The organism is Pseudomonas sp. SW-3 (assembly GCF_016615645.1).
GTDB lineage: Bacteria > Pseudomonadota > Gammaproteobacteria > Pseudomonadales > Pseudomonadaceae > Aquipseudomonas > Aquipseudomonas mandelii.
In genome coordinates, this window is record NZ_CP067098.1 from 1,713,025 (window position 1) to 2,174,397 (window position 461,373).

381 protein-coding genes, 2 tRNA genes, 3 rRNA genes and 8 pseudogenes (1 of these 394 only partly in view) are annotated in these 461,373 nt (G+C 59.7%); 233 read left to right on the top strand and 161 right to left on the bottom strand.

Annotated features, from left to right (window positions below; translation table 11 throughout):
* Positions 1–37 precede the first annotated feature (37 nt).
* From JIO00_RS07725 to speB, 4 genes are all read right to left on the bottom strand, one after another.
* Positions 38–1,417 (bottom strand): sodium:solute symporter, encoded by a 1,380-nt coding sequence (locus JIO00_RS07725; protein WP_200667908.1) that lies wholly within the window; start codon positions 1,415–1,417, stop codon positions 38–40.
* Between the two features lie 230 nt (positions 1,418–1,647).
* Complete coding sequence (locus JIO00_RS07730) at positions 1,648–3,159, bottom strand: purine-cytosine permease family protein (RefSeq protein ID WP_200667910.1); 1,512 nt, start codon at positions 3,157–3,159, stop codon at positions 1,648–1,650.
* Positions 3,160–3,213: 54 nt separating this feature from the next.
* A complete protein-coding gene (locus JIO00_RS07735) occupies positions 3,214–3,621 on the bottom strand; it encodes a YybH family protein (protein WP_200667912.1) in 408 nt (135 codons plus the stop codon).
* A 9-nt stretch (positions 3,622–3,630) separates the two neighbouring features.
* On the bottom strand, positions 3,631–4,581 hold the full coding sequence (speB, locus tag JIO00_RS07740; RefSeq protein ID WP_077749132.1) for an agmatinase: 951 nt from the start codon (positions 4,579–4,581) through the stop codon (positions 3,631–3,633).
* A 359-nt stretch (positions 4,582–4,940) separates the two neighbouring features.
* Between speB and JIO00_RS07745 the strand changes: the two genes are divergently transcribed.
* Both JIO00_RS07745 and JIO00_RS07750 read left to right on the top strand, forming a co-directional pair.
* The gene (locus tag JIO00_RS07745) at positions 4,941–5,834 is read left to right on the top strand and encodes a LysR family transcriptional regulator (RefSeq protein ID WP_007945995.1); all 894 of its coding nucleotides are present in this window, start codon (positions 4,941–4,943) and stop codon (positions 5,832–5,834) included.
* A gap of 4 nt (positions 5,835–5,838) precedes the next feature.
* Entirely contained in the window at positions 5,839–6,432 is a 594-nt protein-coding gene (locus JIO00_RS07750) for a tRNA-uridine aminocarboxypropyltransferase (protein WP_200667914.1), read from the top strand.
* A gap of 149 nt (positions 6,433–6,581) precedes the next feature.
* Here the strand turns inward: JIO00_RS07750 and JIO00_RS07755 are convergent, their stop codons facing one another.
* Genes JIO00_RS07755 through JIO00_RS07765 form a run of 3 tightly spaced genes read right to left on the bottom strand, consistent with a single transcriptional unit; the run spans position 6,582 to position 11,496 of the window.
* A complete protein-coding gene (locus JIO00_RS07755; protein WP_145308074.1) occupies positions 6,582–7,949 on the bottom strand; it encodes an HlyD family type I secretion periplasmic adaptor subunit in 1,368 nt (455 codons plus the stop codon).
* Between the two features lie 9 nt (positions 7,950–7,958).
* Positions 7,959–10,118: a type I secretion system permease/ATPase gene (locus JIO00_RS07760; RefSeq protein WP_083374772.1), complete on the bottom strand. Its 2,160-nt coding sequence runs from the start codon at positions 10,116–10,118 to the stop codon at positions 7,959–7,961.
* A 19-nt stretch (positions 10,119–10,137) separates the two neighbouring features.
* Entirely contained in the window at positions 10,138–11,496 is a 1,359-nt protein-coding gene (locus JIO00_RS07765) for a TolC family outer membrane protein (protein ID WP_010461997.1), read from the bottom strand.
* A gap of 590 nt (positions 11,497–12,086) precedes the next feature.
* Between JIO00_RS07765 and JIO00_RS07770 the strand changes: the two genes are divergently transcribed.
* The gene (locus tag JIO00_RS07770) at positions 12,087–20,009 is read left to right on the top strand and encodes a retention module-containing protein (protein WP_200667916.1); all 7,923 of its coding nucleotides are present in this window, start codon (positions 12,087–12,089) and stop codon (positions 20,007–20,009) included.
* Positions 20,010–20,403: 394 nt separating this feature from the next.
* On the opposite strand, the gene JIO00_RS07775 is transcribed toward JIO00_RS07770, so the two are convergent.
* Positions 20,404–20,763 carry a DUF6124 family protein gene (locus JIO00_RS07775; RefSeq protein ID WP_010461993.1) on the bottom strand — a complete coding sequence of 120 codons (360 nt, stop codon included), beginning with the start codon at positions 20,761–20,763 and terminating at the stop codon, positions 20,404–20,406.
* Positions 20,764–21,320: 557 nt separating this feature from the next.
* Between JIO00_RS07775 and JIO00_RS07780 the strand changes: the two genes are divergently transcribed.
* From JIO00_RS07780 to JIO00_RS07790, 3 genes are all read left to right on the top strand, one after another.
* Positions 21,321–23,270: a hypothetical protein gene (locus tag JIO00_RS07780; protein WP_200667918.1), complete on the top strand. Its 1,950-nt coding sequence runs from the start codon at positions 21,321–21,323 to the stop codon at positions 23,268–23,270.
* Positions 23,271–23,416: 146 nt separating this feature from the next.
* Positions 23,417–25,342: a hypothetical protein gene (locus tag JIO00_RS07785; RefSeq protein ID WP_200667920.1), complete on the top strand. Its 1,926-nt coding sequence runs from the start codon at positions 23,417–23,419 to the stop codon at positions 25,340–25,342.
* Between the two features lie 188 nt (positions 25,343–25,530).
* Positions 25,531–27,828, top strand: a complete 2,298-nt coding sequence (locus JIO00_RS07790) for an autotransporter outer membrane beta-barrel domain-containing protein (protein WP_200667922.1) — start codon at positions 25,531–25,533, stop codon at positions 27,826–27,828.
* 495 nt (positions 27,829–28,323) lie between these two features.
* On the opposite strand, the gene JIO00_RS07795 is transcribed toward JIO00_RS07790, so the two are convergent.
* The 7 genes and pseudogenes from JIO00_RS07795 to JIO00_RS07820 all read right to left on the bottom strand — a co-directional run bounded on the left by JIO00_RS07795 (position 28,324) and on the right by JIO00_RS07820 (position 41,212).
* A complete protein-coding gene (locus JIO00_RS07795) occupies positions 28,324–33,573 on the bottom strand; it encodes an Ig-like domain-containing protein (protein ID WP_200667924.1) in 5,250 nt (1,749 codons plus the stop codon).
* A gap of 252 nt (positions 33,574–33,825) precedes the next feature.
* Positions 33,826–33,912, bottom strand: a pseudogene (locus JIO00_RS30110) (DUF6124 family protein); the annotation flags it as partial.
* 208 nt (positions 33,913–34,120) lie between these two features.
* Positions 34,121–37,192, bottom strand: coding sequence for an RCC1 domain-containing protein (locus tag JIO00_RS07800; RefSeq protein WP_234452940.1), 3,072 nt, complete (start codon positions 37,190–37,192; stop codon positions 34,121–34,123).
* A gap of 140 nt (positions 37,193–37,332) precedes the next feature.
* Positions 37,333–39,273, bottom strand: coding sequence for a cyclic di-GMP receptor LapD (gene lapD, locus JIO00_RS07805; RefSeq protein WP_154503607.1), 1,941 nt, complete (start codon positions 39,271–39,273; stop codon positions 37,333–37,335).
* Positions 39,274–39,295: 22 nt separating this feature from the next.
* Positions 39,296–40,003: a cysteine protease LapG gene (gene lapG, locus JIO00_RS07810; RefSeq protein ID WP_010461977.1), complete on the bottom strand. Its 708-nt coding sequence runs from the start codon at positions 40,001–40,003 to the stop codon at positions 39,296–39,298.
* A gap of 215 nt (positions 40,004–40,218) precedes the next feature.
* Positions 40,219–40,614, bottom strand: a complete 396-nt coding sequence (locus JIO00_RS07815; protein WP_200667926.1) for a YbaN family protein — start codon at positions 40,612–40,614, stop codon at positions 40,219–40,221.
* Between the two features lie 10 nt (positions 40,615–40,624).
* Positions 40,625–41,212: a UPF0149 family protein gene (locus tag JIO00_RS07820; RefSeq protein ID WP_010461974.1), complete on the bottom strand. Its 588-nt coding sequence runs from the start codon at positions 41,210–41,212 to the stop codon at positions 40,625–40,627.
* 410 nt (positions 41,213–41,622) lie between these two features.
* Here JIO00_RS07820 and recQ point away from each other — a divergent pair, with 410 nt between their 5' ends.
* The 4 genes from recQ to JIO00_RS07840 all read left to right on the top strand — a co-directional run bounded on the left by recQ (position 41,623) and on the right by JIO00_RS07840 (position 46,556).
* On the top strand, positions 41,623–43,749 hold the full coding sequence (gene recQ, locus JIO00_RS07825) for a DNA helicase RecQ (RefSeq protein ID WP_010461973.1): 2,127 nt from the start codon (positions 41,623–41,625) through the stop codon (positions 43,747–43,749).
* 120 nt (positions 43,750–43,869) lie between these two features.
* A complete protein-coding gene (locus JIO00_RS07830; RefSeq protein WP_010461972.1) occupies positions 43,870–44,304 on the top strand; it encodes a MarR family transcriptional regulator in 435 nt (144 codons plus the stop codon).
* A 128-nt stretch (positions 44,305–44,432) separates the two neighbouring features.
* The gene (locus JIO00_RS07835) at positions 44,433–46,223 is read left to right on the top strand and encodes a FimV/HubP family polar landmark protein (RefSeq protein WP_200667928.1); all 1,791 of its coding nucleotides are present in this window, start codon (positions 44,433–44,435) and stop codon (positions 46,221–46,223) included.
* A 45-nt stretch (positions 46,224–46,268) separates the two neighbouring features.
* Positions 46,269–46,556: a SelT/SelW/SelH family protein gene (locus JIO00_RS07840; protein WP_010461968.1), complete on the top strand. Its 288-nt coding sequence runs from the start codon at positions 46,269–46,271 to the stop codon at positions 46,554–46,556.
* Here JIO00_RS07840 and JIO00_RS07845 read toward each other — a convergent pair.
* Entirely contained in the window at positions 46,550–47,440 is an 891-nt protein-coding gene (locus JIO00_RS07845) for a DMT family transporter (protein WP_077748024.1), read from the bottom strand. The genes JIO00_RS07840 and JIO00_RS07845 overlap by 7 nt on opposite strands.
* A gap of 72 nt (positions 47,441–47,512) precedes the next feature.
* Positions 47,513–48,277, bottom strand: a complete 765-nt coding sequence (locus tag JIO00_RS07850; protein WP_077748023.1) for a helix-turn-helix transcriptional regulator — start codon at positions 48,275–48,277, stop codon at positions 47,513–47,515.
* 129 nt (positions 48,278–48,406) lie between these two features.
* Here JIO00_RS07850 and JIO00_RS07855 point away from each other — a divergent pair, with 129 nt between their 5' ends.
* Positions 48,407–49,222, top strand: a complete 816-nt coding sequence (locus JIO00_RS07855) for a UDP-2,3-diacylglucosamine diphosphatase (protein ID WP_010461962.1) — start codon at positions 48,407–48,409, stop codon at positions 49,220–49,222.
* 137 nt (positions 49,223–49,359) lie between these two features.
* Here JIO00_RS07855 and JIO00_RS07860 read toward each other — a convergent pair whose 3' ends face one another.
* Together JIO00_RS07860 and JIO00_RS07865 are read right to left on the bottom strand one after the other, a co-directional pair.
* On the bottom strand, positions 49,360–49,950 hold the full coding sequence (locus JIO00_RS07860; RefSeq protein WP_010461960.1) for an HD domain-containing protein: 591 nt from the start codon (positions 49,948–49,950) through the stop codon (positions 49,360–49,362).
* 99 nt (positions 49,951–50,049) lie between these two features.
* Positions 50,050–50,361 carry a DUF962 domain-containing protein gene (locus tag JIO00_RS07865; RefSeq protein WP_010461958.1) on the bottom strand — a complete coding sequence of 104 codons (312 nt, stop codon included), beginning with the start codon at positions 50,359–50,361 and terminating at the stop codon, positions 50,050–50,052.
* Positions 50,362–50,524: 163 nt separating this feature from the next.
* On the opposite strand from JIO00_RS07865, the gene JIO00_RS07870 reads away from it, so the two are divergent.
* A complete protein-coding gene (locus JIO00_RS07870) occupies positions 50,525–51,586 on the top strand; it encodes an AraC family transcriptional regulator (RefSeq protein ID WP_200667930.1) in 1,062 nt (353 codons plus the stop codon).
* Here the strand turns inward: JIO00_RS07870 and JIO00_RS07875 are convergent.
* Positions 51,543–52,997 (bottom strand): TrkH family potassium uptake protein, encoded by a 1,455-nt coding sequence (locus tag JIO00_RS07875; protein ID WP_010461954.1) that lies wholly within the window; start codon positions 52,995–52,997, stop codon positions 51,543–51,545. The genes JIO00_RS07870 and JIO00_RS07875 overlap by 44 nt on opposite strands.
* A gap of 122 nt (positions 52,998–53,119) precedes the next feature.
* On the opposite strand from JIO00_RS07875, the gene JIO00_RS07880 reads away from it, so the two are divergent.
* Positions 53,120–53,683, top strand: a complete 564-nt coding sequence (locus JIO00_RS07880) for an NAD(P)H nitroreductase (RefSeq protein ID WP_010461952.1) — start codon at positions 53,120–53,122, stop codon at positions 53,681–53,683.
* An 88-nt stretch (positions 53,684–53,771) separates the two neighbouring features.
* Here the strand turns inward: JIO00_RS07880 and JIO00_RS07885 are convergent, their stop codons facing one another.
* From JIO00_RS07885 to JIO00_RS07910, 6 genes are all read right to left on the bottom strand, one after another.
* Positions 53,772–55,112 (bottom strand): sensor histidine kinase, encoded by a 1,341-nt coding sequence (locus tag JIO00_RS07885; protein ID WP_077748020.1) that lies wholly within the window; start codon positions 55,110–55,112, stop codon positions 53,772–53,774.
* A 148-nt stretch (positions 55,113–55,260) separates the two neighbouring features.
* A complete protein-coding gene (locus JIO00_RS07890; protein WP_200667932.1) occupies positions 55,261–55,710 on the bottom strand; it encodes a Spy/CpxP family protein refolding chaperone in 450 nt (149 codons plus the stop codon).
* Positions 55,711–55,971: 261 nt separating this feature from the next.
* Positions 55,972–56,649 carry a response regulator transcription factor gene (locus JIO00_RS07895; protein WP_010461945.1) on the bottom strand — a complete coding sequence of 226 codons (678 nt, stop codon included), beginning with the start codon at positions 56,647–56,649 and terminating at the stop codon, positions 55,972–55,974.
* A 7-nt stretch (positions 56,650–56,656) separates the two neighbouring features.
* Entirely contained in the window at positions 56,657–57,070 is a 414-nt protein-coding gene (locus JIO00_RS07900) for a translation initiation factor 2 (RefSeq protein ID WP_010461943.1), read from the bottom strand.
* 109 nt (positions 57,071–57,179) lie between these two features.
* Positions 57,180–57,479: a YciI family protein gene (locus JIO00_RS07905; RefSeq protein ID WP_008156126.1), complete on the bottom strand. Its 300-nt coding sequence runs from the start codon at positions 57,477–57,479 to the stop codon at positions 57,180–57,182.
* A gap of 1 nt (position 57,480) precedes the next feature.
* Positions 57,481–58,077: a septation protein A gene (locus JIO00_RS07910; RefSeq protein WP_077748018.1), complete on the bottom strand. Its 597-nt coding sequence runs from the start codon at positions 58,075–58,077 to the stop codon at positions 57,481–57,483.
* Positions 58,078–58,164: 87 nt separating this feature from the next.
* Between JIO00_RS07910 and JIO00_RS07915 the strand changes: the two genes are divergently transcribed.
* From JIO00_RS07915 to rluB, 6 genes are all read left to right on the top strand, one after another.
* Complete coding sequence (locus JIO00_RS07915; protein WP_010461935.1) at positions 58,165–59,028, top strand: PHP domain-containing protein; 864 nt, start codon at positions 58,165–58,167, stop codon at positions 59,026–59,028.
* Between the two features lie 13 nt (positions 59,029–59,041).
* Positions 59,042–59,671, top strand: coding sequence for an L-threonylcarbamoyladenylate synthase (locus JIO00_RS07920; RefSeq protein ID WP_010461933.1), 630 nt, complete (start codon positions 59,042–59,044; stop codon positions 59,669–59,671).
* Positions 59,672–60,493, top strand: a complete 822-nt coding sequence (locus tag JIO00_RS07925) for a segregation and condensation protein A (RefSeq protein ID WP_010461931.1) — start codon at positions 59,672–59,674, stop codon at positions 60,491–60,493.
* Positions 60,494–60,504: 11 nt separating this feature from the next.
* Positions 60,505–61,491 (top strand): SMC-Scp complex subunit ScpB, encoded by a 987-nt coding sequence (gene scpB, locus JIO00_RS07930; RefSeq protein ID WP_077748017.1) that lies wholly within the window; start codon positions 60,505–60,507, stop codon positions 61,489–61,491.
* Between the two features lie 135 nt (positions 61,492–61,626).
* Complete coding sequence (locus JIO00_RS07935; RefSeq protein WP_010461927.1) at positions 61,627–61,818, top strand: DUF1289 domain-containing protein; 192 nt, start codon at positions 61,627–61,629, stop codon at positions 61,816–61,818.
* Between the two features lie 157 nt (positions 61,819–61,975).
* Entirely contained in the window at positions 61,976–63,274 is a 1,299-nt protein-coding gene (rluB, locus tag JIO00_RS07940; RefSeq protein WP_010461925.1) for a 23S rRNA pseudouridine(2605) synthase RluB, read from the top strand.
* A 234-nt stretch (positions 63,275–63,508) separates the two neighbouring features.
* On the opposite strand, the gene JIO00_RS07945 is transcribed toward rluB, so the two are convergent.
* Positions 63,509–64,474, bottom strand: a complete 966-nt coding sequence (locus tag JIO00_RS07945) for a hypothetical protein (RefSeq protein ID WP_010461923.1) — start codon at positions 64,472–64,474, stop codon at positions 63,509–63,511.
* Between the two features lie 70 nt (positions 64,475–64,544).
* Positions 64,545–64,682: a hypothetical protein gene (locus JIO00_RS07950; RefSeq protein WP_010461921.1), complete on the bottom strand. Its 138-nt coding sequence runs from the start codon at positions 64,680–64,682 to the stop codon at positions 64,545–64,547.
* A 931-nt stretch (positions 64,683–65,613) separates the two neighbouring features.
* Between JIO00_RS07950 and JIO00_RS07955 the strand changes: the two genes are divergently transcribed.
* On the top strand, positions 65,614–67,029 hold the full coding sequence (locus JIO00_RS07955) for an amino acid permease (protein WP_010461919.1): 1,416 nt from the start codon (positions 65,614–65,616) through the stop codon (positions 67,027–67,029).
* Positions 67,030–67,254: 225 nt separating this feature from the next.
* Positions 67,255–67,668, top strand: coding sequence for an alternative ribosome rescue aminoacyl-tRNA hydrolase ArfB (gene arfB, locus JIO00_RS07960; RefSeq protein WP_010461917.1), 414 nt, complete (start codon positions 67,255–67,257; stop codon positions 67,666–67,668).
* On the opposite strand, the gene JIO00_RS07965 is transcribed toward arfB, so the two are convergent.
* From JIO00_RS07965 to JIO00_RS07980, 5 genes are all read right to left on the bottom strand, one after another.
* Positions 67,665–68,879, bottom strand: a complete 1,215-nt coding sequence (locus tag JIO00_RS07965) for an MFS transporter (protein WP_010461916.1) — start codon at positions 68,877–68,879, stop codon at positions 67,665–67,667. The two genes, arfB and JIO00_RS07965, sit on opposite strands and share 4 nt — an antisense overlap.
* Positions 68,880–68,984: 105 nt before the next feature.
* Positions 68,985–69,167 (bottom strand): hypothetical protein, encoded by a 183-nt coding sequence (locus JIO00_RS07970; protein ID WP_010461914.1) that lies wholly within the window; start codon positions 69,165–69,167, stop codon positions 68,985–68,987.
* Positions 69,168–69,244: 77 nt separating this feature from the next.
* The gene (locus JIO00_RS29935; protein WP_010461912.1) at positions 69,245–69,376 is read right to left on the bottom strand and encodes a hypothetical protein; all 132 of its coding nucleotides are present in this window, start codon (positions 69,374–69,376) and stop codon (positions 69,245–69,247) included.
* A 271-nt stretch (positions 69,377–69,647) separates the two neighbouring features.
* Positions 69,648–70,055: a PA2817 family protein gene (locus tag JIO00_RS07975; protein WP_010461909.1), complete on the bottom strand. Its 408-nt coding sequence runs from the start codon at positions 70,053–70,055 to the stop codon at positions 69,648–69,650.
* Positions 70,056–70,120: 65 nt separating this feature from the next.
* A complete protein-coding gene (locus JIO00_RS07980; RefSeq protein WP_077748011.1) occupies positions 70,121–72,568 on the bottom strand; it encodes an acyl-CoA dehydrogenase in 2,448 nt (815 codons plus the stop codon).
* A gap of 248 nt (positions 72,569–72,816) precedes the next feature.
* On the opposite strand from JIO00_RS07980, the gene JIO00_RS07985 reads away from it, so the two are divergent.
* The 4 genes from JIO00_RS07985 (at position 72,817) to JIO00_RS08000 (ending at position 75,985) form a co-directional block, all read left to right on the top strand.
* Positions 72,817–73,476 carry a transglutaminase-like domain-containing protein gene (locus JIO00_RS07985; protein WP_200667934.1) on the top strand — a complete coding sequence of 220 codons (660 nt, stop codon included), beginning with the start codon at positions 72,817–72,819 and terminating at the stop codon, positions 73,474–73,476.
* A 43-nt stretch (positions 73,477–73,519) separates the two neighbouring features.
* A complete protein-coding gene (locus JIO00_RS07990; protein ID WP_200667936.1) occupies positions 73,520–74,143 on the top strand; it encodes a glutathione S-transferase family protein in 624 nt (207 codons plus the stop codon).
* 133 nt (positions 74,144–74,276) lie between these two features.
* Complete coding sequence (locus JIO00_RS07995) at positions 74,277–75,209, top strand: ABC transporter ATP-binding protein (RefSeq protein WP_010461902.1); 933 nt, start codon at positions 74,277–74,279, stop codon at positions 75,207–75,209.
* On the top strand, positions 75,206–75,985 hold the full coding sequence (locus JIO00_RS08000) for an ABC transporter permease (RefSeq protein ID WP_010461900.1): 780 nt from the start codon (positions 75,206–75,208) through the stop codon (positions 75,983–75,985). The genes JIO00_RS07995 and JIO00_RS08000 overlap by 4 nt, the downstream gene beginning before the upstream one ends.
* Before the next feature lie 141 nt (positions 75,986–76,126).
* Here JIO00_RS08000 and JIO00_RS08005 read toward each other — a convergent pair whose 3' ends face one another.
* Positions 76,127–76,645, bottom strand: coding sequence for a DUF2062 domain-containing protein (locus JIO00_RS08005; protein ID WP_010461897.1), 519 nt, complete (start codon positions 76,643–76,645; stop codon positions 76,127–76,129).
* Positions 76,646–76,780: 135 nt separating this feature from the next.
* On the opposite strand from JIO00_RS08005, the gene JIO00_RS08010 reads away from it, so the two are divergent.
* From JIO00_RS08010 to JIO00_RS08065, 12 genes are all read left to right on the top strand, one after another.
* Positions 76,781–79,015 carry a DNA internalization-related competence protein ComEC/Rec2 gene (locus JIO00_RS08010; protein WP_200667938.1) on the top strand — a complete coding sequence of 745 codons (2,235 nt, stop codon included), beginning with the start codon at positions 76,781–76,783 and terminating at the stop codon, positions 79,013–79,015.
* Positions 79,016–79,113: 98 nt separating this feature from the next.
* Positions 79,114–79,749, top strand: coding sequence for a MotA/TolQ/ExbB proton channel family protein (locus JIO00_RS08015; protein ID WP_010461893.1), 636 nt, complete (start codon positions 79,114–79,116; stop codon positions 79,747–79,749).
* Positions 79,746–80,177, top strand: a complete 432-nt coding sequence (locus tag JIO00_RS08020) for an ExbD/TolR family protein (protein WP_010461891.1) — start codon at positions 79,746–79,748, stop codon at positions 80,175–80,177. Before JIO00_RS08015 ends, JIO00_RS08020 begins: the two co-directional genes overlap by 4 nt.
* The gene (lpxK, locus tag JIO00_RS08025) at positions 80,177–81,187 is read left to right on the top strand and encodes a tetraacyldisaccharide 4'-kinase (RefSeq protein ID WP_200667940.1); all 1,011 of its coding nucleotides are present in this window, start codon (positions 80,177–80,179) and stop codon (positions 81,185–81,187) included. Before JIO00_RS08020 ends, lpxK begins: the two co-directional genes overlap by 1 nt.
* 25 nt (positions 81,188–81,212) lie before the next feature.
* Positions 81,213–81,398 (top strand): Trm112 family protein, encoded by a 186-nt coding sequence (locus JIO00_RS08030; RefSeq protein WP_010461887.1) that lies wholly within the window; start codon positions 81,213–81,215, stop codon positions 81,396–81,398.
* Positions 81,395–82,159 (top strand): 3-deoxy-manno-octulosonate cytidylyltransferase, encoded by a 765-nt coding sequence (gene kdsB, locus JIO00_RS08035; protein WP_200667942.1) that lies wholly within the window; start codon positions 81,395–81,397, stop codon positions 82,157–82,159. The genes JIO00_RS08030 and kdsB overlap by 4 nt, the downstream gene beginning before the upstream one ends.
* Positions 82,159–82,623 carry a low molecular weight protein-tyrosine-phosphatase gene (locus tag JIO00_RS08040; RefSeq protein WP_077748003.1) on the top strand — a complete coding sequence of 155 codons (465 nt, stop codon included), beginning with the start codon at positions 82,159–82,161 and terminating at the stop codon, positions 82,621–82,623. The genes kdsB and JIO00_RS08040 overlap by 1 nt, the downstream gene beginning before the upstream one ends.
* Positions 82,620–83,639: a UDP-N-acetylmuramate dehydrogenase gene (gene murB / locus JIO00_RS08045; protein WP_200667944.1), complete on the top strand. Its 1,020-nt coding sequence runs from the start codon at positions 82,620–82,622 to the stop codon at positions 83,637–83,639. The genes JIO00_RS08040 and murB overlap by 4 nt, the downstream gene beginning before the upstream one ends.
* A gap of 245 nt (positions 83,640–83,884) precedes the next feature.
* A complete protein-coding gene (locus JIO00_RS08050; RefSeq protein ID WP_010461879.1) occupies positions 83,885–84,355 on the top strand; it encodes a (2Fe-2S)-binding protein in 471 nt (156 codons plus the stop codon).
* On the top strand, positions 84,352–86,673 hold the full coding sequence (locus tag JIO00_RS08055; protein WP_077748001.1) for a xanthine dehydrogenase family protein molybdopterin-binding subunit: 2,322 nt from the start codon (positions 84,352–84,354) through the stop codon (positions 86,671–86,673). The genes JIO00_RS08050 and JIO00_RS08055 overlap by 4 nt, the downstream gene beginning before the upstream one ends.
* Positions 86,673–87,656 (top strand): XdhC family protein, encoded by a 984-nt coding sequence (locus JIO00_RS08060; RefSeq protein ID WP_010461876.1) that lies wholly within the window; start codon positions 86,673–86,675, stop codon positions 87,654–87,656. The genes JIO00_RS08055 and JIO00_RS08060 overlap by 1 nt, the downstream gene beginning before the upstream one ends.
* Entirely contained in the window at positions 87,653–88,243 is a 591-nt protein-coding gene (locus JIO00_RS08065; protein WP_200667945.1) for a nucleotidyltransferase family protein, read from the top strand. The genes JIO00_RS08060 and JIO00_RS08065 overlap by 4 nt, the downstream gene beginning before the upstream one ends.
* A 108-nt stretch (positions 88,244–88,351) precedes the next feature.
* Here the strand turns inward: JIO00_RS08065 and rne are convergent, their stop codons facing one another.
* The gene (rne, locus tag JIO00_RS08070; protein ID WP_200667946.1) at positions 88,352–91,564 is read right to left on the bottom strand and encodes a ribonuclease E; all 3,213 of its coding nucleotides are present in this window, start codon (positions 91,562–91,564) and stop codon (positions 88,352–88,354) included.
* A 700-nt stretch (positions 91,565–92,264) separates the two neighbouring features.
* On the opposite strand from rne, the gene rluC reads away from it, so the two are divergent.
* From rluC to sppA, 3 genes are read left to right on the top strand one after another with little or no spacing between them, the layout of a single operon-like run.
* The gene (gene rluC, locus JIO00_RS08075) at positions 92,265–93,227 is read left to right on the top strand and encodes a 23S rRNA pseudouridine(955/2504/2580) synthase RluC (protein ID WP_010461871.1); all 963 of its coding nucleotides are present in this window, start codon (positions 92,265–92,267) and stop codon (positions 93,225–93,227) included.
* The gene (locus JIO00_RS08080) at positions 93,214–93,876 is read left to right on the top strand and encodes an HAD-IA family hydrolase (protein WP_010461869.1); all 663 of its coding nucleotides are present in this window, start codon (positions 93,214–93,216) and stop codon (positions 93,874–93,876) included. The genes rluC and JIO00_RS08080 overlap by 14 nt, the downstream gene beginning before the upstream one ends.
* Before the next feature lie 24 nt (positions 93,877–93,900).
* Complete coding sequence (gene sppA, locus JIO00_RS08085) at positions 93,901–94,890, top strand: signal peptide peptidase SppA (protein WP_200667947.1); 990 nt, start codon at positions 93,901–93,903, stop codon at positions 94,888–94,890.
* Positions 94,891–94,938: 48 nt separating this feature from the next.
* On the opposite strand, the gene JIO00_RS08090 is transcribed toward sppA, so the two are convergent.
* On the bottom strand, positions 94,939–95,517 hold the full coding sequence (locus JIO00_RS08090) for a Maf family protein (protein ID WP_010461865.1): 579 nt from the start codon (positions 95,515–95,517) through the stop codon (positions 94,939–94,941).
* A gap of 105 nt (positions 95,518–95,622) precedes the next feature.
* On the opposite strand from JIO00_RS08090, the gene JIO00_RS08095 reads away from it, so the two are divergent.
* From JIO00_RS08095 to JIO00_RS08225, 27 genes are all read left to right on the top strand, one after another.
* A complete protein-coding gene (locus tag JIO00_RS08095) occupies positions 95,623–96,150 on the top strand; it encodes a YceD family protein (protein WP_004371317.1) in 528 nt (175 codons plus the stop codon).
* Positions 96,151–96,163: 13 nt separating this feature from the next.
* Positions 96,164–96,346 carry a 50S ribosomal protein L32 gene (gene rpmF, locus JIO00_RS08100; protein WP_008152339.1) on the top strand — a complete coding sequence of 61 codons (183 nt, stop codon included), beginning with the start codon at positions 96,164–96,166 and terminating at the stop codon, positions 96,344–96,346.
* Between the two features lie 4 nt (positions 96,347–96,350).
* The gene (gene plsX / locus JIO00_RS08105; protein ID WP_102594306.1) at positions 96,351–97,361 is read left to right on the top strand and encodes a phosphate acyltransferase PlsX; all 1,011 of its coding nucleotides are present in this window, start codon (positions 96,351–96,353) and stop codon (positions 97,359–97,361) included.
* A gap of 126 nt (positions 97,362–97,487) precedes the next feature.
* A complete protein-coding gene (fabD, locus tag JIO00_RS08110) occupies positions 97,488–98,426 on the top strand; it encodes an ACP S-malonyltransferase (RefSeq protein ID WP_042932292.1) in 939 nt (312 codons plus the stop codon).
* A 16-nt stretch (positions 98,427–98,442) separates the two neighbouring features.
* Entirely contained in the window at positions 98,443–99,186 is a 744-nt protein-coding gene (gene fabG / locus JIO00_RS08115) for a 3-oxoacyl-ACP reductase FabG (protein WP_010461854.1), read from the top strand.
* 191 nt (positions 99,187–99,377) lie between these two features.
* The gene (gene acpP, locus JIO00_RS08120; protein WP_003442511.1) at positions 99,378–99,614 is read left to right on the top strand and encodes an acyl carrier protein; all 237 of its coding nucleotides are present in this window, start codon (positions 99,378–99,380) and stop codon (positions 99,612–99,614) included.
* A gap of 108 nt (positions 99,615–99,722) precedes the next feature.
* Positions 99,723–100,967, top strand: coding sequence for a beta-ketoacyl-ACP synthase II (gene fabF / locus JIO00_RS08125; protein WP_010461853.1), 1,245 nt, complete (start codon positions 99,723–99,725; stop codon positions 100,965–100,967).
* Positions 100,967–101,782, top strand: a complete 816-nt coding sequence (gene pabC / locus JIO00_RS08130; protein ID WP_010461852.1) for an aminodeoxychorismate lyase — start codon at positions 100,967–100,969, stop codon at positions 101,780–101,782. Before fabF (JIO00_RS08125) ends, pabC begins: the two co-directional genes overlap by 1 nt.
* A 3-nt stretch (positions 101,783–101,785) precedes the next feature.
* Positions 101,786–103,003: an endolytic transglycosylase MltG gene (gene mltG, locus JIO00_RS08135; RefSeq protein WP_042932290.1), complete on the top strand. Its 1,218-nt coding sequence runs from the start codon at positions 101,786–101,788 to the stop codon at positions 103,001–103,003.
* A 19-nt stretch (positions 103,004–103,022) separates the two neighbouring features.
* A complete protein-coding gene (tmk, locus tag JIO00_RS08140; RefSeq protein ID WP_010461848.1) occupies positions 103,023–103,655 on the top strand; it encodes a dTMP kinase in 633 nt (210 codons plus the stop codon).
* Complete coding sequence (locus JIO00_RS08145) at positions 103,648–104,634, top strand: DNA polymerase III subunit delta' (RefSeq protein ID WP_010461847.1); 987 nt, start codon at positions 103,648–103,650, stop codon at positions 104,632–104,634. The genes tmk and JIO00_RS08145 overlap by 8 nt, the downstream gene beginning before the upstream one ends.
* Before the next feature lie 42 nt (positions 104,635–104,676).
* The gene (locus JIO00_RS08150; protein ID WP_010461846.1) at positions 104,677–105,033 is read left to right on the top strand and encodes a PilZ domain-containing protein; all 357 of its coding nucleotides are present in this window, start codon (positions 104,677–104,679) and stop codon (positions 105,031–105,033) included.
* 14 nt (positions 105,034–105,047) lie between these two features.
* A complete protein-coding gene (locus tag JIO00_RS08155; RefSeq protein WP_077747993.1) occupies positions 105,048–105,833 on the top strand; it encodes a TatD family hydrolase in 786 nt (261 codons plus the stop codon).
* 342 nt (positions 105,834–106,175) lie between these two features.
* Positions 106,176–106,814: a TetR/AcrR family transcriptional regulator gene (locus JIO00_RS08160; RefSeq protein ID WP_008152317.1), complete on the top strand. Its 639-nt coding sequence runs from the start codon at positions 106,176–106,178 to the stop codon at positions 106,812–106,814.
* 138 nt (positions 106,815–106,952) lie between these two features.
* Complete coding sequence (locus tag JIO00_RS08165; RefSeq protein WP_010461842.1) at positions 106,953–107,921, top strand: GTP 3',8-cyclase MoaA; 969 nt, start codon at positions 106,953–106,955, stop codon at positions 107,919–107,921.
* 138 nt (positions 107,922–108,059) lie between these two features.
* A complete protein-coding gene (locus JIO00_RS08170) occupies positions 108,060–108,665 on the top strand; it encodes a DUF4823 domain-containing protein (protein WP_010461840.1) in 606 nt (201 codons plus the stop codon).
* A gap of 15 nt (positions 108,666–108,680) precedes the next feature.
* The gene (locus tag JIO00_RS08175) at positions 108,681–109,241 is read left to right on the top strand and encodes a DUF1285 domain-containing protein (protein ID WP_010461838.1); all 561 of its coding nucleotides are present in this window, start codon (positions 108,681–108,683) and stop codon (positions 109,239–109,241) included.
* Between the two features lie 206 nt (positions 109,242–109,447).
* On the top strand, positions 109,448–110,164 hold the full coding sequence (locus JIO00_RS08180; protein WP_010461836.1) for a FadR/GntR family transcriptional regulator: 717 nt from the start codon (positions 109,448–109,450) through the stop codon (positions 110,162–110,164).
* Between the two features lie 37 nt (positions 110,165–110,201).
* Complete coding sequence (locus JIO00_RS08185) at positions 110,202–111,077, top strand: SMP-30/gluconolactonase/LRE family protein (protein ID WP_200667948.1); 876 nt, start codon at positions 110,202–110,204, stop codon at positions 111,075–111,077.
* A gap of 197 nt (positions 111,078–111,274) precedes the next feature.
* The gene (locus tag JIO00_RS08190; protein ID WP_102594682.1) at positions 111,275–112,093 is read left to right on the top strand and encodes an SDR family oxidoreductase; all 819 of its coding nucleotides are present in this window, start codon (positions 111,275–111,277) and stop codon (positions 112,091–112,093) included.
* 114 nt (positions 112,094–112,207) lie between these two features.
* Positions 112,208–113,212 carry a substrate-binding domain-containing protein gene (locus JIO00_RS08195; RefSeq protein ID WP_010461828.1) on the top strand — a complete coding sequence of 335 codons (1,005 nt, stop codon included), beginning with the start codon at positions 112,208–112,210 and terminating at the stop codon, positions 113,210–113,212.
* Positions 113,213–113,278: 66 nt separating this feature from the next.
* Positions 113,279–114,823 (top strand): L-arabinose ABC transporter ATP-binding protein AraG, encoded by a 1,545-nt coding sequence (gene araG / locus JIO00_RS08200; protein WP_077747990.1) that lies wholly within the window; start codon positions 113,279–113,281, stop codon positions 114,821–114,823.
* A gap of 9 nt (positions 114,824–114,832) precedes the next feature.
* On the top strand, positions 114,833–115,801 hold the full coding sequence (araH, locus tag JIO00_RS08205) for an L-arabinose ABC transporter permease AraH (protein ID WP_010461824.1): 969 nt from the start codon (positions 114,833–114,835) through the stop codon (positions 115,799–115,801).
* Between the two features lie 193 nt (positions 115,802–115,994).
* On the top strand, positions 115,995–116,708 hold the full coding sequence (locus tag JIO00_RS08210; RefSeq protein WP_042932288.1) for a GntR family transcriptional regulator: 714 nt from the start codon (positions 115,995–115,997) through the stop codon (positions 116,706–116,708).
* Entirely contained in the window at positions 116,705–117,703 is a 999-nt protein-coding gene (locus JIO00_RS08215) for an ADP-ribosylglycohydrolase family protein (protein ID WP_077747989.1), read from the top strand. The genes JIO00_RS08210 and JIO00_RS08215 overlap by 4 nt, the downstream gene beginning before the upstream one ends.
* A gap of 212 nt (positions 117,704–117,915) precedes the next feature.
* Entirely contained in the window at positions 117,916–119,382 is a 1,467-nt protein-coding gene (locus tag JIO00_RS08220) for a purine-cytosine permease family protein (RefSeq protein WP_077747988.1), read from the top strand.
* Complete coding sequence (locus JIO00_RS08225; protein ID WP_200667949.1) at positions 119,375–120,304, top strand: PfkB family carbohydrate kinase; 930 nt, start codon at positions 119,375–119,377, stop codon at positions 120,302–120,304. The genes JIO00_RS08220 and JIO00_RS08225 overlap by 8 nt, the downstream gene beginning before the upstream one ends.
* Before the next feature lie 133 nt (positions 120,305–120,437).
* Here JIO00_RS08225 and JIO00_RS08230 read toward each other — a convergent pair.
* The 5 genes and pseudogenes from JIO00_RS08230 to JIO00_RS08250 all read right to left on the bottom strand — a co-directional run.
* Positions 120,438–120,530 (bottom strand): annotated as a pseudogene (locus JIO00_RS08230) (Rho termination factor N-terminal domain-containing protein); the annotation flags it as partial.
* 100 nt (positions 120,531–120,630) lie between these two features.
* Positions 120,631–120,885: a hypothetical protein gene (locus tag JIO00_RS08235; RefSeq protein WP_010461811.1), complete on the bottom strand. Its 255-nt coding sequence runs from the start codon at positions 120,883–120,885 to the stop codon at positions 120,631–120,633.
* A gap of 46 nt (positions 120,886–120,931) precedes the next feature.
* Positions 120,932–121,270, bottom strand: a complete 339-nt coding sequence (locus JIO00_RS08240; protein WP_010461809.1) for a hypothetical protein — start codon at positions 121,268–121,270, stop codon at positions 120,932–120,934.
* Positions 121,271–121,354: 84 nt separating this feature from the next.
* Positions 121,355–122,560: an MFS transporter gene (locus JIO00_RS08245; protein ID WP_200667950.1), complete on the bottom strand. Its 1,206-nt coding sequence runs from the start codon at positions 122,558–122,560 to the stop codon at positions 121,355–121,357.
* 112 nt (positions 122,561–122,672) lie between these two features.
* Positions 122,673–123,326, bottom strand: a complete 654-nt coding sequence (locus tag JIO00_RS08250; protein ID WP_200667951.1) for an HD domain-containing protein — start codon at positions 123,324–123,326, stop codon at positions 122,673–122,675.
* Positions 123,327–123,538: 212 nt separating this feature from the next.
* Between JIO00_RS08250 and JIO00_RS08255 the strand changes: the two genes are divergently transcribed.
* The 4 genes from JIO00_RS08255 (at position 123,539) to JIO00_RS08270 (ending at position 125,956) form a co-directional block, all read left to right on the top strand.
* A complete protein-coding gene (locus JIO00_RS08255) occupies positions 123,539–124,021 on the top strand; it encodes a GNAT family N-acetyltransferase (RefSeq protein ID WP_010461803.1) in 483 nt (160 codons plus the stop codon).
* A gap of 199 nt (positions 124,022–124,220) precedes the next feature.
* Positions 124,221–124,715, top strand: coding sequence for a PAAR domain-containing protein (locus JIO00_RS08260; protein ID WP_200667952.1), 495 nt, complete (start codon positions 124,221–124,223; stop codon positions 124,713–124,715).
* 5 nt (positions 124,716–124,720) lie between these two features.
* A complete protein-coding gene (locus tag JIO00_RS08265; RefSeq protein ID WP_154503801.1) occupies positions 124,721–125,452 on the top strand; it encodes an alpha/beta hydrolase in 732 nt (243 codons plus the stop codon).
* A gap of 6 nt (positions 125,453–125,458) precedes the next feature.
* The gene (locus JIO00_RS08270; RefSeq protein WP_154912853.1) at positions 125,459–125,956 is read left to right on the top strand and encodes a hypothetical protein; all 498 of its coding nucleotides are present in this window, start codon (positions 125,459–125,461) and stop codon (positions 125,954–125,956) included.
* A 55-nt stretch (positions 125,957–126,011) separates the two neighbouring features.
* Here the strand turns inward: JIO00_RS08270 and JIO00_RS08275 are convergent, their stop codons facing one another.
* Positions 126,012–126,455, bottom strand: coding sequence for a hypothetical protein (locus JIO00_RS08275; protein ID WP_077747981.1), 444 nt, complete (start codon positions 126,453–126,455; stop codon positions 126,012–126,014).
* 181 nt (positions 126,456–126,636) lie between these two features.
* Here JIO00_RS08275 and JIO00_RS08280 point away from each other — a divergent pair, with 181 nt between their 5' ends.
* The 5 genes from JIO00_RS08280 to JIO00_RS08300 all read left to right on the top strand — a co-directional run bounded on the left by JIO00_RS08280 (position 126,637) and on the right by JIO00_RS08300 (position 131,802).
* On the top strand, positions 126,637–127,635 hold the full coding sequence (locus JIO00_RS08280; protein ID WP_200667954.1) for a 2-dehydro-3-deoxygalactonokinase: 999 nt from the start codon (positions 126,637–126,639) through the stop codon (positions 127,633–127,635).
* 13 nt (positions 127,636–127,648) lie between these two features.
* The gene (locus JIO00_RS08285; protein ID WP_077747979.1) at positions 127,649–128,269 is read left to right on the top strand and encodes a 2-dehydro-3-deoxy-6-phosphogalactonate aldolase; all 621 of its coding nucleotides are present in this window, start codon (positions 127,649–127,651) and stop codon (positions 128,267–128,269) included.
* Between the two features lie 45 nt (positions 128,270–128,314).
* On the top strand, positions 128,315–129,463 hold the full coding sequence (gene dgoD / locus JIO00_RS08290; protein ID WP_008152275.1) for a galactonate dehydratase: 1,149 nt from the start codon (positions 128,315–128,317) through the stop codon (positions 129,461–129,463).
* Positions 129,464–129,627: 164 nt separating this feature from the next.
* Positions 129,628–130,938: an MFS transporter gene (locus JIO00_RS08295; RefSeq protein ID WP_010461785.1), complete on the top strand. Its 1,311-nt coding sequence runs from the start codon at positions 129,628–129,630 to the stop codon at positions 130,936–130,938.
* A gap of 60 nt (positions 130,939–130,998) precedes the next feature.
* A complete protein-coding gene (locus tag JIO00_RS08300; RefSeq protein ID WP_010461783.1) occupies positions 130,999–131,802 on the top strand; it encodes an IclR family transcriptional regulator in 804 nt (267 codons plus the stop codon).
* On the opposite strand, the gene JIO00_RS08305 is transcribed toward JIO00_RS08300, so the two are convergent.
* On the bottom strand, positions 131,799–132,851 hold the full coding sequence (locus JIO00_RS08305) for an NAD(P)-dependent alcohol dehydrogenase (RefSeq protein WP_145308719.1): 1,053 nt from the start codon (positions 132,849–132,851) through the stop codon (positions 131,799–131,801). The two genes, JIO00_RS08300 and JIO00_RS08305, sit on opposite strands and share 4 nt — an antisense overlap.
* 190 nt (positions 132,852–133,041) lie before the next feature.
* On the opposite strand from JIO00_RS08305, the gene JIO00_RS08310 reads away from it, so the two are divergent.
* Positions 133,042–133,932, top strand: coding sequence for an AraC family transcriptional regulator (locus tag JIO00_RS08310; RefSeq protein ID WP_010461779.1), 891 nt, complete (start codon positions 133,042–133,044; stop codon positions 133,930–133,932).
* A gap of 100 nt (positions 133,933–134,032) precedes the next feature.
* On the opposite strand, the gene JIO00_RS08315 is transcribed toward JIO00_RS08310, so the two are convergent.
* The gene (locus JIO00_RS08315) at positions 134,033–135,697 is read right to left on the bottom strand and encodes an electron transfer flavoprotein-ubiquinone oxidoreductase (RefSeq protein ID WP_010461777.1); all 1,665 of its coding nucleotides are present in this window, start codon (positions 135,695–135,697) and stop codon (positions 134,033–134,035) included.
* A 549-nt stretch (positions 135,698–136,246) separates the two neighbouring features.
* Here JIO00_RS08315 and JIO00_RS08320 point away from each other — a divergent pair.
* The 10 genes from JIO00_RS08320 (at position 136,247) to JIO00_RS08365 (ending at position 145,774) form a co-directional block, all read left to right on the top strand.
* The gene (locus tag JIO00_RS08320; RefSeq protein ID WP_010461775.1) at positions 136,247–136,996 is read left to right on the top strand and encodes an electron transfer flavoprotein subunit beta/FixA family protein; all 750 of its coding nucleotides are present in this window, start codon (positions 136,247–136,249) and stop codon (positions 136,994–136,996) included.
* A complete protein-coding gene (locus JIO00_RS08325; protein ID WP_154503809.1) occupies positions 136,997–137,926 on the top strand; it encodes an electron transfer flavoprotein subunit alpha/FixB family protein in 930 nt (309 codons plus the stop codon). It abuts the gene before it with no gap.
* A 79-nt stretch (positions 137,927–138,005) separates the two neighbouring features.
* Complete coding sequence (locus tag JIO00_RS08330; protein WP_010461772.1) at positions 138,006–138,830, top strand: substrate-binding periplasmic protein; 825 nt, start codon at positions 138,006–138,008, stop codon at positions 138,828–138,830.
* 9 nt (positions 138,831–138,839) lie between these two features.
* Positions 138,840–139,196: a DUF4398 domain-containing protein gene (locus JIO00_RS08335; RefSeq protein ID WP_010461770.1), complete on the top strand. Its 357-nt coding sequence runs from the start codon at positions 138,840–138,842 to the stop codon at positions 139,194–139,196.
* On the top strand, positions 139,193–140,005 hold the full coding sequence (locus JIO00_RS08340) for an OmpA family protein (RefSeq protein ID WP_077747974.1): 813 nt from the start codon (positions 139,193–139,195) through the stop codon (positions 140,003–140,005). The genes JIO00_RS08335 and JIO00_RS08340 overlap by 4 nt, the downstream gene beginning before the upstream one ends.
* Positions 140,006–140,206: 201 nt before the next feature.
* On the top strand, positions 140,207–141,646 hold the full coding sequence (locus tag JIO00_RS08345) for an aminotransferase-like domain-containing protein (RefSeq protein ID WP_010461766.1): 1,440 nt from the start codon (positions 140,207–140,209) through the stop codon (positions 141,644–141,646).
* Positions 141,647–141,735: 89 nt separating this feature from the next.
* Positions 141,736–142,227 (top strand): hypothetical protein, encoded by a 492-nt coding sequence (locus JIO00_RS08350; protein WP_042932282.1) that lies wholly within the window; start codon positions 141,736–141,738, stop codon positions 142,225–142,227.
* Between the two features lie 166 nt (positions 142,228–142,393).
* Complete coding sequence (locus JIO00_RS08355) at positions 142,394–142,648, top strand: YkgJ family cysteine cluster protein (RefSeq protein ID WP_010461764.1); 255 nt, start codon at positions 142,394–142,396, stop codon at positions 142,646–142,648.
* A 41-nt stretch (positions 142,649–142,689) separates the two neighbouring features.
* Positions 142,690–143,295: an START domain-containing protein gene (locus JIO00_RS08360; RefSeq protein WP_010461763.1), complete on the top strand. Its 606-nt coding sequence runs from the start codon at positions 142,690–142,692 to the stop codon at positions 143,293–143,295.
* Between the two features lie 385 nt (positions 143,296–143,680).
* Positions 143,681–145,774, top strand: coding sequence for an LTA synthase family protein (locus JIO00_RS08365; RefSeq protein WP_010461762.1), 2,094 nt, complete (start codon positions 143,681–143,683; stop codon positions 145,772–145,774).
* A 60-nt stretch (positions 145,775–145,834) separates the two neighbouring features.
* Here JIO00_RS08365 and JIO00_RS08370 read toward each other — a convergent pair whose 3' ends face one another.
* Complete coding sequence (locus tag JIO00_RS08370; RefSeq protein ID WP_169858239.1) at positions 145,835–145,993, bottom strand: DUF3309 family protein; 159 nt, start codon at positions 145,991–145,993, stop codon at positions 145,835–145,837.
* Between the two features lie 280 nt (positions 145,994–146,273).
* Here JIO00_RS08370 and JIO00_RS08375 point away from each other — a divergent pair, with 280 nt between their 5' ends.
* From JIO00_RS08375 to csrA, 3 genes are all read left to right on the top strand, one after another.
* A complete protein-coding gene (locus JIO00_RS08375; protein ID WP_200667956.1) occupies positions 146,274–147,089 on the top strand; it encodes an SDR family oxidoreductase in 816 nt (271 codons plus the stop codon).
* A 64-nt stretch (positions 147,090–147,153) separates the two neighbouring features.
* On the top strand, positions 147,154–147,486 hold the full coding sequence (locus tag JIO00_RS08380; RefSeq protein ID WP_077747972.1) for a YnfA family protein: 333 nt from the start codon (positions 147,154–147,156) through the stop codon (positions 147,484–147,486).
* A gap of 144 nt (positions 147,487–147,630) precedes the next feature.
* Positions 147,631–147,816 (top strand): carbon storage regulator CsrA, encoded by a 186-nt coding sequence (gene csrA, locus JIO00_RS08385; RefSeq protein ID WP_010461752.1) that lies wholly within the window; start codon positions 147,631–147,633, stop codon positions 147,814–147,816.
* Positions 147,817–147,821: 5 nt separating this feature from the next.
* Here the strand turns inward: csrA and JIO00_RS08390 are convergent, their stop codons facing one another.
* The 5 genes from JIO00_RS08390 to mnmC all read right to left on the bottom strand — a co-directional run bounded on the left by JIO00_RS08390 (position 147,822) and on the right by mnmC (position 155,299).
* Positions 147,822–148,049 carry a YheU family protein gene (locus tag JIO00_RS08390; protein ID WP_010461751.1) on the bottom strand — a complete coding sequence of 76 codons (228 nt, stop codon included), beginning with the start codon at positions 148,047–148,049 and terminating at the stop codon, positions 147,822–147,824.
* 194 nt (positions 148,050–148,243) lie between these two features.
* Positions 148,244–149,434, bottom strand: a complete 1,191-nt coding sequence (locus tag JIO00_RS08395; protein ID WP_010461749.1) for an osmoprotectant NAGGN system M42 family peptidase — start codon at positions 149,432–149,434, stop codon at positions 148,244–148,246.
* A 161-nt stretch (positions 149,435–149,595) separates the two neighbouring features.
* A complete protein-coding gene (gene ngg, locus JIO00_RS08400; protein ID WP_010461747.1) occupies positions 149,596–151,344 on the bottom strand; it encodes an N-acetylglutaminylglutamine synthetase in 1,749 nt (582 codons plus the stop codon).
* Between the two features lie 3 nt (positions 151,345–151,347).
* Positions 151,348–153,120: an N-acetylglutaminylglutamine amidotransferase gene (locus JIO00_RS08405; protein WP_172792436.1), complete on the bottom strand. Its 1,773-nt coding sequence runs from the start codon at positions 153,118–153,120 to the stop codon at positions 151,348–151,350.
* 199 nt (positions 153,121–153,319) lie between these two features.
* Positions 153,320–155,299, bottom strand: a complete 1,980-nt coding sequence (gene mnmC / locus JIO00_RS08410) for a bifunctional tRNA (5-methylaminomethyl-2-thiouridine)(34)-methyltransferase MnmD/FAD-dependent 5-carboxymethylaminomethyl-2-thiouridine(34) oxidoreductase MnmC (protein ID WP_200667958.1) — start codon at positions 155,297–155,299, stop codon at positions 153,320–153,322.
* 183 nt (positions 155,300–155,482) lie between these two features.
* On the opposite strand from mnmC, the gene pap reads away from it, so the two are divergent.
* Both pap and JIO00_RS08420 read left to right on the top strand, forming a co-directional pair.
* Positions 155,483–157,006 (top strand): polyphosphate:AMP phosphotransferase, encoded by a 1,524-nt coding sequence (gene pap, locus JIO00_RS08415; RefSeq protein ID WP_077747970.1) that lies wholly within the window; start codon positions 155,483–155,485, stop codon positions 157,004–157,006.
* A 102-nt stretch (positions 157,007–157,108) separates the two neighbouring features.
* Positions 157,109–158,293: a thiolase family protein gene (locus tag JIO00_RS08420; protein WP_077747969.1), complete on the top strand. Its 1,185-nt coding sequence runs from the start codon at positions 157,109–157,111 to the stop codon at positions 158,291–158,293.
* A 122-nt stretch (positions 158,294–158,415) separates the two neighbouring features.
* On the opposite strand, the gene JIO00_RS08425 is transcribed toward JIO00_RS08420, so the two are convergent.
* Complete coding sequence (locus JIO00_RS08425) at positions 158,416–158,610, bottom strand: DUF6316 family protein (RefSeq protein ID WP_077747968.1); 195 nt, start codon at positions 158,608–158,610, stop codon at positions 158,416–158,418.
* A 210-nt stretch (positions 158,611–158,820) separates the two neighbouring features.
* On the opposite strand from JIO00_RS08425, the gene JIO00_RS08430 reads away from it, so the two are divergent.
* Positions 158,821–159,780 carry a DMT family transporter gene (locus JIO00_RS08430; RefSeq protein WP_200667959.1) on the top strand — a complete coding sequence of 320 codons (960 nt, stop codon included), beginning with the start codon at positions 158,821–158,823 and terminating at the stop codon, positions 159,778–159,780.
* 121 nt (positions 159,781–159,901) lie between these two features.
* On the opposite strand, the gene JIO00_RS08435 is transcribed toward JIO00_RS08430, so the two are convergent.
* Positions 159,902–161,296: a class II fumarate hydratase gene (locus JIO00_RS08435; protein ID WP_102595638.1), complete on the bottom strand. Its 1,395-nt coding sequence runs from the start codon at positions 161,294–161,296 to the stop codon at positions 159,902–159,904.
* A gap of 191 nt (positions 161,297–161,487) precedes the next feature.
* On the opposite strand from JIO00_RS08435, the gene JIO00_RS08440 reads away from it, so the two are divergent.
* The 7 genes from JIO00_RS08440 to JIO00_RS08470 all read left to right on the top strand — a co-directional run bounded on the left by JIO00_RS08440 (position 161,488) and on the right by JIO00_RS08470 (position 169,312).
* Positions 161,488–162,012, top strand: coding sequence for a DUF2059 domain-containing protein (locus tag JIO00_RS08440; RefSeq protein ID WP_010461709.1), 525 nt, complete (start codon positions 161,488–161,490; stop codon positions 162,010–162,012).
* Positions 162,013–162,024: 12 nt separating this feature from the next.
* Positions 162,025–162,318, top strand: coding sequence for a BolA family protein (locus JIO00_RS08445; protein WP_010461708.1), 294 nt, complete (start codon positions 162,025–162,027; stop codon positions 162,316–162,318).
* Positions 162,319–162,483: 165 nt separating this feature from the next.
* On the top strand, positions 162,484–163,425 hold the full coding sequence (gene trhO, locus JIO00_RS08450) for an oxygen-dependent tRNA uridine(34) hydroxylase TrhO (RefSeq protein ID WP_010461707.1): 942 nt from the start codon (positions 162,484–162,486) through the stop codon (positions 163,423–163,425).
* Between the two features lie 39 nt (positions 163,426–163,464).
* The gene (locus tag JIO00_RS08455; RefSeq protein ID WP_169858238.1) at positions 163,465–164,067 is read left to right on the top strand and encodes a DsbA family protein; all 603 of its coding nucleotides are present in this window, start codon (positions 163,465–163,467) and stop codon (positions 164,065–164,067) included.
* Positions 164,060–165,877, top strand: coding sequence for an ABC transporter ATP-binding protein (locus JIO00_RS08460; RefSeq protein ID WP_200667960.1), 1,818 nt, complete (start codon positions 164,060–164,062; stop codon positions 165,875–165,877). Before JIO00_RS08455 ends, JIO00_RS08460 begins: the two co-directional genes overlap by 8 nt.
* 135 nt (positions 165,878–166,012) lie before the next feature.
* Positions 166,013–168,472: an EAL domain-containing protein gene (locus JIO00_RS08465; protein WP_077747964.1), complete on the top strand. Its 2,460-nt coding sequence runs from the start codon at positions 166,013–166,015 to the stop codon at positions 168,470–168,472.
* Between the two features lie 78 nt (positions 168,473–168,550).
* On the top strand, positions 168,551–169,312 hold the full coding sequence (locus JIO00_RS08470; protein ID WP_154503818.1) for a TenA family transcriptional regulator: 762 nt from the start codon (positions 168,551–168,553) through the stop codon (positions 169,310–169,312).
* 105 nt (positions 169,313–169,417) lie between these two features.
* Here JIO00_RS08470 and JIO00_RS08475 read toward each other — a convergent pair whose 3' ends face one another.
* The 5 genes from JIO00_RS08475 to JIO00_RS08495 form a co-directional block, all read right to left on the bottom strand.
* A complete protein-coding gene (locus tag JIO00_RS08475; RefSeq protein WP_010461702.1) occupies positions 169,418–170,344 on the bottom strand; it encodes a GGDEF domain-containing protein in 927 nt (308 codons plus the stop codon).
* A gap of 374 nt (positions 170,345–170,718) precedes the next feature.
* Positions 170,719–171,459 carry a YciK family oxidoreductase gene (locus JIO00_RS08480; protein WP_007899713.1) on the bottom strand — a complete coding sequence of 247 codons (741 nt, stop codon included), beginning with the start codon at positions 171,457–171,459 and terminating at the stop codon, positions 170,719–170,721.
* A gap of 187 nt (positions 171,460–171,646) precedes the next feature.
* Positions 171,647–172,318: an N-acetylmuramic acid 6-phosphate phosphatase MupP gene (gene mupP, locus JIO00_RS08485; RefSeq protein WP_102595641.1), complete on the bottom strand. Its 672-nt coding sequence runs from the start codon at positions 172,316–172,318 to the stop codon at positions 171,647–171,649.
* Positions 172,319–172,322: 4 nt separating this feature from the next.
* A complete protein-coding gene (ubiG, locus tag JIO00_RS08490; RefSeq protein WP_010461694.1) occupies positions 172,323–173,021 on the bottom strand; it encodes a bifunctional 2-polyprenyl-6-hydroxyphenol methylase/3-demethylubiquinol 3-O-methyltransferase UbiG in 699 nt (232 codons plus the stop codon).
* A gap of 59 nt (positions 173,022–173,080) precedes the next feature.
* Positions 173,081–174,415, bottom strand: a complete 1,335-nt coding sequence (locus JIO00_RS08495; RefSeq protein ID WP_077747958.1) for a TRZ/ATZ family hydrolase — start codon at positions 174,413–174,415, stop codon at positions 173,081–173,083.
* 108 nt (positions 174,416–174,523) lie between these two features.
* Between JIO00_RS08495 and mtnA the strand changes: the two genes are divergently transcribed.
* The 25 genes from mtnA to JIO00_RS08620 all read left to right on the top strand — a co-directional run bounded on the left by mtnA (position 174,524) and on the right by JIO00_RS08620 (position 204,685).
* Positions 174,524–175,600, top strand: a complete 1,077-nt coding sequence (gene mtnA, locus JIO00_RS08500; RefSeq protein WP_010461692.1) for an S-methyl-5-thioribose-1-phosphate isomerase — start codon at positions 174,524–174,526, stop codon at positions 175,598–175,600.
* 425 nt (positions 175,601–176,025) lie between these two features.
* Positions 176,026–178,680, top strand: a complete 2,655-nt coding sequence (gyrA, locus tag JIO00_RS08505) for a DNA gyrase subunit A (RefSeq protein ID WP_154912860.1) — start codon at positions 176,026–176,028, stop codon at positions 178,678–178,680.
* Between the two features lie 249 nt (positions 178,681–178,929).
* The gene (gene serC / locus JIO00_RS08510) at positions 178,930–180,015 is read left to right on the top strand and encodes a 3-phosphoserine/phosphohydroxythreonine transaminase (RefSeq protein ID WP_010461687.1); all 1,086 of its coding nucleotides are present in this window, start codon (positions 178,930–178,932) and stop codon (positions 180,013–180,015) included.
* Positions 180,015–181,109: a prephenate dehydratase gene (gene pheA, locus JIO00_RS08515; protein ID WP_010461684.1), complete on the top strand. Its 1,095-nt coding sequence runs from the start codon at positions 180,015–180,017 to the stop codon at positions 181,107–181,109. The genes serC and pheA overlap by 1 nt, the downstream gene beginning before the upstream one ends.
* Before the next feature lie 10 nt (positions 181,110–181,119).
* Positions 181,120–182,232, top strand: coding sequence for a histidinol-phosphate transaminase (gene hisC, locus JIO00_RS08520; protein ID WP_010461683.1), 1,113 nt, complete (start codon positions 181,120–181,122; stop codon positions 182,230–182,232).
* A 28-nt stretch (positions 182,233–182,260) separates the two neighbouring features.
* Positions 182,261–184,468: a bifunctional prephenate dehydrogenase/3-phosphoshikimate 1-carboxyvinyltransferase gene (locus tag JIO00_RS08525; RefSeq protein ID WP_234452964.1), complete on the top strand. Its 2,208-nt coding sequence runs from the start codon at positions 182,261–182,263 to the stop codon at positions 184,466–184,468.
* Entirely contained in the window at positions 184,465–185,154 is a 690-nt protein-coding gene (cmk, locus tag JIO00_RS08530) for a (d)CMP kinase (RefSeq protein ID WP_010461679.1), read from the top strand. The genes JIO00_RS08525 and cmk overlap by 4 nt, the downstream gene beginning before the upstream one ends.
* A 120-nt stretch (positions 185,155–185,274) precedes the next feature.
* The gene (gene rpsA / locus JIO00_RS08535; RefSeq protein ID WP_008148721.1) at positions 185,275–186,966 is read left to right on the top strand and encodes a 30S ribosomal protein S1; all 1,692 of its coding nucleotides are present in this window, start codon (positions 185,275–185,277) and stop codon (positions 186,964–186,966) included.
* Between the two features lie 217 nt (positions 186,967–187,183).
* Positions 187,184–187,462 carry a hypothetical protein gene (locus JIO00_RS08540; protein ID WP_010461678.1) on the top strand — a complete coding sequence of 93 codons (279 nt, stop codon included), beginning with the start codon at positions 187,184–187,186 and terminating at the stop codon, positions 187,460–187,462.
* Between the two features lie 140 nt (positions 187,463–187,602).
* Positions 187,603–187,899 (top strand): integration host factor subunit beta, encoded by a 297-nt coding sequence (gene ihfB / locus JIO00_RS08545; RefSeq protein ID WP_010461677.1) that lies wholly within the window; start codon positions 187,603–187,605, stop codon positions 187,897–187,899.
* Positions 187,896–188,138 (top strand): lipopolysaccharide assembly protein LapA domain-containing protein, encoded by a 243-nt coding sequence (locus tag JIO00_RS29750; RefSeq protein ID WP_010461676.1) that lies wholly within the window; start codon positions 187,896–187,898, stop codon positions 188,136–188,138. Before ihfB ends, JIO00_RS29750 begins: the two co-directional genes overlap by 4 nt.
* A 134-nt stretch (positions 188,139–188,272) precedes the next feature.
* Positions 188,273–189,322 carry an LPS O-antigen chain length determinant protein WzzB gene (locus JIO00_RS08555; protein ID WP_010461675.1) on the top strand — a complete coding sequence of 350 codons (1,050 nt, stop codon included), beginning with the start codon at positions 188,273–188,275 and terminating at the stop codon, positions 189,320–189,322.
* 389 nt (positions 189,323–189,711) lie between these two features.
* On the top strand, positions 189,712–191,016 hold the full coding sequence (locus tag JIO00_RS08560) for an oligosaccharide flippase family protein (RefSeq protein WP_010461674.1): 1,305 nt from the start codon (positions 189,712–189,714) through the stop codon (positions 191,014–191,016).
* Positions 191,003–192,175, top strand: coding sequence for an EpsG family protein (locus tag JIO00_RS08565; protein ID WP_200667963.1), 1,173 nt, complete (start codon positions 191,003–191,005; stop codon positions 192,173–192,175). Before JIO00_RS08560 ends, JIO00_RS08565 begins: the two co-directional genes overlap by 14 nt.
* Entirely contained in the window at positions 192,172–193,377 is a 1,206-nt protein-coding gene (locus tag JIO00_RS08570) for a glycosyltransferase family 4 protein (protein ID WP_010461672.1), read from the top strand. Before JIO00_RS08565 ends, JIO00_RS08570 begins: the two co-directional genes overlap by 4 nt.
* Before the next feature lie 13 nt (positions 193,378–193,390).
* Positions 193,391–194,428 carry a polysaccharide biosynthesis protein gene (locus tag JIO00_RS08575; protein WP_010461671.1) on the top strand — a complete coding sequence of 346 codons (1,038 nt, stop codon included), beginning with the start codon at positions 193,391–193,393 and terminating at the stop codon, positions 194,426–194,428.
* Positions 194,429–194,431: 3 nt separating this feature from the next.
* Complete coding sequence (gene wbjC, locus JIO00_RS08580; protein ID WP_010461670.1) at positions 194,432–195,550, top strand: UDP-2-acetamido-2,6-beta-L-arabino-hexul-4-ose reductase; 1,119 nt, start codon at positions 194,432–194,434, stop codon at positions 195,548–195,550.
* A gap of 487 nt (positions 195,551–196,037) precedes the next feature.
* A complete protein-coding gene (gene wecB / locus JIO00_RS08585; protein WP_010461667.1) occupies positions 196,038–197,168 on the top strand; it encodes a non-hydrolyzing UDP-N-acetylglucosamine 2-epimerase in 1,131 nt (376 codons plus the stop codon).
* Positions 197,169–197,173: 5 nt separating this feature from the next.
* The gene (locus tag JIO00_RS08590; protein ID WP_200667964.1) at positions 197,174–198,394 is read left to right on the top strand and encodes a glycosyltransferase family 4 protein; all 1,221 of its coding nucleotides are present in this window, start codon (positions 197,174–197,176) and stop codon (positions 198,392–198,394) included.
* Positions 198,395–198,441: 47 nt separating this feature from the next.
* A complete protein-coding gene (locus JIO00_RS08595; protein WP_010461661.1) occupies positions 198,442–199,038 on the top strand; it encodes a sugar transferase in 597 nt (198 codons plus the stop codon).
* A complete protein-coding gene (locus JIO00_RS08600; protein WP_010461659.1) occupies positions 199,035–199,661 on the top strand; it encodes an acetyltransferase in 627 nt (208 codons plus the stop codon). Before JIO00_RS08595 ends, JIO00_RS08600 begins: the two co-directional genes overlap by 4 nt.
* Before the next feature lie 86 nt (positions 199,662–199,747).
* Positions 199,748–200,926 (top strand): DegT/DnrJ/EryC1/StrS family aminotransferase, encoded by a 1,179-nt coding sequence (locus JIO00_RS08605; RefSeq protein WP_010461658.1) that lies wholly within the window; start codon positions 199,748–199,750, stop codon positions 200,924–200,926.
* Between the two features lie 190 nt (positions 200,927–201,116).
* Positions 201,117–202,148, top strand: a complete 1,032-nt coding sequence (locus JIO00_RS08610) for an MraY family glycosyltransferase (RefSeq protein ID WP_010461657.1) — start codon at positions 201,117–201,119, stop codon at positions 202,146–202,148.
* Between the two features lie 93 nt (positions 202,149–202,241).
* Positions 202,242–204,236: a polysaccharide biosynthesis protein gene (locus tag JIO00_RS08615; RefSeq protein ID WP_010461656.1), complete on the top strand. Its 1,995-nt coding sequence runs from the start codon at positions 202,242–202,244 to the stop codon at positions 204,234–204,236.
* A gap of 113 nt (positions 204,237–204,349) precedes the next feature.
* On the top strand, positions 204,350–204,685 hold the full coding sequence (locus JIO00_RS08620; RefSeq protein ID WP_010461655.1) for a ComEA family DNA-binding protein: 336 nt from the start codon (positions 204,350–204,352) through the stop codon (positions 204,683–204,685).
* Positions 204,686–204,837: 152 nt separating this feature from the next.
* On the opposite strand, the gene JIO00_RS08625 is transcribed toward JIO00_RS08620, so the two are convergent.
* Positions 204,838–206,118 (bottom strand): Wzz/FepE/Etk N-terminal domain-containing protein, encoded by a 1,281-nt coding sequence (locus JIO00_RS08625; RefSeq protein WP_042932912.1) that lies wholly within the window; start codon positions 206,116–206,118, stop codon positions 204,838–204,840.
* A 531-nt stretch (positions 206,119–206,649) separates the two neighbouring features.
* On the opposite strand from JIO00_RS08625, the gene JIO00_RS08630 reads away from it, so the two are divergent.
* Both JIO00_RS08630 and fabF (JIO00_RS08635) read left to right on the top strand, forming a co-directional pair.
* Positions 206,650–207,444: an SDR family NAD(P)-dependent oxidoreductase gene (locus JIO00_RS08630; protein WP_010461653.1), complete on the top strand. Its 795-nt coding sequence runs from the start codon at positions 206,650–206,652 to the stop codon at positions 207,442–207,444.
* 32 nt (positions 207,445–207,476) lie between these two features.
* Entirely contained in the window at positions 207,477–208,751 is a 1,275-nt protein-coding gene (gene fabF, locus JIO00_RS08635; protein ID WP_010461652.1) for a beta-ketoacyl-ACP synthase II, read from the top strand.
* Here the strand turns inward: fabF (JIO00_RS08635) and JIO00_RS08640 are convergent.
* Positions 208,748–209,305, bottom strand: a complete 558-nt coding sequence (locus tag JIO00_RS08640) for a TetR/AcrR family transcriptional regulator (protein WP_077747934.1) — start codon at positions 209,303–209,305, stop codon at positions 208,748–208,750. The genes fabF (JIO00_RS08635) and JIO00_RS08640 overlap by 4 nt on opposite strands.
* 176 nt (positions 209,306–209,481) lie before the next feature.
* On the opposite strand from JIO00_RS08640, the gene JIO00_RS08645 reads away from it, so the two are divergent.
* Both JIO00_RS08645 and JIO00_RS08650 read left to right on the top strand, forming a co-directional pair.
* Positions 209,482–210,135 (top strand): GntR family transcriptional regulator, encoded by a 654-nt coding sequence (locus JIO00_RS08645; RefSeq protein WP_172792445.1) that lies wholly within the window; start codon positions 209,482–209,484, stop codon positions 210,133–210,135.
* A gap of 15 nt (positions 210,136–210,150) precedes the next feature.
* Entirely contained in the window at positions 210,151–211,002 is an 852-nt protein-coding gene (locus JIO00_RS08650) for an urea carboxylase-associated family protein (protein WP_077747932.1), read from the top strand.
* Between the two features lie 92 nt (positions 211,003–211,094).
* Here the strand turns inward: JIO00_RS08650 and JIO00_RS08655 are convergent, their stop codons facing one another.
* Together JIO00_RS08655 and eat are read right to left on the bottom strand one after the other, a co-directional pair.
* Positions 211,095–211,262, bottom strand: a complete 168-nt coding sequence (locus JIO00_RS08655; protein WP_010461642.1) for a DUF2897 family protein — start codon at positions 211,260–211,262, stop codon at positions 211,095–211,097.
* Between the two features lie 125 nt (positions 211,263–211,387).
* Positions 211,388–212,752: an ethanolamine permease gene (gene eat, locus JIO00_RS08660; protein ID WP_010461641.1), complete on the bottom strand. Its 1,365-nt coding sequence runs from the start codon at positions 212,750–212,752 to the stop codon at positions 211,388–211,390.
* A gap of 396 nt (positions 212,753–213,148) precedes the next feature.
* Between eat and kdpF the strand changes: the two genes are divergently transcribed.
* The 6 genes from kdpF (at position 213,149) to JIO00_RS08690 (ending at position 221,285) form a co-directional block, all read left to right on the top strand.
* On the top strand, positions 213,149–213,238 hold the full coding sequence (gene kdpF / locus JIO00_RS08665; protein WP_007899818.1) for a K(+)-transporting ATPase subunit F: 90 nt from the start codon (positions 213,149–213,151) through the stop codon (positions 213,236–213,238).
* Positions 213,239–213,246: 8 nt separating this feature from the next.
* A complete protein-coding gene (gene kdpA / locus JIO00_RS08670; RefSeq protein WP_200667965.1) occupies positions 213,247–214,941 on the top strand; it encodes a potassium-transporting ATPase subunit KdpA in 1,695 nt (564 codons plus the stop codon).
* 10 nt (positions 214,942–214,951) lie between these two features.
* Complete coding sequence (gene kdpB / locus JIO00_RS08675) at positions 214,952–217,009, top strand: potassium-transporting ATPase subunit KdpB (RefSeq protein ID WP_154503870.1); 2,058 nt, start codon at positions 214,952–214,954, stop codon at positions 217,007–217,009.
* A 205-nt stretch (positions 217,010–217,214) separates the two neighbouring features.
* On the top strand, positions 217,215–217,760 hold the full coding sequence (kdpC, locus tag JIO00_RS08680) for a potassium-transporting ATPase subunit KdpC (protein WP_010461634.1): 546 nt from the start codon (positions 217,215–217,217) through the stop codon (positions 217,758–217,760).
* 138 nt (positions 217,761–217,898) lie between these two features.
* Positions 217,899–220,550, top strand: a complete 2,652-nt coding sequence (locus tag JIO00_RS08685) for a sensor histidine kinase (RefSeq protein ID WP_083374712.1) — start codon at positions 217,899–217,901, stop codon at positions 220,548–220,550.
* A 36-nt stretch (positions 220,551–220,586) separates the two neighbouring features.
* Positions 220,587–221,285: a response regulator gene (locus JIO00_RS08690; RefSeq protein ID WP_010461630.1), complete on the top strand. Its 699-nt coding sequence runs from the start codon at positions 220,587–220,589 to the stop codon at positions 221,283–221,285.
* 141 nt (positions 221,286–221,426) lie between these two features.
* Here JIO00_RS08690 and JIO00_RS08695 read toward each other — a convergent pair whose 3' ends face one another.
* A complete protein-coding gene (locus tag JIO00_RS08695; protein ID WP_010461624.1) occupies positions 221,427–222,467 on the bottom strand; it encodes a patatin-like phospholipase family protein in 1,041 nt (346 codons plus the stop codon).
* Between the two features lie 223 nt (positions 222,468–222,690).
* Here JIO00_RS08695 and JIO00_RS08700 point away from each other — a divergent pair, with 223 nt between their 5' ends.
* The 3 genes from JIO00_RS08700 (at position 222,691) to JIO00_RS08710 (ending at position 224,811) form a co-directional block, all read left to right on the top strand.
* Entirely contained in the window at positions 222,691–222,969 is a 279-nt protein-coding gene (locus tag JIO00_RS08700; RefSeq protein WP_010461623.1) for a hypothetical protein, read from the top strand.
* A 45-nt stretch (positions 222,970–223,014) separates the two neighbouring features.
* Entirely contained in the window at positions 223,015–223,782 is a 768-nt protein-coding gene (locus tag JIO00_RS08705; RefSeq protein ID WP_200667966.1) for a CHAD domain-containing protein, read from the top strand.
* A 231-nt stretch (positions 223,783–224,013) separates the two neighbouring features.
* Entirely contained in the window at positions 224,014–224,811 is a 798-nt protein-coding gene (locus JIO00_RS08710) for an acyl-CoA thioesterase (RefSeq protein ID WP_200667967.1), read from the top strand.
* Here the strand turns inward: JIO00_RS08710 and JIO00_RS08715 are convergent, their stop codons facing one another.
* The 3 genes from JIO00_RS08715 to JIO00_RS08725 all read right to left on the bottom strand — a co-directional run bounded on the left by JIO00_RS08715 (position 224,812) and on the right by JIO00_RS08725 (position 227,883).
* Positions 224,812–225,177, bottom strand: a complete 366-nt coding sequence (locus tag JIO00_RS08715) for a terminase (protein ID WP_010461619.1) — start codon at positions 225,175–225,177, stop codon at positions 224,812–224,814. It lies immediately after the preceding gene.
* Positions 225,178–225,386: 209 nt separating this feature from the next.
* Positions 225,387–226,868 carry a methyl-accepting chemotaxis protein gene (locus tag JIO00_RS08720; RefSeq protein ID WP_172792449.1) on the bottom strand — a complete coding sequence of 494 codons (1,482 nt, stop codon included), beginning with the start codon at positions 226,866–226,868 and terminating at the stop codon, positions 225,387–225,389.
* 205 nt (positions 226,869–227,073) lie between these two features.
* Positions 227,074–227,883 carry a TatD family hydrolase gene (locus JIO00_RS08725; protein ID WP_083374710.1) on the bottom strand — a complete coding sequence of 270 codons (810 nt, stop codon included), beginning with the start codon at positions 227,881–227,883 and terminating at the stop codon, positions 227,074–227,076.
* A gap of 235 nt (positions 227,884–228,118) precedes the next feature.
* On the opposite strand from JIO00_RS08725, the gene JIO00_RS08730 reads away from it, so the two are divergent.
* The 3 genes from JIO00_RS08730 (at position 228,119) to JIO00_RS08740 (ending at position 230,634) form a co-directional block, all read left to right on the top strand.
* Positions 228,119–229,540 carry a transglycosylase SLT domain-containing protein gene (locus JIO00_RS08730; RefSeq protein WP_077747922.1) on the top strand — a complete coding sequence of 474 codons (1,422 nt, stop codon included), beginning with the start codon at positions 228,119–228,121 and terminating at the stop codon, positions 229,538–229,540.
* Between the two features lie 103 nt (positions 229,541–229,643).
* Positions 229,644–230,078, top strand: coding sequence for a DoxX family protein (locus tag JIO00_RS08735; protein WP_010461615.1), 435 nt, complete (start codon positions 229,644–229,646; stop codon positions 230,076–230,078).
* Positions 230,079–230,325: 247 nt separating this feature from the next.
* Positions 230,326–230,634, top strand: a complete 309-nt coding sequence (locus JIO00_RS08740) for a hypothetical protein (protein ID WP_010461613.1) — start codon at positions 230,326–230,328, stop codon at positions 230,632–230,634.
* Between the two features lie 4 nt (positions 230,635–230,638).
* Here the strand turns inward: JIO00_RS08740 and greB are convergent, their stop codons facing one another.
* The 3 genes from greB to JIO00_RS08755 are packed head-to-tail and all read right to left on the bottom strand — an operon-like array spanning position 230,639 to position 234,358.
* A complete protein-coding gene (greB, locus tag JIO00_RS08745) occupies positions 230,639–231,136 on the bottom strand; it encodes a transcription elongation factor GreB (RefSeq protein ID WP_007943614.1) in 498 nt (165 codons plus the stop codon).
* A 34-nt stretch (positions 231,137–231,170) separates the two neighbouring features.
* A complete protein-coding gene (locus tag JIO00_RS08750) occupies positions 231,171–233,675 on the bottom strand; it encodes an ABC transporter permease (protein WP_077747920.1) in 2,505 nt (834 codons plus the stop codon).
* Positions 233,675–234,358: an ABC transporter ATP-binding protein gene (locus JIO00_RS08755; protein WP_010461353.1), complete on the bottom strand. Its 684-nt coding sequence runs from the start codon at positions 234,356–234,358 to the stop codon at positions 233,675–233,677. Before JIO00_RS08755 ends, JIO00_RS08750 begins: the two co-directional genes overlap by 1 nt.
* A gap of 10 nt (positions 234,359–234,368) precedes the next feature.
* Here JIO00_RS08755 and JIO00_RS08760 point away from each other — a divergent pair, with 10 nt between their 5' ends.
* The 3 genes from JIO00_RS08760 to JIO00_RS08770 all read left to right on the top strand — a co-directional run bounded on the left by JIO00_RS08760 (position 234,369) and on the right by JIO00_RS08770 (position 236,398).
* Positions 234,369–234,974, top strand: a complete 606-nt coding sequence (locus tag JIO00_RS08760) for an arylesterase (RefSeq protein ID WP_010461351.1) — start codon at positions 234,369–234,371, stop codon at positions 234,972–234,974.
* 56 nt (positions 234,975–235,030) lie between these two features.
* Positions 235,031–235,324, top strand: a complete 294-nt coding sequence (locus JIO00_RS08765) for a hypothetical protein (protein WP_003226812.1) — start codon at positions 235,031–235,033, stop codon at positions 235,322–235,324.
* A gap of 102 nt (positions 235,325–235,426) precedes the next feature.
* A complete protein-coding gene (locus JIO00_RS08770) occupies positions 235,427–236,398 on the top strand; it encodes a L,D-transpeptidase family protein (protein ID WP_010461344.1) in 972 nt (323 codons plus the stop codon).
* A 122-nt stretch (positions 236,399–236,520) separates the two neighbouring features.
* Here JIO00_RS08770 and oprI read toward each other — a convergent pair whose 3' ends face one another.
* Positions 236,521–236,772: an outer membrane lipoprotei OprI gene (oprI, locus tag JIO00_RS08775; protein ID WP_002553018.1), complete on the bottom strand. Its 252-nt coding sequence runs from the start codon at positions 236,770–236,772 to the stop codon at positions 236,521–236,523.
* 640 nt (positions 236,773–237,412) lie between these two features.
* Here oprI and JIO00_RS08780 point away from each other — a divergent pair.
* The gene (locus tag JIO00_RS08780; RefSeq protein ID WP_010461341.1) at positions 237,413–237,700 is read left to right on the top strand and encodes a GNAT family N-acetyltransferase; all 288 of its coding nucleotides are present in this window, start codon (positions 237,413–237,415) and stop codon (positions 237,698–237,700) included.
* 66 nt (positions 237,701–237,766) lie between these two features.
* On the opposite strand, the gene JIO00_RS08785 is transcribed toward JIO00_RS08780, so the two are convergent.
* On the bottom strand, positions 237,767–238,843 hold the full coding sequence (locus JIO00_RS08785; protein ID WP_010461339.1) for a 3-deoxy-7-phosphoheptulonate synthase: 1,077 nt from the start codon (positions 238,841–238,843) through the stop codon (positions 237,767–237,769).
* Positions 238,844–239,004: 161 nt separating this feature from the next.
* Positions 239,005–239,448 (bottom strand): PilZ domain-containing protein, encoded by a 444-nt coding sequence (locus tag JIO00_RS08790; protein WP_010461337.1) that lies wholly within the window; start codon positions 239,446–239,448, stop codon positions 239,005–239,007.
* Here JIO00_RS08790 and JIO00_RS08795 point away from each other — a divergent pair.
* The 5 genes from JIO00_RS08795 to cysB all read left to right on the top strand — a co-directional run bounded on the left by JIO00_RS08795 (position 239,447) and on the right by cysB (position 243,406).
* Positions 239,447–239,833, top strand: coding sequence for a thioredoxin family protein (locus JIO00_RS08795; RefSeq protein ID WP_200667969.1), 387 nt, complete (start codon positions 239,447–239,449; stop codon positions 239,831–239,833). The two genes, JIO00_RS08790 and JIO00_RS08795, sit on opposite strands and share 2 nt — an antisense overlap.
* Positions 239,830–240,786, top strand: coding sequence for a putative 2-dehydropantoate 2-reductase (locus tag JIO00_RS08800; protein WP_200667971.1), 957 nt, complete (start codon positions 239,830–239,832; stop codon positions 240,784–240,786). The genes JIO00_RS08795 and JIO00_RS08800 overlap by 4 nt, the downstream gene beginning before the upstream one ends.
* A gap of 25 nt (positions 240,787–240,811) precedes the next feature.
* Positions 240,812–241,717 carry a 5'-nucleotidase gene (locus JIO00_RS08805; protein WP_200667973.1) on the top strand — a complete coding sequence of 302 codons (906 nt, stop codon included), beginning with the start codon at positions 240,812–240,814 and terminating at the stop codon, positions 241,715–241,717.
* A gap of 95 nt (positions 241,718–241,812) precedes the next feature.
* The gene (locus tag JIO00_RS08810) at positions 241,813–242,316 is read left to right on the top strand and encodes a universal stress protein (RefSeq protein WP_010461329.1); all 504 of its coding nucleotides are present in this window, start codon (positions 241,813–241,815) and stop codon (positions 242,314–242,316) included.
* Positions 242,317–242,431: 115 nt separating this feature from the next.
* Complete coding sequence (gene cysB, locus JIO00_RS08815) at positions 242,432–243,406, top strand: HTH-type transcriptional regulator CysB (protein WP_010461327.1); 975 nt, start codon at positions 242,432–242,434, stop codon at positions 243,404–243,406.
* A gap of 6 nt (positions 243,407–243,412) precedes the next feature.
* On the opposite strand, the gene JIO00_RS08820 is transcribed toward cysB, so the two are convergent.
* Positions 243,413–243,895 carry a GreA/GreB family elongation factor gene (locus tag JIO00_RS08820; RefSeq protein ID WP_010461326.1) on the bottom strand — a complete coding sequence of 161 codons (483 nt, stop codon included), beginning with the start codon at positions 243,893–243,895 and terminating at the stop codon, positions 243,413–243,415.
* A 2-nt stretch (positions 243,896–243,897) separates the two neighbouring features.
* Positions 243,898–244,308: a hypothetical protein gene (locus JIO00_RS08825; RefSeq protein WP_010461324.1), complete on the bottom strand. Its 411-nt coding sequence runs from the start codon at positions 244,306–244,308 to the stop codon at positions 243,898–243,900.
* A gap of 124 nt (positions 244,309–244,432) precedes the next feature.
* On the opposite strand from JIO00_RS08825, the gene earP reads away from it, so the two are divergent.
* Positions 244,433–245,590, top strand: coding sequence for an elongation factor P maturation arginine rhamnosyltransferase EarP (earP, locus tag JIO00_RS08830; protein ID WP_010461321.1), 1,158 nt, complete (start codon positions 244,433–244,435; stop codon positions 245,588–245,590).
* Positions 245,591–245,638: 48 nt separating this feature from the next.
* Entirely contained in the window at positions 245,639–246,208 is a 570-nt protein-coding gene (locus JIO00_RS08835; protein WP_007943632.1) for an elongation factor P, read from the top strand.
* 174 nt (positions 246,209–246,382) lie between these two features.
* On the opposite strand, the gene JIO00_RS08840 is transcribed toward JIO00_RS08835, so the two are convergent.
* From JIO00_RS08840 to JIO00_RS08855, 4 genes are all read right to left on the bottom strand, one after another.
* Positions 246,383–247,396: an alpha/beta hydrolase gene (locus JIO00_RS08840; RefSeq protein ID WP_077747918.1), complete on the bottom strand. Its 1,014-nt coding sequence runs from the start codon at positions 247,394–247,396 to the stop codon at positions 246,383–246,385.
* 33 nt (positions 247,397–247,429) lie between these two features.
* Positions 247,430–247,849, bottom strand: coding sequence for an organic hydroperoxide resistance protein (locus tag JIO00_RS08845; RefSeq protein ID WP_010461312.1), 420 nt, complete (start codon positions 247,847–247,849; stop codon positions 247,430–247,432).
* Positions 247,850–248,186: 337 nt separating this feature from the next.
* The gene (locus tag JIO00_RS08850) at positions 248,187–248,648 is read right to left on the bottom strand and encodes a MarR family winged helix-turn-helix transcriptional regulator (RefSeq protein ID WP_200668615.1); all 462 of its coding nucleotides are present in this window, start codon (positions 248,646–248,648) and stop codon (positions 248,187–248,189) included.
* A 69-nt stretch (positions 248,649–248,717) separates the two neighbouring features.
* Complete coding sequence (locus JIO00_RS08855) at positions 248,718–249,674, bottom strand: LysR family transcriptional regulator (RefSeq protein ID WP_010461308.1); 957 nt, start codon at positions 249,672–249,674, stop codon at positions 248,718–248,720.
* A 124-nt stretch (positions 249,675–249,798) separates the two neighbouring features.
* Here JIO00_RS08855 and JIO00_RS08860 point away from each other — a divergent pair, with 124 nt between their 5' ends.
* Positions 249,799–250,533 (top strand): sulfite exporter TauE/SafE family protein, encoded by a 735-nt coding sequence (locus JIO00_RS08860; RefSeq protein ID WP_042932884.1) that lies wholly within the window; start codon positions 249,799–249,801, stop codon positions 250,531–250,533.
* On the opposite strand, the gene JIO00_RS08865 is transcribed toward JIO00_RS08860, so the two are convergent.
* Complete coding sequence (locus JIO00_RS08865; protein ID WP_010461304.1) at positions 250,523–251,377, bottom strand: LysR substrate-binding domain-containing protein; 855 nt, start codon at positions 251,375–251,377, stop codon at positions 250,523–250,525. The two genes, JIO00_RS08860 and JIO00_RS08865, sit on opposite strands and share 11 nt — an antisense overlap.
* A gap of 96 nt (positions 251,378–251,473) precedes the next feature.
* On the opposite strand from JIO00_RS08865, the gene JIO00_RS08870 reads away from it, so the two are divergent.
* Positions 251,474–251,689: a DUF1127 domain-containing protein gene (locus JIO00_RS08870; protein ID WP_010461302.1), complete on the top strand. Its 216-nt coding sequence runs from the start codon at positions 251,474–251,476 to the stop codon at positions 251,687–251,689.
* Between the two features lie 64 nt (positions 251,690–251,753).
* Positions 251,754–252,983 (top strand): winged helix-turn-helix domain-containing protein, encoded by a 1,230-nt coding sequence (locus tag JIO00_RS08875; RefSeq protein WP_083374702.1) that lies wholly within the window; start codon positions 251,754–251,756, stop codon positions 252,981–252,983.
* A 90-nt stretch (positions 252,984–253,073) separates the two neighbouring features.
* On the opposite strand, the gene JIO00_RS08880 is transcribed toward JIO00_RS08875, so the two are convergent.
* Positions 253,074–254,420 carry a class II 3-deoxy-7-phosphoheptulonate synthase gene (locus tag JIO00_RS08880; protein ID WP_010461297.1) on the bottom strand — a complete coding sequence of 449 codons (1,347 nt, stop codon included), beginning with the start codon at positions 254,418–254,420 and terminating at the stop codon, positions 253,074–253,076.
* A 149-nt stretch (positions 254,421–254,569) separates the two neighbouring features.
* Here JIO00_RS08880 and JIO00_RS08885 point away from each other — a divergent pair, with 149 nt between their 5' ends.
* On the top strand, positions 254,570–255,325 hold the full coding sequence (locus tag JIO00_RS08885; RefSeq protein WP_010461296.1) for a spermidine synthase: 756 nt from the start codon (positions 254,570–254,572) through the stop codon (positions 255,323–255,325).
* Positions 255,326–255,463: 138 nt separating this feature from the next.
* On the opposite strand, the gene JIO00_RS08890 is transcribed toward JIO00_RS08885, so the two are convergent.
* Complete coding sequence (locus JIO00_RS08890; RefSeq protein WP_010461293.1) at positions 255,464–256,255, bottom strand: crotonase/enoyl-CoA hydratase family protein; 792 nt, start codon at positions 256,253–256,255, stop codon at positions 255,464–255,466.
* A 434-nt stretch (positions 256,256–256,689) separates the two neighbouring features.
* Here JIO00_RS08890 and JIO00_RS08895 point away from each other — a divergent pair, with 434 nt between their 5' ends.
* Positions 256,690–258,363, top strand: a complete 1,674-nt coding sequence (locus tag JIO00_RS08895) for a DEAD/DEAH box helicase (protein ID WP_008146183.1) — start codon at positions 256,690–256,692, stop codon at positions 258,361–258,363.
* A gap of 186 nt (positions 258,364–258,549) precedes the next feature.
* On the opposite strand, the gene JIO00_RS08900 is transcribed toward JIO00_RS08895, so the two are convergent.
* The gene (locus JIO00_RS08900; protein WP_200667975.1) at positions 258,550–259,317 is read right to left on the bottom strand and encodes a DODA-type extradiol aromatic ring-opening family dioxygenase; all 768 of its coding nucleotides are present in this window, start codon (positions 259,315–259,317) and stop codon (positions 258,550–258,552) included.
* Positions 259,318–259,420: 103 nt separating this feature from the next.
* Here JIO00_RS08900 and JIO00_RS08905 point away from each other — a divergent pair, with 103 nt between their 5' ends.
* On the top strand, positions 259,421–260,077 hold the full coding sequence (locus JIO00_RS08905) for a thiopurine S-methyltransferase (protein WP_200667977.1): 657 nt from the start codon (positions 259,421–259,423) through the stop codon (positions 260,075–260,077).
* 134 nt (positions 260,078–260,211) lie between these two features.
* Here JIO00_RS08905 and htpX read toward each other — a convergent pair whose 3' ends face one another.
* Complete coding sequence (gene htpX, locus JIO00_RS08910; RefSeq protein ID WP_010461286.1) at positions 260,212–261,099, bottom strand: protease HtpX; 888 nt, start codon at positions 261,097–261,099, stop codon at positions 260,212–260,214.
* A gap of 316 nt (positions 261,100–261,415) precedes the next feature.
* Entirely contained in the window at positions 261,416–262,627 is a 1,212-nt protein-coding gene (locus JIO00_RS08915; RefSeq protein WP_010461284.1) for a pyridoxal phosphate-dependent aminotransferase, read from the bottom strand.
* 226 nt (positions 262,628–262,853) lie between these two features.
* Here JIO00_RS08915 and msrB point away from each other — a divergent pair, with 226 nt between their 5' ends.
* The 3 genes from msrB (at position 262,854) to JIO00_RS08930 (ending at position 264,392) form a co-directional block, all read left to right on the top strand.
* On the top strand, positions 262,854–263,249 hold the full coding sequence (gene msrB, locus JIO00_RS08920) for a peptide-methionine (R)-S-oxide reductase MsrB (RefSeq protein WP_200667979.1): 396 nt from the start codon (positions 262,854–262,856) through the stop codon (positions 263,247–263,249).
* Between the two features lie 199 nt (positions 263,250–263,448).
* Positions 263,449–263,934, top strand: coding sequence for a glutathione peroxidase (locus tag JIO00_RS08925; RefSeq protein ID WP_200667981.1), 486 nt, complete (start codon positions 263,449–263,451; stop codon positions 263,932–263,934).
* Positions 263,931–264,392 carry a MarR family winged helix-turn-helix transcriptional regulator gene (locus tag JIO00_RS08930; protein ID WP_010461278.1) on the top strand — a complete coding sequence of 154 codons (462 nt, stop codon included), beginning with the start codon at positions 263,931–263,933 and terminating at the stop codon, positions 264,390–264,392. The genes JIO00_RS08925 and JIO00_RS08930 overlap by 4 nt, the downstream gene beginning before the upstream one ends.
* Here the strand turns inward: JIO00_RS08930 and JIO00_RS08935 are convergent.
* The gene (locus tag JIO00_RS08935; RefSeq protein WP_010461276.1) at positions 264,376–266,697 is read right to left on the bottom strand and encodes a hybrid sensor histidine kinase/response regulator; all 2,322 of its coding nucleotides are present in this window, start codon (positions 266,695–266,697) and stop codon (positions 264,376–264,378) included. The two genes, JIO00_RS08930 and JIO00_RS08935, sit on opposite strands and share 17 nt — an antisense overlap.
* 168 nt (positions 266,698–266,865) lie before the next feature.
* Between JIO00_RS08935 and JIO00_RS08940 the strand changes: the two genes are divergently transcribed.
* Positions 266,866–267,756 (top strand): ATP-binding protein, encoded by an 891-nt coding sequence (locus JIO00_RS08940; protein WP_010461274.1) that lies wholly within the window; start codon positions 266,866–266,868, stop codon positions 267,754–267,756.
* Positions 267,753–268,235 (top strand): GAF domain-containing protein, encoded by a 483-nt coding sequence (locus JIO00_RS08945; protein ID WP_010461273.1) that lies wholly within the window; start codon positions 267,753–267,755, stop codon positions 268,233–268,235. The genes JIO00_RS08940 and JIO00_RS08945 overlap by 4 nt, the downstream gene beginning before the upstream one ends.
* Here JIO00_RS08945 and JIO00_RS08950 read toward each other — a convergent pair whose 3' ends face one another.
* The 9 genes and pseudogenes from JIO00_RS08950 to JIO00_RS08985 form a co-directional block, all read right to left on the bottom strand.
* On the bottom strand, positions 268,236–271,181 hold the full coding sequence (locus JIO00_RS08950) for an HD domain-containing phosphohydrolase (RefSeq protein ID WP_200667983.1): 2,946 nt from the start codon (positions 271,179–271,181) through the stop codon (positions 268,236–268,238).
* 49 nt (positions 271,182–271,230) lie between these two features.
* Positions 271,231–274,887 carry a transporter substrate-binding domain-containing protein gene (locus tag JIO00_RS08955; protein ID WP_200667985.1) on the bottom strand — a complete coding sequence of 1,219 codons (3,657 nt, stop codon included), beginning with the start codon at positions 274,885–274,887 and terminating at the stop codon, positions 271,231–271,233.
* An 8-nt stretch (positions 274,888–274,895) separates the two neighbouring features.
* Positions 274,896–275,522: a response regulator transcription factor gene (locus JIO00_RS08960; RefSeq protein WP_010461270.1), complete on the bottom strand. Its 627-nt coding sequence runs from the start codon at positions 275,520–275,522 to the stop codon at positions 274,896–274,898.
* Between the two features lie 257 nt (positions 275,523–275,779).
* Positions 275,780–276,014, bottom strand: a pseudogene (locus JIO00_RS29755) (hypothetical protein).
* Positions 276,015–276,188: 174 nt separating this feature from the next.
* Complete coding sequence (locus tag JIO00_RS08965) at positions 276,189–277,520, bottom strand: deoxyguanosinetriphosphate triphosphohydrolase (protein ID WP_010461269.1); 1,332 nt, start codon at positions 277,518–277,520, stop codon at positions 276,189–276,191.
* 67 nt (positions 277,521–277,587) lie between these two features.
* Entirely contained in the window at positions 277,588–278,751 is a 1,164-nt protein-coding gene (locus JIO00_RS08970) for an EAL domain-containing protein (RefSeq protein WP_169858169.1), read from the bottom strand.
* Between the two features lie 126 nt (positions 278,752–278,877).
* Entirely contained in the window at positions 278,878–279,219 is a 342-nt protein-coding gene (locus JIO00_RS08975; RefSeq protein WP_010461265.1) for a hypothetical protein, read from the bottom strand.
* Positions 279,216–279,605, bottom strand: a complete 390-nt coding sequence (locus JIO00_RS08980) for a phage holin family protein (RefSeq protein ID WP_042932237.1) — start codon at positions 279,603–279,605, stop codon at positions 279,216–279,218. Before JIO00_RS08980 ends, JIO00_RS08975 begins: the two co-directional genes overlap by 4 nt.
* Position 279,606: 1 nt before the next feature.
* Entirely contained in the window at positions 279,607–279,921 is a 315-nt protein-coding gene (locus tag JIO00_RS08985; protein WP_010461262.1) for a DUF883 family protein, read from the bottom strand.
* Between the two features lie 302 nt (positions 279,922–280,223).
* On the opposite strand from JIO00_RS08985, the gene JIO00_RS08990 reads away from it, so the two are divergent.
* Positions 280,224–281,432 (top strand): ammonium transporter, encoded by a 1,209-nt coding sequence (locus JIO00_RS08990; RefSeq protein ID WP_010461260.1) that lies wholly within the window; start codon positions 280,224–280,226, stop codon positions 281,430–281,432.
* A 1-nt stretch (position 281,433) separates the two neighbouring features.
* Here JIO00_RS08990 and JIO00_RS08995 read toward each other — a convergent pair whose 3' ends face one another.
* Positions 281,434–283,146, bottom strand: coding sequence for a cation:proton antiporter (locus JIO00_RS08995; RefSeq protein ID WP_010461257.1), 1,713 nt, complete (start codon positions 283,144–283,146; stop codon positions 281,434–281,436).
* Between the two features lie 206 nt (positions 283,147–283,352).
* On the opposite strand from JIO00_RS08995, the gene JIO00_RS09000 reads away from it, so the two are divergent.
* The 3 genes from JIO00_RS09000 (at position 283,353) to JIO00_RS09010 (ending at position 285,037) form a co-directional block, all read left to right on the top strand.
* Positions 283,353–283,589: a glutaredoxin family protein gene (locus JIO00_RS09000; RefSeq protein ID WP_010461255.1), complete on the top strand. Its 237-nt coding sequence runs from the start codon at positions 283,353–283,355 to the stop codon at positions 283,587–283,589.
* A gap of 168 nt (positions 283,590–283,757) precedes the next feature.
* A complete protein-coding gene (locus tag JIO00_RS09005) occupies positions 283,758–284,075 on the top strand; it encodes a transcriptional regulator (protein WP_145308626.1) in 318 nt (105 codons plus the stop codon).
* Positions 284,076–284,146: 71 nt separating this feature from the next.
* Entirely contained in the window at positions 284,147–285,037 is an 891-nt protein-coding gene (locus JIO00_RS09010) for a pseudouridine synthase (RefSeq protein ID WP_200667987.1), read from the top strand.
* A gap of 69 nt (positions 285,038–285,106) precedes the next feature.
* Here JIO00_RS09010 and JIO00_RS09015 read toward each other — a convergent pair whose 3' ends face one another.
* Positions 285,107–285,328, bottom strand: a complete 222-nt coding sequence (locus JIO00_RS09015; protein WP_010461249.1) for a YgdI/YgdR family lipoprotein — start codon at positions 285,326–285,328, stop codon at positions 285,107–285,109.
* 76 nt (positions 285,329–285,404) lie between these two features.
* Positions 285,405–286,007, bottom strand: coding sequence for a molybdenum cofactor guanylyltransferase MobA (gene mobA, locus JIO00_RS09020; protein WP_010461248.1), 603 nt, complete (start codon positions 286,005–286,007; stop codon positions 285,405–285,407).
* An 81-nt stretch (positions 286,008–286,088) separates the two neighbouring features.
* Between mobA and moaB the strand changes: the two genes are divergently transcribed.
* Positions 286,089–286,628, top strand: a complete 540-nt coding sequence (gene moaB, locus JIO00_RS09025) for a molybdenum cofactor biosynthesis protein B (protein ID WP_010461247.1) — start codon at positions 286,089–286,091, stop codon at positions 286,626–286,628.
* Positions 286,612–287,838 (top strand): molybdopterin molybdotransferase MoeA, encoded by a 1,227-nt coding sequence (locus JIO00_RS09030; protein ID WP_200667989.1) that lies wholly within the window; start codon positions 286,612–286,614, stop codon positions 287,836–287,838. Before moaB ends, JIO00_RS09030 begins: the two co-directional genes overlap by 17 nt.
* Before the next feature lie 66 nt (positions 287,839–287,904).
* Here JIO00_RS09030 and JIO00_RS09035 read toward each other — a convergent pair whose 3' ends face one another.
* On the bottom strand, positions 287,905–288,213 hold the full coding sequence (locus JIO00_RS09035) for a hypothetical protein (RefSeq protein WP_010461243.1): 309 nt from the start codon (positions 288,211–288,213) through the stop codon (positions 287,905–287,907).
* Positions 288,214–288,536: 323 nt separating this feature from the next.
* Between JIO00_RS09035 and yegS the strand changes: the two genes are divergently transcribed.
* The gene (yegS, locus tag JIO00_RS09040; RefSeq protein ID WP_077747905.1) at positions 288,537–289,454 is read left to right on the top strand and encodes a lipid kinase YegS; all 918 of its coding nucleotides are present in this window, start codon (positions 288,537–288,539) and stop codon (positions 289,452–289,454) included.
* Here the strand turns inward: yegS and JIO00_RS09045 are convergent.
* The 3 genes from JIO00_RS09045 to JIO00_RS09055 form a co-directional block, all read right to left on the bottom strand.
* Positions 289,438–290,097 (bottom strand): response regulator, encoded by a 660-nt coding sequence (locus JIO00_RS09045; RefSeq protein ID WP_010461240.1) that lies wholly within the window; start codon positions 290,095–290,097, stop codon positions 289,438–289,440. The two genes, yegS and JIO00_RS09045, sit on opposite strands and share 17 nt — an antisense overlap.
* Positions 290,094–290,987, bottom strand: coding sequence for a sensor histidine kinase (locus JIO00_RS09050; RefSeq protein WP_077747904.1), 894 nt, complete (start codon positions 290,985–290,987; stop codon positions 290,094–290,096). Before JIO00_RS09050 ends, JIO00_RS09045 begins: the two co-directional genes overlap by 4 nt.
* A 399-nt stretch (positions 290,988–291,386) precedes the next feature.
* A complete protein-coding gene (locus JIO00_RS09055; protein WP_010461234.1) occupies positions 291,387–291,857 on the bottom strand; it encodes a hypothetical protein in 471 nt (156 codons plus the stop codon).
* 462 nt (positions 291,858–292,319) lie between these two features.
* On the opposite strand from JIO00_RS09055, the gene JIO00_RS09060 reads away from it, so the two are divergent.
* Both JIO00_RS09060 and JIO00_RS09065 read left to right on the top strand, forming a co-directional pair.
* Positions 292,320–293,255, top strand: coding sequence for a chemotaxis protein CheV (locus JIO00_RS09060; protein WP_010461233.1), 936 nt, complete (start codon positions 292,320–292,322; stop codon positions 293,253–293,255).
* A 199-nt stretch (positions 293,256–293,454) separates the two neighbouring features.
* Positions 293,455–294,261: an MOSC domain-containing protein gene (locus JIO00_RS09065; protein ID WP_102593936.1), complete on the top strand. Its 807-nt coding sequence runs from the start codon at positions 293,455–293,457 to the stop codon at positions 294,259–294,261.
* A 72-nt stretch (positions 294,262–294,333) separates the two neighbouring features.
* Here JIO00_RS09065 and ppnP read toward each other — a convergent pair whose 3' ends face one another.
* The 8 genes from ppnP to JIO00_RS09105 all read right to left on the bottom strand — a co-directional run bounded on the left by ppnP (position 294,334) and on the right by JIO00_RS09105 (position 303,677).
* A complete protein-coding gene (gene ppnP, locus JIO00_RS09070; RefSeq protein ID WP_010461229.1) occupies positions 294,334–294,618 on the bottom strand; it encodes a pyrimidine/purine nucleoside phosphorylase in 285 nt (94 codons plus the stop codon).
* A 61-nt stretch (positions 294,619–294,679) separates the two neighbouring features.
* Entirely contained in the window at positions 294,680–295,228 is a 549-nt protein-coding gene (locus JIO00_RS09075) for an exonuclease domain-containing protein (RefSeq protein WP_010461227.1), read from the bottom strand.
* Between the two features lie 71 nt (positions 295,229–295,299).
* Positions 295,300–297,261, bottom strand: coding sequence for an acetyl/propionyl/methylcrotonyl-CoA carboxylase subunit alpha (locus tag JIO00_RS09080; protein ID WP_154503890.1), 1,962 nt, complete (start codon positions 297,259–297,261; stop codon positions 295,300–295,302).
* A gap of 133 nt (positions 297,262–297,394) precedes the next feature.
* Positions 297,395–298,192 (bottom strand): enoyl-CoA hydratase/isomerase family protein, encoded by a 798-nt coding sequence (locus tag JIO00_RS09085; protein WP_200667991.1) that lies wholly within the window; start codon positions 298,190–298,192, stop codon positions 297,395–297,397.
* A complete protein-coding gene (atuD, locus tag JIO00_RS09090; protein WP_077747899.1) occupies positions 298,189–299,346 on the bottom strand; it encodes a citronellyl-CoA dehydrogenase in 1,158 nt (385 codons plus the stop codon). The genes JIO00_RS09085 and atuD overlap by 4 nt, the downstream gene beginning before the upstream one ends.
* A 26-nt stretch (positions 299,347–299,372) precedes the next feature.
* Positions 299,373–300,989, bottom strand: coding sequence for a geranyl-CoA carboxylase subunit beta (gene atuC, locus JIO00_RS09095; RefSeq protein ID WP_154503892.1), 1,617 nt, complete (start codon positions 300,987–300,989; stop codon positions 299,373–299,375).
* 3 nt (positions 300,990–300,992) lie between these two features.
* Positions 300,993–301,862 (bottom strand): SDR family oxidoreductase, encoded by an 870-nt coding sequence (locus tag JIO00_RS09100; protein ID WP_200667993.1) that lies wholly within the window; start codon positions 301,860–301,862, stop codon positions 300,993–300,995.
* A gap of 12 nt (positions 301,863–301,874) precedes the next feature.
* Positions 301,875–303,677 (bottom strand): acyclic terpene utilization AtuA family protein, encoded by a 1,803-nt coding sequence (locus JIO00_RS09105; protein WP_010461213.1) that lies wholly within the window; start codon positions 303,675–303,677, stop codon positions 301,875–301,877.
* Positions 303,678–303,855: 178 nt separating this feature from the next.
* On the opposite strand from JIO00_RS09105, the gene JIO00_RS09110 reads away from it, so the two are divergent.
* The 3 genes from JIO00_RS09110 (at position 303,856) to JIO00_RS09120 (ending at position 306,483) form a co-directional block, all read left to right on the top strand.
* A complete protein-coding gene (locus tag JIO00_RS09110; protein ID WP_077747895.1) occupies positions 303,856–304,479 on the top strand; it encodes a TetR/AcrR family transcriptional regulator in 624 nt (207 codons plus the stop codon).
* Positions 304,480–304,574: 95 nt separating this feature from the next.
* The gene (locus tag JIO00_RS09115; RefSeq protein WP_172792463.1) at positions 304,575–305,369 is read left to right on the top strand and encodes a substrate-binding periplasmic protein; all 795 of its coding nucleotides are present in this window, start codon (positions 304,575–304,577) and stop codon (positions 305,367–305,369) included.
* Between the two features lie 100 nt (positions 305,370–305,469).
* Complete coding sequence (locus JIO00_RS09120) at positions 305,470–306,483, top strand: GNAT family N-acetyltransferase (protein ID WP_200667995.1); 1,014 nt, start codon at positions 305,470–305,472, stop codon at positions 306,481–306,483.
* Positions 306,484–306,639: 156 nt separating this feature from the next.
* Here the strand turns inward: JIO00_RS09120 and JIO00_RS09125 are convergent, their stop codons facing one another.
* Positions 306,640–307,188, bottom strand: a complete 549-nt coding sequence (locus JIO00_RS09125) for an RNA polymerase factor sigma-70 (protein ID WP_010461205.1) — start codon at positions 307,186–307,188, stop codon at positions 306,640–306,642.
* Between the two features lie 377 nt (positions 307,189–307,565).
* On the opposite strand from JIO00_RS09125, the gene JIO00_RS09130 reads away from it, so the two are divergent.
* Both JIO00_RS09130 and JIO00_RS09135 read left to right on the top strand, forming a co-directional pair.
* On the top strand, positions 307,566–320,549 hold the full coding sequence (locus JIO00_RS09130) for a non-ribosomal peptide synthetase (protein ID WP_200667997.1): 12,984 nt from the start codon (positions 307,566–307,568) through the stop codon (positions 320,547–320,549).
* Between the two features lie 219 nt (positions 320,550–320,768).
* Entirely contained in the window at positions 320,769–321,581 is an 813-nt protein-coding gene (locus tag JIO00_RS09135; protein WP_077747891.1) for an alpha/beta fold hydrolase, read from the top strand.
* A gap of 115 nt (positions 321,582–321,696) precedes the next feature.
* Here JIO00_RS09135 and dsbG read toward each other — a convergent pair whose 3' ends face one another.
* The 4 genes from dsbG to JIO00_RS09155 all read right to left on the bottom strand — a co-directional run bounded on the left by dsbG (position 321,697) and on the right by JIO00_RS09155 (position 325,826).
* A complete protein-coding gene (dsbG, locus tag JIO00_RS09140; protein ID WP_077747890.1) occupies positions 321,697–322,467 on the bottom strand; it encodes a thiol:disulfide interchange protein DsbG in 771 nt (256 codons plus the stop codon).
* Positions 322,443–323,309: a TlpA disulfide reductase family protein gene (locus tag JIO00_RS09145; protein ID WP_077747889.1), complete on the bottom strand. Its 867-nt coding sequence runs from the start codon at positions 323,307–323,309 to the stop codon at positions 322,443–322,445. Before JIO00_RS09145 ends, dsbG begins: the two co-directional genes overlap by 25 nt.
* Positions 323,309–325,045 (bottom strand): protein-disulfide reductase DsbD, encoded by a 1,737-nt coding sequence (dsbD, locus tag JIO00_RS09150; RefSeq protein WP_010461194.1) that lies wholly within the window; start codon positions 325,043–325,045, stop codon positions 323,309–323,311. Before dsbD ends, JIO00_RS09145 begins: the two co-directional genes overlap by 1 nt.
* An 82-nt stretch (positions 325,046–325,127) precedes the next feature.
* Positions 325,128–325,826 (bottom strand): hypothetical protein, encoded by a 699-nt coding sequence (locus JIO00_RS09155; protein WP_010461192.1) that lies wholly within the window; start codon positions 325,824–325,826, stop codon positions 325,128–325,130.
* Between the two features lie 290 nt (positions 325,827–326,116).
* On the opposite strand from JIO00_RS09155, the gene JIO00_RS09160 reads away from it, so the two are divergent.
* From JIO00_RS09160 to JIO00_RS09180, 5 genes are all read left to right on the top strand, one after another.
* A complete protein-coding gene (locus JIO00_RS09160; protein ID WP_010461191.1) occupies positions 326,117–326,800 on the top strand; it encodes a response regulator in 684 nt (227 codons plus the stop codon).
* Positions 326,797–328,122 carry an ATP-binding protein gene (locus tag JIO00_RS09165; RefSeq protein WP_077747886.1) on the top strand — a complete coding sequence of 442 codons (1,326 nt, stop codon included), beginning with the start codon at positions 326,797–326,799 and terminating at the stop codon, positions 328,120–328,122. Before JIO00_RS09160 ends, JIO00_RS09165 begins: the two co-directional genes overlap by 4 nt.
* 218 nt (positions 328,123–328,340) lie before the next feature.
* The gene (locus tag JIO00_RS09170; RefSeq protein ID WP_010461187.1) at positions 328,341–328,826 is read left to right on the top strand and encodes a GNAT family N-acetyltransferase; all 486 of its coding nucleotides are present in this window, start codon (positions 328,341–328,343) and stop codon (positions 328,824–328,826) included.
* A 77-nt stretch (positions 328,827–328,903) separates the two neighbouring features.
* Positions 328,904–330,316, top strand: a complete 1,413-nt coding sequence (locus JIO00_RS09175) for an aspartate aminotransferase family protein (RefSeq protein ID WP_010461185.1) — start codon at positions 328,904–328,906, stop codon at positions 330,314–330,316.
* An 81-nt stretch (positions 330,317–330,397) separates the two neighbouring features.
* Entirely contained in the window at positions 330,398–330,625 is a 228-nt protein-coding gene (locus JIO00_RS09180) for an MbtH family protein (protein ID WP_010461182.1), read from the top strand.
* Between the two features lie 187 nt (positions 330,626–330,812).
* Here JIO00_RS09180 and JIO00_RS09185 read toward each other — a convergent pair whose 3' ends face one another.
* Genes JIO00_RS09185 through JIO00_RS09220 form a run of 8 tightly spaced genes read right to left on the bottom strand, consistent with a single transcriptional unit; the run spans position 330,813 to position 337,049 of the window.
* Entirely contained in the window at positions 330,813–331,712 is a 900-nt protein-coding gene (locus tag JIO00_RS09185; RefSeq protein WP_200667999.1) for a metal ABC transporter substrate-binding protein, read from the bottom strand.
* The gene (locus JIO00_RS09190) at positions 331,713–332,612 is read right to left on the bottom strand and encodes a metal ABC transporter permease (protein WP_010461179.1); all 900 of its coding nucleotides are present in this window, start codon (positions 332,610–332,612) and stop codon (positions 331,713–331,715) included.
* Complete coding sequence (locus tag JIO00_RS09195) at positions 332,612–333,469, bottom strand: metal ABC transporter ATP-binding protein (RefSeq protein WP_145308593.1); 858 nt, start codon at positions 333,467–333,469, stop codon at positions 332,612–332,614. Before JIO00_RS09195 ends, JIO00_RS09190 begins: the two co-directional genes overlap by 1 nt.
* A complete protein-coding gene (locus JIO00_RS09200; protein WP_200668001.1) occupies positions 333,466–334,392 on the bottom strand; it encodes a metal ABC transporter substrate-binding protein in 927 nt (308 codons plus the stop codon). Before JIO00_RS09200 ends, JIO00_RS09195 begins: the two co-directional genes overlap by 4 nt.
* Before the next feature lie 35 nt (positions 334,393–334,427).
* On the bottom strand, positions 334,428–335,000 hold the full coding sequence (locus JIO00_RS09205; RefSeq protein WP_200668003.1) for a DUF6162 family protein: 573 nt from the start codon (positions 334,998–335,000) through the stop codon (positions 334,428–334,430).
* Complete coding sequence (locus JIO00_RS09210) at positions 334,997–335,320, bottom strand: hypothetical protein (RefSeq protein ID WP_010461170.1); 324 nt, start codon at positions 335,318–335,320, stop codon at positions 334,997–334,999. Before JIO00_RS09210 ends, JIO00_RS09205 begins: the two co-directional genes overlap by 4 nt.
* Positions 335,317–335,859: a hypothetical protein gene (locus JIO00_RS09215; RefSeq protein WP_010461169.1), complete on the bottom strand. Its 543-nt coding sequence runs from the start codon at positions 335,857–335,859 to the stop codon at positions 335,317–335,319. Before JIO00_RS09215 ends, JIO00_RS09210 begins: the two co-directional genes overlap by 4 nt.
* The gene (locus tag JIO00_RS09220; protein WP_010461167.1) at positions 335,856–337,049 is read right to left on the bottom strand and encodes a PepSY-associated TM helix domain-containing protein; all 1,194 of its coding nucleotides are present in this window, start codon (positions 337,047–337,049) and stop codon (positions 335,856–335,858) included. The genes JIO00_RS09215 and JIO00_RS09220 overlap by 4 nt, the downstream gene beginning before the upstream one ends.
* Before the next feature lie 404 nt (positions 337,050–337,453).
* Here JIO00_RS09220 and leuC point away from each other — a divergent pair, with 404 nt between their 5' ends.
* On the top strand, positions 337,454–338,875 hold the full coding sequence (leuC, locus tag JIO00_RS09225) for a 3-isopropylmalate dehydratase large subunit (RefSeq protein WP_200668005.1): 1,422 nt from the start codon (positions 337,454–337,456) through the stop codon (positions 338,873–338,875).
* The gene (gene leuD / locus JIO00_RS09230) at positions 338,872–339,486 is read left to right on the top strand and encodes a 3-isopropylmalate dehydratase small subunit (protein ID WP_200668007.1); all 615 of its coding nucleotides are present in this window, start codon (positions 338,872–338,874) and stop codon (positions 339,484–339,486) included. The genes leuC and leuD overlap by 4 nt, the downstream gene beginning before the upstream one ends.
* Before the next feature lie 96 nt (positions 339,487–339,582).
* Here leuD and JIO00_RS09235 read toward each other — a convergent pair whose 3' ends face one another.
* The 3 genes from JIO00_RS09235 to JIO00_RS09245 all read right to left on the bottom strand — a co-directional run bounded on the left by JIO00_RS09235 (position 339,583) and on the right by JIO00_RS09245 (position 342,127).
* Positions 339,583–340,533, bottom strand: coding sequence for a LysR substrate-binding domain-containing protein (locus JIO00_RS09235; RefSeq protein ID WP_077747879.1), 951 nt, complete (start codon positions 340,531–340,533; stop codon positions 339,583–339,585).
* An 18-nt stretch (positions 340,534–340,551) separates the two neighbouring features.
* Positions 340,552–341,427 carry an alpha/beta fold hydrolase gene (locus JIO00_RS09240; protein ID WP_102594890.1) on the bottom strand — a complete coding sequence of 292 codons (876 nt, stop codon included), beginning with the start codon at positions 341,425–341,427 and terminating at the stop codon, positions 340,552–340,554.
* Positions 341,428–341,668: 241 nt separating this feature from the next.
* Positions 341,669–342,127 (bottom strand): VOC family protein, encoded by a 459-nt coding sequence (locus JIO00_RS09245; RefSeq protein WP_010461157.1) that lies wholly within the window; start codon positions 342,125–342,127, stop codon positions 341,669–341,671.
* Between the two features lie 120 nt (positions 342,128–342,247).
* On the opposite strand from JIO00_RS09245, the pseudogene JIO00_RS29990 reads away from it, so the two are divergent.
* Positions 342,248–342,334 (top strand): annotated as a pseudogene (locus tag JIO00_RS29990) (MetQ/NlpA family ABC transporter substrate-binding protein); the annotation flags it as partial.
* 118 nt (positions 342,335–342,452) lie between these two features.
* Here the strand turns inward: JIO00_RS29990 and soxR are convergent.
* The gene (soxR, locus tag JIO00_RS09250; RefSeq protein WP_010461153.1) at positions 342,453–342,920 is read right to left on the bottom strand and encodes a redox-sensitive transcriptional activator SoxR; all 468 of its coding nucleotides are present in this window, start codon (positions 342,918–342,920) and stop codon (positions 342,453–342,455) included.
* Positions 342,921–343,015: 95 nt separating this feature from the next.
* Between soxR and JIO00_RS09255 the strand changes: the two genes are divergently transcribed.
* Positions 343,016–343,381 carry an antibiotic biosynthesis monooxygenase gene (locus JIO00_RS09255; protein WP_077747876.1) on the top strand — a complete coding sequence of 122 codons (366 nt, stop codon included), beginning with the start codon at positions 343,016–343,018 and terminating at the stop codon, positions 343,379–343,381.
* Here JIO00_RS09255 and JIO00_RS09260 read toward each other — a convergent pair.
* Positions 343,378–343,566 (bottom strand): annotated as a pseudogene (locus JIO00_RS09260) (sigma-54-dependent Fis family transcriptional regulator); the annotation flags it as partial. The gene JIO00_RS09255 and the pseudogene JIO00_RS09260 overlap by 4 nt on opposite strands.
* Before the next feature lie 117 nt (positions 343,567–343,683).
* Here JIO00_RS09260 and JIO00_RS09265 point away from each other — a divergent pair.
* From JIO00_RS09265 to JIO00_RS09280, 4 genes are all read left to right on the top strand, one after another.
* Entirely contained in the window at positions 343,684–343,953 is a 270-nt protein-coding gene (locus JIO00_RS09265; protein ID WP_010461147.1) for a hypothetical protein, read from the top strand.
* A 102-nt stretch (positions 343,954–344,055) separates the two neighbouring features.
* The gene (locus tag JIO00_RS09270) at positions 344,056–344,670 is read left to right on the top strand and encodes a LysE family translocator (protein WP_010461145.1); all 615 of its coding nucleotides are present in this window, start codon (positions 344,056–344,058) and stop codon (positions 344,668–344,670) included.
* A 204-nt stretch (positions 344,671–344,874) separates the two neighbouring features.
* Positions 344,875–346,032, top strand: a complete 1,158-nt coding sequence (locus JIO00_RS09275) for a cysteine desulfurase family protein (RefSeq protein ID WP_010461142.1) — start codon at positions 344,875–344,877, stop codon at positions 346,030–346,032.
* 65 nt (positions 346,033–346,097) lie between these two features.
* A complete protein-coding gene (locus tag JIO00_RS09280) occupies positions 346,098–347,906 on the top strand; it encodes an aminopeptidase P family protein (RefSeq protein WP_200668009.1) in 1,809 nt (602 codons plus the stop codon).
* On the opposite strand, the gene JIO00_RS09285 is transcribed toward JIO00_RS09280, so the two are convergent.
* Positions 347,899–348,807, bottom strand: a complete 909-nt coding sequence (locus tag JIO00_RS09285) for a LysR family transcriptional regulator (RefSeq protein ID WP_169858158.1) — start codon at positions 348,805–348,807, stop codon at positions 347,899–347,901. The two genes, JIO00_RS09280 and JIO00_RS09285, sit on opposite strands and share 8 nt — an antisense overlap.
* 115 nt (positions 348,808–348,922) lie before the next feature.
* Here JIO00_RS09285 and JIO00_RS09290 point away from each other — a divergent pair, with 115 nt between their 5' ends.
* Positions 348,923–349,921: a zinc-dependent alcohol dehydrogenase family protein gene (locus JIO00_RS09290; RefSeq protein WP_200668011.1), complete on the top strand. Its 999-nt coding sequence runs from the start codon at positions 348,923–348,925 to the stop codon at positions 349,919–349,921.
* Here JIO00_RS09290 and JIO00_RS09295 read toward each other — a convergent pair.
* Complete coding sequence (locus JIO00_RS09295) at positions 349,918–350,508, bottom strand: 2-hydroxychromene-2-carboxylate isomerase (RefSeq protein ID WP_010461134.1); 591 nt, start codon at positions 350,506–350,508, stop codon at positions 349,918–349,920. The genes JIO00_RS09290 and JIO00_RS09295 overlap by 4 nt on opposite strands.
* A 39-nt stretch (positions 350,509–350,547) precedes the next feature.
* Entirely contained in the window at positions 350,548–351,276 is a 729-nt protein-coding gene (locus tag JIO00_RS09300) for an SDR family oxidoreductase (RefSeq protein ID WP_010461132.1), read from the bottom strand.
* Positions 351,277–351,368: 92 nt separating this feature from the next.
* Between JIO00_RS09300 and JIO00_RS09305 the strand changes: the two genes are divergently transcribed.
* A complete protein-coding gene (locus tag JIO00_RS09305; protein WP_102595806.1) occupies positions 351,369–351,941 on the top strand; it encodes a TetR/AcrR family transcriptional regulator in 573 nt (190 codons plus the stop codon).
* On the opposite strand, the gene JIO00_RS09310 is transcribed toward JIO00_RS09305, so the two are convergent.
* Positions 351,928–352,209: a hypothetical protein gene (locus JIO00_RS09310; protein ID WP_010461128.1), complete on the bottom strand. Its 282-nt coding sequence runs from the start codon at positions 352,207–352,209 to the stop codon at positions 351,928–351,930. The two genes, JIO00_RS09305 and JIO00_RS09310, sit on opposite strands and share 14 nt — an antisense overlap.
* 168 nt (positions 352,210–352,377) lie before the next feature.
* Positions 352,378–353,265: a threonine/homoserine exporter RhtA gene (rhtA, locus tag JIO00_RS09315; protein WP_010461127.1), complete on the bottom strand. Its 888-nt coding sequence runs from the start codon at positions 353,263–353,265 to the stop codon at positions 352,378–352,380.
* Between the two features lie 676 nt (positions 353,266–353,941).
* Between rhtA and JIO00_RS09320 the strand changes: the two genes are divergently transcribed.
* The 5 genes from JIO00_RS09320 (at position 353,942) to rrf (ending at position 359,169) form a co-directional block, all read left to right on the top strand.
* Positions 353,942–355,479 (top strand): 16S ribosomal RNA (locus tag JIO00_RS09320).
* A 123-nt stretch (positions 355,480–355,602) separates the two neighbouring features.
* Positions 355,603–355,679, top strand: a tRNA-Ile gene (locus JIO00_RS09325).
* A 10-nt stretch (positions 355,680–355,689) separates the two neighbouring features.
* Positions 355,690–355,765 (top strand) — tRNA-Ala (locus JIO00_RS09330).
* Between the two features lie 239 nt (positions 355,766–356,004).
* Positions 356,005–358,895 (top strand): 23S ribosomal RNA (locus JIO00_RS09335).
* Between the two features lie 158 nt (positions 358,896–359,053).
* A 5S ribosomal RNA gene (gene rrf, locus JIO00_RS09340) occupies positions 359,054–359,169 on the top strand.
* Together the 16S, 23S and 5S rRNA genes with 2 tRNA genes alongside form the textbook arrangement of a ribosomal RNA operon.
* A gap of 111 nt (positions 359,170–359,280) precedes the next feature.
* On the opposite strand, the gene JIO00_RS09345 is transcribed toward rrf, so the two are convergent.
* Positions 359,281–360,204 (bottom strand): TIGR03571 family LLM class oxidoreductase, encoded by a 924-nt coding sequence (locus JIO00_RS09345; RefSeq protein ID WP_010458390.1) that lies wholly within the window; start codon positions 360,202–360,204, stop codon positions 359,281–359,283.
* 274 nt (positions 360,205–360,478) lie between these two features.
* Between JIO00_RS09345 and mrdA the strand changes: the two genes are divergently transcribed.
* Entirely contained in the window at positions 360,479–362,371 is a 1,893-nt protein-coding gene (gene mrdA / locus JIO00_RS09350) for a penicillin-binding protein 2 (protein WP_077748923.1), read from the top strand.
* Positions 362,372–362,383: 12 nt separating this feature from the next.
* Here the strand turns inward: mrdA and JIO00_RS09355 are convergent.
* Positions 362,384–362,520, bottom strand: a pseudogene (locus JIO00_RS09355) (LysR family transcriptional regulator); the annotation flags it as partial.
* Between JIO00_RS09355 and JIO00_RS09360 the strand changes: the two are divergent.
* The 5 genes and pseudogenes from JIO00_RS09360 to qhpG form a co-directional block, all read left to right on the top strand.
* Positions 362,519–362,725, top strand: a pseudogene (locus JIO00_RS09360) (histone deacetylase family protein); the annotation flags it as partial. The pseudogenes JIO00_RS09355 and JIO00_RS09360 overlap by 2 nt on opposite strands.
* 246 nt (positions 362,726–362,971) lie before the next feature.
* Positions 362,972–364,876 carry a sigma-54-dependent Fis family transcriptional regulator gene (locus tag JIO00_RS09365; protein WP_077748922.1) on the top strand — a complete coding sequence of 635 codons (1,905 nt, stop codon included), beginning with the start codon at positions 362,972–362,974 and terminating at the stop codon, positions 364,874–364,876.
* Entirely contained in the window at positions 364,876–366,594 is a 1,719-nt protein-coding gene (locus tag JIO00_RS09370; protein ID WP_010458394.1) for an ABC transporter ATP-binding protein, read from the top strand. Before JIO00_RS09365 ends, JIO00_RS09370 begins: the two co-directional genes overlap by 1 nt.
* Entirely contained in the window at positions 366,584–367,261 is a 678-nt protein-coding gene (gene qhpE / locus JIO00_RS09375) for a subtilisin-like serine protease QhpE (protein WP_077748921.1), read from the top strand. The genes JIO00_RS09370 and qhpE overlap by 11 nt, the downstream gene beginning before the upstream one ends.
* The gene (gene qhpG / locus JIO00_RS09380; RefSeq protein WP_200668013.1) at positions 367,258–368,547 is read left to right on the top strand and encodes a flavin-dependent monooxygenase QhpG; all 1,290 of its coding nucleotides are present in this window, start codon (positions 367,258–367,260) and stop codon (positions 368,545–368,547) included. The genes qhpE and qhpG overlap by 4 nt, the downstream gene beginning before the upstream one ends.
* 50 nt (positions 368,548–368,597) lie before the next feature.
* On the opposite strand, the gene JIO00_RS09385 is transcribed toward qhpG, so the two are convergent.
* A complete protein-coding gene (locus JIO00_RS09385; protein WP_077748919.1) occupies positions 368,598–370,088 on the bottom strand; it encodes an aldehyde dehydrogenase family protein in 1,491 nt (496 codons plus the stop codon).
* Positions 370,089–370,362: 274 nt separating this feature from the next.
* On the opposite strand from JIO00_RS09385, the gene JIO00_RS09390 reads away from it, so the two are divergent.
* On the top strand, positions 370,363–370,617 hold the full coding sequence (locus tag JIO00_RS09390; RefSeq protein ID WP_077748918.1) for a DUF1652 domain-containing protein: 255 nt from the start codon (positions 370,363–370,365) through the stop codon (positions 370,615–370,617).
* Positions 370,618–370,662: 45 nt separating this feature from the next.
* On the opposite strand, the gene JIO00_RS09395 is transcribed toward JIO00_RS09390, so the two are convergent.
* Positions 370,663–371,019 (bottom strand): hypothetical protein, encoded by a 357-nt coding sequence (locus JIO00_RS09395; RefSeq protein ID WP_200668015.1) that lies wholly within the window; start codon positions 371,017–371,019, stop codon positions 370,663–370,665.
* Between the two features lie 345 nt (positions 371,020–371,364).
* Between JIO00_RS09395 and peaA the strand changes: the two genes are divergently transcribed.
* The 4 genes from peaA (at position 371,365) to peaD (ending at position 375,925) form a co-directional block, all read left to right on the top strand.
* Complete coding sequence (gene peaA / locus JIO00_RS09400; RefSeq protein ID WP_200668017.1) at positions 371,365–372,945, top strand: quinohemoprotein amine dehydrogenase subunit alpha; 1,581 nt, start codon at positions 371,365–371,367, stop codon at positions 372,943–372,945.
* Between the two features lie 81 nt (positions 372,946–373,026).
* The gene (gene peaB, locus JIO00_RS09405; protein WP_010458403.1) at positions 373,027–374,457 is read left to right on the top strand and encodes a quinohemoprotein amine dehydrogenase maturation protein; all 1,431 of its coding nucleotides are present in this window, start codon (positions 373,027–373,029) and stop codon (positions 374,455–374,457) included.
* A gap of 1 nt (position 374,458) precedes the next feature.
* Positions 374,459–374,782, top strand: coding sequence for a quinohemoprotein amine dehydrogenase subunit gamma (qhpC, locus tag JIO00_RS09410; RefSeq protein ID WP_008027961.1), 324 nt, complete (start codon positions 374,459–374,461; stop codon positions 374,780–374,782).
* 24 nt (positions 374,783–374,806) lie between these two features.
* Positions 374,807–375,925: a quinohemoprotein amine dehydrogenase subunit beta gene (gene peaD / locus JIO00_RS09415; protein ID WP_200668019.1), complete on the top strand. Its 1,119-nt coding sequence runs from the start codon at positions 374,807–374,809 to the stop codon at positions 375,923–375,925.
* 135 nt (positions 375,926–376,060) lie between these two features.
* Here the strand turns inward: peaD and JIO00_RS09420 are convergent, their stop codons facing one another.
* Positions 376,061–376,462, bottom strand: a complete 402-nt coding sequence (locus tag JIO00_RS09420; protein ID WP_200668021.1) for a lysozyme inhibitor LprI family protein — start codon at positions 376,460–376,462, stop codon at positions 376,061–376,063.
* A gap of 273 nt (positions 376,463–376,735) precedes the next feature.
* Here JIO00_RS09420 and JIO00_RS09425 point away from each other — a divergent pair, with 273 nt between their 5' ends.
* A complete protein-coding gene (locus JIO00_RS09425) occupies positions 376,736–377,224 on the top strand; it encodes an SRPBCC family protein (protein WP_010458415.1) in 489 nt (162 codons plus the stop codon).
* A 7-nt stretch (positions 377,225–377,231) separates the two neighbouring features.
* The gene (locus JIO00_RS09430; RefSeq protein WP_200668023.1) at positions 377,232–378,032 is read left to right on the top strand and encodes an aminoglycoside phosphotransferase family protein; all 801 of its coding nucleotides are present in this window, start codon (positions 377,232–377,234) and stop codon (positions 378,030–378,032) included.
* A gap of 468 nt (positions 378,033–378,500) precedes the next feature.
* Here JIO00_RS09430 and inhA read toward each other — a convergent pair whose 3' ends face one another.
* Positions 378,501–379,178 (bottom strand): isonitrile hydratase, encoded by a 678-nt coding sequence (gene inhA / locus JIO00_RS09435; protein WP_077748912.1) that lies wholly within the window; start codon positions 379,176–379,178, stop codon positions 378,501–378,503.
* 88 nt (positions 379,179–379,266) lie between these two features.
* On the opposite strand from inhA, the gene JIO00_RS09440 reads away from it, so the two are divergent.
* The gene (locus JIO00_RS09440) at positions 379,267–380,250 is read left to right on the top strand and encodes a GlxA family transcriptional regulator (protein ID WP_077748911.1); all 984 of its coding nucleotides are present in this window, start codon (positions 379,267–379,269) and stop codon (positions 380,248–380,250) included.
* On the opposite strand, the gene JIO00_RS09445 is transcribed toward JIO00_RS09440, so the two are convergent.
* From JIO00_RS09445 to JIO00_RS09460, 4 genes are all read right to left on the bottom strand, one after another.
* Positions 380,219–381,121, bottom strand: a complete 903-nt coding sequence (locus tag JIO00_RS09445; RefSeq protein WP_077748910.1) for an alpha/beta fold hydrolase — start codon at positions 381,119–381,121, stop codon at positions 380,219–380,221. The genes JIO00_RS09440 and JIO00_RS09445 overlap by 32 nt on opposite strands.
* Before the next feature lie 58 nt (positions 381,122–381,179).
* Positions 381,180–381,569, bottom strand: coding sequence for a hypothetical protein (locus JIO00_RS09450; protein WP_077748909.1), 390 nt, complete (start codon positions 381,567–381,569; stop codon positions 381,180–381,182).
* 326 nt (positions 381,570–381,895) lie between these two features.
* Positions 381,896–383,722: a glycoside hydrolase family 15 protein gene (locus JIO00_RS09455; RefSeq protein WP_200668025.1), complete on the bottom strand. Its 1,827-nt coding sequence runs from the start codon at positions 383,720–383,722 to the stop codon at positions 381,896–381,898.
* Positions 383,715–384,503, bottom strand: coding sequence for a glucose 1-dehydrogenase (locus tag JIO00_RS09460; protein WP_077748907.1), 789 nt, complete (start codon positions 384,501–384,503; stop codon positions 383,715–383,717). The genes JIO00_RS09455 and JIO00_RS09460 overlap by 8 nt, the downstream gene beginning before the upstream one ends.
* 232 nt (positions 384,504–384,735) lie before the next feature.
* Between JIO00_RS09460 and JIO00_RS09465 the strand changes: the two genes are divergently transcribed.
* The 5 genes from JIO00_RS09465 to JIO00_RS09485 all read left to right on the top strand — a co-directional run bounded on the left by JIO00_RS09465 (position 384,736) and on the right by JIO00_RS09485 (position 410,885).
* Positions 384,736–385,908, top strand: coding sequence for an MFS transporter (locus JIO00_RS09465; RefSeq protein ID WP_154911484.1), 1,173 nt, complete (start codon positions 384,736–384,738; stop codon positions 385,906–385,908).
* 238 nt (positions 385,909–386,146) lie between these two features.
* On the top strand, positions 386,147–386,881 hold the full coding sequence (locus JIO00_RS09470) for a thioesterase II family protein (protein ID WP_200668027.1): 735 nt from the start codon (positions 386,147–386,149) through the stop codon (positions 386,879–386,881).
* 189 nt (positions 386,882–387,070) lie between these two features.
* Positions 387,071–398,038 carry a non-ribosomal peptide synthetase gene (locus tag JIO00_RS09475; RefSeq protein WP_200668029.1) on the top strand — a complete coding sequence of 3,656 codons (10,968 nt, stop codon included), beginning with the start codon at positions 387,071–387,073 and terminating at the stop codon, positions 398,036–398,038.
* The gene (locus JIO00_RS09480) at positions 398,038–409,800 is read left to right on the top strand and encodes a non-ribosomal peptide synthetase (protein ID WP_200668031.1); all 11,763 of its coding nucleotides are present in this window, start codon (positions 398,038–398,040) and stop codon (positions 409,798–409,800) included. Before JIO00_RS09475 ends, JIO00_RS09480 begins: the two co-directional genes overlap by 1 nt.
* A 128-nt stretch (positions 409,801–409,928) precedes the next feature.
* The gene (locus JIO00_RS09485) at positions 409,929–410,885 is read left to right on the top strand and encodes an alpha/beta hydrolase (RefSeq protein WP_200668033.1); all 957 of its coding nucleotides are present in this window, start codon (positions 409,929–409,931) and stop codon (positions 410,883–410,885) included.
* 257 nt (positions 410,886–411,142) lie between these two features.
* Here the strand turns inward: JIO00_RS09485 and JIO00_RS09490 are convergent, their stop codons facing one another.
* From JIO00_RS09490 to pvdM, 5 genes are all read right to left on the bottom strand, one after another.
* On the bottom strand, positions 411,143–413,608 hold the full coding sequence (locus JIO00_RS09490) for a TonB-dependent siderophore receptor (protein ID WP_200668034.1): 2,466 nt from the start codon (positions 413,606–413,608) through the stop codon (positions 411,143–411,145).
* A 260-nt stretch (positions 413,609–413,868) separates the two neighbouring features.
* A complete protein-coding gene (locus JIO00_RS09495) occupies positions 413,869–415,518 on the bottom strand; it encodes a cyclic peptide export ABC transporter (protein ID WP_083374651.1) in 1,650 nt (549 codons plus the stop codon).
* 234 nt (positions 415,519–415,752) lie between these two features.
* A complete protein-coding gene (gene pvdO, locus JIO00_RS09500) occupies positions 415,753–416,631 on the bottom strand; it encodes a dihydropyoverdine dehydrogenase (RefSeq protein WP_077748900.1) in 879 nt (292 codons plus the stop codon).
* A 73-nt stretch (positions 416,632–416,704) separates the two neighbouring features.
* Positions 416,705–417,985 carry a pyoverdine-tailoring periplasmic protein PvdN gene (gene pvdN / locus JIO00_RS09505; protein WP_169857415.1) on the bottom strand — a complete coding sequence of 427 codons (1,281 nt, stop codon included), beginning with the start codon at positions 417,983–417,985 and terminating at the stop codon, positions 416,705–416,707.
* A gap of 30 nt (positions 417,986–418,015) precedes the next feature.
* On the bottom strand, positions 418,016–419,365 hold the full coding sequence (pvdM, locus tag JIO00_RS09510) for a pyoverdine-tailoring dipeptidase-like protein PvdM (RefSeq protein ID WP_200668036.1): 1,350 nt from the start codon (positions 419,363–419,365) through the stop codon (positions 418,016–418,018).
* Positions 419,366–419,607: 242 nt separating this feature from the next.
* Between pvdM and pvdP the strand changes: the two genes are divergently transcribed.
* A complete protein-coding gene (gene pvdP / locus JIO00_RS09515; RefSeq protein ID WP_172792495.1) occupies positions 419,608–421,236 on the top strand; it encodes a pyoverdine maturation tyrosinase PvdP in 1,629 nt (542 codons plus the stop codon).
* Between the two features lie 105 nt (positions 421,237–421,341).
* Here the strand turns inward: pvdP and JIO00_RS09520 are convergent, their stop codons facing one another.
* From JIO00_RS09520 to JIO00_RS09530, 3 genes are read right to left on the bottom strand one after another with little or no spacing between them, the layout of a single operon-like run.
* Complete coding sequence (locus tag JIO00_RS09520) at positions 421,342–422,736, bottom strand: efflux transporter outer membrane subunit (protein ID WP_200668038.1); 1,395 nt, start codon at positions 422,734–422,736, stop codon at positions 421,342–421,344.
* 7 nt (positions 422,737–422,743) lie between these two features.
* Positions 422,744–424,717 carry a MacB family efflux pump subunit gene (locus JIO00_RS09525; RefSeq protein ID WP_169857413.1) on the bottom strand — a complete coding sequence of 658 codons (1,974 nt, stop codon included), beginning with the start codon at positions 424,715–424,717 and terminating at the stop codon, positions 422,744–422,746.
* Complete coding sequence (locus tag JIO00_RS09530) at positions 424,718–425,890, bottom strand: efflux RND transporter periplasmic adaptor subunit (RefSeq protein WP_200668040.1); 1,173 nt, start codon at positions 425,888–425,890, stop codon at positions 424,718–424,720. It lies immediately after the preceding gene.
* 321 nt (positions 425,891–426,211) lie between these two features.
* Here JIO00_RS09530 and JIO00_RS09535 point away from each other — a divergent pair, with 321 nt between their 5' ends.
* The 6 genes and pseudogenes from JIO00_RS09535 (at position 426,212) to JIO00_RS09560 (ending at position 433,364) form a co-directional block, all read left to right on the top strand.
* Positions 426,212–426,694, top strand: coding sequence for a sigma-70 family RNA polymerase sigma factor (locus JIO00_RS09535; protein ID WP_042932216.1), 483 nt, complete (start codon positions 426,212–426,214; stop codon positions 426,692–426,694).
* A 122-nt stretch (positions 426,695–426,816) separates the two neighbouring features.
* Positions 426,817–428,154 (top strand): lysine N(6)-hydroxylase/L-ornithine N(5)-oxygenase family protein, encoded by a 1,338-nt coding sequence (locus tag JIO00_RS09540; protein ID WP_077748894.1) that lies wholly within the window; start codon positions 426,817–426,819, stop codon positions 428,152–428,154.
* Between the two features lie 378 nt (positions 428,155–428,532).
* A pseudogene (locus JIO00_RS09545) lies at positions 428,533–428,868 on the top strand (cation transporting ATPase C-terminal domain-containing protein); the annotation flags it as partial.
* A 103-nt stretch (positions 428,869–428,971) separates the two neighbouring features.
* Complete coding sequence (locus tag JIO00_RS09550; RefSeq protein ID WP_200668042.1) at positions 428,972–429,382, top strand: response regulator; 411 nt, start codon at positions 428,972–428,974, stop codon at positions 429,380–429,382.
* 142 nt (positions 429,383–429,524) lie between these two features.
* Entirely contained in the window at positions 429,525–430,145 is a 621-nt protein-coding gene (locus JIO00_RS09555) for a response regulator transcription factor (protein WP_042932214.1), read from the top strand.
* Positions 430,146–430,181: 36 nt separating this feature from the next.
* Positions 430,182–433,364: a response regulator gene (locus JIO00_RS09560; protein WP_234452941.1), complete on the top strand. Its 3,183-nt coding sequence runs from the start codon at positions 430,182–430,184 to the stop codon at positions 433,362–433,364.
* 3 nt (positions 433,365–433,367) lie between these two features.
* Here the strand turns inward: JIO00_RS09560 and dkgB are convergent, their stop codons facing one another.
* Together dkgB and JIO00_RS09570 are read right to left on the bottom strand one after the other, a co-directional pair.
* On the bottom strand, positions 433,368–434,171 hold the full coding sequence (gene dkgB / locus JIO00_RS09565; protein WP_154911495.1) for a 2,5-didehydrogluconate reductase DkgB: 804 nt from the start codon (positions 434,169–434,171) through the stop codon (positions 433,368–433,370).
* 234 nt (positions 434,172–434,405) lie between these two features.
* Positions 434,406–434,945 (bottom strand): PaaI family thioesterase, encoded by a 540-nt coding sequence (locus tag JIO00_RS09570; RefSeq protein WP_102594629.1) that lies wholly within the window; start codon positions 434,943–434,945, stop codon positions 434,406–434,408.
* Positions 434,946–435,207: 262 nt separating this feature from the next.
* On the opposite strand from JIO00_RS09570, the gene JIO00_RS09575 reads away from it, so the two are divergent.
* The 3 genes from JIO00_RS09575 to JIO00_RS09585 all read left to right on the top strand — a co-directional run bounded on the left by JIO00_RS09575 (position 435,208) and on the right by JIO00_RS09585 (position 438,332).
* Positions 435,208–436,074 carry a pirin family protein gene (locus tag JIO00_RS09575; RefSeq protein ID WP_102594628.1) on the top strand — a complete coding sequence of 289 codons (867 nt, stop codon included), beginning with the start codon at positions 435,208–435,210 and terminating at the stop codon, positions 436,072–436,074.
* 201 nt (positions 436,075–436,275) lie between these two features.
* Positions 436,276–437,718, top strand: coding sequence for a mechanosensitive ion channel domain-containing protein (locus JIO00_RS09580; protein ID WP_200668046.1), 1,443 nt, complete (start codon positions 436,276–436,278; stop codon positions 437,716–437,718).
* Positions 437,719–437,891: 173 nt separating this feature from the next.
* On the top strand, positions 437,892–438,332 hold the full coding sequence (locus JIO00_RS09585; RefSeq protein ID WP_077748887.1) for a carboxymuconolactone decarboxylase family protein: 441 nt from the start codon (positions 437,892–437,894) through the stop codon (positions 438,330–438,332).
* Here JIO00_RS09585 and JIO00_RS09590 read toward each other — a convergent pair whose 3' ends face one another.
* Together JIO00_RS09590 and JIO00_RS09595 are read right to left on the bottom strand one after the other, a co-directional pair.
* On the bottom strand, positions 438,333–439,925 hold the full coding sequence (locus tag JIO00_RS09590) for a DHA2 family efflux MFS transporter permease subunit (RefSeq protein WP_083374640.1): 1,593 nt from the start codon (positions 439,923–439,925) through the stop codon (positions 438,333–438,335).
* On the bottom strand, positions 439,922–441,043 hold the full coding sequence (locus JIO00_RS09595; RefSeq protein WP_200668048.1) for an HlyD family secretion protein: 1,122 nt from the start codon (positions 441,041–441,043) through the stop codon (positions 439,922–439,924). The genes JIO00_RS09590 and JIO00_RS09595 overlap by 4 nt, the downstream gene beginning before the upstream one ends.
* Before the next feature lie 252 nt (positions 441,044–441,295).
* Between JIO00_RS09595 and JIO00_RS09600 the strand changes: the two genes are divergently transcribed.
* On the top strand, positions 441,296–443,023 hold the full coding sequence (locus JIO00_RS09600; protein WP_200668050.1) for a ShlB/FhaC/HecB family hemolysin secretion/activation protein: 1,728 nt from the start codon (positions 441,296–441,298) through the stop codon (positions 443,021–443,023).
* Positions 443,024–443,128: 105 nt separating this feature from the next.
* Positions 443,129–447,640, top strand: coding sequence for a hemagglutinin repeat-containing protein (locus JIO00_RS09605; RefSeq protein ID WP_200668052.1), 4,512 nt, complete (start codon positions 443,129–443,131; stop codon positions 447,638–447,640).
* Between the two features lie 48 nt (positions 447,641–447,688).
* Here JIO00_RS09605 and JIO00_RS09610 read toward each other — a convergent pair whose 3' ends face one another.
* The 6 genes from JIO00_RS09610 to JIO00_RS09635 form a co-directional block, all read right to left on the bottom strand.
* Positions 447,689–448,450, bottom strand: a complete 762-nt coding sequence (locus JIO00_RS09610) for an SDR family NAD(P)-dependent oxidoreductase (RefSeq protein WP_010458484.1) — start codon at positions 448,448–448,450, stop codon at positions 447,689–447,691.
* A gap of 3 nt (positions 448,451–448,453) precedes the next feature.
* Positions 448,454–449,275, bottom strand: a complete 822-nt coding sequence (locus JIO00_RS09615) for an ABC transporter permease (protein ID WP_010458485.1) — start codon at positions 449,273–449,275, stop codon at positions 448,454–448,456.
* A gap of 10 nt (positions 449,276–449,285) precedes the next feature.
* Entirely contained in the window at positions 449,286–450,551 is a 1,266-nt protein-coding gene (locus JIO00_RS09620; RefSeq protein WP_200668054.1) for an ABC transporter permease, read from the bottom strand.
* 72 nt (positions 450,552–450,623) lie between these two features.
* Positions 450,624–451,664: an ABC transporter substrate-binding protein gene (locus tag JIO00_RS09625; protein ID WP_010458487.1), complete on the bottom strand. Its 1,041-nt coding sequence runs from the start codon at positions 451,662–451,664 to the stop codon at positions 450,624–450,626.
* A gap of 170 nt (positions 451,665–451,834) precedes the next feature.
* Positions 451,835–452,941, bottom strand: coding sequence for an ABC transporter ATP-binding protein (locus JIO00_RS09630; protein ID WP_077748881.1), 1,107 nt, complete (start codon positions 452,939–452,941; stop codon positions 451,835–451,837).
* Complete coding sequence (locus JIO00_RS09635; RefSeq protein WP_077748926.1) at positions 452,938–454,326, bottom strand: aminotransferase; 1,389 nt, start codon at positions 454,324–454,326, stop codon at positions 452,938–452,940. The genes JIO00_RS09630 and JIO00_RS09635 overlap by 4 nt, the downstream gene beginning before the upstream one ends.
* 193 nt (positions 454,327–454,519) lie before the next feature.
* On the opposite strand from JIO00_RS09635, the gene JIO00_RS09640 reads away from it, so the two are divergent.
* The 4 genes from JIO00_RS09640 to JIO00_RS09655 all read left to right on the top strand — a co-directional run bounded on the left by JIO00_RS09640 (position 454,520) and on the right by JIO00_RS09655 (position 458,523).
* On the top strand, positions 454,520–455,407 hold the full coding sequence (locus JIO00_RS09640) for a transketolase (protein ID WP_010458491.1): 888 nt from the start codon (positions 454,520–454,522) through the stop codon (positions 455,405–455,407).
* Positions 455,404–456,402 (top strand): transketolase family protein, encoded by a 999-nt coding sequence (locus JIO00_RS09645; RefSeq protein ID WP_010458493.1) that lies wholly within the window; start codon positions 455,404–455,406, stop codon positions 456,400–456,402. Before JIO00_RS09640 ends, JIO00_RS09645 begins: the two co-directional genes overlap by 4 nt.
* Entirely contained in the window at positions 456,392–457,684 is a 1,293-nt protein-coding gene (locus JIO00_RS09650) for an aspartate aminotransferase family protein (protein ID WP_145308948.1), read from the top strand. The genes JIO00_RS09645 and JIO00_RS09650 overlap by 11 nt, the downstream gene beginning before the upstream one ends.
* A 170-nt stretch (positions 457,685–457,854) precedes the next feature.
* The gene (locus tag JIO00_RS09655) at positions 457,855–458,523 is read left to right on the top strand and encodes a GntR family transcriptional regulator (protein WP_010458497.1); all 669 of its coding nucleotides are present in this window, start codon (positions 457,855–457,857) and stop codon (positions 458,521–458,523) included.
* A gap of 196 nt (positions 458,524–458,719) precedes the next feature.
* On the opposite strand, the gene JIO00_RS09660 is transcribed toward JIO00_RS09655, so the two are convergent.
* Both JIO00_RS09660 and JIO00_RS09665 read right to left on the bottom strand, forming a co-directional pair.
* Entirely contained in the window at positions 458,720–459,901 is a 1,182-nt protein-coding gene (locus tag JIO00_RS09660; protein WP_077748879.1) for an acetyl-CoA C-acyltransferase family protein, read from the bottom strand.
* On the bottom strand, positions 459,898–460,680 hold the full coding sequence (locus JIO00_RS09665; RefSeq protein ID WP_010458500.1) for an enoyl-CoA hydratase: 783 nt from the start codon (positions 460,678–460,680) through the stop codon (positions 459,898–459,900). The genes JIO00_RS09660 and JIO00_RS09665 overlap by 4 nt, the downstream gene beginning before the upstream one ends.
* A 228-nt stretch (positions 460,681–460,908) precedes the next feature.
* Here JIO00_RS09665 and JIO00_RS09670 point away from each other — a divergent pair, with 228 nt between their 5' ends.
* Positions 460,909–461,373, top strand: partial view of a polyamine ABC transporter substrate-binding protein gene (locus JIO00_RS09670; protein ID WP_102594621.1) — the beginning only. The gene runs 639 nt beyond the window's last position; only the first 465 of its 1,104 coding nucleotides appear in the window; the start codon lies at positions 460,909–460,911; its stop codon lies off the right edge, out of view.

Here is a 461,373-nt window from a genome sequence, read left to right on the forward strand (position 1 = left end):
CACCCGTCGAAGAAAGCATCAAGTCGTTAGGTTCAGCTTAGGCGGCGCTGGCCATCGTTGCCGGACGAGGGGACAGCAAGCTGACCACCACGAAGCTCACCAGGCCCACGCCGAGGCTGTAGTAGATCGGAGTGTTGGCGTCCATACCGTCCTTGAACATGAACAGCAGCGCAGTGGCAAAGCCCATGCCCATGCTGGCGATAGCGCCGGCGGTGGTTGCGCGTTTCCAGAAGATCGCGCCCATCAGCGGAATCAGCATGCCGCCGACCAAGAGGTTGTAAGCCAGGGTCAAGGCACTGATCACATCGTTTACCACCAGCGCGATACCCAGCACCACGATGCCGGTCAGCAGGGTGAACAGGCGGTTGATGCCCAGGCTCGACTGTTTGCCGCCGCGCAGTTTCGGCAGCAGGTCTTCGGTCAGGGTGGTGGATGCCGCGAGCAGGCCGGCGCTGGCGGTGGACATCATTGCTGCCAGGGCAGCCGCGATCACCAAGCCACGGATGCCGTCCGGCAGCGAGACTTTGACGATAGCGGCAAAAGCGTTATTGACGTTGTCCAGATCCGGGATCAGTACGTGAGCGGCCATGCCGATCAATGCACAGACCAGGCCGTAGATGATGCAGTAGATGCCCGCGGTGGTACCGGCATACTTCGCAACTTTCTCGCTTCGTGCGGTGAACACCCGTTGCCAGATATCCTGGCCTATCAGGATGCCGAAGAAGTAAATCATGAAGTAGGTGATGATGGTGTCCCAGCCAATGCTGGTGAAGCTGAAGCTGGCAGCCGGCAATTGTGCAACCAGTTGATCCCAGCCACCCACTCGGTACAAGCAGATTGGCAGCAGCAGGAACATCAGGCCTACGGTCTGGATACCGAACTGGACGATGTCGGTCAGGGTCAGCGACCACATTCCGCCGATGGCCGAGTAGATCACCACCACGCCACCGCCGAGAATTACCGACATCCAGAACGGAAGGCCGAACAGCACTTGCAACACGGTGCCGATCGCCAGGATCGAGGTCACGCCGATCATCAGCGCATAGGCCAGCATGATGCTCGCGCTTGCGGTACGAGCCATTGGGTTATAGCGCTTTTCCAGCACTTGAGTGACGGTGAAAACCTTTAGCTTCAGCAGCGGTTTGGCGAGGAACAGGTTCAGCGCCACGATCCCGCAACCCAGTGCAGCACAGAGCCAGAAACCCGAGATGCCATGAACGTAGCCCAGGCGCACGGTGCCCACGGTGGACGCGCCGCCCAGAACGGTGGCGGCCATGGTGCCCATGTACAGGCTCGGGCCGAGGTTGCGACCGGCGACCAAGTAGTCTTCGTTGGTCTTGGCCTTGCGCATGCCGAAGTAGCCGAGTATCAGCATCGCGGCGGCGTAGATGAGTACGACGAATAAATCCAAAGCCATGATGGCGTGTCTCCGATTGTCTTTTTTATGGTGAGGCGAAAATCAATGTGGCAATCAGTCCGCTTTTTGTGGCGAGGGAGCTTGCTCCCGCTGGGCTGCGAAGCAGCCCCAAATCCTGCAACCGCGTTTCTTCAGGGGAAACACCATTCGCCTGTTTTGCGACTGCTGCGCAGTCGAGCGGGAGCAAGCTCCCTCGCCACAGAGGTCCGTTGACCATCGTTTGTGTTGAATCAGGCGGCTTGTCGCATCGCCGGCTTACTGAGCGCATCCGTGCCCTTGCTGCGTGCATCATTCGGCCCGAACACCGCAGCCGGTTCCGGAAACAGGCTCAGCAGCGTCAGGTACACCAGCGAGGCCAGGCCGAGGGTGACCGGCAGGCTGATGTCGATGCCGCCGGCCAGATCGCCCAGCACACCCACAAACTGCCCCGGCAGGTTCACAAAGCACAAACCCACCAGCGCACTCGGGATCCAGGCTCCCAGGCCACGCCAGTTCCAGCCGTGGGTGAACCAGTAGCGGCCACCTTTCTCGCCGCGGGTGAACACTTGCAGGTCATCCGGGCAGTAGAAGCCGCGACGCACCACCAGGCCGATGATCATGATCACCATCCACGGGGTGGTGCAGGTGATGATCAGCACGGCGAAGGTCGACACGCTCTGCACCAGGTTCGCGGCGAAGCGCCCGATGAAGATGAAGGCAATCGACATCACACCGATCAGCAACGTCGCCTTGACCCGCGACAGCACCCGAGGGAACACGCTGGACATGTCCAGCCCGGTGCCATACAGCGAAGTAGTGCCGGTGGACATGCCGCCGATCACCGCGATCAGGCACACCGGCAGGAAGAACCAGCTCGGCGAGACCGCCAGCAAACCGCCGACGTAGTTGTTGGCCGCGATGTAGTCCGGTGCCTTGATCGCTACGATGGTGGCGGTGGCCAGGCCGAACAGGAACGGAATGAACGTCGCGATCTGCGAGATCACCACGGCGGCCATGATCCGGCGCTTGGAGGTCTCACGCGGGATGTAGCGCGACCAGTCGCCGAGGAACGCGCCGAAGGAAATCGGGTTGCTCATCGCCACCAGTGCAGCACCGATGAAGGCCGCCCAGAAACCTGGCTGACCCATATTGACGGTGCCGGCGTAATTCACATCGAAAGGCCCGGCGAAGGCGAAGATGCCCAGCAGGAACAACAGGCTGGCGCTCCATACCGCGATTTTGTTGACCCACAGCAGGAAGCGAAAGCCATAGATGCAAACCGTCAGCACCAGGATCGCGAACAGCCCGTAGGCCAGGCCCAGGGTCAGGTCGGTTTCCGGCAGACCGATCAGGCGTTTGGCGCCACCGATCAGCGCATCACCCGAACTCCACACCGAGAGCGAGAAGAAGGCGATGGCGGTCAGCAGCGACAGGAACGAACCGACGATCCGCCCGTGCACGCCGAAATGCGCACCGGAAGACACGGCGTTGTTGGTGCCATTGAGTGGCCCGAACAGGCCCATCGGCGCGAGGATCAGCGAGCCCAGCAGCACGCCCAGCACAATCGCCCAGACACCGGCCTGAAAAGACAGGCCGAACAGCACCGGGAAACTGCCGAGCACGGCGGTGGCAAAAGTGTTGGAACCGCCGAAGATCATCCGGAACAAGTCCGTCGGGCCTGCGGTGCGTTCGTTGTCCGGGATCTGTTCGACCCCGTGGGTTTCAATCTGCGTAAGGCTTTGGTCTTTGTTGTTGTTATTCATGATCAGCTCCGATCATAAAGGCGCGCTCATCGTGTGTGAGCGTCACCTGTTTGGCTAAGGGGGTGGCAGCCCTTCCGGCATCGCGGACAAATGTTCGTGGCAGGCCAGCCATAGGCCTTGTTGTTGTCGGCGAAACACAATCGTCTCGCGCTCCTGGCTGAAGTGTTGCTCCCCTTGCATGCGCAGCTCGGTGGCCACGTCATGGATGAAAATCGCCACGTCACCCTGCAGGCTGACGAAGGCGTTGCTCGACGTGCACGCAAGCACCTCGAAGCCATCCTCGGCGCGCCAGGTGTCCCACAACGCCTGATAGGCATCGCGCGACAGCAGGGGCTGTTCGAGGGTGTAGAACACGAAGCTGGCGTCGGCGCTGAACGCGCCGAAGTAGGCTTCGCGATCGTTGCGGGCGAAGGCTGACACCAGATCGGCGGCGGCTTTCAACACCTGATCACGTTCGTTCATGACCGATCCTCAGCGGTGGGCCACGCCAGGCAGTACGCAGAGCATTTCGTACAGCAGGTTGGCGGCCAGCAGCGAGGTGTTGCCGGTGGTGTCATAAGCGGGCGAGACTTCTACCAGATCGCAGCCGATCAGGTCGAGGCCTTGGCAGCCGCGAATGATTTCAATTGCCTGAATGGTCGTCAGACCACCGATTTCCGGGGTGCCGGTGCCTGGCGCCCAAGCCGGGTCGATGCCGTCGATGTCGAAAGTCAGGTACACCGGACCGCCGCCGACTTTCTCGCGCACTTCGGCCATCAGCGGTGCCAGGGATTTGTGCCAGCACTCTTCAGCCTGAACCACACGGAAGCCCTGTTTACGGCTCCAGTTGAAGTCTTCGGAGGTGTAGCCCTGAGCGCGCAAGCCGATTTGCACCACGCGATCGCAGTCGATCAGGCCTTCTTCGGCCGCGCGACGGAAGGTGGTGCCGTGGGCGACTTTCTCGCCAAACATGTGATCGTTCACATCGGCGTGAGCGTCGATGTGCACCAGGCCGACCTTGCCGTGCTTCTTGTGAATGGCACGCAGGATTGGCAGGGTGATGGTGTGGTCGCCGCCCAGGGTCAGCGGGATCACATTGTGTTCGAGGATGGCGTCGTAGGATTCTTCGATGATCCGCACCGCGTCCAGCAGGTTGAACGTGTTGATCGCCACGTCGCCGATGTCGGCCACCGACAGCGAATCGAACGGTGCAGCGCCGGTCGCCATGTTGTACGGGCGGATCATCACCGATTCAGCGCGGATTTCGCGAGGTCCGAAGCGGGTGCCGGGGCGCAGCGAGGTGCCGATGTCCAGCGGGACGCCAACAAAGGCAGCATCCAGACCGGCAGCGGTAGGCAAATGGGGGAGTCGCATCATGGTGGCGATGCCGCCGAAGCGCGGCATTTCATTGCCGCCCAGTGGTTGGTGAAGAATCTTTTCCACGGGTAAGGCCTCATCGTCGTTGTTTTATTTATGTCGGTTGCGCCGCTCCGGGGAGGTTCGGGCACCGTTAGGGGCCGATTCTGCGAAATGTAGTGGCCGGGAAGAATCGCTACGGGCAAATACTTAGTTCAGATTTTTCTAAACTAATGGTTGGCACGACGATAGACTTGCGGACATGTGCCGCACTCCTGTGGCGAGGGAGCTTGCTCCCGCTCGGCTGCGCAGCAGTCGTAAAATCGGCTGATGCGGTCCGTCTGACACTACGAGGTGAATGGTTGTAGGGCCGCTTCGCAACCCAGCGGGAGCAAGCTCCCTCGCCACAAAAGCGCAACACGCATGACCTTGCAAACGGAGCCCCCATGGCCAACGCTTTACCCGACCTGAAACTGTTACGCATCTTCGTCAGCGTGGTGCGTCATCAGGGGTTTGCCAACGCGCAGCAAGAGCTCAACCTCTCGACTTCGGCGATCAGCACCTACATGAGCCAGCTCGAAGCCGCCCTTGGCCTGGTGCTCTGCCATCGCGGTCGCGGCGGTTTCAGCCTGACCAGCAAGGGCGAGCTGTTCCATCAGGAAACCCTGCGTCTGTTGGGCGAGCTTGAAGGCTTCGAGCAGTACGCGGCGGCGTTGAAGGGCGAACTGCGCGGCACTCTCAACCTCGGCGTCATCGACTCCACCGTCAGCGACAAGGCCTTGCCGTTCGCCGAAGCCATCGGCGCCTACAGCCAGGAACACCCGGCCGTGCATTTGCACCTGTCGGTCATGAGCCCCTACGAATTGCAGCTCGGCGTGCAGGACAACCGTCTCGACCTGGCCATCGGTGCGTTTTCCACGCGCATGAGCGGCCTGGTTTACATGCCGCTGTACCGCGAGCAACACTGGTTGTATTGCAGCAGCCGTCATCCGCTGTTCACCGAGCGGCGCATTCCTGAGCAAGTCATCACTCAGCAACGCATGGTCGGCCGTGGTTACTGGAGCCAGGCCGAACTGGCGCGCCACGGTTTCAAGCACAGCGCCGCCACCGTGGAAAGTATGGAGGCGCAGCTGATTCTGGTGCTGTCGGGCGCCTACATCGGTTACCTGCCGGAGCACTACGCCCAGGCTTGGGCGGACAAGGGCGATTTGCGCGTCCTGCTGCCGGCGACGTTTGGTTATCAGGCGCCGTTTTCGATGATCGTGCGTCGTGGCCGCAGCCGCGAGCCGCTGATCCAGACCTTCCGCGATTTGCTCAAAGCACAACTGAACCAGGCCTGAGAACATGTCCAGAATCCAGTGTCCACGCTGCCTGCGCCCACAAACCCATTGCCTGTGCCCGCTGATCCCTAGCCTCGACAGCCGTACCCGAGTGCTGTTGTTGCAGCATCCCAGCGAAGTGAACCATGCGCTGAACACGGCGCGACTGGCCGCGTTGGGCTTGAAGAATGCCGAGTTGATTGTCGGTGAGGTGTTTGAGGATTTGCCGGTGCTGCTGAGTCCTCCGGAGTATCAGGCGCGGTTGTTGTTTCCGGCCGACGATGCGCAGCCATTGCAGGCGTACACCACGAATGAAGACCCGCTGTTGCTGGTCGTCCCGGACGGCACCTGGCGCAAGGCGCGCAAGATGTTGCACCTCAATCCGTTACTGGCGGCGTTGCCGAGGGTGACGTTGGTGGATGGCGGGGTGTCTCGATATCGACTGCGCAAGGCACCGGGGCCGGGGGCGTTGTCGACGGTGGAAGCGATTGTCCAGGCGTTGCAGACGCTGGAAGCGCCGAGCTCTTTTGAACCCTTGTTGAAACCGTTCGAGGCGTTGATCGAAGGCCAGATTGCCGCGATGGGGGAGGAGACTTACCAGCGTAACCACGGCAGGTGATTACTTGTGGCGAGGGAGCTTGCCCGCTGGAGTGCGAAGCGCTCCCGATTTGTCGACTCAGTACACCTGTTGCGCCTGGTTGAATGATTTTGGATCTGCTGCGCAGCCCAGCGGGAGCAAGCTCCCTCGCCACAGAGAATGAGTCAAACCTATCGCTCCCGCATCGCCTCGGTCCGCGCTTTCAACACCGGTTTCAACAGGTAATCCAGCACGCTTTTCTCGCCCGTGATGATATCCACCGTCGCCACCATCCCCGGAATAATCAGCAGCGGTTTCACATCGCCGCCCAAGTGATTCTTGTCGGTCCTCACCTGGATCAGATAAAAGCTGTTGCCCTTGTCATCGGTAATGGTGTCCGCACCAATCAGTTCCAGCTTGGCAGTCAACCCGCCATAAATCGTGTAGTCGTAAGCACTGAACTTGACCATCGCTTTCTGCCCCGGATGCAGGAACGCCACGTCCTGTGGCCGCACCTTGGCTTCGATCAGCAAGTTGTCTTCAATGGGGACGATCTCCACCATGTCGCTGCCCGGCTGGACCACGCCGCCGATGGTATTGACCTTCAGCACCTTGATGATTCCGTGCACCGGCGACACCACGGTGGTGCGGGTCACGCGGTCATCAATGGCGATGCTCGACGCTGTGATTTTCGACAGGTCGGTGCGTTTTTCATTCAGCTCTTTCGCCGCGTCCGAGCGGAAGGATTGCTCCGATTCATCGATCTTGCTTTTGATCTCGTTGATCGCCGATTCCGCCCGGGGAATTGCCAGCGTCGTCGCATTCAAAGAGCCGCGAATTTCCACCGCGCTGCGTTTGAGCCGCAGGATTTCCACCGGTGAAACCGCCCCGGTGCCCACCAGCGGCGCGGACATGTTCATCTCTTGTTGCAGCAAGGCCAGGCTCGAACTGAACTGCCCCTGCTTGGAGCGGAATTCCGCCAGTTCCTGAGTCTTTTGCCGCAGTTGTTCGGTTAGCGTCCGTTGCTCACTGGCCAGTCGACGCTGGCGTTGTTCGTATAACGAGCGCTCGTCCTCGGCCACTTGCGGAGCCTTGGCGATCACCTCAGGCGACAGCTTGAACGGCCGGCCTTCCGCTTCGGCCGACAGACGTTCGACCTGCGCGGTCAACGCATAACGATCCGCCTCGCTCTCGCCCTTGTTCGACAGAAACCGCGTGTCATCCAGGCGCAGCAAGGTGTCGCCCTTGTTCACCATTTGCCCTTCGCGCACGAAGATCTCGGTGACGATGCCGCCCTCCAGGTTCTGGATCACCTGGACCTTGCTCGACGGGATCGCCTTGCCTTCGCCCATGGTGACTTCTTGCAGCACTGCATACTTGGCCCAGACCAGCGCGGTAATCAGCAGCGCCGCGGCCAGCCACACGGTAATCCGCGACCAGCGCGGCGAATCCTGTAGCGAAGCGCCGGCGGTTTCCGGCATGAATTCGCTCTCGGCGGTTTTGCCGAAGCTGCCGAAGTAGCCGCGGTCTTGTGGCGTGTCGGATGATGAACGGGCCATGGGTAGCTCCTAGACAGCCGCAGAGCCGACACGGCCCTTGCGCAGTGCATCGATGACCGCTTCTTTCGGACCGTCGGCAACGATCCGCCCGTTATCCAGCACCAGCAGCCGATCCACCAGGCTGAGCATCGAGGTGCGGTGGGTCACCAGCAGCAAGGTCTTGCCCTGCACCCAGCCGTGGAGTTTCTGCCGCAAGACATCTTCGCTGCTGTTGTCCATGGCGCTGGTGGGTTCGTCGAGCAGCATGATCGGCGGATCCAGCAACAAGGCCCGGGCCAGCAGCACTGCCTGGCGTTGACCGCCGGACAGCAACTGCCCGCGTTCGCCCACGGGCCGGTCAAAACCTTGCGGATGCTGACGCGCCAGCTCGGTGACACCGGTCAGTTCGGCGACTTCGAGCATCCGTGAATCGCTGATGTAACGTGCGCCCAGGGTCAGGTTGTCGCGCAGGCTGCCGGCCAGCAGCGGCAGGTCATGGGCGACGTAACCGATTTGCTGGCGCAGGTCGGCGACATCGAGTTGCCGCAGGTCCAGGCCATCGAGCAGCAACTGGCCTTCTTCCGGCGCATAGAACCCCATCACCAATCGCGCCAGGGTGCTTTTACCCGAGCCGCTGCGACCGATGATGCCGATCCGTTCGCCGGGTTTGACGCTGAAACTGATGTTGGCCAGGGCAGGGGCGTTCTGGCCGTTGTAGTGGAAGGTCACGCCACTGACATCCATCGCGCCTTGCAACTGAGTGCGCTCCAGCGGCCGCTGGTGGGCGTCGCGCTCTTGCGGCAAGGACATCAGCGCATCGGTGCTTTTCATGGTCAGTTGCGCTTGCTGGTAGCGGGTGATCAAACCGGCGATCTGCCCCAAGGGTGCGAGTACGCGGCTGCCGAGCATGTAGGTCGCCACCAGCGCACCAACGCTGAGGTTGCCGGCGATGATGCTGTAGACGCCGGCGACGATGGTCGCCATGCCGGAGAATTGCTGGATGAACAGCGTGCCATTGGTGGCCAGCGCCGACAGATTGCGCGCATGGCTGTCGAGGCGGGTGAGGGCGCCGTGGGTGCTTTCCCATTTGTGCTGGCGCTCGCTTTCGGCGCTGCACGCTTTCAGGGTTTCCAGGCCGCCAAGGGTTTCGATCAGCAGGGCCTGGCGCTCGGCGCCGAGGCTCAGGCTTTTCTGCACGGTGTCGCGCAGGCGCACCTGAATGACCATCGCGAAAATGATCGTAATCGGAAACGCCAACAATGGAATCACCACCAGCCAGCCGCCGAGCAGGCCGATCACCACCAGCATCAACACGGCAAAGGGCAGGTCGATCAGGCTGGTCAGCGTGACGGCAGTGAGGAATTCACGCAGGCCCTGGAAGTCGTGGATGCTCTGGGCGAAACCGCCGATGGTCGCTGGCCGCGCTTTCATCGCCATGCCAGTGATGCGTTCGAACAAGGTCGCGGAAAGAATCACGTCGGTTTTCTTCCCGGCGGTGTCCAGCAAGTGCGCGCGCACCACCCGCAGCACCAGTTCGAAACCGGTGCCGATCAGCAAGCCGATCGACAGCACCCACAAGGTCGACGTGGCCTGGTTCGGCACCACGCGGTCGTAGGTTTGCATCACGAACAGCGGCACCATCAGCCCCAGGAGGTTGATCAGGAAACTCGCCAGAATCGCATCGCTGTACAGCCATTTCGACAGCTTCAAGGTGTCGCGAAACCACGCTTCCACACGCGGCACCAGCGGCGAGCGCAGGTCTTCGAGTTCATGGCGGGGCCGGGCGAACAAGGCCTGGCCGCTGTAATTTTCAGCCAGTTCTTCACGGCTGACCCATTGTTCGCCACCGTCCGCTTCGCTGGGCAGGATCAGCAACCGGCCGTCATCGCCATAGCGTCGCAGGATGGCGGTGCGGCCGTTGTTCAGGATCAGCATCACAGGCAGGTTGAGCGCGGAAATGTCCGCCAGTTCACGGCGCAGCACCCGCGCCTGCAAGCTGGCCCGGGCTGCTGCACGGGGCAGCAGGTCCAGGCTCAAGCGTTGTTTGTTCAGTGGCAGCCCGGCACTCAGGCTGGCGCGACTGACCGTCGCGCCGTGGAGTTTGCAGAGGATCAACAGACCGTCCAGTAGCGGGTCATCGAAGCTCAGGCGCGGATCGACACCGATGTTGCCGGGTTCCATGCTGGTCAAATTGATCGCCCCCAGTGAGCTACTTCAGTTCAGGCAAACGCGCTTCGTTTTTCACTTCGGCCTGGGCGATCGCATCGGCGGGTAGCACCACCCGTTGTTTGCTCAGCAATTGGCCCATGTTCGCCAGCACGCGGTACATCGAATACTCCTCGGTGTAGCGCACTTCGGTGTAGCGGCGATTGGCGTTGTAGAGCTCGTTTTCACTGTCGAGCAAGTCGAGCAGGGTGCGTTGGCCGAGGCCGAACTGGTCCTGATACGCCAGGCGCACACGACGGCTGGTGTCCGCGTATTCGCGGGCAGTCGGGGTTTGTTTCTTGGCATTGACCATGGCGTTCCAGGCCAGGTGGATGTTCTCGTTGAGTTGGCGCAAGGCGTTGTTGCGGATGTCCATCGCCTGGTTGATCTGATGCGCATTGGAGGCCAGGCGCGCCTTGTCGCTGCCGCCGCGGAACAGGTTGTAGTTCATCACCACGCCCACGCGCCACTCGTTGTCGTGGCCTTCATCGCCCTGCACGTTGTTGTTTGCGCCCACTGCCGCTTCGGCATCGAAACGCGGGTAGAACGGCGACTTTGAGACTTCGTACTGGCTCTCGGCCGATTGCACGTCAGCCTGGGCCGATTTCAGGTACGGGTTGTTTTCCACCATGCTCTGCTGGGCTTCCGGCAGAGAGGCAGGCAGTTCGCCGCGGATAGACGGCGGCGTTTCCAGTTCATCGGGCAGGCGCCCTACAACGGCGGCGAAATTCGACTCGGCATCCGCCAGATCGACCTCGGCGGTGTCGAGGTTGTTTTGCGCCAGTGCCCGGCGGGCGCTGGACTGGTCGGAGTCGGCGTTGCTGCCGACGCCACGCTGGGTGCGCAGGCCGATCTGGTCGTTAACCCGCAAGTGAGCCTGCAGGTTATTCGTGGCCAGGGTCACCAGTTCACGGCGCTTGAGCACTTCGAGGTAGACCTCGATGGTGCGCAATGCCAGGTCCTGGGCGGTGCCTTGAGCGTAATAGGCCCGGGAGTTGACGACCCCTTTGGTGCGTTCGACTTCGTTCGCGGTGTTGAAACCGTCGAACAGCATCTGCCGCAGGCGCAGCTCCGATTGGGTGTAGGTGAGGATTTCGGTGTTGTGATTGCCGAACGCCCGGGTGTTGGTGTTATCGCTGTACCCGCGCCCGTAGGCGGCGTTCAGATCAACTGATGGATAAAAGCCCCCCTTGGCGACTTTGACTTGCTCATCCGCGGACAGCCGCGAGTCGACGCGCGAGGCCAGTTCCGGGTGGGTTGCGATGGTGCTCTGGATCGCCTCGGTCACTGACATGGCTTGAGCCTGGGATGTGCAGGCCATGGCCAGCAGAATTGCGCTGCAAAGGGGGGTTAAAACGCGCATGGGTACATCTCCCTGATTCCTGATGGTTCTTTATCAGTCGCCAAATATTTGACGACATTTATAGGCAAAACCGTTTCATGCTTGTAACAACGTAGCTAAGAACATTCTAGAGCGTAGCTAAGAAATTTTTTTCATAGGGGTTATTCCAAAAAAAACTTATGCGCTCTGCAAAATCCAGCACATTGTTCACTCTGAAAGCCCTTGTTTTAGAAGCTCTAGGGAGCATTCGAGGGTTTAAGGAAAGTTCCATCCACTTATCGACATAGGGCGGAGAAGTGCTGGAGGGGAGGGAAGCGAAACGGTTTTGAGGCGACAGTTTTTTGTCGCTCTACAGGTTCAAAATCGTTACGCATCGCACAAAAGGCAATGTGGCTGCGATTGGAATCCCAAGGTTGTTGATTGCATTGGGGTTTTGCCAAAAACGGACTCATTGCCCATGAGCGACATGCTTGGCGAGACTATCGCCGGGGCAGCGGTTTACTCGGATAAACGCACCCCGCAGGCGATCCGCCAGGCAACCTGCTTCAACCATGAGCACGTTCTTCGCACAAACAGGGTGCCGACAGCGGTTGGCAGCGGAGGAAATGCACATGGCAACGCTCATCGGTACCGTCAGTAAAATCATTGGTCAGGTGTTCGCGGAAAGCGGTGGTACCCGGCGTGTGCTGGCCGAGGGCGATCGATTGTTCGCCGGCGACCAATTGATCACCGGCGCCGATGGCGCGGTGGCCGTGCATCTGAAAAATGGCCAGGAACTGACCCTCGGGCGTGGCAGCAGCCTGCAAATGAACTCCCAGTTGCTGGCGAATCAAGCGGCCCATGTGGAAACCGCTGAAGCGGTGACGCCGACTCAAGCGCAACTGACCGATGTCGAGCAACTGCAAAAAGCCATCGCGGCCGGCGATGACCCGACTCAAACCGCTGAAGCCACGGCGGCCGGACCTGCTTCGACCGGCGCACCCGGCGGGGCGGCGGGCGGCGGCCACAGTTTCGTCATGCTCGAAGAAGTGGGCGGGCGGGTCGACCCCACCATTGGCTTCCCCACCGCGGGCTTTAACGGCATTCCCGAATTTCCGCTCGAACGTCTGGCCGGTGATCCGGACAACGGCGACAACGGTGCCGGTTCAGGGGGCACGGGTGTCATTCCCGTTCCTGACGCGCCGAACAACCCGGTCACCCTCGCGGGCCTGTCGGTGGCGGGCGGCGAACTGACCCTCAACGAAGCTAACCTCGCGGACGGTTCTGCCAGCAATCCTGGCGCCTTGATCCAGAACGGCACCTTCACCGTGTCTGCGCCCGACGGGCTGACCAGCCTGAGCATCGGCGGGATCAATGTGATCACGGGTGGGGTGCCTGTCGGCTTCCCGCAGTCGATCACCACGCAACTGGGCAACACCCTGACAATCACCGGCTACAACCCGGCCACCGGCGTGGTCAGCTACAGCTACACCCTGGTCGGCAACGACACCCATTCGGCCGGCGAGGGTGCCAACAACCTCAGCGAACAGTTCATCGTCGTCGCTAATGATTCCAACGGCGATACCGCCACCGGCACGTTGGACGTCAACATCACCGACGATGTGCCCAAAGCGGTCGATGACAGCAACGCCGGCACCGCTTCGGAAACCCTGCTGACCCTGACCGGCAGCGTGCTGCCCAACGACTCGCAGGGGGCTGACCGCATTCCCACAGGCCCCAACAGCGGGCCGATCATCGGCGGCACTTTCACCGGGACTTACGGCACGCTGGTGCTCAATCCCAACGGCAGTTACACCTACACGCTGAACACCAGCGACGCCGATTTCAAAGCGCTGCACGGCGGCGGCAGCGGCACCGAAACCTTCACCTACACCCTGACGGATGCCGATGGCGACACCAGCACCGCCAACCTGGTGCTGCAAATCCAAAACAACGATGACCCGGTCACGATCGGCGGCCTCAACGTCGAAGGCGGCGAACTCGTCGTCTACGAGAAAAACCTCAGCGACGGCAGCAGCCCCGACGCGCCAGCGCTGACAAAGAACGGCACCTTCACCATCACCGCGCTCGACGGTGTGCAAACCCTCAGCGTCGGTGGCATCAACGTGGTGGTCGGCGGCGTGTCCGCAGGCTTCCCGCAATCGATCGTCACACCACTCGGCAGCACGTTGACCATCACCGGATTCGACAGCGCGACCGGCGTAGTCAGTTACAGCTACACCCTGGCCGACAACGAAGCGCATCCGACGGCCAACGGTGCCAACGGGATCTCCGAGCAATTCGCCGTCACCGTGGTCGATGACAACGGCACCACCGCCAATGGCAATCTCGACGTCAACATCGTCGACGACCTGCCCCAAGCCGTGGATGACAGCAACGCCGGCACCGCTTCGGAAACCCTGCTGACCCTCAACGGCAATGTGCTGACCAACGACACCCAAGGCGCCGACCGCGTGACCATCGGCGAAAACGCCGGCCCGATCACCCCCGGCACTTTCATCGGGACTTACGGCACGTTGGTGCTGAACGCCAACGGCACGTACACCTACACCCTGAACACCAGCGATGCCGACTTCAAAGCGTTGCACGGCAATGGCAGCGGCACCGAAACCTTCACCTACACCCTCACCGATGCCGACGGCGACACCAGCACCGCCAACCTGGTGCTGCAAATCCAAAACAACGATGACCCGGTCACGATCGGCGGCCTCAACGTCGAAGGCGGCGAACTCGTCGTCTACGAGAAAAACCTCAGCGACGGCAGCAGCCCCGACGCGCCAGCGCTGACACAGAACGGCACCTTCACCATCACCGCGCTCGACGGTGTGCAAACCCTCAGCGTCGGTGGCATCAACGTGGTGGTCGGCGGCGTGTCCGCAGGCTTCCCGCAATCGATCGTCACACCACTCGGCAGCACGTTGACCATCACCGGGTTCGACAGCGCGACCGGCGTGGTCAGTTACAGCTACACCCTGGCCGATAACGAAGCGCATCCGACGGCCAACGGTGCCAACGGGATCTCCGAGCAATTCGCCGTCACCGTGGTCGATGACAACGGCACCACCGCCAATGGCAACCTTGACGTCAACATCGTCGATGACCTACCTCAGGCCGTAGACGACAGCAACGCCGGCACCGCTTCGGAAACCCTGCTGACCCTCAACGGCAATGTGCTGACCAACGACACCCAAGGCGCCGACCGCGTGACCGTCGGCGAAAACGCCGGCCCGATCACCCCCGGCACTTTCATCGGGACTTACGGCACGTTGGTGCTGAACGCCAACGGCACGTACACCTACACCCTGAACACCAGCGATGCCGACTTCAAAGCGTTGCACGGCAATGGCAGCGGCACGGAAACCTTCACCTACACCCTCACCGATGCCGACGGCGACACCAGCACCGCCAATCTGGTGCTGAACATCCAAAACAACGATGACCCGGTGACCCTCAACGGCCTCGACGTGGCCGGTGGTGAGCTGACTGTCTACGAGAAAAACCTCAGCGACGGCACCAGCCCGAACGCGCCCGCGCTGACCCAGAGCGGCACCTTCACCGTGACCGCCCTCGATGGCCTGCAAACCCTGACGGTCGGCGGCATTTCGGTGGTCAGCGGTGGCGTGGCCGCAGGTTTCCCGCAATCGATCGTCACACCGCTCGGCAGCACGCTGACCATCACCGGCTACAACCCGACCACCGGCGTCATCAGCTACAGCTACACCCTGGCGGACAACGAAACTCATCCGAATGCCAACGGTGCCAACAGCCTCACCGAGAACTTCAACGTGGTGGCGACGGACACCGACGGCAGCACAGCGTCGGGCCAGATCAACGTCAACATCGTCGACGACCTGCCCACCGCCAACCCTGATTACGCTTCGGTAGACGAGGGCGCGACCGTCTCGGGCAACGTGCTGGATAACGACATCGGCGGTGCCGATGGCCCGGCGCTCAGCGGCGCCGTGATTGGCGTGCGCGCAGGCTCGGACACCTCGACCTCGGCCATCGGTGGACTGGGCACCAACATCAACGGCACCTACGGTTACCTGACGCTGGATGCCAACGGCAATGCGACCTACCACAGCAATCCCAACGCGGTGAACGGCCCCGGCGCGACCGATGTGTTCACCTATACCGTGCGTGATGCCGATGGTGACGAAAGCACCACCACCATCACCATCGACGTGTCCAACAGCAGCATTGTCGCCTCCACCGATGCCGATGTGACCGTCTACGAAAATGCCCTCGACCTGACCAAGGACGGGCAAGACCTGGCGGCCGGCACGGTCATCGGCAGCGACCCGACCAGCACCGGCGAAACAGCCAAGGGCACGCTGGTCGGCTCGGTCACCGGTGCGATCGGCGCGATCACTTACACGCTGGTGGGCAGCGCCACGGGCAACTATGGCCAGATCCAGCTCAACCCCAACGGCACGTACACCTACACCCTGACCTCGCCTGCGACCACCACGCCGCCTGCCAACGATGGCGCGAATTCGCTGACCGAAAGTTTCACCTACCAGGCCACCGATTCCTTGGGTAACAGCACCACCAGCACCATTGTGGTGAAGATCGTCGATGACGTGCCTAAAGCCTTCAACGACAGCAACAGCGGCACAGCGTCGGAGGCCGCGCTGACGCTCAATGGCAATGTCCTGAGCAACGACGTCCAGGGCGCGGACCGTGTCGCCACCGGCCCGAACGCCGGGCCTGTGACCCCAGGCACCTTCACCGGGACTTACGGCACCCTGGTGCTCAACGCCAACGGCACGTACACCTACACGCTGAACACCAATGATGCGGACTTCAAAAACCTGCACGGCGGCGGCACCGGCACCGAAACTTTCGCCTACACCATTACCGATGCCGACGGCGATACCAGCACCGCCAACCTGGTGCTGAACATCCAGAACAACAACGACCCGGTCACGCTCAACGGCCTCGATGTGTACGGCGGTGAACTGACCGTCTACGAGAAAAACCTCAGCGACGGCACCACCCCGAACGCGCCCGCCCTGACCCAGAGCGGCACCTTCACCGTGACCGCGCTGGACGGGCTGCAAACCCTGACCGTCGGCGGCATTGCACTGGTCACTGGCGGCGTGGCGGCAGGCTTCCCGCAATCGATCGTCACACCGCTCGGCAGCACGCTGACCATCACCGGCTACAACCCGGCCACCGGCGTGGTCAGTTACAGCTACACCCTGGCGGACAACGAAACTCATCCGAACGCCAACGGCGCCAACAGCATCACCGAGAACTTCAACGTGGTGGCGACGGACACCGACGGCAGCACCGCGACGGGTCAGATCAACGTCAACATCGTCGATGATTTGCCGACGGCCAAAGCGGACACGGCGAGCGTGGTCGAAGGCGGCACGGTCAGCGGCAACGTGCTGGACAACGACATCGGTGGTGCAGATGGCCCGGCACTCAGCGGCGCAGTGATTGGCGTGCGCGCAGGCTCGGACACTTCGTCCTCGGCCATCGGCGGCCTGGGCACGAACATCAATGGCACCTACGGTTACCTGACGCTGGATGCCAACGGCAACGCGGTCTATCACAGCAATCCCAACGCCGTGAGCGGTGCCGGCGCCACCGACACGTTTACCTACACCGTGCGCGATGCCGACGGCGATGAAAGCACCACCACCATCACTATCGACGTCTACAACAGCTGCATCAAAGCGGTCAGCGACACCGATGTCACCGTCTATGAGAAAGCGCTGGACCTGACCAAGGACGGGCTGGACCTGGCGGCCGGTACTGTCACGGGCAGCGAGCCCGGCAACACCGGCGAAACGGCCAGCGGCACCCTGGTCGGCTCCGTCACCGGCGCGAGTGGCGCCATCACCTACACCCTGGTCGGCAGCGCCACCGGGGCCTACGGGCAAATGCTGCTCAACCCCAATGGCACCTACACCTACACCCTGACGTCGGCGCCGAAAACCTCGCCGAACACCAACGACGGCCCGAATACCCTGACCGAAAGCTTCACCTACAAAGCCACCGATGCGCTGGGCAACAGCACCACCAGCACCATCGTGGTGAACATCGTCGATGACGTGCCCAAGGTCGTCGGCGCGGAGCGTTCGGTGGCGGCTGTGGAGATCGATTCCAACCTGCTGCTGGTGATTGACGTCTCCGGCAGCATGGTCGACCCCTCCGGTGTACCGGGGCTATCGCGCCTCGAACTGGCCAAGCAGGCGATCAGTGCCTTGCTCGACAAATACGACGACCTGGGCGATGTGAAAGTGCAGATCGTCACCTTCAGCAGCAACGCCACCGACAAGACATCGATCTGGGTGGATGTGGCGACCGCCAAGTCGATCATCTCCGGCCTGACTGCCGGCGGTGGCACCAATTACGACGCCGCTGTCGCGACGATGCAAACGGCGTTCAACACCTCTGGCAAACTGACCGGGGCGCAGAATGTCGGCTACTTCTTCTCCGACGGCAAACCCAACGAAGGCGACATCGGCAGCGCAGATGAGGCCGCGCTCAAAGCCTTCCTCGACGCCAACGGCATCAAGAACTACGCGATCGGCCTGGGCAGCGGCGTGAGCAACGCCTACCTCGATCCGCTGGCTTATGACGGCAGCACCCACACCAACACCAACGCTGTTGTGGTGACCGATCTCAACCAGCTCAACTCGGTGCTTTCGGGCACGGTGGTCGGCGCGCCGGTGACGGGCACCTTGCTGGAGGGCGGTACGTTCGGCGCCGATGGCGGCTTCATCAAAACCCTCGTGGTCGACGGCACGACGTACACCTATGACCCTAAAGGCAACAGCAATCAGGGTTCGTTGAACTTCAGTGGCGGCGCCAACCACGGCACCTTCAACACGGTGAACAACAGCATCAGCATCGCCACCAACAATGGCGGCACCCTGGTGGTGAACCTCGACACTGGCGAGTACACCTACACCTCGCAAAAAACCACGGCAGTGGTGATTACCGAAAACATCGGCTTCACCGCCAGCGACAACGACGGCGACCTGGCCAGCTCCACGCTGACGGTCAAAGTCATCCCGAACGCGGCGCCGGTGGCGGTCGATGACCACATCATCACCAACGTGCTCTCGGGCAACATCGTGGTGCCGGGCGAGTTGCTGCTGGCCAACGACACCGATGCCGATGGCGATCCGCTGACGGCTTCACCCACCAACTTCAACACCGGCTGGATTTCCAAAGGCGCCGACTTCACCGGCACCGGGGCGATCAGCTTCTCCTCGACCGGCAACAACAACGCCAACCAGGTCCTGGCGAACGTGCGCAACGCCTTTGCGGCGAACGCGACGACCATGACGGCGGTGCTGGTGGTCAGTGGATATCTGGGCGGGGTAACCGCCGGCAACGCCAATGATGAGGACCGGATCACCGTCAACCTCAAACAAGGCGAAACCCTCAACCTGGACCACAACCTGGCGGGCGGTCACATCGCCATGGAGTATTCGCTCAACGGCGGCGCATGGATCGCCCTCGCGGACGGGCAAACTCTCACCGCGGCGGCGGACGGGACCTATCAGATCCACGTCACCAACATCACCAACACCAGCGGCAGCGGCGTGAACAACGCGGAATACTACAAGCTGACCATGACCCTCGATTACGCCGGGGGCCATGACATCGCCCCGGATGCCCACGGCACCTACACCGCCAACGACAACCACGGCGGCAGCGACAGCGCGGGCGTGACCATCAGCTATCAGGACGGACATACCCTCACCGGCACGGCCGGCGACGATGTGCTGGTGGCGGGCACCGGCAATAACGTCCTCAATGCCGGCGACGGCAACGATGTGCTCACTGCTGGCTCCGGCAACAACGAACTGCATGGCGGCGCCGGCAATGATTTGCTGTTCAGCGGCACCGGCAACGACCTGCTCGACGGCGGCACCGGCACCGACACCGTGAGTTACGCCCACGCCACCGCCGGGGTCACGGTCGACCTGAGTGTGGCGACCGCGCAAAACACCGGCGGCGCCGGCACCGACACCCTGACCGCGATCGAAAACCTCACCGGTTCCAACTTCAACGACTCGCTCACGGGCGACAACCTGAGCAACGTCATCACCGGCGGTTTGGGCGATGACATCCTCAAGGGCGGCGGCGGTGACGACTTCCTGATCGGCGGCCTGGGCAACAACACCCTGACCGGCGGGGCAGGGGCCGACACCTTCCAGTGGCTCAAAGGCAACAGCGGCCACGACCTCGTCACCGACTTCACCCCAGGCACCGACAAACTCGACTTGTCGCAACTGCTGCAAGGCGAAAACGGCACCGCGGCATCGCTGGATGACTACCTGCACTTCAAAGTCATCGGCAGCGGCGCCTCGGTCCTGACCAGCATCGACGTCAGCGCCATGGCCGGCGCGGCACCGAACCAGACCATCGACCTGGCCGGCGTCAACCTGGCCAGCCACTACGGCGTCACGCCGGGAGCGGGCGGGGTGGTGGCGGGCGGGCACGATACCGCGACCATCATCAATGGCATGTTGAATGACCATTCGTTGAAGGTGGACACCGTATGACCTGAAGGCTGACCTCTGAAACGACAAAACCCGCCATTCCTGGGTAAGGAATGGCGGGTTTTTGTTGTCTGTGAGATCGCTTTCGTCGGATCGCCGCCCGGAACAAGCCCGCTCCGACACTTTGATCTTCAGTGAACACAAAACAGGCGAACAACCCGGATCAACTGTAGGAGCGAGGCTGCTCGCGAAGAGGCCCAAAAGACCGCCACAAAACTCACAGCCTGACACGCTGTTGTGGCGAGGGAACTTGCTCCCGCTGGCTTGCGAAGCAGCCCCAAAACCATTCACCGCGATTGTGTCTGATAAACAGCGTTTCGCTGGTTTTACGACTGCTGCGCAGCCGAGCGGGAGCAAGCTCCCTCGCCACAGGAAAGTGTTCGCACCAGGATTTTCGCTAACCCTGCGGAACGAAGTTATCCAGCATCCGATTCACCGCCAATTCCCCCAGCATCACCACCTGCTGAATCCCCAGTACCGTATTGCGATGCGAACCCTCCATCAACCCCGCGAAATTACTCAACATCACACTCGCCGACGCCAGGGTTTCGCAGGCGTTGACCAGCAGCGTTTCGTCATTGGTGTCGGGAGCGATGGAATAGATGGTGCTCGGTTTACGCGGAGTGTCTGCGGGGATGACCGGTTTGAGGTAGTAGTCGAGGGCGCGGTCGGCGGCTTCGTTGAGTTTTTTGGAATCGGTGGATTCGTAGGGGGAAACGTCGTCGGTTTCGGGTGGGTTGGGTGTGATCTTGAACATGGTGAAACTCCTACAAGAAATGGAGCCACCAAGACCTGTCGCTAAACAAGTAAGGGTGGCGGCTGCACGCAGGTTAGCGAACCGGGTGTAGGCGCCCGGCAGACCCGAAAGTCTCCCGCGCACAGCCGCCATTACATCAATCGCAGGCATGAACAATCTGCAAGAGAGTTGGGAGCGCTGTTGCGCCTACATAGGTTCGGGTCGCTAAACCCGATCGCTGATTTGTCAGCGACCGGGAAACGATAGAGCCCCGGCCCAAGGCACACAAGCCGGCGGATTCTGGCGCAGTCGTAGGCAGCTACGCAAGGATGTGTAGGCAGAGTGAGTGTCTTGAAATGTCTTTTAAACACCGCCGTTTATTTCCTCCTCCAAATAAATAGCGGCGCCCCCCCTACGATGTGTCAATCGCCGACGAACGGTAGCGAAACCTGTTATTTCTGACAGTAGCCAGTCTGTGCGCAGTGCCGTTAAATCACTTCAGAGCAACAAATACCTGACACGCTGAATACGTACTGAGCGTGAGAGAACGTCGACAAAGTCTTGAGAGGAAGTCAGCAATGCCGATTTCTCAAAACCGGGCTGATCCAACGGATCCAACCCTGGAACAACCGAGGGTGCCTGCCATCCTCAAGGACGAGAACGGCGAAGAGAGTCCGGACGGGCTGTTGCCGAGAAGTGCAGTGAGTGATGACCTGGTCGTCATCGTTCCGAACTGGAGAACGGCACTCGTCGATCCGTTTCCCTACATCATCTCTATCAGTTGGGTAAAGGAAGGCAGTTCGTTCACCGAAGTGTACAGGGAGGAGTTCACCGACCCAGGGGAGAAGACCTTGAAAGTCCCTCGGGACAAGCTGGATCACGGTATTTATTCCCTGTCGTACCAACTCAGTTACGGCGGGAACGCAGAACTGTCCTTCTCCAAGCGCGTCACGGTCGATAGAGTGCCACCGGATGATGGTCAGGAGCCAAAGCCGCTGGTGATGCTGGATGTTCCCGGCGATATCACCGATGACTACCTCACACGATTTGGAGAGGTCAGATTACAAGTCCCGCTCTATGTCGATTTAAAGGCCCGGGATCGCGCAATCTATTATTTGACGGACAACCCCAATCCTCTGGATACCGAACCTGACATTCGTGAGCAGGAGTTCAGTCAACAGGACATTGACCAGCGTCGTCTCATCATTACCGTGTACGCGGCGGATATTCGTGGTCGTGGGCACGGTCAACGCTACTTTTATTACCGGCTACGTGATTGGGCCGGCAACCGTGGGCCACGCTCGACCCTGTTACCGGTTTTTGTCGACTTGACGCCGGCCCCTGGCAATCTCGATCCAGCTCGGGTGCCATTGTCGGTGCGAGGGTTGATCGACCGCGAACACGCTCGCGAAGGGGCGGTCGATCAGAAAGCGGTCACCGTCGAAATCGATGCCTATGACAATCCGGACGCCTCCGACAAGGTTCTGATCCGGTGGAATAGTCATGCTCTCGCCCCCCTGGACGTTGACCCAACCCAATTTCCGCTCAGCCAAACTGTACCGTGGTCGACACTGACGGCTGACGGGCTCGGGCCGATGGATGCGCGTGTTGACTACCGCATCAGTCGTGGCGGGACACCGACGCCGCCTGCTCCAGAAACGCAGGTGCCGGTCAATTTGACGGTCGCCGGTCCGGATCACGCTGACGCTCCCGCTATGTTGAACCTCACGCTGGCGAATCTGGAGATCTATGGCGCCGTTTCGAAACAACTGAACACGCTGCAGACGATAGATCATGGTCAGCCCGCCGACGGGTACTTGCGCTTGTACGACAATCCACAGCCTGGAGAAAAGATCTTCCTGTACTGGGGCGCCATCAGCACGCCAGTCGCTGAATACGAGGTCAAGGATGGCGACAGCGCCGGGCAAAATATTGAGTTCAGTATTCCTTGGACGGCTATCGAGCAAGACATGGAAAATCCGGCGTTACCGGTGTGGTACACCACCGACAACCAGGTAAACGTGCAGTTGGCCCGAGCGACTCCGGTAAACGTGGCAATCATCATCATCAGGAATTTGCCGGAGCCGACGTTCCCTGATGGCGGGCTAAAAGGCCTGCTTGATTGCTGTGCCAGACCTCGATTGTGGGAGCAGGTGCGGGTGCATATCGAGGGTAACGACGCGTTCGACAAAGACGATATTGTCGAGCTTCATTGGCAAGGGTGTTACGGCCCCAATGGCACATCCCCCATCCCGGGGGTCACTGAGTCATTTGAAACAACACTCAGTCTTGAGCAGGCACGCAATGGTTTTGATATATCGGTGACAGACTATGAAAGGTTAGTTGCGCCGATGGTTGATCGCGGATCAGCACTTTGCCGATATTTTTTGAGAAAGAGCAACGGCGGACAAGGTGAGTCGAAGTCTGAGTTTGTGATTATCAATAGAACGATGCCCAGTGGTCAATTGTGCGGGCCGAATAATGATATTTGCGAAGAATCATTCGTGAGTGACGTGCCTAAACATTGATCGATTAAAAGAGCGCAATACTGTCCGCTGTTTAAGTCGGATTATCAGAATTAAAGTCCGCGCGTGGGTGGTCAGTTTCCAAGTGTCCTGACGGGGGCTGGTAGTGTCCTTTGTCAGATAATCAAGCAATTGAAAGGAAGATACAGATGACCAGTTTCAAACCATTGGATCCCGCACAGAATCGCGCGCGTTATCTTGTCGTTCGGCAGAGTATGCCTACAGAGGACGCAGCGCCCCCCTCCCTGCACGCTGATAATCCCCTGTTGCCCGATACCGCGGACGATTTGCCAAATCAGTTGCATTCCAGTCTTCAAGGCGCACAGCTAAAAGTGCTGATCCCCCGATTTGCTCAGGCGGGCGATGAAAACGCTATACCAGGGTTTTTGAACTTGACCTGGAATGGCAGTCGTGTTGGTACCCGATATGATTATGAGACTCCAATTGATCCTGCCATCACTGAGTTTGAATTGCTGTTGCCAGCAGGCCTAACTAATGCATCGGGATCGCATGAGTTAAGTTATATACTGAGTCATGGTGGCAATCCTGATGAAGTTACGCCCGAGGTAATTAATATCGATACGCAGGCTCCCTTGCCGAACGGTGAGGTGACCCTTCCTGCAGAAGTTGAGCGAGACGGCATTACCAAACCTTACCTGGATGCCAACGGTTTTGTTCTTGTTACCGTCCCTCAATACGCCACAAAAAAAATCGGGGATGAAATCGACGCCTTCTTTGGCAAAACTTTGCCAGGTGCTATTTCGATAGGGAAGGTGACTGTTACAGATACCGCCGTGCCTGTGACTTTCAACTTGACTGCTGCCCAGGTTGGCACCGAAGAGGGTGAAAAAGAACTCTGGTATACGTTGATGGATCGGAAAGGTAATAAGAGTCTCCCCTCAGAGTACAAGAAAACGAACGTATCGCTGACGGATCCGCCAGAGGGATTATTGCCACCCAGCATTCCGCTGTTTGATGATGATACGCTACCTAAGCTGGTGGATCTGGCCGATGCGCGGATGCCTTTGGGCATCGGGATATTGGCTGAGTACGATAATTACATCGCGGATCGTGATGAGATCGAAGTGACGGTAGATGGCATTCTATTGCCCGCACAGCGGATCAACGGCTTTCCCTTCTACGTGAATGTTCCTTATAGCGCGCTGGCTAAAGATAGCCTTGGCGAAAAAACAATAACAACCAGTTATCAGATAAAGCGCGGCACGGTTCGTCACCCATTAACTCCACTTACAAAAAATATTGTTGTCGACCTCCGCAGACCGGGGCCCGGTGAAGGGGAGGAGAATCCCAATCCGGACCTTGATCTGGTGACTGTTCAAGGACAAGGAGGTAATGGCCCGAATGTACTGACAGAAGACGACAAAGATCAGACGGTTTCAGTCACTGCGCAGGTTTTTGATGGCGTCAAGGACGGAGACGTTGCGACACTGATCTGGAAGGGTGTTGAGGTGACAGCAGCACAGGGCGGCGTCATTGAACTGGATGGAACGGAAACGGATGATTTGGAATGGACTGTTGAGTGGGAAGTTGTGGATGAAGGAGGAAATGGCAATCCGCTTCCGGTAAGTTACAAACTAACCAATCCGGACCTTAACGAAAATGAGGAGTTTTCGTTGCCTCAGGACGTTGATGTTTATATTCGTCCGGGTGTTGCGCCCGAAGTAAGGTTTCAACATATGGATCCAGATTTGACTCTACTCAATTGCCAATCTTTGCGAGCCGATGCAGTGCTTGGCAAATGTGCTGAAGCACTGGTCGCAGGTGGAGAGCCGGAATTGAAGGGGAAAACATTGGCCTGTACTTATCAAGGGTATAGCGATTCTGCGGGGACTACAGTGAAGCCGGGTACCAAGTACGAATTCAACTATTCTCCGAGCGATCAGGAGGTTGACGACGGTTTTATTATAAAAGTCCGCTACCAGGAGCTTCTTGCAACACAGAGCGCATGGGGGGAAATCAGTTACGTCGTCGAGATCGATGGGCGGGACGTAACTTCCAGTCACTTCGTTAGAGTGCATATGGTAGGGGGGACTGGAACGCCTTGTCCGATTTAAGTGAAAAAGCCCGGAAGGTGTAAAAACCTTCCGGTTTTTTTTAGTGAGGGAAGTTATGGAAATATTCGCTATGTGATTTCGGATATTTCCTACATTTTTTTAGGGGGAGTTCCTTTACCTTCCGCGCTCTATTTTTTCACGCAAATGTATTTGCGCACTTTTTATTATGAGTTGGAGGTGGATAAATTATGAAAGTATTTGGCGAGCTCCCCGTCAGGGTTATTCGAAAACGCGCGCTGGGCGTACTGGTGTTCATGCCGGTCTTTTCTTTGTCCGGCACGGGTGCACAGGCGGCAACCATCGTCGACGGAACGACACTGGATATCGACTCATCGACAACGTCGATCGACTATCTGGTGCGTAACAATGGCGTGTTGAACGTCAATGGCGCCAGTACCCGATCGATCACTGTGCAATCTGGCTCAACGTTGAATATCAACGGCGCGAGCATTGTCGGCAGTAGCGGCGCTGAAGGCGTTGTAGTCACCAGCAGTCGAGGCACTATCGATCGGGCCAATGTGACCAGCGAAGACATCGGGCTGGCCGTAAACCGTTCCAGTGTCGCGGCCGGCGGATCGGACGTGACCGTTTCCAATAGCCAGATCAAGGGTGAAGTAGCTGGTGCCCAGGTCACGGGGCTGAGCAAATTGTCGTTGATCAATACGCAAGTCACCGGCGCGGCAGGCGACGGCATTGGTGTGAACATTCTGGGCGGTGAAGTGGATGCCTCTGCCGGGACGCATATCACCGGGCAGGCGACAGGTGTGCGGATGGTCAACGATTCCGCCAATGTAGGTGCTCGTGCCCTTACACTGGATAATGCCGTCGTACAGGGTGTCAACGGCTCCGCGGTTCTGGTCGAGAGAGGCACAAATGCCACTATCCGTCTCTCGAACGGTGCCAGTCTGCTTGCCGGCAACAACATCCTGCTTGATGTGCAAGGCGCCTCTACCGCCGCCATGACCGTCGCCAACAGTGCGCTTCAAGGCAACGTGAATATAGATGGCAGCAGCGTAGCGAACCTCACCTTCGATCAGGGCCATTTCACCGGTGATGTCGTGCTCGTCGATGACGCCTCCTCGGCCACGGTCAACCTGCAAAACAATTCACGGTTCACCGGCAGCCTGGATAAGGTCGACGGTGTGACCATCAACAGCGGCTCCAACTGGACCCTGACCCGCAACGACACCGTCGGCGCATTGGCCATGAATGGCGGTACAGTCAGCTTCGGTTCGCCCGATGCCCCGGACACGTTCTACCAGTTGAACGTCGGAACACTTGCGGCCTCAGGCACCGGCGCCAATGTATTTGCGATGAAAGGCAACTTTGCCACCGGCCATCACGATTTCCTGAACGTGACCGGTGTGGCCACTGGGCAGTTCGGTCTGTTGGTTGCGGCCTCTGGGCTGGATGCCGTGTCTCCCGGGCAATTGAACCTCGTGCATACGGCGGCGGGTGATGCGCAATTCTCGCTGATCAGTGGCAGGGCGGACCTGGGAACCTGGTCCTATTCGCTGAAAAGCACGATGGACGAAAGCGGGGCCACCGACTGGTATCTGGACCCTGCTACCGAAACCGTCAGCCCGGGCGCGCGTTCGGTATTGGCCCTGTTCAATACAGCGATCACTGTGGCCACCGGCGAAGACGCATCCCTACGCAGTCGCATGGGTGAGCTTCGATTCAACGGCGGCAAGTCGGGTGCCTGGGTGCGTACTTACGGCAGCCAATACAATGTGGCTGACGGCTCGGGTGTGGCTTATCAGCAAACCCAGCAAGGTTTTTCCCTGGGCGCTGATGCGAGACTGGGTGAGAGCCAATGGTTTATGGGGGTGATGGCGGGGTACAGCAATTCCAGGCTGAATCTTGATTACGGCACTTCCGGCACCGTCGACAGCTACTACGTCGGGCCTTACGCAACTTGGCTCGATGCCGATTCCGGTTACTACTTCGATGCCGCGCTCAAGTTCAACCACTTCCGCAACGAGTCAAAAGTCGGCCTGAGCGACGGTTCCCGTGCCAAAGGCGACTACGACAACTCCGGCCTCGGCGGCTGGGCCGAATTCGGCCGACACATCAAGTTCGGCGATGGCTACTTCATCGAACCGTTTACCCGATTCTCGTCTGTCGTGATCCAGGGCAAGCATTACAACCTGGACAACGGCATGGACGCCAACGGTGATCGGGCCCGCTCGATGCTGGGCAAGGTCGGCAGCACCTTCGGGCGCAATTTCGACTTCGGCAACGGCAAGGTGGTACAGCCTTATATCAGTGCCGCGGCGGGTTACGAGTTCGCCAAAAATAACAAAGTGCAAGTGAACAGCAATGTGTTTAACAACGACCTGTCGGGCTACCGTACCGATTTCGGGGCGGGGTTGGCAGTGGCTTTCTCCGAGGGGATGCAGGCGCACGTTGATTTTGATTATGAAAAGGGCGAGCACATTGAGAAGCCGTGGGGGGTTAACTTTGGGGTGAGGGTTAACTGGTAAGGGAATAGTAGTCTTGCAAGACTGAAACGCCGCTTCTCCTATTGGGTAAGCGGCGTTTTTTATTGACCCGTCTGACCGGCAATCACCTGTCTCGGCAACCACGAATCTCCATCCTCAATCCGCTTCACCTTCAGCAACAACGGTAGCGCCAGGGTAATCGACTGCCCGCCCCGCACCAGCTTCCATCGTAACTGCGCACCTTGTCATGCCACACCCCGAGAAGCGCCGCCCGATGGTTCGAGTCGAGTGGTGACTCCGGAAACGGCGGTGACCCGACACAGCGTTCATCAGGACCAGTCGCGCCTGATCCTGGTTAAGTTCACATCAGTCATGCAGGTGAAGGCGCGTAAATAGATTCGGCGCTTTAACTAGTCTTTAATCACGATTGTGGAAATAAATATTTCCCCTTCGCTTATCACATTCAAAACCTTATTCGCTCTCCCATGATGGAAGAAGTTAATGAGGTGCGCTTTTGTACTCGTCAGGTTTATAAGACTATAAAGGTTGAATACACCATGCCCCGAATCGCCAGCGTTGGTCGACGTCGGATGCGCAACGTTGATCCATATGATCTATATTGTAGAAAGCGTATGTTTGATAACCCTGAACCGGAAGGCATCCACCCACTTCACAAAGCCAATAATTTCGGGCGGTAGGTAATTTTTGGCCATACACTCGTTGCATGTCATTGAGGGCTTGGCCAGCCGGCAATGCATTGCCGAAGGAGCTCATCCAGGAAACGGCCTGAGCGTGCGTTAAATATGAATCATTAGATCGCAGTTGATATATGTTTCTCACTGATATTGGATAACTTACCAATTGAAGCGATGCGTCTCGAACGAAAATTGTGGCATTGCCGATACTGTTGCCAGTGACTTTGCCCGTTTGTGTCACGGAGGCAACGGCCTCATTACTTGAATAATAATAATAGGGAGTCTTTCCACCTTGAGCCAGGCGAACATCAGTATTGCCAATAGAATCTTGTCCAGTTTTCGGCCAATTTGGGATTTTTACTGAGAGCCCATTTAGGTTCATCTGACTAGTATTAATTGTTAATGGTGTTGCTACTGTGAGGCTACGCGCTGGCGTGGAGGACTGTCCACTGCCATACAACGCTTTAGCGGTGAAGCTGTGAGACGCCACACTCAACCCTGTCACCAGCAAGTACCAGATTCCCGTCGTTGTACTGGCGGTGGGCTCCCCCTTCGATATGGTGCCGTCGAGTACCTGGACCTTCTGACCTTTGCTGGCCGTGCCGGTCAGCGACACACTGGTCTCCAATGTTGTACCGCCATTGGGAATTTCGACCCCGCTTGGCGAGCCTTTGACTGAATCAATGGTCGGTTTGACCTCCACCGCCACGGTAAACGTGAACGGTGGAGCGGACTCTTCGCCTTCGCCATACAGCGCCAGCGCCTTGAGGCTGTAAGCCTTGACGGTCAATGCACTTACCACCTGAGTCCAGACACCCGAACCATTGGCGGTAGGTTCCCCCAGTGACGTGGTGCCATCAAGCAAGCGGACTTTCTGGTTGGGACTGGCCTTGCCAGTGACGGTCACCGACCGGTCGAAGGTGATGCCACCCTGGGCGACCGGGCCTTTGGAATCGGTGACCGAGTCAATGGCCGGTTTGAGCGCCGCCGTCACGGTAAACGTGAACGGTGGAGCGGACTCTTCGCCTTCGCCATACAGCGCCAGCGCCTTGAGGCTGTAAGCCTTGACGGTCAATGCATTCACGACCTGAGTCCAGATGCCCGAACCATTGGTGGTAGGCTCCCCCAGAGAAGTGGTGCCATCGAGCAAGCGGACTTTCTGATTGGGGCTGGCCTTGCCAGTGACGGTTACTGATCGGTCGAAGGTGATGCCGCCCTGGGGGACCGGGCCTTTGGAATCGGTGACCGAGTCAATGGCCGGTTTGAGCGCCGCCGCCACGGTAAACGTGAACGGTGGAGCGGACTCTTCGCCTTCGCCATACAGCGCCAAAGCCTTGAGGCTGTAAGCCTTGACGGTCATTGCATTCACGACCTGAGTCCAGATGCCCGAACCATTGGTGGTAGGCTCCCCCAGTGAAGTGGTGCCATCAAGCAAGCGGACTTTCTGATTGGGACTGGCCTTGCCAGTGACGGTTACTGATCGGTCAAAGGTGATGCCGCCCTGGGCGACCGGGCCTTTGGAATCGGTGACCGAGTCAATGGCCGGTTTGAGCGCCGCCGCCACGGTAAACGTGAACGGTGGAGCGGACTCTTCGCCTTCGCCATACAGCGCCAGCGCCTTGAGGCTGTAAGCCTTGACGGTCAATGCATTTACCACCTGAGTCCAGACACCCGAACCATTGGCGGTAGGTTCCCCCAGTGACGTGGTGCCATCAAGCAAGCGGACTTTCTGGTTGGGACTGGCCTTGCCAGTGACGGTCACCGACCGGTCGAAGGTGATGCCACCCTGGGCGACCGGGCCTTTGGAATCGGTGACCGAGTCAATGGTTGGCTTGACCGCCGCCGTCACGGTAAACGTGAACGGTGGAGCGGACTCTTCGCCTTCGCCATACAGCGCCAAAGCCTTGAGGCTGTAAGCCTTGACGGTCAATGCACTTACCACCTGAGTCCAGATGCCGCTGCCATTGGCGGTGGGTTCACCCAACGCGGTGGTGCCATCGAGCAAGCGGACTTTCTGATTTGGGCTGGCCTTGCCAGTGACGGTTACTGATCGGTCAAAGGTGATGCCACCCTGGGCGACCGGGCCTTTGGAATCGGTGACCGAGTCAATGGTTGGCTTGACCGCCACCGCCACGGTAAACGTGCGCAACGGGGTGGATGCTTCGCCCTCGCCATACAGCGCCAGTGCCTTGAGGCTGTAAGCCTTGACGGTCAATGCACTTACCACCTGAGTCCAGGTGCCGCTGCCATTGGCGGTAGGTTCCCCCAGTGAAGTAGTGCCATCGAGCAAGCGGACTTTCTGATTGGGACTGGCCTTGCCAGTGACGGTTACTGATCGGTCAAAGGTGATGCCGCCCTGGGGGACCGGGCCTTTGGAATCGGTGACCGAGTCAATGGTTGGTTTGACCGCCACCGCCACGGTAAACGTGCGCAACGGGGTGGATGCTTCGCCCTCGCCATACAGCGCCAGTGCCTTGAGGCTGTAAGCCTTGACGGTCAATGCACTTACCACCTGAGTCCAGACGCCCGAACCATTGGCGGTAGGTTCCCCCAGAGAAGCGGTGCCATCGAGCAAGCGGACTTTCTGGTTGGGGCTGGCCTTGCCAGTGACGGTTACTGATCGGTCAAAGGTGATGCCGCCCTGGGCGACCGGGCCTTTGGAATCGGTGACCGAGTCAATGGTTGGCTTGACCGCCACCGCCACGGTAAACGTGCGCAACGGCGTAGACTCTTCGCCCTCGCCATACAGCGCCAAAGCCTTGAGGCTGTAAGCCTTGACGGTCAATGCACTTACCACCTGAGTCCAGGTGCCGCTGCCATTGGCGGTAGGTTCCCCCAGTGAAGTAGTGCCATCGAGCAAGCGGACTTTCTGATTGGGACTGGCCTTGCCAGTGACGGTTACTGATCGGTCAAAGGTGATGCCGCCCTGGGCGACCGGGCCTTTGGAATCGGTGACCGAGTCAATGGTTGGCTTGACCGCCACCGCCACGGTAAACGTGCGCAACGGGGTGGATGCTTCGCCCTCGCCATACAGCGCCAGTGCCTTGAGGCTGTAAGCCTTGACGGTCAATGCACTTACCACCTGAGTCCAGGTTCCCGAACCATTGGCGGTGGGTTCACCCAGCGCGGTGGTGCCATCGAGCAAGCGCACTTTCTGATTGGGGCTGGCCGTGCCAGTGACGGTTACTGATCGGTCAAAGGTGATGCCGCCCTGGGGGACCGGGCCTTTGGAGTCGGTGACTGTGTCCAGTGTCGGTGCAATCCATGCTGCGACCAGCAAATTCAACGTAACCGAATAACTCCACAACCCCGTAGCCGCATGCTTCACCGTGTAACGTACCTTGACGTACTTGCCGATATTGGCCGCGACGAACTCCTCCGCCACTCTGAACGTCACGGGTTTTCCGGCGGTCACGGTGGTGATCGGCACCCAGTTGGTTGTGCTGCCAAAAGGACCGTTGCCGCTCCAGTGACAGGTCAGAATGTCGCCCGGGAGCGTGCCGAGGTAGTTGACCCTGACATTCACGTTATGGAAAACCTTCGAGGGGTCGAGCACATCCGGTGGGTCGGCTTCCAGCACCACGGGCACCGGCAGTGTGGTGCGTAATTGTTCGACCTTGAGCAGCAAGCGTTCCGATTCACTGATGCCATACAGCGCTACGGCGTCGTTGGTGATGCGGTAGGACAGGTCCAGCGAACCCTTGTCCAGCACGACAATGTGCTGACTGTCGATGTGGAAGGTCACTAGCTTGTCGGCGGCCTCTCCGGCGCTGACAGTGTGTGGCTCTTCGTGCAAATACGACTGACCGTTGGCTTGGGTACCCAGCCAGATCAGGTTGAGGGAATCGCCGCTGGCCATGCCGGGATAGCTGACACGCACCGTTGCATATTCGTTGTCGGGTTCAAGCGTGCCGCCCACCGCTTGCTCAACGATGGGCGCCGGGATGATTGCCACATCCCCAACGACATCGGCGAATGCGCGCTTGGACGACAGGGGCGGCGAGTTATCCAGTTTGGTCAACACATACGAGGCGTCGGCCGACCCCATGGCGATTGCGCGGACCTCGGCGTAGGGCACCTTGAATTCGAGGTGGTGCGGGATGTTGTCCACGGTTCGCGATTGCGTATGGATCAACGGTTTGCCGACAGCAGGCGTGCCGATCCAGGTCAGCTTCACCGTATCGCCGATCGCAAAATCGTCGCCAGCAATCTTGACCAGAACTGTGACGTCTTCGTTGTTCAGATCCTTGAGGGTGATGATCCCGTTCACGGCTTCATTGATGATCGGTGATTCCAGGCGCCAGGCACCGGCATCGACCAGAACCGTCGTGCTTATGGAGTGCTTCTCGGCCCAGTTCCACACCGGGTCGTGCGGAAAGTAGCGAACCGGCAACGCCGCGCTGTCACCGCCGGCGAGAATGGCGTCCTGATCCACCGTGATGATGATGGGGGTTTCGCGATTGGCCTGATCGGGGGTGACGGTATGAGGGATTCGAACGCTGCCCCAGTGCAGATTCACCACGTCGTAAGGGAAAATTCCAAGGTAGAAGGGGATCGTGACAGGGACACCGCTGGCGGCCCACTCCGCATCGATACCATTGTCAATGACGTCTTGGGGGAGTTGCGGTTTATGCAGTTCGGAATGGCCTGGCAGATGAGGTTCCTTGTCGCGCCCCCCCGGCCTGTCGAGCTTCACCAGCACCCGCAACCCAGCTGACGGGTCGTCCGGCACTGTTTCGTCCTTGCGCGTGAGCACGTAGTAAACCGTTTCCACCCAACCGGGAACCATGGGGGCGACGGGCAGGAAAAAGAACAGGAAATCACCGTCGACTTCTTCTGGCTGGAGTTCCTTGTGGAAGATCTTGTCACCGTCCCAATACACATCAATCTGATCGCCCGCCAGCACTGGAGGGCTGTATTTATTGATAGCGCACAACACCCCCTCCGGATGGCTCTCCACCACACTGATGTTGATACCCGCGTCACCGTCGACAATCGGCTCGACCGCGCCGGCAATCATCAATGGCCGGTGCTGCAGCGGGGCGACGACCAACCTTGAAGGGCGAAACAGGAATAAACCAGAAGCGGCCATCAAAAACTCCTTGGCGAAGGTACGCCACTGTGGGGGAGGGGATATTGACGGGTAGATTGGGCACGATGAAAGGCGCGCTGACTACTGTCAGAACTAACAGGTGGGCGGGGGTTTTAGACAAACGGTAGGCGAAAAAAAACGGCCTGGGTAGGCCGTTTCTTGTTCCATGCACCTCCGTGATCGACCCAGACCCAATGTGGGAGCGGGCCTGCTCGCGAAGAACGATGACACGGTATGACTGACCAGTGATGACTTCGGATCAAGGTTATCCAGCATCCGATTCACTGCCAGCTCGCCCAGCATCACCACTGGCTCAATCCCCAGTTCAGTGTTGCGATGCGTAGTCAATCGATCCGTCCCTTAAACACTCACCCCACGCGAAACTGCACTTACCTGATAGGAAACCTGACCGACCAACTGGTCTTGCACCGTACTGCTGTTGCCTCCTTTTACCGGGTTACCCCAGGTTACAACGCGACCATCGGAGGTCAGGGCGGCGAACGCCTCGTAGCTGGCGTATAGGGCTTGTACATTGATCAGTTGGTCCTCAACCGCTGACGTATCCCCCCCCCATACCCGGCTTGCCCCAAGCTACGACGGTACCATTCTTACGCAAGGCTGCGAACGCTTCCCCCGTGCCGGCCACCTGCACAATGTCGTTCAGCAGCGCGATGTCGGCAGGCACCTTGCCGCCGCTTTGCGGGTGTCCCCACGCCACTACATGGCCGTTGGCACGACGAGCAGCGAATGCAAATGCTGTGGAGCACACGTCGACAATATCCTTCAATTCCGCGAACTCTGGGCTGATAGTGCCACCACTTGATTGTAAGCCCCAAGCCACCCATTGGCCTGTAGCGCGCTTCGCTATAAACGCCCAAGTATTACAACGCAGCTCGATGATGTCGTTCAATGCAGCAATCGGTTCTGGCAGGTCTCCACCAACCTCAACATTGCCCCAAGCGACGAGACGGCCGTTGGCGCGAAGGGCCGCAAAGGCCTGCTGGGCACCGAGGATCATGTTGATATCGGTGAGCAGGGCAATGTCCGTCGGCAGGTTTCCACCCTGATTGGGATTTCCCCAAGTCACCACCTGCCCGGTGGCCCGTTGCGCGGCAAATGCGTTGCCACTGACAACGATCCGCACAATGTCCCTGAGTGCCGCGATTGCAGTAGGCACAGTGCTGCCCGCGTTGTCATGACCCCAGGCAACCACCTGATTCGCATTCTTTAAACCGGCAAACGCCGCCATGTTACCAACAACCCGAACAAAGTCCGAAGGCACAACACTGCCCATGTTCCCACCATTATTCGCGGCCCCCCACACCACCACCGCTCCATGGGTTCGGCGGGCAGCGTAAGCGCTGTTAGTGCTACTGACTTCAACGATGTCTTTCAGGGGCATAATGGCCGGGGGAATCTTCCCACCCGAATCAGCATTGCCCCAAGCGATCACGTCACCCCCGTCACGATGCGCGACGAAGGAGTGTCCGTTGCCGATAATATTTACCGGATTGAGGGTGATCTGTTTGTCGGAGGAACGAACCTGTAAAGGTTCCTGTGGCGTTGTATCAGTCCAGGTGGTGGCAGTTGTCCACTCAGTGTCTGTGGCATATTTCCACTGCGCCTCTATGGGTTGCTCGGTAGTGGCATCGAACGCGCTCAATACACGAGAAGCGCCGGTATGCCCAAACGTATGGCAATTGAAGCGCGCCCCCATGACTTTCAGGTTGCCTGAGCCAATCGCTTGGCCAACCCCAAATTCCAGCACATTCGAATAACTCGTCTCGTTCGTCGCCGCCCGCCAGATCCGGTAACTCACCGTCACCTTCTTGCCGCGGTTCGGCTCGATGTGTTCGGCGACAAACGTGGCGTTGAGGGTGAAATTCACATCCTTGTCTTTGGACAGCCCGTTGAGGGTGACGGAGTCTTCCGTGGTACCCGTGACTTCACCCGTCCAGGTGTAGGTCACGATGTCACCGGATTGGGTCGGTTTGACGGTCGGCCTTGGCGCGGTCAGTTTGCCGATGCCGCCGGGCAGGTCCCCGGGCTCCAGCGCTCCGTCCTGTTCACCGAGGACGATGGGTTTGACCAGTTCGAGTTGCGGCTCGCCCACCTGCAGCAGCGCCGCATGCAGCGATTCGCGGCGGATGACTTCACCGTTCGGGCCTTCGCGGAGCAGGTAGTACGACAGCTCCAGCGTGCCGCCTTCCAGGGTTTTCAGGTGCCTGCCGTCCACCGCGATGAAGAAATCTTGCTGGGCTTCGATCTCTTCCCAGGTTGGAAAATACCAATCCAGCTCAGGGGTGTAGCTGCCGGTATCCGGGCGGGTGCCGGCCCAGATGAGGTCGATGGCCATGCCCTGCTGCATGATCGGATCGAACGGAATCCGCACGCGAGGGTGAGGCAGGTCCGGATCAATCGCGCCGTTTTGTTCATCTTCGGCCTTGGGCGCGGCCAGGTGTTTCGGTTCGCCGATGAAGGTGACGAATTGCCCCTTGGACGGCAAGGGCTCGGCCACGCCGGGGCGCTCCACCTGGTAGGAAAAAGTCACCTGGGTTTTGGCCAGTTGACGCACGTCGGCATTGGACAGTTTGAATTCATAGGTATGCGGCAGGTTGTTGACCGTCTGGGCCGGCGTGTTGACTTCCACGGCCTCGTTGTCCACGGTGGTGCCGCGCATCTTCAGGATGATGCGGTCCTCCAGCTTGAACGCCGGCCCTTTGGCCCAGACCTGAGCCGTGATGTTTTTGTCCTCCAGCGCATCAAGGTCAAGGATGTTGTTCGTCGCCTCCTTGACGATCGGCGCATCAAGCAGATCGACGCCGGTCATGACCACCAGCCGCGTGGCCTTGCACCAGTCTTCCGAAAAATTGTGCACCACATCGCGCACGCGGAAGGTGACCGCCAGCCCGGAGATGTCGGTGTCGCCCGCGGCCAGGATGGTGGCTTCGTCGACGTGGATCACGATCGGGTGAGTGGCCGGGTCGCTGATCTGCTCGGCAGTCAGCGGCGCGGATTCCACGAGCACACCGCCCCAGCTCAGCACCATGACATCGCCCACCGCCGCATCCGGATAAGGCTCGCCGGTCCCGGACTCGGCCCGAATGATGATGTCCACCCCGGCCGCGGCAATCTCCTTGTCGACGATGTCCTCGACGATGGCCGGATCGATGAACAGGTACAGGTTCGAGTGGCTGCCTTCTTCCGGGTTAAGGTCCTGGCCCGCAGGGATCTCCAGCTTGGCGTAGAGCTTGAGTGCCGGCGTAAACGTCTCGGCGCCCTGATTGAAACGGGTCACCCGGTACGCCAGCGTGTGCGTCCCGGTCAGCCAATGCCTGGGCTCGACCCACAAGGTCACTCGCTGACCGACTTCGGCGTCGTCGGTGATGATGTGCTGATTGACCACCTGGTCGTCGAACTGCAGCTCGACCTTGTCGCCTTTGCCCATGCTTGACCAAGCCGGGACGTAGACTTTGAGCCCGTTGATGGGGAAGTTGTCCAGGGCCGCGGCGCGGTTGATTGCCCAGACGTCAGTGGAAGAGTCCAGTAGACGGGCACCGGGGATTTCTGGTTCACGCAGCAGCATGGAAACGGGGTGGCGGACGGGTTGCACGAGCATGGGGAGACTCCTGTCGAGGGGGGCTGGGCGACGGAGTTATTTAAGGTGTTAGACCGTGCGGTTGGCTACTGTCAGAAATAACAGGTAAGTCCCTGTTTCCGATAAGCGGTAATGCATTAGCAGGATTGGTGTTCACCGGCCTACATCGGCTCCGGCGGCCCGATCAACCGTCCCATGACCCCGAACAACCCCAACGCCCGAATCACCTCCAGCTCGCCTTTGGTCTCGACCATCTCCGCAATCAACGGCAAATCAATGCTGTTGGTCGCCCGGTAGATCGCATCAATAAACAGCCGCTTGTCACTCTGCTCATCGATGTGGCGGATGTACGCCCCATCGATTTTCAAGTACGCCAATCCAAGCTGCGTCAGGTTGCCGATCTGGCTGAAGCTGCCGCCAAAGTGCTGCAAGCCGATGCGATAACCGGTGTCGAGCAGGCTGTGGCTCAGGCGTTGCAGTTCATCGGGGGGCGGCAGTTGGCGTTCGTCGATTTCCAGGGTCAGCAGAGGTGCCAGATCGGGCAGTGACTCGAGCATGTCGATGATTTGTCGCAGTTGCGCCGGGTCGCGCAAGGTGCTGCCGGAGAGGCTCAACGCCAAGGGCCAGCGGTTGACGATGAGGTAGTCGAGGGTGGCTTCGAGCATCGCCAGGTCGAACCGCGCGGTCCAGCCGAGACGCTCGATCCAAGGCAGGAAATGCCCGGCGGCGATGGCCTCGCCTTGCGGGTCGAGCAGGCGCGCGAGGACTTTGTGGTGCAGCACCTGGCTGGTGTCGGCGCATTGCACCACGGGTTGGAAATACAGCTGCATTTTGCCCTCGGTGAGGGCGTCGTCGATCCAGGTGCGCCAGTCGTGTTGGGTGTGGTTCGTCGCGGTATCGGAGCGGGCCAGATGCACCCACGGCCGTTCGGGATGTTGCTGGGCCTGGGCCAGCGCTTGATCGAGGCGCAGCAGGACGTCGCTGGCCGGTTCGCCGGGCTGATAAGCGACCACGCCCAAATGCGCCACGGGCATGCAATCGCTGGCACCGGTCAGGCGCAGATTTTCCAGGGTGGCGCTGATTTCCGAGGCGAGTCGGGCGGCTTCGGTACTGTCCAGGCCCGGGGTCAGCAGGCTGAACTCACCACCACGATTGCGCGCCGCCAGCCAGGTACGGCGTTCAGGCAGCTGCGTCAGACGTTTGAGCAATTCGCCGACGGCGCTGATCAGCCCGTCGGTGCGCAGTCCGCCCAGGCGCTGGTTGAGACCGATCAGGTCGTTGATCCGCAGCATCAGTAAATGGCCGTCACTGCTTTGCTCGGAAACCAATAAATGGTCGGCCAGTTGTTCATCCAGCAAGCGTCGATTGGCCAGGCCGGTGAGGCTGTCCTGATAAGACTCGGCGCGCAGTTTTTCGCTGCGCGTGGCTTCTTCGGAAAACAGCGCCTTGAGCTTTTCGACCATCTGATTCATGGCCAGCACCACACGCCTCAGTTCAGGTGTGCGTGGCAATTTGGGCAGGCTGAGGAACTCGCGTTTGCTGATGGCTTCGGCCTGCCTGACCATTTTGTCGAGCGGGCGCAATTGCCGGCGTAACAACCATCCACCGAATACGGCGCTGAGCAATCCGCAGACCAACAGCCAGATCAGGCTGCCGAGGGTGCTGTCCCAGAGTTTGGCCAGGGCGAACTGCGGATTGCTCAGCACTTCGACCCGCGCCACCTGTTCCCAGCCACGCATGACCAGGGCATCGCCACCTTCCGGGCGCAGGTTGACCAGGCTCACAAACCAGCCGGGCACGCCTTCGATCTGCGCCGGTGCGCTGCGCTCCACCAGCACTTGTCCATCGACGATATTGACGACGCGGATGCTGCGGAAATAGCCGCTGTCGAAAATCGAGCTGACCATCAATTCGGTCATCGCCGGGTCGTCGATCTGCGCGGTCAACGATAAACCCAAGGCGGTGGCAGCGTCCTGGGCGTGGGAGCGCAACTGGCCGAGCATCTGTTCACGGGAGCTTTCCAGGCTGACAAAAAAACTGCCGCTGAAGGCCACCAGCAAGAACAGGCAAATGGCGAGAAACAACTGTTTGCGCAGTGACATAAAACGCTCCTTGCGATGGCGGCTAGCCTTCGCCCACGGCGAACCCTTCGGCTTGCATCTTTTTCAACACGTCTTGCCAACGCGACAACTTCTTCGAGTCGCTGCTGCGTTTGCCGCCATTGGCCCCCGGCAAGTACAGGCCTTCGGCATTGAAGGCGTACACCGGCAACAGGTCTTTGCGTTGGGAGGCGGGGCGGATCTCGCCGATCAGGTTGTCGAGCACCAGCGGCTCGGCCGTGGGGCTGCTGTAGAAGGTCAGCACCATGTGCGCCTGGTTTTGGGACAGTGCCTTGACGTAAGTAATGCGCAGTTTCTCGCTGGGAATCCCGAGTTGGCGCAGGCTGAAATATTTCGCCAGGGCGTAGTCTTCGCAGTCGGCGGCGCCCTTGATCAAGGATTCTTCCGGCGTGGCCCAGTAATCGGTCTGGCGCCAGATGCGCGTGTCGTCCTGAAAATTCAGCTGTTGATTGAAGAAGCGATTGACCGCGTCCAGTTGTTCGCGCTCGGGTTGGTTGAGTTCGCTTTTGAGCATTTGACTCCAGGCCTCGATTCTTCCTTGGGCGGGGCCGAGCGGACCGTAGCGCTTTTCGGCGATTTGCAGGATCTGCGTAAAGTTCCAGTTGGCCCACACGCTGCCGAGCCCGGTCAGCAGAAAACTCGCCAGCAGCAGCCATCCGCCGAGCCGAAGTCGGAGCGTTGACCTTCCTGGACTACGCCATCGACGGGACATGTCTGGCTGCTCGGGTGCAGATGACTGAAGTCTAGGCGGTGTTCTTTAAAAGACAGGACTAATCGTCGGGTCTGCAGATGGACCCTGTGGCGAGGGAGCTTGCTCCCGTTCGGCTGCGAAGCAGTCGCCAAACCAATCAATGAGGTCTGTCAGGAGAATTTGGGGGGGGGGATGCTTCGCAACCCAGCGGGAGCAAGCGCCCTCGCCACAGAAGCTCAGGGCTTTTGCAGGGTTTTCTGTTTGAGGATGTAGATCGTCACCAGCACCGCGCTGGTCAGCATGACCCCTCGCGCCCACGGCAGGGGCACCAGGTAGCAGGAGAACAGGATGCTCACCCACATCAGGCCGATGGCGTAGACCTTGCCCTTGAGCGGGATGCCGTTGCCGTCAAGGTAGTCGCGAATCCACGGGCCAAGCCGTGGATGCCCCACCAGCCATTGATAGAAACGTGGCGAACTGCGGGCGAAACAGGCGGCCGCCAGCAGCAGGAAGGGCGTGGTGGGCAACACCGGCAGGAAAATCCCGATCACCCCCAGCGCTACGCTCAGCCAGCCGATGGCTAGCAGCACGTAACGCAACATCAGGGAGCGGTTGCCTATGGGGTTGTCCATAGGCAAAACCTTAGTGGTGACGTGGCTTGAGGATCGCCGGTTTTTCGTCTGGCGCCTGGCACAGCAGGTACAGCGCGGTCAGGGCTTCCGGGATCTGCACGATCATGTCGTCCATCAGATTGGCGTCTTTGGCGATGTCTTCGAACTCAGGCTGTTCGTCGAACAGACCCGAACCGACCATGATCGGAAGCAGCATTTCGCTGACTTCGTCTTCGGCGGTTTCGAACCAGGCCGCTTCGCGCAGGAACACGCCTTCCATGAAACCGATGCACCAGCCGCGCAGGTCGGAATCGTCCGGCTCTTCGCCCAGGTCCAGGTCGCAAGGCAGCTCGAACTCTTCATCGGAGGCCAGTTGGCGCGCGATGTGAGCCTTGAGGGCCAGCAGGGTGGATTCGATCGCTTCACGCTCGGTGTCGTCAGCGTAATGCGGCTCTTCGGCGAAGAGGGCGTCGATCCATTCACGATCCGGAACCTCTTCGGAACAGATCGACAGCGCAGTGAGGTAGCCGTGGGCGGCCACGTAGTCCAGCGCCTCGTCGTGCAGTTCGTCGGCGTCGAGGAAGACTTGCAAACGGGTTAGTTGCTCAGCGAAGGACATTAAAGGGCTACCTTGGGGAATTAACAGATGCGGGAATTCTAGGCCTTCTTGAGCGCTCAGGCCAGCCGCGCGGGATATTTGCAACGCTGGGACCTCACAAACACCGCAATCCCTGTGGGAGCGAGCCTGCTCGCGATGAGGTCGGTACATCCAATACATTTATCGCCTGACATGCCGCCATCGCGAGCAGGCTCGCTCCCACAGGTTGTGCGGTGTTTGTCCTTATGTGTCTTCTCAGCGGTGCCCTTTGCAAGGGAGGCCTCGGGTATACTCGCGCGTTTTGTGATGCCCTGCTGGCGTCGCGGCTGAAATGTGAAGCGTCATGCAATGCGCACTTACGATTTGTCAGTGCAGCCTGCGTGGTTCTGAACCAGCCTTGCAGGGATGTTTCGGTGATTTTTGGAGTTTTTATGCTCGAACAGGCTCAACGCGTCCTCAAGGACATCTTCGGCTACGACAGTTTCCGTGGCCGCCAGGGTGCAATCATTGAGCGCGTGGCCAGTGGCGGTGACGCCTTGGTGCTGATGCCTACCGGTGGCGGCAAATCCTTGTGCTTCCAGGTGCCGGCGCTGCTGCGCGAAGGCCTGGCCGTGGTGGTATCGCCGTTGATCGCACTGATGGACGATCAGGTCGCGACCCTCGAAGAGCTCGGCGTCGCCGCCGCTGCATTGAACTCCACCCTGAGCGCCGAGCAGCAGCGTGATCTCGCCGCGCGGATCAAGCGCGGCGAAGTGAAGATGCTGTACCTGGCGCCCGAGCGTCTGGTCCAGCCACGCATGCTGGCTTTCCTGCAAAGCCTTGAAATCGCCCTGTTCGCCATCGACGAAGCACACTGCGTGTCCCAATGGGGTCATGACTTCCGTCGCGAATACCTGCAACTGGGCCAGTTGGCGGAGCTGTTCCCCAACGTCCCGCGTATTGCCCTGACGGCCACGGCCGACAAGCGCACCCGCGAAGAAATCGTCGACCGTTTGCATCTGCAGAACGCCGAGCGCTTTCTCTCGAGCTTCGACCGTCCGAACATTTTCTACCGCATCGTACCCAAGGAGCAGCCGCGCAAGCAGTTGCTGGCGTTCCTTGCCGAGCGCCGCAGCGATGCCGGTATTGTCTATTGCCTGTCGCGCAAGAAAGTCGACGAAGTCGCAGTGTTCCTCAGCGAGCAAGGTTTTCCGGCGCTGCCGTACCACGCCGGTTTGCCCAACGACACCCGGGCCCATCACCAGAAGCGTTTCCTCAACGAAGAAGGGCTGATCATGGTCGCCACCGTGGCGTTCGGCATGGGCATCGACAAGCCCAACGTGCGCTTTGTCGCCCACCTCGATTTGCCGAAATCCCTTGAGGCGTACTACCAGGAAACCGGTCGCGGCGGCCGTGATGGTCTGCCGGCGGATGCCTGGATGGCTTACGGCCTGCAAGATGTGGTGATGCTCAAGCAGATGCTGCAAAACTCCGAAGGCGATGAGCGCCACAAGCGTCTGGAGCAACACAAGCTCGACGCCATGCTCTCGCTCTGCGAAGAAACCCGCTGCCGTCGGCAAACCTTGCTGGCCTACTTCGACGAAGACATGCCCGAGCCGTGCGGCCATTGCGACAACTGCGTCGATGGCGTGCAGACTTGGGACGCCACCGAGCCGGCCCGTCAGGCGCTCTCGGCAATTTACCGCACCGGCCAGCGTTATGGCGTCGGGCATCTGGTGGACGTGCTGCTGGGCAAGGACAACGAAAAGATCCGCAGCTTCGGCCATCAACACCTGTCGGTGTATGGCGTTGGCAAGGCCATGGGCGAGAGCGAATGGCGCTCCCTGTTCCGCCAGCTGGTGGCCCGTGGCCTGGCAGACATTGACCTCGAAGGCTACGGCGGCCTGCGCCTGAGCGACACGTGCCGGCCGCTGCTCAAGGGCGAAGTGACCCTGGAACTGCGCCGCGACCTCAAGCCGCAGACCACCGCCAAAAGCAGCAAGAGCCAGGCGAGCCAGCTGGTTCGTGGCGAAGAACGCGAACAGTGGGAAGCCTTGCGTGCCTTGCGTCGCAAGCTCGCCGAGGAACATGGCGTGCCGCCTTATGTCATCTTCCCCGACTCGACACTGTTGGAAATGCTCCGAAGCCAGCCAACCTCTCTGGCGGAAATGGCCACGGTCAGTGGCGTCGGCGCACGCAAGCTCGAACGTTACGGCGAAGCCTTCCTCGAAGTGCTGGGCGGTCAGGTCGAGGCACCGAAAGTCGTTGCCGACGTGCGCCATGAGTTGATCACCCTCGCTCGCGCAGGCATGACGCCGCTGCAGATCGCCGGCCAACTGCAATGCTCGGAAAAGAATGTCTACACCATGCTTGCCGAGGCCATCGGCAAGCAGCAGTTGTCGCTGGAACAAGCGCTGGACCTGCCCGAAGAATTGATGGGCGAAGTTCAGGATGCCTTCCTCGATGGCGAGGGCGAGTTGCCGCCAGTGTCGGAGATTGCCGCGCTGTTCGCCGGGCGAGTGCCGGAAGGTGTCTTGTACTGCGTTCGGGCGGCGCTGCAATCCGAATTCGAGGTTTAAATGACCTGTTACAGTGATGTAACGATTCACTACAGACCAGACCTTGCCTCAAGCCAACGGTCATGCTTAGCTGACTAATAATTAGTTTTTCTCTATTTTCAGTCTAATCATGAGTTTTTTATGCCGTTAACCGATCAACACCGTTTTGGCATGCAACTGGCCCAGATGTCGCGCGGCTGGCGTGCCGAACTGGATCGCCGTCTGGCTGGCCTGGGTCTGTCCCAGGCGCGCTGGCTGGTGCTGCTGCACCTGGCGCGCTTCGAAGAAGCACCGACCCAGCGTGAACTGGCGCAAAGCGTCGGCGTCGAAGGGCCGACCCTGGCCCGGTTGCTCGACAGCCTGGAAACCCAGGGTCTGGTCCAGCGCCAATCCGTGCTGGAAGACCGCCGGGCGAAAAAAATAGTCCTCTGTGCTCCGGCCCGTCCTCTGATCGAACAAATTGAAACCATTGCCACTCAACTGCGCCGCGAACTGTTCGACGGCGTCGATGAGGCGGATTTGAAGGTGTGCATGCGGGTCCACGGGCACATTCTGGCCAACCTGGAAAAATCTTGAGGCATAACCACGCGCCAGCTTTTTGAGATACCCCGTTGGGCAGACTATAAAGAACTACTAGGCAATATCGTGTTCGTACCGGATGTGCGAACGCGTACAGGTTGGTTCTGGTTATCTAAGGGATGCTCATGCTCGAGAGTTGGCACGTTGTATTGAAGTGTTGCGCCAGGCTGCTTCTGGTCGGTGGTGCTGTCACTTACTCGGCATTGGCCCCTGCGCTGGGATTGGGCGACATTACCCTTCATTCCGCGTTGAATCAGCCGTTGCGCGCTGACATTGCCCTGGTCGATGTCGGCGGGCTGGAGGAGGGCGAACTCTCGATCAGCCTGGCGACAGCGGAGGAATTCACCCGCGCCGGCGTCGATCGGGTGTTCTTCCTCAACGACCTGAAGTTCACGCCGGTCCTGCGGGGCAATCGCAGCCTGATCCGGGTGACCTCCAACAAACCGGTCAATGAACCTTTCCTGAATTTCCTGGTGCAGCTCAATCAGCCCAATGGGCGCTTGCTGCGCGAGTACACGGTGCTGATCGATCCGCCGGGTTCACCGGGGATCGTGCCGGCAGAAGACGAACCTGCCGCCAGCCCACAGAACTCTCCATTCCCGAGCGTCAAACCGGCCACTGCGCCGGCACCGGCGGCGAAGAAGTCCGCACCGGCGCCGGCCGTCGTGCAACCTGCCACCGATCCTGCCGCCGAACAACTGGCCGCCAGCGTGTTGCAAAACCAGCAGCTGCAAAAAACCATCGATGAGTTGAATGCAAAGCTTCAGGCTCAGGATGAACAGATCGCCGGTCAGAAGAAACAGGTGAGCGAACTGCAAACCCGACTGTCGGAGGTCAATCAGGCGCCGCCGGTGACTCCGGTAGCGGTGGCACCTGCCCCCGTCGTTGTTGAAGAGCCCGAGGCCAGCCATTGGCCGCTGATTATCGGCTTGCTGGCGCTGATCGCGCTGGTATTGCTGGGGCTGTTTGTTCGACGTCAACGCCAGCAGGTTCAGGCGTTACCCGAGCCTTCGCCCGTTTTGCCCGTTTCACCCTTGAAACAGGAGCCGGGGCTTGAGCGTGCGGCGCACCCGTCGGTGCAACAGCCCATGCTGAAACCCGCTCCGGATCATCGTGAAGAGACGCCGACAGGCGATGTGCTCGAAGGGGTCGGCATCTACCTGGCGTATGGCCGTTTTTCCGAAGCCGCAGGGTTGTTGCGAGAAGCATTGGTCAAGGAACCGCAGCGCACGGATCTGGGCGTGCAACTGCTGGAAATCCTCGGCAAACAGGGGGATGTTCCCGCCTATGACGCACAGGAAAAAAACCTGCGTGACGGCGGGTTCGACGAAAAAAAGCTTGAGGACATCCGCGCCCGCCACCCGAAACTGAGCAATGCGGCATCAGCGGCACCAGCGGCACCAGCGGCACCAGCGGCACCAGCGGCAGCCGTCGCAGTCATCACTTCCACGCAAGCGGCACCTGCCGACGAGTTCCAGTTGAATCTGGATGACCTGTCCATGGATTCCAGCTGGGACCTGATCAGCCCTTTCGACAACGCTAAACCTTCAGACGAATCACCCACGGCCGTAGAGCCGGCGTTCACCTCGAATCTGCACGTGTTGCCCGAGGTATTCGAGATGCCTGAAGAGGCGACGCTGGATGAGCCAGAGCTTGAGTGGGTCGCCGAACCGGACTCACAGGCGCTGAGCGACGATTTTCTCGACGAGTTCAGCGATCCCGGTCAGTCCTTGGAGCTTGACTCCCTGACCTTGGAGCCTGTCGAGCCGACCAATGCCGGTAAACTGGAACAAGCCCAGACCTGCATCGATGATGGCGACCTGGACAGCGCCATCGAACTGCTCAACGAGCTGCTCAAGGAGGGCGATGAGCCGCTCAAGCAAACCGCCCGGAGCCTGTTGGCCGGGATCCGCTGAGCCACTACTATAGCGGCGCCCTCTGGCTCAGGAGTCTTGTCCGTCATGACCACGCATAAACCGGAAATCATCATCACCTACTGCACGCAATGCCAATGGCTGTTGCGTGCGGCCTGGCTGGCCCAGGAGCTGCTGAGCACCTTCGGCGACGACTTGGGCAAAGTGTCGCTGGTGCCCGGCACTGGTGGGGTTTTCCATATTTTTTGTGACGAGGTGCAGCTCTGGGAGCGCAAGGCCGACGGCGGTTTCCCGGAAGCCAAGGTGCTAAAGCAGCGGGTCCGCGATCAGATCGACCCGGACCGCGACCTCGGCCACAACGACCGCACTCAGTGAGATGCGGCTTCGGCTGCCACGGTCTTTTTGCTTGAACCGGACAGTCTGCTGGAGACCACAATCGCGACGATGATCAAGGCGCCACCAAGCAGCATGCGCAACGTCGGGTTTTCATCGAACAACAACCAGGCCACGGTGATGCCATACACCGGTTCCAGTGCGAACACCACGGCGGCGGTGCGCGCCTTGATCACCGCCAGGCTGGCGACGAACAGACTGTGAGCGACGCCGGTGCAGAACACCCCGAGCAAACCGATCCACAGCCAGTCGATGGCGCGGACGTCGCTCAACTGCGGCGCCGCCACCGGCAGAAGGCACAGCGCGACCACGACGTTCTGACACAGCGCGGCCTGCACCGGCGGGATTCTGCCGGAGCTGGCGCGGTTGGTCAGCGACAGCAGGGCGAACAGCAAGCCTGAACCGATCGCCCAGAGCAGGCCCGTGGTGGCGCCACTTGCCAGATCGAAGTCCGGCGTGACCAGCACCAGCCCGACACTTACCAGCACCACCAACAGAATTTCATTGGCGCGGATCCGCTCCCGGAATATGACCCCTTCGAGGATCACGGTAAACGCCGGGAAGCTGGCGAAACCCAGGGTCGCTATCGCCACTCCGGCGACTTTAACCGCAATGAAAAAACTCACCCAATGCCCGGCCAGCAGCAAGCCACTGAGAAGCAGACGGCGCCAGTCCTGCGCTTCGAGTGTGTACCAGCGCGTCCTGCTGGCAAACCGCGCGAACACCGCCAGGGCGAGTACCGCAAATGCCGCGCGACCAAACACGATGACCGCGGGCGAGGCAGCAGCGAGTTTGCCGAACACACCGGTCAGGCCGAACATCAATGCGCCGATATGCAGGGCGCCAAGGGCGGTACGGGGAGTCATTGCGATCCTTAACAACAAGACAAACAGAGGGGGACATTGAACCGCGCCATACTCGCTGAGTCTGTCGGCAGACTATCGACTTTTGTCGCCAGCCTCGCGCCGCAGTTCGCCCGGAGTCTTACTAAACTCGCGCAACACCGCTGCGGCAAAGGCACTCTGCGAACTGTAACCGACCCGACTGGCAATCTCGCCGATGGGCAATGGCGAATCGCGCAGCAGTCTTACCGCACTATGCAGCCGCCGGCTGCGGATGTAATCCATCGGCGTCTGCCCGCACTCAGCGACAAACCGCGCATGCAATCGGGCACTGGACAGCCCGGCAACGCGCGCCAGGTCGGCGACCTGCAATGGATACGCCGCGTACTGATCGATATGCGCATTCAACGCCGCATATGGCAGACGGCGACCGCCCACGATTTCAGGCTTGGCGTTATTGAGGCTGGCCAATAACAGCACCGCGCCTTGCTGGGCAATCAACGGGTCACTGACCTGGCTGCCCGCCAGCCAACTCACCAATTGGCTTTGCCCGGCATCCAGCGGCAGGCGCCCAGCGTTGTCGAGCAAACGGCGGCTGGCGTCGGCGTGATCGCCAAGGGACTGCGAAACCCATTGGTCACTCGGTATATCCAGCACCAGGCAGCGGCTGCCATTGCTGCTGCCGCAGGCGTGATGAAACCCCGACGGCACCACCACGAAACTCTGCTGAACCACCTGGCTACCATGCCCGTCGACCTCGAAGTCCAGCGCACCCGACAACCCGAACACCAGTTGTGCGTGGTCGTGGCTGTGGACGATCAGGTCCTTGGTGTATTGGCGCAGCGTGAGGATCGGTCTCATCGCAGGTCTCCCGGTCAAGATGCGACCAGTCTACACCGGCCGGGCGTTGTCACAGGATTGACTCGCGGCTGTCATGGGCCATTAACCCGAACCGCGCAAGCTTGCCAAAACTTGTCCTGAGGGTTGCCAATGACCAGCGCCGAGCTCGCCAAACCCAGCCGTAAGCAACGTGTGCGGACCTTGTGGATTTCCGACGTGCATCTGGGCACCCGGGACTGCCAGGCCGAACACCTGTCGCAGTTTCTCAAGGGCTACCACGCGGACAAGATCTACCTGGTCGGCGACATCATCGATGGCTGGAAACTGCGCGGCGGCATGTACTGGCCGCAGGCGCACACCAACGTGATTCGCCGCCTGCTGACCATGAGTAAGCGCGGCACCGAGGTGATCTATGTCACCGGCAATCACGACGAATTCCTGCGCCGCTATTCGAAGCTGATCCTGGGCAACATCCAACTGGTGGACGAAGCGGTGCATGTGACCGCCGATGGCCGCCATCTGCTGGTGATCCACGGCGACCAGTTTGACGTGATTACCCGGTATCACCGCTGGCTGGCCTTTCTCGGCGACTCGGCCTACGAATTCACCCTGACCCTCAACCGTTGGCTGAATCACTGGCGCGCGCGTTATGGCTACGGCTACTGGTCGCTGTCGGCCTACCTCAAGCACAAGGTGAAAACGGCAGTCAGTTTTATCAGCGACTTTGAAGAAGCCATCGCCCACGAGTGCGTCAAACGCGAGTTGCATGGGGTGGTGTGCGGGCACATTCACCATGCCGAGATTCGCAAGGTCGGCGGGGTGGATTACCTCAATTGCGGGGATTGGGTGGAGTCGTGCACGGCATTGATCGAGCATTGGGACGGGTCGATCGAGTTGTACCGGTTGGCGGATGCCCAGGCGCGGGAGGCCGAATTGAAAGCCTTGAAGATCGCAGAGCCGGCATAAAAGTCAGCGTGCCTGGTCTGGCCCCATCGCGAACAGGCACGCGCCCACAATTTTGACCGTATTGACCTGCACGGACTCTGACACCTGTGGGAGCGAGCCTGCTCGCGATGGACCGCGCAGCAGTCCCCCCGGATCTGTCAGGCTGGCGAATATGCTTCCATCGCCGCCTTGTAGATCGAATGCTTCGGTTGCGCAAACAAGCGCTCCATCATTGGCTCAAAGAAGCTCAGCGGTAACGTCTCGTAAGCCGGATCAAACGCCGCCGCGTCATATTTGGCGCAGAACTCGATGGTCGCCTGATACTGCGGATGCCCGCTGAATTGTTCGCGCAGATGCCGATCCATTCCCAGGTGATGGAAGAAGTAATACCCCTGGAATATCCCGTGCTTCTCCACCATCCACAGGTTTTCGGCACTGACGAACGGCTTGAGGATCGCCGCGGCGATGTCCGGATGGTTGTAGGAACCGAGCGTGTCGCCGATGTCGTGAAGCAGCGCGCAGACCACGTATTCTTCATCCCGGCCATCGCGCCAGGCACGGCTGGCGGTCTGCAGGGAATGGGTCAGCCGATCCACCGGGAAGCCGCCAGAATCACCCTCCAGCAATTTCAGGTGCGCCACAATCCGTGACGGCAACTGCCTGGCGTAGGCACTGAAGTCGGCGGCGATGATCGCCCAGTCTTCCTGCGTGCCATCCTGCATGTGGGTGAACCGTGCATTGGCGTTCATCAGCTATCCTCTTGTTCTAATCGAAAGGGATGTCTTGAGTGTAGGACTTGGATCCAACATCGCACTGGCTGCGCAGGACGCTTTGATGGCCAGTGGAGCCTAGAAGGGCACGCGACCCAGAATCATGTCGCGGTACATGACAAAGTCGCCGAGCAGGCTATAAAGAGGATGCTGAAACGTGGCAGGACGGTTCTTCTCGAAAAAGAAATGCCCGACCCAGGCGAAGCTGTAACCCGCCAGCGGCAAGGCGAGCAACATCAACCAGGCACCTTTGCCGATGGTCAGCGCCAGAATGAAGATGACCAGGCTGGTGCCGATAAAATGCAATCGTCGACAGGTGCTGTTGCTGTGTTCACTGAGGTAGTACGGGTAAAACTCAGCGAAACTGTTGAAACGTTTGACGTTTTCCACGACTGCGATCTCTGTGGTTGTTGTTCTGATTGCAAGTTGTTCTGCGGGTAGCTTATTTGAGTCTAGAGTGATCATTGGCATCAGCCAGTGACAATGGGCGCCACTTTAGTATCCTTCGAAAACTTGCCGCGGTAGACGGCTCACAAAACAGTAAGAAAACGCCATGAGCGAACGAACGACTTCTGCAAGCTGGGCGATGGGGATTGTCAAAGCACTGGAGATGGACGGCCTGGATTGCCGGGTTCTGTTCAAGCAGCTGGGGCTCGACTACGCGTCTCTGGATGATCCGGATGCGCGCTTCCCGCAAGACTCCATGACACGCCTGTGGCAGCGCGCGGTCGAGCTGTCCGGCAACCCGGCGATTGGCCTGAACATGGGCAAGGTGGTGCGACCGGCGTCCTTCCATGTGGCTGGCTACGCACTGATGTCCAGTCAGACCCTGGCCGAAGGCTTTCAGCGGCTGGTGCGTTATCAGCGGATCATCGCCGAAAGTGCCGACCTGAGTTTCCGACTGCTGGATGAAGGTTATGCGCTGATTCTGACGGTGCATGGCGATCACTTGCCGCCGACCCGACAGAGCGCCGAAGCGTCGCTGGCCTGCGCGCTGGCGCTGTGTGGCTGGTTGACCGGGCGCACGTTGCAACCGCGCAAGGTGTTGATCCAGGGCGATCAGCCTGTCGATCTCGAACCCTATAAACAAGCGTTCCATGCGCCGTTGGTGTTCAACGCGCCCTATGACGCCTTGATCTTCGAACGCGCCGACATGGAGGCGCCGCTGCCGACGGCCAACGAGGCGATGGCGCTGTTGCACGACCGGTTTGCCGGCGAGTACCTGGCGCGGTTTTCCGAGAGCCGCGTGACCCACAAGGCGCGCCAGGTGCTGTGCCGTTTGCTGCCCCAGGGCGAACCCAAGCGCGATACGGTGGCGCAGACGCTGCACCTGTCGCAACGCACCTTGCAACGCCGTTTGCAGGAAGAAGGCACGAGTTTTCAAACCTTGCTCGACGACACGCGACGTGAACTGGCCGAGCAGTACCTGGCGCAACCCACCATGACCCTGCTGGAAATTGCCTACCTGTTGGGGTTTGCCGATCCGAGCAACTTCTTCCGCGCCTTTCGACGCTGGTTCGACGCCACGCCCGGTGAGTACCGGGCGCGGCTGATGGAAACGCCGGCGCTGGTCAGTGCCGCCAGAACGCAGGAATACACAGAACAAACACCGTAATGATCTCCAGTCGGCCCAGCAGCATGCCGAACGAGAGAATCCACTTGGCAGCGTCCGGCAAGGTGGCGAAGTTGCCCGCCGGGCCAATGGTCTCGCCCAGGCCAGGACCGACACCGGACACGGTGCTGGCGGCGCCGGTCAGGGCGGTCATCCAGTCGACGCCGAGCAGCGACAGCAGCAAGGCAATCACGCAGATGGTGATGGCGAAGAAGAACGAGAAGGTCAGGATCGAACGCACGATCTCTTCGTCGAGACGATGGCCGTTGTACTTCTGCTTGATCACCGCGCGCGGATGAATCAATTGGTTAAGGTTGGCCTTGAGCAGGATGTAGGCGACCTGGAAACGGAATATCTTGATCCCGCCAGCCGTCGAGCCTGAGCAACCGCCGACAAACCCCAGATAGAAGAACAGCATCAGCGAGAAGTTGCCCCAGAGGCTGTAGTCCCCCAGTGCAAATCCTGTCGTGGTGACGATCGAAGTCACGTTCAGCGCTACATGTCGCAACGCTTCAAGCCAATGCAGCTGGGTGGTCCACCAGTACCAGGTGCCGAGTACCAGCCAGGTCACCAGCAACATGCCGAGCAAGCCTTGCACCTGCTGATCCTTGATCAACGCTCGACGGTTACCGCGCAAGGTCGCCACGTACAGGGTGAATGGCAGGCTGCCGAGAATCATGATGACAATCGCCACCCAGTGCACCGCCGGTTGTGTCCACTTGGCCAGGGACTGGTCGGACGTTGAGAAACCTCCGGTGGAAATCGCTGACATCGCGTGGTTGATCGCATCGAACGGGCTCATTCCGGCCCACCAGAACGCCAGGCTGCCGAGAATAGTGATGCCCACATAAGCCGCGACGATCAAACGCGCCACCATGTGCGAACGGGGCATGACCTTTTCGGAACGGTCCGACGACTCGGTCTGGAACAGCCGCATGCCACCGATGCGCAGCAGCGGCAGAATGGCCACCGCCATGCCGATAAAGCCGATCCCGCCGATCCAGTGCAACAACGAGCGCCACATCAGGATGCCGGGGGACATGTCGTCGAGGTGGTTGAGTACGGTTGAGCCGGTGGCCGTGATGCCGGACATGCTTTCGAAGAACGAGTCGGTGTAGCTGATGTGCTGGGTCAGCAAGAACGGCAGCGCGGCAAAGACGCAGACCACCAGCCAGCTGCTGACGGTCAGCAAGTACATGTCCCGCGGGCGCAAGTGTATGTGTTCGGGCCGGCCGGGGATGACCAGGGCCAAACCCGCGACGAAGGTAATCATGCTCGCCCAGAGGAACGACGGCAGATCGCTCGTGCGCTCGAAAATCACCAGGGTGGCCATGGGCACGACCATGGCGATGGCCAGCGTGATCAGGAAGATGCCGATGATGAAACCAATAATCCGTAAGGTCGGCAACGCCATGAAGTCCGCTCGGGCTGAAGAAGGGAAGGCCGCTATTCTACCTGCGAGGCAGGGCATGTAAACCGGCATCCCCGCGCCAGATACCGCTAGAATAGCCGCACATATTTTTCAGGAGGTGGCCGATGCAGGCTCTCGACGCTTTGCTCAACCGTGTTTCCGTTCCACGACTGCTCGAACCGGCACCCACCGCAGAACAGCGCGAAGTGCTGTTTTCTGCCGCGATGCGTGCGCCGGACCACGGCCACCTGCAGCCTTGGCGCTTCCTGACAGTCGAAGGTGCGGCGCGCGAGCAAATGGGCGAGTTGCTGGCCGAAGCGGCGAAGCTGCAAGACAGCGAAGTGTCCGAGGCGGCGCTGGACAAGGCACGTAACGGTCCGTTGCGCGCACCGCTGGTGGTTGTGGTAATCGCGCGGTTGCAGGACCACGTCAAATACCCGAAATCCGAGCAATTGCTGGCGGCAGGATGTGCCGCTCACGGGATTCTACTGGCCGCTTACGCGCAAGGCATTGGCGCGGTGTGGCGCACAGGGGATCTGGCCTATTCGGCGCATGTGGCCAAGGGGCTGGGGTTGGCGGAAGGAGAACAGGTGATCGCCTTCCTGTACCTGGGCACACCGCAGAAAGAACCGCGCGTGGCCGAGAAGGTTGACCTGGCCGAGTTCGTCAGCGCCTGGCCCGGTCAGTAAGGATCGTTCACTCTGCGTGGGAACGATCAGTGCCTCGATAGTGTGTTCAGCATAGGACCTGTAGGAGCGAGGCTTGCCCGCGAAGCTTTCAAGGCTGGACGACTGCACCGGGCACCAACGGTAATTCCAGGCTGGCGATGAACCCGCCTTGCGGGTGATTGGCCAGCACCAGGCTCCCGCCATGCCGTTCTGCCGCGCGTCGCGCAATCGCCAATCCCAAGCCATGTCCGGCCGCCGTCTGCCCCGGCGCCCGATAGAACGGCTCACCCAGCAGGTTCAAATGCTCGGCATCGACACCGGGCCCATGGTCCCTGACGCTGACCACAATCCGCTCGCCCTGGCGCACCGCCTGCATTTCAATCGGCTGCCCTGCGGGATTGAAGCGCTGGGCATTGCGCAGCAGGTTATCGACGGCACGCTCGATCATCGTCGGCCAGCCTTTGAGGTTCAGCTGCGGTTCGGCGTCGAGGTGAACGGTCTGCTCCGGTGAAGCCAATTGCGCATCTTTTTGCAGCGTATTGAGCAGCACGTTCAGATCCACTTCTTCAGCGCTGGCGTTGTCGGCATCAACCCGTGCCAGTACCAGGATTTCACTGATCAAGGCCTCTAGTCGATCGCACTCACGGGTCAAGCGTGGCGCGAGCTTCTCCCGTTCTTCGGGGGTGGCCCGTTCGGCCAGTGCCAAGGCAATGCGCAGTCGCGCCAGCGGTGAACGCAGTTCATGGGATACGTCGCGCAGTAACTGTCGCTGGCTGCCGATCAGACTTTGCAGGCGCGCACCCATGCGGTTGAAGTCGTTGGCCAATACACCAAATTCGTCGCGCCGGTTGGCCAGTTTCACCAGGCTGTTCTGCTGATAGGTGGTTTGCCCAAGGTCATGCACCGCGCCGCGCAAGCGGTTCAGCGGGCGAGTGATGGACAAGGTCACGAACAGGCTGAAGAGGGTCAGCACCACCAGCGCAATGCCCAGCGCACTTAGCGGCCAGAGCAGGCTTTCGCGGTGCCAGGCGTCCAGTTCCGGGTGCGGGATGCGGTAGATAAGCAGGTAGGTGTCGCCGGTCTTGGCGCTGGTGTATTCGTCGGTCAGGCGTCGCCACGGCAGGCGGCGATCGTCGTTGTTCTGCCGTGCTTCGAAAGCCGCCGCACGCCGGGGAAAGGTACCGCGCACCACCGGGTCGCCGCTCTCGTTGAGCACCTGAACGTCAATGTGATACTGGCGCTTGCGCTGTTCCAGAATGTCCTGGGCCGCTTCCTCACCTTGGGCTTCGTAGGTTTGCGTCCACTGTTCGGCCAGGGTGTTGAGGCCCGGGTGGCGGCTGAGAATCCACGCGTCCTGGTTGAGCATGTGCCCCAACAGAATGGAAAGCCCTGCAACCAGAGTGATGGCCAGCCAGAAGCTGGCCAGGATACGCCAGAACAATGAGCGCACAGAAAATCCTCAAACGATCACAAATCCCATGTGGGAGCGGGCCGACCTGTAGGGGCGAGCGGTGCGGCGATCCGACTTGCCCGCACCGCCAGGTCCTACAACGGCAAAAGACCCGACGGGGTTAGCCGTCGGGTCCGGGGTCAGTGCATTATTGCGCTTTTTGCGGTTGTTGCGCTTTCCACGCCTTGAATTCGGCCCATTCGGCGCGGCGCTCAGCCTTCTTCTTCTGGATCTCGTCGAATTTCTTCTGTTGATCCGGTTTCAGCAGGCCACGGACATCGGCTTCGGCTTTTTTGTGGTTGGCGGCCATTTCATCTTTCATGGCTTTCTGGTCGGCCGGCGAGAGTTTCTCCAGGTACTTCTCGACCACTTGCTTACGCTCGTGCATCTGCTCGCCCATGATTTTGCGGATCTGCTCACGCTGTTCGCGGCTCAGGTCCAGCTGGCTGTACGGGCCTTTACCGTGCATGCCGTGCATCTGACCGCCGTGGCGCGGGCCGTCCATCGGGCCATCCATCGGGCCGGAACCTTCAGGCATGGCCATGGCAACGGTCGGCAGGGTGGCAGCGAACATCAGAGCGATAAGAGTCTTGCGCATGGTGAATCTCCTTGTCTCGTTCCCGGTACGTTCCGGATGAGTTCAGAATACGCAGATCAAGGTCAGCGGCGGTCAGCGGAGCGTAAAGCTTGGGTAAAGACGATTTCGTGGCGTCCTTACAAACTTTGCTGGCAGTGACCTGTGGCGAGTGAGCTTGCTCCCGTCGGGCTGCGAAGCGGCCCCAAAAGAAGGCCTGCTGCGCAGTCCAGCGGGAGCAAGCTCCCTCGCCACAGGTTGCTCCTATCCAGTTCTTTCAGGTGCTCAGAGGCTGTAGTAGTAACCGCGGCTACGCAGGGCAACGATGCGCGGGCGGCCGTCGGGGTGTGGGCCGATTTTTTTGCGCAGGTTGCTGACGTGCATGTCCAGGCTGCGGTCGTACAGGGTCAGCTTGCGGCCGAGGGCGATTTGCGCCAGGTCCTGTTTGTCCAGCGGCTCGCCGGGTTGCTTGAGCAGGGCTTCGAGCAGACGGCTTTCGGAGACGGTGAGGGTGAATTCCTGTTCGTCGATGCTGACCACGCCACGCACCGGGCTGAAGCACAGGTCGCCCAGTTCGAGCTGGCTGGAAACCGCCGTCGGATGACTGCGGCGCAGTACGGCGCGCAGACGGGCTGTCAGTTCCCTCGGGTCGCACGGCTTGGCCAGGTAATCGTCGGCGCCGAGTTCCAGGCCGAGGATGCGATCCAGTGGTTCGCCACGCGCAGACAGCATCAGCACCGGCAGGTCCGGATGGTCGCTGCGCAATTGCTTGAGCAATTCCAGACCGCTGCCGTCCGGCAGCATCACGTCCAGCACCACGGCGGCGGGGGAGGTTTCGGCCAGCGCACGGCGAGCACTCTGGCCGTCGTGGCAGGCACGGACCTGAAAGCCTTCCTGGCTCAGCCAACTGCTCAGGAGCTCGCACAGCTCCTGGTCATCATCAATTAATAACAGCTCGCTCATTACTCACTCAATTTAGCCATTGCCGACGTTTTCTGGTGGCACCACTGGCGAAGATACCGCAGAGCAGGGCCAATAGCGCAACTCCACCACCGATTACGAACCATTGCTGCTGATCAGTCAGCAGACGTGGCAGCGGATTGCTGGCCTGGGCTTCCTTGAGTTGCAGCTTGAGGCGCTGGTTCTCTTGGCGCAACCGGCCCAGCTGAGCGCTTTCGCGTTCACTGTCGGTATTTTGCAGTTGTTTGCTCAGTTCTTCCCGTTGCTGCTCGCTTACCTTCAAGCGCTGCTGCAACTCGGTGATCTGGCTGCCGGCGCTCAGCGACAGCGGCGTCGTACTGCCGCCCTCGGCGCTTTCTTCACCATGGGCCGGCGCTACCATCGACAACGTCACCAACATCAGACACAACGGACCTTTGCGCATCGCCACTCCTGATTCCAATACGAGTATTGGGCAGGTTGTCGGCCGGCGAACGAGAATAATGAGCGTTGAGCGCGCGATGAACCGGCAAGGTTCATCGCGCGGGCGCGATTTACGGCAGGACTTGCTTGAACGGCTTGACCGAAACGTTGGCGTAGACGCCCGCGGCGATGTACGGATCCGCATCTGCCCAGGCCTGGGCGGCGCTCAGGGAATCGAACTCGGCGACGATCAGGCTGCCGGTGAAACCCGCCGCGCCCGGATCATTGCTGTCGACCGCCGGGTGCGGGCCGGCCAATACGATACGACCTTCGCCCTTGAGCACTTGCAGGCGCTCAAGGTGGGCAGGCCGAGCGGCCAGGCGGGCTTCCAGGGAGTTGGCGACGTCTGTGGCAATGATTGCGTAAAGCATGTCAGTCCTCGGTTTTTGGCGTGGTGGTATCGGCGTCGTGCAGGTGGCGGGACAGGTAAATGCCCTGTGCGACCAGGAACAGCAACGTCATGCCCAGGCTGCCGAAGACTTTGAAGTCGACCCAGTAGCTCTGGAACGTGAACGCGACGAACAGGTTGGCAGCACCGCAAAACAGGAAAAAGCCGATCCAGGCGATGTTCAGTCGCGTCCAGACCTGGTCCGGCAGGGTCAGTGCGTGGCCCATGATGCGCTTGATCAGCAGTTGCTCGCCGATGAAGTGGCTGCCAATGAACGCCAGGGCGAACAGCCAGTTGACCACCGGCGCTTTCCACTTCAGGAAGGTTTCGCTGTGGAACGCCAGGGTCAGGCTACCGAAGACCAGGCAGGCGATGAGGGTCAGCCATTGGCTCTTTTCCAACTTGCGCTGCTTGATGAACAGCGCACCGTAAACCACCAGGGAGCTGATGATCAGCATCGCGGTGGCGCTGTAAATACCGCCTACAGTCAGTTGATGACCGCCGATGTCGACGACCCGTGGATCAATTTTGAAAACGATGAAAAACAGCAGGAGCGGGATGAAATCGATGAATTGTTTCACAGTGGCAGCCAGAAGCAGGATGTGGCGGCATAATAACAAACATATGGGCGCGCGATAGCGCCAGCTGATTTGAGGTAACACATCCCCGTGAATGTTGATTTGCACTGCCATAGCACTGCCTCCGATGGCGCTCTCGCGCCTGCTGTCCTGGTGGCGCGTGCGTTCGAGAAAGGCGTGCGAGTCCTGGCCTTGACCGATCACGACACCCTCGAGGGCCTCGATGAGGCCCGCAGTGCGGCGACCTCGCTGGGGATGCAACTGGTCAACGGCGTCGAATTGTCCTGCACCTGGGGCGGCGCGACCATTCATGTGCTCGGCTACGGATTTGATGTCAATGCCGAACCGTTGGTCGAGGCGATCGCCAAATTGCACGATGGCCGCTGGCTACGGTCCGAAGAAATAAGCCGCAAGCTGGCATTGAAAGGCATGCCCGGCGCGCTGGAAGGTGCCCGGGCGATCCAGCAGGAACTGGGCGACAGCGGCAATGCGCCGGCCCGTCCGCATTTCGCCGACTGGATGGTGCGTGAAGGTTTCGTCAAGGATCGCGCTGAAGCGTTCCGTAAGTGGCTGGGCGCTGGCAAGCTGGGCGACGTCAAGCAGCATTGGCCGACCCTGGAAGACACGGTCGAAACGCTACGAGCCGCGAAAGCCTGGGTCAGCCTGGCGCATCCGTGGCACTACGATTTCACTCGCAGCAAGCGTCGCCGCCTGATTTCTGACTATATTCAAGCCGGGGGCCACGCAATTGAAGTGGTCAATGGCCATCAGCCCGCCGAGCAAGTGGGCAGCCTGGCGATTCTTGCCCGCGAGTTCGGTCTGCTGGTCAGCGCCGGCAGTGATTTTCATGGCCCTGGAGGCTGGTCCGAGATCGGCGAGTACCGCCCGCTCCCGGAGGATCTGCCACCACTGTGGTGTCGATTCAAACATGACCCAATTATTGCCGCCGTCTGAACAGGTAGAGAATGTGAGTCAATTTTTCCAGATTCATCCGGAAAACCCGCAAGCGCGCCTGATCAAACAGGCTGTCGAAATCATCCGTGGCGGCGGGGTGGTGATTTATCCCACAGACTCGTCCTACGCCATTGGTTGCCAGATCGGCGACAAGAATGCCGTGGATCGCGTGCGCCGTTTGCGTGGGCTGGATGAAAAGCACAACTTCGCGCTGATTTGCAGCGACCTGTCGCAACTGGGGGTGTTCGCCAAGATCGACACGGGCACCTTCCGCTTGCTCAAGGCGCACCTGCCGGGGCCTTACACCTTCATTCTCAACGCCACCCGCGAAGTCCCGCGGCTGTTGTTGCACCCGAAAAAACGCACCATCGGCCTGCGGGTGCCGAGCCATCCGATTGCCCTGGCGCTGCTGGAAGAGCTCGGCGAGCCCTTGATGAGCGTGACCCTGATCATGCCCGGCGACACCGATCCGATGAGCGATCCTTACGAAATGCGCCAATTGCTTGAGCATCAGGTCGACCTGATCATCGATGGCGGTTTCGGCGGGATCAAGGCGTCCACCGTGATCAACCTCGCCGACGGCGAGCCGGAAGTGATCCGCGTCGGTTGCGGCGACCCTACGCCGTTCATGGCCGAGGCGTAGATGTCTGCAGTAGAACCCGTTGTCGACAGTCAGGCCGGCGCCCAGCAAGAGCTGCCCTTCGCCATGGTCTATGGCCAGGCGGTCATGGAAATGCCGCTGGACCTTTACATCCCGCCGGATGCGCTCGAAGTGTTTCTCGAAGCCTTCGAGGGGCCCCTCGACCTGCTGCTGTACCTGATCCGCAAGCAGAACATCAACATCCTCGACATTCCCGTGGCGGAAATCACTCGCCAGTACATGGGCTATGTCGAGCTGATGCAGTCGGTGCGCCTGGAACTGGCCGCCGAGTACCTGGTGATGGCCGCGATGCTGGCCGAGATCAAGTCGCGGATGCTGTTGCCGCGGGCCGAAACCATCGAAGACGAAGAAGATGACCCGCGCGCCGAACTGATCCGTCGCTTGCAGGAATACGAACGCTTCAAGGCGGCGGCCGAAGGCATCGATGGCCTGACTCGCGTCGGGCGTGACGTGGTGGTGCCCAAACTGGATGCCCCGGAAGCGCGGGCGCGCAAGCTGTTGCCGGACGTGCGTTTGTCAGAGCTGCTGTTGTCCATGGCCGAAGTCCTGCGCCGTGGCGACATGTTCGAAAGTCACCAGGTCAGTCGCGAGGCATTGTCCACCCGCGAACGCATGAGCGATGTGCTGGACCGGCTCAAGGGCGGCGGTTTCGTGCCCTTTGTCGAGCTGTTCACCGCTGAAGAAGGACGCCTGGGGGTGGTGGTGACCTTTATGGCGATCCTCGAACTGGTCAAGGAATCTTTGGTCGAGCTGGTGCAGAATGAGCCGTTCGCGGCGATCCACGTGCGAGCCCGAGCCGAATAACGAGTTGAATCATGAACCTGACTGAACCCCGCGAGCTGGCGCCATTGCTTGAAGCCTTTCTGTTGGCCTCGGGAAAACCGCAATCGCTTGAACGCCTGTTCGAACTCTTCGAAGAGGGCGAGCGCCCTGAGCCGCCAGTCTTCAAGAAAGCCCTGACGATTCTGGCCAAGTCCTGCGACGGACGCGCCTTCGAGCTGAAGGAAGTGGCCTCCGGGTATCGCCTGCAGATCCGCGAAAAGTTCTCGCCGTGGGTAGGCCGTTTGTGGGAAGAACGCCCGCAGCGTTATTCCCGCGCCATGCTCGAAACCATCGCCTTGATCGCCTATCGCCAGCCGATCACCCGGGGCGAGATCGAAGACGTGCGGGGCGTGGCGGTCAACAGTCACATCGTCAAGACCCTGCTGGAACGCGAGTGGATTCGCATCGTCGGGTACCGCGACGTGCCTGGCAAACCGGCGATGTTCGCCACCACCAAGGCGTTTCTCGACCACTTCAACCTGAAGAACCTCGACGATTTGCCGCCACTGGCTGAGTTGCGAGAGCTGGAGCCTGATCCGGTGCTCGATTTTGACGACGCACCGGTACCGGCAGGCTTGCAGGAACTGGCGGATGCCAGTGCCGAACCGGAAGAACCCAAGGAGGAGACCAGTTTCCATACGCTGTTGCTGGAACTGGACACCATGGAAGAGGGGCTCAAGACCGACTTCGATGACATCCTGCGTGATAGTGCGGTGACGGATTCCGAAGAGGTGCTGGATCAGCCTGAGCCTGAAATCGAAGTTGAACTTCAGGTCGAGCCTGAAGCCACAGTCGAAGAAGAACCGGAAGAAGAGTTGGAAGATGACGTGCTGGGTGTCGCCGAAGCGCGGGAGAAACTTCTGGCTGCTGTGGCTGCCCTCGAACAGCACAAACCCGAACCCGAATTGAGCGACGAAGAGGCCGAAGCCCGGGCTCTGGCCGAAGCCATCGAAGCCGAACGCCGCGAATTCGACGACTGACCCGGACGCCGATTCCCCCTGAGGGAGTGACCTGTTTCGCGATAGCGGTGGGTCAGGCAAAACGATGTCGATTGACACTCCCTCATCGCGAGCAGGCTCGCTCCTACAGGGGTTCTGTGTTGCCTGGAGAATTTGATGAGCTCAACCAAAGACCCCTGCGTCAGCGTCTGCAAATTCACCGATGACATCTGCCTCGGCTGCGGCCGCAGCAAGCGCGAGATCAGGGCCTGGAAGAAACTCGACAAGTCCGACAAGCGCACGGTGCTGGCCGAAGCGTCGCTGCGGTTGATCAAGCTTGGCGCCGCCGGTCGGCGGAAAGGCAAGTAAGTCTCCATTCATCAGCTAGTCTCTGATGCGCGAACGCTTCCATGAGCGTATGATTCGCGACCCTTTGGCGATCCCTTTGCCAAAGTGCCTAGTTTTACATCGCTTCAGGACGCTCAATTCAGGGCCGCCTGAACAGACCACACCGGGAGGTGCCCAGATGAGTATCAACGACCAGAAAGACGACCAGGAAATCGGCCCAGCAGGCGAAAAACTGCAGAAAGTCCTCGCCCGTATCGGCGTCGGCTCGCGCCGTGACGTGGAAGCCTGGATCAGCCACGGCCGCATCAAGGTCAATGGCAAAGACGCCACCCTTGGGCAGCGCGTCGACATGCACGACGCCATCACCATTGATGGCAAGGTGATCAAGCGCGAAGAAGCCGCCGAGTCGGTACGCCGCGTGATCATGTACAACAAGCCCGACGGTGAAATCTGCACCCGCCTTGATCCGGAAGGCCGTCCGACCGTTTTCGACAAGATGCCGCGCCCGAAAGAAGGTCGCTGGATCAACATCGGTCGCCTGGACATCAACACCACCGGCCTGCTGATGTTCACCACCGACGGTGAGCTGGCCAACCGCCTGATGCACCCGTCCTACGAAATGGACCGTGAATACGCGGTACGTGTCCGTGGTGAAGTCGATGACGAAATGATCGAGCGTCTGAAAGCAGGCGTCGTCCTCGAAGACGGCCCGGCCAAGTTCACCGACATCAAGCAAGCACCTGGTGGCGAAGGTTTCAACCACTGGTACCACTGCGTGGTGATGGAAGGTCGCAACCGTGAAGTTCGTCGTCTGTGGGAATCCCAGGGCCTGGTGGTCAGCCGTCTGAAGCGCGTGCGTTTCGGTCCGGTGTTCCTCAACTCCGACCTGCCGATGGGCCGCTGGCGCGAAATGAGCCAGTACGAAGTCGACATTCTGAGTGCTGAAGTCGGCCTGACCCCAGTGGCCATGCCGCAAATGAACGCCAAGAGCAAAGACAAGCTCGACCGCATGCAGCGTAAATCGTCGCGTCCAATGGGCAAGACCGAGCGCGTGCGTTCGTTGCGTCCAGCCATCGGCAACCAGACCGCTGCTACGCCGCGTGACTCCCGTGAACCGCAAATCGAAGGCGAGCGTCCAGCCCGCAAACCAGCAGCGCCACGCGCTGATGGCGAGCGCGGTCCACGCACGCCGCGTCCGGCCAACGGTCGCACTGAACGTGGCGAAGGCCGTGGTGCTCCAAGTGGTGGTCGCAGTGATCGCGGTGCTCCAGCCGGTCGTGGCGAGTCTCGTGGTGAGTCGGGTCGCGGTACGCCAGTGGCAGACCGTCCTTCCGACACCAAGCGCCCGGCCAAGGCACCGGCGAAGAAGCGCCCAGGCATCGTTCTGGTCGACAAGGATGCGCCATCAGGCAAACGCCGTGGTGCGCCAGCCGGTTCGGGCCAGCGTCCGGGCTTTGGTCGTCGCAAGCCTGAGTAATCGGTAAGCACCGAATAAAAAACGCCAACCCTCGGGTTGGCGTTTTTTTTTGGTCTGGCAAAAGCCGGTCTTCAGAATGCAGATAAACCTGTGGCGAGGAAGCTTGCTCCCGTTGGGTCGCGAAGCGGCCCCAAACCCTCTACCCCGGTGTGTCAGGCAAATCGTGGCGGCAGGTTTTGCGACTGCTGCGCAGTCGAACGGGAGCAAGCTCCCTCGCCACAGGGTTCATGTTGCTTAGAAAACAAACCGCCCATCAAACACCGGCTCATCATCCAGCGCCAACACGCCGCTGGAGAAGATCAGGTCCAGATGATGGCTGCCCTTGGCCCCACCACCCAACCCCAGATGCAGCCCGCAATGGCGCTCTTCGAACCCGGCATTTCGGGCATACAGCGCTTTCACGCCTTCATTGGTGCCGATTCCCAATTCCTCAATGCGCCGGTTCGACGGATTGGCCTCCAGGTACTTGTTGAAATCATGTTCCAGTCCCGGCACTTCCGTGGCGATCTTGTGGATGGTCGAGTTCTCGATCCACAACTCCAGCGGCGAATCCAGCACCCCGTACTTGCGGGCAAACGGAATGGTGCTGAGGAAGGTCCCCATGAACTTCACCCGGCCGTTGATCGCTTCGCTGTGCGTGGCAATTTCACCGGGGGCCAAATCAAAGTTGCCGATGCCGTTGATGTCGGTCCACTTCTTGATGCTGTTCAGCGGTGTTTCAAACCACGAGCCGTGATCATCTTTGAAACTCAACGTTGTCGCGTGAGACATGCGCTGGATCAAGTGGCTGTTCAAGCCCGCTATGCGCTGCGGAGTGACGCTGAAAGTGTCGTAGAAGTAATCGCCGTAATCCTTGAACAGCAGCGACTTCTTCCAGTTCTCGGCCATTACACCTTGCAGCGCACGGACAAACTCCGGGCCGTCGGGGCGAGGATTGGGCAGGGTGGAAGAGTCGTAGAAGAAAATGTACAGATCGCTTTCGGCAATCGCCTGGGCCAGCTTTTCTGTCGGCTCGATGTCCAGGCGCAGGGTGCTGAAACGGAAGGGCTGGCTGTCACTGGCCTGTTCGGCGATGGCGCCGGTCAGTGCCTCGTAATCAGCGGTGTGGCCGAGCAAGACCTTTGCCGGGTTGATGCCGGCAACGGCAGGGTGGTGTTCGAGGTAGTAAAGGAAATGCGAAATGGCGCGTTGCTTATCCATGTAGTCCTCCCTGACAAACCGAGAAAAAGTGGCAGGCACAACCGGCCGGATCGTGCCTGCCGGGTGGGCCTTACAGAGGCCACATCGCCGTGCCGAACGGAACAACCGCATCGGCTTGCATCATTTCAACGGCGGCTTCATGGGTCGGTGCTTCAAACCAATCGTCCAGTTGCAGTTCAGTTTCCAAGTCTTTTTCAAGTGCTTGCATTGTGAATCTCCTAGATGACTTTTTCGGTAAGTGCAGCGGCGCGTTTTTCAGTCATTGAATAACGTGCCAACTTGCCGGTCGATGCGTCTCGGCAAGTCGCTGAAAACCTAGTCCAGAGCTTTTTAAATTGCAAAAAAATAATCAAATTAGATTTGTTTGAACTTTTTATTCTGTTTTCTGAGGGCCTGTTTATCGATTAAAAACAAAAAACTAACTCGACCTTTTCCTTAGGAAGCTTCCTAACGTCAATTTGCAGTCGTCCTACGGATTGATCTGATTTGGAAAGTGTGCGTTACGGCTTGTAAAGAAAAGCTGACGGATTATCGCCTCTGAGCCCTTGGATTGACGTCCACGGAAGGTGTGTAAGGAAATCCTTCCGAATACACGTCGCTCAACCACCCTGCAAGGCTCTGGCTCGCTTGTTTCAACGGCGCTGGCAGGGTGAGATGCGCTCCATGCCTGTCGTGCAGGTGCATAACAAGAAGGAGGCGCAATGAACGCCGTGACTCATCTCCACTTCTCCCCCGAGGGCGATTTGTTCGTCGTCCCCGTCGAAGACCCGCAAAGGTCTGACCCAATTTTTGCAGCCGCCCGAGACCCTCGGGGCGGACACAGGCAATCCCGGCAAACGACGCGCTGATCCAGCGGTGTCTGGCAGCAGGGGGTTACAGGTGTACAATGCGCCGCGTTTTAACTGTGACCTCCTGCGCATCTGCGCAAACCTCAAGGCTATCCGCCTTGTTCACTCCGCCGCGCCACAAGCGTGTCGGGTTCGATTTCGTCACAGATAAAAACAAACAGGTGACGCATGACCGTTGTAAAAACGCTGAACTCCTTTTGCCTTCGCTGGGGTTTGATCGGCGCTGCTTGAAATCGCAACCGAGCAGCAACGTCTAACGAACATCATCAAACCTTGCGTGAGACCCTTTTCATGAGTGGACAAAACTCGCATTCAGGCGAGCTGAAACGCGGCCTGAAAAATCGCCATATTCAACTGATCGCCCTCGGTGGCGCGATCGGTACCGGGCTGTTCCTGGGCTCGGCCGGTGTACTGAAATCTGCCGGCCCGTCGATGATCCTCGGCTACGCCATCTGCGGCTTCATTGCCTTCATGATCATGCGCCAGCTCGGCGAAATGATTGTCGAAGAGCCTGTGGCGGGTTCCTTCAGCCACTTCGCCCATAAATACTGGGGCGGGTTCGCCGGCTTCCTGTCGGGCTGGAACTGCTGGATCCTGTACATCCTGGTGGGCATGTCGGAGCTGACTGCGGTCGGCAAATACATCCACTACTGGGCGCCACACATTCCGACCTGGGTCTCGGCCGCCGGCTTCTTCGTCCTGATCAACCTGATCAACCTGGCCAACGTCAAAGTCTTTGGCGAGGCCGAGTTCTGGTTCGCGATCATCAAGGTCGTGGCGATTGTCGGCATGATCGCGCTCGGCAGCTACCTGCTGGTCAGCGGCCACGGCGGCCCGCAAGCCTCGGTGACCAACCTGTGGGCCCACGGCGGTTTCTTCCCGAACGGGGTTAGCGGCCTGGTGATGGCCATGGCGATCATCATGTTCTCCTTCGGCGGCCTGGAAATGCTCGGTTTCACCGCAGCAGAAGCCGACAAGCCGAAAACTGTGATCCCGAAAGCCATCAACCAGGTGATCTACCGGATCCTGATTTTCTACATCGGTGCGCTGGTCATCCTGCTGTCGCTGACGCCATGGGACAGCCTGTTGGCGACCCTGAATGCGTCGGGTGATTCCTACAGCGGTAGCCCGTTCGTGCAAGTGTTCTCGATGCTTGGCAGCGACACCGCCGCACACATCCTCAACTTCGTGGTCCTGACGGCGGCGCTGTCGGTGTACAACAGCGGCACTTACTGCAACAGCCGGATGCTGCTGGGCATGGCCGAGCAGGGCGATGCGCCGAAAGCCTTGGCGAAAATCGACAAGCGCGGCGTGCCGGTGCGTTCGATCCTCGCTTCGGCGGCGGTGACGTTGATTGCGGTGTTGCTGAACTACCTGATCCCGCAAAACGCGCTGGAACTGCTGATGTCGCTGGTGGTTGCCACCCTGGTGATCAACTGGGCGATGATCAGCTTCTCGCATTTCAAGTTCCGCCAGCACATGGACAAGTCCAAGCAGACGCCGCTATTCAAAGCCCTGTGGTACCCATACGGGAACTACGTCTGCCTGGCGTTCGTGGTGTTCATTCTCGGCGTAATGCTGTTGATCCCGGGCATCCAGATCTCGGTGTATGCGATTCCGGTTTGGGTCGCGTTCATGTGGGTGTGCTACGGGATCAAGAACAAGCGCAGCGCTCAGCATGCGTTGCAGGCTGCAAACGCGAAGTAAGCGCAGCTCGCAGAAACAACAAACCCGGCCATGTGCCGGGTTTGTCATTTTCAGGCTTCACACAACCCCCGTGTAGGAGTGAGCCTGCTCGCGATGGGGTCGTGTCAGGCAACAAAGATGTCGACTGACAACACTGCTATCGCGGGCAAGCCTCGCTCCTACAGGGACCGCATGCTTTCAGTTCATTCGCGGTATCCTGCGCGTTCTGAATACGGACGCTTTTCCATGCTGGTGATTTCCAACAATGTGCATCTGCCGGATGCCGAGATCGAGTTGACCGCCATCCGCGCGCAAGGCGCCGGTGGGCAGAACGTCAATAAGGTCTCCAGCGCCATGCACCTGCGCTTCGACATTCCGGCCTCGTCCTTGCCCGAGTTCTACAAGGAACGGCTGCTGGCGCTGCGTGACAGTCGCATCACCAGCGATGGCGTGTTGATTATCAAGGCCCAGCAATACCGCACGCAGGAAGCCAATCGCGCCGATGCGCTGGAGCGGCTGGTCGAGTTGATCCTCAGCGCCACCAAAGTCGAGAAGAAACGCCGCCCGACCAAGCCGACCCTCGGTTCGAAGAAACGTCGGCTGGAATCCAAGACCAAGCGCGGCAGCATCAAGGCCGGGCGCGGCAAGATCGATTTCTAGCGAGCGTCGCGCCCTTCGCGGTACTTTTCACTCAAGTGCTTCGGTGCCTGCCGGTACAAATAAACGCTCAGCGCCAAACCGCTCAATGCAGCAATCGCGGCGAACAGGAAGATCGAGGCAAAGCCAAACCCTGCAGCAATCGCACCGGCCAGCGGCCCGGTAATCCCCAGCGACAAATCGATGAACAGCGAGTAAGCCCCGACCGCAGCACCGCGACTGGAGGCCGGCACCAGGTTGACCGCTTCCACGCCCAGCGCCGGGAACACCAGCGAGAAGCCGAAACCGCTCAATGCCGCACCGGCCAGTGCCCAATGTGCATCCGGCGCCAGCCACAGCAGCAGCAGCCCCAGGGTTTCCACCGACAGGCAGGCAATCGCCACGCGAAAGCCGCCGAGGCGGTTGATCAGATTGCCGAACAGCAATCGCGCGCCGATGAAACTGGCGCCGAACAGGCTCAGGCACAGCACCGCGTTGTCCCAGTGCTGTGTGGCGTAATACAGCGTGATGAAGGTGGCGATGGTGCCGAATCCGATCGAGCCCAGGGCCAGGCCGCAACCATGGGGCAGCACCCGTCCCAGCACATGCATGAACGGCAGCCGTTCACCGACCACAATCGGCGCGGCGGTTTTTGGCCAGGCCAGTGCCAGGCCGAGGACGGCCAGCAGCACGATGCTCACGCCCATGCTCCACAAGCCCAGTTGACTGACCAGCAACACACCCAACGGCGCGCCGACTGCCAGTGCGCCGTAACTCGCTATGCCGTTCCAGGAGATGACTTTGGCGGTGTTCGCCGCGCCGACCCGGCCGATGCCCCAACCAATCGAGCCGGAGCCCACCAGGCTTTCTGCGCTGCCGAGCACCAGGCGGCCGATCAGCAGGCTGATCAGGCTCAGCATCGGCAGGCTTTGGGTCCAGGCTGAAATCAGCATGAACACGCCGCTCAAACCGCAACCGGCGAGACCGTACATCACCGCGAGTTTGCTGCCCTTATTGTCGATGATTTTCCCGGCATAAGGGCGGCTGAGCAGGGTGGCCAGGTATTGCACGCTGATCACCAGCCCCGCGATTACTGCGCCGAAGCCGAGATCGCTGTGGACGTAGCCGGGCAATACGGCGAGGGGAATGCCGATGTTCAGGTAGCCGATGAAGGTAAAGAGAACGATGGAAACGACTTGCAGCGTGACCGCCAGGGGGCGCTGGTTTTCAGACATGGGTAAAGGTCCACGGGAAAGCAGGATAGATAGGCAGCTTATGATAGCGGCGCGAGCGTCCGTGGGGCGTGGAAAAGTAAAACTATTTGCCGTGCGGGGGGTTAATCAGGGTTTTGCGGGGGCGACCAGTTGCGTCGTGACCAGGGCGGCCAGGGCGTTTTCTTCGGTGCCAAAACGGGCGAGCAACGCGGCTTGTTTCTCGGGGGAGAGGCGATTCCAGATCTCGATCATCTTCTCGGCGGTGCCGATCAGGACGCTGGCCTGGGTCTCTGTGAAGTCGTCGGTCATGGTGGGCAGCTCAAGGGTTCAGGCGGTGTGGAAAGCGCATGTTAGCGCTTTCCACACGGTCTGGCATTGCGGGTGTTTCAGTCTTCGCTGTCGGCCTGGCGGCGTTCAGTGGCTTCTTTCGGCTCGGGCTGTTGGGCACCGGCTTGTTGCGTGGTTGTCTGCTCAGTTTCGTGCAGGCTTGGGAAGGGGAGATTAGGGATCTCGTGCATGGTTCGCGCTCCTCGCAAAGTCTGTTGATAGATCTGGTAGATCCGCGCTTTTAAAAAGCTTGGGCAGGATACAGCAGGAGAAATGACAAACAGACTTTTATATCCATTTGTTTCGACGGATGGAGTTGTCTAGACAGGTCAATAGCAGTGACACAAAACAGAGGGGCGAGCCTGTTCGCGAAGGGCCCGGCCAGACATCACAGTATTCGGCAATGCCATAAAAAAGGCCCGCATGAATAACCATGCGGGCCCTTTGCATTCCAGTCGGTGATCAGTGCTTCGGCTCGTCGTTCGACATTGCCAGCAGCTGTTTTTCCTGATTCCAGTCGAAAGGTTCGTCGTTCTGTTCGGCTTCGAAACGACGCTCTTCCAGTGCCTGGTACAAATCGATTTCATCATCGGGCATGTAATGCAGGCAGTCACCGGCGAAATACCACAACAGGTCGCGCGGGACCAGGTGGGCGATTTGCGGGTAACGGGTGATCACCTGGCACAGAATGTCCTGGCCCAGGTATTGGCTTTCGATCGGGTCGACCGGCAGCAACGCACGCAATTCGTCGAAGCGCTCCAGGAACAAGGCATGGCTTTCTTCGGGAACCTGTTCGGCCTCACCTACCGCGACCAGGATGCTGCGCAAGTGGTCGAGCAAGACAAGATGATCGGCAACGACGTTGGACACGAGATAAGTCCTCAAGAGCAAAACGGGCGCAGGAGTATAAAGCTCCTGCGCCCGTTTTTACAGGATCAGCGGACCTTTCCGTCGGCCAGTGCCAGTTCGTCTTTGTCGAAATCATCGACGTCGATGACCTTGCGCCGCGCTACTTCGGCATCACGCAGGGACTGCGCCTCACCCGCTTGCAACACTCCAGCCTCCAGCGCTGCATCGATGACATGTTCCCCAGCCGCCGGTTTGACCTGACCGCTCTTGAGCGCCACGTGCAGTTTTTTCTGTAACGGCTGCGCCGCGTTCAACAGGTTGCAGGCGTGTTGCAGGGCGCCGACCGCGTCGTCTGCCGATTGCGGGCGGTAGCAACCGCCGAGCAATTCTTCGAGGGTTGGATCGCCCTTGGCGCGCCCGATCACTGCGGCGACTTCGGCGCCGAGTTTGTCCGATGGACCTTTGTGGCGACGGCCGAACGGGAACACGATCACCCGCAACAGGCAACCCAGCACCTTGTTCGGGAAGTTGCTGAGCAATTCATCCAGCGCACGCTCCGACTGGCCAAGGCTTTCTTCCATGGCCCACTTGAACAGCGGCGCCATGTGCTCCGGCGAATCGAGGTCGTGGTAACGCTTGAGCGCGGCGGAGGCGAGGTACATGTTGCTGAGCACATCCCCAAGACGCGCCGACAGGCGTTCGCGACGTTTCAGTTCACCGCCCAGCAACATCATGCTGAGGTCGGCAAGCATGGCAAACGCAGCCGCCTGTCGATTAAGCGCACGGAAGTAACCCTGACTGAGCTTGTCACCCGGCGAATGTTCCAGGTGCCCGAAGCCGAGGTTCAACACCAGCGTGCTGGCGGCGTTGCTCACGGCGAAACCGATGTGCTTGAGCAGCAGGCCATCGAATTCGGTGAGTGCCTGATCCTTGTCTTCACGGCCGGCGAGAGCCATTTCTTTCAGCACGAACGGATGGCAGCGAATGGCGCCCTGACCAAAGATCATCAGGTTGCGCGAGAGGATGTTCGCGCCTTCCACGGTGATGAAAATGGGCGCGCCATTCCAGCTGCGACCGAGGTAGTTGTTCGGCCCCATGATGATCGCCTTGCCGCCGTGAACATCCATGGCGTGGCTGATGCACTCGCGGCCGCGTTCGGTGAGGTGGTACTTGAGAATCGCCGACAGCACCGACGGTTTCTCGCCCAGGTCCACCGCGTTGGCGGTCAGCATTCGGGCGGCGTCCATCATCCAGGCGTTGCCGCCGATGCGTGCCATGGCTTCCTGAATACCTTCGAACGCCGACAGTGGAACGTTGAACTGCTCACGAACCTGTGCGTACTGACCGGTGACCAGGCTGGTGAACTTGGCCGCACCGGTGCCGACCGCCGGCAGGGAAATCGAACGCCCGACTGACAGGCAGTTCATCAGCATCATCCAGCCCTTGCCGAGCATTTCCTGGCCGCCGATGAGAAAGTCCAGCGGCACGAAGACGTCCTTGCCGGAGTTCGGGCCATTCATGAAGGCGGCACCCAGCGGCAGATGGCGGCGGCCGATCTCGACACCGGCGGTGTCGGTCGGGATCAGCGCCAGGCTGATGCCCAGGTCTTCCTTGTCACCCAGCAAATGGTCCGGGTCATAGGCCTTGAAGGCCAGGCCGAGGAGGGTGGCGACCGGGCCCAGCGTGATGTAGCGCTTTTCCCAGTTGAGGCGCAGGCCGAGGGTTTCCTTGCCTTCCCATTCGCCTTTGCAGATGACCCCGGTGTCGGGCATGGCGCCAGCGTCGGAGCCGGCCAGTGGGCCGGTCAATGCGAAGCACGGGATATCGTCACCCCGTGCCAGCCTTGGCAGGTAATGGTTGCGTTGTTCGTCGGTGCCGTAATGCAGCAGCAGTTCGGCCGGGCCCAGCGAGTTAGGGACCATCACGGTCGACGCGAGGTCGCCACTGCGGGTTGCCAGTTTCATCGCCACCTGGGAGTGGGCATAGGCCGAGAAGCCCTTGCCGCCAAACTCTTTGGGGATGATCAGCGCGAAGAAGCCGTTCTCCTTGATGTGGGTCCAGGCTTCGGGCGGCAGGTCCATGTCTTGCCCGATCTGCCAGTCGCTGACCATGGCGCAGAGCTCTTCGGTCGGGCCGTCGATAAAGGCCTGTTCCTCTTCACTGAGCTGCACTTTTGGATAGGACAGCAACTTGTTCCAGTCCGGGCGACCGCTGAACAGTTCGCCATCCCACCACACGGTCCCGGCGTCGATCGCATCGCGCTCGGTTTGCGACATTGGCGGCAGGGTTTTCTGGAACCAGCTGAACAGCGGCGCGCTGAAGAATTTGCGACGCAGGTCGGGCAGCAACAACGGCGCCGCGACGGCTGCAATCAACACCCAGAAAACCAGCAGCAGCCAGCCTGGCGCGCGACTGAAGGCCCCCATCGCGACGATATAGGCAGCGACAATGCACAGGGCGGGCAGGGGGGCGATGCGACGGTGGGCTAAATAAGCTATCCCGACAACCAGAACCAGTATCCACAACAGCAGCATATTTAATCCTCCGTGAACCAGGGCAAAACCAACCTTCAGAGCTTAGACGGCATCCGCAAAACAGGGTGGTCGGAGCGAGGTGATTGAATTCGTGGGAAACCATCGATGAGTTTTGTAGGTTGGGTTGGCAACACGCCCGGGAAATCGTTCGTTTCCTACGCGGCAATACGCCCATGTTTGGCCGAAACGTCGTTATCTCTGTGCTGAAGGTGTCGCTAGACTCGTGGCTTCCCCAGGAGATTGTTCTCATGCACGAGTATCTGAGTCCCGGCCGCTTCATCGATAGTGACCACCCCTCGGTGGTGGAGTTCGCCGAAAAACATCGGGGCGCCAGTCGCGATCCGCTTGAGCAGGCGATCAACCTCTATTACGCAGTGCGCGAGGCCGTGCGCTACAACCCCTACACGTTCAGTCGCGACCCGGATACGTTGCGCGGCAGTTATGCCTTGGCGGCCGGGGAAAGTTACTGCGTGCCCAAGGCCACGCTTCTGGCCGGTGCCGCGCGACATTGCGGGATCCCTGCGCGGATCGGTCTGGCGGACGTGCGCAATCACCTGTCGACCCCGCGTTTGCTCGAGTTGCTCAGAAGCGATGTGTTCGCCATGCACGGTTATACCGAGCTGTATCTGAACGGTCGCTGGGTCAAGGCGACGCCGGCCTTCAACCAGCAACTCTGCGAACTGTTCAATATCGCGCCGCTGGAGTTCGACGGCATCAGCGACAGTGTTTTCCATCCCTTCAACCGCGACGGCGAGCAGCTGATGGAGTACCTGGTCGACCACGGCCAGTTCACCGACGTGCCTGAGACGTTCTTTTTCGAGCACCTGGAAAAGTGCTACCCACATCTGTTCAGCGACACATTGCCGGCGTTGCTGGGTGACATGCAGAGTGATTTGAGCCGCGCCTGATCCGGCGTATGCTGCCTGCGCATTCATCCATAAAGAGACGGTCATGCTGAAGATCTGGGGTCGGAAAAATTCGTCGAATGTCAGAAAGCCATTGTGGGCCGCCGAGGAGTTGGGCCTGGCCTATGAAGCCATCGATGCGGGTGGCGCCTTCGGTGTAGTCGATACGCCGCAGTATCGTGCGATGAATCCCAACGGTCGTGTGCCGGTGATCGAAGATGACGGCTTTGTGCTCTGGGAATCGAACGCCATCGTGCGTTATCTGATGGCCAGTCGCGCCAATGGCACCGCTTGGTACCCGACGGATCTGAAGGCTCGCGCCGCTGCCGACAAGTGGATGGACTGGACCACCTCCAGTTTTGCCGGCCCGTTCCGCACGGTGTTCTGGGGCGTGTTACGCACACCTGAAGACAAGCAGGACTGGACCGCCATCAACGCCGCAATCAAGGAGTGCGATGATCTGTTGGCGATGGCGAACCAGGCGTTGGCGGCCGCGCCGTATCTGTCCGGCGACGAAATCGGCATGGGCGACATTCCCCTCGGCAGTTTCATTTATGCCTGGTTCGAGATGCCGATCGAGCGTGCACCGCAGCCGCATCTTGAAGCCTGGTATGCACGACTGAAACAGCGTCCGGCGTATAAAAAAGCCGTTATGACCGCGTTGACTTAATACTCACTATCGACACACTTGACTGTACTTGTTTGGCGGCGACAAGCACCATTGCGCTCGTGCGCCGCGGTTGCATTGCTCGCCGCCCGCCCATAGTTATCCCTTTCTTCCCTTCTTGGTGCGTAAATCCGATATGAGTTCCGCTCTGTCCATCCGGCAGCTAACCAAAACCTACGGCAACGGTTTCCAGGCCCTGAGTGGTATCGATCTGGACGTCGCCGAAGGTGACTTTTTCGCCTTGCTCGGCCCTAACGGTGCCGGCAAATCCACGACCATCGGCATTCTCTCAACCCTGGTGAACAAGACCAGCGGCACGGTGAATATCTTCGGGCACGACCTGGACAAGGAGCCGGCGGCGCTCAAGCGTTGCATCGGCGTGGTGCCCCAGGAATTCAACTTCAACCAGTTCGAAAAAACCTTCGACATCGTCGTGACCCAGGCCGGTTACTACGGCATCCCGCCGAAGATAGCCAAGGAACGCGCCGAGCAGTATCTGACCCAGCTCGGGCTGTGGGACAAACGCGATGTGCCGTCGCGTTCGCTGTCCGGTGGCATGAAGCGTCGCCTGATGATCGCCCGCGCACTGGTTCACGAACCGCGCCTGCTGATCCTCGATGAACCGACCGCGGGTGTGGACATCGAACTGCGTCGCTCGATGTGGACCTTTCTCACCGAGCTGAACCAGAAAGGCATCACCATCATCCTCACCACTCATTACCTGGAAGAGGCTGAGCAGTTGTGCCGCAACATCGGCATCATCGACCACGGCACGATTGTCGAGAACACCAGCATGAAACAGCTGCTCGGCCAGCTGCATGTGGAGACCTTTCTGCTTGATCTCAAGAACACGCTGAACGTCGCGCCGCAGTTGCTCGGTTATCCGACCAAGCTGCTCGACAGCCACACGCTCGAAGTCCAGGTCGACAAGGCCATGGGCATCACCGCGCTGTTCACCCAGTTGGCGCAGCAGAACATCGAAGTGCTGAGCCTGCGTAACAAAACCAATCGCCTCGAGGAGTTGTTCGTGTCCCTGGTGGAGAAAAATCTGTCGAAGGTGGCGGTATGAGTTCCGAGCTGCAACCCAACCTCGTTGCCCTCAACACCATCGTTTACCGCGAGGTGAAGCGCTTTACCCGGATCTGGCCGCAGACCCTGCTGCCGCCGGCCATCACCATGGTCCTGTACTTCGTGATCTTCGGTAACCTGATCGGTCGACAGATTGGTGATATGGGTGGCTTCACCTATATGGAATACATCGTGCCGGGCCTGATCATGATGTCGGTGATCACCAACTCCTACGGCAACGTGGTGTCGAGTTTCTTCGGCAGCAAGTTCCAGCGCTCCATCGAAGAATTGATGGTGTCGCCGGTATCGCCGCATACGATTCTGATTGGCTACACCCTGGGCGGCGTGCTGCGGGGCTTGATGGTCGGGCTGATCGTGACGCTGTTGTCGCTGTTCTTCACCGAATTGCAGGTGCATCACCTGGGCGTGACCATTCTGGTGGTGGTGCTGACGGCGACGATCTTCTCGCTGCTGGGCTTCATCAACGCCGTGTTTGCACGTAACTTCGATGATATTTCGATCATTCCGACCTTCGTGCTGACACCCCTGACATACCTGGGCGGGGTGTTCTACTCGATCAGCTTGCTGCCGCCGTTCTGGCAGACCGTGTCCCTGGCCAACCCGGTGCTGCACATGGTCAACGCCTTCCGTTACGGCATTCTTGGCGTTTCGGACATCAGGATCAGCGTGGCGATTACTTTCATGTTGGTGGCGACCGTAGTTCTATACATCGGTTGTGCGCGGCTGCTGGTCAGTGGGCGCGGGATGCGTACCTGAGAAAGACCGCGTCGCCTGCTTCGCGGGCAAGCCTCGCTCCTACAGTTCACCATCAGACCTGTAGGAGCGAGGCTTGCCCGCGAAGGCGTCAGCCCAGACGCCATAAAAAAACGGCCTCCAACAATGGAGGCCGTTTTGCATTTACTGCATCCGGTTTCTCTTGCGCCGCTTCCACTGCCGCCCAACCCACCAGCGCCAATACATCATCACCAGGCAATAGGCGAGGGCGCCCAGCACCAGTCCCGTCACCACTGAACCCAGCAAAAACGGCTGCCACAAGGTGGAAAGCTCGCCACTGATCCATTCCCAGGTCAGCTCGTCCGGCAAATGCCTGGCCGGCACGTCCATCAACCACGCTCCCGTCTGATAGGTGCAGAAGAACACCGCTGGCATGGTAATCGGGTTGGTCAGCCAGACCAGGCTGACGGCAATGGGCATGTTGCCCCGCACGACGATCGCCAGAATGGCAGCGACCAGCATCTGCAACGGAATGGGCAGGAAGGCCGCGAACAGGCCCACCGCCATGGCCCGTGCGACGGAATGACGATTGAGGTGCCAGAGGTTCGGGTCATGCAGCAGGGTGCCGAGAAAGCGTAAGGATTTGTGTTCCCTGATGCTGGTCGGGTCTGGCATGTAACGTTTGAATAAGCGCCGGGGCATAAGGCTTCTCGGTCGGTTAAGGCGGCAAGTATGTCTGGATTCTATGAACCGCCCATTCAGACTTTGTGACAATTAATAACCGTGCGCGTGCAGTCGGGCAGCTATGCCTAGGGTGGGACTCTCAAGGACGGGCGTATGCGCACAGGGATGATGGCGCTGGCGTTGGGTTTGCTGGCCCTGCGTTTTTTACCGGTTTTACCGCCGGTCTGGTTATGGATGTTGCTGCCGGTCGTGGGTTTGATGCTGTTGCCGTTTCGGACTCACCCGTTGGCGTTTTTTCTGTTCGGCTTCAGTTGGGCGTGCGCGAGTGCGCAGTGGGCGCTGGATGATCGCCTGTCGCTGAAGCTCGATGGCGAGACTCGTTGGGTCGAAGGTCGGGTGACGGGCCTGCCGCAGAATGCCGAAGGGGTGGTGCGCTTCGAGTTGACCGACAGTCAGTCCCGAAGCACCCGGCTGCCCCGGCATCTGCGCCTCGCCTGGTATGACGGACCGCCCGTCAACAGCGGCGAACGGTGGCGGCTGGCGGTCAAGTTGAAGCGTCCTGCCGGGCTGCTCAATCCGCATGCCTTTGACTACGACGCCTGGTTGCTGGCACAACGCATCGGCGCTACCGGTACGGTCAAGGATGGCCATAGGCTGGCCGCCGCCCAATGGGCCTGGCGTGACAGCATTCGGCAGCAATTGCAGGCCGTCGATGCCCAAGGCCGGACGGGGGCGCTGATCGCATTGGTGTTGGGCGACGGCGGCGGGCTGAGTCGCGAGGACTGGCAAGTGCTGCAAGACACCGGCGCCGTGCATCTGCTGGTGATTTCCGGGCAGCACATCGGCTTGCTGGCGGGGCTGGTGTATCTGCTGATCGCCGGGCTGGCGCGCTATGGTCTGTGGCCGAGCCGTTTGCCCTGGCTGCCATGGGCCTGCGGACTGGCGTTTGCCGCTGCGCTGGGTTACGGGTTGCTGGCCGGTTTTGAGGTGCCGGTGCGCCGGGCCTGCGTGATGATCGGTCTGGTGTTGTTGTGGCGGCTAAGGTTTCGGCACCTTGGCGCCTGGTGGCCGCTGTTGCTGGCGCTCAATGGCGTTTTACTGCTCGACCCGCTGGCGAGCCTGCAACCGGGGTTCTGGTTGTCCTTCGCAGCGGTGGCAGTGTTGATCTTCACCTTCGGTGGGCGTCTGGGGCCGTGGCGTTGGTGGCAAACGTGGACCCGTGCGCAATGGCTGATCGCGATCGGACTGTGCCCATTGCTATTGATACTTGGCTTGCCGATCAGCGTCAGCGGACCAGTGGCCAATTTGCTGGCGGTACCTTGGGTCAGTCTGGTGGTATTGCCGCCAGCTTTGCTCGGGACGTTGTTACTGCCCGTCCCTTATGTGGGCGAGGGGTTGCTGTGGCTGGCGGGCGGTCTGGTCGACCTGTTGTTCAAGGGGCTGGCCTTGATGGCCGGACGATTCCCCGCCTGGGTGCCGGTCGCGGTGCCGGTGTGGATTTGGGCGCTCGGTACGCTGGGGGCCTTTCTTCTATTACTGCCTAAAGGGGTGCCGTTGCGCCCGTTGGGTTGGCCGCTGCTGCTGTTGCTGGTTTTTCCACCTCGCCCGATGCTTGCCGAAGGCGTCGCCGAAGTCTGGCAGCTGGACGTCGGCCAAGGCCTGGCCATCCTGGTGCGCACCCGCCATCACACCTTGTTGTATGACGCCGGGCCGCGTTTTGGCGATTTCGACCTCGGCGAGCGGGTGGTGCTGCCGTCATTGCGCAAACTGGGCGTGTCCGGGATCGACCTGATGCTGCTCAGTCACGCCGACGCCGATCACGCCGGCGGTGCACGTGCGATTGCCAACGGATTGCCGGTGGCGCGGGTCCTGAGCGGTGATCCCGAGGCGCTGCCAGCCGAATTGCGCGCCGAAGGCTGTGAAAGCGGCCGGCAATGGACCTGGGACGGTGTGGACTTCCGTCTCTGGCAATGGACATCCGCCGCCGACAGCAATCAAAAATCCTGTGTCTTGCAGATCGAAGCCAATGGCGAGCGATTGCTGCTGACCGGTGATATTGATGCGGCAGCCGAGCGGGCATTGCTCGACAGTCCGCTTGCCGTGCCGACCGATTGGCTGCAATCGCCTCACCACGGCAGTCGCAGTTCCTCTTCGATGGCGCTGCTCGCCGCGTTGCAACCCAAGGCTGTGCTGATATCCCGGGGCCAGGGCAATTCCTTTGGCCACCCGCATCCCACCGTCATGGCGCGCTATCAAAAACGAGGCATGGCGATCTACGACAGCGCCACCCACGGCGCCATTCGTCTGCAACTGGGACGGTTCAAGCCGCCATGGACGATGCGTCTGGATCGGCGTTTCTGGCGCGATCCGCCACCGTTGGGCCCATAACCGCCAGTTATGAAAGCCCGACCGGATGCGACATCACGGTCTTCGGTGCATCCGGCCCCTATGTTAGAGTGGCGCACTTTTTCGAGGGGGCTGTCACTGTGTGGGAATTGGTCAAATCCGGCGGCTGGATGATGCTGCCGATCATTCTGAGTTCCATCGCGGCAATGGCGATCGTCGCCGAGCGTCTCTGGACCCTGCGAGCCAGCCGTGTGACCCCTGAGCATTTGCTCGGGCAGGTCTGGGTGTGGATCAAGGACAAACAGCTCAATAAAGAAAAACTCAAGGAACTGCGCGCCAACTCACCGTTGGGCGAGATCCTGGCGGCGGGCCTTGCCAACTCCAAACATGGTCGCGAGATCATGAAAGAGTGCATCGAAGAGGCCGCCGCACGGGTGGTTCATGAACTCGAACGCTATATCAATGCGCTGGGCACCATCGCCGCCATGGCCCCATTGCTGGGCCTGTTGGGTACGGTGCTGGGCATGATCGACATTTTCAGCGCGTTCATGGGCACGGGCATGGGCACCAATGCCGCGGTGCTGGCGGGCGGTATCTCCAAGGCGCTGATCACTACGGCCGCTGGCCTGATGGTCGGTATCCCGGCAGTATTCTTTCACCGATTCCTGCAACGCCGGATCGATGAGCTGGTGGTGGGCATGGAGCAGGAAGCGATCAAACTGGTCGAAGTGGTTCAGGGCGACCGTGATGTGGACCTGGCCGAGGGCAAAGCGTGAAATTCCGCCGCAAACCGCGGGAAACGGTCGACATCAACCTCGCGTCGCTGATCGACGTGGTGTTTATCTTGCTGCTGTTTTTCGTGGTCACCACTACGTTTACCCGTGAAACCCAGTTGCGCGTCGATCTGCCGGAAGCGGTCAGCGGTTCGCCTGCCGAAGACCAGCAGGTCAAGCACCTGGACGTTGCCATCAGTGCCGAAGGCGCGTTCTCGGTGAACAATCAGCTATTGCCGAAGAACGACCTCGCGACGCTGATGGAGGCGCTGCAAAAAGAATCCAATGGCGACACCAACCTGCCGCTGTCCATCAGCGCGGATGGCAAGACTCAGCATCAGTCGGTCATCACCGCCATGGACGCCGCCGGCAAGCTGGGTTTCAGCCACTTGCGCATGACCACGGTCGAAGCGGCACCGCCCGCGCCCTGATGGCCATGTCCGATCGCTTGCTCGCCGCGTGGTACCAAGGTCATCCGGCCCTGAAACTGTTGCAGCCACTGGAGTGGCTGTACCGGCGCATCGTCATGAACAAGCGCAAGCGCTTTCTGGCGGGCGAGGGCGAGATCTATCAGCCGCCCGTGCCGCTGATCGTGGTCGGCAATATCACCGTCGGTGGCACTGGCAAGACACCGCTGATTCTGTGGATGATCCAGCATTGCCAGCGTAGTGGTTTGCGGGTCGGCGTGGTCAGCCGGGGTTACGGTGCCAAACCGCCGCAATTGCCGTGGCGCGTCGAGGCCGATCAGAGCGCAGACATCGCCGGCGACGAACCGCTGTTGATCGTCCAGCGCACGGGCGTGCCATTGATGATCGACCCGGATCGCAGCAGCGCCGTCAAAGCGCTGCTGGCGAGTGAGCCGCTGGATCTGATCCTCTCCGATGACGGCATGCAGCATTACCGGCTGGCCCGGGACCTGGAACTGGTGTTGATCGACGCCGCCCGCGGCCTGGGCAACAAACGCTGCCTGCCGGCCGGTCCCTTGCGTGAACCGGTCGAACGCCTTCAGAGCGTCGATGCCGTGCTGTACAACGGCGCCGCCACTGATCGCGAAAACGGTTTTGCCTTCCAGCTGCAACCTACCGAACTGGTTAACCTGCAAAGCGGTGAGCGTCGCCCCCTCGACTACTTCCCCGCAGGTCAGGCACTGCACGCCGTGGCCGGGATCGGCAATCCGCAGCGTTTCTTCACGACCCTCGAAACGCTACACTGGCAGCCAGTGCCGCATGCGTTTGCCGACCACGCCGAATACAGCGTTCAGGCCTTGAATTTCACGCCGTCATTGCCGTTGGTGATGACCGAAAAGGACGCGGTGAAGTGCCGTGCCTTCGCCGCCGCCGATTGGTGGTACCTGGCGGTCGATGCTGCACCATCGCCGGCTTTCGTGGCCTGGTTCGATACGCAGTTGATGCGCCTGTTGCCGGCTCGTCTTTTGCCTTAACTCCGTTTTTATCCAGGGAATGCTCATGGACACCAAATTGCTCGACATCCTCGCTTGCCCGGTCACCAAAGGCCCCCTCAAACTCAGCGCCGACAAGACCGAGCTGATCAGTAAGGGCGCCGGCCTGGCTTACCCGATTCGCGATGGCATCCCGGTGATGCTCGAAACCGAAGCCCGCACCCTGACCACCGACGAGCGCCTGGATAAATGACCACAGCCTTTACCGTTGTCATTCCATCGCGTTATGCCTCCACCCGTCTGCCGGGCAAACCGCTGCTGCTGATCGCCGGCAAGCCGATGATCCAGCACGTCTGGGAGCAGGCGAGCAAAAGCAGTGCCGAGCGTGTCGTGGTCGCCACTGACGACGTGCGCATTGTCGAGGCGTGCAAGGCGTTTGGCGCCGAAGTGGTGCTGACCCGCGAAGATCACAATTCCGGTACCGATCGCCTGGCCGAAGTCGCCGCGAAACTCGGCCTGGCCGCCGACGCCATCGTGGTCAACGTCCAGGGTGACGAACCGTTGATTCCTCCGAGTGTGATCGATCAGGTGGCTGACAACCTGGCCGCCCACGCCGAAGCGCGCATGGCCACCCTGGCCGAGCCGATCGAAGACGTGGAAACCCTGTTCAATCCCAACGTGGTCAAGGTTGTCAGCGACCTTAATGGCTTGGCGCTGACCTTCAGTCGTGCCACGTTGCCGTGGGCCCGCGACGCGTTCGCCAAAAGCCGCGAGCAATTGCCGGAAGGCGTGCCGTACCGCCGCCACATCGGCATCTATGCCTACCGCGCCGGTTTCCTGCATGACTTCGTCAGCTGGGGCCCGTGCTGGCTGGAAAATACCGAATCCCTGGAACAGCTGCGTGCCCTGTGGCACGGCGTGCGGATTCACGTCGCTGACGCACTGATCGCACCGCCCACTGGCGTCGATACCGTCGAAGACCTCGAGCGCGTCCGTCGCCTGCTGGAGGCCTGATGCGCGTTCTGTTCGTGTGCCTGGGCAACATCTGTCGCTCCCCGACGGCCGAAGGCGTGCTGCGGCATAAATTGCGCGAGGCGGGGCTGGCCGATCACATCGAAGTCGCCTCCGCCGGCACCGGTGACTGGCACGTCGGCAAGGCGCCGGACAAACGCAGCCAGGCCGCCGCCAGACTGCGCGGTTACGACCTGTCCGCCCAACGCGCACAGCAAGTGACCCGCGCCGATTTTTCCGCCTACGACCTGATACTGGCGATGGACAACAGCAACCTGCGCCACCTCAAGGCCCTGCAACCGGCCAAGGGCAAAGCCGAGCTGGACCTGTTCCTGCGTCGCTACGAGTCAGAACTCGATGAAGTGCCGGATCCGTACTACGACGGCGATCAGGGTTTCGAACAGGTGCTGGACCTGATCGAGTGCGCCAGTGATCGACTGGTGATCGAATTGAAGGGACGGTTATGAGTTTGCAGGTTCAACCCCGGATTTCGCTCAAGCCGTTCAATACGTTTGGTGTCGACGTTCAGGCCCGGTTGTTCGCCGAGGCCCACAGCGACGCCGATGTGCGTGAAGCCCTGGCGTATGCGTCGGCCCATGACGTGCCGTTGCTGGTGATCGGTGGCGGCAGCAACTTGCTGCTGACGGCTGATGTCCAGGCGCTGGTGCTGCGCATGGCTACGCGCGGGATTCGGATCCTGAGCGATAACGGCAGCAAGGTCGTGATCGAAGCCGAGGCGGGCGAGCCTTGGCATCCGTTCGTGCAGCACACCCTGGCGCAGGGGTTGTCGGGGCTGGAGAACCTCAGCCTGATCCCCGGTACCGTGGGCGCTGCGCCGATGCAGAACATCGGCGCCTATGGCGTCGAGATCAAGGACGTGTTCGCCGGCCTGACGGCGCTGGATCGCCAGACCGGCGAGCTGCGGGATTTCACCCTGGAAGAATGCAACTTCGCCTACCGTGACAGCCTGTTCAAACAGGAACCGGGGCGTTGGTTGATCCTGCGCGTGCGTTTCACCCTAAACCGCGCCGCGCACCTGCACCTGGAATACGGCCCGGTTCGCCAGCGCCTGACCGAGCAAGGCATCGATCAGCCGACTGCCACCGACGTCAGCCAGGCGATCTGCAGTATTCGTAATGAAAAGCTCCCGGACCCGGCAGTACTCGGCAATGCCGGCAGCTTCTTCAAGAACCCTCTGGTGCCGACCGCGCTGGTCGCGCAGCTGAAAAGCCAATACCCGGACCTGGTGGCCTACGCGCAACCTGATGGGCAGATGAAACTGGCGGCGGGCTGGTTGATCGAGCGGGCCGGCTGGAAAGGCTTTCGCGATGGCGATGCCGGCGTGCATAAGTTGCAGGCGCTGGTGCTGGTCAACTATGGCAGCGCCACCGGCCTGCAATTGCTGCACCTGGCGCAGCAGATTCAGAAAGACATTTCCCAACGTTTCAATGTCGACCTGGAAATGGAGCCGAATCAGTATTGAGGCTACGCTTTAATGGCTGATCTCAAAGCCCTGCACACCTTCAACTGTGCAGGGCTTTTTTGTTAATGCTGGGTTAACTTAGCCACCTAACGATGCAAGCATTTGCTTCACCAAAGGCCCGATGCAGACGTTGCCGTCCGCGTAAGAGAGCCTCTTAGCCTGAGCCGATCTGCATGATGCCAACCGCCAAGTCTCGGCGGCAGATTGCTCGACCCCATAACCTCCAGAAATATGCGGGCGTGCCCATGATTACCCTGAAGCTCAATGGTCAAGACCATCAACTCGACGTCACCGAGGATATGCCGCTGCTCTGGGCAATCCGCGACGTGGCCGGTTACAACGGCACCAAATTCGGCTGCGGCATGGGCCTGTGTGGTGCCTGCACCATTCATATCGAAGGCGCTCCGGCGCGCAGTTGCATCACGCCGATCGGTTCAGTGGTCGGCCAGAACGTCACCACCATCGATAACCTGCACGTCGACCCGGTCGGGCAAGTCGTGCAGCAAGCCTGGCTCGACAGCGCCGTGGCTCAGTGCGGTTTCTGCCAGGGCGGGCAGATCATGTCAGCGACGGCGCTGCTCAAGACCAACCCGAACCCTAGCGACGCACAGATCGAAGAGGCGATGGTCGGCAATATTTGCCGTTGCGGCACCTATAACCGCATCAAGACCGCCATCCGCCAGGCATCCACTCACCTGAAGGAGGCCAAGGCATGAGCCAGTTACCGAATGATTTTGCGCTGAGCAACCTCAGCCGCCGTGGCTTCCTTAAAGGCGTCGGTGCGACCAGTGCGTTAGTTCTGGTAGCGAGCTGGGGCTGGCAAGACGCTTTTGCCGAAGAAAAAGAGAAAAAATTCGGCGCCGACGGCATGCCCAATGGCTGGATCGATGATCCCAAGGTTTACATCAGCATTGCCGCTGACGGCATGGTGACCGTGGTCTGCAACCGTTCGGAAATGGGCCAGGGTGTGCGCACCAGCTTGACCATGGTAGTGGCCGATGAACTGGACGCCGACTGGGCCATGATGAAAGTGCAGCAGGCGCCGGGTGACGAGGTTCGCTTCGGTAACCAGGACACAGACGGTTCGCGCAGCATGCGTCACTGGTACGAGCCGATGCGTCGTTGCGGTGCCGCCGCGCGAACCATGCTGGAACAAGCGGCGGCTGAGCAGTGGAAAGTGCCGGTCAGCGAGTGCCATGCGCAGCTGCATAAAGTGGTGCACCAACCGAGCGGTCGTGAACTGGGCTACGGCGCTCTGGCCGCCGCTGCGGGTGCGCTGGCAGTGCCGGCCCGTGACAGCCTGCGGCTCAAGCAACCGTCGGAGTTTCGCTACATCGGCAAGGAAGGCACCAAGGCGATCGACGGTGCCGACATCGTCAACGGCCGCGCCATTTACGGGGCCGATGTGCATTTCGACGGCATGCTCTACGCCGTGATTGCGCGTCCGGCGGTTTATGGTGGCACGGTCAAATCCGTCGACTCCAGCGCGGCGATGAAAGTCCCGGGCGTGATCAAGGTCATTCAGATCGAAGGCCGTCCGCTGCCATCCGAGTTCCAGCCATTGGGTGGCGTGGCCGTGGTGGCCAGCAACACCTGGGCCGCGATCAAGGGCCGCGAAGCGCTGAAGATCGAGTGGGATGACGGCCCCAATGCCAGTTACGACTCGATCGCCTACCGCAAAGAACTGGAAGCCGCGTCCCTCAAACCCGGCAAAGTGGTGCGCAATACCGGCAACATCGACGACGCCATGAAAGGCGCCAACAGCACCCTCGAAGCCTCGTATTACCTGCCGCACCTGGCGCAGGCGCCGATGGAACCGATGGTCGCCATCGCCCGCTTCAAGGACGGTGTGTGCGAGGCCTGGGCCCCGAGTCAGGCGCCACAGGTCACCCGGGAACGGATTGGCGAACGCCTTGGTATTCCGTTCGATAAGGTCACGTTCAATGTCACCTTGCTTGGCGGCGGTTTCGGTCGCAAGTCCAAGCCGGACTTCGTCATCGAAGCGGCGATCCTCGCCAAGGAATTCCCCGGTAAAGCGGTGCGGGTGCAATGGACCCGTGAAGACGACATCCACTGCTCCTACTTCCACACCGTGTCCGCCGAGTACCTGAAGGCCAGCCTGGACAAGGATGGACTGCCCTCTGGCTGGTTGCACCGCACCGTGGCCCCGAGCATCACCGCGCTGTTCGCCCCGGGCATGAACCACGAGGCGGCTTTCGAGCTGGGCATGGGCTTTACCAACATGGCCTACGCGATCCCCAACGTGCGCCTGGAAAACCCCGAAGCGGCGATTCATACCCGGGTCGGCTGGTATCGCTCGGTGTCGAACATTCCCCACGGGTTTGCGATCCAGAGCTTTGTCGATGAGCTGGCGCACAAAGCCAAGCAGGATCCACTCAAGTACCAGATCAAACTGCTGGGGCCGGATCGTCAGATCGATCCGCGTACCTTGAGTGAAGAGTGGAACTACGGCGAATCGCCCGAGCGTTATCCGATCGACACCGGGCGGATGCGCACGGTACTGGAAACAGCCGCCAAGGCCGCCGGTTGGGGGCGCGAGCTGCCCAAGGGCCGAGGCCTGGGCCTGGCGGTGCATTACAGCTTCGTCAGCTATGTGGCGGCGGTGATCGAAGTCGAAGTCAAAGACGACGGCACGTTGATCGTGCACAAGGCCGACATCGCGGTGGATTGTGGTCCGCAGATCAACCCCGAACGGATTCGCGCTCAGTTCGAAGGCGCGTGCGTCATGGGCCTGGGCAATGCCGTGGTCGGGGAAATCAGCTTCAAGGACGGCAAGGTGCAGCAGGACAACTTCCACATGTACGAAGTGGCGCGCATGTCGCTGGCGCCGAAGGAAGTGGCGGTGCATCTGGTGACGCCTCCGGGCAATGTGCCGTTGGGCGGAGTCGGTGAGCCAGGCGTACCGCCGATTGCGCCTGCGCTGTGCAACGCGATCTTCGCTGCCACTGGCCAGCGTATCCGCAACTTGCCGGTTCGCTTCCAGCTGCAAGGTTGGCAGAAGGCGCAGGCCTGATGGACAGCGCGGATCTGAACGTCCTGCGTAGCGTGCTGGAATGGCGTCGCGCCGGTCGGCGGGTGGTGTTGTACAGCGTGGTCCAGACCTGGGGCACTGCGCCCCGGGCGCCTGGCGCGATGCTGGCGTTGCGTGAAGATGGCGTGGTGATCGGCTCGGTGTCCGGCGGCTGTGTCGAGGATGATCTGATTGCCCGGCTGCACGATGGGCGGATTCCACCTGACGGGCCGCCGGTGCAATTGATCACCTACGGCGTCACCCGCGAGGAGGCCGCACGGTTTGGTTTGCCCTGCGGTGGCACCTTGCGCCTGACCGAGGAGCGGGTCGGCGATCCAGGTTGGGTCGCCGAGTTGCTGGAACGCTGCGAGGCCCATGAAATAGTGGCTCGTTCGCTGGATATTGCGACCGGTGAAGTGATTTTGCAGGCGGCGAACAAAAGCGATGTGCTGAGCTTTGACGGCCACACCCTGCGCGCCATCTACGGTCCGCGTTGGCGGCTATTGCTGATCGGTGCGGGGCAATTGTCCCGGTATGTCGCCGAAATGGCGCGACTGCTGGATTTCGAAGTGCTGATCTGCGATCCGCGCAGCGAGTTTGTCTACGGTTGGGAAGAGCAGCACGGCCGTTTCGTCTCGGGCATGCCGGATGAAGCGGTGCTGACCATCGAGACCGACGAACGCACGGCCATTGTCGCCCTGACCCATGATCCGCGCCTGGATGATATGGCGTTGCTGACCGCTCTGGATTCCAGGGCTTTTTATGTCGGTGCCCTAGGCTCGCGGGTCAACAGCCTGAAACGTCGGGAAAACCTGGCTCAGCTAGGCTTGTCATCACAGGCCATCGAGCGGCTGCACGGCCCGATCGGTTTGCACATCGGCAGCCACAGTCCCGCGGAAATCGCCTTGTCGCTGCTGGCCGAGATTGTGGCGATCAAGAACGGCGTCGAACTCAAACAGAAGAAGCCGTTGCAGGAGGTTGTATGAGTGAACCCATCGGCGTCATCGTGCTGGCGGCGGGGCAGGGCAGACGCTTCAGGGAGGTGGCGGGAGCGGACAAGGACAAGCTGCTGGCCGACTGCACGGGGCGAGATGGCGCGGTTCGGTCGGTGATCGAGCACGTGCTGCTGAGTGTGCCGGCCAACCTTGGGAAGCGTGTGCTGGTGACGACCGAAGATCGCCCACAAGTGATGCGCATGGCTCAGGCGTACGGTTTCGAGAGTGTGGAGATCGGGCCTGCCGGGATGGGCGATAGCATTGCCGCCGGGGTGGCGGCGTGTCCAGAGCTCAGTGGCTGGTTGATTGTGCTGGGGGATATGCCGTTTATCTTGCCGTCGAGTATCGAGCGGGTGGTGGCCGGGATTGCGGACGATTGCGTCAGCGTTCCGGTCCGTGCGGGGAAGTACGGACACCCGGTTGGGTTCGGTCGCAGTTTTGGCACGGGGTTGATGGCGTTATCGGGTGATCATGGGGCCAAGCCGTTGTTTGCGCAGGGCAGGGTGGTTGAGGTGGCGGTGGATGATGCCGGGGTGTTGTGGGATGTGGATGTGCCTGCAGCATTAGTATTTTCCTGACACACCGTCTTGCCCGCGAAGAACGATAACGCGGTCTACTTGCTTTATCTCAGATGTAAAAAAGCCCCGCCTGGATCACCAGGCGGGGCTTTTTAGTGGCCGATGGAATCAGACGAGGGGTTTAGGTTCGTGTTCTTTTTCCAGGGCTTGTTCGTGTTGCTCGACCGCTTCCTGTACGGAGCGCGGCGCTTCTTCGATGACCGATTCGGCAACAGGTGCCGCTTCGATCACTTCAGCCACAACCGGTGCAGGCTCGTCAGCGACAATCGCTTCAACCGGAGCAGCAGCGGCAGCCAGTTCGGCTTCCTTCTGCAGACGCTCTTCTTCACGCTTGCGACGACGCACTTCACGTGGATCGTTCGGTGCACGGCCGCTTGGCGTCAGGGCGCTGACAGGGGCGGCTTCGACTTGCGGTGCAGCCACTTCGGCAACGACCGGCGCTTCAACCACTGGAGCAGGCTCGGCGGCGACAACCACTGGCTCGGACACCATGGCTTCAGCAACCTGAGCTTCAGCAACCGGAGCAGGCGCTTCAACCGCAGCCGGCTCGGCAACCCAGTTGAACGCGGTTTGTTCTTCACGAACTTCGCGGACAGCTTCGGTTACGGTTTCGCTGGAGGTTTCGGCAGCTGGCTCGGCAGCAAACACTGGCTCGGGAGCCGCTTCAACTTCAGGCTGTGCTTCACGAACCGGCGCCACTTCGATTTCCGGAGCCGCAGTGGCTTCTACCGGAGTCGTTGCTTCCACCACTGGCGCTTCGACCGAAGCTGTTTCCAGGGTGGCGGCCGTTGCGCGTTCGGCTTGCTCGTTGGCTTGGGCTTCAGCAGGCGCGCTGATCACGGTGCTGGCAACGGCTGCGGTAACAGCCAGGCCGGCGGCCAGATCGGAAGTGCTTGGCGCTTCGTTGCTTTCGCCCGCTTCGCTGCCTTCGGCGGATTCGGATTCTTCCGAACCTTCGATCACGTTGCCGTTGGCATCGCGTTGACGCTCACGACGGTTGCTGCGACGACGCTGGCCACGGGAGCGGCGGCGTGGACGATCGCCTTCGGCGCCTTCCTGACCGTCTTCCTGCAGTTGCTCTTCGTTGGTTACCAGTTCTTCTTCGGCAACCGCGGTAGCGGCTTGCTCGGCACGTGGCTGACGTTCTTCACGCGGTGGGCGCGGAGCGCGTTCTTCACGTGGCTGGCGAGCTGGACGCTCTTCAGCGGTCGCAGCGGCGGCTGGAGCGGTGGCATCCAGAGGTTCGCGCAGTTCACGCACGCGTTCTTCACGCTCGCCACGTGGCTTGCGGTCTTCGCGAGGCGCGCGCGGTGCACGTTCTTCACGAGGGGCGCGAGGTGCGCGCTCTTCACGTGGAGCACGTTCTTCGCGGGCGACTACCGGGGTTTCTTCCCGGGCTTCGCGTGGTTGACGCTCTTCGCGTGGCTCACGTGGTGCGCGTTCTTCACGCGGTGCACGTTCCTCACGAGGCTTGCGCTCTTCATCGCGGCGACCGTTACGGTTGCGGCTCTGCTGACGACCGTTGCGACGCTCTTCGTTACGGGCCGGGCGCTCGGTGGTCGCTGGTTTTTCAACCACAACCGGAGCAGCAGGCTCTTCCTTGGTAGCAAACAGGCTGACCAGCGACTTCACCAGGCCTTTGAACAGGCTTGGCTCTGGCACGGCGATCGGTGCAGCAACAGGTGCGGCTGCGACGACTTCGGTCGGAACCGGAGCGTTGGCGCGGGCCGGCGCGGTCTTGACTGCGGCTTCCTGACGAACCAGGGTGCGGGTCGCGGCGGCTGGCTGGACTTCTTCGACTTCGGCAGCGGCTGCTGCGATTTCGTAGCTGGACTGGCCGACTGCGGCTTCCGGGCTGTCATCACGCAGACGCTGAACTTCGAAGTGCGGCGTTTCGAGGTGATCGTTCGGCAGAATGACGATGCGGGCACGGGTGCGCAGTTCGATCTTGGTGATCGAGTTGCGTTTTTCGTTGAGCAGGAAGGCTGCGACCGGAATCGGCACTTGGGCGCGAACTTCGGCGGTGCGGTCTTTCAGGGCTTCTTCTTCGATCAGGCGCAGGATCGCCAGGGACAGCGATTCAACGTCACGGATGATGCCGGTGCCGTTGCAACGCGGGCAAACGATGCCGCTGCTTTCGCCCAGGGATGGACGCAGGCGCTGACGGGACATTTCCAGCAGGCCGAAGCGCGAGATGCGACCGACTTGCACGCGAGCGCGGTCGGCTTCCAGGCATTCGCGGACTTTTTCTTCCACGGCGCGCTGGTTCTTGGCAGGGGTCATGTCGATGAAGTCGATGACGATCAGGCCGCCGATGTCGCGCAAGCGCAACTGACGGGCGATTTCTTCGGCGGCTTCAAGGTTGGTCTGCAGGGCGGTTTCTTCGATGTCGCTGCCTTTGGTGGCGCGTGCCGAGTTGATGTCGATGGACACCAGGGCTTCGGTCGGATCGATAACGATGGAGCCGCCGGAAGGCAGTTCAACGACGCGCTGGAAAGCGGTCTCGATCTGGCTTTCGATCTGGAAACGGTTGAACAGCGGAACGCTGTCTTCGTACAGCTTGATCTTGCTGGCGTACTGCGGCATCACCTGGCGAATGAAGGTCAGGGCTTCGTCCTGGGCTTCAACGCTGTCGATCAGCACTTCGCCGATGTCCTGGCGCAGGTAATCGCGGATGGCGCGGATGATCACGTTGCTTTCCTGGTAGATCAGGAACGGCGCGGAGCGATCCAACGAAGCTTCTTTGATGGCGGTCCAGAGTTGCAGCAGGTAGTCGAGGTCCCACTGCATTTCTTCGCTGCTGCGGCCCAGGCCGGCAGTACGAACGATCAGACCCATGTCGGCTGGTGCAACCAGGCCGTTCAGGGCTTCACGCAGTTCGTTGCGCTCTTCACCTTCGATGCGACGGGAGATACCGCCGGCACGCGGGTTGTTCGGCATCAGCACCAGGTAACGACCGGCCAGGCTGATGAAGGTGGTCAGGGCAGCGCCCTTGTTGCCACGTTCTTCTTTTTCGACCTGAACGATGACTTCCTGGCCTTCGCTCAGGACGTCCTTGATGTTGACGCGGCCTTCAGGGGCTTTCTTGAAGTATTCGCGGGAGATTTCTTTGAGGGGCAGGAAGCCGTGGCGCTCAGAGCCGAAATCGACAAAGGCAGCCTCAAGGCTTGGTTCGATGCGAGTAATCCGGCCTTTATAGATGTTGGCCTTCTTCTGCTCGCGTGCACCGGATTCGATGTCCAGGTCGTAGAGGCGTTGGCCATCTACCAGTGCAACACGCAACTCTTCGGGTTGAGTTGCGTTAATCAGCATTCTTTTCATGTAGTACCGTCGGTTTCCGGGCTGCCGGAAACGGCGTTCGGCACACACGACTTCTCATGGTCGGTGTCAGGTGCGTCGGGAGTGGTTGGCCATTCCCGTGTCCAGCGATGTCTGGCCAATTGGGCCGTTATCGCGACTTACGCGTCCTGCTTGCTGTGGCTACTTAAGCACTCAGTCAGGAGGAGGAATCAACCAGCGGCTGTGGACGAGATGAAGCGTCTTGATAAAGCCTATTGCTACACAGTCCAGCGGTTGTGCATCTCCACCCTACACGTATCCCTGATAATTCGGGTGCTGCCGCGCGCAGAATCCGCAGCGGGTTGGCATTTACCGTGAGCTCCGAAGGGGGAGGTCACGCATCATGGCTAATTTAGGCGTTGTTTCCGAAGCGTTCGCTCGGGGTCGTCCTTAGCTGACTGCACTTTGTGAACTGGCCATGAATATTGGCTCGCAAGGGGAGTGAAAACTCTGCTTTGCGGCTTGATTCAGGCCTCATGTCACCTGCGCTTGTTACAGCTGCAAACTCCACCGTTACGTAGCGAAAGCCCCGTAGGACGGCCTCGCGTCCTGGTGAATTGCGTTGGTCAGGGCCGGTTTTTGACCGTTAGTCCGCTGTCCAGGCCGCTTTTGGCGGCGTTCGCGACTATAGCAGCAATGATTAAGTGCTTCAATTCCATAAAAAATTGTTATCATCCGCGGCATGACGACTACTGCCCCTTCGACCCCAGCCGTACAACTGCTGGAGGTCTCGCCGGAATATGCCGGCCAACGTATTGATAACTTCCTTCTCGCTCGGCTCAAAGGCGTGCCCAAGACCTTGATTTACCGCATTTTGCGCAAGGGCGAAGTGCGAGTGAACAAAGGTCGGATCAAGCCCGAATACAAGCTGCAGGCGGGCGATATCGTGCGCGTGCCGCCGGTTCGCGTGCCTGAGCGCGACGAGCCGGTGCCGCTGGCCCAAGGCCTGCTGCAACGCCTGGAAGCCTCGATTGTGTTCGAGGACAAAGCGCTGATCGTGATCAACAAGCCTTGCGGCATTGCGGTTCATGGCGGCAGCGGCCTGACTTATGGGGTGATCGAAGCCTTTCGTCAGTTGCGTCCCGATTGCAAGGAACTCGAACTGGTTCACCGTCTCGACCGTGATACTTCCGGCCTGTTGATGATCGCCAAGAAACGCAGCATGTTGCGCCACTTGCACACGGCCTTGCGCGGCGACGGCGTCGACAAGCGCTATATGGCGCTGGTCCGTGGTAACTGGGCGGCTTCGATCAAGCAGGTCCGGGCGTCGCTGGGCAAGAGCAATCTGCGTTCCGGCGAGCGTATGGTCGAGGTCGACGAGGAGGAGGGCAAGGAGTCTGTGACCGTGTTCAAGGTCCTGCGCCGCTTCGGCGACTTTGCCACCCTGATCGAGGCCAGGCCGATTACCGGCCGGACCCACCAGATTCGCGTCCATACCTTGCATGCCGGGCATTGCATCGCTGGCGACACCAAGTATGGCGACGAAGGTTTCAGCAAGGAAATTCGCGATTTGGGCGGCAAACGCCTGTTCCTGCACGCCTATCTGCTGACTGTGCCGCTGCCCGATGGTGGCGAGCTGAAATTGCAGGCGCCGGTGGATGAAATGTGGGCCAAGACCGTGGAGCGCCTGAGTGCACCCCTCTGATTACAAACTGCTGATTTTCGATTGGGACGGCACGCTTGCTGACTCCATTGGTCGGATTGTCGAGGCGATGCATGTCGCGTCCGAACGGTCCGGGTTTCAGCTGCGCGATGATTTTGCCGTCAAAGGCATTATCGGTCTGGGTCTGCCTGAGGCCATTCGCACGTTGTACCCCGATATTGGTGATGCCGAGCTGATTGCGTTCCGCCAACACTATGCGGATCACTACATCGCCGCAGAGGCTGTGCCTTCACCGCTGTTCGAGGGTGTGCTCGAGTCGATGGAGGCGTTTCGCGCCGAGGGTTATCATCTGGCTGTGGCCACGGGCAAGGCGCGTCGCGGGCTGGATCGGGTGCTGAAAGCCCATGGCTGGGAAGATTATTTCGATATCACCCGCGCCGCCGACGAAACCGCCAGCAAGCCCCATCCGCTGATGCTTGAGCAGATTCTCGCGCATTGCGAGGTTCGCCCGGAGCAGGCGCTAATGGTGGGCGATTCGTCCTTCGACCTGCAGATGGCGCGTAACGCCGGTATGGATTCGGTGGCAGTCAGTTACGGCGCGCAATCGATCGACGCGCTGAAGCTGTTCGAGCCGCGACTGGCCATTGATCGTTTTTCAGAATTGCATGCCTGGCTGGGTCAGCGGGCTTAACGGGTTTTTGCTGGGGTAGATGTCATGACCGACGAATGGAAAGCGCCCGCCAAGGCGAGCGCAGAGAGCGGTGACGAAAAAAGCTGGAAGCTGCTGGAAACGACTTTGCTGGCCAGTGTCCAGGAGCAGCGCCGGTCTCGTCGCTGGGGTATTTTCTTCAAATTGCTGACCTTTGTGTACCTGTTTGGCGCGTTGATTCTGTTCGCGCCGCTCATGGACATGGAAAAAAGCGCGACCCGCGGTTCCCACTACACGGCGTTGATCGACGTGACCGGCGTGATCGCCGACAAGGAGCCGGCCAGCGCCGACAACATTGTTGGCAGTCTGCGTGCTGCCTTCGAGGACGAGAAGGTCAAGGGTGTGGTCCTGCGCATCAACAGCCCGGGCGGCAGTCCGGTGCAGTCGGGTTATGTGTATGACGAGATCGTCCGTCTGCGCGGCTTGCACCCGGATACCAAGGTGTACGCGGTGATTTCCGATCTTGGCGCTTCCGGTGCTTACTACATCGCCAGCGCGGCGGATCAGATTTACGCCGACAAGGCGAGTCTGGTCGGTTCCATTGGTGTGACGGCGGCCGGTTATGGTTTCGTCGGCACCATGGAGAAGCTTGGCGTCGAGCGTCGGACCTACACGTCCGGCGAGCACAAGTCGTTCCTCGACCCGTTCCAGCCGCAGAAGCCTGAGGAAACTCAGTTCTGGCAGGGTGTTCTGGATACCACGCACCAGCAGTTCATCAACAGCGTGAAGAAGGGCCGTGGCGACCGTCTCAAGGATAAAGAGCATCCAGAGTTATTCTCCGGGCTGGTCTGGAACGGTGAGCAGGCGTTGCCGCTGGGGCTGATCGATGGCCTGGGGAGTGCCAGTTCGGTGGCGCGCGATGTAATTGGCGAGAAGGAACTGGTGGATTTCACCGTTCAGGAATCGCCATTTGATCGTTTCTCGAAAAAGCTCGGTGCCAGCGTGGCTGAGCAACTGGCGATGTGGATGGGCTTCCAGGGGCCTTCGTTGCGTTGATTCTTTGGTTGCACCAGAAAACCGGCCTCAGTGGCCGGTTTTTTGTGTTCAGGGAATTTGCACGCCCTCGGCCAGTAGCATGTCGATCAGGCGAATCAGCGGCAGGCCGATCAGGCTGGTGGCGTCAGGGCCTTCGGTGCTTTGAAACAGGCTCACCCCCAAGCCTTCGGCCTTGAAGCTGCCAGCGCAGTCGTAGGGCTGTTCGGCGTGCAGGTAGCGCTCGATGCGTGCCGGGTCGAGGGTGCGCATGTGCACGGTGAAAGGCACGCAGTCGACCTGGCAGTCGCCGGTCTGGCTGTTGAACAGCGCCAGGCCCGTCAGGAAGGTCACGCTGGCACCGCTGGATGCCAGTAGTTGTTCGCGGGCCTTCTCGAAGGTGTGGGGTTTGCCGATGATTCGATCGCCGAGGACGGCAACCTGGTCGGAGCCGATAATCAGATGAGCAGGATGGCTGCCGGCCAGTGCCCGGGCTTTTTCTTCGGCAAGGCGTTTTACCAGTTCGATGGCCGTCTCGCCGGAGCGATGGCTTTCATCGATATCCGGTGAGCTGCAGGTGAATGGCAGCTGCAAGCGGGCCAGCAATTGCCGGCGATAAACCGAGCTTGAAGCGAGTAATAAAGGCAGCATGCGTATCTCCGGAAGACAGGCGCGAATTCTACCGAGGCTTCCAAGTGACGGACAGGGCTGAATTTCCTTTGACATGGCTGGGTGCATCCCTATAATGCTGCGCCTATGTTGAATGACCCGATTCCACCTCACGTTGACCCGCGCAAATTGGCTGACCGTGGCACCACCCTTCAAGGTGAACTGCTGCTGGCCGATTTGGAGAGACTCTGCGACCCGCTTTCCGATACTGTCGGTACGGTGCAGGCTAAATTCGTTTTTGAACGAGATGAACGTAAGTCTGTGGTAATCCACAGTTTTATCGACACCGAAGTCAAAATGGTTTGCCAGCGTTGTCTTGAGCTGGTCACCCTGCCGATCCATAGCGAATGCAGTTATGCTGTGGTGAAGGAGGGTGCGAATACCCAGTCGTTGCCGAAAGGTTATGACGTGCTGGAACTGGGCGAAGATCCATTGGATCTGCAGTCACTGATCGAGGAGGAGCTTCTGCTCGCCTTGCCCATTGTGCCTGCTCATCATCCGGAAGAATGCCAGCAGCCGGCGGGTCTCGATGAGCCCGAACCGAGCGAGGACGAGGTAACGCGGTCCAACCCGTTCAGTGTATTGGCGCAGTTAAAGCGTGACCCAAACGTTTAGGAGTTAATCAATTATGGCTGTTCAGCAGAACAAAAAATCCCGCTCTGCCCGTGACATGCGTCGTTCGCACGACGCCCTGACGGCAAGCACTCTGTCTGTAGAAAAAACCACCGGTGAAATTCACCTGCGTCACCACGTATCGCCAGAAGGCGTATACCGTGGCCGTAAAGTGATCGACAAGGGCGCTGACGAGTAATCACTTGTCTGCTCAAGTCATCGCGATTGACGCAATGGGCGGGGACTTCGGTCCCCGCAGCATTGTTCAGGCCAGCCTTGCTTGTCTGTCTGCTACGCCCTCGCTGCACCTGACCCTCGTCGGTCAACCCTCTCTTCTTGAAGAATTGCTCTCTGGCCAATCGGCTGTGGATCGCTCGCGCCTGTCGATTGCTCCGGCGTCCGAAGTCATCACCATGGACGAAAAGCCTGCCCAGGCCTTGCGTGGCAAGCCTGACTCGTCGATGCGCGTGGCGCTTGAGTTGTTGCGTGATGGCAAGGTCCAGGCCTGTGTCAGTGCCGGCAATACCGGTGCGCTGATGGCGTTGTCGCGGTTTGTGCTCAAGACGTTGCCCGGCATCGATCGGCCGGCGATGGTGGCGGCGATTCCAACGCAGAAGGGTTATTGCCAGTTGCTCGACCTCGGCGCCAACGTTGATTGCAGTGCCGAGCATTTATTGCAATTTGCGGTGATGGGCTCGGTGGCGGCAGAAACCCTCGGCATTGTTCGCCCACGGGTGGCCTTGCTGAACATCGGCACCGAAGACATCAAGGGTAATCAGCAGGTCAAGCTGGCGGCGACCTTGTTGCAAAGTGCTCGCGGCATCAACTACATCGGCTTTGTCGAAGGTGACGGTTTGTACCGGGGCGAGGCGGACGTGGTGGTGTGTGACGGCTTTGTCGGCAATATCCTGCTCAAGTCCAGCGAAGGCCTGGCGACCATGATTGCCGGGCGCATCGAAGCCTTGTTCAAGAAAAACCTCGCCTCGAAAATGATCGGCGCGCTGGCGCTGCCCCTGATGAAGCGTTTGCAGGCCGATCTGGCGCCTGCGCGACATAACGGCGCAAGCTTCCTGGGTTTGCAGGGGATTGTGGTGAAAAGCCACGGTTCGGCCGGGGTTCAGGGTTTTCAGAGTGCCATTTCCCGTGCGCTGATCGAGATCCAGGAAAACCTTCCGGAACGCATTCACGGCCGTCTGGAGGATTTGTTGCTTTAGGCGTTTTCGTCGGACAATGCTTAAATGTGACCGCTCAGTTCAATTGGCCATCCAACTGTCAGTTTCTTGCGTCCCCCAAGCGGGACGTCAAATTCTCCGACGACAAGATCATTAGGGGCTTGTTACATGTCTGCTTCCCTCGCATTCGTCTTTCCAGGACAGGGTTCGCAGTCCCTCGGCATGCTGGCCGAGTTGGGCGCACAACATCCGGTTGTCCTCGAAACATTCAAAGAAGCTTCCGATGCTCTGGGTTACGACCTGTGGGCACTGACCCAGCAAGGGCCGGAAGAGCAACTCAATCAAACCGATAAAACCCAGCCGGCCATTCTGACTGCCTCGATCGCCTTGTGGCGTCTGTGGCTGGCGGAAGGCGGCGCGCGTCCGGCTTACGTTGCCGGTCACAGTCTGGGCGAGTACAGCGCACTGGTCGCGGCGGGCAGCCTGAGCCTGGGCGCCGCCGTCAAGCTGGTGGAGCGCCGTGGTCAGTTGATGCAGGAAGCGGTTCCGGCCGGGCAGGGCGGCATGGCCGCAATCCTGGGTCTGGAAGATGCTGACGTGTTGGCCGCCTGTGCCGAAGCGGCGCAAGGCGAAGTGGTCAGCGCGGTCAACTTCAACTCCCCGGGCCAGGTCGTGATCGCCGGTGCCAAGGCTGCGGTCGAACGCGCCATCGAAGGCTGCAAGGCTCGTGGTGCCAAGCGTGCCATGCCGTTGCCGGTCAGCGTGCCGTCCCATTGCGAATTGATGCGTCCGGCAGCCGAGCGTTTCGCTGAGTCGATCGCTGCCATTGACTGGCAGGCTCCGCAGATCCCTGTGGTGCAGAACGTCAGCGCCAATGTGCCGGCCGATCTGGAAACCCTCAAGCGCGATCTGCTTGAGCAGCTCTACAAGCCTGTACGCTGGGTAGAGTCGGTCCAGGCGCTGGCCGCCAAGGGCGCGACCCAGCTGGTCGAATGCGGCCCTGGCAAAGTACTCGCCGGCCTGAACAAGCGTTGCGCCGAAGGCGTGTCGACATCCAACCTCAATACCCCAGACGCTTTCGCTGCCGCCCGTGCAGCGCTGGCCTGAATCAGGAGAAACTTGCATGAGTCTGCAAGGTAAAGTTGCACTGGTCACCGGTGCGAGCCGCGGTATCGGCCAGGCCATCGCCCTGGAACTGGGTCGTCAGGGCGCTATTGTTGTCGGTACCGCGACGTCCGCTTCCGGCGCCGAGCGTATTGCCGCTACCCTGAAAGAAAATGGTATTCAAGGCACTGGCCTGGAACTCAATGTCACCAGCGACGAATCCGTTGCTGCGGTGTTGGCAAGCATCACAGCACAGTTCGGTGCGCCGGCGATCCTGGTCAACAATGCCGGTATCACCCGCGATAATCTGATGATGCGCATGAAAGATGACGAATGGCATGACGTCGTCGATACCAACCTGAACAGTCTGTTCCGCCTGTCCAAGGGCGTTTTGCGCGGTATGACCAAAGCCCGTTGGGGACGAATTATCAGTATTGGCTCGGTTGTGGGTGCCATGGGCAACGCAGGCCAAGTAAACTACGCAGCCGCCAAGGCCGGTCTGGAAGGTTTCAGCCGTGCACTGGCGCGTGAAGTCGGTTCGCGTTCGATTACGGTAAACTCGGTGGCCCCAGGGTTCATCGACACCGATATGACCCGCGAACTGCCTGAGGCACAGCGTGAAGCCTTGCAGACGCAGATTCCGCTGGGCCGTCTGGGGCAAGCTCAAGAGATCGCGTCTGTGGTCGCTTTTCTTGCATCCGACGGTGCGGCTTACGTTACTGGGGCTACAATCCCGGTGAACGGCGGGATGTACATGAGTTAAATGTGACGGATTGCTTCAAAAAAATGTCATACGAGCTGTCTAAAATCCGTTATAAAGCTGCAATCTATTTATAGGCAGAGGGTCGTCGGGTTTGAGGAGTGAAGCTTTCAGTTGAAAAACTGAAAAGTCTTTCTATACACTTACCCACTGGCCAGCTGCCTGAATTTGTCCATTAGGAGTGAAAACAAGGTATGAGCACCATCGAAGAGCGCGTCAAGAAAATCGTTGCTGAGCAACTGGGCGTTAAAGAAGAAGAAGTGGTCAACACTGCTTCCTTCGTTGAAGACCTGGGTGCCGACTCCCTTGACACCGTTGAGCTGGTGATGGCTCTGGAAGAGGAATTCGAGACCGAAATCCCTGACGAAGAAGCTGAGAAGATCACTACTGTACAAGCCGCAATCGATTACGTTACTAACCATCAGGCTTAATAGCTTGTAATCGTTGCTTGCTGTCATGGAAAAACCGCACTGCCATCACGGCGTGCGGTTTTTTCTTTAGGCCTGATGCAAAGTCGTCATTTGAAAAAGGAGAGTGCTGTGTCGCGTAGACGCGTCGTAGTCACCGGTATGGGTATGTTGTCGCCACTGGGCACGGATGTGCCAAGCAGTTGGCAGGGCATTCTGGCTGGCCGCAGTGGCATTGGTCTGATCGAACACACCGACCTTTCTGCCTATTCCACCCGTTTTGGCGGCTCGGTAAAGGGCTTCAATGTCGAGGAATACCTGTCGGTCAAGGAAGCTCGAAAGCTCGACCTGTTCATTCAGTACGGTCTGGCCGCAGGTTTTCAGGCTGTACGTAACGCAGGCCTTGAAGTCACCGACGCCAACCGTGAACGCATCGGCGTGGCCATGGGGTCGGGTATTGGCGGTCTGACCAATATCGAAGAAACCAGCCGCACCCTGCATGATTCCGGGCCACGACGGATTTCTCCGTTTTTCGTGCCTGGCTCGATCATCAATATGATTTCCGGTTTTCTGTCCATCCACTTGGGTGCACAGGGACCTAACTACGCCATCGCCACCGCGTGTACCACCGGTACGCACTGCATTGGCATGGCTGCGCGCAACATCATGTACGACGAAGCCGACGTGATGATTGCCGGCGGCGCCGAGATGGCGGCTTGCGGTCTGGGCATGGGTGGCTTCGGTGCTTCCCGTGCGCTGTCGACCCGCAACGACGAGCCAACCCGTGCCAGCCGTCCATGGGACAAGGGCCGTGATGGCTTCGTTTTGTCCGACGGTGCCGGCGCCCTGGTTCTCGAAGAGCTGGAGCACGCCAAGGCGCGCGGCGCGACCATCTATGCCGAGCTGATCGGTTTCGGCACCAGCGGCGATGCCTACCACATGACTTCGCCTCCCGCCGATGGCGCCGGTGCTGCCCGTTGCATCACTAATGCCTTGCGCGACGCCAAGATCAATGGCGATCAGGTCCAGTACATCAACGCCCACGGCACCTCGACCTCGGCCGGCGATCTCGCCGAAGCCTGTGCAATCAAGTCGGTGTTCGGCGATCACGCCTACAAACTGGCCGTCAGTTCGACCAAGTCCATGACCGGTCACTTGCTGGGTGCAGCAGGCGCAGTCGAGGCGATCTTCAGCGTGCTGGCGATCAATAGCCAGGTAGCGCCACCGACCATCAACCTCGATGAACCGGACGAAGGCTGCGATCTCGATTTCGTGCCGCACACCGCGCGCAATATGGATATCGATGTGGTGCTCTCCAACTCCTTCGGATTTGGCGGTACCAACGGCTCGCTGGTGTTCCGCCGGTTCGCTGACTGATGGACAGCTGGGTCGACGGTCAGCCGGCTGACGCTTTGTCGCTGAAGGATCGCGGCCTGGCTTACGGTGATGGTCTGTTCGAGACCATTGCCGTGCGTGGTGGGCAACCCTTGTTGCTGGACCGACATCTGTCGCGTCTGGCCGATGGCTGTTCACGGCTGGCGATCACTGCCGATCACGAGTTGATCCGCAGTGAGCTGCTGGCCTATGCCGCCGCACTGGGTCAAGGTGTGCTCAAGCTCATCCTCACCCGCGGCGACAGTCTGCGTGGTTACGCTCCCGATCCTTCGGCTCAGGCCCGACGTATTCTGCAAGGAAATCCCCCCGCTGCTTATCCTGCCGTTCATGGCGAGCAGGGTGTTCGTCTGTTCCCGTGTGCGACGCGACTGTCCAGGCAACCACTGCTTGCCGGCCTCAAACACCTGAACCGCCTGGAGCAGGTCATAGCCCGTTCCGAATGGCAGGACACCGAGCATGCCGAAGGCTTGATGCTCGACAGGACAGGGCGGGTGATCGAAGGCGTATTCAGTAATCTTTTCCTGGTGCGCGATGGCGTGTTGATCACAGCCGATTTGAAGCGCTGCGGCGTGGCGGGTGTGATGCGTGCCGAATTATTGTTTCAAGCCGAGTCATTGGGGATCCCCACGCAAATCACCGACATTAGCCTCGATCAGCTGCAATGGGCCGATGAAGTCTTTGTCTGCAACAGCGTGTATGGCGTTTGGCCGGTGCGCGCCTATGCTGCGCTGAGCTGGCCGGTTGGGCCGCTCACCCGTAAACTCCAAACCATTGCCCATGCGCTACTGGATGCTTGATACGTGAGACGTAAATTGTTGCTGCTGCTGGAAACCGGATTGGTTCTGGCAGGGCTGTGTCTGGGCGCCTCCGCCTGGAAGATTCATACGGCGCTGAATCAGCCGCTGAACATCACCCAGGAAGAACTGCTGGAAGTGCCTAAAGGCACGACACCCACCCGCACCTTCTATCGACTCGAAGCCGATGGCGTCATCAAGGACGCTTTCTGGTTGCGCGTGTATTGGCGTTTCAATCTGGCCGGACAACCCTTGCACAAGGGCGAATACCGCATGCAGCCCGGCATGACCGTCGAAGGGCTGATCGACCTGTGGAAGCGTGGGGACATCGTTCAATACAGCCTGACTCTGGTCGAAGGCTGGAATTTTCATCAGGTCCGGGCGGCATTGGCCAAGGATGAAAAACTCGAGCAGACCCTCAACGGCTTGAGCGATAGCGAAGTGATGACCAAGCTGGGCCATACCGGGATCTTTCCCGAGGGCCGGTTCTTCCCCGACACTTACCGCTTCGTGCGGGGCATGACCGACGTCGATCTGCTGAAAAAAGCCTACGATCGCCTCGACGAAGTCCTGGCCAGGGAATGGGAGCAGCGCGCTGCTGACTTGCCGTACACCGAACCCTATCAGGCGCTGATCATGGCCTCGCTGGTTGAAAAGGAAACCGGTGTGCCCCAGGAGCGCGGGCAGATTGCAGGCGTGTTCGTGCGACGCATGGCGATGGGCATGCTGCTGCAGACCGATCCGACGGTGATCTACGGCCTGGGTGATCGCTACAGCGGCAAGTTGACCCGCGCCCACCTCAAGGAGGCCACGCCGTACAACACCTATATGATTTCGGGCCTGCCACCCACCCCGATTGCCATGGTCGGCCGCGAAGCGATCCATGCCGCGTTGAACCCGGTGGCAGGCAACAGCCTCTACTTTGTGGCTCGCGGTGACGGCAGCCACGTGTTCTCCGATGATCTGGACGCCCACAATAATGCGGTGCGCGAGTTCCAGCTCAAGCGTCGTGCCGATTATCGGTCCAGTCCGGCACCGGTCTCCGCACCAGAAACTCCGAGTGCCGACACACCGGGTGCCGAAGCGCCGATTCCGGCCGCTTCGCCCAATCCCGATCCCGAAGCTTTGCCAGAAGTAGCGCCACAAGACGCGCCGCAAGAACCCGCTCCGGCGCCCGAACCCGTGCCCGAGCCGGACACACCGGCTCCGCAAAGCCCGCAATGACTCTGATTAAGGACTGCCCGTGACTGGCTTGTTTATTACCCTGGAAGGCCCGGAAGGCGCCGGCAAGAGCACCAACCGCGAATACCTGGCCGAGCGCCTGCGCGCCGCCGGTATCGAGGTGGTGTTGACCCGCGAGCCGGGTGGTACGCCCTTGGCCGAGCGGATCCGCGAGGTGCTGTTGGCGCCGGTTGATGAAGTCATGAACCCTGACACCGAGCTGCTGCTGGTGTTCGCCGCGCGCGCCCAGCATCTGGCCGAGGTGATTCGCCCGGCGCTGGCCCGCGGCGCGGTAGTCTTGTGTGATCGCTTTACCGATTCGACCTACGCCTATCAGGGCGGTGGTCGTGGTTTGTCGCTGGAGCGTATCGCGGCCCTCGAAACCTTTGTGCAGGGCGATTTGCGCCCGGATCTGACGCTGATCTTCGATTTGCCGGTGGAAGTGGGCCTGGCCCGCGCCAGCGCTCGCGGTCGCCTGGATCGTTTTGAACTCGAAGGCCGAACCTTTTTTGATGCCGTGCGCAGTGCGTTCCTCAAGCGCGCTGAAGCTGACCCGGCGCGTTATGTGCGGGTCGATGCCGCTCAGCCGCTGGCACAGGTTCAGCAGTCGCTGGACGCCTTGCTGCCACGCCTGCTGGAGTTGGCCCGTGGCTGAAGCCTATCCGTGGCAGGACAGCCTCTGGCAGCAGTTGGCCGGTCGCAAGCAACATGCGCACGCCTATCTGCTGCATGGCCCGGCCGGGATTGGCAAGCGCGCGCTGGCGGAACGGTTGATGGCCAGTTTGCTGTGCCAGCGTCCGACCGCGCAGGATGCCTGCGGTGAATGCAAGTCCTGCCTGCTGCTCAAGGCCGGCAGCCACCCCGACAATTACATCCTGGAACCCGAAGAGGCCGACAAGGCGATCAAGGTCGATCAGGTGCGCAATCTGGTCAGTTTCGTGGTCCAGACCGCCCAAATGGGCGGGCGCAAGGTGGTGTTGATCGAGCCGGTCGAGTCGATGAACATCAACGCCGCGAACGCCTTGCTCAAAAGTCTTGAGGAACCGTCCGGCGACACCGTTTTGCTGTTGGTCAGCCACCAGACCAGTCGTCTGCTGCCGACCATCAAGAGCCGCTGCGTACAGCAGGCTTGTCCGCTGCCGAGCGAAGCGATGAGTCTTGCCTGGCTGGCCAAGGCCCTGCCGGACAGCTCGGAAGAAGAGCGTATCGAACTGCTGACCCTGGCGGCCGGCTCCCCGCTGGCGGCGGTCAAGTTGCAGGCCCAAGGCGTGCGCGAACAGCGAGCTCTGGTGGTCGAAGGCGTGAAGAAGCTGCTCAAGCAGCAGCAATCGCCGACGCAATTGGCCGAAGAATGGAAAACCGTCCCGCAGTTGCTGTTGTTCGACTGGTTCTGCGACTGGTCGAGTCTGATCCTGCGCTATCAATTGACCCAGGATGAGCAGGGGCTGGGGTTGGCGGACATGCGCAAGGTCATTCAATACCTGGCGCAGAAAACCGCTCAGGATAAAGTCTTGAATATCCAGGACTGGATTCTCGCCCAGCGTCAGAAGGTCATGAGCAAAGCTAACCTCAATCCGGCCTTGTTGCTGGAGGCACTGCTGGTGCAATGGGCATCCTTGCCTACCCAGAAGTGATCGTCTGTGCCTAGACTCTGATCATCAGCAATGGAGGTCAGCATGAATGAAGCCGTCAATCCGGGGCCGCGCAACGGCATTTTGTCCCTGACCATCAAGGACAAGTCCGTGCTTTACGCGGCCTACATGCCGTTCATCAAGAATGGTGGCCTGTTTATCCCGACCAACAAGAGCTACAAGTTGGGCGACGAGGTGTTCATGCTGCTGAACCTGATGGATGAGATCGATAAGATCCCGGTAGCCGGCAAGGTTGCCTGGATTACGCCCAACGGTGCGCAGGGCAATCGGGCTGCCGGGGTCGGCGTACAATTCAACGACGGCGACAACACCGCGCGCAGCCGAATCGAAACCCATCTGGCCGGAGCCCTGAAGTCCGACCGTCCCACTCATACGATGTAAGTTGCAGCCCTTTTATGCTCGTAGATTCCCATTGTCACCTCGATCGTCTTGACCTCGCCGCCCACGACGGCTCCCTGGATGCCGCGCTTGATGCGGCCCGGCAGCGCGGGGTAGGGCACTTTTTATGTATCGGCGTCAGCGTTGAAAATGCCGCGGATGTCAAAGCCCTGGCCGAACGTTATGGCGACGTCGACTGTTCAGTGGGCGTGCATCCTCTGGATGTACAGCCGGGTGCCGCTCCGGCGCTGGATTGGTTGTTGCGTGAGCTCAATCACCCCCGTGTCGTGGCCATCGGTGAAACCGGCCTGGATTATCACTACGAGCCGGAAGCGGCAGAGTTGCAGCAGGCATCGTTTCGCTTGCACCTGCAGGCCGCCCAGCAAACAGGCAAACCGGTGATCATCCACACCCGTGGCGCCCGTGCCGATACGTTGAGTTTGCTGCGCGAGGCTGCGTTGCCTCAGGCGGGCGTGTTGCATTGCTTCACGGAAGACTGGGACATGGCCAAGGCTGCGCTGGACATGGGCTATTACATTTCCCTGTCTGGCATTGTCACTTTTCGCAATGCCGATGCGCTGCGTGACGTCGCCAGCAAAGTGCCAGCTGATCGATTGCTGGTAGAAACCGACTCGCCGTACCTGGCTCCGATCCCTTATCGCGGCAAACCCAACCTGCCGCAGTACGTGCGCGAGGTGGCGGAGTTTCTGGCAATGTTGCGGGGTGAGGCTTACGAGCGATTTGCCGAGCAGACCACTGAAAACTTCAAGCGCCTGTTTCCGCTGGCGCATGTGAAGGGCTGAATCGCAGGCAAAAAAAACCCGGGTTCTGGGGGGTGAATCCGGGTTAAGACCATTAGGAGTAAAACAAAGGCACGCGGTCCGTTGGTACCTATATCGACGCGACACTTGGGGGAGATGCCCCGCCGACAGTTCAAGTATTGATCAGTATTGCGCCGAGTCCAGTTTACCGGTCCCGGTTTTTAAACAATTTTGGAATACGGGCGCTTCGGAAGTGTTCTCATCAACAGGCGACCCTGTGTGAAATCATCAAGAAACACAGATATGGTCGGATGATCCGTGCATTTTGGCGCAAGTTAGGCATAATACGCGGCTTCGAATTTTGACCCCTACAGACCTTTTCTTATGCATAAAGAACCTCGTAAGGTCCGTGAGTTTCGTCGCCGCGAGCAAGAAATTCTCGATACCGCGCTCAAGCTGTTCCTCGACCAAGGTGAAGACAGTGTCACCGTCGAGATGATTGCTGATGCCGTCGGTATCGGCAAAGGCACGATCTACAAGCATTTCAAATCCAAGGCGGAGATCTATCTGCGCCTGATGCTCGACTACGAGCGTGATCTGAACGAGCTGTTGCATTCGGCTGATGTCGACAAGGACAAGGAAGCCCTGTCCCGGGCCTACTTCGAATTCCGCATGCGCGATCCGCAACGCTATCGCTTGTTCGATCGGCTGGAAGAGAAGGTGGTCAAGGGCAACCAGGTGCCGGAGATGGTCGAGGAACTGCACAAGATCCGCGCCTCGAACTTCGAACGCCTGACCTTGCTGATCAAGGGCCGGATCAGCGAAGGCAAGCTTGAAGACGTGCCGCCTTACTTCCATTACTGCGCGTCCTGGGCGCTGGTGCACGGTGCCGTGGCGCTGTATCACTCGCCGTTCTGGAGCAATGTGCTGGAAGATCAGGAAGGTTTCTTCCAGTTCCTGATGGATATCGGCGTGCGTATGGGCAACAAGCGCAAGCGCGATACCGACACTCCGAGTAGCTGAACCATTCAGTTGCCTTATTGCGCCATGATTTCTCTATATGGCGCAGTACCTCAGGAATATACTCAGGCATGGGACTTGCTAAAACTTGATTTGTGAGTCAAGTTTTACGCGTTCAAATTCCTTTCGCCGGAGTGCTCCATGATCGTTGACCGTCAAGGCAGGCGTTTCCGCAATCTGCGGATCAGCCTGACCTCAGCCTGCAATTACGCGTGTACCTACTGCGTGCCCAACGGCAAGCGGCTGGTGGCTGCACAGGACGAATTGTCGGCCGACGCCATGGCGCGCGGTGTGGCGTACCTGATCGAAGCGGCGGGCATCGAGCGCTTGCGCATCACCGGTGGCGAGCCGCTGGTCAGCCCCAAGCTCGAAGCCTTCATGACGGCCGTCGGCAAGATGGGCCTGGAAGACATCAGCCTGACTACCAATGGTCAGCTGCTGGCGAAGAAGCTGCCGTTGCTGGTAGACGCCGGCATCCGTCGCATCAACGTTTCCCTCGATACCCTGGATGCCAGCGCGTTCCGCAGCATTGCCCGTGGCGGCGACCTGGCGACCGTGCTCGACGGGATGGATCAGGCAAAGGCCGCCGGCCTTAAAATCAAGGTCAACATGGTGCCCCTGCGCGGCCAGAACCTTGATCAAGTGATGCCTCTGCTCGATTACTGCCTGGAGCGTGGCTATGAATTGCGCTTCATCGAGCTGATGCGCATGGGTCATCTGGCCAGCGACAACAACGCTTTCCTGCAACAGTTCGTCAGCCTTCAGCAGTTGCTGAGCCTGATTGGCGAGCGTTACGAGTATTTGCAGGCCGATGCACCCGTAGACGCGACTGCCGTGCGTTACCAAATACCGGGGCTGGGGCACTTCGGTGTGATCGCCAATGAAAGCGTTCCCTTCTGCCGGACTTGTTCACGCCTGCGCCTGTCGTCCACCGGCTGGCTGCATGGCTGTTTATCGTCGAGCAATCGCCACTATGTCGGCGATCTGCTCGACAAGCCGCGCCATCAGGCATTGCCGGCGTTGCAGCGACTTCTGGTGAAAGCCTTGGGGGACAAGCAGGAAGTGGCGTTCTCGGGGGGGGCGACCATCATGAAGATTATTGGCGGCTGATCGGGCCTCATTGTCCGAACGCCGCTCCGAGCCTGCTCGCGATTGCTATCTATAAGGCCACAACATCCTTGAGCTGGCGCGGAAGCTGCATCCAATGGCCATTCGCCGGTTTTCCGTCACCGGCCTCTGGAGGGTAGGATGCGTAGCCTGGTTTTGCTGCTGGCCGTTTTGGCGCTTGGTGGCTGCATGAATGTCAGCGATATGGCTGAAGGAACTCGCTACCACATGAGCGATGCAGGGCTGCTGGATCACAGCGACAGTCGTCGGGTGAATAACCTGCGCATTCAGCCGGACTCATTCATCTACATCGCCCAAGGTGCCTTCGCGCCGCCGGGCAGTGCTTATCCGCGACCTAACGTGGTCGCTGAAGAAGCCTTCAACGGCTTTATCGAATATTTCCCGATGGTCCGCCGCGCGCGCGCGCCCGAAGGTCTCGACCAGGCCATGGGTGAAGCCCGCGCCGCCGGTGCCCATTACCTGCTTTACACACGGTTCGCCAAGGCGGATGACCGAATCGGTAACTCGGACGAATGGCTCGATCAGGAATACGTGGATCGCTTGGGCATCGACAGCGGCGTGATTCAGATCATGTTGATCGAGACCAGCACCCAGTATTTGATTGATACTGCACGTATCAAGAGTCGTGGCGGTTTACTGACGTTCCACGATAACAAGCCACAAGACCTGATCGGCCCGCCGCTTGAGCAATACGCGCGCAGCCTGATTGGTCTCAGCGACCAGTAATCCAAGGAGAACGCCATGAGTGGCCCGCAAAAAGCCAACGACTTGTTGGGGCAAATCCCCAAAACCAAAGGCTTGCCGCCGGTCCACCTGTGGAACCCTGATTTCTGTGGCGACATCGACATGCGCATCGCCCGCGACGGCACCTGGTATTACCTGGGGACGCCGATCGGGCGCAAGCCGATGGTCAAATTGTTTTCCACCATCATTCGCCGCGATGGCGATGACTATTTTCTGATCACTCCGGTCGAGAAAGTGGGCATCAAGGTCGATGATGCGCCGTTTGTGGCGATTGCCGTGGACGTGGAAGGCGAGGGCGAAGCCCAGCTTCTGCGCTTCACCACCAACGTCGACGAGACCACGGACGCCGGCACCGAACACCCGATTCGCGTGGTGATCGACCCGGTCACGCAAGAGCCAGCACCCTACGTGCATGTGCGCACCAACCTCGAAGCCCTGATCCATCGTAATGTGTTCTACCAACTGGTGGAGTTGGCCGTGACACGTGAGATCGACGGGCAACGTTGGCTGGGTGTATGGAGCGGCGGTGAATTCTTCCCCATCGGCCTTGAGCCTTAACGCATAGCACTGTGGGGGCGGGCTTGCTCGCGATGAGGCCATAACATCAACCTAGATGTTACCTGTTACGCCGCCATCGCGAGCAGGCTCGCTCCCACATTGGATGTGTGAGTCATCCAAAAAATCAAATTGACACCCAATCATATGATGATTAGCGTGGACACCCATCGCGAACGGCTTTGTGCCGCTCCTGCATCGAGGTGTCCATGTCCAGCAGTTTTCATGCGTCGACCGTCGATTGGCTGGGTTGCTGGATAGCCGCCGGCCAGGTCAAGCCGGGTGAAACCATCAAGGTCGAAGCCGACCTGGGTGAGCAGTTGGGTGTCAGTCGCACGGTCATCCGCGAAGCCATCAAAACCCTGGTCGCCAAAGGCATGCTCGAAGTCGGGCCAAAGGTCGGTACACGGGTATTGCCGGTGCGACGCTGGAACCTCTTCGACCCACAAGTAGTGGGTTGGCTTTCGCGCAGCGGCTTGCCGGAAAACTTCGTCGACGACTTGCTCGATCTGCGCCGCACCATCGAACCGATGGCCGTGCGCTGGGCCTGTGAGCGCGCGACGGTCGAACAGGTCCAGGCGATCCAGCAGGCCTATAACGCGTTGGAACGGGCGGTGGACAGCGGCGTCGATTACAACCGCGCCGACCAGGTCTTCCACGAGTGCATACTCGCCGCCAGCCACAACCAGTTCATCGAACAAATGGTCCCGGCCCTTGGTGCGTTGTTGGCGGTGTCGTTCGAAGTGTCCGCCGCCGACCCGGACGAATTGCGCCGCACGCTGCCGATTCACAAAGACATGGCCGACGCCATCGCCGCACGGGATGCCGCGCGGGGTGTCTGGGCCTGCATGACCCTGATCGATAACGCGGACCTGGCGATCAAACGCTTTTATCCAAAAGTCATGGCCGACAAAAAAGCCGGCTGAGAGGCTTGCGCCACATACAAAAACAACAGGAGGTTTCATGACGTGGAATGCGGTTACCGGACACCGTGCGCAACTCGGTGAAGGTCCGTTCTGGGATGTGCCGACCCAGGCGCTGTATTGGGTGGACATCGCCGGCAAGCAAGCCCTGCGGCTGATCGGCGCCAACGTGCAAATCTGGAAAATGCCGGAACATGTGTCCGCGTTCATCCCCTGTGAAAGCGGCGATGCGCTCGTGACGTTGAGCAGCGGCGTCTATCGGCTGGACCTTGATTCACCGGGGCTTGAGCCGCGCCTGACCTTGCTCTGCGTCGCCGACCCGCAACCCGGCAACCGCGCCAACGAAGCCCGCTGCGATGCACAGGGTTGGCTCTGGCTTGGCACCATGCAGAACAACATCGGTGAAAATGGCGAAGACCTGCCCATTGTGCGTCGCTCCGGCGGCCTGTTTCGCATCGACCGCGACGCCCGGGTCACGCCGCTGCTTCGCGGCTTGGGCATTCCCAACACGTTGCTGTGGAGCGAGGACGAGACCACGCTGTTTTTCGCCGACAGCATGGACAAAACCTTGTACCGCCATTTCGTCCACACCGATGGCAACCTGGACACCGCGTATGTCTGGTTCGGTCCCCACGCTCGGGGCGGCCCCGATGGCTCGGCGATGGATGCCGAGGGTTTCATCTGGAACGCCCGCTGGGACGGTAGCTGCCTGATCAGGCTAACCCCGGATGGCTATGTCGACCGCGTGATCGAATTGCCGGTCAGCCGCCCCACCAGTTGCGTGTTCGGCGGCGAAGACTTGAAAACCCTGTACATCACCAGCGCCGCGAGCCCGCTCAACCACCCGCTGGACGGCGCGCTGCTGTCGATTCGCGTCGATGTACCCGGAAAAACCTGCACCCGCTTTGCTGGATAAAATCCCAAAATATGGGATGTAAAATTATATATTGAGATTATTTGGTGGTCGGGTTTATAGTCGGCCACCAGTTACACGCACTCACACTTAAAAAAACAAAACAGGTGAAGTGATGCAGCGATTTTCCAAAAGGACTTTTGACCGGACATCGACAGATGCCCGGCTTTTGTCGTCCCTGAAAAAAGGGGGCTTGATCCATGGCTGAGCCTCTTTCCTTGCCAGCCGTGCCCGAACCGCCCAAAGGCGAGCGCCTGAAAAACAAGGTCGTGCTGCTGACCGGCGCTGCGCAGGGAATCGGCGAGGCCATCGTCGCCACGTTCGCGTCGCAGCAGGCCAAACTGATCATCAGTGATATTCAGGCCGAAAAAGTCGAGAAAGTCGCGGCGCACTGGCGGGACAAAGGCTTCGATGTCCAGGCCATCAAGGCTGACGTCTCCCGGCAGCAAGATCTGCACGCGATGGCCAGGTTGGCCGTCGAGCGTCACGGCCGGATCGACGTATTGGTCAACTGTGCTGGGGTCAACGTATTCCGCGATCCACTGGAAATGACCGAAGAAGACTGGCATCGCTGCTTCGCCATCGACCTCGACGGCGCGTGGTATGGCTGCAAAGCCGTGCTGCCGCAAATGATCGAGCAGGGCATCGGCAGCATCATCAACATCGCTTCGACCCATTCCACCCACATCATCCCGGGCTGCTTTCCGTACCCGGTGGCCAAGCACGGCTTGCTCGGGCTGACCCGCGCGCTGGGCATCGAATACGCGCCAAAGGGCATTCGCGTGAATGCGATCGCGCCGGGCTACATCGAAACCCAATTGAACGTCGATTACTGGAACGGTTTTGCCGACCCCCAGGCCGAACGTCAGAGGGCATTCGACCTGCATCCGCCGCGTCGTATCGGGCAACCGATGGAAGTGGCCATGACGGCCGTCTTCCTGGCCAGCGATGAAGCACCGTTCATCAATGCTTCATGCATCACCATCGATGGTGGACGCTCGGTCATGTATCACGACTGAGCAAAACGGCTTTCAGACGCGGAGTTCCGTCTGAAATCCAATCATCATACGATATGACTATTTGCAGTACCGGCTTTCAAAATAACGCTCAAAAAAAATAACAAGGAGTCAGCTATGAATCGTCGTCGTGGGATCCGTTCCCTGTGCTGTGCCGCTTTGGCGGTCACTGCGGTCAGCTTGAGCAGCACGCTGCTGGCGGCCGAGGAAGTGAAAATCGGCTTCCTGGTCAAGCAGGCGGAAGAGCCCTGGTTCCAGACCGAATGGGCATTCGCCGAAAAGGCCGGGAAAGACAAGGGCTTCACTGTCATCAAGATCGCCGTGCCTGACGGCGAGAAAACCCTCTCGGCCATCGATAGCCTTGCAGCCAATGGTGCCAAGGGCTTCGTGATCTGCCCGCCGGACGTCTCCCTTGGTCCGGCCATCATGGCCAAGGCCAAGCTCAATGGTATGAAAGTCATCGCTGTCGATGACCGTTTCGTCGATGCCAATGGCAAGTTCATGGAAGACGTTCCTTACCTCGGCATGGCCGCATTCGAAGTCGGCCAGAAGCAGGGCGCGGCAATGGCCACCGAAGCGAAAAAACGCGGCTGGGACTGGAAAGAAACCTATGCGGTGATCAACACCTTCAATGAACTCGACACCGGCAAGAAGCGCACCGACGGTTCGGTCAAAGCCCTGGAAGATGCCGGAATGCCGAAAGACCACATCCTGTTCTCGGCGCTGAAAACCCTCGACGTACCGGGCAGCATGGACGCCACCAACTCGGCTCTGGTGAAACTGCCGGGCGCGGCGAAAAACCTGATCATCGGCGGCATGAACGACAACACCGTATTGGGCGGCGTGCGCGCCACCGAAAGCGCCGGTTTCGCTGCTGCCAACGTGATCGGCATCGGCATCAACGGTACCGACGCCATCGGCGAACTGAAGAAAGCCAACAGCGGTTTCTTCGGCTCGATGCTGCCGAGCCCGCACATCGAAGGCTACAACACCGCGAGCATGATGTTCGAGTGGGTCACCACCGGCAAAGAACCACCGAAGTACACCGCGATGGACGACGTGACGCTGATCACTCGCGAGAACTTCAAGCAGGAACTGGAAAAGATCGGCCTGTGGAACTGAGGGCTGGTTGATTTCATCGGCGGCCCTGGCGACGGGGCCGCCTGATCTGTGTGATGAGGTGGTTTTATGCACGCGCAAGTACAGACACATGAGCACAGCGTCGGCGGCAGCCTGCGCTTCAACGGGATCGGCAAGACGTTTCCCGGGGTGAAGGCGCTGGATGGCATCAGTTTCGTCGCTCATCCGGGGCAGGTTCACGCCTTGATGGGCGAGAACGGTGCCGGCAAATCGACCCTGCTGAAAATCCTCGGCGGTGCTTACACGCCGAGCAGCGGCGACCTGCAGATCGGCGAGCAGACGATGGTCTTCAAGTCCACCGCCGACAGCATCGCCAGTCGGGTGGCGGTGATCCATCAAGAGCTGCATCTGGTCCCGGAAATGACCGTGGCGGAGAACCTGTTCCTCGGTCATCTGCCGGCCAGTTTCGGCCTGATCAATCGAGGCGCGCTGCGCCAGCAAGCGTTGGCCTGCCTCAAAGGCCTGGCCGATGAAATCGACCCGCAAGAGAAAGTCGGGCGCCTGTCCCTCGGTCAGCGACAGCTGGTGGAGATTGCGAAGGCGTTGTCCCGTGGCGCGCATGTGATTGCCTTCGACGAACCCACCAGCAGCCTGTCGGCGCGGGAAATCGATCGCTTGATGGCGATCATCGGGCGTCTGCGTGACGAAGGCAAAGTGGTGCTTTACGTGTCCCATCGCATGGAAGAAGTGTTCCGCATCTGCAACGCGGTGACGGTGTTCAAGGACGGCCGCTACGTGCGCACGTTCGAGGACATGAGCGAACTGACCCACGACCAGTTGGTGACGTGCATGGTCGGGCGCGACATTCAGGATATCTACGATTACCGCAGCCGCCAGCGGGGCGCCGTGGCGCTCAAGGTTGACGGTTTGCTCGGGCCGGGACTGCGTGAACCGGTGAGTTTCGAGGTGCACAAGGGCGAGATTCTCGGGCTGTTCGGCCTGGTGGGCGCGGGGCGTACCGAGCTGTTCCGGATACTCAGCGGGCTGACGCGCAACACCGCCGGACGCCTGGAGCTTCGTGGTCATGAGGTGAAACTGCGTTCCCCCCGTGATGCCATCGCGGCCGGGATTCTGCTGTGTCCCGAAGATCGCAAGAAGGAGGGCATCCTGCCGCTCGCCAGCGTCGCCGAGAACATCAACATCAGCGCGCGCGGCGCCCATTCCACGTTCGGTTGCCTGTTGCGCGGCTTGTGGGAAAAGGGCAACGCCGACAAGCAGATCAAGGCACTGAAAGTGAAGACGCCCAGCGCCGAGCAGAAAATCATGTACCTGTCCGGCGGCAATCAGCAGAAGGCCATTCTCGGCCGCTGGCTGTCGATGCCGATGAAAGTCCTGTTGCTCGATGAACCGACGCGCGGCATCGATATCGGCGCGAAAGCCGAGATCTACCAGATCATCCATAACCTGGCTGCCAGCGGCATCGCGGTGATCGTGGTGTCCAGCGACCTGATGGAAGTGATGGGTATTTCCGACCGCATCCTGGTGCTCTGCGAAGGCGCGATGCGCGGCGAGTTGTCTCGCGCAGAGGCCAATGAATCCAACCTGCTGCAACTGGCTTTGCCGCGCCAACGTGCTGACGGCGTGGCGAACTGAGAGGTGACTATGACCATCCAAAACAACGCTCTGCCCACTGCACGCAAACCTCTGGACCTGCGGCGCTTTCTCGACGACTGGGTGATGCTGCTGGCGGCGGTCGGGATCTTCGTGCTGTGCACGCTGCTGATCGACAACTTCCTGTCGCCGCTGAACATGCGCGGCCTGGGCCTGGCGATTTCGACAACGGGCATCGCGGCCTGCACCATGCTGTATTGCCTGGCGTCCGGGCATTTCGATTTGTCGGTGGGCTCGGTGATTGCCTGTGCCGGCGTGGTCGCGGCGGTGGTGATGCGCGACACCGACAGTGTGTTTCTCGGCGTGAGTGCGGCGCTGGTGATGGGGCTGATTGTCGGGCTGATCAACGGCATCGTCATCGCCAAGCTGCGGGTCAACGCGTTGATCACCACCCTGGCGACCATGCAGATCGTTCGTGGCCTGGCTTACATTTTTGCCAATGGCAAAGCGGTCGGCGTGTCGCAGGAGTCGTTCTTCGTCTTTGGTAACGGCCAGTTGTTTGGCGTGCCGGTGCCGATCCTGATCACCATCGTGTGCTTCCTGTTTTTCGGCTGGCTGTTGAATTACACCACCTACGGGCGCAATACCATGGCCATCGGCGGCAACCAGGAAGCGGCGTTGCTGGCCGGGGTGAACGTTGACCGGACCAAGATCATCATCTTTGCCGTGCACGGTGTGATTGGCGCGTTGGCCGGGGTGATTCTGGCGTCGCGGATGACCTCCGGGCAGCCGATGATTGGCCAAGGGTTTGAGTTGACGGTGATCTCGGCGTGCGTGCTGGGCGGGGTGTCGTTGAGCGGCGGGATCGGCATGATCCGGCATGTGATTGCCGGGGTGTTGATTCTGGCGATCATTGAGAATGCGATGAACCTGAAGAACATCGACACGTTCTATCAATACGTGATTCGCGGTTCGATCTTGCTGTTGGCCGTCGTGATTGATCGTCTCAAACAACGTTAACTTCGCTTTGTGGCGAGGGAGCTTGCTCCCGCTGGGCTGCGCAGCGGCCCCAAAATCACTGTTTTGATTCAGGATTTTGCGAGTGCTGCGCACTCGAGCGGGAGCAAGCTCCCCGCCACAGTGATTACTCCTTCCGTCACCTCCCTTAAAAAGTCCTTGCCCGCACCATCGCGTTTCGGTTATCACTTTGTACATGATTAGACAGGTACGATTTGACAAGAAACAACGGGTGGTCGACGAACTCATCCGGCGGATTGAAAGCGGCCTCATGGAGGACGGCTTTCTGTTGCCGGGCGAGCATCAATTGGCTCAAGAATTCAAAGTCAGCCGCGGCACGCTGCGTGAGGCCCTTGCCGAGTTGAAACGACGCAACTACATCGCGACCCAAAGCGGCGTCGGCTCCATCGTCACCTTCGACGGTGTGGTGCTCGATCAACGCAGCGGCTGGGCGCAAGCGCTCGCCGACAGCGGGGCGCTGATCAATACCGAAGTGCTGCGGCTGGAGGCCGTCACGCGGCCTGATTTGCTGCCGCGCTTCGGCACCGACCAATTCATCACCCTCGACCGGCGCCGTCGCTCCACCGATGGCAAGCTGGTGTCCCTCGAACGCTCATTGATGCCCGCCACCGGAGGCCTGGAAAGCCTGCCGCGGGTCGGCCTCATCGACAATTCCCTGACCATCACCCTGGCCGCCTACGGCTACATCGGTGAACGCGGCGATCAATGGATCGGCGCAGAACCCTTGAACGCCGAAGACGCCGCGTTGCTCGGTCGTCCGGTGGGCACCGTCTTCCTCAAAGCCTTGCGCACCACCTACGACCGGCAAAACCGGTTCATGGAACAGGTCGAAAGCTTGCTCGACCCGGTGCATTTTCGTCTGCACCTGCAGTTTGGAGAGTCGAAATGACCGCGCTCGACCGTGCGCTCGGCGCGTTCTACGGACTGGCCCTGGGCGATGCGCTGGGCATGCCGACGCAATCCCTGAGCCGCGCCGAGATCTCGGCGCGCTTCGGTGCGATCACTGATCTGCAAGACGCCGGCCCCGATCAGCCGATTGCCGCCAACATGCCCAAGGGCTCGATCACCGACGACACCGAACAGGCGATTCTGGTCGGTCAATTGTTGGTGGCCGGTGAGGGCCGGATCGAACCGGCCGTGCTCGCTCAGCGGCTGATCGAATGGGAGGCCGGGATGCAGGCCAAGGGTTCTCAAGACTTACTCGGCCCTTCGACCAAGCGCGCAATCGAAATGATCCTGGCCGGCCACTCGCCGGAAGAAGCGGGGCGCTACGGCACCACCAACGGCGCGGCGATGCGCATCACGCCGGTCGGTATCGCCACGGATGTCGCCCAGCCTGAACGTTTTATAAGCGCCGTCGTGCAGGCCTGCCAGGTCACCCACAACACCACGCTGGGAATTTCCAGTGCGGCGGCGGTGGCGGCAGTGGTTTCGGCCGGCATCAACGGCATGGACCTGGGCGAGGCGTTGAACCTCGGTCAGCAGATCGCCCAACAAGCCGAAAGTCATGGCCACTGGGTGGCGGGCGGACGGATTGCCTCGCGCATCAGCTGGGCGCGGACCATCAGCGTCGACAGTGACAAAGCGTTGCTGGCGGATTTGCTGTACGACGTGATCGGCACGTCGGTGGCTTCGCAGGAATCGGTCGTGGTCTCGTTTGCCCTGGCGCAACAAGTGGCCGTTGGTGAAATGAACGCCTTCGAAGCGCTGTGCATGGCCGCGAGCCTGGGCGGTGACACCGATACCATCGCGGCGATACTGGGCGCGATGCTCGGGGCCTGCCTGGGGCTTGGGAGTTGGCCGGTGGCGATGATCGAACAGGTCAAAGCCGTTAATGATCTGGAGCTGGAACCTTTGGTAAAAGGGCTTCTGGCCTTGCGCTGACTGACCTGGCCTCTTCGCGAGCAGGCTCGCTCCCACAGGTACCGTGCGGCTTGCATTATCCCTGTGGGAGCGAGCCTGCTCGCGATGGGCGCACCGCCTATTCGAATTGATAACCCCGCAATGGAAAGCACGAATACGGCCAGGATCGCCGGGATGTAGTTTCGTCTTCCGTCATTGCCCACAACCACAACAAAGGCAACAGGAGCATTTTCATGAGTTCATCGAACGCCGGGCAAAGCGCCGGGCAACTGGAAACCCGCGGCATCGAACCGGTGCCGGAAGCGGAGTGCAACGGTCACCCGCTGCAACTGTTCTGGGTCTGGTTCGCGGCTAACATTTCCATTCTCGGCCTGCCGCTGGGTGCCACGCTGGTGGCGTTTCGCGGGTTGGCGATCTGGCAGGCGATCATCGTTGCGATCCTCGGCGCCGCCGGTTCTTTCGCGGTGGTCGGGATCATCTCCATCGCCGGTCGTCGTGGTCGTGCACCGAGCCTGACGCTGTCGCGCGCCATCTTCGGGGTGCGCGGCAACATCGGCCCGACCCTGGTTTCGCTGATGTCGCGGCTGGGCTGGGAAACCGTCAACACCACCACCGCCGCCTTCGTGCTGCTGTCGCTGTGCTCAATCCTGTTCGGTTCGCCGGTGGAGGCCAAAAGCGCACCGGTGTTGACCCTGGTCTTCATCGCGATTTTCGTGCTGCTGACTTTGTCGGTTTCCGGCCTTGGTCACGCTACTTTGCTGGTGATCCAGAAGTGGGCGACTTATGTGTTCGGTGCGCTGAACATTCTGGTCGGCGGCTTCCTCTGCGCCACCATCGACTGGAGCGCGGTGTTCAACGCCACGCCTGCACCTTTGAGCGCGATGATCATCGGCATCGGCACCATGGCCGCCGGCACCGGGATCGGCTGGGCCAATGCCGGTGCCGACATGTCGCGCTATCAGCATCGCAGCGTCAAAGCCGTGCGCCTGGTCGCGTCGGCGGCCTTTGGTGCGGGGATTCCGCTGGTGCTGCTGATTACCCTCGGCGGCCTGCTGTCGGTGGGCAACAACGACCTGGCCTCGGCCACCGATCCGATCATCGCGATCCGCGACATGCTGCCAACCTGGATGGCCGTGCCGTACCTGATCACCGCGTTCGGCGGGCTGCTGCTGTCGAACAACCTGTCGGTGTATTCCGCCGGATTGACCACGCTGACCCTCGGCCTCAAGGTCAAGCGCGTCTACGCCGTGGTGGTCGACATCGTCGCGATCTTCGCCGGTTCGATCTACTTCATGCTGATCGCCGACAGTTTCTACGGCCCGTTCATTACCTTCATTTCGCTGCTGGCGGTGCCGATCACGGCGTGGGTCGGGATCTTCGTCGTTGACCTGATACATCGTCATTACTACAGCCCCAAAGATTTGCTGGACGTCAGCCCGAGCAGTGCCTACTGGTACAACGGCGGTATCGAATGGCGCGCGTTTGGCGCGTGGGCGCTGGCGATCGTGCTGGGCTTCAGCTTCACCACCATTGGCACCACCGAACAAAACGTCTGGTTCCGCGGTTTTCTTTCGGATTCGTGGCTGGGCCATAACGGCCTGGGCTGGATCGTGACGTTCCTGGTGGCCGGCGGGATTTATTTTGTACTCGGTGGGGCCAGGGATCGTCGTGCCGCAATGACCGAGAACGCTCATGCCTAGATTGCTGCACACCGGCCAGGTCATCATCGACCTGGTCATGGCCGTGGACAAACTGCCGCAACCGGGCGGCGATGTGCTGGCGCAATCCGCCAGTTTCGAAGCCGGCGGAGGGTTTAACGTGATGGCCGCCGCCGCGCGTAACGGGCTGCCGGTGGTCTACCTCGGTCGTCATGGCACCGGTCGTTTCGGCGACCTGGCCCGTGAGGCGATGAAGGTTGAAGGCATTCGGATCGGCATCGCACACAAGGCCGAACGGGATACGGGGTTGTGCGTTGCGGTGACCGATGCCTCGGCTGAGCGCAGTTTCATTTCCTACATCGGCGCCGAGGGCGAATTGACCACCGAGGACCTGGCGAGCGTGCCGGCCGAGGCGGGTGACTACGTGTATGTCAGTGGCTACAGCCTGTTGCATGTCGGCAAGGCCCAGGCGCTGCTGGATTGGGTGCTGGGTTTGCCGAAAGTGATCAACGTGGTGTTCGATCCCGGCCCGTTGGTGGACTCGCCGGACGCGCCATTGATGCAGGCGTTGTTGCCGCGCATTGATCTGTGGACCAGCAACAGTGTCGAGGCGCTGCGGTTTACCGGGGCGGCGGACATTGCCGAGGCGCTGGACAGGCTCACCGATCACCTGCCGGCCGAGGTGTTGATGGTGGTGCGCGATGGGCCGCAAGGGTGCTGGATCAGTCAGCGCGGCGAGCGAGAGCATCTGCCCGGTTTCAAGGTTGAGGCGGTAGACAGCAATGGTGCTGGCGATGCCCATGCCGGGGTGTTTTTGGCCGGGTTGGCGCGAGGGTTGGCGGCGAGTGAAGCGGCGCGGCGGGCGAATGCGGCGGCGGCGCTGGCAGTCACTCGGTGGGGGCCGGCGACTTCGCCTGGGACTGCTGAAGTGAATGCATTAATCAGGAAGACTTTCGGCGCCTGACATAACGCTTTCGCGGGCAAGCCTCGCTCCTACAGGGATTTGGTCATACGCGGATTTTCGCTACAACCCGAACCCGTAGGAGCGAGGCTTGCCCGCGAAGGGGCCACTACATTCAATAAAAAAAATCAGGCTTCTACCCAGCCTTGCGCAACGCCTCAATCAACTCTTGTTTACGCATGCTCGAGCGCCCCGGAATCTTCTTAGAAGTCGCTTCCTTCCTCAAACTGTATTTGTCTTTGCTTCCACGAGGCATGGGATTTCTCCTGCTACTTGTAGAGTCGCTCAAACGGTCGCAGCCGCGCACGACTGCGACCTGATCCATCTTGTTAAACGTCCAGCTTGCGCGCCGCCTCAACCCCAGCCGCGCTGAGTTTGATCGGCAGTTGCAGCGAGTGTTCGCCGGCCTCGTTGCAGGTCACATGCCCGTGCTGAATCAGCCCGCGATCCTGCAGCGTGGCGAGGGTGCTGGCCACGATTTTCTCCCCCCGGTAATTGTCCAGGACCTCCTTGCCCAAGCCATTTGGATGGGCGTGCAGCAGACGGGTCAGGACTTCTTTCTCAAGGTTGTTATCGACGTTCATGGTTACCTCTTCATGGATGTGGATAGGTGAAACTCGCGTGGGCGAACTATTGGCTGGCGCCGCCTTCGGAACCCGAGCCACCGGTGGTGGTTTTCGAGCCCATGCCGGCGCCGGCGTTATCCGGTGTCTGGGTGTCCGGCATGTTCATGCCACCTTGGCGGCCCGTATCGTTGCCCTGAATCCGTGGGTCGGTGCCCGTTGACGGAGGCTGGCTGCTGTCGACGCCCGTGCCGTTGGTGTTCATGCCGGGCGAGCCTTGGGTGGTCGGATTTTTCTGACCTTCGACCGGGTTGGTCGGGCCGGTACCCGTGGCGGTGGTCGCCGCGAAAGCGGCAGAGGACAACAGCGTGGCGAGAGCGAGGGCGGTCAAGCGGGACATGATCATGGTGTCGTCTCCATTTAATTAGAGTCCTTACCTGATGTTGGTCCGCCCCCGATTTGGATTGGTGCCTGATGAACGACGAACGGTTCAGGCCTGTTGCAACGATTTGCTGCTGTCGACCCGACGCCAGATCAAGCGGCCCAAGGTGATCAGCCAGTTCAACAGCCCTATGGCGAGAACTGTGAGTAGAAGTGTCGTCATTCCGTGTTCGACGATGATCTTCCCGGCGAGCAATGGAAAGCCGAATACACCGATGAAGTACGACAGGCTGAACAGCAACAACGATTGCGAAGTGGTGCCGTGGGGCGTTTCGTTCGCCGCCAGGCCATTGATCACCGAGTACGTCAGCCCGTAGCCGACCCCGAGCATCATCGCTGCCAGCACGTAGCTGAGCTCGCTATCGACCACGAAGCTGAACAGCACAATCGAACCCGCCATCACGCCTGACAGCAGGCACGAAGCGCGCAATGCATCGCGCTTGACCACAATCCCGGCGATCAACATCCGGCTGCTGATTGCCGCGCCCATGAAGCCGAAAAAGAACAGCGAGTAATCCAGCGAGCGAGACGCTGCGTAACTGGTTTGAAAGCTCGACAGGCCGCCGAATACGCACCCGCCGAGGCCGACCATGATGATCGGAAACACTGCCTTCGACGACAGCACCTGAGTCGTCGCACGCCAGGAAATGCGGGCGACAGTGGCGGTAGGCGAGGGCGTTTTTTTCAGTTGCGAATGCAGCCGCCAGAACAGCAACACACCCATCAGGCTGGCCAGCGCGGCAAGGTAAAAGGCGGCGGTGACGGGATAACCGAACGCACTGGCCGCGCGGCCCAACAGCGGCCCGCTGCCGATCCCGGTCATCATGCTGCCCGACAGCAGCGCAAAGTATTTCGCGCGTTGCGCGGGCGTCACCAGGCTCGCCACGATCATCGGCCCCAAGGTGTAAAACACCCCCCAGCCCAGCCCCAGCAGCAGTCCGAAAAACAGCAACAGATTGCCGAACCCCGGCGTCAGCGCGAAGCCCAGGCTGGCCGCCACCAACAACGCGCCGAACAGCGCAATCGAACGCGCCGCGCCGAGCAGGTCAGACAGGTGCCCGGAGACAACTACCGCCGCAAATGTGCTGAGCATCGCCGCCGAAATCACACTGCCGGCATCATGTTCGTTGCCGCCCCGTGAACCGATCAACAGTGACAACAGGAAGGTCGAGCCGTAGGACAGCGACAGCAAATAACTGGCGAGGCAAAACAGGCCGAACACTCTGCTTGAGACGTGGGGCGTAGCGGTAGACATGACGCGGTTCCTTGACCCGATAAAAACGCTGACCCTCTATCTACCATGTACCTCGACATTGTTAGGTCTGGGGTTATCGATGCCAGGGTTAGCGCGGGCCGGAGTAATGCGCTCAGGTGATGCCGATTTCTTCCTTGAACAGCACCATAAAACCCTTCAGGCGCTCATGCCTGACGCGCGCCAGCCGCTGGCCGGTGATCGTCTGGAAACCGTCCGCCAGGTGCAGCAACTTGGTCTGAAAGTGATCGAGGCAAAAGCGTTTGTCATCGTAGTCCCGCGCTGTCGCTTCCGGGTCTTGCGGGTCGTAAAGGGCGCTGCCCATGCGTCCGGCGATATAGAACGTGCGCGCTACGCCGAGCATGCCGAGGGAGTCGAGGCGGTCGGCGTCCTGCAGGACTTTGGCTTCGAGCGAGGACGGGGTGATGTTGGCGGAAAAGCTGTGGGCTTCGATGGCGTGGGCGACTGCGCTGATTTTTGCACTTGGCCAAGCCATGTCGCTTAGCACGGCAGATGCTTTTTCAGCAGCCAGGCGTGAGGCCTGTGAGCGCAACGGCGAATTCTTTTCCACCGCCACGCAATCATGCAAAAGCACCGCCGCCAGCAGCACTCCGAGATCGCCGCCTTCTTCAGCATGAAGCGTTCGCACGTTGTGCCACACCCGTTGCAGATGGGCCCCATCGTGGGCGCCATCTTCCGAGGGTTCCAGTGCGTGGGGTAGCAGTTGCGCTGCGAGAAGTTGCAGCGGCGCGAAAGCATCAGTGGCCATGACTTTCCTTTGAAGTGAACGCGCTTTTGTGGCGAGGGCGCTTGCTCCCGCCGGGTTGCGAAGCAACCCCATCCCGGGAGCAAAGGTATTTCAGTTAAAACCTAGTTGCCAGCCTTTACGACTGCTTCGCACTCGGACGGGAGCAAGCTCCCTCGCCACAAACCACGCGCCGACTTAGTATGGCGTTTTCAACTTTCGACAAAGGCACGTCCATGACGATCGAGATCCGCCCGGCAACCCCCAGCGATGCACCGCAAATCCTCGGGTTCATCACTGAACTGGCCGACTACGAACGTGCCCGTCACGAAGTCATCGCCAGCGTTGCCGACATCGAACGCAGCCTGTTCAGCGAAGGCGCCACCGCCCATGGCCTGATCTGCCTGCGCGACGGCTTGCCGATCGGCTTCGCGGTGTTCTTCTTCAGCTATTCCACCTGGCTCGGCAGCAATTGCCTGTACCTCGAAGACCTCTACATCACCCCCCAGCAACGCGGTGGCGGCGCCGGTAAAACCTTGCTGCGCCACCTCGCCAAAATCGCCTGCGCCAATGACTGCGGGCGCTTCGAATGGAGCGTGCTGGACTGGAACAAACCGGCGATCGAATTTTATAAGTCGTTGGGCGCGCAGCCGCAGGAAGAGTGGGTCCGGTATCGGATGGATGGGAAGGTGTTGCGCGAGTTTGCTGAGGGGAGTTGATCCTACCCGTCTAGTCCGTCATCCTCTGCGCCTTTGCGCGCTCACGGATGACACCTGCAATGTCTATGACGTCTTCATCACTCGACACTCGTCATGTTCGCCATCGACTGTCCGGTTGGTTGAACGATGGTGGTGCATTTCCTTTGCGCCCTGATGGTTGCCACCATCGCTATAAAACTCAAAAGCAAGGAGCTTTAACTTGAGTGGAAAACCTGCTGCGCGCGTTACAGACCCTACTTCGTGCCCGTTACCCGGACATGGCACCAATCCGATTGTTTCTGGATCACCAGATGTTTTCTTCGATGGTCTGGCAGCTGCTCGCATGACGGACAAATCTGCCTGTGGCAGCCCGATTACCGGCGCTGTTTCGGGGACGGTATTCATCAATGGTCTCAACGCCGCAACCCTCGATAGCACGGGCGGGCACGGCAACGTAGTTATCGGCGGTTCCGGGACCGTTATCATCGGGCAAAGCGGAGGCGGAGCAGCTTTTAGTGGGTTGCTTCCGATGCCGGTGCATTTTACCGACAGATTAAAAGTGGTGAATGACGCGACCGGTGGGCCGATTCCTTATCACCCCTATACCATTCAACGTGGTGACGGCAGCGAAGAGCATGGCGTGACGGATGCGTCCGGGTTTACTCACACAGTCAGTTCCCATTTGGCCGAGACCATTAAATTGTTTGTGGAGTGATTGGCATGGCGGGTGAAACTGCGGCGGTGAAACAAGCGTTACCTAAAAGAGAAGTAAAAATACATACATTGACCTGTAAGACTGATCAGGCTGTTAAGCAGGTGCCTGTCACCTTGCGAGACTTGGTTATATTTTTTATTGGTGGTGCGGGCGATCAGGAAAGTTACTACGGCACAGGGCCTAATAATAATATCGATTATGTGCGTCGAATTGCTGTTGACGACGCAAAACAACTAGAGATTTTGAAGCGCTGTCCTTCATGGGCGCTCAGTTATAATGCTTTTATTAGTGATGATGATCTTGAGCGCAATGTGTTGAGTAGAATACCTAATTGCTCCTCCGCGATTTACATCGTTGGTCACAGTCTCGGCGGCTGGAATGGTGCCCACCTTTCCAGTGTACTGACAGACAAAGGCTTCAAAGTAAAAATGCTGATTACACTGGACCCCGTGGGTGAAGGGAAAATTGTTTACGGCATCTCAAGTATCTATAGACGAGAGCCGATCCCCAAGGCTGACTATTGGGTGAATATTCGGGCAGCAGCGGTAGACTGGAATGCGTCGGATCTGGTCGCGGACTTTGGTGAACAGTGGGAAGTAACACAAGGACCCAATGTGATGGGGCGGGTGGATGTTAACCATGCTGATGCAGACAGAATGTTTGTGCAGACATTGCCAGGAGGCAAGTCTGCCCGCCAAATATTCAATGAATCGATTTTGAACTACTTCAGGGAGTGATTCTGGATGCATAAATTTTTTTTGTTTTTAGCAATCTTGATGAGTGCATCGTGTTCTCTCAATCACGGAAGACCTGTCGCAACACTTGAGTATTCCAGTGTAAACGAACTTCGTAATACTGGAATTTACCAGGTTTTTTTCAATTCCGATGTGGAGCTTATTGGGTTATTTAAGTCGCGAATAGGTGAGGGGTTAGTCTGTTCTTTAGAGGGTGATCTTGATTTTAGCGAAGCGCACCATATAAAGCGTTCCGGTTTTGGTTTGGTGGAAAAAGTGAGTGAGTCTGCACCATCGCTCTATCGAGCGAATGTCATTTTTAGTGAGTCGGAAAGCGGAAAAGGAGGAGAGAATTATTTGGAAGGAGAGGCCCTTATTCCGCTATTGAAGAAACGTGATTTTATTTCGTGTGTTTATCGAGTTCATACTACTACATACAATACGTACTTCTCCCAAGTCATGCACGTGCCGACCGCAGAGCTGTTGAAGGCTATTGCTCACCAGTAAAACGAATCCATGCGATTCGAGGATGTTTTGCCGGGATAAACAGCCTCTCAATAACTCAGTCACTGGCTTCCCAATTACTCTTGATCAATCCGTCGAGGACTTGTCGAACAGTAATCTTGAAAGCCCCGGCCTTCCTCTCATCAAAGGCCGTTCGCCATGCCATATAACCCTGACTGAAATCCGTAATCTCTGCAGTTTCCCCCACCCGGTGGGTGATGCTGCGTTCCAAGGCTTTTGCCTGGAAGGGTAGGTGTGGCATTTCATTGAACTCGCTACCTGTCACCGGATTGATCATCTGAAAGCCATCGACCCTGATGTGAATAACCTTGCCCAATTTTGGATAATTTTCGATTTTCAGGATCGTCAGTGTCGATCCATCCTCGCCCGGCCGGTTTTTGTAGGCCCAGATATCGCCCACCTTCAATTCTTTCGATGCGCTGAATGCTGCGGTGGACCAGAGAGCACTGCAGAACAGCAGCGCCTTTAAAGCAATCTTCATTTTTCTTCCTTGAGGGCTGGGTGCCGTTCCGATGGCCGGGCATTTTAAGGCGTTGGCGAAGAAAATCCTGTCACACCTGTAAATCCCACAATATGGGAGTCATATTTATATATTGAGATTTCTCCGCGTCAGGGTTTATAGTCCAGCTCACTCACTGCCAATAAACAAAACAGGTGAAGCGATGCTGGCGCAATTGATCGCGCTCGATTGGGGGACGACCTCATTACGTGCTTACAAACTCGCCGCGGGTGGCCAGGTGCTGGAACAGCGTTCGCTGTCGTCCGGGATCATGCAGCTGCCCCGGACACCCCGAATCATCAACGGTCAGGAATGCGCCGACGGTTTTGAACTGGCCTTCGACGAGGCGTGCGGTGACTGGCTCGACGCGCAGCCGGATTTGCCGGTGATTGCCTGTGGCATGGTCGGCAGCGCCCAGGGCTGGCGCGAAGCGGCCTACTGCGATACACCGGCGAACGTCGCCAATCTCGGAAATTCCCTACAAACCCTTCGCAGTCTTCGCGGTGTTGATGTGCACATCGTGCCGGGCGTGATTCAGCGTTCGCGCTTGCCGAACGTGATGCGCGGCGAAGAAACCCAAGTGCTGGGTGTCCTGCAGAATCTGCCGGTCGAGCAGGGCGCTGACCTGTTGATCGGCCTGCCAGGCAGTCATTCGAAATGGGTGGAAGTGGCCGACGGCTGCATCGTGCATTTCGACACCTTCATGACCGGCGAGATCTTCGCCGTGCTCAGTGAACACAGCATTCTCGGGCGTACCCAGCAAAAGGGCGCGTCGTTTGATGACCAGGCGTTTGATCGCGGTGTGCAAGTGGCGCTGTCGGCGGAGGGCGAGATCGGTCCGTTGTCGACGCTGTTCAGCGCCCGCAGCCTCGGGCTGACCGGTGAGCTCTGCGCCACTGCCCAACCGGATTACTTGTCCGGCCTGCTGATCGGCCACGAACTGTCGGCGCTGGCCAACGTTCAGCGACGCCGACACAACAGCGTTCACCTGCCTTCAATCATCCTCATTGGCAACTCCCAACTGTGTGCCCGCTACAGCCGGGCCCTCGACGCCTGTGGTTTTGCCCGCGTGACCCTGGCCGAACAAGCCACCGAACGCGGGTTGTGGCAATTGGCGGTCGCCGCCGGACTGATCGCCGCACACCCATCCCGTTCAACCTGACTGGAGGTCTGACATGCTCAAGCAAGCACTGGCGCAAAACGGTCTGATCGCGATCCTGCGCGGCCTGCGCCCGCAAGAAGCGGCCGCCATTGGCGAAGTCCTTTATGCCGCCGGATTTCGCGTCATCGAAGTGCCGCTTAATTCCCCTGAGCCCTACGACAGTATCCGCATCCTGCGCAGTACTTTGCCCGCCGATTGCCTGATCGGCGCGGGTACGGTGCTGACACCGGAACAGGTCGAGCAAGTGAAAGCGGCGGGCGGTCAGGTGATCGTCATGCCGCACAGTGATGCCAAAGTGTTGCGGGCAGCAAAAGCGGCAGGGTTGTACCTGTCGCCGGGCGTTGCTACGCCGACCGAAGCCTTCGCCGCATTGGCCGAAGGGGCGGACGTGCTGAAGATGTTCCCGGCCGAGCAGATGGGGCCGGCAGTCGTCAAAGCCTGGCTCGCGGTGCTGCCGGCCGGAACCATTCTGGCGCCGGTTGGCGGGATCACGCCGGACAACATGCAGGTGTTTATCGACGCCGGTGTGAAAGGTTTCGGATTGGGTTCCGGGTTGTTCAAACCAGGCATGACGCCTGAGGACGTGGCGGTAAACGCCAAGGCCTATGTCGCTGCATGGAACGCTCTGCGTTAAGACTTTCTGGCGCCGAGCGCGCTACATCTATAAGAGAGACAACAGATGAAAATCACCAAACTCACCACCTTCATCGTTCCGCCGCGCTGGTGCTTCCTCAAGGTCGAAACCGACGAAGGCGTGACCGGCTGGGGCGAGCCCGTGGTCGAAGGCCGCGCACATACCGTCGCCGCTGCCGTTGAAGAATTGTCCGACTACCTGATCGGCAAAGACCCACGCAACATCGAAGACATCTGGACCGTGCTCTACCGCGGCGGCTTCTACCGCGGCGGCGCGATTCACATGAGCGCCCTGGCCGGTATCGATCAGGCGTTGTGGGATATCAAGGGCAAGGCCTTGGGGGTGTCGGTCAGCGATTTGCTGGGCGGTCAGGTGCGGGACAAGATTCGCGTGTATTCGTGGATCGGTGGCGACCGTCCGGCGGACACCGCTCGCGCGGCGAAAGAAGCGGTCGAGCGTGGTTTCACGGCGGTGAAAATGAACGGCACCGAGGAGCTGCAATTCCTCGACTCCTTCGAGAAAGTCGACCTCGCCCTGGCCAACGTTGCCGCCGTGCGTGACGCGGTGGGCCCGAACGTCGGCATCGGTGTGGACTTCCATGGCCGGGTGCACAAGCCCATGGCCAAGGTGCTGATGAAGGAACTCGATCCGTACAAACTGATGTTTATCGAAGAGCCGGTGCTCAGCGAAAACTACGAAGCGCTGAAGGAACTGGCGCCGCTGACCAGCACCCCGATTGCCCTTGGCGAGCGCTTGTTTTCGCGCTGGGATTTCAAGCGTGTGCTCAGCGAAGGTTACGTCGACATCATCCAGCCGGATGCCTCCCACGCCGGTGGCATCACCGAAACCCGCAAGATCGCCAACATGGCCGAGGCCTACGACGTGGCGCTGGCGCTGCATTGCCCGTTGGGTCCGATTGCCCTGGCGGCGTGCCTGCAACTGGATGCGGTTTGCTACAACGCGTTCATCCAGGAGCAGAGCCTGGGCATCCATTACAACGAGAGCAATGACCTGCTCGATTACGTGAAAGATCCGCGAGTGTTCGATTACGACAAAGGCTTCGTGAAGATCCCGAACGGCCCGGGCCTGGGCATTGAGATCAACGAGGAATACGTGATCGAACGCGCCGCTGTCGGCCACCGCTGGCGCAACCCGATCTGGCGCCATGCCGATGGCAGTTTTGCTGAGTGGTGAGTTCCTCCTGACTCCACCATGGTGATCGTTCGCACGCTCTGCGTGGGAATGCCTCACCGGGCGCTCTGCGTCCGCTCTTGGGGCGCTCTGCGTCCCTGGCTGTATTCCCACGCGGAGCGTGGGAACGATCACGACCTCAATAAACATAAGAAGAGGCATTCCCCATGCAACCGCAAACCCTTACCGGGCAGGCGTCGTTGGTGGCGCCCAGCCGCAAGCGGTTTTTCATCATGGTGCTGCTGTTCATCACCGTGGTCATCAACTACCTCGACCGCAGCAACCTGTCTATCGCCGCCCCCGCGCTGACCAGCGAACTGGGCATCGACCCGATCCACGTCGGGCTGATTTTCTCGGCCTTCGGCTGGACTTACGCCGCTATGCAAATCCCCGGCGGATGGCTGGTGGATCGGGTGCCGCCGCGCATCCTTTACAGCGTTGCGTTGCTGCTATGGTCAATCGCCACCGTCATGCTCGGCTTCGCCGCCAGCTTCATCGCACTGTTCGTGTTGCGCATGGCAGTCGGTGCCCTGGAAGCGCCGGCGTATCCGATCAACAGTCGGGTGGTGACCACCTGGTTCCCCGAACGCGAACGCGCCACGGCCATCGGTTTCTATACCTCCGGACAGTTCGTGGGATTGGCGTTCCTGACGCCGGTACTCGCCTGGCTGCAGCATGAATTTGGCTGGCACATGGTGTTTGTCAGCACCGGTGCGGTCGGTATTCTCTGGGCGGTGATCTGGTACGCGGTGTATCGCGAGCCACGGGACTTCAAAGGTGCCAACGACGCCGAAATCGAGCTGATCCGCGAAGGTGGCGGGCTGGTGGATATCCAGGCCGAGCAAGCCAAGGTCAAGGCGAAATTCAGCTGGACCGACCTCGGCATCGTTCTGACCAAACGCAAGTTGTGGGGCATCTACCTCGGTCAGTTCTGCCTCAACTCGACGCTGTGGTTTTTTCTGACGTGGTTCCCGACCTACCTGGTGAAATACCGTGGCATGGACTTCATCAAGTCCGGCCTGTTGGCGTCGCTGCCGTTTCTCGCCGCCTTTATCGGCGTGCTGTGTTCCGGGTTTTTCTCCGACTTCCTGATCCGTCGCGGCTACACCGTGGGCTTCGCGCGCAAATTGCCGATCATTGGCGGGTTGCTGATTTCCACCTCGATCATCGGCGCCAATTTCGTTGAATCGACACCGCTGGTGATTGCCTTCCTCGCGTTAGCGTTCTTCGGTAACGGGCTGGCTTCGATCACCTGGTCACTGGTATCAACGCTCGCTCCGGCGCGGTTGCTCGGATTGACCGGTGGGGTGTTCAACTTCATCGGCAACCTGTCGGCGATTACCACGCCGATTGTCATCGGTTTCCTGGCAACCGGTGATTCGTTCGCCCCGGCGATCACCTACATCTCGGTTCTTGCATTGATTGGCGCGCTTTCCTACATCCTGCTGGTCGGCAAGGTCGAGCGTATCAAGTTGTAGTGGCAGCCATCGGGCGACCATAATGCCGCCCGTTCACTCGCTCAACGGTAAAGGCTGGATATGCAGGAAGACGCCCCAAAAATCGCCAAGGACGCCGCGCCGACCGGCACTCAGACACTGCTTCGTGGCCTGGGTGTGGTTCAGGCCGTGGCCAGCGGCGCCCGCGATCTCAAGGAAATCGCCCGGTTGATCGGTACGACGCGCAGCACCACCCATCGTCTGGCCAGTTGCCTGGTGGACGAGCGTTACCTGCGCGTGGTGCCGCAAGTCGGTTACCTGCTGGGGCCGAAGCTGATCGAGCTGGGTTTCCAGGCGCGTGAAGAGTTGCCGCTGGTGACTCTGGCCGGGCCGTATCTGGACGAGTTGTCGGCGTTGACCGGCGACACCATTCACCTGGCGATTCGTGAAGGCGACGAGGTGCTGTACCTGCACAAGAATCCGGGGCGCAATGGCCCGGAAATGCGCTCGCGGGTCGGCCATCGCATGCCGTTGGCGCGCACCGGGATCGGCAAGGCCTTGATGCTGGATGACTCGCAGGAAGAATGGCAACGGCTGTACGAAGTCAGCCTGCCGGCGGGTGGGAAAAATCTGTTCTGGCCGCTGCACCCGGAGCAGTCCTGGGAGCAGTTTCAGCAGCGCATGGTCGAATACGTGGCCGGCGGTTATGCCTTCGATCTGGAAGATAACGAACCGTCGATTCGCTGTGTGGCGGCGCCGATCCGTGATGCCAGTAAACGCATCGTCGCCGCCATCAGCATCGCCAGCACCGTGCCGTACATGCCGCTGGAAAAAATGGCCGAGCTGATTCCCCTGATCAAAGGGGTCACGGCCCGGCTCTCGGCAGAACTCGGCGCGAAGGTTTAGACCTTCAACGTCGCCATGTCGATGACGAAGCGGTACTTCACGTCACCGGCGATCATGCGGGCGTAAGCCTCGTTGATCTGGCGGATGTCGAGCATTTCGATGTCGCAGGTGATGTTGTGCTCGGCGCAGAAATCCAGCACTTCCTGGGTTTCGGCAATGCCGCCGATCAGCGAGCCGGCCAACACGCGACGGCTCATCACCAGTTTGCCGGCGTGGACCGGTGGATCGACCGGTTCGATCAACCCCACCATAATGTGCACGCCGTCGAAACGAAGCGTATCGAGGTAGGGATTGAGGTCGTGCTGCACCGGAATGGTGTCCAGCAGGAAGTCGAAATGTCCTGCGGCGGCCTTCATCTGTTCGGCATCGGTGGACACGATCACGTGGTCCGCCCCTTGACGACGACCTTCTTCAGCCTTGCTCGCCGAGCGGGTGAACAGCGTGACTTCCGCGCCCATCGCCTTGGCGAACTTGATGCCCATGTGGCCGAGGCCGCCCATGCCGAGAATCCCGACCTTGTCGCCGGCCTTCACGCCGTAGTGCTTTAGCGGCGAGTAAGTGGTGATGCCGGCACAGAGGATCGGCGCGGCACTGGCCAGGTCGAGTTTCTCGGGGATGCGCACAACGAAATGCTCGCTGACCACGATGCTGTCGGAGTAGCCGCCCATGGTGTTGCTGCCATCGACCCGGTCCGGGGTGGCGTAGGTCATGGTCGGACCTTCGAGGCAGTATTGCTCGAGGTTGGACCGGCAGGCTTCGCAGCTGCGGCAAGAATCGACCATGCAACCGACGCCGACCAGATCGCCGACTTTATGTTGGGTGACGTTCGCACCTATCGCTGTCACTTTGCCTACGATCTCGTGGCCGGGCATCAACGGGTAAACGGCAATGCCCCACTCGTTGCGGGCCTGATGGATGTCGGAATGGCAGACGCCGCAGTAGAGAATATCGATTGCCACATCGTCGGCCCTTGGGCTGCGGCGTTCGAATTTCACGGGGGCGAGGGGAGTGGTAGCCGACTGGGCGGCGTATCCGATGGCGGTGTACATGGTGAACCTCGCAAAAGCAATGACAAGTGAGGCGGCGCATTTTGGGCGCCGTGCCTGCCACGGGCCATGGCGATTCCTCCGGGTGTCATGCCTATTCCTCCGGCATCAGCGTTCGTTTGATCAAATGGGCGATCAGACCTGCGATGATGCTTTCATACCTTTTTCCGCGACTTTTTTGTGAAGATTTCTCATGTTGTTAACCCGTCATCTTGATGCGAATGCCACGCTGGTTTCGCTGATCGAGCCCCTGACCACTCGCGATGGTTTCGCTCCTACGGCGTTGCCGGGCGTCCAGGTTTTACGGGCCAGTCGCGATGTGGCCCGTGGTCCGCAGATCTACGAGCCGAGCCTGGTGATCATCGCCCAAGGCAGCAAACTGGCGTATTTGGGGCCGCGCACGTTGGAGTACGGCGCCGGGCACTACCTGATTCAGGCATTGCCGGTGCCGTTTGAGTGCGAAACGTTTTCGGCGCCGGATGGGCCGATGCTCGGGGTGTCCATCGCCATCGACCGAGTGTTGCTCGGTGAGTTGGTGTTGGCCATGGGCCTGGTGCCGGGGCGCACGGTTCCTGCGCAAACACTGGAGTCCATGACGTCGGCGGTGCTCGACGATGCGATGCGTGGTTGCGTGGAGCGGCTGTTGCGTTGCCTGCACGATCCGCTGGAATGCCAGGTCATGGGGCCGGCGCGGTTGCGGGAATTGTTGTTCGTCGCGTTACGCGGTCCGCAAGCCGATGTGTTGCGTGCGCTGGTGGAGCAGCAAGGGCAGTTCGCCCGGATTGCAGCCTCGCTCAACCATCTGCACGGGCATTTCACCGAGCCGTTGAATGTGGAAACCCTGGCCAGTTGCGCGAACATGAGCGCGTCGACCTTCCATGAGCATTTCAAGCGCAGCACGTTGTTGTCGCCGGTGCAGTATTTGAAGCGCTTGCGCTTGCTCAAGGCGCAGCAGTTGTTGCTCGCCGAGGGGTTGGGCGTGGCGCAGGTGGCGCATCGGGTCGGGTATCAAAGCACGTCGCAGTTCAGTCGTGAGTACAAGCGCTACTTTGAGCGTAATCCGGGGGATGAGCGCGCTGCCTGAGTGGGTAATGGTTCCTCCTACAGGGGGATTATGGTGTGGGGTAAATGGCGGGCAACAAAAAGGCCCCCATTCCGGGAGCCTTGATGTTCAGGCGTTCGGCTTACATGTTCGGGTAAGTCGGGCCGCCAGCACCTTCCGGCGCCACCCACGTGATGTTCTGTGCAGGGTCCTTGATGTCGCAGGTCTTGCAGTGAACGCAGTTCTGGGCGTTGATCTGGAAGCGCTTCTCGCCGTCTTCCTTGGTCACCACTTCGTACACGCCGGCCGGGCAGTAACGCTGGGCAGGCTCATCGTACAGCGGCAGGTTCTTGGCGATCGGAATGCTCGGATCGGTCAGCTTCAGGTGGCACGGCTGCTCTTCTTCGTGGTTGGTACCGGAGATGAACACCGAGCTGAGTTTGTCGAAGCTGATCTTGCCGTCCGGTTTCGGGTAGTCGATCTTCTTGCAGTCGGCCGCCAGCTTCAGGCAAGCGTAATCAGGCTTGGTGTCGTGCAAGGTGAACGGCAGTTTGCCGCCGAAGATGTTCTGGTCGAGCCAGTTGAAGCCGCCGCCAACGATGGCGCCGAACTTGTGGATCGCCGGGCCGAAGTTGCGGCTGGCGAACAGTTCGTCGTAGAGCCAGCTCTTCTTGAAGGCGTCGACGTAAGTGGTCAACTCTTCGGTGCCGTCTTTTTCAGCGAACAGCGCCTCGGCCACGGACTCAGCGGCGAGCATGCCGGATTTCATGGCGGTGTGGCTGCCTTTGATCTTGGCGAAGTTCAGGGTGCCCAGGTCGCAACCGATCAGTGCGCCGCCCTTGAATACCATCTTCGGCAGCGAGTTCAGGCCACCTTTGCAGATGGCACGAGCGCCGTAGCTGATGCGCTTGCCGCCTTCCAGGTACTGCTTGAGCACCGGGTGATGCTTGAGGCGCTGGAACTCGTCGAACGGCGACAGGTAAGTGTTGCTGTAGGAGAGATCGACGATCAGACCGACGACCACCTGGTTGTTTTCCAGGTGGTAGAGGAACGAGCCACCGGTGTTCTCGGTGCCCATGATGTCCATCGGCCAACCGGCGGTGTGGACCACCAGGCCTGGTTGATGCTTGGCCGGATCGACTTCCCAGATTTCTTTCAGGCCGATGCCGTAATGCTGGGCGTCGGCTTCGCTATCGAGGTTGAAGCGCTTGATCAGCTGCTTGCCGATGTGGCCACGGCAACCTTCGGCGAACAGCGTGTACTTGCCGCGCAGTTCCATGCCAGGGGTGTACAGGCCTTCCTTCGGTTGGCCTTCGCGGTCAACGCCCAGATCACCGGTGATGATTCCGCGAACCACGCCGTTCTCGTCGAACAGCGCTTCCTGAGCGGCGAAGCCTGGGTAGATTTCTACGCCCAGGTTCTCGGCCTGCTGGGCCAGCCAGCGGCACAGGTTGCCCAGGGAGATGATGTAGTTGCCATCGTTGTGCATGGTCTTGGGCACAAAGAAGTCAGGAATTTTTTGCGCGCTGTCGGCGTTTTTCAGAACGAAGATGTCATCGCGGGTCACTGGTGTGTTCAGCGGGGCGCCGAGCTCCTTCCAGTCCGGGAACAATTCGTTCAGGGCGCGGGGTTCGAAGATCGCGCCGGACAGGATGTGTGCGCCGACTTCGGAGCCTTTTTCGACCACGCAGACGCTGATTTCCTTACCGGCTTCAGCAGCCTTCTGCTTCAAGCGGCAGGCGGCGGAAAGACCCGCGGGGCCGGCACCGACGATGACCACGTCGAATTCCATGTATTCGCGTTCCACAGGTTATCTCCTACTCAAGGCTCAACAGTTTTTTTTCTAATTGGAGGTTTGGTGTCGCATCCATGAATTCCTGCGCAATGCGCGGAACAGGACAATCGATTGACCATCTTTCTCTCTGGGTGGCGCATTATATCTACACCACTCCTAGCGTCCAATACAAACGTTTGTTTGAATTGGCTCAAAGCCAGAGAAATCAAAGTCACGCGGCTTATGAACGGCTATTTTGCCGTATTGACCGGAATAGGCGTTCCGGTCAAGATACGGTCGGTTTTGCGCTCGCCGTAGGCTGACTGTTGGGTTCAAGAGCACCTCTAAAGACAGGGCGATGGCAGTACAGGGTGATGCGCAGCGCAGTTTTGGTGCGCAGTTTACACGCCGCGATAATGAATGACTCGTCGGTCACCACTGACGAACGGTCATCACGCCTCGTGAGCAAGGTTCACTCGATACACCTGCCAGCGTTTTTAGAGGTGCCCTTGCGCCGATGAGCATCAAACCGCCAGGTTCGCCTAGGCGACTTTCTTTTCACCGGAGAGTAACGAGGAATCCATGAAGGTTCTTGTAGCTGTCAAACGCGTTGTGGATTACAACGTCAAGGTTCGCGTCAAGGCGGACAATTCCGGCGTCGACCTCGCCAACGTCAAGATGTCGATGAACCCGTTCTGCGAAATCGCAGTGGAAGAAGCCGTGCGCCTGAAAGAGAAAGGCGTTGCGACTGAAATCGTCGTCGTCTCCATCGGCCCGACCACCGCTCAAGAGCAACTGCGCACAGCGCTGGCTCTGGGTGCTGACCGCGCCATCCTCGTCGAATCCGCTGAAGATCTGACTTCCCTGGCCGTTGCCAAGCTGCTCAAGGCTGTTGTCGACAAGGAACAGCCTCAGCTGGTGATCCTTGGCAAACAAGCCATCGACAGCGACAACAACCAGACTGGCCAGATGCTCGCTGCATTGAGCGGCTACGGTCAGGGCACCTTCGCTTCGAAAGTCGAAGTGTCCGGCGACACCGTTGCCGTGACCCGCGAAATCGACGGCGGCGCGCAGACGGTTTCCCTGAAACTGCCGGCCATCGTCACCACCGACCTGCGTTTGAACGAGCCGCGCTACGCGTCCCTGCCAAACATCATGAAAGCCAAGAAGAAGCCTCTCGAAGTGCTGACTCCGGACGCTTTGGGCGTTTCCACCGCCTCCACCAACAAGACCGTGAAAGTCGAAGCGCCAGCTGCACGCAGCGCGGGTATCAAGGTCAAGTCGGTGGCTGAACTGGTCGAGAAACTGAAAAACGAAGCGAAGGTAATCTAAATGACTATCTTGGTTATTGCTGAACACGACAACAAAGTAGTGGCCCCGGCCACGCTGAATACCGTGGCTGCCGCTGCCAAAATCGGCGGTGACATCCACGTTCTGGTTGCCGGCCAGGGCGTTGGCGCCGTGGCTGAGGCCGCTGCGAAAATCGCTGGCGTGGCGAAAGTGCTGGTGGCCGACAACGCCGCCTACGCTCATCAGTTGCCGGAAAACGTCGCGCCGCTGGTAGCCGAGCTGGGCGCTGGTTACAGCCACGTCCTGGCTGCCGCCACTTCCAACGGCAAAAACATCCTGCCGCGCGTTGCCGCTCAACTGGACGTTGACCAGATCTCCGAGATCATCTCGGTCGAAAGCGCTGACACGTTCAAGCGCCCGATCTACGCCGGTAACGCTATCGCGACCGTTCAATCGAACGCTGCAGTGAAAGTGATCACCGTGCGTGCCACCGGTTTCGACCCGGTTGCCGCTGAAGGTGGTTCGGCGTCGGTTGAAGCGGTTGCTGCTGCCCATGACGCTGGCACTTCCAGCTTCGTTGGCGAAGAACTGGCCAAGTCCGATCGTCCGGAACTGACCGCTGCCAAGATCGTCGTTTCCGGCGGCCGCGGCATGCAGAATGGCGACAACTTCAAACACCTGTACGCCCTGGCCGACAAGCTGGGCGCTGCCGTGGGTGCTTCCCGCGCCGCGGTCGACGCAGGTTTTGTACCCAACGACATGCAGGTCGGTCAGACCGGCAAGATCGTTGCTCCACAGCTGTACATCGCCGTCGGTATCTCCGGCGCGATCCAGCACCTGGCCGGCATGAAAGACTCCAAAGTGATCGTTGCGATCAACAAGGACGAAGAAGCGCCGATCTTCCAGGTGGCCGATTATGGCCTGGTGGCTGACCTGTTCGAAGCCATCCCCGAGTTCGAGAAGCTGGTCTAATCCAGTCGCTTGACTTATAAAGAGCCCGACCTTTTGGTCGGGCTTTTTTTTGTTCCGGATTTGAGTGGAGAGTGTTGCCATGGATTTGCGTCGCGTGGGTGGCTGGTCATTACTGCTGGGGCTGACGGTGCTGCCGGCGCTAGCCGTGGCGGCAGGCAAGTGCGAACGCCTGGTGGTGACCGGAAGCCCGGACGCGCCGCCGTACTTGTGGCAAGACCCGCAAAACCCCAAGCACCTGATCGGCGCCAGCGCAGACCTGTTGCAACACGTGGCAGGGGAGTTGGGCATCAAAGTCGAACTGCTTTACGCCGGCAAGCGCGCCCAGGCCCTGGACGAAGTGCGCAGCGGACGCATGGACATGCTGGCCGACGCGCCGTTGACCGTCAGCGAGCTGGACACCCTGGATTACATCCATCCGCCGTTGCTGGAAAACGACTATCTGGTCTGGACCCGAAAAAACTCGGCATTGGTCTATAACCAGGCGCAAGACCTTCACGGCCATCCGGGTGCCGTGTCGGAAAAGTCTCGAATGACCCAGGCATTCGGCACTTTCGCCGACCAGCAATTGACCCTCGTGCGTACCCCGAACCTGACCCAGGCCTTTCAGAAACTGCTGCTGGGCGAGGTGGAGTTTGTCCTCGCCGGACGCTACTCGGGCATGGCCGCCGCGCAATCGCTGAGCATGGCCAACGACCTGATCGCTCTTCCCCAACCGGTCGACAAACCTGGCCTGTTCCTCGCGGTTTCCCATAACTCCGCCTGCAACGATCCGTGGTTGCGCGGACAGCTGGCCAAAAAGATGACAGAATTGCCCGCGTCCGGACTGACGGAAAGCGTGCTGCAACGCAATATCGAGCGTTGGACAGCGCAGCAACAGCAACCCGTCAGTACCCCAAAACAGTAGGGATTTTTAGTGAGTATTCGACCTCTTTTCGCTGCCCTGGCCGTTCTGGCTCTGGCGGGTTGTGCAGCCGATCCGGCGCCGAATGAACAAATACGCTTGACCGAACAGGCGCTTGAACAAGCCAAAGCCGTAGGCGCCACCGCCGCCGACGTGCCGGAACTCAAATTGGCCGAAGACAAGTTTTCCCGTGCCCAGGGCGACATGACGGATCAGTCCTACAGGCATGCGCGCATGCGGGCCGAGCAGGCTGAACTGGACGCGCGTCTGGCTGAAGCCAAGGTGCTGACCCTCAAGAGTGAGGAGCAGTTGAATGTGCTCAATACCCGCATCACTCGCCTGCGCAAGCAGCTGGGAGATGCCCAATGAGCCTCAAGTCCAAAGCACTCGGCGGATTGATCCTCGCAGGTTGTGCAAGCCTTTACGGCTGCGCCGGCCAACACAGCGAAACTGCATTGCAGCAGGCCGGGACTGACTTCCAGAAGGTCAAGGAAGACTCCAACGTGCTGCGAATCGCGCCCAAGGACGTGATTCGTGCCGGTGAATCCCTGGCCCGTGCTGATCGTCTTTCCAGTTACTGGGGCAGCGGCTCGGATGTGGTGCATTACGCCTACCTGAGCCAGCGCTACAGCGAAATTGCCCGTGAGCACACCAATCAGGTGCTCAACGAAGAGCGCGCGGCGAAGCTCGAACTGGAACGTCAGCGCCTGCAACTGGCCTTGCGCGAGTCCAAATTGCTCAGCGTGCAGCAGCAAGGCAAGTGGCTCGAAGAACAGATTGTCGCCCTGGCAACCACCCAGACCGACCGTGGCCTGGTGATGACCCTGGGCGACGTGCTGTTCGACACCGGCGAAGCGGAGTTGAAGAATTCGGCGAACCGCGTGGTCCTGAAGATCGTGCAGTTCCTGCAGCTCAACCCCAAGCGCGTGGTCCGTATCGAGGGCTACACCGACAGCACAGGCGGCAAGCAGGACAACCTCAAGTTGTCCCGTGACCGTGCGCAATCGGTGGCGAACGTGCTGATGGACCTGGGTATCGACGACAAACGTATCAAAGTCGAAGGCTACGGCGATGAATACCCGGTGGACGTGAATGCTTCCGAGCGTGGTCGTGCACAGAACCGTCGGGTGGAAATTGTGTTCTCCGACGAAAAAGGCCAGCTCGGCGCCGCCCGCTAAGGGCTGCGTTACTGGAAAACCCGGCCTGCCTGACAGCGCCGGGTTTTTTTGCGCCTGCCAATTGGCTCTCAAAACAGTACAGTTTTTGCTGACACTGCACTGTACGGTCGACTATTGTGGCAACTGTCCCAGTACACTTCTAAACTGTTCCGGTATTGTTTCACACAAGAATAAAATGCCCGTGAAATCGAGTGCTGCGTCATGACCAATCTCTTGCTCTACCAACGTATTGCTCAGCAACTGGCCGAAGATATCCGTCGTGGTGTCTATCAACCGGGGGAACGCGTGCCTTCGGTGCGCAAGATGAGCTCGCAGCTCAACGTCAGCCATGCGACTGTTTTGCAGGCTTACGCCAATCTCGAGGATCAAGGGCTGATCCGCGCCCGGCCGCAGTCGGGTTACTACGTGCACCAGACGCCGGCCCTGACGGCGCCCACGCCGGACATCGCCCGGGTCGAGCGGCCCGGTCTGGTCACCCGTAGCAGCATCATTCAGCAAGTGCTGGTCGAATCCCGCCGCGAGGGTGTTTTTCCCTTGGGCGCAGCGGTGCCGAGCGTCGATTATCTGCCGGTCCGCGCCTTGCACCAGCAATTGGCAAAAGTCACCCGTTTCCATAGCCCGCGTGCCTTCAGCTACATGTTCAGCCCCGGTTTTGAACCGTTGCGCCGGCAGGTGGCGATTCGCATGCGTGATGCCGGCGTGGTGGTCGATCCGTCCGAAGTGGTGATCACCCACGGCTGTGTCGATGCATTGCAGATGTCTCTTCGCGTGCTGACCCGGCCGGGCGACCTGATCGCCGCCGAATCGCCGACTTATTACGGTTTGCTGCAATTGGCCGACTTGCTGGGTCTCAAAGTCATCGAGATCCCCAGCGACCCGGCGACTGGCATGAGCCTCGAAGCCCTGCAATTGGCGGCCAACCAGTGGTCGATCAAGGCGCTGGTACTGACCACGCGTCTGAGTAATCCGCTGGGCGGTACCATGCCCGAAGAGCGGCAGAAACAACTGCTGCGCCTGGCCTCGGATTTCGATATCCAGATCGTTGAAGACGACATCTACGGCGAGTTGATGTTCGAACAAGGCCGGACCAAATCGCTCAAGGCCTACGATCGGCTGGATCGGGTGATTTATTGCTCGAGCTTCTCCAAGACCCTGTCACCGGGCGTGCGGATTGGCTGGATGATTGCCGGCAAATACCAGCAAGAGATTCAGCGTTTGCAAACGTTCAGCACGCATTCGGCGTGCAGCGTCACGCAGATGGGCATCGCCGCGTACCTGGAGAATGGCGGTTACGACCGTCACTTGCGCTACATCCGTCAGGAATACCGCAAGAACCTGAGCGCCTTCCAGTTGGCCGTGCAGCAGTATTTCCCGGAAGGCACGCAGATGACCCGGCCCACCGGCGGTTTCATTCTGTGGGTCAGTCTGCCGGGGCGGGTCAACACTCAGGAACTGCATGTGCGTGCGTTGCAGCAGGGCATCAGTATCGCGCCGGGGCTGATTTTCAGTAACACCGAGCAGTTCAATCACTGCATCCGCCTGAACTGTGGAACGCCCTGGAACCGTGAAGCCGAGCGCGCATTGATGACGTTGGGAATGTTGGCGACTCAGCTGTGCCAGGAGACGACCAGCGGTTTCTGACAAGCGCGTCGGTCGTTTCGTACACGTGCTTGTCATGTTGCGTACAACAGGCGAGCATATGGCCCTCTGCCGTTAGCGTCGTTGGTTCCATGAAACCGATTTTTCCTGCCGCCTGCCTATCGATCTGCCTCCTCTTGACCGTTAATGTCCAAGGCGTCATGGCGGCTTCGACTCAGGAAAAGCCGGCAGCCAGCGCAACAACGTCGAAAAAACCAGTTGCCGCGAAGAAAACTACTGCGGTGAAAAAAAACGTCGCGCCAGTCAAAAAGAAACCGGCTGTGCTGAAAAAGCGGCCGCCGATTGCTTCAAAGTCTAAATCGGCCCGAGAAGTGGCGAAGACTCAACTCCCTTCCGCCGATCTGGACCTGAGCCTGCCTAAAGATTTGGTCGAAGAGCTGAAACCGGTCGGTACGGTCCCTATGCCACGACGCGACTCCGTGTTGCCGGAGATGTTCGGTGACAAGAACAGTCAATTTCAGCTCAACGGCCGGCTGCTCAGCAACGAAATGCAGTTGCAACTGCGCAATGAAGAGCGCCGGGACGTCGAAGGCGCAGCGCTGGATTTCGAGTTCAAACAGTAAATCTGCACTGATTCGTGACCCGCGACCCAGACGCTTTGTCGGAGACTGGTCAGTCACGTTCGTTTGAGCGTAAAAACCCCGGTCCAGGTAATTTAAAACAGCTGTTTTAGCGGTTACTCTGTGCCCCGTCCATTAACACATCACCCGTCGCGAGGAGCTTGTCGTCATGAAATGCCGTGAAGGCTGTGGCGCCTGTTGCATTGCCCCTTCCATCAGTTCACCGATTCCCGGCATGCCCAATGGCAAAGCCGCTGGCGAACGTTGCATCCAACTGTCTGTCGATAACCTGTGCAGCATTTTCGGCGATCCACAACGTCCTGCCGTATGTTCGGCGTTTGAAGCCGACGTTGAAGTCTGCGGAAGCAGCAGTGACGAAGCGATCAAGCTGCTGGGATGGTGGGAGCAGATGACGGCTGCATGATGTGTCCTGAGAACGGAACTTCAACAATAAGGAATAAGACTATGGGTTCGCTGCATCGAATGGCTGTGCTGTGTGGTTTGACGGTGGTGCTGGCCACCACGGCTGCACAGGCCGAGGACTGGAAAGTCGCCAAGAATGAAGACGGCATCAAGGTGTCCCTGAGTGAAGTGGCCGGTTCCGATTACAAAGCGTACCAGGGCGTCACCCTGATGAAGACCACCATGGCCAAATTGCGCGCGCTGCAGGAAGACGTGGCAGGCGCCTGCACTTGGATTCACGACTGCAAGACCCAGAAGCTGCTCAAGCACGAAGGTGATCAGAACTGGACCTACACCCAGTTCAATACCCCGTGGCCGGTGACTCCGCGTGATTCGGTATTGCATATCACCACCACCGAAGGCGCCGACGGCAGCCTGACCCGCAAGCTTGAAGGCGTGCCGAAGTACGTGGCTGAGGAAAAGGGCTTTGTGCGAGTCACCAAGGTCGACGGTTTCTGGAAGTTCGTCCCCAAGGGTGACCAGATCGAAGTGACCTACCAGGTGCACACCGAGCCAGGCGGCAGCATCCCATCGATGGTCGCCAACAAGTTTGTGGTCGATGCGCCATTCAACACGCTCAAGGCCCTGAAAGAGCGCGCCGAGAAGTAATCGCACGCTGTTTCATGAAGCGCCCCGACCTCTCGGGGCGTTTTTTATTGGGCAATAGTCAGTTATGCGCAATCCATGTGGGAGCGAACCGGCTCGCGATAGCGGTTTCTCATCCGAAAGAGGTGTCGACTGATCCACCGCTATCGCGAACAGGCCGGCTCCCACAGGTATATTTTGTTTCCGGATATACGTTGCACAAAATTTTCACAATGCCTCCAAGACAATTCGCCCGCGTCAGCCTGCCGGGCACTAATCAATGGCAATGCTGCGGGTGATCGTGCAACATTTGCGCACCGCGCAAGCCCCGGGGCCGTGAACTGGCCAACAGAGGGCAGGGCGCCGCTTTATTTTTGAAACTTCAACTTCCAATGGGTCCTAAAACGACATGGCAAACCCGGACGCCCTGAGTCAGCAGCGAGCTTCTAGTCGCCTGCTGCAACCGACCGTCAAATCGCACCTGGCCTACACGCTGCTGTGCGCCATGGTCATGATGGTCATGTTCAGCCTGCTGCGCGTTGCGCTGCTGGTCTACAACCGCGAAATGATCCAGGATTCACCCGCCTCGACCTTCATCGAGGCGTTCGCCAATGGTCTGCGTTTCGACCTGCGCCTGGTGGTCTACCTCTGCATTCCGCTGATTCTGGCACTGTTCAGCGCCCGGGCCATGGCCGCTCGCGGATTCTTCCGCTTCTGGCTGACCATCGCAGCGAGCACCGCGCTGTTCCTGGGCTTGATGGAGATGGATTTCTACCGCGAGTTCCACCAGCGCCTCAATGGCTTGGTCTTCCAATATGTGAAGGAAGACCCGAAAACCGTGATGAGCATGCTCTGGTACGGTTTTCCTGTGGTTCGCTACCTGCTGGCCTGGGCTTTCGGCACGTTGATCCTGACCCTCGCGTTCAAGGGCGCCGACCGCGCGACCCGTCCTCGCGGCCCGTTCAGTGGCGGCAGCATCGGCGCGCGCCAGATCGCCCCGTGGTATACGCGAGGCGTCGTGTTCGTGGTCTGTCTGCTGGTTTGCGTGGTTGCCGCTCGTGGCACCCTGCGTCAGGGCCCGCCGCTACGTTGGGGTGACGTCTACACCACCGATTCGAACTTCGCCAACCAGTTGGGCCTCAACGGCACCCTGTCGCTGATCGCGGCGGCCAAGAGCCGGATGTCCGAAGAGCGCGACAACATCTGGAAAGCCACGCTGGACCAACCAGTGGCTCAGCAGACCGTCCGCGATATGTTGCTGACCCCAAGCGACAAACTGGTGGATGGCGAAACTGCTGCCGTGCGTCGTAACTACTCCCCGGCCGCTGACAAGACCCTGCCGATCAAGAACGTCGTTGTGATCCTGATGGAAAGCTTCGCCGGTCACTCGGTGGGCGCGCTGGGTCGTCCGGGTAACGTCACGCCGTACTTTGACAAGCTGTCCAAAGAAGGCCTGTTGTTCGACCGCTTCTTCTCCAACGGCACCCATACCCACCAGGGCATGTTCGCCACCATGGCCTGCTTCCCGAACCTGCCGGGCTTCGAATACCTGATGCAGACCCCGGAAGGCAGCCACAAACTGTCCGGCCTGCCACAGTTGCTCAGCGCCCGTGACTACGACGATGTGTACGTCTACAACGGTGACTTCGCCTGGGACAACCAGTCGGGCTTCTTCAGCAACCAGGGCATGACCAACTTCATCGGGCGTAACGACTTCGTCAACCCGGTGTTCTCCGACCCGACCTGGGGCGTCTCTGACCAGGACATGTTCAACCGGGGTCTGGAAGAGTTGAAGGCCCGCGACGGCAAGGACAAAAAACCGTTCTATGCCTTGCTGCAAACCCTGTCCAACCACACGCCTTACGCCTTGCCGACGCCTTTGCCGGTCGAGCGAGTGACCGACCGTGGCAGCCTCAACGAACATTTGACCGCCATGCGCTACTCCGACTGGGCGCTGGGTCAGTTCTTCGAGCAGGCGCGTAAAGAACCGTACTTCAAGGAAACCCTGTTCGTGGTGGTCGGCGACCATGGTTTCGGCAACGAGCAGCAGATCACCGAAATGGACCTGGGCCGATTCAACGTACCGATGCTGCTGATCGGGCCGGGCGTGCAGGAAAAATTCGGCCAGGTTGACCACACCGTGGGCACCCAGATCGACATCGTGCCGACCATCATGGGGCGTATCGGTGGCGACGTGATTCACCAGTGCTGGGGGCGTGACTTGCTGAACCTGCCGGAAGGCGACAAGGGCTTCGGCGTAATCAAGCCATCGGGCAGCGATCAAACCGTAGCGTTGCTGACCGCGGATCGCGTGTTGGTGCTGCCTAAGGAAATGCCGCCCAAGTTGTATCAGTACGAACTGGGCGCCAATTCGAAAGGCGAACTGATTCCGGCGTCGGCTGACGAAGCGGCCCTCAAGCAGAAACTCGAGTCGTTCATCCAGACGGCCACCAAGAGCCTGATCGACAACACCGCCGGTGTGGTTGACGGCAAGCCGGACTAAGTTTTCGGCGCAATAAAAAAGAGGCCCTTCGAGGGCCTCTTTTTTTTTGCTGTTAAATCTTTATATCTTGCCAAGTAACAGCAGAATCAACAGCACCACCAACACCACGCCGATGATACCCGACGGGCCATAACCCCAACTTCTGGAGTGTGGAAAGACCGGCAAACCACCTACCAGCAGGAGAATCAGAATTACGATAAGAATTGTGCCCATGTCTATTTCCTTGTTGGAAGTGTTCTGGAATGACCTAGCTTTTAACTGTCAGTCGGACTGCAATAAACCCGAGCTGCTTACAAAATCCGACTGTCGCGTGCGTCGGAAAATTCCAAGTTTTTTTAATGTTTTTCGAAGAAAGCCTTATTTCGTTTTTGGCGGTGTTAGTTGATTCCGGCGCTCCCTCGGTTTGCTCGGACCATTCAGCAATCTGATGGAGCGTGGGTCGCGCAATGTCCTTCGCTACACTCAGCGCATCTTCCCCAGAACAACAAGGCTGTTTGCTATGCAAAATCGCATGATGATCACTGGCGCGGGCTCAGGCCTGGGTCGCGAAATCGCGCTGCGCTGGGCGCGTGAAGGCTGGCAGCTGGCCTTGTCGGACGTCAGCGAACCCGGTCTGCAGGAAACCCTGAAGCTGGTTCGCGAAGCGGGTGGCGACGGTTTTATCCAGCGTTGCGATGTGCGCGATTACAGCCAACTGACCGCTTTCGCCCAGGCCTGCGAAGAGAAACTTGGCGGCATCGATATCATCGTCAACAACGCTGGCGTGGCCTCGGGCGGGTTCTTCAGTGAACTGTCCCTGGAAGATTGGGACTGGCAGATCGCGATCAACCTGATGGGCGTGGTCAAGGGCTGCAAGGCCTTCCTGCCGCTGCTGGAAAAAAGCAAAGGCAAAATCATCAACATCGCGTCCATGGCCGCTCTCATGCAAGGCCCGGCCATGAGCAACTACAACGTGGCCAAGGCCGGCGTAGTGGCCCTGTCCGAAAGCCTGCTGGTCGAATTGGCGCAACAGGAAGTGGGCGTGCACGTGGTCTGCCCGTCGTTCTTTCAGACCAACCTGCTGGATTCCTTCCGTGGCCCGACTCCGGCCATGAAAGCCCAGGTCGGCAAACTGCTGGAGAGTTCGCCGATCACCGCGACGGACATTGCCGATTACATCTATGAGCACGTCGCCGCCGGTGAATTCATGATCCTGCCCCACGAGCAGGGCCGCATGGCCTGGGCACTCAAGCAGAAGAACCCGCAACTGCTTTACAACGAAATGACCACCATGGCCGACAAAATGCGCGCCAAGGCCAAACAAAACGCAGGCTGAACTTGCCCGTGCGCAACACCGTCGTTAGGGTGGCCGCAACCGGTCATCCTTACGAGACGTATGCATGCTCAATTACCTGTGGTTTTTCCTCGCGGCGCTGTTCGAAATCGCCGGCTGCTTCGCCTTCTGGATGTGGCTGCGCCAAGGTAAGAGCATGTGGTGGGTGGTGCCGGCGCTGCTCAGCCTGACGTTGTTCGCGCTGTTGCTGACCCGTGTCGAGGCGACTTACGCCGGTCGCGCCTATGCCGCCTATGGGGGCATTTACATCGTCGCCTCGATCGGTTGGCTGGCGGTGATCGAGCGAGTTCGTCCCCTGGGCTCAGACTGGCTGGGCGTGGCGCTGTGCGTGATCGGGGCCAGTGTGATTCTGTTCGGCCCGCGTTTCTCTGCTTCCTGAAGCGGCATTCAAACGATTTGTCAGACGTTTCCGTAAGGGGCATCTTCCTGCGCTGTAGGGCGGGACTGATTTGCCGCTGTTGCATTGAAGAGCGGCTGCGGGCCGGGCATCTTCGAGGGCCGGTAACCCTGAAGGATGAATGCCATGCTTGTACTCAGTCGCGTTGTGGGCGAGATGATTTCCATCGGTGACAACATTTCAGTGCGCATCATCGCCGTCAACGGAGGCAGCGTGCGCTTCGGTGTCGAAGCGCCACAAAACGTCAATGTGCACCGGGCCGAGGTCTACGATCGCATCCAGGTCAAACTGGCGAAAACCAAAAGACGCTGAGCGCCTCAGTCGAACAGGTGCTTGGGCACATCGTGCTTGAGCATCAACTGGCATTGCTCGCTGTCCGGATCAAAAACGATCAGCGCCTGCCCCTTGGTCAATGCCTGGCGAACACGCAATACGCGGGTTTCCAGCGGCGTGTCGTCACCATTGTCCGTACCGTCGCGGGTCACGAAGTCCTCGATCAGGCGGGTCAGGGTGTCGACTTCAAGTTGGTCGTAGGGAATCAGCATAGGCACCTCGGCTAAACAATGGCGCGATGCTACGGCGAATGATCGGTTGCGGCTAGCCCGGGACCTGATGTGGTACCTGATACACCGCCTTCGCGGGCAAGCCTCGCTCCTACTGGTTATGTGTCGATGCACGAAACCTGTAGGAGCGAGGCTTGCCCGCGAAGGCGATCTCTCAGACGCTGAAAAAGCCAGGGTCAGCTGTCTGTTCGTTGCCCCACCAGACTATCCACCGACGGCACCCGCGTATCGCTTTCCATCTGCGTGTCGTGCTCGATTTGATGACTGAACCGGTCCAGCGAGCCCTTTGCCGGCTGCGCATCACTGGCAAATACCGGCGGGCTCAGAATGTAGGCGCCGAGTAGACGACTCAGCGCCGCCAGGCTATCGATGTGCGTGCGCTCGTAACCGTGAGTGGCATCGCAGCCGAAGGCGAGCAGGGCGGTGCGGATGTCGTGCCCGGCGGTGACCGCCGAATGCGCATCGCTGAAGTAATAGCGAAACAGGTCGCGGCGCACCGGCAACTCGTTTTCACTGGCCAACCTGAGCAAGTGCCGCGACAGGTGATAGTCGTAAGGCCCGCCGGAATCCTGCATCGCCACGCTCACCGCGTGTTCGCTGGAATGCTGGCCGGGCGCAACCGGCGCGATGTCGATGCCGACGAATTCGCTGACGTCCCAAGGCAACGCAGCCGCCGCGCCGCTGCCGGTTTCCTCGGTGATGGTGAATAGCGGATGACAATCGATCATCAACTCCTCACCGCTGTCGATGATCGCTTTCATCGCCGCCAGCAGCGCCGCAACACCCGCCTTGTCGTCGAGGTGACGGGCGCTGATGTGACCGCTTTCGGTGAACTCCGGCAGCGGGTCGAAGGCGACGAAATCGCCCACGCTGATCCCCAGGGAATCGCAGTCGGCGCGGGTGGCGCAGTAAGCGTCCAGACGCAACTCAACGTGATCCCAGCTGATCGGCAATTCATCTACGGCGGTGTTGAATGCGTGCCCGGAAGCCATCAGCGGTAACACGCTGCCGCGAATCACACCGTTGTCGGTGAACAGGCTGACGCGGCTGCCCTCGGCAAAACGACTGGACCAGCAACCGACCGGGGCGAGGGTCAGGCGACCGTTGTCTTTCACCGCGCGGACCGCGGCGCCGATGGTGTCGAGGTGAGCGGAGACCGCACGGTCCGGGCTGTTTTTCTTGCCCTTGAGCGTGGCGCGAATGGTGCCGCGCCGGGTCATCTCAAAGGGAATGCCCAATTCTTCAAGGCGTTCGGCGACGTACCGCACGATGGTGTCGGTAAAGCCGGTCGGGCTGGGAATGGCGAGCATTTCCAGCAGGACTTTTTGCAGGTAATTGAGATCCGGTTCGGGAATTTTGCTGGTCATGGAAACTCCTGATGAGTAAAGAACATCGATGGTTTCGATGAGGGAAAAGTTGGGTGCCTGACCTGGCGCCTTCGCGAGCAAGCTTCGCTCCTACAGGTAATACGCGTTTCTTTGTAGGAGCGAGGCTTGCCCGTGAAGGCATCAGTCCAGCCGACACATGACTAGGAAACTGCCGGCTGACTGTGCGGAAACAGCAAATCCACAAACCGCTCGGCCGTCGGCTGCGGTTCATGGTTGGCCAGCCCGGCGCGTTCGTTAGCTTCGATAAACACGTATTCCGGTTGATCGGCGGCAGGCACCATCAGGTCGAGCCCCACCATGGGAATGTCCAGCGCCCGCGCAGCCCTTACGGCGGCATCGATCAGGGTCGGATGCAAGATCGCCGTGACATCCTCCAGAACGCCACCGGTATGCAGATTTGCCGTACGCCTGACGAACAGATGCTCGCCGGCCGGCAGAATACTGTTGTAGTCATAACCCGCCGCCTGCAGCGTGCGCTCGGTCTCATGGTCCAGCGGGATTTTGCTTTCACCGCTGGTGGCCGCCTGCCGACGCCGACTCTGCGCTTCGATCAGCGCGCCGATGGAATGCTGACCATCGCCCACCACCTCCGCAGGCCGGCGAATCGCAGCGGCGACCACCTCGAAACCGATCACCACAATGCGTAAATCGAGACCTTCGTGGAAACTTTCCAGCAGCACGCGGCTGTCGAACTGCCGGGCTGATTCGATGGCTTGCTGGACCTCTTCAATTGTCCGCAAATCCACCGCGACGCCTTGACCTTGCTCACCATCCAAAGGCTTGACCACCACCCGCTCGTGCTCGTCGAGAAACGCCAGGTTGTCGTCGGCGTTGCCGGCCAGTTGCTGCGAGGGCAGGTTCAAACCGGCGGCCTTGAGCACTTTGTGCGTCAGGCTTTTGTCCTGGCACAGGCTCATGCTGATGGCGCTGGTCAGGTCGCTCAGGGATTCGCGGCAACGCACCCGGCGTCCGCCATGGCTGAGGGTGAACATCCCGGCGTCGGCATTATCGACGTGCACATCGATGCCGCGTCGATGGGCTTCCTCGACAATGATCCGCGCATAGGGGTTGAAATCGGCCTCAGGCCCAGGACCCAGAAACAGCGGCTGGTTGATGCCGTTCTTGCGCTTGATGGCGAAGGTCGACAGGTTGCGAAAACCAAGCTTGGCGTAGAGACTTTTCGCCTGCCGGTTGTCGTGCAACACCGACAGGTCCAGGTAACTCAGCCCACGGCTCATGAAGTGCTCGATCAAATGCCGCACCAGCACTTCACCGACGCCCGGCCGCGAGCAGTGCGGATCGACCGCCAGGCACCACAGGCTGCTGCCGTTCTCCGGGTCGTTGAACGCTTTGTGATGGTTGAGGCCCATGACGCTGCCGATGATCGCGCCGCTGTCTTCATCTTCCGCCAGCCAATACACCGGGCCGCCCTGATGTCGCGGCGTCAGCAAATTCGCATCAATGGGCAACATGCCGCGCGCCTGGTACAGCTGATTGATCGCCTGCCAATCAGTCTCGCTTTGCGCCCGGCGAATGCGAAAGCCGCGAAACACCCGGGTTGACTGACGGTAATCGCTGAACCAAAGACGCAAGGTGTCGGAAGGGTCGAGGAACAGTTGCGCCGGTTCCAGCCCCAATACTTGCTGGGGGGCGGCCACGTACAAGGCGATGTCGCGCTCACCGGGCTGCTCGTTGAGCAACTCTTGCGCCAGGCTCGCCGCGTCCGGGAAGGTATGGCCGATCAGCAACCGGCCCCAGCCGCAATGCACCGCAATCGGCGCCGCGCCGAGTTCACTGCCGTCTTCGGCCAGCCGTGCCTGCAAACGTTCATAGGAGGGGGACTGACCGCGCAACAAGCGTTGGCTGTAAGCCGTGGCGTGGGGTTTCATCGATCAGATTCCTTGTTCACTGAGCCACAGGTTCAGCGCCGCCAATTGCCACAGCTTGGAGCCGCGCAACGGAGTCAACTGGCCTTGCGGATCGGTCAGCAGGCGGTCGAGCATGGCCGGGTTGAACAGGCCGCGATCCTGGCTTGGATCGAGCAGCAGTTCGCGCACCCAGTTCAGCGTATCGCCCTGCAAATGCTTGAGGCCCGGCACCGGAAAGTAACCTTTCTTGCGGTCAATCACTTCGCTTGGAATGACCAGTCGAGCAGCCTCTTTCAAGACTTGCTTGCCACCGTCCGGCAGTTTGAATTTGCCCGGCACCCGGGCCGACAATTCCACCAGGCGATAGTCGAGAAACGGTGTGCGCGCTTCCAGGCCCCAGGCCATGGTCATGTTGTCGACACGTTTGACCGGGTCGTCCACCAACATGATCGTGCTGTCCAGACGCAGGGCTTTATCCACCGCCGCCTCGGCGCCGGGCTGTGCGAAATGTTCCTTCACGAAGTCACCGGCAGCGTCATTGGCCGTCAGCCATTTCGGTTGCACGGTGGCGGCGTAATCCTCGTAGCTGCGATCGAAGAACGCATCGCGATAGGCCGCGTACGGATCGGCGGCGCCATCGACTTGTGGGTACCAGTGATAGCCGGCGAACAACTCGTCCGCGCCCTGGCCGCTCTGCACCACTTTGCAATGCTTGGCCACTTCCCGTGACAGCAGGTAGAAGGCGATGCAGTCATGGCTGACCATCGGCTCGCTCATGGCGCGGAACGCCGCGGGCAGTTGTTCGATGATCTCTTTTTCGTCGATGCGCAGTTGATGGTGCTGCGTGTTGTAGTGTTTGGCGATCAAGTCCGAATACTGGAACTCATCACCACGTTCGCCGCCGGCATCCTGGAAACCGATAGAGAAGGTCGACAGGTTTTCCACGCCGACTTCACGCAACAGACCCACCAGCATGCTCGAATCGACACCGCCCGACAGCAGTACGCCGACGTCCACGGCCGCACGTTGACGGATCGCCACCGCGTCGCGGGTGCTGTCGAGTACACGGTCACGCCAGTCTTCGAGCGTCAGGTTCATCTCGTCGGCGTGTGGGCCGTAAGGCAGGGTCCACCAGGTTTTCTGCTCAGTGGTGCCGTCCGCTTCGATGCGCATCCAGGTGGCCGGTGGCAGTTTTTCGATGCCGGCCAGCAAGGTGCGCGGTGCCGGGACCACGGCGTGGAAATTCAGATAGTGATTGAGTGCCACCGGATCGAGGATCGGGTTGATGTCGCCGCCTTTGAGCAACGCCGGCAGCGCCGAGGCAAAGCGCAGGCGCTGGCCGGTGCGCGACAGGTACAGCGGCTTCACGCCGAGACGGTCACGCGCGATGAACAGGCGCTTGGCGTCGCGTTCCCAGATCGCGAAGGCGAACATGCCATTGAGTTTCGGCAGCAGTGCCTCGCCCCAGGCGTGATAACCCTTGAGCAGCACTTCGGTGTCACCACCGGAATAGAAGGAATAACCGAGGCTTTCCAGTTCGGTGCGCAGTTCCGGGTAGTTGTAGATCGCGCCATTGAAGGCCAGGGACAAACCCAATTGGTTGTCGACCATCGGCTGCGCCGAACCGTCCGACAGGTCCATGATTTTCAGGCGACGGTGGCCCAGGGCAATCGGCCCCTGGCTGTGAAAGCCCCACGCGTCAGGGCCGCGAGGGGCCAGGTGATGGGTGATTCGTTCAACGGCTGCAAGGTCCGCAGGTTGATGATCAAAGCGTAACTCGCCAGCTAATCCGCACATAAAGTCCTTACCGGTTTTTCCGTTGGGGAGGGTCAATCGATACCCGCCAAAAACGGCGGGTACTCAGAAACTGACCCGGTGGGATCGCGGGAGTTTTAGATCGATAAGTAATAAGAGGGAATGTGCAGGGAGGCGCCTTCAGCCGAAAACGCCGGTCCGCACGGGATAGATCGATCGATTAAACCGAAAGAATGCGGATTCATTTACCCCGAATCAGGCGCCGCAAGGCGAAACGATTCGGATGGCACGCCTCGGCCACGGCTCTGGGTAATGGCAGCGGTTCGTTGTCGAGCCAGGCCGCGAGCAACTCGCCTGATAACGGCGCGGTAATCAGCCCTCGTGAGCCGTGGCCGCTGTTGACGTACAAACCGTCCAGCCATGGACATGGGGTGTCTGGCGTTTGCCGGGCGTCCTTGCTCAGGGCGATGTAGGCGTCGGCGAAGGCCTGTCGGTCAGACAAAGGGCCGACAATTGGCAGGTAGTCGGGGCTGGTGCAGCGGAACGCCGCGCGACCTTCAAGTGCCTCGGGTCGCAGGGCCTCTGCGCCGAGTCGGGCGACCAGATCCACCGAGATTTCTTCGAGCATCTGCAGGTTGCCGGCATGCTCGGCCGTGGTGGGCGTCAGGTCGTCGTTGTTGAAATCAAAACTGGCACCCAGGGTGTGTTCACCCAGGCGGGCCGGCGCGACATAACCTTCGGCACATACCACGGTGCTCAGGCTCTGGCTTGCAGGTGTTTGGGGCAGGCGGGTGATCTGTCCACGAATCCGTTTGAGCGGCAAGTCGCTGCTGAAGTCGAAACGCTTGATCTCGGCGGCGCCGGCCAGCACCACCACCGCTGCGTTGGCCAGCAGCTTGTGACCCTCCCACGCTTGCCATTGCCCTTCGACACGACGCAGTTCCAGTACATCGTGATGGGGCAGGAACCGGATATTCGGATGCGCCGCTTGCCATGCGCACAGGGCGGGCGGATGCACCCAGCCGCCTTCTGGGTAAAACAGGCCACCCGATTGCAACGCGATGCCCGCGCGGATCTGCGCGTGTTGCTGATCGAGTGTGTGCAGCAAATCCTCGGGAAACGCCGCCGCCAGTTGTGCCTGACGTTCGGCTTCCTTGGCGTTGAAGGCCAGTTGCAGCACACCGCAATCGTCCCAGTCGACGCCTCGGTGCAAGTGCTCAAGCAAACGCCGGGTGTGACCGAAACCACTGACAATCAACTGTGACAAGGCCGTGCCATGGGCCGAGAGCTTGAGGTACAACACGCCCTGTGGATTGCCCGACGCTTCCTGTGCCAGCGCATCGTGGCGCTCCAGCAAACTGACTTGCCAGCCCCGTGCCGCCAGGCTGGCGGCGGTGGCGCAACCGGCCAGTCCTGCGCCAATCACCAAGGCGTGACGTTCGCCGGTCAACGGCGTTGGGCGGGCAAACCAGGGTTTCGCAACGACAGGCGTGGGGGTTTCTGCAGGCCAGCCCAGAAACACACCGCGCAGGATTTCCCATTTGTGACCGATGCCGGGCGTGCGCTTCATCTTGAAGCCCGCCGCGTTCAACAGACGGCGCACCCAACCGGTGCTGGTGAACGTGCTAATGGTCGAGCCGGGCGCTGCCAATCGAGCCAGTTCGGCAAACAACTCGGCGGTCCACATGTCGGGATTTTTCGCCGGGGCAAAACCGTCGAGAAACCACGCATCAACCTGCGCGTCCAGTTGCGGCAATTGCTCCAGCGCATCGCCGATCAGCAACGTCAGGGTCACACGACCGTTGTCCAAGACCATTCGCTGGAAGCCTTGATGGATCGCCACGTATTGCGCCAGCAATTGATCGGCAAACGGCTTGAGCTCCGGCCACAAAGCCAGCGCACGCTGCAGGTCTGGCTGGCTCAGCGGGTACTTTTCGACACTGATAAAGTGCAGGCGCGCATCGGCCACGGCGTGCTGTTCGAACAACTGCCAGGCGCAGAGGAAGTTAAGTCCGGTACCGAAACCGGTTTCGCCAATGACCAGTCGACCGCCGTCGGGCAACGCGGCGAAGCGTTCACGCAAACCGTTCTGTTCGAGAAATACGTAGCGGGTTTCTTCAAGGCCTGACTTGTCCGAAAAATAGACATCGTCGAACACCCGCGAATACGGGCGACCCTGGTCGTCCCAGTCGAGTTGGGCGTGAGGCAATACAGGTTTCATGGCAGGCTCGGCAGCGGCAAGGCGGCCATTCTAGCTGATCGAGGTGGTGATGCCTGATCCATGGCAGTGTCGGGTAGTGGTGCCACAGGCAATCGCCACAAAAAGCCGGCCGGCAAGGAATTTTCTGTGATGACGGACAGCCCAATCCGCTAGTCTTGGCGCAATCAGGAAAGGGAGTCGTCCATGTTCGAATCTGCTGAAATCGGTCACGCCATCGACAAAGAAACCTACGACGCTGAAGAACCGGCACTGCGTGAAGCGTTGCTCGAAGCGCAGTTCGAACTTCAACAGCAAAAGCGCTTTCCGGTGATCGTCCTGATCAACGGCATTGAAGGCGCCGGGAAGGGCGAGACGGTCAAGTTGCTCAACGAGTGGATGGACCCGCGTCTTATCGAAGTCCGCACTTTCGATCAGCAGACCGATGAAGAGCTGGCGCGACCTCCGGCCTGGCGCTACTGGCGGATGCTCCCGGCCAAGGGGCGCATGGGGATTTTCTTCGGCAACTGGTACAGCCAGATGCTCCAGGGCCGGGTCCATGGACTGTTCAAGGACGCGGTGCTGGATCAGGCGATCAACCAGTCGGAGCGCTTTGAAAAGATGCTCTGCGACGAAGGCGCGCTGATTTTCAAGTTCTGGTTTCACCTCTCCAAGAAGCAGATGAAGGCGCGCCTCAAGGCACTCGCCGACGACCCTTTGCACAGCTGGCGCATCAGTCCGCTGGACTGGCAACAATCCCGGACTTACGACAAGTTCGTGAAGTACGGCGAGCGCGTGTTGCGTCGCACCAGCCGCGACTACGCGCCCTGGCACGTGATTGAAGGCGTGGATGTGCATTACCGCAGTCTGGCGGTTGGAAAAATCCTGCTCGAAGGCCTGCAAAGTGCCTTGAAACGATCCAGAATCCATCCCGCCAAGGTCAACGCTGCGCCGCTGCCGATCCATGTCGATCAGCTCAACCTGCTCGACAGCCTCGATTTGAGCCAGCGTCTGGACAAGGAAGATTACGAAGAACAACTGATTACCGAGCAGGCGCGATTCTCGGGCCTGATGCGTGACAAACGCATGCGCCAATTCGCCTTGATCGCAGTGTTCGAAGGCAATGACGCGGCGGGCAAGGGCGGTGCAATCCGGCGCGTGGCCGCAGCGCTCGATCCACGTCAGTACAGCATCGTGCCGATTGCCGCGCCCACCGAGGAAGAACGGGCGCAACCGTATTTGTGGCGCTTTTGGCGGCACATTCCGGCCAAGGGCAAATTCACCGTATTCGATCGCTCGTGGTATGGCCGGGTATTGGTCGAGCGCGTCGAAGAGCTCTGTCCGCCCGCTGACTGGCTGCGGGCCTACAGCGAGATTAACGATTTCGAAGAGCAGATTTCCGAATCGGGCGTCATCGTGGTCAAGTTCTGGCTGGCCATCGACAAGGAAACGCAACTGGAGCGTTTCGAATCCCGTGAAGACATTCCCTTCAAGCGTTTCAAGATCACTGAAGACGACTGGCGCAATCGGGACAAGTGGGACGCTTATCGCGCGGCCGTCGGCGACATGGTTGACCGCACCAGCACGGAAATCTCGCCATGGACGCTGGTGGAGGCCAATGACAAGCGCTGGGCCCGGGTCAAGGTCCTGCGCACGATCAACCTGGCGCTGGAAGCCGCGTTCGAAAAATCAGACAAGCACGACAAGAAGGCCAAAAAACGCAAGTCGTGAGCCGATGGTTACGCATACGCGGGGTGAATGATTGTCGCGGTCGGTTATGGGGTGGACTTATGCTCGGTCCACTCCCAACCGATAACAACAATGAGGTATGCCATGCGTGAAGTGGTGATCGTCGACAGCGTGCGGACCGGCCTGGCCAAATCCTTTCGCGGCAAGTTCAACCAGACCCGTCCGGATGACATGGCGGCGCATTGCGTCGATGCCTTGTTGGCGCGCACCGGCATCGACCCGGCCAGTGTCGAGGATTGCATCGTCGGTGCGGGCTCCAACGAAGGCGCCCAGGGCTACAACATCGGTCGCAACGTCGCGGTGTTGTCACGCCTGGGTATCGGCACCGCAGGCATGACCCTCAACCGTTTCTGCTCGTCGGGCTTGCAGGCCATCGCCATCGCCGCCAACCAGATCGCGTCGGGCTGCAGCGACATCATCGTGGCCGGTGGCGTCGAGTCGATCAGCCTGACCATGAAAAGCGTCAACACCGACCACCTGATCAACCCGCTTCTGAAAGAGCAGGTGCCGGGCCTCTATTTCCCGATGGGCCAGACTGCTGAAATCGTTGCACGTCGTTACGACGTCAGTCGCCAGGAACAGGATCTGTATGCCCTGCAGAGTCAGCTGCGTACGGCCCAGGCTCAGGCCGCTGGTTTGTTCGATGATGAAATCGTGCCGATGGCGGTGAAGTATCGGGTTGAAGACAAGGTCACCGGCCAGGTGCAGATCCTCGACGGGATCGTCGACCGCGACGACTGCAACCGCCCGGACACCACGCTGGAAAGCCTGGCCGGGCTGAAACCGGTATTTGCCGAAGACGGTTCGGTCACGGCGGGTAACTCGTCGCAATTGTCCGATGGCGCTTCGATGACGCTGGTCATGAGCCTGGAAAAAGCCCTGGCGCTGGGTCTCAAGCCCAAGGCGTTCTTCCGTGGTTTCACGGTGGCCGGGTGCGAACCGGACGAGATGGGCATCGGTCCGGTGTTCTCGGTGCCGAAATTGCTCAAGGCCAAGGGTTTGCGGGTGGCTGACATTGATCTGTGGGAGCTCAACGAAGCGTTTGCGTCGCAGTGCCTGTACAGCCGCAATCGCCTGGAAATCGATAACGACAAGTACAACGTCAATGGCGGCTCGATTTCCATCGGCCACCCGTTCGGCATGACCGGCTCGCGTCAGGTCGGGCACATTGTGCGTGAGTTGCAGCGGCGCAACTTGCGGTATGGCGTGGTCACCATGTGCGTGGGTGGCGGGATGGGGGCGACGGGGTTGTTCGAAGCGGTGCGCTAAGTCCGCAAGACTTCTGTTGCCTGATTAACCGCTATCGCGAGCAGACTCGCTCCCACATTGGATCTATGGCGCGCATCAGACCCCTGTGGGAGCGAGCCTGCTCGCGATGGCAGCACCTCGGTCTATCGATCTAGACTCACAAGCTGCATCCGCGCGATGTAAGCCTGAATCTCCCGTGCAGCCGCCTGCGGATTATCAAACGGTCCCTCCAGCGTGTTTTCCCGGGTGCTGAAAAATAGTTCTCCATTCACACGACACACCCGGTCGCAACGAAAGTGCGTGGCGGGGGCGTTGTCCTGGGCGCGCTTGCCGTACATGGCGGTCTCCTGAGGGATGTTCCGGTTAGCGGATCCAATGAGCTTATGCATGAACCACTTGCGGCGCCTGACCAACTGATCGGCGGCATTTCGCCAGATTAATGGTGCGACCTGCACAGTTTCATTCGCGGCCCGTCGCCAACTGTCCCTGTGTCGCGCCGAGGTCTGCGCCTAGAATGGTGTTTCTTGCCATCTGGCTTTGGGGTTCGCATGCACATTTCATCCGGTCGCTGGGTTTACGGTCTGTTCCTGGCCTTGCTGACCGCAGTCCTGTGGGGAATCCTGCCGATCAAACTCAAGCAAGTCCTGCTGGTGATGGACCCGGTGACGGTGACCTGGTTTCGCCTGACGGTGTCCGGTGGCTGCCTGTTCATTTATCTGGCGGCGACCAGGCGTCTGCCCAGTCGCAAAGTCCTCGGCCCGCGCGGTGGCTGGCTGGTGTTGATGGCGGTGCTCGGCCTGGTCGGCAACTACGTGTTGTACCTGATGGGCCTGAACCTGCTCAGCCCCGGCACCGCGCAACTGGTTGTGCAGATGGGCCCGATCATGTTGCTGATCGCCAGCCTGTTTGTGTTCAAGGAACGGTTCAGTGTGGGGCAGGGGATTGGTCTGCTGGTGCTGCTGATCGGTTTCGCGCTGTTCTTTAATCAACGTCTGGCCGAGCTGTTGACCTCGCTGACCGATTACACCGCCGGCGTGTTGCTGGTGCTGCTGGCTTCGACGGTCTGGACGTTTTACGCACTGGGGCAGAAGCAATTGCTGACGGTGTGGAATTCGTTGCAGGTGATGATGGTGATCTACCTGTTCTGCGCGCTGTTGCTGACGCCTTGGGTGCATCCGCTGGAGGCGCTGCAGTTGAACCCGTTGCAAGGCTGGTTATTGCTGGCGTGCTGCATGAACACCTTGATCGCTTATGGCGCCTTTGCCGAAGCGCTGGCCCATTGGGAAGCTTCGCGGGTGAGTGCGACGCTGGCGATAACACCGTTGGTGACGTTTGGCGCAGTGGCCGTGGCCGCGTGGGCATGGCCGGAATATGTGCATGCCGAGACGATCAATGGCCTGGGGTATGGCGGGGCGGTGTTGGTGGTGGTGGGGTCGGCGTTGGTGGCGTTGGGGCCTTCGTTGATTTCCGGGCTCAGGGCTCGGCGAGTACGGATAGCCGCAGGTTGAACCGCGTTATCGTTCTTCGCGAGCAGGCTCGCCCCCACATTTAACCGAGTTCTATCAGAAGAATGCGGCCCCCTGTGGGAGCGAGCCTGCTCGCGATGGCTGATTGTCAGGCGCTACACACTCAGCCCTTGGCGCCCGCTTCCAACATATTCTCCGGCCTTACCCACGCATCAAACTCTTCATCCGTCAGATACCCCAGTTGCAATGCCGCCTCTCGCAAGGTCAGCCCCTCGCTGTAAGCCTTCTTGGCAATCTCCGCCGATTTGTCGTAGCCGATATGCGGGTTCAGCGCGGTCACCAGCATCAGCCCACGCTCCAGGTGCTCGGCCATTTTCGCCGCGTCCGGTTCCAGGCCGGCGATGCAATGCTGCTGGAAGTTACTGCAGCCATCGCCCAGCAGGCGGATCGATTGCAGCAGGTTGTGGATGATCACCGGTTTGAACACGTTCAGTTGCAAGTGCCCCTGACTCGCCGCAAAACCAATGGCGACGTCGTTGCCCAGGACTTGGCACGCCAGCATCGACAGCGCTTCACACTGGGTCGGATTGACCTTGCCCGGCATGATTGAGCTGCCCGGTTCGTTGGCCGGCAGTTTCACTTCGGCAAAACCTGCACGCGGCCCGGAACCTAGCAGACGCAAGTCGTTGGCGATTTTCATCAGGGTCACGGCGAGGGTTTTCAGCGCGCCCGACAGGGTGGTCAGCGGCTCATGGCCGGCCAGCGCGGCGAACTTGTTCGGCGCGGTAACGAACGGCAGGCCGGAAAGGGCCGCCAACTCCGCAGCGATCGCTTCACCAAAACCGTGGGGTGAGTTCAGCCCGGTGCCAACCGCGGTGCCGCCCTGCGCCAGTTCACAGACCGCCGGCAGTGCGCTGCGGATTGCCCGTTCGGCGTAATCCAGTTGCGCGATGAACGCCGAGAGTTCCTGGCCGAAGGTGATCGGCGTGGCGTCCATCATGTGGGTGCGGCCGGTCTTGACCAGTTTCATGTGCCGCGCCGCCAACTCGGCCAGGCCGCCGGAGAGTTCACTGATTGCCGGTAGCAAATGCTGCTGCACTGCCTGGGCGGCGGCAATGTGCATGGCGGTCGGGAAGCAGTCGTTGGAGCTTTGCGAGCGGTTGACGTGATCATTGGGGTGAACCGGGGTCTTGCCACCACGCGGGTTGCCGGCCAGTTCGTTGGCGCGGCCGGCGATCACTTCGTTGACGTTCATGTTGCTCTGGGTGCCGCTGCCGGTCTGCCAGACCACCAGCGGGAACTGGTCGTCGTGGCTGCCGTCGAGCACTTCGTCTGCGGCCTGTTCGATCAGGCGGGCGATGTCGGCGGGCAGGTCGCCGTTGCGGTCATTGACCCGCGCCGCGGCTTTCTTGATCAGGGCCAGTGCGTGCAGCACGGCCAGGGGCATGCGTTCGTTGCCAATGGCGAAGTTGATCAGCGAGCGTTGCGTTTGAGCACCCCAGTAGGCCTCATCCGGGACTTCCACCTGGCCAAGGCTGTCGGTTTCGATACGGCTCATCTTGCACACTCCTGTAGGTCGATAGCGCAGTTTAGGCCGTGATCGCCGGCCGTGGTTCCATCAGTCTGTTTTTTGACCGTTCGCCCCCTCTAATTCAGGCCTGACAAGGCTTGGGGTTGAGTGACACACTTTTTTAGGCGCAGAATGGTCGCCCTTGGGGTTTTACCTCGCCTGCTAGAAAAGGAAACTCGATGACTCGTCTTCGTGCCATCTGTACCGCGGTTGCACTGGTTTGCGCCAGCGGCCCTGTTTTTGCCGATACCGCCAGCCACAACGCCAGTGCCGAAGCTTTCCTGACCCTGGCGCACGCTGACAAATTGGGCACTCCGGTGTACATGCAAGTGCAGCAAATGTTCGCTCAGCGCTTTGAACAGACCAAAGCCCCTGAATCGAAAAAAGCCCTGCTGGAAACCTATCAAGCCAAGGCCAACGCCGCTCTGGACGCAGCCATTGGCTGGAACAAGCTGAAGCCAGACATGGTCAAGCTCTACACCACCAACTTCAGCGAATCCGAGCTGAAAGACCTGGTCGCGTTCTACAAGTCGCCACTGGGCAAGAAAGTCCTGGAAAAAATGCCGCAGCTGACTCAGCAGTCGGCCCAGATGACTCAAGCCAAGCTGGAAAGCGCGGTGCCTGTGGTCAACAAGCTGTTGGCTGACATGACTGCCGAGCTGGAGCCTAAAGGCGCCGCCGCTCCAGCCAAGAAAAAGCCTTAAGCGGAGCCCGGTATGACCATGCAACAACGCATCGAATCGACGCTGGGCTTGTTACAGCCCGAGCATCTGCAAGTGCTGGATGAAAGCCACATGCACAGCCGTGGGTTGCAGACCCACTTCAAGGCGGTGGTGGTCAGCCAGCAGTTTGAAGGGCTCAACCGCGTCAAGCGTCACCAGAAAGTCTACGGTACGCTCGGCGAGCTGATGGGCGAGTTCCATGCGTTGGCGTTGCATACCTACACGCCTGAAGAATGGGCACAGATCGACGCGGCCCCGGCCTCGCCAACCTGCGCTGGCGGCAGCTAGGAGCCAGGTTTGCCCGCGAAGGCGTCCTCAAGATCGCCTTCGCGGGCAAGCCTTGCTCCTACAGAAGCACTTATTTTTGATAGACTGCCCAACGCGCCGCTCACCCGGCGCGTTTTTTTTATTCCGGTTCACCCTTTGCGAGGGTAGCCACCTGGAGAAACACCCATGACACAACAGATTGTCGTGGCGGCACTGTATAAGTTCGTCACTCTGGAAGATTACGTTGCCCTGCGCGAGCCACTGCTGCAAGCCATGGTCGACAATGGCATCAAGGGCACGCTGCTGATCGCCGAAGAAGGCATCAACGGTACCGTGTCCGGCAGCCGCGAAGGTATAGACGGGCTGATGGCCTGGCTCAAGAACGACCCGCGCATGGACGACATCGACCACAAAGAGTCGTACTGCGACGACCAGCCGTTCTACCGCACCAAGGTCAAGCTCAAGAAAGAAATCGTCACCCTCGGCGTCGAAGGCGTGGACCCGAACAAACAGGTCGGCACCTACGTCGATCCACAGAACTGGAATGCGCTGATCAGCGACCCTGAAGTGCTGTTGATCGACACCCGCAACGACTACGAGGTTTCGATCGGCACCTTCGAAGGCGCCATCGACCCGAAAACCACCAGTTTTCGCGAATTCCCCGACTACATCAAAGCCCACTTCGACCCGGCCGTGCACAAGAAAGTCGCGATGTTCTGCACCGGCGGCATTCGTTGTGAGAAGGCCTCTAGCTACATGCTCAGCCAGGGTTTCGACGAGGTCTATCACCTCAAGGGCGGTATCCTGAAGTACCTTGAAGAGGTGCCGCAGGAAGAAACCAAATGGCAGGGCGACTGCTTCGTGTTCGACAACCGCGTGACCGTGCGCCATGACCTCAGCGAAGGCGACTACGATCAATGTCATGCCTGTCGTACGCCGGTAAGCGTCGAAGACCGCACGTCCGAGCATTACGTGGCCGGCATCAGTTGCCCGCATTGCTGGGATACGCTGAGCGAGAAAACCCGTCGCAGCGCCATTGATCGGCAGAAGCAGATCGAACTGGCCAAGGCGCGCAACCTGCCTCACCCGATCGGCTACAACTACAAGCAAACTCCTTCAGAGGCTTGAACCATGTCTGCCCAACGCCTGCTCTATGTGATGGACCCGATGTGTTCCTGGTGCTGGGGCTTTGCGCCCGTCGCCAACGCGCTGGTCGAGCAGGCGCAGGCTGCAGGGGTGGACGTGCACCTGGTGGTGGGCGGCTTGCGCACCGGCAGCGGCTCCGCATTGGAGCCGACTACCCGGCGCTACATCCTTGAGCATTGGCAAGCCGTCACCCAGGCCACCGGCCAACCGTTCAAGACCGAAGGCGCATTGCCTGACGGTTTTGTCTACGACACCGAGCCTGCCTGCCGGGCGTTGGTGACCGCGCGTAGCCTGGCGCCGGATTGCGCGTGGAAACTGCTCGGCCTCATTCAGCACGCGTTCTATGCCGAAGGCCGAGACGTCACCCACGCCAGTGTCCTGGTCGAGTTGGCCGAGAAAGCCGGCCTGCCGCGCATCGAGTTTGCGGCCGCGTTCGACCGTGCCGATCAGCACGCCGCGACTGCTGCCGATTTCACCTGGGTCCAGGACCTCGGCATCGCCGGATTCCCAACGCTGTTGGCCGAACGTAGCGGGCAACTGGCGCTGCTGACCAATGGCTATCAACCCTTGAGTGAATTGTCGCCATTGCTCGGCCGTTGGCTGGAGCGCGCTGCCTGTGCATGACCTGCCCGATGACACGCCAGCTCCCAAGCGTGTCGATCGGCTGAGTTGGGCTGAAATCCGGCGGCTGGCACTTCACCATAAAAAATCCCTGTGGATCGCCAATGGCGTGGCGGTGCTGGCCACCCTGTGCAGCGTGCCGATTCCGTTGCTGCTGCCGTTGCTGGTGGACGAAGTGCTGCTGGGGCATGGCGATTCCGCGCTGAAAATCATGAACCACGCGTTGCCGGAAGGCTGGCAGAAAGCGGCGGGCTACATCGGCCTGATGCTGCTGGTGACCTTGTTGCTGCGCTGCGGCGCCTTGCTGTTTAACGTGGTGCAGGCGAAGTTGTTCGCGGCGCTGGCCAAAGACATCGTGTATCGCATCCGCATACGGCTGATCGAACGGCTCAAGCGTATTTCCCTGGGGGAATACGAAAGCCTGGGCAGCGGCACGGTGACCACGCACCTGGTCACGGACCTGGACACGCTGGACAAATTTGTCGGCGAGACACTCAGTCGATTCCTCGTGGCGATGCTGACGCTGGTCGGCACTGCAAGCATTCTGATCTGGATGCACTGGAAGCTGGCGCTTTTGATCATGTTGTTCAATCCGCTGGTGATCTACGCCACGGTGCAACTGGGCAAGCGGGTCAAGCACCTGAAGAAGCTCGAGAATGACAGCACCTCGCGTTTCACCCAGGCCCTGACCGAAACCCTCGACTCGATCCAGGAAGTGCGTGCCGGCAACCGTCAGGGGTTTTTCCTCGGGCGTCTGGGGCAGCGGGCCCGGGAAGTGCGCGATTATGCGGTGACCTCGCAGTGGAAGACCGATGCGTCGAACCGTGCCAGTGGCTTGCTGTTCCAGTTCGGCATCGATATTTTCCGCGCCGCGGCGATGCTCACCGTGTTGTTCTCCGACTTGTCCGTCGGGCAGATGCTGGCGGTGTTCAGCTACCTGTGGTTCATGATCGGTCCGGTGGAGCAGTTACTCAATTTGCAATACGCCTATTACGCCGCCGGCGGTGCGCTGTCGCGGATCAACGAGTTGCTGGCACGCGACGATGAGCCGCAATACCCCGGCGGTGTCGATCCGTTTCAGGGGCGGGACACCGTGGGCATCGAAGTCCAGGGCTTGAGTTTCGGATACGGCGACGAGTTGGTGTTGAACCAGATGGACCTGTCCATCGCCCCCGGTGAAAAAGTGGCGATTGTCGGTGCCAGCGGTGGTGGCAAGAGCACCCTGGTGCAGTTGCTGCTGGGGTTGTACACGCCCCTTGCCGGGACCATCCGCTTCGGTGGCTCGACCCAGCAGGAGATCGGCCTGGAGACCGTGCGCGAAAACGTCGCCGTGGTCCTGCAACACCCCGCGCTGTTCAATGACACGATACGCGCCAATCTGACGATGGGCCGTCTGCGCAGCGACGAGGCCTGCTGGCAAGCGCTGGAGATTGCCCAGCTGAACCAAACGGTTCGAGAATTGCCTGATGGTCTGGACAGCATTGTCGGACGCTCTGGCGTGCGCTTGTCCGGTGGTCAGCGGCAACGGTTGGCGATTGCGCGGATGGTGCTGGCCGAACCCAAGGTGGTGATTCTCGACGAGGCCACCTCGGCGCTGGACGCTGCCACCGAATACAACCTGCACCTGGCGCTGGCGCGGTTCTTGAGCAACCGCACCACGCTGATCATTGCGCATCGGTTGTCGGCGGTGAAACAGGCTGATCGGGTGCTGGTGTTCGACGGCGGCCAAATTGCCGAGGATGGTGACCATCAGCAACTGATTGCCGAAGGTGGGTTGTACGCCAAGCTTTATGGCCATTTACAGCAGCATTAGTGACAGCCCGCGTCAGGTTTGCGGCAAGTGCATGCAAAATACGGGCGCTGGCTTGCCGGGATCGAATACGCACCCTAGTCTAGCTGTAGCGATCACGTTGGATGATGATCTGGCAGTGCTAATACAAGGGACCTCATGAAGCAAAAGCGGACTCTCGGAACCCCTAGGTTATTGGGCATCGTCTGGCCATTTATTGCCGTAGTGCTATTTCAAGCGCTGTTGGGCGGGGTCAGTCTCTATGTACTTTCGGCAGTTCGCGGCTATGTGGCCGGGGAGAGCCTGTGGTCCAAGGGCCAGAAGGACGCCATCTATTACCTCAATCTCTACGCGGACAGTCGCGACGAGGCCATTTTCCTCAAGTACCAGAACGCCATTGCCGTACCCCAGGGTGGTCACGAGTTGCGCGTGGCGCTGGATCATCAGCCACCGAATATCGAAGCCGCACGGGTGGCGATTCTCAAGGGGGGCAATCATCCCGACGACGTCTCCAGCGTGATCTGGCTGTACCTCAATTTCAGGCATTTCAGTTACCTTGAAAAAGCCATCGACCGCTGGACGGTGGGTGACGCGTATCTGGTGCAACTCGATAACGTCGCCCAAGAGATGCACCGGCGCATTACCGAAAATCAGGCGTCGGACGCCGACATCAAGCGCTGGAAAGACCAGATTTTTGCAATCAACGATGGTGTGACGCCTGCCGCCACTGCCTTCAGCGATGCCTTGGGCGAGGGCTCGCGCTTGATTCTGCGCCTGCTGCTGGTCACGAACCTGGCCACGGCCCTGGGCTTGATTGCATTAGCGTTGATGCGTACCCACAAACTGCTCAAACAGCGCCATGCCTTTGCCGAGGCCTTGCAGTTGGAGAAAGACCGGGCGCAGATCACCCTGCAATCCATTGGCGACGGGGTGATTACCACGGATGTCGACGGTGCGATCGCCTACATGAACCCGGCGGCCGAGGCGTTGACTCACTGGAAAGGCGAGCAGGCCATCGGCTTGCCGCTGGCGGCCTTGTTCAATCTGCTGGATGACAACGCTCAGGCTGACGGCTTTACCTTGATCGAGCACATATTGAGCGGTCAGCTCAGCGGCGCCAGCGAGCATTCCAAACTGATCCAGCGCCTCGACGGCAGCACCGTCTCGGTCACCCTGGTCGGGGCGCCGATCCGCAACGCCGACAAGGTCAGTGGCGCCGTGCTGGTGTTGCATGACATGACTCAGGAGCGCCAGTACATCGCCAATCTGTCCTGGCAGGCGACCCACGACGCCCTGACCGGGCTGGCCAATCGTCGCGAGTTCGAGTATCGCCTGGAGCAGGCGTTGCACAACCTGACCCGATACTCTGGGCGCCATGCCTTGATGTTCCTCGATCTGGACCAGTTCAAACTGGTCAACGATACCTGCGGCCATGCGGCGGGTGACGAACTGCTTCGGCATATCTGCGCGCTGTTGCAATCAGGCTTGCGCGAAGGTGACACGCTGGCCCGGCTGGGTGGCGACGAGTTCGGGATTTTGCTGGAAGACTGTCCGCCGGAAGCGGCCGAGAAAATTGCCGAGAGCCTGCGCCATACCGTGCAGAACCTGCACTTTGTGTGGAAAGGCCGGCCATTCGTCACAACGGTGAGCATCGGGATGGTTCATATCGCGCAAACCCCGACAACCCTCGAAGCCTCGCTGCGTGCTGCCGATATGGCCTGTTACATGGCCAAGGAAAAAGGGCGTAACCGTGTTCAGGTGTATAACGCCGATGATTCGGAACTGTCCCTGCGTTTCGGTGAGATGGCGTGGGTACAGCGCCTGCACATGGCCCTGGAAGAGGATCGCTTTTGCCTGTATTCCCAGGAAATCGCACCCCTTGGTCATACCGAACACGGCGGCGGGCATATAGAAATCCTGTTGCGTCTACATGATGAAGCCGGGCGCATGATATTACCGGACAGTTTTATTCCGGCTGCCGAACGTTATGGTCTGATGACCGCACTTGATCGTTGGGTGGTGCAGAACGTCTTTAAGATCATTGCCCAATGTATTGCCGAAGAGCGCAAAGGTCCTTTGGCCATGTGTGCGATTAATCTGTCAGGCACTACTATCGGAGATGACGCGTTTCTGGACTTCCTGAGGGAACAGTTTGTTGCATGGTCCATTCCACCTGAAATGATTTGTTTTGAAATTACAGAGACCAGTGCAATTTCCAATTTGGGAAGTGCAATTAGATTTATCAATGAACTCAAAGGTTTAGGTTGTCACTTTTCGTTGGATGACTTCTGCGCCGGTATGTCCTCATTCGCCTACTTGAAACATTTACCTGTAGACTTCTTGAAGATCGATGGAAGTTTCGTAAAGGATATGCTGGACGACCCGATTAACCGCGCCATGGTAGAAGTGATCAATCACATCGGCCATGTCATGGGTAAGCGCACGATTGCCGAGTTTGTAGAAACACCCCAGATCGAGCAGGCATTGCTGGAGATCGGGGTCGACTTCGCTCAAGGGTATGTCATTGAACGCCCGCATCTGTTTACCTGCGATAGTTTGCAAAGTCGTCCTGCCAGGCCTCAACCTTTGTTATTCAAGGCGCCCGGCACGTTCCGTTGAAATCTCTTGCTGATCCTAACAATCACAATCAAAAGGAGCCCGACAGTGATCGACACATTCAATCGAACCGGACCACTCATGGAAGCTGCAAGTTATCCCGCATGGGCGCAACAGCTCATCAAGGACTGCAGCGAGAGTAAGCGCCGGGTTGTCGAACACGAACTGTATCAGCGCATGCGAGACAATAAGCTCGGCGCAAAAACCATGCGGCAGTACCTTATTGGTGGCTGGCCCGTCGTTGAACAGTTCGCGTTATATATGGCACAAAACCTGACCAAGACTCGTTTTGCCCGCCACCCTGGTGAAGACATGGCGCGTCGTTGGTTGATGCGTAACATTCGTGTCGAACTTAACCATGCCGATTACTGGGTTAACTGGAGTCGGGCCCATGGGGTCGGCCTGGAAGACTTGCAGGCGCAACATGTTGCACCTGAACTTCACGCCTTGAGCCACTGGTGCTGGCACACCAGTTCGGCGGATTCGCTGATTGTCGCCATTGCCGCGACCAACTACGCCATCGAAGGGGCGACCGGAGAGTGGTCGGCATTGGTCTGTTCCAATGGTGTCTATGCGGCCGCGTTCCCGGAGGAAGATCGCAAGCGGGCCATGAAGTGGTTGAAGATGCACGCTCAGTACGATGATGCCCATCCCTGGGAAGCGCTTGAAATCATCTGCACATTGGCGGGCATGAACCCGAGTAAATCCCTGCAAGTGGAATTGCGCCAGGCGGTCTGCAAGAGTTACGACTACATGCACCTGTTCCTGGAGCGCTGCATGCAGTTGGAACACTCTGAAAAGGCGCCGGTCGCGCGTGAGCGCATGGCATTGGCCGAAAGCTGATCCATAGGTATTACAGGCAAAAAAATGTGAGGAGCGGCGGTGCGGCGATCCGAGTTGCTCGCCGTACCGCCACTCCCACATTAGTTATGTGGCTCAGCTGAAGGATTAACCCGCCATGGCCAACCGGTTACGCCCTTCGCGCTTGGCGACATACAGCGCGCTGTCGGCCCGACGCAACAAACTATCGGCCGATTCGCCGGGCAGCAGGGTCGAGCAACCCAGGCTGACCGTCAGCTCGATCTGATTGCCATCGGCTTTGTAACTCTGCGCCTGTGCCGCAAACCGCAGTCTTTCGCCGACCATGGCGGCGGCTTCCCGACTGGTGTTGGACAGGAGGATCAGGAACTCTTCGCCACCAAAACGGAACACCATGTCCACGTTGCGTAGCTGGTTCTTGATCGAGGCTGCGACGCTCTTGAGTACGTCATCGCCCGCACTGTGGCCGAAATTATCGTTAACGTTTTTGAAGTGATCGATGTCCAGCATGAGCAGTGACAACGGCATCAAGTGGCGCCGCGACATCTCGATTTCACGCTCTAAGGTCTGATCCATGGCGATGCGGTTGCCGGTATCGGTCAGCGGATCGCGCAGTGCACTTTGCGTCGCCGCGCGGTAGAGCAGGGCGTTACGCATCGGGAACAGGAGCGTGGACAGCAGCGATTCCAGATTGCTTTGTTCGTGGTCGCTGAATCGCTGATTGCGGCGAAACACCAGTTCACCCAGGTTCTCGCCTTCATGGCTGAGGCTGTAAGTGACGGAATGGTGGCCGCGATGCCCGAATTCCAGACGCAAGTCGCTGGCCGAGTGCTGATAAGTCAGCGCATCCAGCGGCACCAGGCGTTGAATCTCGCGGAAGAAAAGTCCGAGAATGCGTTGTGGCTCAAGACTGGTCTGCAGTTGCTGGCCAAGTTGCTGGCGCACTTGTGCAAGGCTGAATGGCCGCTCCAGAATGGGAGGTTGCTGACCAAAGCCCAGGCGTTGCAATTTGGCGCTGTCGAAGTCAATTGCGTTGGTCTGGGATGGTGATTTCATATGGCGTGAGCCCCTAAGCAGTAAGGCTGTCTTACAGGCTGGGTGAGAGCGGCTTTGGGCTGCGCGTCATACTGGTCCATCAGTCCCGTAGGACATTTGGCGCAAGTTTAGTCCGCTTTGCCGAATATAAGTAACCTATCGACTGAGGCGTCCGCCCGATTGCTTTCACACGGCGTGTCTGAGCAAAATTAGAGCGAAAGTCATGCCAATGAGTTCCTTTGAATAAAAATCCTTGAAAATCAACAAGTTGAAGGATTTATGAAGGGTTTCAGGCAGAAAGAGCGGCGGCGTATTGACTTAAACCACTGCACTTGCGGGGTGCTTTCAGGGCCGCGCCGGGAACCCGGCGCGGTACAAAAAGCGACGTGCGGTTGTTACTGTGCGTTGAAAGCCTGGCCGTTGATGCCCGTGCTGTCCGGACCCATCAAGTAAAGGTAGACCGGCATGATCTCCTCGGGCGTAGGGTTGTTCAGCGGATTTTCACCCGGGTATGCCTGGGCGCGCATGCTGGTGCGGGTAGCGCCCGGGTTGATGCTGTTGGAGCGCACCGGCGCCACGGTGTCGACTTCGTCGGCCAGGGTTTGCATCAGGCCTTCGGTGGCAAACTTGGACACGCCATAAGCGCCCCAGTACGCGCGACCCTTACGACCGACGCTGCTGGAGGTGAACACCACCGAAGCGTCCTGAGACAGCTTGAGCAGCGGCAGCAAGGTGCTGGTGAGCATGAACATGGCATTGACGTTGACGTGCATGACGCGCATGAAGTTCTCGCCGGACAGCTGCTCGATCGGCGTGCGCGGACCAATGATCGACGCGTTATGCAGCAAACCGTCGAGGTGGCCGAACTCTGTTTCGATCATCGCGGCCAGCTCATCGTATTGATGAGGCAACGCGGTTTCCAGGTTGAACGGTATCACCGCAGGCTGTGGATGCCCGGCGGCTTCGATTTCGTCATAGACCTGAGTCAGATTGGCTTCGGTCTTGCCCAGCAGCAGTACGGTTGCACCATGGGCTGCGTAGGTTTTCGCCGCCGCAGCGCCAATGCCGCGACCTGCGCCGGTAACCAGGATGACCCGGTCCTTGAGCAATTCAGGGCGGGCGGAATAATCAAACATAAGAAACCTCACAACAATTCAACACAAAGGCGGCACCGAACCAGTGGCGAGGGAGCTTGCTCGCGTTCGACTGCAAAGCAGTCGTAAATCACCAGATACGGTGTGCCTGACAGAATGCGTTTGTAGATAGAGGAGGCGCTTCGCGCCCCAGCGGGAGCAAGCTCCCGCGCCACAAAATCTGCGGTACTCAGCAGCTGCAAAGAGCGCTATCGAGCACCTTGCGCAACTCAAGCGGATGATCCACCACCACATCCGCCCCCCAATGCCGCGGGTTGTCGTCCGGGTGAATGTAGCCGTAGGTCACGGCAGCCGTTTTGGTGCCGGCATCACGACCGGATTCGATATCGCGCAGGTCATCGCCCACAAACAGCACGCTGGCCGGGTCCAGGTCGAGCATCTTGCACGCCAGGATCAATGGCTCAGGGTCCGGCTTGCTGTTCTTGACATGGTCCGGGCAGATCAGCAGCGCCGAGCGCTCGGCCAGGCCAAGCTGCTGCATGATCGGCTCGGCGAAGCGCAGCGGCTTGTTAGTGACCACGCCCCAGATCAGGTTGGCTTTCTCAATGTCGACCAGCAGTTCGGCCATGCCGTCGAAGAGTTTGCTGTGAACCGCGCAACCGGTAAGGTAGCGCTCCAGAAACTCCAGGCGTAATTCCTCGAAACCCGGTGATTCCGGGTCCATGGAGAAGGTCACGGCGACCATCGCCTTGGCCCCGCCGGAAATCTCGTCGCGGATGTGCTTGTCGTTCATCGGCGGCAAGCCGCGATCAGCGCGCATTGCCTGGCAGATGGCGATGAAGTCCGGCGCGGTGTCGAGCAGCGTGCCGTCCATGTCGAAAAGGACTGCTCTGATACGCATCGGCTTACTCCTCGCGCAGGGTCTGGATCATGTAGTTGACGTCCACATCGGCAGCCAGTTTGTAGTGCTTGGTCAGCGGGTTGTACGTCAGCCCGATGATGTCCTTGACGGTCAGGCCGGCCATGCGGCTCCAGGCGCCCAGTTCGGAAGGACGGATGAATTTCTTGAAGTCGTGAGTGCCTCGTGGCAGCAGCTTCATGATGTATTCGGCACCGATGATGGCGAACAGATACGCCTTCGGATTGCGGTTGATGGTGGAGAAGAACACCTGGCCGCCCGGTTTGACCATTTTGAAGCAGGCGCGGATCACCGAGGACGGATCCGGCACGTGCTCCAGCATTTCCAGGCAGGTGACCACGTCGAACTGCTCAGGCATTTCCTCGGCCAGCGCTTCGGCGGTGATCTGCCGGTACTCGACGCTCACGCCGGATTCCAGCTGATGCAATTGCGCGACCGCCAGCGGCGCTTCGCCCATGTCGATGCCCATGACGGTGGCGCCGCGCTGAGCCATGGCTTCGCTGAGGATGCCGCCACCGCAGCCCACATCGAGGACTTTCTTGCCGGCCAGGTTGACCCGTTCGTCAATCCAGTTGACCCGCAGCGGGTTGATGTCGTGCAGCGGTTTGAACTCGCTTTCGCGGTCCCACCAGCGATGGGCCAGGGCTTCGAATTTGGCGATTTCGGCGTAGTCGACGTTGCTCATGGTTTAAATCCTCTAAAACTTGAAAAATCCTGTTGCCCCGGAAGTCAGTCCGGGGAGGCTTACTGTTCGGTGTGGCCGCTGATGCGTTGACCCCAGGCCTTGGCGGTGGCGCAGAGCTGCTCCTCGTCCAGGCGAGTCAGGCGACGGTCGTCGAGCAATTGTTTGCCGGCGACCCACAGGTGTTTCACGCAGTCTCGGCCGGTGGCGTATATAAGCTGCGAAACCGGATCGTAGATCGGTTGCTGCGCCAGGCCCGACAGGTCGAACGCGACGATGTCCGCGGCTTTGCCAACTTCCAGCGAACCGGTTTCAGTCTCGATCCCCAGCGCACGGGCGCCATTGAGGGTGGCCATGCGCAGTGCGCGATGGGCGTCCAGCGCAGTGGCCGAGCCAGCGACAGCCTTGGCCAACAGCGCGGCAGTGCGGGTTTCGCCGAGCAAGTCGAGGTCGTTGTTGCTGGCCGCGCCATCGGTACCGATGGCGACATTGACGCCAGCCTGCCAAAGACGCTCGACCGGGCAGAAGCCGCTCGCCAGCTTGAGATTGGACTCCGGGCAATGAATCACATTGGTGTTGCTTTCTACCAGCAGCACCAGGTCTTCATCGCTGATCTGGGTCATGTGCACGGCCTGGAAGCGCGGGCCGAGCAATCCCAGGCGGCCGAGTCGGGCCAGGGGGCGCTCGCCGCGCTGCTCGACCGATTGCTGCACTTCGAACGCGGTTTCATGGACGTGCATGTGAATCGAGGCGTCCAGTTCTTCGGCGATCACCCGGATTTTCTCCAGGTTTTCGTCGCCCACGGTGTAGGGCGCATGGGGGCCGAACGTGACTTTGATCCGCTCGTGGTGCTTGAGATCGCCGAACAATTCGACGCCCTGACGAATGGCCTCGTCCGCCGTGCTGGCCCCTGGAATCGGGAAATCGAGGATCGGAATGGCGATTTGTGCGCGTATGCCACTGTTATGGACACGTTCGCTGGCAACCTTCGGGAAGAAATACATGTCAGAGAAACAGGTGATGCCACCTTTGATCTGCTCGGCGATCGCCAGGTCGGTGCCATCGCGTACAAAATCTTCGTCGACCCACTTGGCTTCGGCGGGCCAGATGTGGTTTTCCAGCCAGGTCATCAGCGGCAGATCGTCCGCCAGGCCCCGGAACAGTGTCATCGCCGCATGCCCGTGGGCATTGATCAGGCCGGGGCTGAGCAACATGTCCGGCAACTCACGAACTTCGGTTGCGTTAAGCTTCAGCGCAGCCGCTCGTGGGCCGATAAACACGATGCGTCCATCGCGAATGCCCAGGCCGTGCTCTTTGAGGACAACACCAGCGGGTTCGACGGGTACCAGCCAGGTCGGCAGCAATAACAGGTCGAGCGCAGCGGCAGTGTTCGGCATCGAGGGTCGGTTCCAGTGCTTTTGTAAAGGATGGCGAAGTATACCCGAGCGTCTTCGCGGGGGGATCGCTATAATCGGCGGCTTTTGTTCATGAGTGCGGGGTGTGGGATGCGCGATCGACTGTTGGCTGCGGAGAAGGTGAAGGCCATCGATTGGCGTGATGGCGCCCTGTACCTGCTGGATCAGCGTATTTTGCCGTTCGAGGAAACGTGGATCGCCTGCACCAGCGCCGCAAGCGTGGCCGAGGCCATTCGCTCGATGGTGGTGCGCGGCGCGCCGGCCATTGGCATCAGTGCGGCCTATGCGATGGTGCTGTCGGCCCGCGCTCGCATAGCTGAGGGTGGTGACTGGCAGGCCGAGTGGGAAGAGGATTACGCATTGCTGGCTGATTCCCGTCCAACGGCGGTGAATCTGTTCTGGGCCTTGGGGCGCATGCGTGACCGCCTGGATCGTCTCAAGGGCGATGCGGATCCTCTCGCGGCGCTGGAGGCGGAAGCCATCGCCATTCATGAAAGCGATCGCGAAGCCAACCTGACCATGGCGCAATTGGGTGTGGACCTGATCCGCAAGCACCAGGGCAACGCGCAGGCGATCCTGACCCACTGCAATACCGGCGCACTGGCCACCGGCGGTTTCGGCACCGCGTTGGGGGTGATTCGCGGGGCCTTTATCGAAGGCATGGTCGAGCGCGTCTATGCCGACGAAACCCGCCCATGGTTGCAAGGTTCGCGATTGACCGCCTGGGAATTGGCCAATGAAGGCATTCCCGTGACCGTCAACGCCGACTCCGCCGCCGCGCACATCATGAAAACCAAGGGTGTGACCTGGGTGATTGTCGGCGCAGACCGGATCACCGCCAATGGCGATGTGGCCAACAAGATCGGCACGTATCAGCTGGCAGTCAACGCCATGCACCACGGCGTGCGCTTCATGGTGGTGGCGCCGAGTTCTACCATCGACATGAACCTGGCCAGCGGCGACGAGATTCCTATCGAAGAGCGCGATGGTCGCGAGTTGCTGGAGGTCGGCGGCAAGCGGGTCGGGGCTGAGGTTGATGCCTTCAACCCGGTGTTCGACGTGACCCCGGCGGACCTGATCGATGCGATCGTCACTGAGAAAGGCATCGTCGAGCGCCCGGACACGGCGAAAATGGCGCTGTTGATGTGCCGCAAGCGTCTGCATTGAGAGCGTCCGGCGCCTTGTAAATCGACATCGACAGCAGGCTGGCTCCCACAGGTTTTTTGATCGACACCGATCCTGTGGGAGCCAGCCTGCTAGCGATGAGGCCCTAAAAGTCAACAAACATCCGTAAATCAGCTGCCAATTCTGCATTCGGAGCGGCTCTAAGCCTCTCTCGTCCCCTTTCAGCCTGCCACCAGTCAACTAACTACACTCCATGCGCGTCTGGGGGATAGGTGCGTGGCGGCTCTTGTGATAACATCCGGCGTTTTCCGAGGCAGTCCCGCGGGGTTGTCTTTACTGCGCAAATCCATGGTTCAACTTGTTGATTTGTCGTAAGTCGGTGCATGGCACTCAGCCTGCAGCGGCGAGCTTCGTTCGTCCCATATGGATGTGACGAAGTTTCACCAGAAAAAGGAATCGAGCTTCTCATGGGCGAACTGGCCAAAGAAATCCTCCCGGTCAATATCGAAGACGAGCTGAAGCAGTCCTACCTCGACTACGCGATGAGCGTAATCGTCGGGCGGGCCTTGCCGGATGCGCGCGATGGCTTGAAGCCCGTGCACCGGCGTGTGCTGTTCGCGATGAGCGAGCTGGGCAACGACTTCAACAAGCCGTACAAGAAATCTGCCCGTGTTGTCGGTGACGTGATCGGTAAGTATCACCCGCACGGTGATACCGCGGTGTACGACACCATCGTCCGCATGGCGCAGCCATTCTCGCTGCGCTACCTGCTGGTAGACGGGCAGGGCAACTTCGGTTCGGTGGACGGCGACAACGCCGCCGCCATGCGATACACCGAAGTGCGCATGACCAAGCTGGCGCACGAGCTGCTGGCTGACCTGCACAAAGAAACCGTGGACTGGGTGCCGAACTACGACGGCACCGAAATGATCCCGGCGGTCATGCCGACCCGTATTCCCAACCTGTTGGTCAATGGCTCCAGCGGTATCGCCGTGGGCATGGCGACCAACATCCCGCCGCACAACCTCGGTGAAGTCATCGACGGTTGCCTGGCGCTCATCGACAACCCTGAGTTGACCATCGATGAGCTGATGCAATACATCCCCGGTCCGGACTTCCCGACCGCCGCGATCATCAACGGTCGCGCCGGCATCATCGAAGCCTACCGCACCGGTCGTGGCCGCATTTACATGCGCGCCCGCTCGATCATTGAAGACATCGACAAGGTCGGTGGCCGTCAGCAGATCGTCATCACCGAACTCCCATACCAGCTGAACAAGGCCCGTCTGATCGAGAAGATCGCCGAGCTGGTAAAAGAGAAGAAGCTCGAAGGCATCACCGAACTGCGCGACGAGTCCGACAAGGACGGTATGCGCGTCGTGATCGAGCTGCGTCGTGGCGAAGTGCCTGAGGTGATCCTCAACAACCTCTACGCCCAGACCCAGCTGCAAGCCGTATTCGGTATCAACATCGTCGCGCTGATCGACGGCCGTCCGCGGATCCTGAACCTCAAGGACCTGCTGGAAGCCTTCGTTCGTCACCGCCGCGAAGTCGTTACCCGTCGTACCGTGTTCGAACTGCGTAAAGCGCGCGAACGTGGCCACATCCTGGAAGGTCAAGCGGTTGCCCTGTCGAACATCGACCCGGTCATCGCCCTGATCAAGGCTTCGCCAACGCCGTCGGAAGCCAAGGAAGCGCTGATCAAGACTGCGTGGGAATCTTCCGCCGTGGTCGCGATGGTTGAACGTGCCGGTGCCGATTCGTGCCGTCCAGAGACCCTGGACCCGCAATACGGTCTGCGTGAAGGCAAGTACTTCCTGTCGCCGGAACAGGCGCAAGCCATTCTGGAGCTGCGTCTGCACCGTCTGACCGGCCTGGAACACGAAAAGCTGCTGGCCGAGTATCAAGAGATCCTCAACCAGATCGGCGAGCTGATCCGCATCCTCAGCAGCGCCACGCGCCTGATGGAAGTGATCCGCGAAGAGCTGGAAGTGATCCGCGCCGAATACGGCGATGTGCGCCGCACCGAGATTCTCGATGCCCGTCTCGACCTGACCCTGGGTGACATGATCCCGGAAGAAGAGCGCGTCGTGACCATTTCCCACGGTGGCTATGCCAAGACCCAGCCATTGGCTGCGTACCAGGCTCAGCGTCGTGGCGGTAAAGGCAAATCGGCTACCGGCGTGAAGGATGAGGACTACATCGCTCACCTGCTGGTCGCCAACAGCCACACCACGCTGCTGCTGTTCTCCAGCAAAGGTAAAGTGTACTGGCTGAAAACCTACGAAATCCCTGAAGCGTCTCGCGCGGCCCGTGGTCGTCCGTTGGTCAACCTGCTGCCGCTGGACAGTGATGAATACATCACCACCATGCTGCCGGTCGACGAATACACCGAAGGTCACTTCATCTTCATGGCCACTGCCAAAGGCACCGTGAAGAAGACCCCGCTGGAATCCTTCAGCCGTCAACGCAGCGTCGGTCTGATCGCGCTGGAGCTGGACGAAGGTGACGTACTGATTTCAGCTTCCATTACCGATGGCAGCCGCGAAGTCATGCTGTTCTCCGACGGCGGCAAGGTCACTCGCTTCAAGGAAACCGACGTTCGCGCCATGGGCCGTACCGCTCGCGGTGTCCGCGGCATGCGTCTGCCGGAAGGTCAGAAGCTGATTTCCATGCTGATTCCGGAAGAAGGCAGCCAGATCCTCACCGCTTCGGCCCGTGGTTTCGGCAAGCGCACGGCGATCACCGAGTTCCCTGAGTACAAACGTGGCGGTCAGGGCGTTATCGCCATGGTCAGCAACGACCGTAACGGCCGCTTGGTCGGTGCAGTCCAGGTGCTCGACGGCGAGGAAATCATGCTGATTTCCGACCAGGGCACCCTGGTGCGTACCCGCGTCGACGAAGTGTCCAGTCTGGGGCGTAACACCCAAGGCGTGACCCTGATCAAACTGGCCAGTGATGAAACGCTGGTCGGTCTGGAGCGGGTGCAGGAGCCGTCGGAAGTCGAAGGCGAAGAGCTGGAAGATGAAGAGGGGGCGGTGTTCGACGGCGAGGTCGTGATCGACGACGTGGTTGAAGATCAGCAACTCGACGCCGCTGCTGACGAAGAGCCACAAGAGTAAGTGGACAAACAGGGGGCGGATGAAAATTCGCCCCCTTGTTGTTTGTCCGAACGGAAAATTTCGATATCAGTGGAGAACCCTTGTGGGAGAGCCTGCTCGCGAATGCAGGCGCCGCGGTACCTCTGAAACACCGTGGTGATGCATTCGCGAGCAGGCTCGCTCCCTCAGGTTTCTGCTTCGGCAGGGCCCTGTGTCGATTGATGTTGTGATTTATTGCGTGATTACCACCAAATCAGAGCGAGATTGGATGTGAGCAAGAGAGCCTATAACTTCTGTGCCGGTCCTGCGGCACTTCCCGAAGCTGTCCTGCAGCGCGCCCAGGGTGAACTCCTTGATTGGCACGGCAAGGGCCTGTCGGTCATGGAGATGAGCCATCGCAGTGATGAGTTCGTGTCCATCGCCACCAAGGCCGAGCAGGATCTGCGTGATCTGCTGAATATCCCCTCGAACTATAAAGTGCTGTTTCTGCAAGGTGGCGCCAGCCAGCAATTTGCTCAGATTCCTCTGAACCTGTTGCCGGAAAGCGGCACCGCCGACTATATCGACACCGGTATCTGGTCGCAGAAAGCCATCGAAGAAGCCTCGCGCTACGGTCGCGTCAACGTTGCCGCTACTGCCAAGCCTTATGACTATTTCGCCATTCCCGGTCAGAACGAGTGGAGCCTGTCGAAAGACGCGGCCTACGTTCACTACGCACCGAACGAAACCATTGGCGGCCTGGAATTCAGTTGGGTCCCGGAAACTGGCGACGTTCCGCTGGTGGCCGACATGTCTTCGGACATTCTCTCGCGCCCAATCGATGTTTCGCGCTTCGGCATGATCTACGCCGGCGCGCAGAAAAACATCGGCCCGAGCGGCATTGTCGTGAACATCATTCGCGAAGACCTGTTGGGTCATGCCCGTTCCCTGTGCCCGACCATGCTCAACTACAAGGTCGCGGCCGATAACGGCTCGATGTACAACACCCCGCCTACCCTGGCCTGGTATCTGTCCGGTCTGGTGTTCGAGTGGCTGAAAGAGCAGGGTGGTGTTGAAGCTATCGGCAAGCTCAACGAAGTGAAGCAGCGCACGCTGTACGACTTCATTGACGCCAGCGGCTTGTACAGCAACCCGATCAACAAGTCGGATCGCTCGTGGATGAATGTTCCGTTCCGCCTGGCTGACGACCGTCTCGACAAGCCATTCCTGGCCGGTGCCGACGAACGTGGCCTGTTGAACCTCAAGGGTCACCGTTCTGTGGGCGGCATGCGTGCCTCCATCTATAACGCCGTCGACATCGTTGCGGTCAACGCACTGATTTCGTACATGGCAGAGTTCGAGAAGGAACACGGCTAATGTCTGAGCAAGAACTCAAGGCACTGCGCGTTCGCATTGATGCCCTGGACGCCAAAGTCCTGGAGCTGATCAGTGAGCGTGCACGCTGCGCCCAGGAAGTTGCGCGAGTAAAGATGGCCTCGCTGGCCGAAGGCGAAGTGCCGGTGTTCTATCGTCCTGAGCGTGAAGCTCAGGTGCTCAAGCGCGTAATGGAACGCAATCAGGGGCCGCTGGGCAACGAAGAGATGGCGCGTTTGTTCCGCGAAATCATGTCGTCGTGCCTGGCCCTCGAACAGCCGCTGAAAGTGGCGTACCTAGGCCCTGAAGGCACCTTCACTCAAGCCGCCGCCATGAAGCATTTCGGCCACGCGGTGATCAGCAAGCCGATGGCGGCGATCGACGAAGTGTTCCGCGAAGTGGCGGCCGGTGCGGTGAATTTTGGCGTGGTCCCGGTGGAAAACTCCACCGAAGGCGCGGTCAACCACACCCTCGACAGCTTCCTCGAACACGACATGGTCATCTGTGGCGAAGTCGAGCTGCGGATTCACCATCACCTGTTGGTGGGTGAAAACACCAAGACCGACAGCATCAGCCGCATCTACTCCCACGCCCAGTCCCTGGCCCAGTGCCGCAAGTGGCTGGACGCGCACTACCCGAATGTCGAGCGCGTGGCTGTGTCGAGTAATGCCGAAGCAGCCAAGCGGGTCAAGGGTGAGTGGAACTCGGCGGCGATTGCCGGCGACATGGCCGCCAGCTTGTACGGGCTGACCCGCCTGGCCGAGAAAATCGAGGATCGCCCGGACAACTCCACGCGCTTCCTGATGATCGGCAGCCAGGAAGTACCGCCGACCGGCGACGACAAGACGTCGATCATCGTCTCCATGAGCAACAAGCCCGGTGCGCTTCATGAGTTGCTGGTGCCGTTCCACGACAACGGTATCGACCTGACGCGAATCGAGACCCGTCCGTCGCGCAGCGGTAAATGGACCTACGTGTTCTTCATCGACTTCGTCGGCCACCACCGTGATCCGTTGATCAAAGGTGTACTGGAAAAGATCAGTCAGGAAGCAGTAGCACTCAAAGTGCTGGGTTCTTACCCGAAAGCAGTTCTCTAAGGGGTAGCAAATGAGTGGCAACTTCCTCGCTCTGGCGCAGCCGGGCGTGCAACAACTTTCGCCTTACGTTCCGGGCAAACCCGTGGACGAACTGGCGCGTGAGCTGAACATCGATCCAGCCAGAATCATCAAGCTGGCCAGCAATGAAAACCCGTTGGGCGCCAGTCCAAAGGCGCTGGCAGCCATTCGCGACGAACTGGCCGAGCTGACCCGCTATCCGGACGGCAACGGTTTTGCGCTCAAGACCCTGCTGGCCGAGCAGTGCCGCGTCGAGCTGAATCAGGTGACGCTGGGCAACGGTTCCAATGACATTCTGGAGCTGGTGGCGCGTGCGTACCTGGCGCCCGGCCTGAACGCGGTGTTCAGTGAGCATGCGTTTGCTGTTTACCCGATCGCCACGCAAGCCGTCGGCGCGACGGCCAAAGTGGTCCCGGCCAAAGACTGGGGGCATGACCTGCCGGCCATGCTGGCTGCGATCGATGCCGATACTCGTGTGGTATTCATCGCCAACCCGAACAACCCGACCGGGACCTGGTTCGGTGCCGAGGCACTGGATGAGTTCCTGCAGGACGTACCGGAGCATGTGCTGGTGGTGCTGGACGAGGCGTACATCGAATACGCCGAGGGCAGCGACTTGCCGGATGGCCTGGACTTCCTGGCGGCGTACCCGAATCTGCTGGTTTCGCGCACGTTCTCCAAGGCTTATGGCCTGGCGGCACTGCGGGTCGGTTATGGCTTGTCCACTGCGGTGGTTGCCGATGTGCTGAATCGCGTGCGTCAGCCGTTCAACGTTAACAGCCTGGCCCTGGCCGCTGCGTGCGCTGCACTGCAAGATGCCGATTACCTGGCTGAAAGCCGTCGCCTGAACGAAGCCGGCATGCAGCAACTGGAAACGGGGTTTCGTGAGCTGGGGCTGAGCTGGATTCCTTCCAAGGGCAACTTCATCTGCGTCGATATGGGGCAGGTGGCTGCGCCGATCTTCCAGGGGTTGCTGCGCGAAGGCGTGATTGTGCGTCCGGTGGCCAACTACGGCATGCCGAACCACCTGCGCATCACCATCGGTTTGCCCGCTGAAAACAGCCGCTTCCTAGAGGCACTGACCAAGGTTCTGGCTCGTGGTTGATGTCACTGCACTGCAACCTGCTGCCCCTATGATCGGTCGCCTGGTGGTGGTCGGCCTGGGGTTGATCGGCGGTTCGTTTGCCAAGGGGTTGCGCGAAAGTGGCCTGTGCCGCGAAGTGGTCGGGGTCGATCTCGACCCGCAGTCGCGCAAGCTCGCGGTTGAGTTGGGCGTGGTGGATCGCTGCGAAGAAGACCTGGCGATTGCTTGTCAGGGCGCGGATGTGATCCAGCTCGCCGTGCCGATCCTTGCCATGGAAAAAATGCTTGGCCGCTTGGCCGGCATGGATCTGGGGCAGGCGATTCTGACCGATGTTGGCAGCGCCAAAGGCAATGTGGTGCGTGCCGCGACCGAAGCGTTTGGCGGCATGCCGTCGCGTTTTGTGCCGGGCCATCCGATTGCCGGTTCCGAGCAGAGCGGGGTGGAAGCCTCCAATGCCGAGCTGTTCCGTCGCCATAAAGTGATTTTGACACCGCTGGATCAGACCGATCCGGCCGCGTTGGCAGTGGTCGACCGTTTGTGGCGTGAATTGGGCGCCGATGTCGAGCACATGCAGGTCGAGCGTCACGACGAAGTGTTGGCGGCAACCAGCCATTTGCCACACTTGCTGGCGTTCGGTCTGGTCGATTCACTGGCCAAACGCAATGAAAACCTTGAGATCTTCCGTTACGCTGCGGGCGGTTTTCGCGATTTCACAAGAATCGCGGGAAGCGACCCTGTCATGTGGCACGACATCTTCCTCGCCAACCGCGAAGCTGTCCTGCGCACACTTGATACATTTCGCAGCGACCTCGACGCCTTGCGCGACGCGGTCGATGCAGGGGATGGGCACCAATTGTTGGGCGTATTCACTCGCGCCCGGGTTGCCCGCGAACATTTCAGTAAAATCCTGGCCCGCCGGGCTTATGTGGACGCTATGAACTCCAACGACCTGATTTTCCTGGCTCAACCTGGTGGCCGCCTGACTGGGCGGATTCGTGTACCGGGCGATAAATCGATTTCCCACCGTTCGATCATGCTCGGCTCCCTGGCCGAAGGCATCACCGAAGTGGAAGGCTTCCTCGAGGGCGAAGACGCCCTGGCGACCTTGCAAGCCTTCCGCGACATGGGCGTCGTGATCGAAGGTCCGCACCACGGTCGCGTGACCATTCACGGCGTCGGCCTGCATGGCTTGAAGCCTGCGCCGGGCCCGATCTATCTGGGCAACTCCGGCACCTCGATGCGTCTGCTGTCGGGCCTGCTGGCTGCGCAGGACTTCGATAGCACCCTGACCGGTGACGCCTCGCTGTCCAAGCGCCCGATGAATCGCGTGGCCAATCCGCTGCGTGAAATGGGTGCCGTGATCGAGACCGCCGCTGAAGGTCGTCCACCGATGACCATTCGTGGCGGCAACAAGCTCAAGGGTCTGACTTACACCATGCCGATGGCCAGCGCCCAGGTTAAATCCTGCCTGCTGCTAGCCGGCCTGTACGCCGAAGGCAAGACCACCGTCACCGAACCGGCTCCGACCCGCGACCACACCGAGCGCATGCTGCGCGGCTTCGGCTATCCGGTCACCGTTAACGGTGCGACCGCTTCGGTTGAGTCCGGCCACAAGCTGACCGCGACCCACATTGAAGTGCCGGGCGACATCTCGTCTTCCGCGTTCTTCCTGGTGGCGGCATCGATCGCCGAAGGTTCGGAGCTGGTGCTCGAGCACGTCGGCATCAACCCGACCCGCACCGGCGTGATCGACATTTTGCGTCTGATGGGCGCTGATATCACTCTGGAAAACCAGCGTGAAGTCGGCGGCGAGCCGGTGGCGGATCTGCGCGTAAGGGCAGCTAAACTCAAGGGTATCGAGATTCCCGAAGCGCTGGTTCCACTGGCCATCGACGAATTCCCGGTGTTGTTCGTGGCTGCGGCCTGTGCCGAAGGGCGCACCGTGTTGCGTGGCGCCGAAGAGCTGCGAGTCAAGGAGTCGGACCGTATCCAGGTCATGGCGGATGGCTTGCTGGCGCTGGGCGTCAAATGCGAACCGACCCCGGACGGCATCATCATCGACGGCGGCCTGATCGGCGGCGGCGAAGTGCACGGTCACGGCGATCACCGGATTGCCATGGCGTTCAGCGTTGCTTCGCTGCGCGCCACCGCACCGATTCGCATCCATGACTGTGCCAACGTCGCAACCTCGTTCCCGAACTTCCTTGCGCTTTGTGCGCAGGTCGGCATTCGTGTTGCACAAGAGGCTCAGTCGTGAAAATCATCGCACCGGTCATCACCATCGATGGGCCAAGCGGCTCTGGCAAAGGCACGGTCGCCGGGATACTGGCGAAGCGTCTGGGCTGGAATTTGCTGGATTCCGGTGCGCTCTACCGTCTGTTGGCGTTCGCTGCGCATAACCACGGCGTTGACCTGACGAATGAAGAACTGCTGAAAAAGCTTGCCGCTCATCTGGATGTGCAGTTCATTGCGGCGACCGAAGGTCAACTGCAGCGCATCATTCTGGAGGGTGACGAAGTCAGCGATGTCATCCGTACGGAAAGCGTCGGCTCGGGTGCGTCCCAGGTGGCTGCATTGCCCGCGGTACGCGAGGCGCTGCTTCAGCGTCAGCGGGCGTTTCAGGAGTCGCCGGGGCTGGTCGCCGATGGGCGCGACATGGGCACGGTGGTTTTTCCAGACGCGCCGCTGAAGATATTCCTCACTGCCAGTGCCGAGGAGCGTGCGCGCCGTCGATACTTGCAGTTGAAGGGCAAAGTCGATGGTGTTAGTCTGTCGAGTCTGCTAGATGAGATCCGTGCACGCGATGAGCGTGACACCCAGCGAGCGGTAGCCCCGCTCAAGCCGGCGGCTGACGCCATACAGCTGGATTCCACGGAGTTATCCATCGATCAGGTGCTGGAACGCATCATGAGCGAGATCGCCATTCGCGATATCGCCGGGTGACCAAGAAGCTCTGCAGGGGACCAGTCATAGTCTTGCAGTGCTTCTTTAAATGAACATAACCCACGTCGTCTGGGATGTGGAGATGGGCGTATCCTTCGCCCTTATTCAACAGGAATTAAAATGAGCGAAAGCTTTGCGGAACTCTTTGAAGAAAGCCTAAAAACCCTGAACCTTCAGGCAGGCTCCATCATCACCGGTGTTATCGTTGATATCGATTACCAAGCTCGCTGGGTAACCGTTCACGCTGGCCTGAAGTCTGAAGCACTCATCCCGCTTGAGCAGTTCTACAACGATGCTGGCGAACTGACTATCAACGTCGGTGACGAAGTTCACGTTGCTCTGGACTCGGTTGAAGACGGCTTTGGTGAAACCAAGCTGTCCCGTGAAAAAGCCAAGCGCGCTGAATGCTGGATTGTTCTGGAAGCAGCCTTCGCAGCCGAAGAAGTGGTCAAGGGCGTTATCAACGGTAAGGTTAAAGGCGGCTTCACTGTCGACGTTAACGGCATCCGTGCGTTCCTGCCAGGTTCTCTGGTTGACGTCCGTCCTGTGCGCGATACCACGCACCTGGAAGGCAAAGAGCTGGAATTCAAGGTCATCAAGCTTGACCAGAAACGCAACAACGTTGTCGTTTCCCGTCGTAGCGTCCTCGAAGCCGAGAACTCCGCTGAGCGTGAAGCTCTGCTGGAATCCCTGCAGGAAGGTCAACAAGTCAAAGGTATTGTCAAGAACCTCACCGATTACGGTGCATTCGTCGATCTGGGTGGCGTCGATGGCCTGCTGCACATTACCGACATGGCTTGGAAGCGTATCAAGCATCCTTCCGAAATCGTCAACGTTGGCGACGAGATTGATGTCAAGGTTCTGAAGTACGATCGCGAACGCAATCGTGTTTCCCTGGGCCTCAAGCAACTGGGCGAAGATCCATGGGTTGCTATCAAAGCCCGTTACCCAGAAAGCACTCGCGTTACCGCTCGTGTAACCAACCTGACCGACTACGGCTGCTTCGCTGAGCTGGAAGAAGGCGTTGAAGGCCTGGTACACGTTTCCGAAATGGACTGGACCAACAAGAACATCCACCCTTCGAAAGTCGTACAAGTCGGCGACGAAGTGGAAGTTATGGTTCTGGACATCGACGAAGAGCGTCGTCGTATCTCCCTCGGCATCAAGCAGTGCAAATCTAACCCATGGGAAGATTTCTCTGGCCAGTTCAACAAGGGCGATAAAATCTCCGGCACCATCAAGTCGATCACCGATTTCGGTATCTTCATTGGTCTGGACGGCGGCATCGACGGTCTGGTTCACCTGTCCGACATCTCCTGGAACGAAGTGGGCGAAGAAGCCGTTCGCCGCTTCAAGAAGGGCGACGAGCTGGACACCGTTATCCTGTCGGTTGACCCAGAGCGCGAGCGCATCTCCCTGGGTATCAAGCAACTGGAAAGCGATCCGTTCTCCGAGTACGTTCAAGAGAACGACAAAGGCGCCATCGTTAAAGGCATCGTGAAAGAAGTTGACGCTAAAGGCGCCATCATCACTCTGGCCGACGATATCGAAGCGACTCTGAAAGCCTCCGAAATCAGCCGTGACCGCGTTGAAGACGCGCGCAACGTTCTGAAAGAAGGCCAGGAAGTAGAAGCCAAGATCATCAGCGTTGACCGCAAGAGCCGTGTAATCCAGCTCTCCATCAAGTCGAAAGACGATGCTGAAGAGAAAGAAGCCATCCAAAGCTTGAAAGACAAGCCTTCGGATAGCATCGCTGCTGGTCCTACCACTCTGGGCGACCTGTTGCGTGCACAAATGGAAAAACAGAACTGAGTTCTGTCAGACCATAGAAAAAGGGCGACTTCGGTCGCCCTTTTTTGTGCCTGGGATTTGGTGAGCCTGTCGATGGGATCATGCCGGGCTGTCTGCAGTTGAAACCAATGACCCTTCTGAACTGTCTCTTTCTTTAATCGGATCAATCGCTTATTTGCATCTAGTCTTTAGCTCAAGCGAACGAAAGCCGGGCAGGGCGCCTGCCATAAGGAAGTGAATGAACAAGCTCATTGTCGCAATGGCAGTATTGGCACTGACGGGTTGTGGCACGAATGCCAAGACCCATGCTGTGCGCGGAGTCAGTGGCGTAGAGATAGATTGTTCAGGATTGGGTTCTGGATGGGAGAAGTGTCGTAAGCGAGCGGACAAAGAGTGTAAGGCGGCGGGATATAAGGTTATCGCAAGGTCTGATGACGCCAAGGATGAGGATGAATTCCCTTTTGGCTTTAATCCTGCGGGTTATCTGACGCGCACCATGCTGGTGATTTGTCGCTGAGGCAGATTGGATCGTAGTTCGTGGTAATTGGACGGTCATTGCCGGCAGAATATGTGAAAACTCGGGCTGTTCAAATTCCTCCGGGCATGCTAAAACCTTTGAAGCGCTTTTCCTAGCTGCTTGAAAAAGAAGGGAAAAATATGACGAAGTCGGAGTTGATCGAACGAATTGTCACCCATCAAGGGCTGCTCTCATCCAAGGATGTGGAGCTGGCTATCAAGACTATGCTTGAACAGATGTCCCAATGTCTGGCGACTGGGGATCGTATTGAGATCCGGGGTTTTGGCAGTTTTTCACTGCACTATCGTGCGCCGCGGGTGGGGCGTAATCCTAAGACAGGTCAGTCGGTTAGCCTGGATGGCAAGTTTGTGCCGCATTTCAAGCCGGGGAAGGAGCTTAGGGATCGGGTGAATGAGGATGAGGAGGAGCAAGGGTGAAAATCAGTACTCCTGGTGCTGCGCCGCTGCGCTACTTTAAGTTCATCGTGGTGATCTTTACGGCTTTTTTTGTCATAGCGTTCATGCTCGAGAATCAAGAGGCGATAGGCTTGCAGGTTTTGGGGTGGCACACACCTAAGCTTCCGGTATCACTTTATATGCTGTTGTCCTTGTTAATCGGCTTGGCGGTGGGGCCGCTGCTCGTCTGGTATGTTAGTCTGCGAAGGTCTCGAGCCTAGAATCAGGTTTACTTTGAATAAGCTATTTGGCCAAGGAAAAAAGGCTGTTGCATTTTAGCTAATGCATTAGCGTCTGCGGGCTGTATTATTCCGTATGCAAGGCTCTTTTTAACGTTTCAAGGATACTGATATTCATGCCTCAGCTCCCGGCCGCCTCAACTAGCAATGATGAAATAGATCTTTTTGTCTTTATCAAAGCGCTGTGGGTGCAGAAATGGATAGTCGTTGGTGTAACCGTGCTCGTGTCGTTGGCTGCCATTGTCTATGCCTATACAGCTAAGCCGGTGTACGAAGCTAAGATATACATGTTACCTCCGACACAAAATGATATTGCAGATTTTAATTACGGCCGCGCATTGAATTCTGATCTGCCACCTTACTCTGTCAAAGATGTTTATGACGTATTTGCGCGCAATCTTTTTAGTGAGTCTTTACGGCAGGAATTTTTTGATGATGTATATCTACCCTCGCTACCTGAAGATGTCCGCAAAGGCTCGCATGACCGGTTGTATCAGGGTTTTGCAAAGCAACTGATCATCTCTGCCGGTGGTAAAGACAGCCCTGATCGCTACTCCATTGCTGTACAAAGCTATAAGCCTTCGGAGGCGGGCAATTGGGTGCGTGCATACGTGCGCAATGCCAGTGTTGCGGCTAAAAACGAAATGATCAAAAACGTTGTCAGAGAAGCTCAAGTCAGAGCGCGTAATCTAGATCAGCAAATCAACGGTTTGCGGGAAAGCGCTAGCCGGGAGCGTGAAGATAGAATAAAAATTCTGAGTGAGGCTTTGGTCATCGCTAAAGCGATAGGTTTGAACAAGCCGGTAATTATCAGTGGTAAAACTCCTGCAGAGCTGTCGATGGGAGTGGACGGGCAGACCTTATACATGCGCGGCAGCGATGCGCTTCAGGCTGAAATTCGCAGTTTGGAAAGTCGCGATTCCGACGACCCGTTTATTCAGAATTTGCGTGTGTTGCAAGTTAAATACTCATTTCTCAAAAAACTGACCCTCGATCCCTCCAGTGTTTCGGTCTATCGACAGGATGGGGCGGTTGATGATCCTGACAGCCCTATTAAGCCGGATAAGTTATCAATCCTGATAAAAGGAATTTTCTTGGGTGTATTCCTCGGTCTGGTGCTGGCGTTATCTCGGCACTTCATTCCGTTGTTGCGCGCCAGGGTTTAATTTTTCGAGTGACGGCGACTTCGTTACGCCGTACACGCTAGAGCTCCGGGGCTTTGCGAAATGTTGCGAATGCCCTAAGACGCTTAACGCGACCTAGCACAATCATTCGTTTTTAAGCCATAAAACCGTTCGCTGGTCGCAAGGGAGGCTTTTGGGTGGGCGCTCCTCTTTCGGAGCTCCAATTGTTGACTAATAAATCAACAAAAAGCAGCCTTGCTAACGGCACTGTGATAGTCAGGAATGCGCCTGTGCAATAAAATCTGGTAACGCTGTTGTGTCATCTAGGAGATAATAGAGAAACGCGCAATAAGGAGATTTTTAGCCAGGCGCAGTAAAAAATGCATTAGGTTGTAAATAATCACAGATGCTATTGCGGTTGGCGAAAATGTATGGTAGGCGACAAGGTTATGGTTGGTCAGACACGGATGCAGAGCGGAATGATTAGGCCCATCATAAACATTGGTTGTCAGGCTGTTTTTAAATTAGTGTTCGCTATCGCATCTCTGAAAGTAGTGGCATTTTATGTCGGGCCGAGCGGAATGGCTGTTGTCGGACAGATACAGGCTTTTCTTCAGATATTAAGTGCAGGTGCCTCATCAGTTACGACTTCTGGTGTGGTGAAGTTGATAGCTGAGGAAAAATATCCTAAAGAGCGAGTCCTGCAGTCCTCATTGGTATTGTTGTCAGCGTTCTGCCTTTTTTTTGTTGTGATGCTGCTTTTTACAAGTAATCTGATATCTGATTTTTTCTTGCAGGGTGGTTGGGCGGGGGTGTTGTTGCTACTGCCGCTTGGCGCTTTTTTTATAGGCTTGAATAATTTATTCGTCTCTTACTTTAACGGGGGGCAGAAGTATAGCGAATACTTTTGGTACTCTGTAATAACGGCCTTTTTTACAGCGTTCATGACGTGCGCTATGTCTTTTCTCTTTGGAAAAGAAGGGGCGGTTTACTCGATCGTGCTTGCGCCTGCTATTGCTGGTTTATGTATATTGCTCTTGCCAGCAAGGTTTAGACTTCCAAAGCTGGATCTGACTTGTCTTAATCTGAAAATCATAAAAATTCTGTTGTCGTATTCGCTCATGGCGTTGGGTTCAGTAGTTATTGTCTATGGGGTGCAGATTGTGCTCAGAGACTATATAACCACAACTGGTTCAATGGCTGAGTCGGGTATGTGGTATGCCGCCACCCGTTTATCTGACATATATATGGGTATATGCAGCGTGCTGTTTTCCACATTGTTATTGCCTAAGTATAGTTCTAATGAGGGTAAAGCTCTGACAGGTGTGGTGAGTCGCATTGCATTGATGACACTGGGCTTCGTCTTGCTAATGATTCTCTCTGTAAGTCTTCTAGCGGATTTTGCTGTTCGGCTGATTTATGGCGAGGCATTTTCAGCCGCTGCGGAAATAATAAAAATATACGTGCTTGGTGACGCCTTGAAGTGTTTGAGTTGGGTCTTCCTTTACGTAATGATAGCCAAACAACATGTTCGATTTTATCTGGGTTATGAGGTGGTTAGCGCACTACTTTATTTGTTTCTCTGTATCGTGTGCTATCAATTTGCCGGTTTCGATAACATGGCCTACGGGTATCCGTTGCAGGGCGCTGTTTCGCTGCTGATGGTCTTGATATGGTTTTTGGTAAGTCCGTACAAATTGACTTCAGAGCAGAATAATAAGCATGACGTATTATAATTATCTATATGCTTTCGTATGGTTGATGGCCGTTCTTTCGCTGAAAAAAAGCAATCTGCCATCTGTATGGTTATTTTCTTTTCAGGTGATATTTCTTGCTCTATTTGTAGGGCTGAAATTTCAGACTGGATATGACTGGCCTATCTATGAAGCGCATTACGCAGCGATACAGAGAGGTGAAAGTTTTTACCTTGATTTTGAGTTTGGGTATGAGTGGATCGTCCAGGTAGCATCCAGGGTTGGCCTGGCATTTGAGCAGTTTTCTGCCGTAGTGAGTGTGTTGGAAGTTGCTTTTATTGCTATTGCGGTCAGGCACTTTTTTCCTCGGTATTGTTTGGTTGTTATGGCTGTCATGTACTCGGTGCCGGATTTTTATCTGATCCCTACATTTTCGTTGCTCAGGCAAGGGCTTGCAGTAAGTATATTTTTAATCGGTGTCTGTAAGGTTTTTTCAGGAAAAAAAATCTCAGGGCTGGTGTATTTTACAATTGCTTGCTCGCTACACTACTCGGTGATTGGTGGTGTGTTTCTACTTGGGTTAGTATATATATTTCCGTTGAGTCGGATGACGTTCTCGCTGATTTTTGCTGCGGCAGTAGTGCTGTATGTAGCTTCGTTCGATATCATTCGAGGTGTCGTAGAGGTATTGATAGTTTATGTCGATCCTAAATATATGATTTATTTGGATCGGGATGTATTCAATGCGTCTTTTGCTTACAGGGCTGCGTTTGCCGTCGTGTCGCTAGTGATTTTTATATGCATATATAGCGCGTGGATGAGGCGAGAGTCTTCTGATGGCGATCATTTTGACCGAGGCTTCGGTTTGTTGTCATATCGGTTGGCCCTTCTGGGGGTTCTCATTCCGCTTATTATATTTGGGTTTCCGACCTTATCTACCCGATATCAATATTTTTTTGCGATATTCGTTATCGGGTGCTCGCTGGGTGCGTTGCAGTACGTAAACTATGCAAGTCGCATTATGGTGGTTGCTGTCATAGCAGTGACTGCGTACCTGCCATTTTATCGATTTCTTTCAAGTCCGCTTTCGATAGTTTATATACCCTATCAAAGCCAGCTATTTTATGATCAAACAAATTCGACTGGGCACGATCGGACTAACGACTTGCTCAACCAATTAGACGTGCTGTGGTCAAAATGATGAAGCCAAGTAAAGATATTGTGTTGCTTACTACCAAGTATGCTGATGACAAAAAAGACGCCTGGCTGACAAATGAGTTGGCCTATTCTCTAAATGAAGAGGGGCACAATGTATCAGTGGTCGTCTTTTCATGGCTCAAAAATGAGCCTGTATCCCTTACCAGGGAAATAGACGGCATAACCGTTATAAGGGTCAAGCTTCCAGCCGTATTTTACAATACAGGTGCGATCGGCACTGCCCTCAAGATATTTTTGTTTCCGTTTTTGGCTAGATATGAAGTGCGTAAGCAAGTCAGACAATGTGATCTGTTGATTGCCAATACGCCCTGCGTGACTATTTTAGGATTGGCTCGGTTTTTTAGAAAAAAATATAATGCCAAGTCCTATTTGGTGCTTTGGGATTTCTTTCCTTACTATTTGAAGGATCTCGGGGCAATAAGAAACAAGCTTTTCTTTGGTTTTTTTCGTCATCTTGAGCAGATGATGTATAAAAGTTTCGATCGTATCGGCTGCATGACCGAGGGTAATGCCCGGTTTCTATTTGATAATTTCCCCTCGGTGGATAAAGAGCGCGTAGAAATATTGCCGCTTTGGGCGAAGATCAAGCATGTTGATCCAATAGACAAGTCTGCGATAAGGTTGAAATACAACTTGCCACCGACGGGTTTCATTGCTGTCTATGGTGGTGCCATGTCTATTGTTCAAGAGTTGGAAAATATCCTTGATTTGGCCGCGCTGTACTCGGGTAACGAGTTGACCTTTCTTTTTATTGGTAAGGGAACGGAAAAAGAAAGTTTGCAGGCATCGGTATCTTCTCGAGGGTTGAAGAATGTAAAGTTCATAGATTATATTCCTCGCGATGAATATCAGCATGTAGTCCAGGCCTGCGATGTGGGCTTGATTTCGTTATCTAAAAAGTTGACAGTCCCTAGTTTTCCTTCTAAGTCACTAGACTACTTTAAAGTTTCTCTTCCGGTGCTTGCCTCTCTGGATTCGGTTACGGATTTTGGAGATATACTTGAAAAAGAAATACGTGCCGGGTTTGCCGTGGTGGCGGGAGAGGTACATAGTTTAAAAGATAAGTTGGATCTGCTCATAAGGGACGCTGAGCTTTGTACGGCGCTCGGGGCCAATGGTCGGCGCTATTACGAAAAGTACTTGAGTGTCGAGAACGCAAGAAGTATTATCATATCATCATTATAAGTGGGGTCTTCTCATGGCTATTTCTTTCAGTAATTCTACGCTTTTGATCACTGGAGGCACGGGCTCCTTCGGTAATGCTGTGCTGAAAAGGTTTCTCGATACCGATATTAAAGAAATACGCGTGTTCAGCCGGGACGAGAAAAAACAGGATGACATGCGTAAAAAATACGCTAACACCAAGCTGAAGTTTTACATCGGCGATGTTAGAGACTTTCAAAGTGTGCTTAACGCTACGCGTGGCGTAGATTACATTTTCCATGCGGCAGCCTTGAAGCAGGTTCCTTCTTGCGAATTCCATCCGATGGAAGCCGTGAAAACGAACGTCCTCGGTACTGATAATGTACTGGAAGCAGCGATACAAAATAATGTAAAGCGCGTCGTTTGTCTAAGTACCGACAAAGCCGTTTATCCAATCAATGCGATGGGCATATCCAAAGCAATGATGGAAAAAGTGATGGTTGCCAAGTCGCGTAATGACAATAATACGGTTATCTGCGGTACACGTTACGGTAACGTCATGGCATCGAGAGGTTCGGTGATTCCGTTGTTTGTTGATCAGATCAGGGCTGGCATACCTTTGAGCCTGACTGATCCAAACATGACGCGGTTCATGATGACATTGGCGGATGCGGTCGATCTGGTTTTGTACGCTTTCGAACATGGAACTAATGGAGACATGTTTGTCCAGAAGGCCCCGGCTGCTACCGTTGAAGTATTGGCGACGGCACTGATCAATATGCTGAATGTACCGAATCATCCCGTACAGGTTATTGGGACCCGTCATGGCGAAAAGCTTTTCGAAGCTTTGCTCAGTCGTGAAGAAATGGCCTGTGCTGAAGATCGGGGTGATTACTTCCGTGTTCCACCAGACCTGCGTGACCTTAACTACTCCAAGTTCGTAGAGCAGGGAGAGACAAAGATTTCCCGTACTGAAGACTACAACTCACATAATACTGAACGTCTCGATGTTGAAGGTATGCAAAAGCTATTGCTCAAATTGAATTTTATGCGCGCTATCCAGCGTGGTGAGCACGCGACGCCTGAGGAATAAGAAATGAAGGTTCTGATTACAGGTGCCAATGGTTTTGTCGGCCAGAATCTCATTTCTCATTTGAGTGAGAAGGCCGATGTCGAAGTGGTGCGCTTTACCCGGGAGGATTCGCTGGAGCGCTTGCCAGGTCTGGTTGCCCAAGTCGATTTCGTTTTCCATCTGGCAGGTGTCAATCGTCCGCTGGACCCTCAAGAATTCCATACCGGTAATACCGATCTGACTCGGGCGCTTTGTGAAGCTATCCGTGCCAGTGGGCGACGGATTCCAGTGTTGTATACCTCGTCCAGTCAGGCTGAATTGGACAATCCTTACGGCAATAGCAAGCTGGGTGCCGAACAAGTGTTAATTGATCTGAACTCGACTTATGGTTCAGCAATCCACTTGTTCCGTTTACCTAACGTTTTTGGTAAGTGGGCTCGACCTAACTACAATTCTGCAGTGGCGACCTTTTGTAATAATGTGGCTCGTGATCTTCCGATTCAGATAAATGATCCGCAGGCTCGCATTAATCTTGTTTACATTGATGATGTGATTGCCCATTTCATTGCTGTAATGGAAGGAAAGAAAGCCGGTTCGCCGTTTGTTGATGTTAAGCCTCAGTACAGCATCACGGTTGGTGCGCTCGCAGAACAACTGGCCGCCTTCCGAGACAGCCGCAAGTCGATGATTACCGAACCTGTGGGGACGGGGCTTGTCAGGGCTCTGTATTCCACTTACCTGAGTTATCTGCCACCCGAGCGTTTTACTTACGAGGTTCCCAAGCATGGTGATCCACGTGGTGTGTTTGTGGAGATGCTTAAAACCCAGGACTCCGGGCAATTTTCTTACTTTACGGCTCACCCGGGAATAACGCGCGGAGGACATTATCATCACTCAAAAACCGAAAAGTTCCTTGTTATTAAAGGCACAGCATGTTTCCGTTTTCGCCACATTGTTTCCGGTGAATTCTACGAGTTGGTGACGACAGGTGAAACACCGGAGATCGTCGAGACAGTTCCAGGTTGGACTCACGACATTACCAATACAGGCGCTGAAGAAATGATTGTTATGCTCTGGGCTAACGAGATTTTCGACCGTGAAGAGCCCGATACTTTTGCATCGCCAGTCGGTACGGAAGCTTAATGACTGCACGCTCCGCCTTACTCCTTGAGACGAGGGTGGGCGGCGCTGTAGTTTTAGGGCAGCGCTGCGTGGTGGAGATGTTGGTTTTCTGAGTCTGATATTTTGAGATGTCATCTCCCGGCGTTACGGCATTGTTTGTAACGGTTGAAAATCCGGAACAGGCTTCGTGTTTGCATTGACCAATCGTCAGTCGGGACCGGTTTTCGCGCGGTTTCGAATGATGATTGGACGTGTTCGCTGTGCGTCACCGGGGGCGAGCAGGCGAATGGCTCCAGTCGGTGGTATCTTCGTCCGGTGTTGCCGCGCCTCGTATGGCTCACATCCCCGACATCGCCAAGGGCGCGCGACGGTGGGCCCTAATGCTCAGATTCCGCTCGTCCGTTGGCAGCACCCAGAGCCTCCAAGCATGCTATTGGATAGCGTTAGTAGCGGTTGCCGATTAGAATTGTCGATCGTTTTTATCACTTATTAAAATGTGACGTTTAAAATGAAAAAGCTGAAAGTCGTTACCGTAGTGGGTACTCGCCCGGAAATTATTCGTCTATCACGCGTCATGGCCGCTCTGGACAGAGATTGCGATCATATTCTGGTACACACCGGGCAGAATTACGATTACGAGCTGAATGAGATTTTCTTTCAGGACCTTGGGATCCGTAAACCCGACCATTTTCTGAACGCAGCTGGTGCAACCGGCGCGGAAACCATCGGTAACGTCATTATTACCGTTGATCGCGTGCTGGCCGAGGTTCAGCCTGAGGCTCTTCTCGTCCTTGGCGATACCAATAGCTGCATGGCGGTCATTCCTGCCAAGCGCCGCAAAATTCCAACATTTCACATGGAGGCTGGTAACCGCTGCTTCGATATGCGTGTGCCTGAGGAAATCAATCGCCGTATTGTTGACCACACAGCAGATATCAATTTGACCTATAGCACCATCGCGCGGGACTACCTGCTACGCGAAGGGTTATCACCAGATATGGTTATTAAAACTGGCAGTCCGATGTTCGAAGTGCTTAACCATTATCGTGAAGGTATCGAAGCATCAGACGTTCTTGCTCGTCTTGGTCTGGAGAAGGGTAAGTTTTTCGTTGTCAGCGCCCACCGAGAAGAAAATATTGACTCTGATACGAACTTTGGAAAGTTGGTAGAGTCGCTCAATACGGTTGCCGAACACTACGGATATCCGGTTATTGTTTCCACTCATCCACGTACCCAGAAGAGGGTTGATAGCTTGGGGGTGAAGTTCCATGAAAATGTCCGCTTGCTCAAGCCTTTGGGTTTTAAGGATTACAACAAGTTACAGCTTGACGCCAAAGCAGTCCTTTCTGATAGCGGTACGATCAACGAAGAATCCTCCATACTCAACTTTCCTGCGTTGAATATTCGGGAAGCACATGAGCGCCCAGAGGGCATGGAAGAGGCTGCCGTAATGATGGTCGGTCTCGAAGTTGAGCGGGTGATGCAAGGTCTGCAGTTGCTGGAAGGACAAGGTCGTGACGAAGTGCGCACCTTGCGACTTGTTGGAGACTACAGCATGCCTAACGTAGCTGATAAAGTGGTTCGAATTATTCATAGCTATCGGGATTATGTAATGCGAACTGTTTGGAGAAGGTACTAATACGAGTGGCTATTCGTATTTTACTGTTTACTCAGTGGTTCGACCCTGAGCCGACCTTCAAAGGATTGGTTTTCGCTCGTGAGTTGGTGGCGCAGGGCTTCGAAGTTGAAGTGGTGACCGGGTTTCCTAATTATCCCGGTGGAAAAGTGTACCCAGGCTACAAGATAAAGGTATTGCAGCGCGAAATTATTGACAACGTCCAGATCACACGCGTGCCACTCTATCCGAGTCATGGGCAGAGTGGTGTTGGTCGACTTCTAAACTACATCAGCTTTGCTGCCAGTATTTTGTTGTATGGCCTTTTTCGCGCGAAAAAACCAGATGTCATATATGCCTACCATCCCCCATTGACGGTAGGTATTGCAGCTGCACTCGTTCGTTTTTTTCGACGCGTTCCGGTGGTATACGATATTCAGGACATGTGGCCTGACACGCTCAGGGCCACGGGGATGTTTTCTAACGAAAAACTCCTGAAGATCGTCTCCAGTGTCTGCGACTGGGTATATGGTCACGTGGACCAGATTGTCGTGTTGTCTCCTGGTTTCAAGCGTTTATTGATTGAGCGGGGAGTGCCTTCGCAGAAGATTGATGTTATCTACAACTGGTGCGCCGAAGATATGGTTAGCGCCACTTCGAGTAGTTCACCGGCCAACTTTCCACAAACTTCCAAGTTTCGGATTCTTTTTGCTGGAAATATGGGCAAAGCGCAGTCGCTCGATACAGTCATTGCAGCTGCGGAGCTGTTGCAGGAACAGGCCAGTCAAGTGGCATTTATCTTTCTTGGTGGAGGAGTTGAAACCTCCAGGCTAGAAGAACTTGCGAAAAGCAAAAAGCTAGACAACGTATTTTTTCTGCCGGCTGTTCCTATGCCTGAAGTTGGGGCCTATCTGTCCTGCGCCGATGCCTTGCTTGTGCATTTGAAGAAGGACCCGTTGTTCAGCATCACTATTCCGTCTAAAACCCAGGCATATATGGCGGCCGGTAAGCCAATCTTGATGGCTGTGGATGGTGATGCTGCTGATCTTGTGCGCGATGCAGGTTGTGGCGTTGTCAGCGAGTCAGACAACCCGCAGGCTCTTGCGAACGCTATCCTGGCCTTGATGGATGTTTCCGTACAAGGGCACAAGAGCATGGCTGAAAATGGACTGGAGTACTATCACCAAGAACTGTCCTTGCGTGTCGGGGTCGAGCGCTTTGGTGAGCACTTCAAGCGTTTGTCGAAATGAGCTCCAGCGCTTTTTTTCAATAATAATTTGGATTACAAGGACTTCCGATGTCAAAACGCTTCTTCGATATTGTGGCCTCCGTAGCCGGGTTGATTGTCTTGTCTCCCGTGATCGTGATCGTCGCATACTTGATTCGCAAGCGATTGGGATCTCCAATTTTATTTCGACAAGTCAGACCTGGTCTCGGTGGTAAACCGTTTGAGATGGTCAAGTTTCGCACTATGCGGGACGCGTTGGATGCCAACGGCAACCCCTTGCCAGATTCTGAACGAATGACAGACTTTGGCAGATTTCTTCGCTCGAGTAGTCTGGATGAGTTGCCGGAGTTGTGGAACGTAATCAAGGGAGATATGAGTTTGGTGGGGCCGCGCCCGCTATTGATGGAGTATCTGCCGTTGTACGACGAAGTCCAGTTTCGCAGGCATGATGCGCGTCCGGGTGTGACCGGGTGGGCACAGATAAATGGTCGCAATGCGCTGTCCTGGGAAGAGAAATTCAAACTTGATATTTGGTATGTGGACCACCAGTCGCTGTGGCTAGACATGAAGATCATTTTTCTCACCATCAAAAAGGTTTTGATCAGGGACGGGATCAGCGCTGAAGGTGAAGTCACAATGACCAAGTTTACCGGGTCAAAAAAATGAAGAGACTGGCAGTTCTTGGTGCGAGCGGACATGGAAAAGTTGTCGCTGACACCGCGGAATGCTGTGGATGGCAACTCATCGAGTTCTTTGATGACGCATGGCCCCAGGTGTCTTCCATCGGGGTTTGGTCGGTTGTTGGAAATACCAGCGACTTGCTTAGCCGTGTGGGAGAATTTGATGGTGTGCTGGTTGCAATTGGCAACAACAGTGTCCGGCGACGCAAACTGGACGAGCTGAAAGCCTCTGGGGCACAACTTCCTGTTCTGGTGCATCCTGCTTCAATCATAAGCCGATACGCTAAGATCGGGCCTGGAACCGTGGTATTTGCATCTGCGGTAGTCAATGCCTACGCGATTGTTGGTGACGGTGCGATTCTGAATACGGGCTGCAGCATCGATCACGACTGTATTCTTGGTTCGTGCGTGCATATCAGTCCTGGCGCGCGGTTAGCCGGAGCTGTAACCGTTGGCGATGGAAGCTGGATTGGCATCGGTGCCTGTGTCAGGCAGATGCTCAGCATAGGTTCCAGCGTTATGGTGGGTGCTGGAGCCGCGGTGATCTGCGATATCTCTGATAACATGACCTTCGCAGGGGTGCCTGCTCGAGCGATCCCAAGATCCTGAGTGTTTAACCATTGGATACAAGTGACTGATTGGCCGTCCTGGATTATCGACGGTTCTTTTTTAATTATGGATGGCAGGTAAAAACCGTGTTGAATACCCCATTTTCTCCTTGGCCTTCGTTCACCGAGGAAGAGGCCGATGCCGTTCGTGATGTAGTGCTTTCCAATAAAGTTAACTATTGGACCGGGCAGGAATGCCGTGAGTTTGAGACAGAGTTTGCCACGTGGGCTGGCACGGAATATGCCATCGCTTTGGCTAATGGCACCGTAGCACTTGACCTCGCACTGGTTGCGCTGGGTATCGGGCGTGGGGACGAAGTCATTGTCACGCCTCGCACCTTCCTCGCATCAGTGTCCAGCATCGTCAATGCCGGTGCTATTCCGGTATTCGCAGAGGTCGACCGCGATACTCAGAACATTACCGCACAAACCATTCAGGCAGTGCTTACTCCTCGTACCCGGGGCATTGTCTGTGTGCATTTGGCCGGTTGGCCGTGTGATATGGACCCGATCATGGAGCTGGCAGCACTTCATGATGTCAAGGTGATTGAGGATTGCGCCCAGGCACATGGTGCAACGTATAAAGGACGCCCCGTAGGCTCCATTGGTCATGTAGGCGCCTGGTCGTTTTGCCAGGATAAAATTATGACCACTGGGGGCGAGGGCGGGATGGTCACGACGAATGACCGCAGCCTTTGGTTGAAAATGTGGGCATACAAGGATCACGGCAAAAGTTGGGAAGCGATTTACGAGCGCGAGCATCAACCAGGCTTCCGGTGGTTGCATGAGAGTTTTGGTACGAACTGGCGGATGCTGGAAGTACAAGGGGTTATCGGCCGGATTCAGCTTCGTCGCATGGCGCAGTGGCGTGCCAGCCGAATCAATTATGCCGAGCGTATCTGGTCACAAGCTCGCGACCTCAAAGGTTTACGCGTTCCAGCAGTTTCCGAAAACTGCGCTCACGCAGCCTATAAATGTTATGTGTTCGTAGAGCCGCAGCAATTGAAGGCTGACTGGAGTCGGGACCGTATTCTGTCCGAGATTTCAGCACTTGGCGTTCCATGTTTTTCGGGTTCCTGCTCTGAGGTGTACCTCGAAAAAGCATTCGACGATACCGGCTGGCGTCCAGAAGCAAGACTGCCTGTCGCGAAAGAGCTGGGTGAGACAAGTTTGATGTTCCTGGTACATCCGACGCTGACTGAGGCTGAAATCGACAAGACTTGCGAAGTGATTCGAACGGTCATGCAACAAGCCGTCAAGCCCTAGGCCTCTTTCGACCTTGTGATAGGAGGAGGGCCAGTGCGATAAGCTGCTTCAGCTCCTGAGCCCCGATTCTGGTATCTCCCTATTACTACTCGTAGATCCGGCCGGCAATATCAGGCCGGATGACAGTTACGCGCGAGAAGTCTCTGAAGCGCCTGGAGTTGTACTCCGTATTTTTTGGGATATCTCGTCGATGGCGTTATGGTTGTCGTTACCGTTTATAGCAAGCGTTTCGGTGGTGCTCACGGAGGCTTTGCGTCGTTATGCGCTGGCTCGAAGCCTGATGGATATTCCCAACGGTCGTAGTTCGCACTCAATGCCTACACCTCGCGCTGGTGGTTTGGCAATTGCCTTCAGTTTCCTCATGGCGCTGCCGGTTTTCGGCTTTCTTGGCGTCCTCGACTGGAGCTTTGTTTTTGCATTGCTGGGGGCAGGGGCTGGCATTTCGCTGCTCGGTTGGTTAGATGACTATAGTCACGTCCCCGTGCGGTGGCGGTTACTAGGCCATTTTTCGGGTGCCGCCTGGGCCTTGTTTTGGCTGAGTGGTCTACCCTTGCTGAATGTATTTGATATCTCATTGGATCTCGGTTGGCTTGGGCATATCTTGGCTGCAATCTACCTCGTGTGGATGCTGAATTTGTACAACTTCATGGATGGCATAGATGGTATCGCGGGTGTTGAGGCGGTTACCGTCTGCCTTTGTGCATGTCTGCTTTACTGGGTCACCGGGTTTCAGAACCTGATGTGGGTACCGGCGATGCTAGCTATGGCAACTGCCGGATTCCTGATCTGGAACTTTCCCCCCGCGCGTATTTTCATGGGTGACGCCGGCAGCGGATTTCTAGGCATGATGTTTGGCGTGATCTCGATCCAGGCGGCTTGGGTTTCGCATCAGCTGTTTTGGGCCTGGTTAATATTGTTAGGTGTTTTCATCGTTGATGCGACCTTCACTCTGTTCCGTCGCCTGATTCGTGGCGATAAGGTCTATGAAGCTCATCGCAGCCATGCGTATCAGTTTGCTGCGCGTAGAGTCCACAAGCATCTGCCGGTCACTCTAGCGGTAGGGGCAATCAATATTGCATGGTTGTTACCCGTTGCGCTTTGCGTTGCCTTTTTCGGCCTGGACGGGGCGCTTGGCCTGCTCATCGCTTACATCCCTCTTCTTCTTCTCGCTGTAAAATTCCATGCGGGTGAACTCGAAGAAAAGCAGGCAATCAGCAGCTGATTCATGAGTTTTTTAAAGTGACGGGAGCGTCAGGAGACGTACACTCGTTATATACGGTCAATAGGGGAGCGGTTCGAAGTGTACGACGGAGTTATGGATAAATTACGCACATTTTTGCTAGGCCTCCCACGCCGCCAGAAGCGACTCATTCAGGTTTCGGCAGATGTCCTTTTAGTATGGGCAGCATTGTGGCTGGCGTTTTTGGTACGCCTCGGCATTGATGATATGGTCAATCCACTTATTGCACATACGTGGCTGTTTCTCAGTGCCCCAATAGTCGCCATCCCCTTGTTTATCCGCTTCGGCATGTACCGTGCGGTGATGCGTTATTTCGGGAATGATGCGCTGATCGCAATTATCAAGGCAGTCAGCTTGTCGTCTTTGATTCTTGGCGTAATCGTCTACTGGTACAGCAACCATCAGAACATCGTCCCTCGTTCCATCATTTTTAACTACTGGTGGTTGAGCCTGATTATGGTCGGTGGTTTGCGTCTGGCCATGCGTCAATATTTTCTGGGCGACTGGTTTGCCGCTGCACAGCACGTGCCTTTCACGAATCGGGACGACGGACTTCCTAGAGTCGCCATTTTTGGTGCTGGAGCTGCTGGGAACCAGCTTGTTGCAGCGTTGCGTATGGGCCGAATCATGCGTCCGGTAGCGTTTATTGACGATGATAAAAGCATAGCTGACCGGGTCATTTCCGGGCTCCAGGTATACAAGCCTAAGCACATTCAGCAGATGATCGATGACACCGGCGCGCAAGAAATTCTGCTGGCAATCCCTTCTGCAACACGCGGCCGTCGTCGCGAAATTCTCGGTTTCCTTGAAGGGTTCCCGCTCCACGTACGAAGCGTGCCCGGCTTCATGGATCTTGCCAGTGGCCGGGTCAAAGTCGACGACATTCAGGAAGTCGATATTGCGGACTTGCTGGGGCGCGACGCTGTTCCAGCCCAAGGTGATCTATTAGAGCATTGCATCAAGGGCCAATCTGTTCTGGTTACCGGTGCCGGCGGATCGATCGGGTCGGAGCTGTGCCGACAGATTCTTGCTCTGCGTCCAACGACCCTTTTGTTGTTTGAACATAGCGAGTTCAATCTTTACAGCATCTTGTCGGAGCTTGAGCAGCGTGTTGCCAGGGAATCCCTGTCTGTTCGTCTTTTGCCGATTCTCGGCTCAGTGCGAAGCCAGGATAAGTTGCTGGATGTGATGAAAACCTGGCATGTGGATACGGTGTATCACGCAGCAGCATACAAGCATGTACCTATGGTTGAGCACAACATTGCCGAAGGCGTGCTGAATAATGTAATCGGTACGCTTAATACCGCTCAGGCGGCGCTGAAGGCCGGGGTTGCCAACTTCGTCTTGATCTCGACAGACAAAGCTGTACGTCCGACCAATGTAATGGGCAGCACCAAACGACTTGCTGAATTAACGCTGCAAGCGCTGAGTCGAGAACTAGCCCCGGTACTTTTTGGAGACGATACTAATGTCTCCCGAGTCAACAAGACGCGTTTCACGATGGTGCGTTTCGGTAATGTTCTGGGTTCTTCTGGCTCCGTCATTCCCTTGTTCCACAAACAGATCAAATCTGGCGGGCCATTGACCGTCACCCATCCCAAGATCACTCGTTATTTCATGACCATTCCCGAGGCCGCCCAGCTTGTAATCCAGGCTGGGTCCATGGGGCAGGGTGGAGATGTATTCGTGCTGGATATGGGGGAGCCGGTCAAGATTGTAGAACTTGCTGAAAAAATGATTCATCTGTCTGGATTGAGTGTCCGTTCCGAAAAAAATCTGCACGGCGACATCTCAATTCAATTCACAGGTCTGCGCCCCGGGGAAAAGCTTTACGAAGAGTTGCTGATCGGCGACAACGTAGCCGCCACCCAGCACCCTATGATCATGAGCGCCAATGAAGATCATCTTCCATGGGATGTGCTTAAAGTTAAGCTGACGGAGCTGCTCAGTGCCGTCGAGCAAGACGACTATGCACGTGTCCGCCAGCTGCTGCGCGATACAGTGAGTGGTTACACGCCTGATGGAGATATCGTCGACTGGATTTATCAGCAGCGCCGGCTCGAGCCCTGATTGTTTCATATTCTGTAACGGATACATTTTTGACAGATTCCAGACATCGCCTAATTTTGGGAGGCAGCTTCGGAAAAGCTGCTATCTCAACTGATGTTCATGGAGCTTCACATATGCGTACAGGCTATATCTACTCTCTGGTTTTTGCTCTGCTCACCAGTGGCTCTATTGCAGCTATCGCTGCGCCAACGGTCACTTCAGATCCTGCCACCCCATCTCTCGTGCAGGATGTGGCGCAGCCGACGCAAACTGGCAAGGTCGATCTGAATAGCGCCGATGCGACGATCTTGCAACGTGAGCTTGCTGGAGTAGGCGAGGCGAAAGCAAAAGCGATAGTTGCTTATCGGGACAGTAATGGGTCGTTTGCATCTCTGGACGAGTTGCTGGAAGTAAAGGGAATCGGCAAAGCGATTCTGGAGAGAAATCGCGAGAAACTTGAAGTCAATTAAGCGCGCTGATGTGCGCTGAAGGCCGGTCGTTGACCGGCCTTCTAATGGCAGCAAAACTTTGAGCCGAGGGCTGCATCGCTGCAGCCCGCAGGTAGTTCATCAAAAAACGTTTCTGGGTACTCGCGGGAGTTAGCGAGGTTTATACAGGGACGTTAATGAGGGGTTGCCTGAAATGATTGAAAAAGTCTTCGAACCAAAGCTACCCCTACACCAAGCGCCAGGCCAAACAGTATCCCGAGTCCAACGACTTTCGTTTTCTTTGGATAAACAGGTGACAGTGGTTCCAGCGCTGCCTTATCAATATGCACGAGTTCGAACTGGTCAAAATTGATATTCAGATTTTTTAATCGAGTGAGGTCTCCACGAATATCTCCAATACCATCCAGGAATAATTCGGGATTTTCGCGCTCCATCAAGGCTCCTACCTTGCGGTTAACGGCGAGAAGGCTGAGCTCCTTCTGAATTTCATCAATGCGCGGTTCAGTGAAATCATCCGAACGACGGGAAACCAAAGTCGAACGCTCCGCTTCCAAGGCCAACTGTCCCATAAAGTATAGCGGGATCTGCTGATTGGTTACTTCCGTGCGTATCATGTTTCCTTCGCGTGCTTGCCCAACATCGGCTAAAGACGAAGGCGTCGTAGGTCTGACAATGCCAAGTTGTTTTGCGATAACGATGGCTTCGTCGAGTTCTTTTATTCGATTTTGTCTGCGGGTCTGTAGTTGCTGGCGAAGGGCTTTTAGTTCGTCTTGAAGCACCTGCTTTTTAATTTGATCTTTTTCCAGAAGGCCCGCGATACTGGAGCTTGTAGTTGCTGCATAAGCTGACTTTTTAGAATCAAGATTTTTTTCTATTTTTTCGATTCTGTTAGAAACCAACGTTTTAAAGTTAGATTCTATTTTTTGTTTTTCGCTGTTGACTACAAATGCGGTGAAGTCTTTTGCGATGCCTACACCATCGACACCTTTTGGATATTTCAGTGCTAGATTAATCGCAGAAGATAAGCTTGCACTCTTTTTTGGATCAATTTGTGTTAGCGTAAATGCGCTGCCATTAAACGATTCAAAAGTTTGTTCAATGGATTTTCCAGGGGCTTGCAATGGCGCGAGATATTGCGGATAAGTTTTGAAAAAATTTAACCGGACATCATAAGACTCCATTAATGAGCCGATTCGTTGTAAGGCTTCTTCCGGATGTATTTTATAAACGCCAGATTCATTTAGTTCGTCCAGGTCTGTATTGCTGACCGGTCTAATAGAGGTGTTTACTTCGTATTCTGGAGTGGCAAGCGTCACGTAGGTAACGGCAGCAACAAATCCAAGTCCGGAAAATAGCAGGACAATGGCTCGTTGTTTCCATACACTTTTCAGGATTTCTCTTATATCAATTTCGGTGTGTGTGGGGACATACGGTATAGTTGCTGGAGTGTTCATAGTGCGCTCAAGAATAAAAGACAACATCTCCAGGAGTGCTTGGAATTTATTGTCTGAATTGGTTTGGAAATTAACACCCGGTTACATTTCTATTTTTGCGCATAAGCCGGTAAACAGCAAGGGTGGGACGGTCCCAAACCCTTGGATTTGATACATCAACTGGAAATTTTTTTGGCTTTCTGCGCAGGTTGCGGCTACGGAACTATGTATTTTCTCGCACGATATTCCGCCACCAAGGAACACGAATTTTATTTCCGAAACTCGTTCAGACGTCGACTACCCTTGTTTCCTGTCGCTCTGCCGAGGCGTTGATTACCAGATCACACCTTTATTGACTGATTTTTACTGAGTCCTCTGCATAGGCGGGTGAGCTGTTGTTCCGGTCTGACACCATGAGCCAGCCACTTGTCAGGATGGAAAATTATGGCTGTCATATTTGTTTTAAATTATGCCTATAATGTTGGAAATTCACCTGCAGCGCTGTCATCCCAGCGCTCTACTTCCATCGTGCATCAACCCAGGAGCACGCTCATGAATTCTGTCCAGACCCAAGGAACCGCCCTCGTCACCGGAGCCTCCTCCGGAATCGGCGCCATCTACGCTGAGCGTTTGGCGGCGCGTGGTTTTGATCTGTTGCTGGTCGCTCGCGACGAGCAACGCTTGCAGGCAGCGGCGAGCAAGTTGCGCGCCGAGCATGGTGTCCAGGTCGAAGTACTCAAGGCAGACCTCACACAAAAAGATGACGTTCTGAAGCTCGAACAGCGTCTACGCAGCGATTCGAGTATCAGCCTGCTGCTCAACAACGCCGGTGTCGCAGCAGAAGGTCTGTTGGCCAATTCCGACATGGACCAGACGGAAAAGCTGATCCAGCTCAACGTCACCACCGTCACGCGCCTGGCATCGGCAGCGGCCGCCGCTTTCGCAAAGGCTGGCCGTGGCACGATCATCAATATCGCCTCGGTAGTGGCGTTGTTTCCTGAGCGATTCAACGCGACTTACAGCGCGAGCAAGGCTTATGTGTTAAGTCTGACGCAGTCGTTGAACGCGGAACTGGACGGTACCGGGGTCAAGGTCCAGGCCGTGTTGCCAGGCGTAACACGCACTGAAATCTGGGAGCGCTCCGGTATCGACGCTACTCAGATTCCCGCAGACATGGTGATGGAAGCCGGGGAGATGGTCGATGCGGCATTGTCCGGTCTGGACCAGGGTGAGTTGATCACCATTCCATCGTTGCCGAACGCCTCCGAGTGGGATGACTTTGTAAAAGCTCGTCTGGTGATGGCCCCGAATCTTTCCAAAAGTACGGCCGCCACGCGTTACAAGTGAGGCGTCTTCAATCGGCTTGAGGTAATTGCAGTATGAGTAATCGTCGAGTGGTTGTAACGGGCATGGGCCTGGTGTCCCCGCTGGGTAGCGATGTCGAGGTGGTCTGGGGGCGCCTGTTGGCTGGACGCTCCGGGTTGCGTCAGTTGCCTGACGAAGTGGTCGCTGATCTGCCGGCCAAGGTCGGCGGCGCGGTGCTCTCCATGACGGAAGATCCCGAGGCGGGTTTCGACCCGGACCGGGCGACGCCGCCCAAAGAGCAGAAAAAAATGGACCGCTTCATTATGTTTGCTATGGAGGCCGCGCGCCAGGCGGTGGAGCAGTCCGGTTGGCAAGCGCAAGACGCTAATGCTCAGGAGCGCACCGCGACGATTATCGGCTCGGGCGTGGGTGGTTTCGGCGCAATTGCCGATGCGGTCCGTACAACCGACAGCCGCGGTCCGCGACGTTTGTCGCCATTTACCATTCCTTCCTTTCTGGTCAACCTCGCGGCCGGTCATGTGTCGATCCAGCATGGTTTCAAAGGCCCGCTGGGTGCTCCGGTGACAGCGTGCGCGGCCGGGGTCCAGGCGATTGGCGATGCGGCGCGGCTGATTCGTTGTGGTGAGGCGGATATCGCCGTGTGCGGGGGCGCGGAAGCCGCGATCGATCGGGTCAGCCTCGCCGGCTTCGCGGCTGCGCGTGCCTTGTCCAGTGGTTATAACGACACCCCGGAGCGTGCCTCTCGGCCATTCGACAGTGGTCGTGATGGTTTCGTGATGGGGGAAGGTGCTGGCCTTCTGGTGATCGAATCGCTTGAACATGCCCTTGCCCGAGGGGCTCAGCCCTTGGCCGAACTGGTCGGATACGGCACCAGTGCCGATGCCTATCACCTGACTGCCGGCCCCGAAGATGGCAGCGGCGCGCGTCGGGCAATGTCGCTGGCCCTGGCCCAGGCGGGTATTTCTGCCGCACAGGTGCAGCATCTCAACGCTCACGCCACCTCGACCCCGGTTGGGGACCTTGGAGAATTGGCGGCCATCAAGTCATTGTTCGGTTCGGACAACAAGATCGCGGTGACATCGACCAAGTCCGCCACCGGGCATTTGCTGGGGGCGGCGGGCGGGATTGAGGCGATCTTCACGCTGTTGGCGATCCGCGATCAAGTCGTGCCGCCCACCCTCAATTTCGAAAACCCGGACCCGGCGGCGCAAGGCGTGGACATCGTCCACGGTCAGGCGCGGCCGATGGCGATCGAATATGCACTGTCCAATGGCTTCGGGTTTGGCGGGGTCAATGCCAGCGTGCTCTTCAAACGCTGGCAGGATTAATCCCAGGGCTGTTTGAGAAATTCGCGTGTCACGTCGAGAATCCGCTGGGCCATCTCCTGATTCTCGACACTGCGCGACAGCAACAACGCCCCGACCAGGGCCGACATAATGAAGATGCTGCGGTCGGCGGCATCTTCGCCTTCAAGCGTGCCTTGCACTTGTTCCAGCCTCGAATTGAGCACCACGTCAGAGGTCGGACTGGGTTGTCCGCGCAAGCCAAGCTCCGAGGACATGGTCGGCAGCGGGCAACCCTGATCGGGTGACGTCTGGTGCCATTCAGACAGATAGGTGTCGATGAATGCTTCCAGCGGGTGCTCCTGCGCGAACAGCTCGGCGCAGATGGCGTCGCACTGTTCGCCGGCGGCCTGCAGGGCCTTTTCCACCAGTTCGTCCTTGGACTTGAAATGCGAGTAGAACCCGCCGTGGGTCAGCCCCAACGCTTTCATCAGGGGTTGCAGGCCGGTCGCGCCAATACCGTCGCGGCGAAATCGCGCCGATGCTTCCTTGATGATGCGTTGATGGGTCTGGGCTTTATGGTCCTGCGAGTAACGCATCTGAAATCTCCGCAACAATGCGCCATCTTAACCAATGAAAATGGGATGGTGACTGTACTTCTACTTCTAAAAAGCATGCAGATGCGACCAACTTCGTCCTGCCGCATCGATTCAGCTGGCACGAATAGTGATTACTTGTCAGCTGACGATTGTTGAACAATCACGAGGCGATGAGCATGAACAGTGGACTGTCCCTGGCCGATCACATCACATTGGAGTTGCGCGCCGACATCATAGGCGGTCGCCTACTGCCTGGCATGGCGCTGGTGGAAAACGAATTGGTGTCTGCCTACAACGCCTCCCGTAACACCATTCGTGAAGCGTTGCACCGCCTGGGGCAGGATGGACTGACTCGTTACGTGCGCAACAAGGGCGTGATGGTGCGCAAGCTGGGTCAGGATGATGTTCGGGATTTGTTCAAGGTCCGGCGTACCCTGGAACTGCAAGCCATCAGCGTGAGCCCGCCATTGCGCGATGATCAATCGGGCCGGATGCTCGAGGCGCTGGAGGCCACCGAGCTGGCCCGGGAACGCGAGGACTGGCGCGCCGTCGGCACCCACAGCCTGGCGTTTCATCAACACATCGTCGGGTTGCTGCGCAGCCCATTGTTCGATGAGTTTTTCACCAACGTTGTTGCGCAACTGCGCCTGGCGTTCTGCGCCGCGCCCGATGAATCACGTTTTCAGGCGCCCTGGCTGGCTCGCGACCGGCAGATCCATGACTTTCTCGCTGAGGGCGACAAGCGCGCCGCCGCAGACGCCATGAGCGCTTACCTCGATGACTCTGAACACCTTCTGTTGCGAATGCTTGCCCCAACCCCCCATCACTGATCGAGGATGTGTGTCATGTACAAAGACTATCCGGCGGCCTATCAAGTCAGCAAAGGCTCGGCCTTGCAGGTGGACAAAGCCTTCTACGAACGGATTCGCGACACCAGGGAAGGCCGCACGCTGATCGAGCAGTTTGAAGTGCCGATCCGCACCGGTCGCGCCTGGAACGTGCCGGCCGGGCACGTGTTTCGTGTGACCACGCCGGTCGGCCCGCAAGTCGGCGACTTCAATGTCTGGAACGCCAACGACCCGCGCGAGCGTTTGTGGGCGGCGCGGACCCGGCAACTGCAGGGCGCCCATGTCAGCACCCATGACCGGCTCTGGTCGAACCTGCCTTTTTTACGGCCGCTGGTGACCATCACCGACGACAGCCTGGCCGATTACGGCATCGATGAACATGGGGGGCGTTTGCACGATTTGCTGGGTACGCGCTGCGATCCCTATGTGAACAAAATGCTCACCGGCGAGGACTTCCATCATCACTGCCACTCCAACCTGACGCGCGCCGTGTTGCCCCATGGCCTGACCGAGTTCGACGTGCATGACGTGCTGAACATTTTCCAGTGTACGGGCCTGAACCACGACGACATGTACTTCATGAAGGCCTGTCCGGCGCAGAAGGGCGATTACCTGGAGTTCTTTGCCGAGATCGATCTGCTGTGTGCGCTGTCGACCTGTCCGGGAGGGGACCTGTCACTGGCCATGTGGGGGCCGGATGCGCAGGATCCGCTCAGCGTCTGTCGCCCGCTGGGCGTGGAGATTTATCGGTTGGAGGATTCATTGCTCGAGGGCTGGAGCCAGCCTGAACGTGCTGCGTATAAAGGGCTGCATGGCTTGCACATCGCCAAGGCCGACTGGGAAAAATAATCGGACGTAGGAGCTAGGCTTGCCCGCGAAGGCGTCCCTGAGATCGCCTTCGCGGGCAAGCCTCGCTCCTACAGAAGCTGTTCAGCAGTTTTTTAGCGGTCCTGCGCATCCTTGGCGTCCGCTTCCGCGTTGCGTTCCGCGACACGTTTACGTTGCTCTTCGGTCAGTTCGACCTTGTTGGCAGTGTCACGCAGCATCATCAAACCACCAACGATCGAGCCGATTGCAACGACCAGAATCAACCAGGCATACCAGGGCATAGGGCTCTCCTTGAGGGCAGGCCGATTGGCGGGTTTCGCCAATCGATCGTGCATACCACTTTGAGCGATTTCATATCGCGGTGGTTCCATTCTATGCCTGATCTGTCGGGAACACCTGAGACCATTCAGAGTCCGGTCAACATCGCGTCGGCCGGTGCATCCGCGCGCAATTGCGCGGTGAGCATGAAGTACACGAAGCCCACCGCCATGAAGCCGAGGAAGATCAAGCCGATCAACGTGTTGAACCAGGCCATCGCCACCAGGCACACCACCGCCAGGATCAACGCAATCATCGGCACCAGCGGGTAGCACGGCGCGCGGAAGGTGCGCTCCAGGTTCGGTTCGGTTTTACGCAACTTGAACAGGCTGAGCATGCTCATGATGTACATCACGATTGCGCCGAACACCGCCATGGTGATCATCGCCGCGGTCAGCGTCATGCCACCGAGATTGATCAGACCATCGCTGTAGATCGCCGCGATACCGATTACGCCGCCGGCAATGATCGCCCGATGGGGTGTCTGGAAGCGCGACAGCTTGGCCAGCGACGCCGGCAGGTAACCGGCGCGGGCGAGGGCGAAGAACTGCCGCGAGTAGCCGAGGATGATCCCGTGGAAGCTCGCCACCAGACCGAACAGGCCGATCCATACCAGCATGTGCAACCAGCCCGAGCTTTCACCGACCACGGTTTTCATGGCTTGTGGCAGCGGGTCGTTGATGTTCGACAGGGTGCGCCAGTCGCCGACGCCGCCGGCAAAGAACATCACGCCCATGGCCAGCAATACCAGGGTCAGGATGCCGCTGATGTAGGCCTTGGGAATCGTGCGTTTCGGATCCTTGGCTTCTTCGGCGGCCATCGCTGCGCCTTCAATGGCGAGGAAGAACCAGATGGCGAAAGGAATCGCCGCGAACATCCCGGCAATCGCCGGCGCCCCGAACACATCGGAACCGGCCCAGCCATTGAGCGCAAAGTTGCTGAAACTGAACGCCGGAGCGACCACGCCCATGAACACCAGCAGTTCCGCCACGGCCAATACACAGACAATCAACTCGAAGGTGGCGGCCAGTTTCACGCCGAGAATGTTCAGGCCCATGAACACGATGTAGGCGCCGACCGCTGCGTGTTTCGGGTCGAGGGCCGGAAATTGCACATTCAGGTAAGCGCCGATAGCCAAGGCAATCGCCGGCGGGGCGAAGACGAACTCGATCAGCGTCGCCAACCCGGCGATCAATCCGCCTTTCTCGCCAAAGGCGCGGCGGCTGTAGGCAAAGGGGCCGCCAGCATGGGGAATCGCCGTGGTCAGTTCGGTGAAGCTGAAAATGAAGCAGGTGTACATCGTGGCGACCATGAACGAGGTCACCAGGAACCCGAGTGTGCCCGCGACACCCCAGCCGTAACTCCAGCCGAAATACTCACCGGAAATCACCAGTCCGACCGCAATACCCCACAGGTGCAACGTGCCCAGCGTGGGTTTGAGTTGTGTGTTCATGCGTTTGCTCCCTGAACGGTTTGAAAAGCGTCGGGGGGAGGCGTTTGCAGTGGGCGTGCCAGTGTTGTGATAGCAGTCGTAAAGCGTAAAAAGGTGTCGTATCGGGGATGTACGGTGCTGGATGCATGCATTTTGGTGCGCTAGTTGGGGGCGTTGTCGTGTGTTCTGCCGTCTTCGCGGGCAAGCCTCGCTCCTACAAGGGCGAGCGCTCCACGGACCTGTAGGAGCGAGGCTTTCCCGCGAAGGCACCGGTCCAGACACCTCTGTAACGCCGGCATAAACCCACTCTTTACGCATTCTTTATGCCCCGCCACACCCCTCGGTCTCGTTCCTTTACAGCCTCCCTGCCGACAATGACTCCACACGCGGCAATACGCCGTAACACGGAGAACTTCCATGAGCGTTCTGGACGGGGTGTCACTGCTATTGGCAGTGGGGCTGTTCATTTATCTGTTGGTTGCGCTGTTGCGCGCGGACCGGAACTAGGAGCGGCTATGCACAGTTATGACTATTGGCTGATCCTGGCCTTCTTTGCCGTGGTGCTGATCCCGGCACCGTTCCTTGGGCGGTTCTACTACAAGGTCATGGAAGGCCAGCGCACCTGGCTTTCGCCGATCCTCGGACCGGTCGAACGTGGTTGTTATCGGGTGGCCGGCGTTGATCCGCAGGTCGAACAGAGCTGGCAGAAATACACACTGGCCTTGCTCGCCTTCAACCTCGCGGGCTTTTTGCTGTTGTTCGCGATCCTGTTGTTCCAGGATCACTTGCCGTTGAACCCGCAAAACCTGCCGGGTCAGGAGTGGACGCAAGCGTTCAACACCGCCGTCAGCTTCATGACCAATACCAACTGGCAGTCCTACAGCGGCGAAGCGACCCTGAGCTACCTGAGCCAGATGGTCGGCCTCACCGTGCAGAACTTCGTCAGCGCCGCCACCGGCCTGGCGGTATTGGTTGCGCTGTGCCGCGGTATTGGTCGCAAGTCGAGCAAGACCCTGGGCAACTTCTGGGTCGACATGACCCGCGCCACCCTCTACGGCCTGTTGCCCCTGTGCCTGCTGCTGGCGCTGTACCTGGTCTGGCAGGGCGTGCCGCAAACCTTCGCGCAGTACGTGAATGCCGTGACCATGCAAGGCGTCGATCAGGTGATTCCACTCGGCCCGGCCGCCAGCCAGATTGCGATCAAGCAACTGGGCACCAACGGCGGTGGCTTCTTCGGCGTCAACTCGGCGCACCCGTTCGAGAACCCGACAGCGTGGAGCAACCTGTTCGAAGTTGGCTCGATCATTCTGATCCCGGCCGCGCTGGTGTTCACCTTCGGCCACTACGTCAAAGACCTGCGTCAGAGCCGCGCGATCATCGCCTGCATGCTGGCGCTGTTCCTGATCGGCGGCGCGACCTCGTTGTGGGCTGAATACCAACCCAACCCGACCCTGAACAACGTCGCCGTCGAACAGACCGCGCCGCTGGAAGGCAAGGAAGCGCGCTTCGGCACGACCGCCACGGTGCTGTGGTCGGTGACCACCACCGCAGCGTCCAACGGCTCGGTCAACGGCATGCACGACAGCCTCAACCCGCTGAGCGGCATGGTCGCATTGGTCAACATGATGGTTGGCGAAGTGATCTTCGGCGGCGTCGGCGCGGGGCTCTACGGCATGTTGCTCAACGTGTTGATCGCGGTGTTCCTCGCCGGCCTGATGATCGGTCGTACCCCGGAATACCTGGGCAAGAAACTCCAGGCGAAGGAAGTCCAGTTGCTGGTCGTGACCTTGCTGGTGATGCCGGTCGGCGTGCTGGTGCTCGGTGCGATTGCCGCGAGTCTGCCCGGCCCGGTCGCGGCGGCGAGTAACCCCGGTGCCCACGGTTTCAGCCAGTTGCTGTACGCCTACACCTCGGCCAGTGCCAACAACGGTTCGGCCTTCGGCGGCTTCGGTGCCAACACGGCGTTCCACAACCTGATGCTGGGTCTTGGCATGTTGATCGGTCGCTTCGGTTACATCCTCCCGGTACTGGCGTTGGCCGGCAGCCTGGCAATGAAGAAAACCGCACCGATCGGCCAGAACAGCTTCCCGACCCATGGCCCGCTGTTCGTGACATTGCTGACCGTGACCATTTTGCTGGTGGGTGGTTTGACCTTCCTGCCGACATTGGCGCTGGGTCCTATTGCTGAACATCTGAGTATGGGCTTCTAAGGAATCCATCATGAATATGCCTGTAAGCAAAACCGTCGTCGCCAAGGCGCCGGAACAACCCAAAACTGCGATCTCGGCCCTCTGGCGCCCGGCGCTGGTGCAAGCCTTCGTCAAGCTCGACCCACGGCAATTGCAGCGTGCACCGGTGATGCTGGTGGTTGAACTGACCGCGATCCTGACCACCGTGCTGTGCTTCATTCCCGACAGTGCCGTGCCGACCTTCGTCGCTGCGCAAATCGCCCTGTGGCTGTGGTTCACCGTGCTCTTCGCCAACTTCGCCGAAGCCTTGGCCGAAGGTCGCGGCAAGGCCCGCGCCGACAGCCTCAAGGCCGGCAGCGAAGGCTTGAGCGCCCGCCGTAAAACCAGTAACGGCACTTTTCAAGTGGTACCGGCCACCAGCCTGCGCAAGGACGATGTGGTGCGCGTTGAAGCCGGGGAAATGATCCCCGGTGACGGCGAGGTCATCGAAGGTATTGCCGCCGTCAACGAAGCGGCGATCACCGGCGAATCCGCGCCAGTGATTCGTGAGTCCGGGGGCGACCGTTCGGCTGTCACCGGCAACACTCGCCTGGTCTCTGACTGGCTGCTGGTGAAGATTACCGCCAACCCCGGCGAGTCGACACTGGACCGCATGATCGCTCTGGTCGAAGGCGCCAAACGCCAGAAAACCCCGAACGAAGTCGCGCTCGACATCCTGCTGATCGGCCTGACCCTGATCTTCCTGTTGGTAGTCGTCACCCTGCAACCGTTCGCCCACTTCGCCAACGGCAGCCTGCCGCTGGTGTTCCTGGTGGCGTTATTGGTCACGTTGATTCCGACCACCATTGGCGGTTTGTTGTCCGCCATCGGTATTGCCGGGATGGACCGTCTGGTGCGCCTGAATGTGATCGCCAAATCCGGTCGCGCCGTGGAAGCAGCGGGGGACGTTCACGTCCTGATGCTGGACAAGACCGGCACCATCACTTTCGGTAACCGTCGCTGCACCGCAGTGCATCCGGCGCCGGGCGTCACCGCCCGTGAACTGGCGGAGGGCGCATTGTTTGCCTCGCTGGCCGATGACACGGCTGAAGGTAAGTCCATCGTCGAGTACCTGCGCGGCACTCAGCCACAACCTGAACCCGCCGCCGAGTTGCTGACGGCCGTGCCATTCAGCGCGGAAACCCGTCTGTCCGGTGTCGACTATCAGGGGCGTGTGTATCGCAAAGGCGCGGTGGATTCATTGCTGGCCTTCGTCGGTGTGAAACGCGCCGACCTGGCCGCGCCGCTGTCCCGTGAGATCGACAAGATCGCTCAAAGCGGCGGTACCCCGTTACTGGTCTGCGCCGACGGCAAATTGCTTGGTGTGATCCACCTCAAGGACGTGGTCAAGCCCGGCATCCGCGAGCGTTTTGCCGAGCTGCGCAAACTGGGCATCCGTACGGTAATGGTGACCGGCGACAACCCGCTGACCGCCGCTGCCATAGCTGCCGAAGCGGGCGTCGATGACGTGCTGGCCGAGGCTACGCCAGAGAAAAAACTGGCGCGCATTCGCCACGAACAGAACGACGGTCGCCTGGTTGCCATGTGCGGCGACGGCGCCAACGATGCCCCGGCCCTGGCCCAGGCTGACGTCGGCATGGCGATGAACGACGGTACGCAAGCCGCGCGGGAGGCGGCGAACATGGTCGACCTCGACAGCGACCCGACCAAGCTGCTGGACGTGGTGCAGATCGGTAAGGAATTGCTGGTGACCCGCGGTGCGCTGACGACGTTTTCCATCGCCAACGACGTGGCCAAGTACTTCGCGATCCTGCCGGCGCTGTTTGCCTCGATCTACCCGCAATTGGGCGTGCTGAACGTCATGCACCTAGCCAGTCCGCAGAGCGCGATTCTGTCGGCGATTGTGTTCAACGCCTTGATCATTGTGGTGCTGATTCCACTGGCGCTGCGTGGGGTTCGAGTGCAGGCCGCGAGCGCGGCGGCGTTGCTGCGCCGCAATCTGCTGGTCTACGGATTGGGCGGGATTGTGGTGCCGTTCGTGGGGATCAAGGCGATCGACATGCTGCTGACGGCATTGCATCTGGTTTGACGGTCGGGAGCTGTGGTGGGGTTTTTGTGGCGAGGGCGCTTGCTCCCGCTGGGCTGCGAAGCGGCCTCATCCCAGACACCGTGTTTGTTCAGGTACACCGCATTTGCCGGGTTGACGACTGCTTCGCAGTCGAGCGGGAGCAAGCTCCCTCGCCACAAGTGACGTGTGTGCCTGATGAATGTTCTTTGAATTCGAGGATTTTGAAATGTCCACAATGATACGTCCGGCCCTGAGCTTGCTCGTGCTGATGACCCTGATCACCGGCGTCGCTTACCCCTTGGTCGTCACTGGCGTCGCCCAGGTCGCGTTCCCGGATCAAGCCAATGGCAGCCTGGTGCGTGACGCCGGCGGCAAGGTCCGTGGCTCTTCGCTGATTGCCCAGGATTTCGTTGGCGATGCCTGGTTCCATCCACGGCCATCGGCGGGTGCGTTTGCCACCGTGTCGAGCAGCGCCAGCAACCTTTCGCCGAGCAATCCGGCGCTGGCCACTCGGGTGATCGACGATGCCAACAAACAGCTGGTGCCCGGTCAGGGGCCAGTGCCCTTGGCGATGGTGACCACCTCCGGCAGCGGCCTCGATCCCCACTTGCCACCGGCGGCGATTGCCTATCAACTGGCGCGTGTTGCGGCGGCGCGTAATTTGCCGGTGTCTACGCTTCAGCAATTGATGAATGCGCACATTGAGCAGCCATTGGTGGGGCCGCCGGTGGTGAATGTGCTGGCGCTAAACATCGCGCTGGAAAACCTGTAGAAGATGATCGTTCCCACGCTCTGCGTGGGAATGCATCAACGGACGCTCCGCGTTCGGCTCTGAAGGAGACGCGGAGCGTCCCGAGCTGTATTCCCACGCGGAGCGTGGGAACGATCAATCAAGATAAGGCAATGACAAATGAGTGACTCCGGCCGCGCCGACGCGCTGTTAGCAGACCTGCCCCGCGATGGCCGTGGCCGGCTCAAGGTTTTCCTCGGCGCCGCGCCCGGTGTCGGCAAGACCTACGCCATGCTGCAAGCGGCTCACACCCAATTGCGCCAGGGCGTGAAAGTCATCGCCGGCGTGGTTGAAACCCACGGCCGCGCCGAGACCGAAGCGCTGCTCGGCGGCTTGCCGCAGCAGCCCTTGGTGCGCTTGGAATACCGAGGCGTCACGCTCGAAGAAATGGACCTCGACGGTCTGCTCGCGGCCAAGCCGAAATTGGTGCTTGTGGACGAACTGGCCCACACCAACGCCCCTGGCAGCCGTCACGCCAAGCGCTGGCAAGACATCCAGGAATTGCTCGCCGCCGGCATCGACGTGTTCACCACGGTCAACGTTCAGCACCTCGAAAGCCTCAATGATCAAGTGCGCGGGATCACCGGCGTGCAGGTTCGCGAAACCCTGCCGGACTGGGTGCTGCAAGAAGCCTACGAACTGCTGCTGATCGACCTGCCGCCACGCGAACTGCTTGAGCGTCTGCGTGACGGCAAGGTCTACGTGCCGGAGCAGGCGCGGGCGGCCATCGACGCCTTCTTCACCCAGACCAACCTCACCGCCCTGCGCGAACTGGCAATGCAAACCGCCGCTGCGCAGGTGGACGATGACCTGGCCCAGGGATATCGACAACTTGGCCAGGCCGCGCCAGCGGTGCGCGGTCGATTGTTGGTCGGCGTCGATGGCGATGCTCAGGCCGAACGCCTGGTGCGCCACGCCAGCCGGGTCGCCCAGCGTCGGCATCTGCCGTGGAGCCTGGTGCACGTGGACAACGGCAGCGTGCGCGACGAACAATCGCGACTGCGCCTGCAAAGTGCCCAGCAACTGGCCGAGCGACTGGGCGGCGAAGTGGTGTTACTGCGCGCCGGTGAAGTCGCAAAAACATTGATCCAGCACGCTGCCGAACGACGTGCCAGCCTGGTGCTGGTCGGTCAATCGCGCCAGCGTTTGCGTCGGCGCTTGTTCGGCGGCGGTCTGGCATCACGCTTGCTGCGCGATGCGCGGGGGCTGGAAATCAACGTCCTCGACAGTGATCACGAACAGCATCAGCCGCGTCAGCGTTCGGCGCATTCGCTGGTGTGGTTCGACTACGCGCTGGCGGTCGTGGCGACGGTGCTGGCCACTGCTTTGGCCTGGGCCGTGGCGAGCGTCTTGCCGCTGCCGAATATATCGCTGGTGTTCCTCGCCGCCGTGTTGCTGGTGGCGGTGCGCAGCAGCCTCGGCCCGGCGTTGGCTTGTGCGGCGCTGTCGTTTCTGACCTATGACTTTCTGTTTATCCCGCCGAATTTTTCGTTCGCCATCCAGCGCGAAGAAGACGTGCTGACCTTGCTGTTCTTCCTGCTGATGGCGGCCCTCACCGGTAACCTCGCGGCGCGGCAGCGGCGGCAATTGCAGGCGTTGCGCGACACTCAGGAAGAGACCACCGAACTGCTCGACCTGTCGCGCAAACTCACCGCCGCCACCGACCGCCAGGCGGTGGTCAGCGCTGCGGCCCAGCACCTCAATGGCTGGAGCGATCTGCAACTGTGCCTGCTCAACCGCGACGGCCAGGGTGGCTGGAAGGTCGAGACCGGCGGCCCGCTGGAGTTTTCCGAAGCCGAACGCGCTGCCGCCGATTGGGCCTGGCAACACGACCAGCCGGCGGGCGCGGGCACCGGCACGCTGCCGTTCGGGCGTTGGTGGTGGTGGCCGTTGTCGGTGGAAGACGGACCGTTGGCCCTGCTCGGTGTGTGCGCCAAAGAAGGCCAGACCTTGAGCGGTCAGCGTCGGCGTTTGTTGACGGCGTTGAGTCAACCGCTGGCCCAGGCCTTGGCTCGCGCGCAACTGGCCGAAGACCTGGAAGCGGCGCGCCTGCACGGCGAAACCGAGCAGTTGCGCAGCGCCTTGCTGGCGTCGGTGTCCCACGATTTGCGCACGCCGCTGACCTCCATGCGCGGCAGCATCGACAGTCTGCTGGCCCTCGGTGAAGCCATCCCGCTGGAGGATCGCCGCGAACTGCTTGAAGGCACCCGCGATGAAGCCGAGCGCCTCGACCGTTACATTCAAAACCTGCTGGACATGACCCGCCTCGGTCACGGTGCGTTGAAGCTGGCGCGGGACTGGGTGTCGCCGGCCGATATTGTCGGCAGTTCGCTCAATCGTCTGCGCGCGGTACTGGCGCCGTTGCAGGTCAGCACCGAAGTGCCGGCCGAATTGCCGCTGCTGTACGTGCATGCCGCGCTGATCGAGCAGGCGCTGGTCAATGTGCTGGAAAACGCCGCGCGTTTTTCTCCGCCTCACGGCCGTCTGCAATTACGCGCCGGCGCCAATGACAGCGAGCTGTTTTTCTCGGTCAGCGACGAGGGGCCAGGGATTCCGGAGGAAGAGCGGGCGAAGATTTTCGACATGTTCTACACCGCTGCGCGCGGTGATCGGGGCGGGCAGGGCACCGGCCTGGGGTTGGCGATCTGTCAGGGCATGGTCGGCGCGCATGGCGGTCGGATCAGTGTCGCGGACGGCATTGAAGGGCGCGGCACCTGCATCACACTGCACTTGCCATTGCAGGAACAGCCGGGCCTTGAAAGTGAAGCCTGATACCCTTTGGACATCTCCATGCCACGATCAGAAACCATGAGCCAGACCGCGACCATTTTGGTCATCGACGACGAACCGCAAATCCGCAAATTCCTGCGCATCAGCCTCGCTTCCCAGGGTTACAAGGTACTGGAGGCCGGCAATGGCAACGAAGGGCTGGCCCAGGCGGCGTTGAACAAACCCGACTTGCTGGTGCTCGATCTCGGCCTGCCGGACATGGACGGCCAGCAAGTGCTGCGCGAGTTTCGCGAATGGTCGACGGCGCCGGTGCTGGTGCTTTCGGTGCGTGCCAGCGAAGGGCAAAAGGTGGAAGCGCTCGATGGCGGTGCCAACGATTACGTGACCAAGCCGTTCGGTATCCAGGAATTCCTCGCCCGGGTGCGTGCGTTATTGCGTCAGGCCCCCGTTGGCGAGGCTCAGCAAGCGGCGCTGACGTTTGGCCCGCTGACCGTGGACCTGGCCTATCGCCGGGTGCTGCTCGATGGCGCCGAAGTCGCGCTGACCCGCAAAGAGTATGCGGTGCTGGCGCAACTGGCCCGGCATCCCGGGCGGGTGATCACCCAGCAGCAACTGTTGAAAGATATCTGGGGGCCGACCCATACCGAGGACAGTCATTATTTGCGGATTGTTGTGGGGCATTTGCGGCAAAAACTGGCGGATGATCCGACTCAGCCGCGCTTTATCGTTACCGAAGCGGGGGTTGGTTATCGGTTGTTGAGTGAGGGTAGTCTTTAGCTTTTTGGTGTCCGGCCTATTGTCTTCGCGGGCAAGCCTCGCTCCTACAGGATGTGAATCGTTCACAAAGCTCGCGAACGACTCAAACCCTGCAGGAGCGAGGCTTGCCCGCGAAGAGGCCCGCACCTTCATCCGAAAACTTCAGGCATCCCGCTCATTCTCGTATCTATCCAGCGTATCCCGCGCAATCTCCCGCCCCAGCGCGATCAACTCCGGCGCCTTGTAAAACTCGAAAAACCGGCACACCCGTTTCGGCACGTTGATCAGGATGTCCGGCGGATACCCGGCAATCTTGTACTGCGCCAACGACGTCTGCATTACCTCGAAACTCTGGTTGATCAGGTCCAGCAACGACGCCGGGCCCACGTTGTCGATGATGAACGAACCTGTGGCGGATTTCGGTGCGCCTTCGCGTTCGGGGGCGGCTGCCGGTTGCTGGGCTTCGGGTTCGGCGGATTCGATCCAGGGGTTGATGTCGGCCGCTTCGGCCATCAACGCTTCCTTTTCCAGCAGCAGCAATTGTTCGGCCTGCTTGCGGCGGAACGGCATTTTTGAACCCAGGGAATTGATCAGGCTGTCGAACCGCGTCTTGAACGCGGGCGGACGCTGAATCACCGGCAGTTTATAGTGGCGCTGGTTGGTGGAGTTGAGGTTGACCGCAATGATCAGGTCGCAATGGCTCGACACCACGGGCACGATCGGCAAAGGGTTGAGAATGCCGCCGTCCACCAGCATGCGATTGCCCTGCATCACAGGTGTGAACAGGCTCGGAATCGCTGCCGAGGCGCGCATGGCCTGGTGCAGGCAGCCTTCCTGGAACCAGATTTCCTGCTGGTTGGTCAGGTCCGTGGCCACCGCCGTGTAAGGGATGCGCAGGTCTTCGATGTTGATCTCGCCGACGATCTTGCGGATCTGCCCGAACACTTTCTCCCCGCGAATCGCGCCCAGACGAAAACTGACGTCCACCAGACGCAAGACGTCGAGGTAGTCCAGGCTTTCGATCCAGTCGCGATAATCGTCAAGTTTGCCGGCGGCATAGATCCCGCCGACCACGGCGCCCATCGAGCATCCTGCGATGCAGGCGATGTCGTAGCCGCGCCGTTCGATTTCTTCAATGACACCGATATGGGCATAGCCCCGGGCCCCGCCTGAGCCCAGCACCAGTGCGACACGCTTTTTCATGAATCGCCCTCGTCTGACAAGGTTCAACAATGCACCCATCACGGGGGGCGCTTCAATCGCTTAGGTCGCTTGGTGGGCCAAGTGCGTCGTTTTTTCGACACTCCATGGCGGCGCATGGGTATTCTCACGCACACTTGACGTTTGCGCGGCGGGGCCAAGGCACTTTTCACGTGCCAGACCGTCTTACCAGCACGACTGTTTACCTAATGTTGAGGTGTGAGTGATGAAAGCCTGGATTTGCGTGCCATTGATTGCCCTGGCGCTTGCCGGTTGTGCCGGCAAAACCGCTTATCGTGACAGCTGCGGTAGTGGACTCGATGCGGCGTGGCATGAACTGGACCTTGCCAAGGCCGAGGGGTTCGCCGGCACCGTCAGCTACTCCAAGGCCCTGTCGCTGTTGACGGCGGCCAAGACCCAGCAGCAATTCGAAGGCTTCGAAGGCTGCACCAAGAAAGCCGAGAAGGCCCGCTTCTATATTCGTGAGTCACGTGCCGGCCGTTGAGGCATGATGTAGGTAATAGTGGACATTCGATTCAGGGAGCAAGCGATGTCGGCCTTGGTTGATCGGTTGGTGGCTCAAGTACTGAGTCTGGAAGTTCGTCTGCTGGCTTGCCAGGCGCGCCTGAGTGCGCGCACCGACCCGGAAGCGTTGCACGAGCTGCGCACCACGGTTCGCCGGCTGCGCAGTCTGTTGCGACCGTTGCGCGGGCTGCCTGGCGTCGAGCAACTGGAGGCGGCGTCGTCCCGGGTTGGCGAGTTGACCACGCCGTTGCGTGATCGCGAGGTGCTGGCGGCCTACCTGCTCAAGAACGGTCAACCCGAGGCCGCGCAACGACGTATGGCGCATATGGCCAAGGCGTATCCGGCGGTGGCAACAAGCCCCGAGGTCACGCAGTTACTGATGATTCTCGACGCGTTTCCGCGTTTCCTCCGTGCTTCCCAGCGTCAGGGCCTGCTCAAGGGCCTGCGCAAACGCATCGAAAAGCGCCTCGCCAAGCAATGGAAGAAACTCGATCAGGCCCTGCACGATCCTGCCCATGATCGCCATCGCTTGCGTCTGTTGATCAAGCGCGTGCGCTATGGCATCGATGCCTACCCCGAACTTGACCGATTGCCCGATGCGGCGATGCCACGTTTGAAGTCGGCACAAGGTGCCCTGGGTGAGTGGCATGACTGTTTTCAATGGCTGGCCAGGGCTGAACAAGAGCCTGATCTGCACCCGTGTGTCGCCGTCTGGAAAACCACCATGGCCAAGGCCGAGGAACGCGCCGACCGCGTTCTCGACAAACTCAGCGATGCCTGCTTCAAATCCTGAAAACACCCCGATCAAATGTGGGAGCGAGCCTGCTCGCGAAAGCGGTGTATCAGTCGGCATTCGAGCTGGCTGACAGCCGCTTTCGCGAGCAGGCTCGCTCCCACAGTGGTTTGGGTGTTGAACCAGGGACAAGCACGGCTCATCTGTCAGTGCTTTTGGCCGGAATAAGCGCTGTGCCGCCTGCGCTGGCTGGTTAAGATCTCTCCATCCTTTTTCCGCACTGAGGTTTCCATGCGCTTTTCCGATCTGCTCGACGCCGTCCGCAGCCAGCCGCTGGCGCTGTCTATTCCGGCCGGATGGGCTCAGGGGCGTGCCAGTTTCGGTGGCCTGGTGGCCGCGTTGCAATACGAAGCCATGCGCGCAAAAGTCCCGGCGGATCGGCCGGTGCGTTCGCTGGCGATCACCTTTGTCGGGCCAGTCGAACCCGAAGTGCCGGTCAGTTTTGAGGTCGATGTGTTGCGCGACGGCAAAGCCGTCAGCCAGGTGCTGGGCCGGGCGATGCAAAAGGGGCAAGTGGTGACGTTGATCCAGGGCAGCTTCGGTGCCTCGCGACCTTCCGAAGTGGCGGTCGCGGCCGAGCCGGCACCTGAAATGAAGCACTGGGACGATTGCCAGGAACTGCCTTATATCAAAGGCGTACTACCGGAATTCATGCAGCATCTGGCGATGCGCTGGAGTGTCGGCGGTCTGCCGTTCACCGGCAACAAATCCCGCGATATGGGTGGCTGGGTGCGTTTGCGTGGGGACGTGAAGGAAGAGGCGCTCGGCGAGTCGCATATTCTGGCGCTGGTGGACGCCTGGCCACCGGCCCTGTTGCCACACCTGAGCAAACCCGCGATGGGCAGCACGCTGACCTGGACCATAGAATTCGTCCAGCCGTTGCTCGAGTTGAGTACGCTGGACTGGTGCAAATACCTGGTGGAAATCGAGCATGGCGCTGACGGCTACGGTCACGCGGCCGCGAAACTGTGGAGCGCGGATGGTCAGTTGATCGCCATGAGCCGGCAGACGGTGACGATTTTCGCCTGATCAATGACGACGGTGGCGCTCACGCCAGGCGCGCCACCAGCCGCCGCTGAGGAAAAACCGTGGAAAGGTCAGGAACTGCTCGACCAGCAAGCGCGATAACGCATCCTTACGATCACTGAACGGCTCGGAGGCTTGCGTCTCCAGGCTGTGGCCGTGGCGCTGCAAGCCTAATGCAGCGATCACGCCAATGACACCGATGGCGAAGTTCACGAAGTTCAGGCCGAACACCCCGGAAACAATCAGCAAAAACGCCACGATGAATAGCGGCACGGCAATCAGGTGCAACACCAGATTGGTCGGGTGCTGGTGATTGCCCGGGTAGGCGCGCCATTGCCAGGCGGGTAGGTTGGGGTGACGTTTGCCCATGATGCTAATCCTCGATCCATGTTGAACACATGATTGAAGAATAGGCTTGGCCACTGCGGGCGGCGAATCAAGGTTGGCTATCAGAGTGATAGCGGCCATGGTCGGGATTGATTGTGACCGGTCTGACGCCTTCGCGGGCAAGCCTCGCTCCTGCAACATCAAAAGCATCGCCAACCCTTGTAGGAGCGAGGCTTGCCCGCGAAGAGCCCTTACAGCTTGAGCTGCCCGATCGCCTTGTTCAACTCCCCAGCCAACGCTGCCAAATCATTACTGGTCGTCGCCGAATCCACCGTTTGCTGCACGGTGTTCTCAGTCACGTCCCGAATACTCACCACCGCCCGGTTCATTTCTTCCGCGACCTGACTCTGCTGCTCGGCCGCCACCGCAATCTGGGTATTGCTTTCGCGCATCTGTGCCACCGCGCTGGTGATTTGTGCCAGCGCGACACCAGCCTCTTGGGCCTGTTGCACGCAGTCGTCAGCCTTGAATGAGCTTTCCTGCATGAAGTCCACCGCGTCCCGAGTCCCGGCCTGCAGCGCGGAGACCATGATCGTGATCTCGTCGGTCGAAGTTTGCACGCGCTTGGCCAGGTTGCGCACTTCATCGGCGACCACCGCAAAGCCACGGCCCATGTCGCCGGCGCGGGCCGCTTCGATCGCCGCATTCAGGGCCAGCAGATTGGTCTGCTCGGCAATGCTGTGAATCACGCCGACCACGCCGTTGATTTTCTGACTGTCCTCGGCCAGGCGCTGGATCATCTCGGCCGTCTGCTGCACGCCGCTGGACAACCCGGCGATGGATTTCTGTACCCGGCTGACCACTTCCTGCCCGCTACCGGCCAAGGTATCGGCGGTTTGCGAGAGGTCGCGGGTCGCGCCGGCATGCTGGGCGATGTGATAGACAGTGGCGGTCATTTCGTTGATCGCCGTGGCGGCCTGATCGGTTTCGCTTTGCTGGCCGAGCATGCCGTGACGCACCTCGTTCATGCTTGAGGCCAGTCGTGCCGCGCCGACATCCAGTTGCCGGGCGGTGCTGGCAACGGTGTTGACTACTCGCTGGTATCCGGCCTGCATCGCGTTGAAGGCATTGGCCATCTGCCCGACCTCGTCCTTGCAGGCGAGCGGCACACGGGCTGACAGGTCGCCGGTTTTCTCGACGTGGAGCATCACATCTTTCAAGGTGTTGAGTTGGCTCAGCAGGAAGCGGATCAATAGCTGCGAAGCGGCCAGCATCGCCAGCATCAGGATGAACACCGCCACCGCGTAATTGGCGAAGCGTTCGCCAAACACCTGGCTCAGGCTCGGGCCATGGGCGATCACCGCGATCTGCTGACCGTCGGGGCGGGAGAACACCTCGGCGCCCATCAACGGGTTGTCGCCGAACAGCGGCATTGAATTGATCTTGACCCAGCCCCTGGCATCGGCCAGTTCCAGCACCGGCTGCTCGTTCAGCAACGGCGCCTGCCCGCGACTGTAGGTCAGCAGGTTATCGGCCTTGGGCAGCGGTTGTCCGGCAGGCCAGGCATTGAGCAAGCGAGCCTGCGCCTGAGCCGACACTTGAGAGGCGTGGCTGCGGGCCTGTTGTTCGAGCTGCACGGCGTACAGCACCAGCAAGAGGGTGGTGAAGAAGGCGACCGCATTGACCGCCCAGAATTTGTACTTCAGTGAGATGTTGCTAAGCCAGGCACCCATGGAGGTCTTCTCTGATAGCGGAAACAGCATTGGCAAGGTGCCAGCATTGTGCCGCTATGCAGGGATTCCGGACTTGATGTGGATCAACGATCAGCAACCCCCCTGTAGGAGCGAGCCTGCTCGCAATAGCGCCTTGCCAGTCACATTAATGTTGGATGTGCCGACGCCATCGCGAGCAGGCTCGCTCCTACAGGGGGATTTGTGGTTACCGGGGGATTGATGGCAGGCCGTAGAACGCGCGAGCGCAGGCGGTGGTGTGGGCGGCCAGATCCTCTTCCGCTTCCCCCCGATGCAACGCCACTTCCCGCAGCACTTCAGTCAAATATGCCGGTTCATTGCGACCGTTCTTCGGCTTGGGTCGCAAGCTGCGTGGCAACAGATACGGCGCATCGCTCTCCAGCATCAAGCGCCCGCGCTTGATCTCTTTCACCAACGGATGCAGATGCGTGCCCCGGCGCTCGTCGCAGATCCAGCCGGTGATGCCGATGTGCAAATCCAGATCGAGGTAGCTGAACAGCGCCTTCTTTTCCCCGGTGAAGCAATGCACCACCGCTGCCGGCAGCTGATCGCGGTAATCACGGAGAATTTCCAGCAGTCGCTGACTGGCATCGCGCTCATGAAGGAACACCGGCAATTGCAGCTCCACCGCCATCGCCAGGTGCTCTTCGAGGACTTTTTCCTGCTGGGGACGCGGCGAGAAATCGCGATTGAAATCCAGCCCGCATTCACCCACGGCTACCACGTTGGGTTCCTTGAGCAAACTGCGCAGGCGCTGGTCGCTGTCGGCGTTCCAGTCGCTGGCCGAATGAGGGTGAATGCCTGCGGTGGCGAACAGTCGCTGGGCCGTTTCGTCCAGTTGCCGGCAGAGCTCCAGCGCCTGCTCGCTGCCTTCGACACTGGTGCCGGTCAGGACCAATTGGCAGACCCCCGCGGCATACGCGCGATCGAGTACGGCCTGGTGCTTATCCGCAAAACTGGGGTTGGTCAGGTTGACGCCGATATCGATGAGTTGCATGGTGCTACCTCGGACCAAAGGCCGGAAAGCATATCAGAGCTGTAGATTTATAAGAAAAGCCAAGAACTACAACGAGTTAAGGCTGTCTCTTGATGCCGCGAGACACGCAGGGGTGGCCAGGGTGCCATCACTGTGCCAGTCTTTTGCACTTTGTCAGCGCTCAAGGCGCTCTGTTTCTGTCGTTCGATTTCATGAAAATTCATGAGGTCGGCCCAGTATTCTTTCCGGAGAGTGGATGACACGTCCCTCGATGTTGCTACTGCTGTGCTGTTCGTTGCTGCTGCCGATGCCGGCGGTCGCGCGTCTGGCCGGCCCGCTGCAAGCCGTGCCGGCGGCCAAGGTCCGTGACCTGGCGGAGATTCGCAGCAGTCGTGTGCTGCGGGTGCTAGTCAACCAGAGCCGCAACAGTTCCGGTGAAGTCCAGGGCCAGGCCATCGGCGTCGAATACCACCGCCTGCGCGCCTTCGAGCAATACCTCAACGGTCACGCCCGTGACGGGCAGGAAATAACCCTCAAGATCATTCCCAAAGGCAAGGACCAACTGCTCGGTGCCTTGCAACGCGGGGAGGGCGACCTGGTGGCGCCGGGGGAACTGCTCGATTTGCAACCGGGCCATGCGGTCAGCAGCAGTGAACCGATTGCCAGCAACATCCCGTTGGTGCTGGTGGGCATCAAGGGTGAGCGCCGTTACACCCGCGTCGAACAACTCTCGGGTAAGACCCTGGCGCTGCCCACCGGCAGCGCGGCTGGGGATGCGGTCAGTCAGATCAATTCAAAGCTGGCGCTGCACAAACTGGCACCGATGAAAATCGAATGGGTCGACCCCAGTCTGGCGGTCGAAGACGTTCTGGAAATGGTCCAGGGCGGGATCTTTCACCTGACCATCGTCGAGCAGCCGATTGCCGAGCGCTGGGGCAAGATCCTGCCCAAACTACGTCTCGATAAGCAGGTGTCGATCAGCGATCCGGGTGAAGAGTTCTGGTTCGTGCGACGCGACGCTTCGATGCTGCGCGCGAGCATCGATCGCTTCCTGACGACCTACAAGAAGCCGTCGGACCAGGATGCGGCGTTCCTGCGCATCTATCGACGTCTGTATCAAGTGCACTATCCATTGGCCAAGGCTGATCGGCAGCGTCTGGAAAAACTTCGCCCGGTGCTGCAAAAGCACGCAGATGCCCAGGGCATGGACTGGCTGAACCTGGCAGCACTGGCGTTTAAGGAGTCTGCCCTGCAACCCAACGCCCGAAGCGGCAGCGGACCCACCGGCCTGATGCAGATCACCCCGTCCGCCGCCCAGCGCGTCGGGGTCAACAACATTCAGAACCTCGACGCCAATGTGCAGGCCGGGGCCAAGTACCTGGCAATGATCCGACGCAAGTTCTTCGCAAGCCCCAAACTCAACGAGCGCGAGCGCATGGCGTTTGTGCTGGCGGCTTACAACATGGGGCCGGAGCGGGTGCAGGGCATGCGCGCCGAAGCCCGACGCCGAGGCCTGAATCCCAATCAGTGGTTCTTCCAGGTCGAGCGCATTGCAATGGAGCAGGTGGGAATGGGTGCCGTCAGCTATGTTAATAGCGTGAACAAGTATTACCTGGCGTTCGATCGTGAGAGGGAATCGTTGGAGCCTCAGGGGCAGAAAGTTGCCTCACGGAAATGATCGGCTAAACTGATTGTTATGTCGCAAATAATGCGCTTTTAACATTTGTTTTATCGATTAGTATGACGGCCAACCAACACACAATCACTATGGATGACACAGCATGAGCACACTGATCAACAAGGTACTGTTTACCCGCGCTGGCTACGGTTTGACCGTTCTGCGAATCTTCGTCGGCATCATCTTTGCTGCTCACGGTGCGCAGAAACTCTTCGGCATGTTCGGTGGCTACGGCATAGCCGGCACCGCGCAGTACATGGAAAGTCTGGGTCTGGCACCGGGTCACCTGATGGCGATCCTGTCCGGTGGTACCGAGTTCTTCGGCGGTCTGGCCCTGATCATAGGTCTGCTGGTACGTCCGGCAGCACTGGGGCTGACCTTCCTTTCGCTGGTCGCCATTTTTACCGTGCACATCAGCCACGGCCTGTTCATGACCAACAACGGTTATGAATTCGCCCTGGCCTTGCTCGGCGGCAGCATCGCGGTACTGATCGAGGGTGCCGGCAAACTGTCGGTAGACCGCGCGATCGCTGACTGACCGCTCTGGCTCAACGAAAAGGCCCGCATTGCGCGGGCCTTTTTGTTGCGCGTCATTCTTGACACTGTCCGGTCAGCTTCTCTAGGATGCTGCTCATGCGCCGATTTAAACAGCTACTTGCGGGGCGCCAGGTAACTCATCCAGTTGCCGATAGAAGCTAGTAACAGGCTTCGAAATACCGCTAAAGCGCTGGTTCGGTGTTGCCTCTCACCTGCCATGCAGACTTTTGAGGCAGAGACACGACCCAATGAATGCACTAAGCCCCGTTGTACGCCCCGCGCCGATCACGGCACACCTCACCCAGCGCAACCCCAAAATCCTGCTTGGCGGAAAACATCAGCCGACGCTCCTGCGTTATCTCGATGGCTGGCCACGTCGTACCGGCGGCCCTGCAGCGTTCCTGATCCAGTTTGTCGAAGACGGTGAATCACTGGCGCGGTTTGCCAGCGACAGTTTTGATCTGGCGGTGATTCAATCGCCCAGCGTCGAAGAGGCGCCAGAGGTGATCAGGCAGCTGACCCGGGTTGCCCGGCAAGGTTTGATCACGCGCCGCTGAAGCTTTAGAGATACTCGATCGCCACGATATACACGCACTGTTCACCGGTGGGTGTCTGGACCCGAACCTCGGCGTCCAGCGCCTTGCCGATCAACGCGCGGGCGAGCGGCGAGTCGATGCTGATCAGGCCCAGTTTCAAGTCCAGCTCATCCGGCCCGACAATACGATAGCGTGACTCTTTGCCGTCTTCATCTTCGATGGTGACCCAGGCGCCGAAGTAGACCTTGTTCGGGTCGCTTGGCTTCTCGCTGACAACCTTCAGTGCTTCGAGACGCTTGGTGAGAAAGCGCACGCGACTGTCGATTTCGCGCAGCATCTTTTTGCCGTAGGTGTACTCGGCGTTTTCCGAACGATCGCCCTGTGCCGCTGCCTCGCTGACCGATTGCGTCACCTGAGGCCGACGGACATGCCAGAGCTCATGAAACTCGGCCCGCATCCGCGCTTCACCTTCCGGGGTGATCAGCGCGGTGCCTGCGGGGCGGGGAGGGCGATAACGGCTCATGGCAACTTCTTGTGAGGGGAGAGTCTTGAGTCTATCAACCCTCGCGCAACACTGTCAGGGGGCTGGCGTTCAGCGCGCGACGGGTACCGAATACACCGGCGCCGCCGATCAACACTGCGCCAATCAACGGCAACACCAACAGCCACGGATGTGGATGCCACGGCAGGTCGAAGGCGTAGCGATAAAGCACCAGGCTCACCAGTTCTGACCCCAACGCCGCCAACAGGCCACTGACCGCGCCGAGCAAACCAAACTCGATCCGCCGCGCCTTGACCAGCAATTGCCGTTCGGCCCCCAGTGCTCGCAGCAGCGCGCCTTGGCGAATGCGCTCATCGAGGGTCGCCTGCAAGCCCGAGAACAACACCGCCATCCCCGCCGCCAATACAAACAGCAGCACGTATTCTACGGCCAAGGTGACTTGAGCGAGGATGCTGCGCAGCTGCTCCAGCAAGGCTTCGACTTGCAGGATGGTGACCGCCGGGAAGGCCCTGGACAGGTCGACAATCTGCTGGTCGTGACCCGCCGCCAGATAGAAACTGGTCAGGTAGGTCGCCGGCAAATCCTTCAACGTGCCAGGCTGGAAGATCATGAAAAAGTTCGGCTGGAAGTTGTCCCAGTTGATCTCCCGCAGACTGGTGACTTTCGCTTCGCGATTGGCTCCGCCGACGGTAAAAACCATGTGATCGCCAAGCTTGAGCTTCAGGCTTTCGGCGACCTTGCCTTCCACCGACACGCCAGGAACGTCATCGGCTGGCTGTTCGCTCCACCAGTTGCCCGCTGTGAGCTTGTTGCCCGCCGGAAGGTCCGCGGCCCAGGTCAGGCTCAGGTCGCGCTGGATAGCCCGGTCACCCGCCGAATCCTTGCTGACGATTTCCTGTACCGGCTCGCCGTTGATGCTGATCAGTCGTCCCGGCACCACCGGGTACAGCGGCGCCGATTGGGCTGACAGCTCGATCAGTCGATCGGTGAAGGCCTGTTTGTCGGCGGGCAGGATGTTCAGGGCGAAATAGTTCGGTGCGTTTTTCGGTAACTGGTTCTGCCAGGTGTCCAGTAACTCGCCACGCAGCAAAGCGATCAGCGCCATCGACAACAGGATCAAACCGAAGGCCAAGGCTTGTCCCGCAGCCGCCAGCGGATGACGCAGCAGTTGGCCTAGCCCGAGGCGCCAGGGCAATGAAGCGCGTGCCAGCATCCGACGCAAGCTTTTGAGTAGCAGCAACAGCAACCCGCCGAGTATGACCGCCGCGATCACGCCGCCGCCGAGCAGGGCGAAGGTCAGCACCAGGTCGAGGCTCAGGCGCCACATGATCAGGCCGAGGGCGCCCAGCGCAGCGCCATAGACCATCCAGGTGCTGGAAGGAATCGGCAGCATGTCTCGACGCAGCACCCGCAGTGGCGGAACTCGACCGAGTGCAGCCAGTGGCGGCAGGGCAAAACCGGCCAAGGCTACCAGCCCGGTGCCGATCCCGGCGATGGCAGGAAACAGACCGCCCGGAGGTACGTCGGTTGGCAACAAATCATGCAGCAACGCGAACAATCCAAGCTGTGCAAGCCAGCCGAGGAGCGCGCCGCCGAGGCTGGCGAGCAGGCCAAGTACCGTCAGCTGCAAACTGAACAACACCATGGTTTCCCGACGCGACAGACCCAGGCAACGCAGCAAGGCACTGGCGTCGAATCGGCGAGTGGCGAAGCGTGTTGCCGACAGCGCCACCGCCACGCCGGACAGCAGAACCGCCACCAGGCTGGCCATGTTCAGGTAACGCTCGGCCTTGCCCAGCGCACCGCCGATCTGTCGGTTGCCGTCGCGAGCATCCTGGATGCGCTGGTTGGCAGCCAGGCCGGGTTTGATCAGTTGACGGTAGGTTTCCAGTGCCTCGGCTTTACCGCGCCAGAGTTCGCGGTAACTGACCCGGCTGCCGGGTTGCACCACGCCGGTTGCGGCGAGGTCGCTGAGGTTGATCAGCACCCGTGGCGTGAGGCTGTAGAAATTGCCGGCACGGTCCGGTTCGTAAGTCAGGACGCGGGCCAGTTTCAGAGTGCGCAGACCGACATCGATGCTGTCGCCGATCTTCAGGTCGAGCGCGGTCAGCAGTCGCGCTTCGACCCAGGCTTCGCCGGGTTTGGGGCCGCCACCGGCTTCTTCCGGGGCGAAGGGCGCCGGGGCGCTTTTCAGTTCGCCGCGCAGCGGATAAACGTCGTCGGCGGCCTTGATGCTGGACAGCTGGATGCCGTTGTCGGTGGCGATGACACTGGAGAACTCCACTACTTGAGCGTGTTCGAGTCCCAGTTCCGTGCCACTTTTGATCTGTTCCGGACGCGCGGGAGAACTGCCTTCAAGCAACAGGTCGGCGCCGAGAAATTCGGTGGCGCGCAACATCATGGCGCCGTTCAGGCGGGCACCGAAGTAACCGATGGCGGTACTCGCCGCCACGGCAACCACCAGGGCGAAGAACAACACGCGCAACTCACCGGCGCGGGCGTCGCGCAGGAGTTGGCGGATGGCAAGGCTGAACAGGCGCAACAGCGGCAGGCGTGCCATCAAGGCTCCAGAGGGGCGACCAGCAGGCCGGCTTCAAGGCGGATCAGGCGCCGGCAGCGATGTGCCAGGCGTTCGTCGTGGGTCACCAGCACCAGGGTCGTGCCGCGTTCCTGGTTGAGTTCGAACAGCAAGTCGCTGATGCGCTCGCCGGTGTGGCTGTCGAGGTTACCGGTGGGCTCATCGGCGAACAGCACATCGGGTTCTGCGGCAAACGCACGGGCAATCGCAACGCGCTGCTGCTCGCCGCCGGAGAGCTGGCGGGGTGAGTGGGTCAGACGCTGGCCCAGGCCAACGCGCTGGAGCAATTGAGTGGCACGTTCGCGGGCATCTTTGCGGCCGTCGAGCTCCAGCGGCAGCATGACGTTTTCCAGTGCGTTCAGGCTGTCCAGCAGTTGAAACGACTGAAACACAAAACCCACATGCTCGGCCCGAATGCGCGCCCGTTGGTCTTCATCGAGATTACTCAGGCTCTGGCCGGCGAGGGTGACTTCACCGCTGCTCGGCAGATCGAGGCCGGCGAGCAGGCCCAGGAGAGTGGATTTGCCGGAACCGGAGGCGCCAACGATGGCCAGGCTGTCGCCCTTGTTCAGTTCCAGGCTGAGTTCGTGCAGGATAGTCAGTTCACCTTCCGCGCTGGGAACCACTTTGCTGAGGTTCTTCGCGGTGAGAATGCTTGCGCCCATGGAGAATCCGATGCGTGTGTGGTTTTTGAGTGCTGGCCTGGCCTTGATGTGCATGGCCCAGAACGCAGCGGCGGGTACTGTCCTGATCGTTGGCGATAGTATCAGCGCCGGTTTCGGCCTGGATACCCGCTTGGGGTGGGTGTCGCTGCTTGAGCAACGGCTCAAGCGCGAAGGTTTCGACGATAAGGTGGTCAATGCCTCCATCAGCGGCGACACCAGTGCCGGAGGCCAGGCGCGCCTGCCTGCGCTGCTTGCAGAGCATAAGCCTGAGCTGGTGATCCTCGAATTGGGCGGCAACGATGGCCTGCGCGGAATGCCCCCAGCTAATTTGCAACAAAACCTTGCGTCGATGATCGACAGCTCCAGAGACAGTGGCGCCAAGGTGCTTTTGCTCGGCATGCAGTTGCCACCCAACTACGGAGTTCGTTATACCGAGGCTTTTGCGAAGGTCTACAGCGCACTGGCCGAAGAGAAAAACATCCCGCTGGTACCGTTTTTTCTCGACGGCGTGGGCGGTCATCCGGACTTGATGCAGGCCGACGGATTGCACCCGGCTGCGGGCGCTCAGGACAAGTTGCTGGAAAATGTCTGGCCGACACTGAAACCGCTGCTTTGACGCTTTTCTAGCGGCGGTGTTTCGGCTAAGGTGGCGCCCCCGATTTGGAGCCCCCGATGCCGCGTCCTGCCTGGTCCCTTTTTGCCTACCAACTGATCGAGCCTGACGAACAGCTGGATCTGTTCGCCTGCCAGGAAGTGCGGGTGCATCTGGTGACCCGTCAGCTGGAGCTGGGCGGCTCGGCCGATCGAACCTTGTGCGGCAGTCTGCTGCCCGCGCAACCGCGCTGGTCGAGTGTCGACCGCCGGGTGTTCCAGGACCAGCGCCTGTGTTCGCTGTGCCGGGCCATTCTCGAATCGCAGAAGCGCGGCACCTCGCCGATCTGGCCGGAACTGCGTTTCGAGCTTTAGAAGCCGATAGATTGCTTGCTATCGGTCAACTCCCCGATTTTCCAGATGCCAGTGTACAATCGCGTTTTTATACCCTTGTCGATCATGCGAAGGATTTTCCGGATGTTGCCGCGTTTTCCTGCCGTCACCCGCTGCCTGTCTCTTGCCGCCCTTTGTGTGGCGGGCCCCGTAGCCGCATTGGAGCTGCCCCTGCCACCGCCCGGTGAAGACATCATCGGTCAGGTACAAGTGATCAAGGCCAAGTACGAAGACACCTTCGCCGACCTCGGCACCACTTACGATCTGGGCTATTCGGAAATGGTCGCGGCCAACCCTGGCGTCGATGCATGGTTGCCGGGCGCTGGCACCGAGATCGTCCTGCCGACGCGTTTCATCCTGCCACCGGGTCCGCGCGAAGGCATCGTCATCAACCTGGCCGAGTACCGCCTCTACTACTTCCCGAAAGGCCGGAACGTGGTGTACACCTTCCCGCTGGGTATCGGCCGTGAAGGCTGGGGCTCGCCGATTGCCCATACCAGCATCATCGCCAAGACGCCGAATCCGACCTGGACCCCTCCAGCGTCGATCAAGGCCGAGCACGCCGCTGATGGCGATCCGCTGCCGAACGTCGTGCCGGCAGGCCCGGACAATCCACTGGGGCCGTTCAAATTCACCTTGGGCACGCCGGGCTACCTGATCCACGGGTCTAACAAGAAGTTCGGCATCGGCATGCGCACCAGCCACGGCTGCTTCCGCATGTTCAACAACAACGTGCTCGAAATGGCGGGCATGGTGCCGGTCGGGACGTCGGTGCGCATCATCAACGACCCTTACAAGTTTGGCGTCAGTGGGGGCAAGGTGTATCTGGAAGCGCACACCCCGCTGGACGACAACGGCAACCCGTCGGTGGTCGACAAGCACACCGCGGTGATCAACGCGATGCTCAAGCGCGAGGACATCACCAACAACCTGCGCATGAATTGGGATGTGGTGCGTGACGTGGTTGCCGCTGAAGATGGCTTGCCGGTTGAAATCGCAGTGCCGAACGCTTCTACGTCGATGGTGACGAGTGCGCCGATCGATCCGCTGCAGTAAGGCTTGAAAAGAACCCGCCGACGCAGGCCGCGTCGGCGGGTTTTTTATGGCCGGCAGGAAACACCGGGCAAAAAAAAGCCGACCCAAAAATGGGTCGGCTTGATAACAACCCCGAAGGATTATTACTTGCGGCTAGCTTTGTCCAGCATGCGCAGAGCACGCTCGTTAGCTTCGTCAGCAGTCTGTTGTGCTTTTTGAGCAGCAGCCAGAGCTTCATCAGCTTTACGGTAAGCTTCGTCTGCACGAGCCTGGGAGCGAGCTGCTGCGTCTTCAGTAGCAGTCAGACGTGCTTCGGTTTCTTTCGATACGCTGCTGCAACCGGTAGCCAGAACTGCGGCCAGAGCCAGAGCAGAGAATTTCAGAACGTTGTTCATCGTGTTCCCCTTCAAGGACTTTCTATTAAGTAGCTGTCTCCTCAGAGTGAGGAAATAGCCGGCGTACATACTACCCATTACTTCTAGTAAGTAAACTGACGTGTAGCAAGAAGCAAAAAAAATTGTAGGCGTTGATTCTTTTTCGAGCAACTTTTAACTGCGTTGTTTAAAAAATATCCAGCCAGGAGGCCCGAGATGAGCGAGCCGCCTAAAAAAGTTCCGTGCACTCACCGCTGTTTTTCTCATTCTTGGCTAAAGTCTGTCTATATGGATTCGTCCATACTTTTGTTCGGATTTTGCGCCGTGGCTCTCATAATCTTTATCCATCTTGATGGTGACTTTAAGAGCGCGCGTTCGTCTTAAGTCTCAACATCCGGCAATGTTCAGGCTATCGACCCGCAGATATCTCCGGTCGAGCCGTCCCTGCGTCACCCGGAGCAGCACCCGCCACTGAGCGCGATGACGAGCGTACCTTGAGCATTTCTGCCAATGGTGCCTACTATTTGATACGTGCTCGGTTGTGCGAGATCGGTGCCGCTCTTCTCGGTGTCCATTCAGGCACGAGGTGGCGTAGATGTTCCTTCGCCGGAAAAACATCGGTAAGGTAGGGGTCAGAATTCAAGACCCGCGAGGAGTAGTGATGAGCGAGGCGTTGTCCATCCACCATGACCAGGCTGGTCATCAGTTCGAGACCAGTGTGGACGGTCATCGTGCCTACCTGACCTATATGGATCTGGGGAAACAGACCCTGGATATCTATCGCACCTTTGTGCCCAACGCGCTGCGTGGTCGCGGCATTGCGGCAGCCTTGACCGAGAAGGCGTTGGAGTACGCTGAGGAAATGGGTTACACCGTCATTCCATCGTGCTCTTACGTCGAGCGCTACATGGAGCGTCACCAGCGGCATGCCGCCAAGCTGAGCCAGTAACCTTAAAATACGAACACAAAAAAACGCCGGGTTTAGCCCGGCGTTTTTGTGTGCGGCGAAACGTGATCAGGTGCGAGCGCGTTTGGGCAGCACATCCTTGAGCTTGGCGTGCATGCTGCGCAAGGTATTTTCGGTAGCGGACCAATCGATGCAGGCATCAGTGATCGACACGCCGTATTGCAGGTCGGCGAGGTCTTTCGGAATAGCCTGGCAGCCCCAGTTCAGATGACTTTCGACCATCAGGCCGATGATCGACTGGTTGCCTTCGAGGATCTGGTTGGCGACGTTCTCCATCACCAGCGGTTGCAGGGCCGGGTCCTTGTTGGAGTTGGCGTGGCTGCAATCGACCATGATGTTCGGCTTGATCTTCGCCTTGTTCAACGCTTGCTCGCAGAGCGCGACGCTGACCGAATCATAGTTCGGCTTGCCGTTGCCACCGCGCAGGACCACGTGGCCGTAGGCGTTGCCCTTGGTGGTGACGATCGACACGCCACCTTCCTGGTTGATACCCAGGAAGCGGTGAGGGCTGGAAACTGATTGCAGGGCGTTGATAGCGACCGTCAGGCCGCCGTCGGTGCCGTTCTTGAAGCCGACTGCCGAGGACAGGCCGGAGGCCATTTCACGGTGAGTCTGGGATTCGGTGGTGCGCGCGCCGATGGCCGACCAGCTGATCAGGTCCTGCAAATATTGCGGGGAGATCGGGTCGAGGGCTTCAGTTGCGGTCGGCAGGCCCATTTCGGCCAGGTCCAGCAACAATTGACGACCGATGTGCAGACCGTCCTGAATCTTGAACGAGTCGTCCAGGTACGGGTCGTTGATCAAGCCTTTCCAGCCGACGGTGGTGCGTGGCTTCTCGAAATACACGCGCATGACCAGATACAGGGTATCGGACACTTCAGCCGCAAGCGCCTTCAGGCGCTCGGCGTATTCGTGGGCAGCCTTGATGTCGTGGATCGAGCAAGGCCCGATGACAACAAACAGGCGGTGGTCGGTGCCATCAAGAATATTGCGAATGACTTCACGGCCCTTGGTGACAGTGCGCAGGGCAGCGTCGCTCAGAGGGATGTCACGCTTTAGCTGATCGGGAGTGATCAGGGTCTCGTTGGAAGCGACGTTTAGGTCGTTGATCGGTAAATCAGCCATCGTTTACTCGTCAGGTCACGGGTGCCGGCCGCCAGCGAACCCGCGCGGCGGAGCACAGCAAATTAAGCGCGTCGGGGAGCCGAACCTTAGCGCGTTACGCGCCTGCTCGACAATGGGCAGACGCTGGTTTTAGGGGCATTCTCACTAATTGAGAGCGTTGCCTAACCCAGCGCAGGCTGTGCAAATGCCTTGCGAACCGTGTCGTGAGAGAACTCGTCGGCATGCTGCTGGACCCAGTCGAGTGCCAGGGCCTGAATATCCTGCAGGTCATCGTGTGCGTCACGCAGGCGGCAATAACGTTCGATCTGGCAAACCTGCTCGCCCATTCGCGCACTGAACAGCATCTGTTCGTCGACGAAGGCAATGCCCACCAGGTAACCGCGTTTGCGTCGCAGGCACCAGGCCACATAGCCCAGATAGCGCAAATCGGGATTCAACGTTGGCATGCGCACTTCCAGCGCCGTACCGTGGCGCCAGGCGCGGTGGTAATTGCAAGCCATGCCGCCGAGGCTGATAGTGTGCAGCCGTTGCCGCGAAATGCACTCATGCTTGAGCAACGTTAACTCGACGGGCACATCGTCAGGGTGAGGTAAAAAACGTCCCATGAACACAAACTCCCTGTGTCGGCCATTTGACATTGTTCCCCCCAGTATAGTGGTCGAATTGCAACTGACTGATTTCGACGCCGACCAGCGGCTGCTGGCGATGAGCGGTGTGTCGCTGGTGATTTTCACCAGTGTCGGCTGCGCCAGTTGCCGTTTTGCCCGCGAGCAATTGCCAGGACTCGATCTGATGATCGACCGGCTGTGCTGGATCGATGCCGGAGACAATGGCGGGCTGGTCGAGCGTTATCAGGTTTTTCATTTGCCGGCGCTGTTTGTAGTGCGCGACGGCGAGTTTTTCGGGGCAGTACAGTCGCGCCTGACCAGCACCGGGCTCAATGAAGCCGTGCGCCAGGCGCTCAGTCGACATGCAGAGGAGTTGCCATGATGGGGGCAGTTGCCAAACCGACAATCGGTATTATCGGAACCGGCGCGATCGGCGGGTTCTACGGGGTGATGCTGGCGCGTGCCGGGTTCGATGTGCACTTCTTGTTGCGCAGTGAGTTTGCAGCGGTCGCCGAACGCGGGCTGCACGTTGACAGTGCGGTGCATGGCGCATTGACGCTGAACCCGGTCCAGGCCTATTCGTCTGCTGAGGACATGCCCGCTTGTGACTGGTTGTTGGTCGGCGCAAAAACCACCAGCAACGCGGACCTCGCGCCCGCCATCATCCAGGCCGCCGCGCCGAATGCCAATGTCCTGCTGTTGCAAAATGGCCTGGACGTCGAAGACAGCTTGCGTGAGTTACTTCCCGATTCCCTGCACCTGCTCGGCGGGCTGTGTTTTATCTGCGTCCATCGCGAAGGGCCTGGCGTCGTAACCCATCAAGCGCTCGGCGCGGTGAACGTTGGCTACCACAGCGGTCCCGCAGCCGATGAGCAGGCGCGAATGACGATTGTCGAGGAGGGCGCCGGACTGTTCCGCGCGGCCGGCATCGACTCACAGGCCATGCCGAATCTGCACCAGGCACGCTGGCAAAAGCTGGTCTGGAATATCCCTTACAACGGCCTGTCGGTTCTGCTTGGGGCTAGCACCACGCCGTTGATGGCCGATGCCGACAGCCGGGAACTGATCCAGGCGCTGATGGCCGAAGTGGTTCAGGGGGCAATCGCTTGCGGTCACGACATACCGGCCGGGTATGCCGAGCATTTGTTCAAGGTGACCGAGAAAATGCCCGATTATTGGCCAAGCATGTACCACGATTTTCTGCACAAACGACCGCTGGAACTGCAGGCAATTTACGCGCGACCTCTGGCGGCGGCCAAGGCGGCGGGTTGCGAATTACCGCGAATCGAGGCCTTGTATCGCGGCTTGAGTTTTATCGATCGACGCAACACGTAAGTCGATCAACCTGAGGGGGAAGGGCATGGCAAAGACTATCGACGACAGACTGGTGCTGGCGATCTCGTCGCGAGCGCTATTCAACCTGGACGAAAGCCACAAGGTTTATGAGTCGAGCGGCGTCGAAGCCTACCGGCAATATCAGATCGAGCACGAAGACGAAATCCTCGCGCCCGGGGATGCGTTTCCGTTGGTGGAGAAACTGCTCAATCTGAACGCCAGCCTCGGTCGGGCCCGGGTCGAGGTGATTCTGGTATCGCGCAACAGCGCCGACACCGGCCTGCGCGTATTCAACTCGATTAATCATTATGGCCTGGCGATTTCCCGCGCGGCGTTCGTTGGCGGGCGCAGTCCTTATCCGTACCTCAAGGCCTTTGGCTGCGACCTGTTTCTCTCCACCCACGCCGAAGACGTGCGCAGCGCGCTGGATGCCGGATTTGCTGCAGCAACCATTCTGTCGGGCGGTGCCAGCCGTGCAGCCAGCGATGAATTGCGCATCGCCTTTGACGGTGATGCCGTACTGTTTTCAGACGAGTCCGAGCGGATCTATCAGTCTGGCGGCCTGGAAGCGTTCCAGGCCAGCGAACGCGAATCGGCCCGCGAGCCTTTGCGCGGAGGTCCGTTCAAAGGCTTCCTCGCCGCCCTCAATCTGTTGCAACGCGAGTTTCCCGATGACGCCTGTCCGATCCGCACCGCTCTGGTGACGGCGCGGTCGGCGCCAGCCCATGAGCGGGTGATTCGTACCTTGCGCGAGTGGGACATTCGTCTGGACGAGTCGCTGTTTCTTGGTGGGCTGACCAAGTCGGCGTTTCTCGAAGCGTTCGCCGCCGATGTGTTTTTCGACGACCAGGCCGGACATTGTGAACTGGCCCGCGAAGTGGTCGCCACCGGCCACGTGCCCCACGGCATCAGCAACGAGCAAAAAGTTTAAGCCCGCCGTTCAACACGTTACGCCGCACGTCGCACTCGCCAAGGCACTGCTAAGCTGAATCAAATCTCCGCCATGTTGGCACGCGAGGAGGTCATATGATTCATTCGATGCTGTATGCCACGGACCTCGGGCTGTACGCACCGTTGGTGATGCAGCATGCCTTGGCGCTGGCGCGGACATTCAATGCTGACTTGTATGTGGTGCACGCCGTTGAACCCATGGGGTTGTTTGCCGAATCGGTGCTGCAGAGTTACCTCGATGAGCAGGCCTTGAACGAGTTTCACAGTCAGGGCTTAAATACGGTGATCGCCAATATCGAGCAGCGGGTGCTCGACAGCTTTCGTGAAGAGTTGGGGGATGAAGGGGAGCAGGATCTGGAGCGGATCAAAGCGGTGCGGGTGCTGCAGGGTGACCCGTCACAGGTGATTCTCGACCAGGCGCAGAAACTCTCCGTGGATTTGTTGATCGTAGGTAGTCATAGCCATGGTGCAGGTGCGGAAACACCCCTGGGCCGGACCGCTGCGCGGGTATTGCAACTGTCTCGGGTGCCGGTTTATCTGGTGCCGCTGGTTGAACGTCGCCGCCAAGGGGATCGCTAGAACAACAGATAGTGGCAATTTGACAAAAAAGTTCTAGATTTATTCTTCGAACCATTAATATAGTTATATATCGTCGCTGATGCCCGTGGCGTCTACCTTGCTTTGAGGGATTCATATGAAGCTTCAACAACTGCGCTACATCTGGGAAGTGGCGCACCACGACCTCAACGTTTCCGCTACGGCCCAAAGCCTTTACACCTCGCAACCGGGCATCAGCAAGCAGATCCGTCTGCTGGAAGACGAACTGGGCGTCGAGGTTTTTGCCCGCAGCGGCAAGCACCTGACCCGCGTCACCCCAGCCGGCGAGCGCATCATCACCACCGCCGGCGAGATCCTGCGCAAGGTTGAAAGCATCAAGCAGATCGCCCAGGAATTCTCCAACGAGAAGAAAGGCACCCTGTCGATCGCCACTACGCACACTCAGGCACGTTATGCCTTGCCGCCGGTGATCAGCAATTTCATCAAGCAGTACCCGGACGTTGCCCTGCACATGCACCAGGGTTCGCCGATGCAAATCGCTGAAATGGCCGCTGACGGCACCGTGGATTTCGCCATTGCCACCGAAGCCCTGGAGCTGTTCGGCGACCTGGTGATGATGCCGTGCTACCGCTGGAACCGCTGCGTGGTCGTGCCTCAGGGCCACCCGCTGACCAAAGTGTCCAAGCTGACTCTCGAAGCCTTGGCCGAATACCCGATCGTGACTTACGTGTTCGGTTTTACCGGCCGTTCGAAGCTCGATGAAGCCTTCAGCCATCGCGGCCTGACGCCGAAAGTGGTGTTCACCGCGGCCGACGCCGACGTGATCAAGACTTATGTTCGTCTGGGCCTGGGTGTGGGCATCGTGGCAAAAATGGCAGTCGATGCCAAACTCGACAGCGATCTGGTCATGCTCGATGCCAGCGACCTGTTCGAATCCAGCATCACTAAAATCGGTTTCCGTCGTGGCACCTTCCTGCGTGGTTTCATGTGCGACTTCATCGAGAAGTTCGCGCCGCACCTGACCCGCGAAGTCATGGCCAAGGCCATTCAGTGCCACAACAAGCAGGAGTTGGAAGAGCTGTTCGACGGCGTCGAACTGCCGGTCCACTGATCCCTTTTAAATCACCTCGGTAACAGCAAACTGTTGCCGAGCGCCCGCCACCAGAATCTCTACCTCGTCCCCTTCGAACTTGCCCAGCAGGCTTTTACCCAGCGGTGAGCGAGGGGTGATGACGGTGATCATCTGTCCGACCATATCGACTTTCAGACCCGCCGCGTCAGGCGCCAGAAACAGCCACTGCTCACGACCCTTTTCGTCTTCCAGGCCGAGCAGGGCGCCCACTTCGATCCCGCGTTGTGGGTCATACGGGCGCAAGGTCAGGTTTTGGCAAAGCACGAGTGACTGCCTGATTTCTTCGACACGCCTGGCTTGTCCGGCCGCCAGATAAGACGCTTCCAACCCCAACGTGTCGTACTTGTTTTCGGCGATGTTTTCTTCGTGGGTCGCGGTTTCGTAAGCGGTTTGCGCGGCACGTTCGGCGATGTCGAGATCAATCCGCAGCTTGTCGAGAATCAGTTGGTGGACGGTTTGCTTATTCATGATCAGTCGCAGAATTGCAGGACATTGGCGCGGCTTTTTTCGCTCGGAGCGGTCTGGTCCTGTTGCAGCCAGAACTGGCATTTCGGATTGGACAGGTTGCGACCGCTGCTGCGGGCCTGATCCATGCGTTGCTGCTGCTCGTTCTTGCGCAGGTTCTCTTCGTACTGTTCGAACAGCGGGCTTTGCGCCGGGATGTCCGGCACCGGCTGCACTACCACTGGCGGCTTGGCCAGTTGCTCTACAGCGGCTGCGACCGGCGCGAGTTGCTCGCTGAACAGCAGGCGCGAGGCGAGCCAGCAGGTCAGCGCAATTGCGAGGAATCCAAGCCACAGACCGAGGGCAATGCTGCCGGTCAATTGCAGCGCATTGAGCTGAATCGGCAACGGGCGGCGCGGGGCGGGACGGTAGGGCATGGCTGCCTCCTGGCGGGTGGTCGCGGGCAAATGGCGATTGTCGCACGAAGATTAATCGCCGTCGGCTCTTCTGCGTGAGGTAATTTATGCGGACAATCGGCGCCTTTGCCAACGGGAGCCTGGAATGCCTGAAATGCCTCAAGTGAAAAACCGCTGGCGCTGGGATATTTTTTGCACCGTGGTCGACAACTTTGGCGACATCGGCGTGACCTGGCGCCTGGCCCGACAGTTGGTGGCCGAGCATGCCGTGGCGGTGCGGTTGTGGGTCGATGACCTGCGGGCCTTTGAACGTATCTGTCCTGAAATCGACATCAGCGCCACGCAGCAATGGCAGCAGGGTGTGGAGGTGCGTCAGTGGCCCACCGAATGGCAACCCGCTGAAGCCGCAGATGTGGTGATCGCCGCGTTCGCCTGCCAGTTGCCGGGCCCTTACATGGACGCCATGGCTTCGCGGGAAAAGCCGCCGCTGTGGATGAACCTCGACTACCTGAGCGCCGAAGACTGGGTGATCGGTTGTCACGGTTTGCCGTCGGTGAAGTACAAGAATGTGCAGAAGTACTTCTTCTTTCCGGGGTTCCAGAAAGGCACGGGCGGCTTGCTGCGTGAAAGCGGTTTGCTTGAACGTCGCAGGCAGTTTCAGCAAGACCCCGAGGCGCAGCGAGCATTCCTGCAAGGCCTTGGGATTGATCGCGCGCCCAATGCCCAACTGATCTCGCTATTTGCCTACGAAAATAGCGGCTTGGCCAGTTGGCTGGACGTGATGGCCGTCGATTCGACACCCACGCATCTGTTGGTGCCCGAAGGCCGGATTCTCGGGGATGTCGCACGCTGGCTGGGCGTCGACGGATTGGCCGCCGGTGCGTTGCATGTGCGAGATCAATTGACCGTACAAATCCTGCCGTTCGTCCGACAGGATCAATACGATCACGTGCTTTGGTGTTGCGATTTCAACGCCGTGCGCGGTGAAGATTCCTTTGTCCGCGCACAATGGGCAGGGCGGCCGCTGCTCTGGCACATCTATCAGCAGGACGAAGACATCCACCTGGACAAGCTCGACGCCTTCCTGACGCTGTACACGAAAGGCCTGTCCGAGCCTGCCGGCGAGGCGATCAGCGGTCTTTGGCGTGCGTGGAATGCGGGTCATGATATGTCCGACCACTGGCTTGCGACCCGTAAACACTGGCCGGAGCTGCAAAAACACGCCGAGACGTGGTGTCTGGAACAGGCCTTGCAGGCCGATCTTGCCGCGGCGCTGGTACAGTTTTATGTAAATTGGATATGATACGCGGCCTAGATTTTTGTAAATCCCATCCAAATTCGGATATTCGCAATGAAAACTGGTAAAGAACTGAAACCCGGTACCGTGATCCGTCTCGAAAACGATCCTTGGCTGGTTCAGAAAGCTGAATTCACCAAATCCGGTCGTAACAGCGCGATCATGAAGACCAAGCTGAAAAACCTGCTGACCGGTTACAAGACCGAGATCGTTTACAGCGCTGACGACAAACTGGACGACGTAATCCTCGACCGCAAAGAAGCGACCCTGTCCTTCATCAGCGGCGACACCTACACGTTCATGGACACCACTGACTACACCATGTACGAGCTGAACGCTGAAGACATCGAAGCCGTTCTGCCTTTCGTTGAAGAAGGCATGACCGATGTTTGCGAAGCGATCTTCTTCGAAGAGCGTCTGGTTTCCGTAGAACTGCCGACCACTATCGTGCGTCAGGTTGACTACACCGAAGGTTCTGCTCGCGGTGACACTTCCGGCAAGGTAATGAAGCCTGCCAAACTGAAGAACGGTACCGAGCTGTCGGTTGCTGACTTCATCGAAATCGGCGACATGATCGAGATCGATACCCGCGAAGGCGGTTCCTACAAAGGCCGTGCTAAATAAGCACAGCTTCAGGAATGAAAAAGCCCGACCATTGAGTCGGGCTTTTTTGTGCCTGTCTGAAACACCCGCCCCTGTAGGAGCGAGGCTTGCCCGCGAAGGCGTCGTGTCATTCAACATCGATGTCGACTGACACGACGCTTTCGCGGGCAAGCCTCGCTCCTACAGGGGGCGGTGTTATTTCAGGTGTTGCTTGAGTTCTTCGGACGCTTGCAGCATCGCCGACCGTACCGCCGGCACCTGGCTCACTACGTTAAGCAAGCCGTAGTCGTGAATCATCCCGTTGTAACGAACCGATGTGACCGGCACACCCGCCTCGTCGAGTTTGCGGGCATAGGCTTCACCTTCATCGCGCAACACGTCGGCACCGGCTGTCTGCACCAGCGCAGGCGGTAAGCCCTTCAGTTGCGCGGTGGTGGCCCGCAGCGGCGAGGCGTAGATCTCGTTACGTTGTTTGGCGTCGGTGGTGTAGTTGTCCCAGAACCACTTCATCATGTTTTTGGTGAGGAAGTGACCCTCGGCAAACTGGTTGTAGGACGCGGTTTCGAAGCTGGCATCGGTCACCGGCCACAGCAGCACCTGGAACTTGATCGCCGGCGTGCCCTTGTCTTTGGCCATCAGTGCAACCACGGCTGCCATGTTGCCACCCACGCTGTTGCCGGCCACGGCCAAGCGTTTGCCGTCGACGTTGATCTCTTTACCGTGCTCGGCCACCCATTTGGTCGCGGCGTAAGCCTGGTTGATCGCCACCGGATAGTGCGCTTCCGGGGAAGGGGTGTAATTGACGAACACCGCTGCTGCACCCGACCCCGTCACCAGGTCGCGAACCAGACGTTCGTGGGTCGGGAAATCTCCCAGCACCCATCCGCCGCCGTGGAAGAACATGAACACTGGCAGCTCGCCCTTGACACCGGCCGGCCGGACGATGGTCAGGCTGAGCGGTTGGCCGTCGACCTGGATGGTCTTCTCGCTGACATCGGCTTTTGGCAGCGTCAGTTTCACCGAGGCTTGCGCACCCACCAGCACCGCACGGGCTTCTTTGGGGGTGAGTTGTTCCATCGGTTTGCCGGTGCCGGCATTCAGAACGTCGAGGAACGCCTGGGTGTTGTGTTCAACCCCATCACCTGCGAACGCGTTACTGATGGACATAGCGAGAAGGGTGCCGGTCAAGACTTTGCTGAAAGTGTTCATGTTCATTTCCTGTTCGGGCCTGGTAGTCGGCGGTTAGACGGTGACGTGCAGGCGCACATCGACGTTGCCACGGGTCGCGTTCGAGTACGGGCAGACTTGGTGAGCCGCCTCGACCAGGCTTTGCGCGTCGGCTTGTTCAAGACCTGGCAGGCTGATGTGCAGGTCGATGTCCAGGCCGAAACCGCCAGGGATCTGGCCGATGCCGACATGGGCGGTGATCGACGCGTCGTTCGGGATGCTGCGTTTGGTCTGGCTGGCGACGAATTTCAGCGCGCCGATGAAGCAGGCGGAGTAGCCGGCGGCGAACAATTGCTCAGGGTTGGTCGCTGCGCCGCCGGCACCACCGAGTTCTTTCGGGGTGGCGAGTTTGACGTCGAGGATGTTGTCACTGGAAACCGCACGACCGTCACGGCCGCCAGTGGAGGTTGCGATTGCGGTGTAGAGAGTTTGCATGGTGTGAGCCTCGTTCAGATTTGATTTATTTGCGCTAAATGTTTGCGCGCTAAGTAAGTGCGAGATGAATGTATCGCGCTAATAGTTAGCGCGCAATATAAATTTTTGAAAAAGTTTTGGTTTGGAGGAGTGCGCGGGTTGGAGGTGTTGAGTTAGAGCGGTCGCGGCAGGATTTTTAGCGGAAGATTTTTTTCGAAGGAAGCACCCCGATCAACTGGGACACCACAAAACAAATGTGGGAGTGAGCCTGCTCGCGATGACGGAGTGTCAGTCAGTATCAATGCTGAATGACACACTGCAATCGCGAGCAGGCTCGCTCCCACAGGGATTTGGGGGATTAAAGGCTGTCTTGCAGATTGCTGCGCAGTTCCTGCAGCTCCGCTTGCAGTTTTTGCAATCTCTCAAGCGTCATTCCGCTTGCACCGAGGATGCACTGGGGAATGCTGCGTGCCTTGTCGCGCAACGCACGGCCCTGTTCGGTCAGCTCGACGATCACCACCCGTTCATCCTCTCGGCTGCGGGTGCGACTGAGCAATCCTTCGACCTCCAGGCGTTTGAGCAAGGGGGTCAGTGAGCCGGGGTCTGTCAGCAGTCGCGTGCTGATTTCGCCTACGGGCAGCCCGTCCCGCTCCCACAACACCATCATCGCCAGATACTGCGGATAGGTCAGGCCCAGCGCTTGCAGCAACGGCTTGTAGACCTTGGTCATCAGCAGCGAGGTGGAATGCAGGGCGAAACAAGCCTGATTATCCAGCAGCAGCGGGTCGCAGTTATCCGGGGTGGTGCGTTCGGTGGTCATTTCAAAGCCTTGATCAGTGATCGTCATGAATCTAGCGGGCGAATCTTTAATGCACCAGACAATTCTAGACTAATGCCGGTCCAGGGTGTTTTGCAGTGCCAGGTCCCACGGCGGAATCGGGCTGAAGCGGGTTTTCAGATACTCCAGCAACAAGCGGCTTCGGGAGTTGGGTTGTTGCTCAAGACGTAATGCATAGATGCCGGTGGTCTCCGGTGGAGGCAAGCCGTTTTCACAAAACAGCGGCAGCAACTCGCCACGCAAAAGGTACTCGCTGGCCAGCCAGGTCGGCAAATGCGCGATGCCCAGCCCCGCCAACGCCCCACAGACCAGTGCTTCGGCATTGTTGGCACTCATGCGGATGCGCGCCGGGCGATGCAGGTGCAGGTGCCCGTCGCGCTCAAAGCGCCAGGCAAAGGGTGGGGCCAGGCCGTCCCAGTCAAGGCCGTCATGTTCGATCAACTGCGTCGGTTCGGTCGGGACGCCGCGGCGTTTCAGGTATTGCGGGCTGGCACAGGCAATGCGCACCATACTTGCCAGCGGCGTGGCCACCAGACGGGTGTCGGCCATTTGACCTGCGCGCAGCACCAGATCCACCTTCCCCAGGTTCAGCCCCTGCATGTCGACAAAACTGTCGATCAAATGCAATTGCACGTCGAGGCCCGGATAGAGCATCAGGAAGTCGGCAATCACCGGCGCCAAGTGCCGTCGGCCGAACGCCGCTGGCGCATCGATGCGGATCAAGCCCTCCGGCGCACTGCTCAGGGATACGGCTTCGGCGCGGGCCAGGCGCAGTTCCGCCACAATCCGTCGCGCCCGTTCGGCGAACGCCAGGCCAGCAGGAGTAGCACGCACCGCGTGGGTGCTGCGAATGAACAACTGGCTACCGACTGCGTTTTCCAGGCTGTCGATACGTCGCGCCACCGCCGAAGGCGTCAGCGGATGTCGCCGGGAGGCCGCGGAAAAGCTCCCCGTTTCCAGCACATCAAGGAACAGGCCGAGTTGATCGGTCAATTGATTCGGATTCATGGTGTATCAGCGCTTGTGCGAAGTTGGCACAGCCATTGTGCGTTGCTGTGCGTTTCCCTGCCAGCGCCGACTGCGTAGGATGAATGGCCTGATAAAAGGAAAATCGCCTGTGATTGAGTTTGTGATGTATCTGGTCTTCGGCGCCGCCCTGGGAACTCTCGGTGGGCTATTCGGCATTGGCGGTGGTTTGATCGCGATTCCGCTACTAGGCGTGCTGTTCGGTCTCGATCAGCAAATTGCCCAGGGCACGGCGTTGGTCATGGTGGTGCCCAACGTGATGCTGGCGTTGTGGCGCTATCACCAGCGCAACCGCATCGAAATGCGCCATGCACTGCCATTGGCCGCAATGGGCTTCTGCTTCGCCTGGATCGGGTCGATTTGGGCGGTAGGCATTGACGCGCAAACCATGCGCGTGGGGTTTGTTGCATTTCTGATTGCCCTGTCGACCTACAACCTGGTGCGCATGTTCACCGCCAACGCACCGGCCTCTGCACAAATGCGTTATTCCTGGCCATGGTTGGGCGTACTGGGCGCGGCATCCGGCACCATGGGCGGGTTGTTCGGGGTTGGCGGTGCGGTGGTGGCGACGCCGGTGCTGACCAGCCTGTTCGGCACCTCTCAGGTGGTGGCCCAAGGCTTGTCGCTGGCCCTGGCTCTGCCCAGCACCGGCGTCACACTGGTGACTTACGCCGTGCATCACCAAGTGGACTGGATGATCGGGTTGCCGTTGGCTGTCGGCGGGTTGATGAGCATCAGCTGGGGCGTGAAGATCGCCCACGCCATGCCGGAGCGGCTATTGCGCGGGTTGTTCTGCGGGTTCCTGGTGCTGTGCGCGGTGATGCTCGCGTTTAAAGTTTGAAGCCTTCGACGATGTGCTCGGCCAGGCACTCGGTGATCGGGGACGGGTTGTGCAGATTGCGCACCAGCATGATGCAGGCTTCCGGCAACAGCGGCAGGTCTTCGGCTTCTCCCAGGATGCGCATGTCCGGCGTGATCAGGCTTTCCAGTTGCGCAGTTACCGCGAGGCCCGCACTGACCACGGCCATTAACGCCGACAGGCTCGAACTGTTGTAGGCGATGCGGTAATCGCGCCCCATGGCGTCCAGCGCATTACACGCCCACAGCCTGCAGAAACAATCACTGTTGAACATCGCCAGGGGCAATGGCGTCTGCTCGTGGGCGTTGAAGCATTGTGCTTCGGCCCAGACGAAACGCTCCTTGCGCAGCAACTGGCCGATTTCAGTACCGGGCTCGCGGGTGACGATGGACAAGTCCAGGTCCTGGCGTTGCAACAGTTGTTTGGTTGATTCGCAGTGAACCTCGATCTGGATCAACGGGTAAAACTTGGCGAAACGCGACAGGATCCCCGGCAGGAAACGCATGACGTAATCGTCGGGCGTGCCGATGCGCACGGTGCCGACCATGTGCGGCTCGCGCAGGGTGTTGAAAACTTCGCTGTGGAGTTTGAGGATGCGCCGCGCGTAACCCAGCAATACCTGGCCCTCGGCAGTCAACTTGACCTGGCGTCCATCACGTTCGAACAGCTGGCGCTGCAACACGTCTTCTTCCAGACGCTTCATCTGCATGCTCACCGCTGACTGCGTGCGGTTGACCATTTCTCCGGCACGGGTAAAACCACCCTGGTCGGCAATGGCGACAAAGGTGCGTAGCACGTCAGTATCGATACTTGGGTACGCCGACATCCATCAATCTCCGAGATGGTTACCATCAGAAACATTCGTTGGATTGATCTTAGCGCTGAGGCGAGACTTGAGCCATCCCTAAAGGAGGGCAACAAGATGAAAGGTCATAACGAGCATGTAACGGAAGAAAAATTCTCAATCCACGCGGTATCCGATCTGCTGCACAAGTTTAGTCGCTGGTACGAACTTCACCGTGAACGTGAGCTGCTGGCAAGTTTGAGCGACGAAGCACTGAAGGACATTGGCGTGAGTCGTGCCGATGTCGAACATGAATCGGTCAGGCCGTTCTGGGATGATCCGATGCATAAATGATGAGGCCATCGCTACACAAACCCCTCTCTGGTGAGGTAGGTTGCGAGCAGACACGGAGGTATTCATGCCCGCAACGCTGTCCTTTTCCAACAAACAGGCTCGACGTCTGGCGCTGGCCGCCCAAGGGTTCAACGGGCGGCAACCGCCAGCGGCGATCAAACCGGTTCAGCTCAACCGGCTGATCGAACGGCTGGGCATTCTGCAGATCGATTCGGTCAATGCGTTGGTGCGTTCGCACTACCTTCCCTTGTTTTCCCGCCTCGGAAATTACTCCCCCGATTTGCTCGATCAGGCTGCCTGGAGTCAGGGCCGACGTCGCACGTTATTCGAGTATTGGGGCCATGAAGCTTCGTTGCTGCCTATGTCGATGTACCCCTTGATGCGCTGGCGCATGCAGCGTGCAACGCGTGGCGAAGACATCTACCAGCAACTGGCGCGTTTCGGTCGCGAGCAGCAGGACACGATTCGCCGAGTGCTGGCCTCGGTGCAGGCACTTGGCGCTCTGGGGGCTGGAAGTCTGTCGACCCGTCAGGAACGGGCCGGGCCATGGTGGGACTGGAGCGCAGAAAAACATGCGCTGGAATGGCTGTTCGCCGCCGGTGAAGTCACGGTCGCCGGTCGCCGCGGATTCGAGCGGTTGTATGATTTGCCGGAGCGGGTGATTCCTTCAGCGGTTCTGCAACAGCCTTTGCTCAGTGAGGCCGAGGCCCAGCGCGGGCTGTTGCTGCATGCGGCGACGGCATTAGGTGTCGGCACGGAAAAGGACCTGCGCGATTATTTTCGCCTGAACCCGGCAGACAGCCGGCCGCGTCTGGCTGAACTGATAGAGACGGGTGAATTACTGGCCTGCGAGGTTCAGGGCTGGCGTCAACCGGCCTACTGCTTGCCCGAGCCGAAAGTGCCGCGCAAGGTCGAGTCCAGTGCCTTGCTATCACCTTTTGACTCGTTGATCTGGGAGCGCAGCCGCACCGAGCGGTTGTTCGATTTCCGTTATCGACTGGAGATTTACACGCCCCAGGACAAACGGGTCTACGGCTATTACGTACTGCCGTTTTTACACAATGAACGGATTGCCGCGCGGGTTGATCTGCGTGCCGAACGAGCGTTGGGCCGGCTGGCGGTGCATGCCGTGCATGAAGAGGAGCCAGGGCTGGACGAGGTGGGGATGCTGGCGTTGGCGGGCAATCTGCGGCAAATGGCGGATTGGCTGGGGCTTGAGCAGGTTCAGCTCAATTGCCCGCGGGCGAGTGGCGCGCGCTTGCGGGTGGCGTTGGCACAGATTCAGGGTGTCTGAGCGGGCGCCTCCGCGGGCAAGCCTCGCTCCTACTGATTCAACGCAATCCTGTAGGCGCGAGGCCGTTGCCCGCGAATGGCGCGACGCGATTCAGCGCCGAACTTGCTTCAGCGTCTCGGCAATCAGGAACGCCAATTCCAGCGACTGATCGGCATTCATCCGCGGATCGCAATGGGTGTGGTAACGGTCCGACAACCCGTCTTCAGTGATTGGTCGGGCACCACCAATGCACTCGGTCACGTTCTGCCCGGTCATCTCGATATGGATACCGCCGGCGTAACTGCCTTCCGCTTCGTGAACCTGGAAGAACTGCTTCACCTCACCGAGGATCTGCGCAAAGTCGCGGGTCTTGTAACCGCTGCTGGCCTTGATGGTGTTGCCGTGCATCGGGTCCGAGCTCCAGAGCACCTGCTTGCCTTCACGCTGCACCGCGCGGATCAACGCCGGCAAGTGATCGCCAACCTTGTTCGCGCCCATGCGGGCGATCAAATTCAAGCGGCCTGGGTCGTTGTCCGGGTTCAGCACGTCGATCAGTCGAATCAGGTCTTCGGGGTTCATGCTCGGGCCGACCTTTACCCCGATCGGATTATTCACGCCACGCAGGAATTCGACGTGGGCGCCATCGAGCTGACGGGTGCGGTCACCGATCCACAGCATGTGCGCTGAGCAATCGTAGTAATCGTTGGTCAGGCTGTCGCGGCGCACGAAGGCTTCTTCGTAATTCAGCAGCAGCGCTTCGTGGGCCGTGAAGAAACTGGTTTCGCGCAGTTGTGGCGAACTGTCCATGCCGCAAGCGCGCATGAAGGCCAGGGTTTCATCGATGCGATCGGCCAAGTGGCTGTATTTTTCAGCCAGCGCCGAGTTGGCGATGAAGTCCAGGTTCCATTTGTGCACCTGATGCAGGTCGGCAAAACCGCCTTGGGCGAAAGCGCGCAGCAGGTTCAGGGTCGCGGTGGACTGGTGGTAGGACTGGAGCAAGCGCTCCGGGTCCGGTACGCGGCTTTTTTCATCGAAACCGATGCCGTTGACGATGTCGCCACGGTAGGCGGGGAGGGTTACACCGTCGATGGTTTCATCGTTGGCCGAGCGAGGCTTGGCGAACTGGCCGGCCATGCGCCCGACCTTGACCACCGGGCAACCCGCGGCGAAGGTCATGACAATCGCCATCTGCAGCAGGACTTTAAAGGTGTCGCGAATTTTTGCGGCCGAGAACTCGGCGAAGCTTTCGGCGCAATCGCCACCCTGCAACAGAAACGCGCGGCCCTGGGTGACTTCAGCGAACTGACGGCGCAACTCCCGGGCTTCACCGGCAAACACCAGCGGCGGGTAGCTGGCCAGGGTCTGCTCGACTTGACGCAAATGCGCGGCGTCGGGGTAAAGGGGTTGTTGCTGGATCGGCAGGGCACGCCAGCTGTCAGGGCTCCAGGGTTGGCTCATCACGGTCTCGGTTGTTTTACGCTCGGACGTTCATGTTATCAGCAAATTAGTGCGTGACCTGTTCCGGTTGCTTCGCGGACAATCGCGCCTTTGCCGCTTCATGTTGCGGATTATCGCGTTGCCGGGCCAGGCGACGATCAGGAGACGAAATGACTGAGGAGCGCGTCGAGCATTTGCTCGCCGAGGTACAGGATGAGTTCGGCGTGATTCGCGTGCTGGAGGTGGCCGATTACCGATTTCTCGAGTTCGGTGATGCCATCGAGCAGAGCTGCGTGTTCACGGCTGACCCGAGCTGGCTCGAGTACGATTACACCCGGGCGATGCTGATTGGCGCGCTGTGCCACGAACAGCCGGAAAGCGCGCTGTTTCTTGGCCTCGGCGCCGGCACGCTGACCCAGGCGTGCCTCAAGTTTCTGCCCCTTGAAGATGTCGAAGCCATCGAATTGCGCCCCGACGTACCGCGTCTGGCCATCGAATACCTGGGGCTCGATGATGATCCGCGTTTGTACATCCGCGTCGGCGATGCGCTGGAGTTGCTCGATACCGCTGAACCGGCGGACTTGATCTTCGTCGACCTTTATACCGATGTCGGTCCCGGTGTCGGGCATCTGGCCTGGAGCTTCCTGGAAAACTGTCAGAAACGCTTGAATCCGGGCGGCTGGCTGGTGATCAATCAATGGGCCACCGACGACGGCAAACCCTTGGGTGCTGCATTGTTGCGCGGGCTCTATCACCGGCATTACTGGGAGCTGCCGGTGAAGGAGGGCAATGTGATTCTGATCGTGCCTTCGGAGCTGGATCAGGAACTGGACATGAATGGACTGCTTGCCCGGGCCGAAGGGCTGGCGCCGCGGTTAGGGTATTCGTTGCAGTCGTTGATCAAGGCGATTCGCCCGGCGACTTGATGCAATGAGGCCTTGTGGCGAGGGAGCTTGCTCCCGCTTGAGTGCGCAGCACTCACAAGATTTGCATTGATTGCGAAGATTTTGGGGCCGCTTCGCAGCCCAGCGGGAGCAAGCGCCCTCGCCACAAAAGCAAATCTGTCAGCAGCCCTTGAAGATGCCCGGCCGCTTTTCGATCATTGACCGCACACCTTCCCGGGCATCCTCACTCGCCAGCAACTTCTTCACCAACGGCGGCAATGCCTGCGCCGCCGCAGTTTCCCCTTCGTATCGCGCCTGCCGTGCAGACATCAACGTCGCCTGAACCCCCAACGGCGCCTGCCGGGCGATCCGCTCAGCCAATTCAATGGCCCGTGGCAGCAGATCCTCGCTGGCCATGACTTCCTGCACCAACCCCAAGTGCAACGCTTCATGCGCATCAAATTCATCGCCAGTCAGCAGCCAGCGCATGGCATTGCCCCAGCCGGCGACTTGATGCAGGCGCAACGTGGCACCGCCGAAGGGGAAGATCCCGCGCTGCACTTCCTTCTGCGCAAATCGGGTATTGCTGGCGCAAAGGTTGATGTCAGCGGCCAGCATCAACTCGATGCCAATGGTCAGGCAGTAGCCTTGCGCGGCGACAATCACCGGTTTGCTCACCCGGGGCCCGGCAAACACGCCCCACGGATCGCAACCGCCGGGCGGTGCCTGCCAGCCTTCGGCCAGGGCCGCACTGGCATTGATCAGGTCGAGCCCGGCGGTGAAGTGCTCGCCATGAGCGAACACCACCGCCACCCGCGCTTCACTGTCGGCCTCGAACTCGCCGTAAGCCAGGCTCAGTGCGTTGAGCAGATCGAGGTCGAAGGCATTGCGCTTGGCCACCCGATCCAGGCCGATCATCAGGACATGGCCGTGTTTTTCACGGGTGACACGACTGGAGTCGGGCTGATTCATGGAGCATTTCCTCGGGCGGGAAGGGTGTGCCAGGCCGCGGGTCAAAACCGCTGGTCTGCGTCACAAGGATGAACCGTTTTAGCGCCATCGCCAGCAGGGCCGGGCCTTTGAAAAATAGACCGTTGCACGATTATCTGCAAAGCGTGTGACATAACGGTGTATACGTCAGTTTTCCGACAAATAATGCTCCCTTTTTGGGCGATTTCCGGTATAGTGCGCGCCGGCCTTTAACCGGGCCGCGTTTAGGTAGCGCAATTTCCCGAAGTCAGCTTCGGCTGCACGTCCGCACAGCGGACTCTCCCTTGACGAATCTTTTTCATTCATTCGTTTTCGCAAATCCCCGCCGACAAAGCAGCCAGGGCGACTCTTGAGTCTTACACGGCATGCGCAGCTTTGGAGCATGGGTCTTTGCGGATGCACTTAGAGGCAGACCCATGACCCAGGAAACCGGCGGCTTCGCCGCTTTTAATCTTAATCCGAACATTCTTGCAGCCGTCATCGCGACTGGCTACGAAGAGCCTTCGGCTATTCAGCAGCAATCGATCCCGATCATCATGGCCGGTCACGACATGATTGGTCAGGCGCAAACCGGTACGGGTAAAACCGCCGCGTTCGCCCTGCCGATCCTGCACCGCATCGATCCTGCAAAGCGCGAGCCGCAAGCCCTGATCCTGGCGCCAACCCGTGAGTTGGCGCTGCAAGTAGCAACCGCTTTCGAAACCTACGCCAAGCAAATGCCGGGCGTTACCGTTGTGGCCGTTTACGGCGGCGCCCCGATGGGCCCACAACTGAAAGCAATCCGTAATGGCGCACAGATCGTTGTCGCCACACCGGGCCGTCTGTGCGACCACCTGCGTCGTGACGAAAAAGTCCTGTCGACCGTGAACCACCTGGTTCTGGACGAAGCGGACGAAATGCTCAAACTGGGTTTCATGGACGACCTCGAAGTTATCTTCAAGGCTCTGCCGCCAACCCGTCAGACCGTGTTGTTCTCGGCCACCCTGCCGCAGTCGATCCGTGCCATTGCCGAACGCCATCTGCGCGATCCGCAACACGTGAAGATCCAGACCAAGACTCAGACCGTTACCGCGATCGAACAGGCTCACCTGTTGGTTCACGCTGACCAGAAGACCTCGGCTGTATTGAGCCTGCTGGAAGTGGAAGACTTCGACGCCCTGATCATGTTCGTGCGCACCAAGCAAGCGACCCTGGACCTGGCCAGTGCCCTGGAAGCCAAAGGCTACAAAGCCGCTGCGCTGAACGGTGACATTGCTCAGAACCAACGTGAGCGCGTGATCGAATCCCTCAAGGATGGCCGTCTGGACATCGTTGTGGCGACCGACGTTGCTGCTCGTGGCCTGGACGTTCCGCGCATCACTCACGTATTCAACGTTGACATGCCGTACGATCCAGAGTCCTACGTTCACCGTATCGGCCGTACTGGCCGTGCCGGTCGCGAAGGTCGTGCACTGTTGCTGGTGACTCCGCGTGAGCGCCGCATGCTGCAAGTGATCGAGCGTGTAACCGGTCAGAAAGTTGCCGAAGTCCGCCTGCCGGATGCTCAGGCCGTTCTCGATGCCCGCATCAAGAAACTGACCAACAGCCTGTCGCCACTGGTAGCTGATGCTGAATCGACCCACGGTGATCTGCTGGATCGCCTGACTGCCGACATCGGTTGCACCCCGCGTGCACTGGCCGCTGCTCTGCTGCGCAAGGCAACCAACGCTCAGGCGCTGACCCTGGCCGCGATCGAGAAAGAACGTCCACTGGTGCCGAACAACGCACCGCGTGGCGATCGTCCAGAGCGCACCGGTGATCGTCCGGACCGTGGTGATCGTGAGCGTCGTGCTCCGGTTCCATTGGCCGAAGGTCGTGCTCGTTGCCGTACCGCGCTGGGTGCGCGCGATGGCATCGCTGCCAAGAACCTGCTGGGCGCTATCCTCAACGAGGGTGGCCTGGCTCGCGAAGCAATCGGTCGCATCCAGGTGCGTGACAGCTTCAGCCTCGTCGAGCTGCCGGAAGATGGTCTGGAGCGTCTGCTGACCAAGCTGAAGGACACTCGCGTTGCCGGTAAGCAGTTGAAGCTGCGTCGCTATCGCGAAGATTGATCCGCTCTCGAGCTGATTGATCGAACATAAAAAATCCCCGACTGGTTCGGGGATTTTTTTTGGCCTGCTGTTTGTGCCTGGACTGGGCATCGAGTTGCCCCAATCGCGAGCAGGCTCGCTCCCACATTGGATTGTGAGCCCCTTAGGAGCGAGCCCGCTCGCGAAGGGGACGCCTCGGTCTACCTGTCAGTCAAAACGGTAGATGTCCATCCCCAGCGCACCCATGGTGAACCCTTGATGGGCAACGCTGAACTCACCCCCAGCCCCGCGAGCAAAGTACAACGGCAGCAAATGCTCATCGCTGGGATGATTGCGCACTGCGTTTGGCGCCTGCTGACGATAATCGTGCAGTGCGGCTTCATCGTTGGCGGCGAGTTTTTCAATCATCCAGTCACGGAACGTCCGGGCCCACGGTTCGACACTTTCCGGGCCGGCGTGCCAGTCCAGTTCACGCAGGTTATGGGTGATGCTGCCGGAGCCGATCAACAACACGCCGTGTTCGCGCAGGCTGGCCAAGGCATGGCCGACCCGGGTTTGCAGGGCAGGGCCGGCACGGGTGGGCAGCGAGACTTGCACCACCGGGATGTCGGCCTGCGGATACATCAACGACAAAGGCACCCAGACGCCGTGGTCGAAGGGGCGTTTGGTATCGATCCGTGCCGGCAGGTTGTCGGCCTGCAGTAACTCGACCACCTCGCCAGCCAGTTGAGGATTGCCGGGTGCCGGGTATTGCACTTCGAACAGTGCTTTCGGGAAGCCGCCGAAATCGTGCCAGGTTTCAGGTTGGGGATTGCCACTGACCAGCAAGTCGTTACTTTCCCAGTGTGCAGAGACGATCACGATGGCTTTCGGTTTCGGCATTTCGGCGGCCAGGCGAGCGAGGGCGGGCCCGCTGGCTCCCGGTTCCAGTGCCAACATGGGCGAGCCATGGGATATGTACAGGCTGGGGAACATGAAAGAGCTCCTGAGGGGTAAGATGGCAGCATCTTCAGTCAGATCATTGATCTAAATCTAATATAAGTTTTAGGGTCTTTTGATCGAATTTTCGGGATTAATTATGCAGCCGGAGTTTTGGCACAAGCGGTGGACGTCGAATCAGATCGGCTTTCACCTGCCGGAAGTGAATCCATATCTGCAACGTTACTGGCCGCAGCTGGGCCGGGAGGAGGGCGCGCGCGTCCTGGTGCCGCTATGTGGGAAAAGCCTGGATCTGCTCTGGCTGGCGAAATGCGGTCACGAGGTGTTGGGCATCGAATTGTCGGAAAAGGCGGTGGAAGACTTCTTCCACGAGCATCAATTTGATCCGGACGTCAGCGACCAGGGGCCTTTCACGGTCTATCGGGCGGGTTCGATAGAGGTCTGGTGCGGCGACTTCTTCGCGTTGACGGCCGGCGATGTCGCCGATTGCAGCGCGCTGTACGACCGCGCGGCATTGATCGCGTTGCCGCCGCCGATGCGTGAGCAATACGCCGAGCATTTGAAGCGGATTCTGCCGAAGGATTCGCTCGGGCTTTTGATTACTCTGGATTACGACCAGGCACAGAAGGAAGGCCCACCGTTTGCCGTGCCCGATGACGAAGTGCAACGGTTGTTCGGGGCAACCTGGGAGCTGAAGATTCTGGAAGACCAGGACGTATTGGGCGAGAGCTGGAAGTTTATCGAAAGTGGCGTTACTCGGCTTGAAGAGCGGGTTTATCGGGTTTCCATCCGATAGATTTGTAGTGGCTTCACTGGACCATCGCGAGCTTGCTCGCGATGGGGCCCGAATGAACACCGCAAAAATCAGCAGACAAAAAAAGGCCCGCATTCACTGCGGGCCTTTTCTTTTAAGGCGTAGTGCGAGAGCTATCAGCCCCGACGACGCAACGCGTCAATACGCTCTTCCAGCGGCGGGTGGCTCATGAACATACGAGCGAACCCTTGTTTGATGCCGCCGTTGATGCCAAAGGCATTCAGCGTATCCGGCATATGCACCGGCAGGCCCTGTTCGGCACGAAGGCGTTGCAAGGCACCAATCATTGCGCTGGTACCGGCCAGACGTGCACCGGCTTCGTCGGCACGGAACTCACGTTTGCGCGAGAACCACATGACGATGGAGCTGGCCAGAATGCCCAGGACCAGTTCGGCGAAGATCGTCGCGATATAGTAGGCGATGCCTTGGCCTTCTTCGTTCTTGAAGATCACCTTGTCGACAAAGTTGCCGATGATCCGGGCGAAGAACATCACGAAGGTGTTCACCACGCCCTGGATCAACGCCAGGGTGACCATGTCACCATTGGCTACGTGGCCGATCTCGTGGGCCAGGACCGCTTTCACTTCATCCGGCGAGAAACGCTCGAGCAGACCCTGGCTGACCGCGACCAGTGCGTCGTTCTTGTTCCAGCCCGTGGCGAACGCGTTGGCCTCGTAGGCGGGGAAAATCCCGACTTCGGGCATCTTGATCCCGGCTTCGCGGGACAGTTGCTCGACGGTTTGCAGCAGCCATTGCTCGTGACGTGTGCGCGGCTGGCTGATGATTTGGGTGCTGGTGCTCATCTTCGCCATCCACTTGGAGATGAACAGCGAGAACAGGGAACCGGCGAAACCAAAGACCGCACAGAAAATCAGCAGCTGATTGAGGTTGAGATCAACCCCGTTGGCCGCCATGAACCCGTTGAAGCCGAAAAGGCTCAGGGTGATGCTGGCAATCAGCACGACCGCCAGGTTAGTGGCCAAAAACAGCAGGATGCGCATCATGGTTGTAGAAATCTCCTCATGCTAAAGATGTAGCGTACTGCGGGGTATATAAGGTGCTGCACCGGGCTATTCAACCGAGTGACTATTTCAAACTGTGTCCTACAGCAACAGTCTAGCTGCTTGCAGGGCAATTCCGACGGCGATGCGGGAGGTGTTTGACAGCCAATTCGCCTCTCAGGCCCCGTCGTTGTTAGACGCGGCCCCAAAACGTGGCTTCAGTAAGCGACAGGAGCAGTGATGGCTGACAGGGGGCAAAGATATGTTGCTGAATTAATCACCGTGCGACCGATGCACGTGTCGCACGGTGAAGTTCAGTTTACTGGCGGTAGGATTTGAGGAAGTTACCGATCCGGCCAATGGCCATGTCCAGTTCATCCACCCGTGGCAAGGTCACGACACGGAAGTGATCCGGCCAAGGCCAGTTGAAGGCCGTGCCTTGCACCACCAGCAGTTTTTCGGAGAGCAGCAGGTCGAGCACGAACTTCTCGTCATTGTGGATCGGGCAGACTTTCGGATCGATCCGCGGGAACGCATACAACGCCCCCATCGGCTTCACGCAACTCACGCCCGGAATATCGTTAAGCAGTTCCCAGGTGCGATTGCGCTGTTCCAGCAAGCGACCGTGCGGCAACACCAGGTCATTGATGCTCTGGTAACCGCCGAGAGCGGTCTGGATCGCATGCTGACTCGGCACGTTGGCACACAGGCGCATGTTGGCCAGCATGTCGATGCCTTCGATGTAGCTCTGGGCGTGGTGCTTCGGACCGGAAATGGCGATCCAGCCGGAACGGAAGCCGGCCACGCGATATGACTTGGACAGACCGTTGAAGGTCAGGCAGAGCAGGTCCGGCGCCAGGGAGGCGGTGCAGATGTGCACGGCATCGTCGTACAGGATCTTGTCGTAGATCTCGTCGGAGAACACCACCAGATTGTGCTGGCGTGCCAGTTCCAGCATGCCCAGCAGCACTTCTTTCGAATACACGGCGCCGGTCGGGTTGTTCGGGTTGATGATCACCAGGGCCTTGGTGTTCGGGGTGATCTTGGCCTTGATGTCGGCCAGGTCCGGCCACCAGTTGGCCTGCTCGTCGCACAGGTAATGCACCGGATTGCCGCCGGACAGGCTCACGGCAGCCGTCCACAGCGGATAGTCAGGCGCTGGCACCAGCACTTCGTCGCCATTGTTCAGCAATGCCTGCAACGACATCACGATCAGCTCGGAAACGCCGTTGCCCAGGTAGATGTCTTCAATGCCGACACCTTCCACCTGCTTTTGCTGGTAGTACTGCATGACAGCCTTGCGCGCGCTGAACAGGCCTTTGGAGTCGCTGTAACCCTGAGCGGTCGGCAGGTTGCGGATCACGTCCTGGAGGATTTCGTCCGGCGCTTCGAAACCAAAGGGCGCCGGGTTGCCGATGTTCAGCTTGAGGATGCGATGACCTTCCTCTTCCAGGCGTTTGGCGTGCTTGAGCACTGGGCCGCGAATGTCGTAGCAGACGTTGGCGAGCTTGTTCGATTTGCTGACCTGCATGGCGATGTGTTCCCGAAAATGAACGATCCAGGCGGCGTATGAACTACCGTACTGGGAATCCTGCGTATTCACACAGGCCTGACGCCTTGAGATGCAGCACCCATAAATCCGTTTGAATGCGCGTGGTCTGGCTGCCAGACTGGCGTTTGACGAGGCGCAATCATACGTGCCGCCCGATCCGTGGAAAAGGTACAGATCGGGCTTTTTCAGCTGCTGAGGTGTGACGATGGAAAAGTTGGATAAAACCCTGGAAGAATGGAAGGCGATGCTCGATCCAGAGCAGTACAACGTTTGCCGTCTCAAGGGCACCGAACGGCCGTTCTCCGGCAAATACAACGACACCAAAACTGACGGTGTCTACCACTGCATCTGCTGCAACGAGCCGCTATTCGACGCCAAAACCAAATTCGACTCCGGCTGCGGCTGGCCGAGCTTCTACGCGCCTATCGGCGACAGCGCCATGGTCGAGATCCGTGATGTCAGCCACGGCATGATCCGCACTGAAGTGGTTTGCGCCAAATGCGACGCGCATCTGGGGCACGTGTTCCCGGATGGCCCGCCGCCGACCGGTCTGCGTTATTGCATCAATTCGGTGTGCCTGGACCTGGTACCGCGCGAGTAATGCGAGCCATGTAGGAGCGAAGCTTGCTCGCGAAGGCGTCTCAACATTCAGCACAGTTGGTGACTGACCCGACGCCTTCGCGAGCAGGCTTAGCCCCTACAGATATCCGGAGATATCCGGCGCCCCCGCACATTTAAATTGCACACAATTCAATTGCTCGCTATGTTCATGGCTTGTTCCGTCAATTCGAGCCAAACCCATGAGCGACAACCTGCTGACCATCCCGGTGACCACCATCAAAGGTGATCAGAAAACCCTGGCCGATTTCGCCGGCAAAGCCGTCCTGGTGGTCAACACCGCCAGCAAGTGCGGTTTTACCCCGCAATACAAAGGCCTCGAAGAGTTGTGGCAGACCTACAAGGATCAAGGCCTGGTGGTGCTCGGCTTTCCCTGCAATCAGTTCGGCAAGCAGGAACCGGGTAACGAAGGGGCGATTTACGAGTTCTGCGAGTTGAACTTCGGTGTCACCTTCCCGCTGTTCAAGAAGGTTGACGTCAATGGTGCCGGTGCTCATCCGCTGTTTGTGCAATTGAAGAAACGTGCACCGGGCGTGCTCGGCTCCCAGGGCATCAAATGGAACTTCACCAAGTTCCTGATCGGCAAGGACGGCCAGTTGGTCAAGCGCTTCGCTCCGGCAACCAAGCCGCAGGACCTGAGCCGCGAGATCGAAGCCCTGCTCAAATGAACACCCTGTCCGTCGATTCGCTGAAGCTCGACAGCCAGCTCTGCTTCAAGCTGTATGCGGCTTCTCGGGCGGTGATCCGCGCCTACAAGCCGATGCTCGATCAACTGGGCCTGACCTATCCGCAATACCTGGCGATGCTGGTGTTGTGGGAATGGCAGGAAACGGCGCCGGAGCAGCCGACGGTCAAGGCGCTGGGCGAACGCCTGGCGCTGGATTCCGGCACCCTGACGCCGTTGCTCAAGCGCCTTGAGCAACTGCAACTGGTGCAGCGCCAGCGTTCGGCGCGCGATGAGCGAGAAGTGCACCTGAGTCTTTCGCCGACCGGCAAGGCTTTGCGTGATCAGGTCGGGCCGCTCAAGGCCCGGTTGCTGTGCGACAGCGGCGTCGATCTGGATCGCCTGCATGATCTGCGCGACGGTCTCGATCACCTGCTGGGGCAAATCAAAGCGCTGTCGTAGTCGGTATCCACAGGTCGAGCAACGCGGCCAGTTCTTCTCGGCGAAAGGGCTTGGCCAGGTAATCGCTCATGCCCGCCACACGGCAGCGTTCGCGTTCCTCGGACATGGCGTTGGCAGTCAAGGCCACGATGGGCAGTTGTGGCCAGCGCCCGCTGCGACGGATTTGTCGGCTGGCTTCATAGCCATCCATCACCGGCATGTTGCAGTCCATCAGCACCAGGTCGAATTCGCTGTGCTCAAGCTGATCCAGGGCTTCGGCACCGTGAGCGGCGACGATCACCTCGCAACCGAGTTTGCCGAGCATGCCCTTGGCCACCAATTGATTGACCGGGTTGTCCTCGACCAGCAGGACACGTCCGCGTCGTTGCGGGGTAAGATTTTCGACCCGGGCACCGTTGATCAGGTTGCTTTCGGGCAGCAGCACCCGGCGCAATGTCTGGTAAAGCGCATTGCGCGCCAAAGGACGAGCCTGCTGTTGCAGGGGCGCCAGGGCGTTGGCTTCTTCACTGGGCATGAAGCTGCCATAGGCGGTCACCAGCAAGATAGGCGCGTCGAGGGTCGGGCGCAGGCCAAACAGGCATTCGGGGCAGTCGGTGATCAGCACGTCCGGGTCGAGGCCGATGAACGAGTCATCGATGGACCGTTGCTGATAGTCGAGCCCCCAGCCGGGCAACAGGTTTTTCAGCAGTTCCGCCAGGCCGCTGTTGGCCGCGGTGACGGCAATGACCTTGCCCGGTAACGGCTGTGGGGCGATGGCCCGGGTGTGGCAGGGCAACGGCAGGTCGGCGCAGAACTGGCTGCCGAAACCCGCTTCCGAGCTGATGGTCAGCCGCCCCTGCATCGCTTCGCAGAGGTTATAGGTCAGCGCCAGGCCCAGCCCGGTGCCGCCGAATTGGCGGGTTATGCCGGCGCCGGCCTGCGTGAAAGGCTGGAAGATTTTGACCTGAGCATCCTGGGCAATCCCGATACCGGTGTCGCAGACTTCGATTCTGACGCCATCTTCAAAGGTTGAAAGGCGCACATCCACCCGACCGAAACGGGTGAACTTGAGGGCGTTGGACAACAGGTTGCTGACGATCTGCCGGACGCGGGTCGGATCCCCCAGCACCAACGCCGGAAAGTGCGGATCGATCAGGCAGGTCAACTCGACGCTGGGCGCGGCGTTCTGCGACAGCAGATTGGCGGTGTCTTCGATCAGCGACCCGAGGTCGAACGGAATGTGTTCGAGTTCGAGCTGGCCGGCATCGAATTTCGACAGGTCGAGAATATCGTTGAGCAGTTCCACCAGCACTTTGCCCGAGTCATGGGCAATGGACAGCTGTTGCTGTTGTTCGGCATTGAGCGGGCCGTCCAGCGAGAGCGCGATCATGCCCAGCAGGCCGTTGAGCGGTGTGCGGATTTCATGGCTCATATTGGCGAGAAACACCGAACGTGCTTCGGCCATATCGAGGGCGGTGCTTCGTGCGACTTCCAGCTCCTGGTTCGATTGACTGAGCCGGGCATTGATCGCCTTGAGCTCCGCGGTGCGGGCCGAGACGATGTTTTCCAGTTGCCCGAGGTAGTCGGTCAGGCGGTTTTCGGCGTTGCGCCGCTGCTGGATTTCGGTGGCGATGTTTTCGAACTGCTGGTTGGCCACTTTGACCAGCACACCGATTTCATCGTTTTTATGTCCGCTCGGGTATTCCAGCCAGGTCGGTTCCGCGCTACGCGGATCGCGCCCGCTGAGTTCGCGGATGACCCGCACCAGCGGCTTCGTCAGCATCACGTAGAACAGCGCCAACAGGATGCCGGTCAGGATCAGGCTGCGAGCGAAGCCGTTGAGCAGCGTCACCTCGGCCCGGCGCAGGAAACGGCTGCCGAAGGCGTAGGTATCGACTTCCAGTCGCAAGGTGCCGAGTGATTCGTTCGGCAAGTGATCGAGGTAGAGGCGGTCTTCAAACTGGCGATTGGCGCCGAACAGGAAGTCGCTGATCATCCGATAATTGCTTTGCAGGGTCGGGCGTTTGACGCTGGCCAGGACGGTGCCGTTGTTGTCAGTCAATTGCGCACCGATGATCGCCGGCGAGCGCAACAGGCCCATGGTCAGTTCCTGGGAGAGTTCGGCGTCGATGTTGTAGGCGATGCGGGACGCGGGGTTATGGCTGATTTCCAGTAAAGACAGTATTTCACGGTTGATGGAGGCGTCTTCGCTGGCATAATCGATGCCTATTTGCAGCAGACTGAGCAGCGTGCCCAGAATGAAACCGACAAGCACGGTCAGCCTGGCTTGCTTGTATGACAGCCGGTGGGTGAATTTGATATCCATGGGGTGTTGAACCACTTCCGTTTCCCTTCGCTGCTCAAGCATAGTCGATCATGCATGGATACCGATGTTCTCGCGAGCCCTTGTGCAACAAGGGATGAACCGGGTGCCGAATGCTTCGTTGCGTCGCTGCAATGCCATCATCACTGTGAACGTGCCCGAGGAGAAGACGTGGATTCCCGATTGAATGCTTTTCTTGAACGCGCCGATGCTGTCCTGGCCCGTATCGAACCGCTCTTGCCTGCTCCTCGGCAAGCCATCGACTGGACGCAATGCCTGGCCGCGCGCTGGCAACGCGAGGGCCGCAGCGGGTTTCTGCTGCCGCTGCATGTCAGCCTCGACACGCGGTTGTCCGACTTGATCGGTGTCGACCGCCAAGTGGAGCAACTGGGGCGAAATACCCAGCAGTTCCTCGACGGCATGCCCGCCAACCACGCTCTGCTCTGGGGGTCGCGCGGCACCGGCAAATCGTCGCTGGTACGCGCATTGCTGGCCGAGCACGCCAAGGCCGGCCTGCGGTTGATCGAGATCGAGCGCGATCACCTGGCGGACCTGCCGCGCGTGGTCGAACAGATCGCCAGGCTGCCTCAGCGTTTCGTGCTGTTCTGCGATGACCTGTCGTTTGAGTCGGGCGAAGGCGACTATCGCGTGCTCAAGAGCGTGCTCGACGGCTCGCTCGAACAGGCGCCGGATAACGTCTTGCTGTACGCCACCTCTAACCGTCGCCACCTGGTGCCGGAAAAGGAAAGCGATAACGAAAACTGGAAACGGGTCGATGGCGAACTGCATCCCAGCGAGGCGGTGGAAGACAAGATCGCGCTGTCGGACCGTTTTGGATTGTGGCTGTCGTTCTATCCGTTTACTCAAGAGCACTTCCTTGACGTCGTCGAGCACTGGATCGGGCAATTGGCCGGAAAATCCGGCCTTGAGTGGCAGCGTAACGAAGAGCTGGACATCCTCGCCGTGCGCTGGGCTACGGGCCGGGGCAACCGCAATGGACGCTGCGCGTATCAATTTGCCCGCTATTGGGTGGGGCTGAAGCTGTTGGAGCACAAAGCATGATCGATTTACAGAAGAGCGGCCAAGGCCTGGACGGTTACGGCATGTTATGGGCGCAGCTGGAGTCGCTACTGGCGGACGAGCGTGACTTTATCGCCAACGCTGCGCAGTTTTCGGCGTTCCTGTACAGCCAGCTCGACGACTTGAACTGGGCCGGTTTCTACCTCAATCGCGACGAAGAACTGGTGCTTGGCCCGTTTCAGGGGCAGATCGCCTGTGTGCGGATTCCGTTCGGTCGCGGCGTGTGCGGGACGGCGGCGGCGACCTTGAAGACCCAGTTGGTCGAAGACGTTCACGCGTTCCCCGGGCACATCGCCTGCGACAGCGCCTCGAACAGCGAGCTGGTCGTGCCGCTGGTCAAGGACGGTCGCCTGATTGGCGTGCTGGACCTCGACAGCCCGAGTCTGGCGCGGTTTACCGCTGACGATCAGGCCGGTATCGAGCAACTGGCGGCGATTTTCCTGCGTCTGACCGATTGCTGATCACACCCTCAAGCCAGCCTTGAGCAACAGGCTTGACGGGTCGACCGCATCGATCTGCCTTGGATCGAGGAATCGGTCGGCGTATTGCAGATAGATGCCGGCGTTGATGAACAAGCCGAACAACTCCGGATCGATATGGGCGTCACGGCACATGGTGGCCATGATGCCCAGCGCTTCGCTCAAGGTTTTGGCCTTCTTGTAAGGGCGATCGGCGGCGGTCAGTGCCTCGAAAATATCGGCAATCGCCATCATCCGTGCCGGCAGACTCATTTCTTCGCGCTTCAACTGTTTGGGGTAACCGGTGCCGTCCATTTTCTCGTGGTGGCCGCCAGCGATTTCCGCGACGTTGTTGAGGTGGCCGGGGAAGGGCAAGTGGCTGAGCATCAGGATCGTCTGCACCATGTGGTGGTTGATGATGTAACGCTCCTCGCGGGTCAGCGTGCCTCGGGTGATGCTCAGGTTGTAGAGCTCGCCTCGGTTGTATTTGTAGCGCGGCACATCGAGCTTGAAACCCCAGGGATTGTCTTCCGGAATCAGTTCGCTTTCGGCGCGTTCGAACAGGTGCTCGGGCTTGTCCGCCAACAGCGGCTCGCTGACCGGCAAGGTCGGTGCCGGGGTTCGTGCCTGGCGGCGGTTTTCTTCCCAGGACACACCGATTCGATCGTCCAGGGTACGGGTCCAGTTGCGCTGGGCAATGCTGCGCAGCCGTTGCAGATCGGCTTCGGCCATGGCCTCTGCGCCCAGATTACAGCGGGCGACGAAGGCGAAATCATCATCCAGCCCGGCCAGGTTGGCATTGCGCAATTCGGCCAGGTGCTGCTCGTCACCGCCCAGGGCGACGGCTTGCCAATAATTGATCCAGGCATCGCGCTTGAGGACCTCGAAACGGGTGCGGATTTCATGGATGCGGTCGTTCAGGGTCTCAAGCTTGGTGGCTTTGTCGACCACGTATTCAGGCGTCGTGACCTTCCCGCAATCGTGCAGCCAGGCCGCAATGTGCAGGGCTTCCCACTCATCTTCGGTGGGTTGGTAGTCGCTGAAGGCCGGGGCCTGACTGGCGGCCGCCGCCTGGGCGAGCATCAGGGTCAGCTCCGGCACTCGCTGGCAGTGGCCTCCGGTATAAGGGCTCTTGGCATCGATCGCGCCGGCCAGCAGTTGAATGAAGGCGTCCAGCAGTTGTTTCTGTTTGGCTTGCAGGCGCTGGCTCTCAATGCTCACGGCCGCGGCGCCGGACACCGCCTGGAGAAACGCGATGCGGTCCGGGCGCAGTTTTTCCAGGTCGCTTTGTGTGCCGCTGTCGGTCAAAAGCAGGATCAGCAGGCCCACGGTTTCGTTGTGCCGATTGTGCAAGCGGATGCCGATCAGGTGCACCCGGGGGTATTCCAGCGCGAGCATCACCTTCTGCAAATCCCCCGCCTGTTCGAAACCCAGATTGGTCACGATATTGTCGGCGTTCGACAACTGCTGCAGCCACTGAGGACTCTGCGGATCCTGGAGTTCGTGTCCCTGAACTCCGAATGAGGGCAATGCTTGTGACGTGCCATTGATGACCAGGCCCTGGGGCTCCATGCGATCGCTGTCACGTTCGCGCAGGTAAATAAGACCGGCCTGGGCTTGCCCGATCTTCACGGTTTCAAACAGCACCCGCTGCAGCAACGGCGCAAAGCGGGTCTCCGCGCTCAAGCTATCGGTGATCTGGAAAAAACTGCCCAGAGTATCCTTCATCCGCGCCATCGACACGCTCAGTTGGTCAATTTCAAGCACCGGCGAACTGTGGCCGATCGGAAAGTCGAAATTGAAACTGCGCACCGCATCGGCTTCCTGCACCAGCGTGCGCAGGGGCTTGACCAGGACTCTGGAGGTCAACCATCCCACGGGCAGGCATAGCAGCAATGTCGCCAGAGTAATCAGCGCGCCTTGCCAGCGCATGCGGTAGGCATCGGCGAGCAATTCGTCCTCCGGCACCAGCAACGCCAGTTGCAGTCCCTGGGGGCCGCCCTCCGTCATGCTGCTGCGCGCCACAATCCATTGACGACCGGCGGCGTCCAGCCGATTGCTGGCAGGAGGATTGGAGAGCAGGGCGCCGAGGCCGGGGCTGAGGTCGGCAGCCTTGTTCAGGCGAGCGGTCTGGCCGTCAATGATCAGCTTGTCGCTGTCGGGGTAGGCGATGGCATTGCCCTGGGCATCGAACAGCACGATTTCGGTATGGGGCGTCACCACGTGTTTGGCCAGGGTGGCCGACAATTCGGCCAGGGTCAGGTCGGCACCCATCACCGCGTTTTCACCACTGCGCCGGGCCAAGGTAGTGCCGACGTTGCGGGTGGAGAAAAAAACGTAGGGATCAGTGGTGATCTGGTTCACGTCGCCGCGTGCGCTGGAGAACCAGGCACGAGTGCGGGGATCGAAGGTTTCGTCGGGGTTGTCCAGGCGGTTGATGAGTGTCAGGGATTGATCAAAAAACAGGGATTGGGAGCGGATCTGACCACTGCTGCTGTGCTCGATGCTCCAGACCTGAAACGCCGCTGAATCGGGGGCTTTCAGATCAGTTCTCAGAGATGCCGTCCGCAAGGGGCGGACCATGAAAAAATCACCATTGCCATAACCCAGGTACAACGATGCCAGGTTGGGGTTGTCGTTGAGCGACTGGCTAAAGGGCTGGAGCAACGCCAGGCGTTGCTCCAGATCCGGAGCGCGGGTCGCCGGGTAGTCCGCCAGCAGGCTCAGCAGATGGCGAATCGGTTCGTAGGTGCCTTGCAGGTCCAGGCGGACATCCTGCTCGATGCGGTTGAAGAGCTTTTCACTGCTGGAAAGAATGATCTGCGTGGTTTGCCCGTAGTTGAAAATGCCCAGCACCGCACCGGTCAGCAATAACAGAAAGGTGAACATCACACTGATATGGATGTGCAGCGGAAACCGGCGTTGATCCGGGCGCAGTGGGCTGGGCATTGCGGGTCTCTCCATGATGTTTAACACACTGCTCAGCGTCCAAGCATAGTTAAGGCTCCATCATTCTGCTTTTCTCGTTGTGGCCTATCTGTTGCTGCAGCGCCTGCTCCAATGCCAGCTCCAGTTCGACCATCGCCCGGTCCATGGCCTTGGTGCAATTGACGACTGCTTCAGGGGGGAGCACGTCATGACAGGCGTTTTCCAGCGCCTCGCAGCTGTCGATCAATCGGCAAGCCTGGACGATTCGCGCAGCACCCTTGATTTTGTGGGCCACCTCGATGAAAGCCTGCCGATCTTCCGTGGGGGACAACGCCAGCAACTCTTGCCGATCCAGACGGTTGCTGTTCAGCAGTTCGGACAACAGGCGCCGGTCCAGTGTCGGGCTGCCACCCGTCAGCAGATGCAGCCCTTCAAGACTGAAGGCCGGGGCGCGGACCGTTGGCGCAACGCCTTCAACCCATTGACTCAAGGCTGTCAGGCTCAGGGGTTTGAACAGGCAGTCGTCCATTCCGGCTTGTCTGCAGCGTTGTATTTCCTCCGGTTGTGCGTTGGCGGTGAAGCCCAGCACGGTACAAGGCCGGCTCTGCGTTTGCTGTTCATGTTGGCGAATGGAGCGAGCCAGTTCGTATCCATCCATGATCGGCATGTTGCAATCGACGATCACCAGATCGAACACGTTGTCCTTCCAGGCCTTCAACCCCGCTTCGCCATCCGGTGCGGCGCTGTAGCGATGCCCCAGGAACTCCAGTTGCTGACACATGAGCAAGCGATTGGCGGGATGGTCGTCGACCACCAGGACGTTCAGCACAGCCGAGGTCGGGTGAAGGGGCGGTTCAGCGGTTTTCAACACCCGCTCGGCTGGCAGTGTTGCAAGGTTCAGCGAGATCCTGACCTGAGTGCCGATACCAGCCTGGCTGCTCAACTGCAGGTTGCCGCCCATCATCTCGCACAGATTGCGGCTGATCACCAGACCAAGCCCCGCGCCGCCTCTCGTTGCCTGCGCGGAATGATCGGCCTGGGCGAAAGGCTCGAACAAACGCCGTTGGTCCTGTTCGCTGATCCCGACCCCACTGTCCTGAACCTGTAACTGCAACAGCACCCGGCCGGTTTCGTCGGTCGGATGCAGTTCGACCACAATCCGGACCTGACCCTGTTCGGTAAATTTGATGGCGTTGCTGACGAGGTTGGACAGCACCTGCTTGAAGCGCATTGGGTCCAGCAGGACATCGGAGGGTGGTTCTGCCGGGTTGAAGTCCAGCCGCAGGCGCAGATTTTTCTGGCGGGCCAGTCCGTCGAAAATCCGCACCACCGACGCCACGGTTTCTCTCAGGTTGACGCGTTCCGGGCTCAGGCTCAGGCGACCGGATTCAATTCGCGCAATATCAAGAATGTCCCCGATCAGGTTCAGCAGGTCTTTCGCCGAGTGGTAGGCCACGTCAATGGCCGGGCGATCCGGGTGGCTGTGATCGATACGCTTGAGGGTCAGTTCGAGCATGCCGATGATGGCGTTCATCGGCGTGCGGATTTCATGGCTCATGGTCGCCAGAAAGGTGCTTTTGGCACGGTTGGCTTCATCCGCACGCTCTTTCGCGGCACGCAGGTCGTCGAACAGTTGTCGGCGCTCGCTGATGTCGATCCAGCCGCCAATGATGCCTTGTACTTCACCGCTGGAGTCCCGGTAGGGAAGTATCCAGTGATAAATCGTCAGTGTGCGGCCACCGATATGCAATGGCCGATCGAGAATCAGCGGAGTTCCTTCGGCCACGACGCGTTGGTAATCCGCCTGGTATTCCTGGGCTTCAAATGAGTTGCTCAAGCTGCCCTGCATGACGTTTTTACCAATCACGTCTTCGCGTTTGGCGCAGAAGACCTCCAGATAACTGTCGTTACAGCTTTGCAGCAAGCCCTGGCGATCGCGCACGTAGATGGGATGAGGCGTGCCGTTGACCAGCGATCCCATGAACTCGAGTTGGTCGTTCAGGGCGAGCTCGGCGGCCAGGCGCTGATTGATCTGGCGACGCATGTAAGCGTTCCAGGTCATGGACATCAGCAGCAGCACGCCGACACCCAGAACGATCTGATAGAACACTCGGTGATAGTTGCGCCAGGTACTTTGCGAAGCAGACGAGTAGCCTCGCCAGCGGCTGTTGATAATGCCCAGCTCTTCCGGCGCGATGCTCAGCAGGGCCTTGTCGAGGATCGAACCCAGCTCTTTGGCGTCGCGCCCGGTCGCCAGGGAGAACGCGGCTTGCCGGGTACCGATGGTGGTGCTGATTTGAAGTGCGTGCTCGAAGATTCGCGATGAGATGAAATAGTTGGCAATCACCAAAGAGCTCACCGTCCCTTGCGCCTGACCCTCGGCGAGCAATTCCACGGCGCTGAAGGTGTCCGGCGTTTCGATCAGATGGATTCGCGGGAACTCGCGGCGCAGGTAGTCCGCCATAGGATTGCCTTGGGCGATAGCCAGGCGCTTGTCCGTGAGTTGCGTCAGATTTGACGGGCTGTCGGCAGCTTTGCGAGTGAGCAGTACAACGGAGTTTTCCAGATAAGGACGGCTGAAGTTCAGCATCGCTTCACGTTGGGTGCTGGGGAGCAGGGCGGCAATCAGGTCGGCCTGATGGCTGTTGACCTGCTCGATCATCTCGTCATCGTTACGGCTGCGATGGATCTCGAAGCGCAAACCGGTGCGCGATCTGATCAGTTCGAGCAAGTCGGCGGATACGCCCCGGAAGTTACCGTCGCTGTCGAAAAAGGTCAGCGGGGCCAACGCTTCGTTGACCACGACCCGCACGACGGGATGTTGCGCCAGCCAGCGTTGTTCACGGTCGCTGAGTTGCAGTTTCTGATCGGTGAGAAGAATGTCACTGCCCGCACTCCAGCGTTTGGCGATGTTTTCTCGCTCGCTGCCAGGGGTCGCTTTGAGGATGGCGTTGATGATCCCGAGCAGAGCCGGGTTGCCCTTGTGTACGGCGAAGCTGAAACCGTGGGCCTCGTGTTTACCAAAGTTGGCCATGCGGATGTTGTTTAGATACCCCTTGTTGATGATGTAATGGGTTGAAATGGTGTCGCCCAGAAAAACATCGGCCTGGTCGAAAGCCACCGCATTGATTGCATTCTGGTAGGAGGGGTAGGAAGTGATGATCGCTTTCGGGTACAGGGCTTTGACTTCGTCCAGCGGCAAGTAGTGATAAACCATGCTCAGGCGCAGTCCGGCGAGCCCGTCGCTCAGGGATCTGGTTTCGCCTTCCCGTGTCACCAGAACCGGTTGATCCACGGCATAGGGCAAGGACAGCACGATGTCCGCATTGCGGGCTTCAAAACCATTGGCGCTGCCGAGCATGTCGACCTCGCCTTTTTCCAGGGCTTTGATCGCGTCTCCCCGGGAAACGTAGCGCTGGACCTTGACTGGCAGGCCGGTGGCCTTGCCCAGGATGCCCGCGTAATCAGCAGTGAAACCTTCGTAGTCGCGGCCGCTGATGGTCAGGTCGAAAGGTGGGTAGTCGGGGGCAGAGGTGCCCAGAATCAGTTCACGCTTATTGTTAAGCCATTGTTGTTGCGATTTATCCAGTTGGACTTCCATGTGTCCGGTCATTGAGCGACTGAGCAGAGTGTACTGCTCGCTCGCCGTCGGTGCCGCGTGCGCTGAGGTGCTCAGACATAAACCCGCGACCAGCGGTATCAGATAATCCATTAAACGACTGGGCATCCTGTTTCTCACACTAACGCGTTGCGTTTTGCCATATCAATGAGTTCAACGAGTGATTTGGCCTTGAGTTTTTGCATGAGACGTTTTTTGTAAGTGCTGACAGTCTTGTTGCTCAGGAACATGCCCTTGGCAATTTCCTTGTTAGTGCGGCCTTGGGCAAAAAGTTGCAATACCATCAGCTCTCGGTCATTGACTGACTTGAACAGTTCAAGGTCGGAATATCGTTCATCGTCAGCACGGACAGGATTCAAGGCCTGGCTGGGGAAATAGTTGTAACCTGATAGTACCGCTTTAATTGCGCTCACCAGTTCACTAAGGTCTTCCTGTTTGCATACATACCCGGACGCGCCGGATTGCATGCAGCGAATACCGAAAAGTGTCGGGCACTGGGCTGTTAGAACCAGCGTTTTGAGGGGGGTACTCATTGCGTTGAAGCGGGAGAGAACTTCCAGCCCATCCAGTTTGGGGATGCTGATGTCAAGAATGACCAGGTCTGGCATGCATTCACGAACCATCTGCATGGCATCGACCCCATTATCAGTTTCGCCGACGACTTTGTAACCCTCATGTTCGAGCAACATTCGGACGGCAAGACGGATGACAGGGTGATCGTCGACAATAAAAACGGAGTTCATAATCAAATCCCATACGCGCTCAAATAAAGCGCGCACCTTAGCTCAGATAGTTGAGGGGGGGATCAACTGACAGGCCTGTAGTGGCAATATAAGATAATTCCTACATTCGAAGAAGAATCGGACTACGGATCAACTAGGTTTTGCATGAGGATCAGTCAAGGTGTTGTTTGTGCGTTTGGTGGGTCGGACAGATTGATTTGAAATGGATTAGATTGTTGTTTAAATGTTTTTTAGTGTGTCTTTGTTTGGGAACGTTTTTACAGTGAAATCAAGGTCAATAAGTTTCTAAGGTCTGATTGTTTCAGGGGTTTTATCAAATAGCCCAACAAGGGCAGCCCGTGTTCGACGGCTATTCTTTCAAGAGCGTCCAGTTCAATGGATGTCAGACTACTCAGCACAATGGCCTGTCTGATCATTCCCATTTGGCTGGTTGGCCCTGAGCTGGAAGGGGTGGTCTTCCACCAGCAAGATGCGCCAATCGTGTTCAGACATGGGTTTTTTCATGCTTCATCTGTCGAGCAGAGGGCGCGTGATTATTTCGCGATCGGACCGTTCATTCGATCAGTCGGCTCTGCACGATTCTGCTGACGCGCGGATTGAAACGAGAAATGCACGGAACGTCGATCAGCCGGTCAGGAGGCCCTGGCGCGGCTGAACGATGCACGGTTATCCGTGGCTTGAGCGACCGGTCATTTCCAGTGCCATTTGACTGGCATAGCTGTCGGTCATGCCGGCGATGAAGTCGATCATTCTCAGGAACGAGGTGTGTAAAGGACCATGAGGATCGGGCGCATTGTTGCCTAGCAGGTCGAGGATGCGCCGGCTCTTGAAGGACGGTGTTCGACCGTTGTGTTGTTCCAGTGCCGCGCCACAGAATGCGTTGAGGAGGATTTCGAGGGTGGTATAAGCGCCGATTTCGTGCAGCGTCTTGCGCTTGTCCTGGAAGATCTTTTTGCGCGCCATGTCTTTGGCATTCAAGACGCAGCGCTTGGCCGGACCATGCATGTGCTCCACCAGATCGCCGGGCAGCGTGCCGGCCAGCAGCGAGTCCTGTTGCTCGACGAAGGCCCGGGCGGCGGCATTGGTCAGGTGCTCGATGGCCTTGCCCCGCAGGATCGCCAGTTTACGCCGACGCGAATCCAGTGGGCCCAGTTGGCGATAGGTTTCCGGGAGATCATCACCCACCAGGTCGAGCAGCAAAGACTCGACTTCGGCGTACTCCAGCAGGTCCATTTCCAGGCCATCTTCCAGATCGATCAGCGCGTAACAGATATCGTCCGCAGCCTCCATCAGGTACACCAGTGGATGGCGTGCCCAGCGCTGTTCCTCCAATTGCGGCAAGCCGAGCTTAAGGGCGATCTGCTCCAGCAACGGCAGTTCGCTCTGATAGCAGCCGAACTTGTGCTTTTTGTAGCCCAATGAATCGGCGTGCTTTGCCGTCCACGGGTATTTCAGATAAGTGCCCAGCGTGGCGTAGGTCAGCCGGGTGCCGCCGTCGAATTGATGGTATTCGAGCTGGGTGAGCACCCGGAAGCCTTGGGCGTTGCCTTCGAAGTTCAGGAAGTCATTGCGTTCGACGTCGCTCATGGCGTCCAGCCAGCCACGGCCGGCGGCCTGCTGGAACCAGTGACGGATCGCGTCCTCGCCGGAATGCCCGAAGGGTGGGTTGCCGATGTCATGGGCCAGGCAAGCCGATTGCACCACCATCCCCAGGTCGCTCGGTTCGCACCAGTCGGGCAAGGCGCTGCGAATGGTCTCACCGACGCGCATGCCCAGCGATCGACCCACACAGCTGACTTCCAGCGAGTGGGTCAGGCGTGTGTGGATGTGATCGTTGCTGGTGACCGGGTGGACCTGAGTCTTGCGCCCGAGGCGGCGAAAGGCACCCGAGAAGATGATGCGATCGTGGTCTTTGTGAAAAGGGCTGCGGCCGAGTTCTTCCGGGCTGTGCAGAGGCTTTCCGAGGCGTTCGCGGGTAAGCAGGGTTTGCCAATCCAAGGCTGGACTCTCCGTCAGGTGACTGAGCCTCTAGCTTCCGGGTTCGTGCCTGCGCCTGCAAGCGGTACTAGAGCCCGGCGGCGTCGATGTCGATGAGCAGCAGTCGCTCGCCGTTGTCGAAAAATTGCCCGGCGGTGAGGCAATACTGATTGCTGGTGGCATCGCGGTAGGTCGTGGACAGTGTCAGGCGCCGCTCTTCCCAGCCCTCGGCCAGCAACTGATAGAAATAGGGTCGCCACGACCAGTTATGACCCAGGTAGCGGTTATCGGACTCCCAGCCGTTGTTGCGCCATTCCAGATTGGGCGTCAACTGGGTGCCGTGACGGTCGCATTGATAGAAGCGCAATAGCCATGGAAACGCCTGCAGCTGTGGCAGGGCGCTCAGCGGCGCACGGGCCAGGGCCCAGGCTTGCAGGATCGCCATCAATTCGCAGAGTTGCTGGCGCATGATCATCAGTCGACCGCGTTCGCCCAGTTTCTGCTGAACATAACGCTGGCGCAGTTGCGCGAAACGTTCGACAAAGGCGTCGGTGGCGAAGAAGTCCTCCTGCGCCCGGGCAAAGAGAAATCCTTGTACGTAACGCGAGCCGCACTCCAGGGCGAAATTGAGCTGATCTTCGGTTTCCACTCCTTCGGCAATGATCCAGCACCCGGTTTTCTCGGCCATTTGCGCCAGGGCTTTCACCACGTCGCTACTGGGGCCGCCCAATGCCGCGGCCTGGAACAGTCGCATATCGAGCTTGAGAATGTCCGGTTGCAGGGCCAGCACGCGATCAAGTTGCGAGTAACCGGCACCAAAATCATCGATGGCGATCCGTGCCCCGGCGTGTCGATAGCGTGCCACGACGTCGGCCAGGCGCTGGATGTCGCCCCCCAGTTCGGTGATCTCGAAGACGATGCGTTGTGGATCGACGTTGTGTCGGCTCAATTGCTTGAGGCTCGGTAGAGCCTGGTCCGGCCGTAAGCGGTTGATCCAGCGCGGTGATATGTTCAGGCTCAGAAACCAGTCCGATGGCGCTTCATGCAAACGGCTCAGCGCGTTATCGCGGATCTGCCGGTCAAGGCGACGAAGGGCGATGGCGGGTGTTCGCGGGTCGGCGAACAACGGCCCCACCGAAGCCAGTTGACCGTCGGCCTGTCGCAGTCGACCCAGCGCTTCCACACCCGCGATACGGCCCGTGGCGGTATCGATAAATGGCTGAAAGCAGGCGAGCGGTTGCCCGTCGATCACGAGGCCTCCTTAGTAAGGTCTTGTTTTTGGATTGAGCTGTTCGCCGGGTAGGCACACAGGATTGAACCTCTCGATAAAGAGGTTAATCCCGGTGGTGTTGCAAGAATGCAGCCAGATAGTGGCTATTCAGTCTTTGCGCGAAGAACCCTGCATGACCAATTTGATCAGGGGGCCCAGCGTTGTGCCCAGGCGAACCAGCCGGGTCAGGCTGCCGGTACCGCCGTTCTTGGCACCTTTACCGGTCAGAAAACCGAGCAGCGTCACGGCGGCCATGCCCCAGAGCGGGGCGTGCTTGATGCCGAAGCCATCGTGCAGGTTTTTCGTCATCCCGCGTACCCGCTGCAGGGGTTGCAGCAATTGCGCGGATTCGTGACGGATTTCCTGGCGATGCATTTCCATGCGCAGGCGTATCAGCGCCTTGCGCATTTCGGTGCGAGAGCTGTTATGGGGCAATTCAGGCAGGCTCATGGCAGCAGGCGCTCCCTATCGTTGGCCAATTCTTCCAGGGTGCCGTGGAAGGGTGAGGACTCATCGAAAATCGCTGCTTTCAGGCGCATGGCGCAGAAAACTGCAGCCAGGGTGTAGAACACACAGAGTCCGATGATCGCTGGCAGACGGTAAGTGTCCCAGAACAGAATCAGCACCAGCGTCGACAAGCCCACCAGCAACAGCAACGCAAAGACCAGCGCCAGGCCTGCAAACAGCAACAGGCTTACGGTGCGCGCTTTCTGTTCCTGCAACTCGATGCCGAACAGTTCGACATGGCTGTGCAACAGTCCAAGAAAAGCGGCACCCAGGCGCCGCGATGAAGAGCTTGTGCCCGTCGCGGACGAGCTGGATTCACCGATAGACATATCAGCGCCGAGTGGCCAGCAGGCCAATCAGAAAACCGACACCCGCCGCAATCCCGACCGATTGCCATGGATTGGTCTGCACGTAATCTTCGGCAGCGGTAACGGCAGCCTGGCCGCGTTCGCGCAGGGAGTCTTCGGTCAGCTTCAACGTTTCGCGGGCACGCAGCAGGCTGTCGTGGATCTGGGCGCGCAGCTCATCGGCCTGATCGCCAGCCAGGGTTGCGGTGTGTTCCAGCAACCGCTCGGTGTCGTTGACCAGAGTCTGAAAGTCGTTCATCAGGATATCTTGAGCAGTCTTTGCTTTGATGCGGGCCATTGGTGATCTCCGTAATTGGCTTCTGAAGCGTTCGAGTATGAGCGTTATGTGAAGGTTCAGTACAAATGACTGGTACAACTTTTGCTATGTCATGGTGCATCAGCCCGCGCCGTTGCGCTGTTGCCGGGCATGATTTCAGGAAAACCCTGATTCAAACAATTAAAACTCGCGTCTAGGTTTCAGCCTTGTGCGCCAAAGCGGTTCATGGGGATCAATGCCTTGATCCTGCGAGCCGCAACTTGGTGCACAAATTCCCTGCGCGAACCGCTTTGGTGCCTTTTAGCCTTCAGGTCTGCCAACCCATGGAAAATCTGCAAAGCGCTGTGGACAGTCTGGTCCATAGCTCCAATACGTTGTTCATTCTTATCGGTGCGGTCATGGTTCTGGCCATGCACGCCGGTTTTGCCTTTCTTGAAGTCGGCACAGTTCGACAAAAGAATCAGGTCAACGCCTTGTCGAAGATCCTCAGCGACTTCGCCATTTCGACCCTGGCCTACTTCTTTATAGGCTATTGGATTTCCTACGGGGTCACCTTCATGCAACCAGCGGCGGTGATCAACGCGGATCATGGCTACGGGCTGGTTAAGTTTTTCTTTCTGCTGACCTTCGCGGCGGCGATTCCGGCGATCATTTCCGGAGGCATTGCCGAGCGCGCCAGATTCGTTCCGCAGTTGTGTGCGACGGCGCTGATCGTGGCGTTCATCTACCCGTTCTTTGAAGGCATGATCTGGAACGGCAACTTCGGGCTGCAAGCCTGGTTGCTGGAACAATTTGGCGCCAGCTTCCATGACTTCGCGGGCTCGGTCGTGGTCCACGCCATGGGCGGATGGCTGGCCCTCGCGGCGGTGTTGTTGCTCGGCCCCAGGCAAGGGCGTTATCGCGAAGGGCGGCTGGTGGCGTTCGCACCGTCGAGCATTCCCTTCCTGGCATTGGGTTCGTGGATCCTGATCGTCGGTTGGTTTGGCTTCAACGTCATGAGCGCCCAAACGCTGCAAGGCGTCAGCGGATTGGTCGCGGTGAACTCGCTGATGGCCATGGTCGGCGGCACCGTGGCGGCACTGATCGTCGGACGCAACGACCCGGGGTTTCTGCATAACGGTCCACTGGCCGGGTTGGTGGCGATCTGCGCAGGTTCCGACCTGATGCACCCGGTGGGCGCGCTGGTCACCGGTGTGATCGCCGGGACCCTGTTCGTCTGGTGCTTCACCGCGGCTCAAGTCAAATGGCGCATCGACGATGTGCTGGGTGTCTGGCCGTTGCATGGTTTGTGTGGTGTCTGGGGAGGACTCGCCTGCGGCATCTTCGGTCAGAGTGCATTGGGTGGTCTGGGTGGGGTGAGCCTGATCAGCCAGTTGATCGGCACCTCGTTGGGTGTGATCGTCGCGTTGCTCGGTGGTTTTGTGGTGTACGGCGGGATCAAGGCGTTGCATGGTCTGCGCCTGAGCCAGGAAGAGGAGTATTACGGTGCGGACTTGTCGGTGCACAAGATCGGCGCCGTGAGCCAGGACTGATTCACTTTTCTTCATCGTCGCTCCCGGGATAAAAACCGTGCAGCAGACGATAACGATCATGCCGTATCTGGTCGGCCCGCTCCTGTACCTGATGCGCGGGTAACCCCAGCATGATCAGGGCGTGGGAGGCGAGCATCAGGCTCGATTCCAACAGCTCGGGCACGACTTCGCTGGCGCCGGCCGCTTTCAACTCGGTCAGTTGGCTGTCGTCTCGAGTGCGTACCAGGATCGGAATCTTCGAGTTCAATCGGCGCGCTTCCTGGAGAATCAGCAGCGCGATGTCGGTCTGGTCCACGGCAATCACCAGCAGCCTGGCCCGCGCCAGCCCGACCGCGAGCAGCAATTCACCGCGCCGCGAGTCGCCGTAATGCACACAGGTTTCATCCACGGCAGCTTCCTGGACACGCACCGGATCGGTGTCCAGCGCAAGGTAAGGTTGGCGCGCGTTGCGCAATGCGCGGCCGATCGACTGACCCACGCGACCGTAACCACAGATCACAACGTGGTTGTGCAAGTCGGCGTTAAGCGCGCTGATTTCTGCCAGTTTTGCTTCTTCGTTGGGCTTGCGATGCAGGCGTGTCGCAATGTGGGGGGCGGCGCGCAGCAACAACGGTGTCACCAGCATCGAGCAGAATGTCGCGGCCAGCAGAAGACCTCCGAAGTCGGCGGGCATCAGTTTGTTTTGCTGCATCTGCGCCATCAAGGCAAAGCAGAACTCGCCACCCTGAGCCAATGCAAGGCCGCTGCGCCAGGCGGTTTCGCCGTCGCTGCCGCGCCATTTGACCAGCAGCGCGACCACTGTGCCCTTGATGAGCAGTAACCCAAGCGTCAGGCCGAGAACCATAAGGCCGTGGCTGACAAACAGCTGCAAGTCGATCAGCATGCCGATGCTGACGAAAAACAACCCGAGCAAGATGTCGCGGAACGGCCGGATGTCCGCCTCGATCTGGTGCCGATAGTGGCTTTCCCCCAGCAGCATGCCGGCGAGAAATGCACCCAGGGCAGGGGAGAGACCGAGCAGGTGAGTCAGCCACGCGGTCAGCAAAACGATGACCAGCGCCAGCAGCACGAACAGCTCCGGGGAGCGGGCGGCGGCAACTTCATGGAACAGGCGGGGCAACAACCATCGACTGGCCAGCAACAAACCACCGAACAGCACCAAGGTCTTGCCCAGCGTCAACGGCAATGCCCAATACCAGGCTTGATCGCTGTTGCCGGCGAACACCGGCACCAGGGTCAGCAACAGCACCGCCACCACATCCTGGAACAGCAACACGGCGATGGCATTCTGGCCGTGACTGCTGAATATCTCGCCGAGGCTGCTCAGCTCCTTGCTGACTATGGCCGTAGAAGACAGCGACAGACCGGCACCGAGTAACAACGCAGGCGTCGTCGGCATGCCGAACAGCATCAGCAATGCCCCCATCAAAATCCCGGACACCAACACTTGCAGGCTACCAAGGCCGAACACCACCCGACGCAGCTCGATCATCTTCGACAGGGAAAACTCCAGCCCAAGGGAGAACAGCAGAAACACCACGCCCAACTCGGCCAGGTCTGGCAACTCTTCGCTTTCATTCACCCAGTTGAACGCCGTCGGCCCGATCATCAGCCCTACGCACAGGTAGCCCAGCACCGGAGGCAAACGCAGGCGCTGGAACAATGCAATCACCACCAGGGAGGAGGCGAGAATGATCAAGAGGTTGGCGAACACGAAAAACTCCGGTGAGGGGCTGGCTACTCAAGCGTAGAAGTAAAAAAAACCTGAGCATCACGTAATTGGCCGCTGGAGCGACTGATATGCGTCAGGGTTTTACCGCCGCCCATTGCGATTTGTGCTCAAGGGCAGAAAATTCACTGGCTCGACGGCTTTTCGGAGCAAGCCTAGAATAGGTTCTTAATTTTTTAGGTTGAGCGCTCATGCTTCCTGAATGTCAGTTGTTCGGCACCCTTGGGTGCCACCTCTGTGAAGTGGCCGAAGCCATGCTGATGGAGTTTGTCGAACGTGGTCTGCTGGTGGAGCTGGTAGATATCGCTGAAGATGAAACATGGTTCGAAGCTTACAGCCTGCGTATCCCGGTGCTACGGCGGGTCGATACCGGCGCTGAACTGGGCTGGCCATTCAATGCCGACGAGGTGGTGGCGTTCCTGCGTTAAGCGGTTTTGTGGTTGGCGATGTCCCGTTTGTCGAACTTTGCGAATGATCCCCTTGGCTTAACCGATGCTCTTCGGATACTGTATGCGCATACAGTTATTCGTAATATTGCCGTTCGCCCCTGGTTTTCAGGTTCGAGCAGGCAGTATCGGGCGTGAGAGGGGAAGATCGTGGTCAATGTCGAACAATTGAAAAACAGCGTGAACCGGATGTCGGTTGATGTTGTGCGCGAGGCGGTCCTCGAATTGCGTCTGGATGGTCTGGTCACGGAAGGAAAAACTCCCTTCAACAAACTGCACTTCAACACCTGCTTTGCCGAAATCGAAGCATTGTTCCAGCGCGCGGGTTATCACCGCCAGCTCGATGTCGTGGGTTATCAGGGCTTGTTGTACGCGCTTTATGATCCAGGCCGCTGGGAAGCGGTCGATGTGCTGCGCTGGCTCAAGGAGTTCACCGAAGCGGCGGCGCGCAAGCAGATACCGGCGTGAGGATTCTCTTCTAGGTTCGTTCCGGCCACTGTTGGATAATGCTGGCCTGTATTGATGGTCAGAGCGTTTGTATGTCCACTTCATCTTTTTCTGCTTCGCACAACCAGGCCAGCACGCTCTATTTGCCGCCGGGTCCGTGGCAGACCGTGCTCGATTGCCTGTGCGACCACTTCAGCGCTATTGGTCGTGAACAATGGCTGGACAGGATTGCTCGTGGTCGCGTGCTTGACGGGCACGGTCAACCGATCGCTCTGGATCTGCGTTACAAGGAAGGCCTGCGGATTCATTACTTTCGTGAGGTGCCGGACGAAAAACCGATCCCGGTGGTCGAGTCGATCCTGTATGCCGACGAGCATCTGGTGGTGGCGGACAAGCCGCATTTTCTGCCAGTGACGCCTGCCGGGGAATACGTGGAGCAGACGTTGTTGCGGCGGCTGATCCGTCGCCTGGATAACCCGAATCTTGTGCCTTTGCATCGCATTGACCGGCACACGGCGGGACTGGTGTTGTTTTCAGCGAACCCTGAGAGTCGCTCGGTTTACCAGTCATTGTTTCCTACACGGAATATCGAAAAACGCTACGAAGCAATCGCCCGCGCATTGCCTGAACTCACCTTTCCACTGGTTCATAAAAGTCGGCTGGTCGATGGCGAGCCATTCTTTCGCATGCAGGAAGGTCCGGGTACCAGCAACACCGAGACGGCAGTTGAGGTTCGTGAGAAGAACGGCGATCTCTGGCGTTATGGACTTTATCCAGTGACCGGCAAGAAACATCAGTTGCGGGTGCACATGACTGCTTTGGGCGCCAGTATCTGCAACGACCCGTTCTACCCGCAGGTGCTCAAGGATGTCGAGGACGACTATGCCAATCCCTTGAAGCTGCTGGCTCAGGGTTTGCGGTTTGTCGACCCGGTCACAGGCCAACCACGTGAATTCGAGAGCACCATCACCCTGCAATGGTGATCACAGTGCATCAGGCACGAAAAAGCCCGCATCAAGCGGGCTTTTCTGTATCCGGTGGTGCCGTAACGATTACAACTCTTTAACGGTACGAACCTGATCCTTGTTGATGCGGGTGTGTTTGCCATCAAGCTGTTCGAACTCGTAGAAACCCGATTCGTCATCGTATTTTGGCGCGTCGACGGCCTGGATTTCGCGACCGTCATTCAAGGTGATCACTGTAGGCGATGCGCAACCGGCGAGGGTTGCAAGGCCCAGTGCGAGCATGAGAGTGGCGAGGGTCCGTTGAGTCATGAGTGTGTCTCCGAATATGAATTCTTTTGGTTACTGAGCTTGAGACGTATGCAACGCGCGCAAGTTCCTTCTCGTGTCAGTCTGACACAGTGTTGTGTGCACTTAACAGCTCCGGCGTGTTGAGGTTGGCCAGGCGAGGATCGTTATCGGGGCATTGCAGGGCGGTAGCGCCCAATTTGCGCATGAGGCGTCCCGGACTGCGTTCGCCCTCATTCCAGGCTCTTTCAAACGCTGCCGAAAGCGCCACCGGGATGATGCACAGCAACGGCTCCCAGTGTTCGTTATGGCGCAGCATCAGCGGTTTGTCCGGATGCTGGCGGGCGGTTTCGCGCATGCTCTGGAGCAGGGCCGCATCGATGCGCGGCACATCGCACGGCAACACCAGCAGACAGGCGTGGCGGGCGGCCCTGAGGCCGGCGCGAATACCGGCCAAGGGTCCCGGGAAGTCGCCTTCATCGTCATGGACCAACTGGTCGGCAAAAGGCGCATATTTTTCCAGGTTCCTGTTGCAGGAGATGATCAGATCATCACTCAGCGCGCGGGTCTTGCGATGCAGGTGCGCGATCAGTGGCTCGCCATGCCATTCCAGCAAACCCTTGTCCTGGCCGCCCATGCGTTGGCCTCGACCACCGGCCAGGAGCAGAATGGAGCAGGGCGGCAAATGTGTACTCAAGGTCATGGCACGTCTCCATGGGGGCGGCGAAAAAACGGGGCGCTGTGATATAACACCGGGCTGTTTATCCTACAACTGGACGAGCCTATGAAAGCCAAGGCTGAAGTACCTTTCGCGCCGCTCAACATCGCGGTGTTGACGGTCAGCGATACCCGCACCCTGGAAACCGATACGTCAGGGCAGCTTTTCGTCGACCGCTTGAGCGCTGCCGGCCATCACCTGGCCGCTCGGGTTTTGCTTAAAGATGATCTCTACAAAATTCGCGCGCAAGTCGCCAACTGGATTGCCGAGGATGTCGTGCAGGTGGTGTTGATCACCGGCGGTACCGGGTTCACGGGGCGCGACAGCACACCGGAAGCGGTGAGCTGTCTGCTTGACAAGCAAGTCGACGGTTTCGGCGAGTTGTTCCGGCAGATTTCGGTCGCGGACATTGGCACTTCGACTGTTCAGTCCCGGGCCCTGGCGGGTTTGGCCAATGGCACGCTGGTCTGCTGTTTGCCGGGTTCGACCAATGCTGTGCGCACTGGCTGGGATGGCATTCTCGCCGAACAGCTGGATTCGCGGCACCGTCCCTGCAATTTCGTCGCTCACCTTAAACAGGCGGCACCTTGTGAATCCCGTGGGTAAGCCCGGCAAAGCCGGTAGCTTGATGGCGGTCGAAGTCGCGCTGGCGCGTTTGCTGGAAATGGCTGAGGCATCAACGATAGGTGAGCGTGAGCGCTTGCCGTTGGCACAGGTTGAAGGTCGCGTACTGGCCGATGACCTGGTCTCGACGCTTGATCTGCCGCCCTGGCCGAACAGTGCCATGGACGGCTATGCCTTGCGCGTCGCTGACTGGACGGGCGAACCCTTAATGGTCAGTCAGAAGATTTTCGCCGGCCAGGCACCCGAACCATTGAAGCCAGGTACCTGCGCCCGAATCTTTACCGGTGCGCCTGTACCGGCAGGTGCCGATTGCGTCGAGATGCAGGAGAACGCCGAGGTTCAGGCGGACGAGCGCGTCCGTTTTATCGAGGCAATGGCCCCGGGTCAAAATATTCGCCCGCAAGGCCAGGAAACTACCGTTGGCGAACTTGTTTTGCCGGCGGGCACCCGTCTGGGACCTATCGAGCAGGGCCTGGCGGCGTCGCTGGGATGTGCTGAGCTGAACGTGGTTCGCAAGGTTCGTGTCGCAGTCCTGTCAACCGGAGATGAATTGATAGAGCCGGGCCAGCCCCTCGGGCCGGGACAGATTTACAACAGTAATCGCGTGTTGCTGTGCAGTTGGTTGCAGCGCTTGGGCTGTGAAGTGATCGATGCCGGAATTCTTCCCGATGATTTAGCGGCCACTCGCGCCCGCCTTGGGGAATTGAAGGATGTCGATTTGATCCTTTCTACCGGCGGCGTGTCGGTGGGAGAAGCCGATTTTCTGGGCATTGCCTTGCGCGAAGAGGGCGAGTTGACCCTGTGGAAACTCGCCATCAAACCAGGCAAGCCGCTGACGTTCGGTCATTTTCGCGGCGTCCCCGTGATTGGTTTGCCCGGCAACCCTGCGTCGACGCTGGTTACATTTGCCTTGTTGGCCAGGCCCTATCTTTTGCGCCGCCAGGGTGTGAAAGAGGTCGAGCCATTAAAGTTTCAGGTGCCTGCAGGATTCGACTGGCCAAAGGCTGGTAATCGCCGAGAGTATTTGCGTGGACGCCTGGAGAATGGTCGGGCAATCATCTACAAGAATCAGAGCTCCGGGGTGCTCCGCAGTGCCGCTTGGGCTGATGGTCTGGTTGAAGTACTGGAAGACCGCACGTTGATCGAAGGCGATGACGTGAACTTCATTCCGCTGAGCGAAGTCCTGAGCTGATTCTGGCGAAAGTCTTGCCACGCAAGCCCGGTAGATCGTGCCGGAGCTTGCGTGTATGGCTAGCGTTTAACGAACCAGAAGTGACACGACCTGATCAAAGCGGCTGTTGGCGACCCAGCCCAGCAGCCCCAGGACCACGGCTGTTCCACCCGCAGAATAGGCCAGCCTGTGTTTGATGGATTTAACATCGCCACGGACCTCTTCCATGTCTCTTCGGATGTATTTGAGGTGTGTCTCGAGTTCAATGACGCGAGGTTCCATATCAACTCCTCCGGCGGATTTTGCGCTGTTATTGAATTCAGCCTGATGATTGGCGCGATTGCCTGCCGATGGCGCGACCTGACTGATCGGCAACCTGATGTCATGGCTTTGCATGGGCTGAAACGCTCCTTGCCTTCAAGCCCTTTGGATGGCCGACACTGGTGTTGATTGCGCTTTGTGTGGCCCTTGAAGAAGGTCTACTCATGGTTTTCACATCCCTGTGTATTGAATGTTGATGACTGATGCCGCGGACCTCAAGGTGTACCAATCGCCAAGGTTGGTCAATTGAGCCGATTCCGCACATGTTGTAAGAAAATTTCCCGCGCTGTAGGACCACAAGGCTGTACGGCTCAAAAAAATTCAAATCCTTGCGACTTTTATAGGCGGTGGTGAGGTCAACATCTCTCATACGGAGTCCAAACATGGGAGCGGCAATAATGAGTGAGCGCAAAGCGCTGTTGATTCTGCATGGCAAGCAGGCGCTCAACGAGGAGGTCCGTGCGGCCGTCGACGTTAAACGCCAGCAGGGCTGGGAGTTGGCCGTCCGACTGACCTGGGAGGCGGGTGACGCGCAGCGGCTGGTGGAAGAAGCCTTGAGCGCGGGCTATACGCAACTGATTGCCGGCGGCGGTGATGGCACCTTGCGTGATATCGCCGAGGCCATGGCAGCGCATTCGACGCAGGCCAGTCTGGTGCTGATGCCGCTGGGCACCGCGAACGATTTTGCGCGTGCCGCCGGTGTGCCGCTCGAACCCGCTCTGGCGCTGGACCTTCTGGAGGTTGCACCGCAAGCGATCGATCTGGGCGAGGTGGGCGGTCAAGTCTTTCTGAACATGGCCACCGGCGGCTTTGGCAGTCAGGTCACGGCGAATACCTCGGAAGACTTGAAGAAAGTCCTCGGGGGCGCGGCGTATCTGTTCACCGGGTTGTCGCGCTTCAGCGAACTGCATGCTGCCTACGGCGAGTTGCAGGGGCCGGACTTTCATTGGAGTGGTGAGCTTTTGGCGTTGGGTATCGGCAATGGCCGGCAGGCTGGCGGTGGTCATGTACTGTGCCCGGAGGCGCTGGCTGACGATGGGCTGCTGGATATCAGCATTTTGCCGGCGCCGCAGGAAGTGGTCGGTACGTTGAAAACGCTGCTGGCCGATGGCTTCGGCATCGACAACATGTTTGTGCGAGCTCGCCTGCCATGGGTCGAGATCAAAGTTGCGGAAGGCCTCTACATCAATCTGGATGGCGAACCTATCGAGGGCGAGAGCCTGCGATTCTCGGCGCGTCCAGCGGCATTGCGCGTGCATTTGCCGCAGAATTCGCCTCTGCTGAGCGCTTCGAAAACGGTCAGTCGTCGAGGCTGATGATTTGCTCGCGCACGGCAAACAGCACCAGGCCGGCTACGTCGTAGATCTGCAGGCGCTTCATGATCTGCGAGCGGTGGGTTTCAACGGTTTTGATGCTGAGGCCCAGGCCATTGGCGATTTCCCGGGTGGATTTGCCCCGAACAATCAGTCGCAGGATTTCCAGCTGGCGGGCCGTCAGGTTGTGTGAGTCCGCAGCCTCGGGTTGATGCTTCTGGTTACGAATCAGTGCCTGGTTGATGACTGTGTGGGCAATGGCCGGGCTCAGGTAACGCTCGTTGTTGCGCAAGGCATCCAGGGCATGTTCCAGCTCGGTGGCCGTGGTGTCTTTGAGCAAATAGCCATGGGCACCGGACTCAAGCGCCTGCATGATCAGGGCCGGGTCGGTGTGCATCGACAGGATCAACACCTTGCTTTGCGGGCGGACCTGCTTGAGTCGCTGCAAGGCTTCAAGGCCGCCGGTCTGCTTCATGGAGATATCCAGCAGAACGATGTCAGGGGACAGCTTCTCGACCATCTCGAGTAGCTGCGAGCCGTCATTGGCCTCACCAATGACCGCGTAGCCGGGAATATCCAGCACCAGAGCGCGCACGCCTGCCCTGATAAGCGAGTGGTCATCCACCAGAAGTAAGTTACAAGTCAATGCATAACCTTATTCGTACTGGCCCGTTCGAGCGCACGGGGCGCCCAGGGAAAGAGTGCTTCGATTTGAGTGCCTTTGCCCGGCTCGCTGGTCACGACCAGGGTACCGCCCAGTTGATCGATCCGTTCCACCATCCCGGCCATCCCGCGTTGCCCCTCGCGACCGGGGTCTGCGGCTGGTGCGAACCCCAGGCCGTCGTCGCTGATCAGCAGCGCCAAACCCTGGGGCATGCGTTGCAGGCGGATCAGCAGGTTATTCGCTTTGGCATGGCGAAGAATATTGGTCACCGCTTCCTGGGTGATTCGAAAGGCGGCCACCGCCATTTCTTCCGGTATGCCGGTCAGGCGTTGATGGCATTCCAGGCTCCAGTGAATTGAAGTATTGGCCAGGGTCTTGAGCAAATGCGCACGCAGGCTGGCTTCAAGTCCGAGGCTGGCCAACTGCCTGGGATTGAGAATGGCCGAGACATCGCGAACCTTGGCAAGGGTTTCGTCCAGTGTGTCGCAGAGCACCGTGCACTGGCCTTGCATGTCTTCAGGCATCCGGCGTTTGAGCCATTCACTTTGAAGTTTTGCCGCGGTCAGCAACTGGCCGATGTCGTCATGTAGTTCCCTGCTGAGACGATGACGTTCATTTTCCTGGACCTCAAGTAGACGATCGGCTAGTTCTTGTGGCTGAAATTTTATTGATTTGCTCGACAGGAAATGTTGTACCCAGACGCAGCCAAGTGCCGCCATGTTCAGTACCAGCAGACTCATCGGCACTGAAGCAGACAAGCTGAAAACCAGCAGGCTGCCGAGTGCCGAGGCGGTGCACAGCAAAAGCGTTAACCGCCGCGCATTTTTTTGGGAGGGGAGCCGTGGGGTGAATGACTTGAGGCTGGCGTACATAGCGGATGGAGCCAATGGATGTTCGCTGCGGGCAGACCGGCCATCGTGGATGACGGGTCTCTGTCTGAAATCTGTAGTGACTCGTCTCTAGCCGTGCAATCCAGGGCGGGGGCTGACAGCACCTTCAAATTCGGCCTGCACTCGTCTGGAGTCACTTTGACATTAGAATGGCGTCAACTAATGGTCGGCATAATACCATTTAAGCTACCGTTGGTCGCGTTCGGTATATATGTCTATTCAGTCAGGAATTAGGGGTTTAGGACGATAGTTCCATAATGGAAAAAGTTTAACGGAGGGAATAGTTATTTGCATCGAGCTGTCGTTGACATGAGCACACTCCAATTAATGAGCGGCATCATGACAATGATAATACGCAATAAGGCTTGGTTATCTGGCGGATTAAGCCTGCCGCTCCGAATAGGAAACAAGCGTGAAGGGTTTGGAATTAACCGGAGGCTGGAAATGACTTTGTCCGACCTGAAACGCAAAGGCTTCAATCAGGGAAGTCTGTTCACTTTCATCCAGGCTGAGTTGGCCGGTGGTCTGATCGATGAGTTCGAGTTGCCAGGCCATCAACGTAAAGCAGTCCTTCAACGCACACAGGGCCTGGTCGTGCAGTTGCATGTGGCCTTGGGCGTGGTTCAACAAGCCATGGATGTGCAGCGAAAATTCAGAAACCGCCTCCAGGGCCAGGGCATCCGCCTTACTCGCTAATTTGAGCAGGCTGCTGAGCATGCAATCGATTGCGTCTTTGTCATTGCTGATCAACTGCAGATGGCTAAGGCACTCTTCCGATTTGGCCAGGAGTGTTTCAGCCTCGACGAGGAACTCCGGAAAGCGCTGAGCCCACTGTTTAGTGTCGTTCGGCATGGTTATCTCCACAACGTCATGTCAAATGAGGGGATGTCGTGTGTGTCGACGAAGACGTCCAGCGTCCCGACGCTGCCGTGCCGGCATGAGATCGCGCTCCGGCTGGCCTGGGCGCAGGCTGGGGAACTCGAGAGGGTGGATGGCCACTTACCTGCGATCGCACACAAAAGCCTGACTCCGTTCATGCAATGAGAATGGCGTCACATTAATGGCTATTGGATATTGCGAATATCAGGTTGGGCCTGATTGTTACTAGGGGAATCCCTTACACAGGGGAACCTAACGTGCAAACCGAGGTCGCGCCGCAGGGGATGAAGCAGATGAAATCGCTGCGCCAGTAAAGCATGATGTTAATGTGACATCAATGCCCGATCATGGCATTTTGTCTCAGGGTCAAGGTCTGGCCAAAACTGCCGATAACCCTCTTTAGTGAATTCATCAGAACAAGCCCAGGAGTCATTAATGGCCGGCATTCTCGACACGGTAGACCAACGCACACAACTGGTGGGTGAGAATCGCCTGGAAATTCTCATGTTCCGGCTGGCCGGTCGGCAATTGTTCGCGATCAACGTTTTTAAAGTGCAGGAAGTGTTGCAACTGCCGAAGCTGACCCTAATGCCCCAGCGCCATCCGTTTGTCTGCGGCGTGGTCAACTTGCGTGGGCAGACGTTGCCGGTGATTGACCTGTCCCAGGCCATCGGCATGCGTCCGCTGGTGCCTGGCCCTACCAGTACGATCATCGTCACCGAGTACAACCGTTCAGTGCAGGCGTTCCTGGTTGGCGGCGTAGACCGCATCGTCAACATGAACTGGGAAGCCATTCTGCCGCCGCCGGCCAGCGCCGGCCGCCAGCATTACCTGACCGCCATCAGCAAGGTCGACGATCAGTTGGTGGAAATCATCGACGTCGAAAAAGTCCTGGCCGAAATCGTGCCGTACAACGCCAAGGTCTCGCGCGAGAAACTCGACGACCCGGTGCTGGAGCGCGCCCGTGGTCGTGAAGTGCTGTTGGTGGATGACTCCAACGTTGCCCTGTCGCAACTGCGCGACACCCTGGGCCAGTTGGGCGTGAAGATGCACATCGCCAGCGACGGCTTGAAGGCGCTGAACATGCTCAAGGCCTGGGCCGATACGGGCGTGTCGATGACCGACAAACTGCTGATGGTCTTTACCGACGCCGAAATGCCGGAAATGGACGGCTATCGCCTGACCACCGAAATCCGCAACGACCCGCGCTTGCGTGGCCTGTACGTGGTGCTGCATACGTCGCTGTCAGGCAGTTTCAACGACTCTATGGTCAAGAAGGTCGGCTGCGACAATTTCCTCTCCAAGTTCCAGCCGGACAAACTCGTCGACGTAGTGCGTCAGCGCCTGATGCTCGACGAAGTGCCGGCCTGACACGATTTAGGCTGCACACGATCAACCTGTAGCGAGCCTGCTCGCGAAGAGGCCATCACTGTCAACATTGATATTGGCTGATACATCGCCTTCGCGAACAGGCCCGCCCCCACAAGGTAAACAGAGATCGGTTTTCTGTCTTTGATTCGGCGACCAAGCTCGTATAGGGTGGCATTTTTTGCCCACCAGGGAGCTGGCCATGTTGCGTCTGAGCGCGCTTTACCGTTATCCGTTGAAATCCGGCAAGGCCGAGGCCCTGGAGCAGATTTGTCTCGACAAACTGGGGCTGGACGGTGACCGACGCTGGATGCTCGTGGACGAGGCCAATGGGCGCTTCCTGACCCAGCGCACGGTGGGGAAGATGAGCCAGCTGTCGGCGTTATGGAATGCTGACGGCGGCTTGACCCTCAGTGCACCCGGGCGTCCGGCAATCGATATTGCCTTGCCGGGTAGCGGCGCTGAACTACGGGGCGTAACGATCTTCAAAGACAGCCTGCGCGTGCCCGATGCCGGCGATGAAGCCGGCGCCTGGGTCAGTGAGTTCATTGGAAAGCCGACGCGCCTGGTGCAAATTCCTCTGGATCGCGCGCGCACCACACAAGCGGGCTATGGCCGGAATGACGATCAAGTGGCGTTCGCCGATGGCTTCCCGTTGTTGCTGATCGGGCAGGCGTCCCTGGAAGATCTCTCGAAAAATGTCGGGCGCCCGCTGGAAATGCTGCGCTTTCGACCAAACCTGGTGATCGAGGGCAGCGAGGCGTTTGCCGAGGACAACTGGAAGCGTATTCGCATCGGGGATGTTGAGTTTCGCGTGGTCAAGCCCTGTTCGCGCTGCATCCTGACCACCATCGACCCGCAAACCGGTGAGCGCAGCAGTGATCGCGAGCCTCTGGCCACGTTGCAGAAATACCGTTCCCAGGCGGACGGTGCAATGTTCGGGCAGAACCTGGTCAACGACAGCAATGGCCAACTTGAAGTCGGCATGCCAGTGACGATCCTGGAATAAACACACGAAATAAAAAATGCCCGGGTCCCAAGGGCCCCGGGCATTTTTTTGTCGCTGTGAAAACCCGGGGGTTTAGCCGCGGTATTCGCACAGGTAAGCGGTGTCGACGGCCACTTTCAGCTGGAATTTGCTGTTGGCAGGCACGTTGAACTGGCTGCCGGCGGCGAAGGTTTCCCAATCGGTGCTGTCAGGCAGTTTGACGGTGAGGGCGCCGGTCACCACGTGCATGATTTCACGCTGGCTGGTGCCGAATTCGTATTCGCCCGGAGCCATGACGCCGATGGTCGCAGGACCTTCAGCGGTGCCAAAGGCGATCGACTTGACGGTGCCGTCGAAGTACTCGTTGACTTTAAACATGGGCGATTCCTCGAAAAGGGCTAAAAAGGGCCGGCCAGTATGCACAAGGCCATGAACGCCGTCACCTCTCTGGCGGGAGAACCTGTGGCAACAGGCGCGCCGTATTGCGCGCATCTTCCAGCGCCCGATGCTGTTGGCCATTGAACTGCATGCCCGCCAGTTGCAGCGCGCCGTTGAGCCCCAGCGGGCGTTCCAGGCGCCGGGCCTTGGCAAAGCGCTGTTTGAGATTCATGTGCGGCACTTTCTCAAGCACGCTGCACAAATGCAGTCGCTGCCATTCCTGAAGCAGTTGCTTGCGGTCGTAATCGCCCCAACTGGCCCAGCCCTCCAGCTCCGATTGATGGCGCACGAGCCATTGCTCGAATGACGGCCAGACCTCACTCAGCGTCTGCGCTGCGTCGACGTTGGCCTGAGTGATGTGCGTCAGCTCCCGGCAAAACGGCGTCAGCAAAGGCCGACGCAGTGGCCGAACGAAGCACTGGAAACAATCCACCTCGCGCCCTTTTCGGTCCACCAGGGTGGCTCCGATTTCGATGATTTCCATTTCCGTAACTGGCCAGCCACCGTCATCGGTGGTGGCTTCCAGATCGATCACCAGCCAGTGAGGCATCGCAGGGTTCCTGGTATCCGCGTCCTGATAGGGCTTGAGCGTAGCCAAAGCCGGCGGATCCGCCTAGCGGCTTATTCGACCTCCAACAAAATTTGACGATTCTTGACCTGATCGCCGACTCGCACCTTCAAGCGTTTAAGCACGCCGTCGATCCCTGATTTGAGCGGGTGCTCCATTTTCATCGCTTCGAGCACCACCAGCAGTTGACCTTTGCTGACCGGGCTGCCCTCGCTGACCAGTACGTCGACGATCGCCCCGTCCATGGGTGCCTTGAGGGTGCCGGAGCTGACACTGGCCTGGCTGCTGACCAAGGCTTGGGTCCGATCGACCAGACGCAGGCTGCCGGGGCGGGTGAACAGCCAGAGTTGACCGCCCGCGAGGCGGTAGGCATGGCGTTGGCGGATGCCGTCGATCATCAGGGTTGCCCAGTGCCCGTCGCACTGAATGACCTTCAATTCGAGGGTTCGGCTGCCGACTTGCAAGCGGTACGGTGAGTCAGGCGCTGCGTTCAGTTCCACTGGCCAGTCCTGATCCTCCAGGCCGATTCGAAGATGCAGGGGCACGCTGGCGTTGTTTCGCCAACCGGCCAGCGGGGCGCGGTGAGCCTGCGCCGAGGCGTGATAGAACAACGCCGCCGCAATGGCCAGTTCTTCGGCGCTCGGCACCTTCGGATGCAGACAAGGATGGTCGGCGAAACAGCTCGGGATAAACCCGGTGCTGAACTCGCCGCTGATGAACTGCGGGTGTTGCAGCAGGCTGGCGAGCAAGCGCTGATTGCTTTGCACGCCCAGCAACACGCTGTCCTGCACCGCCCGCAGCAGCTTGCGCCGCGCTTCTTCACGGGTGGCTCCGTGGGCAATGATCTTGCCCAGCAGCGGATCGTAGAACGGGCTGATGTTCTGGCCTTCGATCAAACCGTGATCGATCCGCACACCGTCTTGCAACGCCAGCTCCCACGCCTCGACTCGCCCGGTTTGTGGCAAAAAGCCCTGGGCCGGATCTTCGGCGTACAAACGCACTTCCATGGCATGCCCGTTGAGCTGCACTTCTTCCTGGCTCAACGGCAGCGGCAGGCCCTCGGCAACGTGCAGCTGCCAGGCCACCAGATCAAGGCCGGTGATCAATTCGGTCACCGGGTGTTCCACTTGCAGCCGGGTGTTCATCTCCAGAAAGTAGAACTGCCCGCGCGCGTCCAGCAAAAACTCAACGGTGCCGGCGCCCACGTAATTCACCGCTCGCCCAGCCTTCAACGCCGCTTCGCCCATGGCCTGGCGCAACTCGGTGGTCATCACCGGGCAGGGTGCTTCTTCGATGACTTTCTGGTGGCGACGCTGGATCGAACAGTCGCGTTCGCCGAGGTAGATCAGGTTGCCGTGCTGGTCGCCGAACACCTGGATTTCGACATGGCGCGGATTGATCAGCGCTTGTTCGAGAATCAGTTCGTCGCTGCCGAACCCGTGCAGGGCTTCGGAGCGCGCGGTTCGCAGCTGTTCCAGCAAATCGTCGGCGCTGTGCACCAGGCGCATGCCGCGTCCGCCGCCGCCGGCGCTGGCCTTGATCATCAGCGGATAGCCGATGCGTGCGGCTTCGCGGCTCAGGGTCGCATCGTCCTGTTCGGCGCTCTGATAGCCTTTGATGCAGGGCACGCCGGCCGCGAGCATGGCGAGTTTCGACAGGCGCTTGCTGCCCATCAATTCGATTGCTTCGGGGCTCGGGCCAATGAAGGTGATGCCGGCGTTTTGGCAGGCGAAGGCGAATTCGGCATTTTCCGAGAGGAAGCCGTAACCGGGGTGTATCGCGTCGGCACCGCTGCGCCGGGCGGCGTCGATGATCGCCGGGATGTTCAGGTAGGACTGCTGCACCGGGGCCGGGCCGATGTTGACCGCTTCGTCGGCCATTTGGACGTGCAGGGCGTCGGCGTCGGCATCGCTGAATACGGCGACGGTGCGGTAGCCCAGGGCGTGGGCGGTGCGCTGGATGCGGCAGGCGATTTCACCGCGGTTGGCGATGAGGATTTTGCTGAGTCCGGGCATGGGTTGTTCCCTTGTTATTGCGGTGAATGTGATGGCCTCTTCGCGGGCAAGCCTCGCTCCTACAGGTACAGCGATTGCCGCGGGATTGGGCTCGGCACAAAACCTGTAGGCGCGAGGCTTGCCCGCGAAGCTTTTAGAGGGCCCACCCCGGTTTACGTTTTTGCACGAAGGCCATCGTCCCCTCGACCCCTTCAGCCCCGGTCACCGCTTCGCTGAACCACCCGGCCGCTTCATCCAGCAACGCGTCCGAAGGCTGCCCCGCACTCGCCAACAACAGTTTTTTGGTCGTGGCATTCGCCCCCGGCGCGCAGCACAACACATGGGCCAGAATTTCATCGAGGCGTTCGGCCAAGGCTTGCGCGTCATGCTCGACGAAATGTACCAAGCCCATGCGCCGTGCCTGGGTGCCATCGAAGCGTGCGGCCGTCAGTGCCAGTCGACGCGCCTGGGTCAAACCGATGCGCTGCACCACAAACGGCGCGATCTGCGCGGGCAACAGACCGAGACTGGTTTCCGGCAGACCGAACTGCGCCAGGTGATCGGCCAGCGCGACATCGCTGACGCAGGCCAGTCCCAATCCGCCGCCGAGCACCGCGCCTTGCAGCACCGTGATGACCACTTGCGGCGCGTGTTGCACCTCTTGCAGCAGCGCGCCGAACGCTCGGTTCAAATCGCGATAGGCGTCCGGGCCTTGAGCCCGGGCATTGGCCATGTCCTTGATGTCGCCGCCAGCACAAAAATGCCCGCCGGCACCGCCGACCACCAGCGCACGAACGGATTGATCGTCACGCACCGCGGCGAGCACCGCACGCAGTTCGGCAACCATCTGCAAGCTCATGGCGTTGCGGCTTTCCGGGCGGTTGAGGGTGATGTGCAGCACGCCGTTATGGGATTCGAGCAGCAAGGTCTGGCAAACCGGCAGGGCGCTCATTTCTTTTTCCCCGGCAGGATGCCCATCAGTTTGCAGATGATGCCCAGCATGATTTCGTCGGCCCCACCGCCGATCGACACCAGCCGCACGTCACGGTAAGCGCGGGCCACCGGGTTGTCCCACATGAAGCCCATGCCCCCCCAATATTGCAGGCAGCTGTCGCTGACTTCGCGACCCAGGCGACCGGCCTTGAGTTTGGCCATCGACGCCAGGCGCGTGACGTCCTGGCCTTTGATGTACTGCTCGGTGGCCTGATAGACCAGCGCTCGCAAGCATTCGATTTCGGTTTGCAGTTCGGCCAGGCGAAAGTGAATGACCTGATTGTCGATCAGCGCGCTGCCGAAGGTCTTGCGCTCCTTGCAGTACTCGATGGTGCTGTCGACGCAGTATTCCAGGCCCTTGATCATGTTCGCCGCGCCGAACAGGCGTTCTTCCTGGAATTGCAGCATCTGCATCATGAAGCCCGCGCCTTCATGGCCGATGCGGTTGCGTTGCGGCACGCGCACGTTGTCGAAAAACACCTGAGCGGTTTCCGAACTGCGCATGCCGAGCTTGTCCAAGTGCGAACTGAGGCTGATGCCCGGGGTGTTCATCGGCACCATGATCAGCGATTTGTTGACGTGCGGTTTGTCGTCGGAGGTGTTGGCGAGCAGGCAGATGAAGTCGGCGCTCGGCGAGTTGGTGATCCACATTTTGCTGCCGTTGATCACGTAGTCGTCGCCGTCCTTGCGGGCGCTGGTTTTCAATCCGGCGACGTCGGAACCGGCACCGACTTCGGAGACGCCAATGCAACCGACCTGTTCACCGGTAATCGCGGGACGGAGGAATTCTTCGCGCAATTCATCGGAGCCGAAGCGGGCGAGGGCGGGCGTGCACATGTCGGTCTGCACGCCAATGGACATCGGAATCCCGCCACAATGAATCGTGCCGAACTCTTCGGCCGCCACGATCGAATAGCTGTAGTCGAGTCCCATCCCACCGAATTTTTCCGGTTTGGAAATCCCCAGCAAGCCGAGGTCGCCGGCCTTGCGGAAAATCTCCTGGATGGGAAAGCGCCCGGCCTTTTCCCATTCTTCGACGTGGGGATTGATCTCGTGATCGACGAATTGGCGGACCGTGCGACGCAGTGCTTCGTGTTCCTGGGTGAAGATCATTTTTATTGTTCTCCTGTGATCCGCGATCAGAATCTCGCGACGCCAAAACTGTTGGTTTGCAGTGGCCGCACTTCGGCCTCATGACAGATGTCCAGCAAGTAACCGAGCAAGGTCCGGGTATCCCGCGGGTCGATCAGCCCGTCGTCCCACAGGTTGGCGCTGCCATACAGCGCGGTGGACTGGCTGTCGAGTTTCTGCGCGGTCACCTGTTCCAGCATGTCGAGCATTTTTGGGTCCGGCACCAGGCCGTCCTTGAGTTGTTTGGCCTCGGTGACGATGCGCAGCACCTTGCCGGCCTGGGCACCACCCATGACGGCGGTGCGGCTGTTGGGCCAGGCGAAGATGAAACGCGGGTCGAGGCCGCGGCCGCACATCGCGTAGTTGCCGGCGCCGTAGGAGCCGCCGACGACGATGGTCAGTTTAGGCACCCGGGCGTTGGCCACCGCTTGAATCATCTTCGCGCCGTGCTTGATCACACCGTGCTGTTCCGACTCGGTGCCGACCATGAACCCGGTGGTGTTGTGGAAAAACAGCAGCGGCGTCCGGCTCTGGTCACACAGCTGAATAAATTGCGCCGCCTTGCTCGCCCCCTTGGGCGTGATCGGGCCGTTGTTGCCGATGAATCCGCAGGCGCGGCCCTGAATGTGCAAATGGCCGCAGAGGGTCTGCTGATCGAACTCACCCTTGAACTCGAGGAAGCTCGAACCGTCGGCAATCCGCGCGATGATTTCGCGCACGTCATAGGGCTTTTTCGGATCGTCGGGAATCAGCCCGAGCAACTCGTCGATCGGGTAGAGCGGGTTTTCCCAGTACCGGGCGGGCGCCACCGGCAGCCGTGAATTCCACGACAGCAGACTGACAATCTCGCGCACCTGGCGCACGCCATCGGCATCGTTCTCGGCCAGGTATTCGGCGGTGCCGGCGGTTTGTGCGTGCATCTCGGCGCCGCCCAGTTCTTCATCGGTGGCGACTTCTCCGGTGGCGGCCTTGAGCAGCGGCGGGCCGGCCAGAAACAGCTTCGCCTTGCCGCGCACCACCACCACATAATCCGAGAGCCCCGGCTGATAAGCTCCGCCCGCTGTGGCCGAGCCGTGGACCACGGTAATCTGCGGCAGCCCCATGGCCGACATCCGCGCCTGATTGGCAAAGCTGCGCGCGCCTTCGACGAAAATCTCCGCCGCGTAATTGAGATTGGCGCCGCCGCTCTCGGCGAGGGTGATCACCGGCAGTTTGTTTTCCATGGCGATCTGTTGCAGGCGCAGGGACTTTTTCAGACCGCTGGGGGAAATGGTCCCGCCCTTGATCGCACTGTTATTCGCCACCACCAGCACCCGCACGCCGGACACGTAGCCGATCCCGGCGATCAAGCCGCCGCCGGCCGAGCTGCCGTCCTTGTCGTCGTGCAGTTTGTAGCCGGCCAGGCTCGCCAGTTCGAGGAACGGCGCGCCGGGGTCGAGCAGCAGATTAAGGCGTTCACGGGGCAGCAACTGGCCGCGTTTGTCGAATTTGGGCTTGGCTTCGGCCGCCTTGTTCAGCAGGTTTTGTTCGAGCTGGCGGACCTGCTCGATGCCGACCAGCATGGCCGTGCGGTTCTGGGCGAACTGTTCGCTGAACGGGTCTACCTGGGACTGGATCACCGGCATGGTTTATTCCTTGTCCTTGAGCACATCAGGAAGGTAGGCGCGGTGAAAACCGTTGTACGACTCACTGTTCGTCGCCTTGTGAATCGGCCACGCCCGACCGCCGAGACTCGCGGCGCCGTCGATGCGCAGCGTACTGCCGCTGATGAACCCGGCGGCCGGGCTGAGCAGGAAAACAATCGCCGCGCTGACTTCGGATTCCGTGCCGATGCGCTTGAGCGGCACATGCTCGCGCAAGGTTGGAATCACCGCTTTGAACGCACCTTCGTAGGTGTCCATACCGCTCGATGCCACCCAACCCGGCGCCACCGCGTTGACCCGCACCCCGGCATAACCCCATTCGAAGGCGGCAGTCTTGGTGAGGTTGTCCATGCCCGAGCGCGCCGCGCCCGAGTGGCCCATGCCGGGCATGCCGCCCCACATGTCGGCGAGCATGTTGACGATGGCGCCGCCGTGTTTGCTCATGGATTGGTTGAACACTTCCCGGGCCATCAGGAAACCGCCCACCAGGTTGGTGCGCATCACGGTTTCGAAACCCTTCTGATTGATCGAGGCCAGCGGCGACGGGTATTGGCCACCGGCATTGTTGACCAATCCGTGGATCGGGCCGTGCTGGCGGATCAACTCGCTGACCAGATGCCTGACCGCTTCTTCTTCACGAATGTCGCAGGTGGCCCAGTCCGCCTTGCCGCCGTCTTCGGCAATCTCGGCGGCGACGTTTTTCAACTTGTCGGCCTTGCGCCCGACCAGCAGCACATGGGCGCCAAGCGCCGCCAGCTCATGCGCGGTGCACCGGCCGATGCCGCTGCCGCCACCGGTGACGATGATGGTTTGGCCTGCAAACAAACCGGCTTTGAAAATCGAATCGTAGGCCATGGCGACCGTCCTCTAGTTGACCTGGTCGGCGATGCCCTGGGGCACCGGAATCTGGATGTCCAGCAACTGCTGGGCGAAGGCTTTGCCTTGCGGATCGATTCGCAGGCTGGCCACGCCACCGCCGCCGAGGGCGTTCTCCAGGAGAAAGTTGAAACTGTGGGTGCCGGGCAAATACCAACGCTCGACACGTCCGTGGATCGGGTCAAGGACATGGCTCATCCAGTCGACCATCACCTCAGGCGTCAGGGCTTCGGCGATCCATGGCAGATACTCGGCTTCCCGGGCCATGACGCCGATGTTGCTGTGATTACCCTTGTCGCCGGAGCGCGCGACGGCGAGTTTGATCAGGGCCACGCTGGCATCGGCGCGGCCTGTGGGTTGCGGTGGGTCGAACGGAACGGGCAAGTCATCCGGGTCGAGCACATCGACGGCGGGCAGGGCGCACGGGTGGCGTTGGCCCTGTAGATCAATTTCCAGCGTGCAGGCGGTTTTGTCGATGAGGAACGAGAACAGCCGGATCAGCGGATACACCGTCGGCCGTCCACCGACAATCCCGGTCAGTCCCGGCGCCATGCCGGTGGCGGCCTGGGCGATTTCTCGGGAGAACACGATCAATGCCTGTTTGTTCGGATGGCGCACCGCGAGTTTGATCACCACTTCGCGGCTGTCCTGGCGTTGGCCGTGGGCACCGTAAGTGGCCTCGCTGCCCAGGAGTTCGATGTTCACTTCGCTGTAGGGCGCCCAGCCGCGCTGGCTGAAGATCTCCGAGGTCTTGTTGATGATCGCCTGGCCGACCCGTTCGGCCTTGGCCACGGCATCGATCCCGGCGATCAGGCAACTGGCGGTGCAGCGGAAACCGTCCGGGTAGGTCGCGCTGACCTTGTATTGATCGGTAGGCGGCAAGCCTTTGGCGCCATGCACCTGAACTGCGTTTTTACCTTGTTGCACAAGTTTGACCTGGGTGAAATCGCAGACCACGTCAGGCAGCAGGTAGGCCTGGGGGTTGCCGATTTCATAGAGCATTTGTTCGCCGACGGTCAACGGCGTGACCAGGCCGCCTGAGCCCTCGGGTTTGCTGACGATGAACTGGCTGTCGGCGCTGACTTCGACGATGGGGAAGCCAATGTGTTCGTAATCGGGCACATCGCGCCAATCGGTGAAATTGCCGCCGGTGCACTGGGCGCCACATTCGATGATGTGCCCGGCCAATGCGGCCTGGGCCAGTTTGTCGTAGTCATGCCAGGACCAGCCGAATTCATGGACCAGCGCGGCACTGACGACCGCGCTGTCGACGACGCGTCCGGTAATGACGATATCGGCACCCAATCGAAGGGCTTCGACAATGCCCGGTGCGCCGAGGTAGGCGTTGGTCGAGACGCACATCGGCGGCAAGGGCGCGCCGCTGAACATTTCATGCAGGCCACGGCTGCTCAGCTGTTTGAACTGCGGTTGCAGGTCGTCGCCCAGCAACACGGCGATTTTCAGTGCCACCCCGGCCTTGTCACAAGCCGCTTGCAAGGCAGCGGCGCAGGCCTGTGGATTGACCCCGCCGGCATTGCTGATGACGCGGATGTGTTGTTCGGCGAGTTGCCCAAGCAGTGGGCTGAGGACTTCGATGAAGTCGCCCGCATAGCCCGCCTGCGGATCTTTCATCCGTGCGCCGGCCATGATCGACATCGTGATTTCTGCCAAATAGTCGAAGACCAGATAGTCCAGACGCCCACCGTGCACCAGTTGCGCAGCAGCGGTTGAGGTATCGCCCCAGAACGCGCTGGCGCATCCGATGCGAATCGTTTCTGGCGCAGTCCTTTCCATAACCACCTCCGATAGAAGTGCATCGAGACTACCAAGCAAGCGCTTGGTTTGTAAACGACTGAAATATCTTCTGCCCGAGCGCTTGCTTGGTTGTCGTCGCCAGCTTAAATTGCCCGCGCAACCCCGCTGTTTTAGCGGCGGGCGGCGCATTTGATTGATCGACTGTAGGAGAGAATGGGTGGACGAGCAAAAAGCCCTGGGGGTCATGCGCGAATTGGTCGACAACGGCCAATTGACCGACCCTGACAGCGCCCGCGGCAAACTGCTGCAAGTGGCGGCTCACCTGTTCCGTAACAAAGGGTATGAACGCACCACGGTGCGCGATCTGGCTGGCGCCGTGGGCATTCAGTCGGGCAGCATTTTTCATCACTTCAAAAGCAAGGACGAGATCCTGCGCGCGGTGATGGAAGAGACCATCCGCTACAACACGGCGTTGATGCACGCCGCCCTGGCCGAGGCCGGCAATGTACGCGAGCGGGTGCTGGCGCTGATTCGCTGCGAATTGCAGTCGATCATGGGCGGCAGCGGCGAGGCCATGGCGGTGTTGGTGTACGAATGGCGTTCGCTGTCCGAAGACGGTCAGGCGCAGGTGCTGGCGCTGCGCGATATTTACGAAGCGCTTTGGCTGCAGGTGTTGGGTGAAGCCAAGGACGCCGGTTTTATCCGCGGCGATGTGTTCATCACGCGTCGTTTTCTGACGGGGGCGTTGTCCTGGACCACCACCTGGTTTCGTGCCGGCGGCAGCATGAGCCTCGATCAATTGGCCGATGAAGCATTGATTCTTGTGCTCGAAGAGAAGTAATAAGGTGTCATGAGCCAGCAGGAAACTGGCTAAGTGGCCGAAACCGCCTAGCTTGAATGCATTGATGGGTATTTTTTGGGGAGTGGGTTGTTTTGATGTCTTCGCCAATTAGGACGGCCACGCGGCTTTTGCTGGCGTCGCTCGCGGCGGTTTGGGTATTGCCGTCCCAGGCTGCACAACTGGTGCGTGTCGGTGCCGCACATTTCCCGCCTTATACCGTGCGCCCGGAATCCGGTGCCGACACTGGCCTGCTGCCGCAATTGGTAGAAGCCTTGAATCAATCGCAGAGCGACTATCAGTTCGTCCTGGTGCCGACTTCGATTCCGCGGCGATTCGGTGATTTCAAGCAAGGTCGGGTCGACATGGCCATTTTCGAGAACCCGGACTGGGGCTGGAAGGACATTCCCCACGTCAGCGTCGACATGGGGCTTGAAGACGCCGAGATTTTCGTCGCGCAACGTGAGCCCGAGCGCCAGCAAAGTTATTTTGCCGACCTCACCGGCAAGCGTCTGGCGCTGTTCAGCGGCTATCACTACGAGTTCGCCAACTTCAATGCCGACCCGAAATTCCTCGCGCAGAACTACGACGCCACGCTGACCTATTCCCATGACAGCAACCTGCTGATGGTGCTGCGCGGGAGGGCAGACATTGCCTTGGTGACGCGTTCCTACCTGAGCGATTACCTGCTGCGCAACGAGCTCGTGGCCGATCAGCTGCTGGTGTCGCAGCGCGTCGATCAGGTGTATCACCACTACGCGATCCTGCGTCCGTCCGCGCCCATCAGCGGCGAGGCGTTCGGCAAGTTGCTGCAAGGGTTGCGTGACAATGGGCAGATGCTGAAGATTTTCGATCCATACAAGATTGCGGTGGTGGCGGTGCCCAAGCCCTGAATGACACCGCCGGTCGCGCCAGTTCGCGACTTCACTTAAATTTCCTGCCCCGGCTCACGTCACAGGGTTGAACTGTCGACGATTATCGTGAGCCCGACCCATGCCCAATCTGAATGACCTGACTGCCCTGGCCTTGCCCAACGGAAGCCGTCTTGTAGCTGATGAAACCCAGAGTCGCCTGCACCTCAGCCTGGAAGGGCAGCCGCTGATCGAGCTGCGCCTGAAGCGCGAGCCCGATGTGCAGGTGCAGGTCGAAAAGCGTTTCGACACGCCTGAAAGTCAGGCGCTCTGGGCCACCTGCTATTGGCTGTTTGCCCGTGATCCGGCGTGCCAGCACCTGACGTTTCAACTGCAGCAATCGCCTGCCGACGCCTTGGCGAGCGGTTTGCTGATTCCCACCGACACCGCCGGCCAATACCGTTGCGAGCGCACGCTGTTCTGGCAGTTGCCCCAGCCGTGGCTCAGCCAGGCGCAGGCCGACACTTATCCGCAGCAAATGGTCATCAGTGGCGGCAAGCGTCATCCGCTGCGTCCGCTAAAACCACGCGGTGAAGTCTATCGGCGCTTCGATGCGCGGCTCGGTGGCTGGATTTCCCTGCGCACGCTGGACATCGATCTGGACCTGGGGCGTTTCAATCGCTGGCAGAACAGCCCGCGGGTCGCGAGTTTCTGGCAGGAAGAGGGCAGTCTTGAGCAGCACCGCGAGTACCTGAGCAAACTCGAAGCCGATCCTCACACCCTGACCCTGATCGGTTGTTTCGATGATCAGCCGTTTGCCTATTTCGAAGCCTACTGGGCCAAGGAAGATCGCATCGCGCCGTTCTATGACACCGGCGATTACGACCGTGGTATCCACATGCTGGTGGGTGAAGAAAATCACCGTGGCCCGCACAAGGTGGCGAGCTGGTTATCGGCGTTGACGCACTACCTGTTTCTTGACGATCCGCGCACCCAGCGAGTCGTCGCCGAGCCTCGCGCCGACAACGGGAAGATGATCAAGTACATGCAGGATCAGGGTTACCACTGTGAGAAAGAGTTCGACTTTTCGCACAAGCGCGCGGCGTTGATGATGCTGGGGCGGGAGCGGTTTTTTGCTCGGTGCAAGTTGGCGTGATGCTTATGGCTCAAGTTCTGCACTGACCTTGAGTGCCCCATCGCGAGCAGGCTCGCTCCCACATTGAATCTCCAGTGAACACACAATCGGTGAACACCAAAGATCCAATGTAGGAGTGAGCCTGCTCGCGATCGGGGTCACCGCAAATTGGAGCTTTTAGCGACGGGCAAAGGTATCCACACGATTGCCCGACACCTTGCGGCAGTGCACCAGCGCATCGCGAATCATGAAGTTCACCAGGGTCGGCGAGACGCCAAGTTCCTTGGCGATGTCCTTTTGCGGCACGCCGTGCAGGCGGTACATCTCGAAGGCGTAACGGGTACGGCTGGGCAGCTCCGTCAGCGCATCGGCGATGTTTTCCAGGGTCGAGAAATTGATGTGCGAGGTTTCCGGCGAAGCGCCCTGAATCACCACGTTCAGACCTTCCTCTTCCGGCCCGGAGTATTTCTGCTCCAGCGCCTGCTTGCGATAGTGGTCGATCGCCAGGTTGCGCACGATCTGGAACAGATAACTGAGCTGAGCCTTGAAGGATGACGTGATTTGCGGCGCCGATTGCAGCCGGAAAAACGCATCCTGGACCACGTCTTCAGCACGCGACCGGCAACCGGTAATCCGCGCTGCAATCTTGACCAGAATCAGTCGGTTGTCGACAAAGGCCTGAAGTAGCGGTGAATCGCACCTGCTTGTGGATACTTGTTCCGTCATGGAAATCACCTTGCTGCCAATAGGTTGGTGGGACGGCGGGGGGGGCCGTCCTACACATCGAGCGACAAATTATGCTGAATGATAATGATTGTCAATTGAGAAAGAGAACTAATGCTCCTCAGTGGTGCAGAGTGAGAACTGCGACACGCTGTCGCACTCGCGTGCAGCAGTTGGTTCCGTTGACGATCGACCCTGCCGACTAATTATTTCAAGACGTCATCCGTTCTCATTGGTGAAAGGTGCCGGGTAAATCCCGGCCAAAACCGCACTCCCAATGCCTTGCGCAGTCGGCGAAGACCGCGTCCTGCATGCCCTTTAGTGGGCGTGACGTAAGAAAACCGATTCCATTTGCAAGCCGAATTCAGGCAGGAAACCTCATGACCGACGCGTTCGAACTCCCAAGCAATCTGGTCCAAGCTCTCCAGCGCCGAGCGGCCCTGACGCCGGATCGGGTGGCCTTGCGTTTTCTCGCCGAAACCCCGGAGCAGGCCGTGGTCCTCAGTTATCGCGAGCTGGATCAGCGGGCGCGGACCATTGCCGGTGCGTTGCAGGCCGAGGCTGAATTCGGCGATCGCGCCGTGCTGCTGTTTCCGAGCGGCCCGGATTACGTCGCGGCGTTTTTTGGTTGCCTGTACGCCGGAGTGATCGCGGTGCCGGCTTATCCGCCGGAGTCGGCTAAACGTCATCACCAGGAACGTTTGCTGTCGATCATCAACGATGCCGAGCCGCGCCTGCTGCTGACCAGCGCCGGCCTGCGTGACGCCTTGCAGCAGATTGAAGGTGCGCCGCCGCTGCTGTGCGTCGACACCCTCGACGGTGCCTTGGCCGCCAGCTGGGTCGCGCCGAACCTGGCCGGTGACCACATCGCCTTTTTGCAATACACCTCCGGTTCCACCGCGTTGCCCAAAGGCGTGCAAGTCAGCCACGGCAACCTGGTGGCCAATGAACTGCTGATCCGTCATGGCTTCGGTATCGATCTGAACCCGGATGACGTGATCGTCAGCTGGCTGCCGCTGTACCACGACATGGGCCTGATCGGCGGTCTGTTGCAGCCGATTTTCAGCGGCGTGCCGTGTGTGTTGATGTCACCGGCGTACTTCCTCGGCCGGCCGTTGCGCTGGCTGGAAGCGATCAGCGAATACGGCGGCACCATCAGCGGCGGCCCGGATTTCGCCTATCGCCTGTGCAGCGAGCGCGTCAGTGAGTCGGCGCTGGAACGCCTCGACCTGAGCGGCTGGCGCGTCGCGTATTCCGGCTCCGAACCGATTCGTCTCGACACCCTGGATCGTTTCGGCGAAAAGTTCGCGGTGTGCGGTTTCACCACTGACAATTTCATGGCGTCCTACGGGTTGGCCGAAGCCACCTTGTTTGTCGCCGGAACCCCGCGCGGTCGGGGCATCGGCAACCTGCGCGTGGACGATCAAGCCCTGGCCCAAAACCGCGCAGAGCCTGGCGAGGGCAGCGCGATCATGAGTTGCGGCATCAGCCAGCCGGATCACGCGGTGTTGATTGTCGACCCGGTCGCGCTCAACGAACTCGCCGACAACGCCGTCGGCGAAGTGTGGGCTGCCGGGCCCAGCATCGCCCATGGCTACTGGCGCAACCCCGAGGCCAGCGCCAAGACCTTCGTCCAGCACAACGACCGGACCTGGCTGCGCACCGGCGACCTGGGTTTCATGCGTGACGGTGAACTGTTCATCACCGGGCGCCTGAAAGACATGCTGATCGTTCGTGGTCACAACCTGTATCCGCAAGACATCGAACAGACCGTCGAACGCGAAGTGGAAGTGGTGCGCAAAGGTCGTGTCGCGGCCTTCGCGGTCACTGTCGATGGCCAGGAAGGCATCGGCATCGCCGCGGAAATCAGCCGTAGCGTGCAGAAAATCCTCCCGCCCGACGCGTTGATCAAAGCCATCCGCCAAGCGGTGGCCGAGGCGTATCAGGAAGCGCCGAGCGTGGTGGTGCTGCTCAATCCGGGCGCATTGCCCAAAACCTCCAGCGGCAAACTGCAACGTTCGGCCTGCCGCAATCGTCTGACGGACGGCAGCCTCGACAGCTACGCGCTGTTCCCTTCGGCGGACGTTCAGGGCGAATCCGGCACAGCGTCGGGTTCCGAACTGCAAGCCTTGATCGGCCAGATCTGGAGCGAGCAACTGCAGGTCAAACAGGTCAACGCCGACGATCACTTCTTCCTGCTCGGCGGCAATTCCATCGCCGCCACTCAAGTGGTTGCGCGACTGCGTGAAACACTCGGACTGGAGCTGAACCTGCGCCTGCTGTTCGAAGCGCCAACCCTCGGCGCCTTCACTGCCGCTGTCGCTCAGCTGCAACAGGATGGCGGCCTGGCCCAAGGCGTGATTACTCCGTTGTCGCGTCACGAACCGATGCCACAGTCTCTGGCGCAAAACCGCCTCTGGATTACCTGGCAACTCGATCCGCACAGCAGCGCCTACAACATTCCCGGGGCCTTGCGCCTGCGTGGAGAGCTGGACGAAAACGCCTTGCGCGCCAGTTTCCAGCAACTGATCGAACGTCATGAATCCTTGCGCACACGCTTCTTCGAACGGGACGGCGTGGCGCTCCAGCAGGTCGATGCGGCGGGCGAATTCAACCTGCAATTGATCGACATCAGCGAACTGCCCGCCGAGGAGCGCGAAGCCCGCGCGCTGCACATCCGTGAGGACGAAGCCCGCACCCAGTTCGATCTGGAGAAAGGCCCGCTGCTGTGGGTGACGCTGGTGCGCCTCGACGACGATGACCATCAACTGCTGGTGACGATGCATCACATCATTGCCGATGGCTGGTCGCTGAACGTGCTGATCGACGAGTTCTCGCGCCTGTACGCCGCGGCTTCCCAGGGACAAAAGGCCACGCTTCCCGCATTGCCAACCCAATACGCCGATTACGGCAGCTGGCAGCGTCAATGGCTGGCGCAAGGGGAGGGCGAGCGTCAACTCGCCTACTGGAAAACGCAGTTGGGCGAAGAGCATCCAACGCTGAACCTGGCCACCGATCATCCGCGCTCGGCGCAGCACGTTCACAGTGCTGCCCGCCACTCGATAAAGCTCGCCGCGACCCTGAGCGATGCCATTCGCCAGACCGCCCAGGCGCATGAGTCGACGCCGTTCATGCTGTTGCTCGCCGCCTTCCAGAGCCTGTTGCACCGCTACAGCGGCCAGCGCGACATCCGCATCGGCGTGCCGAATGCCAACCGCCCGCGCCTGGAAACCCAAGGGCTGATCGGCTTCTTCATCAACACCCAGGTGCTGCGTGCCGACGTGGATTCGCGCCTGCCATTCGTTGAGCTGCTGGCGCAAACCCGCCAGGCCGCGCTGGGGGCGCAAGCGCATCAGGATCTGCCGTTCGAACAACTGCTCGAAGCATTCCCGCAAGCGCGCGAACAAGGCTTGTTCCAGGTGATGTTCAACCACCAGCAACGGGACTTGAGCGCGCTGCGCCGCCTGCCGGGATTGCTCGCCGAAGAACTGCCGTGGCACAGCCGCGAAGCCAAGTTCGACCTGCAACTGCACAGCGAAGAAGACCAGAAGGGTCGCTTGAGCCTGTCCTTCGACTACGCCAGCGAGCTGTTCGACGCGACGACCATCGAGCGCCTGGCCGAGCATTTCAGCCACCTGCTGCGAGCCATTTGCGAGCTACCGTCCACCGCCATCGGCGACCTGCCACTGCTGAGCGCAAACGAACACGACCAACAATCGTCCTGGAGCGCCGCGCCGTGCACACCGGCCAGCCAATGGTTGCCGGAACGGCTCAACGAGCAAGCGCGCCAGACCCCGGAACGCACCGCGCTGATCTGGGACGGCGGCAGCCTCGATTTCGCCGAACTGCACACCCAGGCCAACCGCCTGGCCCATTACCTGCGCGACAAAGGCGTCGGCCCGGACGTCTGCGTGGCCATCGCCGCCGAGCGTTCGCCGCAGTTGCTGATCGGCCTGCTGGCGATCATCAAGGCTGGTGGTGCCTACGTGCCGCTGGACCCGGATTACCCGGCCGAGCGCCTGGCCTACATGCTCAGCGACAGCGGCGTGGAGTTGCTGCTGACCCAGACCCAATTGCTCGAACGCCTGCCGGCCACCGATGGCGTCAGCTTCATCGCCATGGATGCGCTGCATCTGGAGAACTGGCCAAGCCAGGCGCCGGGCCTGCACCTTCACGGCGACAACCTCGCCTACGTGATTTACACCTCCGGTTCCACCGGTCAACCCAAGGGCGTCGGCAACACCCACGCGGCGCTCGCCGAGCGCCTGCAATGGATGCAGAACACCTACGGTTTGAACGACACCGACGTGCTGATGCAAAAAGCCCCGATCAGTTTCGACGTGTCGGTGTGGGAGTGCTTCTGGCCGCTGATCACCGGCGCCCGCTTGCTGATTGCCGGCCCCGGCGAGCACCGCGATCCGCATCGCATCGCGCAGCTGGTTCAGCAATACGGCGTGACCACGCTGCACTTCGTGCCGCCACTGCTTTCGTTGTTCATCGACGAGCCGCTGACCGCCGAATGCACCAGCCTGCGCCGGGTCTTCTCCGGTGGCGAAGCCTTACCCGCCGAGCTGCGCAACCGCGTGCTGGAACAGCTGCCGGCCGTGCAATTGCACAACCGCTACGGCCCGACCGAAACCGCAATCAACGTCACCCATTGGCACTGCGTCCGCGCCGATGGCGAGCGCTCGCCGATTGGCCATCCTTTGGGCAACGTGGTGTGCCGCGTGCTCGACAGCGACCTCAACCCGGTGCCGGTCGGGGTGCCGGGTGAGCTGTGCATCAGCGGCATCGGCCTTGCCCGTGGTTATCTGGGCCGTCCGGGACTGACCGCTGAACGTTTTGTCGTCGATCCACTGGGCGAGCAGGGCGCGCGTCTGTACCGCACCGGCGACCGTGCGCGCTGGACGGCGGATGGGGTGATCGAATACCTCGGTCGCCTCGATCAGCAGGTCAAACTGCGCGGCTTCCGTGTCGAGCCCGAAGAAATCGAAGCGCGCTTGCTGGCCCAGGAAGGCGTCGCCCAAGCCGTGGTGCTGGTGCGCGAAACGGCCGCCGGTGGCCAATTGATCGGTTACTACACCGCCACCGATTCCATTGAACAGGTTGATGTTCAAACCGCACGCCTGAAAGCTGCACTGGCGGCTGAGCTGCCGGAATACATGGTCCCGGCGCAGCTGATGCGCCTGGACGAAATGCCCCTGAGCCCGAGCGGCAAACTCGACCGTCGTGCCTTGCCCGAACCGCAATGGCAAGTGCGCGAACACGTCGAGCCGGTCACAGCGCTTGAGCAGCAAATCGCCGGCATCTGGCGCGAAGTCCTCGGCCTTGGGCAGATTGGGCTGCGTGACGATTTCTTCGCCCTCGGCGGTCATTCGTTGCTGGCCACGCAAATCATTTCCCGCACCCGTCAGGCCTGCGACGTTGAGTTGCCGCTGCGGGCACTGTTCGAAAACAGTGAGCTGGGCGCGTTTGCCGAACAGGTGCAACTGATCCAGGCCAGCGGCAAGACCAACCAGCAACCGCCCATCGAGAACGTCGACCGCCGCCAACCGGTGCCGCTCTCTTATTCCCAGCAACGCATGTGGTTTCTCTGGCAAATGGAGCCGGACAGCCCGGCCTATAACGTCGGCGGCATGGCACGGTTGCGCGGTGTACTCGATGTCGGGCGTTTCGAAGCGGCGTTGCAAGCGCTGATCATGCGTCACGAAACCCTGCGCACCACATTCCCGAGCATCGACGGCGTGGCCCGCCAACAGGTGCATGCGCAAACCGGCATGCGCATGGACTGGAAGGACTTCTCGGCGCTGGAGGCCGACAGCCGTGAGCAACGGGTGCAGCAACTGGCTGACGACGAGGCACATAAACCGTTTGATCTGGAAACCGGTCCGCTGCTGCGCGCCTGTCTGGTCAAGACCGCCGAGCACGAACACTATCTGGTGCTGACTTTGCACCACATCGTCACCGAAGGCTGGGCGATGGACATCTTTGCCCGGGAACTGAGCGCGCTGTACGAAGCGTTCGTCGATGACCGCGAATCGCCGTTGGCACCGCTGCCAGTGCAGTACCTGGATTACAGCGTCTGGCAGCGCCAGTGGCTGGAATCCGGCGAGCGCCAGCGCCAGCTCGACTACTGGACCGCGCAACTGGGCCGCGAACATCCGCTGCTGGAATTGCCCGCCGACCGTCCACGTCCGCCGGTGCAAAGCCATCAGGGCGAACTGTTCCGTTTCGACCTGAGCGATGACCTCGCCGCACGGGTGCGCGCCTTCAACGCGCAAAACGGCCTGACCCTGTTCATGACCATGACAGCCGCACTGGCCGTGCTGCTTTATCGCTACAGCGGCCAAAACGACCTGCGCATCGGCGCGCCGGTGGCCAACCGGATTCGCCCGGAAAGCGAAGGACTGATCGGGGCGTTCCTCAACACCCAAGTGCTGCGTTGCCAGCTCGACGGGCAGATGTCCGTCGGTGAATTGTTCGAGCAGGTGCGCCACACGGTGATCGAAGGCCAGTCCCATCAGGACTTGCCATTCGATCACTTGGTTGAGGCCTTGCAGCCACCGCGCAGTGCCGCGTACAACCCGCTGTTCCAGGTGATGTGCAACGTGCAACGCTGGGAATTCCAGCAAAGCCGCACCCTGGCCGGCATGACCGTCGAGTACCTGGCCAACGATGCCCGGGCGACCAAGTTCGACCTCAACCTGGAAGTCACCGACCTCGATCATCGACTGGGTTGCTGCCTAACTTACAGCACCGATTTGTTCGATGAACCGCGCATTGCACGCATGGCCGGGCACTGGCGCAATCTGCTGGAAGCGCTGCTGAGCGATCCGCAACAGCGACTCTGCGAGTTGCCGTTGCTCGAAGCCACGGAACAGCAAAAGCTGTTGGACAGCCTTGGCGTCGAACCGGGCGAGCATCGCCTCGATCAATGCATCCATCACCTGTTCAGCGAGCAAGCCCTCGCCCGCAAAGACGCACCGGCGTTGACGTTTGCGGGTGAAACCCTGAGCTACGCCGAACTCGACAGCCGCGCCAATCGCCTGGCCTGGATGCTTCGCGAACGCGGTGTCGGCCCGCAGGTTCGCGTCGGCCTGGCGCTTGAGCGTTCGCTGGAAATGGTCGTCGGCCTGCTGGCGATCCTCAAGGCCGGCGGCGCTTATGTGCCGCTGGACCCGGAATACCCGCTCGATCGCTTGCATTACATGATCGAGGACAGCGGCATCGGTTTGCTGCTCAGCGATGCGGCGATGTTCGACGCGCTCGGCGAATTGCCGGCCAGCGTCGGCCGTTGGTGCCTCGAAGAGGACGCCGCCGCGTTGGCCCATTACCCGGCCACCGAACTGCCCTTTATCAGCCTGCCGCAACATCAGGCGTACCTGATTTACACCTCGGGTTCGACCGGCAAACCGAAAGGTGTGGTGGTGTCCCACGGTGAAATCGCCATGCATTGCCAAGCGGTCATTGAGCGCTTCGGCATGCGCCCGGACGATTGCGAACTGCATTTCTATTCGATCAACTTCGACGCTGCGACCGAGCGTTTGCTGGTGCCGTTGTTGAGTGGTGCGCACGTTGTCCTGCGCGCCCAAGGCCAATGGGACGCGGAAGACATCTGCGGGCTCATTCGTCGCCACCACATCAACATCCTCGGCTTCACCCCAAGCTATGGCAGCCAATTGGCGCAGTGGCTGGCGACCCAGGGCGAAATCCTCCCGGTGCGCATGTGCATCACCGGCGGCGAGGCCCTGACCGGTGAACACCTGACGCGAATCCGTGCGGCGTTCAAACCAAGCCTGTTTTTCAACGCCTACGGCCCGACCGAAACCGTGGTCATGCCATTGGCCAGTCTCGCACCCGAACAGCTGGAAGAAGGCTTGGCCAGCGTGCCGATCGGCAGCGTGATCGGCGCGCGGGTCGCCTACATCCTCGATGCCGACCTGGCCTTGGTACCGCAAGGCGCGACCGGTGAGTTGTTCGTCGGTGGCGCCGGTCTGGCGCAGGGTTATCACCAGAGACCAGGCATGACCGCCGAACGGTTTGTGGCGGATCCATTCGCCGCCGATGGCGGACGTCTGTACCGCACCGGCGACCTGGTGCGCCAGCGTGCCGATGGCCTGGTGGAGTACTTGGGGCGCATCGACCATCAAGTGAAGATTCGCGGGTTCCGCATCGAGTTGGGCGAGATCGAAACCCGTCTGCTGGAGCATGAGTCGGTCCGCGAAGCCGTGGTCCTGGCCCTCGACGCGCCGAGCGGCAAACAGCTGGTCGGCTATCTGGTGACCGAGGTCGCCGAGCAGGAGGAAACGCAACAAGCGGCATTGCGTGAAGCGCTGAAGCATCACCTCAAATCGCAACTGCCGGATTACATGGTGCCGACGCACCTCATCCTGCTGGCCAGCATGCCGCTGACCACCAATGGCAAACTCGACCGCCGCGCCTTGCCAGCGCCGGACCCGGAACTCAACCGTCAACACTACGTGGCGCCAAGCAACGAGCTAGAGCTGACCTTGACCGGCATCTGGTGCGAGGTGCTGAACGTCGAGCAAGTGGGCCTTAACGACAACTTCTTCGAACTGGGCGGCGATTCGATTCTGTCAATCCAGGTGGTCAGCCGTGCGCGGCAGCAGGGCATTCATTTCAGTCCTCGTGACCTGTTCCAGCACCAGACCGTGCAAACCCTGGCCGCCGTGGCCACCCGCACCGAGCAGGTCACCGCCGAGCAAGGCCTGCTCAGCGGTGAGTCGCGTCTGACGCCGATTCAGCACTGGTTCTTCGACACTGACATTCCTGAGCGTCAGCACTGGAACCAGGCGTTGCTTCTGGAGCCGACCGTCGCGCTGGAACCCCATCGCCTGGAGCAAGCGCTGCTGGCGGTAATCGAACAGCACGATGCCCTGCGGTTGCGTTTCAGCCAGACCGACACGCAATGGCGCGCCGAGCATCAGGCGATTTCCAACGTGCCGGTGCTGTGGCAAGTGCGAGTTTCGTCCATGGACAAATGCGCTGCGCTGTTCGCCGATGCCCAGCGCAGCCTCGACCTCGAACAGGGGCCGCTGATGCGCGTGTTGCTGGTCGATGGTCCCGAGGGCGTACAACGGCTGTTCATCGCCATTCACCACTTGGTGGTGGACGGCGTTTCGTGGCGGGTGCTGCTCGACGATCTGCAAACCGTTTACCGTCAACTGGACGCCGGGCAGTCGGTCAAACTGCCGGCGAAAACCAGCGCCTTCAAGGATTGGTCCGCCCGTTTGCAGGCCTACGCCGGCAGCGAATCCCTGCGTGAAGAACTGAGCTGGTGGCAGTCGCAACTGACCGGGCCGAACGCCGAATTGCCCTGTAATCGTCCTGAGGGCGGGCGGCAGAACCGGCATGCGCAAACCGTCAGCGTGCGCCTCGATGCCGAGCGTACTCGCCAGTTGCTGCAACAGGCGCCGAGTGCCTATCGCACGCACGTCAACGACCTGCTGCTGACCGCGTTGGCTCGGGTGCTGTGCAATTGGAGCGGAGAGGAATCGGCGCTGATTCAGCTTGAAGGCCACGGCCGCGAAACCCTGTTCGACGAGATCGACCTGACCCGCACCGTCGGCTGGTTCACCAGCGCTTATCCGTTACGCCTTATGCCGGCGGACGGGCAGGGCGCCTCGATCAAGGCGATCAAGGAACAACTGCGTGCCGTGCCGCACAAAGGCCTGGGTTATGGCGTGCTGCGTTATCTGGCCGATGATCTGAGTCGTCAGACCCTGGCCGCGTTGCCGGTGGCGCCGATCACCTTCAACTACCTCGGTCAGTTCGACCAGAGCTTCGGCGCGGACGCCTTGTTCCGTCCGCTGGACGAGCCCGTCGGCGCGGCCCACGATCCGCACGCGCCGCTGCCCAATGAGCTGAGCGTCGACAGTCAGGTGTATGGCGGTGAACTGGTGCTGCGCTGGACTTTCAGCTCCGAACGCCACGATCCGCAAGCCATCACCGACCTGGCCAACGCTTATCTTGGCGAACTGCAAAGCCTGATCGAACATTGCCTGCGCGACGATGCGGGAGGCCTGACGCCGTCGGACTTCCCGTTGGCGAAACTGACCCAGCCGCAAATCGACGCGTTGCCAATCCCGGCCGCCGTCATCGAAGACGTCTACCCGCTGACCCCGATGCAGGAAGGCATGCTGCTGCACACCTTGCTGGAACCGGGCACCGGCCTCTACTACATGCAGGATCGCTACCGCATCAACAGCGAACTCGACCCGCAACGTTTCGCCCAGGCCTGGCAAGCGGTGATCGCCCGCCACGAAGCCCTGCGCGCATCGTTCTGCTGGAACGTTGGCGAAGACATGCTGCAAGTGATCCACAAACCCGGCAGCACGCCGATCGAGATCCTCGACTGGACGCACATTGCCGAAGCCGAGCAAGAGCCGAAACTGCAAGCGCTGCTCAAAAGCGAGCGTGAAGCCGGGTTCGATCTGCTCAATCAGGCACCTTTCCACCTGCGCTTGATCAAGGTCGGCGCGGCGCGTTACTGGTTCATTATGAGCAACCACCACATCCTGATTGATGCCTGGTGCCGCTCGCTGCTGATGAACGATTTTTTCGAAATCTACACCGCCCTCGGCGAAGGCCGGGAAGCGCAACTGACCGTGCCCCCGCGTTATCGCGACTACATTGGCTGGCTGCAACGCCAGAGCCTGGCCGAGGCGCGGCAGTGGTGGAAAACCAATCTGCAAGGTTTCGAACGGACCACGCCGATCCCGAGCGACCGGCCGTTCCTGCGTGAGCATGCCGGTGAAAGCGGCGGCATGATCGTCGGTGACCGCTACACAAGGCTTGATGCTCGCGACGGTGCGCGCCTGCGCGAACTGGCGCAGGCGCATCAACTGACCATCAACACCTTTGCGCAAGCGGCGTGGGCCTTGGTGCTACGACGTTTGAGCGGTGATCGTGACGTGCTGTTCGGCGTCACGGTGGCCGGGCGTCCGGTGGACATGCCGCAGATGCAGCGCACCGTCGGGCTGTTCATCAACAGCATTGCGCTGCGGGTGAAAATGCCCGAGGACGATCAGCGTTGCAGTGTGCGCCAGTGGTTGAGTGGTTTGCTCGACAGCAACATGCAACTGCGCGAGTACGAATACCTGCCGCTGGTGAGCATTCAGGAAAACAGCGAACTGCCCAAGGGCCAACCGCTGTTCGACAGCCTGTTCGTGTTCGAAAACGCTCCGGTGGAAGTCTCGGTGCTGGACCGTGCACAGAGCCTCAACGCCACGTCGGACTCGGGCCGCACCCACACCAACTTCCCGCTGACGGCGGTCTGCTATCCGGGGGATGACCTGGGGCTGCACCTGTCTTACGACCAGCGTTATTTCGACGAATCGACCGTCGAGCGCATGCTCGGCGAGTTCAAGCGATTGTTGCTGGCGCTGGTCGAAGGCTTCCATGGCGACATGGCCGATCTGCCGTTGCTGGGCGACGAGGAACAGGATTTCCTGATCCACGGCTGCAACCAGAGCGAGCACGATTACCCGCTGGAACAAAGCTATGTCGCGTTGTTCGAAGCGCAGGTCGCTCGGCATCCGCAGCGGATTGCCGCCAGTTGCCTGGATCAGCAACACAGTTATGTCGAACTGAACCGGCGCAGCAACCGCCTCGGTCATGCGTTGATCGCGGCCGGGGTCGGGCTGGATCAACCGGTGGCATTGCTGGCCGAACGTAACCTCGATTTGCTCGGCATGATCATCGGCAGCTTCAAGGCGGGCGCGGGTTATCTGCCGCTGGACCCGGGGCTGCCGAGTCAGCGTCTGAGCCGGATCATCGACCTGAGCCGCACGCCATTGCTGGTCTGCACGCAAACCTGTCGTGAACAGGCGGTCGCGCTGCTGGAGGCGTTCAGTTGCGCCAACCGGCCGAAATTACTGGTCTGGGAAGAGGTGCAGGCGAGCGATGTATCGGTGGCGAATCCGGGTGTTTACAGCGGCCCGGACAACCTCGCCTATGTGATCTACACCTCCGGCTCCACCGGTTTGCCCAAAGGCGTGATGGTCGAACAGCGCGGCATGCTCAACAACCAGTTGAGCAAGGTGCCGTACCTGAATCTCAGCGAGGTTGATGTGATCGCCCAGACCGCTTCGCAAAGCTTCGACATTTCGGTCTGGCAGTTCCTCGCCGCACCGCTGTTCGGGGCGCGGGTGGACATTGTGCCGAACACCATCGCCCATGATCCGCAAGGGTTGCTGGCGCATGTGTCGGCCCAGGGCATTACGGTGCTGGAAAGCGTACCGTCGCTGATTCAGGGCATGCTCGCCCAGGAACGCATGAGCCTCGACGGCCTGCGCTGGATGCTGCCGACCGGTGAAGCGATGCCGCCGGAACTGGCGCATCAATGGCTGCTGCGCTACCCGGAGATCGGGCTAGTGAATGCCTATGGCCCGGCGGAATGCTCGGACGACGTGGCGTTCTTCCGCGTTGACATGGCCTCGACCCGTGGCAGTTACCTGCCCATCGGTACGCCGACCGACAACAACCGTTTGTACCTGCTCGATGGTGCGCTGGACCTGGTGCCGTTGGGTGCGGTGGGCGAGTTGTGCGTCGCCGGCACCGGGGTCGGGCGTGGTTACGTCAGCGACCCGTTGCGCACCGCCCTGGTATTTGTACCGAACCCGTTTGGCGCGCCGGGGGATCGTCTGTATCGCACCGGCGACTTGGCCCGACGTCGCAGTGACGGCGTGCTGGAATACGTTGGGCGTATCGACCATCAAGTGAAGATTCGCGGTTACCGCATCGAACTGGGTGAAATCGAAGCACGCCTGCATGAGCAACCGGAAGTGCGCGAAGCGGCGGTCGGTGTGCAGGAAGGCGTGAACGGCAAGCATCTGGTCGGCTATTTGGTCGCGGCGGATGCTTTGATCAAGCCAACGGAGCGACTCGAACGCATCAAGCAACGCCTGCGTACCGAACTCCCGGAATACATGGTGCCGCTGCACTGGTTGTGGCTGGAGCGGATGCCGCTCAATGCCAACGGCAAACTCGACCGCAAGGCGCTGCCGGCGCTGGAGATCGGCCAGTTGCAGAGCCAGGATTACCAGGCGCCGCGCACCGAGCTGGAGCAGACACTGGCGAATATCTGGGCCGAGGTGCTGAAGGTCGAGAAGGTCGGCGCGCAGGACAACTTCTTCGAACTGGGCGGGCATTCGTTGCTGGCGACGCAGATTGCTTCGCGGGTGCAGAAAGCCTTGCAACGGGATGTGCCGTTGCGGGCGATGTTCGAGTGCAGCACGGTGGCGGAGTTGGCCGAGTACATCAACGGGTTGGCGGCGAGTGACATCACCGAGGAGAAGGTGGATCGCCTCAATGACTTGATGGCGGAGTTGGAGGGGTTTTGATTCTTTAGCGTCTGTGCGGGGCCTTTCGCGGGCAAGCCTCGCTCCTACAGGATTTGTGTCGTTCGCAATTTTTATGATCGACACCAGACCTGTGGGAGCGAGCCTGCTCGCGAAGGCGTCATCGAAATTTGCGCGAATTTGCGCGTTGACTGCCGCTTCGGACCGGCTCAGGCTGCCTCTGCTTTTTTTGTTGAATTCCCTTCAAAAAGGAGACAGTTAATGCCCTTTGTAACGATTGACGGACAGCCCCTTCACTACATCGATCAAGGCACCGGCCCGGCCGTATTGCTGGCCGGCAGCTACCTGTGGGACCAAGCCATGTGGGCACCGCAGATTGCTGCGTTGTCGCAACACTATCGGGTCATTGCCCTGGACCTGTGGGGCCACGGTGAATCCGGGCCACTTCCCGAAGGCACGAAGTCGCTGGATGACATCGCCCGCCAGGCCTTGGCGCTGCTCGATCATCTGGACGTTGATCGTGTCACGCTGGTCGGTCTGTCGGTCGGTGGCATGTGGGGCGTGCGACTGGCGCTGTCAGCGCCACAGCGGATCAATGGCCTGGTGCTGATGGACACTTACGTCGGCGTCGAGCCGGAACCGACTCGCCAATACTATTTCTCGCTGTTCAAACAGATCGAAGACACCGGCGTGATCGCGCCGCAGTTGCTCGACATCGTGGTGCCGATTTTCTTCCGTCCGGGCATCGATCCACAGTCGGCCCTGTATCAGGATTTTCGCGCGAAACTGGCGGCGTTGCCGTCCGAACGTCTGCGTGAAAGCATTGTGCCGATGGGGCGGATTACGTTTGGGCGGGATGATCTGTTGCCGCGTCTGGGCGAGCTGAACCCTGCCACCACGCTGGTGATGTGTGGCGATCAGGACAAACCGCGGCCGCCGTCGGAAACGAAGGAAATGGCCGGGTTGATTGGCTGCCCGTATGTGCTGGTGCCGGAGGCGGGGCATATCTCCAATCTGGAGAATCCGCCGTTTGTGACGGAGGCGTTGTTGAAGTTTTTAGCCGAGAGAAATTAGTCGATCTTGCTGGCCCCATCGCGAGCAGGCTCGCTCCCACAGGGGAATGCATTCAAATGTGGGAGCGAGCCTGCTCGCGATGGGGCCGGTGTGGTCACCAAGTCTCTGCAGCAAACTACTTGGGCCCGAGAATCTTCACCAACTTGTCCGGCGAAGGCGCGCCTTGCTGCTGTTGCAGCTCGCCCTTGTCGTCCATGTAGAAAATCGCCGGGGTGGCCTGCAATTCCAGGTCTTCCATCAACTGCATGTTCGCCGCCAATTTCGCCTGAATCGCCGGCGGCACGTCCTTCAGGGCTTTCAGCGAACTGCCCTTGCCGGATTTTTCGTGATCTTCCAGCGCCTTGCTCGGGTCCTTGGCGGCTAGCAGCGCGGCGGATTTGCCCGGGCTGTCTTCGCGAATGATCCCGACCATGATGTGCCGCAGCTGCACTTTGCCGGCATTGACCCACGGCCGAGCCTGTTCCCAGAACATGTTGCAGTAGGGGCAGTTCGGGTCGCTGAACAAGTACACGATGCGTGGCGCATCTTTTTTGCCGTCGGCGATCCAGTTGCTGGCTTCCATCTTGGCCCAGACTTCCTTGGACATCGGCGCGTAGACCAGTTTCTGCAACGGTGCACTGCTCAGGTCGTTGCCCTCGGCGTCGTACAGATTGCCCAGCAGTACATGCTTGCCGTCCGGGGTCAGGTACAGCGCGATACCGCGGTTCTGGTACTGGGCGGCGTAACCGCGCAGCCCATCGGGTGCGTCGAACTGACCGACGATTTTCGCGCCCTTGGCTTCGATCTTCTTGATCGCTTCAGGCAATTCTTCGGCGGCCTGCACCGACGGCAGGTGCAGCAGCGCTGCGCCCAGAGTCAGCGTCAGCAGGTGGCGGAGGCGGGGCATGGCAGTTTCCTTGAAGAGGTGGCCGGTACGGCAGGAGAAGGGGTGTCGAAGTTTTCCAGGGCGCGGGCCAGGCTGGCATCCGAGAGTTCACCCAAATGGCTGCCCAGCAATCGACCGTCGGGGCTATAGAACAGCGTAGTCGGCAATGCCATGGAACCCACGGCCTGACCCAGTCGACCGCTGCCGTCGAACAGCACGTTGGTCAGGCTCAGGCCTTGGGTTTCGAGGAAGGTGCTGACGCTTTGCATGCTTTCGGCCTGATTGACGAACAGGAAGGTCAGGTCCGGGCGCTGTTGCTGGGCGTTTTCCAGCACCGGCATTTCCCGGCGGCACGGCGGGCACCAGGTGGCCCAGAGATTGATGACCAGCGGTCCACCCTTGTAGTCCGCCAGTTGCACGGTTTCGCCGGCGGCGTTGCGCAGGGCGATTTCCGGCAGGCGCGTGCCTTGTTCGTAAATACTCAGAGAGAAAGTCGCCAGCAGCCAGAATGCCAACCCGCTGGCCACGCCAAACCCCAGCGGGCGGCGCAGACCCGGCCGGCGCCAACCGCGATACAGCGCGGTGAGCAGCAGCACAATCACTCCGGGCCAGGCGAGGAAACCGCCATCGCGCAGGTCGATGATCTGCCACGGATCGTTGCGATAGTGGGCCCAGTAGGCGCCGACGAACCCGACCCGCGCCGCCAGCATGCCCAGCAAAAAAAGGCTGAACAGCGCCGACTCGGGGTTCTCTCCACCGCGCTTGGCCACCCGCCAGCCGACAAACGTCGCCAGCGCCAGGGCACTGATCAGCAGCAGATGGTTAAGCGCGATGGCAAAAGTGCCGAGGGTAAAGGTCAGCATTAACGGGCGTCTCGGGTGGTGGTCCAGCGTTGCAGGAAAGTGTCGGCATCGACCTCGCCGGTGATGCGCTGACTGCGGCGCTCCTGGCCGTCTGCGCCGATCCACAGAAAACTCGGTGGCCCCGGCACTTTATAACGGCCGAGCAGTTCGCGGCTGTCGGCATTGTCGGCGGTGACGTCCAGCCGTAGCAAGCGCACATCGCTCAGCGCTGCCATTACATGGGCTTTGCCGAAGACCTGTTTTTCCATGACTTTGCACGACACACACCAGTCGGCGTAGTAGTCCAGCAGCACCCATTGGCCCTGGGCCTGGGCGGCGTCCAGTTCCTGTTGCAGCGCTTGCGGATTGTTGATCGTGGTGAAGGCCTCATGGCCGGTCGGGCGAGCGGCATTGCCGGAAGAGGCGGAAGCGCTGTAGACCTGCAACGGTTTGAGCAAGTCATCACTGCCCCCGGCGGCCCCGATCATCAGCAGACCGCCCCACATCCCGAGCAACAGCGCACTGGCGCCGAACAGATGGGCGACGCGGCCAAAACCTTCCGACTGTTTCCAGGCGCTATAGGCGGCAATCAGCAGCAAGGCGCCACACAAACCGATCCACAGCGATTGATCCAGCACCGGGCGCAGCATCAGCAGGGCGGTGGCGAGGAACAGGAAACCGAACACGCCTTTGAGCAGGTTCATCCAGGCGCCGGGTTTGGGCAGGAAGCGATTGCCCACGGTCACCAGCAACAACAGCGGCACACCGATGCCGATGCCCATTGCGAACAGAATCAGCCCGCCATGCAGCGCATTACCGCTTTGTGCGATGTAGAGCAGGGCGCCGGCCAATGGCGCGGTCATGCACGGGCCGACCAGCAGCCCCGACAAGGCCCCGAGCACACCGGCACCGATCAGACTGCCGCCACGCTGATTGCGCGACACATTTTCCAGCCGGTCACGCACCGCCACCGGCAGTTGCAGCTCGAAGAAACCGAACATCGGCAACGCCAGCAGGACAAATATCGCCGCGAAGCTGCCCAGCAGCCACGGGTTCTGCAACAGCGCCTGAAGGTTCGCACCAAGCAGCGCGGCCAGCACACCCATCGCCGCATATACCAGCGCCATGCTCACCACGTAGCTGGTCGCCAGGGCGAAACCGCGTTTGGGCGTGGCGCCGCTGCCGACGATCAACCCGGCCAGTATCGGCAGCATCGGCAACGAGCAAGGGGTGAAGGCCAACAGCAGGCCCAGACCGAAGAACACCAGCAAGCTCCAGCCCAGCGCCCGTTGTTGCAGGCCGCTGGCCAGGGCCTGATCCGGTGCTTCGTTGGTTGCGCCCGCAACGTTGCCACCCAGGTCCACGACCTGGGTTTGCGGCGGATAGCACAATCCGGCATCGGCACACCCCTGGAAGCCCACCTTGATCTGACCGGTGGCGCCCGCCGGAATCTTCAGCTCCAGGCCTTGGCGATACACCGGTTGTTCGCCGAAGAATTCATCACTGTGCGCTTCACCTTCGGGTAATGGCGGCTGTTGCTCCGAGGGCAGTCCCTCGAATTTCAGGCGTTTCTGGTAAAGGTAATAGCCGTCGGTAATTTGCCAAAAGAGCTGTGTTTCACCCGATTCAAGGCGCTCGGAAGTAAAGACAAAGGCCTTTTCCACCGGTAAAAATTCAGGTTTGGTATCGAACGGATTGGTCCCTGCCTGGGCCACACCCGAGATCAAGAGAACAAAAAGAAGAAACAGTCGACGCATGGGTAAGCCTTATCCCTGTGCAAGTGAGGTGCACAATGGGAGGCGGCGATTAACCGATGATTAACCGCGAGTCGACAGATTCTCAGTCTCGTAGCAATCCGGGCCAATTCACCTCATTCACCGGGTGCGGACCAGAATGCATCCGATTCATTTGCAGGTTGTAGATGATGTATTCGTTGCCAGTCAGGAAGATGTAGAAATAATTGTCGTCACTATTACTGTCTTTTTGCACGCCGGTAATAATTCGGTCGAGGTAGGGGGACAGTCCGCTCCAGACGGTCGGGGAGATGGAGGGTTGATTGTAATAGTTGCTTTTGTAGTTGAATTGGAAGTGCTTTCCGTCGCTCATGATGAACTTAAATATGTGGCCCGTTTCGTTTAGAGTCCACCACGTCACTGCGATGATACGATCGAAATAAGGAAGGATGGGAGCCCATCCAGTATTTTCCACAGGCTTTATATAACTGACTCTATCGGTGTCTTGATTATACTTACAGACGGTCGGTGTAGTGCCTTCGTAAAAAAACAACCATGTTGCGTCAGAGTCATAACCTTCAGACTCATTGATCAGATCAGTGGTGGTTAAGCCAAAGCGTAGGTTTTTGGCATGGGCGTGGAAGTCATTCCAGTTGCCGTATGAAATATCGCTCGGGTATCCCTTTGGAACTTGCCTGTCGCCAAGGCTGTATCGAGAGTATTTATTTATGTCTTTGAAGAAGAAATGAATTCCATCTTTGCCAGAGCGCCAGTCGACGGTGACAAAGTTTTTCAAGATTGGCATGTTGTTGTTCCTTTCAATAGTTAAACGTTTGTTGGTTGTTCAAGAGCAGGTTTGTGGTCAGGTTGTCATGTTTTCGTGTTGTGAGTTAGTTGCGGATTGAGCTTATCGCTTTACGAAAATCAATAAGAGTTTTTTTTGAGGTTGTTTGTGTCGCTTTGCAACTAAGGTGAATGAATAAGTTTGATTTGGTTGGGTGACAGAAAGCCGGGCTATTCGTCATCCCTCGCAATTGACATAATTGCGCCTTAATCCACATCTGCTTGACTCGCGTTTTTACTCATGGAGCGCCCATGCACGTACTGGTTTGTGAAGATGATGAGCTGATCGCCAGCGGCATTGTCGCCGGCCTCACCGCACAGGGCCTGACGGTGGAGCACGTCGCCACGGCATCGGCTGCCCGGGCGATGCTCAAAGTGGCTGAGTTCGACGTCATGGTGCTCGACCTTGGTCTTCCCGATGAGGACGGCCTGAAGTTGTTGCAGCAGTTGCGCCACAGTGGCCTGGAGATTCCGGTGCTGATTCTCACGGCGCGGGACTCGGTCACTGACCGCGTCGATGGCTTGCAGGCCGGCGCCGACGATTACCTGCTCAAACCGTTCGACCTGCGTGAACTCGCCGCCCGTCTGCACACCTTGTTGCGACGCGTGGCGGGGCGCAGCGTCAACCTGATCGAACACGGCCGTCTGACCTACGACCCGAGCAGCCGGGAAACCATGCTCGGCGGCCAGTCCGTCGACCTTTCGCGGCGTGAACAGTCGCTGTTGCAAGCCTTGCTGCATAACCGTGGCCGAGTGCTGTCCACCGAACAATTGAAGGACAGCGTCTACGGTTTCAATGACGAACTGGAAAGCAACGCCCTCAACGTGCATATCCATCACCTGCGGCGCAAACTCGGCAATGGCATTGTCGAGACGGTGCGCGGCCTGGGTTATCGCCTGGGGCCCGCCGATGGTGGAGAGGAAATGAAAAAGTGATGAGCCTGCGTTTGCGCCTTAGCCTGACACTCGGCGCCGCTTTTGCGCTGATCTGGGCCCTGGCGGCGGCCTGGATGCTCAGCGACCTGCGCAACCAAATGATGTTTTCCCTCGACCAGCGGCTGGTGGCATCGGCGCGCATGGTCGCCGGCCTGATGGAACAATTGCCCGCGTTGCCGAGCAAGGGCGAGGGCACCCATTTCAGCGCGGAACAACTGAATATTCCGGGTGGCATGGCCTGTCAGGTCAGCTCGTTGCGCGGCGAAATCCTCGCCCGCAGTCACACCGATCCGCAACAAACCCTGGAAGCCGAGAAAATGGGCTTCCACGATCAGATGATCGACGGCGCGCCGTGGCGCAGCTTCACCCTGGCTCGCGGTGATCTGCGCATTACCACGGCGGATCGGCAGATCGAGCGTGAGGCGCTGAACATGTCGATCCTGCTGGCCGCTTCGGTGCCGGTGGGCGTGGCGTTGCTTGGCTGCCTGTGCCTGTTGTGGCTGGGGATTGGCCAGGGGCTGGCGCCGCTCAACCGGATGCGCGATGCCTTGATGCGCCGCAGCGCCGATTCGCTCGAACCCTTGCAGATCCAGCCGCTGCCCAGCGAGCTTCAACCGTTGCTGGACACCCAGAATCAGCTGTTCCAGCGCATCGGCAAGACCATCGAGCGCGAACGCCGCCTGACCGGCGACGCGGCCCACGAATTACGCAGCCCCCTGACCGCAATCAAAACCCATCTGCAAGTGGCGCGCATGACTGATGGCGCGGCCCGGGATCAGTCCCTGGCACGGGCAGAAGAGGGCGCCGACCGCATGCACCGCACGCTGGAGCAATTGCTGTTGCTGGCGCGGGTCGAGGGCAGTCTGTCGTTCGACGACGGGGTGCAATGCAGCGCCGAGCAAGTGGCGAAACTGGCGATTCAGGACGCGGCCAGCGGTGATCGTCGGCGGATCAAGCTGCACATGCCAGCGAAGTTCTCCGATGCCCCGGTGCAGATGCCCGCGGTGCTGTCGATCGCCGCATTGCGCAATTTGCTGGACAACGCCCTGCGCCATACCCCGGGCGACGGATCGGTGGAACTGAGCCTGGAAACCACTGGCAGTCGCGCACGCTTTCTGGTCCGCGACCACGGCCCGGGCATTGCCGATGACGACCTGCAACACCTGACCCAACGTTTCTGGCGCAACGGCCAGAGCACCGGCTGTGGATTGGGCCTGGCGATTGTCCAGGCGATTGTTCAGCGGTGCGGTTGCACCCTGCATTTCGACAGCCGGCCGGATGGGTTGCGGGTTGAGCTGACGATGCCATTGCAACCTCTCTAACCAACACCGCAACTTTCCCTGTGGGCGTGAGCCTGCTCGCGATGAGGCCATAACATCCAACATCCATGTTGACTGTTACACCGCCATCGCGAGCAGGCTCACTCCCACAAGGGAGGCTGTGTTGCACATCAAATGTAACTTCTCTCCATTAGTCAGCGACTCGCCACAGCGCTATCGTCCCCGGCAGCTTTTTCTCAATGGATTGAGGTAACAGCGCCATGGATGCATCGATTCACATCTGCAAGGCAACCCCCGCCGATGCCGGCATCATCAGTCGGATCGTCGAGCGCTCCATTCGTGTCGGCTGCGCGCTCGACCATCGCAACGACCCGAGAACCGTCGCCACCTGGACCCACAACAAAACCATCGAGCACGTGCAACCGTGGCTGACCGACCAACGGTTGTACCTGAACATCGCCCTGTTGCAGGACAAGCCGGTCGGCGTCGCCATGGCGGCGATCAGTGGCAAGGTCGCGTTCTGCTATGTGCAGCCGGAATGGTTTCGTCGCGGTGCCGGAGAGGCGCTGGTTCACGACCTCGAAGGCTGGTTGATCAATCAGGGACTGGGCCAGGCTCGCCTCAACAGCACCCGCACCAGCGAGGCTTTTTATCGCCATTTGGGGTACCGGCCCTGCGCTGAAATCTTCATCGTGGCCGGGCTCCATGCCATTCCCATGCATAAGGCACTGACACCGCCTTCATAGAAAGCTGATCGAGGGTCTAAATCCTCGGCGCCCTGATGCGTTTCCAGAACAGGAAAACCTTATTGAGGGGTCGAGAGATGTCAGTCGCTACCAGCCTTATGGAAGATCAGTCGGCCCGGATCGCTCCGGCGCCGGTCGAGACGCTGTATCAGTTCAATGAATCGCCGTTGCTGGCCCGTCAAAACCAGCAGGAATCGAATGCCCGCAGTTACCCGCGACGCATTCCCCTGGCGCTCAAGCGCGCCAAGGGCATTTATGTCGAAGACGTCGAAGGCCGCCGTTTCATCGACTGCCTGGCGGGTGCCGGGACATTGGCCCTGGGGCACAACCATGCGGTGGTGATCGAAGCGATCCAGCAAGTGCTGAGCGATGAGTTGCCGCTGCACACCCTCGACCTGACCACGCCGGTCAAGGATCAATTCGTCCAGGACCTGTTCGGTTTGCTGCCGGCGGCGTTGGCTGCTGAAGCCAAGATCCAGTTCTGCGGCCCCACCGGCACCGACGCGGTGGAAGCCGCGCTGAAACTGGTGCGCACCGCCACCGGACGCAGCACCGTGTTGTCATTCCAGGGCGGTTATCACGGCATGAGCCAGGGCGCGCTGAGCCTGATGGGCAGCCTGGGGCCGAAAAAGCCGCTGGGCGCCTTGCTCAGCAACGGCGTGCAGTTCATGCCGTATCCCTACGACTACCGCTGCCCGTTCGGCCTCGGCGGTGCGCAAGGGGTGAAGGTCAACCTGAGCTACCTGGAAAACCTGCTCAATGATCCAGAGGCCGGCGTGCAATTGCCGGCGGCGGTGATCGTCGAAGCGGTGCAGGGCGAGGGCGGGGTGATCCCGGCCGATCTCGATTGGCTGCGCGGCCTGCGGCGCATCACCGAACAGGCCGGCGTGGCGCTGATCGTCGATGAAATCCAGAGCGGTTTCGCTCGCACCGGCAAGATGTTCGCCTTCGAGCACGCGGGGATCATTCCGGACGTGGTGGTCATGTCCAAAGCCATCGGCGGCAGTCTGCCACTCGCCGTCGTGGTTTACCGCGACTGGCTCGACACCTGGCTGCCGGGCGCTCATGCCGGGACTTTCCGCGGTAATCAGATGGCCATGGCGGCGGGTTCTGCGGTGATGCGTTACCTGACCGAACACAAGGTCTGCGAGCACGCTGCCGCCATGGGCGAGCGCCTGAGCGAGCACCTGCGCATTCTGCAGCGGGACTTCCCGCAATTGGGCGACATTCGCGGGCGCGGCTTGATGCTCGGCGTTGAGCTGGTCGATCCGACGGGTGCGCCCGATGCATTGGGGCATCCGCCGATCTTCGGTCGCCTGGCGCCGCTGGTGCAGCGTGAATGCCTCAAGCGCGGGCTGATTCTTGAGCTGGGTGGGCGTCACGGCGGCGTGGTGCGTTTCCTGCCGCCGCTGGTGATTACCTCCGCGGAAATCGATCGGGTGGCCGAGATTTTCGGCCGGGCCATGGCCGCAGCCACCGCCAGCCTCTAAATTTTTCGCGCCGCGCAACGTTCCTTCTACATACCGGCTGCGCACGCCGCGCAGCCCACCCTACAGCGATGGAGACACAGCATGACGTCAGTATTCGACCGCGAGGACATCCTCTTTCAGGTCGTGGTCAACCACGAAGAGCAATACTCGATCTGGCCCGACTACAAAGCGGTGCCTGCCGGCTGGCGCACCGTGGGCAAGAGCGGCCTGAAAAAGGAATGCCTGGCCTACATCGAAGAAACCTGGACCGACATGCGCCCGTTGAGCTTGCGTCAGAAGATGGACGAGCAGGCGGCAGTGGCTAACTAAGGCACGACGCAAAAGGAAGCCCGCTGGACTGGTGACAGTCAGCGGGCTTTTTCATGTCTGGAATGTGTCTCGCCTGTCAGGCCGCCTTCGCGAGCAGGCTCGCTCCTACATTGGATCTATGGCGTGACACAAATCCCCTGTGGGCGCGAGCCTGCTCGCGATGAACGATAACGTGGACTCACTGACGTTAAACCCCGCTCAACCCCTTGATCACCCGATCCACATTCCCTTCCAGCTCAGCCACCGGTTCCGCCGCGTCGACACTCAACACCACCAGCCGACTGCCTGCCTCTGCGATCACCGCTTTCACCGCCTCAGACGGCTGGCGATGATGCAACACCACCGCCACATCATTGTCCTTCAGCGTCGCGCCCAATTGCTTGAGTGCTTCAGGTGTCCACTCGGCGTCCGGCCGTGCATCGAGGCCGATCAGCTCCAGGTTCAACCCGCCGATCAAGTAGCCGAAGTGATCGCTCAGGCTCATTACAGTGAGGTTATCGGCACTGGCCAATTGCGCTTCGCTGTCCGCGCTGAGCTTGAGCAAGCGCTGTTTCAGTGCCGCCAGGTTAGCCTCGATCGCAGGTTTGGCCTCGGGCGCCAGGCGCACCAGGTCCGCCGCCATCACATCCGCCATCCGCCCCATGTTGTTGCTGGAAAGCCACGGCTGGCTGTTCAAGCCGTCGACCTTATTGCCCGGCTGCACGGCGATGCCGGGCAGGGCGCCGTCCACCGGGCGGGCGGCGTCGACTTCAACGATACGAATGTTGCTGCGCCGGGCAATCGGGTACAGCGGATCGTCTGCCCACAGTGAGCGCAGACCGATCACCGCATCGGCGTCGGTCGCCAGTCTGGCCAGCGCCGGAGCGCCACGACCGGTGAAGTACGCGGTCTGACGGCTGCCCGGCAGGTTCGCCGGCGCAGCACGCTCAAGGTTGACGTCGGTGTCCTTGAGCAAGACTTCACCCAGCCCGTAAGTGATCGGCAAGGAGGCCAGCACGCGCAGGGGTTTTGTGTCCGCTGCAAAGGGGGTAGTGACCAGCCCGCACAGAGCGACGGCCAGGGTCAGTTGACGCAGAGAAAAAGACATTTATCCGATATTCCCTTTCAGGCTTGGGACAACGCCGCGGGCGATGGCGGCGAGGGCGAAGGCGATACCGGCGACCAGAATGATCGCGGCACCGGACGGAATGGGCAGGTCGAAGACGATCGGCGCGAGGATCCCGCACAGCGTGCTGACTGTGGCGATCAGCACCGAGCACCAGAAGAAACCCTTCAGCGACTGGCTGAGCAAGCGGGCCGCTGCGGCGGGAATCACCAGCAGCGCACCGACCAGAATCGCGCCGATGACTTTCACTGCGGCCACGGTGATCAGGGTCACCAGAATCACAAACAGATAATCCAGGGTCTTCACCGCCACACCACGAACCGCCGCCAGTTGCGGGTTGAAACTGGCCAGCATGATGCGGTTGTACAGCGGCAAGGCCAGCGCCATGACCAGCGAACCGACGATGGCCAGCACCAGCAGATCGTTACCGTTGACCGTCAGCACCGAACCGAACAGCACGTTTTCGAGGATGTGCACGTTGATCTTGCCCGCCAGGATCAGCAGCAGGCTCGCGCCCAGGGCCAACGACACCGAGAGGAACACACCGATCAACGTATCCGGCGCCAGCCCGGTGCGGTTGCGCAGGTAGTTGAGCAGGATGCCAAACAGCAGGCAGTAACCGAACAGGCTGCCGTAAGGCCCGGTGTAAGGTTCGCCGAGCAGGATGCCGACGGCCACGCCGGTCAATGCCGCGTGACCCACCGCTTCGGAGAAAAACGCGAAGCGCTTGACCACCACCAGCGTGCCCAGACCGCCCAGCACCGGGCCGATCAGCAAACCGGCGAGCAGGGCGTTGACCACAAAACCATAGGCCAGCGCTTCAGGCAGATAACCCGAAGACGCCCAACCCTGAACCATCAAGCGAAAGGCTTCATAACTCATCAGGCAGCGCTCCGTGGATGGGTCGAGAACAGGGTCAGCAGGCGTTCCGGGGTCAGCGCCTGTTTAGGCGTGGCATCGAACAGCACCCGGCGATTGAGTCCGGTCACCCGGTCGGCCAAACGCCCGACGGCTTCCAGATCATGCTCGATCCATAACACGGTGATGCCGCTCTGGCGCCAGTCGCCGAGCAATCGCTCGAACACCTGGATACCGGCCTCGTCGAGGGCCGACATCGGCTCGTCGAGCACCAGCAACTGCGGCGCCGGGATCAACCCTTGAGCGAGCAACACGCGCTGACGCTCCCCACCGGACAACGCACCCATGCGCCGCTTGCGCTTGTCCTGCAGGCCGACCCGTTCCAGCGCTTCACCAATCGCGGCTGCGTAATGCTTGCTCAAACCGAGGAACGCCGGACGACGCTGACACATCGCAGCCATGAAATCGTCGACGGTCATGGGCAGGCCGCGGTCGAATTCCAGCGCCTGAGGCACATAACCGATGGTCCCGGGTGTGCCCGGCCATTGCAGGCTCAAGCGACCTTGATGTGGCATCTGTCCGAGCAGAGTCTTGATCAGCGAGCTCTTGCCGCCACCGTTCGGGCCGACCAGCGCATGCACGCTGCCGGGCTGGACCTGGAAGGTCACGTTGTCGAGGATCGTCGTGCGCCCCAGCGTCAAACTGACCTGCGCAAAATCCAGCGTCGGCCCCGAAACCTGTGGGAGTGACGGCGCGACGATTCGACCTGCTCGCGATTGCGGTGGGTCATTTAGCGATGATGTCGAATGACTGGACACCTTCGCGGGCGTGGTCGCTCCCGCACCCACAGGCGACTCGCTGATGGTTTCTTTCGCCGTCATTTCCCCGACTCCTGAATCGCCCGAACCACGGTGTCGAGGTTGCCGGTCATTTCCTTTTCGTACTTGTCGGCGGTGTATTCGCCATAGGAAATGTGCGACAGCGGGTACAGCTTCACCCCGGACTCACGCTGGATGGTGTCGACGTAGCTGGACGGGAAATCCATCTCGGAGAAGATCACCTTCACGTCCAGTTCCCGCAGTTGATCGATGGTCTTTTTCAGCTGGCTTGGGCTCGGCTCGATGCCGTGGGCCGGCTCGACCACGGCGGTCACTTCGAGGCCGAATTCGCGCAGCAGGTAGTCATAAGCCGCGTGAACCGTGGCCACTCGCAGTTCGGCGTTCGGTGCCTGGGTCAGTTTCGCCAGGGCGTCGGCGCGCATTTGCCGCAGGCGCTTGCCGTAGGCGCGGGCGTTCTGGGTGTAGGCCTTGGCATTGGCCGGGTCGAGCTTGCCCAGTTCCCGGGCAATGTTGTTGACCTGGGCAATGGAGGCGCTGATCGACAGGAAGGTGTGCGGGTTCACCACCTTGCCGGCCCCGCGTGCGGCGGTGCCGGTGGCCGCCAGCAGCGGCACGTTTTCGTTGGCTTCGATCACCGGGACGTTCGGCGTTTCGCTGGCGGCGATCATGCGGTCGGCGAAGTCGTCATGACCGACGCCATTGAGCACGACCACATCGAGCCCGCTGATGCGCTTGATGTCTTCGGCGCGGGGCTCATAGGCATGCGGGTTGAAACCGGCTGGAATCAGCGGCACCACTTCGGCCTTGTCACCGACAATGTTGGCCACGTAGCTGTAATAAGGGTGCAGGGTTATGCCGATGCGCAGGCGCTTGGCATCCTCGGCGCTGGCCAGTGGCGTCAGCAATAAGGCAAGCAGGCCGACCAGCAGCGGGCGCAGGAATGAGCGTTGAGATGAAATAGGCATGGGAAAGCGGTCTTCTCTCGGGTGAAGGCGAGGGTTCAGTGCCGGTGCTGGCGGGTCACGCCGGCATCGAATTGCGCGACGATCTGCTGCCAGCCGGCGCTTTCGAGCGCGGTGTCAGTGAGATCGGTCGGGGTCGCGAGGGCTTTGTCGCGATTGAGCCAGACGTCAGGGGCATCGTCGTCAGCAGTCAGGCGCATCAGAAACGAACCGGCTACGGCGGGCGTCTGGCTTTGACCGAAATAGGCCTTGGCGTCGAGCAGCTGCCAGGCATGGCCGCCACGGCTGACGGAACTGGCGTCCTGGGCAAATGGTGCAAAGCCTTCATCGGCAAGCGTTGCGGGCGTCGGCAGCGCTTGCTGTTCCTGACGCAGCAGATGAATCTCGTCCAGCGTCACCCGCAGGTCGGCATAGATGCCTTGCTCGGATGCGCTCAGATCGCGACGGGCATCCAACTGATGGCTGCCTACGCTGCTGACTTCCTGAGGCTCATGGCGCCAGGCGACGACCGAACCGGCTACCGCCAGGATCATCAGGCACAACAGCAACACATACAGGGTTTCATGGCCGGCACCGGCCGGGCGGACGACGTGCGTAGTAGGCGTACTCATGGGGCTTCGATGTCCGCTTGGTCGATCTCGACGACGTGGCCGGGGCCTGCGTCGAACAGCACGTAGAATTCGGCACCGGGCTTCTTGAAAGTGAGGGTCGAATCGGCGCCGAGCTTGCCCGGTACCAGGATGGTTTCGTCGTAGCCGATCACATCCAGCGTCACCCCCGGTGCGCCGCTGCCGTCGGAGAAACCGCCCGTGCATTTGATTTGTTCGGCGTCGATGGCTTTGCATTCGCACATCGGGTTGTGGGCCAGGGCGCTGGCGCTGAACCCGGCGCAGAGCACTAGTAAAACCGCGTTTAGAGAACGTAGCATCATGGTTTGCCTCCTTGTTTGTTCAGCCACGCGAGGGTGGCGGGGGATGCCTGGCTCAGGGGGATCGACGCTTGATGCATCGCGCCGTCCCAGCCTTCCATGGTGATCCACAGTTCGGCGTCGGCTTTGGTCTTTTCGGGGATCGGCAGCATCGCGCCCATGCGGTAGGGCGTGCCGAAGAAAATCACCCCGGCGGCGCGCAGGCTGCGGGGTTTGCCGATGCGCAGATACGTCGCCTTGACCTGGTCGCGGCAGCTGTCGCACAGCGCCGCGTTGAAGCTCTTCATATGGCCGGCCGGGCCATCGAGGGTCGGGGCTTCGTTGCGCAACTCGGCGAGGCGCAGGCTCCAGGGCCCGACCTGCACTTCACCGATTTCCCGCTCACCCAGGCCGGTGTCGCCGCGAAACAGCGCCGCGTCGGCAAAGTATTTGGGCATGAACCCCAGCGGCACCAGCAGCAGCAGAACGTTGATGTGGAAGCGCCATTTGTGCCAGAAGCGGCTCAGTTTCGAGGCTGGTTTTTCAGCGGTGAACAGGCTCATTGGCTGACCTCCGTGGTTTCGCGGCGATCGACAGCGGCGGTGCGAGGACGTTTGTCTTTGCGCTTGAGGGCATTGGCTGTGGCCAGGGCGGTGCGCTTGGTCCAGATCAGCAGGCCGCTAAGGACCATCATGCTCAGGATCAAACCGAAGAAGAACCAGATCAGCTTGATCCAGAGGCCGCCGAAATCACCGGTGTGCAGCGGCCGCATGGATTCGGTCACCAGCTCCAGGCCGGATCGGTCGGACAGCAGGCGGGTGGCGGCGATATCGCCGGTGTACGGGTTGATCTCGGCAGTCTGGAACATCAACGGATACCAACTGCGACCGCCCACCGTGAGGTAGCTATAGGCGTTGGCGGGCAGGCTGACGAAGCTGTCTTCCAGACCCGGGATGCGTTCCTTGGCCTGGGCAATCGCGGCTTCCAGGCTGATCATCGGCGCTGGCGAGCCATCGGTGCTCACCGGCACGCTCTCACGCGGAACCACCAAGGCCACCGGCGCGGTGGAGATCGACACCTGGTTATCGAACATGAACGCCTGGATGAGGAACCAGGTGCTGGTGATGGAAATCACCGCGATGAACCAGATCGACCAGATGCCGCTCAGGCGGTGAAAGTCGCCCCAGAAAATCCGCGCGCCATGACGGATGCGTAACGTCGGTCTAAAGAAGCCTTTCCAGAAGCGCTTGTAGACCACCAGCCCGGTCACCAAAGACGCCAGCAAAGGCAGGCTCAGGAACGACACCAGGTACCAGCCCCAGCTGTAACCGTTGGTGAACGGCACCAGCCACCAGCCATGCAATGCACGGGTGAAGGCCTGGAAATTGAATGGCGGGGCGGCGCCCTGAATCACGCCGCTGTACGGGTTGACGTAAACCTTCACCGAGCGCCCGTCGGGGTAGCTGACATCGACATCGAGCGCGAAGTGCGACTCGTCGGGCCGGCTGATGGCCTCGACCAGGGTGTTCGGTTCCGCCTTCTTGATGGCGGCGACGATCTGGTCATAACTGAGCAGCGGTGCGTCGTCGGTGGGTTGGCTGGCGCGCATCTGCGGGTTGGCCAGCCAGACAATTTCCTGACTGACCACCGCCAGTGTGCCGGTGACACAGACGATCAGTACGAAAAACCAGATCGGCAAGGCCAGCCAGCTATGGACCAGAAACCAGAGTTTGGAGCGGGATTTCTTCGACATGATTAAAGGTCTTGTATCGATGGGAAGGCCTCTGCTGCGGGCTTCCCAGCGATGAGGTCCATGAAAAGTCGTCCGTGGCTTTTGCCTACGCGGACTGACTGCATCTATATAGGACGGATGAGGAACGGAAATCCCGAACGACAATGTGAAAGAAAATGTTTCGCGTTCCGGTCGGCGCGCAGACAACCCCTGTAGGAGCGAGCCTGCTCGCGATAGCGGTCGTTCAGCCCGCTTCAACGTGACTGGCACACCGCTATCGCGAGCAGGCTCACTCCTACAGGGGGGGAACCGATCCAACACGAACCATGGTTCACGGGATCACTGTCCGGCCATTGATGGCGATGTCCTACTCCCTAAGATGGAGCTCAGACGCCTTTCACCCGCGAGCCTGAGCGAGCCTTTCCATGCCTCCAGCAAGAACTCTCTACGACAAACACATCGATTCCCACACGGTGTGTCGCCTCGATGACCAGGGTCACGTCCTGTTGTACATCGATCGCCAGGTCATCAACGAATACACCAGCCCCCAAGCGTTCAGCGGGTTGCGCGAGGCCGGACGCGGGGTCTGGCGGGCCGGCACCGCGCTGGCGGTGGTCGATCACGTCAACCCCACAGCCCCAGTGCGCATCGCCGCGATGCCGGACCTCGGCGGCGCGCGACAGGTGTCGTACCTGGCGGAAAACTGCCGTGATTTCGGCATCGAACTGCTCGACATCCTCAACAAACGCCAAGGCATCGAACACGTCATTGCGCCGGAGCAGGGTTTCATTCTGCCGGGCATGGTCATCGCGGCGGGCGACAGCCACACCACAACCTATGGCGCCCTCGGCGCGTTTGGTTTCGGCATCGGCACCTCGGAAATCGAGCACCTGCTGGCGTCTCAGACGCTGGTCTACAAACGCCTGAAAAGCATGCGCGTGACGGTGGAGGGGGCGCTGGCGCCGGGGCTGACGTCCAAGGATGTGATCATGGCGCTGATCGGCCAGATCGGCGCCTCGGGTGCCACCGGCTACGCCATCGAGTTTCGCGGTTCGACCATCGATGCCTTGAGCGTCGAAGCACGCATGACCATCTGCAACATGGCCGTCGAGGCCGGGGCGCGGGGGGCGTTCATGGCCCCGGACGAGAAAGTCTTCGCCTACCTCAAGGGCAAACCCCGCGCACCCAAAGGCGTGTTGTGGGAGCAAGCGGTGGAGAAGTGGCGCGCCTTGCACAGCGATGCGGGCGCGCACTTCGACCGTGAAGTCCAGGTGGACGCCAGCGCTCTGAAACCGATGGTGACGTGGGGCACCAGTCCGGACCAGGCTTCCCCGATCGGCGCGTGCGTGCCAGACCCGCAAGACATCAGTGACCTGATCCTGCGTCAGGACATGCGCCGCGCCCTGAATTACATGGGCCTCGAAGCCGGGATGCCGCTGAGCGACATCGTCATCAGCCACGCCTTTATCGGCTCCTGCACCAACGCGCGCATCGAAGACCTGCGCGACGCCGCCAGCGTGGTGCGTGGCAAACATGTCGCCGGGCACGTGCGGGCGATGATCGTGCCGGGGTCCACCGAAGTGCGCAATCAGGCGGAGGCCGAAGGCCTGGCGGCGATCTTTATCGAGGCCGGGTTCGAGTGGCGTCAGTCCGGGTGCTCGATGTGCCTGGCGATGAACGACGACGTGCTGGCGCCGGGCGACCGCTGCGCCTCCAGCACCAACCGCAATTTCGAAGGCCGTCAGGGCGCGGGCGCGCGCACGCACCTGATGAGCCCGGCCATGGTCGCCGCCGCGGCGATCACCGGCCGCCTCACCGACATCCGTCACTTTGGAGACCGCGCATGAGCCTGCAACCCTTCACCCAGGTCACCGGCCAGGCGGCGCCGATGCTCGCCGCCAATATCGACACCGACGTGATCATGCCCAAGCAGTTTCTCAAGGGCATCGACCGCGCCGGGCTGGATCGCGGTTTGTTTTTTGACCTGCGATTTCTGCCCGACGGTTCACCAAACCCTGAGTTCGTGCTGAACCAACCGGCGTGGCAAGGCGCACGTTTCATGGTGGTCGGGCCGAACTTTGGCTGTGGGTCGAGCCGCGAACATGCGGTCTGGGGCTTGCGGCAGATGGGGATTCGGGCGTTGATCGGCAGTAGCTTTGCCGGGATTTTCTATGATAACTGCCAGCGAAATGGAGTGTTGCTGATCACCCTTGATGAGGCCGTATCGCAGCGGCTTGGGCGCGTGGTCAGTCAGCCGGACAGCGCGCTCATCAACGTTGATCTCGAGGCACAGGAAATTCGCCTCCACGACGGTAAAGTCATCTCGTTCGAGATCGACACCCTGCGCAAAACCGCACTGCTGCTGGGTCTCGACGCCATCGGCAGCACCCTGCAGCGCAGCGAGCAAATCAAAGCCTTCGAACGTAATCACCTGGCTGCCAACCCCTGGCTGAGCTGAAATCGCCTTCGTGGGCAAGCCTCTCTTCTTTAGGTTCTGCGCAATCCTTGTAGGAGCGAGGCTTGCCCGCGAAAGGGCCCGCCCTGACACAACCAATCAAACCGACAACCCCTTGAAATGCTCCTGCAAAAACTCCACACACGCCCGCAGCTTCCCCGAGTACGCCAGCCGCGTCGGGTACACCGCCCAGACGTTGGCGCTCTGACTGTATTCGGGCAGCAACTGCACCAGCCGCCCCTGATCCAGCAGCGGTTTCACGTCCCACAATGACCGCAGCACCACACCGCGCCCGTCCAGTGCCCACTGCAAGACAATCTCGCCGTTGTTGGATGACAGCGGGCCGCTGACCCGCACGCTTTCTTGAACCCCGTTGCGTTCCAGGTTCCAGATGCCGAACGCGTTGTCGCGCTCCTTGATCACCAGGCAATGATGCTGCTCCAGTTCATTTAAGGTCTGCGGCATGCCCTGCCGTTGCAGGTAACCGGGCGCCGCGCAGACAACCCGTCGATTGCTCACCAACTGCCGACCGATGTGCTGGCCGGGAATGTCGTCGCCGACACGGATCTCAAGATCGAAGCCTTCATTGACGATGTCCACCACCCGGTCGAACAGGTCGAGGCGAATCTCCAGCTCCGGATAACGCTCGGCCAGCAACGAAACGGCTGGCGCCACGTGATGACGGCCGAAACCGAAACTGCTGCACAGATGCAGGCGCCCGCGAGGGCTGTCGTGGGCGTCGGAGAGTTCGTCGTGCAGTTGCTGGAAGTCATCGAGAATGCGCAACGCCCAGCGCTGGACCCGTTCACCGTCCTCGGTCAGGGCGATGCGGCGACTGGTGCGATGGAGCAGGCGGGTGCCGAGGGTGGTTTCGAGAATCTGGATGCGCTTGCTGACATAGGCGGGCGACAGGCCCAGCTCATCGGCCGCGGCGGCGAAACCGCTCTTGCGGATCACGGTGAGGAGTACACGCAGGTCTTCGGGTAGGGGCACGTTGTCTTTCTTGGTGGTCATGGCAGAACGAACACTGGCGGCATGAGCCGCCAGCATAGCAGCGGGACGCAGCGATCAGCGCAGGAAGCCCAGCACTTCGGCGAGCAGCAGTTCGGGGACTTCTTCAGCGATGTAATGGCCGGCGGGCAAGGCTTTGCCACGCACGTCGGTCGCCACGTGTTGCCATTCCTTGAGTGGCTCGAAACAGCGCCCGACCGTGCCTTCTGCACCCCATAGCACCAGTAACGGCAGGTGCAGATATTTACCTGCCTGGATATCGGCGCGGTCATGTTCCAGATCGATGCTGGCGCTGGCGCGGTAGTCCTCGCAGATGCCGCGCGCGGTGCCCTGCAGTTGCAGGCAGCGCAGGTATTCGCCGAAGGCATCGGCGGTGAACGGCTTGAGCCCGGCGCTGCGACTGCCCATCACGCTGCGCAGATAGGCGTCGGGGTCGGCTTCGATCAGGGTTTCCGGCAGCGGGGCCGGACGGATCAGGAAGAACCAGTGCCAGTAGGCGCGGGCAAAGGCTTCGTTGGTTTGCGCGTACATCGACAGGGTGGGAGCGATGTCCAGCAGCACCATGCGTTGCACGGCAGCGGGATGATCCAGCGCCAGGCGATGGGCCACGCGAGCGCCACGGTCATGGGCCAGCACCGAGAACTGCTCGAAGCCCAGGGTCTTCATCAGCTCGACGCTGTCCTTGGCCATTTCTCGTTTGGAGTAGTGGGTGTGGTGGTCGCTGGCCGGTGGTTTGCTGCTGTCACCGTAACCGCGCAAATCGGCGGCGATCACGGTGAAGTGCTCGGCCAGTTGCTCGGCAACCTTGTGCCAGATGACGTGGGTCTGCGGGTGACCGTGCAGCAACAGCAGGCCAGGTCCGCTGCCGCCGATGCGGTAGGCAATGTCCACACCGTTGACGTGGCGCTGGTCTTTCAGGAATCCGGCGAACATGAGGCGAGTCCTTGTTGTAGTGGTCTGCATCCTGAAAGTGTTGCGCCGTGAGGGCAAGGCGTGAAACGTGGTGCGCTTGTTCATGAAGTGTGTTCGAGGGATCTGTGGTGTCAGGGATGCCGCCTCCGCGGGCAAGCCTCGCTCCTAAGGGGGATTGTTTCGTTCGCAAATATCCGGAACCACACACCCCCTGTAGGAGCGAGGCTTGCCCGCGAAGAGGCACGCTCAGACGTTGAAGTATTCAACCCTGCTGAAACATCTCCTTGGCCCGCTGCTCGATCTGCTCCTGAGTCAAATCCTCCTTGCGCGTGGCCAGGAACCACAAATGCCCATAGGGATCTTTCAACGTCCCTGAACGGTCGCCATAAAACTGATCCTTGACCTCGGACACCACCGTTCCACCCGCCGCGATCGCCTGTTTATAGGACTTGTCCACATCGGTCACATACAAATGCAGCCCCACGGACGGCGATGTGTCGGGATTGCTTAACGGCCCTTGATCGCACGGCGTACCGAGCATGATCGGGCAATCGCCAATCCTCAGCTCGGCGTGGCCAATCCCGCCATCAGGCATGGACAGACGCATGACTTCCGTGGCGCCAAAAGCCTTCTTGTAGAACTCGATGGCTTCGGCCGCTTTTTGAATGCCCAGATAAGGCGTGATGCTGTGATAACCCTCTGGAATGGGTTTGACGCTCATGACGGTTCTCCCTTGTTGTTGTGAATTGAAGGTGTTCCTTCGCCGATTTCCGGTCGGATAACTATAGGTCAGCGCTTTTTGCGCCACTGAGTGCCCGACGAGCAGCAGCGCCACTGTTTGCAGAAACGGGACAAGGCGTTGAGCTCCGATGAGTTTCGGCAGTTCATCCTGACCCGCTGCAAAGGACAGATTGCGCCGGGTTTCTAAGCTTTCGGTCTGCCTTGAGGACGTCTTCGCGGGCAAGCCTCGCTCCTACAGGTTTTGTGTCGTTCGCCAGTAACACGCAATCCTGTAGGAGCGAGGCTTGCCCGCGGAGGCCACGCCGCTATTTCGGATCTGCCCCAGATTCCAACAGCTGCGCCCCCGGCCCCTGTTCCCCCAGCACATCGCCAAAGTTACGCAACGGACACGCCTCCATCGACAGACACCCGCAGCCGATACAGCCATTGAGCTTGTCCCGCAGCAAGGTCAATTGACTGATCCGCTCATCCAGATCCCGGCTCCACTGCGCCGACATCACCTTCCAGTCCGCCGCCGTCGGCGCTCGGTTATCCGGCAAGGCTTTTAGTGCCTCGCCAATCTCCGCCAACGGAATTCCCAGGCGCTGCGCGACTTTGATCAACGCCACCCGCCGCAGCACTTCCCGCGGATAACGCCGCTGGTTGCCCTGATTGCGATTGCTTTTGATCAACCCCTTGGACTCGTAAAAGTGCAGGGCCGTGACCGCCACGCCGCTGCGCGCGGCCAATTGGCCGACAGTGAGTTCCTTGTGCAGATGTTCCGGGGTGATCATTTGAAAAATGCCTCTTGACCTCTAGTTAAGTCGAGGTTTTACCCTGCACGCCTTCGGATCGCAAGGTCCGGCTTACACGTCAGTGGGGACTCTTCATGCAAGCGCCAGAGAAAAATCGCAGCTTCACCCAGTTGATCGAATTCGAGATCGAACCCCATCAGCAACCCGCGTTGGTGTCGGCCTTGTCAAAGCAGACCGAGCGCCTGGCCCAAGGCTACAGCGGGTTTTTGAGTGCGAGCATCCAGGCCAGCGACGACGGTCGGCGGGTGCTCAACTACCTGCAATGGCAAACTCGCGAGGCGGGGGAAGCTGCGTTTCAGAGCTTTGAAAGCGGCGAGCAGGATTTCTGGCAGCTGATTCGCGCGCATCAGGCGAAAACCGTGACGTTCGGCTCGTTCCAGGTGTTGCACAGTCTGGAACGTAGCCATGACAACGCGCTGCACTGCAATCTGGTGAGTTAAATCGACAATTGCATCAGGCGCTCGCCTTGCACGTTTTCCGTGGGCCGGCGCTTGTTCACCGCCCGTTCGCCGATCTTGATCAGTCGTGTGCGCGTGACGTTGCGGCTCAAGCCCAGCAGGGCAGCGGTTTGCACCTGGTTGTAATGGCTGAGGCGATACGCTGCGCGCAACAACGTGTGTTCGATGGTTAAACGGTATTAGCCAAATTCGATAGCCACTATCGAGAGCGTTGATTTCTGCCCTTTGAAGGGGGCGGGTAGCCTGTGTTCATTGCCTCGAACCCAGATGCCAGGACGCCACCCATGAAACCTCTAATCGCCACTTTCCTGCTGCTCGCGGTCTCCGTTCTTGCCGGATGTGCCAGCCATGTCTCGCCCGAATTGCGACCCTATACCGCTGAAGAAACTCGGGAACTGGCGCTGGAGGACTTGAATCGTCGCGGTTTGTCCTTCGACGAGTACCATGCGAAAAAAGCCGAATTGCTCGGCCTGCCGCAAAAACCGGTCGGTTTCGACAAACATGGCGAGATGAACGCTGAACGTGCTGTACAGCTTCACGGTCGTCCAAGCTGATCTCAAACTGTACCGTTCGAAGTTTCACGTAACTGTCCATGGGTTTCCCCGGGGGCGTGCGATAGGGTCAACACCTGACTGACCCTGATTGGACTGCCGCTCATGACGCTCTCGCTCGATCTGCTGCTGGGCTTCGCCCTGTTTGCCCTCGTCACCTCGATTACCCCTGGCCCGAACAACACCATGTTGCTGGCATCGGGTGTGAATTTCGGCTTTCACCGCACCATTCCGCACATGCTGGGCATCACGTGTGGTTTCTTTGTCCTCGTCCTGGCGGTCGGTTTCGGGCTGGGTGCCGTGTTTCAAACCTATCCTTTGTTCTACACGGTTCTGCGTTATGTGGGCGCGGCGTACTTGCTGTACCTGGCGTGGAAAATCGCCCATTCCGGTCCGGTCTCCGAGAGTGAAAAGGGCGACAGCAAACCCATCAGCTATCTCGGAGCGGCGGCGTTTCAGTGGGTCAATCCCAAGGCGTGGATCATGGCCATCGGTGCCATCAGCACCTACACGCCGATGCAGGGCTACTTCACCAATGTGATCGTGATTGCTGCGGTCTTTGCCTTGATCAATCTGCCGAGCGTCGGCGTCTGGGCCGGATGCGGCACGTTGTTGCGCAATGTGTTGAAGGATCGACGCTGGTTGCGACTGTTCAACTGGGGCATGGCCCTGCTGTTGGTGGCTTCGCTGTATCCGTTGTTGCTCGAGAGCTTTAGCTGACACATCGCTTCAACCGGTTGGCCGATGCCTGTTAAGCTCGACTTCAGGAGCGTTCCTACGCACTTTTAAATGAAGTTGTCCTTCTTTAACGGCCTCCGATCAGGTATTTCTAACGCACTGAACGGTCAGCGCAGCTCACGAGGCTGCGCTTTGATGTTTCAGTGACGAGCCTCCTGATCCCGGAACATGCTCTGCGAGTTTTCTATGAATAAACGTCCTCTGTATTTTGACTACGCCGCCACCACGCCGGTGGATGAGCGGGTCATCAAGGTCATGGTCGAGTGTCTGGGTTTCAACGGAAACTTTGGCAACCCGGCGTCCAGCTCCCATGCCTTCGGCCAGCAGGCCCGGCAAACGGTCGAGCAGGCGCGGCGCCAGGTCGCCGAACTGGTCGGCGCTCAGGCGGACCAGATTGTCTGGACCTCCGGCGCCACCGAATCGAACAACCTTGCCCTCAAGGGCGTGGCCCAGGCCCGCGGGGTGTCCGGCGGACACATCATTACCAGCCAGATCGAACACAAGGCAATCCTCGACACGGCGAAGCAGTTGCAGGACACAGGCGTTGCCGTGACGTATCTGGTGCCTGACGCTGAGGGCCTGATTACCCCGCAAGCGGTCAGCGAGGCGATGCGCGAAGACACCTTTCTGGTGTCGCTGATGCTGGTCAACAATGAACTGGGCACCGTCAATGACATTGCAGCCATCGGCCAGGTGGTGCGTGATCGTGATGCGCTGTTCCATGTCGACGCCGCCCAGGGCGCGGGCAAAGTGGCAATCGATCTTGCCCGCTTGCCGGTGGACCTGATGTCGTTTTCGGCGCACAAGATCTACGGCCCTAAAGGCATCGGCGCCCTGTACGTCGGCCCGCGCGCGCACCAGCGTTTGCTGGCGCAGATTCACGGTGGCGGTCACGAGGGCGGTTTGCGTTCCGGCACCTTGGCGACTCATCAGATTGCTGCGATGGGTGTGGCCTTCGCCTTGGCGGCGGCCGCATTCGACGAGGAAAAAGCCACGATCGTGCGGCTCCGCGAACGCTTGCTCGAGCAACTGCTGAGCATCCCCGGCGTGCGGCTCAATGGCAGCCCGACCCAACGCATTCCTCATACCCTGAGCCTGACCTTCAACGAAGGCGAGTTCAATTCTGCGGCGCTGAGCAGCTCGATCGCGTTTTCTGCGACCTCGGCCTGTAACTCCGCCAGCAATGCCCCGTCCCATGTGCTGCTGGCCCTGGGGCATGACGCCCGCTCGGCGGGTCGCACGATTCGCTTGAGCCTCGGCCGGTTCACCACCGAACAGGATGTCGACCAAGCGGCACAACTGATTAAAGCGGCCTGCGCCAGTGCTCCGGCATTCTGGCAATAAGGCCTGAAAGTGTCGGCACTGATCGGCACTCAACAATAATGATGAAGTGATTAGCAGGAGACATGATGAGTACGCAGCCTTCGATCAATGGATCGGTGCCCCAACGTTTGGCGCAAACCCGCGAGCTGATGAGCCGGGAGGGCATTCATGCCCTGCTGGTGCCGTCGGCCGATCCGCACTTGTCGGAATACCTGCCGGGCTATTGGCAAGGGCGGCAGTGGTTGTCGGGCTTTCATGGCTCGGTCGGCACACTGATCGTGACCCCGGACTTTGCCGGCGTCTGGGCCGACAGCCGTTACTGGGAACAAGCGAGCAAGGAACTCAACGGCAGCGGCATTGAACTGGTCAAGCTGCAACCGGGCCAGCCTGGCCCGCTGGACTGGTTGGCCGAGCAAACCCCTGAAGGCGGTGTCGTCGCGGTAGATGGCGCGGTGATGGCCGTGGCGTCGGCGCGGACGCTGGGCGGCAAACTTGAAGAACGCGGCGCACGTCTGCGCACTGACATCGACCTGTTGAGCGAAGTCTGGAGCGACCGCCCGACGCTGCCGAATGAGCCGATCTACCAGCACTTGCCACCGCAGGCGACGGTCAGTCGGGGTGAAAAGCTCGCGAAATTGCGTGAGGTGTTGAAAGATCGTGGTGCTGACTGGCACTTCATTGCCACCCTGGATGACATCGCCTGGCTGTTCAACCTGCGTGGCGGCGACGTGTCGTTCAACCCGGTATTCGTGTCCTTCGCGCTGATCAGTCAAGAGCAGGCCACTCTGTTCGTGGCCCTGAGCAAGGTCAATGCCGAGCTGCGTGCGGTCCTCGAACAAGACGGCGTGACCCTGCGCGATTACAGCGAAGTGGCCGACGCCTTGCGCGCCGTGCCGAGCGGCGCGAGCTTGCAAGTCGATCCGGCGCGCGTGACGGCCGGTTTGCTGGATAACCTGAACAGCGGCGTGAAACTTGTCGAAGGTCTGAACCCGACCACGTTGGCCAAATCACAGAAGAGCCTGGCCGATGCCGGGCACATTCGTCAGGCCATGGAGCAAGACGGCGCGGCGCTGTGCGAGTTCTTCACTTGGCTGGACTCGGCGTTGGGTCGTGAGCGCATCACCGAACTGACCATCGACGAACACCTGACGGCCGCGCGTACCCGACGTCCGGGTTATGTGTCGCTGAGTTTCAACACCATTGCCGCGTTCAACGCCAATGGCGCGATGCCGCACTACCACGCCACCGAAGAAGAGCACGCGGTGATCGAAGGCGACGGTCTGTTGCTGATCGACTCCGGCGGCCAATACCTGGGCGGTACCACCGACATCACGCGGATGGTGCCGGTCGGTACGCCGACGGATGAGCAGAAACGCGATTGCACGCGGGTGCTCAAGGGCGTCATCGCGCTGTCCCGTGCGCAATTCCCTCGTGGCATTCTCTCGCCTTTGCTCGACTCGATTGCCCGCGCGCCGATCTGGGCTGAAAGTGTTGATTACGGACACGGCACCGGTCACGGCGTCGGCTACTTCCTCAATGTGCACGAAGGCCCGCAGGTCATTGCCTATCAGGCCGCCGCAGCACCGCAAACCGCGATGCAGCCGGGCATGATTACCTCCATCGAACCGGGCACTTACCGACCGGGCCGTTGGGGTGTACGGATCGAAAACCTGGTGTTGAACACCGAGGCGGGCAAGAGCGAATTCGGTGAGTTCCTGAAATTCGAAACCCTGACCCTGTGCCCGATTGACACTCGCTGTCTGGAACCGTCGCTGCTGACTGACGACGAAAAGCAGTGGTTCAACGCCTACCACGCCGAGGTGCGCCAGCGCTTGAGCCCGTTGCTCGAAGGCGCAGCCCTTGAGTGGTTGAACACCCGGACTGCAGCTATTTGACCGGTTGGAGTTCAGGCGCTGTTTCGAGCGCCTGACTCATGTAGTCGACAAAGGCTTTGACCCTGGCGGATTGGCGACGATTCGCCGGGGACACGGCATGAATCGGCAGCGACTGCGCGGTGTAGTCCTGCAAAATCGCAGTCACTCGCCCGGCGTTCAGATCCTCACTGAACAACCATACCGGCGACAAAGCAATTCCCAATCCTCCCAGCACCATCTCGCGGATCGCCTCTGAGTTGTTGCTTTTTGCATTGCCCTTGATCCGCACCTCATGATGCTGGGCTCCGCTTTCGTAAACCCATAGGTTCTGACTGTTCAGCAGGTTGAATTGCAGGCAATTGTGTCCGCGCAGTTCTTCTGGTGTTTGCGGCTGGCCGTGTTGCTTGAGGTAGCCTGGCGCAGCAACGGTCACTCGGTGGGTGGTGCCTATGCGGCGGGCGATCAGACCGCTGTCGGTCAATTCGCCGATCCTGAACGTGACGTCGAGACCTTCGCTGACCAGGTCCTGATTCTGGTCACTGAGTTGCAGGTCAATCTGTACCTGGGGGTGTTGTTTCAGAAACTCAGGAAGCCGCGGTGCAATCTGCAATCGCCCGAAACTGACCGAGGAACCGATCTTCAGGTTGCCGGCAACGGTTCCGCGTCCTGAATGAAAACTGTGTTCCGCCGCGTCCACGGCCGCGAGGATTTGTCGGCACTCGCTGTAGTACCGCTGACCTTCGTCAGTCAGCGAGAGTTGACGCGTGCTGCGGGATATCAGCTTCCCGCCCAGTTCAGTTTCCAGCGCCCTTAGCACTTTGCTGATGGTTGGCTGGCTGGTCTGCATCTCCCTGGCAACGGCAGAAAAGCTGCCGCGCTCGACGACCCGGACGAAGATGGCCATTGCATTGAGTTTGTCCATGGGGTTTCTCATTGATGCCAAATGGGCATGGTCACTATAGCGATACAGCGTCTTATCGGCATGAGTGAGTGGGAGGAAGATCGTCCTACCGCCACCTCTGACAGGAATTTGCGAAATGACTGACTCACTTCAAATGCGTGCTCTGATTGTTGATGTGGCCAACGGGCCGTTACGCTTGGTTTCCATCCCGCGACCTGTGCCAGGGCCGGGTCAGGTGTTGGTCAGGATCAAAGCCAGTGGAGTGAATCCGCTGGATGGAAAAATTCGTTCGGGTCAGGCGGCTCATGCGCGTCAGCCCTTGCCAGCGGTGCTGGGCATGGATCTGGCCGGGACGATTGAGGCGTTAGGCGAGGGCGTAAGTGGATGGCTGCCGGGTGATGAGGTCTACGCGATGGCGACCGGAATCGGCGGTGCGCAAGGTTCGCTTGCGCAGTTCGCGGTGGTTGACGCACGTCTGCTGGCGCACAAACCGGACAATCTGAGTATGCGTGAGACCGCCGGGTTGCCCCTGGTGTTGATTACCGCATGGGAAGGATTGGTAGACCGGGCTCGAGTGCGTGCCGGTCAGAAGGTGCTGATCCATGGCGGTGCCGGGGGTGTCGGGCACGTGGCGGTGCAAATAGCCCGGGCTTTCGGTGCTGAAGTATTCGCCACGGGCTCTGCGGGTCAGCAGGCAATCATCGAAAGCTTCGGTGCGACGTTTATCGACTACCGCAAGTCTTCGGTTGAGGACTATGTGGCGGAGCACACGGGGGGAGAGGGGTTCGATATAGTCTATGACACGGTGGGCGGTGAAACGCTGGATGCTTCCTTCAAGGCCGCTCGGGTTTACGAGGGGCATGTGGTGAGCTGTCTCGGATGGGGGCAGCACAGTCTGGCACCGTTGTCGTTTCGGGCCGCGACTTACTCCGGAGTGTTTACCTTGTTGCCTTTATTGACTGGCAAGGGCGGCGAGCACCACGGACAGATCCTTCGGGACGCCGCGAAGTTGATTGAGGCCGGTAAGCTGAAGCCGTTGCTTGACCCGCGGCAGTTCACATTGCAAACCGCCGAGGCCGCCCATGAACTGCTCGCTGGTGGAGCGGCTCAAGGTCGTTTGGTCATCGAGATTTAACGCAGGGCCTCAAGGACGAAGTCCAGTCGATCCTGACCGAAGAACATCTGATCGCCGATAAACATGCACGGTGCGCCGAATACACCGCGCTGGACCGCTTGCTCGGTGTTGTCCTTGAGAGCGGCTTTGACGTCCTCATCGGCGGTAAGGGCCAGTACTTCGTTTGGATCGAAACCATTTCGCGTCAGCACGGCTGCAACAGTCGCCGGATCATCGAGGCTGCGTCCCTCGACCCAGAGTGCGTGGAACAGACAATCGATAAACGCGTGGAAGCGTTCGGGATGACGTAATTGCATACCGGTGACGGCGCGCATCAGCATCAGGGTATTGATAGGGAAGTGCGGGTTGAACTTCAGTGGCACGCCGTATCGTTTGGCGTAGCGGTCGAGGTCCTGAAACATGTAGCGACCTTTGGCAGGGATGGTTGCCGGTGAAGCGTTGCCCGTGGCTTTGAAGACCCCGCCCAGCAGCATGGGTTTGTAGACCAGCTGGCTGTCGGTCTGCTCGCAGATCTTCGGTAATTGGGTATACGCCAGGTAGGTGGCGGGGCTGCCTAAATCGAAAAAAAACTCCACGGTTTTGCTCATGGTCGGTGCGCTCTGCTTATTGTTGTAGGGGAGGAGGGCTTACCAGCGTTCGTTCCAGGGGCGCAGATCCAGCTCGAAAGTCCACGCGTCCCGGGGCTGGCTGTGCAAGTACCAATAGTTCTCGGCGATGTGCTCGGGATTGAGGATGCCGTCCTCGTCCTTGGTCGCGTACTTTTCCGGAAAACTGTTGCGGATGAAATCAGTATCGATGGCGCCGTCGACGACGACATGGGCAACGTGAATATTCATCGGCCCCAGCTCGCGGGCCATGCTTTGAGCCAGTGCGCGAATCCCGTGCTTGGCGCCGGCGAAGGCTGCAAATCCTGCCGCTCCGCGCAAGCCAGCGGTGGCGCCGGTGAACAGAATCGTGCCGCGTTGGCGCCTGGCCATCCGCTTGGCCACTTCACGGGCATTGAGAAAACCTGAGAAACAGGCCATTTCCCAGATCTTGAAATACTTGCGGGCAGTTTCTTCGAGAATGCTGCACGGCACATTGGCGCCGATGTTGAAAACAAACGCTTCGATGGGGCCGATCTCGGTCTCAATCTGCTCGACCAGCGCAATCACATCCTCTTCCTTACGTGCATCACAGGCAAATCCGTGGGCGTCACCGCCATTGGCCTTGATTGCATCGACCAATGGCTGGAGTTTGTCCGCGCTACGACGAGTGACGCAGGCAATGAAACCTTCCTGTGCAAAACGCTTGGCAATCGCGCCGCCGGTGGCATCACCGGCGCCGACAACCAGTACGACCTTCTTATTATTCATGGGTAGATCCCTTTGATGAACGATCGTTAACTGAACGAACGTTATGCTAGGATTTGGCATGCGTCAAGACAGTCAATCCTGAGGGCAAGGCAATGCGTTACTCGGCCAATCACAAGCTGGAAACTAGAGAGAAACTGCTGACAAGCAGCGCGGTTTCGGCCAAAAAGTCCGGTTTTTCCACGGTAGGCGTCGACGGGCTGATGAAGGCGATCGGCTTGAGTGGTGCTGCTTTCTACAGTCACTTTTCGTCGAAGGACGAACTGTTCGCTTCGATCGTTGAACGCGAGTTGTGCCAAAGCCTGGAGCGTTTGGGTGCTGATCAGGATTGCGACAGGCTCGAACGTTGCCTGAAGCATTATCTGAGCATGGCCCATGTCGAGCACCCGGAGTCCGGTTGTGCATTACCGGTATTGGGAGCCGAAATTGCTCGTTCAGATATCGCTGTTCGCCAGGAGGCGGAGGTCTGGATTTGTCGGCTGCAGGAGCGTTGGGCAAGTATTCTGGAAAGCGACAGTCTGGCGTGGGCGATTCTGTCGCAATGCATCGGTGCCTTGGTCGTGGCGCGAATGCTGGCCACTCCCGGCATCCAGCGCACTGTGCTGAAGTCCAGTTACGATGAGATTGGCCGCCAGATTGCCGGGCGGCATCAACCTATTTGCAAATGACGATCATGCTTCGGCTGGTATAGCCGGCAGGGTTGAGACCAAATGGATAATCACCTGGTTCTTCCACGGCATCTCCCGACTTGGCGATGACCTTGTAACCCTTGGGCGCGCACGAGTTGGCGGCGCTGGTGTAGCACTTGTCCCAGGATGACGAAAGCCCTGAACAATTGATATGCAGCCCTTTCTTGCCATGTTTGACTTGTGTTTTCGATGTCGCCGCGCAACCCGCAATTGCGAGTACGGCAATCAATAGCAAAATTCGTTTCATTACTGTCCTTATAGCGCTCCCGGATCTCGCGCCCGGGTGTGGCTGCATTCGCTTTCGATTGAAGCGTTCTGATATCCCTATCCTGAAAAATCCTTGGATGACATTCGGTTGCGGGCCTAAACATGGCCTAATTGAGCGGCAAATACCAGACCTGCGTCAAATCCTGTATCAATCCGCCGCGACCGCGGGCTTGGCAGCACTTCCCATGGTCATGGTCGCCCCCACGGAAGCCAGAATGATGCACATGATCGCCATCCACTGTGACAGTGTGAGGTATTCGTGGAGAAACAGCAGGCCAGAAAGCGCGCCAATAGCCGGTTCAATGCTCATCAATGTGCCGAAAGTCCGGGTTGGCATTCGGGTGAGCGCGACCATCTCCAGCGTATAGGGCAGGGCGGTGGACAGAAGGGCGACAGCGATGGCTACGGGGATCAATGACGGAGTCAGCAGGGCGGCGCCGGCATGGACGATGCCGATAGGCGCGACGAACAGTGCGGCAATCATCACTCCCAGCGCTGCGGTCTGTACGCCATTGTCGGCGCCGGCCTTCTGGCCGAACAGGATGTACAGCGCCCAGCACACGCCTGCACCCAAGGCATAACTGGCGCCTGCCAGGTCGATTCCCGCACTTGTCGCTCCTGTCGGTATCAATAGCAGCAAGCCGATAGCCGCCAGGGCAATCCACAAAAAGTCGATTGCGCGGCGTGAGGCATAGATAGCCACCGCCAGTGGCCCGGTGAACTCCAGGGCGACGGCAATACCCAAGGGGACGGTGCGCAAAGACATATAGAAGAGGAAGTTCATGCCGCCCAGTGCCATCCCGTAGACGATAACGGTACGCAAGGATTTTGCGGTGAGCTTCGCTCGCCATGGGCGCAACAGGATCAGCATGATCACGCTGGCGAAGAGTAGCCGCAGGGTGGTGGTCCCCTGAGCGCCGATAATCGGGAACATGCTTTTGGCCAATGAGGCGCCGGACTGGATCGACGCCATGGCTATTAAAAGCAGGCCCACCGAGAACAGGGTCGAGACGAGGCTGCGGGGATGGTCATTCATAGCGTGGCATCGTCCGAAGTGGGAAGCGAAAGTGTTGTTCTATGGTTTGGGCAATATATTGCGCATTCGCGACGGTCGCGTCTATATATAAGCAGCGATTTTGGGCAACCTGATAGAAAAGCCAAATCAGGGGTTGACGGCAGATTCTGGAAGTCTATAATTCGCCCCACTTCCGGCGCAGTCGAAACGGAAAACTCCTTGGCAAACAAAGAGTTACGCAGTTTTCGACAGCGAGTTGCTTCAGGTCATCGAAGCCCAGAAGGAGTTGATCAGGGCGGGGTTGTTTGGCTTGGCTTGGTTGACGGTTCGATCTTCTCGGTCGAAAGCGGAGAAAAAGAGGTGTTGACAGCAGCGAGTAACGCTGTATAATTCGCCTCCCGCTAACGAGAGATCGGAAGCGCAAGTGGTTGAAGTTGCAAAGGAAACTTTGAAAACTTCTGAAAATAACCGCTTGACAGCAACAGAGGCTGCTGTAGAATGCGCGCCTCGGTTGAGACGAAAGATCTTAACCAACCGCTCTTTAACAACTGAATCAAGCAATTCGTGTGGGTGCTTGTGGAGTCAGACTGATAGTCAACAAGATTATCAGCATCACAAGTTACTCCGCGAGAAATCAAAGATGTAACCAACGATTGCTGAGCCAAGTTTAGGGTTTCTTAAAAACCCAAAGATGTTTGAACTGAAGAGTTTGATCATGGCTCAGATTGAACGCTGGCGGCAGGCCTAACACATGCAAGTCGAGCGGCAGCACGGGTACTTGTACCTGGTGGCGAGCGGCGGACGGGTGAGTAATGCCTAGGAATCTGCCTGGTAGTGGGGGATAACGCTCGGAAACGGACGCTAATACCGCATACGTCCTACGGGAGAAAGCAGGGGACCTTCGGGCCTTGCGCTATCAGATGAGCCTAGGTCGGATTAGCTAGTTGGTGAGGTAATGGCTCACCAAGGCGACGATCCGTAACTGGTCTGAGAGGATGATCAGTCACACTGGAACTGAGACACGGTCCAGACTCCTACGGGAGGCAGCAGTGGGGAATATTGGACAATGGGCGAAAGCCTGATCCAGCCATGCCGCGTGTGTGAAGAAGGTCTTCGGATTGTAAAGCACTTTAAGTTGGGAGGAAGGGCAGTTACCTAATACGTATCTGTTTTGACGTTACCGACAGAATAAGCACCGGCTAACTCTGTGCCAGCAGCCGCGGTAATACAGAGGGTGCAAGCGTTAATCGGAATTACTGGGCGTAAAGCGCGCGTAGGTGGTTTGTTAAGTTGGATGTGAAATCCCCGGGCTCAACCTGGGAACTGCATTCAAAACTGACAAGCTAGAGTATGGTAGAGGGTGGTGGAATTTCCTGTGTAGCGGTGAAATGCGTAGATATAGGAAGGAACACCAGTGGCGAAGGCGACCACCTGGACTGATACTGACACTGAGGTGCGAAAGCGTGGGGAGCAAACAGGATTAGATACCCTGGTAGTCCACGCCGTAAACGATGTCAACTAGCCGTTGGGAGCCTTGAGCTCTTAGTGGCGCAGCTAACGCATTAAGTTGACCGCCTGGGGAGTACGGCCGCAAGGTTAAAACTCAAATGAATTGACGGGGGCCCGCACAAGCGGTGGAGCATGTGGTTTAATTCGAAGCAACGCGAAGAACCTTACCAGGCCTTGACATCCAATGAACTTTCCAGAGATGGATTGGTGCCTTCGGGAACATTGAGACAGGTGCTGCATGGCTGTCGTCAGCTCGTGTCGTGAGATGTTGGGTTAAGTCCCGTAACGAGCGCAACCCTTGTCCTTAGTTACCAGCACGTAATGGTGGGCACTCTAAGGAGACTGCCGGTGACAAACCGGAGGAAGGTGGGGATGACGTCAAGTCATCATGGCCCTTACGGCCTGGGCTACACACGTGCTACAATGGTCGGTACAGAGGGTTGCCAAGCCGCGAGGTGGAGCTAATCCCAGAAAACCGATCGTAGTCCGGATCGCAGTCTGCAACTCGACTGCGTGAAGTCGGAATCGCTAGTAATCGCGAATCAGAATGTCGCGGTGAATACGTTCCCGGGCCTTGTACACACCGCCCGTCACACCATGGGAGTGGGTTGCACCAGAAGTAGCTAGTCTAACCTTCGGGGGACGGTTACCACGGTGTGATTCATGACTGGGGTGAAGTCGTAACAAGGTAGCCGTAGGGGAACCTGCGGCTGGATCACCTCCTTAATCGACGACATCAGCTGCTCCATAAGTTCCCACACGAATTGCTTGATTCATTGAAGAAGACGATAGAAGCAGCTTTAAGCTCCAAGCTGATAGCTCCAAGCTAACAGTTGCGCGCTCGAAATTGGGTCTGTAGCTCAGTTGGTTAGAGCGCACCCCTGATAAGGGTGAGGTCGGCAGTTCGAATCTGCCCAGACCCACCAATTTTGTTATGGGGCCATAGCTCAGCTGGGAGAGCGCCTGCCTTGCACGCAGGAGGTCAACGGTTCGATCCCGTTTGGCTCCACCATATAACTGCTTCTGCTGTTAGAGTTTAGAAATGAATATTCCGGTGTGAATATTGATTTCTAGTCTTTGATTAGATCGTTCTTTAAAAATTTGGGTATGTGATAGAAAGATAGACTGAACGTTACTTTCACTGGTACGGATCAGGCTAAGGTAAAATTTGTGAGTTGCTCTTAATTGAGTATTATCGAATTTTCGGCGAATGTCGTCTTCACAGTATAACCAGATTGCTTGGGGTTATATGGTCAAGTGAAGAAGCGCATACGGTGGATGCCTTGGCAGTCAGAGGCGATGAAAGACGTGGTAGCCTGCGAAAAGCTTCGGGGAGTCGGCAAACAGACTTTGATCCGGAGATGTCTGAATGGGGGAACCCAGCCATCATAAGATGGTTATCTTAAGCTGAATACATAGGCTTAAGAGGCGAACCAGGGGAACTGAAACATCTAAGTACCCTGAGGAAAAGAAATCAACCGAGATTCCCTTAGTAGTGGCGAGCGAACGGGGACTAGCCCTTAAGTGGCTTTGAGATTAGCGGAACGCTCTGGAAAGTGCGGCCATAGTGGGTGATAGCCCTGTACGCGAAAATCTCTTAGTCATGAAATCGAGTAGGACGGAGCACGAGAAACTTTGTCTGAATATGGGGGACCATCCTCCAAGGCTAAATACTACTGACTGACCGATAGTGAACTAGTACCGTGAGGGAAAGGCGAAAAGAACCCCGGAGAGGGGAGTGAAATAGATCCTGAAACCGTATGCGTACAAGCAGTGGGAGCCCACTTTGTTGGGTGACTGCGTACCTTTTGTATAATGGGTCAGCGACTTATTTTCAGTGGCGAGCTTAACCGAATAGGGGAGGCGTAGCGAAAGCGAGTCTTAATAGGGCGTCTAGTCGCTGGGAATAGACCCGAAACCGGGCGATCTATCCATGGGCAGGTTGAAGGTTGGGTAACACTAACTGGAGGACCGAACCGACTACCGTTGAAAAGTTAGCGGATGACCTGTGGATCGGAGTGAAAGGCTAATCAAGCTCGGAGATAGCTGGTTCTCCTCGAAAGCTATTTAGGTAGCGCCTCATGTATCACTGTAGGGGGTAGAGCACTGTTTCGGCTAGGGGGTCATCCCGACTTACCAAACCGATGCAAACTCCGAATACCTACAAGTGCCGAGCATGGGAGACACACGGCGGGTGCTAACGTCCGTCGTGAAAAGGGAAACAACCCAGACCGTCAGCTAAGGTCCCAAAGTTATGGTTAAGTGGGAAACGATGTGGGAAGGCTTAGACAGCTAGGAGGTTGGCTTAGAAGCAGCCACCCTTTAAAGAAAGCGTAATAGCTCACTAGTCGAGTCGGCCTGCGCGGAAGATGTAACGGGGCTCAAACCATACACCGAAGCTACGGGTATCACTTAGGTGATGCGGTAGAGGAGCGTTCTGTAAGCCTGTGAAGGTGAGTTGAGAAGCTTGCTGGAGGTATCAGAAGTGCGAATGCTGACATGAGTAACGACAATGGGTGTGAAAAACACCCACGCCGAAAGACCAAGGTTTCCTGCGCAACGTTAATCGACGCAGGGTTAGTCGGTCCCTAAGGCGAGGCTGAAAAGCGTAGTCGATGGAAAACAGGTTAATATTCCTGTACTTCTGGTTATTGCGATGGAGGGACGGAGAAGGCTAGGCCAGCTTGGCGTTGGTTGTCCAAGTTTAAGGTGGTAGGCTGGAATCTTAGGTAAATCCGGGATTCTAAGGCCGAGAGCTGATGACGAGTGTTCTTTTAGAACACGAAGTGGTTGATGCCATGCTTCCAAGAAAAGCTTCTAAGCTTCAGGTAACCAGGAACCGTACCCCAAACCGACACAGGTGGTTGGGTAGAGAATACCAAGGCGCTTGAGAGAACTCGGGTGAAGGAACTAGGCAAAATGGCACCGTAACTTCGGGAGAAGGTGCGCCGGTGAGGGTGAAGCATTTACTGCGTAAGCCCATGCCGGTCGAAGATACCAGGCCGCTGCGACTGTTTATTAAAAACACAGCACTCTGCAAACACGAAAGTGGACGTATAGGGTGTGACGCCTGCCCGGTGCCGGAAGGTTAATTGATGGGGTTAGCTAACGCGAAGCTCTTGATCGAAGCCCCGGTAAACGGCGGCCGTAACTATAACGGTCCTAAGGTAGCGAAATTCCTTGTCGGGTAAGTTCCGACCTGCACGAATGGCGTAACGATGGCGGCGCTGTCTCCACCCGAGACTCAGTGAAATTGAAATCGCTGTGAAGATGCAGTGTATCCGCGGCTAGACGGAAAGACCCCGTGAACCTTTACTATAGCTTTGCACTGGACTTTGAATTTGCTTGTGTAGGATAGGTGGGAGGCTTTGAAGCGTGGACGCCAGTTCGCGTGGAGCCAACCTTGAAATACCACCCTGGCAACTTTGAGGTTCTAACTCAGGTCCGTTATCCGGATCGAGGACAGTGTATGGTGGGTAGTTTGACTGGGGCGGTCTCCTCCTAAAGAGTAACGGAGGAGTACGAAGGTGCGCTCAGACCGGTCGGAAATCGGTCGTAGAGTATAAAGGCAAAAGCGCGCTTGACTGCGAGACAGACACGTCGAGCAGGTACGAAAGTAGGTCTTAGTGATCCGGTGGTTCTGTATGGAAGGGCCATCGCTCAACGGATAAAAGGTACTCCGGGGATAACAGGCTGATACCGCCCAAGAGTTCATATCGACGGCGGTGTTTGGCACCTCGATGTCGGCTCATCACATCCTGGGGCTGAAGCCGGTCCCAAGGGTATGGCTGTTCGCCATTTAAAGTGGTACGCGAGCTGGGTTTAGAACGTCGTGAGACAGTTCGGTCCCTATCTGCCGTGGACGTTTGAGATTTGAGAGGGGCTGCTCCTAGTACGAGAGGACCGGAGTGGACGAACCTCTGGTGTTCCGGTTGTCACGCCAGTGGCATTGCCGGGTAGCTATGTTCGGAATAGATAACCGCTGAAAGCATCTAAGCGGGAAACTAGCCTCAAGATGAGATCTCACTGGGACCTTGAGTCCCCTGAAGGGCCGTCGAAGACTACGACGTTGATAGGTTGGGTGTGTAAGCGCTGTGAGGCGTTGAGCTAACCAATACTAATTGCCCGTGAGGCTTGACCATATAACACCCAAGCAATTTGCTGACCTGAAAAGGCACCAGATTGCGGTGTGTGAAGACGAAATGAACCGAAAGTTCGATTGTTCACAAACACCGAGATCTATCACATACCCATTCGCTGGAGCGTGCGCCGTAAGGCAAGCGACCTGGCTACCGAATTTCTTGACGACCATAGAGCATTGGAACCACCTGATCCCATCCCGAACTCAGCAGTGAAACGATGCATCGCCGATGGTAGTGTGGGGTTTCCCCATGTGAGAGTAGGTCATCGTCAAGATTAAATTCCGAAACCCCTATCTGCGTATGCAGGTAGGGGTTTTGTTTTGTCCGCAGGAAAGTGGCGTGACAAAAAAGGATAGCCGACGGGCTATCCCAGCTTTCAGCATCGTTAGTGAAACTTCGGCAGAACGTATTCAGCTATCTCTTCAATAACCTCTGCCACAGGGCGTTCGCTACGACGCATGTGCAAGCCGACATGCTGCACACCAGCCTCACGTAACGCCTGAAGCTCATCAATCAAGGCCAGCCGTCCACAACTGCCACCGAAGCGCACACGTCGCATGGGGGTATGAGGATTAGCAGTCAGGTCCAAGTGTACGAAGCTGATATAAGGCTTATCGCCTCCAACTTCCCGCCACAGCCCCACTCGACGTCGGTGCTCATCCGGCGTACCAGGGTAGGCGAGCCAACCATCCATATGCTCACCAATCCAGGCCGGTGATTGTTGACCAAGACCTGCAACCAGCAGTGGCATAGGCTGATCTCGCTCCGGCAACAGGCGGGCGCCCTCAGGTAAACGACCTTCTCCCTGGCTGCGGATCAATTCAACCGTATCGCGAAAGATCTCCCCGCGCTGATCGTAATCCACCCCAAACAACGGATACTCCATCGGCCGGTCACCACTGGCCACCCCAAGGAGCAGACGCCCGTCACTCAGTTCATCAACACTGTTGGCGGCCTTGAGCGTTAGCCAAGGCTGACGCAATGGCAGCACAACCGCTGCTGTACCGAGCATGATGTTCTCCGTAATCCCGGCCAAATACCCAAGGTAAGAAAAGGTCTCAAAGACCTGTGCAGCGTCGCCAAAGTTGGGGTCGTAAACCGGCACATCACGTACCCAAAGTGCGCGAAAACCGGCGTTGTCAGCCAAACGTGCCATCGCCGCGTGCTGCTTCAAGTCGGGGACACCAAAAGGACGATCCTGAGCGATCCGCAGCCGCTGTCCATCACTGGACCAATCGTTATCCAGCGGCAGTTCCAGTCCGATGGAAAATCCATTCGAGCCGAGTAATCGTTGAAATCGTGGATGCATGAAAAGACTCCAAAACAACAAAATGGAATGACATGCACCCAGTATCTACAGGCTCATCTACAAGAAAAATGCATGAATCGGAATATCAATCTTGAGCAAAACGCACGAGTCAAAGAAAAAGCCGACCGTCGTTTTGACCCTCAAGGACAACCATTCGAGAAAATCCCACTAAAGTGACTGCACAGTTTTTGGTATGGTGCAGCTCGTTTTTTAACGGATTGATTTGCAGGCCTAAGGATCGCCCTCCTTTTTTAGTCATAGAGCCGCTACAGAAATGCCCGAACCGATACCCATCAAGGACCACGAAAAAGAGACGCGTCTGGTCAACAAGCGGCTGATCGCCTGCGCCTTATTCGTCGCCGCCATTTCCTGCGCACTTGTGGTGCGCATGTATGTCCTGCAAGTGGTCGAATACGACTATCACTCGACAATCTCCGAAAACAACCGCGTCCATGTCCTGCCGATCACCCCGACCCGCGGGCTGATCTACGACCGCAACGGCGTAGTCCTCGCGGATAACCGTCCCAGTTTCAACCTCACCATCACCCGCGAACGCGCCTCCGATGTCAAAGGGGAGCTCGATGAGGTGGTCAACCTCCTGCACTTGCCAGCCGAAGACCGGACACTGTTCGACAAGGCCATGAAACAGGCGCGCCACCCGTTCGTGCCGGTTACTCTGTTCTACGAGCTCAGTGAACAGCAAATCGCGGTTCTCGCGGTCAATGAGTTCCGTCTGCCGGGGATCGATGTCGAGCCCCAGTTCGTGCGCCATTACCCGTTTGGCGCACACTTTGCGCACTCGATCGGTTACGTTGGTCGTATCAACGAAAAAGAATCCAAAGCCCTCGACACGGTGGAGTATCGCGGCACCCAATCCATCGGCAAGACCGGCATTGAAAAATTCTACGAGTCGCAATTGCACGGCCAGGTGGGTTACGAAGAAGTCGAAACCAATGCCCAGGGCCGCGTACTGCGAGTGCTCAAGCACACCGATCCGATCCCCGGCAAAAACATTGTCCTGAGCCTGGACGTCAAACTTCAGGAAGCGGCCGAGGAAGCCTTGGGTGATCGTCGTGGTTCGGTGGTGGCGCTCGATCCGTCGACCGGTGAAGTACTGGCCATGGTCAGCAAGCCCAGTTTCGACCCGAACCTGTTCGTCACCGGCATCAGCTTCAAGGAATACGCGGCGCTGCACGACTCCATCGATCGGCCGCTCTTCAACCGCGTTCTGCGCGGCCTCTACGCGCCGGGTTCGACCATCAAGCCCGAAGTAGCCATTGCCGGCCTCGACGCTGGCGTCGTCACCCCTCAGACCCGCGTCTTTGACCCCGGTTATTACCAGCTCCCGGACTTTGATCACAAATACCGTAACTGGAACCACAGCGGCGACGGCTGGGTCGACATGGACGCGGCGATCATGCGCTCCAACGACACCTACTTCTATGACCTGGCCCACAAGCTGGGCATCGATCGCCTGCACGACTACATGGCCATGTTCGGCCTCGGCGAAAAAGTCTCGCTGGACATGTTCGAAGAGTCTGCCGGCTTGATGCCATCGCAAGCGTGGAAGCGCGCCACGCGCCGTCAGGCCTGGTTCCCGGGCGAAACCGTGATCCTTGGCATCGGCCAGGGTTATATGCAGGTCACGCCGCTGCAGCTGGCCCAGGCCACCGCGCTGATTGCCAACAAAGGTGTGTGGAACCGACCGCACCTGGCAAAGACCGTGGATGGCGTAGCGCCGGTGGACGAGCACCCTATGCCGAACATCCTGCTCAAGGATCCGCGTGACTGGGAGCAGGTCAACCATGGCATGCAGATGGTGATGCACGACGCCCGCGGGATTGCCAGAGCCGCCGCGCAAGGCGCTCAGTACCGCATTGCCGGCAAGAGTGGTACCGCGCAAGTCGTCGCGATCAAGCAAGGCGAGCGCTACAACCGGGCGAAAACCCTGGAGCGCAACCGCGACAATGCCTTGTTCGTCGGCTTCGCCCCGGCCGAGCACCCGAAGATCGTCATCTCGGTGATGATTGAAAACGGTGAGGCCGGTGGTCGCGTCGCCGGCCCTGTGGTGCGGCAGATCATGGACGCCTGGTTACTCGATCAGGACGGCCATCTCAAGCCGCAATACGCCACGCCGAGCAAAGCTCCGGGCGACCCTCACGTCTAAGCGCTCAAAGTTTCACAGCACAGTCTCGCGAATACTGAGCATGTGCTGTGAAGCTCGAGGAAGACCGTTTCGGCTTGACTCATCTTCTGCTCGCGGGTCCACAACAGCTGAATATCGAAACCCACCACCCCATCCTCCGGCGGCCATCTGGTGCTGTCCCTGGGGTTCGATATTTTCGAACTGGACCCGCAGAGCAAAGTGGCAGTGACCCGTGAAGGGTTCGCGGTGTTGGGCGAACGGATTCGTAGCCTTGGGTTGCCGTGTCTGATTGTGCAGGAGGGCGGGTATCACCTGGAGAGTCTTGAGGACAATGCCCGGGCGTTTTTTGTGAATGCCGAGGTGTGGCAGCTCTGAGATCATTGGGGCCAGGTACGTCGCCTTCGCGGGCAAGCCTCGCTCCTACAGGTTATTTGCCTGGGGGGGAATTTTGGTTCGCCTCAACCCTGTAGGAGCGAGGCTTGCCCGCGAAGAACGATGACTCGGTCCACCTGACAGAACGCAAGTGCTGTAAGGCACTTGCCATCGCCCTGACGTTAACGTAAAGATTGCGGCAGGGCGCTGAACTTGAAAGGCGCAAAGCGGACCGATCCGGAGCGCTTGATGACGCTAATAAAAACACCTTCTCCCAAGCTGCACCGCGAAGCCCGGCTGGCCCGGGAAAAACTCCATCTGGAGGGCGAAGTCCCCGATGGTGTTCTGCGGGCAGAAATCGATGCGTCGTGGCGGCGAAGCCTCAGCCATGGCGTGCATTTCAACGCCAAGCACGAACTGGCGCTGGAATCCAGCGCCAGCCTCGACGTGCTGTTGGCAAGCAATCGCCTGCTGATCGACGCCGCATTACCGGCCATCGACTACCTGGCTGAACGCCAAGGCAAGGAAGGCCTGATCATCCTCGCCAACTCCGACGCCACCATCCTCGCCGTCGAAGGACGCGCCGACCGCCTCAAGGGCAGCGGCCTGCAAGACATCACCCTGGGCGCCTGCTGGAGCGAAGCCGCTCGTGGTACCAACGCACTGGGCACCGCACTGGTGGAAGCCCGGCCGACGATGATCGATTGCGGCGAGCATTACCTCGATCGTCTCAGCGATTTCTCCTGCACATCGGTGCCGATCCATTGCCCCCAAGGCGACATCCTCGGCGTCCTTGATCTGACCCGCGAAGGCCCCCTCGGCCGCGTTCATGACAGCACCGCGTTGCTGGCCATGGCCGTCAGCCAGATCGAAAGCCGCGTGTTCAACGCCAGTTACCCGGACGAAATCGTCCTCGCGTTCCACAGCCGTCGGCAATACCTTGAATCCCCTTGGCAGGGCCTGCTGGCGGTGAGTCTCGGCGGACAGATCCTGGCGGTCAGCGCGCAAGCCTGTCAGTTGCTGCGTGCCGAGCGTTCGGCCCTGGTCGGTCGGCGTTGCGAGGAATTTCTCGGTGTCGATGGCCTGCAATTGCTGTCCCGTCTGCATCAAGGTGGCGTCGGCAGTTTGCAGACCGCCAAAGGCGAATTCTTCTACAAAACCCTGCGGGCGCCGCAACGTTCCATCAACGTCAGCACACCGCCGCGCAGCCCCGCGAAAACCGCCAAGCCACAACCGGATCTCGAATCCCTGGCCGGCAGTAACGTGCGTTATGCCCGGGCCTTGCGCATGGCCCGCCAAGGGCTGGCCAATGAATTGCCGGTATTGCTGCTCGGTGAAACCGGCACCGGTAAAGAAGTCATCGCCCGTGCGCTGCACATGGCCGGAACCCGCTGTGACAAACCTTTCGTTGCGGTGAACTGCGCGGCAATCCCTGAAGGCCTGATCGAGTCGGAACTGTTCGGCTACCGCGAAGGCGCCTTCACCGGCTCCCGTCGTGGCGGCATGATCGGACGACTGCAACAGGCCCATGGCGGCACCTTGTTCCTCGACGAAATCGGTGACATGCCGCTGGCCTTGCAGGCCCGTCTGCTGCGGGTGTTGCAGGACCGTAAAGTGGCGCCGCTGGGCGCGGGCGAAGAACAAGACATCGATGTCGCGCTGATCTGCGCCACCCACCGAGACCTCAAGCGCCTGGTCGAAGAAAAGCACTTCCGTGAAGATCTGTTCTACCGGGTCAACGGCATCAGCGTGATGCTCCCGGCCCTGCGCGAGCGCGAGGATTTCAGCAGTTTGGTTGCTCGTCTGCTGGCCAAACTTGATGCCCCGACGATGGTCCTGCATGACGATCTGAGCCGCTTGCTCGACGGCTACCATTGGCCGGGCAACATTCGCCAACTGGAAATGGTCCTGCGCACCGCGCTGGCCATGCGCGAACCCGGGGACACGGTGCTCACCCTCGACCACCTGCCCGACAGCATGCTCGACGAACTGACCGCGACTGAACGCCCGGCATCGGGCAGCATTCGCGAAAACGAACTGGAGCTGATCCGCCAGGCCTTGGACAGCCATCAGGGCAACGTCTCGGCCGCCGCCGACGCCTTGGGCATCAGCCGCGCGACCCTGTATCGCAAGCTCAAACAGTTGCGTTCGTGATGCAGCGCTTGATCGTTCGGCTGATCGACAGCCAGAACCCCGAAGCCCTGCAAGCGGCGTTGCGTTGGCTCTACAGTTTTGTGCGCCCGCATCGATTGGCGATTGCCGGGCTGCTCGGCTTGTCGGTCTGCGCTTCTTCGCTGGTGCTGGTGCAGCCGTGGCTGACCAAACTATTGATCGACGATGGCTTGCTGGCGAAAAACTTCCCGATGCTGGTGCTGATTGCCGGATTGATGATTCTCGCCGGGCTGCTTGGCACAGCGCTGTCGGGGATCAATCGCTACCTGCACACGCGCCTGTCCGGGCGGATTCTGTTCTCCCTGCGCGATGACCTTTATCGACATCTGCAAACCCTGTCACCGAGCTTCTATGGACAGCGGCGCATCGGTGATCTGATGTCGCGCCTCGATGGCGACGTTGCGGAGATCCAGCGCTTCGCTGTGGATTCGCTGTTCTCGGCGGTATCGAGCGTGGTTGGCCTGGTGGTGGCGGTGGCGATGCTGCTGACCCTGTCGTGGAAACTTTCACTGCTGGCATTGGTGCTGATTCCCCTCGACATCCTCTGGCTGCGCTGGATGCGGCGCAAAGTCGAGCGCGATGTACGGCAGTTGCGCGAGCGCTCGGCGGACATGTCCTCGTTCATGGTCGAGACCTTGCCGGTAATGAAATTCATCCAGTCTGCCGGCCAGCAACAACGTGAATCGCGCCGTCTGGAGTCGCTTGGTCAAGGCTATATGAGCCAGCTGCTGCGCCTGCAAGTCACCGAGTTTTTTACCCAGGCGGTGCCCGGCACGCTGACGTCATTGTCCCGGGCCTGTGCGTTTTTGATTGGCGGTTATTGGGTGGTGCAGGGGACCTGGCAACTGGGCGCGCTGATCGCGTTTTCCACGTACCTGGGGATGGCGGTCGGACCGGTTCAGAGCCTGCTCGGGCTCTATGTGGCGATTCAGCGGATGACCGTCAGCCTTGGCCGGGTCATGGAACTGCGCGGTGAAGAACCGACCGTGCTAACACCGGTTGAACCCAAGCCGATGCCGACCTCCGGCGAGTTGCGTTTCGACGACGTGCACTTCAGCCATCCCGGTCGTCCGACGACCTTGCGCGGCATCGAAGCGCGAATTCCCTATGGCTTGAAAGTCGCCCTGAGCGGCGGCTCCGGCGTCGGTAAATCAACGCTGATCGATCTGCTGCAACGCCATCACGATCCGCAAGCTGGCCGGGTGCTGCTGGGCGAGGTCGATCTGCGTGAACTGGACCTGTTCCAGCTGCGTCGGCGGATAGCCGTGGTCAGTCAGGACATCGTACTGTTTCGCGGCAGCCTGGCCGACAACCTCGCTTACGCGGTGCCGGACGCCAGCCGTGAAGCGATTGCCGAAGTCGCAAGGCTGGCGCAACTCGACAGCCTGATCGAATCGTTGCCCGAAGGTCTCGACAGTCCGTTGGGCGAACGCGGCCAGCAGTTGTCCGGCGGGCAGAAACAGCGGATCGCCATCGCCCGGGCGTTGTTGCAGGATCCGCTGATTCTGGTGTTGGATGAAGCGACCTCGGCGGTGGATGAAGCCACCGAGCGCGAAGTCATCGAGGCCATCGACCGACTGTTTGCCGGGCGCACGCGGATCCTGATCAGCCATCGTCCTTCCACCCTGGCTGATGCTGATGTGCGTTTTGAATTGCTCGACGGCGTACTCATTTCAAAAGCGGTGCTGCATGAAGCCTGAGCTAAGGATTGGCGTGGTCGACAGCGGACATTCGGCGGCGCAGCGGGTGCAGGTGATCGCCGGACGGCGTTTTTCGCTGCTGGAGGATGGCCTGGCCGAAAGCGACTTGCGTGACGACCCGCTGGGCCACGGCAGCGCGGTGATCGAAGCCATCGGGCGGCGAGCCCCTGCGGCGGTGTTTTGCGTGGGGCAGGTGTTTGACCAGCGCGGCGTCACCAGCGCCTTGCAGATTGCCAGCGCTATCGACTGGCTGGTGGCGCAGGATGTTCGCTTGATTAATTTGAGCCTTGGATTACGCCAGGATCGCAGCCTGTTGCGCGAAGCCTGCGCAGCGGCGGTGGCGCGGGGCATTTTGTTGTGTGCCTCCAGCCCGGCCCAGGGCGAGGGTGTGTATCCGGCGAATTATCCACAGGTGCTGCGCGTCACCGGCGATGCGCGTTGCACCGAGCATGAATGGTCGTGGCTCAACAGTGCCCAGGCCGATTTCGCGGCGTGCGTGCATGGGACCTATCCGGGACAGTCCGGTGCGAGCCTTGGGTGTGCGGCGTTGAGCGGACATATTGCGAGTTTCCTGGTTGCCCATCCCGACGCGAGTAACGAGCACGTCATCGAGTGGCTGCGCGAGAACGCCCGCTATCGTGGCCCTGAACGGCGCTTCGGCGCATGATTGTGATTCTTGGCGCTGGACCTGCCGGGGCGGCAGTCGCCCTGGGTTTGCGGCGACTCGGTTATGCGGTGACCCTGGTCAGCGAGTGGCGCCGGTTTGCGGCACTGGAAGGCGTTTCGCTTCGGGTACTGGAGGCCTTGCGCGGCGCGGGCCTGCAGCAGGCGTTGGCGGATGCGGCGTTGCCCTCCCAGCGGCAGGTGTCGTGGAACGGTCAGCAACATGCGCAGAACATCGAATTTCTGTTGGATCGCCCGAGTTTCGACCGAGGTTTGCGCGAAGACCTGCGTCTGGCTGGTGTTGAGCTGATCGAAGGGCGGGTGCTGAGCGTTCAGGCCTCGGGGGTGGGGCATCGGGTCGAGATTGAAGGGCGCGAGGCGCTGCTTGCGGATTTTCTGGTAGAGGCCCGCGGACGCCAGGCGCCCGCACTGGGCAAAGGCCTGCGCGGGCCGGAGACGGTCAGCCTGCTCAATCGTTGGCAAGGCACGCCGGGCAGCACCGCCAGCGCGGTGGAAAGCCTTGAGGACGGCTGGGCGTGGATGGCGCGGCGGGCCGACGGTCAGTGTTATTGGCAATGGACGGTGGACGTGGCCAGCGCGCAATTGCCGGGCAAGGCGACGTTGCTGGATTACTGCCGCGCACGGCGTCAGGGTTCGGCATGGGCGCGTGAGTTTTTCGGTGTCGGGCCTGAGACCGATCTCCAACTGCATGCGCGCAGCAGCACGGCGATTTTGAGTCCGCAGGTCTGTGGTGATCACTGGATCCGGGTCGGCGATGCCGCGATGGCGGTGGATCCGCTGTCGGGCAATGGCATTTTCCAGTCCTTGTCTTCAGCGTTACAGGCGCCCACGGTGATCAACACGTTAGTGCGTAAACCGGAACGGGCGGCGCTGGCCCAACGGTTTCATCAGCAGCGGGTGGAGCAGCTGTTTTTGCGCTTTGCGCGGATCGGTCGCGACTTTTACGCCGATGAGCAGAGGTGGCTGGAGCAGCCGTTCTGGCAGGCACGGCGGCAGTGGCCGGATGCTGAAGTTGCCCATGCCGAGGCGGATTTTGCGGCGTTGAGAATTGAGCGGGCGCCGGTGTTGAAAGATGGGTTTGTCGATGAAGCCGAGGTGGTGATCACGGCGGATCAGCCGTTGGGGATCTGGCATGTGCAAGGGGTTGAACTGGCGCCGTTGGTGCGGCGGTTGCGGACCGAACCGGCCGAGCAGGTGCTGGCGGGGTTGACGGTGGAGCAGGGGCGGATGGTTCGGAGTTGGTTACTGTCGCAAGGCTTCAAACCCTAACCGATCGTTCCCGCGCAGAGCGTGGGAACGATCAGCGAAGAACGGCGCTATTACAACTTGATCAACACCGACTTCAACTCGGTGTAATGCTCAATCGCCGCATACCCCATCTCCCGCCCGACCCCGGACATTTTGTACCCGCCAAACGGCAGCGCTGGATCGAGCGCGCTGTGGCAGTTGACCCACACCGACCCCGATTTGATTCGCGGAATCATCCGGTGTACCGCCGCCAGGTCGTTCGACCAGATACTCGCGCCCAGCCCATAAGGACTGTCATTGGCCATGCGCAACGCATCGGCTTCATCATCGAACGGAATCGCCACCAGCACCGGGCCGAAGATCTCCTCCTGCACCAGCGAGTGCTTCTGATCGACATCGACAATCACCGTCGGCTTGACGAAAAAACCTGGCCCGAACTGCTCGCCGCCGCAGGCGATGGTCGCGCCACTCTCCCGGCCTTTTTCGATGTACCCGTACACCCGTTCCTGCTGGCGAGCGGAAATCAGCGGCCCCATCTCGACGCTTGGGTCCAGACCGTTGCCGAGTTTCATGGCGTTGGCGATGTCGGCGATGTCCGCCACCACATTGTCGAAATGCTTGCGCTGCACATACAGCCTGGAACCGGCGCAGCACACCTGGCCCTGATTGAAGAAAATTGCGCTGGCGGCCCCGGCTGCGGCGGTTTTCAGGTCGGCATCGGCCATGACGATGGTTGGTGATTTGCCGCCCAGTTCAAGCGTGACACGGGTCATGGACTCCATGGCGATCTTGCCGATCTGCTTGCCCACGGCGGTGGAGCCGGTGAAGGTCAGCTTGTCCACCAGAGGGTTGTGGGTCAGCGCCGAGCCAGCGGTGATGCCGGTGCCGGTGACCACGTTGAACACGCCCTCCGGGTACCCGGCTTCCAGCACCAGTTCGGCCAGTTTCAGCGCGGTCAGCGGGGTTTCGTCGGCGGGTTTGAGCACCACGGTGCAGCCGGTGGCCAGGGCCGGGCCGAGTTTCCAGCAGGCCAGCAGCAGCGGGAAGTTCCAGGCAACGATGGCGCCCACTACACCTACCGCTTCGCGGCGGATGAAACTGTGGAACTGATCGTTGGGCATCAGCGGCAACGACACTTCAACGCTCGAGCCTTCGATCTTGGTCGCCCAGCCCGCCATGTAGCGAAGGAAGTCGATGGATAACTGCACGTCCATCACCTGGGCCACCGCTGCGCTTTTGCCGTTGTTCAGGCATTCCAGTTGCGCCAGCAGTTCGGCGTCGCGTTCCATCAGGTCGGCGAGTTTCCACAACAGGTTCTGCCGCTCTCGTGGGCGGGTGCGGGTCCAGGGCGAATCATCGAAGGCCTGACGAGCGGCCAGCACGGCGCGGTCGACGTCCTCGGGCGTTGCCCTTGGCACGACGCACAGCACTTCACCGGTGGCCGGGTTGTGCAGGGGCATGGTCTGGCCGTCGGCGGCCTCGACCCAGTCACCGCCGATAAGCATGCGCGGGGCGCGCTGGATGAACGTTGAGGTGGCGGGAAGCAAATAAGGGAGGGGCATGGCGAGACCTCTTGTTGTTCGTGAGAACGGAGGCTTTCGCAATGGCTGTGCCAAGTGCCAAGAAAGGCAGGGACGCCCTTGGTCGGCGGGGTTTTGGCGGCTAATGGGAACAGCGGACACAGAGGGGGTTGTTGCAAATTGCGACAACTATGAGACGACGAGCGACCTGCTGCGACCTTGAGACACCCACTTCAGGAGACTAGAATTTTCTGGCTCGGTGGATGAAGCGATGGTCCGTTCATCCGGCCAACCATCTGGCGTGAGGGAGGTAACGATGTTCCTTTCAACCCTGGAAATTCAAAACATCATTGAACACAGTATGTTGCCCGCTGTGTGCACATGCGTCATGGAGGCAGACCAGTCCCTGACGATCCGGGTCTGTGACTGCATGACAGGAAAAGTGGAACTGATCGCCACTAACGTCCCCATATGGAACTTGAACAGTCCCCATGACATTGCTGTACTTGTGGCGGATATTCAGCAAAAAATCGAGGCTCATAAAAGCATTTCCTCGACATTGGCCAGTTGAGCCGGCGTCCCCCGCAACACGCAAGTGTTGCGGGGAAGTGGCGGATCAGGAATGTATCTTCCGCGAAATCTCTTCAAACGTGGCGCCATCTACGGCAGCCAACAGTTTCTTGTCATCTTTGAGCGTCGCAAGAAAGGTCACTTCGGTCTCCTTGCCGGCCAACATGAACCCGGCGAGGGCGCCGATGGGCCCCAGCAACATCGCGCCCGCCACGCCGAAGCCGATGGCGTCCTTGATGTTGTTGATCGATTCCTGATTAGCGACTTCCACACGCTTGAACGCTGAGAGCGGGAGGGTGATGCCGGGCCACGGGTGAAGCGACGTTCTAAGGGTAAAAACGCCGTCTCTGTACTCTCCATCACCCTGCAGAAAGTCCCCCGCCAGGACAGTGATGCTTGCCATTTTGTTTTCCCCTGACTGGCAATCGGTGAATCACCATTTCGCACCCGCCTGCAATGGCCGTCAATCGTCGGGCGATGAACTGTTCCGGCCGGGGCATCTATGCTTGTCTCAGGTTGCAACACCTGTCGCGATATTAGACGCAGGCGAACCCGCCCAGCCTCGATTCGCGGGCCTTGTCTTCGTGTAAGTGTTTGATAAGAAAGGCTGTCGTCAAGCTGGCACGCTCCGTGTATTGCTCATTGCAGACGTTTCTCTTGCCTCCGTCAGCGGTGCGCCGCCGACGGCAGAAACCATAAAAACGATAAGCCACAAAAATAAGAAAGCACTGTGCGAGGTTCGACGTTGATGAAGAGAAGACTCCGATCAGGCCTGAGCGCCAGTCTGCTGGCCGTGGCCGCGTGTGTGGCGCTGCATTCGCCATACAGCCTGGCAGCCCGCGACGCCCAGACCATCCTCAAGGAAACCTGTCAGGGCTGTCACACCCCCGAAGCTGACAATGCCCTGAGCCGCATCAGCCACCAGCGAAAAACCCCGGAAGGCTGGCTGATGAGCATCGCCCGGATGCAGACCATGCACGGTTTGCAGATCAGCGATGACGACCGCCGGACGCTGGTCAAATACCTGGCCGACACCCAAGGCCTGGCGCCGAGTGAAACCGATGGCGTGCGTTATGCGCTGGAGCGCCGACTCAATACCGTCGAGAAGTTCGACGACCAGACCAGCCAGATGTGCGGCCGCTGCCACTCCGGTGCGCGGGTTGCCCTGCAACGGCGTCCGGCCCAGGAATGGGAGCGCCTGGTGAACTTCCACCTCGGCCAATGGCCGTCACTGGAATACCAGGCGCTGTCTCGTGACCGCGACTGGTTCGACCTGGCTCGAAAAGACATGGTGCCGCTGTTGGCCAAGCGTTACCCGCTGGACAACCCGGCCTGGAAAAAATGGCTGAGCAGCGCACCGAAAGCCGAAGCGCTGGTCGGCGACTGGAGCTTCAGCGGCCACTTGCCGGGTAAAGGCGAACTGGCCGGCATGATGAGCGTCACCGCCGATGGCAGCGACACCTTCAAGGTCGGCGTCAAAGGCCAATACGCCGACGGCAGCCCGTTCAATGGCGAGGGCAGCGCGATTCTCTACACCGGTTACGAATGGCGCGGCAACGTGACCATCGACGGCGTGACCATGCGCCAGGTGTTCGCGGCCCAAGGCAATGCCATGCAGGGGCGGATGTTCGAGGCCGAGCACGATGAGCGCGGCCTGGACTTCGTCGCCACCAAACACGGCAGCAGTCGTTTGCTGGCGGTGCAGCCGGGTTATTTGAAGGCAGGTACCGAAACGGAAGTGACCCTGATCGGCAGCGGTCTCACCGGTAAACCGAACTTCGGCAAAGGCGTGGACGTGGTGGAAGTCGTCGAGCAAAGCCCTGATCGCATCAAGGTCAAACTCAAGGCGGCCGCCAACGCCCAGCCGGGGCTGCGCAACGTCACCGTTGGCACGCTGAAAGGTCCGACCCTGTCGGTCTACAGCAAGATCAACCAAGTCAAAGTCGTGCCCGAGTTCTCGGTGGCACGGATCGGCGAGGGCGGTGGTTCGACGCCGAAAGTCCAGGGCCGTTTCGATGCCGAAGCCTGGGGCAAGGGCGCAGATGGCAAGCCGTATCGCATCGGCGTGTTCCCGGCGCAGTGGTCGGTCGAAGCCTTCGACGATCGCGCCAAGGAAGACGAAGACGTCAAGTTCGCCGGCACCATGCAGGCCGACAGCGGCGTGTTCACACCGGGCGATGCCGGGCCGAACCCGCAACGCAAGATGTCCACCAACAATGCCGGCAACCTCAAGGTGATCGCCGCCGTCGACGACGCAGGGAAATCCCTGACCGGCGAAGGCCACATGATCGTCACCGTGCAACGCTGGAACAATCCACCCATTCCATGAGTTCGCTGATCCCTAAGGCTTCAGACACTTTTTCGGAATGACCGCAGGCCCCGTAGAACGGGGTTTGCACAGGAGGTTGCAATGGGCGCTATTTTGAATCTGGTCGAACGGAACCTGCACGAAGTGCACGTCGATGCCGACCGCATGCTGTTCCACATCCCCAGCAGTTCGCTGTTCGCCAGCGATGAGCTGACGGGCACCATCATCGATACCTTGCGCGGTCCCGGCTGTTCGTCGGAGGACCTGATCCAGCGCCTGGCCTCGCGTTTCAACGGCGAGGAAATCACTGAGACCCTGCGCGAGCTGATGTCCCTGGAACTGGTCAGCGACGGCTCGCCGCTGACCCCGGACATCGGCACCAAACGGGTCGAGCGCACGGCGATCAATACCGTGGTGCTCAACGTCAACACCGGCTGCAATCTGAGCTGCACCTACTGCTACAAGGAAGACCTCGACAAGCCGTCGGCCGGCAAGAAAATGGACGTCGAAACAGCCGTCGCGTCGGTGGAAATGCTGCTGCGCGAATCGCCGGATGAAGAGCGCTTCACCGTGGTGTTTTTCGGTGGCGAGCCGCTGAGTAATCGCAAGCTGATCGAGTACATGGTCGACTATTGCGAGAAGCGCTTCCGCGAGGCGGGCAAGTTCGTCGAGTTCGTCATGACCACCAACGCGACGCTGCTCACCGAAGAGACCGTGGACTACCTGAATGCCCACCGTTTTGGCCTGTCAGTCAGTATCGACGGACCGAAAACCGTGCACGACCGCAACCGCATCACCGTGGGCGGGCAGGGCACTTACGACGTGGTACGGCGCAAGGCCGAGATGCTGCTGTCGCGCTACAACAGTCGTCCGGTGGGTGCCCGGGTCACGCTGACCACTGGCGTGACCGATGTGGAAACCATCTGGGATCACCTGTTCAACGAACTGGGTTTTGCCGAGGTCGGCTTTGCCCCGGTGACCTCCGGCGACATCAGCACCTTCAACCTCTCCAGCGACGAGCTGATCGAAGTCTTCGCCAGCATGAAGAGACTTGGTCGGCGTTACCTGGAAGCGGCTCTGGAACACCGCAACATCGGTTTCTCCAATCTGCACCAGCTGATCACCGACATCCACGAAGGTCACAAAAAAGCCCTGCCTTGCGGCGCGGGCCTGAAGATGCTGGCAGTGGATCACAAGGGCGAACTGAACCTGTGTCATCGCTTTACCGGTTCGTCACTGCCGACCTTCGGCAACGTCCACAGCGGTGTGAAACAGGTGGAGTTGAATGACTTCCTGTCCCAGCGCCTGGACCGTACCAACACCGGCTGCGAAGACTGCCAGATCCGCAACCTGTGCTCCGGCGGCTGCTACCACGAGAGTTACGCCCGGTACGGCGACCCGACCCATCCGACCTATCACTACTGCGAACTGATGCGTGACTGGGTCGACTTCGGCATCGAGGTCTACACCCGGATCATGGCCCACAACCCTGCGTTTATCAGCAGCTACATCACTCCGCGCAAGGCTCACTGATATGAAACATCTCAAGGCAATCAATAACAAAGCGTTGAAACTGGATGAGGCCGCGGCCGAAAACCGTATCGAAGAAGTGGTGGCGATGAGCTCTGTCGCGGGCTGTGCCTCGACCACTGACCCGGGTTGGGAAATCGATGCGTTTGGCGGGGTGTCGTCGCTGTGCCAGCCGATGGAAGCCGACCTGTATGGCTGCTCCGACCCTTGCTGGTGGCCGGCCCAGGTGCCCGACATGATGAGCACCTACCCGGACTGGAACAAGGATGCCCAGGCGTCCAACGACAACTGGCGCAACCTCGGCACTGTCTTTCCGAAAGACAAGTGATCGGACATGAAGAAGGATTCCAGCATGCATCGCATCAAAGCCTGCGGCCTGGCCGCGTTCGCCGTCCTGAGCGTCTGTTCAATCAACGTTCTGGCCGATGAAAACACTGCATTACAAGCGGGTCACGAGTACATGGTGACCACCAATTACCCGAACAACCTGCACGTGCTCGACCTGGCGACGGACACCTTGTTCAAGACCTGCAAGATGCCGGACGCCTTCGGTCCAGGCACTGTGCAGTTATCGCCGGATCGCAAGACCGCTTACGTGCTGAACAATCACTACGCGGATGTCTACGGCGTCGAGCTGGACAGCTGCAAGCAAGTGTTCCACGCCAGCATCACCCAGAAACCTGGGGAGAAAGCGAAGTCGATGTTCGCCTTTACCCTCAGCCACGACGGCAAGGAACTGTTTGCCATCGCCAACCCGACGTTGATGCTCAACGACCGCTACGAAGTGCAACAGCCGCGGCTCGATGTCTATGCCACCGACGCCGGCATGGACGCCAAACCCGTGCGCAGTTTCCCGGCGCCACGGCAGCTGACCATCATGCAGAGCGGTGACGACGGCACGCTGTACGTAGCGGGGGCGGATGTCTATAAGGTCGACGTGAAGACCGGCAAGTTCGACGTGCTGATCCCCAGTCGTCACTGGAAGCGGGCGAACTACAGCGCGCCGGACGTGCTTTACGTGTGGAACCAGCAGACTTATCGCCATGATTTCTCGCTGCTCTACACCGCCGCGAAATTCAAGGACAAGAAACAGGATCCGGCCACCGCTGAATACCTCTACGGGCTGTTCAGCATCGACCTGAAAACCGGCAAGACCGAAACCACCGACTTCGGCCCTCTGACGGAAATCTACTTCAGCGGCATGCGCTCGCCCAAGGATCCGAACCTGATGTTCGGCGTGCTCAACCGCCTGGCCAAGTACGACATCAAGGAGAAGAAAATGCTCCAGGCGGCAACGCTGGATCATTCCTACTACTGCATTTCCTTCAACAAGGACGGCAGCAAGATCTACCTGGCGGGGACGTTTAATGATGTGGCGATCTTTGATCCGGAGAGCATGAAACAGATCGGCAACATCAAGTTGCCGGGGGGGGATATGGCGATCACGACGGCGCAGATATTTGTCCGGTAACGTGTGGCGTCTGAACTGACGCCTTCGCGGGCAAGCCTCGCTCCTACACGGTCGCGTCGTACCCAATAGTGCGATCACTGCGAACCTGTAGGCGCGAGGCTTGCCCGCGAAGAGGCCCTCAGCGTCACCGAAGTGTTACACCCCAGGTACCGGGCAACCCATATCCCCTTCCTGACACTTCAGATAATTCTTGAAAGTCTCCACCCGCGCCTTGGTCAATTCAGTCACGCAGTTGCTGTAGATCAGCGGATACACACTCCCGCCTTCCACCCCGGCACTCGCAAACTTGCACTCGGCATCCCGAAACGCCATCCACGAACGCTGTGCCCCGAGCAGCAGCTTTTTGCTGTCCGGGTTGCTCTTCAAGCGCTGGGTGATCTGCTGGTAAAGCGCATTCAACTCTTTGTCCGCCGCCTTGTGCTGCTGCGCCGCGCATTGATTCATCGTGGCCTGGTCGGTGGCGTTGTCACAGTCCGCCGCGTGGGCGACGGTGGTGAACAGCAAAGGGGTCAGGGCCAGGAGGAAGCGTGGGTGCATAGTGATTCTCGCTGTGATGGGTAAACGTAGAGATGCAGTGTAGCGAAGAGGGTGGTCAACCAATAATGAAGTCAGGTGTAACCTCTTTAGCCAAGGGGCTTGCCTGCGTCAACGGTCCGCGTACTGTGCCTGGCATTCGCCTGCGAGCCAGAACTTCCCACTGGAAATGCAGCCGAATATTTCAGACGTGCTTGATAACAACACCCCATTGATACAACTTTAAGGTTGGTCTTGTGGTCTTACAGGCCTACTGTTCAGTACAGGAGGTGACTTATGAACCCAGCATCAGATCGCATCGAAAGGAAAATCCTGCTCAAAGTACCGCGCTCGCAGGTGTGGCGCGTGCTGGCCAATGCCGAGGCCTTCGGGCAGTGGTTTGGCGTGGCGCTGGAGGGCAAGCGCTTTGTCGCCGGTGAATGGACGCAGGGGCAGATTACTTACCCGGGTTATGAGTACCTGCTGTGGAATGTGCTGGTGGAGCGGGTCGAGCCGGAGCGGGTGTTTTCGTTTCGCTGGCATCCCTATGCGGTGGAGCCGGACACCGATTATTCCCAGGAACCCACCACGCTGGTGAAGTTCGAGCTCGAAGACATGGATGAGGGCACGTTGCTGAAGGTCACCGAGTCCGGTTTTGATCACATCCCGCAGACGCGCAGGCTCAAGGCGTTCCGTATGGACAGCCGTGGCTGGGATGAGCAGATGAGCAATATCGAAGAATTTCTGAAAACCGGCGCCAAGGCTCACGAGCGTCAGGAAGAGTAAAGGCTGCATGTTTGAAACCTGGTTGAAACGCTGGGCCCTGGTGCCGGACGGCGAACCGATCATCACGCCCGGCAGTCGTTTGCTGCCGGTACGGATGGGTGATTTGCCGGCCATGTTGAAGGTCGCCGTCGATGCCGAGGAAAAGTTCGGCAATCTGCTGATGACCTGGTGGGACGGCGAGGGCGCCGCGCGGGTTTACGCTCATCATGGCGATGCGTTGGTGCTGGAACGTGCCGAGGGCGATCGATCGCTGATGCACATGGCGCTCAACGGCCAGGATGACGAGGCCAGCCGGATACTGTGCACAGCGCTGGCTCGTTTACACGCCCCGCGTTCATCATCGCCGCCGCCCCTGATTCCCTTATGGTCATGGTTCGCTTCCTTGCGCATGGCCGCCGAACAGCAGGGCGGCACTTACTTGCTCAGTCTGAAAGCCGCCGAAGCGTTGCTCGCCGAGCCGCAGGATGTGGTGGTTTTGCACGGCGATATGCATCACGACAATGTTCTGGATTTCGGCCCGCGAGGCTGGCTCGCTATCGATCCGAAACGGGTGATCGGCGAGCGCGGGTTCGACTACGCCAACCTGATCTGCAATCCCGATTTGCCGACGGCTAATGATCCGCAGCGCTTCAAAAAACAAATCGAGGTCGTGGCCCAGGCCGCAGGGCTGGAGCGTCAACGGCTGCTGCAATGGGTGTTGGCGTTTGCCGGGTTGTCGGCGGCCTGGTTTCTCGAGGATAAGGATGAGCTTGCGGCGCAAGGACAGCTGCAGGCCGCTGAACTCGCGGCTTTCATGCTGATTGGCTGACGCGTCTAAGGGTTTTCGGAAGGGCGGGTATAGCGAATGTCTTACACGCGATGGTAGCTATGTCGTCTATTGCACATTGGATCCGAAGCGTAATCTAGCCTCATCAACTGAAGCACAGGAAGTGCTCCAGGATCACGGATGATCGACCATTAGCAAGGATTCGCTGCCGACAGGGAGTCGATATGGTCTTGGGAAAACCCGCTTCGGCGGGTTTTTTTTCGCCTTTTGAAAACTGTAGTGTTCGTGTGGATTTTTGATCTTATGGTCAAAGGCTTACACCGGCTAACGGGTATGTCGTCTTTTGGTGCTTCACCATTGCGCTTATTCTGGATCCATCAACTGAAGCACAGGGAGTGCTCAGGATCAGGGATGATCGACCATTGGCCAGGATGGCTGCCGACAGGATGTCGAAAATGGTCTTGAGAAACCCGCCGAAGCGGGTTTTTTTTCGCCTGTCGAAAAGTACTGCTACAGCCTGGCCGCCGCCCGTCCAGTGATCTGCGCCCTTTGCTGCAGGGATGGCGCCGCCCGCCGATGCGCTTCTGCCAATACGCTCGGCGGCGCTGTTTCGGGGCTGCCGGACTGGAACGGCGGTGCCGGCGCGTATTCCAGCTGCAACTGCACCAGCTCGGCCGTGTCCTTATCGAACAACTCGGCCGCCAGGGTCAGGGCAAAATCGATCCCTGCGGTAATCCCGCCACCGGTCAGCAGATTGCCGTCGCGCACGACGCGATCCTTCACCGGTATTGCCCCCAAAGGCCCCAGCAATTCGTGATAAGCCCAGTGCGTGGTCGCGCGTTTGCCTTTCAGCAGACCGGCCGCGCCGAGCACCAGCGCGCCGGTGCACACCGACGTGACATAACGCGCGTTAGCCGCTTGGGCCTTGATAAACGCCAATGTCTGCTCATCCTCCATCAATGGCCCGACGCCGCTGCCCCCGGGAATGCAGATCACATCGAGTGGCGGGCAATCATCGAAGGTCGTGGTCGGCTTCAGCACCAGCCCGGTGCTCGAAGTAACCGGCACCAGGTCCTTCCAGATCAGATGCACCTTCACGTCCGGCAGCGAGGCCAGCACGTCGTAAGGGCCGGTGAGGTCCAGTTGTTGAACCTGTGGAAACAACAGAAAACCGATCTGCAACGTCATGGTGTTTTCTCATGAAGTGGGTGGACGGCTTCACTCTAGGCTCGTAGGATCTGGCGTATACGCCAATAACCCCACGAATTACGCCAATATGCCAAAAACCATTCATGTGCTCGCGTTCACCAATGTGCAATTGCTCGACGTCACCGGGCCGTTGCAGGTGTTTGCCTCGGCCAACGACATCGCCCGTCAACAAGGCTTGCCGGCGCCCTACGCGCCGACGGTAATTGCCAACGGTGGCGGGGTGGTGATGTCGTCGGCGGGGCTGGCGCTGTTAGCCGAGCCGTTGCCCGAGCAAGGCAGCGACACCTTGATCATCGCCGGTGGTTGGGGTGTCTACGCGGCGGCGGAGGATGAGTCGCTGGTGGCCTGGGTGCGTGAACAGGCGACGGCATGTCGGCGGGTTTCATCGGTGTGCACCGGGGCGTTCTTGCTGGCGGCCAGTGGTTGGCTTGACGGTCGGCGTGTGGTGACTCACTGGACCCGTTGCGAGCAATTGGCGCAGAAACATCCCCGGTTACGGGTCGAGCCCAACCCGATCTTTATCAATGACGGCCCGGTCTGGACCTCGGCCGGCGTTACGGCCGGCATCGATCTTTCATTGGCGATGGTCGAAGAGGATCTCGGTCGCACCATGGCCCTGGACGTCGCTCGGCAACTGGTGGTGTTCCTCAAGCGCCCGGGCGGTCAGTCGCAGTTCAGCGTGACCTTGTCTCTGCAAAAGGAAGGCAGCCGGTTCGACGAACTTCATGCCTGGATCAGCGAAAATCTCACCATGGACCTGGGCATTCCGACACTCGCCTTGCAGGCCGGCATGAGCGAACGCAGCTTCGTTCGCCATTACCGCGCCGACACCGGCCAGACGCCGGCGCGGGCCATCGAGCTGATCCGGGTCGAGACCGCGCGACGCTTGCTCAGTGATACCGGTCTGCCGATCAAACGGGTGGCGGTGCAGTGCGGGTTCGGCAGTGAAGAAACGCTTCGCCGCAGTTTTCTGCGGGCCATGGGCGTAACGCCGCAAGCCTATCGCGAGCGGTTTTCTGTCAGCGCTGAAGCAGATCCAGTAATGCCTTGAGCGTCGCTTCGGGTGCTTCTTCGGGAATGTTGTGGCCGACGCCCGCCAGCACTCGCCGCTCATAAAACCCAGAGAAATGTTCAATGTCCTCATCAATCTCCTCGGCCGGTCCGACGCCATCGTCGGCACCACACAGGGAAATCGTCGGGACGCTGATCGACGGTTGCCGGGTCAGCGCTTCTTCCATCCACGCCAGTGCCGGGTCCCCTGGCGCGTACATGAAGCGGTGACGGTACGAGTGAATCACCACCTCGACGAAATCCGGGTTGTCGAAGGCCGGCGCGCTCAGTGGGTAGCGCTCAGGACCTTTGGCCCAGGTCGGTGACCATAATTTCCAGAGCAATTCGCACAAGTCCCGGCGATTTTTCGTCAGGCCCTCGACACCGCGCGGGGTGTGAAAGTAATACTGATACCAGAGGCGATGCTCGGTTTTCGGGGCCTGTGGCTGGGTGGAGCCGGGAATATTCTGCAGGTTGTAGCCATCGCCCGTCACCAGACAGCGAACCCGCTCCGGCCAAAGCGCCGCGACGATGCACGCCGCCCGACCGCCCCAGTCGTAGCCGCAAAGGGCGGCCTTCGGGAGGGCCAGCGCGTCCATCAAGTCCAGCAGATCCTGGGCGAGGGCGGCTTGCTGGCCGGAGCGCAGGGTGTCGGGGCTGTTGAAGCGGGTCGGGCCGTAGCCGCGCAGGTACGGAACGATAACGCGGTAGCCCCGAGCGGCGAGGGCCGGGGCGATTTCGTCGTAGCCGCGTGGGGAATAAGGGAAGCCGTGAAGGAGGAGGATCGGGTCGCCGGTGGCAGGGCCATGTTCTTCGTAGGCGACCGTCAACGTCGGGGTCTTGATGTTCTGGATCAACGCTTCAGTGTTCATCGGACACTCCAGAGGTGTTTGTCAGACGGAGGATGCAAAGAGACTAGGTTCCGCCAACTCAGACTTCGACTTCGGCCACCTGATTGAAGTACTTCGACCGGTCCGGCGTAAACGTCACCACCATCCTCGTCCGCGAACACGTCAGAGGCCGCTCTTCACTCAGATCAACATCCAGATCCTCCCCACGCAAACCCTGCCACTGGGCCAGGTATTTGAGGGATCCGTACTTTTCGAGTTTCTTCAGGCTGCGGCTGACGCCACCTTTCCAGCCCAGCACCGGCAACTCACCGACGAGGCAGCGTTGGGCGAGTTCGGGGAAACGGGCGGCGCGTTGGCGGCCGATTTCCCAGCATTTGATGAGGCCTTTGTCGTGGGCCTCCCACAGTTCATCGCGGTTCAGGCCTGAACGCAGAGGGGTGTCGATGGGGCGGTGGATACGCTGGCTCATTCTGGTTCCTTGAATTCGGGTTTTATCGGGCAGCTCCGCTGCACCCGTTGACGGCCGATGGTAGGGGGGGATGTAACGGCTGGCAACAAACGTTTTCGGGGTGGCGGAATGAGCGGTTTCGGGTGATTGGGCAGGTTTGTTTAATGGTTGTAGGAGTCTGGACCCTACCGCTCACTTTTTTCGCCGGTATTCAGCAAGTTCTGTGTGATGGCTGATGAGGTCTTCGCGAGCAGGCTCGCTCCCACAGGTTTGGTGTCGTTCACAAATAGCGTGTTTGACACAAATTCTGTGGGAGCGAGCCTGCTCGCGATAGGGGCAACGTGGACTCAAGGCTGCCAGTAATTTTTCTCCCCACTCAATTTCCGATCCAGAAAGCTCGCCGCGCTGATCAGCGCCAGGTGCGTCAACGCTTGCGGCGTGTTGCCCAGGTGTCGCCCATGGCTGTCGAACTCTTCGGCGTATAAGCCCAGCGGGTTGGCGTACCTGAGCAATTGTTCAAACTCCAGGTGCGCCTTTTCCACCTGGCCTGCCCGGGCCAGGCATTCGACGTACCAGAACGAACACGCAGCAAAGGCGCCTTCGGTGCCGTTGAGGCCGTCGATCTGGCTGTCTTCGTTGCGATAGCGGTAGACCATGCCGTCGCGCACCAGGGTTTTCTGAATGGCTTCGAGGGTCGACAACCAGCGCGGATCCTTGGCGCTAACGAAGCGCACCAGCGGCATCAGCAACATCGAACCATCCAGCGTGGTGCCGCCGATGTGCTGCACGAAATGCCCGCGTTCTTCGTTCCAGAAGTTGTCCCAGATGTCGGCGTAGATCGCTTGACGGGTCTGGTCCCAGCGGGAAAACGGCGCGGGCAGGGAGCGTTTGGAGGCGAGTCGAATGGCCCGGTCCAGGGCCACCCAGCACATCAGTCGCGAGTGCAGAAAGTGATGCTGTTCGCCGCGCATTTCCCAGATGCCCACATCCTCTTGCTGCCAGGTTTCACAGACTTGATCCACGACGCCCACGGCGTGTTTCCAGCCTTCATGGGAGATCGCGTCGCCGTATTTGTTGACCAGGTACACCGCGTCCATCAGCTCGCCGAAGATGTCGAGCTGGACCTGGTCATACGCTTGATTGCCAATGCGCACCGGCGTCGCGCCGCCATGGCCGGACAGATGCGAGAGCTCGGTTTCCGGCAGTTCCTGGCGCCCGTCGATGGCGTAGAGGATGTTGAGTTTCATCGGTTTGCCGTGGCAATCGCTGACCCGCCCGCGCAGCCAGCGCATGTAATCGTTGGCTTCCTGAACGAAGCCCAGGCGCATGAACGCATAGACGGTGAACGAGGCGTCGCGGATCCAGGTGTAGCGGTAGTCCCAGTTGCGTTCGCCGCCGGGTGTTTCCGGCAGGCCGAACGTGGCCGCCGCGAGGATCGCGCCGTGTTTGCGCGAGGTCAGCAGCTTCAGGGCCAGGGCTGAGCGGTTGACCATTTCCCGCCAACGACCACGGTAGTTGGACTGACCGCTCCAGTCGCGCCAGAACTTCAGCGTGCGTTCCAGGCACAACCCGGCCGCGCCTTTGTTGAAACGCGGGTCGTCGATGCCGCCGAGCAGGAATTCAGCGCTCTGATCCTGTTTGAGGGTGAATTCAGCAACGGCCGCGTTGCCGTCGATACGCAAGGTCTGATCCGATGCCAGGCGCAGAGAGGGCTGATCATCGGCCTCGAATGCCACGTCTTTGGCATCCATACGTGCGTGGGTCCTGGCGCGAGCGTAGTCATGCCGCACGGCGCAGCGCATGTGAAACGTTGCCTGGCCGCTGACCACCCGGACCCGGCGCATCAGCACCGGCAGATCATCTTCGCTGTCGCCGATGGGCAGCAGGTCGGTGACTTCGACCACGGCGCGCTCGCTCAGCCAGCGGGTTTGCAGCACGTTGGTGTCGGGCAGGTAAATCTGTTCGCGGCGCGCATCAGGCAAGTCCGGCGATAGCTGGAAAATGCCTGCCTCGGGCGTGTCCAGCAGCGAGCAGAAGATCGACGGGCTGTCGAATTCCGGCCAGCAGAAAAAGTCGACGCTGCCCTTGTCATTGACCAGCGCCGCGCTGCGCATGTCGCCGATGATGCCGTGGGCGTCGATGTTGCTTTGTCGCTCGGGATGATGATCAGCCATTGCCGCGAAACTCCGGATAGAGGCTCATGCCGCCGTCGATGAACAGGGTGGTGCCGACGATGTAGTCCGACGCATCGGAGGCGAGGAAGACCAGCGCGTTGGCGATGTCCTCGACTTCACCGACCCGGCCGTAAGGGATGAGTTTGAGCAGTTGCTCCTCGTTGGCATCGCGATTGATGTCTGTACGAATCGCCCCCGGTGCGATGCCATTGATACGGATGCGCTGGTGGCTGACTTCCTGGGCGAGGGTTTGCATCAGCATGTCGACGCCGCCCTTGGACGCGGCGTAATTGACGTGGCCGGCCCAGGGAATGCGCTGGTGCACTGAGCTCATATGAATAATCTTGCCGGCGGCCCGGGACACGCCTTCGCGAATACCCTGACGGTTGAAAATACGCAGGGCGGCGCGGGCGCAGAGGAACTGTCCGGTGAGGTTGACGCCGATCACCTGGTTCCAGTCGGCGAGGGTCATGTCCACCGCCTTGGCGTCTTTTTGCATACCCGAATTGGCCACCAGGATGTCCAGCGAACCGAATGCCTCCAGGGTTTGCGCGAACAGCCGTTGGACGTCTTCTTCTTTGGAAACGTCGGCACCGATGGCGATAGCCCGACCGCCTTCAGCGTTGATCTGCCGGGCCAGTTCTTCGGCGGGTTCAGCCTGGGAATGGTAGTTGATCACCACTGCGGCCCCGGCGGCGGCCAATGCCTTGGCGGCGCCTGCGCCGATGCCGGAACTGGCACCGGTGATGAGGGCGACTTGTTGGTCGAGGGAAATCTGCATCAGTGTGAGCGCCTTGAGTGTGAGGGCTTAATCAGCTGACTGACGGGGGCTGGCGAGAGTTCACGTCGAACCATGAAAGTTTCGTCACCTGACCGCGTGACACCTGATCGTTCCCACGCCGAGCGGGGGGAACGATCAACGTGTGAGGCCTTCACATTCAACCAACAATTGCCTGCTTTCCCCTCGGTCCGCCTTATGGCAACTTGCTCGCCCTGACTGAGACTCGCACCCCATGACCAACCCCTACCGCGACCTGTTCAAAGCCCCTGGCAGCCGAGCGTTCGTGCTGGCCGGGATGATCGCGCGCATGCCCATTTCCATGACCGGCATCGGCCTGATCACCATGCTCTCGCAACTGCAAGGCGGCTACGGTCTGGCCGGTGCGGTGGCGGCGACGTTTGCCCTGGCCACGGCGTTTTGTGCACCGCAAGTCTCGCGGCTGGTGGATCGCTTTGGTCAAGGCCGGGTTCTGCCGGTTTCGGCGTTGATCGGTGGTGGGGCGTTGTTGCTGGTGTTGCTTTGCACCCGCTTGCAGGCGCCGATCTGGACGTTGTTTGTGTTCGCCGCGCTGGCCGGTTGCATGCCGAGCATGTCGGCGATGGTCCGTGCGCGCTGGACCGAGGTGTATCGCGGCCAGCCGGAGCTGCAAACCGCTTACGCGCTGGAATCAGTGCTGGACGAAGTCTGCTTTATTGTCGGGCCGCCGCTGTCGGTGGGGTTGTGCGTGGTGGCGTTTCCCGAGGCCGGTCCGTTGGCGGCGTTGCTGATGCTGGCGATCGGGGTGACGGCGTTTGTCCTGCAACGGGACACCGAGCCGGCGGTGCATCCCCATGAAGAACACCATCAGGGCTCGATGATCCGTTCGCTCGACATTCAATTGCTGATGCTGTTGATGGTCGCCATGGGCACCATCGTTGGCGTGGTGGATGTGGTCAGCGTGGCCTTCGCCCAGCAGCAGGGCCAGCCGGCAGCAGCGAGCGTTGTGTTGTCGGTGTATGCCATTGGTTCCTGCCTGGCGGGATTGGCGTTCGGGGCGTTGCGCTCGAAAGTGCCGCTGCCGCGATTGTTCTTGTATGGCGGGGTGGCGACGGCGGTCACCACGCTGCCGTTACTGCTGGCGACGAACATTCTCGGGCTGTCGCTGGCGGTGTTTGTCGCCGGTCTGTTCTTTGCGCCGACGCTGATTGTGGCAATGGCGTTGGTGGAGCGCATCGTGCCGCCGGCCAAACTGACTGAAGGCCTGACCTGGCTGGTCACCGGGTTGAGTATTGGCGTGGCAATCGGTGCGGCCGGTTCGGGTTGGCTGATCGATGCATTTGGGGCCCGTAGTGGATTCTGGCTGGCAATTGCTGCCGGTGCGGTGATCCTCGGTTCCGCAGTCCAAAGCTATCGCCACCTGAGATAAGCGAAACACAGAACCTGTGGCGAGGGAGCTCGCTCCCGCTGGGTCGCGAAGCGGCCCCAAAACCATTCACTGAGATTTTTCAGTACACCGCATCCACCCGTTTTACGACTGCTGCGCAGCCGAGCGGGAGCAAGCTCTCTCGCCACGATGTCAGTGTTCGGCACTTCTACAACCTTGGGACTAATTCAAGGCCGGCCTCATCCGTTCCCTTGATAGACAACTTTTCGAGGTAAGCCCGGTGACCCAGCTGACATTGCTGTGCCTGCCCTATTCAGGCGCGAGCGCCATGGTCTACAGCCGCTGGCGGCGCAAGCTGCCGGAATGGCTCACGCTGCAGCCGGTGGAACTGCCGGGGCGTGGCGCACGGTATGGCGAGCCGTTGCACACCGACATGCGACGCCTGGCGCTGCAACTCGCCCAGGAACAAAAAGCCACGCTCAAGGCGCCATACGCATTGTTCGGTCATAGCCTGGGCGCGTTGGTGGCCTGTGAAATGGCCCATGCGTTTCGCTCGCTGGGGTGCCCGGAGCCAGTGGCGCTGTTCGCCTCGGGCACGGCTGCACCCACCATGCGGGCCGACTACGATCGCGGCTTCGCCCAGCCCAGGACCGATGCCGAATTGATCGATCAACTGCGCGCCCTCAATGGCACCAGCGAAGAAGTGCTGGCCAATAAAGAGCTGATGAGCCTGACACTGCCGGTCCTGCGCGCGGACTTCCTGCTGTGCGGGCGATTTGAACCGCAGCAGCGTCCCTTGCTCAAGTGCCCGGTGCATGTGCTCGGTGGCAAGGATGATCGGGCCACCACCGAGCAGTTGATCGGCTGGAGCAAGGAAACCCACGGTAGTTTTTCGGTGGACATGCTCGCGGGCGGGCACTTCTTTATCCATGAGCACGAAGCCAAGGTGTTGCGGGTGATCAAGGATCAGCTTGAGGTTCACCATCGGCGGCACGCCATGGCTGCCAGCGCCTGACGCAATCCCGGGCGTCACTCAATCCCTGTGGGAGCAAGCTCTCTCCCACAATGATTTTTATCCCTCTGACACCCCGCGTTTTACCTCCTGCCTGATACTTGTTCTCATTCGCTAATTTTTCCGGTCTGCATTCGTTTTATAGGGACGACGTGCCTTTGTGCTTCCCGCCACTGATCCGGATGCTTAGAAATGAATGCTGAAGACTCCTTGAAACTTGCTCGCCGGTTTATCGGGTTGCCCCTGGAAAAGCGCCAGATGTTCCTTGCGGCCTTGCAAAAGGAAGGCGTTGATTTCGCCCGGTTCCCCATTCCAGCCGGCGTCGACGCCGAAGATCGCCAGGCGCTGTCGTATGCCCAGCAACGCATGTGGTTTCTCTGGCAACTGGACCCACAAAGCGGCGCCTACAACCTGCCCGGTGCGGTGCGCCTGACCGGGCGTTTGAGTCTGCCGGCGCTGGAGCAAGCCTTCGCCAGCCTGGTGGCGCGTCACGAAACCCTGCGCACGGTGTTCCAGCGCCAGGCCGACGACACGTTGCTGCAAGTGCCGGCCAGCGCGCCGCTGGTCATCGATCATGTGGATTTCAGCGCCTTGCCAGCCACGGAGCGCGAAGTGGCAGTTGCCAAGGCAGCCGAGCAGCAATCGGTGTTGCCGTTTGATCTGTCAGTCGGCCCGCTGCTGCGCGTCACTTTGCTCAAGCTCGCCGAGCAGGAACACGTCCTGCTGCTGACCCTGCACCACATCGTGTCCGATGGCTGGTCGATGAACGTGCTGATCGACGAATTCATCCGCTGCTACGACGCCTTTGAGGCGGGCGCGCAACCGCAAGTCGCGCCATTGCCGATCCAGTGCAGCGACTACGCATTGTGGCAACGCCGCTGGCTCGAGGCGGGCGAACAGGCGCGTCAACTCGACTACTGGCAAGCGCAACTGGGTGATGAGCACCCGGTGCTGGAACTGCCCACCGATCACCCGCGCCCGGCGATGCCGAGCTATCGCGGCACCCGTTACGAGTTTGCGGTCGACCCGCAACTGGCCGAGCAACTGCGGGCCACGGCGCAGAAACACAGCGTCACCCTGTTCATGCTGTTGCTCGGCGCCTTCAACGCGCTGCTGCATCGCTATACCGGGCAGACCGACATCCGCGTCGGCGTGCCGATTGCCAACCGTAACCGCGCCGAGATCGAAGGCCTGATCGGCTTCTTCGTCAACACCCAGGTGTTGCGCACGAAGCTCGATGGTCAGACCCGCGTCGACGAGTTGCTGCGCGCCATCAAGGAAACCGCCCTTGGCGCCCAGGCCCATCAGGACCTGCCATTCGAGCGCCTGGTCGATGCGCTGAAACTGGAACGCAGCCTCAGCCACACGCCGCTGTTCCAAGTGATGTACAACCACCAGCCGCAGGTCGCGGACATTTCCACGGTCAGCACCGCCTCCGGCCTGGCGCTGGGCGTAATCGAGTGGGAAGGGCGCACCACGCAGTTCGACCTGACCCTCGATACGTATGAAAAGGGCGGCAAACTGCACGCGGCGCTGACCTACGCCAACGACCTGTTCGACGCCGTGACCATCGCGCGCATGGCGCAGCACTGGACGCACCTGCTGCAGGGCATCGTCAGCGATTCACAGCAGCGCATCAGCGATCTGCCGCTGCTGGAAAGCACTGAATATCAGCGCATCGTGCATGACTGGAATCGCGCTGACGAAAGCTTCGCGCAGGATTTGTGCATTCATGAACTGATCAGCCAGCAAGTCGCGGCCAGCCCGGACGCGTTGGCGGTGACCTTCGCCACCCAGCATCTGACCTACGCCGAACTCGACGCTCAGGCCAATCGCCTGGCCCACCGGCTGATCGGACTGGGTGTCGGCCCGGAAGTCCGGGTCGGCGTGGCGATGCAGCGTTCCGACAGCTTGCTGGTCGCGCTGCTTGCCGTCCTCAAGGCCGGTGGCGCCTACGTGCCACTGGACCCGGATTACCCGGCCGAACGCGTCGCCTACATGCTCGAAGACAGTCGCGCCCTGGTGTTGCTGACCGAGCATTCGGTCGCCGCGACATTGGCCGTGGCCGCCGATACCCAGGTGTTGCTGATGGACGATATGACCTGGGCCGCTTACCCGAGCAGCGCGCCGGTCACCCGCGTCACGCCGGACAACCTGGCCTACGTGATTTACACCTCTGGCTCCACCGGAAAACCCAAGGGCGTGTCCATCGCCCATCGCAACGTGCTGGCGCTGATCGACTGGTCTAAATCGGTGTACAGCCGCGAAGACATCCAGGGCGTGCTGGCCTCGACCTCGGTGTGCTTCGACCTGTCGGTATGGGAGCTGTTTGTGACCCTGGCCAACGGCGGCTCGGTGATCATCGCCCGCAACGCCCTGGAGTTGCCGCAACTGCCGGCCCGGGATCAGGTGCGCCTGATCAACACCGTGCCGTCGGCAATCAACGCCTTGCAGCGCGACGGACAGATCCCGCCGAGCGTGCGCATCATCAACCTCGCCGGCGAGCCGCTGAAGCAGAGCCTGGTGGACGCGTTGTATGAGCAGTCGACCGTCGCACACGTCTACGATCTGTACGGGCCGTCGGAGGACACCACCTATTCGACCTGGACCCGCCGTGCAGCGGGCGGTCGCGCGAACATCGGCCGTCCCCTCAAGCACACCGCCAGCTATTTGCTGGACGCCGACCTGCAACCGGTGCCCCAAGGCGTGTCCGCCGAACTGTACCTGGCGGGCGCCGGCATCACCCGCGGTTACCTCGCACGCCCAGGCATGACTGCCGAAAAATACGTGCCGAACCCGTTCGCCAGCAACGGCGAGCGCTTGTACCGCACTGGCGACTTGACCCGTTATCAGGTCGACGGTTCGCTGCAATACGTCGGGCGCATCGACCATCAGGTCAAGGTCCGTGGCTTCCGTATCGAGCTGGGCGAAATCGAAGCACGGCTGTTGCAGCAAGCGGACGTGCGTGAACTGGCTGTGTTGGCGCAGGACGGCGTCAACGGGCAGCAACTGGTGGCCTACATCGTGCCGACCGATCCGGCGTTGGTCGATGACGCCGATGCGCAAGCCACCCTGCGTGAAACCCTGAAAGCGGCATTGCGCCAACACCTGCCGGACTACATGGTCCCGGCGTTCCTGCTGTTCCTCGCGCAGCTGCCGCTGACCCCCAACGGCAAACTCGACCGCAAGGCCTTGCCGGCGATTGACGGCGCGCAGCAACAGCGCGAGCACGTCGCTCCGCGCACAACGATGGAAAAAGCCCTCGCCGCGATCTGGCAGGACGTGCTGGCCATCGACAACGTCGGCCTTGAAGACAACTTCTTCGAACTGGGCGGCGACTCCATCGTCTCGATGCAAGTGGTCAGCCGTGCGCGCCAGGCCGGGATCGTGTTGAGCCCCAAGGACCTGTTCCAGCACCAGACCGTCCGCAGCCTGGCCCAGGCTGCCCGCAGCGGCGAGCACGCGTTGATCGATCAAGGTCCGGCGACTGGCGCGGTGGCGCTGGCGCCGGTGCAACAGGGGTTCTTCGAGCAAGCAATTCCCGAGCGTCAGCACTGGAACCAATCGCTGTTGCTGGTGCCGCGCGAGGCGTTGAACGTCGAGGCGCTGGACCGCGCGCTTGAGCAGTTGCTGACCCATCACGACAGCTTGCGCCTGCGTTACGAGCAGACCGCTGAAGGCTGGCAGCAGGTCTACGCGGCGCCGACCACCGAGTCAGTGTTGTGGCAGCGTCAGGCGCAATCGGTCGAAGCACTCAATGCGCTGTGCGACGAAGCCCAGCGCAGCCTCGATCTGCAAAATGGCCCGTTGATCCGGGCGCTGCTGGTGGCGATGGCGGACGGTTCTCAGCGTTTGCTGCTGGTCATCCATCACCTGGCGGTGGACGGTGTTTCCTGGCGCGTGTTGCTGGAAGATGTGCAGCAGTTCTACAGCGGCAGCGCCGTGAAGAGGGCGAAAACCAGCACTTATCAACGCTGGGTCGCCCGTCTGCAAGATCATTTGCCAGCGTTTGAAAACAGCCTCGGTCACTGGCAGGCCCAGCTGCGCGACGCACCGACCGATTTGCCGTGTGACCGTCCGAACGGCGCGCTGCAAAACCGCTTCGAGCACAAACTCGAAATCAAACTCGACGCCGAGCAAACCCGCAAATTGCTGCAACAGGCTCCGGCGGCGTATCGCACCCAGGTCAACGACCTGCTGCTGACCGCACTGGCGCGGGTGGTGTGCCGCTGGAGCGGGCAGGGCAGCACGCTGATTCAGCTCGAAGGCCATGGTCGTGAAGACCTGTTTGACGACATCGATCTGACCCGCACCGTCGGCTGGTTCACCAGCCTGTTCCCGGTCAACCTGATGCCGTCGAGTGACCTCGGCGCGTCGATCAAGACCATCAAGGAACAACTGCGTGCCGTGCCGGACAAAGGGCTTGGCTACGGCGCGCTGCGTTACCTCGGCGACCCGGCGATGCGCGCCGAACTGGCCGCGTTGCCGCAACCGCGCATCACCTTTAACTACCTCGGGCAGTTCGACCGCCAGTTCGACGACGCCGCGCTGTTCGTGCCGTCCACCGAAGGCAACGGCGTGGCCCAGGATCCGTCGGCACCGCTGGGCAACTGGCTGACGGTCGAAGGCCAGGTCTACGGTGGCGAGTTGGCGCTGAGCTGGGGTTTCAGTCGCGAGATGTTCAACACCGCGACCATCCAGCGTCTGGCAGACGATTACGCCCAAGAACTCAACGCGCTGATCGAACACTGCTGCGGCGTTGAAGTGCCTCAGGTCACGCCGTCGGATTTCCCGTTGGCACGCATCAGTCAGGTGCAACTCGACGAATTGTCGGTCGCGACCCTTAAAGACCTGTATCCCCTGTCGCCAATGCAGCAGGGCATGCTGTTCCACACGCTGTACGAACCGCAAGTCGGCGCCTACATCAGTCAGTTACGTCTGGACATCCAGGGCCTCGATCCGCAGCGATTCGCTCAGGCCTGGCAAACCGCGCTGGAGCGTCACGACATCCTGCGCAGCCGCTTCCACTGGCAAGGCCTCGACACCGCGCATCAGGCGATTGTCCGCAACGTCGCGTTGCCGCTTGAAGTGCTGGACGCCACCGACACCGATGCGCTGGCCGACACCGAACGTGCCCAAGGTTTTGAATTGGGCAGTGCGCCGCTGTTTCGCTTGAAGCTGGTGCGCATGGGCGCCAATGACTGGCACCTGATCTACACCAGCCACCACATTTTGATGGACGGCTGGAGCAACGCGCAGTTGCTCGCCGAAGTGATCCAGCATTACGCCGCCGGCCTGGCGCTGCCGGCACTGACCGGGCAATACCGTGATTATCTGGGCTGGTTGCAGCAGCAATCGGCTGCCGAAGGCGAGCAGTTCTGGAAAGCCGTTTTGGCACCGCTGGAAGCGCCGACCTTGCTGGCCGAAGCCTTGCGCCCGCCAGTGGGCGCCGAGGGCAGCGCGGAATACCGCGTCGCCCTTGATAGCCGCGCCACCCAGCGTCTGATCGAGTTCGCCCGCCAGCAGAAAGTCACGCTCAACACCGTGCTGCAAGGGGCGTGGAGCCTGTTGCTGCATCGTTGCACCGGCCAGGATTGCGTGGTGTTTGGGGCCACGGTTGCCGGGCGTTCGGCGCCGTTGCCGGGGATCGAAGCGCAACTCGGGTTGTTCATCAATACGTTGCCGCTGGTCTGTGCGATGAAGCCGGATTGCACCGTCAGCCAATGGCTGGACGAGCTGCAAGGGCTGAACCTGGCCATGCGCGAGTTCGAGCACGTGCCGCTTTACGACATTCAGGGCTGGGCGGGGCAGCAGGGGGCGGCGCTGTTCGACAGCCTGTTGGTGTTCGAAAACTTCCCGGTGGCCGAAGCGTTGAAACAGGGCGCACCGGCCGGGTTGTCGTTCGGCAATTTGCACAATCACGAGCGCACCCACTATCCGCTGACGTTGGGCATCGAGCTGGGCGAAGGCCTGAGCCTGGACTTCAGCTACGACGCCGCGCGTTTCAGCGCGGCGCAAGTTGCCGGGTTGTCGGCCAATTTGCAGCACCTGCTGATGCAGCTTGTCACCCAGCCGGACGCCGCACTTGGCGCGCTGGAACTGCTCGACGTCGACGGCAAAAACGCGCTGCTCGCGATCAGCCAACCGCCGACAATCGAGTTGTCCACAACACTTCTGGCCCACGAGCAGATCGCCGCGCAGGCCGCCGCGACCCCGGACGCGCTGGCGTTGCAGGTTGACGGCCAGTCCCTGAGCTACGCGCAATTGAACACCCAGGCCAACCGTCTGGCCCATCGTCTGATGGCCAACGGTGCCGGTCCGGGCAAGCGTGTCGGCCTGGCGCTGCACCGTGGTCCGCAGCTGATCGTCAGCCTGCTGGCGGTGCTCAAAAGTGGCGCCGCCTACGTGCCGCTCGATCCGAAATACCCGAACGAACGTCTGGCCTACATGATCGATGACAGCCGTCTCGACGTGCTGCTGTGCGAATCCGGTCTGCTGGAGGAGGTGCCGGGCGTGCGCCGTCTCAGCCTTGAGGACGGCACCGACTACCCCGACAGCAATCCGCACCACCACGCGGTCGCCGATGATCTGGCCTACATCATCTATACCTCCGGCTCCACCGGCCAACCCAAAGGCGTGGCCATTGCCCATGCCGCGTTGCGCGAGTTCTGCCAGAGCGCCGCCGACTATTCGGTGCTGTCGGCGTCGGACCGGGTGTTGCAATTCGCGACCTTCAGCTTCGACGGTTTCGTCGAGCAATGTTTCCCGGCGTTGTGCGTCGGCGCGGCGTTGATCATGCGCGGCGAAGACGTGTGGGACGCCGGTCGCCTCGCCGCCGAAATCGTCCAGCACGGCGTGACCGTGGCGGACTTGCCGGCCGCTTACTGGTACTTGCTCGCTCGCGAATGCGCGAGCGGCGTGGTCAGCGGTCTCGGTGCTTTGCGCCAGGTCCACGTCGGTGGCGAAGCGATGTCGGTCGAAGGTTTGCGCCTGTGGCATCAGGCCGGATTGAGCCACATGCGACTGCTCAACACCTACGGCCCGACCGAAGCGACCGTGGTGTCCAGCGTGCATGAGTGCCGTCTCGACGATGCCAGCGATGCGTTTGGCATTCCGATTGGTCGTGCCATCGCCGGCCGTGCGCTGTATGTGCTGGATGCGGCGGGTCAGTTGCTGCCGTCCGGCGGTGTCGGCGAACTGTGCATCGGCGCTCCGGCCTGCCTCGCGCAAAGCTACTTCAATCGTCCGGCGCTGACCGCTGAACGTTTCCTGCCGGACCCGTTTGCCCGTGAACCGGGCGCGCGTCTGTACCGCAGCGGCGATCTGGCGCGCTACAACGCTCAAGGGCAGCTGGAATACGTCGGCCGCATCGACCATCAAGTGAAGATCCGCGGTTTCCGCATCGAAATGGGCGAGATCGAAGCCTGCCTGCAAGCCCGTGAAGACGTGCGTGAAGCGGCGGTCATCGCCCAGGACGGCACGCAACTGGTGGCGTACATCGTGGCCGGCGATTCGCTGTCGTCCGAAGTTGATTATCTGGAAGGCCTGAAAGCCGCTCTGCATCAGTCGCTGCCGGAATACATGGTGCCGAATCACTTGGTCCTGCTGCCGAAGCTGCCGCTCAACAACAACGGCAAACTGGATCGCCGGGCCTTGCCGCGTGCTGAAGCTGGCGATGCCCAGCGTGACTTCGTGGCCCCGGTCGAAGGGCTGGAAACGCAACTCGCGCTGATCTGGCAGGACGTGTTGCAGGTCGGGCAAGTTGGCCGCAACGACAACTTCTTCGAACTGGGCGGGCACTCGTTGCTGGTGCTTCAGGTGATCTCGCGGGTGCGGCAGCAGTTGCAGCTCGAACTGTCGGTGAGCAGCTTGTTCTCCGCTGCGAACCTGGCGGAATTTGCCGGGCGTGCCGCGCTGGCAAATATCAGCGGTCAACCTTTGCTACAACGTGCCGTGATCGATCAGCCGCAGGTTTTGTCTTTTGCCCAACAGCGCCAATGGATTCTCTGGCAACTGGACCCGCAAAGCCCGGCCTACAACATTCCTGCCGCACTGCGCCTCATAGGCCCGCTGAACCGCGAAGCCCTGCGCGAAGCCTTCGCCCGGTTGCAGGACCGTCACCAGACCCTGCGCACGACCTTCGAACAAGATGGTCTGCAGGCACGTGCGGTGCTGCACGACAATCTGGCGTTGCAACTGGAGGAACGCACACTCGATCAGGTGTCGGTCGACACGGCCGTGGCCGAAGAAATCGCCCGTCCGTTCGACCTGCGCAACGGTCCGCTATGGCGCATGTTGCTGCTGCAAGTGAACACCGACGAACACGTGCTGGTCCTCACCGTCCATCACATCGCTGCCGACGGCTGGTCGATGCAGGTCATGGTCGATGAGTTCAGCTCCTTGTATCAGGCGGCCGCCTGCGGTCGCGTCGCCGGTTTGGCTGACCTGCCGGTGAACTACAGCGACTACGCCCGCTGGCAGCGCGACTGGCTGGAAGCGGGCGAGGGGGCACGCCAACTGACGTGGTGGCGTGAGCAACTGGCCGGCAGCCAGGCGCCGCTGGAATTGCCCAGCGAACTGACCCGTCCGGCCCGCCGCAGCGAGCGCGGTGCCAGCCTGATGCTCAACGTGGATCGCGAGTTGCTCGCCGGTTTACGTCAACGTGCCCAGGAACAGCAAGTGACATTGTTCATGCTGTTGCTGGCGAGTTTCCAGACCTTGCTGTATCGCAAGAGCGGGCAGTCGCGCATCAACGTTGGTGTGCCGAGCGCCGGTCGTTCGCGTCTCGAAACCGAAGGCCTGATCGGCTTCTTCATCAACACCCAGGTGCTGCGTGCCGAGATCGATGGGCAGCAGCCGTTCAGCACCTTGTTGCAACAGGTCAAACAGGTTGCATTGGGCGCGCAAGCGAATCAGGACTTGCCGTTCGAGCAGTTGGTCGACGCCTTGCAACCGGACCGCAGCCTCAATCACAGCCCGTTGTTCCAGGTGCTCTACAACCATCAGCAGCCGTTGGGCGCGAGTGTCGAACGCACGGTTGCCGACCTGAACGTCGAGCGTCTGCACTGGCAGCAACACACCACGCAGTTCGATCTGGTCCTCGATACTCAGGAGCAGGGCGAAGCACTGGATGCCAGCCTGACCTACGCCACGGATGTGTATGACGAAGCGTCGATGCAGCGCCTTGGCGAGCAGTGGCTGAACCTGCTGCGCGCGGTGGTCAGCGATCCGCAGCAACGCGTCGCCGAACTGCCCCTGATTGACGGGTCGCAGCAAGAGGCTTTGGTGCAGCACTGGAACCCCGCATTCCAGGCGCAACCGACGTCGCCGACCTTGCATCAGTTGTTCGAAGCGCAAGCCGCACAACGGCCGAATGCCGTCGCGCTGGTCTACGAAGGCGAGCAATTGACCTACGCCGCACTCAACGCCCAGGCCAACCGCTTGGCGCGCACACTGCGCGAGCAGGGCGTCGGGCCTGAAGTGCGGGTAGGCATCGCCGCCGAGCGGGCGGTGCCATTGGTGATCGGCTTGCTGGCGATTCTCAAGGCCGGCGGCGCCTACGTGCCCCTCGACCCGCATTACCCGGCCGAACGCCTGAGCTACATGATCGAAGACAGCGGCATCACGCTGCTACTGACCCAGCAACACTTGATCGACAGTCTGCCGGCCCGAGACGGCGTGCAGGTGCTGAGCCTGGAATCGTTGCAGCTGGATGGGGTCAGTGACGCCAACCTGCCAGCGCTGGCGACCCCGGACAACCTCTCCTACGTGATCTACACCTCCGGTTCCACCGGTCGTCCTAAAGGCGCATTGCTCAGCCATGGCAACGTCGGGCGTCTGCTCACGGCCACGGCTAGCGAGTTTGGCTTCGGTCCGGACGATGTCTGGACGCTGTTCCATTCCTACGCCTTCGACTTCTCGGTGTGGGAGCTGTTTGGTTCGCTGTGCACCGGCGGGCGTCTGGTGATCGTGCCGTATGACATCAGCCGCGAGCCGCAGCAATTCCATCGCTTGCTCTGTGATGAGGGCGTGACGGTGTTGAACCAGACGCCGAGCGCGTTCCGCCAGTTGTTGCCGATTGCCTGTGCCAGCCCACGAAGCATGGCGTTGCGTCAGGTGATTTTCGGTGGCGAAGCCCTCGAAGTCGCGAGCCTGCGTCCGTGGTTCGAACGCTTCGGCGACCAACAGCCAACCCTGGTCAACATGTACGGCATCACCGAAACCACGGTGCACGTGACCTACCGTGCGATCCGCCTGGCCGACCTCGACGGCAAGGCCCAAAGCCCGATTGGCCTGCCGATCCGCGACCTGCGCTGGTACTTGCTCGACAGTCAGCTGCAACCGGTGCCGGTGGGTGTGGCGGGCGAGTTGTACATCGCCGGCGCCGGTCTGGCGCGGGGTTATCACGGCCGTTTCGGCCTGACCGCCGAGCGTTTTGTGCCGAGCCCGTTCGAGGCTTCGCAGCGTCTTTATCGCAGCGGCGACCTGGCGCGTCAGCGTGCCGATGGCAGCATCGACTACCTCGGCCGGATCGATCAGCAAGTAAAAATTCGCGGTTTCCGCATCGAATTGGGTGAAATCGAAGCCGCGCTGCTGGCCCAACCGGGCGTGCGCCAAGCGGTGTTGAGCGTGCATGCCGGCGACGGCGGGCCGCAGCTGTGCGCCTACGTCGTGGCCGAGCAAACCCCGCATGACCCGATCGCCTGGCGCGACAACCTGCGCACCGCGCTCAAGGTGGATCTGCCGGACTACATGGTGCCGAGCCACTGGTTGCTGCTGGATGCCTTGCCATTGACCGGCAACGGCAAGCTCGACCGCAAGGCGCTGCCGGTGCCCGATGCCCAGGAATGGCAACGGCCGTTCGAAGCCCCCGAGGGCGACTTCGAACAGCAACTGGCCGCGATCTGGGCCGACGTGCTGGGCGTGGCGCAGATAGGCCGACGCGACAACTTCTTTGAATTGGGCGGGCATTCATTGCTCGCGGCCCAGGCCAATGCCCGTGTGGAACTGGAACTGGGCATCGAGCTGCCGCTGCGCGCGCTGTTCGAATCCACCGACCTTCAGGCTTATGCCGCCATGGCCGGGCAACACGCCCCGGCTGACAACGATGCACGTCTTGATGCGCTTGAGTCGTTTCTCGACGAGATGGAGATCAACTGATGGAACACACCACTGCCCAGCGTATCGCCAGCCGCTTCGCCGGCCTGCCGGCTGATAAGCGCCGCGAGTTTCTGCAACGCATGCAAGAGCAGGGCGTGAGCTTCGGCCAGTTGCCGATTCCGCCGGCTGCCGAGCCGCAAGCAACGTTTGAATTGTCATACGCGCAGCAGCGCCAATGGTTCCTCTGGCAACTTGATCCACACAGTTCGGCATACAACATTCCGGCCGCGCTGCGTTTGCACGGGCCGCTGAACGTTGCTGCGTTGCAGCAGAGTTTCGATGGGCTGCTGGAGCGGCATCAGAGTTTGCGCAGCCGGTTCGTCGAGGATGACGGGCAAGTGGTACAGACGCTGGCCGAGTTCACCTCGCTGCCCATCGAGCAGATCGACCTGCGCGGCGAACCCCAGGATCAGCGCTTCGATCAGGCGATGAACAGCGTCGAACAGGACATCGCCCGGCCGTTCGATCTGCAACACGGTCCGCTGTTGCGGGTCAGCCTGTTGCAACTTGATGCCGAAGACCACGTGCTGTTGCTGACCTTGCACCACATCGTCACCGATGGCTGGTCGATGGGCGTGCTGGTGGAAGAGTTTTCCCGGCTCTACGCCGCGCATTGCCAAGGTCAGAACACGGTGCTGGAGGCACTGCCGATCCAGTATTCAGACTATGCGATGTGGCAACGACGCTGGATGGAGGCGGGCGAGCTGGAACGTCAACTCAACTGGTGGCGCGACCGCCTGGGCAGCGAACAACCGCTGCTCGAATTACCGACCGACCGTCCGCGCCCGGCGCAACCGAGCCAGCGCGGTGCGCGTCTGGATTTCGCCCTCGATGCCACGTTGGCCAGCGGTCTGATGAGCCTGGCCAAACAGCGCGGTGTCACGCCGTTCATGCTGTTGCTGGCGAGCTTCCAGGCCTTGCTCTATCGCTACAGCGGCCAGGCCGACGTGCGTGTCGGTGTGCCGATTGCCAACCGTAATCGCGCGGAAACCCGTGGCTTGATCGGGTTCTTCGTCAACACCCAGGTGATGCGTGCGGAACTGGACGGACGTCTGCCGTTCAGCCAATTGCTCGACCAGACCCGCGCCGCCTCGCTGGACGCCCAGGATTATCAGGACTTGCCGTTCGAGCGTCTGGTGCAGGCGCTGCAAGGTGAACGCAGCCTCAGCCACAGCCCGCTGTTCCAGGTGATGTTCAACCACCAGCAAGCCAAACCAGCGGCGGTCAGCGGCTTGCTCGCCGGCCTGCGCGTCGAGGCATTGAGCGCCACGGCGCACACCACCCAGTTCGACCTGCAACTGGACACGCAGGAGGAGGGCGACAAACTGTTCGCCAGCCTGACTTACGCCACTGATCTGTTCGACGCTGAACGCATCGAGCACCTCGCGCGGCACTGGCGCAATTTGTTGGCCGGTGTTCTGGCCAACCCGCAATGCCCGCTCGCCGAGTTGCCGTTGCTGGACGCCGATGAGCGTCTGCGCATCCTCGACGAGCTCAACGACACCGCTCAGGCCTATCCGGGCGAAGTCTGCGTGCAGCGCCATTTCGAAGAACGCGTAGTTGAACACCCAGAGGCGACGGCGCTGGTGTTCCAGGGCCAGTCCCTGAGTTACGCCGAGCTGAACCGGCGCGCCAACCGTTTGGCCCACCACTTGCGTGACCAGGGTGTCGGCCCGGACGTGCTGGTGGGGATTGCCTGCGACCGTTCGTTTGAAATGGTTGTCGGCCTGCTGGCGATTCTCAAGGCGGGCGGTGCGTACGTGCCGCTGGACCCGGAATACCCGGTTGATCGCCTCGGCTACATGATCGAGGACAGCGGCATTACGTTGTTGCTGACCCAGGAATATCTGCTGGCGCAACTGCCGACCCCGGACAACGTGCGCACCTTGTGCCTGCACGCCGACGCCGATTGGCTGAACGACTTGCCGGGCACTGACCTGCCCAACCTTGCGGTCGCGGAAAACCTCGCTTATGTGATTTACACCTCCGGCTCCACCGGCAAACCCAAGGGCGCCGGTAACCGCCATGTGGCGCTGCATAACCGTCTGGCGTGGATGCAGCAAGCCTACAACTTGCAGCCGAGCGACCGCGTGCTGCAAAAGACGCCGTTCAGTTTCGACGTGTCGGTGTGGGAGTTTTTCTGGCCGCTGATGAAGGGCGCCACCCTGGTGCTCGCCGCGCCGGGCGAGCACCGTGATCCGCAACGCCTGGCCGCGTTGATCGTCGAGCAGGCGATCACCACGCTGCACTTCGTGCCGTCGATGCTCTCGGCGTTCATCGCTGCCGACGAAGCGCTGGCCTGCACCTCGTTGCAGCGGATCATTTGCAGCGGTGAAGCGCTGCCGATGGAACTGCAACGCCAGACCTTGCGCAGCCTGCCGCAAGCCAATCTCTACAACCTCTATGGTCCGACCGAAGCGGCCATCGACGTGACCCACTGGACCTGCGTGGAAGAAGGGCGTGACAGCGTGCCGATTGGCCGGCCGATTGCCAACTTGCGCACCTGCATCCTCGACAGCGAACTGCAACCGTTGCCACTGGGCGCGGTGGGCGAGTTGTACCTGGGCGGCGTCGGCCTGGCGCGCGGTTACCACCGTCGTGGCGCGCTGACCGCCGAGCGTTTCGTGGTCGATCCGTTTGGCAGCGGCGAGCGTCTGTACCGCACCGGTGACCTGGCACGCTATCGCACGGACGGCGCCATCGAATACTGCGGGCGTATCGACCATCAAGTGAAGATTCGCGGTTTGCGCATCGAACTCGGCGAAATCGAAGCGCGCCTGCAAGAACATGCGGACGTGCAGGAAGCCGTAGTGTTGGCCCTCGATGGCCCGGGCGGCAAGCAGTTGGTCGCGTACATCGTGCCGCAGGACCGAGCCTTGGTCAGCGCCGATGCCGAGCAACAAGGCGCGTGGCGTGAAACCCTGAAAAGCCATTTGCTGGCGAGCCTGCCGGATTACATGGTGCCGGCGCAGACCGTGCTGATCGAGCAAATGCCCGTGAGCCCCAACGGCAAACTCGAGCGCAAACGCCTGCCCGCGCCGACCGCACAGGTCAGCCAACGCGCCTTCGAAGCGCCACGCAGCGAACATGAACAGGTGCTGGCGCAGATCTGGCAGGACGTGCTGGGGGTGGAGCAGGTCGGGCGTCAGGACAATTTCTTTGAACTGGGCGGCGACTCGATCATTTCGATCCAGGTGGTCAGCCGTGCGCGCCGCGCCGGCCTGAGCCTGCAACCCCGCGACCTGTTCCAGCAGCAAACCTTGCAAGCCCTGGCCGCCGTGGTCAAGGAACAGGCCGCCCCGCTGGCGCAGCAAGGGCCGGTGGAAGGTGTGCAAACCCTCACGCCGATCCAGCGCTGGTTCTTCGACGAGCCGATCCCGCAACGCGCGCACTGGAACCAGGCGGTGCTGCTGACGCCACGCGAAACCCTTGAATTGCCACGCCTGCAAGCCGCGCTGCAACGTTTGCTCAAGCAGCATGATGCCCTGCGTCTGCGCTTCAGTCAGGTCGATGGCCAATGGTCGGCGCGTTATGTCGGGGCCGACAGCTGCGATGTGATCGACATGCTCTGGACCGCCCGCGTGGCCAACGATGCTTCGCTGGAATCGGTGTGCGACGAGGCGCAGCGCAGCCTCAGTCTGCAAGACGGTCCGCTGCTGCGCATCGCGTTGATCGCTCAGGCGGATGGTTCGCAGCGGTTGCTGTTGGTGATCCATCACCTGGCGGTGGACGGGGTGTCGTGGCGGGTGTTGCTGGAAGATTTGCAAGCGGCTTATCAAGGGCAAGACCTGCCACCGAAGACCAGCGCTTTCCAGGCCTGGGCCGACAAACTTGACGCCTACGCCCGCTCCGAAGCCGCTGCCAGCGAACTGGACTGGTGGCAAGCGCAGCTGAGCGTCGCCAATGATTCGCTGCCCGCCGCCAATGCCCAAGCCAGTCAGGCCGGGCATCTGCGCCAAGGCGTGAGCATCGGCCTGGACCGCGATCAAACCACCAGGCTGCTGCAACAGGCGCCAGCGATTTACCGCACACAGGTCAACGACCTGCTGCTGACCGCGCTGGCCCGAACCCTCAGCCGCTGGACCGGTGACGCTTCGGCGCTGATTCAACTCGAAGGCCATGGTCGCGAAGAGCTGTTCGACGACATCGACCTGACCCGCACCGTCGGCTGGTTCTCCAGTCTGTTTCCGGTGCGCCTGACGCCGACCGCCGACCTGGCGGGCTCGATCAAGGCCATCAAGCAGCAACTGCGCGAAATCCCCGGAAAAGGCCTGGGCTACGGCCTGCTGCGCTACCTGGGCGATGCCTCGACCCAAGCGGCGTTGGCCGGTTTGCCGCAAGCACGCGTGACGTTCAACTACCTCGGGCAGTTCGACCAGAGCTTCGCCGAAGACGCCCTGTTCACCCCGGCCAAGGAGTCCAGCGGCGCCGCGCAATCGGCGGACGCACCGTTGCCGAACTGGCTGTCGGTGGACGGCCAGGTGTATGGCGGCGAACTGAAACTCGACTGGACCTTCAGCCGCGAATGCTTCGACACACGTGAAATCGAAGCGCTGGCAGCCGATTACCAACGTGAATTGCTGGCGCTGATCGACCATTGCCTGAGCGACGGTGCGGGTGGCGTGACCCCGGCGGACTTCCCGCTGGCGCGCCTGACCCAGGCGCAACTCGATGGCTTGCCGGTGCCGCCGGCGCAGATCGAAGACCTGTATCCGCTGTCGCCGATGCAGGCCGGTCTGTTGTTTCACAGCCTCTATGAATCGGCGTCTGGCGCCTACGTCAATCAGCTTAGCGTCCAAGCCCGTGGCCTCGACGCTGAGCGTCTTGGCCGCGCCTGGCAAACGGTGCTCGACACCCATCCGATCCTGCGCAGCAGCTTCCACTTCCCCGACGGTTTCGAAGCGCCGGTGCAAGTGGTCCATCGTCATCTGCAACTGCCGATGACGTGTCTCGACTGGCGTGGCCGCAGCGATCAGGCCGACGCATTGATTGAACTGATCGACAACGAGCGCCTGCAACTCGATTCGACCCGGGCGCCATTGATGCGCCTGACCCTGGTGCGGCTGGACGATGAGCGTCAGCAATTGATCTACACCCACCATCACCTGTTGCTGGATGGCTGGAGTAATTCGCTGCTGCTGAGCGAAGTCTTGCAGCGTTATGCCGGGCAGGATGTGCAGGCGCCGACCGGGCGTTTCGCCGATTACATCGGCTGGCTGCAACGTCAGGATGCCCACGCCGACGAGGTCTTCTGGCGCGAGCAGCTGGCGACCCTCGACAACCCGACGTTACTGGCGCAGAGCCTGGCCCATGGCGACGGTAAAAATCAGTTGGCCGTAGAGTTTGCCGACCATCGCCAGACCTTCGATGTCGCCACCAGCCAGCGTTTCAGCGAGTTTGCCCGTCAGCAAAAAGTCACCCTCAACACCTTGGTGCAAGGCGCCTGGGCACTGTTGCTGCAACGCTACAGCGGCCAGCGCAGTGTTGCGTTCGGCGCGACTGTGGCGGGGCGGCCGGTGGATTTGCCGGGTGCCGAAAGCCAGCTGGGCCTGTTCATTAACACCTTGCCGGTGATCAGCAGCCCGGACGCGGTGGAAAGCGTCGGCCAGTGGCTGACCCGTTTGCAGGCACAAAACCTCGAACTGCGTGAGCATGAATTCACCGCATTGGGGGACATTCAGCGCTGGGCCGGGCGTGCCGGTGAGCCGCTGTTCGACAGCCTGCTGGTGTTCGAAAACTTCCCGGTGGCCGAAGCGCTGCAACAAGGCGCGTCGGCCGGTTTGAGCTTCTCGGTTCCGCAGAACCATGAACGCACTAACTTCCCGCTGACCCTGGCGGCCACCGCCGAAAGCCAGTTGAGCCTGAACTGGAGTTACCAGTGCGCCCATTTCAGCGGCGAAGCGATTGTTCGGATGAGCGAGCATCTGGCCGCGCTGCTGGCGGCGATGGTCGCCGCGCCAAACGCGGCATTGAGTGAACTGGACCTGCTGACCGCGCCGGAACGCGCGCAACAGTTGGTCGAATGGAACCCGGCATTCACGGCCGCGCAAAACCCGCTCTGTGTGCATCAGTTGATCGAGGCCCAAGCGGTCATTCGCCCGGCCGCCACCGCGCTGATCTTCAACGATCTGCAATTGAGCTTCGATCAGCTCAACCGTCGCGCCAACCAATTGGCCCATCGTCTTCGCGCACTGGGCATTGGTCCGGAAGTGCGGGTTGGCCTGGCGATGCAGCGCTCACCGGAAATGATCGTCGGCCTGCTGGCGATCCTCAAGGCCGGCGGCGCCTACGTGCCGCTGGACCCGGCTTACCCGACGGAACGCCTGCGCTATCTGATGGAAGACAGCGGCATTTCGCTGATGATCAGCCAGTCGTGGCTGCGGGAAAAACTGCCGTTGCCCGAAGGCCTGCCGGTGCTGGAAATCGACCGCGAGCCGCTGGCGTCCATGGCGGACACCAACCCGATCAACCTGACCTGCGGCGAAAACCTCGCGTACCTGATTTACACCTCAGGCTCCACCGGGCGGCCCAAAGGCGTCAGTGTGGCCCACGGTCCGCTGGCCATGCATTGCCTGTCGATCGGCGAGTTGTACGGCATGACCCCGGACGACCGCGAGTTGCAATTCGCCTCGATCAGTTTCGACGGCGCCCACGAACGCTGGCTGACGCCGCTGGTGTTCGGTTCGGCAGTCATGCCCCGCGATGACGAGTTGTGGAGCGTGGAGCGCACCTGCGCCGAGATCGAAAAACACGGCATCACCATTGCCTGTTTTACCCCGACCTATCTGTCGCAGATCGCCGACTTCATGGGCGAAGCGGGGCGTGATTTGCCGATCCGCTCCTACACCCCGTGCGGCGAAGGCATGGCCAAGCACGCGTTCGATGAAGTCCAGCAAGTGCTGCAACCCAAGCGTTTGATCAACGGTTACGGTCCGACCGAAACGGTGATCACGCCGCTGATCTGGCTGGCGTACCCGGATACCGGGTTCGACTCGGCGTTCATGCCGATTGGCCGGCCGGTGGGCAACCGCAGCGCCTACATTCTGGACGGCGGCTTGCAGCCGTTGCCGGTTGGCGTCGCGGGCGAGTTGTACCTGGGCGGCGAGGGCGTCGCCCGGGGTTACCATCAACGTCCGGACCTGACCGCTGAACGCTTCGTGCCGGATCCATTCGTGCCGGGTGCGCGTTTGTACCGCAGCGGCGACCTCGCACGGTTCCGCGCCGATGGCGTCGTTGAATACCTCGGCCGTATCGACCAGCAAGTGAAGATTCGCGGGTTCCGTATCGAACTCGGCGAAATCGAAGCCTGCCTGCTGGAACACGAAGGCGTGCGTGAATCGTTCGTGATCGACCGTGAAGGTCCGGTGAGCCGCCAGTTGGTCGGTTACGTGGTGCCCCGCGATCCGCTTGCCGATGAGCAGGCTCTGCGTGAAGCGCTGACGGCTCATCTGCGCAGCCGATTGCCGGCGCACATGTTGCCGGCACACTTGATGTGCCTGGCCGCGTTGCCGCTGACGCCGAACGGTAAGCTTGATCGCCAAGGCCTGCCGGCGCCGGAAGCCACTCGGCAGAACCACGATCACGTGGCCGCCGCAACACCGGCCGAAGTGTTGCTGGTTGAGATCTGGCAGGAACTGCTGGGGCTGGAGTCGGTGGGCGTCACCGAGAACTTCTTTGAGCTGGGCGGTGATTCGATCATTTCGCTGCAAGCGGTGAGCCGTGCCGGGCAGCGTGGGCTGGTGTTCAGTCCGAAGCAGCTGTTCGAGCAGCAGACCATTCGTGCTTTGGCCTCCGTGGCCAGCAGCCGTGAAGCAACATTGATCGAAGCGCAAAAAGTCGAAGCTTTCTCACTGGTGCCGCACATCGACATCGCTGCCCGTGAAGGTCTGCAAGACTTGTATCCGCTGTCGCCGATGCAGCAAGGCATGCTGTTCCATTGCCTGGATTCACCGGAGCTCAACCCCTACGTCAACCAGTTGAGCGTGGCGGTCGACGGCTTGCAGGTGCCGCGTTTCCGCGCGGCCTGGCAGACGCTGGTCGAGCGGCATGAAGTGCTGCGCGCCGCGTTCCGCTGGCGCGATGGCTTGGCCGATCCGCTGCAAGCGGTGTTCGCCGACGTCGAGTTGCCGATCGAAGAACTCGACTGGCGCGACCGCTCCGACACCGAGCAGGCGCTGGGCGAACTGGCCGCAGCGGAACAGGCCAAGGGCTTCGACCTGAGCTGCCCGCCGTTGATGCGTTTCATCCTGGTGCGCCTGGGTGATGACCGTTACCAGATGATCTGGATCTACCATCACCTCTTGCTCGACGGCTGGAGCGCTTCGCGTCTGTTGGGCGACATGCTGCGCCTGTACCACAACGACAGCCTGCCGACCCTGACCGGGCGCTACGCCGACTACATCGCCTGGCTGCAACGCCAGGACGGCGCGCAAGCCGAAGGCTTCTGGCGTGAGCGCCTGGCGCTGCTCGAAGAACCGACCATTCTGGCCAAAGCTTCCGGTGCCGCTGGTTCCGGCCACGGCGTGATGTACAGCCACCTCGACGCCGAGGCGACGCGCAAACTGCACAGCTTCGCCAAGCGTCAACGCGTGACACTGAACACGCTGGTGCAAGGCGCGTGGCTGTTGCTGCTGCAACGCCACAGCGGCCAGCGCAGTGTCGCGTTCGGCGCCACGGTGGCGGGGCGCCCGACCGGGTTGGCCGGTGCGCAGGACATGCTCGGTCTGTTCATCAACACCTTGCCGGTGATTCAGACCCTTGATCCGCAACAGCCGGTGGGCGAGTGGCTGCGCGACTTGCAGGATTACAACCTGATGGTGCGTGACTACGAACACACGCCGTTGTCGGACATTCAGCGCTGGGCCGGGCAGGGTGGCCAGGGTTTGTTCGACAGCATCATCGTGTTCGAAAACCATCCGGTGGACCGCGCCTTGAAAGGCGGCGAGGAAGGCGAGCTGCGCTTTGCCGAAGTCGGCAGTGGCGGGGTGACCAACTTCCCGATGGACTTGATGGTCAGCGCCAACGAAGAAGGCCTGGAAGTTGAGTACCTGTTCCTGCGTGATCGCTTCAGTGACGTGGAAGTCGAGCGGATTCGTGCGCAGTTGGAAGGATTGCTGCGTGCGTTGCCGGAGGATGCTACGCGTCTGCTTGGCAATATTGGCTTGCCTGAGGCGCGTTTGAGTCTGCCGCAGGTGTCAGATGACAGCGCTGATTTGCTTCACGCGTTTAATCAACACGTCAAAGCGCAGCCGCAGAAAATCGCCTTGATCTGCGAAGGTCGGCACGTCAGTTATGCACAGCTTGAGGCGCAGGCCAATGGGTTGGCGCAGCAACTGATCGGTCGCGGCATCGGCCCGGAAAGTCTGGTGGCGGTGGCGTTGCCGCGTTCCGAGCGCACCATCGTTGCGTTCCTCGCGGTGCTTAAAGCAGGGGCGGCGTATCTGCCTTTGGACCTCGCGTACCCGGCCGAGCGGCTGGCATATATGTTGAGCGATTCGGCGGCCAGCCTGTTGCTCTGTGACAGCAATCTGGGGGATCGACTGACCCTGGCCGACAGCCCGCCGCGTCTGCTGCTCGACCAGTTGAGCGTTACCGACCACGCTGAATGCCCGGTTTCCCAGCCGTTGCCTGGGCACTTGGCGTATTTGATTTACACCTCCGGTTCCACGGGCCAGCCCAAAGGCGTGGCGGTGGCACGTGGGCCGATTGCCCGGCATTGCCGCGGCATCATCGAGCTCTACGAACTGGCACCGCGCAGCCGTGAGCTGCACTTCATGTCGTTCGCCTTCGACGGTGCGCAGGAGCGTTGGCTGAGTGTGATGTTGGCCGGTGGCAGCCTGGTGATCCGCGAGGACAGTTTATGGACCCCGGAGCAAACCCTCGAAGTGATGCAGCGTCATGGCGTCACCGTCGCCTGCTTCCCGCCGGCCTACTTGCAACAGATGGCCGAAGTGGCCGAACGCCTTGGCAATCCACCGGCGGTCGAGGTGTATTGCTTTGGCGGTGATGCGGTGCCGGAGGCGAGCTTCGAGCAGGTCAAGCGCGCCTTGCGTCCGCAGCGTCTGGTCAACGGTTATGGCCCGACCGAAACCGTGGTCACGCCGCTGTTGTGGCGTGCCGAGGCCAGCGAAACCTGCGACGCGGCCTATGCGCCGATTGGGCGTGGCGTGGCCGGGCGTGGTGTGTATGTGCTGGACGCCGACCTCAATCCGCTGCCGGTCGGTGTCAGCGGCGAGTTGTACCTGGGCGGCGAATGCCTGGCGCGCGGTTACCACCAGCATCCCGGCATGAGCGCCGAGCGTTTCATCCCCGATCCGTTCGAGGCCGGTGGCCGCATGTACCGCACCGGCGACCTGGTGCGCCAGCGCGAATGCGGGTTGATCGACTATCTGGGGCGTCTTGACCAGCAAGTGAAGATCCGTGGTTTCCGCATCGAGCCGGGCGAGATCGAAGCGCGTCTGCGCGAATGTGTTGGGGTGCAGGATGCCGCCGTGGTGGTACACGACACGCCGACCGGCAAGCAATTGGTCGGTTATGTGGTGGCGGCCGGTGCTGTCGGGCTGGATCGTCGCTTGAAATCTGAGCTGCAAGCGCAACTGCCGGACTACATGGTGCCGCCACGGATCCTGGTGCTGGAACGTTTTCCGCTGTCGGCCAACGGCAAGCTCGACCGTCGCGCACTGCCAATGCCTGAATGGGCGCTCGGCGGTTATCGCGCGCCACGCAACGATCTGGAAAAGGCGCTGACCGCGATCTGGCAAGAGGTGCTCGGTGTGCCGCAAGTGGGCATCGACGACAACTTCTTCGAACTGGGCGGCGACTCGTTGCAGGTGCTCAAAGTCATCTCGCGGGTGCGCAGTCAGCCGCAACTGGGCTTCGAGTTGAAGCTGCGGGATCTGATGCAGAAACCGTGCATTGCCGAACTCAGTGGTTATCAGGTGACCGAGCCCACGTCTGCGCCGGACCCTTTGCTGGCGCTGAATGCGCGGATCCCGAATGTGCCGGCGCTGTTTTGCCTGCACGCCGGTTTCGGCACGGTGTTCGACTACGAACCGTTGGCGCGGCGTCTGGAAGGACGGCGCACGGTGTACGGCGTGCAATGCCGCATGCTGCTTGACCCGCACTGGCAGGACGAATCGCTGCTCGCCATGGCGCAAGCCTATGCGCAGCGGATTCGCAGTCAACAGGCCAAAGGACCGTATTACTTGATGGGCTGGTCGTTGGGCGGCGCGTTGACGCAGTTGGTTGCCCACGAATTGGAAGGCCAAGGTGAAACCGTGGCGTTTGCCGGGTTGGTCGACAGCTACGTGGCCGGCACCGCAGAGGCGGGGGACTGGCGCGAGGACCTCGGTGATTTCCTGAAGTTTGTGCTCGGTTTGCCCGCCGATGAGGCTCAGGCGTTGATTGCGCGCAAAGCCGCTGGCTTGAGTGAACGCGAGGGCTCCACCGCCGTGATTGAAGCCGCCTTGCACGGTTCCAATGAACAAGCCGCATTGGGCGCGGGGGAGCTCACGCAGATCTTTGCCACCGGCTCACGCCTCAAGCAACTGGCGCTGGCGCATCGGCAACTGCCGACGATCAAGGCCTCGGCCCATCGTTGGTGGGTGGCCGGGCGCGACGACGAACGTCGGGTGTTCGAGGGCCAGGTCGGCAGTCATGGCGTTGATCGCCTGTTGGCCGGCGGGCACTACGAGCTGTTGCGTGGTGATGAGTTGCTTGATGAGCTTGAGGACTTACTGGAACGCCGTTTGGCCATTGCGTAACTCATTTTCGTAGGAGCGAGGCTTGCCCGCGAACGCGATCTCAAGGACGCCTTCGCGGGCAAGCCTCGCTCCTACAGATCACGGTTTTTCTCGCATTTTTGTACTTGTTTATTTAAAGGATTCGTCCCATGGCCGTATTGCCAGAACTTGAAGCATTTCTCGAACTCGCCGAGTTGGGCCGGATGACCGGTAAAAGTCGCGCGATGCATGAACAGACTCCGCAACAGGCACGGATCGATTTTGAAGCCTCCTCGGGGTTTCTCGATGTGCCGCTGGACAGCGTGGCCTGCGAGGACTTCACCATTGCCGCGCGGGATGGCCACAGTCTGTCGGCAAGGGTGTATCGCGATGGGCAAGCGGTCGACGGCTTGCAGCCGGTGTTGCTGTATTTTCATGGTGGCGGCTATGTGGTCGGCAGCCTCGATTCCCATGATGCGCTGTGCCGGCGACTGGCCTCGCAAGGCGGGTTTGCGTTGTTGACCGTGGATTACCGACTGGCGCCGCAATGGCGTTTCCCGACGCCGGTGCAGGACGCTTGCGATGCGGGCAACTGGCTGGTGCGCGAGGGCGCTGCGCGTGGGCTGGATGCGAACCGGGTGGCGCTGGTCGGTGACAGCGTGGGTGCAACATTGGCCACGGTGTTGTCGATCATGGCAGTGCGTGAACCAGAGGAACTGGCGTTGAAACCCAAGGCCCAGGTGTTGCTGTATCCGGTGACGGATGCGACGACGAAACGCGCCTCGCACCGGGATTTTGCCGAGGGCTATTTGCTGGAGACGCCGACGCTGGACTGGTTCTACGCGCATTACGGGCGCACGCCGGACGACCTGGCGGATTGGCGTTGCTCGCCGTTGCTGGCGGCGGATTTATCAGGCTTGGCACCGACGCTGGTGTACTTGGCCGGGCACGATCCGCTGCATGATGAAGGGCTGGCGTATGCCGAGCGGTTGCGTGCGGCGGGGAATGAAGTGACATTGCTGGAACAGCCGGGGATGACCCATGACTTCATGCGCATGGCGGGGTTGCTGGGGGAAGTGGAAGGGATTCACTCGGAAGTGGCGGGGTGGGTGCGTTCGCGGATCTGAATTGCCATGAAAAAAACCGCCATGCCTGGATCAGGGGTGGCGGTTTTTTTGTGTCCGGTCCAGGGGATTTCTGGTGGGGCGACAATTGCCTTCGCGGGCAAGCCTCGCTCCTACAGATTGGCGTCGAGTTGTGGCATGGTGCCAACCTGTAGGAGCGAGGCTTGCCCGCGAAGGCGGACTCCCATTCACCACAAAATCCCTGGCCAAAAAAATGCCCGCATCTGACGACACGGGCATTTTTCATTTCAGCTCACGACTCAGAAATCATACTTCGCGGTGACCTGCACGTTACGCGGCTCGCCGTAGAACGTGGTGTCGAAGTTGCCCAGGCCCGTCAGGTAGTTCTTGTCGAAGACGTTGTTGGCATTGACGGTGAAGCTCAGATGGTCGTCGTACTGGTAACGGGTCATCAGGTCCACGAGGGTGTAGCCACCTTGCTTGATCTGGGTGTAGTCGCCCGCGCTGGCGCTGTAGATCTTGCCGTAGAACGCGCTCTGCCAGCTCACGCCGCCACCGACGGTGAACTGGTTCATCACGCCCGGCAGACGGTAGGTGGTGAAGGTACGAACGACGTGTTCAGGACGGGTGGTGGACAGCGGGTAGCCGAAGATCCGTTGCTCGTCCTGGTCACGGGTCCGGGCGTAGGTGTAGCCCGCGGACAGGTTCCAGCCCTCGGCCAGTTCACCGGCCATTTCCAGCTCCACACCCTTGGTGGTCGCGCCGTCGATGGCTTTGTAGATACCTTCGTTGGTGACCGGGTTGGTGCCGATCGATTCAGCGACGTTGTCCTGTTCGATGCGGAAGAAGGCCAGGCTGGCGTTCAGCTTGCCTTCGAAGTAGGCCGCTTTCAGACCGGTCTCGTAGGCGTTGCCTTCAACCGGCTGCAGGGTCGAGCCGTTGGCGTCCTTGTAGATTTGCGGCTGGTAGATATTGGTGTAGCTGGCGTACGCGGAGTACGTGTCGTTGAGGTCGTAAACCACACCGGCATACGGGGTGACGACGCCGTGTTCCTTGTAGCTGGCGTGGGTGTCGGTCTGGTTGGCGCCCGGGTTGTAGTTGTAGTCTTCGTTGTACTTGAAGGTGCTCAGGCGGGTGCCGAGGATGAACGACAGGTCATCGGTCGGGCGCAGGCGCGTGGCCAGGTAAACGCCGTTCTGGCTCTGGGTGCGTTCGTATTTGCCGTTTTTCGGGAATTCCTGTTTCGGCAGTTCGCCGTTCCAGTCATAGATGCTGCCGGGCACTTGGGAGAACGCACTGGTGTCGTAAGTCGAACCGGTCTGGCGCGAGTGGGACGCCATGACACCAGCGACCAGTTCGTGCTCGCGACCGCCCAGGCTGAAGGGGCCGGAGACGTTCACGTCAGCGGTGTTCTGCACGCGATGACCTTCCCAGCGACCCCAGTAAAGGAACATGCCTTCACCGGTGGCGCGGTCCGGGTTGCCGCCGCTGGCCGAGGCCAGTTGGGTGTCATGATCGGTGGTTTTCTGGTCCAGGCTGACTTTGAGTTTCCAGTCATTGGCCAGCGCTTGCTCCAGCGATGCAAAGTAGGTGGTGCTGTCGAAATCACGACGGCTCCAGTCGGCCGCCGGGTTGAAGTGACGCGGGAACTCGGTACGGCCGCCATCGGCGAAATATGTCGGGTTACCGGTCCACGACGAACCGCGCGGGGTGGCGCTGGATTTGTCGATGCCGAAGGTCAGCAGGGTGTCGTCGGTCAGGTCGGCTTCGAGTACGCCGTAAAACAGGTCTTTCTTCTGGCTGTAGTGATCCAGGTAGGAGTTGGCGTCCTGGTATGTGGTGACGAAGCGACCGCGGACGTTGCCGGAATCAGTCAGCGAACCGGAAATATCACCTTCAGCACGGTACTTGTCCCAGCGGCCGGCGGTGGCGCTGACCGAGGCCTTGAATTCCTTGGTCGGCTTCTTGCGGATCAGGTTGACCGTGGCGGACGGATCGCCGGTGCCGGTCATCAGGCCGGTAGCGCCTTTGATGACTTCGATGTGGTCGAGGCTGGCCGAGTCGTCGCTGTTGTTCGGATTTTCACCGTACACACCGTCGTAGATGGTGTTGACGCCATCGTACTGGAAGTTGGTGATGGCCTGGCCACGGGCGGAAAACTCGGTACGGTCACTGTCGTACTTCTGCGACGTGATGCCGGGGGTGTTGCGCAAGGCGTCGGCAACGCTGGTGACGCCGCGATCGTCCATCTGCTGGCGCGTCACCACGGTCACCGATTGCGGTGTTTCGCGAAGGGTCAGCGGCAGCTTGGTCGCGGTGGTGGTGGCGCCGGTGGTATAGGAACCGGTGTCTTCAGTGGTCAGGCCCGGGGCCTGGCCGGAAATCGTGGTCGCGCCCAGTTGCAGGCCCGACCCGCCGCCGGAGACCAGCGTGACGCTGTTGCCGTTGATCTGGAACGAAATGCCGGTGCCTTTGAGCAGGGCACTCAGGGCTTCGGACGGCTCCAGCGAACCTGACACTGCACGGGACTTGATACCCGCCACCTGATCCGGGCTGTAGAGGATCTGCAGGTTGGTTTGCATGCCCAGCTCGGTCAGCGCGTTGGAAAGCGGCTGGACGGCAATGTTCACTTTTACAGGTGCAGCATTGGCCATCGAGCTCCCCAGCAAGGTGGCGGTCAGCAGCACGCTGGTAAACAGGGTGCGATGCAATGTCGGGCGCTGTACGGCCAGCGCGAGAGGTGTGCGGCGTGGTAGAGGTCGCATTACTTACCTGAGCTCCTGAAAAGTGAGGTGCAGAGTTTTTGTTAATAAGAATGATTATTAGACGCGGCGCGAAGCAAAAACCGGAAAGAAAGACGTCAATTAATTTTCAGAAAGAAGAAACCGTGGCGAGGGGTTCGCCCAAATGTCGGCCCGTTAAGAGAAACAACGGTGGGGGCGAGCCTGCTCGCGATGGGGGTATTTCATTCACCATTGAAGGTGACTGATCCACCGCTATCGCGAGCAGGCTCGCTCCCGCAGGGTCAGGCCGGTGCCAGCTCGGTGACGACCCGACCGCTCTCCATGCGCACCAACTGGTCGGCCACGTCGAAGTAACGGTCATCGTGGGAGATCACGATGATGGTTTTGCCCAGGCGCTTGAGGTCCGGCAGCAGCTCGGTGTAGAAAATCCGGCGGAAGGTCGGGTCCTGGTCGGCCGCCCATTCATCGAACACCAGCACCGGGCGTTCTTCGAGCCAGGCATTGACCAGCGCCAGGCGCTTGCGCTGGCCGGTGGAAAGGTCGGTGGTGGTGAAATTGCCGTCCTTGACGCTGACCTTGTGCGCGATTTCCAGGCGTTGCAGGTATTTGTTGGCGTCTTCGGGGATGTGCGTGTCGCCCTGGACCACGTCATCGAACAGGTAATAATCAGCGAAGATCGTGGTGAACAACTGGCGATAGTCATCACGATTTTGCGCATCAATCGCCTCGCCGTTGACCCGGATCTCGCCCTGTTGCGGCGTGTACAAACCCAGCAGTAACTTGATCAGCGTGGTCTTGCCGCAACCGTTCTCACCGACAATAAACGTGATGTCGCCTTGCTTGATCGTCAGGTTGACCGGGCCCAACTGGAAGGGTGCAGCGCCTTCGACAGCCGGGAAGGCGAAACGCACATCGGCCAGTTTCAGTTCGTGCACGGCTTGCTTGACGTTGCCCTGATCGCTGAGCAGCAAGTGCGGCTCAGGGGTGGAAAACTGCTCGGACAACTCGGCGATCCGGCGGAAGGCGATCTGCGCACGGCTGACAATCGGCAACGTGCTGATCAAATGCTCCAGCGGGCCTTTCATATACAACAGCACCAGCACGAAGCCGCTCATCACGGTCTTGTCGGCGCTTGGCCAGAAGGATTGCAGCGCCAGCACCAGGCCGATGACCACGAAGAACAGCATTGAGCCGAAGGTCTTGGCGATCACGAAGGTATTGACCGAGCGCACCTGGGTCTTGCAGATGAAATCGGCTGTCGCCTTGATCCCCGACACGAACATGCGTTGGCGACGCGGACGGTGGATTCGTAGTTCCTTGGCGCCATCGGCAATCGCGTTGTAGTGCTTTTGCAGCTCGTCTTCAGCGTCACGGGCGGCCATGAAACCCTGCACACCCTTGCTCTGGGCATAAGCCTGGATCGCGGTGCCGATCAGGATCGCGGCGACCATGATCAGGAACATCGGCCACGACAGGATGGCCAGGTAACCCATGCAACCGAGGGTCACGGTGAGGGAAATCGCCAGGGGGGCGAAGGCGAAGGCGAAGTCGCTGATGGTATCGACGTCGTGGGTCAGGACCGGAATCAAGCGGTGGCTGCGATAGCGTTCGATCTGCTCGATGGGTGCCGACAGGACTTTTTCACCGAGCTGTTTGCGCAGCCTGGCAATGATGTGCTGGCCGACGTAGTTGGTGCCGATGTCCGAGCAGATCGAGCTCAACAGCGCCAGCAGGCACAGGCCGGCAAACAAGGCGACTACGCCTTGGGTCAGGCCGGTGTCCGAATGCAGGGCGTTATTGATGGTCGCCAGCAGTACCGTGACACTCAAGCCGCCGACCATGCCCAGGAAAATGGACGCGGCGACGATGAGTCGAAACGGTTTCAACAGGGCGAACAACTCGCCGATGGCGCCACGGGGAGGCTGGGTCATGGAAGACAGTTCCTTGGGTATAAAGGCAGATACCCAGTAGAACGTCTGATCGAAGGGTTAATTTACAGGGGCGCCGACTGGCGGCGTTTGCCGGGCATAGCGAAAATAACTGACACCACACTAAACCTTGTGGGAGCGAGCCTGCTCGCGAAAGCGGTGAGTCAGCCGACATCCATGTCGACTGTTAAACAGCCTTCGCGAGCAGGCTCGCTCCCACAGGATCGGGATTATGGTTTAGAGATCACGCACGATACGGAAACCTATCCAGTCGCCACGCTCTTGCGGGTACTGGCTGTTGCGGTTGCCGGAGCGGGAGAACACTGGCGCTTCACCCCAGTCGTTGCCGCGAATGCGCACCGCTTCGCAGTTGGGTTCTACCCACGCACTGCCATCGGTGGGCGCGCCGACGTAGTTGGGGTGTTCGCAGTCTTCGACCCATTCGTAGACATTGCCGTGCATGTCGTACAGGCCGAACGCATTCGGTGCATAGCTGCCGACCGGCGAGCTGTAGCTGTAACCGTCCGCCGGGCCGTAGGTGTTGGCGTGTTGGCTGATGCTGTATTCCTTGCCTTCATCGAACGGGAAGGGGAACGGACCCTTGGTGCCGCCGCGCGCGGCGTATTCGCGTTGAGCTTCGCTGACCATGTGGTACTTCTGCCCGGTCTTCTTCGAGAGCCAGGCAACGTAGTTCTTCACGTCATCGAAATTCATGCACACCGCCGGCTGACGCGGGCCTTGCGGGTAACGCGGTTTGCTGGCGACGCACTCGCGACCCGGTCGGGTATCGCCATTTGCGATGGTCACGCCACTCTCGCGCACGTAGCTGTCCCATTCACCGGCGGTGACCTGGAAGCGGCTCATGGCGAAGGGTTTGGCGAAGGTCACCTCGTGCATCGGGCTTTCGTCGGGCTCGCGACCGACTTCATCGTCCGGCGTACCCATGGTGAACGTACCGGCGGGCAGCACGACCATTTCCGGGCAATCGCGGCAGTCCTTGAATACTTTGCCGGGTTGCGGGGTGGTGGCCGCCTGGGCGGTGGTTGGCAGCAGACCGGCGAGGAGGGCGGACAAGGCGAGGGCCTTGAGAGGCACGGTTAATAGATCTCGGTTCATTTGTCGTCTCGATTCAAAGAAAACTGGCGTCTCTGTGGCGAGGGAGCAAGCTCCCTCGCCACAAGGGGCCGCATCAGACGGTTTTGCTCAGCAAGGCCATGACGCGGTCGATATGGTTTTCGGTGTTGAGCAGGCCGGGCGCGATTCGGATCACCGGGCCGACGTCGCGGTCCACCGAGTCGCAAACCACGCGGTTTTTCATCAACTGGACTGCGATTTTTTCGCAGTCGCGGTCCTTGACCCGGAAGAAGGTGAACCCGGCCGACAGGTCCGGGCTCCTGGGCGTGACCAATTCAATCTGCGGGTGTTCCAACAGCCGGTTTTTCGCATAGGTATTGAGGGCGTGAATGCGCGCCTGGACCTCGGCCTTGCCCAATTCCAGGTGCAGCTTGAACGCCTCGTCCAGGGCCCAGCGATGTTCGAAGCTGTGATAACCGCCGGGGGTCATGATGGTCGAGAACGTGGTCGCTTCGGAGAAGGTCGGAATCGTCGGCGTCACATCCTTGAGCTCCGCTGAACGGGCGCAGATGATCCCGGTGCCGCGCGGGCCGAACATCCATTTGTGGGTGCCGGCGATGAAAAAGTCGCAGTGCATGTCTGGGAAGTCGAGCTCTTCGACGCCGAAACCGTGCACGCCATCGACCACATACAGGATGCGGTCCTTTTCCTCACGATTGCGATTGCGTTCCGCCACCAGCTTGCCGATCTCACCAATCGGCAGCTTCACGCCGCTGCCGGACTGCACCCAGGTCATTCCCAGCACGCGGGTCTCAGGGCGAATGCCTTTGGCGATCGAATCCAGCACCTCATCCGCCGACACGGTTTGGCTGTTCTCGAACAGCTTGAGCTTGCGCACCTTGACCCCGTCCTTTTGCTGGCGATAGCCCAGAGCGTAATTGGTGGCGTAGTGTTCGTGCTCGCTGGTGAGGATTTCCTGATCCGGGCGCACATGGATGCCGCCGTAGATCAGCGACAGACCTTCTGTGGTGCTGCCGGTCAGTGCGATTTGCTCAGGCTTGGCCTTGAGGTAATGACCGGCCCAGACGCGCACCGCGTGCTCGCGTTTTTCGGTTTCGCCCAGGTCCCAATCCATTGCCAGCCCCGGGTTGCGGTCGAGGTTGGCGCGGTGGCGTTCAATCGCCTCACGCACCGGACGTGGGTGGGACGTCACCAGGAAATTGGCGAAGTGCAGGTAGTCCGGATCCTGGTCGAACAACGAACGCAATTGCGCCCATTTGTCCTTGGACAGCGGCGGTGGATTGGCAGCCAGTGCCGGTAGATTCACGGCAGCACTCAGGGGCAGGCCAGCCGCGAGAATACCGGCCTGCTTGAGGAATGAACGGCGGTTAGTCATGAGCTCGGTTCGCTTTTGCAAAAGAGGACATCAGTTTTTTGCCACCGGTCTGGACGACTTCTGCACCTGGTCCCAGACCCGCAGAAAATTCCCGCCCCAAAGCTTGGCGATATCGGCCTCGCTGTAGCCGCGACTGATCAGCTCGGCCGTCACGTTGCGAGTTTCGCTGACATCCTTCCAGCCCTCCAGACCGCCGCCGTCGTTGAAATCGGAACTGATGCCGACGTGGTCGATACCGATTTTTTTCACCGCGTAATCAATCGCGTCGCCGTAGTCCTTGAGGGTGGCTTTCGGTTCTTCGTCGACGATGGCGTAGAGCTGGCTGGCGTACTCGCCGAAACGTTGTTCGGACCAGACGGTGATCACCGGGTCGCCCGGCATCAGCGCCATCTCCAGGCCTTGCAGCGGTTGCAGGTCGAAGCGTGCGCGCAGGGCGTTGAGTTTGTCTTGGGTGGCCTGGCTCAGCGGACGGATGTAGGTCGGGAAGCCGACAATCTGCACCACGCCGCCGCTGTTCTTGATCAGCTGCATTTCCTGGTCGCTGAGGTTGCGCGGGATGTCCACCAGGGCGCGCGGTGCCGAATGCGAGGCGACCATCGGCGTGCGGCTCAACTGGGCGACTTGCTCCAGGGCTTTGGTCGACATCTGCGACACGTCGATGATCACGCCCAGATCGTTGAGACGATGCACCGCTTGTTTGCCGATCTCCGACAGGCCCCCAAGGGCGTCGCGCGAATCATTGAAGAACGGCAGCGGTCGGGACGAATCCGCCCAGGCGTTGTTACCCACGTAACTGAAACCGAACATGCGCATGCCACGAGCGGCCCAGGTGTCCAGCGCGGTCAGGTCGTTGCCCAGCGGGTAGGCGTTGAGCATGCTCATGAAGATCGCGAACTTGCCTTCGCCGTGCAGGCGACGGAAATCGTCCGGGGTGTAGGCAATGGCAACCTGGTTGGGGAAGTCGCGAACCATCGTGCTGATGATTTTGTAGCGGGTTTCCTGCTCGAACCGGGCTTCGTCGACGAAGCCGGCGGTGGGGCGATGCGGGGCGTTGGCGCCGTTCCAGATTTCCGGCCAGCCGAAAATCGTCAGGGCCGCGCCGGACAAGCGACCGCGGCCGGTCTTGACCAGGTCGAATTGCCCGGTGCCGTCCTTGTCCGCTTCATTGCCGGCGGTGCCGAAGTCCAGCGGTACGGTGACGTGGCTGTCGAACGAGAGGATGCGCTCTTGCAACTCATCGGCTTGTTTCATCACCTTGGCCGGGTAGCCTGGATTGTCCTTGAACCAGTAATCCCAGGCCGCATAGCCTGCCCCGGCACTGATCGCCAGGGCCAGCGGCAGGCCGATGTAGAGAGCCTTTTTCGAACGTGGTTTTGTCATTGCCATCTCAGTCAGGTTCGTCGCCCCGGTGCGGGCGCAGGGGACTTTGCTATCTGGGAAGAACGAGTGGTCCGGTTGGAAATTTAGTGGGACTGATGGCCTCTTCGCGGGCAAGCCTCGCTCCTACGGGTTAATGCCGGACCTGAAGGAGCGAGGCTCGCCCGCGAAGCTTTTAAATTTTTGCAGGCAACAAACGTTCTAGCTTGGATAAAGCCTGCTTCATGGCTGACACAGGTAGGGCAATGACGATTTCTCGACGATGGTTCATGGCAGGCCTGGCGCTCACCGGCGCCGCCGTGCCTGCGGCTTTTTATGGGCATCGCGAATGGACGAAACCGGATCCGACGATCACCCCCGGCGAAGCTTCATTCGATGTGGCGGATGTCGCCGGCCAGCAGTTGGCGAACACCTTGCGTGGCGTCTGGCAGATTCGTTTCGAAGGGCGTGACGCCGGTATCGAAGGCTTGCCACGGGACGGGCTGGAAGTGTTTCTCGACGTCGGCCACAAAGGTCGCGGCCTGATCGGATTCCTCGACACCGCCCAGCGTTTACGCTCCAGCGATGAGCCGCGCTACCGGGTGCTGGGCGATCTGGCAGAAGCCAAACCGGCCGAGCTGAGCTGGCGGCTGGTCAGTGCCACCGCCGCCAGTGGCACGCCAGATTACGAATTCAGCATGTCGCTGGACGAAGTCTGGGCCGGTTTCGGCAACGCCGGCAGCGGCACCCTCAGTGGCCGGGTGTTGAACCTCGATCGCCCGTTGATGATGACCGCGCAAGACAATCGCTTCATCGCGGTCAAGCGGGTGTTTCCCGAAGCTCGCGAGCGAACCGGTCTCAACGCGCCGCTGCTGGCGTGGCTGGTGTCCGCCGAACATCGGCTGTTTCACCAGCTCTGGCATGCCTCCCGGGACAAGTGGCACACCCTCTCCGAAGACAAGCGCAACGCCCTGCGCGGTATCGGCTGGCAGCCCGGCCCGCGGGACAAGGAGCGTGATGCCCGTGGCGCGCGAAAGGATCGCAACGGTTCAGGCGTGGACTTTTTCTTCATGCACCGGCACATGCTGGGCACGGCGCGTTCGATGCAGGATTTGCCGTCATGGCAGCATTTTCCACTGCCGCAGCCGGAACTGGCCCGGGATCGCATCGGTTTCGCCAATTACTGCGACAACCATGACGGCACCGCGTTGCCACCGACCTGGCAGGCCGACGACGATGCCGAATATTCGCAATGGGTCAGCGACATCAAGACCGCTGAGACGTATCACAGCAACTTCCAGGTCTGGGAGTCGCGCTATCGGGATCCGCGTTATCTGTCGAAACTCACCCTTGGGCAGTTCGGTTCAGAGGTCGAGCTGGGGCTGCACGACTGGCTGCACATGCGCTGGGCGTCGGTGCCGCGTGATCCGTCCAATGGCCAGCCGGTGCCGTTCGCGCGGGATCCGGCGGACTTTTCCGCGCGCTGGTATGCGCCGGAAAACGACTTCCTTGGCGACCCGTTTTCATCCCACGTGAACCCGGTGTTCTGGCATTTTCACGGCTGGATCGACGATCGCCTGGAAGACTGGTTTCGCGCCCACGAGCGTTTTCATCCGGGGGAGGTGAGTCGGCTGGAGGTCAACGGTGTGGCGTGGTTTGCGCCGGGGCGCTGGGTCGAGGTGGCTGATCCGTGGCTGGGGCCGAGCACCCATGGTTGCAGCACGACGCCGGGGTTGCAGGTGGGCAAGTCAGTCGAGATGGACCCGGAAACCATGAAACTGGCGTTGCGCATCACCTTTGGTGAAGACGATAAAAAGCTGGCGGACCTGTTCCGCAAAGTGCCGCAGCGGCCTTGGTATGCGCGGCATTTGAAGGCCAGGCCGATTACCAGCTAAACCGATAGACCGGGTTATCGTTCTTCGCGGGCAAGCCTCGCTCCTACAAGGGCATCATGTAGGAGCGAGGCTTGCCCGCGAAGCGGCCCTCACTGGCATCTCAAATCACAGAACCTGCCACCCGCCACCCAACGCCTTGTACAGCGCAATACTCGCCTGCAACCGCGACAACCGCAGCTGCACATTCAGATCCTGCGCCGCATACAGCGTGCGCTGGGTCTCCAGCACGGTCAGCAAATCCTCGGCTCCGGCCTGATAACGGCTTTGCGCGATATTGAAGGCGGTCTGCGCCTGGCTCAGTTCCTCGCTTTGCCACTGTCGCTGTGCATCCAGCCCGCGAATGCTGTTGAGGGCTTTTTCCACGTCGGCGAAGCCGTTGATGATCGCCCCGCGATAGGTTTCCAGCAGTTCTTCCTGGCGGGCCGTGGCTTTGTCGCGCTCGGCGCCCAAGCGACCATTGTTGAAGATCGGCGCAAGCAATCCGGCAGTGAGGTTGTAGAAAGGACTGCGCAGAATATCTGCCGCCCGGTTCGCCCCCGACCCCAGTTCGGCACTCAACGTCACCTTCGGCAGCATCGCCGCGCGGGCGACGGTGACGTCGGCTTGCGCGGCGGCCAGTTGCGCTTCGGCGCGGGCGATGTCCGGGCGGCGGGTGAGCAGTTCGCTGGGGGCGCCGGCCGCTATGGTCGGCCATGACAGCTGATCAAAGCGCTCCTGCCCCAGCGCCAGTTGCTGAACCGGCCGGCCGAGCAGGGCGGCCAGACCGATCAGCGCGTCTTGAGCCTGTTGCTGCACCAGCGGCAACTGCCGTTGTTGCGCGGCCACCAGGCTCTTCTGCTGCGCCAGCTCAAGTGCCGTTGCGGACCCTGAATCGAATCGCGTCTGCACCAGTTTCAATACGTTCTGCGCGTTGGCCAGGTTCAGCTCGGCGATGCGGCTTTGCTCGCGCAGCGACAAGGCCTGCGCGTAGGTGTTGGCGACGCCGCTGAGCAGCGTCAATTCCACGGTGGCCTGATCAAACTCGCTGGCCTGCAAAGCGAATTGCGCGCTGTCACGGGAGGCCCGTTGACCACCCCAGAAATCGATTTCGTAAGTGGCGCTGAGGCTCGCGTTGAAGTAATCGACGGCCTTGTTTTCGCTGTCGGCGTCGAGCTGGCTGTAACCGTTGCCGCGCAGCAGTTTTTGCCGATTGGCGTTGAGGCCAGCCTTGACCTCCGGCAGCAGCGAGCCACCGGCAACCACCGTCTCGGCCTGCGCCTGGCGCACCCGCGCGATGGCCGCGGCCAGGTCGTAACTGCCGACCCGCGCCTGTTCGATCAGTTGATCCAGCTGTGGGCTGCCAAACCGCGTCCACCATTGCAGGTTGTTGCGGGTGGCGTCTTGCGTGTGCGGCGATTGCCAGGCGTCGGGTGGCTGGAGGCCGCTGTCCGGGCGCTGGGCGGGCGTGCCGCAGGCGCCGAGCAACAGGCAGAGGGTCAGTAAACTCAGTTGCGGCTTCATGGAGAGATCATTCACTGGTAAGGGCCGTGACCGGATCGAGTCGGGCAGCTTTGCGGGCCGGCATGAAGCCGAAGACAACACCGGTGACCAGGGCGCAGGCGAAGGCGCCGAGCACCGCTATCAAAGAGAACGCGACCGCGACTTCGCTGAGGATCAGCACGCCGCCGACGATCAGCGCCAGGGCAATCCCGGCGAGACCGCCGACCACCGAAAGCATCACCGCTTCCGTCAGGAACTGGCGCAGGATGTCGCGCTGACGGGCGCCGGTGGCCATGCGGATACCGATCTCCCGCGTGCGCTCGCGCACGGTCATCAGCATGATGTTCATCACCCCGATGCCGCCGACCAGCAGCGAGATGGCGGCAATCGAGCCCAGCATCAATGACAAGGTGTTTTGCGTGCGCGCTTCGGCCTGGATCATCGCGGCGTTGTTGGTCAGTTCGAAATCCTTCTTGCCGTTGTGCAGGCGCAGCATCAATTGCTCGATGGCGATTTCGGTCTCCTTGACCTTGCGTGCGTCGGCAGCGGCGATAGCCACGTATTCGGGATTATGCGTGCCGAACAGCCGCACACTGGCGGCGGAGTAGGGGATGGCGATGCGGTCGTCGCTGTCGGAGTCGCCGGAGCTGGCGCCTTTTTCGGCGAGCACGCCGACCACCTGGAACGGCACGTTTTCGATCAGGATGTACTGGCCGATCGGGTTGGCCACGTCCTTGAGCAACTTGGTCCGCACCTTGTGGCCAATCACTGCCACCGCGGCGGCGTTACGTTCATCGTCCTGGGTGAAATAGCTGCCTTGCACCACCGGCCAGTTGAAGATGGCCGGGAAATTGGTGTCGTTGCCGCCGACGTAGCTCAAGTGGTCGAGGTTGCCGAAACGCACCCCGGCCTCCTGGCCGTTGACCGGCATGATCCGCGTCACCTGCGGCAGGCTTCCCACCGCCGCGACGTCATCCAGGGTGACGATACCCCGCGGCGTTCGCGGGTTGGGTGATGAGCCACTGAGGTAAATGATGTTTGAGCCGAAGGCGCCCATTTGCGCCATGACCTGGCGTTTGCTGCCTTCGCCGACGGCCAGCATGACCACCACCGACGCCACGCCGATGATGATGCCGAGCAGCGTCAGCGCGGTGCGAAAGCGGTTGATCCACATCACCCGCCACGCCGCTTGTACGGCGTCGATCAGTTCGCCTTTCCAGGCCCCGGTCGCTTCGGCGCCTTCGGTCAGGCGCTTGCGCAGATCCACCGCTTGCAGCGCACCGGGGTTGGCCGAGGTTTGTGCTTGAGGGTTGTCCACCGCGCTGTCGCTGATGATCAGCCCGTCGCGGATTTCGATGATGCGCTTGGCCCGGGCCGCGACTTCGCGGTCGTGGGTGATGAGGATGACCACGTGGCCCTGGCTCGCCAGTTCGTCGAGCAGGGTCATGACCTCGGCGCCGCTGTGGCTGTCGAGGGCGCCGGTGGGTTCGTCGGCGAGGATGATGTGGCCGCCGTTCATCAAGGCGCGGGCAATCGACACCCGTTGTTGCTGGCCGCCGGAGAGCTGGTGCGGGCGGTTGCCGGTGCGCGACGCCAGGCCGAGGCGGTCGAGCAGGGCGGCGGCGCGGGCATGGCGTTCGGCGGCGGGCAGGCCTGCGTAGATGGCCGGCATCTCGACGTTTTCCTGGGCCGAGCCGGACGGGATCAGGTGATAACCCTGGAACACAAAGCCAAAGGCTTCGCGGCGCAGCCAAGCCAGCTCGTCGCTGTCGAGGGCGGCGACGTTTTGCCCGGCGAACCGGTATTCGCCCGAGGTCGGGCGGTCGAGGCAACCGAGGATGTTCATCAGCGTCGATTTGCCGGAGCCGGACGCGCCGACAATCGCCACGAATTCCCCGGCATGAATCGACAGGTCGATGCCGCGCAACACGTGAACTTGCGGTGAATCGCCGCCGCCGTAGGCTTTGCGGATGTCCTGCAGGTCGATCAGAGGCGTCTGCATTCAGCCGCCACTCCCGTCGGCCGTGCCGATCAGCAGGTGATCGCCTTCCTGCAAACCGTCGAGGATCTGTACCCGCAGACGATCGCTGATGCCGGTGCGCACGTCGCGCTGCTGGATATTGCCGTTTTCAGCGACGACCTGGGCAATTTGCCTATTCGCTTCAGTGCCGGCCTGCAGCGCCGCGACCGGCGCGGTCAGGGTGTTTTTTGCCTGATCCGAAACGAAGAACACCTGGGTGGTCATTTCCGCCATCAGCGCGTTGTCGGCGTTATCGACGTCCAGCAACACCGTATACAGCACCACGCGCGCGCTGCCGCTTTTGCTCGAACTGGCCGGGCTGCCGCCGCCCTGGCTAGTCTGGTCCAGTGGCTTGGGCGGCACCGGCAGAATCTGCCGCACGGTGCTGCTCCAACGCCGGTTGCCGCTGCTGAGGGTGGTGAACCAGGCGGTCATGCCGGGTTTGACGTGGCCGATGTCGGCTTCCGAAACTTCGGCCCACACCGTCATTGGCGACAACTTGGCGATGCGCAGAATCAACGGTGTTTGCTGCTGGGCGTTGAGGGTCTGGCCGACCCGGGCGTCGAGGGCGACCACGGTGCCGGCCATCGGTGCGTAAATCCGCGTGTAACCGAGTTCGGCCTGATCGCTGCGCAGGCTGGCCTGGGCCTGACGGATCTGCGCCTGAAACATGTCGATGCGCGCCTGGGTGGCACGCAGTTCGGCCTGGGCGGTTTGCACGTCTTCTTCGCGGGTCGCGCCGCCGGCCTTGAGGTTCTGCTGGCGCTGGAATTTCTGCCGGGCCAGTTCATGCTGGGCTCGTTGTTCCTGGAGCTGCGCCTTGAGGTTCTCGATGGAGAACCGGCCGGCGTCGAGCTTGGCCTGCTGGGTGGACGGATCGATCTCCACCAGCAGCTGGCCTTCCTTGACGACGTCGCCGACCTCCACATGAATCTTCTGGATCTGCCCGGACGCCTGCGCACCCACGTCGACATAACGCCGGGGCTGCAGGGTGCCCAACGCGGTGACGCTGCTTTCAATGTCGCCACGACTGACTTGCACGGTGGCGAATTTATCCCGGCCCGGTGGGATCACTTGCCAGGCGGCGATGGCGATAACGGGGATCAGACAAAGTGCTACAAGCAGGGCGCGTCGGGTCTGTCGGGGACGTTTCATGCAGGGTTCCGGCCAATGGGTATCGGCCCGTCATTCATCCTGCGCACGAAAAGCGGCGGTAGGCGAACGCTGTCGGGGGGCCGACAGACACGGGGAGCTGTCCTGTAAACGAGGAATGTCGCGGGGAATTTAGGTGCGGACACATACCGTTACAGGTGTAGCGCATGACTATTTATCAGGTAAGTCAAAGCAACACTTTAAATCTATATGAGAATTACTATAAATTACGCGACTCGAACTGCCACCATCTTGCCACTGCCCATTTGTGCGGTCGCGGAAGTGGCTCAAGGATAGAAACCGCACCCTGTGCGGCCGGGAGTCATGTTGGAAAACTACTATCGCGAGCTGGTGTGTTTCCTGAACGCCAGGCTAGGCAACCGTCAGGTGGCCGAAGATGTGGTGCATGACGCTTATCTGCGGGTGCTGGAGCGTTCCAGTGACACACCGATCGAGCAGCCCCGGGCCTTCCTTTATCGCACCGCGCTGAACCTGGTGATCGACGATCATCGCCGCAATGCCTTGCGCCAGGTTGAATCGCTGGACGTGCTCGACAACGAAGAGCGCTACTTCACCCCGTCCCCGCACAACTGCCTCGATCATGGCCAGCGCCTGGAAATGCTCCAGCGTGCCCTGGCGGAATTGCCGCGGCTGTGTCGCGAAAGTTTTCTGCTGCGCAAGATCGACGGCCTGTCGCACCCGGAAATTGCAGAGCACCTCGGTATCTCGCGCGCGCTGGTGGAGAAGCACATCGTCAATGCCATGAAGCATTGCCGCGTGCGGATGCGACAGTGGGACGCCCATTGATCCCTTCTCTCTAAATTTTTTTTCATTGTCCTCGTTCCTACTCAACAGACGACCTGCTGTCCTGCATCAGGTCACTTAGGCTTATTCCCCTTGTTGAGGGGTTCATCCAGAGGACACTGGAAATGACACAGGCAATTGCATCGCCCATCGTTCACGACCTGATCGGCGTCGGTTTCGGCCCTTCGAACCTGGCGCTGGCCATCGCTCTGCAAGAGCGCGGGCCGAGCCAGGGCGAGCTGGATGTTCTGTTTCTCGACAAGCAGGCGGACTATCGCTGGCACGGCAACACCCTGGTGACCCAGAGCGAGTTGCAGATCTCCTTCCTCAAGGACCTGGTGACCCTGCGCAACCCGACCAGCCCGTATTCGTTCGTTAACTACCTTAAGCATCACGGGCGTCTGGTGGACTTCATCAACCTCGGCACCTTCTACCCGTGCCGCATGGAGTACAACGACTACCTGCGCTGGGTCGCCGGCCAGTTTGAAGCCCAGAGCCGCTATGGCGAAGAAGTGCTGACCATCGAGCCGGTGCTGCACAACCAGCAGGTTGAGGCGCTGCGGGTGATCTCTCGCGATACCCAAGGGCAGCAACACGTGCGCACCACCCGTTCGGTGGTGGTCAGTGCCGGCGGTACACCGCGCATTCCCGAAGCGTTCAAGGCGCTCAAGGATGACGGCCGCGTGTTCCACCACTCGCAGTACCTGGCGCAGATGGCCAAACAGCCTTGCGTGAACAATCAACCGATGAGCATCGCAATCATCGGCGGCGGCCAGAGCGCGGCGGAAGCCTTTATCGATTTGAACGACAGCTTCCCGTCGGTGCAGGTCGACATGATCCTGCGTGGCTCGGCGCTGAAGCCGGCGGATGACAGCCCGTTCGTCAACGAAGTGTTCTCGCCGGAGTTCACCGACCTGGTGTTCCAGCAGGCGAGCAGCGAGCGTGAGCGTCTGGTCAACGAGTACCACAACACCAACTATTCGGTGGTGGACATTGACCTGATCGAACGCATCTACGGCATCTTCTATCGCCAGAAAGTCTCGGGTATCGCGCGTCACACCTTCCGTACGCTGACCACCATCGAAAAAGCCACCGCCACCGAGCGCGGCATCGAGCTGGCGGTGCGCAACAATGCCACCGGTGAAGTCTCGGTTCGTCTGTACGATGCCGTGGTATTGGCCACCGGTTACGAGCGCCAGATGCACCGCAAACTGCTGGCGCCGCTGGAGCAATACCTGGGTGATTTCGAGGTGGATCGCAACTACAAGCTGATCACCGACGAGCGCTGCAAGGCCGGCATCTATATGCAGGGCTTCTGCCAGGCGAGCCACGGTTTGAGCGACACGCTGTTGTCGATCCTGCCGATACGCGCGGATGAGATTGCCGGTTCGTTGTATGACCATGGCAAGCACCGTGGGCATAGCCGGTCGGTGGTGGATTTGTTGTTGGCCACTGCCAGCTAAATCTTCGGTGTCTGTTGACCCGTCATCGCGAGCAGGCTCGCTCCCACAATGGACCTGTGTCTGCAGGCCTGATGCGGGAGCGAGCCTGCTCGCGATGGGCCCTGAAGAACACCACAAATATTGAAAGCTGAACCCTTCCTGAAGAACCCCGCAATTCCCCCACCCGCCGCCGTTCCTTCGTTTACTCTCCAGAAATCGGGGCGTAAGCTTCGCGCGTTTTCATCAATAGCGGAGACCCTCAGTGGGGACTTGTTCGAGTGACAGTAGTCGGCCGGTTTCGATAACCGGCACCTTCCCGGCAAGATAACGCGCAGCCTGTTGCCGTTGTCTCGCCGATAAGCGAGCAGCGGAAATCCCGATCGCGGCCAGCCGTGGACCTGGTACGTATTCGACGCCAATACCCCGGTCCATCAAACGCTCTTCCAGTCCGGCTGGTTCGTGGTCGGGCTGCTGACTCAGACCTTGATCGTGCACATGATCCGCACGCCGAAAATCCCGTTCCTGCAAAGCCGCGCAGCCATGCCGTTGATGGTCATGACCGGGATCATCATGGCCGTGGGGATATTCCTGTCGATGGGGCCGTTGGCGCACTACTTCAAACTTCAGGCGTTGCCGTCGCTGTATTTCGTGTTCCTGCCGCTGATTCTGCTGGCGTACATGGGGCTGACTCAGGCGGTGAAGGGTTTCTACATTCGGCGGTTTGGATGGCAGTAATGGCCGGAAACTGCGGTTTTTTAGGAAAAGTCCTACAGAAACATCTGTGCGCCTCCCGTAGCCTCGCCGCTTCAAAAATCAGCTATTCACACATGAGGCTACGATGCCGAATAAAGCCTTGCGCATCTTGATCGCCGACGAGCAACACTTTCACCGGATGCTGATCGAGCGGCTGTTCAATCAGCTCGATTATTACCGCGTGGCGCCGGTGCAGGACCTTGCTTCAATGCTGACCCTAGTCGAGTACGGTTGCGAGCCGTTCGACCTGGTGGTCGTCAATGCCGCGCTGGCGGCAGGCGAACTGGATTTGCTCAGCTATTTTCTCGATAACCGGCAGGTTCGCCACGCACTGATTTTCGACGGCCAACGGGCACAGTTGCCGACAATCCCGGCCAACCCGCAACCCAGTGTTCAGGTGAGTCACGCGGCGCTGCCTGATCTGCGCTGTATTCAGACGTTGCTGGCGATCATTGATCCATCGTCGCAGGAGCGTAATCAGCGGTACGCCGGGTGATTGCCGCATACCGTTCGTCGGTACTGTCATTTCTGACAGGTAGATTCTGCCTTTCTCCCATGCAACAGTCCTGGCGCAGCCGTTGCGTCTGCCCCGGCGTTATCCGACGGGCATTCGTTGAGTTTTTGCACAGGGAGTTGCCATGAAGAGAGCGATGATTGTGGACGATCATCCGGTGGTTCGCGCCGCAGTGAAACTTGTACTTGGGCGGGAAGGCTTCAAGCAGATTCATGAGGCGGCCAGCGTTGGGGAAGCGTTGACCACACTCCGTGAGCAACAAGTGGATCTGCTGATCCTGGATCTGGTGATGCCCGGCGGCAACGGCCTGGACCTGCTGGAGCGAATCAAGGCCTGCGACTGGAAATGCGTAGTGCTGGTGTTCACCTCGCTCGATCCGCTGTTTTTCCAGGAGCGATGCATGCGCGGCGGCGCGTTGGCGTATGTCTCAAAAAACAACAGCCTGGAGCAATTGCAAAAGGCTGTGCACGCGTTGATGGCGGGCTACACCTACTTTTCGCAGTTGCTGTCCAGACCGATGAACCCGCTGCAACACAGCGAAAAAAAGTTGATCGATACACTGTCCAACCGCGAGTTGACCATCTTGCAATACCTTGCCCGAGGCTTTTCCAACAAAGCGATCGCCGAAGCCATGAACCTGAGCCACAAAACCGTCAGCACCTACAAAACGCGCTTGGTCATAAAACTGGGGGTTGTGGCGGCAGTGCATCTACGGGACTTCGCCATACGCAATAACCTGATCTGAGTGCGCCTGACCGTGCGTGTATGGCTGCTGCGCCTCATGTTATGTCTCGTGCCGGCGGTATCGGCTATCGCCGGCGAGCCTGAGCGCTTGCAGTTGCTGGGGCGTTCCACGGTGGAGGGCTACGCGGTCGATCTGGATGAACAAGACCGGCAATGGCTGCGCAACAAGCGTGTGTTGCGCCTCGGGGTGAGCGGACCGGACTACCCGCCGTTCGAAGTGACGCGCAATCACGACGAGCTGGAAGGCATCACCGCCGATTACGCCATACTCGTTGCGCAACTGCTGAACGTACAGATCGAAGTGCTGCGTTATGTCACCCGAGAAGCGGCCATGGAGGCGCTTAGATTCGGCGAACTGGATCTGCTGGGCACTTCGAACAACTTTGAACTGGCCGACCCCGAGCTGATCCTGTCCAGCGCTTATGCTGAAGACCAGCCGATGCTGGTCACCCGACTGGACGAGCACATGCCCGTGGATCTGGCGGGTAAGCGCATTGCCATGGCCGATGATTACCTGCCGGCGCAGACCGTTGAATCGTTCTATCCCCAGGCCAGCCTGCAACGTTATCCTTCGACGCTCGATGCGCTCGGGGCGGTGGCGTATGGGCAGGTTGACGTATCCCTCGTAGACATCTTCAGCGCCAACTACCTGATCAACAATAACTACCTCAGTGACGTTCAACTGATGGGGCCGGCCAGCCTCGACGCTAACCCGTTCGGCTTCGCGCTGGCTCGGGACAACCTGGCGCTGAAGGACCTCATCGACAAGGCGCTGGTGGCGATCCCCATGGAGCAGCGCTCGATCATCGAGCAGCGCTGGAGCGCCGGCAGGGCGAAAGTGGCGGGACAGCAACGCGTGGATCTGAGTGAGAGTGAACAGCGCTGGCTGGATCAGCATCCGACGGTCAATGTGGGGGTTGTGGAGAATTTTGCGCCCTTGACGTTCTACGATCCCGAGGGCCGATTCAGCGGGTTGGCGGCGCAAATGCTGACGCTCATCAGCCAGCGCAGCGGTTTGAATTTCAACGTGTTGCGAGGCCAATCCCTGGACCAGCAGATCCAGCGACTCAAGGCCGGCGAGATTGACATCTTGCCCGCCATCATTCCCACGACCGAAGGCGTATCCGGGCTGCACTTTACCCGGTCCTATGCAGTCAATCCCTACACGCTGGTCAGTGCGACCACCTCCGGTAGTCCACAGACGCTGGGCGATCTGGCCGGTAAGCGCCTGGCGATTTATCCCCGTCACCCCATGCGCGCGTTCATTCAGGCGCGGTCACCGCAGGTGCAGATGGTGGACGTACAAAATCCGGCCGAAGGTCTGGAGTCGGTGGCGAAGGGACAGGCCGATGCCGCGCTCAGTTCGTTGTTCATGACCCGTTACCTGATTGCCCGGTATTACCAGGGACGTTTACGCATCAGCAGTACCGTGGGCGATGAACCGGCGCGCATCTCGATGGCAACCGGCCGTGATGAATCGGTGTTGAACTCGATTTTGAACAAGGCCTTGCTGAGCATTTCGCCCGAGGAAATGGACGATCTGGTCGCCCGCTGGAGCAGTGATGCGGTGGTCGATGACAGTTATTGGCTGCGCCATCGGCAAGCTATTTTGCAGGGGTTTGCGGCAGCCGGGGCGTTGTTGTTGCTGGCCTTGGGATGGATCGCCTGGCAGCGTCGGCAAATTCGCCAACGCCAGCAGTGGCTGCAGCAGTTGCAGCAGGCCAAGGACGTTGCGGACGATGCCAACCGTGCCAAAACCACTTTTTTGGCAACCATGAGCCATGAAATCCGCACTCCGATGAGTGCCCTGATCGGGTTTCTGGAAATGGCCTGGAAGCGGGCAGAAGAGGGCGTTGCCGATCGCCGATCCCTTGAGGTCGCCGCTACGGCTGCTCAGCAGTTGCTGGCGTTGATCGGCGACATTCTGGATATCGCGCGCATTGAGTCAGGGCGTTTATCGCTGATGCCCGAACGTGCCAATTTGCGTGATCTGGTGGCGTCGATCTGTCGGGTCTTTGAAGGACTTGCCCGGGAAAGGCACTTGGCGTGGCGCGTCGATCTGGACCCGCGCGGCGACCGTGAGGTGCTGATCGACCCCACGCGCTTCAAGCAGGTGCTGTCCAACCTGTTGAGCAACGCGATCAAGTTCACCCGTGAGGGTGAGGTGAGTTTGACGTTAAGTGTGGTGCCCGGATTGTCAGGGCATCTGGGGGTCAATGTGCGCATTGAAGACACCGGCATCGGCATCAGCGCAGCTGACCAGAAACGCTTGTTCAGTCCGTTCGTTCAGGCCGGTAACAGCCAGCAATCCGCGAGCATGGGGTCCGGGCTGGGGTTGGTGATCAGTCAGGCGTTGTGCGAAATGATGGGGGGGCGGCTGGTGCTGCGCAGCGTCCTCGGCCAAGGCTCGCAAGTCGACATCAGCCTTTCGCTGATGGCGTTGAAGCCGTTACCACCCTGTGCATCAGCCGACAGCGGATCACCGATACCCACGCGGCCACTGACCATTCTGGTGGTTGACGATTACCCGGCCAATCGCCTGTTGCTCTCAAGCCAGCTGAGCTACCTGGGGCATCGCGTGATGGAGGCCGAAGAGGGCGAGCGAGGGCTGGAACTGTGGCGTACACACGAGTTTGATGTGGTCATCACTGACTGCAATATGCCGAAGCTCAGCGGTTATGAATTGACCGGTGAGATACGCGATGAAGAGCGCGCGTATGGCCTGCTGCCGACGCTGATCCTGGGTTTTACCGCCAATGCGCAGCCTGAGGAAAAGGTCCGGTGCCTGGAGGCGGGCATGGACGATTGTCTGTTCAAGCCGATTCGGCTGGCGGATCTGAGTAGTTGGTTGGCCGACCGGTTTGCAGAGACGACGAACGAACAACCCCCATCATCCGAGATCGATTTGAGCGAGCTGGAGCAATACGTCGGAGAAGACCGGACGTTGATCAATCAATTGCTGCGTGAACTGGCAATAACCAATCGCAACGACCGCGAACATCTGCTTCAAGCACACGCCGACAACAATCTCCCGGGGCTGCGAGACCTGGCGCACCGTATCAAGGGCGGTGCGCGCATGGTCCGTGCCCAACGGTTGATCGAAAGGTGCAAGGCGCTGGAACGTGCCTGCGCCGAAGGTCGTGCGACATCGATCGACGAAGCCGTCGATCAATTGCAGGACGCCATGCGAAGTCTCGATCAGAGCCTTGAGACGGGCTGACACTTAATCCCAGTGCGGCGCGATACCTTTGGGGCTGGTCAATCGATGGCCGCGATCCAGGCTGGCGATCAACGCCATGTCGGCTTCGCTCAACTGCAGGTCACAGGCTTTCAGATTGCTTTGCAGGTTGGCGCGTTTGGTGGAAGAGGGGATAACCGCGTACCCCGACTGCATGGCCCAGGCCAGCGTGACTTGGGCCGGGGTAGCCTGAAGACGAGCGGCGATTTGCTGGATGGCCGGGTCTTTCAATACTTCGCCGTAGGCCAGGGTCATGTAGGACGTGATCTGGATGCCCTGGCGCCGGGCAAACTCAACGACCTTGCGGTTCTGCAGGTACGGGTGCAGCTCGATCTGGTTGGTCGCGATGTTCTCGGCACCGACCGCTGCAATCGCTTTTTGCATCAGATCGACGGTGAAGTTGGAGACGCCGATCTGCCGGGTCAGGCCCAGTCGCTTGGCTTCGAGCAAGGCGCCCATGAACTCTTCGACCGGCACTTGATCGTCCGGGGACGGCCAGTGGATCAGCGTCAGGTCCAGGTAATCGGTCTGCAGTTTGCGCAGGCTCTCTTTGAGGCTGTCGATCAACCGGTCTTTGGCGAAATTGGCGATCCAGATTTTACTGGTGATGAACAATTCTTCACGGGCGATACCGCTGGCGGCGATGGCCTCGCCGACCTCGGCTTCGTTTTCGTAGATTTGCGCGGTGTCGATTACTCGGTAACCCAGCGCGAGGCCGGTGCTCACCGAATCGATGACCACTTGGCCTTGCAAGCGAAAGGTACCAAGACCGAATGCGGGAATAGACATCAATGACTCCAAGGGTTGCAGTGGGAATGGACAGGAGTATCCCCGGCTGCCTCCCTGGGAAAAACCGCTGGATGGGCAAAGCAATGTTTACCGCAAGTCATGAATCGGGGGGCCGCCTGGAGGATTGAGGGTGTCTGGTCTGCCGTCTTCGCGGGCAAGCCTCGCTCCTACAGGGGCGGCGTTGCGTTTGTAGGCGCGAGCCTGCTCGCGATGGCCACAACTCGGTCTCGGAACTTACCCCCGAGCCTCAAGAATCATGCAAGTCGTCGACCCCGTCGCATACAGCCGCCCATCCACATCATAAATCCGCCCCTCGGCCAGCGCGGTGGAGCGGCCCAGATGCACAATTTTCCCTTCGGCCCGGACTGGTCCGCTGGCGCCGGTCAACGCCCGGACGTAGCTGATGCGCAAGTCCAGCGTCGTATACCCGTGGCCTTTCTTGAGCTGTGTATGAATCGCGCAGCCCATGCACGAATCCAGCAAGGTCGCCGCGTAGCCGCCATGCACGCTGCCCAGCGGGTTGTAGTGCCGCGAATCCGGCGTGCCCTGGAAAATGAACAGCCCGGCCGACCATTCGATGGGGATGAAATCCATCAAGGCGCCGATGGGCGGTGAAGGCAGTGCTCCGTCGCCGATACCCTGGAAAAACTCGGCGGGTGACAGCGCGCTGACCTCAGCCATGGACAGGCTGCCCGGTCCGGCCAGACGCGAGCGCATGACCTGTTCCTGGGCGATCCATTGGGCGAGGGTGGCGTCGCGGGTGGGGCTTTGCATGATGAGTTCCTCGAACGAGAGCGGATATTATGGTTGTAATCTCGATCGATATTATGTCTGAAATAAAAACTCCGCCAGCCCCGCGTGTCGAGTCGTCACACGCTATCGCCCAGGCGCAATTCCTCGCCGATTACCGGCCCTGTTGAAACCTTTGCCATCGTTCTCCAGATAGAACGCTCAGGCTGATTTTTGCCGTCTAGTGGATTGAAGCGTTCGGTCTTAAGCTGAGTCCATTGCGTCAAACAACGAATTTGGAGGCAGGATGAAAAACATCATCGGTATTTACACCAGCCCGCACACCCACTGGGTCGGCGACGGTTTCCCGGTTCGCACACTGTTTTCCTATGACAACCTGGCCAAACACATCAGCCCATTTTTGCTGCTCGATCATGCTGGCCCCGCCGAATTCACCCCGACCACCGAGCGTCGTGGCGTGGGTCAGCATCCGCACCGCGGTTTCGAAACCGTGACCATCGTTTACAAGGGCGAAGTGGAGCACCGCGACTCCACCGGCAGCGGCGGCAGGATTGGCCCCGGCGATGTGCAATGGATGACCGCGGCGTCGGGGATTCTCCACGAGGAATTTCACTCCGAAGAGTTCGCCAGGACCGGCGGCACCCTGGAAATGGTGCAGCTGTGGGTCAACCTGCCGGCCAGGGACAAAATGGCCGATGCCGGTTACCAGACGATTCTCGATGGCGACATCCCGAACCTCCCGCTCAAGGACAAGGCTGGCAGCTTGCGCTTGATCGCGGGCGAGTTTGAGGGGCACACCGGTCCGGCGCGCACGTTCACGCCGATCGACGTCTGGGACCTGCGCCTCAACGGCGGCAAGTTGTTGACCCTCGACCTGCATGAAGGCCGTAACACCGCGCTGGTGGTGTTGCGCGGCACGGTTGAGGTCAACGGCCTGGAACTTATGCGCGAAGGGCAGTTGGCGTTGTTCGAACGCGATGGCCATCAGCTCAGCCTGGAAGCCAATGATGACGCCGTGGTGTTGCTGCTCAGCGGCGACCCGATCGACGAACCGATTGTCGGTCATGGCCCGTTCGTGATGAACAGCGAGCAAGAGATTCATCAGGCCTTTGCTGACTTCCAGTCGGGCCGTTTCGGCCAGATGAGCGGTTGAGCTCATTGTCTTGACGCTGGGCTGTGCCAACACTCATCCCTGTGGGAGCGAGCTTGCTCGCGAATGCGGTAGGACAGCCACCGACTCAGTGACTGTCTGACCGCCATCGCGAGCAGGCTCGCTTCCACAGTTTTTTGAGGTGTTATCAGATCCGCATTTACTCCTACACTGTGCCCATCCGTACATGGCTGGAGTTGTTTGATGCTGTCACTGCTTACCAATCACCCCTTGATCAGCGCGCTGGTCCTGATCCTGATTGATCTCGGCTTGTGGCGCTTGATCAGTGCCAACGGCAGCAACTGGAAACTGGTCGTGCGGCTGGTGATTTTTGCGCTGTTCAGCGCCTTGTTGTTCAACGAAGGCATGAACCCGCTGGAGCCGGCACCCTGGGCCGATAACGTACCGCTGCACCTGGCGGCCACGGGGTTGCAGATCGGCTGGTGGCTGTTCGGCGCGCGCACCCTGACGGTGTTGATCGGTGCAGTGATGATGCAACGGGTCGGGCACACGGGGCGGTTGCTGCAGGATCTGCTCGGTGCGGTGATCTTTCTGATCGCCGTCATCGCCGCCCTGGCCTATGTGCTCGAACTGCCGGTCAAAGGCGTGCTCGCGACCTCCGGTGCGTTGGCGATCATCGTCGGCCTGGCCTTGCAAAGCACCCTCAGCGATGTGTTCTCCGGGATCGTCCTCAACACCACCAAACCCTATCAACTGGATGACTGGATCTCCATCGACGGCACCGAAGGCCGGGTCACCGACATCGATTGGCGCGCCACGCGCCTGCAAACGTCCCAGGGCAGCATGGTGGTGATTCCCAACTCGCTGGCGGCCAAGGCCAAGATCATCAATTTCAGCCGGCCGAGCGATATGTTCGGCGTCTCGATCAGCCTGCAACTGAGCCCGCACGCGCGCCCGCAAACGGTGCTCGACGCGTTGGAGCGGGCGATGCAGGGTTGCCGTTATCTGCTGAGCAAACCGGCACCAAGTGTGGCGTTGAAAGGCTCGAGCGCCAGTGGCGTGGAGTACGAAATCAGTGGCTTCGTGGTCTCCATGGATCAGAAACGCATGGTGCGCAATCTGCTGTTCGACCTGGCGTACCGGCACTTGCAGGCGTCTGGTGTCAGCCTGTTGTCGAGCGTCGAGTCCAACGCGCCTGCCGTCCTGTCACGGCCACGGGCGTTGCTGGACAGTTCGAACATTTTCTCGACCCTGCGTCAGGAAGAGAAAGACACCTTCAGCCAGAACATGACCCTGCAAACCTTCCGCGCCGGTGACATGATCCTGCCGGCGGGTGAGGTCAGCGATCACCTGTTTATCATCGAATCGGGTGTGGTCTCGGTGCAGTTGAGCCGGGGCGGGGTCAAGTTCGAATCCGGGCGCATGGGCCCGGGCGAGGTGATCGGCGAGGGCGGGATTTTGTCCGATACCGCGCTGCCGGCGGAGTTCAGCGCCAAGACCGCCTGCAGCTTGTATCGCATCGAGAAGGACTACCTCAAACCGTGCCTGGATGCGCGTCATGACATCAGCGAAGCGATGACGGCGTTGCTGGATTTCCGCTTGCACAAGGCGCAGGCCCTGACCCAGGAAGTGCCGAAGGTGGTGGAGAAGAAAGGGTTTTTGCGCTGGTTGCGCAGTCGGGCGTAGGGATCTTCGGGGATGAGCACTGCGCGGTTCGTGAGCAGGAAAACCGCGTTTCAGCTCGCCAATCCATCATCGGCACATCCAATGGTCTCCTTGACTTTGGTGATATTGGTTATTTGTGAGAGGGGTGTGGGGGATTAACTTGGCTCCACCCCCATTTGGTATTGGAGTCCACCATGAAACCTCGCCTCGATTTCTACACCGCGTCCCCTGACGCACTCAAAGCCATGATCGCGCTGGAAGGCGCGGTTTCGAAGCTGCCGCTGGAAAAGACCCTGATCGAACTGGTCAAGCTGCGCACCTCGCAAATCAACGGCTGCGCCTTCTGCCTGGACATGCACAGCGCCGATGCGCGCAAGGGCGGTGAAGACGAGCGCCGTCTGTACACATTGTCGGCCTGGCGTGAAACGCCGTTCTTCACCCCGCGTGAACGTGCGGCGCTGGCGTGGACCGAGTCCCTGACGCTGCTGAGTCAGACTCACGCGCCGGATGAGGACTACGAACTGGCGGCGTCCGAGTTCAGCCCTAAGGAATTGGTCGACCTGACCGTGGCCATTACCACCATCAACGCCTGGAATCGCCTGGCGGTGGGTTTCCGCAAAATGCCTCAAGCCTGATCAGTGAGCGTCTGCTGACGGCGCGGCCGGTGGCTGCACCTTGCGCATCAAGGGCACCATCGCCGTGGCTATGATGAAGCACACCATGATCATCAGAAACGCGTCGCCGTAGGTCTGGGTCTGGGCTTCGCGGTAGGTCAGCAGCCAGAGTTGATGCAGGCTGGCGGTGACGCCGGCGTCGCCGCTCTGGCCGAGGGCGGCGAAGTTATTGCCGACCTGGGACAGCCATTGGTTCAGCGCTTCGTTGGTGCTGTTGAGGTTTTCCGCCAACCGGGTGAAGTGCAGGTTGGTGCGGTCGTTGAGGATGGTCGCACACGCGGCAATGCCGATGGCGCCCCCCAGGTTCCGCATCAGGTTGAACAGCCCCGAGGCATGTTTGAGCCGTGCCGGCGCCAGTCCGCCGAGGGTCAATGTCACCGCTGGCGGCACGGCCAATTGCTGGGCGATTCCGCGCAAGGCTTGCGGCAGCATCAGTTCTTTGGCCCCCCAGTCATGGGTGATCGGGCTGAAATCCCACATCGACAGCGCGAACAGACCAAGGCCGCTCATCATGATCCAGCGCAGGTCGATGCGATTGGCCAGAAAGGCGTACAGCGGAATCGCCATGATCTGGAACACCCCGGTGGAGAAAACTGCCAGACCAATGTCCAGCGCACCGTAGCCGCGCACCCGGCCGAGGAACAGCGGCGTCAGGTAAATGGTGGCAAACAGACCGATCCCGGTGACGAACGAGAAGAAACAACCGAGGGCGAAGTTGCGGTCCTTCAAGGCGCGCAAATCGACGATCGGGTTCGCCACATGCAAGGTTCGCCCGATGAAAGCCAGGCCGGCCAGGCCACTGATCCATGCCGTGGTCAAAATTGTGCTGTCGCTGAACCAGTTCCAGCGCGGACCTTCTTCGAGGGTGTATTCCAGGCAACCGAGAAACAGCGCCATGAACACCATGCTCAAGTAGTCGGCACCCTTGAGCAGCGACAGTTCCGGCTGGTCGATTTTCACCAGCATCGGCACTGCAACCGCGACGAAAATCCCCGGTACCAGGTTGATGTAGAACAGCCAGTGCCAGGATGAAATGTCGGTGATCCAGCCACCAATCACCGGCCCCAGGGTCGGTGCCAGCGAAGCCACTGCGCCGATGGTCGCGGCCGCGATCACCCGTTGTTTGCCGGTGAAGAAAAAGAACGCGGTGGTGAATACCAGGGGGATCATCGAACCACCGAGAAAGCCTTGCAGGGCACGGAAGGCGATCATGCTCTGGATGTTCCAGGCCGCGCCGCAGAGCAGGCTGGCCAAGGTGAATCCCACCGCAGAAGCGCAAAACAGCCAGCGCGTCGAGAACACCCGCGACAGCCAGCCCGACAGCGGGATCACGATGATTTCGGCAATCAGGTAACTGGTTTGCACCCACGCCGTTTCATCGGTGCCGGCCGAGAGTCCGCCGCCGATGTCACGCAGCGAAGCGGAGACGATCTGGATATCCAGCAGCGCAATGAACATGCCGATACACATGGAGGCAAAGGCGAAAACCTTGGTCGCCGTCGCCATGTTCGCGGCATTGAACGGTTGCGCGGGGGCGGCGAGGGCGCGGCTCATGGCGCGCGGGCCACGGCCGGGGTTGCAGATTCCTTGCGAGTGTCCACTTCGGCGGTGACCGACAGGCCCGGACGCAGGTGGCCGAGCACGCCATCGGCTGGATCAAGCACGATGCGCACCGGCACCCGCTGAACGATTTTAGTGAAGTTGCCGGTGGCGTTTTCCGGCGGCAGCACGCTGAACTGTGAGCCACTGGCCGGCGCGAGGCTGTCCAGATGACCATGAAACGCCTGCCCGGAAAGCACGTCGGCATGAATGACCACCCGCTGCCCCGGATTCATGCGCGCCAGTTGATCTTCCTTGAAGTTGGCATCGACCCACAGACCACTGGACGGTACCACCGACAGCAGTTGCGAACCGGCCTGGGCATAAGCGCCGACCCGCGCCCGACGATTGCCGATTACGCCGTCCACTGGGGCCTTCAGTTCGGTGTAATCCACGTTCAGTTGCGCCAGATCACGTTCGGCGTGGGCCTGCATCAGCGCGGCACGGGCCTGCTGCTTTTGCGTTGCGATCACGTTGAGCTGCCGCTGCGCCGCCAGCAGTTCGGCCTGGGCCCTCGAACTGAGGGCCTGAGCCGTTTTGAACGTCGCGTCGGCGCGTTGGGCGCTTTCCACCGAGACCGCATTACTGCCAACCAGTTTTTTGTAGCGCGCATTGTCGTCCCGTGAGCGAGCGGTTTCGGCGCCGGCGGCATCGATGCCGGCGCGGGCCTGGCCGATCACCGCGTGTTGCAGTTGTTCGGTGGCGTCGAGGTTGGCCAGCAACGCTTCTTCGGCGGCCACCGCGCCGTCGGCCCTGGCCAGGTTGGCGCGGTAGTCACGGGCGTCGAGGCGGATCAGCACGTCGCCGGCCTTGACCTTCTGATTGTCGGTGACCAGCACTTCTTCGATGTACCCCGCGACTTTCGGGCCGATCACTGTCACGTCGCCGCCAATATAGGCATCGTCGGTTTCTTCAATGAAACGCCCGGTGGTCCACCAATGCGTCGCGTACAGCCCGGCAAACACCAGGGTAGCGATGGCCGCTGTCAGCAAGATCAACCGTTTGAGCAGGGGAGACTTGGGTGTGCTCACCGGGACAGCGACGTCGGGTTCGAGGCTGGGCATGCTGGTCATTGAGTGAATACCTATGGGAAGCGGGTCTTTATTACGCGTGTAATATGACGTAGGTAATATTTTGTGGCAAATGATTTCTGTTGCCAGTCGTCAGGGCGATGACAGCGGGAACGAACAGGAACGACAGGGAAACCAATTGTTTAAGAAATGTAAGCGTTGTAGGACGCGTCTTGCATTTGTGTAGGAACGATCTGACTATCACTCGCATTGATGGGGTGGCATTAAGCCATTTGATGATGACAGGGATGTTGAGTGCCGTATTCGTTTCGCGTTGTGCCTCGCCGTTGTTGGTCGCCTTGCACGCTGTTGTTGGCTTCGTTGTTGAGCCTGAGTGCTTCTGCACTCCAGGCGGCAGAGCCTTCCGCCCCAGGCCAGGAAGTGCTGCGCCAGCAACAACAGCAACAGCGCGATCTGCAACAGCTGCAACTGGAGCAGCGTCGCCGGCAACTGGAGCGCGGCAGCTTTGGTCCTGCACCGGTCGCGCCGGCCGTCCCCGCCAGTGTGCCCGCCGATGAACGTTGCTGGCCCCTAAATGGCACGCGTGTCGGTGGCGTCACCCTGATCAGCAGCAAGACCCTCGACGAGCGGATCAAGCCGCAACTGTCGTCGTGCATGGGCGTCGGCCAGATCAACCATCTGCTGGCGACCATCACCGGCCTTTATGTGGACGCGGGGTACATCGCCAGTCGGCCGTACCTGCGCAGCGCTCCGGTTGCCGGGCAATCGCTGGATATCGTGGTCGATGAAGGTTACGTCGAGTCCATCGAACTGGCCGACCAGCGCCTGCCGGTGTCCCTCGGTGGCGCCTTCCCCGGAATGCTCGGCAAGCCGCTGTACCTGCGCGATCTTGAGCAAGGCCTGGATCAGTTGAACCGCTTGCGTTCGCTTGACCTGACGGCCGATATAGCCCCCGGCTCGCAGCCCGGCGCCTCGCGGATCATCCTGCGTTCGCGCAGCAGCGGCCAGTCTCGCTGGGCGTTGGGGCTGGGCGTCGACAACCTCGGCAGCGCCAGCACCGGGCGTGATCGCGACACCCTGAGCCTGAGCCTCGACAGTCCGCTGGAGCTCAATGACTCCCTCAACGTGAGTGCCAGTGACACCCTCAATCGCGGTGATCGCTACAGCCGCAACGCCAGCCTTTACTACGCCATTCCCTACGGTTACTGGACCTACAGCATATTCGCCAGCCATGCCGAATACCGCGCGCCGTTCAAGCTCAGCACCCTGAAATTCCACAGCAGCGGCATCACCGACCAGCTCAGCGTGCGCGCCGACCGGGTGTTGTGGCGCGATCAGAGCCATCAGTTCAGCGCCAACCTGCAACTGGCCCACAAGGACGTCGACAGTTATCTGGAGAACATTCGCCTCGGTATCCAGAGCCCGACCCTGACCGTGGCCGAAGCCGGTTTGAACCTGTTCTGGCTCAACAGCGCCGTGTGGAACCTGGACGTCAATTACGCCCAGGGCCTGCGCTGGTTCGGTGCCGATGACGATGCCCAGCGCCAGGTCAACGACCTGCCCAAGGCGCAGTTTCGCAAGTACCGCGCCGGTCTCAGCCAATGGCGAAACGGCCAGTTTGGTCAGCAGACATGGCAGTGGCAAAGCCAGTTGAACATTCAGTACAGCCCCGATCCGCTGCCGGCCATCGAACAACTGCTCGGCACCGATGATTCCGCCGTGCGCGGTTACCGGGTCAACAGTGCGTCCGGTGCCAGCGGCGCGATCTGGCGCAACACCTTGCGCCTGCCGTTGCGCAGCGATTGGCCGGTGCAAGTCACCCCGCGCCTGGGGCTGGACAACGGCTGGATCAAGGCCGACCACGGCACCCAGGGGCAACGCCTGAGCGGGGCCAGCGCCGGGGTCAACCTGAGCTGGAAAAACCTGCAAGTGGACGTCGATTACCAACGCAGCCTCAACACCCCCAGCGGTTTAAGGCATGAGCCAGAAACCTGGCTGATGCGCGTGGGGGTGCAGATATGACCACCGACTCACTCGACACACATTCAGCCGTCGGACCTGTGCGCGACAGCCTCGGCAATCATCCCAACGCGCAACGTGATGCCGCACTTTTATTGAGAGGTTCCTATGCCTGAACAAACATTTGCGTTCCATCTTTCCCCTCGGGGAAAACTGCGCTGGGCGATTGCCAGCCTGTTCCTGATTGCCCATCTGCCAAACGCCCTCGCAGGTGGCGTGGTGGTCGCACCGGGCCCCGGCGGCACCGCACAACTGCAAACCCAGGGCGGCGTGCCGATCGTCAACATCGTTGCGCCCAATGGCTCGGGCCTGTCGCATAACCAGTTTCTCGATTACAACGTCGATCGCCAGGGCCTTGTGTTGAACAACGCCTTGCAGGCCGGGCAATCCCAACTCGCCGGGCAACTGGCCGCCAACCCGCAGCTCCAGGGCCAGGCCGCGAGCGTGATCCTCAACGAAGTGGTCAGCCGCAACGCCTCGGCCATCAACGGCGCCCAGGAAATCTTCGGCCGCGCCGCCGATTATGTGTTGGCCAACCCCAACGGCATCTCGGTGAACGGCGGCAGTTTCATCAACACACCGAACGCCAATCTCGTGGTCGGCCGTCCCGAATTGAACGACGGCAAGCTGCAAGCCCTGAGCACCCGTGAGGCCTCCGGGACGTTGCAGATTCAGGGCGCGGGCCTGCAAAACCGTGAGGGCTCGATCAACCTGATCGCCCCGCGCATCGACAGCCAGGGCAGCCTCAACGCTCGGGATCAACTGAACCTCACCGTCGGCCGCAATCAGGTGGATTACGCCTCGGGCCAGGTGAAAACCGTGGACCCGGCCGGCAACACCACCGACCACCGCATCGACGCCAGCCTGTTTGGCGCCATGCAAGCGGGGCGCATCAACATCGTCAGCACCGCTGAAGGCGCCGGCGTGCGGGTCGGGCCGGTGCAGGTCGCGGGTCGCGAGGGCGTGCAGATTCGCTCTGCAGGGGATTTGAGCATCAGCGGCCAAGCCGTCCCCGACAGCCTTGAGGTAATCCGGGCAGGCGTTCGCAGCAGCCAGGGTGACGTCCGCTTGCACAGTGGCAAGGACCTGACCCTGGCCGCCGCCGACGTCAGTGGCCGCGACGTCAAACTCGACGCCGGACGCAACTTGACCTTGAGCACCGTCGAAAGCCGCCGTCTCCAGGAAAAGCGCGAAAACTGGAACAACAGCACCATCGGCATCACTTGGGAAACCTACGACCGCACGCAGACCGACAGCGATTCACGCCAGCACGGCAGCCAGATTCTCGCCAGCCGCGACGCGCAATTGTCGTCCGCTGGTGACACTGAACTGAAAGCGGCCAAGGTCAAAGCGGCGAACAATCTGACCGTGCAAAGCGGCGGCGATCTACGCTTGAGCGCCGCCACCGAAAGCCACACCCAGACCGATCAGGGCAACCACCGTAAACACTTGTGGAAAGCCGATTGGAACACCAGCAGCGAAGAGCAGCGCAGCATCACCAGCCACTTGGAGGGCGGCAACATCGCCCTGCAGACCGCCGCGTTATTGCGTTCCGAAGGGGCTGAGTTGAGCAGCGCCGCTGACATCCACCTCGCGGGCAAACAGGTGGAAATCACCAGTGCCAGCCGCACTCAGCGCACCAGCGACAACCGTTACTCGGGCGATCTGGTGGGCGGCGGTTTCTTTGGCAAGACCGGCGACGCCGATCAGGGCAAGACCCAGAACCAGGGCAGCAAAATCAACGCGGCCGGCAAGTTGATCGTCAAGGCGGACGACGTGCGGATCAGCGGCAGCCAGGTGCGCGGCGGTACCGAATCGAGCGTCATCAGCGACAAGGGTTCGCTGGAGATCGATGGCGTACAGGACACTTCTCACACCAACAGCCACGACAAGGACAGCAAGTTCTTCGGCATCACCAAGGACGAAACCCGGCAGAGCGCCAAGGACAGCAGCACGGTGCGCAGCGAGCTGACCTCGGACAGCAACCTTAGGCTCAAGAGCGCCAAGGACATTGAGGTGGCCGGTTCCACGGTCAAGGCTGGCGGCAACCTGAGTGCTGACGCGGCGGGGGATGTGAAGGTGCATTCCGCGCAAGACACTCGCGACAGCAGCACAACCACCGAGACGCGTGGCTTCGATGCCTACGCCAGGGAAAACAGCCCGGACGCCGGGCAGTATCGTGCCGGTGTGCATTACGAAGACAAGCAGAAAACCGTGACCGGCAACGACATCAAGCAGCAGGGCTCAAGCCTCAGCGGCGGCACTGTGCAACTGGCGGCTGGCGGCGACCTGACGATCAAAGGCGCCGAGGTCAACGCCACACACGGCGACGCGACGCTGACCGGCAAGAACGTCTCGCTGCTGGCCGAGCAGAACAGCCACAGCACCTCGACCGATAAAACCGGCACCAGCGGCGGCTTCTACTACACCGGCGGCCTCGACCGCGCCGGCAGTGGCATCGATTTCGCGCACACCTCCTCGCAAGACACTACTGGCACAACCACCGCGCAAACCACCGGCGTGCAGAGCAGCGGCAACCTGAACATCAACACCGGCAAACTGACCACCGAAGGCGCGCGTCTGGATGCCGGCAAAGGCCTGAATGTCGTTGCCGTCGAGGTGGACAATCGCGCTGCGCACAACACCGACAGCAGCACCCACAACGACAGCAACTGGTCGGCGGACATCGGCGCCAACGTCGAGTACAAGGACATCGCCCGGCCGATCGCCGGAGCGGTCAAGGATGTGCTGGCCAGCAAGGTGCCGGACAAGGATGCGTTGGCCAATCTCGGTCAACCCAACGTCGGCATCGACGTTGCGATCGGTCATCAGAACGCCAGCCATACCGAGCAAACCAGCACCGCCGTGGTCAGCCAGTTCAAGGGCGGCACCGTGGAGATGAACGTGGCCGGGACGTTGCAGGACCAGGGCACTCAGTACCAAGCGAGCACGGGCAAGGTCAACATCAACGCAGAGACCTTGGTGGCGACCGCCGCGAATAACACCCACCGCAGCACCGATCAGGCGCTGGACGCCAAGGCTGACGTGCGGGTCTACACCAAGACCGGTGAGGACGTGAACGTCGCCGGCAGCGGCGCGGGCGGCAGCAGCCAGACGCGCAAGGACACGTCCACCGCTGTCGTCGGCAGCTATGCCGGCAGCACAGGGGTGACCATCAACCTGCGTGGCGATGGTCAGTTCGAAGGCAGCCATTTCGATGGCGGGCAGGGCGGTGTCTCGATCAAGACCGGCGGTGACCTGGCGCTGAATCAGGCCACTGACCGCCAGAGCAACGACACCACCAGCCTACGCGGCAACGGCTCGTTGAACGTCGGCACTGCGCCGGGCACCAACGGCACCAATGTCGATCTGGGTGCGGGTTTCCAGCTCGATCACACCGGCAAACAAACCCGGGACAGCCAGGCGCAGGTGTCGATTATTCAGGGTAAAGGTCCGGTGCTGTTGAGCAGCGGTGGCGATCAGATCCTGCAAGGGACGAAGGTCGACACGCGGGGCGGCATTGACCTGAAGGCTGGCGGCCAACTCGATCTGCAAGCGGCAACCGACACCCACACCGCAACCGGCAGCAACCTCGGCGGCGGCCTCAAGGTGGGCGGCAGCAAAACCAGCACGGAGATAAGTGCTGACCAGGGCGGCAACGTGAGCGGCAATTTCAACATCGGTCGGGTCAACGAAACGACCCGGACTTTGACCGGTGGACAGCTCAACAGCCAGGGCAACATCGCCCTCGGTGGTGACGCGATCCACCTGCAAGGCACCCAGGTCAGCGCCCCGAGCGTCAGCCTCGATGCGCAGAGCGGCGGCATCCTCCAGGCGTCGGCCGAGTCCACACAGAACCGCACAAACTGGAATGTGGCACTGAATGCCGGCGGCAACCTGAGCAACAGCACACCGGTCGTCGCGGATGAAAAGAACGTCGCCACAAGTGATCACGGCTTCAATGCCGGGGCCAAGGTCGGCGTGGATTACCTGCAAGGCACGACCCAGCAGAACAGCCAGATCAAGGCTGACAACGTGGTGTTGAACAGCGTGGGTGATACTCGTCTGGAGGGTGCGCGGATTGATGCGACGACCGTCAGCGGCAAGGTCGGCGGTGACCTGAGCGTGGAAAGTCGCCAGGACAGCCAGACTAGCGCCAAGGTTGATGTTGACCTCGGCCTGACAGGCAAGAAGGCTGCACCAGCCGACAAGGACAAAGTGGCCGAGAACACCAAACCGGGCGGGACTGACTACAAGCCGACACTGAAACTAGATGGCGGTTACGCGCATAAGGACAGCGTCGGCCAGGCTTCCGGTATCAGTGGCAGCCAGGGTGTGAATCTGAAGGTGGGCGGCGCCACGCAACTGAGCGGTGCACGGATTGCATCGACTGACGGCCGCGTGGGTCTCGGTGGTTCCAAAGTCACCACTGCCACCGTGAGCAACCGTGATTACGGGGTCAACGCCGGTCTGGATTTGCCTGAAAAGGCAGCGGGTGAAGCCGGTAAACCGGTCGTTACAACCCCGGGTGAGCACAGCGTCAAACTCGGTCCGGTCACCCTGGGCGGTCATTACGACAGCCAATCGTTACAAGCTGGGATCGACGAGAAAAATATCTAGGCTCCGCCTTCCCTGTGGGAGCGAGCACGCTCGCTTCCCCATTTGATGTTAGCGGGAAACTTGCGGTGCGTGACTCGGAGGGGTTCTCAGCCCTGCCGTTTCACCACCGTCCACCGTCAACACCGTACCGTTGACGTAGCTGGACGCTGGCGACAGCAACCAGCAAATCGCCTGGGCCACTTCTTCGGGCGCGGCCAGGCGGCCTACGGGAATCCTTGCGGTCAGGGCAGCCAGACGAGGTGCGTCCTTCATGATCGCGTCCATCATGCGCGTGGCGATCTGACCGGGGCACACCGCGTTGAACCGTACGCTTGCGCCATATTCCAGGGCCAGCGCCTGCGTCATGCCAATCAAGGCCGCCTTGCTGGCGCAGTAAGTGGCCAGTCCCTCTTCGCCGGTCTTGCCGGCGATCGACGACACATTCACCACCGCTCCATGACCCGCCTGCAAGCCGGGCAAGGCGTGCTTGATGAAGAAAAATGCCGAGCGGGTGTTGACCTCGAACATCGTGTCCCATTCCAGTTGTGAGGTCTGTGTGAGCGCCTTGCGCCCGGCCATGCCGGCGTTGTTGACCAGACCTTGCAAGGAGCCGTTACCCAGTTCCAGTGCGCGGTAGACGACGCGTTGACAGTCGGCCTCTTGCCGCACGTCGCCCGCCACGAACGTGCTGCCCGGCAGGCGCTGGGACAGCTGCTCTCCCGCATCGACGTCACGTCCAGTGAACACCACTGACATGCCCTGGCCGATTAACTGCTCTACGGTGACGGCACCGATGCCCTGGGTGCCGCCGGTCACGATGTACATGCTCATAGGTTATTGCTCCTTGAGTTGGCGGGCGTTGCGTTGTGCTCGCAAGGTCAGCCAGGTAGTGGTCATCAGCCCGACAATGCCCACCAGTAGCAACAATGTCGACATGGCGAGAATCGAGGGGTCGATGGTGTCGCGTATGCCATCGAACATTTGCCGGGGCAAGGTCCGTTGGCTGGGGCCGCCGATGAACAGCACCACGACGATTTCGTCGAACGATGTCATGAAGGCGAAGAGTGCGCCCGATATCACACCAGGTGCGATGATTGGCAAAGCAATACCCGCGAAGGCCCGCACAGGTGAGGCGCCGGACATGGCGGCGGCCTTGAGCAAGGTCATGTCGAAACCCTGCAGGCTGGCGGCAACACTGATCAGGACGAAAGGCGTGGCCAGGACGGTGTGGGCCAGAATCAGACCGAACAAAGTACCTGTCAGGCCCAGTTTGCCGAAGAGAAAATACATGCCCAGCCCGGAGATCACAGGTGGGAAAATCATCGGTGAAATCAGCAGGCCGAGCATTCCGCTGGCGGCTGGCAGGTTGCGGCGTGCAAAGGCCAGCGCGGCCAGCGTTCCGAGCAATGTCGCCAGCAGTGTCGAGGCGATGCCGACCCACAGGCTGTTGCTCAGCGCTTGCATCCAGGGACCGCTGGTGAATACCCGTTCATACCATTGCAGGGAGAGTCCCGGGAGCGGGTAGGAGAGGAACGTGCCACTGCTGAATGAAATCGGTACCACCGCCAACAGTGGTGCGATCATGAAAATGCTCATCAATAGACCGAACAACACATGAGCCTTGCGGGCGAGGTAAGCCTGTATGAAATGGTTCATGGGAGCTCCTTCAGCGCAGGCCGGCAATCTGGCGAATACCCACCAGGCGCGCGGCCAGCAGGTAAATGACCATGACACAGGAAATCAGCACCAGCCCGAGTGCCGAGGCCATGCCCCAATTGACGGTGGTGTTGGTATAGAACGCAATGAAATAGCCAAGCATCTGTTCGCGGGCACTGCCCACCAGGGTCGGCGTCACGTAGTAACCCGCCGCGACGATGAACGTGAGCAGGGTGCCGGAACCGATCCCCGTCAAGGTCAGGGGCAAGTAGACCTGCATGAACCCGCGTATGGGATGAGCGCCGAGTGAGGCTGAGGCGCGCATGAAATGGGGCGGGATATTTTTCATCACGTTGTACAGCGGCAGCACGCTGAACGGCAGCAGGATGTGCACCATCACGATGTACACACCCGACAGGTTGAAAATCATCGGCAGCGGGTGATCGATCAGGCCGAAGCGCAGCAGTAACGTGTTGACGATGCCTTTGTCCTGCAGTACCACGATCCAGGCCGTGGTTCGTGCCAGCAACGAGGTCCAGAACGGCAGCATGACCGCCAGAAACAGCAAGCCTTGCAGGGCCGGTGAAGCCTTGACCATCAACGCGGCAAACGGAAAGCCCAGCAACAGACACAACAGCGAGACTATCAGGGCGATTTTCAGGGTCTTGAAGGTCAAGTCCAGGTACACCCGCTGGCTTTCTTCAACCGGCGCGACACCTTGATCCGTTTGCTTCAAGTCCAGGGCGGCCAGCAGGTAATACGGCGTATAGGCCGGGGACGCGCGGCGAAAGTCCTCCCACACCTGTGGTGAAATCCAGCGTTCATCGATGGCGGCCAAACGCTCTCGGGCGCTCTGGCTTTCCGGGTTCGCCAGCGGCGTTCTGTAGGTCCGTGCGGTGTTCATGACCAGGAAGCGATAACCACTGTTCTCGTAGTTGAGGCGTCGTGCCGCCTCACCAATGACTGCATTGCTCGGGGCGTTGATAAAGTCTTGCTCGAGCGCATCGAACACCCGGTCAGTTGGCAGCGCCGTTGAATCCTTCGCCGGCTCGTCGACCATCGCCCTGATGGCCGTGGGGAACGCTTGTAGCAGTTCGGGATTGCTGACGGCCCGGTAGAACATCATGCCGATCGGCAGAGCGAAGAAAACACAGGTGTAAGCCAGCAACGGCAAGAGCAGCAGCATCGAAACCCAGCGCTTGCGGCGACTGGATTGATAATGGGCGACGGCCAGCGTGTCGACGCAAGCCGGTGCATCTATTGAGGAAACGGACATAGTGAAACCCACCTTGATAAAACCATACTCGAACCGCGCCTCCGTCATCGGCGGCGCGGTCTTGAGGCCTGTTTACTGTGCGACCCAGCGGGTAAACCGGTTCATCAGGTCTTCCTCGTAGTTGACCCAGAACGGTGTATCGAGCAGCAGGGCATCTTTCATGTTGGCCGGGGCGTTGGGCAACGCGCTGGCCGTCTTCTCATCCATGGCCGCTATGGCCTTGCTGTTGACAATGCCGTAAGGAATCGCGTGGGCGAAATCGCTTTGGGCCTTGGCACCGAGGATGTAGTCGAGGAGTTGATAACTGGCGGTTTTGTTCGGGGTGTTCTTGATGATGGTCCAGTAGTCCATGCTGTACAGCTGTTGCTGCCAGATCAGTGGAAAATGGTTTCCCTGTTGATTGGCGATGGCGATCCGGCCGTTGTAGGCGGCACTCACGGCGATGTTACCGGCGGCCAGCCATTCCAGCGGCTGAGCGCCGGTTTCCCACCATTGGATGTAGGGTTTGATTTGGTCCAGTTTGGCAAATGCACGGTTCTGTCCCGCCGGGGTCGCCAGCAATTTATAGACGTCGGCCGGTGCGACACCGTCGGCCATCAAGGCAATTTCCAGGGTCATGCGTGCCTGTTTGCGCAAGCCGCGTTTGCCTGGCCATTTCTGGACGTTCCAGAAATCAGCCCAGCTTTTCGGGCCGTCGGCGCCAAATTTTTTCGGGTCGTAGGTCATCACTTCGGACCAAACAAACGCCCCCACACCGCACTCCGAAAAGGCCTCGGGATTAACCTCGGGCGCATTCTTCAATTGTTTGTGATCCAGGTCTTCGAGCAGGCCCTGTTCGCAGGCCAATTCCATTTCGTTCTGGTCCATCTGCACCAGGTCCCACGTGGGATTACCTGACTCGACCATCGCTTTCTGTTTCGCCAGGCCGCCGCCGTAGCTGTCTTGAACCACCGGTTTGGCGCTTTGCGCGGCAAACGGTTTGAACCAGGCCTTGTCGAAAGCCTCCTGCGTGGCGCCACCGAAACCGACCACCGTCAGGTCGCGGGCCTGGGCGAGGGGGCCGGTCAGTGCCAGCGTGAGTACAAGGGCCAAGCGTGTTGAATGTGAGTGCATGGTGCAACTCTCCTGCTGAAGGAAAAGCAAATAGGGATTAGCGGGTGTACCGGCAGGAAAGCGGCTCAGGTCGAGTGATCGAAACTGTGCATAGTGATGACCTTCTTATTGTTGTGGGTGTGGTGTGTTTCGGTGGTGACAAGGGTTTTGGGTCAGGCGCGGAGCGGTGCTCAACCCTGCGCGAAAACCCGCGCGTCTTCGGGGCGCCAGCTAAAACCGATGCGCTGACCGTTGTTCAAGCCCTTGATGGCCTCATCGTTGGCGGTTTTCACAATCAGCGTGTCGTCGTTGTCCAGTTTCAAGTGAATGCGCAGGTGATCGCCCAGGTAGACACGGTCGGCCAGAGTTGCCTGATAGCTGTTCTGATTGATCGGGGACAGTCGGATGTTCTCCGGACGGATCAGCAGCTCGACTTTTTTCGAGGCGCCGATTGGCACCGTCACGCCCATGCCACGGGCCTCGAAACCAGCGTCAAGTGCGACCTCGACCTCATGCCCATGGCGTGCAACGAGACTCCCGCGCAATACATTGTTTTCACCGATAAACGTGGCCACGTAAGCGTTTTCAGGATGCTCGTACAGCGAAACCGGATCGCCGATCTGGGCAATATCACCTTGATGAAACACGGCTACCCGGTCGGACATGGTCAAGGCTTCGCCCTGATCGTGGGTCACGTACACCACCGTGACGCCGAGTCTTCGATGCAACTGTTTGATTTCGTACTGCATGTGCTCGCGCAGGTTCTTGTCGAGAGCGCCGAGCGGTTCGTCCATCAGGATGACCTGTGGCTCGAATACCATGGCGCGGGCAAGGGCGACGCGTTGCTGCTGGCCGCCGGACAACTCCGTGGGGCGCCGTTGCTGCATGTCATGCAACTGGACCATCTCGATCGCACGCTTGACCTTGCTCTGCACCTCGATGCGATTGAGTCCGCGCATTTTCAATGGATAAGCCAGGTTCTCGGCCACGGTCATGTGCGGAAACAGCGCGTAGTTCTGGAATACCATGCCCATGCCGCGTCGGTGTGCCGGGACGTTCTGGATCGGTTTGCCCATCATGCGGATTTCGCCGCGGGTCGGGGTTTCGAAGCCGGCAAGCATCATCAGCGTGGTGGTCTTGCCCGATCCGGACGCACCGAGCAGCGTCAGGAATTCTCCTTGCGCGATGGAGAGATTCAGGTCCTTGATGATCAGCGTCTTGCCGTCATAACTCTTTTGCACATGGTTGAGGTCGATCAACGCACCGGATGAGTCGAGGGAATGGGCGAGGCTATTCATGAGCAGTGTCCCGTGGCGTGATTGACGTCGTTCAGCGCGTCCGTCAGGCGGCTGACCAGTTCGCGCAGCTGTGTCGGTTCAATAATGAAAGGTGGCGCCAGGGCGATTGAATCGCCCATGTTGCGCACGATCAGGCCGTGCTTGCGTGCCGCCAGTTCGACCTGCGCGCCGATCGCCACCTGCGCCGAAAACGAGCGTCGCGATGACTTGTCAGCCACCAGTTCCAGACCCGCAACCAGCCCGATGCCGCGGATTTCGCCAACCAGAGGGTGGTCGAACAGTGGCGCCAGTTCGCCGTGCAGAACCTCACCCAACTGGCGGGTGCGGGCAGGGATGTCCAGCTCCTGGTAGATGGATAGCGTCTCAAGGGCGACGGCGGCGGCCACCGGGTGCCCGGAGTAGGTGAAGCCATGTCCGAAGCCGTTCAGTTGCTGGCTCTGTTCTTCAAGCACTCGGTAGACCGGGCCGCTGACCACGGTGCAGGAAATTGGCTGATAGCCCGCCGAAAGGCTTTTGGCGCAAGCCATCATGTCGGGTGCAAAGCCCATCGTCTGATGGCCGAACCACTGACCGGTACGACCAAAGCCACAAATGATTTCGTCGGCCAGCATCAGAATGTCGTAACGGGCCAGCAGTGCCTGTACCGCGGAAAAATAGCCGGATGGCGGGACGATCACGCCGCCGGCTCCCATGACAGGTTCGCTGATGAAGGCAGCGATGGTGTCTGCTCCTTCAGCCTCGATGCGTCGCTGCAAGTCGGCGACCAAGCGTTCGCAGAAGGCGGCCTCAGACTCACCGGGCAAGCCATTACGGTAGTAATGGGGGCACTCGACATGAATCACCTGGTCCAGCGGCAAGCCGAATGCAGCGTGCATGTTTGGCAACCCGGACAGCGTCGCCCCCATCACCGTGGAGCCATGAAAACCTTTCTGGTGGGCGATGATTTTCCGCTTGTGCGTATTGCCCCGCGCCCGGTGCCAGGCCCAGGACATTTTGATCATCGAGTCGTTCGCTTCCGAGCCCGAACAGGCAAAAAACACTCTCGCATCCGGTAGTGGCGCGAGGGTGGCGATGCGTTCGGCTAAGCGTGCCGTCACCGCTGGAACCCGATGATTGAAGGTGTGGTAGTAGGGCAGCACGTCGAACTGGCGTTGTGCGGCGTCGGCCAGTCGACGATTGGAAAACCCCAGACTGGCACACCAGAGACCGGACATTCCTTCAATGTATCGCTGTCCGTGTTCGTCGATGACGTGGATGCCATCTCCGCGTTCGATGACCATCGGGCCTTGTTGTTGATGGCGCCGCAGGTTGGTCTGCGAGTGCAGGTGAAAGCGTTGATCTGCCTGGGCCAGAACGCTGGCTGCGGGGGTGTTTTCGTGCGGCACGAGTGGCATCTCCGAGAGCTGAAATCAATATAACTTATAAGATCGCAAAATTCGGCCTAGTCTGGCCGGGGCATTTCTGCCTGTTGGAAAAAATAACGCCAACGGCTTGTTGTTGCAATATATATCTTATAAGTTGTAAGAAGGAGGCCGTGAGAGCGGTCGCCTTTCTAACAACCATTCAGGAAATGCAGCCATGTCGATAGCCGCTCCACCCCCCATTCCCGTTCCGGTCGAGGACCTGAGTCCCGGGCACATCGCCCACCTCAAAGAGCGCGCGCTGTTTGTACGCCTGGAAACCGTGCGCCTGATTTCCATCGCCAAGGTGGGGCACTACACCTCGGTGTTTTCCTGTGCTGAAATTTTCTCGGCGCTGTATTACGACGCCATGCGCTTGCGCCACGGCGAGCCCAAGTGGCCAGGTCGTGATCGCTTCTTGATGGGCAAGGGACATGCCGCAGTTGGGCTGTATCCGTTACTGGCGGACTGGGGCTTTTTCGACAAGGCGCTGCTCGACGGCTATACGCGCCTGGGTAATCCGTTAGGTGATCACCCGGATATGCGCAAGGTCGCGGGGGTCGATTTCAGTTCCGGTTCCATTGGTCATGCATTGTCCGGCGGACTGGGCATGGCGTTGGGTGGACGGCTGCAGAACAATCCGTTCGATGTGTATGTGCTGCTTGGCGACGGCGAAATGCATGAAGGCCAGGTCTGGGAAGCGGCAATGGCGGCTGCGCATTACAAAACATCGAACCTGATCGCGATCATCGACCGAAACGGTTACCAGCTCGACGGCAAGGTCGACGACATCATCGGAATTGAACCGCTGGGCGACAAATGGCGCGCTTTCGGCTGGGACGTGCATGAGGTCGACGGGCATGACGTCGCCGCCGTGGCTCGTCTGTTGCGCCAGCTGAAAGCCGATACGCAACGCGAAAAGCCTGTCTGCGTGATCGCCTTGACCGTCAAGGGCAAAGGCGTCGAGTACATGGAAACCGAGCCCGGCTGGCATCTTGGCTGGTTGGCCGAGGAAGACGAATTGCTCGCTATCGAAGAAATCAAATCCAAAGGAGGTGTGCAATGAGCTCGCCCGTCAGCGCCGATACCTGGCAGTACCGGCAGATCAACGCTCGCGCCCCCGGCCTGAACTATTTGTCTGATGCGTTGATCGACCTGGTTGACGCCGGTCACAAGATCGCCGTCGGCACCGCTGACCTCCAGTACTCCAACGGCTTGAGTCGCTTCGCTCAGCGCCACCCCGAACTGTTTATCCAGTTCGGTATCTCCGAGCAAAACATGGTCACCGCGGCGGCGGGCATTGCCACCACCGGGAGCATGCCGTTTGTGGCGACATTCGCTTCATTCCTGGCCTTGCTCTGCTGCGAGCAGATTCGCATGGATGTGGCCTACAGCGCACTTCCGGTGCGGCTGATCGGACACCATTCGGGAATCAGCCTCGGTTTCTATGGCACCTCGCATCACGCCACCGAAGACCTGGCAATCACCCGCAGCATCGCTGATCTGACGGTCGTCGCACCCGCCGATGGCCCACAGTTGGCGGCGGCGATACGTGCCTCGATCAACCATTCGCAACCGATTTACTTCCGTATTGGTCGGGGCCAGGAACCTAACGTTTACCCCGATGACGTGGTGTTCGAGTTTGGCAAAGCCATCGTTCATGAGCGGGGTAGTGACCTGACCCTGATCGCCACCGGCAGCATGCTTCACCCGACGCTGGAAGCCGCGCAGGCCTTGCGCGCCAGTGGTTTATCGGTCGGGGTGATCGATATGCACACCATCAAACCGCTGGATCGTGATGCGGTGCTGCATGCGGCGGGCGAAAGCGGGTTGTTGATGACCGTCGAAGAACACAACGTGCTGGGAGGGCTGGGCGGTGCTGTGGCGGAAGTGCTGGCCGACACGGGTCAAGGGACGCGTTTGCGGCGTCACGGGATCGAAGATGAATACAGCCTCATTGCCCCGCCGACCCATCTCTATCGCCATTACCGGCTGGATGCCGTGGGTATTGAAGCCGTTGCCCGGGAGGCACTTGCCCCAGGAGTCGATCATGTTGCTTGACGCCAATCAGTCCTTGCATGAACGGGCTCGGCAGGTGTTGCCGGGCGGCCATCTGAGCCCGAGCCGCAAACTCGGTCAGCCTTATGCGTTTGTTCGTGCAGAAGGTCCGTATCTGTACGACGCCAACGGCGACCGTCATACCGATTTCCACTGTGGTTTCGGCGCGCATGTGCTCGGGCACGGCAATCAGGCGATTCGTCAAAAGGTTGCACACGTCAGCGAACGCCTTGACCTGATCGGCGCCGGCATTACCGATCTGGAAGTCGAGACGGCGCAAGCGCTGGTCGAGTGCATTCCCTGCGCCGAGCAGGTCGCGTTTTGCAACAGCGGCTCCGAAGCGACTTATCACGCCTTGCGCCTGGCGCGGGCCGTCACCGGCGCCAAACGGATCATAAAATTCCAGGGCGGATATCACGGCTGGCACGACTATGTGGCGATGAACGGCCAGACATCCCGTGAGCGCATGGACAGTTTCGACCCGATGTCTGACGGTATTCTGCTGGATGCCGCGCAGTACACGATCATCCTTCCGTATAACGATGCCGAGGCGGTGGAGCGTTACCTCAAGTCCAATCCGGGGGAGGTCGCGGCGATCATCGTCGAACCGATTGCCCACAACATGGGCTCGGTGACGGCATCGACGGCATTTCTGCGGGCGCTTCGGCAATTGACCGTCGAGCACGGCGTGATTCTGATTTTCGATGAGGTCATCACCGGCTTTCGTCATGCGCTGGGCGGCTATCAGTCGATCGTCGGCGTGACACCGGATCTGGCAACCTTCGGCAAGGCGGCTTCATCAGGTTATCCCGTGGGCTTGGTCGCCGGCCGTCGGGATCTGTTGGAGCGCGTAGGGCAGTCGGGCGACCGGGGCGTGTTCATGGGCGGAACGTTCAATGGAACGCCATCGACGCTGGCGGCGGTGCTGGCGACCATCGAGGAGCTTTCTCGCGAAGGCGTCTACGAACGCCTGTTCGCCATGGGCGACTATTTGCGCGGGCAGCTCGACGGCATTATCCAGCGGCTGGGCATTCCCGCTCAAAGTGCCGGATATGGGTCGGTCTGGCTGATGTACTTTTTCGAGGGGCCGTACAGCCAGTACCGTGATTTGTTGCGCAACGATGACGCGCTGGACCTGGCGTTTCGCAAGCGTTTGATCGAGCAGCGGATGATTTTTCAGCCATTACCCCTCAAGCGCCTGTACCTGTCGACCTCGCATACCACAAAGATTCTCGATGAAAGCCTCGACGTCATCGAAAACACCCTCAAGGCGCTGATTCGCTAGGCCGAGCAACGGAGAGCGGCACGCGCAGTGCCGCTCTTTCTGCATATGATTCCCAAACCGCTGTAGAGCGAGGTTGAGTGTTACTTATAGGATATAAGACAATGTATTTCAGATTTTTGGCGCAACCCCGACAGGCTGCGCAATAAAAAGCATTATCCAGGAGTTCGACCGTGCAGATTCAACCGCTGGAACAAGGCAACCTGTCCGCCCGCGCCTATTACGCCATTCGCGAAGGACTGATCGCCGGCAACTTCCGGCCCGGCGAGCGGCTGGTCATGCAAGACCTGGCCGACAAGCTTGGCACCAGCGTCACCCCAGTCCGCGAAGCCTGCCTGAGGCTGGTCAGCGAGCGCGGTCTCGAGTTGCGTTCGGGCCGTTTTGCCATGGTTCCGGAGCTGACCATGAGCCGGTATTTGGAGGTGCGCACGATCCGCATCGCACTGGAAGGCCTGGCCGCTGAGCTCGCCACGCGCAACGTTACGCCGCAGGACCTGACTCGGCTGGAAGAACTGCATGCCAGTTTTCAACAAGCCGACCAAGCCAACGACGGTCCGCAAGCAATGCATTTCAACCGTGAGTTCCACTTCACGGTCTACCGGTTGGCGGCAATGGACATGCTGACTGCCCAGATCGAAGGGTTGTGGGTTTCCATGGGGCCGATCCTCAATCTGTTTTACACCAAGGGGCATAACACCTACATCGGTGCCGACGAGCATCTGGTACTGATCGAAGCCCTGCGCGAGAAAAAGCCGGCCAAGGCGCGCAAGGCCATTGCTGAAGACATTATGCGCGGTGGTGTCAGCATCATCGGCTTCATTACCGAAAGCGAAGGCAAGTAATCCGAGATTGAAGTAGATAACCCACCAGTTCCTCGATACGGACCTGGGGAATGTTGGCCGCACGGCACGGCGACGTGTTCTGGGAGTTAATCCAGGGCGTGGGGAAGGGGCGGGATTGATGGATTGCGACCAGTTGCCGAAGGAAATCATCAAGCAGCAGCGATGCCCGGCGTTGCACCGGACATCGCGCTAACACTCAAACTCGCTCAAAAATCGCCGCAATACCCTGACCACCACCAATGCACATGGTCACCAACGCATATCGCCCGTTGATGCGCTGCAGTTCGTGAATGGCTTTGGTGGCAATCATTGCGCCGGTCGCGCCCACTGGGTGACCGAGGGAAATACCCGAGCCATTCGGGTTGACCTTGGCCGGGTCTAGGTCCAGTTCCTGGCTGACCGCACAGGCCTGGGCGGCGAAGGCGATGTTGGCTTCGATCACGTCCAGGTCAGCCACGGTCAGGCCTGCGCGTTTGAGTGCCAGGCGTGTAGCGGGAATCGGGCCCAGGCCCATCAGTTCTGGCTCAACACCGGCGTGGGCATAGCTGACCAGGCGAGCGAGCGGGCGCAGGTTGTTGACCTGCACCGCGCTGCCGGTGGCCATGACCAGTGCCGCAGCGCCGTCGTTCAGGCCCGAGGCATTGCCGGCCGTGACTGAACCGTCCTTCTTGAACGCCGGCTTCATCTGCGCGAGTTGTTCCAGGGAAGTGGAACGCGGGTGTTCGTCGATGCTGAACAGCGTCGTTTCCTTGCGGCCACGGATTTCGACCGCTGCGATCTGCTCACTGAAGTAGCCATTGGCGATGGCGAACGCCGCGCGTTTTTGATCTTCCAGGGCTAGAGCGTCTTGCATGTCGCGGGTGATGCCGTTGCGCTCGGCAATGTTTTCGGCGGTGATGCCCATATGGATGCCATGGAACGGGTCATGCAGGATGCCCAGCATGTAGTCGATGGCCTGGACGTTGCCCATGCGCGCGCCCCAACGGGCGGACGGCATCAGGTACGGGCCGCGGCTCATGGACTCGGCACCGGCGCCGATGGCAATCTCGGCGTCGCCCAGCAGCAAGGTCTGGGCCGCGCTGATGATGGCTTGCAGGCCGGAACCGCAGAGGCGGTTGACGTTGTAGGCGGGGGTTTCCTTGGGGATACCGGCGTTCATCGCGGCGACCCGGGAAATGTACGCGTCGCGGGTCTCGGTCGGGATCACGTTGCCCATCACCAGATGGCCGATTTGCGCCGGGTCCACGCCGGAGCGCTCCAGGGCGGCCTTGACGGCCGTGGTCGCCAGATCGGCCAGCGGGACATCTTTGAGCGAGCCACCAAAGGAGCCGATGGCGGTGCGTGCGGCGCTGACAACAAATACGTCTGGGGTGTTCATGAAGGCTTTCCTGTAGATGGGTTCTTTTCAGTGCTGCGATTAACCAGTGCGTTCAACGCTGCCTGCGCTTCAGGGGTGGTCAGGCGCTTGATGAACAGCAAGTTCTCCTGGCGAATGGTGGCTTGCAGTTCCGGCATGGACGTCTGCTTGAGCAGTTGCCGGGTCTGACGCAGGGATTCCTGGGGGAGCGCCAGCAGGCGACGAGCCATGCGCTCGGCGGCCGCCAGGCACTGTGGCCCGTCGTCGAACAGTTCGTTGGCCAATCCGCACGCGACGGCGGCGGCACCGTCCAGGCTGTCGCCCCACAGCAGCAAGCGCGCCGCCCGGGCATGACCGAGCAGGCGCGGCAGCAGCAGGCTGGCGCCGAACTCCGGGCACAGGCCCAGGTTTACGAACGGCATGCGCAACCGGGCATTGCGCGTGACCAGCACCTGATCGCAATGCAGCAGCAGGGTGGTGCCGATGCCGATGGCCGCTCCGCAGACCGCCGCGATCAACGGTTTTTGCAGGTGGATCACCACGCGCATCAGGCGAAACGCCGGGCTATCCAGATCGGTCGGCGGATGCTGGAGAAAATCCGCCAGGTCGTTGCCACTGGTAAAGCAGGTGTCGCCACCGGTGACAATGATCACGCCGATTTCAGCGTCTTCATCAGCGGCCAGCAACAGATCGGCCAGCTGCGTGTACATGCGATTATTCAGCGCGTTGAGCTTGTCGGGGCGGTCAAAGGTGAGCGTCAGTACACCTTCGTTTCGTTCTTGTTTGATCAGGTCGTTCATGTACGTGCCCTGGGTGATCGCTATGAACGGCACTCTAAGCGCGGGACCGGCGCCGGATCTATGACAAAACCAGTCAACGAAACTGCCGCTTTTTGCCATGTCGGCCGTCGCGAGCGCCACAAACCGGCCCACACACCCATTCGGGGTATGGCGCGGTTGGCTGAATCGACCAATAGTGGATTCATCCGCTCATCCAGATCGGAACTCGCTTGATAAGGTGAATTTGCTATGCGCAAGGCCTTCTTGGTGATGCTTGGTGCGTTGATTGTGCCGCTGTCGGCAGCCGTCCACGGCGCCGAAGTGGACGATAGCCACACGCTGCGGCTGTATAACTGGGCGGATTACATTGGCGAAAAAACCATTGCCGACTTTCAGAAAGCCACCGGCATCCGGGTGATCTACGACACCTTTGATGCCTATGAAACGGTTCAGGCCAAGTTGCTCACCGGTCACTCCGGCTATGACCTGGTGGTGTTGAACGCCTCCCTCGCACCACCGCTGATCAAAGCCAAAGTGTTCCAGCCGCTCGACAAAAAGTTGCTGCCAGGCTGGGCCAATCTGGACCCGAAAGTCTTGCAGGACTTGCAGGGGTTCGATGCAGGCACGCTGTACTCGGCGCCCTATACCTGGGGCAGCAATGGCATCACGTACAACGTCGACAAAATCAAGGAGCGCATGCCGGACGCGCCGATT

Coding starts and splice junctions, on each gene's coding strand:
- JIO00_RS07725 (WP_200667908.1), bottom strand. CDS start 1,417: ATGGCTTTGGATTTATTCGTCGTACTCATCTACGCCGCCGCGATGCTG.
- JIO00_RS07730 (WP_200667910.1), bottom strand. CDS start 3,159: ATGAATAACAACAACAAAGACCAAAGCCTTACGCAGATTGAAACCCAC.
- JIO00_RS07735 (WP_200667912.1), bottom strand. CDS start 3,621: ATGAACGAACGTGATCAGGTGTTGAAAGCCGCCGCCGATCTGGTGTCA.
- JIO00_RS07745 (WP_007945995.1), top strand. CDS start 4,941: ATGGCCAACGCTTTACCCGACCTGAAACTGTTACGCATCTTCGTCAGC.
- JIO00_RS07750 (WP_200667914.1), top strand. CDS start 5,839: ATGTCCAGAATCCAGTGTCCACGCTGCCTGCGCCCACAAACCCATTGC.
- JIO00_RS07755 (WP_145308074.1), bottom strand. CDS start 7,949: ATGGCCCGTTCATCATCCGACACGCCACAAGACCGCGGCTACTTCGGC.
- JIO00_RS07765 (WP_010461997.1), bottom strand. CDS start 11,496: ATGCGCGTTTTAACCCCCCTTTGCAGCGCAATTCTGCTGGCCATGGCC.
- JIO00_RS07770 (WP_200667916.1), top strand. CDS start 12,087: ATGGCAACGCTCATCGGTACCGTCAGTAAAATCATTGGTCAGGTGTTC.
- JIO00_RS07775 (WP_010461993.1), bottom strand. CDS start 20,763: ATGTTCAAGATCACACCCAACCCACCCGAAACCGACGACGTTTCCCCC.
- JIO00_RS07780 (WP_200667918.1), top strand. CDS start 21,321: ATGCCGATTTCTCAAAACCGGGCTGATCCAACGGATCCAACCCTGGAA.
- JIO00_RS07785 (WP_200667920.1), top strand. CDS start 23,417: ATGACCAGTTTCAAACCATTGGATCCCGCACAGAATCGCGCGCGTTAT.
- JIO00_RS07790 (WP_200667922.1), top strand. CDS start 25,531: ATGAAAGTATTTGGCGAGCTCCCCGTCAGGGTTATTCGAAAACGCGCG.
- JIO00_RS07795 (WP_200667924.1), bottom strand. CDS start 33,573: ATGGCCGCTTCTGGTTTATTCCTGTTTCGCCCTTCAAGGTTGGTCGTC.
- JIO00_RS07800 (WP_234452940.1), bottom strand. CDS start 37,192: ATGCTCGTGCAACCCGTCCGCCACCCCGTTTCCATGCTGCTGCGTGAA.
- lapD (WP_154503607.1), bottom strand. CDS start 39,273: ATGTCACTGCGCAAACAGTTGTTTCTCGCCATTTGCCTGTTCTTGCTG.
- lapG (WP_010461977.1), bottom strand. CDS start 40,003: ATGTCCCGTCGATGGCGTAGTCCAGGAAGGTCAACGCTCCGACTTCGG.
- JIO00_RS07815 (WP_200667926.1), bottom strand. CDS start 40,614: ATGGACAACCCCATAGGCAACCGCTCCCTGATGTTGCGTTACGTGCTG.
- JIO00_RS07820 (WP_010461974.1), bottom strand. CDS start 41,212: ATGTCCTTCGCTGAGCAACTAACCCGTTTGCAAGTCTTCCTCGACGCC.
- recQ (WP_010461973.1), top strand. CDS start 41,623: ATGCTCGAACAGGCTCAACGCGTCCTCAAGGACATCTTCGGCTACGAC.
- JIO00_RS07830 (WP_010461972.1), top strand. CDS start 43,870: ATGCCGTTAACCGATCAACACCGTTTTGGCATGCAACTGGCCCAGATG.
- JIO00_RS07835 (WP_200667928.1), top strand. CDS start 44,433: ATGCTCGAGAGTTGGCACGTTGTATTGAAGTGTTGCGCCAGGCTGCTT.
- JIO00_RS07840 (WP_010461968.1), top strand. CDS start 46,269: ATGACCACGCATAAACCGGAAATCATCATCACCTACTGCACGCAATGC.
- JIO00_RS07845 (WP_077748024.1), bottom strand. CDS start 47,440: ATGACTCCCCGTACCGCCCTTGGCGCCCTGCATATCGGCGCATTGATG.
- JIO00_RS07850 (WP_077748023.1), bottom strand. CDS start 48,277: ATGAGACCGATCCTCACGCTGCGCCAATACACCAAGGACCTGATCGTC.
- JIO00_RS07855 (WP_010461962.1), top strand. CDS start 48,407: ATGACCAGCGCCGAGCTCGCCAAACCCAGCCGTAAGCAACGTGTGCGG.
- JIO00_RS07860 (WP_010461960.1), bottom strand. CDS start 49,950: ATGAACGCCAATGCACGGTTCACCCACATGCAGGATGGCACGCAGGAA.
- JIO00_RS07870 (WP_200667930.1), top strand. CDS start 50,525: ATGAGCGAACGAACGACTTCTGCAAGCTGGGCGATGGGGATTGTCAAA.
- JIO00_RS07875 (WP_010461954.1), bottom strand. CDS start 52,997: ATGGCGTTGCCGACCTTACGGATTATTGGTTTCATCATCGGCATCTTC.
- JIO00_RS07880 (WP_010461952.1), top strand. CDS start 53,120: ATGCAGGCTCTCGACGCTTTGCTCAACCGTGTTTCCGTTCCACGACTG.
- JIO00_RS07890 (WP_200667932.1), bottom strand. CDS start 55,710: ATGCGCAAGACTCTTATCGCTCTGATGTTCGCTGCCACCCTGCCGACC.
- JIO00_RS07895 (WP_010461945.1), bottom strand. CDS start 56,649: ATGAGCGAGCTGTTATTAATTGATGATGACCAGGAGCTGTGCGAGCTC.
- JIO00_RS07900 (WP_010461943.1), bottom strand. CDS start 57,070: ATGCGCAAAGGTCCGTTGTGTCTGATGTTGGTGACGTTGTCGATGGTA.
- JIO00_RS07905 (WP_008156126.1), bottom strand. CDS start 57,479: ATGCTTTACGCAATCATTGCCACAGACGTCGCCAACTCCCTGGAAGCC.
- JIO00_RS07925 (WP_010461931.1), top strand. CDS start 59,672: ATGTCTGCAGTAGAACCCGTTGTCGACAGTCAGGCCGGCGCCCAGCAA.
- scpB (WP_077748017.1), top strand. CDS start 60,505: ATGAACCTGACTGAACCCCGCGAGCTGGCGCCATTGCTTGAAGCCTTT.
- JIO00_RS07935 (WP_010461927.1), top strand. CDS start 61,627: ATGAGCTCAACCAAAGACCCCTGCGTCAGCGTCTGCAAATTCACCGAT.
- rluB (WP_010461925.1), top strand. CDS start 61,976: ATGAGTATCAACGACCAGAAAGACGACCAGGAAATCGGCCCAGCAGGC.
- JIO00_RS07945 (WP_010461923.1), bottom strand. CDS start 64,474: ATGGATAAGCAACGCGCCATTTCGCATTTCCTTTACTACCTCGAACAC.
- JIO00_RS07950 (WP_010461921.1), bottom strand. CDS start 64,682: ATGCAAGCACTTGAAAAAGACTTGGAAACTGAACTGCAACTGGACGAT.
- JIO00_RS07955 (WP_010461919.1), top strand. CDS start 65,614: ATGAGTGGACAAAACTCGCATTCAGGCGAGCTGAAACGCGGCCTGAAA.
- arfB (WP_010461917.1), top strand. CDS start 67,255: ATGCTGGTGATTTCCAACAATGTGCATCTGCCGGATGCCGAGATCGAG.
- JIO00_RS07965 (WP_010461916.1), bottom strand. CDS start 68,879: ATGTCTGAAAACCAGCGCCCCCTGGCGGTCACGCTGCAAGTCGTTTCC.
- JIO00_RS07970 (WP_010461914.1), bottom strand. CDS start 69,167: ATGACCGACGACTTCACAGAGACCCAGGCCAGCGTCCTGATCGGCACC.
- JIO00_RS29935 (WP_010461912.1), bottom strand. CDS start 69,376: ATGCACGAGATCCCTAATCTCCCCTTCCCAAGCCTGCACGAAACTGAG.
- JIO00_RS07980 (WP_077748011.1), bottom strand. CDS start 72,568: ATGCTGCTGTTGTGGATACTGGTTCTGGTTGTCGGGATAGCTTATTTA.
- JIO00_RS07985 (WP_200667934.1), top strand. CDS start 72,817: ATGCACGAGTATCTGAGTCCCGGCCGCTTCATCGATAGTGACCACCCC.
- JIO00_RS07990 (WP_200667936.1), top strand. CDS start 73,520: ATGCTGAAGATCTGGGGTCGGAAAAATTCGTCGAATGTCAGAAAGCCA.
- JIO00_RS07995 (WP_010461902.1), top strand. CDS start 74,277: ATGAGTTCCGCTCTGTCCATCCGGCAGCTAACCAAAACCTACGGCAAC.
- JIO00_RS08000 (WP_010461900.1), top strand. CDS start 75,206: ATGAGTTCCGAGCTGCAACCCAACCTCGTTGCCCTCAACACCATCGTT.
- JIO00_RS08005 (WP_010461897.1), bottom strand. CDS start 76,645: ATGCCCCGGCGCTTATTCAAACGTTACATGCCAGACCCGACCAGCATC.
- JIO00_RS08010 (WP_200667938.1), top strand. CDS start 76,781: ATGCGCACAGGGATGATGGCGCTGGCGTTGGGTTTGCTGGCCCTGCGT.
- lpxK (WP_200667940.1), top strand. CDS start 80,177: ATGGCCATGTCCGATCGCTTGCTCGCCGCGTGGTACCAAGGTCATCCG.
- JIO00_RS08030 (WP_010461887.1), top strand. CDS start 81,213: ATGGACACCAAATTGCTCGACATCCTCGCTTGCCCGGTCACCAAAGGC.
- kdsB (WP_200667942.1), top strand. CDS start 81,395: ATGACCACAGCCTTTACCGTTGTCATTCCATCGCGTTATGCCTCCACC.
- JIO00_RS08040 (WP_077748003.1), top strand. CDS start 82,159: ATGCGCGTTCTGTTCGTGTGCCTGGGCAACATCTGTCGCTCCCCGACG.
- murB (WP_200667944.1), top strand. CDS start 82,620: ATGAGTTTGCAGGTTCAACCCCGGATTTCGCTCAAGCCGTTCAATACG.
- JIO00_RS08050 (WP_010461879.1), top strand. CDS start 83,885: ATGATTACCCTGAAGCTCAATGGTCAAGACCATCAACTCGACGTCACC.
- JIO00_RS08055 (WP_077748001.1), top strand. CDS start 84,352: ATGAGCCAGTTACCGAATGATTTTGCGCTGAGCAACCTCAGCCGCCGT.
- JIO00_RS08060 (WP_010461876.1), top strand. CDS start 86,673: ATGGACAGCGCGGATCTGAACGTCCTGCGTAGCGTGCTGGAATGGCGT.
- JIO00_RS08065 (WP_200667945.1), top strand. CDS start 87,653: ATGAGTGAACCCATCGGCGTCATCGTGCTGGCGGCGGGGCAGGGCAGA.
- rne (WP_200667946.1), bottom strand. CDS start 91,564: ATGAAAAGAATGCTGATTAACGCAACTCAACCCGAAGAGTTGCGTGTT.
- rluC (WP_010461871.1), top strand. CDS start 92,265: ATGACGACTACTGCCCCTTCGACCCCAGCCGTACAACTGCTGGAGGTC.
- sppA (WP_200667947.1), top strand. CDS start 93,901: ATGACCGACGAATGGAAAGCGCCCGCCAAGGCGAGCGCAGAGAGCGGT.
- JIO00_RS08090 (WP_010461865.1), bottom strand. CDS start 95,517: ATGCTGCCTTTATTACTCGCTTCAAGCTCGGTTTATCGCCGGCAATTG.
- JIO00_RS08095 (WP_004371317.1), top strand. CDS start 95,623: ATGTTGAATGACCCGATTCCACCTCACGTTGACCCGCGCAAATTGGCT.
- rpmF (WP_008152339.1), top strand. CDS start 96,164: ATGGCTGTTCAGCAGAACAAAAAATCCCGCTCTGCCCGTGACATGCGT.
- fabD (WP_042932292.1), top strand. CDS start 97,488: ATGTCTGCTTCCCTCGCATTCGTCTTTCCAGGACAGGGTTCGCAGTCC.
- fabG (WP_010461854.1), top strand. CDS start 98,443: ATGAGTCTGCAAGGTAAAGTTGCACTGGTCACCGGTGCGAGCCGCGGT.
- acpP (WP_003442511.1), top strand. CDS start 99,378: ATGAGCACCATCGAAGAGCGCGTCAAGAAAATCGTTGCTGAGCAACTG.
- pabC (WP_010461852.1), top strand. CDS start 100,967: ATGGACAGCTGGGTCGACGGTCAGCCGGCTGACGCTTTGTCGCTGAAG.
- JIO00_RS08150 (WP_010461846.1), top strand. CDS start 104,677: ATGAATGAAGCCGTCAATCCGGGGCCGCGCAACGGCATTTTGTCCCTG.
- JIO00_RS08155 (WP_077747993.1), top strand. CDS start 105,048: ATGCTCGTAGATTCCCATTGTCACCTCGATCGTCTTGACCTCGCCGCC.
- JIO00_RS08160 (WP_008152317.1), top strand. CDS start 106,176: ATGCATAAAGAACCTCGTAAGGTCCGTGAGTTTCGTCGCCGCGAGCAA.
- JIO00_RS08165 (WP_010461842.1), top strand. CDS start 106,953: ATGATCGTTGACCGTCAAGGCAGGCGTTTCCGCAATCTGCGGATCAGC.
- JIO00_RS08170 (WP_010461840.1), top strand. CDS start 108,060: ATGCGTAGCCTGGTTTTGCTGCTGGCCGTTTTGGCGCTTGGTGGCTGC.
- JIO00_RS08175 (WP_010461838.1), top strand. CDS start 108,681: ATGAGTGGCCCGCAAAAAGCCAACGACTTGTTGGGGCAAATCCCCAAA.
- JIO00_RS08180 (WP_010461836.1), top strand. CDS start 109,448: ATGTCCAGCAGTTTTCATGCGTCGACCGTCGATTGGCTGGGTTGCTGG.
- JIO00_RS08185 (WP_200667948.1), top strand. CDS start 110,202: ATGACGTGGAATGCGGTTACCGGACACCGTGCGCAACTCGGTGAAGGT.
- JIO00_RS08190 (WP_102594682.1), top strand. CDS start 111,275: ATGGCTGAGCCTCTTTCCTTGCCAGCCGTGCCCGAACCGCCCAAAGGC.
- JIO00_RS08195 (WP_010461828.1), top strand. CDS start 112,208: ATGAATCGTCGTCGTGGGATCCGTTCCCTGTGCTGTGCCGCTTTGGCG.
- araG (WP_077747990.1), top strand. CDS start 113,279: ATGCACGCGCAAGTACAGACACATGAGCACAGCGTCGGCGGCAGCCTG.
- araH (WP_010461824.1), top strand. CDS start 114,833: ATGACCATCCAAAACAACGCTCTGCCCACTGCACGCAAACCTCTGGAC.
- JIO00_RS08210 (WP_042932288.1), top strand. CDS start 115,995: ATGATTAGACAGGTACGATTTGACAAGAAACAACGGGTGGTCGACGAA.
- JIO00_RS08215 (WP_077747989.1), top strand. CDS start 116,705: ATGACCGCGCTCGACCGTGCGCTCGGCGCGTTCTACGGACTGGCCCTG.
- JIO00_RS08220 (WP_077747988.1), top strand. CDS start 117,916: ATGAGTTCATCGAACGCCGGGCAAAGCGCCGGGCAACTGGAAACCCGC.
- JIO00_RS08225 (WP_200667949.1), top strand. CDS start 119,375: ATGCCTAGATTGCTGCACACCGGCCAGGTCATCATCGACCTGGTCATG.
- JIO00_RS08235 (WP_010461811.1), bottom strand. CDS start 120,885: ATGAACGTCGATAACAACCTTGAGAAAGAAGTCCTGACCCGTCTGCTG.
- JIO00_RS08240 (WP_010461809.1), bottom strand. CDS start 121,270: ATGATCATGTCCCGCTTGACCGCCCTCGCTCTCGCCACGCTGTTGTCC.
- JIO00_RS08245 (WP_200667950.1), bottom strand. CDS start 122,560: ATGTCTACCGCTACGCCCCACGTCTCAAGCAGAGTGTTCGGCCTGTTT.
- JIO00_RS08250 (WP_200667951.1), bottom strand. CDS start 123,326: ATGGCCACTGATGCTTTCGCGCCGCTGCAACTTCTCGCAGCGCAACTG.
- JIO00_RS08255 (WP_010461803.1), top strand. CDS start 123,539: ATGACGATCGAGATCCGCCCGGCAACCCCCAGCGATGCACCGCAAATC.
- JIO00_RS08265 (WP_154503801.1), top strand. CDS start 124,721: ATGGCGGGTGAAACTGCGGCGGTGAAACAAGCGTTACCTAAAAGAGAA.
- JIO00_RS08270 (WP_154912853.1), top strand. CDS start 125,459: ATGCATAAATTTTTTTTGTTTTTAGCAATCTTGATGAGTGCATCGTGT.
- JIO00_RS08275 (WP_077747981.1), bottom strand. CDS start 126,455: ATGAAGATTGCTTTAAAGGCGCTGCTGTTCTGCAGTGCTCTCTGGTCC.
- JIO00_RS08280 (WP_200667954.1), top strand. CDS start 126,637: ATGCTGGCGCAATTGATCGCGCTCGATTGGGGGACGACCTCATTACGT.
- JIO00_RS08285 (WP_077747979.1), top strand. CDS start 127,649: ATGCTCAAGCAAGCACTGGCGCAAAACGGTCTGATCGCGATCCTGCGC.
- dgoD (WP_008152275.1), top strand. CDS start 128,315: ATGAAAATCACCAAACTCACCACCTTCATCGTTCCGCCGCGCTGGTGC.
- JIO00_RS08295 (WP_010461785.1), top strand. CDS start 129,628: ATGCAACCGCAAACCCTTACCGGGCAGGCGTCGTTGGTGGCGCCCAGC.
- JIO00_RS08300 (WP_010461783.1), top strand. CDS start 130,999: ATGCAGGAAGACGCCCCAAAAATCGCCAAGGACGCCGCGCCGACCGGC.
- JIO00_RS08305 (WP_145308719.1), bottom strand. CDS start 132,851: ATGTACACCGCCATCGGATACGCCGCCCAGTCGGCTACCACTCCCCTC.
- JIO00_RS08310 (WP_010461779.1), top strand. CDS start 133,042: ATGTTGTTAACCCGTCATCTTGATGCGAATGCCACGCTGGTTTCGCTG.
- JIO00_RS08320 (WP_010461775.1), top strand. CDS start 136,247: ATGAAGGTTCTTGTAGCTGTCAAACGCGTTGTGGATTACAACGTCAAG.
- JIO00_RS08325 (WP_154503809.1), top strand. CDS start 136,997: ATGACTATCTTGGTTATTGCTGAACACGACAACAAAGTAGTGGCCCCG.
- JIO00_RS08330 (WP_010461772.1), top strand. CDS start 138,006: ATGGATTTGCGTCGCGTGGGTGGCTGGTCATTACTGCTGGGGCTGACG.
- JIO00_RS08340 (WP_077747974.1), top strand. CDS start 139,193: ATGAGCCTCAAGTCCAAAGCACTCGGCGGATTGATCCTCGCAGGTTGT.
- JIO00_RS08345 (WP_010461766.1), top strand. CDS start 140,207: ATGACCAATCTCTTGCTCTACCAACGTATTGCTCAGCAACTGGCCGAA.
- JIO00_RS08350 (WP_042932282.1), top strand. CDS start 141,736: ATGAAACCGATTTTTCCTGCCGCCTGCCTATCGATCTGCCTCCTCTTG.
- JIO00_RS08355 (WP_010461764.1), top strand. CDS start 142,394: ATGAAATGCCGTGAAGGCTGTGGCGCCTGTTGCATTGCCCCTTCCATC.
- JIO00_RS08360 (WP_010461763.1), top strand. CDS start 142,690: ATGGGTTCGCTGCATCGAATGGCTGTGCTGTGTGGTTTGACGGTGGTG.
- JIO00_RS08365 (WP_010461762.1), top strand. CDS start 143,681: ATGGCAAACCCGGACGCCCTGAGTCAGCAGCGAGCTTCTAGTCGCCTG.
- JIO00_RS08375 (WP_200667956.1), top strand. CDS start 146,274: ATGCAAAATCGCATGATGATCACTGGCGCGGGCTCAGGCCTGGGTCGC.
- JIO00_RS08380 (WP_077747972.1), top strand. CDS start 147,154: ATGCTCAATTACCTGTGGTTTTTCCTCGCGGCGCTGTTCGAAATCGCC.
- csrA (WP_010461752.1), top strand. CDS start 147,631: ATGCTTGTACTCAGTCGCGTTGTGGGCGAGATGATTTCCATCGGTGAC.
- JIO00_RS08390 (WP_010461751.1), bottom strand. CDS start 148,049: ATGCTGATTCCCTACGACCAACTTGAAGTCGACACCCTGACCCGCCTG.
- JIO00_RS08395 (WP_010461749.1), bottom strand. CDS start 149,434: ATGACCAGCAAAATTCCCGAACCGGATCTCAATTACCTGCAAAAAGTC.
- ngg (WP_010461747.1), bottom strand. CDS start 151,344: ATGAAACCCCACGCCACGGCTTACAGCCAACGCTTGTTGCGCGGTCAG.
- JIO00_RS08405 (WP_172792436.1), bottom strand. CDS start 153,120: ATGTGCGGATTAGCTGGCGAGTTACGCTTTGATCATCAACCTGCGGAC.
- mnmC (WP_200667958.1), bottom strand. CDS start 155,299: ATGAAACCTGTATTGCCTCACGCCCAACTCGACTGGGACGACCAGGGT.
- pap (WP_077747970.1), top strand. CDS start 155,483: ATGTTCGAATCTGCTGAAATCGGTCACGCCATCGACAAAGAAACCTAC.
- JIO00_RS08420 (WP_077747969.1), top strand. CDS start 157,109: ATGCGTGAAGTGGTGATCGTCGACAGCGTGCGGACCGGCCTGGCCAAA.
- JIO00_RS08425 (WP_077747968.1), bottom strand. CDS start 158,610: ATGTACGGCAAGCGCGCCCAGGACAACGCCCCCGCCACGCACTTTCGT.
- JIO00_RS08430 (WP_200667959.1), top strand. CDS start 158,821: ATGCACATTTCATCCGGTCGCTGGGTTTACGGTCTGTTCCTGGCCTTG.
- JIO00_RS08435 (WP_102595638.1), bottom strand. CDS start 161,296: ATGAGCCGTATCGAAACCGACAGCCTTGGCCAGGTGGAAGTCCCGGAT.
- JIO00_RS08440 (WP_010461709.1), top strand. CDS start 161,488: ATGACTCGTCTTCGTGCCATCTGTACCGCGGTTGCACTGGTTTGCGCC.
- JIO00_RS08445 (WP_010461708.1), top strand. CDS start 162,025: ATGACCATGCAACAACGCATCGAATCGACGCTGGGCTTGTTACAGCCC.
- trhO (WP_010461707.1), top strand. CDS start 162,484: ATGACACAACAGATTGTCGTGGCGGCACTGTATAAGTTCGTCACTCTG.
- JIO00_RS08455 (WP_169858238.1), top strand. CDS start 163,465: ATGTGTTCCTGGTGCTGGGGCTTTGCGCCCGTCGCCAACGCGCTGGTC.
- JIO00_RS08465 (WP_077747964.1), top strand. CDS start 166,013: ATGAAGCAAAAGCGGACTCTCGGAACCCCTAGGTTATTGGGCATCGTC.
- JIO00_RS08470 (WP_154503818.1), top strand. CDS start 168,551: ATGGAAGCTGCAAGTTATCCCGCATGGGCGCAACAGCTCATCAAGGAC.
- JIO00_RS08475 (WP_010461702.1), bottom strand. CDS start 170,344: ATGAAATCACCATCCCAGACCAACGCAATTGACTTCGACAGCGCCAAA.
- JIO00_RS08480 (WP_007899713.1), bottom strand. CDS start 171,459: ATGTTTGATTATTCCGCCCGCCCTGAATTGCTCAAGGACCGGGTCATC.
- mupP (WP_102595641.1), bottom strand. CDS start 172,318: ATGCGTATCAGAGCAGTCCTTTTCGACATGGACGGCACGCTGCTCGAC.
- ubiG (WP_010461694.1), bottom strand. CDS start 173,021: ATGAGCAACGTCGACTACGCCGAAATCGCCAAATTCGAAGCCCTGGCC.
- JIO00_RS08495 (WP_077747958.1), bottom strand. CDS start 174,415: ATGCCGAACACTGCCGCTGCGCTCGACCTGTTATTGCTGCCGACCTGG.
- mtnA (WP_010461692.1), top strand. CDS start 174,524: ATGCGCGATCGACTGTTGGCTGCGGAGAAGGTGAAGGCCATCGATTGG.
- gyrA (WP_154912860.1), top strand. CDS start 176,026: ATGGGCGAACTGGCCAAAGAAATCCTCCCGGTCAATATCGAAGACGAG.
- pheA (WP_010461684.1), top strand. CDS start 180,015: ATGTCTGAGCAAGAACTCAAGGCACTGCGCGTTCGCATTGATGCCCTG.
- hisC (WP_010461683.1), top strand. CDS start 181,120: ATGAGTGGCAACTTCCTCGCTCTGGCGCAGCCGGGCGTGCAACAACTT.
- JIO00_RS08525 (WP_234452964.1), top strand. CDS start 182,261: ATGATCGGTCGCCTGGTGGTGGTCGGCCTGGGGTTGATCGGCGGTTCG.
- rpsA (WP_008148721.1), top strand. CDS start 185,275: ATGAGCGAAAGCTTTGCGGAACTCTTTGAAGAAAGCCTAAAAACCCTG.
- JIO00_RS08540 (WP_010461678.1), top strand. CDS start 187,184: ATGAACAAGCTCATTGTCGCAATGGCAGTATTGGCACTGACGGGTTGT.
- ihfB (WP_010461677.1), top strand. CDS start 187,603: ATGACGAAGTCGGAGTTGATCGAACGAATTGTCACCCATCAAGGGCTG.
- JIO00_RS08555 (WP_010461675.1), top strand. CDS start 188,273: ATGCCTCAGCTCCCGGCCGCCTCAACTAGCAATGATGAAATAGATCTT.
- JIO00_RS08560 (WP_010461674.1), top strand. CDS start 189,712: ATGGTAGGCGACAAGGTTATGGTTGGTCAGACACGGATGCAGAGCGGA.
- JIO00_RS08565 (WP_200667963.1), top strand. CDS start 191,003: ATGACGTATTATAATTATCTATATGCTTTCGTATGGTTGATGGCCGTT.
- JIO00_RS08570 (WP_010461672.1), top strand. CDS start 192,172: ATGATGAAGCCAAGTAAAGATATTGTGTTGCTTACTACCAAGTATGCT.
- JIO00_RS08575 (WP_010461671.1), top strand. CDS start 193,391: ATGGCTATTTCTTTCAGTAATTCTACGCTTTTGATCACTGGAGGCACG.
- wbjC (WP_010461670.1), top strand. CDS start 194,432: ATGAAGGTTCTGATTACAGGTGCCAATGGTTTTGTCGGCCAGAATCTC.
- wecB (WP_010461667.1), top strand. CDS start 196,038: ATGAAAAAGCTGAAAGTCGTTACCGTAGTGGGTACTCGCCCGGAAATT.
- JIO00_RS08595 (WP_010461661.1), top strand. CDS start 198,442: ATGTCAAAACGCTTCTTCGATATTGTGGCCTCCGTAGCCGGGTTGATT.
- JIO00_RS08600 (WP_010461659.1), top strand. CDS start 199,035: ATGAAGAGACTGGCAGTTCTTGGTGCGAGCGGACATGGAAAAGTTGTC.
- JIO00_RS08610 (WP_010461657.1), top strand. CDS start 201,117: ATGGCGTTATGGTTGTCGTTACCGTTTATAGCAAGCGTTTCGGTGGTG.
- JIO00_RS08615 (WP_010461656.1), top strand. CDS start 202,242: ATGGATAAATTACGCACATTTTTGCTAGGCCTCCCACGCCGCCAGAAG.
- JIO00_RS08620 (WP_010461655.1), top strand. CDS start 204,350: ATGCGTACAGGCTATATCTACTCTCTGGTTTTTGCTCTGCTCACCAGT.
- JIO00_RS08625 (WP_042932912.1), bottom strand. CDS start 206,118: ATGAACACTCCAGCAACTATACCGTATGTCCCCACACACACCGAAATT.
- JIO00_RS08630 (WP_010461653.1), top strand. CDS start 206,650: ATGAATTCTGTCCAGACCCAAGGAACCGCCCTCGTCACCGGAGCCTCC.
- fabF (WP_010461652.1), top strand. CDS start 207,477: ATGAGTAATCGTCGAGTGGTTGTAACGGGCATGGGCCTGGTGTCCCCG.
- JIO00_RS08640 (WP_077747934.1), bottom strand. CDS start 209,305: ATGCGTTACTCGCAGGACCATAAAGCCCAGACCCATCAACGCATCATC.
- JIO00_RS08645 (WP_172792445.1), top strand. CDS start 209,482: ATGAACAGTGGACTGTCCCTGGCCGATCACATCACATTGGAGTTGCGC.
- JIO00_RS08650 (WP_077747932.1), top strand. CDS start 210,151: ATGTACAAAGACTATCCGGCGGCCTATCAAGTCAGCAAAGGCTCGGCC.
- JIO00_RS08655 (WP_010461642.1), bottom strand. CDS start 211,262: ATGCCCTGGTATGCCTGGTTGATTCTGGTCGTTGCAATCGGCTCGATC.
- eat (WP_010461641.1), bottom strand. CDS start 212,752: ATGAACACACAACTCAAACCCACGCTGGGCACGTTGCACCTGTGGGGT.
- kdpF (WP_007899818.1), top strand. CDS start 213,149: ATGAGCGTTCTGGACGGGGTGTCACTGCTATTGGCAGTGGGGCTGTTC.
- kdpA (WP_200667965.1), top strand. CDS start 213,247: ATGCACAGTTATGACTATTGGCTGATCCTGGCCTTCTTTGCCGTGGTG.
- kdpB (WP_154503870.1), top strand. CDS start 214,952: ATGAATATGCCTGTAAGCAAAACCGTCGTCGCCAAGGCGCCGGAACAA.
- kdpC (WP_010461634.1), top strand. CDS start 217,215: ATGTCCACAATGATACGTCCGGCCCTGAGCTTGCTCGTGCTGATGACC.
- JIO00_RS08685 (WP_083374712.1), top strand. CDS start 217,899: ATGAGTGACTCCGGCCGCGCCGACGCGCTGTTAGCAGACCTGCCCCGC.
- JIO00_RS08690 (WP_010461630.1), top strand. CDS start 220,587: ATGAGCCAGACCGCGACCATTTTGGTCATCGACGACGAACCGCAAATC.
- JIO00_RS08695 (WP_010461624.1), bottom strand. CDS start 222,467: ATGAAAAAGCGTGTCGCACTGGTGCTGGGCTCAGGCGGGGCCCGGGGC.
- JIO00_RS08700 (WP_010461623.1), top strand. CDS start 222,691: ATGAAAGCCTGGATTTGCGTGCCATTGATTGCCCTGGCGCTTGCCGGT.
- JIO00_RS08705 (WP_200667966.1), top strand. CDS start 223,015: ATGTCGGCCTTGGTTGATCGGTTGGTGGCTCAAGTACTGAGTCTGGAA.
- JIO00_RS08710 (WP_200667967.1), top strand. CDS start 224,014: ATGCGCTTTTCCGATCTGCTCGACGCCGTCCGCAGCCAGCCGCTGGCG.
- JIO00_RS08715 (WP_010461619.1), bottom strand. CDS start 225,177: ATGGGCAAACGTCACCCCAACCTACCCGCCTGGCAATGGCGCGCCTAC.
- JIO00_RS08720 (WP_172792449.1), bottom strand. CDS start 226,868: ATGGGTGCCTGGCTTAGCAACATCTCACTGAAGTACAAATTCTGGGCG.
- JIO00_RS08725 (WP_083374710.1), bottom strand. CDS start 227,883: ATGCAACTCATCGATATCGGCGTCAACCTGACCAACCCCAGTTTTGCG.
- JIO00_RS08730 (WP_077747922.1), top strand. CDS start 228,119: ATGACACGTCCCTCGATGTTGCTACTGCTGTGCTGTTCGTTGCTGCTG.
- JIO00_RS08735 (WP_010461615.1), top strand. CDS start 229,644: ATGAGCACACTGATCAACAAGGTACTGTTTACCCGCGCTGGCTACGGT.
- JIO00_RS08740 (WP_010461613.1), top strand. CDS start 230,326: ATGAATGCACTAAGCCCCGTTGTACGCCCCGCGCCGATCACGGCACAC.
- greB (WP_007943614.1), bottom strand. CDS start 231,136: ATGAGCCGTTATCGCCCTCCCCGCCCCGCAGGCACCGCGCTGATCACC.
- JIO00_RS08750 (WP_077747920.1), bottom strand. CDS start 233,675: ATGGCACGCCTGCCGCTGTTGCGCCTGTTCAGCCTTGCCATCCGCCAA.
- JIO00_RS08755 (WP_010461353.1), bottom strand. CDS start 234,358: ATGGGCGCAAGCATTCTCACCGCGAAGAACCTCAGCAAAGTGGTTCCC.
- JIO00_RS08760 (WP_010461351.1), top strand. CDS start 234,369: ATGCGTGTGTGGTTTTTGAGTGCTGGCCTGGCCTTGATGTGCATGGCC.
- JIO00_RS08765 (WP_003226812.1), top strand. CDS start 235,031: ATGCCGCGTCCTGCCTGGTCCCTTTTTGCCTACCAACTGATCGAGCCT.
- JIO00_RS08770 (WP_010461344.1), top strand. CDS start 235,427: ATGTTGCCGCGTTTTCCTGCCGTCACCCGCTGCCTGTCTCTTGCCGCC.
- oprI (WP_002553018.1), bottom strand. CDS start 236,772: ATGAACAACGTTCTGAAATTCTCTGCTCTGGCTCTGGCCGCAGTTCTG.
- JIO00_RS08780 (WP_010461341.1), top strand. CDS start 237,413: ATGAGCGAGGCGTTGTCCATCCACCATGACCAGGCTGGTCATCAGTTC.
- JIO00_RS08785 (WP_010461339.1), bottom strand. CDS start 238,843: ATGGCTGATTTACCGATCAACGACCTAAACGTCGCTTCCAACGAGACC.
- JIO00_RS08795 (WP_200667969.1), top strand. CDS start 239,447: ATGAACACAAACTCCCTGTGTCGGCCATTTGACATTGTTCCCCCCAGT.
- JIO00_RS08790 (WP_010461337.1), bottom strand. CDS start 239,448: ATGGGACGTTTTTTACCTCACCCTGACGATGTGCCCGTCGAGTTAACG.
- JIO00_RS08800 (WP_200667971.1), top strand. CDS start 239,830: ATGATGGGGGCAGTTGCCAAACCGACAATCGGTATTATCGGAACCGGC.
- JIO00_RS08805 (WP_200667973.1), top strand. CDS start 240,812: ATGGCAAAGACTATCGACGACAGACTGGTGCTGGCGATCTCGTCGCGA.
- JIO00_RS08810 (WP_010461329.1), top strand. CDS start 241,813: ATGATTCATTCGATGCTGTATGCCACGGACCTCGGGCTGTACGCACCG.
- cysB (WP_010461327.1), top strand. CDS start 242,432: ATGAAGCTTCAACAACTGCGCTACATCTGGGAAGTGGCGCACCACGAC.
- JIO00_RS08820 (WP_010461326.1), bottom strand. CDS start 243,895: ATGAATAAGCAAACCGTCCACCAACTGATTCTCGACAAGCTGCGGATT.
- JIO00_RS08825 (WP_010461324.1), bottom strand. CDS start 244,308: ATGCCCTACCGTCCCGCCCCGCGCCGCCCGTTGCCGATTCAGCTCAAT.
- earP (WP_010461321.1), top strand. CDS start 244,433: ATGCCTGAAATGCCTCAAGTGAAAAACCGCTGGCGCTGGGATATTTTT.
- JIO00_RS08835 (WP_007943632.1), top strand. CDS start 245,639: ATGAAAACTGGTAAAGAACTGAAACCCGGTACCGTGATCCGTCTCGAA.
- JIO00_RS08840 (WP_077747918.1), bottom strand. CDS start 247,396: ATGAACACTTTCAGCAAAGTCTTGACCGGCACCCTTCTCGCTATGTCC.
- JIO00_RS08845 (WP_010461312.1), bottom strand. CDS start 247,849: ATGCAAACTCTCTACACCGCAATCGCAACCTCCACTGGCGGCCGTGAC.
- JIO00_RS08850 (WP_200668615.1), bottom strand. CDS start 248,648: ATGACCACCGAACGCACCACCCCGGATAACTGCGACCCGCTGCTGCTG.
- JIO00_RS08855 (WP_010461308.1), bottom strand. CDS start 249,674: ATGAATCCGAATCAATTGACCGATCAACTCGGCCTGTTCCTTGATGTG.
- JIO00_RS08860 (WP_042932884.1), top strand. CDS start 249,799: ATGTATCTGGTCTTCGGCGCCGCCCTGGGAACTCTCGGTGGGCTATTC.
- JIO00_RS08865 (WP_010461304.1), bottom strand. CDS start 251,377: ATGTCGGCGTACCCAAGTATCGATACTGACGTGCTACGCACCTTTGTC.
- JIO00_RS08870 (WP_010461302.1), top strand. CDS start 251,474: ATGAAAGGTCATAACGAGCATGTAACGGAAGAAAAATTCTCAATCCAC.
- JIO00_RS08875 (WP_083374702.1), top strand. CDS start 251,754: ATGCCCGCAACGCTGTCCTTTTCCAACAAACAGGCTCGACGTCTGGCG.
- JIO00_RS08880 (WP_010461297.1), bottom strand. CDS start 254,420: ATGAGCCAACCCTGGAGCCCTGACAGCTGGCGTGCCCTGCCGATCCAG.
- JIO00_RS08885 (WP_010461296.1), top strand. CDS start 254,570: ATGACTGAGGAGCGCGTCGAGCATTTGCTCGCCGAGGTACAGGATGAG.
- JIO00_RS08890 (WP_010461293.1), bottom strand. CDS start 256,255: ATGAATCAGCCCGACTCCAGTCGTGTCACCCGTGAAAAACACGGCCAT.
- JIO00_RS08895 (WP_008146183.1), top strand. CDS start 256,690: ATGACCCAGGAAACCGGCGGCTTCGCCGCTTTTAATCTTAATCCGAAC.
- JIO00_RS08900 (WP_200667975.1), bottom strand. CDS start 259,317: ATGTTCCCCAGCCTGTACATATCCCATGGCTCGCCCATGTTGGCACTG.
- JIO00_RS08905 (WP_200667977.1), top strand. CDS start 259,421: ATGCAGCCGGAGTTTTGGCACAAGCGGTGGACGTCGAATCAGATCGGC.
- htpX (WP_010461286.1), bottom strand. CDS start 261,099: ATGATGCGCATCCTGCTGTTTTTGGCCACTAACCTGGCGGTCGTGCTG.
- JIO00_RS08915 (WP_010461284.1), bottom strand. CDS start 262,627: ATGCAGGTCAGCAAATCGAACAAGCTCGCCAACGTCTGCTACGACATT.
- msrB (WP_200667979.1), top strand. CDS start 262,854: ATGGAAAAGTTGGATAAAACCCTGGAAGAATGGAAGGCGATGCTCGAT.
- JIO00_RS08925 (WP_200667981.1), top strand. CDS start 263,449: ATGAGCGACAACCTGCTGACCATCCCGGTGACCACCATCAAAGGTGAT.
- JIO00_RS08930 (WP_010461278.1), top strand. CDS start 263,931: ATGAACACCCTGTCCGTCGATTCGCTGAAGCTCGACAGCCAGCTCTGC.
- JIO00_RS08935 (WP_010461276.1), bottom strand. CDS start 266,697: ATGGATATCAAATTCACCCACCGGCTGTCATACAAGCAAGCCAGGCTG.
- JIO00_RS08945 (WP_010461273.1), top strand. CDS start 267,753: ATGATCGATTTACAGAAGAGCGGCCAAGGCCTGGACGGTTACGGCATG.
- JIO00_RS08950 (WP_200667983.1), bottom strand. CDS start 271,181: ATGCCCAGCCCACTGCGCCCGGATCAACGCCGGTTTCCGCTGCACATC.
- JIO00_RS08955 (WP_200667985.1), bottom strand. CDS start 274,887: ATGCCCAGTCGTTTAATGGATTATCTGATACCGCTGGTCGCGGGTTTA.
- JIO00_RS08960 (WP_010461270.1), bottom strand. CDS start 275,522: ATGAACTCCGTTTTTATTGTCGACGATCACCCTGTCATCCGTCTTGCC.
- JIO00_RS08975 (WP_010461265.1), bottom strand. CDS start 279,219: ATGAGCCTGCCTGAATTGCCCCATAACAGCTCTCGCACCGAAATGCGC.
- JIO00_RS08980 (WP_042932237.1), bottom strand. CDS start 279,605: ATGTCTATCGGTGAATCCAGCTCGTCCGCGACGGGCACAAGCTCTTCA.
- JIO00_RS08985 (WP_010461262.1), bottom strand. CDS start 279,921: ATGGCCCGCATCAAAGCAAAGACTGCTCAAGATATCCTGATGAACGAC.
- JIO00_RS08990 (WP_010461260.1), top strand. CDS start 280,224: ATGGAAAATCTGCAAAGCGCTGTGGACAGTCTGGTCCATAGCTCCAAT.
- JIO00_RS09000 (WP_010461255.1), top strand. CDS start 283,353: ATGCTTCCTGAATGTCAGTTGTTCGGCACCCTTGGGTGCCACCTCTGT.
- JIO00_RS09010 (WP_200667987.1), top strand. CDS start 284,147: ATGTCCACTTCATCTTTTTCTGCTTCGCACAACCAGGCCAGCACGCTC.
- JIO00_RS09015 (WP_010461249.1), bottom strand. CDS start 285,328: ATGACTCAACGGACCCTCGCCACTCTCATGCTCGCACTGGGCCTTGCA.
- mobA (WP_010461248.1), bottom strand. CDS start 286,007: ATGACCTTGAGTACACATTTGCCGCCCTGCTCCATTCTGCTCCTGGCC.
- moaB (WP_010461247.1), top strand. CDS start 286,089: ATGAAAGCCAAGGCTGAAGTACCTTTCGCGCCGCTCAACATCGCGGTG.
- JIO00_RS09035 (WP_010461243.1), bottom strand. CDS start 288,213: ATGCAAAGCCATGACATCAGGTTGCCGATCAGTCAGGTCGCGCCATCG.
- yegS (WP_077747905.1), top strand. CDS start 288,537: ATGAGTGAGCGCAAAGCGCTGTTGATTCTGCATGGCAAGCAGGCGCTC.
- JIO00_RS09050 (WP_077747904.1), bottom strand. CDS start 290,987: ATGTACGCCAGCCTCAAGTCATTCACCCCACGGCTCCCCTCCCAAAAA.
- JIO00_RS09055 (WP_010461234.1), bottom strand. CDS start 291,857: ATGCCGAACGACACTAAACAGTGGGCTCAGCGCTTTCCGGAGTTCCTC.
- JIO00_RS09060 (WP_010461233.1), top strand. CDS start 292,320: ATGGCCGGCATTCTCGACACGGTAGACCAACGCACACAACTGGTGGGT.
- JIO00_RS09065 (WP_102593936.1), top strand. CDS start 293,455: ATGTTGCGTCTGAGCGCGCTTTACCGTTATCCGTTGAAATCCGGCAAG.
- ppnP (WP_010461229.1), bottom strand. CDS start 294,618: ATGTTTAAAGTCAACGAGTACTTCGACGGCACCGTCAAGTCGATCGCC.
- JIO00_RS09075 (WP_010461227.1), bottom strand. CDS start 295,228: ATGCCTCACTGGCTGGTGATCGATCTGGAAGCCACCACCGATGACGGT.
- JIO00_RS09080 (WP_154503890.1), bottom strand. CDS start 297,261: ATGCCCGGACTCAGCAAAATCCTCATCGCCAACCGCGGTGAAATCGCC.
- JIO00_RS09085 (WP_200667991.1), bottom strand. CDS start 298,192: ATGAGCGCCCTGCCGGTTTGCCAGACCTTGCTGCTCGAATCCCATAAC.
- atuD (WP_077747899.1), bottom strand. CDS start 299,346: ATGATCTTCACCCAGGAACACGAAGCACTGCGTCGCACGGTCCGCCAA.
- atuC (WP_154503892.1), bottom strand. CDS start 300,989: ATGCCGGTGATCCAGTCCCAGGTAGACCCGTTCAGCGAACAGTTCGCC.
- JIO00_RS09100 (WP_200667993.1), bottom strand. CDS start 301,862: ATGGCCTACGATTCGATTTTCAAAGCCGGTTTGTTTGCAGGCCAAACC.
- JIO00_RS09105 (WP_010461213.1), bottom strand. CDS start 303,677: ATGGAAAGGACTGCGCCAGAAACGATTCGCATCGGATGCGCCAGCGCG.
- JIO00_RS09115 (WP_172792463.1), top strand. CDS start 304,575: ATGTCTTCGCCAATTAGGACGGCCACGCGGCTTTTGCTGGCGTCGCTC.
- JIO00_RS09120 (WP_200667995.1), top strand. CDS start 305,470: ATGCCCAATCTGAATGACCTGACTGCCCTGGCCTTGCCCAACGGAAGC.
- JIO00_RS09125 (WP_010461205.1), bottom strand. CDS start 307,188: ATGACGGAACAAGTATCCACAAGCAGGTGCGATTCACCGCTACTTCAG.
- JIO00_RS09130 (WP_200667997.1), top strand. CDS start 307,566: ATGACCGACGCGTTCGAACTCCCAAGCAATCTGGTCCAAGCTCTCCAG.
- JIO00_RS09135 (WP_077747891.1), top strand. CDS start 320,769: ATGCCCTTTGTAACGATTGACGGACAGCCCCTTCACTACATCGATCAA.
- dsbG (WP_077747890.1), bottom strand. CDS start 322,467: ATGCCCCGCCTCCGCCACCTGCTGACGCTGACTCTGGGCGCAGCGCTG.
- JIO00_RS09145 (WP_077747889.1), bottom strand. CDS start 323,309: ATGCTGACCTTTACCCTCGGCACTTTTGCCATCGCGCTTAACCATCTG.
- dsbD (WP_010461194.1), bottom strand. CDS start 325,045: ATGCGTCGACTGTTTCTTCTTTTTGTTCTCTTGATCTCGGGTGTGGCC.
- JIO00_RS09155 (WP_010461192.1), bottom strand. CDS start 325,826: ATGCCAATCTTGAAAAACTTTGTCACCGTCGACTGGCGCTCTGGCAAA.
- JIO00_RS09160 (WP_010461191.1), top strand. CDS start 326,117: ATGCACGTACTGGTTTGTGAAGATGATGAGCTGATCGCCAGCGGCATT.
- JIO00_RS09170 (WP_010461187.1), top strand. CDS start 328,341: ATGGATGCATCGATTCACATCTGCAAGGCAACCCCCGCCGATGCCGGC.
- JIO00_RS09175 (WP_010461185.1), top strand. CDS start 328,904: ATGTCAGTCGCTACCAGCCTTATGGAAGATCAGTCGGCCCGGATCGCT.
- JIO00_RS09180 (WP_010461182.1), top strand. CDS start 330,398: ATGACGTCAGTATTCGACCGCGAGGACATCCTCTTTCAGGTCGTGGTC.
- JIO00_RS09185 (WP_200667999.1), bottom strand. CDS start 331,712: ATGTCTTTTTCTCTGCGTCAACTGACCCTGGCCGTCGCTCTGTGCGGG.
- JIO00_RS09190 (WP_010461179.1), bottom strand. CDS start 332,612: ATGAGTTATGAAGCCTTTCGCTTGATGGTTCAGGGTTGGGCGTCTTCG.
- JIO00_RS09195 (WP_145308593.1), bottom strand. CDS start 333,469: ATGACGGCGAAAGAAACCATCAGCGAGTCGCCTGTGGGTGCGGGAGCG.
- JIO00_RS09200 (WP_200668001.1), bottom strand. CDS start 334,392: ATGCCTATTTCATCTCAACGCTCATTCCTGCGCCCGCTGCTGGTCGGC.
- JIO00_RS09205 (WP_200668003.1), bottom strand. CDS start 335,000: ATGAGTACGCCTACTACGCACGTCGTCCGCCCGGCCGGTGCCGGCCAT.
- JIO00_RS09210 (WP_010461170.1), bottom strand. CDS start 335,320: ATGATGCTACGTTCTCTAAACGCGGTTTTACTAGTGCTCTGCGCCGGG.
- JIO00_RS09215 (WP_010461169.1), bottom strand. CDS start 335,859: ATGAGCCTGTTCACCGCTGAAAAACCAGCCTCGAAACTGAGCCGCTTC.
- JIO00_RS09220 (WP_010461167.1), bottom strand. CDS start 337,049: ATGTCGAAGAAATCCCGCTCCAAACTCTGGTTTCTGGTCCATAGCTGG.
- leuC (WP_200668005.1), top strand. CDS start 337,454: ATGCCTCCAGCAAGAACTCTCTACGACAAACACATCGATTCCCACACG.
- leuD (WP_200668007.1), top strand. CDS start 338,872: ATGAGCCTGCAACCCTTCACCCAGGTCACCGGCCAGGCGGCGCCGATG.
- JIO00_RS09235 (WP_077747879.1), bottom strand. CDS start 340,533: ATGCTGGCGGCTCATGCCGCCAGTGTTCGTTCTGCCATGACCACCAAG.
- JIO00_RS09240 (WP_102594890.1), bottom strand. CDS start 341,427: ATGTTCGCCGGATTCCTGAAAGACCAGCGCCACGTCAACGGTGTGGAC.
- JIO00_RS09245 (WP_010461157.1), bottom strand. CDS start 342,127: ATGAGCGTCAAACCCATTCCAGAGGGTTATCACAGCATCACGCCTTAT.
- soxR (WP_010461153.1), bottom strand. CDS start 342,920: ATGATCACCCCGGAACATCTGCACAAGGAACTCACTGTCGGCCAATTG.
- JIO00_RS09255 (WP_077747876.1), top strand. CDS start 343,016: ATGCAAGCGCCAGAGAAAAATCGCAGCTTCACCCAGTTGATCGAATTC.
- JIO00_RS09265 (WP_010461147.1), top strand. CDS start 343,684: ATGAAACCTCTAATCGCCACTTTCCTGCTGCTCGCGGTCTCCGTTCTT.
- JIO00_RS09270 (WP_010461145.1), top strand. CDS start 344,056: ATGACGCTCTCGCTCGATCTGCTGCTGGGCTTCGCCCTGTTTGCCCTC.
- JIO00_RS09275 (WP_010461142.1), top strand. CDS start 344,875: ATGAATAAACGTCCTCTGTATTTTGACTACGCCGCCACCACGCCGGTG.
- JIO00_RS09280 (WP_200668009.1), top strand. CDS start 346,098: ATGAGTACGCAGCCTTCGATCAATGGATCGGTGCCCCAACGTTTGGCG.
- JIO00_RS09285 (WP_169858158.1), bottom strand. CDS start 348,807: ATGGACAAACTCAATGCAATGGCCATCTTCGTCCGGGTCGTCGAGCGC.
- JIO00_RS09290 (WP_200668011.1), top strand. CDS start 348,923: ATGACTGACTCACTTCAAATGCGTGCTCTGATTGTTGATGTGGCCAAC.
- JIO00_RS09295 (WP_010461134.1), bottom strand. CDS start 350,508: ATGAGCAAAACCGTGGAGTTTTTTTTCGATTTAGGCAGCCCCGCCACC.
- JIO00_RS09300 (WP_010461132.1), bottom strand. CDS start 351,276: ATGAATAATAAGAAGGTCGTACTGGTTGTCGGCGCCGGTGATGCCACC.
- JIO00_RS09305 (WP_102595806.1), top strand. CDS start 351,369: ATGCGTTACTCGGCCAATCACAAGCTGGAAACTAGAGAGAAACTGCTG.
- JIO00_RS09310 (WP_010461128.1), bottom strand. CDS start 352,209: ATGAAACGAATTTTGCTATTGATTGCCGTACTCGCAATTGCGGGTTGC.
- rhtA (WP_010461127.1), bottom strand. CDS start 353,265: ATGAATGACCATCCCCGCAGCCTCGTCTCGACCCTGTTCTCGGTGGGC.
- JIO00_RS09345 (WP_010458390.1), bottom strand. CDS start 360,204: ATGCATCCACGATTTCAACGATTACTCGGCTCGAATGGATTTTCCATC.
- mrdA (WP_077748923.1), top strand. CDS start 360,479: ATGCCCGAACCGATACCCATCAAGGACCACGAAAAAGAGACGCGTCTG.
- JIO00_RS09365 (WP_077748922.1), top strand. CDS start 362,972: ATGACGCTAATAAAAACACCTTCTCCCAAGCTGCACCGCGAAGCCCGG.
- JIO00_RS09370 (WP_010458394.1), top strand. CDS start 364,876: ATGCAGCGCTTGATCGTTCGGCTGATCGACAGCCAGAACCCCGAAGCC.
- qhpE (WP_077748921.1), top strand. CDS start 366,584: ATGAAGCCTGAGCTAAGGATTGGCGTGGTCGACAGCGGACATTCGGCG.
- qhpG (WP_200668013.1), top strand. CDS start 367,258: ATGATTGTGATTCTTGGCGCTGGACCTGCCGGGGCGGCAGTCGCCCTG.
- JIO00_RS09385 (WP_077748919.1), bottom strand. CDS start 370,088: ATGCCCCTCCCTTATTTGCTTCCCGCCACCTCAACGTTCATCCAGCGC.
- JIO00_RS09390 (WP_077748918.1), top strand. CDS start 370,363: ATGTTCCTTTCAACCCTGGAAATTCAAAACATCATTGAACACAGTATG.
- JIO00_RS09395 (WP_200668015.1), bottom strand. CDS start 371,019: ATGGCAAGCATCACTGTCCTGGCGGGGGACTTTCTGCAGGGTGATGGA.
- peaA (WP_200668017.1), top strand. CDS start 371,365: ATGAAGAGAAGACTCCGATCAGGCCTGAGCGCCAGTCTGCTGGCCGTG.
- peaB (WP_010458403.1), top strand. CDS start 373,027: ATGGGCGCTATTTTGAATCTGGTCGAACGGAACCTGCACGAAGTGCAC.
- qhpC (WP_008027961.1), top strand. CDS start 374,459: ATGAAACATCTCAAGGCAATCAATAACAAAGCGTTGAAACTGGATGAG.
- peaD (WP_200668019.1), top strand. CDS start 374,807: ATGCATCGCATCAAAGCCTGCGGCCTGGCCGCGTTCGCCGTCCTGAGC.
- JIO00_RS09420 (WP_200668021.1), bottom strand. CDS start 376,462: ATGCACCCACGCTTCCTCCTGGCCCTGACCCCTTTGCTGTTCACCACC.
- JIO00_RS09425 (WP_010458415.1), top strand. CDS start 376,736: ATGAACCCAGCATCAGATCGCATCGAAAGGAAAATCCTGCTCAAAGTA.
- JIO00_RS09430 (WP_200668023.1), top strand. CDS start 377,232: ATGTTTGAAACCTGGTTGAAACGCTGGGCCCTGGTGCCGGACGGCGAA.
- inhA (WP_077748912.1), bottom strand. CDS start 379,178: ATGACGTTGCAGATCGGTTTTCTGTTGTTTCCACAGGTTCAACAACTG.
- JIO00_RS09440 (WP_077748911.1), top strand. CDS start 379,267: ATGCCAAAAACCATTCATGTGCTCGCGTTCACCAATGTGCAATTGCTC.
- JIO00_RS09445 (WP_077748910.1), bottom strand. CDS start 381,121: ATGAACACTGAAGCGTTGATCCAGAACATCAAGACCCCGACGTTGACG.
- JIO00_RS09450 (WP_077748909.1), bottom strand. CDS start 381,569: ATGAGCCAGCGTATCCACCGCCCCATCGACACCCCTCTGCGTTCAGGC.
- JIO00_RS09455 (WP_200668025.1), bottom strand. CDS start 383,722: ATGGCTGATCATCATCCCGAGCGACAAAGCAACATCGACGCCCACGGC.
- JIO00_RS09460 (WP_077748907.1), bottom strand. CDS start 384,503: ATGCAGATTTCCCTCGACCAACAAGTCGCCCTCATCACCGGTGCCAGT.
- JIO00_RS09465 (WP_154911484.1), top strand. CDS start 384,736: ATGACCAACCCCTACCGCGACCTGTTCAAAGCCCCTGGCAGCCGAGCG.
- JIO00_RS09475 (WP_200668029.1), top strand. CDS start 387,071: ATGAATGCTGAAGACTCCTTGAAACTTGCTCGCCGGTTTATCGGGTTG.
- JIO00_RS09480 (WP_200668031.1), top strand. CDS start 398,038: ATGGAACACACCACTGCCCAGCGTATCGCCAGCCGCTTCGCCGGCCTG.
- JIO00_RS09485 (WP_200668033.1), top strand. CDS start 409,929: ATGGCCGTATTGCCAGAACTTGAAGCATTTCTCGAACTCGCCGAGTTG.
- JIO00_RS09490 (WP_200668034.1), bottom strand. CDS start 413,608: ATGCGACCTCTACCACGCCGCACACCTCTCGCGCTGGCCGTACAGCGC.
- JIO00_RS09495 (WP_083374651.1), bottom strand. CDS start 415,518: ATGACCCAGCCTCCCCGTGGCGCCATCGGCGAGTTGTTCGCCCTGTTG.
- pvdO (WP_077748900.1), bottom strand. CDS start 416,631: ATGAACCGAGATCTATTAACCGTGCCTCTCAAGGCCCTCGCCTTGTCC.
- pvdN (WP_169857415.1), bottom strand. CDS start 417,985: ATGACTAACCGCCGTTCATTCCTCAAGCAGGCCGGTATTCTCGCGGCT.
- pvdM (WP_200668036.1), bottom strand. CDS start 419,365: ATGACAAAACCACGTTCGAAAAAGGCTCTCTACATCGGCCTGCCGCTG.
- pvdP (WP_172792495.1), top strand. CDS start 419,608: ATGACGATTTCTCGACGATGGTTCATGGCAGGCCTGGCGCTCACCGGC.
- JIO00_RS09520 (WP_200668038.1), bottom strand. CDS start 422,736: ATGAAGCCGCAACTGAGTTTACTGACCCTCTGCCTGTTGCTCGGCGCC.
- JIO00_RS09525 (WP_169857413.1), bottom strand. CDS start 424,717: ATGCAGACGCCTCTGATCGACCTGCAGGACATCCGCAAAGCCTACGGC.
- JIO00_RS09530 (WP_200668040.1), bottom strand. CDS start 425,890: ATGAAACGTCCCCGACAGACCCGACGCGCCCTGCTTGTAGCACTTTGT.
- JIO00_RS09535 (WP_042932216.1), top strand. CDS start 426,212: ATGTTGGAAAACTACTATCGCGAGCTGGTGTGTTTCCTGAACGCCAGG.
- JIO00_RS09540 (WP_077748894.1), top strand. CDS start 426,817: ATGACACAGGCAATTGCATCGCCCATCGTTCACGACCTGATCGGCGTC.
- JIO00_RS09550 (WP_200668042.1), top strand. CDS start 428,972: ATGCCGAATAAAGCCTTGCGCATCTTGATCGCCGACGAGCAACACTTT.
- JIO00_RS09555 (WP_042932214.1), top strand. CDS start 429,525: ATGAAGAGAGCGATGATTGTGGACGATCATCCGGTGGTTCGCGCCGCA.
- JIO00_RS09560 (WP_234452941.1), top strand. CDS start 430,182: ATGTTATGTCTCGTGCCGGCGGTATCGGCTATCGCCGGCGAGCCTGAG.
- dkgB (WP_154911495.1), bottom strand. CDS start 434,171: ATGTCTATTCCCGCATTCGGTCTTGGTACCTTTCGCTTGCAAGGCCAA.
- JIO00_RS09570 (WP_102594629.1), bottom strand. CDS start 434,945: ATGCAAAGCCCCACCCGCGACGCCACCCTCGCCCAATGGATCGCCCAG.
- JIO00_RS09575 (WP_102594628.1), top strand. CDS start 435,208: ATGAAAAACATCATCGGTATTTACACCAGCCCGCACACCCACTGGGTC.
- JIO00_RS09580 (WP_200668046.1), top strand. CDS start 436,276: ATGCTGTCACTGCTTACCAATCACCCCTTGATCAGCGCGCTGGTCCTG.
- JIO00_RS09585 (WP_077748887.1), top strand. CDS start 437,892: ATGAAACCTCGCCTCGATTTCTACACCGCGTCCCCTGACGCACTCAAA.
- JIO00_RS09590 (WP_083374640.1), bottom strand. CDS start 439,925: ATGAGCCGCGCCCTCGCCGCCCCCGCGCAACCGTTCAATGCCGCGAAC.
- JIO00_RS09595 (WP_200668048.1), bottom strand. CDS start 441,043: ATGACCAGCATGCCCAGCCTCGAACCCGACGTCGCTGTCCCGGTGAGC.
- JIO00_RS09605 (WP_200668052.1), top strand. CDS start 443,129: ATGCCTGAACAAACATTTGCGTTCCATCTTTCCCCTCGGGGAAAACTG.
- JIO00_RS09610 (WP_010458484.1), bottom strand. CDS start 448,450: ATGAGCATGTACATCGTGACCGGCGGCACCCAGGGCATCGGTGCCGTC.
- JIO00_RS09615 (WP_010458485.1), bottom strand. CDS start 449,275: ATGAACCATTTCATACAGGCTTACCTCGCCCGCAAGGCTCATGTGTTG.
- JIO00_RS09620 (WP_200668054.1), bottom strand. CDS start 450,551: ATGTCCGTTTCCTCAATAGATGCACCGGCTTGCGTCGACACGCTGGCC.
- JIO00_RS09625 (WP_010458487.1), bottom strand. CDS start 451,664: ATGCACTCACATTCAACACGCTTGGCCCTTGTACTCACGCTGGCACTG.
- JIO00_RS09630 (WP_077748881.1), bottom strand. CDS start 452,941: ATGAATAGCCTCGCCCATTCCCTCGACTCATCCGGTGCGTTGATCGAC.
- JIO00_RS09640 (WP_010458491.1), top strand. CDS start 454,520: ATGTCGATAGCCGCTCCACCCCCCATTCCCGTTCCGGTCGAGGACCTG.
- JIO00_RS09645 (WP_010458493.1), top strand. CDS start 455,404: ATGAGCTCGCCCGTCAGCGCCGATACCTGGCAGTACCGGCAGATCAAC.
- JIO00_RS09650 (WP_145308948.1), top strand. CDS start 456,392: ATGTTGCTTGACGCCAATCAGTCCTTGCATGAACGGGCTCGGCAGGTG.
- JIO00_RS09660 (WP_077748879.1), bottom strand. CDS start 459,901: ATGAACACCCCAGACGTATTTGTTGTCAGCGCCGCACGCACCGCCATC.
- JIO00_RS09665 (WP_010458500.1), bottom strand. CDS start 460,680: ATGAACGACCTGATCAAACAAGAACGAAACGAAGGTGTACTGACGCTC.